Here is a 453170-nt window from a genome sequence, read left to right as displayed (position 1 = left end):
GATGGTCCCGTAACACGGGTCGTTGGTGACGTCGTCCACACTGGACGACGTGGTCATCGATCTGCACACCCATTCGTCCGAGTCCGACGGCACCGACAGCCCCGCCGACCTGGTGAGGGCCGCGTCCCTCGCGGGACTCGACGCGGTGGCGATCACGGACCACGACACGGCGGCGGGGTGGGCAGAGGCCGTCGCGGCGTTGCCTGCCGGGCTCAGGCTCGTGCGTGGAGCAGAGCTGTCGTGCTCCTCGCCGGACGGCTACGGCCACACGGTCACCGTTCATCTGCTGGCGTACCTGTACGACCCGACGCACGCCATGCTGATGAAGGAGCAGTCGCGCCTGCGCGAGGAACGGCGGACCCGGCTGCAGAAGATGGCCGAGATGATGCAGGCCGACGGCTTCCCGATCGACCCGGTCGACCTGATGTCCCGCCTGCCGTTCGACGCGCCGGCCGGACGCCCGCACCTCGCCCAGGCGCTGATCCGCGCCGGGGTCGTGACGTCCGTGGACGAGGCGTTCGCGACGTTCCTGACCGGCGGCCAGTACTACGTGGGCCGCACGGACACGCCCGTCGAGCGCGCGATCGAGATGATCACCGAGGCCGGCGGCGTCACCGTGCTCGCGCACCCCTTCGCCCGTTCCCGCGGCCCCGTCGTGTCGCCTGACGTCGTACGATCGCTGGCTTCGGCCGGACTGGCCGGCGTCGAGGTGGACCACCCGGACCACGATCCGGAGACGCGACGCTCGCTGCGGTCGCTCGCCGACTCGCTGGGCCTCATCATCACCGGGTCGAGTGACTACCACGGCACGAACAAGACGGTGCGGCTCGGCGCGGAGACGACGGCGCCGGAAATGCTGGATGCTCTGGCCGAGCGGGCGACAGGCGGCAAGATCCTCGTCGGATAGGGCGGTGTTGCGGTGTTCAACCTGCGGCTCTTCATCGAGGCCTCGATCACGCTGCTGGTGATCATGGACCCGCCAGGCACCGTGCCCGTGTTCCTGGGCCTGGTGGGTCGCAAGTCCCGCGAGGCGCGCAAGCAGGCGGCGCGGCAGGGCGTGCTGGTGTCGTTCCTGGTGATCACGCTGTTCGCCGTGGCGGGCAACTCGATCCTGGCCTACATGCACATCGGCATCCCCGCGCTGCAGGGCGCGGGCGGGCTGCTGCTGTTGCTGATCGCGCTGGACCTGCTCACGGGCAAGGGCGCGACCAACCACCCCGAGGTCGAGGACGTGAACATCGCCCTCGTGCCGCTGGGGACGCCGCTGCTGGCCGGCCCCGGTGCCATCGCCGCGACGATCGTGTTCGTGCGGCAGGCGGACGGGGCGTGGGGTTCCTACCTCGCTCTGGCCGCGGCGATCGTGGCCGTGCACCTCGTGCTGCTGGGGACGCTGCGGTCCGCCGGCCTGCTGATCAAGGTGTTCAAGGAGAGCGGGATCCTGCTGATGGCCAAGATCGCCGGTCTGCTGCTGGCCGCGATCGCCGTGCAACTCGTCGCGTCGTCGGTGGCGGGCTTCATCGCCTCGGGTGTCTAGCGCTCGATGTGGGCTTTCGTCCCGTCGATGATGATCGGGCGTTCGATCAGGCTCGGGTTGGCGACCATGTGCGCGATCCACCTGGCGCGGTCGTGCTCGAGGTCCTTGGGGTAGGCCGCTTCCTTGGCGCGGGCGATCTCCCAGGGTTGTTTGTTCAGCAGCGTCAGGACGTGGTCGAGCTCTTCGGCCGTCGGGACGTCGTCGAGGTAGCGGCGTTCGGTGTAGTCGACGCCGCTGTCGTCGAGGCGCTGCTTGGCGGCGCGGCTCTTCGAGCAGCGCGGGTTGTGCCAGATCTCCATGGGGCGAAATGTAGCGAGTTCGTGTCGGTCGTCCGGTCAACCGCCGGCACCGAATTCGGCGGAGCCCAATTCGGTGCCGGCGATTCGGCCGGACGACCGACTTCCCGACGAACTCGCCGCCATCTGCGGAGCAGGGGCGATCCAACACTGTCAGGGTGCCTGAGTAACTTGGTTGGGGTGGAACAACTCGGCTTCGACTTCGGCACCGCGGCACCACGTCGGCTCGTGCGCGTCACGCCCGCGAAGCTATCGACGTGGACGAGCTGCCCGCGCCGCTTCCGCATGACGTACCTGGACCGTCCCTCGCCACCCAGAGGCGGCGCGTGGGCGCACAACACCCTCGGCGCCGTCGTGCACAACGCGCTGAAGGCCCTCTTCGACCTGCCGCCGGACCGCCGCACCCCCGACCAGGCCGTGGCGCTGCTGAACCGGCAGTGGAAGTCCGAGGGCTTCCGCGACGTCGACCAGGCCGCCGAGTACCGCACCCGCGCCCAGGGCTGGGTGCACGACTACGTGAGCGCCCTCGACGTCGACTTCGAACCACTTGGCGTCGAGCGCTGGGTGTCGTCCCCGACCGACCGCATCGTGGCCGAGGGCCGGGTCGACCGCATCGACTACCGCGACGGCGAGCTGGTCATCGTCGACTACAAGACCGGCCGCCACGTCCTGACGTCAGACGACGCGCGCGGCTCGCAGGCACTGGCGCTCTACGCGCTGGCTGCCCGCCGGACGCTGCGCAAGCCGTGCCGCCGGGTCGAATTGCACCACCTGCCGTCGGGGTCGGTGGCGGAGTGGGAGCACACGGAGGAGTCGCTGGCCCGGCACGTTCGGCGCGCCGAGGAGGCCGCGGACGAGATCGACCTGGCCACCGAGACGCTGAAGGCCGGCGGGGACCAGGAGATCCTGTTTCCGCCGGTGACGGGGCGGCAGTGCCAGTGGTGCGATTTCCGGCGGAGTTGTGCGGAGGGGCAGGAGGCGGCGCCGCCGCTGGACCCCTGGGCGCTTCTGGCCCCGTAGAGGGCCGGTCAGGTCTCGGAGTCAGCTTTCGGGTCATGATCGCGAGTTGTCCACAGGCTTCGGCTTTCTGACCTGCGGTGATGTCCGGGCGGCTAACCTGTGGATAGTCGGGAACCGAAGAGGCGTTTCACTCGTTGCGTGACAAGGAAGCGCGCGGGGGCAGCGGCAGCGAGTTCGGAGCCGGACGACTGGTGGCTCGTAAGACGACCGGTGGCTCGTAGTAGGTCGGCTGGCTCGTTCGGACCGGCTGGCTGGTGTGGGACGGCTGGCTTGTGTGGGACGGCGGCTCGTGCGGACCAGCTGGCTGGTGTGGGACGGCGGCTCGTGCGGACCAGCTGGCTGGTGTGAGATGGCGGTGCGTGCGGACCGGCGGTGCGTGCGGACCGGCGGTGCGTGTGGGACGGCGGTGCGTGCCCCGTAAGGAGGCGCGGAGTGCGGCTTTTGCCGTAGACCTTCGCTGTGGCGGCTGGGCCATGCCTGCCCGCGCACCCCTTGCCCCGTAGGGTGGCTGGAGTGGAAGTGGAAGCAGCCAAGCGGCCGTCGCGGACCTACGGAATCCTGCGCGCTGTGAGCGGTGTGCTCGCGGTGGGCATGGTGCTGCTCGCCCTGGGGAACATCGGCGTCCAGTTCTACGCGAACTCCCGCGACCTGCCTGGGCCCGGCACGTTGTCCGTCGTCGCGCACGTGGTGGCGGCCCTGCTCGTGGTCGCCGGGCAGATCGTGGCCGACCGGTACGCGGACTGGAAGGCGCCGGTCGCCTCGCTGACCGTGCTCGTGGTGAGTGGCGCGACGCTGTGGACCTTCTGGTGGGCCTAGCCCGCTAGGACCGGCCGGCTGGGACTGGTCCAGCTCGCCAAACTGGCCCAGCCCGCCAGGACCGGCCCAGCCCGCCATGGCCGCGCCGGTTTTGTTGTATTGACCGAAATTCGCACTTCCGCCCGAGTCGTCCGGGCCCCTACAGTGTGCTTTCGATCCGCTTGGGGAGGCGGTTCGGAATCCTTGGGGGAAGTCGATGGCCGTGGGGGACGTCGTTGGCGCGCGCCGTGAATCGGTCGCGTTGCCGGTTCCGGTGTTGCTGGTGGTGGCGGGGTTCGCCGCTGCCGTTGTCGCGCAGGGCGGGTACTACCTGCCTGGTCGGGTGCTGTCGGGGCTTCTGGTCGGCGTGGCCGTTGTGCTCGCCCGGCCGCGGCCTGATCTCCTTGCGGCGCTTGGGGGAGCGTTTGCCGCGTGGGCGTTGGTGCGCGGGGGGCTCGAAGGCGACGTGGTGTCTGGGCTGCCGTCCGCGGGCGCTGCCGTGGTGTTCGTCGGCGCCACACTTGTTGCGGCACAGGCTGATCGTGAACAACGCGAGTTGCTCGCCGCGGTTGTTGTCGGGGTCGGTGCGCTGGTCGGGTTCACCGGGTGGGTGGCCGTGGTGTTCCGGGTGCCGTCGTGGACGACGGTCGCGGAAGGGTTGTTGCGCGCCGCGTCGACGCTGACCTATCCGAATGCTGCCGCGGCGGTGATGGCGGCGGCTGCCGTGTTGTCGCTGGTTTTGCGGCCCACGTTGCTCATGGCGGTGATGAGTTTCCTGCTGTGTGCGGGGATCGGCGCGACGATGAGCCGGGCCGGTGTTATCGCGTTGCTCGCAGGGTTGCTGGCGTTGTGTGCGTTCTGGGGTCTCAAGAAGACGGTGATGGCTGCTGTGCCGCCGTTGCTCGGGGCCGTGGTGGCTGTCGCCGCGGTGCTGCCGTCGATGCGGGTGGCCGATGAGCCGCGGCCGTTGCTCGCGATCGCGGGACTGGCCGGTGGCGCCTTGGTGGCGCTCGGTTTGCCCAGGCTGGGGCGGTTCGTGGTGCCGATCGCGCTGCTCCTGCCGGCCGGTGCCGGGGTGGCCGCGTTCGGGTTCGCCGACCGGCTGGCCACGCGGGTCTCGTTCAGCTCACCGGACCGCGCCGGGGCGACCGGGGCCGCGCTGGAACTCGTCGCGCGGACGCCGTTGTTCGGTGTCGGGCCAGGAAATGGATCTTTTTTCTTCAGCGGGGGCAACGAAAGCACCCGCGTCATGCGTTATGTGCACAACGAGTACCTCCAGGTGCTCGTCGAGCTGGGGGCTGTCGGGCTGGTGCTCGCGCTGGGGGTTGTGGCCGCCGTGCTGCTCGCGATGTGGCGAGGGCGCGGGACGCCGTTGCACGCGGGGGCGATGGCGGCGGTGGTCGTCGTGCAGGTGCACAGCGGCTTCGACTTCCTGTGGCACCTGCCCGTCGTCCTCGTCGTCGCCGGCCTCTGCGCCGGTCTGGGGTTTCCGTCCACAAAGGACGGAATGAGTGAGGGGGCAACAGCAGCATGAAGAAGTTTTCCGGGGGTAAGACGCTGGCCGTCGTCGCCGTCGCGGGTGGCGCGGTTCTCGCGTCCATCGCGCCGGTCATGGCCGAGGTGAGCGCGCAGTCGCCTTCCCTGGGGGCCGTCAGAGTCGAGTCGCCCGCGAAGGTGAAGGCGGTGGGCGCCGCGGTCGAGGTCGACGTGACCTACTCCTGCCCGGTCGGTCAGACGCAGTCGTACGTGTACCTGACCGTCACCCAGTCCAAGATCATCGGGGTGGCTTCCGGCAGCGGTTCGAAGGTCGTCACCTGCACCGGCGGGTTCGAGACGGTCAAGGTCACCGCGACCGCGCAGCCGGGCTGGCCGTTCAGCGCGGGCATCGCGTACGCCAAGGCCGACCTGAACTCGTACCCGCACTCCGCGAGTGACGAGAAGCAGATCCGGATCAACCCGTGGTGATGTGACCGCGCCGAGCGTGGCTGTGACATTCCTGGAAGCCGGCTGACTTCGTCGGCACGCGAGAAAAGCGCTCGCGTGCCGACGAAGTCAGGAACTTCACGAACTCAGCCAGGCTCGCCACGTCGGCAGCAGTGTGGAGATGAGGTCCAGCGGAGCCTCGGTGTTCGGCGAGTGCATCACGCCCGGCAGCACGGCGAAGTCCGCGTCCAGCCGTTCCGCCATGTCGCGCTGGGCGGCGGGCGTCCACGCGTCGTCCGCGTCGCCGCACACCACCAGGCAGGGTGTGCCGGACGAACGCAGCGCGCGGGCCAGCTTCGCGACCTGGTCCGGTTCGTAGCGCAGGCCGTTGGCCATGCCGAGCAACGCCGCGGCCCGCGACTTGAGGAATCTGGTGCGGTAGAAGTCCTTCAGCTCCTGCGGCAGCGCCATCCAGGCCGGGTTCTGCGACGACCGCAGCTCGTTCAGCCTCTGGGTGCCCTCGACGCCCTGCTCGGCCAGCACGTGCTCGCCGACCTCCAGCCCGGTGCGGCGTTGGCCCGCGGGCAGTTCGGACGGGCCCGACGACATCAGCGTCAGACCGGTGACAGGGGCGCCCGCGAACACGGCTGCCCGGCACACCAGACCGCCGTAGGAATGGCCGAGCAGCAGCACTTTCCGGCCATCCGCCGCGATCTTCCCGATCAGTTCGGCGAGCACGGAACCCAGCGGGCCAGGCCGGTAGAGCGCCTCGTCGTCCGGGCCGGTGGAGTCCTGCTGGCCGGGCAGATCGATCGCGACGACCTCGAAACCCGCGTCCGCGATCGGGTCGATCATCGGCGCGAAGTCCTCTTTGGAACCCGTGTAGCCCGGCACGAGCAGCACGGTCGTGCGCATCGCGTCGTCGCCCATCGCGGGCGCGCGCAGAGCCGCGATCGTGCCGTAGCGGCCCGGAAAGTCGACGCGTTGCGCCCGGTTCGGGCTGATCTGCGAGTACACGAGCTGAACTATCGCAGCGCGACCAGGGTTTCGCCACGCTGCTCGAGCACGACGGGACCGGCTGTGGCGAGTTGCACAGGTCCCGTGTGACCCTCGCGGTTCAGCTTGATCGTGCCCACGACGGCACCGGTGGCCTGCTCGTACACCCGCAGGCCCTCCTTCACCGGGATGAGCGCGCGACCCGCGAGCGTCGTACCGGCGCCCAGCGTGCCCTCGGCGGTCCACAGTGGAGTGAGCGTCTCCAGCGACAGCGCGACTGTGCGGGAACCGCTGAACCAGAAGGCGTTCGTCTTCGTCGTGAAGACGCGCGCCACGTGGTTCGGCGGGTCGGTGAAGTCGGCGTCGGGGATGTCGAGCGGCGCCTCGCCGACCTGGTTGCCGGTCTCCGTGTCGAAGATCTGCAGCCGGCTCGGGCCCGGCACCGCCACGGCGACGAGTTTTTCGGTGATGGCGACGATCTGCACGTTCTTGCCGCCGGTCATCGCGGTCGAGAACACCTTGGGCTCGTCGGACTTGTCCGGGTTGGGCTTGAGCACCGTGACCCGCTCCGACGCGTCGTCCGGGCAGCGTTCGATGATCGCGAACTTGCCGGACGTGACGGCCGTCGAGCCGTACGTGCAGCCGGTGCGCGGCTGCTTGCCCGGGTTCACGATCGCGCGCAGGGAGCCGTACTCGAGTGAGCGCACCAGGTCGTCCCGCCGGTAGACCTCGACGAACTTCGAGCCGGTCGTGATCAGGTGCGAGCCCTCGTTGAGCAGTGCCGTGCCCGGTTCCGCGTCGCCGTTGCGCTGCGCGCGGCGCTCGCCGGTGACGCCGTCGAGCGAGGTGAGCTCCGAGCAGTTCGTGCCCTTGGAGTACAGGGCCATCGCCCTGCCCCACGCCGGACTCACCACGCACAGCGGCAGGTCGCGCTCGTACGTCCACCGGACGTCCCCGGTCAGCGGGTCGCGCCCGTTGACCTCGCCGCCGTCGCCGGTCACGACCGTCGACGGCTTCTCCTCGCCCGTGTCCTTCGACGCGGTCAGCACGACCACGGGCGACTGCGTGGCGCCGCTCTTCGCGCGCCACACCTCGCCGAGTGACGGGGGCAGCGCGGTGACCTCGGGCAGCTGCTCCCACGACGAGGGCCCGGTGACCGACGTCGTGGCACGAGCATCGCTGAACGCCCAGGTCAGCACGGACGCGGTCACCGACACCACGGCGATCAGCGCGACCGCGACGAAGTCGGCGCGGGTGCGCCAGGAGCGGGCGGGCGGACGTTCCTCGACAGGCTTGGACTCGGGCACGCTCTCGTGCGCGGGCTCGTCGAGGACGTCCTCGACGTCGGTGACGTCGGAACCGGGGGACGACATGGTGATCAGTCTGCCGAAGGTGCGGCCTGTTCGGCAGAGCTTCGGCGACGCCGACGCCTGCGCGGCTTGTCCGAGGCGGCCTTCGCGGAGCTCTCGCCGCCCTCGGAGGCCGGCGTCTGCTCGCCCTCCGTCGTCACGCCCGCGCGGCTGCGCGTGCGCGAGCGGGACCGCTTCGGCCTGGTCTCCTCGGTGTTCGCCTCCGGAGCCTGCTCGGCGCCCGCGGGAGTGGAGCCGGGACGACGACTGCTGCGGCGCTTGCGCTTGCCGGTGTCGAGCTTCTCCTCCTCCTCGGCGTCGAGGCCCGCGCGGGTGCGGTGGCTCAGCGGCAACCGGCCCGTGGAACCGGACGGAATGCCCAGGTCGGCGTACAGGTGGTCGGACGTGGAGTACGTCTCCACAGGCAGCGGCTGGCCGAGGCCGAGCAGGTCGTTGACCGAGGCCCAGCGGTGCGTCTCGTCCCAGTCGACGAACGTGACCGCGACACCGTTGCGCCCGGCACGGCCCGTGCGGCCGATGCGGTGGACGTAGGTCTTCTCGTCCTCGGGGCACTGGTAGTTGATGACGTGCGTCACGTCGTCGATGTCGATGCCGCGCGCGGCGACGTCGGTGGCGACCAGCACGTCCACCTTGCCGGCGCGGAACGCCCGCAGCGCCTTCTCGCGCGCGCCCTGGCCCAGGTCGCCGTGCACGGCGGCCGCGGCGAACCCGCGTTCGGTCAGGTCGTCGGCGACCTTCTGCGCGGTCCGCTTGGTGCGCGCGAAGACCATCGTCAGGCCTCGGTCGCGGGCCTGCAGTGCGCGGGCCAGCATCTCCGGCTTGTCCATCGAGTGCGCCCGGTAGACGAACTGCGAGGTGTTCTCGTGCGTCTGGCCGGCGTCGTTCTCCTCGGCACGGATGTGCGTCGGCTGGTTCAGGAACGTGCGCGCCAGCGTGATGATCGGGCCCGGCATGGTCGCCGAGAACAGCATGGTCTGCCGCTCGTCGGGAACCATGTTCAGGATGCGCTCGATGTCGGGCAGGAAGCCCAGGTCGAGCATCTCGTCGGCCTCGTCCAGCACCAGCATGCGGACCTTGCCGAGCACCAGGTGGCGCTGTTCGGCCAGGTCGAGCAGGCGGCCGGGCGTGCCGATGATGACGTCGGCGCCCTTGCGGAGCTGCGCGATCTGCCGCTCGTAGGGGATGCCGCCGTAGATCGCGGCGACCCTCACGCCGAGGTGGCGCGACGCGTCGGTGAGGTCGTGCGAGACCTGGAGACACAGCTCACGGGTGGGCACGACCACAAGGGCCTGCGGAGTGCCGTCGCCGGGCAGGTCGACGCGGTGCAGCAGCGGCACGCCGAACCCGAGGGTCTTGCCCATGCCGGTGCGGGCCTGGCCGATGAGGTCGTCACCGGCGAGAGCGATGGGGAGCGTCAGTTCCTGGATGGCGAAGGTGCGTTCGATGCCGGCTTCGCCGAGCGCCTTGACGATCTCGTGACGCACGCCGAGCTCGGCGAACGTGGGGGATTCGGACTGCACCGGGGCGTCTGCCAGCAACGGGTGCGACGTGTCTTCTTCGGGAACTCCGGCCTCGCTGTGTTCGAGTGCCACCGGGTCCAGATGTGCTTCTACTTCAGCGGTCAGGGTGATCAGCCTCTCTCGTACCAAGCGCGTACGAGCCCTGGCCGGGCCTCTCGACCGCGCTAGATGAGCAGCTGCGGGAAAGGTGTACGCGCACCATTTCAACGCCGCGCAGCGTGGTCGTCACACTCGTCACGCCGGGCGTCCAAGGCCATTCTACCTGCCAAGACCTATTTGACCACTAGGCTTGCTTCTCATGGGTGTTGCGGAGGGTGTTGTCGATCTTCTGGGAGCGCTTGCATATGGCGAGCTCTCGGCTTTCGACCGGATGACGGAGGACTCGCGCACGGCGCCGACATTGGCGGGACGCGCGGCGCTCGCGCAGATGGCCGCAGCCGAGATCGGGCATTTCACGCTGCTGCAGAAGCACCTGGCCACCGAGGGCATCACCGTCGAGGACGCGATGACGCCGTTCGTGAAGGGTTTCGACGCGTTCCACGAGTCGACGAGCCCCAAGTCGTGGCTGGAGTCGCTGGTGAAGGCGTACGTCGGGGACGGGCTGGCGGCGGACTTCTACCGCGAGATCGCGGAGTGGCTGGACGCGCCGACGAAGGAGCTCGTGCTCCACGTGCTCGCCGACACGGGTCACTCGGCGTTCGCTGAACGCGAAGTCCTGGCCGCCGTCGAGACCGATCCGCGGGTCCGCGACCGGCTCGCGCTGTGGGGCCGGCGACTGCTCGGTGAAGCGTTGACGCAGGCCCAGTACGTGGTGGCGGAGCGGGACGGCCTCTCCGAGCTGATCATCCGGGGCTCTGGCGACCTCGCGGGGATCGGTCAGCTGTTCCGCAGGCTTCAGCAGTCGCACGCGCGGCGCATGACGCAGCTGGGTCTGGGCTAGGTAGGCTCGCGACTAGATTTTTCTCTTGAGCACGGAGGTCAGCGTGGAGGTCAGGATCGGCGTCGCGGACAGCGGGCGCGAACTCGTCGTGACCAGTGAACTCAACCCGTCCGAGGTCGAGGCTCTGGTGGCGGACGCGGTGTCCGGCAAGTCCAGCGTGCTGTCGCTGGTGGACGTCAAGGGTGCGCGGTTCGTCGTGCCCGCTGGCCGCGTCGCGTACGTGGAGATCGGCCCGCAGGACTCGCGCAAGGTCGGGTTCGGCGCCTGAGACGGCAGAACGTGAGAGAGGCCCCGGTCGTTCGCGACCGGGGCCTCTCCCGTTCAGGAACGGCGCAGTATCGATCACCGCTGCCGAACCCGCAGTCCGGCTGGGCGTCGAGGTCGCCTGAAGCGGTGACTTCGCTGGTAGGAGCATGTGCGCGCACCTAGCGTGACGGAGTCGTCACGCTGCTGAGGAGTGCTATGCGCGCCGCCCTGCTGGCCCTGTTGCTCGTGGTCTCGGCAACGACCTTCACCCTGCCCGCGCAGGCCTATCAGACGCACGCGGCCGGGTCGTGGTCCACGAGTTCCGCGTTGCCGGCGGTGAACGCGTCGGCGCGTTCGACGCTGACGTCCGGTGCGGTCGTCACGGCGTCGGTGTCGGGGGCGAATCTGCGGCTGACCACGCTGAACTCGCCTCCCGGCGACCGAGGGGCGGTGCCCGGCAACTTCCGGCCGCAGATCCCCGCCGACACCGCGTTGATCGGTCTCACCGCGGCCGCCGCGGGGTGTGCCGCGTTCGTGGACTGCTTCAACCGGGGCACGCTGACGTTCTCGTTCAACCGGCCAGTGCACGACCCGGTGCTGCACATCGCGGGCAGCGGCGCGACCATCGGCAACACCGGCAGCACGCACGTCGCACACACCCTGACCACGCCGGGAGTGACGCTGGACGGGCCGCTGGCCGGCGCGACGAACATGACGATCGGGCAGAACGGCACCCGAGTCGAGGCGCCGAACCGCAACCTCAACGTGCTGTGCAACTCCAGCGGCGCGAGGTCGGCTCCCGCGTCGTGCGGCAGTGTCCGCATGAATGGCACGGTCAGTTCCGTGAGCTTCCAGGTCGACATGCTCACCAACAGCAGCAACGCGACTGACGACTTCTACGTCGCGGGCGTCTCGGTGGACGAGGACTTCGGTGACGCGCCCGCGAGCTACGACATCGGTGCGGCGGCCAGCCACGTCGTCGGTGATCTGGCTCTGGGCTCGGGCGTGTCGGTCGACAACCCCACGACGATCAACCTCGGTTCGACCACGCCGAGCCCCAAGGCGGTGGCGGCGGGCGCGGACAACAACCTGCCGGCCGGTGACGACCTCGACGACGGCGTGGCGGCGTTCCCGCGGCTGGCCAGGTCGAACGCCGGTGACGACTACTCGGTGCCCGTGACGTTGTCCGGAGCCTCGCAGGCAGGCCGGGTGTGCGCGTGGATCGACTTCAACGGCAACGGCTCGTTCGACAACAACGAACGCGCGTGCGCTACCTTCGCGGCGGGTGCGCGATCCGCGACGATCACCTGGAAGATTCCGCAGAACGTCAAGTGCGGCAACACCTACGCGCGTTTCCGGGCGAGCTACAACACCGACCAGGCGGCGAACGCGACGGGCCTCGCGGACAGCGGTGAGGTCGAGGACTACCGGTTGCCGGTCGAGTGCCTGGACATCAAGAAGTCCACTCCCAAGACCACCGCGAACCCCGGCGACCAGGTGCCGTACACGGTCACCATCACCAACTCCGGCGCCACGGACGTCACCGGCCTGACCGTGTCCGACGACCTGACGCAGGTGTTGGACGACGCGACGTTCAACAACGACCAGGCCGCGACCTCGGGCTCGATCTCCTACGCCGCACCGAAACTCACGTGGACCGGTGACGTCGCCAAGGGCAAGACGGTCACGCTGACCTACTCCGTCACGGTCAAGAACCCGATCACCGGCGACCACCAGCTGCGCAACGCCGTGGTCAGCAGCGCGGGCAACTGTCCTGCGGGCTCGACCGATCCGGACTGCTCGACCACGGTGAACACGCCGGGCGTGAAGATCGAGAAGTCGGTCGACCGGCAGTCGGCCGACCCCGGTGACACGGTGAAGTACACGGTCAAGGTCACCAACACCGGCAAGACGCCGTTGAACGCGATGTTCGCCGACGACCTGACGAAGGTGCTCGACGACGCGACCTGGGGCAGTGCGACGGCTTCCTCCGGCACGGCCACGTTCGCCTCGCCCAACCTGACCTGGACGGGTGCGCTGGCCGTCGGCGCGTCGGCGACCGTCACCTACACGGTCGTCGTCACCGGCAACGGCGACAAGCAGCTGACGAACGTGGTCACCTCGGAGACGCCCGGCAACAACTGCGTGCCGAGCTGCACGACCGACACCCCGGTGTCCGGCGTCCGGTTCGAGAAGCAGGCCGACAAGCAGTCGGTGAACCCCGGTGAGACCGTGACGTACACCGTCACCGTCACGAACACGGGCAAGACTCCGTTGCAGGGAGCCACTTTCACCGATGATCTGGCGAAGGTGCTCGACGACGCGGAGTGGGTGTCCGCGACGGCGTCCTCGGGCGTGGCGGAGTTCGTCCCGCCCAAGCTGACCTGGACCGGCAACCTGCCCATCGGCGGATCCGCGACCGTCACGTACTCCCTGAAGGTCAGGAACCCCGTCAAGGGCGACTTCCAGCTGGACAACGCGATCACGTCCAGCACGCCGGGTGGCAACTGCCCGCCGGGGTCGGCCGATCCGAAGTGCGGCACGACCACTCCGGTCGCCGGGCTGAAGATCGAGAAGGCGGTGGACAGGCAGTCCGCGAACCCCGGCGACACCGTCACCTACACGGTCAAGGTCACCAACACCGGCAAGACCTCGCTGAACGCCACGTTCTCCGACGACCTGTCGAAGGTGCTGGACGACGCCGAGTGGGGCTCCGTCAACGCTTCTGCCGGCACGGCCACGTTCGCGGCACCGAAGCTGAACTGGAGCGGCACTCTCGCGGTCGGTGGTTCGGCGACGATCACGTACACGGTGAAGGTCACCGGCAAGGGCGATCACCTGCTGGACAACGTGATCACCTCGACCACACCCGGCAACAACTGCCCGCCGGACTCCACCGATCCGGACTGCCGCACGTCGACGCCGGTCTCCGGGGTGGAGATCAAGAAGGAGGTCGACCGGCAGTCGGCGAACCCCGGCGACACCGTGAAGTACACGGTCACCGTGCGGAACACCGGCAAGACCCAGCTCAACGCCTCGTTCGTCGACGACCTGACGCAGGTCCTCGACGACGCCGCGTGGGGCTCGGTCAGCGCTTCCTCGGGCACGCCGTCCTTCACGGCTCCGAAGCTGACCTGGAACGGTCCGCTGGCACCCGGTGAGTCGGCGACGGTCACATACACCGTGGTCGCGAACGGCAAGGGCGACAAGCAGCTCACGAACGTCGTCACCTCGGAGACGCCGGGCAACAACTGCGTGCCGAACTGCACGACCACGACGCCCATCTCGGGAGTCCAGTTCGAGAAGTCGGTGGACCGGCAGTCGGCCAAGCCCGGCGACACCGTCAAGTACGCGGTGACCGTGCGGAACACCGGCAAGACTCCGTTGCAGGGTGCCACTTTCACCGACGACCTGACCAAGGTGCTGGACGACGCCGAGTGGGTTTCCGCCGAGGCCTCCACGGGTTCGGCGTCCTTCGCGGCCCCGAAGCTGACCTGGACGGGCAACCTCGCGGTCGACGGCACGGCCACCGTCACGTACACGGTCAAGGTCGGGGATCCGGCGGACTTCAAGCTGGACAACGTGATCACGTCGACCACTCCGGGCGCCAACTGCCCCGGTGGCGAGAAGTGCTCGACCAGCACGCCGATCGCCGGTCTGCGGATCGAGAAGTCCGACGACCGCGACCAGGTCGTGCCCGGTGACACCGTGACCTACCAGATCAAGGTCACCAACACCGGTCAGACCGTCCACACAGGAGCGTCGTTCACCGACGACCTGACCAAGGTGCTGGACGACGCCGTCTACAACGACGACGCGCAGGCCACGACCGGCGCGGTCACGCTGGTGTGGCCGAGGCTGGAGTGGAAGGGCGACCTGCCGATCGGCGGCACCGCCACGATCACCTACACGGTGACGGTGAAGAACCCGAACCCCGGCGACAAGAAGCTCAACAACAAGGTCACCTCGGACACGCCCGGCAACAACTGCCCGCCGGGCTCCACGGATCCGTCGTGCAGCACCGAGACGCCCGGCCGTGAGCTGACGATCGAGAAGAAGGCCGACAAGCAGTCCGCGAACCCCGGCGACTCGGTGACCTACACCCTGACGATCACCAACACCGGTCAGGTGCCGTTGGCCGGCGAGAAGGTGACGGACGACCTGTCCGGCGTGCTCGACGACGCCACGTGGGTGTCCGTGCAGGCCTCCACGGGCAAGGCGGAGTTCGCCGCGCCGACGCTGACGTGGACCGGTGACCTCGCGGTTGGCGCTTCGGCGACGCTGACGTACGTGGTCAAGGTCAACGACCCGATCAAGGGTGACCACAGGCTGGCGAACGTGGTCAGCAGCGAGGTTCCCGGCAACTGCCCGCCAGGATCGACGGATCCGAAGTGCTCGACCACGACCCCGTTGCCCGGCATGGAGATCGTGAAGGAGGTCGACCGGAGGTCCGCGAACCCCGGCGACACCGTCACCTACACCGTGACCGTGCGGAACACCGGCCAGACCGAGCTGAACGCGTCGTTCCGCGACGATCTGACCAAGGTCCTCGACGACGCGACCTGGGGCGGCACGAACGCGGGGACGTTCACTTCGCCCGTGCTGACGTGGGCGGGTGTGCTGCCTGTGGGCGGTTCCGCGGTCGTGAAGTACACGGTCGTCGTGACCGGCAAGGGTGATCACCAGCTGACGAACGTCGTCACGTCGGACACCTCCGGCAACAACTGCGTGCCGAGCTGCACGACCGACACACCGGTGTCCGGCGTGGAGATCAAGAAGGTCGCCGAGCCCGCGTCGACCAAGCCTGGCGACACCGTCAAGTACATGGTGACCGTGCGGAACACCGGTAAGACCGTGCTCGACGCGTCGTTCGCCGACGACCTCACCGGTGTGCTGGACGACGCGACCTGGGAGTCCGTGAACGCCTCTACAGGCACGGCGACCTATGCGGCGCCGAAGCTCTCGTGGTCCGGGCAGCTCGGCGTCGGCGAGACGGCGACCGTCACGTACACGGTCAAGGTGACCGGGGCGGGCGACAAGCGGCTCAAGAACGTCGTCACGTCCGACACTTCCGGCAACAACTGCGTGCCGAGCTGTACGACGGACACGCCGGTCGCCGCGCTGAAGCTGGTGAAGAAGTCGGAGCCGGCCACGACGAAACCCGGTGACACCGTCAAGTACGCGGTGACGATCACCAACGCCGGCCAGACAGTCCACAGTGGAATCTCGGTCGCCGATGACCTGACCGGGGTGCTGGACGACGCGACGTGGAACGGTGATCAGGCGGCGTCGGCGGGTTCGGTGTCGTTCGCGGCACCGAAGCTGACGTGGACCGGTGATCTGGCCGTGGGTGCCTCGGTGACGGTCACGTACTCGGTGAAGGTCACGGGTGCGGGGGACAAGCGGCTCAAGAACGTGGTGTCGTCGGAGACTCCGGGCACCGACTGCTCGGAGGGCTGCACGACCGACACCCCGGTCGCGGGCCTGGAGATCGTGAAGAAGGCCGCGCCGGGCAAGCCGGTGCCGGGCGACGTCGTGACGTACACGGTGACGGTCCGCAACACCGGCCAGACGCCGCAGAACGCCTCGTTCGGCGACGACCTGACGGGCGTGCTGGACGACGCGACCTGGAACGGCGACGCGCAGGCGTCCGTGGGCGAGGTGACCTACGCAGCTCCGAAGCTGAGCTGGAGCGGTGCTCTGCCGATCGGGTCGCAGGCCGTCATCACGTACTCGGTGAAGGTGACCGCGGCCGGCGACCACCGGCTGAACAACGTCGTCACCTCGGACGACCCCGGTGGCAACTGCCCGCCGGGATCGACGGACCCGAAGTGCTCGACGTCGACTCCGTTGCCGGGCATGGAGGTCAGCAAGTCCGTCGACGTCCAGAGCGCCAAGCCGGGAGACGCGGTCACGTACACGGTGAAGGTCGTGAACACCGGCCAGACCGACATCGCCGGGGCGTCGTTCGTCGACGACCTGAGCAAGGTGCTGGACGACGCGACCTGGGTCGGCACGAGCGCGGGCACGTTCACGTCGCCGAAGTTGACCTGGACCGGTGAACTGCCGGTCGGCGCGACGGTGACGGTGACCTACTCGGTCAAGGTGAACAACCCGGTGAAGGGCGACTTCAGCCTCGACAACGTCGTGACGACCGAAACGCCAGGCGGAAAGTGCGTCGAGTGCACGACGGTCACGCCGGTCGCCGGGCTCAAGCTGGTGAAGACGTCCGAGCCCGAATCGGCGAAACCCGGTGACGAGGTCAAGTACACGGTGACGATCACCAACACCGGCCGGACAGTCCACAGTGGAATCACGGTCACCGACGATCTGAGCGGTGTGCTGGACGACGCGACCTGGGTCGGCACGAGCGCGGGCACGTTCACGTCGCCGAAGCTGACGTGGACCGGTGATCTGGCGGTAGGCAAGTCGATGACCATCACCTACTCGGTGAAGGTGACCGGCGACGGCGACAAGCGGCTGAAGAACGTGGTGTCGTCGGACGTCCCGGACACGGACTGTTCGGAAGGCTGCACCACGGACACCCCGATCGCCGGCTTCCAGATCGTGAAGAAGGCGGACCGGGCGGAGGCCAAGCCGGGCGAGAAGGTCACCTACACGGTCGTCGTCACGAACACCGGCGCCACGATGCTGCGCGACGCCGCGTTCGTCGACGACATGACCGAGGTGCTCGACGACGCCACGTACAACGGCGACGCCGCCTCGACCTCGGGCTTGGCGACCTATGCGGCGCCGAAGCTGACGTGGAAGGGCGATCTGGCGGTTGGTGCGTCCGAGACGGTGCGGTACTCGGTGACCGTCACGAGCAAGGGCGACCTGCGGCTCAAGAACGTCGTCACGTCCGACACCCCCGGCTCGAACTGCCGCGACGGCTGCGCGGTCGAGGTGCTGGTGCCGAGGCTGGAGATCCTCAAGAAGGCCGACCGGACCTCCGCCAAGCCCGGTGACCTCGTCGCCTACGCCGTGACGGTCACGAACACCGGCCAGACCACGTTGCCGAAGGCGAGCTTCGTCGACGACCTGAGCGGCGTGCTGGACGACGCGTCCTTTGTGGACACGAACGCCGGTGCGTTCGCCAAGCCGAAGCTGACGTGGACCGGTGAGCTGGCGATCGGGGCCACGAAGACGGTGACGTACCGGGTGCGCGTCAACGACCCGCCGACCGGGGACTTCAAGCTGCGCAACGTGGTCACGTCGGACACGCCGTCCAACTGCCCCGGCGAGGAGTGCGGCACCGAGACCCCGGTGTCGGGCCTGGAGATCGTGAAGAAGGCGGATCGGACGGACGCGAAACCGGGCGACCGCGTCACCTACACCGTGACAGTCCGGAACACCGGCCAGACGCCGGTCACCGGATCGTTCACCGACTCGCTGGCCGACGTGCTGAAGGCCGCGACGTGGGGCGGCATCGACGCGGGCACGTTCGCGTCGCCGGTGCTGACCTGGTCCGGTGAGCTGGCGGTCGGGTCCTCGGCCACGGTGACGTACTGGGTCACCGCGTCCGGTCCCGGTGAGCTGCGGAACGTGGTGACCTCGGACGTGCCGGGCTCGAACTGCAAGCCCGGCGGCTCCGACCCGAGGTGTGCCGCGACCGTGAAGGTGCGGCAGGACCCGCCGATCGCGTGGACCGGTTTCCCGGCCCTGCCACTGGCGGCGTTCGGCCTGGTCCTGGTGCTCGCGGGTGTGTTGATCAGGCGAAGGGCCTAGGCCGGCTCTTCGATCTTGTAAGGCGGAGTGGAGATGCCACCGACCCGATAACGGCCCCACGGGTCGGGGTCGGTGAGCGTCCCCTCCGCCTGCCCGGTGGGGGTGCGCAGCACCGCGGTGCGCGCGCCCCCTTCGACCCGGCTGGTGACGTCGTCGTGCTTCTTGATCCGCCCGTACCAGTGGTAGCGGCCGTCGATCGGCTGGAAGTACCCCCGCAGATCGACCTCGACCGCGACCTCGTCGGAACCGAAGACGAGGGTGGCGGCGCCGGTGTAGCCCTCTTCGTCGTGCTCGTGCTCGCTCATCAGTCCACCAATCGCAGCGGGGTGAGTGGCTTTGCCGGGTCTGCCTGGACGCCCGCCGAGCGCAGCAGCCCGTCGATGGCGTGCCAGATCAGCGTGGTGAGGTACTCGCTGAGGTTCGTGCGGGACATGGTCTGGCGGTCGAGCCACCAGTCGCCCGCGTTCTGCACCATGCCGACGAGCGCGTGCGCCCACGGCTCGGCGCCGCCGGAGTCCATCTCGAAGGAACGCAGGTAGTCGCCGAGGATCCTGGCCAGCGTGGACGCGATGAGGTTCTTGTCCTCGGCGACGACGTCCTTCTCGACCGGGCGGTCCACGAAGGACCCCTTCACGACGAACCGGTAGAGGTTCGGGTTCTCCTCGATCACCGACAGGTAGGCGTCGACGATCCCGAGGATGCGGCCGCGGATCGGGCCGTCGGCGATGAGGGCGGGACCCATCCGGTCCATCAGCAGCTCGGTGGCCTTCTGGCCCACTGCCAGGTACAGGTCGGACTTGTCGGTGAAGTGCCGGTACAGCACGGGCTTGCTGACGCCCGCCTCCGCGGCCACGTCCTCCATGCCGACGTCGGGACCTTTCCTGGCCACGGCGGCGATCGTGGCCTCCACGAACTCCGCCCTGCGCTGCTCGCGATGACCCTTCCACCGCTCACGTCGCGCGTCCGGCCCCTTGACAGTGCGTGCCATGTGACGCACGCTACCAGAAGTAACCGTTACCTCAAGTAACACCTACCGGGGAGGGCAACCGATGAGGGTCGCCGATCGGGAGAAGACAGCGGAACGGCTCCTCAAGTCGTCCGCCGAGAAGTTCTACGACCCCGAGGTGGACATCGACTGGTCCGCACCTCTGGTCGACGGTCTCTTCTACATCCCTGAAAAGCGCATTTCGCTCTACGGCACGCCTCTCTACGACTCGCTCTCGCAGGAGCAGCGCATCGAGCTGTCGAAGCACGAGCTGGCGTCGATCGCGTCTGTCGGCCTGTGGTTCGAGCTGCTGCTCATGCAGATGCTCGTGAAGATGGTCTACAACACCGACCCGACCACGCGGCACGCCCAGTACGCGCTGACCGAGGTCGCCGACGAGTGCCGTCACTCGACGATGTTCGCGCGCCTGGTCGAACGGATCGGCTGCCCGGCCTACGGGCCCACGCGCCACACGCACCGCATGGGCAAGCTGCTGCCGATCATCGGCTACGGCCCCGCGATGTACGGCTCGATCCTGGTCGCGGAGGAGATCCTCGACCGGTTGCAGCGCGAGGCGATGACCGACGACACCATCCAGCCGCTCGTGCGGATGGTGAACCGGATCCACGTGCTGGAAGAGGCGCGGCACGTGCGGTTCGCCCGCGAGGAGCTGCTGCGGGGCATGTCGGAGCTCAAGGGCTACGAGCTGCCGTACCAGAAGTGGCTGGTCGGGTACGTGTCGATGATGATCACGCGCGCGATCATCAACCCCGCCGCGTACGCCGCCGTCGGGCTGGACGTCCGCGAGGCGCACCGGGTCGCGCTGGGCAACGAGCGTTTCCAGGAGACCATCCGCTGGTCCGGCGAGCGGATCATGACGTTCCTCGACGAGGCCGGACTCGTGGGAAGGCCGGGGATGCGCTCATGGCGTCGCTCGTTCTTGATCGGCTGAACGTCGTCACGTCGGGGACTTCGCCCTCCGACGTGACCGCGGTCCTGCTGCACGGCTGGACGATGGATCTGACCACCTGGGACCGCGTCGCCGCCGCACTGCCTGGCCGGGTGGTGCGGTACGACGTGCGCGGTCACGGGAGGTCTGCCGGAACGGGCACCGGGACGATTTCGGAGCTCGCCGACGATCTGGCCGCCGTGCTGGAGAAGCACGTGCCCACCGGACGGATCGTGCTGGCCGGCCATTCACTGGGCGGCATGACGATCATGGCTCTGGCAGAGCAACGGCCTGAGCTGTTCGCACGCGTTTCGGGAGTGGCGTTGATCGCCACGTCGTGCGGGGATCTTCCCGGGCAGAGCAGTGTGGAGAGGCTCGCGGGGAAGTGGCTGGTCAAGCGACCCAAGGTCGGGTTCGGACGGTTGATCACGCCTGGGCTGCGGGTGACGTTCGGACGGCGTCCGTCCTGGGCCGATGTCCGGGCCGCGGCGGCGATGGCCGGCAACACCACCGGGGAAGCGTTCGTCGGGATCCGGGGCGAACTCACCCGGCATCAGCGGCGGGAAGCGCTTGCCGTGCTGGCGGACATCCCCGTTGTCGTGATGGCCGGGTCCTGGGACGTGTTGACGCCCATGCGGCACTCACGGGTGCTGGCCGAGGCTTTGCCGAGCGCGCAGTTCGTGATCTATCCGAAGACCGGGCACATGTTGCCGCTGGAACGGTCCGAGGACGTGGCGAGACGGATAGCCGCGCTGATGTGAGAAAGAGGGGCTCGCACTCGCGAGCCCCTCTTTCATCGTTGTCAGTGTTGGAGCGGGAAACCGCCGCCGATGCCGCGCCACGCCAGGTTCGAGATCAGCGCGACGGCGTCTTCCTTGGGCACGCGGCGGTTGTCCGCGAGCCAGGAGCGAGCGGTGACCTGGGACAGGCCCACCAGGCCGACGGCCAGCAGGCGGGCGCGTTCGGCGTCCAGGCCGGCGTCCGCGGTGATGGTGTCGGTGATGGCGTCCACGGAGTCCGTGGTGGCGCGCTCGACGGCCGACTGCACGGACGGTTCGGAACGCAGGTCCGACTCGAACACCATGCGGAACGCCTGGCCCTCGCCGTCCACGAAGTCGTAGAAGGCGGCGACGGCGGCACGCACGCGGAGCTTGTTGTCCGTGGTGGAGCCGATGGCGGTGCGGACACGGCCGACCAGCTCGTCCACATGGGACTCGAGGAGCGCCATGTAGAGCTCCAGCTTGCCGGGGAAGTGTTGGTACAGCACCGGCTTGGACACGCCCGCGCGCTCGGCGATCTCGTCCATCGCCGCGGCGTGGTAGCCGTTGGCGACGAACACGTCCTGCGCCGCTGCCAGCAGTTGCGCGCGGCGGGCGGTGCGCGGCAGTCGAACGCCCCTGCCTGCGGGTGCGCTCTGCGCCGTCTCCGTCATGGTGCCTCCAGCACGAGTGATGCGCCGTCGGAGAGGGGTTGCCAGACCGAGGCTGAGAGCAACCTTACTCGCTGGTAGCCCACATCCGGGAACCATCTGGGCGTTCTTTCCCGCATCCTGGTCTGGTGAGCACCATCATTCCCGCCCCGTTGTCCACGGTCGCGCTGCCGCCGCTGGACAAGACCCAGACGCCGTGGCCAGGTGAGTTTCACCAGGTCGACGCCCACGAGGTGCACGTGAGGGTCACCCCTGGCGACGGTCCGCCGGCCGTGTACGTGCATGGACTTGGCGGGTCCGCGACGAACTGGACAGATCTCGCGGCACAGCTGAAGGAACACGTCAGCGGCTACTCGATCGACCTGCCGGGGTTCGGCCGGTCGGAGCCGATTCCCGGCTACGACTTCAGTCTCGCCACGCACGCCCGCACGGTGATCAAGTACCTGGAAACGCTCTCACAGCCGGTGCACCTGCTCGGCAACTCCATGGGCGGCGCGATCTCCGTCATGGTCGCCGCGAGCAGGCCGGATCTCGTGAGGACGCTCACGCTCGTCTCGCCGGCCGTGCCCGATCTCAGGCCGCGTCTCGACCGCATGTCCGATCCGCGGATGGCGCTCGCCGTCCTGCCGATCATCGGGTCGAAGGTGCGCCGCGAGCTCGCGAAGCTGAGCGCGCACCAGCGCACCAGGCAGATGCTCGAACTGTGCTTCGCCGACCCGAGCGTCGTGCCCGACCACCGCATCGAGGAGTCGATCGCGGAGAACGAGGAGCGCGCCCGGCAGAAGTGGGCGGGACAGGCGCTCAACCGCAGCACGTTCGGCCTGATGCAGAGCTGGCTCACGCCCGGCCCGAGGTCGCTGTGGCGGCTGCTGCCGTTGGTCAAGGCGCCGACGCTGGTGCTCTGGGGCGAGAACGACCGGCTCGTCAGCGTGCGGAAGGGGCCACGAACGGCGCGGTCGCTGCCCAAGGGGCGACTGCTGGTGCTTCCCAGGACCGGCCATGTCGCCCAGATGGAGCGGCCCGCCACCGTGGCGAGGGCTGTGCTGGGCATGTGGGAGGCGGTCGATCGACACTCATGGTGATGAACGACGGCCATACGGGGGATGTGGGACCCTGGACCACGTGAATCGCGCCCCCGAGCGAGGACGTACTGCTCCGCCCGCTGACCGCTACCGCCGCGGCGAGCGCCGGACCAGCGCGGAACCGCTCGCGGCCGCCTGGGAACCGGAGGCCACGCAGGCTCTGCGAAGGCCCCGCAAGCGCCGCGGCGTGAAGAAGCTCGTCGCCAACTACGGGTGGCGGATCTACGCGATCCCGGTGCTTCTCGTGCTGACCGCGCTGGTGGTGCTCGACACGGTCCAGCCCAAGACCCCCGCGATCGGTGGCGCCGGCACGAACGCCGCCGAGACGCCCGCCAGCACGCCGGAGGTGCCCGCCACCGAGCTGCCGGCCAAGAAGCCCGACCTGAAGATCCCGACCGCCGAGTTGCCGGCCGGTCCGGACTTCTCGCAGGACGGCGTCGGCACGTTCAAGGTGATCGCCGGCAACGGCCCGCGCGTCGGTGAGGCGAACGCGCCCAAGTTCCGCAAGTACGCGATCGCCGTCGAGGACGGTGTGAAGCCCGCCGACTACAACGACGACCCGGCCGCGTTCGCGCGCACGATCGACGGAATCCTCTCCGACCCGCGCAGCTGGGTCGGCACCAAGCAGGTCGCGCTGCAGCGGGTCGAGGCGAACCAGAACCCGGACTTCTTCGTGGCGCTGACCACCACGAAGACGACCCACACGCTGTGCGGCAAGGAGATCCCGTTCGAGACCTCCTGCTGGAACCCCGGCACCAAGCGCGTGATCATCAACGTCGCCCGCTGGGTGCGCGGCGCCATGGTCTACGGCCCTGACCTGGCGGGATACCGCACCTACGTGATCAACCACGAGGTCGGTCACGCGCTGGGCAGCGGCCACGCGGCCTGCGGGGAGAACGGTGCTCCCGCCCCCGTGATGATGCAGCAGACGTTCGGCGTCTCGAACGACTTCGTGTCTCAGCTCAACGCGGGCCAGGACGTCGTTCCCGCCGACGGCAAGGTGTGCACGCCGAACGCGTTTCCCGCAGGCTGAGACAGCTTTCCAACGGGGAAGAGTCGAGGCAGGGTAGACGTTGTCTCGGACACGGAGACATTCGTCGAGGAGGACCAGCATGGCGCTTCCGCCGCTCGTTGAGCCAGCCGCGGAGCTGACCAAGGAAGAAGTCGCGCGCTACAGCCGCCACTTGATCATCCCGGACGTCGGGGTGGACGGGCAGAAGCGGCTGAAGAACGCGAAGGTGCTCGTCGTCGGCGCGGGCGGCCTTGGTAGCCCGGCACTGCTGTACCTGGCCGCGGCCGGGGTCGGCACGCTCGGCGTCGTCGACTTCGACGTCGTGGACGAGTCGAACCTGCAACGCCAGGTGATTCACGGCCAGTCCGACGTCGGCCGCCCGAAGGCGGAGTCCGCACGCGACTCGGTGGCCGAGATCAACCCGTTCGTCAAGGTGAACCTGCACCAGACGCATCTCAACTCCGAGAACGCGCTGGAGATCTTCCGCGACTACGACCTGATCCTCGACGGCACCGACAACTTCGCCACCAGGTACCTGGTGAACGACGCCGCGGTGCTGTCGGGCAAGCCGTACGTGTGGGGTTCGATCTTCCGGTTCGAGGGCCAGGTCAGCGTCTTCTGGGAGGACGCCCCGGACGGCCAGGGCCTCAACTACCGCGACCTCTACCCGGAGCCGCCGCCCCCCGGCATGGTCCCGTCGTGCGCCGAGGGCGGCGTGCTGGGCGTGCTGTGCGCGTCGATCGGCTCGATCATGGTGACCGAGGCGATCAAGCTGCTCACGGGCATCGGTGACACGCTGCTGGGCCGCCTGATGGTCTACGACGCGCTGGAGATGTCCTACCGGACCATCAAGATCCGCAAGGACCCGGAGTCGCCGAAGATCACCGAGCTGATCGACTACGAGGCGTTCTGCGGTGTCGTGTCCACGGACGCGCAGCAGGCGGCCGCGGGCAACACGATCACGCCGCTCGAGCTCAAGCACAAGCAGGAGTCCGGCGAGGACTTCCTGCTGGTGGACGTGCGCGAGCCGCACGAGTACGAGATCGTGAAGATCCCGGGCTCGGTGCTGATCCCGAAGGACAGGATCCTGTCCGGGGAGGCGTTCTCCGAGCTGCCGCAGGACAAGCCGCTGGTGCTGCACTGCAAGTCCGGTGCTCGTTCGGCGGAGGCGCTCGCGGCGCTGCACAAGGCGGGCTTCAAGGACGCCGTGCACGTCGGTGGCGGTGTGCTGGCGTGGGCCCGCGAGGTCGACCCCAGCCTGCCGACCTACTGATTGCGTGACGGCGACTGCGAGTACTGCCAACGGCCTAGCCGGTAGTACTTGCAGGCGCTCCAACTCTGGGCTGTTCGGGTGGTGGCATGAATCACGGCGTGTCAGGGTCCACCACCCGGACGGTCTAGCCAGGTAGCGTGCCCGACCGTGACCCGGTCCCCCGAACCGCCCCCAGCGCACGTGCGTGCGGCGTTCGGGGCACGTGACGCCGAGCCAGAGCTCATCGACGGCGGCCCCGCCTGGCGGTGCGGCGAAGCCACGATCAGGCCCGCGCCCAGGCCCGCCGAGGCCACCTGGATCGCCAAGACCCTCGACGGCCTGGACGTCCACCACCTGCGCATCGGCAGACCCCTGCGTTCCACGGACGGCAGATACGTCGTCGGCGGCTGGTCCGCCACCAAGTTCCTCGCCGGCCGGGCGGAGGCGCGCCACGACGAGGTCATCGCCGTCGCCCAGCGCCTGCACCAGGCCACGGCCGAGCTGCCCAAACCCCGTTTCCTGGACGCGCGCACCGACGTGTTCGCCGTCGCCGACCGCAAGGCGTGGGGCGAGGAGGACGTGCCGCTCGACGCCGACCTCGGCGGCCGGCTGTTCGACCTGCTCAAGGACGCGCAGAAGCCGCTCAACCTCAAGCCGCAGGTCGTGCACGGCGACCTGTTCGGCAACGTGCTGTTCGCGGGCAACGCGCCGCCTGCCGTCATCGACTTCACCGCCTACTGGCGTCCCGCCGAGTGGGCAGCCGCCGTGATCGCCGTGGACGCCGTCGCGTGGGGTGGCGCTGACTCCGGCCTGTTCCACCGGTGGAGCCATCAGGCCGAGTGGGAGCAGGCGCTCGTGCGCGCGATGCTGTTCCGGCTGGCCGTGCACGCGCTGCACCCGTTGTCAACGTCACAGTCCTTTGCGGGCTTGGAACGAGCTGCTCACCAGGTGACGACCCTGCTCTGAGCGGGCCATTTTCCACCGACGAAACATTGCGGAGCATCGGGTTAACGCGGGCTTCTTAGCGTCAGCGGCGTGACCCATTGCCCCTACTGCGCGCTGCAGTGCTCCATGAGCGTCATCGACGGCCAGGTGGCACCTGGCCCCGGTGGGCTGTGCCAGAAGGGCTGGACGGCGGGGGAACTGCTGCGCCATCCCGGCCGGCTCACCTCACCTCTTCTGCACGGTCAGCCGGTGTCCTGGGACGAGGCGCTGGACTTCGTCGCGGCGCGGATCGCCGGTTGCGAACCCGACGAGGTCGCCGTGTTCGGCGGCGGCGGGCTGACGAACGAGAAGGCCTACGCGCTCGGCAAGTTCGCGCGCGTCGCGTTGAAGACCTCGCAGATCGACTACAACGGCCGGTTCTGCATGTCCTCGGCCGCCGCCGCGGGCAACAAGGCGTTCGGGCTGGACCGCGGCCTGCCGTTCCCGCTGACCGACCTGCGCGGCGCCGACACGGTGCTGCTGGCGGGTTCGAACCCGGCCGAGACCATGCCGCCGTTCCTGCGGCACCTGGAGGGCGCGCGGCTGATCGTCATCGACCCGCGCCGCACGCCGACCGCGGAGCGCGCGACGTTGCACCTGCAGCCCGCGCCGGGCACGGATCTGGCGCTGGCACTGGGGTTGCTGCACACCGCGGTCATCGAGGGCGTGATCGACAAGGAGTACATCACCTCCAGGACCTCGGGTTTCGACGACGCCTGGAGGGTGGCGGCGGGGTGGTGGCCCGAGCGCGTCGAACGCGTGACGGGCGTGTCCGCCGCTGATCAACGCGCCGCCGTGCACATGCTGGCCGGGCGGTCGTACGTGCTGACCGGTCGCGGCACCGAGCAGCACGCGACCGGCACCGACAACGTCTCGGCGTGGATCAACCTGGCGCTGGCACTGGGACTTCCCGGCCGGGCCGGCTCCGGGTACGGCTGCCTGACCGGGCAGGGCAACGGCCAGGGCGGGCGCGAGCACGGGCAGAAGGCCGACCAGTTGCCCGGCTACCGCAAGATCGACGATCCCGTTGCACGGCAGCACATCATGGACGTCTGGGACGTGTCGTGGCTGCCCGGTCCTGGGCGCAGCGCGTACGAACTGCTGGTCGCGGACGACATCAAGGCGATGCTGGTGTTCGGCAGCAACCCGGTGGTGTCCGCGCCGCGCGCGTCCGGTGTCGTCGACCGCTTCAAGGCGCTGGACCTGTTGGTGGTGGCGGACTTCGTGATGTCGGAGACCGCGGCGATGGCCGACGTCGTGTTCCCGGTGACGCAGTGGGCCGAGGAAGACGGCACGATGACCAACCTCGAAGGCCGGATCATCAGGCGCCGCAAGGCACTCGATCCTCCTGCGGGCGTCCGCAGCGATCTGGAGTTGTTGCACGGACTGGCTTCGCGGCTCGGCGTGGGCTCGAAGTTCCCCGTCGAGCCGGTCGAGGTCTTCGAGGAACTGCGACGGGCGTCCGCCGGCGGTTTGTCGGACTACTCCGGCATCACCTACGAGCGGCTGGAGTCCGAGCAGCTGCACTGGCCGGTGCCGTCGGTGGATCATCCCGGCACGCCAAGGCTCTTCCTCGACGAGTTCGCGCATCCCGACGGCCTGGCGCGGTTCATCCCCGTCGACCACCGCGGCCCCGCCGAGCCGCCGGACGCGGAGTTCCCGTTGCAGGCCACCACCGGGCGGGTGTTGCAGCACTACCAGTCGGGTGCGCAGACGCGGTTGATCGGCGAGCTGCTCGCGGCCGTTCCCGAGATGTACGTGGAGGTGCACCCCGACACGGCATCACGGGCGGGGCTTGCCTCCGGCGAGTCCGCGCACGTCGTGTCCCGGCGGGGAACGGTGACGGCGGTCGTCCGGTGCGTGCCGAGCATGCGTGCCGACGCGGTGTTCCTGCCGTTCCACTTTCCCGGTGACGGCCGGGCGAACCTGCTCACCAACCCCGCGCTCGATCCCACGAGCCGGATGCCCGAGTTCAAGGTCTGCGCTGTGCGATTGGAGCCGGCATGAGGCGAGTAGTGATCGTCGGGTACGGCATGGCAGGGGCGCGGCTGGCGGACGAGTTGCGCCGGCGGGACCCCGAAATCTCCATCACCGTGATCGGCGCCGAGCCGCACGCCGCGTACAACCGAGTGCTGCTGTCGACCGTCGTGGCGGGCTCGATGACGCCGCAGTCGACGCGGCTGCACGACGACAGGTGGGCCGCCGAGCACGACATCGACCTGCGGCTGGGGACCCAGGTCCACGAGATCGATCGTGCCGGCCGGACGATCGACGGAATTCCCTACGACTCACTGGTCCTCGCCACCGGCAGCGTTCCCTGGGTGCCGCCCGCGGAAGGCCTGGTGGAGGACGGCAAGCTCGCTCCCGGCGTCGTCGCCTTCCGCACCCTCGACGACTGCGCCGAGATCGAGGCCAAGGCCCACAAGGGCGCTCCCGTCGCGGTGCTCGGCGGCGGCCTGCTCGGCATCGAGGCCGCCCGTGGCCTGGCCGGACGCGGTTGCCTCGTCACCGTCGTGCACCCCGTCGGCCACCTGATGGAACGTCAACTCGACCCCGGTGCCGGCAGCGTTCTCGCCCGCACGCTCGGCAAGCTCGGCATCGAGTTCAGGCTGAACGCCATGGCCGCCAAGTACCTCCCCGGCGACGGCCTGATCCTCGACGACGGCACCCACGTTCCCGCCGAACTCGTCGTGGTGTCCGCCGGTGTGCGCGCCGAGACGTCGTTGGCGGTGAAGGCGGGACTGACCGTCGATCGCGGCATCGTCGTGGACGACGCGTTGCGCACCAGCGATCCGCGCATCCACGCGATCGGGGACTGCGCCCAGCATCCCGGCACGGTGTCCGGGCTGGTGCAGCCCGCGTGGGACCAGGCGGCCGTGCTCGCGGACCGGTTGACCGGCGTGAACCCGGCCGCCCGCTACCGGGGAACGTCCGTCGTCACGCGGTTGAAGGCACGGGACGTCGACCTGGCGGCGCTGGGGGACGTGCACACCGATGTGGACTGCCCGGACTCGGAAGTCCTGTGCTTCCAGGAACCCTCGCGCGGCAGGTACGCGAAGCTCGTGCTGCGCGACGACCGGGTGGCGGGCGCGATCGTGCTCGGCGCGCCGGACGCGGCCGCCACGATCACCCAGCTCTACGACCGGGGCATTCCCGCGCCGACCGACCGCCTGGCGTTGTTGCTGGGCAGGGCACTGCCCGCCGAGGCCGCGTCGCCGGCCGACCTGCCGTCCAGTGCGGTGATCTGCCGGTGCAACACCGTCTCCAAAGGACAGATCGTGTCGGCCTGGCGGGCGGGCGCGGAGTCGTTGCCGCAGCTCGCGGAGGCCACTCGTGCGACGACCGGGTGCGGTGGCTGCAAGGACGCGGTGTGCGGGCTGATCGACTGGCTCGGGGCCTCACAGCCCGCCTCTGCGTGATGTGCGGTGGAGTTGCCGCCGCCGTCATCGGCCAGAGCGCCCTGGTAATGCGCGTTTCCTAGGTTTCCCGGCAACGCCGACCCCGCGGAGGACTTCAATGAGCTGGATCGACCACTGGGAGCCGGAGAAGCCCGAGTTCTGGGAGAGCAGGGGCAAGCGGATCGCCCGCAAGAACCTCGTGTTCTCCATTCTCGCGGAGAACCTCGGGTTCAGCGTCTGGGTGCTGATGAGCATCGTCGTCGTGAGCCTCGGCTCCGTCGGCTTCGCCTTCAGCGTCGGCCAGCAGTTCTGGCTGCTGATCGTGCCGAACCTGGTGGGTGCCGCGCTGCGGGTGCCGTACACGTTCGCGGTGCCGCGCTTCGGTGGCCGGGTGTGGACGACTATCAGCGCCGGGTTGCTGCTGATCCCGTGCACGATGCTGGCCTACGCCGTGGCGACGCCGGGCACGCCCTACTGGTTCTTCCTGCTCACCTCGGCCGCGATGGGCCTCGGTGGCGGCAACTTCTCGTCGTCGATGGCGAACATCTCGTTCTTCTACCCCGAGGGCAAGAAGGGCCTGGCGCTCGGCCTGAACGCGGCCGGCGGCAACCTCGGTGTCGCGATCACGCAGCTCGTCGTGCCGATCGTGATCACCATCGGGACCGGGATCCACCTCGCCTACGCGGCGCTGATCTGGATGCCGTTCATCGTGGTGGCCACGGCCTGCGCGTGGTTCTTCATGGACAGCCTCACCCAGGCCAAGCCGGACGGGCAGTCCTACAAGCTCGCTCTGTCCAACCCGCACACCTGGGTGATGTCGTTCCTCTACATCGGCACCTTCGGGTCGTTCATCGGGTTCTCGTTCGCGTTCCCGTCGCTGATCAAGATCAGTTTCGTGGACTACAAGGGCTGGGTGGCGCTCGCGTTCCTCGGCGCGTTGATCGGCTCGGTGGCCCGGCCGCTCGGTGGCTGGCTCGCGGACCGGATCGGCGGCGCGAAGGTGACGCTGGGCACGTTCGTCGGGCTCGGGGTGGGCACGGTCGGTGTGATCCTCAGCGTCGACACGCGGAACTTCGCGCTGTTCTTCGGTTCGTTCATCGCGCTGTTCGTGCTGGCCGGAGTGGGCAACGGCTCGACCTACCGGATGATCCCGGCGATCTTCCGCACCCAGTCCGACGACGACAAGTCCGCGAAGCGCCAGGCCGCCGCCGTCGTCGGCATCGCGGGTGCGATCGGCGCGGCCGGTGGCGTGCTGGTGAACCTCGTCTTCAAGTTCTCGCTCGAAGGGTCCTCGAAGAGCCTGACTCCCGCGCTGACCGCGTTCCTGGTCTTCTACGGGCTCTGCGTCGGCACCACGTGGTGGTTCTACCTGCGGCGCAACGTGTTCGCGGCGCGTCCCTCGCTCGCCTACGCCGGCGTGTGACGCACACCTCGCTGAACTGCGAAGAGAGTTTCCTTTAACAACCGCGAAATGCTGCGGACCTTGGGATGACACGCCGCCCGGTGAGCATACCGGGCGAAGGAGGGATGCCCGATGACCCAGACCCTGGTCGTGATCGGCAACGGCATGGTCGGCCACCGGCTCGTTGAGATCCTCCGTGACTCTTCGTGGCGGATCGTGGTCTTCGGTGAGGAGACCCGCCCCGCCTATGACCGCGTCGCGTTGTCGTCCTATGTGGACAGCTGGAACTTCGCCGATCTGGAGCTCACGCCGCTGAGCGGCTGTGAGATCCGGCTCGGCGAGAAGGTCGTGTCCGTCGACCGGGAACGTCGTGTCGTGGTCGGTGCGTCCGGTGTCGAGGTCACGTACGACGCGTTGGTGCTGGCCACCGGTTCGGTGCCGTTCGTGCCGCCCGTTCCGGGGCGCGACCTGCCCGGTTGCCACGTGTACAGGACGGTGGACGACCTGGACGACATCCGGGCGACGATCGAGGCCGCCGACCGGCCCGGACGGCACTCCGGCATGGTGCTCGGCGGTGGCCTGCTCGGGCTCGAAGCGGCCAACGCGTTGCGCGGCATGGGAGTCTCGCCGCACGTCGTGGAGATGGCGCCGCGGCTGATGCCGATCCAGGTCGACGAGGGCGGTGCCGGGCTGCTGAAGCGGCTGGTCGAGAAGCTCGACCTGACCGTGCACACCGGCACTTCGGCCTCCTCGATCGAACGCGACGGCACGCGGTTGATCGCCAAGCTGGCCAACGGTGTCGAGCTGGACCTCGACGTCGTGGTGTTCAGCGCGGGCATCCGGCCGCGCACCGATCTGGAGCTGGGACTGGAGCTGGGGCCGCGCGGCGGCTACCTCGTCGACGCCGCCTGCCGGACCGCCGATCCGCGGGTGTTCGCGATCGGCGAGTGCGCCGCGGTCGACGGTGTGGCGTACGGGCTCGTGGCTCCCGGCTACGCGATGGCGGAGGCCGTCGCGGACCAGCTCGGCGGCGGCTCCAGGGTGTTCCCCGGTGCGGACCTGTCGACGAAGCTGAAGCTGCTCGGGGTGGACGTGGCGTCGTTCGGTGACGCGCACGCCCAGACCGAGGGCGCGCTGGAGGTCGTGGTCAACAACGCGGTCGCCGGCACCTACAGCAAGCTCGTGGTGTCGGACGACGCCAAGACCCTGCTGGGTGGCGTGCTCGTCGGTGACGCGTCGTCCTACCTGTCGCTGCGGCCGTTGGTGGGCAAGGAAGTTCCGGCGGCACTGCTGCAGCCGGGCGGGGCTGTCGACGTCGAGATGCCCGCGGATGCGCAGGTTTGCTCGTGTCACGCGGTGACCAAACAGACGATCACCGACGCGATTCAGTCCGGTGTCGCCTGCGATGTCGCGGAGCTCAAGGCGTGCACCAAGGCGGGCACGGGTTGTGGCTCGTGCGTGCCGATGCTCAAGAAGCTGCTGACCGACTGCGGTGTCGAGCAGTCCAAAGCGCTGTGCGAGCACTTCACGCACTCGCGGGCGGAGCTGTTCGAGATCGTCCGTGCCACCCGGATCACCACCTTCAGCGACCTGGTCGCCAAGCACGGCAGCGGCCGTGGCTGCGACATCTGCAAGCCGGCGGTGGCGTCGATCCTGGCGTCGCTGAACAACGGACACATCCTGGGCGAGGCTCAGGTCTCGTTGCAGGACACCAATGACAAGTTCCTGGCGAACCTGCAGCGCAACGGCACGTACTCGGTCGTGCCGCGCATCCCCGGCGGCGAGATCACGCCGGAGAAGCTGATCGTCATCGGCGAGGTGGCGCGCGACTACGGGCTCTACACGAAGATCACCGGCGGCCAGCGCATCGACCTGTTCGGCGCGACCGTCGACCAGCTGCCGTTGATCTGGCGCCGGTTGGTGGACGCGGGCTTCGAGTCCGGGCACGCGTACGGCAAGGCGTTGCGCACGGTGAAGTCCTGCGTCGGCACGACCTGGTGCCGCTACGGCGTGCAGGATTCCGTCGGTCTCGCGATCGAACTGGAGTTGCGCTATCGCGGGTTGCGGTCGCCGCACAAGCTCAAGTCGGCCGTCTCCGGGTGCGCCCGCGAGTGCGCCGAAGCCCGCAGCAAGGACTTCGGTGTGATCGCCACCGAGAACGGCTGGAACCTCTACGTCGGCGGCAACGGTGGCTTCACACCCCGGCACGCGGACCTGCTGGTGTCCGATGTGGACACGGCGGAGCTGATTCGGATCATCGACCGGTTCCTGATGTTCTACATTCGCACGGCGGACCGGCTGCAGCGCACCTCGGTGTGGCTGGAGGGGCTCGACGGCGGGCTCGACCATCTGCGCGAGGTCGTCGTCGACGACAAGCTCGGCATCTGCGAGGAGCTGGAAGCGGCGATGGCGGAGCACGTCTCCGACTACGCCGACGAGTGGCGCGGGGTGCTCGAGGACCCGGAGAAGCTCGCCCGCTTCACGTCGTTCGTCAACGCGCCCGGCACTCCTGATCCCACGATCGAGTTCCGTTCCGAGCGTGGTCAGCGCGTCCCCGTCCAACTCGGCATCCCGGAGGTCGTCAGGTGATCGTCTGTGACTTTGGTGTGTTGCGTCCGGAGCAGGGTGTCGCGGCGTTGCTGCCGGACGGCTCTCAGGTGGCGGTGTTCCTGACCGCTGATGGCTCCGTGCACGCGTTGGACAACATCGACCCGTTCAGCGGGGCCGCAGTGTTGTCACGGGGCATCGTGGGCGACCGCGGTGGCGTTCCCGTCGTGGTGTCGCCGGTCTACAAGCAGGCGTTCGAGCTGGCGACCGGCAAGTGCCTGGACCAGCCTTCCGTTTCCGTTGCCGTGCATGAAGTGCGAGTGCGCGACGGCGTCGTGGAGCTGACATGACGGGGCCTTTGGCGGGCTTCACCATCGGCGTCACGGCGGCTCGTCGTGCCGATGAGCTCATCGCGATGCTGGAGCGCAAGGGTGCTTCGGTGTTGCACGGGCCTGCCTTGCGGATCGTGCCTCTGCCTGATGACGCGACCCTGCACGCGGCGACGTTGGAGCTCGTGGCGTCGCCTGTCGATGTTGTTGTCGCCACTACGGCTATCGGGTTCCGAGGATGGTTCGAGGCTGCTGAGGGGTGGGGGCTGGCTGGTCGGTTGCACCGTGCGCTGGAAGGCGCTGTGGTGTTGCCTCGCGGCCCCAAGGCCAAGGGTGCGGTTCGGGCGGCCGGACTGGTCGAGGCCTGGTCGCCGTCCTCCGAGTCGAACGCTGAGTTGTTGCAGTACCTGTTGCGGATGGGCGTGTCCGGCAAGCGCGTCGCCGTTCAGCTGCACGGTGAGCCGTTGCCGGATTTTGTGAACACCTTGGCGGCTGCCGGGGCCGAAGTCGTCGAGATTCCGGTTTATCGGTGGGAACCTCCGGCTGATCTCGGTCCGTTGCAGCGGTTGATCGAGGCTGTGATGGCGGGGCAGGTGGATGCTTTGACGTTCACCTCGGCGCCTGCGGCTTCCTCTGTTCTGCGGACGGCTCCCGACTACGGTGCTCTGGTCTCCTGCCTGCGCCGGGATGTTCTTGTGGTCGGCGTTGGCGCGATCACCGCTGGGCCGTTGGTGGCCGCCGGGATTCCTGTCGTGCAGCCTGCTCGGTCTCGGATCGGGTCGATGGTCCGGGAGCTGGCTCTGGAGTTGCCTTCGCGGGCGTTGCGGCTGCGGATCGCTTCCATGGACATGGAGATGCGGGCTCAGGCCGTGGTGATCGATGGCGAGCTTCGGCCCGTTGCTCCGGCGCCGATGGCTGTGTTGCGGACCTTGGTCGCCGCTCGCGGGCGGGTGGTGTCTCGGCAGGACTTGTTGGCTGCTCTGCCTTCTGGTGGTGAGGAGCATGCTGTGGAGACTGCTATTGGGCGGCTGCGGACCGCATTGGGGTCGCCGCAGATGGTGTGCACTGTGGTGAAGCGTGGTTACCGGCTTGCGATGGAGCCCGCGTGAAACTTGTGCTGGCGTTTCATGGGACGCGTGATCCGCGTGGGATTGCGGTGTGTTCGGAGATCGCTGCCTTGGTCCGTCCTTCGGTGGACGTTCCTGTGGAGGTTGCGTTCGCGGACGTGGTGCAGCCGGACGTTCGGTCCGTTGTGGACGGACCCTGTGTTGTGGTGCCGGTGTTCTTGGCTGCTGGGTATCACGTTCGGGTTGACATCCCCGCGCAGATCGGGCGGCGGCCTGGGGTGGTGCTGACGTCGCCGTTGGGGCTGGACGCGGTGCCGGCTGTGCGCGATCGGTTGCGGGAGGCAGGTGTCCGCCGCGGCGACGCAGTTGTGCTCGCCGCGGCGGGATCGTCTGATTCGCGGGCGTTGGCGACCGTGCGTGCCGCGGCTGCGTTGATCGGGGCGGCTGCCGTCGGGTATGTGGCGACCGCGACGCCCCGCGTGCCCGATGTCGTCGCCGGGCTGCGGGGGCGCCGCGTGGCCGTTGCCTCGTGGCTCTTGGCACCTGGGGCATTCCACGGGTCGCTCGCCGAGTGCGGTGCGGATGTGGTCTCCGAACCGGTCGGGGCGCATCCTCTTGTGGTCGATGCTTTGCTGCGCAAGTACTACGAGGCTCGGGCGGTTTTGCTGCGAACAGCATGAGGGGTGGTCGGGAACGGCCTCAATGGAACTGTTCCATTGGACGGTTTGACAGGGGTTGAGTTTCGCTTGCGGGCGTTGCCGTGCGGGTCTAGTTGCGTGCGGGCCGTTGCGTTCCAGCGGGGTTGGTCGCGTTCCGTGCGAGTGGGCACCTTGCGAGCGTGGTCCATCAGGTCGTGACGAAGTGCGGGGTTGCGATTGGGGCTTGACCTTGAGCCTCTAGCTGGGCGCGTAGTCGGCCTCAAAAGCCGGGGTGAAAAGCGCCCCGGCCGAGCCCCGACAGGGTGGCACCCAGCCCCTCAAGGTCAAGCCCCAATCGCCATGAGCGGGGTGCACCGCTACCCATGCAGGCATCAGGTTCAGACGGCTCGCTTCGCATCGCCACGCCAGGTCTCGTACGTGGTTGCTTTGTGGGGGCCGCGCCTGTTGGCACCGCGCGGGTCGTTTTGCGTTGGCGGGCTTGGCCGTGCGGGTCGGCTTGCGTTGGCTCGTCGCGTTTCAGCGGAGGGGGCGCCTGCCGTGCTTGCGTCACCTTGCGAGAGTGGTTCCGTAGGCCGTGCCTTGCAGGGCTCTACCAGAGGCCCGGTACCTCGGGCTCCTCCTTGCGGGCGTCCTCCCAGCGGTACTCCCGCAGGTTCACCTTGCCGTCGAGGTTCGGGACGCCCTCCTCGTGCAGCATTTGGAGTTGCGTGTCGCGGAGGTGCGGGGCGCAGGTGCCGTCTGCCTTGAGCACGCGTTGCCACGGCAGGTCGTGGCCGTCCTCGTTGAGGATGCGGCCCACCAGCCGTGGCGACGGCGCCTTTGCGAGATCTGAGATGTCGCCGTACGTGGCGACTCGTCCGCGTGGGATTGCCTTGATGAACTCGCGGACTCGCTCGTGGATCTCTTCGTCCATGCGGTGATTCTAGCTAGATGCCCTTGGACCAGTTGGCCACGGCGGCGTGGTAGTCCGGGGCGTTCGGGGCGTAGTTGATGGAGTGGCCGTAGCCGTTGAGGACGTAGGTGTCGAGGCGGGGGACTGCTGGGAAGAACGGGGCCTCATCTGCCTTCAGAGCGGCTGGGGAGGAGCAGTCGCTGCCCATCAGGGGGATGCCGGAGCTGCAGAAGTGGGTGTCGTTGCCGACGACGATGAGGACCGGGACGTTGATCCTGCGTGAGATCGGGATGATGACCGTGTTGAGCAGGATGGTGTCCACGGCCTCGGTTGCGGCGAAGACGTCCTTGGTGGCCTCGTCGAACAAGATCGAGCCCGGGATCAGTGGGCCCGGTTTGTGGAACGAGTTGTAGCGGGTGTCCGGCATCGTGGTGAGGTAGCCGAGGTCCAGGCCCGCCGGGAACATGTTGGCGAGCACCGGTACGACGGTTATGTAGTTCATCTTGTGCGTGAAGCCGGTGACCAGGACGCCGTCCACGTCGCGGTTCGTGCCTGCTTCGATCATCGCCATCGCGGAGCCGATGGAGTGGCCCGCGACGATCACCTTGGTGAAGCGGGGTTTCAGGGTGGAGATGACCTGGTGGACGGCGCTGGCCTGGGTCGAGGCCGTCACGAAGGCGCTGAGGGGCTTGGAGCTCTTGCCCGTGCCGATGCGGTCCAGGGCGAGGGTGGCGAAGCCCGCGTTGTTCTGGGACCGCGTGAACGAGTGGGTCGACGGTTCGAAGCCGACGTCCCAGTAGGTGCGGTCGTAGGTGCCGCCCGGGATCAGGACCTGCACGGTGGTGGCGCCGGCCGGGACGCAGAGCCTGCCCGCCACTGTCTCCTGCGAGGTCACCAGTGGGGTGAGGCCGATTCGCACGGGATAGGCGACGTCCTGGCAGGACGTGGCGGCGTTGGCCTGGAGCGGGACTAACAGGGTTGCGGTGGCGAGCAGAGCCGCGGCGGTGAGCCTGCGGAAACGCATGGGAGAACTACCTTCCGGCTAGTTGCGGGGGACGGCTTTCATGAGCAGGCCGTTCGGGTACGGCGCGGACGTGAACTTCACGCGCGCCGGACGGGTCGGGACCAGTCGCCAGCGTGCCGCGATGGTCGCGAGGGTGATGACGATCTCGGTCTGGGCGAAGGTGTTGCCGAGGCACTGGCGGTTGCCGCCGCCGAACGGGATGAACGCGCCGCGGGGGAGGGCGGCGGCGAACTCCGGAGTCCAGCGGTCGGGCCAGAAGCGTTCCGGGGAAGGGAAGTAGCGCTCGTCGTGGTGCAGCGCGTGCGGGCTGACGATCACCTCGGCGCCTGCGGGTAACGACACGTCGCCGAGTTGGACGCCGGTCAGCGTTCGGCGCATCACGAACCAGATCGGGTACTTGCGCAGCGTTTCCTGCACGATCTGGGCCGTGTAGTGCAGAGACTGGACGTCGGCGTAAGTCACCGGGCGGTCGCCCACTACCGCGTCGATCTCCTGGTGCAGGCGGCGTTCGATCTCCGGGTCGTTGCCGACCTCGTACAAGGCCCAGGCCAGGGCGATCGCGGTGGTCTCGATGCCCGCGGTCAGCAGGGTCAGGACCTCGTCGTAGGTCTGCTGGTCGGTCATGCGGGTGCCGTCCTCTTCGGCGAGCAGCAGCATGGAGAGGACGTCGCCGTTGTCGGTGCCGTCCGCGCGCCAGCTCTCGATCACCTGCAGCACAACGGCTTTCATGCGGGCGATGGCCGCGTCGAACTCCCTGTTGCCCGGCAGCGGGAGTTTCTCGACGAACGTGGGGGACAGCGCGCGGATCATGCCTTGCTGGATGACCGTGAAGATGGACCGGCGGACCTCCGCGACCGCGCGTTTGCCGATCTCCGTCGAGAAGAGCGTCTCGCCGACGATGGTGACCGCGAGCTCCTGCATGTCGTTCTCGATGGTGCGGATCTCGCCCGGCTGCCAGCGCGCAGCCAGCGAAGCAGCAGCACGAGCCATCGTCGAGGCATACGCTTCAATCCGTTCCCGATGGAAGGCCGGCTGCATCATCCGGCGCTGGCGCAGGTGGTACTCGCCGTTCGACAGCAGCAGGCCCGTTCCGAGATACGGCTGGAACTTGTCGAACATGGCGCCCTTGCGGAACTTCGATCCTTGCGACACCAGCACTTCGTGAGTCAGCGAAGGACTCGTGACGAAGTGCGCGTGCAGTGGGCCGAGGTCGAGACGCACCACGTCGCCGTGTTCGTGCAACGCGTCGGTGAACTTGGCGCGGTGGGCGAGCATGGACGGGGTGTGCCCGAGCAGCGGCCAGCGGCGAGGAGCCACCGGGACGGGCATTCGGACTCCTGAGGAGTTGGGCCGAATGGGGACGGACCACCCTAGGAGCCGTTTGGGGGAAGACGACAGTGCCTGAACGGGTGGTTCGTCATCACTCTGATGGTTCAGTGCGGACGCCGCTCGGGTGACTAAGCTCGTGCGTCATCCCCGATCCGCCACGAAAGACCGAAGAGGTGTTCCCCGTGGCAGAAACCCAGAACTGGGTACCGCTCGGCATCGACACGAACGTCCCGAGCATGGCCCGCGTCTACGACTACATCCTCGGTGGCGCCCACAACTTCGCCGCTGACCGGCAGGTCGGCGCGCAGATCGAGAAGCTGGTGCCAGGACTGCCCAGCGTCGCCAGACTCAACCGGCGGTTCCTCGGCCGCGCGGTGAACTTCCTGATGGACCAGGGGGTTCGCCAGTTCCTCGACATCGGCTCCGGCATCCCGACCGTCGCGAACGTGCACGAGGTCGCGCAGGAACGAGACCCGGCCGCGCGCGTCGTCTACGTCGACAAGGACCCGGTCGCCGTCGCACACAGTCAATTGATGTTGTCTGACAACGAGAACGCCGCCATCGTGCACGCCGACATGCGCGACCCGGAGGTGGTGCTGTCGAGCCCCAGGGTGAAGCAGTTGCTGCGCTTCGACGAACCTGTCGGCCTGTTGATGCTGCTCATGATGCACTGGGTGCCCGACGAGGACGGCCCGGAGAAGCTCGTCGCCCACTACCGCGACGCGCTGCCCGCCGGCAGCTTCCTGGTGATGACGCACGTGGCGAGGGACCAGATCGACGACAACGTCGACCAGGCCGCCGCGGTGGTGAACCGCAGCAAGAGCGCCGACCAGATGCACATGCGCACGCACGCGCAGGTCAGCGCGTTGTTCGACGGGTTTTCGCTGGTAGAGCCCGGTCTGGTCGGCTGCGGGGAGTGGCGCCCGGACGGACCTGGGGATTTCGCCGACGAGGCGTCGATGAACATGTTCTTGTACGCTGGGGTCGGTCGTAAGGACTGAAACCACGCTGTAGTGTCGGAGGATCACACGGTTGGCGCAATGGGCGCCGACTGCCGGTGGGTAAACTGCCGGACACTCTCCAACCCATACAGGGCAACGGGAATGACGAATCCAAGCCGAAGACCCGATGCCGCTCCGCCAACGGAGCCCGCCGCCGTCCGAGCGCGAGAAGCCTTGTCGCGCAAGTGGAGCTACCTGCTCAGCAGCGTCGTAGTAGTCGCGCTGAGCAGGGAGGAGCTGGACGCCGAACTGGGCGCCCAGCTCGACGCATTGTGCGCGGCGCTGCACAGCGAACCGTTCGACCCCGCTCCGTTCGAGGAGATGGGCGAGCGGCTCGTCGCTCTCGGTTACGTGAACGAGCCCGGCCTCAAGCGCACCGTCGACGTCCTCGGCAAAGGCTTGCTGGCGCTGGAGGAGTTCGCCGCGAGCGACCAGCACACCGTCCGCGTCGTTGGCGGCATCGGTGCGCTGACGTGCGGCTTCACCGCGGCGCGAGCACGCTTGATCCTGGACCAGCAGGAGAGCATGCAGCGTTCGCTGCTCAAGGCCGCCCATGACGCGCAACGGGACCAGCGCCAGAGCGAGGCGAAGTTCGAGGGCATCGCGTCCTCGTCCACCAACGGCGTCCTGATCGTCGGCCTCGACGGGCGCCTCGCGTGGGGCAACGACTCGATCGCGGTGATCATCGGACGTCCGCCGGAGCCGGGCACCCGTCTCGTCGAGCTCATCGCGCCGACGTCGATCATCGTGTTCCGCGAGATGATGGAACGTGTTCTGTCCGAACGCGACGAGTTCGAGCGGGAACCGATGCACCTCGTGCGCGGTGACGGCGAGTTCGCCAAGGTGACGCTCACGGCATCGCTGCTGCGGGACGACGAGGGCAAGCCCAGCCACGTCCTGGTGATGGCGGACGACGACACGGAACTGGCGCTGCTGCAGGGAGAACTGCGCCGCCAGTCGCTGCACGACGTGCTGACGGGCCTGCCGAACCGGCAGTTCTTCACCACCCACCTGGAAACCGTGCTGCGCAGGGCCGATCCCGAGTTCGGTGTGACGATCCTCCACCTCGACCTCGACGCGTTCGGCCTGGTCTGCAACAGCCTCGGCGCACGGGTCGGCGAACACCTGCTCCAGCACGTCTCACGCAGGCTGCGGGCCGTGCTGTCGCACGAGCAGACCATGATCGCGCGGTTCGACGGCGACGAGTTCGGCGTCGTCGTGGAGAACACCGCTCTGACACCGGACATCGCGACCACGATGGCGGCCATCAACGCCGACCTGGGCGAACCGACCTATGTGGACGGTCACGGCCTGGCGGTGTCGGTGAGCGCCGGCGTCGTGCACCGGCCGTTGCCCGACGTCGACCCGGTGGAACTGCTGCGCACGGCCGATCTGGCGTTGCGGCAGGCCAAGCGCGACCGCCGCGGGCAGTGGGAGTTGTTCCACACCAGCGAGGACGCGGACGGACGGCGCGACGCCGCACTGGCCGTGGTGATGCCAGGAGCTTGGGAACAGGGCGACATCGGCGTGGTCTACCGGCCCGTGCGCGAGCTGGCGACCGGCGACCTGGCCGGCGTCGAAGCCTTGCTGCACTGGGACCTGTCCGACCGCTGCGCCGCACTCGCCGACGACAGCGGGCTCATCCTGCCGATGGGCGAGTGGCTGATCAGGATCGCGGCCGGCCAGGCGCAGTGGTGGCGCCAGCGCGGCGAGCTCGACCAGCAGTTCGGCGTGCGGCTCACGCACCACCAGTCGACCGACGCGGACCTGGTGTCACGGGTGGCGAAGGTGCTGGAGGAGACCGGTATGCCGCGCGGCAGGATGACCCTGAGCATGCCGGTCGGCGTGCTGGGCGTGGCCGACGCCGCGGACAGCCTGAGCACGCTGGCGGACATGGGAGTGCGGATCGCGCTCGACGACTTCGGGCTCGGGCCGCGCGACCTCGCCTGGCTCTCGGAACTGCCCGTGGTGTCCGTGCTCGTGCCGCAAGATCTGGTGCGGCGGCAGGATCCTCGTTCCGCCGCACTGATCCCGGCCGTGCGCGAACTCGGCGTGAAGATCTGCGTCGACGGCATCGAGACCGCCGAGCAGGCCCAGTGGTGGACGGAAATGGGCGCCGATCTCGCGAACGGCGCCCACCTCGGTTCCCCGCTCGACGCGGGAGAGTTCCTGCGAAAGCTGAGCTAGATCGTGCGCTGCCACGCGACCACGGCGTTGTGGTAGCGCACGGCGGTGTTGGTGTCGAAGTTGAAGACGTGCCCGTACCCGTTGACGACGAAGCCGTCCACTCGCGGTGCCTTGGGGTAGAACGGCTTCTCGGACCTGACCAGGGCGTCCGACGACGAGCAGTCGGCACCGAGCGGCGGGGTGCCGCAGAAGTAGTCGGCCGAGGTCTGGACGGTCATCACCGGCACGTTGATCAGGGCGCTCACGGGTAGCACGAGGTTGGACATCAGGGCGGTGGTGACGAACTCGCCGGCCGAGACGACGTCCTTCGTGGCCTCGTCGAGGTCCACCACCGCGGGCACGTTCGGGCCAGGCGCGTGGAACATGGTGTAGCGGCTGCCCGGCACCGTGGTCAGGTAGCCGACGTCGAGGCCGCGCAGGCTCAGCTTCGAGTCGAGCGGGGCGGGGATCAGGTTGGTCAGCGCGGGCACGGCCCTGATGTAGTCCCACTGGTGCGTCATGCCGGTGACCAGGACGCCGTCGACGTCGCGGTACCTGCCCGCCTCGGCCATCGCGATGGCCGAGCCGATCGAGTGCCCGCCCACGAGCACCTTGCTGAACCGCGGACGCAGGTTCTGGATGACCTGGTGCACCGCTTCGGCCTGGTTCGGGACGTCGACCAGGATGCTGAGCGGCTTCGTGCTCCTACCGGAGCCGATCCGGTCCACGACCATGGTCGCGATGCCCGCGCCGTTCATCGCCCGCGTGACCGAACGGGTCTCGCCGTTCACCGGGATGTCCCAGTACCCGCCGGTGTACGTGCCTCCGGGCACGAGCACCTGGACTGTCCTGGCTCCCTGCGGAACGCAGAGCCTGCCGTACATCGTCTGCCGGATGAGCCCGAACTGAACGGGCGTGTACACGTCCTCGCAAGTTGTCTGCGCGGCGCTCGCCGGCGTGGGTACCGGTATGAACGCGGCGAGCAGCACGGCGGCACAGAGCCGGCGGAAACGCATGGGGGAACAACCTCCAGCTAGCGGGGGACGACCTTCATCATCAGGTCGTTGGGGTAGGCCGCATTGGTGAACGTGGTGCGCACGGGCCGGTCGGGGACCAACCGGTAGCGCGAGCAGACCGTCGCCACGACGATGGCGATCTCGGTCAGCGCGAAGTGGTTTCCGATGCACTGGTGGACGCCGCCGCCGAACGGGACGTACGCGCCCTTCGGCAACAACGCGGCGCGTTCGGGCGTCCAGCGGTCCGGGTCGAAGCGCTCGGGGTCCGGGAAGTGCTCCGGGTCGTGGTGCATCGTGTACGGGCTGAGGATCACCTCGGTGCCCGGCGCCAGGACAGCGCCGCCGAGCTCGACCTCCTCGGCCGTGCGGCGCATGACGAGCCAGAGCGGGTACTTGCGCAGAACCTCGTGCGCCACTTGGCCGATGTACGTCAGCTTCGGCACGTCGTCGATGGTGACTGGCCGCCCGGCCAGCACGTCGTCGATCTCCGCCTGCACCCGCTGTTCGACCTCGGGGTTGGCGGCGATCTCGTGGAAGATCCAGGCCAGTGCCAGCGCGGTGGTCTCGATGCCCGCGGTCAGCAGCGTGACGACCTCGTCGAAGACCTGCTCGTCGGTCATCGGTTCGCCGGTCTCGGGATCCCTGGCGGCCAGCAACATCGTGAGGAGGTCCTGGTGGTCGGTGCTGGAATCACTGCCGTCGCGCCGGCTCTCGATGACCTCGTGCACGATCGCGCGCATCCGGGCGATCGCCTCGTCGAACTCGCGGTTGGCCGGGATGGGCAGCTTCTCGACGAATCCCGGTGAGAGCGCGCGCAGGATCCCGTTCTTGATGATCACGAAGACCGACCGGCGGGCCTCGGCGATCGCTTTCTTGCCGATCTCGGTGGAGAACAGCGACTCGCCGACGATCGTGACGGCGAGGCCCTGCATGTCCGCTTCCAGTTGCCGCACCTCGCCTGGCCGCCAGCCGTCCAGCAGGCCGAGTGCCGCGCGGGACATGATCGTCGCGTAGCCCGCGATCCGGTCGCGGTGGAACGCCGGCTGCATCATCCGGCGCTGGCGCAGGTGGAAGGACCCGCTCGACACCGCCAGTCCGTTGCCGACGAACGCGCGGAACTTGTCGTACATCCGGCCTTTGTGGAACTTCGGCGCGTCCGTGACCAGCACCTGATGCGTCAACTTCGGGCTGGCGACGAAATAGGCCCGCATCGGACCTAAGTGGACTTCGACGAGATCACCTTGAACTCGCAGATTCCTGGTGAATGCGAATCTTTTCCTGAGCATAGGCAACGAGTGCCCGAGAAATGGCAGCCTGCCGGGTGCCACCGGGACGGACATCATCGCTCCTCGCGAGGTGGAAAGAGATCGGGCCACCCTATGAGTCGTTCGGGGCAGAGTGACAGTGCCCGATCGGGTGGCTTGCGTTCACACTTGTGGCGTAGTCGAGTGCGCTTTGTGCATGACTAAGCTAGTGCGTCCGCAACCTGAAGAGGTGGTCAGCGTGTCCAGCGAGCAGAACTGGGTTCCACAGAGCGTGGATGTTTCCGTGCCCAGTGCGGCGAGGGTCTACGACTACCTGCTCGGGGGCGCGCACAACTTCGCGGTCGACCGCGTCATGGGGGACAAGGCCGAGCAGATGATGCCGCACTCCCGCAGCGCGGCCAGGCTCAACCGGGCCTTCCTGCGCCGTGCCGTGCGCTTCATGACGGATCAGGGCGTGCGGCAGTTCCTGGACATCGGCTCGGGCATCCCGACCGTGGCCAACGTGCACGAGGTCGCGCAGGAGGAGGCGCCCGAGTGCCGCGTCCTGTACGTGGACCGTGATCCCGTCGCCGTCGCGCACGGCGACCTGATCGTCGCGGGCAACGACCAGGTCGGCGTGCTGCAGGCGGACATGCGCGACCCGGAGAGCATCCTGAACAGCGGTGAGCTGAACAGGCTGCTCGACCTCGATCAGCCGGTCGGTCTGCTGATGCTGTTCATGGTGCACTGGGTGCCGAACGAGGCGGACCCGCAGAGCCTGCTCAAGCGCTACCGGGAGGCCCTGCCCAGCGGGAGCTTCCTCGCGATCTCGCACATGGCGGGCGACCACGTCAACGACGAGGCCAGGGCCGTGACCGACAGGATGAGCAAGTCGGGCGGCGGCGCCGTCACCTATCGCGACCGCGACGAGATCGAGGGCTTCTTCGGTGATTTCGAACTGGTCGAGCCCGGACTGGTCAAGTACGCCGAATGGCGACCTGCCGGTCCCGGTGACATCTCGGACGATCCGGCGGTGAACAGGATCGCGTTCGCCGGTATCGGCCGGAAGCCATAACGATTATCGATGGTGTGAAGTTGATTCACACGGCCGGTTGAGGTGTGACCGACTGTGCGTGGGTAAACTGCCGGGACCTTCTGAGTCATTGCGAGGCTGTCCTCGAATGTCCAACCCGGGTCGAATATCTGGTGTAACGCCTTCGCCGCAGGACAATGCGCGGGCGCGGATGACGCTTGCCCGGAAATGGTCGTATCGCCTGCTCAGCGCGGTGGCGATTCCGCTGGGGCGCGAAGATCTCGACGAGGAACTGCGCATCCGCCTGGACGCGTTGTGCGCGATGCTGCACGAAGAACCGTTCGTCACTACCCCGATCGAGGCTGTCGGCGCTGATTTGGCGACACTCGGTCACCTCGGGAAGTTCGGGCTGCGCTGCACGAGCGAGGTGCTCGGCAAGGGTCTGCTGGCGCTGCCGGAGTTCCAGCCGGTGCAGCGCTACGCGGAACGGATCGCGCTCGCGATGGGCGCGCTCGGCGCCGGCTTCACCGCGGCCAACGCCGAGTCGGTGCTCGCGCAGCAGGAGAGCATGCAGCGCTCGTTGCTCAAGGCGGTCCGCGACGCGAACTGGAACCTCAAGGAGAGCGAGGCCCGGTTCAACGAGGTGGTCACGTCGTCCACCAACGGCGTGCTGATCGTCGACCTCGACGGGCGCCTGCTGAAGGTGAACGCGGCCATCGGCCAGATCCTCGGGCACACCTCGGACGAGCTCACCGGCGTGCCGCTGCTCGACCTGATCGAGCCCGCCTTCACCGAGATGCTGCGGGAGGCGATGACCGAGCTCGCCGCCGGCGCCGTCGACCGCGTCCGGCAGTCGCAACGGTTGCTGCGCAAGGACGGCGAGTCCGCGCGGGTCACGCTGACGGCGTCGCTGCTGCGCGGTGCCGACGACGAGCCGATGCACTTCGTCGTGGTGGTCGAGGACGGCACCGAACTGGCGTTGCTGCAGAACGAGCTCAAGCGGCAGTCGCTGCACGACGCGCTGACCGGGCTGCCGAATCGCCAGTTCTTCACCACGCGGCTGGAGATCGCGCTGCGCAAGAGCGATTCCGAGCACGGCATCACGGTCTTCCACATCGACCTCGACGCGTTCGGCATGCTGCGCGACACCTTCGGCGGCCGGGTCGTCGAACGGTTCCTGCAGCACGTGGCGCAACGGCTGCAGGCGTTGCTGGCGGGCGAGAAGGTCATGATCGCCAGGTTCGGCGGCGACGAGTTCGGCGTCCTCGTGGAGAACACCGCGACCACGCCGGGCATCGACACGATCATGAGGAGCATCAACGACGACCTGGCGCTCGAACCGACCTTCGTGGAAGGCCACGGGGTGTCGGCGTCGGTCAGCGCGGGTGTCGTGCACCGGCCGGGCAGCGACGTGGAACCGCTCGACGTGCTGCGCGCGGCGGAACGGTCGTTGCGCAGGGCCAAGAAGGGCAGGCGCGGGCAGTGGGAGCTGTTCCACGCCGGTCAGGACGCCGAGGAACGCCGCGACGACGCGCTGGCCGTGGAGATGCCGGCCGCGTGGGAGAACGGTGAGATCACCGTGCGGTACCAGCCGATCGTCCGGCTGACGGACGGTTCGGCCGTCGGCGTCGAAGCGGAGTTGAGCTGGGACAGGCCGGGATCCGGCGTGCTGGGCCACGACCGATGCGCTGAACTCGCCGAGCAGACCGGGCTGATCCTGCCGCTCGGCGGGTGGCTGCTGCAGGTCGCCGGCGGTCAGTCGACGTGGTGGCGGCAGCGCGGGCAGTTCGACAAGCCGCTGGCCGTGCGGCTCACCGCGCACCAGGCGTCCGACGCGGACCTGGTCTCACGGGTGGTCGACGCGCTCGACCAGATCGGGATGCCCGGCGAGAAGCTGATGATCAGCATGCCCGGCGCGGTGCTGGCCGGGGCCGACGCCGCGGACAACGTCGCGGTGCTGGCGCGCATGGGCGTCCTGACGGCGATCGACGACTTCGGCATGGGGCCGCTGGACTTCGGCCTGCTCGCCGCCGACATCCCGCTGCGCGCCGTCCGGGTGGCGCGTGGACTGGTGGAGAGCCGGTCCGAGTACGTTGCCGCGCTGCTGCCGTTGCTGCGGGAGCGGGGCGTGGCGGTCGCCGTGGAGGGGATCGACAGCGCCGAACTGGCCGCGTGGTGGCGTGACGCCGGTGCGGACTACGCGACCGGCGACCACTTCGGGGTGGCTCGTGAGCCTGGTGAGTTCCTGGAGAAGCTGGATCTCCGGTGACCGGACGGGGTCGGGGTCACGTCCGGCCACCGGAGGAGTTCGTGGTCTAACCAGTGAAACCGGCCAGGGCCTTGGTGAATTCGTAGGTCTGCTGGTTGATGCCGCTGCATGAGGAGCTCATTGCCCCGCAGTTACCGCGGTCCCGGTTCACGGCCCAGAAAGAGACGCGCGACAGGTGCTTGGAGTTCGCCCAGCCCACGATGTCGCGGAAGTTCTGTGGGGTAACGGTTTCGCCGGTGTCGGTCTTGCCGTTCATCGACGAGAGGCCGCTGCGCCGGTACGCAGCGTCGTCCGTGAGGCCGTACGTCGACTTGACGTGGTTCTTCAGGCCGTCGACGGCGCTCTTGGTGTACGCGAACATGTCGCCGCCGGTGCCCCAGTCGAACGGCATGACGGCCCACGTGTCGATCGGCGCGCCGAGCTCCTTGGCTCGCGTGATCAGGCGCTTGCCCCAGGAGTTCGGGCCGGTGCGGTCGGTCGGCATGGTGATGACCGTCTTCACGCCGGGGTTGTTCTGCTTGATGATCTTCAGTGCGCCGAGCACCCGGTCCTGCGTGGTGTTGTTCTCGAACTCGGCCGCCTCGATGTCGATGTCGATCGCCTTGAGCGCGTAGGCGTCGATCACCTTCTGGTAGGCGCCGGCCAGTGCGCTCGCGGAGCTGCAGAACTGGCCGAGCTTGTTGCCGGACCAGCCGCCGATCGACGGCACCGCGTCACCACCGGCCGCGCGGATCGAGTTGATCAGGGTCTTGTCCGACCCGGTCAGCGAACGGCTGCCGTCCCACTTCGGGTTGCAGGTGCCGTCACTCAGGATGAACGCGAGGGTGAACGACTTGATGCCCGTCTGCTGCATCACCGTGGCGGGGTTGGGCTGACCGCCCCACTGGTAGAGGTAGGGGGCCGCGAGCACGGGGTTGACGGCCGCCTGTGCGGTCGTGGGCAGCATGATCGCCGCGCACGTGGCAGCGACAGCGCCGACGAGGAACCGCTTCATCAGTCCTCCAAAGACTGCTCGGTCCAGGGCGGCGGAGCTGGCAGTGAGGGGGCTCACAACGTCTTCAAAAATGGACTAGACCACCACTATCTGTCAAGAAGGTAGACGAAATCGCCGCCGACCCGTCGGGCGGCCTTTGACGATCTTGTCGGTGCCGCGTGGTGCAATCGAGTCGTGGCACTTCCACCCCAGCTGGTCCGCCGGAAGCCGGAGACGCGCCCGCGTCCCCGGTGGGACGCCGCTGCCCAGCGGGTCTTCGAGCACGAGGGCTTCGTCCGGGTGCTCGGCGGCCCCGGCACCGGCAAGACGACGCTGCTCGCCGAACTGGCCGCGCACGTCGTGCTGGAGCACGGGGCCGATCCCGAGAACGTGCTCGTGCTGACGGCGAACAGGCGCGCGTCGGTGGCGTTGCGCGCGCAGATCACACAGCTGCTGACGGGGCACCTGTCGGCGATTCGCGAGCCGTTGGTGCGGACCGTGCACTCCTACGCGTTCGCGGTGCTGCGCAACCAGGCGGTGCTGCTCGACGAGCCGCCGCCGCGGTTGCTGTCCGGCCCGGATCAGGACGCGATGGTGCGCGAACTGCTCGCCGGTGACGTCGAGCTGGGCGCGTTGAAATGGCCGGAGCGGTTGCGGCCGGCCCTGGAGCTGCCGGGGTTCGCGCACGAGCTGCGGGATCTGCTGCTGCGGGCGGCGGAACGCGGTCTCGGGCCGGAGGACCTGATCGAGCTCGGCGAGCAGCACGGGCGGGACGTGTGGGTGGCCGCCGGGCGGTTCGGGGCGCAGTACGAGGCGGTGAACCTGCTGTCCGGCATGGACTCCGCGACGGCGTACGCCCCCGCCTACGACGCGGCGGAGCTGGTGTCGTCGGCCTACGCGGCGTTCATCAACGACGAGGACCTGCTGTTCGGTGAACGGCGGCGCGTGCGGTATCTGCTGGTCGACGACGCGCAGCACCTCGATCCGATGCAGTACTCGCTGATCCGCTCGCTCGGGTCGGAGGCCGCGCGGTTCGTGCTGGCCGGTGATCCGGACCAGGCGATCTTCACGTTCCGCGGCGCCGACCCGGAGATCCTGCGGGACGTCGACGGCGAGACCGTGGTGCTGCGGCAGTCGCACCGGATGATGCCCGAGGTCAGGGACGCGGTGGCCCGGCTGGCTGCCCGGCTGCCCGGTGCTTCTCCGTCACGCCTGGTGGAGCCGGTCGAGGGCGAGGGGTCCGTGCAGGTGCGGTTGCTCGCGTCGGCCGCGCAGGAGGCGACGTGGGTGGCGGACCAGTTGCGGCGCTCGCACCTGGCCGACGAGGTGCCGTGGTCGCAGATGGCCGTGGTGGTGAGGTCGGCGACGTTGTCGTTGCCGGTGCTGCAACGGGCTTTGCTCGCCGCCGGTGTGCCGGTGTCCGTGGCGTCGGACGAGTTGCCGTTGGCACAACAGCCTTCCGTGCGTCCGTTGCTCGCCTTGGTTCGTGCCGCGGCCGCGCCCGGAACGTTGGACGAGGACACGGCGGCGATGTTGCTGTCGTCGTCTTATGGCGGTGCGGATCCGTTGGCACTGCGGCGGTTGCGGCGTGGTCTGCGGCGGCTGGAGATGGCGGCGGGCGGGGACAGGCCGAGCGGCGACCTGCTGGTCGAGGTCGTGGAGACCGCGGACAGGCTGGCGGCGCTGGAGGACGCGGAGTCGTTGCCCGCACGGCGGATCGGGCACCTGCTCGCGTTGGCGCGCAAGGCGATCGAGGCGGGGAGGTCCGTCGAGGTCGTGCTGTGGGACCTGTGGACGGCGACCGGTCTGCAGGACCGGTGGGTGGCGCAGTCGGCCCGGCCCGGCATGCCGGGCATGCAGGCGGACCGCGACCTCGACGCGATCGTGGCGCTGTTCGAGGCGGCCGCGAAGTACGTCGACCGGCTGCCGGGTTCGGGCGTCGCCGGGTTCGCGGACTACCTGGAGTCGCAACGGATCGTGGGCGACACGCTGGCCGCCTCCGCCCCGACCGGGGAGGCGGTGTCCGTGCTGACGGCGCACTCGGCGGCGGGTCGTGAGTGGGAGGTCGTCGCGGTGCCCGGCGTGCAGGAGGGCAGCTGGCCGGACCTGCGGTTGCGCGGCACCGTGCTGGGCGTCGAACGCATGGTGGACGTGCTGGCCGGGCTGGAGCCCTCGGTGTCGGCGGTGGCACCGATCCTGGCGGAGGAACGCCGGCTGCTGCTGGTCGCGGCCTCGCGGGCCCGGTCGAAGCTGCTGATCAGCGCCGTTCGGGGCGAGGACGAGCAGCCGTCGCGGTTCCTGGACGAGATCGAGTCGTCCGCCGAGGACGAACGGAAGCTGCACCGGCCGCAGCGCGGTCTGGTGCTGGGCGAACTGGTCGGCGAGCTGCGCCGGGTGGTGTGTTCGGACACCGAGGACGTCGATCGCCGTTTCCGGGCCGCCGAGCAACTGGCCCGGCTGGCCGAGGCGGGCGTGCCCGGTGCGCACCCGGAGTCCTGGTACGGCCTGGCGGAGGTGTCCGTCGACTCTCCACTGTGGACGGAGGATCAGAAGGTCAGCGTGACGCCGTCGACCATCGAGGTGATCACGAAGTGCCCACTGCGGTGGGTCGTGGAACGGCACGGTGGCCAGGACCCGGCCGAGCTCGCCTCGGTCACGGGCACGCTGGTCCACGCGCTGGCGCAGGCCGCGGCCTCGGGAGCCGACTCCGCGCAGTTGCGGGTGAAGCTGGACGAGGCGTGGGCCGCGGTGGACGCGGGCGCCCCGTGGTTCTCCCGCCGCGAACGCCAGCGCGTGGAGAAGATGCTCGACACGTTCCTCGCGTGGCTGACGATGAGCCGCAGCCAGCTCACGCAGGTCGCCGTCGAGGAGGAGATGGTCGTCGAGGTGCCCAAGCGCGACGGCGGGCCTTGGTTGCAGGTTCGAGGCCGGGTCGACCGTCTCGAACACGACGAGGACGGCCGCCCCGTCGTGATCGACCTCAAGACCGGCAAGAGCCCGGTGTCGCGGGAGGCGTCGCAGGAACACCCGCAGCTGGCCGTCTACCAGCTGGCGTCGTCGCTGGGCGGCTTCACCCACATCGGACTCGGAACCGAGCCAGGCGGTGCCCGCCTGCTCTACGTGGCGAAGGAGGACAAGAAGACAGGAGCTGTCGAACGCACCCAGGCGCCGCTGGACGAACAGGGCGTGCGGGCGTGGCTGGAGGTCGTGCAGGGTGCCGCGGAGTCCGTGCTCGGGCCGCAGTACACGGCTCGGGAGAACGCGGACTGCGATCGCTGCCCGGCGCGCACGACGTGCCCGGTCCACCCCTCCGGGCGGCAGGTCAGTGAGTAAGTACTGTTGACCTGCGCGTTTCTCGTTCTCGAACTGTCGGCGAACACACCGTCCCGGGTGGTGCGGACACGTTCGGCCTGGGTAGGAAGATGTACCGGTGACCGTCAGCCCGTTTGAGATCGCGGAGGCGCTCGGGCTGAACAAGCCGACACCCGAGCAGGCCGAGGTGATCGCCGCACCCGCGCAGCCCGCGCTGGTGATCGCGGGCGCCGGAGCGGGCAAGACCGAGACCATGGCCGCGCGCGTGGTGTGGCTGGTCGCGAACGGGCTCGTGCTGCCCGATCGCGTGCTCGGCCTGACGTTCACGCGCAAGGCCGCGCGCCAGCTCGCGGACCGCGTGCGTGCCCGGCTGCGCAGGCTGGCGGGATCGTCCCTGCTGGACGAACTCGATCCCAGCGGCGAGCGCAAGATGGCCGTGCTGACCGGCGAGCCCGTCGTGCTGACGTACCACGCCTACGCGGGACGCCTGGTGACCGAGCACGGGCTCCGGTTGCCGGTGGAGCCCGGCGTGCGGCTGCTGACGCAGACGGCGTCGTGGCAGCTCGCGCACCGGGTCGTGTCGACGTGGGCCAAGGACCTGGACACGGACAAGGTGCCGGCGACGGTCACCGGGTACCTGTTGTCGCTGGCCGGTGAGCTGGGCGAGCACCTCGTGACGCCCGACGCGTTGGAGGCGCACGCCCTGGAGCTGTGCGCGTTGATCGAGAACGCGCCGCGCGCACCTCGCCAGCGGGAGGCACTGCCGGAGAAGCTGAAGGAAATCGTTGCGGCGCAACGGTTGCGGATCGCGATGCTGCCGTTGCTGGACGCGTACCAGCAGCGCAAGCGCAAAGAGGCCGCTTTGGACTTCGCGGACCAGATGTCGCTGGCCGCGCAGCTGGCTTCGTTCGACGAGGTTTCCACCGGAGAACGTGAGCGCTACGGCGCCGTTCTGCTGGACGAGTACCAGGACACCGGGCACGCGCAGCGCGTGCTGCTGCGGTCGTTGTTCGGTGAGGGCGAGCCGATGCCGGTCACGTCGGTGGGCGACCCGGCGCAGGCCATCTACGGCTGGCGCGGGGCGTCCGCGGCGAACCTGCCGCGCTTCGCCGACGACTTCCCGCCGACGCGGAAGTTCGGGCTGCTGACCAGTTTCCGCAACCCGCCCGAGGTCCTGGAACTGGCGAACGCCGTGTCGTTGCCGCTGCGCGAGGCCGGTCTGGACGTCGAGGAACTGCGCGCGCGGCCGGGTGCCGGTGCCGGTGACGTCCGGCTCGCCCTGCACACCGACATCCGCGCCGAGCTCGACTGGATGGCGGACAACGTCGCCGCGCAGTGGGAGGCGCACCTCGACGCCGAGGGCGCCCCGCCGACCGCGGCCGTGCTGGTGCGCCGCCGTTCGGACATGGCCGCCATCGCCGCGGCCCTGCGCGAACGCGGCCTGCCGGTCGAGGTCGTCGGCCTCGGCGGCCTGCTGGACGAGCCTGAGGTGCGCGACCTGGTGTCCGCTCTGCGAGTGCTCGTCGATCCCTTGGCGGGCACCGCCGCCGCTCGTCTGCTGACCGGTTCGCGCTGGCGGCTGGCGGCCGTCGACCTGGCGGCGTTGTGGTCGCGGGCCCGTGAACTGGCGGGGGTCGCACCGCGACAGTCCGTTGTGGACGATCCACTGCTGGTCCTGGCGGACGCGTTGCCCGGCGAACACGCCGAACAGGCGGGCCTCGCCGACGCCCTGGACGATCCCGGCGACCCCGACGCCTACTCCACCGACGGCTACCGGCGCATCCGGCGGCTCGGCGGCGAGCTGGCGACGTTGCGGCGCAGGCTCGACCAGCCGCTGTCCGAACTGGTGGCCGACGTCGAACGCACGCTGCTGCTGGACATCGAGTCGATGTCGCGCCCCGGCATGGTCGGCCGCGCGCACCTGGACGCGTTCTCCGACGTCGTGACGGACTTCGCTGCCGCCTCCCCGTCCGCGACGCTCCCGTCGTTGCTCGACTACCTCTACACGGCCGAACACGCGGAAGACGGCCTGGAACCCGGCGAGGTCGAGGTCTCCGAGGACCGGGTGCAGATCCTGACCGTCCACTCGGCGAAAGGCCTGGAGTGGCGGATCGTCGCGCTGCCGCACCTGGTCCGCGACGTGTTCCCGGGCCGCAAGAAGTCCTCGTGCTGGCTCAAGTCCGTGACCGAACTCCCGGCTCCACTGCGCGGCGACTCGGCCGACCTGCCCACGCTGAAGCTGTCCGCAGGCTACAACCGCAAGGAGGTCGACGAGGCGCTGACGATCCACGCGGAGGAGTTCGAGGAACGCCGCCTCGTCGAGGAACGCCGCCTCTTCTACGTGGGCGTGACGCGAGCCGAGCACAGCCTGCTGATGTCGGGCCACTGGTGGGCGGAGGCCGGTGACAAGCCGAAGGGCCCGTCGGTGTTCCTGCAGGAGATGCACGAGGTCCTGCAACGCGACACCGCGCCGGGCGACATCTCCGTCTGGACCCCGGAACCCGATGCGGACACCCCGAACCCGCTGGCCGAAGACGTCAAGACCTCGCAATGGCCTGCCGACCCCTTGGGCAAGCGCCGCGACGCCGTGGTCGAAGGCGCGACGATGGTCCTGTCAGCTCTGGACGCCCTGCGCAACGCCCCACCGGCCCCGCTGCCGCTGATCTTCGACGAGCCCGCCGCCGAGGTCCTGGACGAGGACTACCCGCCGCCCACCGACGAGCCCCCGGACGACGACTTCCCGCCAGAGCCGGAACCACTCCCCGACGACGTGGTCCCGGACGACCCGGAAATGCCGATCGACGAGGACCCGGAAGGCTGGGCCCGCGACGTGGACGTGCTGCTGGCCGAACGCGCCGCCTCGCAGAACCGCCGCGAACAGGTGGCCCTGCCGGACCACCTCTCGGTCTCCCAACTGGTGGAGCTCGCGAAGGACCCGGACCTGCTGGCCCGCCGCCTGCGCCGCCCACTCCCGTTCCCGCCGAACCCACTGGCGCGCCGAGGCACCGCCTTCCACACGTGGCTGGAGAACCGCTTCGGAGCCACCCGCCTGCTCGACATCGACGAACTCCCCGGAGCAGGCGACGCCGACGCGGCCCCGGACGCGGATCTGGAGAGGTTGAAGGAGTCGTTCCTGGCCAGCGCCTGGGCGGACCGCACCCCGCACGACGTCGAGGTGCCGTTCGAGGCGGAGTTCGACGGCATCTCGGTCCGCGGCCGCATGGACGCCGTCTACCGCGACCCGGACGGCTGGACCGTCGTCGACTGGAAGACCGGCGCCGTCCCGGACTCCGACGCCCTGCCCGCGCTGTCGGTGCAGCTCGCCGCGTACCGGCTGGCTTGGGCCGCTCTGGTCGGCGCGCCGCTGGAACAGGTGCGGGCCGCTTTCCACTACGTGCGGCACGACCACACGGTGCGGCCGGCGGATCTGCTGGAGGAGCAGGGTCTGAAGGACCTGATCAGGTCCGTGGAGTCGTGATCGGGCGCGTCAGGCCTGAGGGCTGCTGCCGGCCGGTGCGTGCGACGCCTTGAGCACCCGCTCGTACAGCACCTCGAGCAGCCACCGCCCGAACAGCGACGGCCCGAACTCCGGCGAGCGGTCCTCCGGCGGCACCATGAGGTCGGCGGTGCTGTCGTCGCCCACGACGACGCCGATGCCGTAGTAGTCGAGTTCGATGTACGACCAGGCCTGGGACTCTTCGGTGCGGGGGAGCATCACCGCGCACGGGGCCAGGGTCAGGAGGGTGCCGCACGACTGGAGGGCGCGGTCCGTGGTGGACTCGCTCACCAGGACGCCGACCAGTTCCACCGCCGCCACCGGGAGGCGGTCGTGTGCGTCCGGCTCGAACCACGAGCGGAACCACGACGGGTCGGCTCGCGGGGGCCAGCCGTTCGCGGTTCTCCACTCGTGCACTTCGGGCAGCAAACGCACCACCGCGGACACCTGCTGGCCCAGGACGGCGACGTCGGGTACGACGACTCCGTCCCAGCCGAGCGCGGTTGCGGCGCGTTCAAGCAGCGATTGCACAGGGCGCATCCTAAGGTTCCTCGCGCGGAAAATGACAGCGTTTGCGGGACACTTGGTTAAGGATTACCCAGGGTGGTCATGGTGAGCCTTTGGCGACTTTCCACGCCCATGCGACGAGTGGGATCTGCAGTGGCAGGCGGCCGTAGGCGATGGCACGGGCTTTGGGTGATTTGTCCCGGAAATCGAGAGCCATTTTCACGTTCGCCGGAAACACGGCGACGAAGAGCGCGACGGCCGCGAAGCCGCCCAGGCGGCGCGTTCGGGGAGTGGCCACGGCCGCTGCCACGGCGAGTTCGGCCACGCCGGACACGTACGTCCACTGCCGCGGGGTGCCGGGCAACGAGCGGGGGACGATCGCGTCGTAGTACTTCGGCCTGCTGAAGTGGGTAGCTCCGGCCAGGCCTAGCAGTGCGGCGAGCGCCAGCGCCGATCGCGCTCGGGAACGGGTTGGTTCCATGCCGTCACCCTGTCATGCCTACGCCACGTAGGCGAGATGGGGCTGGCCTATTCTCCACGGGCGTGGCAGGTGATTCTCGTCATTCCGAACGCGCCGCTGTCGCCGCGCTGACCGATTCCTTCGTCGCCGGGCTCTGCGACTGGATCACGATTCCGGGCATCGGGGTCGATCCCCGGCATCACGTTGACGTGCGGAGATCTGCCGAATGGCTCGCAGATCAGCTTCGCGGCGACGGGTGGCCGGAGGTCGCGATCTGGGGTGACGGACCGGCGCTTCCCGCCGTGTTCGCGTGCTGGCCCGCGGCGGATCCGGAGGCGCCGACCGTGCTCGTTTACGGGCACCACGACGTGCAGCCTGTCGATCCGGTCGAACGCTGGGAGCATCCGCCGTTCGAGCCCGTGATCAGCGGTGACGAGATCAGGGGACGGGGTGCGAGCGACGACAAGGGACAGGTCGCGATGCACCTGCTCGCGGTGAAAGCACATCTGGCCGCCACCGGACAGAATGCGCCGGGCGTCACGCTGAAACTCTTCGTCGAAGGCGAGGAGGAATCGGGTTCGCCGCATCTGCGAAAGCTGCTCGAAGATCACCACGACGAACTCGGCTGTGATCTTGTGGTGTTCACCGACACGGCATTGCACGAACGCGACGCACCGACGGTCAACACCGGGCAACGGGGTGTTCTCGGCGGCGAGATCACGTTCTTCGGCGGCACCGACGACGTCCATTCCGGGCGTGCGGGCGGCGCGATTCCGAACCCGGCGACGGCGCTCGCGAAACTCATCGCCGCGCTGCACGACGACGACAACCGGATCCAGCTCGAAGGCTTCTACGACGACGTCGCGGAACCGACCGCGAAAGAACGCGAGGACTACGCGGCGCTGCCGTTCGACGAGCGGAAGTGGCTGGCGCACAACGGAGGCGGCGCCCAGGCGACGCACGGTGAGACCGGCTACAGCACGTTCGAACGGATCTGGGTGCGGCCCACCGCCGAGATCAACGGCATCAACAGCGGCTACACCGGACCCGGCCTGAAGACGATCATCCCGGCGTCCGCCACGGCGAAGATCAGCTTCCGGCTCGTGCCCGACCAGCAGCCGGACAAGGTCGCGGAACAGCTCAAGCAGTTCGTCGCCCGGCACACGCCGAACGGCATCACGGCCGAGGTGAGCTTCCGGGGCGAGGGCGTCCCGCCGTACGCGATCAGCCCGGACGACCCGGCGAACGCCGCGGTCAAGGACGCCCTGGAACTGGCCTTTGACCAGCCCGTGAGGTTCGCGCGGGCCGGCGGATCGGGACCTGCCGCGGTGCTGCGGGAGCGCCTCGGGGTGCCCCTCGTCTACCTCGGCGCGACCTTGCCGGATGATCGCGTCCACGCGCCGAACGAGCGCGTAGTGGTGCCGTTGCTCCTCAAAGGCGCGGAGGCGGCCGCTCACCTGTGGCGGATGCTTGCGAAAGCAGAAATCGCGAAGAGGTTGTCCCGATGAGCCTGTCTGAGGAAGCGTCGCACTCGCTCGTCGGCGTGATCAGGATGCCGGACCAGGCGCAGAGCCCTGCCCGCGCGATCCTCAAGCGCGTCGTGGGAGCGATGGCGGCACTGCTGCTCGCGGTGCTGATCGTCTACTTGGACCGTGACGGCTACCGCGACGTCAACGAGGACGGCGTCTCGTTGCTCGACTCGTTCTACTACGCGACGGTGTCTCTCTCGACGACCGGCTACGGCGACATCACGCCCGCGTCGTCGTCGGCGCGGCTGGTCAACGTCCTGGTCATCACGCCGTTGCGGGTCCTGTTCTTGATCGTGCTGGTCGGCACGACACTCGAAGTTCTCACCGAGCGCTCCCGTCAGGCGTTGCGCATTCAAAAGTGGAGGCGGGTTGTGCGGGACCACGTGGTGGTCGTCGGTTACGGCACGAAGGGACGTTCGGCGGTCGCCGCACTGCTCGGCGACGGGACCGAGCCCGGCTCGATCGTCGTCGTCGACACGGTGCAGGAGTCGCTCGACGCGGCGTCCGCCATCGGGCTCGTGACCGTGCATGGGTCCGGTACCCGCAACGACGTGCTGAGGGTCGCCGGTGCGGCCCGTGCGCGCGCGATCGTCGTCGCCCCGAACAGGGACGACACGGCGGTGCTGGTGACGTTGACGGCCCGCGAACTCGCCCCCACGGCGCAGATCGTGGCGTCGGTGCGGGAACGGGAGAACGAGCACCTGCTCAAGCAGTCCGGCGCCGACTCGGTGGTCGTGTCGTCGGAGACGGCCGGGCGCCTGCTCGGCATGGCGACCGCGACGCCGTCCGTCGTGGCGATGGTCGAGGACCTGCTCACGCCGGACGCAGGGCTCGCGATCGCCGAGCGCGACGTCGAGAAGAGCGAGATCGGCGGGTCGCCGCGGCACCTGTCCGACATCGTGCTCGGTGTGGTGCGGGGCAAGACGCTCTACCGGGTGGACGCTCCGGAGGCGGACGCGATCGAGCCGGGTGACCGGCTGCTTTACGTCAAGAAGGTGACCCCGCCCGGAGAAGAGTGATGACGACGCACGCCGTGTAGTCCAATGAGGGGCTTCCCGCCGCCGGGGAGCCGTGCCGGCGAACGTTCCTCGGAGGACGCATGGGTCTGCCGCAGGTCCTGATGGTGATCGGGGCCCTCGTGTTGATCACGATCATCGTGGTGTCGATCATCAACGTCGGGCAGGAGAACGCACAGGCCCGCGCGCTCTCGGTCGGCGCGGGCACACTCCGGCGCCAGGCGGGCAGTTCCCGGTGGCGGCGGCTCGCCGACGACGAGGACGTGCCGGCGGGGCGGATGGGCGAGGTGGATCGGACGCGGCACGCGGCGGTGGCGGGAACACACGACGGGCGGGCCGTGCGGGTCGCCGTCTTCGCCTTGTCGAGGGTCGCCGGTACCTATCATGGCGTCCCCACAAGGTGGGCCTTCGTGCCGGGCCTCGTGGTGGCGGTGGACGCGCCGGAACTGCCGGGAGACCTGCGGCTGAGCCCGATCCAGGGCCCCCGGCGCTACGGGATCCTGGGGAGCCTGGCGCCTCTCATGTCGGGAGAGACCGAGCGGAAGGTCCTCGCCCAGCTGAGGTCGTACGAGCCGCCCGCCGTGGACATCGCCGACGGCGTCGCCTGCTTCACCTTCACCGACATGGACCTCGCCGAGCAGATCGACGACGTGGCCGCCATGGCGTGCGACGTGGTCGGCATCCTCGTGGACGTCAGGAAACCGGGTCAGCCCGTCGAGGAGTAGGCAGCACGGCCGGCGCGCGCAGAGGCGCGTAGCGGAACAGGAACGCGTAGAAGCCACCCGCCAGAGCTGCCATGCACAGCAGCAGCGCGGTGAGGCGGCGCCCGACCGGAAGTCCGACGGGCTGGGAGGCGGCGGAGGACACCATCTCGCCACCGGTGTTGATGATCTCGACTGTCTCGCCCTTGGTGTGGCCGCAGCCGTCGAGCTTGGCCTGCTTCTTCTGGCCGTCGGCATCCCACTCGACCGTGTCCATGCCCTGGCCGCACGAGCCGCTCTCGACGACGGTCGCGGTCACGGGTCTGGGGGGTTCCTCGGCGCCCAGCACCCTGGCCGGCGCCAAAAGGGCGATCGCGACCCCGATCCCGACCAGTCCGACGACCAGCAGGATGAACACCCATCTGTCCGGGCTTCGCGGAACCGCCACACTGCGATGTTCGCAGACGCGGCGGCCCGCGTGGAGCCCAGGTTTACTTCGGCAGCTGGCGCAGCTGGTCGACCTTGACGGTCTTGCCGTCGGACACGGTTCCTGTCACGGCGACGAGGTCACCGTTCTTCGGCTTCTCGCTCACCGACGACAGGTCGAGCGGCGTCTGCAGTCCGTCGACCTGCACCAACGTGGCGTTGTTGCCGTTGACGTCCTTGACGGTGCCGCGCACCTGCGCCTTGGCCAGCGCCACGTTCAGCGCCTTGCCGTCCTTCGCGCGCACGGTCACGCGCTGGTCGGCCTTGAGTCCGGCGAGATCGCCACCGCGCAGCTTCGTCGCGCTGTCAGTGGTCAACGACACCTCGCTGCCGTCGTCCTTGGTGATCGTGAGCTTGCCGGTCTCGACCGACTTGACCCGGCCGACGACCAGGGTGCTGTCCTTGAGCTTGGCCTTGTCCCCGCGGCCGGGCTTGCCGGGACCTCCCGGGTGGCGTTCCGCGAACGCCGCGGCAGGACCGTCGGGACCCTCGGCCGCCGTCGCGACAGCGATACCGCCGACGGTGAGTCCGACGGCCGCGACGATGGCGCCGGCCCACGCTGATTTCTTCGACATGCGCCCCAGGGTGCGCGTGCAATCTGAGCGCAAGCTGAAGGCGAGTCGCCCGAAGTCCCGATGATCAGCAGAATGGTGGGGTGTCCGCCAGGGTGTTGGTGATCGAGGACGCCGAGGCGATCGGCGCCGCGGTGTCTTCCGCGTTGCGTGAGTCCGGGTACGAGGTGCAGCACCGGCTGGACGGGCGTCAGCTGGAGACCGATCTCGGCCGCTTCCGCCCCGACCTGGTCGTGCTCGACGTGATGCTGCCCGGCCGCGACGGCTTCCAGCTGCTGGAGGTCATTCGCCGCTCGTCGGGAGCCGGCGTGGTCATGCTGACCGCGCGCGACGGCGTGCCGGACCGGCTGCGGGGGCTTTCCGGCGGTGCCGACGACTACGTGGGCAAGCCGTTCGTGCTGGCAGAGCTCGTGGCACGGGTCTCCGCGGTGCTGCGGCGGCTGGGCAGGACGCCGTCGACCGTGCAGGTCGGCGACCTGGTCGTGGACGCCGACGCGGGTGTCGTCATGCGCGCCGACCGGCCGATCGAACTGACCGCGACCGAACTGCGGCTGCTGGTGTACCTGGCGGCGCAACGCGGGCGCGTGGTGTCCAAGACGCAGATCCTCACGGCCGTGTGGGGCTACGAGGACTACGACCCGAACCTGGTCGAGGTCCACGTCAGCGCTGTGCGCCGCAAGATCGAGGAGCACGGCACCCGGCTCGTGCACACCGTGCGTGGCCTTGGGTACGTGCTGCGGGCCGAGGAATGAACCTCCGCACGGTCTCGCTGCGCAGGCGGGTCGCGGTGTCGGTGCTGCTGGTGCTGTTCCTCGTGCTGGTGGCGCTGGTGATCTCCGTCGACCGGACGTTCGCCGGGCAGTCCTCCAAGGACGTCGACGGCGTGCTGGGCACCACCGAGACGCGTGCGGTCGAGATGCTGAAGAACGGCAGGCGTCCGGCCGAGGTCGCCGGCGTGCTGACGAAGCGGAACATCCACGTCACCATCGAGCTGCCCAACGGCACGACCGTCGGCAGCGCGCCCGAGGACGGGCAGTTCGAGCGCAAGGTCCGCAACGTCGGCCGCAACAAGGTCACCCTCTACGCCGACACCGAGGCGATCTCGCAGGCGCAGCACCGGTTGCGAAAACTGCTGCTGATCCTGGGACTCGGGGCGATCGTCATCACCGGCCTGCTGATCGTGGTGGTGGTGCGGCGGGCGCTGGCCCCGCTCGACGCCATGACCTCGCTCGCCCAGGCCATCGCCGACGGCCATCGGGGCGGACGGCTGAACCCCTCGCGGACCGACACCGAGCTGGGACGGACGGCGGCCGCGTTCGACGGGATGCTCGACTCGCTGGAGGGCTCCGAGCAGCGGACCCGGCGGTTCGTCGCCGACGCCGCCCACGAACTGCGGACGCCGATCACCGGCGTGCAGGCCGTGGCCGAGGCGCTGGTGCAGGCGCCGGTGGACTCGCCTGACCGGGACCAGATGTCGTTCCTGCTGGTCAGAGAGGCGCGCAGGGCAGGGCGACTGGTCGACGACCTGCTCGCGCTGGCCCAGCTGGACGCCGGGTACGAGATGCAGCGCGAGTCGGTGGACCTGCTGGGACTGGCCGAGGCCGAGGTGGCCAGGACCCGGTTCGTGGCACCGGACTTCGACATCGCCGCCGAAGGAGTCCCGGTCGCGGTGGTCGGTGACGGGCAACGACTCGCGCAGGTGCTGGCGAACCTCGTGGACAACGCCCGGCAGGCCACCGGTCCACAGGGGACCGTCCGAATCAGGGTCGACCTGACCGGGTTCACCGTGTCCGACAACGGACCGGGTGTGCCCGAGGCCGAACGCGAGCGGATCTTCGACCGGCTCGTCCGGCTCGACGACGCCCGCGACCGGCGCTCGGGTGGTTCCGGGCTGGGACTGGCCATCGCCCGAGGGGTGATCCGGGCGCACGGCGGAGACCTGACGTGTGAGCCGTCCGAGCAGGGAGCGATGTTCCGCGTGGTGCTGCCCGCGGTTAATCCAGTCGCTCAGCCGAGCCACGTTTGATTCCATCGGTGTGGACGCGTCGGTTGCGTAGCTTTCCCTGGCTTGCGTTGGCGGGCCTGCGGTTGGGTGCTTCCTCTGGGGGCTCTGCCCCCAGACCCCCGGCAATCTGATCGGGGGGTGGCGCCGTGGGTGGGTTGATGGCACGCCTGTTGCGTTGGGCGGCTGCCTGTTTCGTAGTGGGGTTGCGTTGGCGGTGGGGTCCCGTCACGAGCCGCACCAGGAGCGGGCCACATGCAGGTAGGGGTGTCAAGCGGGCGAAAAGCGTGCCCGCTTGACACCCCTACCTGCATGCAGCAAGAGCTATGGCGCGACTCGTGACGGGACCCCACCGCCCTGACCGCGCGCTAAGGACGGCTCGCCTTCGGCTTCGCGGGCGATCAGGCGTGCTTGGCAGACCTGTCTGCGTTTAACCGACCTCGGCCGGAGCCGCCGCGAACGTGTTGCAGGCGTCGGTCGAGTTCGCCTTGAAGCCCGCGGCCGCCCACTGCGCCTGGTTCTGGGCGGAGCCGTGCGCGTTGTTCTCGGGCTTCTCCTCGACGGCGAACTTGAAGTCCTCCTGCGCCTGACGCGCGAGGCTCGCCGTCACGGAACCGCGTCCGGCCGCCGACGCCAGGAACATGCCCGCGAAGCAGTTCGCCTGCAGCTCGATCCGGCGGGACATCTCCAGGCCGGCCGGGGTCTTCTCGCCCGCGTCGGTGATCTTCAGGTCCGCCGCCCGCAGCAGGCCCGTCAGCGCCTGGACGTGGTGGCCGTACTCGTGGGCGAGCGTGGCCAGGTGAGTCGCCGGGGCGTCACCGCCACCGTTGTCGCGCAGGCGGGCCGTGGGCATGTAGATCGTGCGGTTGCGGCCGCAGTAGTAGGCCACCGCGTGGTCGGACTCCGGGGCCGCGCCGCACGGGCCGTCCTTCAGCTCGGGCGAGGCGTCCAGCGTCGGCTTGTCGAACGGCAGGTTCGCCGTCGTCAGCAACGGGCCCCAGGCACCGTCCAGGCACGCGACGCCCGCCGCGTAGTAGGCCGCGAGTTCCCCGTCCGCGACGCCGAAGGGCGGCATCGCGCAGGTGACCTGCGGCAACGAGACCGGCTTGACCAGCAACGGGTGGTCGTCCAGCCGGTAGACCGCCCGCGGGCGGATCGGGGTCGACGGCTCGGTCGACGGCGACGTGGCAGGACGCGAACCCGCCAGCGCGTGACCGGTGACCACTCTCGGGCGACTCAGTTGACCGATCCCGAGGACGAACGCGACCACCAGCACGAACACTCCCGCGAGCACGACCGGGTTGTTCTTGGCTGGTTGGGTCACGTTCTCCCCTTCCTAGGAGACAGAACCCGGGTCGGCTGCCCAGGTGTTGCACTCTGATGCCTTGTTCGACTTGTAGCCCCGGTCGACCCAGGACGCGTTGTTCTGCGGTGTGCCGTGGTCCTTCGTCGGGTAGACGTCGTAGTCACCCCGGTTGCCCGCGTCGGTCAGGGCCACCCGGATCACGTCTATCGGTATCGCGCCGTGCGACATCGGGGCCAGCGACATGCCGCCGAAGCAGGTGGCTTGCAGCTCCATCCGGCGGTTCAGGTCGAGGCCCTTCGGAGTATCCCATCCGCCCGCGTCGTACTGCGCGCGGTCCGAGGCTTTGAGCATTCCGGTGAGCCACTGGATGTGGTGGCCGTACTCGTGGGCGAGCTGGCCCAGGTACTTGCCGGGGTGGTTCGGGTTGTTCGGGTTGCGTTCGGCGGCGTAGGCGTTCGCCGTCCAGTAGATGCCGCCCTGGCAGTACCGCGCCGTCTGGTCCGGGCGGACGGTGCCGCACGGGTACTGCGCGCTCTCGGTGATGATGTGCAGCTCAACGGGCTGGTACGGGAGGTTCGCGGCGTTCAGCGCCGGCTTCCACATGCTCTCGATGCACGGCAGGGCGGCGCGCAGGAACCGGTCCTGGCCCGCGGGGGAGTAGTCCATCGCCGGGAGGTTGCAGCCCGAGATCGTGTTCGCGCCGAATCCCGGCTTGAGGAACGGGTGGTCCGCCAGCGCGTAGACCGCCTTCGGGCCCGCCGGGGTCGCCGGAGCCGAAGGCGTGCGGGACGCGGACGTGCGCGCTGGTGCGGATGTCTCCGTGGGCGTGTCCGACGTGGTCGGGATGCTGAACGTCGGGCTCTGCGTCGTGTACGCCGAGTAGCCCGTGTCCTTCACCTTGCTGTTCAGGGTCGCCGCGAGGACGCCCACCGCGCCGAGACCGAGGATCACGACGCCGCCCAGGATCAGGGCGATCATCGGGCCGCTGTTCTTGCGGCGCGGCGGCATGCCCGGATACGGCCCGTAGCCGGGAGGGGGCGGGCCCCACGACGGCTGCGGCGGCGGCATGACCGGGCCGGGCGGCGGCGGGCCGTAGTAACCGGGCGGCGGGCCCTGCGGCGGTGGCGGCCCGTAAGGAGGCGGCGGTGGGCCTTGCGGCGGACGCTGTCCGAGCGGTGCGGGCATCGGCGGCGGGCCGACCGGGCGCGGTGGCGGCCAAGTGCCCGGCGGTGGTTGCGTCATCGCCTGAGGTCCCCCCAATGGTCATCCTGGGTCGGGTACGAGCATAGGCGGACCGAGATCGCGCGTCCCCCGGCCGGGCTAACACGTCCCCTCCACGTACTTGAGACGCACGGGCCGGGGGATCGGTTCATGAGACGTCCCCGGAGTTCGCCGCCCAGGTGTTGCAGGCCTTGATGTCGTTCTGCTTGTGGCCGTGCATCACCCAACGCTCGTTGTTGGGCGCGCTGCCGTGATCAGGCCTGCGGTCGTAGTCGCCGCGTTTGCCCGAATCGCTCAGGCCGGTGTTCACGACCTCGATCGGCACGACGTTCTTGTGCGAGAACGGCGCGAGCGTCATCCCGCCCAGACAGGTCGCCTGCAGTTCCAGCCTGCGGTTGAGCTCCAGGCCCTTCGGCGTGTCGAACCCGCCCACGTCGTACTGGGCCTGGTCCGAGGCGCGCAGCATGCCGGTCAGCCACTGGATGTGGTGGCCGTACTCGTGACTGAGCTGCCCCAGGTAGACACCGGGGTGCCGGACCGTCGAGCCGCCCTCGTTCGCGTAGAAGTTGCCGGGCCAGTAGATGACGCCGCGGCAGAACATCGCCGTCGAGTTGGCCTGGCGCGAACCGCACGGCGTCTGCACGCTGCCCGTGAACACCTGCAGCTCGGCCGGCTGGTACGGCAGGTTGGCCGCCTTCAACGCCGGCTGCCAGGCCTTCTCGATGCACGGCAGCGCGGCCGAGAGGAACCGCTCCTCGCCCGCCGGGCTGTATTCCATCTGCGGCAACGGGCACGAGGCGATGTCGTTCGCGCCGATCCCGGTGCCGAAGATCGGGTGGTCGGCGAGCTTGTAGATCGCCTTCGGGCCCACCGGGGTCGGCTGCGTGCTGGAGGTCCGCGTCGATGAGGTGCGTGTGGACGCCGTCGTCGTGGTGGTCGTTGTCGTCGTAGTCGTTGTGTAGGAGTAGGTCGGGCTGTACGTCGTGTAGTTCGAGTAGCCCGTGTCCTTCACCTTGCTGTTCAGGGTCGCCGCGAGGAAACCGATCGCGCCGAGGCCGAGGACCACCACTCCGCCGAGCACGAGCGCGACGATCGGGCCGTTGTTCTTGCGCGGCGGCATTCCCGGATAAGGCCCGTACCCAGGAGGAGGCGGGCCCCAGCCCGGCCGCGGCCCCGGCATGACCGGGCGCGGCGGCGGCATCATCGGGCGGGGCGGCGGAAGCGGTGCGCGTCCGGGCGGAGGGCCGTACGGAGGGGGCGGGCCCATCGGCGGGCGCATGCCTGACGGAGGGCCCTGAACTGGACGAGGAGGCATCGGCGGCCCGTACGGCGGTGGGGCGGGCAACGGAGGTGGGCCCACCGGGCGTGGCGGTGGCCAGTTGCTGGGAACTCCTAGTGGTTGCGTCATCGCCGAAGATCCCCCAGATGGCGTCTGTACGAAAGTCCGCCGGAGCATATGAGGACTCCGCTATTGTCCGCAGCCGTGTTGAAGAACTGGGGAGCGGCGATCTTCGTCGCCGTCGCGCTGACGTCCACCACGGCTGCCGGCGCGCTCGCGCAGCCGCTTCCCGGCACCGTCAGCACCGAGGTGCGGATGAAGCTGGAGCGCGACGCCAGGCTGTCCGTCACCGAGACCGTCCAGGTGCCCGACGGCAAGACCGTCAAGCGGACCGTCCCCTTGCGACTAGCGGTGGGCAACGACCTGGAGCGCCAGTACCAGGTCACCGACGCCAAGATCGACGGCAAGGGCAGCACCTCCACCGACGACGACAGCTTCTCCGTCACGCTCGAGGGCGGCCAGTCCGTACTGACGTACACGGTCGCCGGCGCGGTCGCCCCGGTCGGTGACGCCCTGGAGGTCCGCTGGCAGGTCGCGGGCGGCTGGGACACCGAACTGGACAAGGTCGCCGTCTCCTTCTCCGCACCCGACTCCCCGACGTCGGTCAACTGCCTCGCGGGCCCCGTCGGCTCGTCCCAGCCGTGCACCAGCGCCGACCTCGCGGACGGCAAGGGCGTGCGCGCGCAGGAGATCAAGCTCGGCGCCGGCGAACGCGTCGACGTCGCGATCGGACTGTCCGCCGGGGTCGTGCCGCCCAACGCCGTCGTGGTCGAGCAGTCCGGCCTGGCCGCCGCGTTCGCTCTCACGCCGGCCAGCGGCGCCGCGCTCGGCGGGCTGCTGGTGTTGCTGCTCGGCGGTGTCGCCCTGCTCTGGTACCTGCGCGGCCGGGACGCGGCGGCACTCGCGAGCGAGGTCGGCGCGGTGACCGTGCTGGTCCGCGACCAGGGCGGACGGGTCGCGTTCGCCTCGCCCGACGGCGTGCTGCCCGGCCAGGTCGGCACGGTCGTCGACGAGCACGTGGACGTGGTCGACGTGACCGCCACGGTCATCGACCTCGCCGTCCGCAACTACCTGTGGATCACTGAGGTAGAAGGCCACGACTGGCAGATCATGCGCCGCAACCCGGTCGACGACTCGCTGTCCGGCTACGAGAAGGCCGTCTGCGAAGCCCTTCTGCCCCACGGCGTGGACGCGGTGAGCGTGTCCGAGCTGCGCGGCCGGCAGATCGACCTCGCGGTCGTCCGGGAACGGCTCTACGCGGACGTCGTGGAGAAGCGCTGGTTCGTGCGCCGCCCGGACGCCGAGCGGAACCTGTTCTGGTGGGCCGGCATCGTGATCGCCGTGCTGGGCGTGGTCGCGACGGTCGTGCTGGCGCTGACGATCGGCAACGCGCTGTTCGGGCTCGTCGTCGCCGTCGGTGGTGTCGCCCTGGCGTTCGGCGCGCGGTCGATGCCCGCCCGCACCAGGCGCGGCAGCGAGTTGCTGGAGCACGTCCGCGGCCTGCGCGGCTACCTCCACGGCGTGACGCCCGACGACGTGCCCGAGGCCGACCGCGAACTGGTGTTCTCCCGGTCCCTGCCGTACGCGGTGGTGCTCGGCGAGACCGAGCGCTGGCTCACCACGTTCGGTCAGCAGGACCTCTACTGGTACGGCAATGCCTCCGACTTCCGGCGCAGCTTCCCCGCGTTCCTGGGGGCGCTCGACGGAGTGCTCGCCCAGGCGGGCCACCTGCGATCGCTCCGGACGCCGAACCCGTAGTCTTGCGCCATGGCCTCACCCGAACTGCACAGGTTCACGTTGCCCAACGGCCTGCGGGTGGTGCTCGCCCCCGACGCCAGCGCACCGGTCGTTGGCGTCAGCGTGCACTACGACGTCGGCTTCCGTTCCGAGCCGGAGGGGCGCACCGGGTTCGCGCACCTCTTCGAGCATCTGATGTTCCAGGGCAGCGAGAGCCTGGAGAAGCTGGCCCACTTCCGGCACGTGCAGTCGTCGGGCGGCACGTTCAACGGGTCCACGCACCCCGACTACACCGACTACTACCAGGTGCTGCCGAGCGCGGCGCTGGAGCGGGCGCTGTTCCTCGAAGCGGACCGCATGCGCGCGCCGAAGCTCACCGACGAGAACCTCCGCAACCAGATCGACGTGGTGAAGGAGGAGATCCGGCTCAACGTGCTGAACCGCCCGTACGGCGGGTTCCCCTGGATCCTCCTTCCCGCGGTGCTGTTCAAGACGTTCGCCAACGCGCACAACGGCTACGGCGACTTCGTCGACCTGGAGAGCGCGACGGTCGACGACTGCGCGGAGTTCTTCGACACCTACTACAGCCCGGCGAACGCGGTGCTGACGGTGGCGGGCGACCTCGACGTCGAGACCACGAAGACGTTGGTGGAGAAGCACTTCGGCGACGTGCCCGCGCGGCCGCGCCCGGAGCGCCCCTCGTTCGCCGAGCCGGCCCCGCAGGGCGAGGTGCGGCACGAGCACGGCGACGCGCTGGCCCCGCTGCCCGCGATCGCCATCGGCTACCGCGTGCCGGACCCGGTCACCGACATCGACGGCTACCTCTCCTACCTCGTGCTCGCCGGCGTGCTGGCGGACGGCGACGGCTCGCGCCTGCAGCAGCGCCTGGTGCACCGCGAGGGCATCGTCATCGACCTGAACGCCGGCTGCGGCCTGTTCGGCCCGCTCGAGGCCCGCGACCCGGACACGTTCAGCATCACCGCGATCCACGCCGCCGAGGTCTCCGCCGACCAGGTCATCGCGGCCATCGACGAGGAACTGCAGAAGCTCGCGCAGGAGCCGCCGTCGGCCGAGGAGCTCGCGAAGGTCACCGCCCGCTGGGCGTCGACCATGCACAAGGAGCACGACCGGCTCACGAACCGCACGCTGGGCCTCGGCTCCGCGGAGCTGTTGTACGGCCGCGCTGAACTGATCTACGAACTGCCTGAGCGGATCGCCTCGGTGACCGTCGACGAGGTGTCCGCCGCAGCCAAGGCGCTGCGTCCCGACGCCCGCGCCCTTCTCTTCGTCAAGCCCACCGGAGGAGCCCAGTGACCTCGGCCAAGACCCACCGAACCGCCGAGGAGATCGGACGCACGTCGACCGGCCCGCGTCCGCTGCCGGAACTGGGCTCGCAGAAGGTGTCGGCCGAGCTGTCCACTGTGGACACCACGCTGCCGAACGGCCTGCGGGTCATCGCGGTCCAGCGCGCCACCGTGCCGATGGTCGAGGTGCGGCTGCGCGTCCCGTTCGCGGACCCGGCCGGCGCCAGCACCGGTTCCCAGCACTCCGCGGTGGCCGAGATCCTCGCGAACACCGTGCTGACGGGCACCGAGAAGCGTTCGCGCGTGCAGATCGACACCGAACTGGCCCTGGTCGGCGGCGAGCTCGACGCCGTGGTCGACCCGGAGCGCCTGAGCTTCACCGGCAACGCCCTGGCCACCGGCCTCGGCACCGTGCTGGAGGTGCTGGCGGACGTCCTGACGAACGCCTCGTACCCGGCGGACGAGGTCGAGCGCGAGCGCGCCCGTCTCGTCGAGCGCATCACGATCGCCCGGTCGCAGCCCAGCGTCATCGCGCGTGAGGCTCTGCAGAAGGTCCTGTACGGCGACCACCCGTACGCCAAGGAGATGCCGCAGGCCGACGAGGTCGCCGCCGTCTCCCGCGAAGACGTGGTGGCGTTGCACGGCAAGGGTCTGCTGCCGCGCGGTTCGGTGCTCGTCGTCGTCGGCGACGTCGAACCGGCTCAGGCCGTCGCTCAGATCGGCGAGGCACTGGGTGCGTGGCAGGGCGACGGCGAGGCCGTCCAGCTGCCGCCGCTGCCCGAGGTGTCCGGTGGCGACGTGGTGCTCGTGCACCGCGCCGGTGCCGTGCAGTCGCAGATCCGCCTTGCCGCGCAGGCGATCCCGCGCACCGACGCGCGTTACCCGGCGCTGCAGCTCGCGAACCTGGTCTACGGCGGGTTCTTCTCGTCGCGGCTGGTCGAGAACATCCGTGAGGACAAGGGCTACACCTACAGCGCCCGGTCGCACCCCGAGTTCACCGTGCACGGCGCGACGCTGCTGATCGACGCCGACACGGCGTCCGACGTCACGGCCGCGGCGCTGCTGGAGACCCGCTATGAACTGGCTCGGCTCGGCCTCGTGCCGCCGTCGGAGTCCGAAGTGGACACCGCGCGCAGCTACGCCGTCGGCACGCTGCTGACGTCGACGTCCTCGCAGTCGGGTCTGGCGTCGTTCCTGGTGAACCTCGTCGGCCTGGGCCTCGGCCTCGACTGGCTGGTCGCGCACCCGCAGCGCCTCGCGGCCGTCACGCCGGAGCAGGTGGCCGCGGCCGCGCTGGAGTTCTTCGCGCCGGCCAACTTCACCGGCGTGCTCGTCGGTGACGCCGAGCAGCTCAAGCCGAAGCTCTCCGTACTGGGCGGGGTCTCGTTCCAGTGAGTTTCGAACTAGTCGGTCTGCCCGCGCTGTCGCGGTTCGGGGTCGACCGGTGCGAGCCGTTGCGCGGCGACGAGGAGAAGCTCGCCGCGCTCTGGCCCAAGGCACGGATGCTCGTCGTGGACACGCGCGGCCGCACGCTGATCGCCGATCGCGGCACGCGGGTGGTCGACCGTCCCGCTCTCGAGTTCGGCGACCAGCCGCCCGTGAACGCCGTCCTGCTGGGTGAGCAGGACGGCGTGGCCTGGTTCGCCGTGCTGATGCCCGCCGTCGAGGAGGGCGAGGTCCCCTCCACTCGCGTCTGGGGCCCGCCGGAGCTCTCGGACGAACCGCAGTGGCTGGACCTCAGGCAGGCCGGCGCCACCCTGGACGACACGTCGGCCGGTCTCTTCACGACGGCCGCCGCGTTGTTCCAGTGGCATCGGCTCGCCAAGTACTGCGCCAAGTGCGGCGCCAGGACGGTGCTGGAGAAGTCCGGCTGGGCCTCGGTCTGTTCCGGCTGTGAGCGGGAGGAGTACCCGCGCACCGACTCCGCGGTGATCTGTCTCGTGCACGACGGCGCGGACCAGGTGCTCGTCGCCCGCGGTCCGGAGTGGCCGGAGGGCAGGTTCTCCGTGCTGGCCGGGTTCGTCGAGGCCGGCGAGTCGCTGGAGGCCTGCGTGGCGCGGGAGATCTCCGAGGAGGTCGGCGTCGCGGTCCGCGACATCCGGTACCTCGGGTCGCAGCCGTGGCCGTTCCCCCGGTCGTTGATGATCGGGTTCGAGGCCGTGGCCGATCCCGCCGAGCCGCTGCGACTGGCCGAGGGCGAGATCGCCGAGGCCAAGTGGGTCTCGCGGGCCGACGTGCGCAAGGCGATCGACGAACCGGGCAGCGTTCCCGGCCTCGGGCTCGCCGGTGGCGCGTCGATCGCGTTCCGGATGCTGCAGAGCTGGTCGCGCTCGGTGTAGTGGGGTTGCGCCGATCGGCCTGTTCCGGTTCGGTCTACGCATGACCAATCCGGAGCTCGAGGCGCGCAACGCCGCTCTGCGCGGCCAGGTCGACTCGATGCTGGCGAACCTCGAACAACAGACGGCCCAGCTCAAGCAGGCGCAGGCCGAGGCGATGTCCAAGGTCGGCCGCGCGAGTTCGCCCGACGGCCTGGTCGAGGTGACGGTCAACGCCGGTGGCATCGTCACCGGCGTCACCTTCGCCCCGGCCGCGTTCGACCGCAGCACACCGGAGAAGCTCGGCCAGAGCGTCGTCGCGACGATCCAGCAGGCCGCCCTCAACGCCCGAGCACAGGCCGACGCCGTGCTCACCCCGTTCACCGAGGGCCTTCCCGACCTGCCCGACTTCTTCCCGGGCATGCCGTCGATCAAGGACCTCATCCCGACCCCGCCGCCGGTCGTGCCGCCGGCACCGCAGGCACCGCGGAACGACGACGAGCCGCCGGAGTCCTTCATGGACCGCCGCGGGAGCCAGTGGTGACGGGCTTCGAGGTAGACCCGACGGCGCTGCGCTCGCAGTCGCCGAAGTTCTCGGTGGCGGGCGACAAGCTGCAGACCGCCTGGGAGACCCTGCGGTCCGTTCTCGACGCCAACAACGGCTGCTGGGGCGGCGACGACGCGGGCAAGGAGTTCGCCAACTCCTACCTGCCCATCGCCGACCAGGCTCGCCAGGCGTTCCCGGCGCTCACCGAGGGCATCCACTCGATCCGCGACGGCCTCGACGCCTCGGCTGACACCTGGGAAGCCGTCGAACAGGCCAACCGCAAGTCGGTCGGGGGTAAGTGAGCCGTGGGAATGGAGATGCCGGAGTCCCTCCAGTGGCTGATGCCGATCGTGGTCGGTGCCTCGTGGCCGGAGGGTGACGAGGAGAAGCTGCGCGCCATGCGGGACGCGTGGACGGCCGCCGCGAAGTCCGTGGAAGAAGTGCTCGGTGACGGCAACAACGCGTCGAAGGCGGCGCTGGGCTGCATGAGCGGCCAGACCGCGGAGAAGTTCGAGGAGTACTGGCAGAAGTACGTCGAGGGCGACGCCTACCTGGTCAACCTGCAGCAGATCTGCACGGATCTCGCCGCGGGCTGCGACAACGCGGCGCTGGGCGTCGAGTACACGAAACTCAGCATCATCTTCGCTCTGGGCATCCTCGCGATTCAGATCGCCGCGATGATCGCCTCGGCGGTGGCCACGTTCGGCACGTCGACCGCGGGCATCCCGATCGCGCAGGCGGCGACCCGGATCACGGTCCAGATGATCTTCCAGCAGCTGGTCAAGCAGATCCTCATCAACGTCGCGATCAACGTCGGTGTCGACGCGGCCATCCAGGGCATCCAGTTCGCCAAAGGCGACCGGAAGTCTTGGGACGTCGGCAAGACGGTGGACGCGGGCATCGCGGGCGTCGCCGCCGGCGTCGCGTCGGGAGCGGTCGGCATCGGCAGCAGCGCGCTCGGCACCACGACCAGCAACTTCGCCCAGGCCGCCGGACGTGGTGCGGTCGAAGGGGCCATCTCGGGTGCGGCCGGCAACATCCTGAACAACGTCGCGCACGGCAAGGTCAGCCCGGGCGACTTCGTGAGCGGGGCGGTGTCCGGCGGTGTTTCGGGCAGCGTCGGCGGTGCGGTCGGCGGGATGAAGGGCCGCCACGACGGCCTGGACAACACCTGGGCGACCGGGACGTCGCAGAACCGCGAGGTCAACGCCGGGTCGAACACCCAGGGCCACACCTTCACGACGCCGGACGGGTCGACCGTGCGCGCCGCGGATCCCCGGAACCCGTACACGCCGGGGTGGAGGTCCGATCGGGCCGGCTACTGGACCACGGTCCCCGGCGCGATCGGGCCGAACAACGTCAACGACCCGCACGACAGCGACTACCAGGTCAAGTCCTCGGCTAACCCGCCGCGGATGGTCGGGCACCTCGACCTGCCGGACCCGCCACCACCGCCGAAGAAGTAGCTACCGCCAGGGTTGCCAGCCGGGGATCGGGGCATGATCCGCACGGGACTCGCCCCAGTCCGGGCTGCCCGGCGGCAGCACGTTGTGCTCGGCCAGCCGCATCCGCCCGCGCACCCGCCACCAGTCTCCCAGCAGCCCCGCGGTCAGCAGCCCCGTGATCAGGCTGCCGACCCACACCGCGGAGCCGATGCTGAGGAACATCCACGCGAAGCTGCCCGTGATGGACGCGATGAACAGCCGCCACCCGATGCCGACGGTCAAGTAGTTGCCCTGATACGTCCCGGTCGTCCGCCGCACGGCCCACCGATGCAGTTCGCGCCATTCCTCGACCGATGTGCTGCTCGGCCGCACCTCCCGCGATCCCTGCCGTGACCTGATCAACTCGGCCAGCTCTCCGGCCTGCTCCAGCGGAAGCAGCCACTGCTGCGGACGGGCGACGAGCCGCACCATCGATCCTCCGCCGAGGCGGAGCGGCACCCCTCCGGGCACCCGCCACATCTCGTCCGGCGCTGTGCCTGGCTGCACCAAGGTGACGTCCGCCAGCCACATCGCCTGCGGGTAGACCCCGCCGTCGTGCGCCAGGTTCAGCTTGTGCACCAGGCGATCCCGCTGCACGTACAGCCGGGTGCCGTTGCGCAGCCGCACCTCCACCTCGACGCTGGGACCGAGGTTCGCTCCCAGCCGGAACATGCGTGCGCCGAGGTGACCCAGCAGCGGGCACAGCACCAGCAGCACGGGGATCCAGATGAAGCCGCCCCGGCCGATCAACCAGAACACGCTGATCGGCACCGCGAGGAACGCCACCCGCCCCCACACCCGAGGCACGTTCCGGTTCAGCACCCACACCACGCCCGCGACACCCGCGAACGCCATCGCCGGCCACGTGTCGCCGGGCGTCAGGAACAGCGCGACCACGGGCAGCACCACGGTTCCGGCCAGCGCGAGCGCCGCACCGGCCAGCCGGCGCACCGCGAGCGACGGTCCGGTGAGCGTCACGGGAGGTCCCTGCACCGGAGTGGTCCGCAGGCCGGGAGCGGGGGGAGCCTCGCCGACCTCGTTGGTCTCGGAGACGACGGTGGCGCTGGAGTGGACCTCGGCCAGGCCCGAAACCTTGGACCGCACCAGGGAGACGAACTTCCGCGGCTCCTCGACCGGCAGCACCTGTTCGCCCCTCGTGGTTCGCAACACCACGACCTCGCCGTGCGGCACGGGCAGGCCGCGGCCGTCGGACAGCGTGATCCACGGCCGCTCGCCGGGCACCGCGGCTCTGGTGCTGATGCCGAGGAGGTCGTTGAACGCGTAGGACACCTTCGTCGGTCCGGAGGAGTCCAGTCGTCCACCGCCGGACACCGCCGTGATCTCCAAGCCGCTGGTCGTGACCTCGACGGCGTCGGTGTACCAGCTGGGCCGCGGATCGACGCGGAACTCGAACAGCACCTTGCCCGGCGCACGCTTCGACACCAGGTGGGTGAGGTACGTCGCGACGAACGGGACGCCGACGATGATCGGCATGTTGATCAAGGGGTTCTTGCTGCCCATGACGATCACGACGGTGATCGCGGCGACGGCCGACACGCCCAGCGCGACGAATGGCCAGTGGTGCGGCTTCATGGCCGTCATCTTGGCAGCTGACGTGCCTTCACGTGGGTGAGCCAGGCCGCGCAGGAGTGCCAGCCGAACTCAGCGAACTCGGCCGGACCCGGAACAGTCCGGTGTGGATGGTGCGCGGCCAGGCGGCGTTCGATCTCCGCTTTGGTGTCGAAGTGCGGGATGCCGGTGCCGGTGATCCTCATCGGGGGCCGATCCAGGAGATGTGGCCGTCCGGGCGGACGGTGGTTTCCAGGCCGTCGAGCACGGTGGTGGCGCCCTTGCCGTCGGAGAGGTCGAGGCCGGGGACGAACGTGCCCGCCAGCGGGTGGTCGCAGCCGGTCTCGTAGCGGATGTCGGTGCCCTGGACCATCGCGGAGATCCGGGTCTTGACCTCGGGGAGGTCGAGCAGGTCGCTGACGAGCGAGTGGAGTTCACGCGACCGCGGGTCCGGGCGGGTCAGGGCGACCTGGGCCAGGGTGTTGCGCAGGACGGCGTCGGCGACCGGGTGGCGTTCGGCGGTGTAGGTGTCGATCAGGGCCGAGTCGCCGGTGGCGAGTTTCCAGCCCAGGTTGAAGGCGTCCTGCAGACCCAGGTTGAGGCCCTGGCCGCCGAACGGCGAGTGGACGTGCGCGGCGTCGCCGGCCAGCAGGACGTTGTCGCGGCGGTAGGTCGTGGCCTGGCGGGTGTTGTCGGTCCAGACGGTGGCGGTGTGGACGTGCCTGATTCGGACGTCGTGGCCGCTCACCCGGCGCAGCGCGGCCTCCAGGGTGTCGCGGGTGACCTCGCGGGTCGCCGGTGGGCCGTCGTACTCGATGAGCATGATCCGGCCCTGGAGCGGGCCGGACGCGTACACGCCGGTCGCGGTGCGGTGCCAGCCGTTCGGCAGGTCGCCGTCGAGGTCGACGACCGCCTGGTGGCCGGTCAGGGTCGGGCCGGTGCCGGGGAAGTCGAAGCCCGCGAGCCCGCGGACGGTGCTGCGGCCGCCGTCGCAACCGACGACGTACTCCGATCCGAGGTCCAGGTCGGTCACCTCGACGCCGCGGCGGATCCGCACGCCCAGGTCGAGGGCGCGGGCTTCGAGGATGCGCTCCAACGCCTGCTGGGTGAGCATCGTGAGCGGTAGACCGTCCAGTTTGAACAGTCCGGCGAAGTGGCCGGTGGACCGGCGGACGGGCCACGCGAGGCGGGTGGCCTCCTCGGCGCTCGCGGCGTCGACGGCGGGACCGAAGCCACGCATGGCGAGCATCTCGCGGGTGCGGCCGCTGATCATCTGGGCCTTGATGGTGCCGGACTGAGCGGTCAGGCGTTCCAGGACGGTGGTGCGGACGCCTTGCAGGGCCAGTTCGCACGCCAGCAGGAGGCCGACCGGACCGGCGCCGACGACGGTGACGCCTGAAGCTTTCATGCTCAACATTTGAGCGTGAAAACATCGCGCCGTCAAACTTGATTTAGACTGACGTGGTGACGGAGCCGATCTACTCGTGGCTGTACGTGCAGCAGGGCGTCGACGCCGTGAAGGCCGCGATCGGGCGGCGCATGGAGGCAGAGGCCGCGTGCTCGCTGCTGGAACACGTGGCGCTCTACCAGTTGCACCACAACGGCGGGCGGCTGCAGATGTCCGAGCTCGTCGAACTGCTGGACGTCAGCCCGTCCGGGGTCACGCGGCTGATCGAACGGCTGGTCAAGCGCGGCTGGGTGGTCCGGGAACAGCCCGCGGACAACCGGCGGCTGGTCATCGCCGTGCTCACGCCCGAGGGCGAGAAGGCCTGCGTGGGGACCACGGCACGGGTGTACCGGGAGTCGCTGGCCGAGGAGTTCACCGAACTGCTGAGCGAACGCGACCTCGCCGACCTGCGCCGGATCGGCCGCAAGCTGATGGAGGGGCACGGGCGCTGGGACGTGAAGCGGTTCGCGCCCTCAGAGGAGTGACGGCAGGACGTGCTCCTCGGTGACCATCAGACCCGTGGTGGCCATGGTCTCGGCGAGAGCCGGATCCCAGCTCGCTTCCTCAGGACGAGCGTTCAACGTCGGCAGCTCGACCCCGCGCGCGATCAGCGTGGCGACGGCCTCGCGGTAGTCGGCCGCTGACATCCGCCACGCGGTGCCGCCGGTCCAGGCGAGGACCTCGTTCATCACACGGATGCCGTCGGGCGTGAAGTCGTGGTGGCACCGGACGGTCCTGCCGTCGAGGTGGTGCCTGGCCTGTGCGGTCAGGCCGTCCGTGAGCACCATCAACGGTCCGGGCACACCGGATTCGAGTAGACGCGGGCTGCGGACGACCGTGATCTCCTGCGCTGCCAACGAGTCGTTGAGCGTCAGGTAGCCCTGCGAGGTGAGAACGGGATTGCGGTAGGCATCGGGCAGGACCCCGGAGCGTTCCCAGTCGGTACCGGCCAGTGCCAGCGCCTTCCGCACGATGCGGGCGAGCGGACGACCGTCGTCGAGATCGTTGCCCGCCAAGGCGAACCGGGTCGTCCACCGGCGCGGTTCGGGGCGCAGCCGAGCGAGGATCGACACGGCCTGGTTCGCGATCATCGGCAACGCGGGCTGCGGGATCTTGCCGTACCTGCGGACGTGCTCGATCCACTCGGCCGCCCAGGACTCCTGCAGCAGACCGTGCTCCCGCAACGCGAACTTCAGCACGGCGTCCGCGGTCGAGGACTCCTGGGACGTCGACAGGCCGATCGGCTTGCCGTGCACGGATTCCAGCACTTCGGGCAGGGAGCTGCCGTGCGCGCGGATGTGCTCGTCCAGGCGTGCCAACGAGATCTGGCGGCGGGCCGGATGGGCGACCGGCTTGCGCAACAGCTCGCCCAGCACGGTGGCGGTGCCGGCGTCCTCCACGCGGAAGCTGAACGCGGAGCGGCCGCCGCCCTCCATGGTCTCGCGGGCCAGGCGCCAGAACTCGGCGAGCTCGGGGCGGTCGTACTCGGTCACCTCGCCAACATAGCCGGTGGGCCTTGACAGCCAGGCGCGAGGAGCGGACTCTGCCTAACTATGAGCGTTCTGCCTAATCGTGATAGGCAAGCCGAACGGCGTGAGGCAACCAGACGGGAGATCGTCGACGCCGCGTGGGAGATCGCGCGGCGCGACGGGCTGGCCGCCGTCACGTTGCGGGAGGTGGCGGCCATGATCGGGATGCGGTCGCCGTCGCTGTACTCGCACTTCGACTCGAAGAACGCGATCTACGACGCGATGTTCGGGCAGGCCTGGACGCTCTACCTCGCCGAGATGAGGGAGCGCCCGCTGCCCGCCGAGCCGCGGGAGGCGGTGCTCGCGATCGCCGAGCACTTCTTCGCGTTCTCGCTCGCCGACCCCGCTCGCTACCAGCTGCTCAACCAGCACGCCATTCCCGGCTTCACGCCCTCGGAGTCCGCCTACGCGCCGTCGGTCGAGGTCATCGGCCTGCTGCAGGACACCCTGCGGGGGCTCGGGGTCCCCGACGGCGGCGACGTGGACCTGTTCCTGGCCCTGTGCGGCGGCCTGCTCGACCGGCAGCTCGCGAACGAGCCAGGTGGCGACCGCTGGCTGAAGCAGTTGCCCCGCGTGATCGACATGTTCGCCGACGAAGTCGGCCTGCCCGGACCGCCCCTGAGGAGCTCACGATGACCGCCGCACTCACCGCCAGACCCCGCGCCTCCGCGCTCGGCCGCGACACCGCGATGCGGCTCGCCGCCACCGAGTACGACCGGGTCGTCGCCCTGCTGGAAGGCCTCGCGCCGCAGGACTGGGCCAAGCCCACGGACTGCCCCGCGTGGGACGTCCGCGCGGTGGCGGCGCACCTGCTCGGGATGGCCGAGATGTCCGCGTCGATGCGCGAGAGCATGCGGCAGGTCAAGGCGGCTCAGGCACGCGGCGGGGTGTTCATCGACGACCTGACGGACCTCCAGGTGGCCGAACGGGCGGGCATGGCTCCCGCCGGCATCGTCGCCCGCTACGCCGAGGTGGCCCCGAAAGCGGTGAAGGCGCGGCGGCGCATGCCGTGGTTCGTGCGCAGGCAGAAGATGCCGGCCGCGCAGGTCGTCAACGCGCGTGAGGAGACGTGGACGCTCGGGTTCCTGTCCGACGTGATCATGACCAGGGACCCGTGGATGCACCGGACCGACCTCGCACGGGCCACGGGCGCGCCCCTGGTGCTGACGGCCGAGCACGACGGCGTGCTGGTCGACGACGTGGTCCGCGAATGGCACGAGAGGCTGGGCCGCCCGGTCGCGCTGCGCCTGACCGGGCCCGCGGGCGGCACCTGGGGCGAGGGCGGTCCGGAACTGGAGTTCGACGCGGTCGAGTTCTGCCGCGCGCTCTCCGGTCGCGGGACCGCCCCGCTGGACACCGAGGTGCCTTTCTAGGAGTGCCTTTCTAGGGGTCGATCCGGTCCAGCGCCGCGCCGTCCCACGTGGTCTGCGTGCACGCGACGCCCCGGCCGTTCTTGGGCCGCAGCACGTCGAAGATGTGCATGCGCGGGATCTTGTCCGACACGCCCCAGCCGCTCGGCCAGGTGATCACCCAGTCCATGTCGAGATCGACCAGCAGGCCCAGCATGCGCGCGATGGTCGGGTCGTCGAGGCGTTCGAAGGCCTCGTCCAGCAGGACCAGGCGCAGCGGGTCGAACTCGTCGCTGACGGCGTCGTAGAAGCTCGCCGCGGCCGCGAACAGCGTCACGTACGAGATCAGCCGGGTCTCGCCGGACGAGAGCTGGCGCAGCCGCCGTTCGCGCGGGTTGCCGTCCGGGCCCGTGTCCGCGACGGTCACCGTGAACTGGTGCCAGGTGCGGTAGTCGAGGGCACGCGACAGGATCTCGGCGTAGCCGCCGGAGTGCGTGTCCCGCTCGTTCTCGATCCGTTCGGTGAAGACGCGGCGCAGCGTGGCGTCCTGCTCGGGCGTGCGTTCGCCGAACGGCAGCCGCACGAGCGCAAGCGCTTGCCGGGTCGAGTCGTCGAGGGCGCTGGACGACTTCCAGGCGAGCTTGACGTGCACGCCCTGGCTGGAACGGGCCTGGCCGAGCACCTCGTTCATGCGCTTGGTGAGGCTCTCGGCGACGGAGATCTGGCCGCGCAGCCACTCGGCCAGGTCGCGGATCAGGTAGTCGGCGAAGACGCTCTGGTACTGCTCGTCCAGGAACCCGCGCTGCTCGGCCAGCTTCGTCGTGACCTGGCGGGCGGCGACGGCGACGGGCTTCGCGCCCTCCTCGCCGGTCACCGTCACGGTCAGCAGGCCCGCGTGCTGTTCGGCGGCGATGTCGTGGCTGCCCGCGAGCGCGGTCTGCAGCGCCTGCAGCTTGGCGATCACGGTCGCCTCGGTGCCGCCGCGGCGGTCGGGCGTCTCGGCGATGGCCTGGCGCACCTGGGCCTCCTCGGGAGCCTCCGGGAACGCCGCCGCCAGCAGACCGGGGGCGCGGACGGTTGCCTGAAAGTTCGCGGAGGCGCGTTCCAGGGCTTCCGAGGCGTCGGTGACCTGCGTGGAGTTGCTCTCCAGCAACGCTTCCAGCTTCGCGGCCTGCTCACGCGCGGTCGTGATGCTCTCGCGCACGCCCTTGAGGTCCTCACGCATCTTCTTGCGCGACTTCTCCAGCGACGTGAGCTGCTCGCTGATCTCCTTGGCCTCACCGCCGACCGCGTCGGTCAGCTCGGCCAGCGTCCCGGCCTGGGCCGCGTAGTCGACGCAGCGGCTGTCGGCGTCGGCCTCCGCGGTCTGCCGGTCGGCGACGGCCTCGTGGTAGCGGTGCGAGGCGTCGGTGAGGTCGGAGATCGTTCCCTGGCAACGCCTTCGCACCGCGTCGCCGAGCAGGTCGGCGGTCCGCTGGGCCTCACCGGCGGCCGCCTGGGCCTGCCGGAGCGCCTCGGTGTCGGATGACAGGTCGGCGTCGCCCGCCTGCCTGGTGAGTTCGCTGCGCGCCGCTTCAAGTCGGGAGTTGGCGTTCTCCAGGGCGTCCCGCAGTTCGAACGTGCGCTGCTGGGACCGTGCCGCGGACTCCTCGGCCGCCTGGACGCGGCTGTGCTTCGCGATCAGCTCACCGTCGGCGGGGAACGCCGCGAGGTGCGCCTCCCAGGTGGCGACGTGCTCGTGGGCACGGGCCAGTTCGTCCTCGGCGGTGCCGAGCCGGCCGCGCAGGTCGGCGAGTTCCTCTTCCAGGGCCACGATTCGGCGGCCTCGGGCGGCTTCCCGCGCGCCCGCGCCGATGAACTCGGCCTCGGGCTTGGTCCAGCGGCCGGTCAGCACGCCCGTGCGCCAGTCGCCGGTGGTGGTCATGTCGTCCAGCGACACCGCTTTGAGCAGGTCCGCGACGAACGTCTCCGGCACCGGCGAGCCTTCGACCGCAGGCACCAGGTAGTCGGTCAGGGAACGGCCGTCGGCGGCGGGCCTCGGCACGGCCAGGACGTCGTTCAGCTCGGCGTCGGCCGGCGTCACCCAGGCGTCCAGCAGGCCGCTCGCCTGCAGCGCGGCCTCCAGCCCCGCCCGTTCCTCGTCGGTCAGCGACGGCACGAAGTCGACCAGCCGGTAGAAGGGCGCGCCGACAGCGGAATCGCGGTCCGCCGACGTGTACTGGCCCGGCATCGGCACGCGCTCGTTGCCCGAACGCAGGCCGATGAGCTCCTCGTCCAGCGTGTCGAGGCGAGCACGCAGGTCGGTGCGCTGCTGGGTGAACGCGTGCGCGGCGTCGCGGGCCGTCTGCACGAGCGGTCCGGCCCATTCGCGGGCGGTCGTGCTCAGCGTCTTCGCGGCGGCCGGATCGGCGGTCCGCGGCAGCTTCAGCGCCTCGGCAGGGCGTTCGTCGCGCAGCGGGCCGCTCGACGTCCACACCTCGACCTGCTCCAGCCAGGCCTGCACGACCTCGGCCAGCTCCTGCATCTCCTGGTTGCGCAACGAGGTCGACTCGGTCGCGCCGAGCTGCGCGTCGCGGGCCTTCTGCCGCAACGACTCCACCTCGCGCTGCTGCGCGTCCAGGGCCAGCGCCTGCTCGTGCAACGCCAGCGCGAGCGCTCCCCGTTGGCGGGCAAGGGAAGCGATGCCCGAGGTCTGGTCGACGACCGACGTCAGCGACGCCAGCACGTCCTCGGTCGCGGCGGCCGGTGGAACCCGGCGTTCGATCGGCAGCGGACCGGCCTCGGGATCCGGCTTGGCACGCACAGAGGCCGTGGTCACGGTGGCTTCGGCGGCAGGCACCTGCGGCACGTCCGGCGCGAGGTCCGAGTCCATCCCGGCCAGGCGCAGGTTCTCCCGCAACGGGTCGCTCAGCGCGTCGGCGGCCTGGAGATCCTCCGCGAGGCGCTTCAGCAGCCGCAGCACGTTGTCGACCGACGCGTCCTCCTGGGCGCGCTGGCGGTGAGCCGTCTCGAGGGAGGCGACGGCGGAGGACCGCATCTGCGCCACCAGGTTCTCGCGCGTCTTGAGGTCCTGCAGGTCGCGGAACGCGGGCAGTTCCTTCAGCGCCGCGATGGTCTCCTCAGCCTGCTGCTCACCGGTCTCCATGTCGACCAGAGCCTGCTCGGACGCCGTGCGCTCCATCCGCGTGAGGTCGAGCTCCTGCGTGAGCTTCGCCTGCTCGCGCCGCAGCTTCCCGACCGACTTCTCGGCGCCCTCCAGCCGTTCGGACGCGCTGCGCAGCCCGCCGAACGCGTAGTCGCTGTAGGTCTTGAGGAACGTGCCGAGCGCACTGTCCGCGGAGGACAGTCGCACGATGTTCTCGCGGATCGACTCCAGGTCGTCGAACGACGTCGCGAGCTGCTCGACCATCGCCTGGTCCAGCGGCGGCAGCGCGTCGCTCAGGATCTGTTCGAGCTGGCCCTCCAGCACCTTCAGGCCGACGTCCGGGTTGCGCAGCGTCCGCTGGAGGTGCAGCAGGTCGGGGTAGCGCGCGGCGGGAACGCCGTAGACGGTCTCGGCGACCTTCGCGCGGAACGCCTGCTCCTCGAACATGCAGTCCGCGCCGATCAGATCCCGCAACTGCGCCGGACCGTGCGGAACGCGTTCCGGGCCCGCGAGCTGCAGTTCCGCGCCGACGCGCATCGGCGTGACGAACCGCCACGAGTCCGTGATCGCCTGCGAGGTCTTCGACGCCTTCACGCCGAGTCCGCACGTCAGGTACTCGTTGCCCGAGTGGTCGTCGGCCTCGCGGATCAGCTCGACCCACGCGTAGCCGATGCGGTTCGGGCCACCGTCGTAGTCGTCCAGCATCAGGCGCCGCAGGCTGACCGTGTCGAAGCCCTTGGAACCGAGCTGGCGCAGGTCACCGTCCAGACACAGCGGGAGCAGCAGCTCCAGCGTGCGGGACTTGCCGGAACCGTTGGTGCCCTGGAAGATCGCGCGGCCACCGGAGAAGTCGAACGTCTGCTCGGTGTACTGCCAGATGTTGACCACGCCGCCGCGGTGCAGCCGCCACCTGCTCATGAAACGTTCTCCTCGTCGAACAGGGACCAGCTCGGTACTTCGGACACCACGACGGGTTGTTCCGGTTGTTCTCGTTCCGGGTCGCCGTCCGGGGACGGCAGCCAGCGGTGCGCGGCCGCGCTGACGGCCCACGCGCCGTCTTCCTGTTGTGCCGCCAACCCCATGCGGCGCAACAGTTCCGTCACCTCGGCGACCAGCCGGTCGAGGTCGTCGGTGAACTGCTTCGACCACGCGGCGGGATAGTCCTCGACCAGCCCGGCGCAGACCTCGCGCAGCCGTTCCACGGTGACGACGTGGCGTGCGGGCGCGTCCTCGTCCTCGCTGTCCAGCAGGTCCGGCAGCGCGAGCAACGTGATGCGGGCGACCGTCGAGACGCCGGGGAACGACAGGTCGGTCAGGAAGTCCTCGGGGTCGGCGGCGAGCACGCCCTCGACCCTGCACTCGGTGTGCAGGCCGAAAGCCTGCTCCAGCAACGCCGTTTCCTTGCGCTGGTTGCGGCGCAACCACTCCGCCTGCTCGTCCGGCAGGTCCGCGTAGAGGACCAGCGGCGTCTCGACCAGCTTGCGCCGCACCGCGTGCTCGATGCCGCGCGGACCGGGACGTGCCGCGAGTTCGATGAGGTGGGCGGGGTTCTGGGCCTCACCGACCGGGCCCGTCACGAGCTGGCCCAGCAGGTCCGTGTCGATCGTGATCAACGCTTCCTGGGGCAGCACGTCCTGCGCGACCGAGCCCTCGGTCTCCTGCAGCACGCCCAGGGAGACCAGGTGGCGCAGCGCCGCGGTGAGGGCACGCCGTTCGGTGACGTCGTCCGGCGCGTCGATGCCGGCTTCCACCGCGGCGGAACGGATGTCGGCCACCAGGCGGGACAGCAGGGTCTGGCGGCCGATGCCGGTCAGGACCGCGAGGGTGAGCGCCAGGTACGCGTAGCCGCGCGGGGACATGCTGAGCACGCCGCGCGTGTCGTCGTTGCCGGGGCCCGACTTGTAGAGGCGCGCGAACCGGCGTTCCACGACCAGCCGGTAGCCGAGCAGGCCCGCGAACAGGTCCTGCAGCGTCGCCCGGTGCCGGTAGACGAGGCTGAGCAGTTCGCCGTCCGGGCCGTCACTGCGCAGCAAAGGCCTGCGCAGCAACGTTCGCGCGCACCGCACCACGTTGGCGGCGTCGATGTCGGAGAGGTTGTCCAAGTGGTTCATTGCTTCAGTGCCACCGTCGCGTCGTGCAGGGTGAGCGTCCCGGCGGCCGACCTGATCTGGGTCGTCGTGCCGTGGGCGATCTCGAGTTTGAGGCCGCGCACGGGGTCGCTGGCCGATCCGCTGTCGTGCGGGGAGTCGCGCTGGGCCATCGCGAGCGTCAGCAGCTCGCAGAAGACCTCCAACGCGCCGTGCGTGAGCGTGGAGTTCTCCAGGTTTCCGGCGGCCTTGGTCAGTTCCGCGACGTGCCGCGCGCGGATCTCGTCCGCCTCCCGGGCCTCCGCCAGCAGCGACTGCTCGGTCATCGGGTCGTCGAGGATCCTGGACGGCCTGCCGCGCCCGCCCCGGTCGCCTCGGGTTCGGACGCTCACGGTGACGTCGCAGACCGGGCCGTCGCGCCAGGCCGTGCGCTCGTTGTCCGAGTCGTGTTCGGGCGCGGGGGAGAGGTGCCGGGCGCTGTAGAGGCCGAAGGCGGACGCGTAGATCTCGTGCGCCTCTTCGCGGGTCGAGTTGTCGAACCAGCTCGCGAGTTTCAGCAGTTCGGCGCGGCGTCCTGGCAGGAGCCCGCCGCCGGACGTCGCGCGCTTCACGCTGGCCAGGAGGCTGCCGATCGCGCGGGCCGTGGCCTCTCGCAGAGCCGTGACCTGGCTCGGACGGCCTGGACGGTCGACGAACCAGTCCGTCAGCTCCTGCCAGTCCTCCGGCGTGCGGCCGCGGGCGCGTTCGACGTTGTGGCCGAGGTCGGTGCCGAGGAGCCGCAGGAGCTCGGTGCGGGCCTTCGTGAACCCGGCCAGGGCCTCCGCGATCGGGGGCGTGTACTTCAGGACGTCCTCGACGACCCTCTGGATGTACTCGACCAGCAGGTTCCGGAAGCCGGCGATCTCCTCGGGCGCGAGGTGGTTCCTGGTGACGACCTGGCCGAGGTAGGCGTAGAAGTCGCGGACCGTCGCCGCGAGCTCGGCGTGCTGCAGGAACAGCGTCGTGACGCGTTCGGCCAGCAGCTCCTTGGTCTTGTCGCCCTCGTTGAGCAGGGCCACGCTGAGCGATCCGCCCAGCTCGTTGAGGCCGCGTTCGATGGCGGGGAGCAGCTCGCGGGAGACCTCACGGGCGCCTTCCGGGACCCGCAGCAGCTCGTCGACGTCCCGCTGGACGCGGACGGCGAGCTTGGAGACCTGGTAGCGGACGCTGCCGTGCTGGAACTCGGCGATGCTGGCCGCGACGACCTCACGGCGGCCCTGGACCAGGTTGCCCCACTCGACCAGCTGCTTGAGGCGGTTGATGACGTTCTCGATGCGGCTCTCGCCCTGCTCGACCCTGCCCTCGCGCTCCTGGCCCGCGAGCGCGCCCGCGACCTCGCCCGCGCTGAGATCCGCGAGCAGCGTGGAGGTGAACAGCCGCATGATCGCCAGGTACGTGCGCTGGTGATCGCGCGCGTCCAGATAGGCGTACAGCTTCAGCCGCTTGTGCTCCACGACCGGCCACCCTAATGCGCGTGCGGGTGTGCTGCGGCGCTACGGTGCCTTCGACGAGCTGGGGAGGCTGCCGTGGGTGCGGGTCGCGCGTTGGGGTTGTTGCTGGGCGTGGCGGCGGACGCGGTGTTCGGTGATCCCCGCCGATTTCACCCGGTAGCGGCATTCGGATCGTCGGCCGCGGCCCTCGAAAAGCGTCTTTACGCCGACTCGCAGGCCGCCGGTGCGGCGTACACGGCCGTGCTGGTCGGCGGGACCGTGGCCGCCGGTGTCGCCGTGGAGCGTCTCGCGCGCCACCACTGGCTGACGCAGGCGTTGGCGACGGGCGTGGCGACCTGGGTGGTGCTGGGCGGCAACTCCCTGGCCACCGAGGGCACGTCGATGGGCCGCGAACTGGCCGACGGCGACCTCGAGGCCGCGCGGGGCCGCCTGCCCAACCTGTGCGGCCGCGACGCCGCCCGCCTGGACACCACGGGCATGGCGCGCGCGACCGTGGAGTCCGTGGCCGAGAACACCTCGGACGCCGTCGTCGCCCCGTTGTTCTGGGGCGCGGTCTACGGGGTCCCCGGCCTGCTGGGCTACCGCGCCGCCAACACGCTGGACGCGATGGTCGGCCACAAGTCGCCGCGGTATCTGCGGTTCGGCTGGGCCTCCGCCCGCCTGGACGACCTGCTGAACCTGCTGCCCTCACGCCTGGCCGCTCTGCTCACGGTCGGCGGTGCCCCGGTCGTGGGCGGCTCGGCCTCACAGGCCCTGGAGACCTGGCGCCGTGACGCGTCAGCGCACCCGTCGCCCAACGCGGGCCAGGTCGAAGCGGCGTTCGCCGGAGCCCTGGAGATCCGCCTGGGCGGCCGCACCGTCTACTCGCACGGCGTCGAAGAGCGCCCGGTGCTCGGCCACGGCCGCAACCCGGACTCAGGTCACGTGACGCGTGCCGTGGAGCTGTCCCGCGTCGTCGGTTTCGGCGCGGGCCTCGTCAGCGCCTTCGTCGCTCTCTTCCGCAAGTAGCTCGGCGATCGACTTCTTTTTCTTCTTGCCCTCGTAGAGCACGCCACCCGGCCGCGCCTCACGAATCGTGAAGTACAACCAGCCACCGACCGCCATGACCCCGAACGCGATCCACTGCAGCGCGTAGGAGAAGAACGGCCCGGACTCGAGCCGGGGCAACGGCAACGTGTCCAGCGCACCCGGCTGGTTCTCGATCAGCTGGTAGTAGCCGGGCTCGATGCCCGCGCCCACCGCGTTGTTGTTGATCGAGTAGATCTGCTTGCGGCCGTCCTGCTCGAACGCGGGCTGCTCGTTCGACTCGTTGGGCCGCGCGAGCCCGATGAGCGTGACCTCTTGTGCAGGCGGCTTCGCGAAGTCCGGCGGCTTGATGCCGTTGACCGGCCGCACGTACCCGCGGTCGATCAGGATCCGGTGGCCCGTGGTGGTCTCGAACGGCGTGATGACCTCGAACGCCGCCTCACCCTGGACCGTGCGGAGTCTCGCGAGTGCTTCCAGTTCCGGCAGGTAGCGACCCTTGATCTCGACCTTCTGCCACTCGTCGTGCCGCGCACCGAACTGGGCGGGATCGCTCTTCAACGACTTGGTGATGGCGGAGTTCTGCTGCTGCCGCTCGTCGTTGCGGCCGAACTGCCACGGCGACAGGAAGTAGACGCAGGCACCCGCGAACACCCAGACGGCCAGGGTCAGCGCCAGCCAGCCCGGCTTGAGGAGGAACTTGAACCGCACGTCCTCACGGTAGATGCGTGACCTGGACCTCGTGGAACTGGGTCACGAACCCCTCGCCCTCAGGACTCGCCGCCATGATCCCGACCCTGGCTTCCTCGCCGGGCGGGAAGTAGGCCTTGCGCAGCACGTTCGCCGGCTCCCGGCCGTCGGTGCCGTACCGGACCCACACCGCGTCACCCTTGCGTTCGGCGCTGATGGTGAAGCGCTCGAACGGCTCGGTGAGCGCCAGGTTCCAGTCCGAGAAACCACGCGTGACCACCGTGCTGGCCTGCCGCTTCCCGTCGAACACCTCGACCCCGGCCTTGATCCAGTTCTCGCCGTCGATCAGCAGCCCGACGCCGGCGTGGTCGTACTGCGCCACGTACTCGCCGGTGAACGTCGCCGTGATGGTGAAGTCGCCGGTCAGGCTCACGCCGTAGAGGTGGCCGTTGTCGCGGACGATGCCGTTGCCGGTGAGGCGCCAGAAGTCGCTGCCAGGGTCGGCGTGCACGGCGAGAGGGTCGGTCGACCACTTCCGCGGTTCGTTGAGCCACGTCCAGCCGATGAGGTCCATGACCTCATCCTCGCAAAACCGCTCGCATCGCGGCCACGGCTTCGGACCGGTAGCCGCCGCCGAACAACACGGCGTGCACGAGCAGCGGGAACAGTTGGTGCAACTTCACCCGTGCCTGCCAGCCATCGGCCAGCGGCGCCACCTCCTGGTACGCGCCCAGCACGTGGTCGAGGAACGGACAGCCGAAGAGCCGGAGCATCGCGAGATCGCTCTCCCGATGCCCGCCGTGGGCCGCGGGGTCGATCAGCCACACCTGGCCGTCGGCGCCCCACAGCACGTTGCCGCTCCACAGGTCGCCGTGCAGCCGTGCGGGAGGTTCCGGCGGACCGGCGATCTCGCTGATCCGCGCGCACACCTCACTCACGTCGATGCCCGCTTGCCGCGCGTACGGCTCGATGCGTTGTGACGCGAACCACGACGGCCACTCCGGCGCGGGCTCGTTGGCCATCGGCGCCATGCCGATCGTGGCCTCGCGCGGACCACCGGGCGGTGCAGAGCCGAACGCCTCGGCTCCGGCGCGGTGCAGCACGGCCAGGCGGCGCCCGAAGGTCACGGCCGCCTGAAGATTCGGCTCGCCGGCCGGGATCTCGTCGATCACCAGCGTGCCGCCCTCGGCGCTGTGCACGAACGGGATCGGCGGGCCGCCGTCGACGCGCAGCCACCGCAGACCGGCCGCCTCCGCAGCGGTCGCCTGGGGTGACTGGTGCTTCGTCCTCAGAGCCGCTCGCGAACCCACGCGATCAATCCCGGCATCGCCGCCTCCGTCATGACCAGCACCTCGTCGAACCCGGAATCGTCGCCGTAGTACGGATCCGGCACGTCCGCGCCGTCGGCGTCCGGATCGAACGAACGGAGCAGCCGCACGCGATCGGGATCGGCCATCCGGCGCAACGCGCGGGCGTGCCCGGCGTCGAGCGCCACCAGCAGATCCGCGTCCAGGTGGTCTGGACCGACCTGGGCGGCGACGTGGTCGGTGGGATAGCCGTTGTCCGCCAACGTCTTCAGTGCGCGAGGGTCGGCGGGGTCGCCGACGTGCCATCCACCCGTTCCGGCGCTGGACACCCGTACCTCGGAGGACAATCCTTCTCGGGACAGCCATTCTCGGAACACGAGGGCTGCCACGGGGGATCGGCAGATGTTGCCGGTGCAGACGAACGAGACGTGCATGTCGCGCAGCCTAAGGCTCGACGGAACGGCCGAACCGCCCGCATCGGTCCTGGAGCACACGATGAAGCTGCATCTGAACAGGCACAACTGGCCCGTGGCGATGGGTGCGGTGTTCGCGTTGTCCGTTGTCGGCGCGTGTGGGCCCACGTCGGTTCGCACGCCTGTCGAGACGCCGACGTCCAGCACCACGACGATCGCCACGACCACGGCGCCTCCCGTCGCCGCCGCGCCCAAGACCTGCACCGTTCCGAACGTGGTCGGCATGGTGCACCAGTACGCTCAGGACGCGATGCAGGCCGCTGGTCTCCACGTGTTGCAGGAGAAGGACGCGACGGGCCGCGGCCGCATGCTCGTGCTCGATCGGAACTGGGAGACGACGGCGCAGAGCGTGGCCGCCGGTCAGGTCGTCGAGTGCACCACGGTGATCACTTTGTCGGCCAAGAAGATCGGCGAATGAGCACCGCCGCACGGTAACGCTCAACCGCTGTCGCAAGATGTATGGACAAACGACATGGAGGCCGCCCATGCAGACAGGTACCGACGTGCCCCCGCAACGGGAGATCATCGGATGTACCGACGCCCTCGGGCGCCGTCGTGCGTTCGAGGTGTACCTCAACGAGAAGGGTCGCGTCTGCTTCCGCACCCCGCCCGGTGAGTCCGCGCAGCTCGACGCCTTCCAGCTGGACGAGCTGATCAGCCACCTCACCGAGCTCCGCCGCTACATGCAGTGACGCGGGCACCTGAGCCCGTCGCCTAGAATTTCCGGCGATGACCAGCTCAGATCTGCGCCACCACGGTGACGTCGACGCCGCGCCAGGCCTTGCCGACTTCGCCGTCAACGTGCGGGTGCCGCACCCGCCCGATTGGCTGCGCGAACGGCTGGCCGCGGCGCTCGACGGACTCGGGCGTTACCCCTCGAAACCGGCTGAAGAACGCGCTCGTGAGGCCGTCGCACGCCGCCACGGGCGCTCACCGGACGAGGTTCTGCTGCTCAACGGTGCCGCGGAGGGCTTCGCGCTGCTGCCGAAGCTCGCGCCGCGCCGTGCCGCGATCGTCCACCCCGGGTTCACCGAGCCCGAGGTGGCTTTTCGCGATGCCGGAATTCCGGTCGAACACGTGCTGCTCGACGGCGACTTCCAGCTGCGTGACGTGCGGTCGGACGCCGACCTGATCGTCATCGGCAACCCCACGAACCCGACGTCGGTGCTGCACGAGGCCGCCAGGCTCAAGGCGTTGCCCGGCAGGCTGGTCGTCGACGAGGCGTTCATGGACGCCGTTCCCGGCGAACCCGAGTCGCTCGCGCACGACCCCGACGTGCTGGTTCTGCGCAGTCTCACCAAGACCTGGGGCCTCGCCGGCCTGCGCGCCGGCTACTTCCTCGGCGACCCGGAGACCCTCGCGCGGCTCGCGCACGGCCGTCCGCACTGGCCCGTGGGCAGTCTCACGCTGGAGGCGATCACGGCGTGCTGCGAACCGGAAGCGCTCGAACAGTCCGCGGGGTTCGCTCAGGAGGCCGAACGCCATGCGGCCTACGCGTTGGAGCAGCTCCAAGACCTCGTCGTCGTTGCGCCGAAAGGGCCGTTCCTGCTGATCAGGGCGCCGAGGGGCACGCGGCAAGCGTTGCGGGACAAGGGGATCGCGGTACGACGCTGCGACACGTTCCCGGGACTTGATGACACGTACCTGCGCGTGGCGATCCGGCCGCCGGAGGAGTTCGCCGTGTTCGTGGACGCGTTGCGGGTAGTGATGGAGGAAATGGCGTGAAGCTCGCGGACGTGATCGCGGTCCTGGAGTCCGCGTATCCGCCGAAGACGGCCGAGAAGTGGGACGCGGTCGGCCTGGTCTGCGGTGATCCGCAGGAGGAGGTCACGAGGGTCCTCGTCTGCGTCGACCCGACGTCGTCCACTGTGGACGAGGCGGTCGAACGCGGCGCGCAGCTCGTGCTCGCCCACCACCCGTTGCTCCTCAAGGGCGTCAACGGGGTTCCGGCCGACGACCCCAAGGGTGCGTTGGTGCACAAGCTGATCCGGAACGGCGCCGCCTTGTATTGCGCGCACACCAACGCCGACAACGCGCTTCCCGGCGTTTCGGACGCGCTCGCGAAGGCCATCGGGCTCACCGTCACCGGCCCGCTCGACGCCACTCCGCACACTCCGAAGGACGTGCTGACCACGTACGTGCCGGCCGCGGACTCGGAACAGGTGCTCAAGGCGCTGACCGAGGCGGGCGCGAGCGCGGCCGGCGAGCTGACCGGGCACGAGGAGACGCGCATCGAGGTCGTCGTGCCACGCGCACGCCGCAACGCGGTCATCAACGCACTCCGCGACGCCTGCGAGGAACCAAGTTTCACGTTGCAGGAGACCGTTGGTCTGCCGGGCGACACCGGCTTGGGCCGCATCGGTGAGCTCGCGGAACCCGAGCCGCTCAGGGCGTTCGCCCAGCGGGTGGCCGACGCGCTGCCCGTCACCGTGCAGGGCGTGCGGGCGGCGGGAGACCCGGAACGCCTGATCAAACGGGTCGCGGTGTGCGGCGGGGCGGGTGACAGCTTCCTGAACACGGTGAAGCGCGCCGGCGTCGACGCCTACGTCACCGCAGACCTCAGGCACCACCCGGCTTCGGAGCACATCGAGTCCGGCGGCCCGGCGTTGGTCGACGTCGCGCACTGGGCCAGCGAGTGGCCGTGGTGCGAGCAGGCGGCGGAGATCCTGCGGGAGGCCTTCGGCGGTAGGGTCGACGTACTCGTCTCCACTCGCCGGACCGATCCGTGGACCGTCGGTGCGACGAGCACAGCAGCAGGAGGACATGCGTGAAAGCCGATCCCGCAGTGCAGCGCAGGCTGCTCGACCTGGCCGAGGTCGACGCCGAACTGGCGCGTGTCACCCACCGTCGCCGCACGCTGCCCGTAATCGCGGAGATCAACGAGGTCGAGCAGCAGGTGCGGACGAAGCAGGACGCACTGGTGGCCGTGGAGACGACGCTCACCGACCTCGACCGCGACGTGAAGCGCCAGGAGACCGAGATCGAGCAGGTCCGCGCCCGCGGCGAGCGCGACCGCAAGCTGATGCAGTCAGGTTCGGTCGGTGCCAAGCAGCTCACCGAACTGGAACACGAACTCGCCACCATCCAGCGCCGCCAGGGCGTCCTCGAAGACGACCTGCTGGAACTGATGGAGCGCCGCGAAGCCGTCGACGCCGACGCGTCCTTCGCGCGCGTGGAACTCGACAAGGCCCGCACCGCCCTGGAGGACGCGAGCCACCGCCGTGACGAGGCCCTCGCGGACCTGGAGTCGACCGAGACCCGCCGCACCGCCGACCGTTCGGTGATGGCGAAGGGTTTCCCCGACGACCTGCTCAAGGCCTACGACCGCCAGCGCGAGCAGCGCGGCATCGGCGCGGCCCTGATCCAGTCCCGCCGTTGCGGCGCGTGCCGGATCGAACTCGACCGCAGCGCGGTGTCGAAGCTCAAGGAAGCCGCGGCCGACGAGGTCCTGCGTTGTGAGGAGTGCGGCGCGATCCTGGTCCGCACCACGGAATCAGGTCTGTAGCCAGATCCGAAACCGACGAGGGGACTGCCCATCTGGGCGGTCCCCTTTTCTCGTCATGCGCCCCGCACGCGACGCAGACGCAGCGCCGAGACGAGGAAGAACACACCACCGATCGCCGCGTAGCCCGCGAGGTTGGTCAGCGTCGCGTTCTCACCGCTCGCCTGCAGGAAGAACGACGTGCCCGCGAGCGTGGAGATGGCGCCGCTGATGATCATCGGCCACTGACCGCCGAGGCTCCTGCGAACGAGACCGGCGGCCAGTTGCGCCACGCCGGACACGACGGCCCAGACACCCCACACCTGCAACACGGCCGGAATCCCGGACGTCACGGCGAACGCCAGACCCGCCGCCGCGAGCGTGCTGACGGCGATGTTGGCGTAGAGGGCGGCCGAGGCCCGCCCACCCCGTGCCGCGCGGCTGTCGACGACGATCGCTGCCACGTCGAACAGCGGGTAGAGCACCAGCAACGTGCCGCTGACCGGCCCGATCTCGGCCCCGGTGAGGAACAGCAGCACCGCCCACACGATCGCGAAACCGAAGCGGACGAGGTAGAGCGTGCGGAGGGCGGGGGCGAGAGTCGCGGATGGGGCTGCGTCGATGCTCACGAGGTGTCCTTGAGGTAGGGAGAACGTTCTTTCTACTTTGAGGCTGTCAGCACCTGCCGACGCTGTCAAGACCGAACGTTCTCTCTGCTACCGTCGACAGGGTGACCCGCACCGTGTCCGACGCCAGGAACCGCCTGCTGGGAACGGCCAGCCGGCTGTTCTACGGGGAGGGACTGCACTCCGTCGGAGTCGACCGCATCCTCGCTGAGGCGAAGGTGACCCGCGCGACCATGTACCGCCACTTCGCGGGCAAGGAAGACCTGGTCCTCGCATACCTGGCCGAGGCAGACAGGGCGACCCGCCAGAACGTCGACGCAGGCGTCGCCGCGGCCACGAACGACGCGGACGCCGTGCGCGCCGTCGCAAGGGGAATCGCCGGGCACATCCAGATCGAGGGCTTCCGCGGCTGCGCGTTCCTCAACGCCGTGGCGGAGTACGCCGACCCCGCGCACCCCGTGCACAGGGCAGTGCAGGCACACCGCCAATGGTTCCTCGACACCGTCACGGACCTGCTCGCACGCGTCGGCAACGCTCCGGCCGAACTCGACGGACGGCACTTCGTCATGCTGCGCGACGGCGCGATGGCGGCCGGCTGCCTAGCGGATCCGGGCCCGATCGGCGACACCTTCTGCGAGGCGGTCGAGGGCATCCTCCGAGCGCGCACGTCCTAAGCGCTCAGGCGTGCCTCTCCAGCCACGGAACGATCGCGGCGACGAAGCCGTCGGGGCTGGTCATGGGACGGCCGTTCATGGTGGCGACCAGGTGACCGACACCGAACAGCGCGTCCCAGGTGCGGGCGCGGCGGTAGGTGGTCGCGGAGACGGCACGACGGACGTTGTCCCAGCCGTGCCAGGCCATCTGGGCGGCGTCGATGGCGGGGTCGGCGGGCATCGCCATGTCCCAGTCGAGGACGCCGAGCAGCTTCCCGTCCGCCGACCAGTGCACGTTGGAACCGCTCAAATCGCCGTGCACCAAGGCGTCGGGCGCGGGCTCCAGCGCCAGAGCGGCGTCGAGGCGTCGCTGTCCCTCTGGCCGCCAGCGAGCGGGCAGCCGGGGAAGGATCTCCTCGACGATGATCGTCGACCACGACGGACCCTGCGCCCGGTCGTCCAGGGCCGCCATCAGCGAGTCGCCGAGCGGCACGGACCGAACGGCTTCCAGGACTTCGGCCACCTGCACCGGATCTCCGACGCCTTCGGGCAGGGCGGCACCGTCGATCCACGACACGGCGACAGCGGCCCGCTCGCCGAACGTGGTCACGGGAGTGAGCGGCTCCGGTACCTGGAACGGCAGTCCGGCGGAAGCCAGCTGCCGCAACACCTCCACTCGGCGGGGCATCGACGCGGCGCCCAGCGGCCGCTTGCTGACTCGCACGGCGGCGACGCCTGGGACCAGCAGCACGTCGTGGATGTTGCCGTCGGCCGCGACGAAGGCGTCGTCCAGGCGCACGCCGGGCAGCAGTGCGGAGGCGATCTCCAGCAGGTCCGGGGCGGCCTTGATCATGCCGGGAACCTACAACCGGCTCGCGAGAGCCGACTCGTTCGCACTGGACAGTCGCTGCGCCCTGTGCGCGAGGACGATCAGGACCGCGGGTGCGAGCACGTCGTAGACCAGGATGCCGCCGGTGTTGCCCGGTGCGTGGTTGCCGGCCGCGAACCACTGGTGGAGGTGACCGATCGCCGCGCCCCACAGGAACATCCCGGCACCCAGGCCGACGAGTACGCGTTCCCTGGTGGTGGCCGACGGGGACGCGACGCGGAAGGCCAGGACCGCGAGGGCGAGGTTGGCGAAGGCGATCTCGAACTCGAACGGGGTGCGGGCGAAGCCGATGGTGGCCGCCATCTCGTCCGGGACGACGAGGAACGCGATGACGAGCCACAGGCTGCCGCAGCCGAGCGCGACGCCCGCCCACCACCGCTGCCAGGTCTCGAGTTTCGCCGCGCGGGACGGGCTGTGGCGGGTGCGCACGGCCGCGCCGACGACCGCGATCAGCAGCCAGAGCAGGGGGGACGAGGTCTGGGCGAGGTAGGAGAACGTGTCCATGCTTCGAGTCTTGCATGGTTAATATTAACCGCGCAACATTCAGGTATGATCGACACCGTGGACGACGGACTTGCGGACCTGTTGCACCGGGTCGTGTACCTGCTCGGAGAATCGGCCCGGCAGCGGGAGGCCGACCAGGACGGGCTCACCTACAGCCAGCTGCGGTTGCTGGGCACCCTGGAGGAGATCCAGCCGGCGACACAGCACCAGCTCGCGCAGGCGCTGTCGGTGTCCGACCCGGCGATCAGCAGAGCGCTGCGGCCGCTGGAGGCGGCAGGGCACGTGGAGGTCCGCGTTGACCCCGAGCACGCGCGTCGTCGCCTGGTCAGCCTCACCGAGGCGGGCGGCAAAGCGTTCCACGACAACGGGAAGCCGATGTACGACGAACTGCGCACCGCCCTGCTCGACGCGGGCTTCCCCTACGAGCGGTATCTGAGCGACACCCTTCGCTTGGCCGAGATCCTGGAGGATCCTCCGAGGCGGATCTGAACGGCCTGGTGAACCGAACCTGGGGATCGTCCACAACGCAACAGGGCGGACGCTCGATGGGAGCATCCGCCCTGTTGGTAGGGATAAAATCAGTGTCCGAGGGGGGACTTGAACCCCCACGCCCTTTCGGGCACTAGCACCTCAAGCTAGCGCGTCTGCCATTCCGCCACCCAGACTGATGTGAACAGAATACAGGGCGTCCGGAGGGGCCTGAACGCGGGGCTACGATCGGCCCGTGAAGGTGATCGTCGAGGCTGACGGCGGCTCGCGGGGCAACCCCGGTCCTGCTGGATACGGCGCGGTTGTGCGGGACAAGCTCACTGGCGAGACGTTGGCCGAGCGCAAGGGGTTCATCGGTGTCGCCACCAACAACGTGGCCGAGTACCAGGGGCTCATCGCGGGGCTCAGGGCGGCCAGGGAGCTGAACGCCGAGACCGTGGACGTGCGGATGGACTCCAAGCTCGTCGTCGAGCAGATGTCCGGGCGCTGGAAGATCAAGCACCCCTCGATGCAGCCGCTCGCGCGGGAGGCGCAGGAGGTCGCGAGCGCCTTCGGGAAGATCACCTACGAGTGGATTCCGCGCGAGCGCAACAAGTATGCGGACCGGCTCGCGAACGAGGCCATGGACGCCCAGGGCAAGGCCGAGAGCGAACCCGAAGCGAAGGCCGAGGGTGCCAAGCAGCCGCACTGGAGTGGCGCGACGGGGGAGCCCACGCGCGTGATCCTGTTGCGGCACGGGCAGACGAGGCTGTCGGTCGACCGGCGTTACTCGGGGCGGGGCGATCACCCGCTGACGGAGCTCGGGCTGGAGCAGGCGGAGAAGGCTGCGGCGCGGCTGTCCAAAATGGACGGCATTGCGGCCGTCATCTCCTCGCCGTTGCAGAGGGCTCAGCAGACGGCGAAGAAGCTCGCGGACAGGATCGGGCTGGAGGTCGTCACCCATCAGGGGCTCATCGAGACCGACTTCGGCACGTGGGAAGGGCTGACGTTCGCCGAGGCGAGCGAGCAGGATCCCGAGGTGCATCGGCGGTGGCTGGGCGACACGAGCGTGAAGCCGCCGAACGGGGAGAGCTTCGACGAGGTGCACGCGCGGGTGCGCAAGGCGCGGGCGGACATCATCGCGCGGTACGGCGGCAAGACGTTGGTGCTGGTCAGCCATGTCACGCCGATCAAGACGATGCTCCGTCAGGCGCTGGACGTCGGGCCGCAGTTCCTGTTCCGGATGCACCTCGATCTCACGGGTGTCTCGATCGCCGAGTTCTACCCGGACGGGCCCGCGTCGGTGAAGCTCGTGAACGACACCTCGCACCTCGGCTGACCCGGAAAAGCCGTGTAGGGGACGTGTAGAACGCCTCGATACGTTCGCCCGGTCGTGAGGGGGAGCTTCACGGCCGGGGATCGGTGAGGGGTGGGCATGAGAAAGGCATTGGCGCTGGTCGCCGCCATGACGATGGCACTGGTGGCGGTGAACGCACCCGCGGCGTCGGCGGCCACGACGGTCGCGTTCGAGCCGCAGACCGTGCTGGGACCGGGCATCCCGAGGGACGGCACGTCGGACCAGAACGTCGTCGCGCTCGGCTCGGTCACGCTCGACATGTCCGCCACGCAGACCGCCCAGGTGGTCGCGGTGATGCGGGTCAACGACGCGACGATCCGCTCGCTGTTCGACAACGAGATCGTGTGCAAGTGGGCCGGGGGCAGCAAGAACACCGTGCTCGGCCAGAACGTCTACCAGAAGGCCGGGAAGTCGGAGTTCGAGGACATCACGCTGACGGCCAGCCAGCTCGTGCACCCCGGCGTCGCCACCCGCGTCACCTGCACCGCCTTCATCCGCACGGCCAGTCTGGGCTGGGACGACTCCACGCTCAGGCTCGTCAGCGGCTCGCTGAAGATCGCCAACGCCTCGGTCGTCAACGACGCCGCCGGCAAGCCGATCCAGAGCGTCGTCCCGCCCGGCCTCTACAAGGTCGACGCGACGAACCCGGTCGCCCGGCAGCCGGTGCTGTCCACGTTCGACGTGACGCCCGACGTCAAGAGCCTCGACCTGGTCGCGGACGTCGAGTACATGATCTGCCACACCACCGGCCAGTGCGACAAGACGAGGACGTCCAAGGCGTCGTTCACGCTCATCGTGAACCAGTGGAAGGCCGACGGCACGCTCTGTCAGAGCGACACCTCGACCAACGTCGTGCTGGACACGCCGTACTACGTGCACCACGTCGTCGTGCCGCTGAAGAAGACCGGTCTGAAGGTCCGTCCGGACTGCGCGCCGCGGTTCAACGCCTACGTGCTCGTGAAGTGGCTCGGCGGTGAGACCGGCGCGGTGCAGGGCGTCGCGACCGGCATGACCGACGGGCGCAGGACGGCGGCCCAGCACAACTCCGACATGAGCGCCGTCTACGTGCTGCCGAACAAGCTCAGCTGACCTTGCGCAGCCGGGGCGTCAGCGCCGCGGTGAACCGGTCGGCCGCCGCTTCCAGAGCGGCGGCCGCTCCGGGCGTGTTCACGTTCTGGTCCAGCACGAACTCGCCGCGCACCACCTGGTCCGCGCCCTTGGCCGCGAGCAACGGGTGCAGCGCGTAGTCCATCGCCACCAGGAAGCCCTGGCTGCCACCCGTCGCCAACGGCAGCACAGCACGTCCGCGCAACGCCTTCTTCGGCAGCAGGTCGAGCAACGCCTTCACCAGCCCGCTGTACGCCGCGCGGTACACCGGCGAGGCCACCACCAGGCCGTCCGCGGACAGCACACTGCTCACGGCATCGGAGATCTCCGGATCGCGCAGGTCCTCGGTGAGCAGCGACAACGTGGGCAGCGACCGCACGTCGAGCAACGACACCCGGTGCCCGGCGGCCCGCAACCGCTCCTCCACGAACGACACGACGACACCGGTCGGCGCGGAGTGGGACGGCGCACCGGAGATGATCAGCAGATCGGACATGACAAGGCACTCCCTGAGGTCGCGGGCACGAAGAACGCACTCAGCGGAGGCAACACAGGCTTGCTGCCACGCGGCCGTAGTCGACGTGGCGACGTCGTGTCATGACGGAAGTCAACCAACGTCCGCACCGGTGGACAACTGCTCCCAGCCGCTGGGATATCCTGGTCAGCGCGGATGAGTCGGCAGGGCGGCCGCGGCAGGCTGTGTCAGTGACGCAGGCTGTCGAGGAAAGTCCGGACTCCACAGGGCAGGGTGGTTGTTAACGGCAACCAGGGGTGACCCTCGGGACAGTGCCACAGAGAACAGACCGCCTCGGCGAAAGCCGCGGTAAGGGTGAAACGGTGGTGTAAGAGACCACCAGCGCCCCAGGTGACTGGGGCGGCTAGGTAAACCCCACCCGGAGCAAGGCCAAGAGGGCACCGGATCGCAAGTGAAGGTGCTGCGCGAGCGTTCGAGGGCTGCCCGCCCGATGCTCGCGGGTAGGCTGCTAGAGCCTGTCGGCAACGGCAGGCCCAGATGGATGGCCGCCGACTGGGACCTCGGTCCCATGAACAGGATCCGGCTTACATGCCGGCTCATCCGCCTGTATGCATGAAGTCATGCTCTCGCATCTGGAATGCGCCCGTTGCGGCCGCGAACACGACGCCAACGCCGTCCAGAACCTCTGCCACGAGTGCGCGTCGCCACTGCTGGCGCGCTACGACCTCACCGAAGTCGCCCGTCCGACGACCGAGAACTCGTTGTGGCGGTACCGCGACGTCCTCCCGGTCCGCGACCTCGATCCGGCGTTCAGCCTCGGCGAGGGCATGACCCCGCTCGTCGCGCTGCCCGCACTGAGCCGGGCGCTGGACGCGAAGATCCTCATGAAGGACGAGTCGCTCATCCCGACCGGCTCGTTCAAGGCCCGTGGCGCGGCCGTCGGCGTGGCGCGAGCCAAGGAGCTGGGCATCGAGGGCATCAAGATGCCGACCAACGGCAACGCGGGCGCCGCCTGGGCCCTGTACGCGGCGCGCGCGGGCATCCGCAGCGTCATCGCGATGCCCGAGGACGCCCCGCTGATCACCCGTGAAGAGGTCGAGGCGAGCGGCGCCGAGCTGCGGATCGTGCCCGGCACCATCGCCGACGCCGCCAAGGCCATCGCGGACGTCGACCTGTTCGACGCGTCGACTCTGCGCGAGCCCTACCGCATCGAAGGCAAGAAGACGATGGGCTACGAGATCGCCGAGCAGCTCGGCTGGCGCGTCCCCGACGTGATCATCTACCCGACCGGCGGCGGGGTCGGTCTGATCGGGATTCACAAGGCGCTGCACGAGATGCGCGAGCTCGGCTGGATCGACGGAAAGCTGCCGCGCCTGGTCGCCGTGCAGTCCACCGGATGCGCGCCGATCGTGAAGGCGTTCGACGAGGGCAAGGCCGAATCGACGTTCTGGGACGGCGCCTACACCGGCGCGTTCGGGATCAACGTGCCGAAACCGTTGGGGGACTTCATCATCCTTCAAGCCATCAGGGAAACCAATGGCACGGCGGTGGCGGTGACCGACGAGCAGATCGCGGCCGACCGCGCCGAAACCGCCCGCCTCGAAGGCGTGTTCCTGTGCCCGGAAGGTGCCGCGACTATCAGCGCGGTCCGGTCGCTGCGCGAGGACGGCTGGCTCACGGCGGACGACGAAGTGGTCGTGCTGAACACCGGTGCGGGCATCAAATATCCAAGTGTCCGCCTCTAAGTCCCTTGCTGCCCCAAGGGTGTTACAGAATTACGGCCGTTCGAGTGGCGCGCCCGTCGTAAAAGTCCACTCTCGGTATCACGGCGAATAACGCCAGATCCTCCTGTCAGACGGTCGGCCCCTGCAGCCGGCCGTCTCCAAGGGAGGGAACAGACATGCAACGCAAGCTGACGGTGGTGCTGGCCCTGTCCAGTCTCGTCACCGCGGGAGTGGTCGGTGTCGCGACCGCCGACGCCACGGAACTGCCCGTCTACGGGGTGAAGAGCTCCGGTCTCGACCAGGAACAGGCGCAGAAGCTGCAACGGGCGTTCGGCCTCAAAGACGTCCAGAGATCCGAGGCCGGCGCGGTGTCCTTCGCGGACGAGCAGCGCTACCAGTACCTGCCGACCGTCGACAAAGGACAGGGCAGGCCCGACGAGGACGGCAACGCCACCACGCAGACCGCGCTCGACACCGAGGCGATCAAGCGCATCAAGACCATCCCCGCCGAGGACGCGGCCAAGCGCGCACAGGAAGGCCTGCGGGCGGCAGGTGTGCTGCCGGCCAACGCGACGCCCAGCGCGCAGCACACGACGTTCGAACTGTCGGACACCAACGGCCGCAACGCACTCACGGCCAACCTCGACACGAGCGTCTCGTACACGTTCCAGCTCGACGGCCTCCCGCTGGAGGGCGAGGGCGCGAACATCCGCGTCGCGTTCGACGCGCAGGGCGTGACGGCGGTCAGCCACGCCGCCCGCACCTACGACAAGGCCGGCACCGTCAAGGTCAACGACCTCGAGTACGGCGCCAAGCTGTGCCAGAAGTACCTGGGCGCCTCGGTGAAGCCCGAGGTGAGCTACGTCTACGTGGCCCCGCCGCTGGAGGAGAAGGTCGACAAGGTCGAGCCCTCGTTCCGCTGCGCCGGTCGCAACGACGACGGTGGCGCACCCCAGGCCATCACCCTGCCCGCCGCGGTCGGCGCCGAAATGCCGCAGCCGGGACCGGGCCAGGAGCCGCGGCCCGAGCAGCAGTTCAAGAGCCAGGCCGTCGGCACCCAGGTCGGCAGCGAGGGCACCGGCAACTGCTCCGGCCTGCCCAACACCGTCGCCAACATCGGCACGTTCAACACCGAGGCGAGCAACCACGGCATCGCCCGCGACTTCAGCTGGCTCAACGCCAACGCGTGGGAGAGCGACTTCAAGGACCCCGCCTTCGCCGGCGGTGACGACACGAACTGGGCCGACGACGTCGACCTCACCTACTGGCAGGGCCACGGCTCCGGCACCGGCTTCTACTTCACCGGCTGCTCCAACCACACCGACAACAAGCTCGCGAACACCGACGCGCGCTGGGGCCAGAACGACGTCGAGTGGATGAGCCTGTTCACCTGCCAGATCCTCGAGGACAGCACCGGCGGCCAGACCTGGGCGCAGCGCTGGGGCCAGGCGTTCCGCGGCCTGCACCAGATCAACAGCTTCACGACCGTCAGCTACAACTCCGCCAACCACGGCGGCAAGTTCGGTCACTACATGTGGCGCTCGCCGTTCCTGTGGTGGAACAACCCGATGAAGGTCCGCGACGCGTGGGCGCAGGCCAGCATCGACACCCAGCCGGCGGCGGTCCGCTGGGCGACCATGGGCCCCGTCACCACGGCGGGTGGACTGGGCAACTTCAACGACTACTTCTGGGGCAAGGGCACGGGCGTCGGCCCTGACTACGCCTCGACCGGCCTGTTCTGGCGGATCTCCGGCGCCTCCTAGGAGCCCGGACGCACGACGAAGCCCGGCGACCCCTCGGTCGTCGGGCTTCACCGGTTGGCCGGCCGCCCGGAAGGCATCCTCAGGACGGGCCGGAACGGCTCCCCCGAGTTGTAGAGCTCCTCCAACTCGGTCACGTAGGCGAGCACCGCGGGATTCACGATGTCGGCGAGCGACCGCACCCCCGCCTGGGGCTCGTAGGAGGCGAGGTAGGTGGCCGCCGCACGCGCGCGTTCCAGCACCGACCTGTCGAAGTTGATCGTCCTTTGGACCCGGCGCCGGGATTGCGTGCTCTGCCCGGTAGGCTCATCCACGCCTGGAGCATTAGGGGAGGCTGTGATTCCGTCCACACTTCCGTCCGGCACGAGGTCAGGTTCGAGCATGGGCGAATCTCCTCGGAGTCGTCGCTCCGGCTTGCGCCCGCCGTGTCTGCCGACGGGGTCGCGAACCGGCCGATCAGGGCATTCACATGGATGTACACGTGCGTGTGTTTAGGGCCCACGCACTGTGGGTGACCAGGGCGTTCGCAGTCGGGTGAACCTTGCCAGCGACGGAGAGAATCTCGATCCGGGTGTTCCCCACTGACGTCTCCTCAGTGATGATGTGTCGGCCAGATTAGACGTAATTCCTCCCAGGGGGAACGGCCAGATGATCTACACCCCGCAGCAACAGCCCCACACGTCGTGACGAACTCGTGTTCTACTCGTAGCGCAAGCCCCCGCGCACTCTGGAGTACCGAATGACCGCCATGGACCTGGTGACACTCGCTCAGCAGCAGCCGACGGTGCCGGGCACAAGCAATGTCCGTGACTGGATCCTGAACAACATCGTCCCCCTGCTGCTGCTGACGGTCGCGCTGCTTCTGCTCTGGCTGGGAGGCGGCAAAGGCGACAACGCGGGTGTCATGCGCCGTTTGGGCGGCGTGATCGTCGCGCTGGCCATCATCGGCCTCGCCGTCACCACCGACGCCGGCGCGAACATCGGCAAGTGGCTCGCCGGCTTGTTCGTCGGAGGCTGATCCGTGCGGGTCCGCACTGACGACGAGGTCTACCGGGTCGACGCCGTCTGGCTCGGTCCGCCCAAAGCGACTTTTCCCTGGCGCGCGCGATACGTCGCGTGGGGCGTCGGGATCGTCGTTTTCCTCGTCGTACTCACGATCGAACGGCAGATGGGCGTCGGGTTCGGGTTCTTCTCGACCGCGTGGGCCCTCGTCGCGACGATCATCCTCACCCGCTTCATCACCCAGCGGATCAGCCATGAACGGCCCCTCACGGCCGTCATGTCGATGTGGGTCCGCGAGCTGACGGCACCTCGAGAGCGCACGGCAAGCACCGGCGGAGCGGCCAGTGCCGCCCGGATCCGGGTCAGTCCGCAGCGGCCTCGTCCCAAGTTGAGCAAGAAACAACAACGACGGGCGAGACAGCAGGCCCAGCCCCGCCGGACGTCAGACAGCCGTAAGAAGGAGGTTCGCGGTGTTCGGACGCCGGCGAGACCGTGACCGTCGCTCCGCCCAGCACATCGCCCAGCACGCCGCCGCGGACCCGCGCGAGCGCGACAGGGCAGCGTATTCCAAGCGCGGACGTCGCCTGCCCGGCGAGCAGTCCGTGCCGAGCTACACACCGTCGATCGCCGCGCGCAGCATCGACGGTCACCTGCTGCGCACCGGCCAGGAGGTCTACGCCTGGTACCGGCTCGCGCCGCAACGCTGGTCGTTCCGCAGCGACTCGCAGCGCCAGGACCTGATCGCGGCCATCGCGGGCCAGTACGCCGAGCTGCAGGGCCGCTGGATGCACCTGCGGGTCACCACGCGGCCGTACCCCATCCGCATGTGGGCAGAGGCGCACGTGCACAACGCCGTCAAGCGCCTGCCGGACACTCCCGGCACGCTGTCGTTCGACGACTACATGGTCGGCGAGCAGCAGCAGCTCATGGGCCGCTCGATGGCGGAGAAAGAGGTCTACCTGGGCGTTCAGGTGCAGACCCGCAACATGATGGACCGCGCGGTCGAACGCGCGGCCCCCGTGCTGCGCAAGGTCTTCCCGGACGCCGTCGACGCCGAACTGGTGGCGCTCGACTCCGAGGTCGAGCACCTCGACCAGGTCATCGGGTCCGCGGGTCTCGAAGGCCGTCCCGCGACGGCCGAGGAGATGTCCTGGCTGATGCACCGGTCGTGCTCGCTGGGCCTGCCCGCGCCGCGCAACCTGCCCGCCGTGCCCGGTGCCGCGTGGGAACCGGAGGACCTGGCGTCCTTCACCGACGCCGCGGACTTCCACCAGGAGCCGTACTCACCGACGGTGACCGTGCGCGGCCGCACCGGCTCGAACGCGGGCATCAAGCGGCACGTCTGCGTGCTGACGGTCGGGCTGATGCACGGCCTGCAGATCCCCGAGGTCGACGACCCGTGGGTGCAGCGTGCCGACCGGCTGCCCGCCTCCGTCGAGTGGTCCGCGCGCATCTACGTGCGCAAGCCCGAAGAGGTGTCGGGCGAGCTGTCGCGGCAGATGAGCAAGGTCCGCTCGCAGGTCCGGCACTACACCGACGAGCACGAGCTGGAACCGCCGCAGTCGCTGGCCCGCCAGGCCGGCCGCGTGCTGGAGATCGACGACGAGATGACGTCGGGCTTCACCGCGCTGGGCACCCGGGTGCGCAGCTGGTGGCGCCTGGCCGTGTCCGGCCCGACCGAGCGCGAGGCGCTGCGGCTCGCCCAGTCGTTGCTGGAGCTGTACAAGCCGAAGGTCTCGATCGACCACCCCGAGGCCCAGTACGCGATCGCCCGCGAGTTCATCCCCGGCGAGCCGCTGTCCAACGGCGCGTACCTGCGCCGCGGCAGCGTGTTGTGGGCCGCGTCCGCCGTCCCGACCGCGACGGCGGAGGTCGGTGACCGCCGCGGCATTCTGCTCGGCGAGACCGTCACGGCCACCCGTCGCCCGGTCGCGTGGGACCCGTGGATGGCGCAGGAGCTCCGCGACGCCTCAGGTCTGACGGCGATGGTCGCGGGCCTGGGCGCCGGCAAGTCGTTCCTCGGCGGCGGCATGGTCTACAAGACCCTGCGGGCCGGCGCGCACTGGACGTTGCTCGACCCGTCCGGTCCGCTGTCCGCGCTGTGCGAACTGCCGGAGCTGCGGCCCTACGCGCGGCCGATCAACCTGCTCAACGCCCAGCCCGGGATTCTGAACCCGTACCGGGTGGTCGCCGAGCCGCTGCTCGACCACTTCCTCGACGAGGAGGACCCGGAACGGGCCTGGCGCCGGGAGAAGGCCCTCGCGGCCGCGACCCGCCGTCGTCTCGTGCTGGACGTGCTCACCGGTCTGCTGCCCTACGAGGTCGCCCGGCTGCCGCAGACGCGCATCACGCTGCTGCGTGCGGTCCGCACGGTCGGTGGCCGCTTCGACGCGCACCCCGGTCTCGTCTTCGAGGCGTTGCGCCGGGACGCGTCCGAGCACCACGAGCACGCCGTCGTCGTCGCGGACTTCCTCGACGAGATGCGCGAGCGCATGTCGTTGCTGATCCCCGAGGAGAACCACGACCCGTACAACGAGGTGCGTGACGACCGCCTCACCGTCCTGACGATGGCGGGCCTGAACCTGCCGAAGGACGGCGTCGGCCGCGAGCACTGGACGGACGCGGAGTCGCTCGGCGTCGAGATGCTCAACCTCGCCGCCTGGCTCACCCAGCGCTCGATCTACGAGAAGCCGAAGGACCAGCGCAAGGGCGTCTGGATCGACGAGGCGTTCTTCCTCTCCGAGGTCCCGACCGGTCGTGTGCTGATGAACCGCTTCGCGCGTGACTCGCGAAAGTGGAACGTCCGCGTGCTGCTGTCGTCGCAGATCCCCGCCGACTTCCTGAAGATCCAGGGCTTCGTGACGCTGCTCGACTCGGTCTTCGTCGGCCGGCTCGACGACGACTCGGCGCAGGCGGACGCGCTGCGGCTGCTCAAGGTGCCGATCGGCGCCGGGTACGAGCAGGTCGTCGCCTCGCTCGGCCGCCGCCCCGGTGGCGAGCGCAACGCGACCGAACGCGACCGCGCGCCCCGCCAGTTCATCTTCGGCGACGGCGCCGGTGGCGTGGAGCGGATCCGCATCGACTTCAGCGGCCCGCACCTGGAGCACCTGCGCAACGCCCTCGACACGACCCCCGACGCCAAGCGCGACAACGGCAAGGGCGAGCTCGTGCCGGCGGACGACCCCAACGCGGCCCCGAAGCCGCCCGCCTACGTGCCCGACGAGATCGACGACGAACTGGCGGCGGACATGGAACTAGGACTGACGGAGGAAGAGGCCCAGCTGGTGGCCCACGGTGACGGCACCAACCGCCACCGGGACGGCGGCGCATGACGGCGCTGACGATCGTGCTCGCGATCGCCGCCTTGCTCTGGGCAAGGCGGCGGTTCGCGCTGCGCGCGTCAGCACGCACCAGGTCGGTCGGCCTCGTCGCGGCCATCCTGGCGTTGCAGGTCGTCATGGGTGCCCCGATGGCGCACGCCCAAACCTGTGGCGAGGCACCGAATCCGGAACGTCCCGGCGCCGGCATGGTCGGCGCGCTCGACCCGCCCGTCGGCAACGGCCTGCCCGGCTCGCCGTATCTCGAGTACGGCTACGCGGGCATGGTCTGGCACAACTACAACGCCAAGTGCAACGTCCTGCCCGACGCCAACGCCACGCTCGACACGTGGGCGGGCAACGAGCTGTTCAGCATCGGCAAGAACATCGTCGGCGCCACGAACGCGTTGCACTACACCGTCATGGGCCGCGGTCTGCTGGTCCCGCTGGACGACGCCGTGAAGAACGGCGTGCAGAAGGTCTACGACAACGTCTACCTGCGCTGGTTCGGCCTGGTGGCGTTGCTCCTCGCGATCCTGATGTTCCGGCAGATCTGGACCGGCGACTTCGCCGCGATCTCCAAACGCGGGCTCTGGGCGCTGGCGGCCATGTGGCTGGCAACGTCCACATTGGCCTTGCCGCAGTTCTACAACCTCCTCGACAACACGCTGGTCTCCAAGACGTCGGAGATCCAGGCGGGGTTCATCGAGGCGCCTGAGGAACAAGGCACGCTCCACGTCCTGCCGACGAAACTGCACGACGCCGTCGTCTACCAAAGCTGGCTGCGCGGCGCGTTCGGCACGCCGGAGGCACCGCAGGCCGCCGAGTTCGGCCCGCGCATCCTCAAGGCGCAGGCCTGGACCACCGCCGAGATCGCCGAGGGCAAGGACGGCGACCAGGCGGCCCTGGACGCGAAGAAGGCCGAGTGGAAGGCGCTGGAAGCGCAGCTCGGCACCTCCAAGGGCTACTTCGACGGCACCGACGGCAGCCGCACCGGCGCGGGTTTCCTGGCGCTGCTGCAGTCCGTCGCGTTCTCTCTGTTCCAGTTGTTCGCGAAGGCCGCGGTGCTGCTGGCCCAGCTGCTGCTGCGCATCCTGACGCTCGCCGGGCCGCTCATCGGCCTGGTCGCGTTGCTGCACCACGACCTGCTGCGCAAGGTCGCCCGCGCGGCCGCCGTGACGGTGTTCAACGTGCTGGTGCTCGCGGTCCTCGCCGGTGTCCACGCGCTGCTGCTGCAGGCGATCTTCAACGCGACCGGGCTGTCGTTGCTGACGCGCACGTTGCTCGGCCTGATGCTGACACTCGTGTGCTTCGTGATCGGCAAACCGTTGCGCCGCATGTGGCAGATGGTCGAGATGTCGGTCGGTTCGGCCAGCAACGTCCTGCCGATGAGCGGTGGCGTCTGGTCCAAGATGATGGGCCGCAAGAAGCAGACCGGCCCGACGCCTCAGGACGAGTTCTGGGAGTCCGTGCGGGACAGCGACGCCGAGGGCGACGCGGCACCGCAGCGCGGTCGCGGCCGGGTGCGCCCGGAGGCCTCGAACCCGGTCATGGCGACGGCCCAGCGGCTCGACCGCGACTCGCAGCCCGGCCAGATCGTCAGCGGCTCCCACGGGAACGGCGTCCGTGCGGGCGCGCTGCCCTCGGGATCGGGTCCGGCGGCGTTGCCCGTCGCCCGGTCGCGCGTGGTGGACAGCCCCACGGTCACCGACAGGCAGTGGGACCGGGTCGACGACGCGGTGCTCGTGCCGTCGCGTTCCGGCGGCGGCTACTCCGCGCCGGCGCAGGAACCTCGCCGGGCAGAGACAGAAGTCGTGGCGGGGCGTCCGGTGCACGTGATCTACCGGCCGTCGCGTGGCTTCGAAGTCCGAGACAACAGCTGAGGGGAGCGTAGATGCCGATCCGTACCAACCGCGGCCGTGCCGCGGTCTATCGCAGGCTGTGGGGCTGGCCGCTGCGTTCCCCGCGGCACCTGGGCGCCTCGATCATCATCTTCGTGGTGCTGGTCGTCACGCTCGGCGTGGTCATCCCCAAGGTGCTCGACCGCAAGGCCACGGACCCGTCCGCGGCCGGTCAGACCTCGACTTCCTCGTCGGGCACCCAGGTCGGTCAGCTGCCGGGCAGCAGCGGCGTCTCGCTGCCGACCAAGCAGCCGCCGCCCACGAACGCCGCGTCGGCCGCCCCTCCCGCGGCGGACGCGCAGCTGATCGCCGAGCTGTGGGCGGAGAACTGGATCAAGCCGCCGCCGGACAACGACGTCACCAAGTGGCTCGCGCAGCTCCGTCCGTACACGACGGAGGAGTTCCTCGCGCAGATGGCGACGATCGACCCGAAGAACGTGCCGGACAAGATCACTCAGAAGGTCGCGGCCAAGCGGTCGACCGTGTCGTCGGCGGACTTCGAGGTGGGAACGGACACCGGCAAGGTCGTCATCACGTTGATCAAGCTCTCGCCCAGCAACGAGTGGCGGGTCAACGGCTACACGAAGGCGAGTTGACCCATGCGCGTGATGTTGCTGATCGGGGCGCTCGCCGCGATCGTCGTGATCGCGGTGGCGACGTCGGGCGTGTCGCAGGTGGTCAGCAACTCCACGAACCCCGCGGCCGGCGGGAACGTCCTGAAGATGAGCTGCAACGCGGCCATCGGGCCGTGGGACGCGGGTGGCGGCGCCGCCAGGGGGCAGGCCGACGCGGCGCGCCTCAACGAGGAGCAGCGCAACATCGTCGCGCGGATCATCTCCATCGGCCAGGAGCGCAAGCTGCCGCCGCTCGCGTGGCAGATCGCGATCCAGGCGGGCATGACCGAGTCGGGCCTGCGCCCGTTGAACTACGGCGACCGCGACTCGCTCGGCATCTTCCAGATGCGTCCGTCGATGGGCTGGGGCACTCCCGCCCAGGTGACCGATCCGACGTACGCGATCAACAAGTTCTACGACGTGCTGCTGAAGGTGCCGGACTGGGAGAACAAGCGGCCCGGTGACTCGGCGCAGGCGGTGGAGCGCTCGGCGTTCCCCGACCGGTACCACAACTGGGAGTCGATGGGAGCGTTCCTGCTCAGCGAGCTGGGCGCGATCAGCGACCCGGCGGGCTGCGGCTCCGGCGCGGGGGAGTTCCTGCTGGCGTCGAACGCGGCAGGCATCGCGATCCAGTTCACCAAGGAGCAGCTGGGCGAGCCGTACCTGTGGGGCGGCAACGGCCCGGACGCGTGGGACTGCTCCGGCATCCTGGTGAAGGCCTTCGGCGCGGCCGGTGTGAGCATCCCGCGCGTCGCGAACGACCAGTACGAGAAGGGCGGCGCCCACCTTCCGGTGCGCGACGCCCAAGCCGGTGACTTGATCTTCTGGGCGTACAACACCGCGGACCCGCGCTCGGTGCACCACGTCGGCATGTACCTCGGCAACGACGAGTACATCCACGCCCCCCAGACGGGTGACGTCGTGAAGATCAGCAAGATCAACTGGAATTATCAAGAGTTGATGCCGCTGGCCGTCCGGCCGGGCGTGTAGATCGCGGGGAGGCGCTGCATGTTCAACCACGACCCCATCCCGAGGCCTTCCGGACCACCCGCGTCGAGCACACCAGTGCGTGACTACGTGGCGGCCGGTGCTCCGGGAGTCTCTGCCGACTACGTGGTGATCCCGCGTGCGCTGGCCGAGGCGATGCCGTTGCCGTGGCAGCAGCACCTGGTGCACCTGCTGGCGGACTTCCACCGGACGTACGGCCACCTGAAGTGGCCGGTCTACCGCGTGGTGCCGTCGCGCTACGAGAAGCTCGCCGATCTCGACGAGGAACAGCTGGCCGAGGTCGGCGCCATCATGGAGATCGACTCCGACGGATCTCTCGTCTACCGGGACCGTTCCGGACGTAAGATCGAGAACGCCGAGGACCGCACGGTGCTGGTCTCGTGTTTGGATCCGATCCCGTCGGAGTACGCCAACGCCAACCAGTCGACGCCGCCGCGGGGATTCCCGGCGCCTTTGGGAGGCGAACGCAGATGAGTGACAGCAGTGGTTGGTACTTCTGCCTGACCCACCAGACCGTGGAGCAGGGCAAGGGCTGCAAGGGCGGCGACCGCATGGGCCCGTACCCGGACGAGGCCACCGCGGCCCACGCTCTGGAGATCGCCCGTGAACGCACCAAGGCCGCGGACGAGTCCGACAAGAAGTGGCGCGGCGCCGACGAGGACTGATCTTCCGGTCCTAGTGGCGTGACCTGGCCCGTTGGCGAGCGCATTCACGCTCAGCAGAGCGCCTCGCGGCACCGCCCCCACGCCCCCATACGTCCAGTATGAGGACGTGGGGGCGGCACCACGATGCACCCGTCTGACCGCGAATGCGCCCGGCAACGTTCCAGGTCACGCCACTAGTCTGTGCGGGTGGCTTCCCTGGTGATCCGCACGGGCCGTGCGGACGTGTCCTTCGACGGCATCCGCACCGAGTTCAGCCTGCCGTCAGCTTTTGACGCGGCCGTGCTCGCCGAGGCAGAGGCGGCGATCTCCCGTTCCCCGGGAGATCGCCCCGACCTCACCTCGCTGCCGCTGGTGACGATCGACCCGCCCGGCGCCAAGGACCTGGACCAGGCGCTGTGCGTGCTGAAGTCCGGTGACGGCTTCGTCGTGCACTACGCGATCGCCGACCTGGGGTTGTTCGTGACGCCCGGCGGCCCGTTGGATCTCGAGGTCCGGCGGCGCGGTCAGACCATCTACCTGCCTGACGGCAATGTGCCGCTGCATCCCACCGTGCTCTCCGAGGGCGCGGCCTCTCTCTTGCCAGGCGTCGTGCGGCCCGCGGTGCTGTGGACGTTCACCTGCGGGGCTGACGGCGTGCCGACGGCTGTCGAGGTGCGACGGGCGTTGGTGCGGTCCACGGCCCAGTTCGACTACGAGTCGGTGCAGAAGTCGTTCGACGCGGGCGATCCGCACCCGTCCGTGGCGGCGCTGGCCGAGTTCGGGCCGCTGCGGCGCGAGTTGGCCCGTCAGCGCGGCGCGATCGAGCTGCAGCTGCCCGAACAGGAGATCGAGTCCAACGGGGACGGCTGGAAGCTGGTCACCAGGCCGCGCGCCGCGGTGGACTCTTGGAACGCCGAGATCTCGCTGATGACCGGCATGGCCGCCGCCTCGATCATGCTGGAGGCCCGCGTCGGCATCCTGCGCACACTGCCCGATCCGGACGCCGAGGCCGTGGCCTCGCTGCGCAAGGACGCGGCGGCCCTGAAGGTGGCGTGGCCCGCGGACCTGTCGCCGGGCGCGTTCCTGGCCGGTCTGGACGCCTCGACGCCGGAGGCGTTGGCGCTGTTCACGGACGCCACGCGGCTGCTGCGCGGCGCGGGCTACTCGGCGTTCAACGGATCCGTTCCCGAGGTCGTCACGCACGCGGGTGTCGCGGCTCCGTACACGCACGTCACCGCGCCGCTGCGCCGCCTGGTGGACCGCTTCGCCACCGAGGTGTGCCTGGCGGTCACGGCGGGGCAGGAGCTGCCGTCCTGGCTGGCCGAGGCGCTGCCGCAGCTGCCGTCGCTGATGGGGGCCTCGGACTCGCTGGCGTCGAAGGTGGAGCGGGCGTCGCTGGACCAGGCCGAGGCGTGGGTGCTGGCCGGACGGGTCGGGCAGGAGTTCGACGCCGTCGTGCTGCGGTCCGGCGACAACGACGCCGAGGTGTTCGTGTCCGCTCCGCCGATCCTCGCCAAGTGCACCGGGAAGCGCCTGCCGGAAGGTGAGCGGATTCGCGTCCGGCTGGACGAGGCCGACCCCGCTGAGCGGCGCGTTCGGTTCAAGGCGGTCTGAGAGCCCAAGGTCACGTTGGGCAGCCCGCTTCCGGCGGGTCGTGTGAAGATGCAGGGGTGACTGACATTCGTGACCTCACCGTCGGCGTCCTGGGCGGCACCGGAGCCCAGGGCAAGGGCCTCGCCATCCGCTGGGCCAAGGCGGGCCTCAAGGTGATCATCGGTTCCCGCAGCGCCGACCGGGCGGAGCTGGCGGCCAAGGAGATCGTCGAGATCGCCGGCGGCGACGTCCGGGGCGCGGACAACTCCGACTGCGCGGCCGACTCCGACATCGTGCTGGTCGCGGTGCCGTGGGACGGCCACGCGGACCTGCTCGCGTCCCTGCGCGACCAGCTGGCCGGCAAGATCGTCATCGACTGCGTGAACCCGCTCGGCTTCGACAAGCAGGGGCCGTTCGCGCTCCCGGTCACCGAGGGCAGCGCGGCCCAGCAGGCCGAGCTCCTGCTGCCGGAGTCCAAGGTCACCGCCGCGTTCCACCACGTGTCCGCCGTGCTGCTGGCCGACCTCTCGGTGTCCGAAGTGGACATGGACGTGCTCGTGCTGGGCGACGACCGCGAGGCCACCGACACAGTGCGCGAACTGGCCGAGCTGGTGCCGGGCTTCCGCGGCGTCTACGGCGGGCGGCTGCGCAACGCGCACCAGGTCGAGGCGTTCACCGCGAACCTCATCGCGATCAACCGCCGGTACAAGACCCACGCCGGTCTGAAGATCACGGGCGTCTGATGCTTCCCGCCGACGACCTCGGTGAGCCGGTCCCGCTCGACCGGCCACGACGTGTGGTCAGTCTGGTGCCGTCGATCACCGAGGCCGTCGCCGTCAGCGTGCCCGGAGCCCTCGTCGGGGCAACGGACTACTGCACCCATCCGTCCGATTTGGACGTCGCGCGGGTCGGTGGCTCGAAGTACCCGGACGTCGACAAGGTCCTGAACCTGCAACCGGACCTCGTGATCGCCAACTCCGAGGAGAACCGCGCCGAGGACGTGGACCGGTTGCGCGCCAACGGCGTCAACGTCTGGGTGACCGAGGCGCCGAAGACGGTCCCGATGGCCCTGGCCTCGCTCAGGAGGCTCTTCGGGCTCGGCTGGGACCTCGAACCGGAGTGGCTCACGAAGGCCGAAGACCTCTGGCGCGAGACGGCACCGGCGAAGCTCACGGCGTTGGTCCCGGTCTGGCGCCGCCCGTGGGTCGTCGTCGGCCGCGATACTTTCGCCACCGATGTGTTGCGGCGCTTGGGAATCGAGAACGTCTACGCCTCCGACGAGGAGCGCTACCCGCGTCCGAGCCTGGAGCAGCTCAACGACAGGCGCCCTGACCTGGTGATCCTTCCCGACGAGCCGTACGTGTTCACCCACGAGGACGGCCCGGAGAGCTTTCCCGGACTGCCGTACGTGCTCGTTAACGGCCGGCACCTGACCTGGTACGGGCCTTCGCTCGTAGAAGCAAAACCTGGTCTTCAGAGGGCACTCGACTACGGCCAGGGTTGACAACCACGGGTGGATTCGCGGAACTCCCGGCGCTGTCAGGATTCTCGGCCATGGGGAAACTAGCCGCGATCATCGCGACAGCCGCCGCCACCGTCACGCTCACCGCTCTCCCGGCCAGCGCCGAACCCGTCGTCGTCTACCAGCTCGCCGGGAGCACCCGCTGCCTCGCCGACACCGGCAGCAACGTCGTTCTGAAGCCGTGCAACGAACTCTCCGACGAGCAGCGCTGGATCGTCCCGATAAGCGGTGGCGTCGACTGGCCGCACAACATGGCCACCGACAAGTGCCTGGCCGCCACCTCGTCCGGTGACGTGCTCGGCCAGGCCTGCACGACGAGCGCCGGCCAGCGCTGGCGCCGCGTCGCGTCGGGTTCCTCGTTCCAGTTCCGCAACGTGGGCACCAACAAGTGCCTCACCGCGCAGGTGGCGGTCGACACCTGCACGACGTCCAGCGCGAAGTGGATCGGCCTGCGCTAGTCGCGGAACCGATCAGTCGCCTCCAGCAAAGCCGTGAGGATGCCGGGCTCGTCGTACGCGTGCCCGGCATCCGGCACCAGCACCAGTTCCGACTCCGGCCAGGCCTTGTGCAGGTCCCACGCCGACACCGCGGGCGTCGCGATGTCGTAGCGGCCCTGCACGATCACGCCGGGAATGTCCTTGAGCCGCACGGCGTCCCGGATCAGCTGCCCCTCCTCGAACCACCCGTGGTTCACGAAGTAGTGGTTCTCGATCCGCGCGAACGCCAGCGCGTACTCCGGCACGGCGAACTCCGCCACCAGCTCCGGCCGCGGCAGCAACGTCACCGTCGCCCCCTCCCACGTGCTCCACGCGACCGCCGCCGGTCCGTGCACCTCGGGATCGTCCGAGGCCAGCAGCTTCGCGTACAGCTCGACCGGATCACCCGAGAGACCGGCGAGCGGCTCGCTGAACTTCTCCCACAGATCGGGGAAGAGGTTCGCCGCTCCGCCGCGGTAGTACCAGTCCACTTCGGACGAACGCAGCGTGAAGATCCCGCGCAGCACCAGTTCCGACACGCGCGACGGATGCTTCTCGGCGTACGCCAGCGCCAGCGTCGAACCCCAGGACCCGCCGAAGACCTGCCACCGGTCGATCCCCAGCGACGTCCGCAGCAGTTCCATGTCGGCCACGAGGTGCCAGGTCGTGTTCAGCGACAGATCACCGGACATCGACGCGTGCGGCAGCGAACGCCCGCACCCGCGCTGGTCGAACAGGATGATCCGGTAGGCGGACGGGTCGAACAGGCGCCGGTGCGACGGCGAGCAACCGCCGCCGGGGCCACCGTGCAGGAACACGACGGGCTTGCCGTCCGGGTTGCCGCACTCCTCCCAGAACACGAGGTTGCCGTCACCGGTGTCCAGGTGGCCTGACGTGTGGGGCTCGATCTCCGGGTACATGGGCCTATCGTCGGACACATGGCGCAGTTCTCGCAGGAGACCTCCACCACGGGGGCGTTCGTCCGTCAGCCGAACCGCTTCACCGCGCGGCCGGAGCCCGAACCCGGCCGCTACCGGCTCGTCGTCAGCCTCGCCTGCCCGTGGGCGCATCGCGCGGTCATCGTCCGCAAGCTCCTCGGCCTCGAAGACGCGATCTCACTGGCCGTCGTCGACCCGATCCGCGACGAGAAGGGCTGGCGTTTCCAGGGCACCGACCAGGTCCTGGGCATCGACTACCTCCAAGAGGCCTACGACAAGGCCGACGGGAACTACGAGGGCCGAGTCACCGTCCCCGCGCTGGTCGACACCACCACCGGTGAGGTCGTCACCAACGACTACCCGCAGATCACCCTGGACCTCAGCCTCAAGTGGCGCCCGGAGAGCACCCTCTACCCGGAGCACCTGCGCCAGGAGATCGACGCCTGGATCGAGCCGATCTTCCACCACGTCAACAACGGCGTCTACAAGGCCGGTTTCGCCACGTCACAGGAGGAGTACGAGCAGGCTTACACAGCTCTGTTCACCGGACTGGACCGCATCGAGGAGCACCTGACCGACCACACCTACCTGGTCGGAGAACAGCTCACCGAGGCCGACATCAGGCTCTGGACCACGCTCGTCCGGTTCGACGCGGTCTACCACGGCCACTTCAAGTGCAACCGGAACAAGCTCGCCGAGATGCCGAACCTGTGGGCTTATGCGAAACGCCTCTACGCGCAATTCGGCGACACGGTCGACTGGGACCACATCAAGCGCCACTACTACGTGACGCACCACGGCATCAATCCGACCGGAATCGTGCCGGCGGGTCCAGACCCGGAAGTCTGGACCCGCTGAGCGACAAGACTCAGTGGAAGGTGTGCTCGGGGCCGGGGAACTGCTGCCCGCGCACCTCGTTGGCGAACTCGGTGGCCGCGCCGAGCATGATGTTGCCGATGTCCGCGTAGCGCTTGACGAACCTGGGCGCCTTGCCGCGGTTCAGGCCCATCATGTCCTGCCACACCAGCACCTGGGCGTCGGTGTCCGGACCGGCGCCGATGCCCACGGTCGGGATGACGAGGTCGTGCGTGATCTGCTTCGCGACCTCGGCGGTCACCATCTCCAGCACGACCGCGAACGCGCCCGCCTCCTGCACGGCCAGCGCGTCCTGCACCACGACGTCGTGGTTGTCGTGACGCCCCTGCACGCGGTAGCCGCCGAGCTGGTGCTCGGACTGCGGGGTGAAGCCGATGTGCGCCATGACCGGGATGCCCGCGGCGGTGATCGCCCGGATGTGCGGCGCGAAGTACGCGCCACCCTCCAGCTTGACCGCGTGCGCCTGGCCTTCCTTCATGAACCGGACGGCCGTCGCGACGGCCTGCTCGACCGACACCTGGTAGGAGCCGAACGGCAGGTCGGCGACGACGAGGGAACGCTTGACCGAACGCGTCACCGCGCGTACCAGCGGTACGAGTTCGTCCACCGTGACCGGCAGCGAGGTCTCGTTCCCGTAGACGGTGTTCGACGCCGAGTCGCCCACCAGCAGGACGGGGATGCCGGCTTCGTCGAAGATCGAGGCGGTGAACGTGTCGTACGAGGTGAGCATGGGCCACGCCTCGCCACGTTCCTTCATCTCACGCAGGTGGTGAACGCGAACCCGCTTGGCCGGGGGCTTCTGGCCCGCTCCGGAGCCGTAGGGTGCGGAAACATCGGCAGTGGTCATCGTCGACCGGTCCTTTCCTCGAGGCCCGCATCAGCGGGTCCCCGGGCGCTTGGTGCACGGTTGCCGAACTCCAGAGTGGCACCGTCAGCCGGAAACGGAATGCAGATGCGGTTACCGTCACACGCGTGGCCGCACGAATCACCGAACTGGTACTCGACTGCACCGATCCCGAACGCCTTGCCACCTTCTGGGGAGAAGTTCTGGGCTACGAGATCCTCGACCGCGACGACGTCTCGGTGGAGATCGGACCGAAGGACCGGCGCACGACGCTGCTGTTCCTGCGCAACCCCGACCGCAAGCTGCAGAAGCTCCGCCTGCACATCGACGTGCGGGCGACCGACCGCGAGCAGGACGAGGAACTGGAGCGTCTCCTCGCGCTCGGCGCCACGCGTGCCGACATCGGTCAGGGCGACAACGTGAGCTGGTACACCCTGCAGGACCCGGAGGGCAACGAGTTCTGCCTGCTCAGTGGCCGGGTAGACCCCTGAGCACCTCCCGGACGGCCATGACCACGGCGTCCGGGCGGTCCATCTGAATCATGTGCCGACTGCCGGGCACCGGCACGTTGCGTCCCCACGGCACGAGGGCGGCCAACGACCGGTGCTCCGGCCAGACCTTCCGTCCGGCCGTGAGCACCAGGAACGGCACACGAGGCAACGGCCGGCGCCCCCGCAGCCGTTCGAGCGTCGCCACCTGACCGGGGTACGACGCGAGCTCCCACAGCACCGCCCGCCCGACACCGGGCCGCCGGTAGACGAGTTCGACCAGGTCAGAGGGTGCCGGATCGGTCACGCCGAGCGTCGAGACGGCGGTCAGCAGGTTGCGGAACGAGTGCCCGTACCGCCGCGTGAACCGGGCGCCGAGCCAGCGGCTGCCGAACGCCCGCATGCCCTGGGCGACCACCGCCGACAGGTCGAACGGGGCCCCCGAGCCCGGCGCCTCGGCGTCCGGATCGAGCAGGATCACCCCGTCGATCCGATGCGGCCGCAGCCGCGCGTAGGCCTCGACGTGCATCGACGCCATCGAGTGCCCGACCAGGATCGCCCGCGGCACCCCGCGCAGCACCGCGTCGAGCACCGCCACCTCCCGCGCCAGCGACGGCCCGCGCCGGGCAGGACCGCTCAGCCCCAGGCCGGGCCGGTCGAACACGATCACCCGTGCGAGTGGTTCGAGCAGACGGACGGTCCGGTCCCAGTCGAACCACGCCCCGCCCAGGCCTGAGCTGAGCACCACGACGGGTGCCTCGACACGCCCGGAGGACGCGACATGCACTCGTCCGGCCGAAGACGGAATCATGGCGGTCATCGGCTGACCTCAGGAGATGCAGTGGCACCGGCGTGGAAGTGGAAGACCGCGGGCACGATCGCGACGATCGTGCAGCTCGCCGGGGCGTTGTCGCTGCTCAGAGTGATCCTGCCGGAGGACAGCTGGTTCACCGACGTCGCGGACGGCATCGGGTACTTCTTCGGTCTGCCGATCGACGGCAACCTGTTCATCGCCATGGTGTTCTTCGTCCTCGGCGCCGCCCTGCGCAGGCACAAGCGAGCGGCGCTGTGGACGCTGCTGCTGTTCCAGGTCATGGGCCTGGTGCTGGTCGGCTTCATCATGGTCATCCTGGCCCTGGCGCCTGAAGAAATCCTGGATGAGGGCGAGAAACCGCACTGGGTGTTTCTCGGTGCCGGCGTCGCGACCTCGCTGGTGTTCGTGGTGCTGCTGGTCGCGGTGCGGGAGGCGTTCCCTGCCCGCGTCGCCCGTGGTGCGTGGCGGCGGGCGCTGGCGTCGTTCGTGCTCGGCATGATCGCGCTGGTCCTCCTCGGCTGGGGACTCGCCGAGATCTTCCCCGGCAAGCTGGTCGAGCAGCTCGACAAGGTCGCGTGGGCGGCGAACCAGGCGACGGGTGAGGTCGTCCGGCTGGGCAGGCTCGACATCCCCGAGGGCCCGCAGTGGCTGAGCGTGCTCCTCGGTCTGGGCGGCACGCTCGTCGCGGCCCGAGGGATGTACATCTTCTTCCGAGGTGTCCGCTCGCAGAGCATGATCACCGGCGAACAGGAGCTGGACGTGCGCCGGCTGCTGGCGGCGGAGGGCGAGCCCGACTCGCTGGGCTACTTCGCGACCCGGCGCGACAAGAGCGTCGTGTTCGCGGCGTCCGGCCGGGCGGCGTTGACGTACCGGGTGATCGGCGGCGTGACGCTGGCGTCCGCCGACCCGATCGGCGACGACGAGCACTGGCCTGAGGCCGTGCTGGCGTGGCTGTCCGAAGCGCGCACCTACGGCTGGATGCCCGGAGTTCTGGGCGCCTCCGAACGAGGAGCGCAGGTCTACTCCGACGCCGGCCTGAAGGCTCTGGAGATCGGCGACGAGGCGATCCTGGACGTCCGCGAGTTCAACCTGGCCGGTCCGGAACGGCGCGGGCTGCGTCAGGCGGTGTCGCGCGTCGAACGGGCCGGGTACACCACGCGGGTCCGCCGCCACAGCGAGATCGCGCCGGACGAGATGGCGTCCATTCTGGACCTCGCGGAGGCCTGGCGCGGTGCCGAGACCGAGCGCGGGTTCTCGATGGCGTTGGGGCGCCTGGGAGATCCGAGCGACGGCCGGTGCGTGATGGTCGAGGCCTACGACGAGTCGGGTGCGTTGCGCGGCCTGCTGTCGTTCGTGCCATGGGGCCGCCGGGGCGTGTCCCTGGACCTGATGCGCCGCGACCGGGCGGCGGAGAACGGCCTCAACGAGTACATGGTCGCCCAGCTCGCGGCCGCCGCCGGACACCTTGGCGTGCAACGGATCTCGTTGAACTTCGCGATGTTCCGCGCGGTGTTCGAGGAGGGCGAGAAGATCGGCGCCGGCCCCGTGCTGCGGGCGTGGCGGCGGGTGCTGTCGCTCGCCTCGCGGTTCTTCCAGCTGGAGTCGCTGTACCGGTCGAACGCCAAGTACCTGCCGGAGTGGGAGCCGCGTTTCCTCTGCTACCAGCGCTCCCGTTCGCTGCCGCGGGTCAGCATCGCCGCCGGTGTCGCCGAGGGTTTCGTGCCGTCGCTGCGGTCGTTGCGCAAGCGGGCGTTGCAGAAGACCGACGTGAGCTCCGAGTTCGCGCTGAAGGTCGCCGAGATCGACGCGATCCGGATCGAACCGAAGGCCGTGCGCAGGCCGGAACAGGTCCGGGTGCGGATCGCGAAGGTCGAACGGCTCCTGTCCCAGGGCGTCGATCCGTATCCGGTCGGGTTCGCCCGCACGGATCTTCTTGCCGCGGCACGGGAACGCTTCGGCGAGGACGTGTCGGTGACCGGACGCGTGGTGGCGCTGCGGGAGATGGGCAGGCTCTGCTTCGCGCGGATCCGGGACTTCAGCGGCGAGATCCAGCTGATGCTGTCCGTCGACGCGCTGGGGGACGCGTTGGCGTCGTGGAAGTCGGACGTCGACCTCGGCGACCACGTCGGCGTGACCGGCAAGGTGATCAAGTCCGACCACGGCGAGATCTCCGTGCTGGCCTCGTCCTGGACGATGACCGCGAAGTGCCTGCACCCGTTGCCGGACAAGCGGAAGGGCTTCACCGACCCGGAGGCCCGCGTCCGTCAGCGCTACCTCGACCTGGTGGTGAACCAGGACTCGGCGCACCTGCTGAAACTGCGCAGCGACGTCATCCGCAGCGTGCGGGAGTTCCTGCACGCGCAGGAGTACCTCGAAGTCGAGACGCCGATGCTGCAGGCCGTGCACGGCGGCGCCAACGCGCGGCCGTTCGTCACGCACATCAACGCCTATGACATGCGGATGTACCTGCGGATCGCGCCGGAGCTGTACCTGAAACGGCTGTGCGTCGCGGGCGTGGACCGGGTGTTCGAGCTGAACCGCAACTTCCGCAACGAGGGCGCGGACGCCACCCACAACCCCGAGTTCACGATGCTCGAGGCCTACCAGTCCTATGCGGACTACCGGGTCATGCTCGACCTGGTCCGCACGCTGATCCAGCACGCGGCGCGCGAGGCGTTCGGTTCCGAGGTGGCGCACCGGCCCGACGGCACGTTCGACCTGTCGGGACAGTGGCCGGTGATTCCGGTCTACACAGCGGTCTCCTCGGCTCTGGACGCCTCGATCACCCCGGACACGTCGGTCTCGGAGCTGCGGTCACTGCTGTCCGCGCGGGACGTGGAGATCAACGACGACTGGGACCACGGCCAGCTGGTGCAGGAGGCGTACGACTCGTTCGTGGAGGCCTCCACCGTCGGCCCGACCTTCTACATCGACTTCCCGACGTCGGTGTCGCCGCTGACCCGGCAGCACCGCGTCGACTCGCGCCTGGCCGAGCGGTGGGACCTCGTCGCGTTCGGTGCGGAGATCGGCACCGCCTACTCGGAGCTCACCGACCCGCTGGAGCAGCGGCGCCGGCTGGAGGCGCAGTCGTTGAAGGCCGCGTCCGGTGACGTCGAGGCGATGGAGCTGGACGAGGACTTCCTGCGGGCGCTGGAGCACGGCATGCCGCCGACCGGTGGGTTCGGCATGGGCGTGGACCGGTTGCTGATGATGCTGACCGGCACGTCGATCCGGCAGACCGTGCTCTTCCCCTTCGTCCGCCCGACCTGACGCGGGGGTGCCATCATCGGACGCCATGATCGGACGACGGCACCACGTGGTTCTCGACTGTCCCGACCCCGCTGCTCTCGCCGCGTTCTACTCGGCGCTGCTCGGGCAGCCCATCACCTACCGCGGCGACGACTGGGTGGTGGTGGCGGACGACGACACGACCTCCGGCCTGGCGTTCCAGCGGGCCCCCGGTCACCGGCCGCCCACCTGGCCGGATCCGGCCGTGCCGCAGCAGTTCCACCTCGACGTCATGGTCGAGGACCCGGCGGACGCCGGGCCTCGCGTGGTGGCGCTGGGCGCGACCGGTCTCGGCGGTGACGTCTACGCCGACCCGGCAGGGCACCCGTTCTGCCTCGTGCGCCGTCCGGCCTGGGCGCCACCCCTGCCTCAGTGATCCAGGTACGCGAGGACGGCCTGGACGCGTCGGTCGCCTGCGCCGTCCTCGCTGTTGAGGCCGAGCTTCAGGAAGACGTTGCCGATGTGCTTGTGCACGGCTCCCGCGCTGAGAACGAGCTTCTCGCCGATGGCGGCGTTCGACAGTCCTTCCGCCATCAGGCCGAGGACCTCGCGCTCCCGCGGTGACAGCACGCTGAGCGCGTCGTCCGCCTTGCGCCGCACCAGAAGCTGCGACACGACCTCGGGGTCGAGCGCCGTGCCGCCGTTCGCGACGCGGTGCAGCGAGTCGAGGAAGTCCGCGACCTTGCCGACGCGTTCCTTGAGCAGGTAGCCGACGCCGCCGCCTCCCGCACCGGCGAGCAGTTCGTGCGCGTAACTCTGCTCGACCCACGCGGACAGGACCAGCACCGCCAGCTTCGGGTGCCGTCGCCGTGCTTCGACCGCGGCCCTCAGGCCCTCGTCGGTGAACGTCGGCGGCATCCGCACGTCGACCACGGCGATGTCCGGCTCGTGCTCGGCCACGGCCTTCAGGAAGTCGTCCGGGTTGTCCGCGGCCGCGGCCACGTCCAGCCCTTCGTTGCGCAACAACAACGTCAGCCCCTCGCGGAGCAACGCGTCGTCTTCGGCGATCACGATGCGCATGGTCACCTCCCCACCGGCAGCACGACGGTGAGCACAGTAGGCCCACCCTCGGGACTGCTCACGTCCGCGCTGCCGTCCAGCGCCGCCACCCTGCCACGAATGCCTTCCAAGCCCGTCCCCTGCTTCTCGTCCGCGCCACCCTTGCCGTCGTCGTGCACGAGAACGGTGAGCTGATCGTTCTCCACGCCAAGACTGACCCAGGCATGCCTGGCGCCACTGTGCTTGGCGACGTTCGTGAGCGCCTCGGCCACCGCGAAGTACGCCGCCGCCTCCACCGCCGCGGGCAACCGCCCGAGATGCTCGGCAGTGAGCACGCACGGCACCGGACATCGCGCCGCCAACGCCTGGATCGCGCCGTCCAGTCCCAGATCCTCCAGCACCGGCGGATGAATGCTCCGCACGACGTTCCGCAGTTCCTCCAACGCGTCGCCCGCCGCGTCCTGCGCCCGAAGCAACGCCTGCGCCGCGTTGTCCGGGTTCTGCTTGAGCGTCCGCTCCGCGATCCCGAGCATCATGACCACGCCGACCAGCTTGTTCTGCGTCCCGTCGTGCAGGTTCCGCTCGATCCGCCGCAACTCGGCCCCGTGCGCCTGCAACGCCGCCGCCCTGGTCGCGACGACCTCGGCCAGCCGCTTCTCGAGCGACGCCTTGGGCGGTGCCAGCAGCTTCCGCGCCCACTTCGCGTCCAGCGCGGCCAGCCGCGGCAACTGGGTCAGGACCAACGCCAGCCCGATCGCGATCGGCACGCTCAGTGCCGCCTTCGCCCACGAGTCGACGCGCAGGCCGAACGAGTTCTCCATCGGCACCGCCCACCACAGCAACGCCGCCACCGGCTGCTGCACCAACGCGCCGAAGACGCCGATGGCGATCGCACCGAAGAGCGTGCCGAGCAGTGCGTGCAGGAACACCCACAGCCCGTCCCGGCGGCTGTCCGGATCGGCGAGCACCCGTTGCGCGCGGTGCAGCCACGGCCCGTCGAGCGGTGGCGGCGGCGGAATCTCGACGCCGGTGAAGCGCGCGAGCCGCCGCCGGTCGAGGTCCACGATCCGCCGGATCCACGGTGCGGTGACCGGCAGCAACGGCAGCACGACCACGGACAGCAGCAGGACGCCGATGGCAAGCCACGACGCGATGGCCGTCAACAGGCCGCTCGCGAGGTAGACCAGCGCCGCCCAAATCCGTTTCATAGGGGCAAACGTAGCGGTCTGACCAGGACCGGCGCGGTAGAGCAGACTCCACTCCTACTGTGGCCGCATGACTCTCACCCGCAGAACCGAGATCTTCCTCGACGTGCACGGCCACCGCCAGTACTCGCTCGGCGAGGACATGCGGGAGACCGAGGCCGACCGGCGCGGGGAGTACCAACGACGCTGGGGAGGTCTCGTCCTGCCGCCCGCGCTGGAGTACGACGGTGGCCCGCGTCGCCTCGAGGCCGGCCTCTCGCAGGAAGGGCTCGGCGGCCAGTGGTTCGAAGCGGGAGCTGTCCGGACGGCGTTGCCTACACGTTCCTGATCGGGCCGAAGGGCGAGTTCGGCATCGAGGACGACGCGCTGGTGGTGTTGCACGAGTCAGTCGAAGGCTGGGTGGAGGCATTGGCGCTCGCGGACCACGCCGTCCCGATGGCGACCCGGATCACCAAGGTCGTCGGCGAGGAGACACCCTCGTCGCCATGCACACCGGCGAAGCCCGCCTCTTCGACGCACCACGCCTGCGGGTGACCCGGATCTTCGAAGGGATCAGCTGGGGGATCTAGCCCTCGCGCCATCCGTTGGTGATCGGCAGCCGGCGGTCCCGCCCGAAGGCCTTGTTCGAGATCTTCGTGCCCGGCGGGTACTGCCGGCGCTTGTACTCGGCCTTGTCGACCATCCGCAGCACCCGGTCGACGAGTTCCGGCGAGTGCCCGGCGGCCAGCAGGTCGTCGTACCCGCGGTCGCCGTGGACGTAGTCGTCCAGCAGCGCGTCGAGCACCTCGTAGTCGGGCAGCGAGTCGGTGTCGACCTGGCCGGGGCGCAGTTCGGCCGACGGCGGCTTGGAGATCGAGTTCTCCGGGATGGGCGGGGTCTCGCCGCGCTTCTCCGCTTCGGCGTTGCGCCACTTGGCGATGTCCCAGACGAGGGTCTTCAGCACGTCCTTGATCGGGGCGTAGCCGCCGACCGCGTCGCCGTAGATGGTCGAGTAGCCGACGGCGAGCTCGGACTTGTTTCCGGTCGCGAGGACCAGGTGGCCGTTCTGGTTCGACAACGCCATCAGCAGCATGCCGCGGCAGCGGGCCTGGATGTTCTCCTCGGCCAGGCCGGTCAGCTCGAGCTGCGAGACGTACGTCGACACCATCTCGCCGATCGGCTCGGTGGTGAAGTGCAGGCCCGTGCGCACGGCCATGTCGGAGGCATCCGAACGCGAGTGCTCGGACGAGTAGGAGGACGGCATCGAGACGCCGTAGACCGAGTCGGCACCGAGAGCGTCCACGGCCAGAGAGGCCACCACGGCGGAGTCGATGCCGCCGGACAGACCGAGGACGACGGACCGGAAGCCGTTCTTGTGCACGTAGTCACGCAGACCGGTGACCAGCGCGTGCCACACCTCTGCCTCGTCGGACAGCGGCTCGAACACGCGCGGTGCGGGCAGCGGCTCGTAGGCCGGGACCGCCTCCGACAGGAACACACGGCGCACGGAGAAGTCGCCGATCTGGCCGTGCTCGTACTCGCGGCCGCCCGGCAGGTCGAAGTCCGCGAACATCAGGTGCTCGACGAACTGCGGCGCGCGCCCGATCAGCTGACCGTCGGCCGCCACGACGAGCGAGTCGCCGTCGAACACCAGCTCGTCCTGGCCGCCGACCAGGTTGCAGTAGGCGAGCGGCGCACCGGCTTCGGCCGCACGGCGCGCGACCAGCGGCAGCCGCTGGTCGTCCTTGTTGCGCTCGTACGGCGAGGCGTTGGGCGAGACCACCAGGTCGACCCCGGCGTTGCCGAGGGCGGTGATCGGGCCGCCGTCCTGCCACAGGTCCTCGCAGATCACCATGCCGACCTCGACACCGTTGATCCGCACGACGTCCAGCGCCGAACCCGGCTTGAAGTACCGGCGCTCGTCGAACACGCCGTAGTTCGGCAGGTGGTGCTTGTTCTGCCGTGCGACGACACGGCCGCCGTGCAGCACGGCGACAGCGTTGCGCGGGCCGACGGAGTCGTGCTCCAGGTACCCGACGACAGCGGCGATGTCACCCAGGCCCGCGGCCTCCAGCGACCCCGCCAGCGCCTGCAGGGCCTCGCCGGAAGCGCGGGCGAACGAGGTGCGGATCGCCAGGTCCTCGACCGGGTAGCCGGTCAGCACCATCTCGGGGAACACGACGAGGTGCGCGCCGCCCTCACGGGACTTGCGCGTCCACTCCACGACCAACGACGAATTGCCGGCAAGGTCACCAACAGTGGCGTTGACCTGGGCGAGCGCGATCCGAAGCTGCGGCATGCCCTCATCATCTCCCATACGATCGGGCTGTGGCCCGTCTCTTGAGCGTGTTGCTCGTCATTCCGCTGCTCGCGTCCTGCACGTCGATCATCGAGGGGACGTCCAAGCCTGGCGTCGTCTTCGAGAAGACGGGTCCGGCCGGGACCGTGCCCGCCGGTCTGGAGGAGTTCTACGGCCAGAAGCTCGGCTGGGAGGACTGCGCTCCGTACGCCACCACCGGGTCGAGCAGGGAGGCCTACGGCACCAAGCGCGACGTCCAGTGCACGCGCTTGAGGGTTCCCCTCGACTACGGCAAGCCAACCGGCGACACGATCACCATCGGCGTGCTCCGGTACAAGGCCACCGGGCAGAAGATCGGCTCGCTCCTGACCAACCCCGGCGGCCCCGGCGCGTCCGGCATGGCGTCGGCCGCGGGCATGATCACCGCCTACCGCAAGACCGAGCTCGCGGCGAAGTTCGATCTTGTCGGATTCGACCCGAGGGGCATCGGCGCGAGCGAGCCGGCGGTCAAATGTCTGACCGGACCGGAGCGCGACGCGGAGCGTTTGGACCTCGATGTGGACACGAGTCCGGCCGGAATCGCCCAAACGGAGCAAGAGAACAGGGCATATGCCGAGAAGTGTGCCGCCGAGACAAAATTCGGTGCATCAATGCTCGCCAACTTGGGCACGCGGGACGTAGTTAAGGACATGGATGTCCTCCGCTCTGCGCTCGGCGACGCGAAGCTGAGCTACGTCGGGTACTCGTACGGCACCCGGATAGGCACTGAGTACGCCGAGACCTTCCCCCAGAACGTGCGCGCACTGATCCTCGACGGCGCAGTCGACCCCACCCAGGACCAGCTCGCGTCGCTGGTCGCCCAGGCAGCCGGCTTCCAGAAGGCCTTCGACGAGTTCGTGAAGTGGTGCCGGGGGAAGAACGACTGCCCTCTCGGCGACGACGCCAACGCGAGCTTCCGGCAGCTGACCACCCCGTTGATCCAGAAGCCGGTCGACGTCGGTGATCGCAAGCTGTCCTACAACGACGCCATCACCGCGGCGATCCAGGCGATGTACTCGGAACAGCTCTGGCCGATCCTGCTGGACGGCCTCCAGGAGCTGAAGAACGGCAAGGGCACCAGGCTGCTGGCCCTCGCCGACGCGTACTTCGACCGTGACGACCAGGGCGACTACTCGACCATCACCGACGCGTTCAACGCAGTGCACTGCGTGGACGACGCACGGCTGACGGACAAGAACGCCCTGCTGGAGACCGCGAAGCAGTACAAGGCGGCGGCGCCGTTCCTCGACGACGGCAACCCGCCGGGCGCGGCACTCGACGCGTGCTCGTTCTGGCCCGCGCCGGTGAGCGCCACCATCGCGCCGCCCAAGGCCGACGGCATCCCGCCGCTGCTCGTCATCTCCACGACCGGCGACCCCGCGACGCCGTACGAGGCCGGCGTGAACCTGGCCAAAGCGCTCAACTCGCGGCTGCTCACGTTCGAAGGCGTCCAGCACACGGTCTTCCTGCAGGGTGACCAGTGCGTGGACGCCGCAGGTGTGAAGTACCTGGTAGACCAGACTTTGCCCGCTGACGGAACCCGGTGCGCCTAATGACGAAGAGGCGATCCCGAGTCACCGCGGCCTTGTTCGCCTTGATCGTTCTGCTCGGTACGTCCACGTCCTTCGCGCGCATCGACGGCTCGCCCGTCGCCGGCCGCAAGGGCATCGAGCGCTTCTACTCGCAGGTGTTGTCGTGGGGTGCGTGCCAGCCCTACGCGACCGATGCGAAGAGCAAGGGCCTGTACGAGCGCGAGGGCATCCAGTGCGCTCGTCTGCAGGTCCCGCTCAACTACGAGAAGCCGGACGCGGGAACGATCACCGTTGGACTGCTGCGCCGGCCCGCCACCGAGAAGGACCGGAGGGTCGGTTCTCTCGTGCTGAACCCCGGTGGTCCGGGAGGTTCGGGCATGTCGCACGTCGCGAACATGCAGCCGAACAACCCGGTCGGCAAGCGGTTCGACGTGGTGGGTTTCGACCCGCGCGGCGTGGGGGCGAGCCTGCCCCGCGTCCAGTGCCTGACCGACGCGGAACGCGACGCGCAACGGCTGCGGCCCAAGGGCGAGAGCGCGAACCAGACCGAACAGGAGAACAAGTTCTTCGTCGACCGCTGTGCCGAACGCAGCGGTATCGACCTGCTGCGCAACGTCGGCACCCGTGACGTCGTGCGGGACGTCGACGTGCTCCGTGCCGCGCTGGGGGAGAAGAAGCTGAGCTACCTCGGCTACTCCTACGGCACGCGCATCGGCACCTTGTACGCCGAGATGTTCCCTCGCAACGTGCGCGCGATGGTGCTCGACGGCGCGGTGGAGGTCGACGGCGACAAGGTGGCCGCGTCGGCACGTCAGGCGCAGGGCTTCGAGGAGTCGTTCCAGCGGTTCGCCGGCTGGTGCGCGCAACGCGACTGTCCCATCGGGAAGGACGCGGCCACGGCGGAGTCCAAGTACCGGCAGATGATCGAGCCGCTCAAGAAGACCCCGATGCAGGTCGGCGACCGCAAGCTGTCCCACTCGGACGCGAACACCGCCATCATCCAGGCGATGTACACCGACCGGCTGTGGGAGACCGCGCTCAAGGGCCTGCAGGAACTGCGGCAGAACAAGGGCAACACCCTGCTGCAGCTCGCCGACCAGTACCTCGGCCGCGCCCCGGACGGCACCTACAGCCGCATCCAGGACGCGTTCGTGGCCATCCGCTGCGTCGACGAACCGCCGATCAAGGACCGGGCCACCCTGGAGTCCAACCGTCGGAGGCTGTTGGAACTGCTGGGCAACGACACGATCCCCACCGACGAGACCGCCCTCGGCCCGTGCGCGTTCTGGCCGGCCCCGCACACGTCGGAACCGCATCCGCCGAACGTGAACGGGCTGCCGCAGGTGCTGGTGGTGTCGACGACCGGTGACCCGGCGACGCCCTACCAGTCCGGCGTGGACCTCTCACGGGCATTGGGCGCGCGTTTGCTGACGTACAACGGAAACCAGCACACGGCGTTCCTCGCGGGCATCAACTGCGTGGACGGCGTGGGCACGAACTACCTGGTGGACCTGAGGCTGCCCGAAACAGACTCGGTCTGCTGACGGCCCGGCAGAAGGATCGAGCCCAGCGCTCCGAGCGCGCAAATCACCGCCGTGATCAGGAAGATCTCGTGGTACTCGGTGAGCAGCGCCTCGGTGAGCCCGCGCTGGTACTCGGCCATCTGCCGTTCGAACTCGGCTTTCTCGACGCCGAACGGCAGCGGCGTGTTCAGGCCTGCCGTGAGCTCGCGGAACCGGTGAAGTCCCCACGCGGACAACGCCGCCACACCGACGAGCATGCCCGTCATGCGCGCGACGACGACGAACGCCGACGCCACGCCGTGACGCACGGCGGGCACCACACGCAGCACAGCACCGGACAACGGCGCGATGACCAGTCCCAGCCCGAAACCGGCGATGGCCAGGTCACGCGTGAGCACGAGCCCGCTGACGTCAGCGGGCCACTGCGCGATGAACACGTACGACACCGACGCCATCGCGAGTCCGCCGAAGGACACCCAGCGGTCGCCGAGCCGTGACGCGAGGAATCCACCCAGGACAGCGCCGACCGGCAACGCGATCAGGAACCGCGTCAGCAACGTCGCCGCGGACGCCGAGTCGCGGCGCAACACCGTCTGCGCGAACAACTCCACGTCGACCAGCGTCACCATCAACGCGGCACCGGCGGCCAGCGACACCCCGAGCACGGCCCAGAACGGCCGCCACTGCACGCCATCAGGGTCGATGAGCCGCACGGCACTACGGCGTTCCCAGACGAAGAAGCCGCCCAGCACGACGAACGCCGCGATGAGCGTCGGCCAGCCCCACGACGGCAGCACGGACTCGGCGGGAGTCGGGTTGTAGAGCGCCACCACCAGCAACGACAAGGCAAGAGCGAGCAACACCCCACCTACGACGTCGATGCGCACCTCGCGCCGTGTGTTCGGCACGGACCGTTGCACGATCACCATCGCGATGACGGCCAACGGGATGTTCACCCAGAAAATCCACCGCCAGCTCTGCGGCTCCCACGCCTCGAACAACGGCATCGCGTTGAACAGCGACGCGACCGCGATGCCGTACAGCGTGCCGAGAACAGACCCCAGCTCCTGAGCGGCACCAACGGTCCCGAGAGCGGACGACCGCCGTTGCTCCTCCCACAGGTCCGCGACCAGCGCCATCGTCACCGGCAGCAACGCGCCACCGGCGAGGCCCTGCACGACCCGGCCCAGGACCAGCAGCGGCACGTCCGCGGCCAGCGCCGTGATCACCGAGCCCACCAGGAACCCGAGCAGCGAGATCTGCAGCACGAACCGCCGGCCGAGCCGGTCCGACAGCTGCCCGAGCAACGGCATGCCCGCCACGTACCCGAGCAGGTAACCGGTGACGATCGGCGTCGCCTGCTCCAGCTCGTTCACCGCGATGCCCAGGTCGCGCACCATGTCCGTGAGGACACCGACGACGACGTACGCGTCGAGCGCGCCCAGCAGCACAGCCGCGCCGGACGCGGCGAGAGCGATTTTGCGCATTAGGCAGGCGCTGTCACGGTGACGGGCTTGTCGAAGTCGGTCAGCCCGATGTCGACCTTCTGACCAGTGGGAAGCTCGAACAACGCGCTCTTGAGCTTGTTGTCCTTGTCGATCGAGAACGTCGCCTTCACGTCCGCGGAGATGCCCGGCACCAGCCCGGCCGCCACGTCCTTCGGCACCGTCGCCTCGACCACCGACACGTCACCGGACGACTTGGTCTTCGCGTCCTTGGAAGAGGAGAGCACCTTCGCGACGCCCTTGTCCGGGTTCAGGATCGCGGACGGGTCGTACACCTGGCCCGCGAACGCCGCCGGCAGCTTCGTGAACCCGCCGGTCGGGCCCTTGAAGTGCAGGTTTCCCCCGGTCAGGACGTACTCGATGGCCAGCAGCTGCCCGGCGAAGTTCACCTTCGCGGTGCCCTTCGAGTCCCCCGCCGAGGTGAGGTCGCCGTCGGCCTCCTTCACCGGCACGTCCGGCAGCTCACCGTCGACCTTGATGGTGAAGTGGACGCTCTTGACCGAGCGCATCGACTCGGCCGATTTCGAGAGCAAGGTCGCACCATCGGGGAGATCTCCCCCGGACGTGCAGCTCGTGAGCAGGGCGAGTGCGCAAACCAACAACCAACGGGCGGACATGCGTTGATCGTAGAGAGTCCCGAGCCCTTAAGCTGCGCCCTATGGACCGCCAGCAGGAGTTCGTGCTCCGCACGCTAGAGGAACGCGACATCCGGTTCGTCCGGCTCTGGTTCACGGACGTCCTGGGCTTCTTGAAGTCCGTGGCGGTCGCACCGGCCGAGCTCGAGGGCGCCTTCAGCGAGGGCATCGGGTTCGACGGCTCCGCGATCGAGGGCTTCGCCCGCGTCTACGAGTCGGACATGGTCGCGAAGCCGGACCCCTCGACGTTCCAGGTGCTGCCCTGGCAGACGCCGGAGGGCAGCAACTACTCGGCACGCATGTACTGCGACATCACCATGCCGGACGGTTCCCCGTCGTGGGCCGACCCGCGCCACGTGCTGCGCCGCACGCTGTCGAAGGCCAGCGAGGCCGGGTTCACCTGCTACGTGCACCCCGAGATCGAGTTCTTCCTGCTCAAGGACCTGCCCGGCGACGGAAGCGAGCCGATCCCGGCCGACAACGGCGGGTTCTTCGACCAGACCTCGCACGAGACCGCCACGCACTTCCGCCGCCACGCCATCGAGGCGCTGGAGGCCATGGGCATCTCCGTCGAGTTCAGCCACCACGAGGGCGCGCCCGGTCAGCAGGAGATCGACCTGCGCTACGCCGACGCGCTGACCATGGCGGACAACGTCATGACGTTCCGCTACGTGGTGAAGGAGGTCGCGATCACGCAACGCGTGCGCGCCTCGTTCATGCCCAAGCCGTTCTCGGAGCAGCCGGGCTCGGGCATGCACACGCACTTCTCGCTGTTCGAGGGCGACCGCAACGCGTTCTACGACGACGAGGACCCGTACCAGCTCTCCGACATCGGCAAGCAGTTCGTCGCGGGCATTCTCAAGCACGCGCGCGAGATCTCCGGCGTCACGAACCAGTGGGTCAACTCCTACAAGAGGCTGATCGTCGGCGGTGAAGCCCCCACGGCCGTGTGCTGGGGTCACGCGAACCGCTCGGCATTGGTCCGTGTGCCCATGTACTCGCCGGGCAAGTCGTCGTCGCGCCGCGTCGAGGTCCGTTCGCTGGACTCCGCGTGCAACCCGTACCTGGCCTACTCGGTGATCCTGGCCGCCGGCCTGCGGGGCATCGAGAAGGGCTACGAGCTGCCGCCGCCCGCCGAGGACGACGTGTGGTCGCTGACGGACCGCGAGCGCCGTGCGGCGGGGTACGCGAACCTGCCGCAGAACCTCGGCGAGGCGCTGACCGAGATGGAGAACTCGGAGCTGCTGCCCGAGGCGCTCGGCGAGCACGTCTACGACTTCTTCCTGCGCAACAAGAGGACGGAGTGGGACGCGTACCGTCGAAGCGTCACCCCGTACGAGTTGCGCACTCTTCTCCCCATGCTGTGAGGCAGATACGTGCTCTCCGTGACTGAGGTACCCGAGTTCCAGCCGACGATCTGCGCCTGCACCGTCGCCACGGCGGCGGAGTTGCCCGCGGTCAAGGTCCTGTCCAGCTCGTTCCTCGCGGAGCACCCCGAGGGCCGGTTCATCGCTCTGATCGTCGACGCGCAGTCGGAGCACACCGGTCCCGGGCTGGTCTCGCCGATGGAGATCGGTGTCACCGAGGACGAGCTGCACGTGCTCGCGACGTCGCTCGACGCCGCGGAGCTGAAGGCCGCGATGGTGCCGCGGCTGCTGGAGGCGTTGCTGTCGCAGGGCATGCCCGTGCTGTACCTCGACCCGTGGGTGCAGGTGTTCGGGTCGCTGACGAAGCTCGTGCTGGAGGCCTTGCGCACCGCACCGGTCGTGATGCTGCCTCGCACGTTGCGGCCGTTGCCGTCCGACGGTCTGCAGCCCGGCCCCGCCGACCTGCACGACCAGGGTGCCTTCGACCCCGGGTTCATCGCGGTCGGCAAGGGTTCCGAGCCCTACCTGACCTCTTTGGACATGCCGGCGATCGTGCCGCATTTCGTCGTGCGTGACGCACGGCTCGGCGTGTCCGTGTGGAACGTCGCGGACCGTCCGTTGCACCGCACGGAATCTGGCTCTCTGGCCGTGGTCGGCCAAGACCTGCTGACCGTGCACTTCCGCGGGTTCGACCCGCGTCGGCCCTGGCTCCTGTCGGCCGATTTCGCCGAACGTCCTCGCGTGCTGCTGTCGGAGCACTCCGAGGTCGCCGAGCTCTGCCAGGCCTACCGCGCCGAACTGGTGCGCGGCGGCTGGTCCGCGGCGCCCGTGCGGTACCGGTTCGACTCCCTGATCGACGGCACCCAGATCCCGTCCGAGCTGCGGGCCGACTACCGGGCCTCCGCGCTGACGCCGCCGCCGGCGTTCGGTGAGGACGGTGGCGGCGGGTTCCTCATGTGGGCGTGCGAGGCGACCGAGCACGGTGGCACGCGGTGGGCCGACGCGGTGTGGCGTGCGGACACCTCGCTGCAACAGCAGTTCCCGGCGCCGTTCGCCGCGGACGCCGAGGCCTGGCGCGAGTGGTGTGCCGGGGTCGGTGTCGCTTCCGGACGGTTGCCCGCGCCCGCCGTGCCGCAGCCCCGTTCGGAAGGTCCGGCACTGCTCGACCAGCTCGGCGTGTCCGTCGTGGGCTCGGGACCGCTGGCCGAGCTGATGCTCGCCGCCGCGCGTGCGTCCGGACTGCCTGTGTCGGCCGCCGCCGGTTATCCCGTCGTGGTGCGCGCTTCTTCTTGGGACGAGGTGCCGGCCGGACGGTTCGTCGTCGACGTCGCGTTGGACGCCACGGCTGCGGACGACCGCACGGGCGTGAACGAACTTTGGCTTTCGTCTGACGTGTCGCGTGCCGCCGCCGAACGCATCGGCGGGCCCATCGTGCGTGTGGTGCCTGTGCCCGTGCACGACGTTGGCGCACGTGAGCACGAGTCAGGCGAAGTGGTGGTGTTCGCGGCGCTCGCGGACCACGAGCTGGACCGGCCCGGCAACGTGCTGGGCGCCGTGTCGGCGTTCCTGACCGCGTTCCCCGACCGCACGGACGTCGAACTGCGGATCGCGGTGTCCGGCGCGGTCGAGCACCCGGAGGCCGCCGAGCGCTTGCGCCTCGCCACCGGCTCCGACCCGCGGATTTCGCTGATCGACGACCTCGACGTGGCGGCCGTCGCCGATGCCGTGGTGTCACTGCACCGCGGTGGCGCGGACGACCGGATCGCGTTGCGCCTGGCCGAACTGGCGGTGCGAGGGGTTCCCGTCGTGGCGTCGGACCACGGCGCCGTTGCCGAGCTGTTCGGCAAGACGGCGGTTCTCGTGCCGTGTCACCAGGGCGCCGAACCCGACGTGCAGGCCGCCGCGAAGTTGCTGCGTTCACTGGCCGATGACCTGCCCACGGCCGAGGCACTCGGTGCGGCCGGACGTGAGCACGTGTTGTCCGTGCGCTCCGTCGCACGCGTGGCCGAAGTTCTCCGTGAACGCGTCGAGCACGCGTACCGGGGGTGGCGAGCACGTCGGCCGAAGCCGAAGGCCGAGGTCGACCCGATGCTCGCGCTGCAGTCGGCCAAGCACGCGTTACTGCGGCAGCCGACCGTGGACGGCCCTCATCGGACACCGATGGCACCCGCGCTGCGCAAGGTCGTGCTGCGCGCGCTGGACCACTACGACAACCACATGCGCCAAGTGCTGCACACCCTGATCGACGGGGTCGAGCGCACGGTGTCCGAGCTGGTCAACCGGCAGGACGCGCTGAAGGCCGGCGTCGGCGCCGGTGAACTGGAACTGCTCCGCGCCGAGGTCGAACAGGTCGCGCAACGCCAGTCGCACTTCGCCGACCAGCTGATCGGCGTCGACGACGGGGTCGTGCGGGTGCGCGCCGACATGGCCGGTCAGGGCCGCCGGCAGCGCGACGTCGAGGACGCGGTCGTCGCCGAGGCGGCCAAGCGCGCGAAGTCGGACGAGGTGCTGGCCGAGCGGATCGACAAGCTCACCGTCGCCCTCGATCGGACCCTGGACCGGATCGACTCGCTGGAGTCGAAGGTCGTCGAGGTGTTCCGCGAGCGCGACACGCGCCTGGACGCCGCTCTTCGCACCGCCCATCAGGCACAACAGACCGCGGACGCGTTGCGGCGTGTGGTCGTTCGTCAGCACGAGAACGCTGGTGACGCGCCTGCCGTGCGTTCGTCGCTGGTGTTGTGCGACGCGGGCATGATGCGACTGCCCTCCGACGACGCGTTCATGCTTCCGCTGTTGTCGTCCAACGGCGTGTGGGAGCCGGAGCTCGCGGAACTGCTCGACTCCGTGCTGGAACCGGACGGGATCTTCCTCGACGTCGGCGCGTACGTCGGCTACCACTCGATTCGCATGTTGTCGCGCCTCGGGCTGATGGGCGCCGTTGTCGCTGTCGAACCGGACGCGTCCGCCGCCGCTCTGCTCAGGCACAACGTCTCGGCGAACCTTCCCGCCGCGGTCGCCGATCGGATGACCGTGGTCGAGGGCGCCGCGTGGGAGAGCGCGGGCGAGCTCGCCGTTTCACCGACGTTGACCGGTGGTGTGTCGGTGTCACCGCTGCCCGCCGATGCCGGGGAAGACGTGGCACGGGTGAAGTCGGTGCGCCTGGACAAGGCGCTCGAAGAGATCGCCCTGGTGCAGGGCATGAAGCTTTCCGTCGTCAAGGTCGACACGCCTGGACGTGGGCATCGCGCTCTCGCGGGACTCGTCCGGTTGTTGCGTCGCGACAGGCCGCACGTGTTCCTCGAGTTCTCCGCGACCTCGACGGCGGACTTCGGTGACGATCCGGTGACGGTGCTCAAGGAGTTCGGCGTCTGGGGCTACGACCTGGTGCCGGTGGCGACGCGTCAGCCGGCTTCGGCGGACCAGATCGTGCGGGCGATGGAGGGACTTCGTTCCATCACCCTGTGGCTCCGACCGCGCCCGGTCGGGCCCAAGCAGGCTGCTCCCGCACCGTCCGTTCCGATCAAGCAGCCCGCTGACCAGGCGATTTGACTTTGATCGTCCCCATCAGTAACTTTCTCCAAGTCGCAAGCGAGACCCCGGAACGAGCGGTTGACACCGCGGATCGGGCCGGGTAAAGTCTCACGGCGTCAAACCCCCAGAAGTAAATAAGCGGCCTAACGTGCTGTCCGGGATCTGAAAATGACCCCGATTTGACACCGGGAAAGCCACTCAGATAACTTCTGAACCAAGCAAAAAACTGAATGCGAAGCGAGTTTGCGCCGAGCTAAAGAAGCCGAAACGGCCGATTTGACAAAGCGAAAACGAACTGGCTAAGCTTTCAACACAAGCCCCGAGAGAAAGCCTCCGGAAACGGAGACTGGAACCGGTGAGCGCGTGTTCTTTGAGAACTCAACAGCGTGCCGAAACACAGCCAGTAATATATGAATTACCTCCTCGTCGAGGTAGTTCCTTTGAGGCAAGACCAGATTGATGCCAGACATATTCCGTCTGGAGCGATCAAACATAATCCTTATTGGAGAGTTTGATCCTGGCTCAGGACGAACGCTGGCGGCGTGCTTAACACATGCAAGTCGAGCGGTAAGGCCCTTCGGGGTACACGAGCGGCGAACGGGTGAGTAACACGTGGGTAACCTGCCCTGTACTCTGGGATAAGCCTTGGAAACGAGGTCTAATACCGGATACGACACTGAATCGCATGATTCGGTGTGGAAAGTTCAGGCGGTATGGGATGGACCCGCGGCCTATCAGCTTGTTGGTGGGGTAATGGCCTACCAAGGCGACGACGGGTAGCCGGCCTGAGAGGGTGACCGGCCACACTGGGACTGAGACACGGCCCAGACTCCTACGGGAGGCAGCAGTGGGGAATATTGCACAATGGGCGAAAGCCTGATGCAGCGACGCCGCGTGAGGGATGACGGCCTTCGGGTTGTAAACCTCTTTCAGCAGGGACGAAGCGCAAGTGACGGTACCTGCAGAAGAAGCACCGGCTAACTACGTGCCAGCAGCCGCGGTAATACGTAGGGTGCGAGCGTTGTCCGGAATTATTGGGCGTAAAGAGCTCGTAGGCGGTTTGTCGCGTCGGCCGTGAAAACTTGGGGCTTAACTCCAAGCTTGCGGTCGATACGGGCAGACTTGAGTTCGGCAGGGGAGACTGGAATTCCTGGTGTAGCGGTGAAATGCGCAGATATCAGGAGGAACACCGGTGGCGAAGGCGGGTCTCTGGGCCGACACTGACGCTGAGGAGCGAAAGCGTGGGGAGCGAACAGGATTAGATACCCTGGTAGTCCACGCCGTAAACGGTGGGTGCTAGGTGTGGGGGGCTTCCACGCCCTCTGTGCCGCAGCTAACGCATTAAGCACCCCGCCTGGGGAGTACGGCCGCAAGGCTAAAACTCAAAGGAATTGACGGGGGCCCGCACAAGCGGCGGAGCATGTGGATTAATTCGATGCAACGCGAAGAACCTTACCTGGGCTTGACATGGACTAGAAAGCTCTAGAGATAGAGCCTCCCTTGTGGCTGGTTCACAGGTGGTGCATGGCTGTCGTCAGCTCGTGTCGTGAGATGTTGGGTTAAGTCCCGCAACGAGCGCAACCCTCGTTCCATGTTGCCAGCGGGTAATGCCGGGGACTCATGGGAGACTGCCGGGGTCAACTCGGAGGAAGGTGGGGATGACGTCAAGTCATCATGCCCCTTATGTCCAGGGCTTCACACATGCTACAATGGCCGGTACAAAGGGCTGCTAAGCCGTGAGGTGGAGCGAATCCCATAAAGCCGGTCTCAGTTCGGATCGGGGTCTGCAACTCGACCCCGTGAAGTCGGAGTCGCTAGTAATCGCAGATCAGCAACGCTGCGGTGAATACGTTCCCGGGCCTTGTACACACCGCCCGTCACGTCACGAAAGTCGGTAACACCCGAAGCCCGTGGCTCAACCCGCAAGGGGGAGAGCGGTCGAAGGTGGGACTGGCGATTGGGACGAAGTCGTAACAAGGTAGCCGTACCGGAAGGTGCGGCTGGATCACCTCCTTTCTAAGGAGCATCTACCGATGATCTTGGGCAAACGTTCCGAGCATCGGTCAGAACCACACCAGCCTTGATGCTGGGTGGGCTCATTAGTGGATGCTGGCTGGCTTGACGTTCGGTTGCTTCGACAGTGAGTACTGCGCCTTCGGGTGCGTGGAAAGGTGTCGCGGGGGCTGAATGAACAGATCGGTACGCTGTTGGGTCCTGAGGGAACACGCTTTTTGTGTCTTTCAGCAGATCGGATCATCTCAGCGCTTGAACCGCCGGCCCCAGGGCCAGGAGGCGAGTTGCACAGAAGAGATGATGACCGTTCGTTCTTTGAGAACTGCACAGTGGATGCGAGCATCTTTGTAGCAAGTTAGTAAGGGCATACGGTGGATGTCTTGGCACCAGGAGCCGATGAAGGACGTAGGAGACTGCGAAAAGTCTAGGGGAGCTGTCAACCGAGCTGAGATCCTAGAATTTCCGAATGGGGAAACCCGGACCCAGTCATGTGGGTTCACCCATACCTGAACACATAGGGTATGTGGAGGGAACGCGGGGAAGTGAAACATCTCAGTACCCGCAGGAAGAGAAAACAACCGTGATTCCGTGAGTAGTGGCGAGCGAAAGCGGATGAGGCTAAACCGTATTCGTGTGATACCCGGCAGGGGTTGCGTGTACGGGGTCGTGGGACCTCTTGGTCAGTTCTGCCGAACTGGCAAACAGTCAGAAAACGTGTGGTTAGAGGAATACGTCTGGAAAGCGTGAGCGTAGAGGGTGAAACTCCCGTACTCGAAAACCTATCGTCTGTTTAGAGTGTTCCCAAGTAGCAGCGTACTCGTGAAATTCGCTGTGAATCTGGCGGGACCACCCGCTAAGCCTAAATACTCCCTGGTGACCGATAGCGGACTAGTACCGTGAGGGAAAGATGAAAAGTACCCCGGGAGGGGAGTGAAATAGTACCTGAAACCGTGTGCCTACAATCCGTCGGAGCCTTTAGGGGTGACGGCGTGCCTTTTGAAGAATGAGCCTGCGAGTTAGTGCTACGTGGCGAGGTTAACCCGTGTGGGGTAGCCGTAGCGAAAGCGAGTCTGAATAGGGCGCTTGAGTCGCGTGGTCTAGACCCGAAGCGGTGTGATCTAGCCATGGCCAGGGTGAAGCGCGGGTAAGACCGCGTGGAGGCCCGAACCCACCAGGGTTGAAAACCTGGGGGATGAGCTGTGGTTAGGGGTGAAAGGCCAATCAAACACCGTGATAGCTGGTTCTCCCCGAAATGCATTTAGGTGCAGCGTCGTGTGTTTCACCACGGGGGTAGAGCACTGGATGGTCTAGGGGGCCTACAAGCTTACCGAAATCAACCAAACTCCGAATACCGTGGTGTGAGAGCGCGGCAGTGAGACTGCGGGCGATAAGGTTCGTAGTCGAGAGGGAAACAGCCCAGAACGCCAGCTAAGGTCCCTAAGTGTGTGCTAAGTGGGAAAGGATGTGGGGTCGCACAGACAGCCAGGAGGTTGGCTTAGAAGCAGCCACCCTTTAAAGAGTGCGTAATAGCTCACTGGTCAAGTGGTCCTGCGCCGACAATGTAGCGGGGCTTAAGCACACCACCGAAGCTGTGTCATTTCGAGTTTACTCGGGATGGGTAGGGGAGCGTCGTGTAGCGGTTGAAGCGGCGGAGTAATCCAGCCGTGGACGCTATGCGAGTGAGAATGCAGGCATGAGTAGCGAAAGACGAGTGAGAAACTCGTCCGCCGGATGACCAAGGGTTCCTGGGCCAGGCTAATCCGCCCAGGGTAAGTCGGGACCTAAGGCGAGGCCGACAGGCGTAGTCGATGGACAACGGGTTGATATTCCCGTACCCGTGTGAACGCGCCCATGATGAACCTTGTGATACTAACCGCCCAAAGCACCTCCTGAAAGCCTTCGGGCCGATGGGGACTGTGGAGCGCGGGACCTGAACTTGTAGTAGTCAAGCGATGGGGTGACGCAGGAGGGTAGCTCCGCCAGTGAGTGGTAGTACTGGTGCAAGCGTGTAGGCCGAACTGTAGGCAAATCCGCAGTTCACATAGGCTGAGACGTGATGCGTAGCCGATTGAGGCGAAGTAGAGTGATCCCATGCTGCCGAGAAAAGCCTCTAGCGAGCTTTCACGCGGCCCGTACCCCAAACCGACACAGGTGGTCAGGTAGAGAATACCAAGGCGATCGGGCGAACTGTGGTTAAGGAACTCGGCAAAATGCCCCCGTAACTTCGGGAGAAGGGGGGCCGTAGCGCTTGAAGCCTCTTGCAGGCTAGGGCGAGACGGCCGCAGAGACCAGCGAGAAGCGACTGTTTACTAAAAACACAGGTCCATGCGAAGTCGCAAGACGATGTATATGGACTGACGCCTGCCCGGTGCTGGAACGTTAAGGGGACCGGTTAGTCCTTCGGGGCGAAGCTGAGAACTTAAGCGCCAGTAAACGGCGGTGGTAACTATAACCATCCTAAGGTAGCGAAATTCCTTGTCGGGTAAGTTCCGACCTGCACGAATGGCGTAACGACTTCTCGACTGTCTCAACCGCAGGCCCGGCGAAATTGCATTACGAGTAAAGATGCTCGTTACGCGCGGCAGGACGGAAAGACCCCGGGACCTTTACTATAGCTTGGTATTGGTGTTCGATTCGGCTTGTGTAGGATAGGTGGGAGACTGTGAAGCGCTGACGCCAGTCAGTGTGGAGTCAACGTTGAAATACCACTCTGGTCGTATTGGATGTCTAACCTCGGTCCGTGATCCGGATCAGGGACAGTGCCTGGTGGGTAGTTTAACTGGGGCGGTTGCCTCCCAAAGAGTAACGGAGGCGCTCAAAGGTTCCCTCAGCCTGGTTGGCAATCAGGTGTTGAGTGCAAGTGCACAAGGGAGCTTGACTGTGAGACTGACGGGTCGAGCAGGGACGAAAGTCGGAACTAGTGATCCGGCCATGGCTTGTGGAAGCGTGGTCGCTCAACGGATAAAAGGTACCCCGGGGATAACAGGCTGATCTTCCCCAAGAGTCCATATCGACGGGATGGTTTGGCACCTCGATGTCGGCTCGTCGCATCCTGGGGCTGGAGTAGGTCCCAAGGGTTGGGCTGTTCGCCCATTAAAGCGGTACGCGAGCTGGGTTTAGAACGTCGTGAGACAGTTCGGTCCCTATCCGCCGCGCGCGTAGGATACTTGAGGAAGGCTGTCCCTAGTACGAGAGGACCGGGACGGACGGACCGCTGGTGTGCCAGTTGTTCTGCCAAGAGCATTGCTGGTTGGCTACGTTCGGAAGGGATAACCGCTGAAGGCATCTAAGCGGGAAGCTCGTTCCAAGATGAGGTATCCCACCCTTCGTGGGTTAAGGCCCCCAGCTAGACCACTGGGTTGATAGGCCAGAGGTGGAAGACCGGTAACGGTTGGAGCTGACTGGTACTAATAGGCCGAGGACTTGTTACAAAGACGCTACGCATCCACTGTGCGGTTCTGGAAGAACAACCAGAACCGATCGAACCCGCTACGGGCATTCCGATCGCCGCAGGTATGAATTCCATAGAGTTTCGGTGATCATAGCGTTGGGGAAACACCCGGTCCCATTCCGAACCCGGTAGTTAAGCCCTTCTGCGCCGATGGTACTGCACTGGTTACGGTGTGGGAGAGTAGGTCGTCGCCGAACATTCTTTCCAGAAGACCCCTGAGGGTCGAGCACTTCGGTGCTCCCCTCAGGGGTTTTTTGCGTGCGAATTTTCGCTTGCGCGCTCTGATCTGATGGACCCATGGACGCGGTCGTGCACGCCACCCTGGAATCGTTCGACGCCGCCACCCACGATCGGCTGACAGCCGATCCGGTGCGAAACACGGTGGCACTCACCTCGCTCGACCGCATCCGCCGCTCGCCGGCCACCGACCTCCTGCTGACCCTGATCACCTTCCACGACAACGGCGAAGTGATCGGCTCCCTGATCCGCACCCCACCGTGGCCGTTCCAAACGGCCGACCTCCCACTCTCCGCGGTGGAACTGGCGGCGAACCTCGCCGCCAGAATCGATCCGGACGCCCCAGGAGTGACCGGCCCGCGGACCAGATCCGAGGCCTTCGCCACAGCGACGGGCAAGAACTACACCGAGTCCCTGACCACCAGGCAATACCGCCTGGGCACCCTCGCCAGGCCCACCGTCGAAGGCACCGGCCGCCTGGCCACAGAGGAAGACGTAGAACTCCTCGCCGCCTGGCGCGAAGCGTTCGTCCGCGAAGCCGTGCCAGAAGCACCGAACGAGCCGGCGACCGAAGCCATGCGCGCCTCCCTGCGACTCGGCAACGGCCACGCCCTCTGGGTGATCAACGGCACACCGGTCGCCTGGGCCGCAGCCAGCCTCCCCCAAACCGGCATGACGAGGATCGGCCCGGTCTACACCCCGCCCGAACACCGCAAGCACGGCTACGGCGCCGCGGTAAGCGCATTCGCGAGCCAGTGGGCGCTCGACCAGGGCGCCACCGACGTCCTCCTCTTCGCGGACCTGACCAACCCAGTGTCGAACTCGATCTACCAACGCATCGGCTACCAACCACTCGACGACTGGGCGGAGTTCTGGTGGAAGCACTGAGCCACAACGACCTCGACGACTTCCTGACCACGGCAGAGGACTTCCTCAACGCCGACCCGGTGAACCACAGCGTGCACCTGACCGCCATGGACGCGGCCAAGCGGGGCGAACGCCAACCGGCCACCCTGATCTCCTTGCACGACAACGGAACCGTCGTCGGCGCAGTGACCCAGATGGTCGGCCGCCCACTGCACGTCGCCGCCATGCCGCCGGCCGCGGCCCCGCTCGTCGTCGAGGCGTTGCGGGGCAGGGAGATCCACGAGATCAGCGGCACGCGCGACCGCGTCGAGGCCTTCCGCACCCTGTGGCGCGACGGCGGCAAGGAACTCTGGACCCTGCGGCTGTACCGACTGGAAGGCCTGGAGGTTCCGGACGTGCCGGGCGAGCCGAGGCCAGCGACACCGGCCGACGACGAGCTGATCACCGGCTGGTGGGTCGACTTCGTGGAGGAGCTGGACGGTCTTCCCCGCCACGAGGCCGAGAAGCGGGCGATGGACTCCCGGTGGATGTCAGCCGGCCACGTCATCTGGGAGGTAGACGGGGCTCCGGTCTCCTGGGCTGGGAGCACGACGCCGGTCGGCGGCGTGTCACGGGTCGGGCCGGTCTACACCCCGCCCGCCCACCGCAGGCGTGGCTACGCGGCTGCCGTCACCGCCGCGGTCAGCCAGTGGGCGTACGAGGCCGGCGCCGAGCACGTCGTCCTCACCGCGGACCTCGCCAACCCCACCTCCAACTCCGTCTACCAGGGGATCGGCTTCCGGCCGGTCTCGGACTGGTCGGAGTACCACTGGGACTGACGCCGCCGCAGTTCCCTGTCGCATCCCCCCGCGCTTCCGCATATGCGGGAGAAACAAAACGCTGTTTCAGGACAATCGTCACCCGTTCAGGTTGTGGACAACTCGCAGGCCCTTGTCGAGCCCACTGAACGAGACGAAGCCGGGCCGGGATCAGGACAACCACCACCCGATCTGACGACTCGGCAGCCCACAGGCACAGCGAGCCGATCGAGCTACCAGAGCGGGGCGCGCCGAACGGCGGTGCGAGCCGCCCGAGCGGGGCTGGGGCGACGGCAGGGCGAGCCGCCTGCCTGAGCGGGGGCTGGGCGAACGGCAGCGCGAACCGCCCCGGCCGCTCGAGCCGGAGCTGGCCGAACGGCGAGACGAGCCGAGCTAGCTGAACAGCTCAGGCGCCAGCGGGCGGTTGCGGACGTGGGAGGAGAACACGAGCGAGGTAGTGGTGTCGCCGTAGCGCTGCATCACCTCGACGAGCTCCTCCAGTTCGACCATCGACCGGCACACGACCCGCAGCAACCAGCAGTCGTCGCCGGTCACGTGGTCGGCGTCGAGGATCTGCGGCAGCACCAGCACCTGCGTGCGGAACCGCGGCGTGTCCAGCGACCGCACCCGCACGCGGACGATCGACTCGATCGGCAGGCCGAGCCGGGCGGGAGAGACGACCGCGGTGAAGCCCGTGATCACGCCGAGCGACTCCAGGCGCCGCACCCGTTCGGTCACCGCCGGCGCGGACAACGAGACGAGACGGCCCAGCGACGTGAACGACATCCGTCCGTCCTGCTGCAGCAACGACAGGATCTTCCAGTCCACCGCGTCGAGTTCCACCTGGAAATCATAGGGAGAACACCCAGAACGCCTGGACTTCCGCATGTCGGAGCGACGCCAACGCCAAGCAGGATCAAACACATGACGAACGCACTGCGCTTCCCCGCCGCCGATCCACAGACAGCCGCAACCCACTTCGCCGCCGAGCTCGCGTTCGAGGCCGACCCCGACGACGTGCACCGCGACCTCCAGGAAGGCAACACCCAGGGCTACGTCCTCGTGGAGACGCGCGCCCCGGAGGCGTTCGCGCAGGCCCGCATCCCCGGCGCGATCAACCTGCCCTACCGCGACCTGCCCGAGCGGCTCGACCTCGATCCGAGCCTCGTCTACATCTGCTACTGCGAGAGCTTCCAGTGCAACGCGGCCACCAAGGGCGCCCTCGCGCTCGCCCAGCGCGGCTTCCGGGTGAAGCGGCTGTCCGGCGGCATCAGCGCGTGGCGCGAGGCGGGCTATCCGGTCGAGTCGGATCAGCTCGTCGGAGCAGGTGTATCCAAGGTCGCGTGTCATTGCTGACCTGGGCCCACCTAGGCTCAGTTGCGTGAACGCACCGCGCTTGCTCGTCCTGCAGCCCTCGCAGTCAGACCCGTTGGCCAAGCTCGGGGACTGGCTGGAGGCCGAGGGCATCGAGCTGGACCTCGTGCCGCTGAAGGAGATGCCCGCGCCGCGGAACCTCGACGGCTACCAGGGCCTCGTCTGTCTCGGCGGCGAGATGGGCGCACTCGACGACCTCGACCACCCGTGGCTCGCGGATGCCCGTCGGCTTCTGTCCAGCGCCGTGTCGAAGCGGCTGCCCACCCTCGCGATCTGCCTCGGTGCGCAGCTGCTCGCGGCCGCCACGGGTGGCCAGGTGCGCAAGGGGCCGCAGGGGCCGGAGGTCGGGGTGCTGCTGGTGGCGAAGCGCGACGCGGCCGCCACCGACCCGTTGTTCGCCGACCTGCCGTTCACCCCCGACGTCCTGCAGTTCCACAACGACGAGGTGCACCTGCTGCCGCCCGGCGCGGAACACCTCGCGGCGTCCCCGAAATATCCGAATCAGGCGTTTCGGGTGGGAGAGAGCGCTTACGGCCTTCAGTTCCACATCGAGACGACCCCGGAAATCGTCTTGAACTGGGCCTCGAAGGATCCTGATTCGGCATCCTGTGCGCGAGCTCACCACTTCGACCAGGAGTTCCTCGAAGAGGCCCACCGCGACTTCGAAGAGGTGTGGCAGCCGTTCGTCGGCAGATTCGCGAAACTCGTTCGGGGAGAACTGTTGCCCGCACTGGGTTCGGGCACACAACTTCCGTTGGTGTGACGTTACTTTCGTAGGTTTTAAGACATCCTCCGTTGGCGGTACCGTAATCTCCTGGACAGCTTGTTCGATCCAGCCGGAGGATCAGTGTGGATCCCGCACTTGTAGTGATCATCGTCGTTGTCACTGCTCTCATCTTCGACTTCACCAACGGGTTCCACGACACGGCCAACGCCATGGCCACCTCCATCGCCACGGGTGCCCTGAAGCCCCGCACGGCGGTCGCGCTGTCGGCGGTTCTCAACCTCGTAGGCGCGTTCCTCTCCGTTGAGGTGGCCAAGACCATCTCCGGCGGCATCGTCGACGACGCCCAGATCACGCCCGCCATCATCTTCGGCGGGCTGGTCGGCGCGATCATGTGGAACCTCGTCACCTGGTACGTCGGCCTGCCGTCGAGTTCGTCGCACGCCTTGTTCGGCGGTCTGATCGGCGCGGCCTGGGTCGCGTCCGGTGTGGACGCCATCCACTTCGTCAAGGTCGTCGACAAGGTCCTGGTGCCCGCGATCGTCGCGCCGCTGGTCGCCGGCCTGGTCGCGGCCATCGCCACGATCGTCGTCTACCGGCTCAAGAAGGCGGCGGACCCGCGCGTCTCGCACACCGGCTTCAAGGTCGGTCAGGTCGCGTCCGCCTCGCTGGTCTCCCTCGCGCACGGCACGAACGACGCGCAGAAGACCATGGGCATCATCACGCTCGCGCTGATCACGTCCGGCTCGCTCGCCCCCGGTTCCGGCCCGCCCACCTGGGTGATCATCAGCGCCGGTCTCGCGATCGCGGCGGGCACGTACCTCGGCGGCTGGCGCATCACGCACACGCTGGGCCGCGGCCTGACGACCATCGAGCCCGCGCAGGGCTTCGCGGCGCAGACCTCGACCGCCACGGCCATCCTCGCGTCGTCGCACCTCGGCTTCGCACTGTCCACCACGCACGTCGCGTCCGGCGGCATCATGGGCTCCGGCCTGGGACGCGACCGCCGCGGCGTCAACTGGGGCACGATGGGCAAGATGGCCGCGGGCTGGCTGTTCACGCTGCCCGCTTCCGGCATCGTCGGTGCCCTCGCGGGCAAGTGGGCGTCGACCGGCACGGTCGGCATCATCGGCGTCGCCGCCATCGGTCTCGCGGTGGCGATCTTCATCTGGATCCTGGCGCGACGCGAGCCGATCAAGCCGGAGCACATCGTCGACGAGGTCGCCGCTCAGGCCGAGCTGCACAAGGTGGCGGCATGAAGGTCGACTGGACGGCGCTGCTCCAGGTCTTCGGCGCCACGCTGCTGGCCACGGTCCTCGTGGTGACGTTGTTCGTGGTCGGCATCCGCGCTCTCTCGGGTGACAAGAAGGTTCCCGCGTACGCGAGCTTCGCCGGTTGCGTCGCCGTGGTGCTCTACGGACTCTCACTGATCGTCTTCTGACCGTGTGAGGGCATTAGGGTTGGCTCACGATGAGCGAACCAGTCCGCCACGCGTCCCCAGCAAGATTCGGGCTCACCGAGCCGCGCAGCGAGGAAGTGCTGCGCGGCCTGGGCCTGTGGGCTGACCGCCGGCCCACCGACGGCTCCGAACCGGTCCTCGCGGCGCTCTCCCGTTGCCCGGACCCCGACCTCGCGCTGCGAGGCCTGGAGCGCCTGCACGCCGTCGCCGACTGGGACGCCCTGTCGGCCGCGTTGCACAAGGACGTCGTGGTGCGCGGGCGTCTGCTCGCCGTACTCGGCTCGTCCACCGCGTTGTCGGACTTCCTCGTCGTGAACCCCGACAGGTGGCGTTCGCTGACCGATGAGGTCGACGTGTCGCTGGAGCTCGCCGACGACGACGTGCTGCGCACCGAGTACCGGGCGAAGCTGCTGCTCGTCGCCGCGAACGACCTGGCGCACGTCGTCGAGCCCGATCTGCCGTTCGTCCCGTACGACACGGTGGCCGCGCAACTGTCCGATCTGGCCGTGTCGGCGTTGCAGGCGTCGTTGAAGCTTGCTTCGGCGAAGGTGAACGGCGCCGACCGCTGCCGGCTCGCGGTGATCGCGATGGGCAAGTGCGGCGCGAACGAGCTGAACTACGTGAGCGACGTCGACGTCGTGTTCGTCGCCGAGGGTGATCTGGGTGTGGCGACCCGGCTGGCCAGCACGGTGATGCAGATCGCGGGCCAGTCGTGCTTCGAGGTCGACGCGGCGCTGCGGCCGGAGGGCAAGGCGGGCGCGCTGGTCCGCACCCTGGACGGGCACGCGTCGTACTACAAGAAGTGGGCGCGGACCTGGGAGTTCCAGGCGCTGCTCAAGGCACGGCCGGTCGCCGGGGACGTCGAACTGGGGCAGGCGTACCTCGACGTCGTGCGGCCTTACGTGTGGACGGCGGCCGAGCGCGAGAACTTCGTCGAGGACGTGCAGGCGATGCGGCGCCGGGTCGAGGACCACGTGCCGTCGGGGCTGGCCGACCGCGAACTGAAGCTCGGCCGCGGTGGACTGCGCGACGTCGAGTTCGCGGTGCAGCTGCTGCAACTCGTGCACGGGCGTTCCGACGAGGACCTGCGCATCCAGGCGACGACGGCCGCGTTGGCCGCGTTGGGCCAGGGCGGGTACGTCGGGCGTGAGGACGCGGCGGAGTTCGGACGCTCGTACCGGTTCCTGCGCACGTTGGAGCACCGGCTCCAGCTGCAGCGTTTACTGCGCACGCACCTGTTCCCGGCCGACGACGACGTGACGGCGTTGCGCTGGCTGGCACGGTCGACGGGGCTGGCGGCGGACGGGCAGAAGTCCGAGGGGCAGGTGCTGCTCGCCGAGTTCCGCAAGCACGCCAACCAGGTCCGGCGACTGCACGAGAAGCTGTTCTACCGGCCGCTGCTGCAGTCCGTGGCGGGCGTGCCGACCGAGGCGTTGCGGCTGACCACGAAGGAGGCCGTGGCGCGGCTGGCGGCGTTGGGCTACACCTCGCCGGACGGCGCGTTGCGGCACATCCAGGCGTTGACGCACGGGATGTCCCGGCGCGCTCGCATCCAGGGCGCCCTGCTGCCGGTGCTGCTCGACCTCTTCGCCGGCACGCCCGATCCCGACGGCGGGCTGCTCGCGTACCGGAAGGTGTCCGAGGCGCTCGCGGAAACCCCCTGGTACCTGAGGCTTCTGCGCGACGAGGGCGCCGTCGTCGAACGGCTCGCGGTGCTGCTGGGCACCTCGCGCTTCGTGCCGGACCTGCTCGTGCGGGCGCCGGAGGTGTTGCGGCTGCTCGCCGACACCGACGCGTTGGTCGGCGGTGATCCGCACTCGATCGGGAAACCCCTGCGCAGCGCCGTTTCCCGGTACGGCGAGGCGGCGCGGGCGATCGCGGCCGCACGATCGTTGCGGCGCCACGAGTTGCTGCGGATCGCCGCCGCGGACCTGCTGGGGTTCATGCCGCTGGAAACGGTGTGCGTCTCGCTGTCCGAGGTGTGGGGGTCGGTGCTGCGCAGCGCGCTGGACGCGGCCGTGCGCTCGTCCGGTGAAGCGGTGGCCGCGATCTCCGTGATCGGCATGGGCCGGCTCGGCGGGCACGAGCTCGGGTACAGCTCGGACGCGGACGTGATGTTCGTGTGCCGGCCGTTCGAGGACGTGTCCGACGCCGAGGCGGTGAAGTGGGCGAGCGGGGTCGTGGAGAAGATCCGGCGACTGCTCGGCGCCCCGTCGCAGGACCCGCCACTGCAGGTCGACGCCGACCTGCGGCCGGAGGGGCGGCAGGGACCGCTGGTGCGGACGCTGGACTCCTACCGCGCGTACTACCGGCAGTGGGCCGAGCTGTGGGAGAAGCAGGCGCTGCTGCGGGCCAGGTTCATCGCGGGCGACGCCGACCTGGGCGCCGAGTTCGAGGCGTTGATCGAGCCGCTGCGGTATCCGCCGGACGGTCTGGACGCGGCGTCCGTGCGGGAGATCCGGCGGATCAAGGCGCGGGTCGACGCGGAACGGCTGCCGCGCGGCGCCGACCCGAGCACGCACACCAAGCTCGGCCGCGGCGGGCTCGCGGACGTCGAGTGGACCGTGCAGTTGTTGCAGCTGCAGCATTCCGGTGCCGTGCCCGGCCTGCGCACACCGTCCACAATGGCCGCGATGCAGGCCGCTGTGTCCGCCGGCCTGCTGGCCGCCGAGGACGCCACCGCGCTGACCACCGCGTGGAACCTCGCGACGCAGGCCCGCAACGCCCTGATGCTGGTGCGGGGCAAGGCATCTGATCAACTGCCGACGTCCGGGCGCGATCTCGTGGCGGTCGCGTCGGTGATGGGGTACGAGCCAGGAGGCGATCCGGGGGAGTTCCTGGAGGAATATCGCAGGACCACTCGTCGTGCACGTGCGGTGGCGGAGCGTGTCTTCTACGGTGAGGGACTGTGAAAGCCATCGCGTTTACCCGGTTCGGCGATGCCGACGTCATGTCGTTGCAGGAACTGCCCGACCCGCTGCTCGGGCCCGACCAGGTCCTGGTGGAGGTGCGCGCGGCCGGCGTGAACCCGGTGGACTACAAGATCAGAGCCGGGTACCTGCAGGGTCTGATGCCGCACCACCTGCCGTTGATCCCCGGTTGGGACGTGTCAGGCGTCGTGCGGGCCGTCGGCATCGGCGTGCAGGACTGGAAGCCGGGCGACGAGGTGCTCGCCTACGCCCGCAAGGACCACGTCCAGTTCGGCACCTACGCCGAGTTGATCTCGGTGCCGGACCGGATGGTCGCGCGCAAACCGTCCACCGTGGACTTCGTGACCGCGGCCGCGTTGCCGCTGGCAGGGCTGACGGCGTTGCAGGCGCTGAAGGCCGTCGGCACCGGTTCCGGCGACGTCGTCCTGGTGCACGCCGCCGCCGGTGGCGTCGGGCATCTCCAGGTGCAGATCGCGCGCGAGCTGGGCGCTTCGCGGGTGCTCGGCACCGCTTCGCCGCGCAACCACGAGTTCGTGCGATCACTGGGAGCCGAACCGGTCTCCTACGGTGACGCGCTGGTCGACGCTGTGGCGGAGATCGTCGGCGGCGACGGCCTGGTCGACGTGGTGGTCGACAACGCGGGAGGGCTCGCGTTCGACCAGTCGTTGCAGCTGGTGCGCGACCGGGCACGGATGACGTCCATTGTGGATGGACCGCGGGCGCTGGAGAACGGCGTGGTCAACACCTGGGCGCGGCCGAACGCGGAGCAGACGCAGTGGCTCGTGGATCTGGTCGCTGACGGAAAGCTGCGCGTCGAGGTGCAGCAGACTTTTCCGTTGGAGGAGGCCGTGAAGGCGCACAGGCTTCTCGAAGGTGGCCATGTACGAGGAAAAGTTGTACTGACCGTCTGAAATCTTCAGGTATTTCTTCAGGTTTGGGGGCACACCTGCCGGTGTGCCCCCTTTTCTGACTGCTCAGTCCTCGTCGGAATCGGGGTCCACCGCGGGAGCGCTGGTGTAAACCTCGACCACCCACTCCTCCTCCAACGCTTCCGCGTCGTCGGCGTCGGGAACGAGCCGGTTGTAGACGCGGACACCGAGGTCGAGCACGTCAGCGGCCTGAACCGCTTCGAGAGCGTCCGGTGCCGAGTCGAAGATGTGAGTGGTGAGCAGCTGCGGAGCCGTGAATTCGGCGACATCTTGAGACACGGGCGGACCCTAGCGCATTGACGTTTCACCCAATCGAGATGAGACTAGGCCCGCTCAGTGGGGGAGCTGTGGTTCGTCACGGGGGTCTAGCAGAGGAAGTCATGCAGCATCGCAGGGTCACGCGCCGAGGAAAAACCGTGATCGCCATCGCGGGCGTGGCGGCCGGCGTGCTGGCACTACTCGGTGTGATCGAATATGCACTGAACGGCAGCAACTCCGCCGCGCAGCCCAACGTCACCGCCACGACGACCACGTCGAACGTCGTCGAAACCCCTGATGGCGCACTGGAAACCACCGAGCCGTCCGCGGACGTGAAGGTGCAGACGGGTTCGTTCAAGCAGCAGCGCGGCATGCTGACCGTAGAGGTCAATCGTGTGGAAGCGGCGAACGGCCGCGTGAAGCTGTTCGTGACGGCCACCAACGCCTCCCAGGCCAGAATGACCCTCCCCGTGGTCGGCATCGCGGTCCTGGACGATCTGAACCGCACCTACGCGGCGTCGAGCAGCAAGTGGGACGGCCCCGTCACGCAGGGCACCACCGCCTCGGGCACCGTCGTCCTCGACGAGAAGCTCGGCACCGGTGTGAACTCGCTCACGCTGACGTTCTCGTCGATCTCCGGCCAGTTCGCGCCGACCGGCGCCGCCATCACGGTCACCGGAATCCCGCTGCCGAAGTGATTTTCTGGCGAGAGCCGGACGAAAACCCTGAGGACGCACGGGGTCGGCTCGCCTAGCCTGAGCCCGTGAAGTACCTGTTCTTCTGGGGCCACCAGCCCGAACGTGACGGCGGCATCGGCAAGGGCTGCCTCTCGCAGTGGTGGCCGTGCACCTTCACCGCCGACGGGCAGGAGTTCGCGTCCGCCGAGCACTACATGATGTGGCGCAAGGCGTTGCTCTTCGGCGACGCGTCCGTTGCTTCGCGGGTGCTGGCCGCCCGCACGCCGGCCGAGGCCAAGGCACTGGGCCGTGAGGTGTCGGGTTTTTCCGGCCCCATCTGGGATTCCGCGCGGCTGGAGATCGTCGTCGAGGGAAACCTGGCGAAGTTCGGCCAGGACCCCGCGCTGCGTTCCTACTTGCTGGGCACGGGTTCCCGCGTCCTGGTCGAGGCCAGCCCGCAGGACCGCGTGTGGGGCATCGGCCTCGTGGCGTCGGACCCGCGTGCCCAGGACCCGTCCTCGTGGCTGGGCCTCAACCTGCTCGGCGAGGCCCTGATGGAGGTCCGCTCGAGGCTGTCAGCGTGAGGTAGGTGGTGAGTGCCGCCAGCGTGATCCCGCAGGGAACGAGTCCTTTTCGGATCAACGCGGGAATCTCGTTGAGCGGCACCCACTCCACCCGCGCGGCCTCGGCGGGATCGTGCTCACCGGTCTTGACCGCGTCCGTGCCGGTGAAGACGTACGTGGTGTGAGAACTGAGGCCGTTCAACGGATTGATCGTCACCAACGGCTCAACGCTGACCAGGTAACCCGTCTCCTCCTCGGTCTCCCGCACGGCCGCGGTCTCGGCCGTCTCACCCGCTTCGAGCCGACCGGCCGGAACCTCCCAGCCCCACACGTCGGTCGTGAACCGATGGCGCCACATCAGCAACACGTGCTCGTCCCGCACCACGACCACCGCCGTCGAGGCGAACGGCAACCGCAACACGTGATGCTCGAACCGCTCGCCGTCAGGGACCTCGACGTCGTCGAGGTCGACGCTCATCCACTCCGACTCGTAGATCCTGCGGGTGCCGTGCACCGTCCACTGCGTCACGCGGCAACCACTATCACGCGGCCGTCGCTTCCTGCTCGATGAACCCCGTGGCCTTCCCGCCCGTGTGTCAGGGAGTCGGGGAGATCTGGCAGAGGAGAAGTGATGTTCAGCTACTCAGGGCCGGCCCGGCTCGTCTACGCGGACGGCAACGCGGTCGAGCTGGACCGGGTGGACCTGATCGAGACGGTGAACGACGGCGGGCTCTGGCAGCTGTCCGGCGCCGGGACCGCCATGACCGAACTGACCGGTGGCGAGGCCCGGATCAAGCTGCCGACCGGCGGCGAGGCCGAGGTCCTGGTCTCGAACGTCCGGGTCAGCGAGGGGATGAACGGGGTGTCGTCCACCGTGACGCTGCTCGGCACCTAGACAGGCCGAAGGCCCGGCGGGAATCCCGCCGGGCCTTCAATGCGAAGCTCAACCGACGGCGGCGCCTCGATCCCATAGAGCTGAATTCAGCAGTGCATCCTGATCGACGGTGTCGTGTTTCGGCTGATGCTTGACACTCTGGCTCCACCTGATGCTTGATGTCCGCTCAGGTCGGTGACCGAGCGTCCTGCAGGATGTGCACATGGCGAAAGAGGCTGACGGCACACGTGATACCCGCGTGACCCTCCTACTGGAGGACAACGTGAGGAGCGAACTCGAGGCGACGAACGGCATGCTGGGGCTGGGGCTGAGCGACGACACGATTGAGCGGCTGATGGAAGGCGTTACTTCGGGCGTGCTCTACGCCTTCAAAGTGGACTGGTCGCCCGACTGGGTGAAGCCTGGGCAGGTGCACGCATGGGAGGAAGACGGGGCGTTCTTCGCCCGGTGCAGTGAGTGCCTACTCGATTCTCCGCCAGCTGAAAGCCTTGCTTCAGCAGAAGCCTGGGCTCGTAAGCACGCGACCCTGCACTAACGGAACATCCACCCATGCCGCCGAGAACACGCGCTCCACGGTAGTCAATGATCATTGCCTGAACTGTCCAAGACGACTGCTCCGGCCTCGCGCGCGTTACGGCATTTCTTCGCAAGCATGCTGCTAGAGCAGGGAACCAGCATCCGGGCGCTGGCGGATTACTTGGGTCACGCAGATCCGGCGTTCACGCTTTGTGTCTACACTCATTTGATGCCGTCGAGTCATGAGTGTGCGAGATTCGCGATCGACAAGTTTATGAGGCGGCTGTAGGTGCTTTGATGTCAAGGTGCTGTTTGTGTCTAGTTCACCTTGTTCTTGTGTCAAGCAATTTTTACGATCGGCTTGCCGCGTTCAGCGTCCCAATGTGCGACTGCAATCGTGCGGTCTGCTCCAGAAATTCAACCTGGTCATCATGTCAAAGGCCTTGAGGGCCGAGCGTCAGTTGGATCAGGAGACACGACGACCGAGGGCCGGGCGACTGAGACAGTCACCCGGCCCTCGGCCTGTGGTCGATCAGGCGGCCTCTCCTGGAGACGGCCTGACTGGGGCTTCAACCGGTGAAACGGCTGGTCAAAGCCCCGCGCCGATCACACGTCGTAGTAGAGCGCGAACTCGTAGGGGTTCGGGCGCAGACGCAGCGGGTCGATCTCCTGCTCACGCTTGAACGAGATCCAGGTGTCGATCACGTCCGGGGTGAAGACGCCGCCCTCGAGCAGGAACTCGTGGTCGGCCTCCAGGTTGTCCAGCACCGCGTCGAGGGTGGCCGGGACCTGCTTGACGTCGCGGGCCTCCTCGGGCGGGAGCTCGTAGAGGTCCTTGTCGATCGGGGCCGGCGGCTCCATCTTGTTCTTCACGCCGTCGAGGCCCGCCATGACCATCGCCGAGAAGGCGAGGTACGGGTTGCCCGAGGAGTCGGGGCAGCGGAACTCGACGCGCTTGGCCTTCGGGTTGTTGCCCGTGATCGGGATGCGGATGCACGCCGAGCGGTTGCGCTGGGAGTAGACCAGCGAGACCGGGGCCTCGTAGCCCGGGACCAGGCGGTGGTACGAGTTCACCGTCGGGTTGGTGAAGGCCAGCAGCGACGGCGCGTGGTGCAGGATGCCGCCGATGTAGTGGCGGGCGGTGTCGGACAGGCCCGCGTAGCCGCTCTCGTCGTGGAACAGCGGCGTGCCGTCCTTCCACAGCGACTGGTGCGTGTGCATGCCCGAGCCGTTGTCGCCGAACAGCGGCTTCGGCATGAAGGTGACGGTCTTGCCGGCCTGCCAGGCGGTGTTCTTGATGATGTACTTGAACAGCATCAGGTCGTCCGCGGCGTGCAGCAGCGTGTTGAACTTGTAGTTGATCTCGGCCTGGCCGCCGGTGCCGACCTCGTGGTGGGCGCGCTCGACGGTGAAGCCCTGGGCCTCCATGTTGAGGACCATCTGGTCGCGCAGGTCGGCGTAGTGGTCGTTCGGGGTGACGGGGAAGTAGCCACCCTTGTACTTGACCTTGTAGCCGAGGTTGCCGCCCTCTTCCTCACGGCCGGTGTTCCACCAGCCGGAGACCGCGTCGACCTTGTGGAAGGAGCCGTTCGCGGTGGTGTCGAACTGGACCGAGTCGAAGATGTAGAACTCGGCCTCGGCGCCGAAGTACGCGGTGTCCGCGATGCCCGAGTCAGTGATGTACTGCTCGGCCTTGCGCGCGATGTTGCGCGGGTCGCGGCTGTACGCCTCACGCGTGAACGGGTCGTGCACGAAGAAGTTGACGATCAGCGTCTTCTCGATGCGGAACGGGTCCAGCCGCGCGGTGTACAGGTCGGGCAGCAGCAGCATGTCCGACTCGTGGATGGACTGGAAGCCGCGCACTGAGGAGCCGTCGAAGGCGAGTCCCTCTTCGATCGCGTCGGCGTCGAACGCCTTGGCCGGCAGCGTGAAGTGCTGCATCACGCCGGGCAGGTCGCTGAACCGCACGTCGACGAACTTGACGCCCTCGTCGGTGATGAACTTCAGCACCTCGTCGGAATTCTTGAACACCCTCGTCGACTCCTTGGCTATGGAATACGGCTGGCCATCGCGTGCGACCGTATGCGGGCGGTGTTGCCCGTCCGTCACTCCGATGTTTCGCCAGTGTTAACGGGGACGCTCAACCGGGCAAGGCGACCTGCCCGTGCTCACCCGTTGAGCACGGCTTTACTCTGGTGGGGTGAGCAGGTGGACCGGTTCGTGGCTGTCTGGACCTAATTCGGTGCTGTCGCCGGGTGACGACTCGAACGACGGCGCGCAACAGCGCTGGCGAGGCGAGCGGCACGGCTTCCCCGAGAAGGGGCCGGGCTCCATCGCCTCGATCGGGCGGCGCACGTTCGCCATCTTCGTCGACTTCCTGCTGGCGGCCGGCGTCGCGGCGGTGTTCACCCAGCCCGACCTGCCGAAGAACTGGAGCCTGCTGGCCTGGTTCGTGATCACCGTGGTCGCGGTGGCGTTCTTCGGGTTCACGCCGGGGCACGCGCTGTTCGGGCTGCGGGTGGCGCGGATCGACGGCAAGACGTTCGTGCACCTGCCGCGCGCACTGCTGCGCACCGTGCTCATCTTCCCGCTGATCCCGGCGCTGGTCTGGGACGCGGACGGCCGCTGCCTGCACGACAAGGCCGCGGGCACCGTCGTCATCAAGGTCCGCTAGCTCACCCAGAACGTGAAGAGGCCCGCCGCACGAGATGTGCGGCGGGCCTCTTCGTGCTGGTGGGAGCGGGTTCGGTCAGCCCCGGCGGCGCATGGCGCGCTGGACGTTGCGCATCTTGGCGCCGGCCGGCATCGGGCCCTTGGGCAGTGCGGGGCCACGGCTGGCCAGTGCGGCGAGGCGGGTCTCCAGCGTCTCGACCTGGGCGGCCGTGATGTTGCGCGGCAGCTTCATCAGCTTCGACTGGAGCTTCTTCAGCGGGACCTGGCCCTCTTCGGTGCCGATGATGAAGTCGTAGATCGGGGTCTCGCCGATGACGCGGGCGATGCGCTTCTTCTCCTGCGCGAGCAGCGGCTTGACCCGCTGCGGGGCGCCCTCGGCGACCAGGACGACGCCCGGCCGGCCCAGCACGCGGTGCACGGCGTCGAGCTGCGTGGTGCCCGCGACGGCGGGCGTGACGCGCCAACGGCCGCGCAGGTTCTCCAGGGCCCAGGCACCGGCGCCCGGCTGGCCGTCCGCCTTGCGGAAGACGTTGCTCTGCACACGGCGGCCGAAGATGATCACGGCCAGCAGCGCGCCGATCGCGACGCCCAGCGGCACGAACATCCAGACCGCGTCGAAGACGATGCCCAGGACCACGGCGATCGCGGTGACGCCCAGCAGGGCGCCCAGCATCATCGGGATCAGCGCCTTGTCCTCGCGGCGCTGCATCTTGAACGCCTCGAAGATCTGCTTGCGCCGTTCGCGTGAGGCCGCGCGGCGAACCTTCGCCGCTTCCTTTGCCGCCGCCTTGTCCTGCTTACCAGCCATGTGGACAGGATACGGCGCGGTGGTATCAGACTCGCATCGGCCGTCTGCGAGACTGCCGGGATGGACGCGTTGCTGGAGGGTCTTGATCCTGAACAGCGCGCCGCGGTCGAGGCCCCACGCGGCCCCGTGTGCGTGCTCGCGGGTGCCGGTACCGGCAAAACGCGCACCATCACCCACCGCATCGCCTACCTCTGCCAACGCGGTCACGTCGCTCCGTCGCAGGTCCTGGCCGTCACGTTCACCAAGCGCGCCGCGGGGGAGATGCGCACACGTTTGCGTTCTCTGGACGTGCAGGGCGCACAGGCCGTGACGTTCCACGCCGCCGCATCACGCCAGCTGCGCTACTTCTGGCCGCGCGTCATCGGCGGTCCGCGCTGGGAGCTGGTCGACCAGAAGCTCCGCGTCGTCGCCCGCGCCGCGTCCCGGCTGGGACTGCCGACGGAGCCGGACGCGCTGCGCGACCTCACCAGCGAGATCGAGTGGGCGAAGGCGTCGCTGCTGACGCCGGAGGACTACCCGGCCGCCGCCGCTCGCGCCGCGCGGGACATCCCGGCGCCCGCCGAGCAGATCATGAAGCTCTACACGACCTACGAGCAGCTCAAGAACGAGGCACAGCTGCTCGACTTCGACGACCTGCTGCTCTACACAGCCGGTGCGCTCGAGGACAACGCGGAGGTCGCGCAGGAGTTCCGCGACCGCTACCGCTGCTTCGTCGTGGACGAGTACCAGGACGTGACGCCGCTGCAGCAGCGCGTGCTCGACTCGTGGCTGGGCAATCGCGACGACGTGACCGTGGTCGGCGACGCGAACCAGACCATCTACTCGTTCGCGGGTGCCTCTCCGCAGCCGCTGCTCAACTTCGGGCGGAGGTTCCCCGAGGCGGTCGTCGTGCGGCTGGAGCGCGACTACCGGTCGACGCCGCAGGTCGTGGAACTGGCCAACGACGTGATCAAGTGGGCGCGCGGGCGTCCCGCCGGCTCGCGGCTGCAGTTGATCGGGCAGCGGCCGGAAGGGCCGAAGCCGCGGTTCCACGAGTTCGACGACGAGCCGAGCGAGGCCGACGCCGTCGCCGGCCGCATCAAGACGCTGCTCGACGAAGGCGTCGCGGCGTCCGAGATCGCGATCCTCTACCGCGTCAACGCACAGTCCGAGGCGTACGAGCAGGCGCTCGCCGGCCTCGGCATCCCGTACCTGGTGCGTGGCGGCGAGCGCTTCTTCGAGCGCGCCGAGGTGCGTCAGGCGATGATCACGCTGCGCTCGGCGGGCGACGTGTCGGGGAGCCTGCCCGAGGTCGTCCGCTCGGTGCTGCACCGCGTCGGGCTCACCGACGAGCCGCCGACCGGTGGCACCGCCCGTGAACGCTGGGAGTCGTTGCTCGCGCTGGTCGAGCTCGCCGAGGAGTTCGCCGTCACCGTGCCCGACGCCGACCTGCCGCGGTTCTGCGTGGAACTGGACGTGCGGGCCGAGGCGCAGCACCCGCCGACGGTCGAAGGCGTGACGCTGGCGTCGCTGCACGCGTCGAAGGGCCTCGAATGGGACGCCGTGTTCCTCGTCGGACTGGTCGAGGGCACGATGCCGATCCAGTACGCCGACGGCGACGACGCGAAGATCGAAGAAGAACGCCGCCTTCTCTACGTAGGTGTGACGCGTGCGCGTGAGCACATCTGGCTGTCGTGGGCGCTGGCGCGCGCGGCCGGCGGGCGCAAGTACCGCCGCCGTTCGCGGTTCCTCTACAACCTCGTTCCCGAGAACCATCCGGCCGCACGCGTATCCGCCGCCGCTCAGCGCCCTCCTCTCATGAAGAAGGAGAAGCCGACCTGCCGGGTGTGCGCGTCGACGCTGGTCGAGGCGCAGGCCGTCAAGCTCGGCCGATGCAGGTCCTGCCCGTCCGATGTGGACGAAGAGCTGCTCGAGTCGCTGCGCCGATGGCGTGCGGGACGGGCGCGGGAACTGAAGGTGCCCGCGTACGTCGTCTTCACCGACGCGACCCTGGTGGCGATCGCGGAGCAGCGACCCACGGATTCGGCCGGACTCGTCGCGATCTCGGGCATCGGCGCCTCCAAGCTTGATAAGTTCGGCGACGACGTGTTGGGCCTGGTCCGAGCCGGTGTCGGGTACTCCGCCACCTGATCGGGACAAGTTTCGTTAAATAGGTTGCGAGCCCCAGGGACGGGGTCATAACCTGCACATGCCGGGTCCGGAGGACCCGACTGGGGAAGAAGAACTACTACTAGCTCTCGATGCAGAGCTCTCTCGTTCGGAGGAGGTGGCCCGTTGTGAAGATCTTCAGCATCTCTCGCGCGCTCGGCCTCCCGTTGACCGAGGGCATCTGCACGTCCGCATCCGCTCAGGCCATGTGGCACACCTCTGCCCACAAGCCAGTGGCACTGCTGGGCCGCGAGCGGGGCACCGCTCTGCGCGGAACCGCTCTGCCTGCCGCCGAACTGGGCAGCGAGCAGCCGATCGCGCTGCCGGTCATCGATGACGTCGACAACTACACGAATGCGCTGTCCGCGCATCAAGTGAGAAGGCTCCTGCCGACCCCCTAGAGGGTCGAAGGACCACCAGGCTCACGAAAGCCGCGGACTCGCCAAGAGTCCGCGGCTTTCGTGTTTTTTGCTGTACCCCACACAAGGAGAAAACCCTGATGTTGACCGCGACTGTCCCGCTCACGGGCGAGACACTTCCGGACCTCGCGGAGGGGCTGGACATCCCCTGCCGCACCCACAACCCCGACCTCTGGTTCGCCGACGCACCTGCTGACCTCGAGAAGGCGAAGTCCTTCTGCGGGTCCTGCCCGGTTCTCGCGGAGTGCCTCGCCGGCGCGATCGCACGTCACGAGCCATGGGGCGTCTGGGGTGGAGAGATCTTCGAGCGCGGTGTCGTCATCGCGCGGAAGCGGCCCCGTGGCCGTCCGCGCAAGGACGCGACCGTTGTCACTGCCAGCAAGACGGAGGCGGCGGCGTGAACACCGACCAGCTCAACAACAACGGCACGATCCCCGCCTACCTGAACGAGGGCCTGACACCCATGTCTCTGAATGAAGAACTCGTGCGAATACGAATACAAGAAGCCCAGAGGTTCGCGGAAGAGCAACGCCTGGCGAACCGCCTCGCGTCAGCGCAACGTTGGCGCAGGTTGTCGCGATGGGCGGGACGCAGAGCGGCTCGCTTCGACCTCTGACAGTCTCGAGCTGAGGCCGTCATCCACGAGAAGGTGGATGGCGGCCTCGGCCGTTCCTCCGTACCGTTCCCTTTGTGCCGCACCACACTCACGACGGAATCGACTGGTCCGCCCGCCTCCACGCGATGAGGCGCTACGGCTCGCTGCAGGCGGAGGCGCTGACCTCGGTCGCGCGCAGGCTCGTCGCCCCACTACCGGACTCGCCGGTGGTGATGGACGTCGGCTGCGGCGCCGGCTCGATGAGCGTGCCGCTCGTCTCGGCCCTGCGCGAGCACGGCGGAGGCGTCCTCGTACTGGTCGACGCCACGCCCGAACTGCTGGACGCGGCCTGCGCCGCGGCCCGCATCGAAGGCGACGGCGTTGTCACGGTGAAACCCGTGCTGGCAGACCTGACCGCCGAAGACCCGCTGTCGTTCGCCGGCCCGGTCGAGCTCATCTGGGGCTCGCGGGTGATCCACCACCTCCCTGATCAGTTGCGCGGAGTGAAACGCCTGGTAGAAGCCTTGGCTCCCGGCGGATGGCTCGCCCTGGCGGAAGGCGGCCTCGAAACCCGCTTCCTCCCGTGGGACCTCGGCGTCGGCTCACCGGGCCTCCAGGACCGCATGGCCGCGGCCCGCGCGTCGTGGTTCACGGCGATGCGCGAGAACATGACCGGCTCAGTCCGCCTCCCGGTCGGCTGGAACGTGGCCCTGGCCGACGCGGGCCTCGGCGAGATCAGCGCCTTCAGCTTCGTAGTTGACCACCCGGCCCCGGCCAAACAACTCGTCCGCGACTGGGCGGTCGACCGCCTGACCTGGCTGTCCGAGGTCACCGGCCCGCACCTGCACCCGTCCGACCGCGACGCGCTGCGCCGCCTGCTCAACCCCTCCGACTCGGAGTACGCGGGTGCCCGCGAGGACGTGTTCCTGCTGGAGACCGACACCGTTCACGTGGGACGGCGCCGGTGACCGCCTGCCACAGATGCGGGCGGCTGCGTTCCTCCGTTTCCGACCTGGAGTTCCTGGCCTGGTCGTCCGAGCGGACCGGTGGCTCGATCCGGTGGTTGTGTCAGGTCTGCTCGAAGACCCACGTGCGGGACATCGAGGGCAAGTTGCCGGACGAGTACTGGCGCTGACTCACCTGTGCTCGCGGATCGCGCGATGGGTGAGGTGGCTGGCGACTCGTGGGTGTGGGCCGTGCCGGGTACAGGTCCGAGCCGGGAGTGGGTAGGCGCGAGTTCCGGTGGGGTTCGCGCGGGATGCCGTGGGCGAGTGTTGTTCGCCGGGCATGCCATCTGACCTGCGGTAGTTCAGACGTGGTGAGGGTCGGTGGTCCGATCGGGCGGTTTTGGTGAAGCGGGATCGTGCCGACGTGTGAGGTGACGTGGGCCTGTGGGCGGGACCGTGCCGGGCGCCGGTCCGACCCAGGATGGGCGGGCGCGAGTTCCGGTGAAGCTCGCGGGATGCCGTGGGTGTGGGCCGCGCTGGCACAAGTCTGTGCCGGGAGCGGGCAGACCCGAGTTCCAGCGCGGCACGCGAGATGCTGTGGGTGCGTTCGTTTGCCGGGTATGCCACCTGACCTGCGGTGGCTCAGCCCTGGCGAGGCTCGGTGGTCCGATCGCGCGGAGTCGGTGAGACGGATCGCACGGCGGGCTAGGTGACGTGAAGCCCTTCTGAGGGCATGCATCACGGGTGAGGGGCCGCCTCCGAAGCTGTTGTGCTCGCGCGACGCCGAACCAGACCCCACTGACCTGCGGCGGACACCTACCGCGAACGTCGAGTCGTCAGGTCGGGTAGAGGTGGCATAAGGCCTGCCTGACCAGCGCCGTTCCCCTCCGGCTGCTCACCCGCAACTCCTCCGCGAGATCGGCTGGCGAGCACAGCCGCGCCCCCACCACGGCGTCGAGGATCTCCATGACGGCGCGGGGGTTCAGCTCCCGCCGGGCCATGTCCAGGGCAGCCCGGGCGGGACCTGCCAGCCGAAGCCCGTGGCGCTCCACCACGTCCGGCGGGCGGCTGGTGCGTTCGAGCAGAATCCACGGATGTGCTCTTCGCGCATTCATTCCCGCGAGCACGTGAATGTGTCGTGGAAGGGGAAGTGCGGCGCCTTGGCGGACCAATGCGTCGGCTCCCGTGATCACCGAGGAAGGTCCTGCAAAGGAAAGAACAGCACGTAGCCGGTCGAGGCGGGTCGGTGGGGACGGCTTGGTCAGGACGACGCCGGGCAGCAGCTGCTGCCACGACCCGGCGGGGGTGCAGTGGCGCAGGATCTCACGCGGGGAGATGCCGGATTCGCGCAGCTCAGCGGTGGTTGCGATGTGTGGCATGCGTTCATCGTGGAGCACTGGGAGGACGCCGAACCGGGCTGGAAGCCAACCTGTGGACAACTTCGCCCGGATTCACTCGGACGAGTTAGTCGTCGAATCCCGGCTGCCAGCGCGCAACGATTTCGTGTGCGGTCACATGGGCGTCCAACTGGCAGAGAATGCCCGTCGCTCCCATTGTCACGCGGTGAATCAGCAGGTATTGCGGCGGCAGGTTCAGCGAGCGGCCCGTCTGCGAGTCCGGGCTGCGCAGATCGCCCACCCGTTCGGCCTGCGACTGCAGCCAGCGGCGGGTGAAGTGGAACGACTCGGCGCGCAGCGGCTCCACGAACGGCGCCAGGTAGCCGAGCACGTCCTCGCCGTGCAGTTCCATGCCCTCGCGGATGAAGTTCTCGGTGCGCAGCAGCTCGACCAGGTCGGCGGAGCGGCCGTCCAGCGCCAGCCTGGTCATCAGGCCCAGCGTCTTCGGCAGGCCGTCGGGCAGGCGGGCGACGGCGCCGAAGTCGAGCACGCGCAGGCGGCCGTCGTCGCCGAGCATGAAGTTGCCGGGGTGCGGGTCGGCGTGCAGCAGGCCCGAGCGGGACGGGGCCGAGAAGTGGAACTCGGCGAGGAGCTGGCCGGCCAGGTCGCGGTCCTCCGCGGTGCCGTCGCGGATGATGTGGGACAGGCCCACCCCCGACGTCCACTCGGTCACCATGACCTTGGGCGACGAGGCGATGACGCGGGGGACCAGCACGTGCGGGTCGTTCTCGAAGGCCTTGGCGAACGTGCGCTGGTTCGCGGCCTCGTCGCGGTAGTCGAGCTCCTCCAGGTACCGGTCGCGCAGCTCCTCCAGCAGGGGGCGCACGTCGGTGCCGGGCATGATCGCCTGCAACAACCGGCTGAACCGCAGCAGCTGCTTCAGGTCGGCGCGCAGGGCCTCGTCCGCGCCGGGGTACTGGACCTTCACCGCCACGTCGCGGCCGTCGTGCCACACGGCGCGGTGCACCTGGCCGATGGACGCCGACGCGGCCGGGGTGTCGTCGAACTCCTGGAAGCGCTTCGCCCAGGACGCGCCGAGCTGTTCGGCGAGCACGCGGTGCGTGGTGCGGGCGGGCATCGGCGGGGCCGCGGTCTGCAGCTTCGTCAGCGCCTCGCGGTACGGGGCGGCCAACTCGTCCGGCACCGCGGCCTCGAACACGCTCAGGGCCTGGCCGAACTTCATCGCGCCGCCCTTGAGCTGGCCCAGCACCGCGAAGACCTGTTCCGCCGTCTTGGCCGTCACCTCTGCGTTGACCTCGTCGGCCGCGCGTCCGGTCAGTCGCTTCCCCCAGCCGCCGACAACCCGGCCGGCCACCCCGAGCGGGAGGCTCGCCAGCTTGGCGGTGCGCTGCACGGCCTTGCGCGGAATCTCGGTCACTCGGCCATGTTATGTGCGGAGCACTGACAGTCAGGGTGCGGATACCAGCTTCGCCTCTCAGCGACGCCCGCCGCGAGGTCGAGTTCGAGAGTGGCGTTCAGCACGGGCGGGGGAGCCAGGTCGCGGCCGCGGACGTAGATCAACGACTCCAGGATCTGCGCCACCGCCAGCGCCGCCGTGCCCGACGCGAACAGCACGTCGGTGGAGGCCGGTCGGCTCGCGAGCTGGGCGGCGATGACGGGCCACGCCGGATCCTGGTCGGCGCGGTGCAGGTCCGCGCAGTTCAGGCAGGACGAACGACCAGGTAGGACCAGCGGTCCGACGATGCCCACGCCCTCACGGACGCGCACGGCCAGATGAGGCGTCCGGAACGCCATCAGCGTGCTCACGAGGTTCGGATCGGGGACCTGCGTCGCCGCCAGCACCGTCAGATCGGCGTTGTGCGCGAGCTGAACGCTGGATTCAGCCAGAAGCGAGGTGATGGAGAGAGCGAGGTGCCCGGACCCGTGGACCGCGGCCGTTCCGCCCCTCGAAGGCGGGCCGTCGTCGAGCAGGCCGGCTTCTTCGAGTGAGACGAGAACTTCACTCAACTGGGTGGGGTCCTCGCCGCGGGATTTCAGTCTTTCACCCAGTTCAGCGACGGTGTGGCGGCCGTCGAGGGTGATCAGTTCGTCGATCACCGCCTCGGGCAGCGAGTCGATCACGACGGCGTGTTTCGGGTCGGTGCCGACCTGGACGACGCCGGGGGCTCTGCGCACCACGGCCAGTCCTGCACGCACACGGGGTCTTGTGTCCACGAGGGTAGAGACTGGCAGGGGGCGGGGCCCCCTGCCAGCGCAAACGTCAGACCTTGGCCTTGCCGAGGATCCGCGTCATCTTCGTGCCACAGACAGGGCAGGTGCCCTTCGCCATGCGCCGACCATTGGTCTCCTCGACGTTGCCGTCGAAGTCCCGCTTCTCGCGGCACTTGACGCAATAGCCGTTGTAGGACTCGGCCACAGCCCCTCCCTTGCAGTTGTGAGTGCGGACACACTCGGGGACCTTGGCGCGACCGTACCTCCGCAAGCGTGCGAAATCGCGCATGTCGATCCCGCGCGTGTCCAGCCGCCGTTCGGTGGAACTTCACCCGCCGGGTGCGCGCCTGCCGCCGGTTGGGGGCCGAAAATTGTCGGTGGCGACGTTTACGGTGACTGCATGGCCGAACCGCGGGTGGAAGTGCGGCGGAGCCCCCGGCGCCGCCGCATGGTCAGCGCGTACCGGGAGGGCGACACCGTCGTCGTCCTTCTGCCGGCACGGATGACCAAGGGGGAAGAGAAGCACTGGGTGGCGGAGATGTTGAGCCGCCTCCAGCGCAGTGAGACGCGCAGGAAGTCCCCTGCGCGTGCATCGGACGAGGCGCTCATGGAGCGCTGCGTCGAACTGTCGGCGCGGTATCTCGACGCGCTGGCCGAACCGGTGAGCGTGCGCTGGGTGCCGCCCATGCGCACGCGCTGGGCGTCGTGCACGCCGACAGAGGGCACGATCCGCGTGTCCGAACGGCTGCGCGACGTGCCGCCGTGGGTGCTCGACTACGTGCTGGTGCACGAACTCGCGCACCTGCTGGTGCCAGGGCACGGCAAGGACTTCTGGGAGTGGGTCCACCGCTACCAGAAGACCGAGCGGGCCATGGGCTATCTGGAGGGACTCTCGGCCGCTGCAGGCTGGGGGATCTCAGAAGACTGACCGACCGCGGAACCGCTCGGCGAGGGTGTGCGCGCCGAGCCCAGAACGCAACGCGCCCGGTGAGGAAGTCCTCACCGGGCGCGTCGTTCAGAACTTCGATCAGGCCTCGTCGGGCTTGTCGCCCTTCTCGCCGTCCTCGCGCATGGTGCGCTCCAGCTCGGCGATCGGGTCCTCGAGAGCCTTGCGGGTGTTGGTCAGGCGCTCGGCGAACTCCAGCGGGTCGTCGAGGTCCTCAGCGGTCGGGACGAGCTCGGCGTGCTCCCACACGCTGTCGCGCACCTCGACGCCGTGCTGGTCGCCGATGAGCTTCCACAGCGCCGAGGCGGCCCGCAGCTTGCGCGGGCGCAGCTCCAGGCCCACGAGCGTCGCGAACGTCTGCTCGGCCGGGCCACCGGAGGCACGGCGGCGGCGCAGCGTCTCGCGCAGGGCGGGAGCACCGGGCAGGCGGTCGGAGACGGCGGCGTCGACCACGACGTCCACCCAGCCTTCGACGAGCGCGAGGAGCGTCTCGAGGCGGTTGAGCGCCGCCTTCTGCTCCGGGGTGGTCTGTGGCTCGAGCAGGCCCGAGCTCATGGCCTCCTCGATGGAGGCGGGGTTCGACGGGTCGATCTGGCCCGCGAGCTGCTCCAGAGCCGAGGTGTCGACCTTGATGCCCTTGGCGAACTCCTCGACGGTGTCGAGCAGGCGCTGCCGCAGCCACGGCACGTGCGTGAAGAGACGCTGGTGGGCTGCCTCGCGGGCGGCGAGGAACACCATCACCTCGGACGCGGGGCGCTCCAGGCCCTCGGTGAACTTCTCGATGTTCGCCGGCAGCAGAGCCGCGGTGCCCTCGGGCCCGAGCGGCAGGCCGACGTCGGTCGAGGTGAGCACCTCGGAGCCGAGCTGCGCGAGCGCGTTGCCCAGCTGCGAGCCGAACGCCATGCCGCCCATCTGCCCGAGCATCGCGAGCAGCGGACCGGCCGCCTGCTTCGCCTCGGCGGGCATCGCCTCGACCCAGGCGCCGGACATGCGCTGCGCGACCGGGTCGCACAGGCGCTGCCACGTCGGGATGGTGCGCTCGATCCAGTCGCGCGCCGTCCACGCCTGCGTCGTGCGGGTGCCCGCGGGCAGTGACGTGACCGGGTCCAGCCACATCTCGGCCAGGTGCACGGCGTCGGTGACCGCGCTCGACTGGTCGGAGGCGAACCCGATCGTGGTCGTCGTCGAGGACAGCTGCTGGAACGCGATCTGCTTCGCGAGGTCGTAGTTGACCGGCCCGCTCGACGACCCCGCGTTGCTCAGCATGGAGCCCAGCTGACTGAGCATGTCGCCCAGCTGGCTGAAGTCGAACGGGTTGTCTCCCGGCTTCCCGCTCTTGTCCTCGGGGTCGTGCGGGCTGAACCCGAACGGCACGTCACTCATGCCTCTACCGTACGCGGACAGACATGGTCGTACGCTGTTCAGCCGTGAGTGAAACCGTCACGACCGCACCCCCACCCGCGCTCCCGCCGAGGGAACGCGGACTGACCCGCCGGACGTGGACGCTGATCGTCAGCTTCCTAGTGGTGGCGGCGCTCGGACTGCTCGGCGGCTTCGCCAGAGTCCCGTACGTCGCGCTGGGCCCCGGCCCCACCTACGACGTGCTCGGCAAGGTCAAGGACGCCGACGTCGTCTCGGTCGACGGCCAGGACACGTTCCCCACCAAGGGCACCCTGCGCATGACGACGGTCTCGCTCACCGACGACGTCTCGCTGTTCGGCGCACTGGGCCTGTGGCTCTCCGGCCGCTACGCCCTGGCGCCGCGCGAGGAGTTCTTCAAGCCCGGTGAGTCGGAGGAGGAGGTGCAGAAGAACAACGAGCTCGCGTTCAGCGAGTCGCAGACCTCCGCCGAGGTCGCCGCGCTGCACTACCTCAAGTATCCGGGCATGGTGATCGCGAACCAGGTCACCAAGGGCAGCCCCGCGGACAACATCATCCCCCTCGGCGCCCGCATCATCTCGGTCAACGGCAAGCAGGTGCAGAGTGCCGCCGACGTGAGCAGCGCCCTGGAGAACACCAAGCCCGGCGACCGCATCGAGGTGGCGTTCGAGAAGGACGGCACCTCCCAGTCGACCCAGCTCACCCTCGGCACCCGCGACGACGGCCGCACCGCGGGCTTCATCGGCATCTCGCCGGTCGACCGCGCCGACGTGCCGTTCAAAATCAAGATCAGCCTCTCCGACGTCGGCGGCCCCTCGGCCGGCCTGATCTTCGCGCTGGCGATCGTCGACAAGCTGACGCCGGGCGAGCTCAACGGCGGCAAGGCCATCGCGGGCACCGGCGAGATCGCGGGCGACGGCACGGTGAAGCCCATCGGCGGCATCGCGTTCAAGATGGTCGCCGCGAAGGAAGCGGGCGCGACGGCGTTCCTCGTGCCCGCCGCCAACTGCACGGACGCGAAGCAGCAGGCGCCGAGCGACCTCAAGCTGATCAAGGTCGAGAACCTGTCGGACGCCGTGTCGTCGCTGGAGGCGCTCAACTCCGGCAAGGACACGCCGAGCTGCTGACGGTTCTCACTCGGGGGAGCTTTCGCGCCTGTTCTGGGTGCGGGGGCTCCCCCGAGTGCGTGTGGGGCTGCTGAACGCTGCACACGTCACGAGGCTGGAGCGCGCTTGCGCAGGGGTGGCGTTGTTCGCTTCTCGCGGCGCGCGAGCTGTCCGCTTGCCGCGAAACCGGGCAACGAGATCACAACCCCGGCGCGAACACGTGCCGGGGTTGTGCCAGCCTGGGGACGTGACGACTAGGGCCGCAGCGTGGCGAGCAGGGCGTCGGTGAGGTTGGGCGCCAGCTCGGGGTGCTCGACGACCTCCTCCGGCACCTCGACCGTGCCGCGCAGCCGCAGCAGGCAGGAGACCGAGCCGTCGCGCAGCACCACTGCCACCAGGCGGGCCTCGCGCCGCGCCGGGTGTGCGGCCGCGAACTGGCGGGCCGCCTCGTCGTCCAGGTCGCCGTGGCTCAGTTCCGTCTCCGCCTCCGGGGGCAGCACGACGATCTCCTGGGCCAGGGCGCAGCCGGTGACGGCCGGGGGCCATTCGATGCCCGCGAGCGCGTCGGCCAGGTCGCCTTCCAGGGCGTCCTGGGCGATCGGGGTCAGCGGGCTCGCCTCGGGGTCGAGCTGGCTGCGCAGCTCCGGCTGCTGGTCGATCAGGTCTGAGGTCGCCACGAGGGCGAAGAGTTGCGGAGGCTGCTCCCAGCCGCCTGCCGCTACGAACTCCTCAACCTCGCGGGCGACCGTCGGGAGGATGACCGCTGGCGTTTCACTCGCTGACACGCGTGTCATCGTAAGACTGCGGGCTTCACGGGAACCCAGGGCGTCGTCCGTAGAGTTGGACTAAACGTACGTAACGAAATACCGCGATCCAGGAGCGTGCCTCGTGGCCACACGGCCTCCGGTCGGACTGCCGAAACTGTCCCGGCGAAGCCGAATACTGCTCATCGTAGGTGTTGTGCTCCTGTTCGGTCTCATCACGGGATCGCGGCTGCTCGACACCTACGTGAACTGGCTGTGGTTCGGCGAGGTGAAATTCCGCGACGTCTACAGCACAGTGCTGCTCACCCGGCTGGCCTTGTTCGTGGCCGTCGGGGCCGTCGTCGGCGGAATCGTCGCGCTCAACCTCTACCTCGCCTATCGGGCCCGGCCGGTGTTCGTGCCGGTGTCCGGTCCTGACGACCCGGTGGCGCGCTACCGCACCGTCGTGATGGGCCGGGTCCGGTTCTTCGCGATCGGCATCCCCGTGTTCGTCGGGTTGATCGCGGGTGCGTCGGCGCAGGACGACTGGCAGCAGATCCAGCTGTTCCTGAACTCCGAGCCGTTCGGCGTGACGGATCCTCAGTTCAAGCTCGACATCGGCTTCTACGCGTTCCAGCTGCCGTTCTACGAGTGGCTGCTGTCGTGGCTGTTCATCACGGTCGCGGTGTCGTTCATCGGCGCGGTGATCGCGCACTACCTGTTCGGCGGCATCCGGCTGGCCGGTCGCGGCGGTCAGCTCTCCGGCCCCGCGCGGCTGCACCTGGCGCTCGTCGCCGGCACGTTCGTGCTGCTCAAGGCCGTCGCGTACTTCTTCGACCGGTACACGCTGCTGCTGCACGAGAACGAGAAGTTCGTCGGCGCGAGCTACACCGACCTCAACGCGGTGCTGCCGGCCAAGCTGATCCTGCTGTGCATCGCGGTGTTCTGCGCCGTCGCGTTCTTCGCGGGCGCGTTCATGCGCAACGTGCAGCTGCCCGCCATCGCGACCGTCCTGCTGGTGCTGTCGAGCGTGCTCGTCGGCGCGGCGTGGCCCGCGGTGCTGGAGCAGTTCTCGGTCAAGCCGAACGCCATCCAGAAGGAAGCCGAGTCGATCACCCGCAACATCGCGGCGACACGGCAGTCGTTCGGGCTGACCGACGACAAGGTCGAGACGAAGCCCTACGAGGGCAAGCAGAACGTCAGCAACGACCAGGTCAAGACCAACGACGCGGCCACGCTCGGCAACATCCGCCTGCTCGACCCGGCGGTGCTGTCGCGCACCTTCACGCAGTTCCAGCAGCTGCGGCCGTTCTACGGCTTCCCGAACAAGCTCGACGTCGACCGGTACACAGTGGACGGGAAGCTGCGCGACTACATCGTCGCGGTGCGCGAGCTGAAGCTCGACAGCCTGCCGCAGGGCCAGCGCGACTGGATCAACCAGCACCTCATCTACACGCACGGCAACGGCTTCGTCTACGCCGAGGCGAACAAGGTGAACGCGGTCGCCGACGAGTCCAACGGCGGCTACCCGGACTTCAAGACCGGTGAGGTCAAGTCCAACGGCGACGTCGGCAACGTGCAGAACGGCATCAAGGTCGACCAGCCGCGCACCTACTACGGCGAGCTGTTCGGCCAGAACGACTACTCGATCGTCGGCGGCCGCCCGGCCGGTTCGGCGGCGGAGTACGACACGGACGCCAAGTCCTACACCTACACCGGCACCGGTGGCGTCCCGATCGGCGGCCTGTTCGACAAGCTCGCCTTCGCGGCCTACTACGGCGAACGCAACATCCTCTTCAACCAGTCGATCGCGGACGACTCGAAGATCCTGTTCAAGCGCACCCCGCGCGACCGCGTGCAGGCCGTCGCCCCGTGGCTCACGGTGGACAGCGACCCGTACCCGGCCGTCGTCAACGGCCGCATCACGTGGATCGTCGACGGATACACCACGCTGGAGAACTACCCGTACGCGCAGCGCACCCAGCTCGGTGACGCGACGAACGACTCGCTCACCGCGGACGGCGTCGTCATCTCGCAGGTCAACAAGCCCGTCAACTACATCCGCAACTCGGTCAAGGCCACTGTGGACGCCTACGACGGCTCGGTGAACCTGTACCAGATCGACGACAAGGACCCGGTCCTCAAGGCGTGGATGGGCGTCTTCCCGAACACGGTGAAGCCGGGAAGCGAGATCTCGAACGAGCTGCGCCAGCACTTCCGCTACCCCGAGGACCTGTTCAAGGTGCAGCGGCAGATCCTGTCGAAGTACCACGTCTCGTCGCCGTCGGACTTCTACTCCGGTGTCGCCTACTGGGCACCGCCGCAGGACCCGACGATCGACAACGTGACGACGGCCGACGCCCAGCGCGACGCGGCTAGCAAGCGCAGGGACGCCCAGCCGCCGTTCTACGTCCTCGCCGGCGACCCGAGCGACCCGAGCAAGGTTCGCTTCCAGCTGACCAGCCCGCTCGTGCGTGAGAACCGCGAGTTCATGGCGGCTCACGTCTCGGTCGGATCCGACCCGGACAACTACGGCAAGATCAGCGTCCTGCAGCTCAGTCAGGACGCCAAGGGTCCGCAGCAGATCCAGACGCAGTTCCTCACGTCGGACAACGTCAGCCGCGAGCTCAACCTGCTGACCCAGCAGAAGACGACCGTCGTCTACGGCAACCTGCTCACACTTCCCGTGGGTGGAGCGCTGCTCTACGTCGAACCCGTCTACATCGAGCGCGCGTCCAACAACACGTCGTACCCGCAGCTGTCCAAGGTGCTCGTCTGGTACGGCGACCGGGTCGGCTACGCGTCCACGTTGAACGAGGCGCTGGACCAGGTCCTCAGCGGTGCCGGCGCGGTCGTGCCGCCGCCGAGCGACAACAGCAACGGCAACGGCCAGACCTCCACGCCGCCGTCGACCACGCCGCCGGCCAACGGGGCACTGAGCCCTGAGCTGCAGAAGGCGGTCAACGACATCGACGCGGCGCTGGCCGACATCAAGAGGGCCCAGTCGAGCGGGAACTTCACCGAGCTCGGCCAGGCCTACTCGAAGCTGGACGACGCCACGAAGAGGTTCAAGCAGTACAACACCGCTGCCGCGACCCCTCCGACGGGCCAGTCGTCGGTTGTGCCGAGCCCCACACCGTCCGGCTGACCATACGATTTGCTTTATCCGCTCCACCCCGCGTAAGGTTCTATTCATACCGACGCGGGGTGGAGCAGCTCGGTAGCTCGCTGGGCTCATAACCCAGAGGTCGCAGGTTCAAATCCTGTCCCCGCTACTGAAGCAAGAAGCCCGGAGCCATCAGGTTCCGGGCTTCTTGCTTTAACGCAACTACGTCGACAACTACATCCACGACCACGCCGGCCGCGGTTCCTCGCCGCAACTGGCGCCTACGGCACCCGCACTGCCCCTGAACTGCGAAAACCTCGTTTAGAGGGGGTGGTAAAAACGGGTTCTCAGAGGGTGTATAGTTCTACTTACAACAGCAAGACAAGCAAGAAGCGGCGCGGGGTGGAGCAGCTCGGTAGCTCGCTGGGCTCATAACCCAGAGGTCGCAGGTTCAAATCCTGTCCCCGCTACAAAGTAGGGAAAGTCCTGTTCGCGGATATCGCGAACAGGACTTTTTCGCATTTACATTGGGGGCGGAGCCCCCAAACCCCACCCTGGGGGCAAGCCCCCAGGCCCCGTAGGTGGCCAGTTGGGCGAGCCCCCGGACTGCGTGGGTGGGTGGCTGGGCGGGGTCGTTCAGGTCATGTTCTCCGCCCAGTACTGGGCACACAGCATGCTGGAGCAGATGCGGCCCTCGCCGTTGACGGTGCGGTGCTTGCGGATCTGTTTGCCGCACACCATGCACTCGTCCTTGCCGGCCTGCTCCGGGATGCCGCCCGTCACCCACGCCCTCGTGTGCGCGGCCACCTTCTTGTGGTCCAGCCACTTCAAGTTCAGGTTCTTCATGGGTCCCCGACCTCCGTCGTCTCGCACCGCTGCCTGGCAGTGATCATTTTCCCGCAACGGCGGGCGCGGGAAAGGGGTCTGCGCGGACATCACCAGGTCGTGCGACGAACGCCCCCGACCGTCCATTCGAGTGGCTCCGGCCGGTGAGACTCGTACCGCCGATCGAGTGAGAGCGGGGGACTTTCGTTTCTGCGAAAGGACTTTTCCATCCGGGATGGACACGGACGGTCAAGCGGCCAAACGCGTGAGGCTCGAAAACTGCCGCTTACTCAGCGAGACTTTTCGTTGCTCCGCATGGCCCATCAGACTAGCCCGGTGATCAGCCACTGTGGACAGAACGGCTGACCATTGTGGACAGCTTCCCCCAGACGTGGGAACGTTGTCGTTGTGTCAGACCTGAATGCGACCGCAGCCGCCCTGCTCGGGCTGCTGCACGACGGACCCAAGACCGGTGGCCAGTTGGTGGCGGAAGCAGGAGACCGCTTCGGCGCGTTCTTCAGCGTGACCCGCTCCCAGGTGTACCGCGAGCTGCCCGCGCTGGCTGACCAAGGCCTGCTGCGCCTCGGCAAGCAGGGACCGCGGTCCAGCCAGCAGTACGTGCTGACGGCCGCGGGCAAGAAGGCCTTCAAGAACTGGCTGCTGTCCGAGCCTGGCCCGGACCACCTGCGCAGCCCGCTCATCCTTCGTCTGGTGCACGCCGGTTCGCTGACCGCGAAGCAGCGTGAATCCCTGATCACGACCGCGCGCTCGACGTACGGTCAGGAACAGGAGAGCGCGAAGAGCGCGGCCAAGACGGCGGAGGACCCCTACGCCAAGGCGGTGGCCGAGTTCGGTCTCGCTCACGCCAAGGCAGTTCTCAAGCTGCTCGACGCCATTCCGACTGCTTAAGGAGAGCGCCAGCAAGCACCGGTCGCCAACCGTGACCGGTGCTGGCGTAATCTTTTTGCGTGAACCCGGACGTCGAAGCAGACATCAAGGACCTCTCCGCCACTCTTTCGAGCATCGAGGCGGTGCTGGACCTCGATGCGTTGCGCGCCGCTGTCGCGGACCTGGAGGCGCAGGCGACCCGCCCCGACCTCTGGGACGACCAGGAGAAGGCGCAGAAGGTCACCAGCGCGCTCTCCCACAAGCAGGGTGAGCTGCGTCGTGTCACCAACCTGCGTGAACGCCTCGACGACCTCCCCCTGCTCTACGAGCTCGCGGAAGAGGCCGAGGACGCGGACGCGGCGGCCGACGCCGACAACGACCGCGCCAAGCTGCGTGACGAGATCGCCAGCCTCGAAGTGCGCACGCTGCTGTCCGGCGAGTACGACGAGCGCAACGCGCTGATCACCATCCGCGCCGAGGCCGGTGGCGTCGACGCCGCGGACTTCGCCGAGATGCTGCTGCGCATGTACTCCCGCTGGGCTGAGCGTCACAACTACGGCGTCGACGTGTTCGACACGTCCTACGCCGAAGAGGCGGGCATCAAGTCCGCCACGTTCCGCATCAGCGCCCCGTACGCCTACGGCACGCTGAGCGTCGAGCAGGGCACGCACCGTCTCGTGCGCATCTCGCCGTTCGACAACCAGGGCCGCCGCCAGACGTCGTTCGCCGGCGTCGAGGTCGTGCCGGTCGTCGAGCAGACCGACCACGTCGAGATCGACGAGAAGGAACTGCGCGTCGACGTCTACCGCTCGTCCGGCCCCGGTGGCCAGGGCGTCAACACGACGGACTCGGCGGTGCGCCTCACGCACATCCCGACCGGCATCGTGGTGTCCTGCCAGAACGAGCGCTCGCAGCTGCAGAACAAGGCCACGGCCATGAACGTCCTGCAGGCCAAGCTCCTCGAACGCCGCAGGCAGGAGGAGCAGGCCAAGATGGACGCGCTGAAGGACTCCGGCTCCAGCTGGGGCAACCAGATGCGCTCCTACGTGCTGCACCCGTACCAGATGGTCAAGGACCTGCGGAACAACCACGAGGTCGGCAACCCGTCCGCGGTGCTCGACGGTGAGATCGACGACTTCCTCGAGGCCGGCATCCGGTGGCGCAAGCAGTCCCAGCAGGGGTAACCGAGTTCAAGACCCTGGCCTACGAAGCCGCCCACCGAACCGGTGGGCGGCTGACGGCGTTCACGCCCGCTCTGGACGTGACCCCGAACTTCCACCAGGCGCTCATCACCTACCGCGACCGCACGGTCGCGATGCTCTGTTCGCGTGACGACGGCTCGGTCGTGATGACCGAGTCCTTTGGCGTGCGCTCTGGCTGGTCACTGGCCTTCGTTGACGAACCGGAACTCGCTGCCGTGGTCAGGCGGTCCGAGGGCTTCACCGTGCTGTCCAAGGCCGACGCGGAGCGACCGTTCAACCACCCGGATCACCCTCATGTGTCGGGGCGCGATCTGGCCTGCTGGAAGCCTGAAAACACCGGTCAGGCCCTCTTCCACTGGTGGGACTGACCGGCCGTTCCGGTGCGGAAGTTAACCGGAACGGGGGCTTTACCCCGGCCATGAGTAGACTCGCGCCTCGTGATTCGTCTCGAACACGTTTCCAAGGTCTACAAGACCTCCACGCGTCCTGCGCTCGACGACGTGTCCGTCGAGATGGAGAAGGGCGAGTTCGTCTTCCTGATCGGTCCTTCGGGGTCCGGCAAGTCGACGTTCCTGCGTCTGCTGCTGCGCGAAGAGGTGCCGACCAGGGGACGCGTCTACGTCTCCAACTTCGACGTCGCCAAGATGTCGCGTCGCAGGGTCCCCCGCCTGCGTCAGTCCATCGGCTGCGTGTTCCAGGACTTCCGTCTTCTGCCCACGAAGACGGTCGCCGAGAACGTCGCGTTCGCGCTGGAGGTCATCGGCAAGCCCCGCAACACCATCGTCAAGGTGGTGCCGGAGGTGCTGCAGCTGGTGGGCCTCGACGGCAAGGAGGACAGGTTCCCGACCGAGCTGTCCGGTGGTGAGCAGCAGCGTGTCGCGATCGCCCGTGCGTTCGTGAACCGCCCGCTGGTGCTGATCGCCGACGAGCCGACCGGAAACCTGGACCCCGACACGAGCCAGGACATCATGTTGCTGCTGGAGCGGATCAACCGCACCGGCACGACCGTCATCATGGCCACGCACGACCACGGCATCGTCGACTCGATGCGCCGCCGAGTGGTGGAGCTGTCGTACGGCAAGGTCGTCCGTGATGACGCGCGCGGCGTTTACGGCGTTGGCCGTTAAGCGTCCCTAAGCCCCCGAACCCCAAGGAACCCCGCCCCCGATGCGTACCAGCTTCGTGTTCAGCGAGGTCATCACCGGACTTCGCCGGAACGTCACGATGACGATCGCGATGATCCTCACGACCGCCATCTCGCTCGGGCTGCTCGGCGGTGGCCTGCTCGTCGTCCGCATGGTCGACAAGATGCAGGCCAACTACGCGGGCAAGCTCGAGGTCTCCGTGCTGCTGACGAACGATGTCAGCGCCAACGACAAGGACTGCACCCAGCAGCCGTGCGCGGGCCTGCGTTCCGCCCTGGAGCAGACGTCCGGCGTCGAGACCGTGGTGTTCCAGAACCGCGACGAGGGCTTCGAGCGCTTCAAGAAGATCTTCGAGGCCCAGCCGGAACTGCTCAAGCTCGCGCGTCCGGAAGCCATCCCGGCGACGTTCCGCGTGAAGCTCGAGGACCCGGAGCGCACCGACGTCATCAAGCAGGCCTTCGAGGGCAAGCCCGGTGTGAAGGGCGTCGACGACCAGGGCAAGTTCCTGGAGCGGTTCTTCGAGGGCCTCAACGGCATGCGTGACGTCGCTCTGATCCTCGCGCTCATCCAGGCGTTCGCCGCGCTGTTGCTGATCTCGAACACCATCCAGGTGTCGGCGTTCACCCGCCGCGTCGAGGTCGGCATCATGCGACTGGTGGGCGCGACCCGGTGGTACACGCAGTTGCCGTTCCTCATCGAGGCGGTCGTCGCGGGCATCATCGGCTCGGTCACCGCGGTCGGCGGCCTGGTGCTGTTCAAGGCGTTCTTCCTCGACCGGATCACCAGGAACCTCACCGAGTCGGGCATCATCCCGCCGATCGGGTATCTGGACATCCTGATCGTGTCGCCCTGGCTGTTCCTCGTCGCGATAGTCATCTCGGCGACCACCGGCTACGTGACACTCCGTCTCTACGTGCGGCTTTAAGAGTTTTGCGAACCACTTAGACTGGTCGTCATGGTCAAGGAACGCGGGCAGAAGGTCATCGCGTCGAACCGCAAGGCTCGGCACGACTGGTCCATTCTGGACACCTACGAGGCGGGCATTCAGCTCGTCGGCACCGAGGTGAAGAGCCTGCGCATGGGACGGGCGTCCCTGGTGGACGCCTTCGCCCAGGTCGACGACGGCGAGATCTGGCTGCACGCGCTGCACATCCCGGAGTACGTCGCGGGCACCTGGACGAACCACGAGGTCCGGCGCAAGCGCAAGCTGCTGCTGCACAAGAGCGAGATCGAGCGGCTGATCGGCAAGACCAAGGAGTCCGGTCTGTCGCTCGTGCCGCTGCAGATGTACTTCAAGGACGGCTACGTCAAGATCGAACTCGCGCTGGCGAAGGGCAAGAAGTCCTACGACAAGCGCCAGGACCTGGCGAAGCGCGACGCGAACCGCGAGATCGCGAAGGCGCACGGACGGGCGTTGAAGGGTCGTTACTGATGGCACTGGTGGACGTCCACGTCCACTTCATGCCGCAGAACGTCCTGGACAAGGTCTGGTCCTACTTCGACCGCGTGCGCGAATCCGGTGTCGACTGGTTCATCCAGTACCGCACGGACGAGAACGCCCGGCTCACCGCACTGCGGGAGCTGGGCGTCGTCGCGTTCGCACCCCTGCTCTACCCGCACAAGCCGGGGATGGCGCAGTGGCTGAACGAGTGGGTGGCCGACTTCGCCGCGCGAGTGCCCGAGGCGGTGCCGACGGGCACGTTCTACGCGGAACCGGGCGCCGAGGCGTACGTGCGCAAGGCCCTGGAGGCCGGTGCGCGGTGCTTCAAGTCGCACGTCCAGGTCGGTGGCTACGACCCGCGTGACGCGCTGCTGGACGGGGTCTGGGGCCAGCTCGCGGAGGCCGGCGTGCCGGTCGTGGTGCACTGCGGCGACGGGCCGATGCCGGGCGAGTTCACCGGGCTCGGCGTCTTCGAGGAAGTGCTGAAGAAGCACCCGCGGCTGACGGCGGTCATCGCGCACGCCGGGATGCCGGACTACTCAGGAGCGTTGGACCTGGTCGAGCGCTATCCGAACGTGCACGTCGACACCACGATGGTGGGCGTTCCGTTCACCGAGCGGATGGTGCCGTTGCCGGCCGACTGGCGTTCCCGGATCGCGGGGATGGCAGACCGGGTGGTGCTGGGCACCGACTTCCCGAACATCCCGTACCCGTACGACGTGCAGATCGACGCCATCAGGTCGTGGGGCCTGGACGCCGCCGCCGAGCAGGCGATCCTGCACGACAACGGCGCCCGTCTGCTTCAGCTGTCGAGATAGGCGAGCACGGCGCGCACCCGGCGGTGCTCGGAGTTCGACGGCTCCAGGCCGAGCTTGGCGAAGATGTTGCCGACATGCTTCTCGACGGCGCCGTCGGACACCACGAGCGTGTTGGCGATGGCCGTGTTGGACAGGCCCTGCGCCATCAGCCCGAGCACCTCGCGTTCGCGGGGCGTCAACTTGTCGACGGGGCTCTTCTTGCTGCGCACCATGAGCTGTGTGATCACCTCGTGGTCGATGCTCGTGCCGCCGTCGGCGACCCTCCGCACCGCGTCGACGAACTCCTTCACGTCCGCCACCCGTTCCTTGAGCAGGTATCCGACACCGCTGGCGCCGCCCGCGAGAAGCTCCACGGCGTAGCGCTCCTCGACGTACTGCGACAGCACCAGCACCGGCAGCCCCGGAAAGCGGCGGCGGCACTCGATAGCGGCCCGCAGGCCCTCGTCGGTGAAAGTCGGCGGCATCCGCACGTCCACCACGCACAGGTCGGGCCTGTGCTCGGTCACGGCGTCCAGCAGGTCGTCGCCGTTCTCCACCGCCGCGACGGTCTCGATGCCCTCGTCGGCGAGCAACCTCTGCACGCCCACCCTCAGCAGCACCGAGTCCTCGGCGATCACCACGCGCACGGCAACTCCGCTCGAATAACGGTCGGCCCACCAACGGGGCTGACGACGACAACCACACCGTCGATCGTGGCAGCACGGTCCGCGAGCCCGGCGAGTCCGCCGCCCGGCTTCAGCTCCGCGCCACCCTGACCGTTGTCGGTGACCTCGACCAGCACCCCGGTGTCCACCCTGTTGACCCGCACGGTCGCCCTGGTGCCGTTGGAGTGCTTGGTGATGTTCGTGAGCGCCTCGCCGACGGTGAAGTACGCGGCGCTCTCCACCGATGTCGGCGGCCGCGGTTCCACGTCCACCTGCAACTCGACCTCGATCGGCACACGGGCGGCGAGCGCGGACAGCGCGGCGTCGAGCCCCCGGTCACCCAGGACCGACGGGTAGATGCCCCGCGCCAGGTCCCGCAGTTCCTTGATGGCGAGCTTCGCGTCCGCGTGCGCCTCCGCGATGAGCTCCGCCGCACCCTCCGGGTCGGTGTCCATTTTGGACTTCGCCCGGCCCAGCCCCATCGCCACGGCCACGAGCCGCTGCTGCGCGCCGTCGTGCAGATCGCGTTCGATGCGCCGGCGCTCCGCCTCGGCCGCCTCCACGCCGCGGGCCCGGCTCGACGACAGCCGCTCCGCCTCGATCGCCAGCGCGTCGGCCCGCGTCGGCCCGAGCATGCCCCGCGCGAACTTGCCGTGCACCGTGCCGAGCGCCCTGGTACCGAGGACGGCGAACGGGATCAGCGCCAGCCCGATCAACGAGACGGGCAGCGCCGACACGAACGAGTCGATCGTCCAGAACTCGCCGACGATCACCGCGAACGGCGCCTCGCCGATCCAGAACGGCACCGCCATGAACGCCGCCACCACCACCCACATCGTGAGGACGGACGCGAACTCCACGATGCCGATCGGCAGCAACAACAACAGGTACCCGTAGTCGCGCCAGGTCGCCGGATCGGTGAACTGCGCCTTCCAGCGCTGCCACAGCGTGACACCCGGCGGCGCGTCCCGGTACGGGCTGGGGATGTCCGTGCGCAGCGCCGCCCTGACCCACGACCGCTCCATCGTCGCGCCACCCCGCACGACGTTCATCGCGAGCCACAGCAGCGGGATGCCCACCCAGACGATCGCGGTCGCGAACCCGACCACGGTCAGCACGACCGCGAGGGTGAACCAGAAGATGCCGGTCACCAGGTTGGTCAGCAGGTAGAACCCGGCTGCGAGCGCGTTCGGTTTCCTCATGACGTCCATGGTGTCGTTCCCGCTGGTCAGAGACCATCTGGCTAGCTATCCGGTCGGAGGTGGGGACAGCCCTACCTGCCTCGGGAAGAACTCAGTGGCCGCAGTCGTTATGCTATGCGTACCACTACAAGGGGGTGAACGGTTTCGACTGTGGACGTTGATTCAGGGGAAGCGTGTCGGTGCAGGCGAGAGACCACCGTTAAGCGTCATCGCAAACCAATAAGCGCCACGTCTAACGACAAGCGCACCGCGTACGCTCTCGCTGCCTGACAGCGGAGCTAGCGGTTGTCGGCCTAGGAGTGCCTTCGGCCTAGTTCCCGGCATCAGCTAGAGGGCTTACCTGCAGTCTCGGTCGCGGAGACTGTTCGGGAAACTCACAGCGACTGGGCCCGTCACACCTGCTCGTTCGCGTGACAGGTGGGGTCAAGCAGAGACACAGCGGACTGCGCACGGAGAAGCCCTGATGAACCGGCACAGGACCCGGGTTCGATTCCCGGCACCTCCACTTCGGTGGGCGGCGAGTGCTCGCACCCTGCGGGCGCTCGCCGTTCCTCGTTTTCGGATGTCTTCTGGGGGCCGAGCCCCCAGACCCCCACGCCGGGGGCAAGCCCCCGGACCCCCGGCCGCCTTGTCGCTTCGCGACCTTGGCGGCCCATCCGGGCTACTGGTTGCCGTCTACGTAGTAGATGTTGGCCACCGTGAAATCTGGTTCGGCTGAGGTTGCGCCTGTTGCCAGGGCTGCTACGGCCAGCAGGGTCAGGCCTAGCCAGGTGAAGATCCGCATGTTGGTTCCCTCCGTGCTTTTGTGTGCTTGGCACGGTAGTGGGCTGGGCTTGCAGGGGTTCTGGAATCCGCAGGTCAGGGTAGGCGGTGAAGATGCTTGGTCTGAATGATGTCGGCGAGAGAGGCCAGGAAGTCCGGGGCGTCGAACATCGCGCCTGCTGACGCGACGCCGGTGAGGTTGTAGCGGTTGGTCAGGAGGCGTTCTGCTGCTTCTACTGCCAGAGGGGCGCTCACGGCGTAGATGTCCTTGCCGGAGGCGGTCAGACGGCGTTCTTCGCCGGCCCTGCGGACTCGGACGTCCACCTCGAAGGTCTCCGGGGTCTGTCGGGCTTCCGCGGTTTGGAGGCCGGTGGCCGCTTCCGTTGACATGTAGCTGGTCACCGACGGGATCTTCAGGTGGCTGGGGACCGTGACGATGTCGGCCATCGAGAACTCGGCGATCACCTGGCGCTCGCCGTCCGGGAAGTCCCACTTCAGGGTCGGGCGCGGGGTGTCGTGGTGGTACTGGAGTTCGCCGTCGCGGAACCGGACGCGCTGGTTGTCGCGTCGGTCGCGGGAGACCTGACCTGCGGTGATGGTGCCTGCGGTGGGTTGCCAGCCGCTGAGGCCGTAGGCGATGTGCACCTCGTCCGCCGTGGTCCAGCCGACCATCGCGGTGGTGATCAGGAGGTCGGCCAGACCGCCGAAGAAGGCCATCGCGGGTACGGCCGGGATCGAGGCGCCGCGGGCGAACGTGTCGGCGTTCGCCTCGATCTCGGCCGCCACGTCGACGTACGGGATGCCGGCGCGTTCGGCGGCGGCGATCAGCGGGAGAGCGGTCGTTGCGAACGGGCCGGCCGTGTTGATCACCGCGTCGGCGTTCGTCAGGGCCTGGTCCAGGGCCGTGGGGTTGTCGGCGGTGGCCTGGGCGCGGCCGAACGGGAGTGGGGTGTGGCCGCGCTTTTCCAGTTCTGCCAGGACGAAACGTCCCGTGTGGCCCGACGCGCCGTAGACCGCGATCTTGTGTCCCATGTGGACTATTCAAGTGCTGGGGCCGGGGTGGGGCTAGTGTCTGGAACGACACGATGCGTACAGTTTCGGACATGCTGGCGTTTGCTGTGACGGACGGGATGCTGCACTTCGAGCTGACCGCCACCTACGAGATCTTCACCGCTCCGCAGCTCGGTTATCGGGTCCAGGTCTGCGCGGACGGTCCGGTTCGTCTCGGCAAGTTCACGCTGGAGCCGGACCTGCCGCTCGATGAGTTGCGGAGGGCGGACACGGTGATCGTGCCCGCGATCGAGGACGTGGACGAGCCGCTCAGCCCCGCGCTCGTTCAGGCTGTGAAAGCGGCTCACGACAAAGGGGCGCGGATCGTGTCGTTGTGCACGGGGGCGTTCGTGCTGGCCGAGGCGGGGCTGCTCGACGGGCTTCGGGCGACGACGCACTGGGGGCACACCGACGAGCTGGCCAGGCGGTATCCGCGGGTCGAGGTCGACCCGGACGTGCTGTACGTCGACAACGGGCAGGTGCTGACGAGCGCGGGCAAGGCGGCGGCGATCGATCTGAGCCTGCATGTGATCCGCAACGACTACGGCGCCGCCACGGCCAACACGGCGGCGCGCAGGCTCGTCGTGCCGCCGCATCGGGACGGCGGGCAGGCTCAGTTCGTGCTCGCGCCGGTGCCGTCCGGGGAAGGGCATCCGCTCACCGAGCTGTTCGACTGGGTGTCGGCGCGGTTCGACCAGATGATCACCGTGGAGGACATGGCTCGGCAGGCCAGCATGAGTTCGCGGCACCTCGGGCGGTTGTTCAGGGCCGTGACGGGCACCACGCCGTTGCAGTGGCTGCACACCCAGCGGATCCGGCGCGCGCAGGAGTTGCTGGAGATGACGGACGACAGCGTGGACCAGATCGCGGAGGCGTCCGGGATGGGCACGGCCACGACCTTGCGCCGGCACTTCCACCGGACCGTCGGTGTGCCACCGGACACATATCGCCGCACGTTCCGCCCCGTTGGTGGCCGCTAGATGCATCGGTGAGCGTTAGGTTGTCCTGATGAGCAACGAACAGCGCATCGGGGCGCGGGTGTTGCGGCGCAAGCCGATCGACCAGCTGACTCATCCTGGCAGCGAGCTCAAACGCACGATGGGCGTCGGGCACCTCACGATGATCAGCATCGGGGCCACGCTCGGCACCGGCATCTTCGTCGTGCTGGGGGAGGCGGTGCCGCTCGCCGGGCCCGCCATCGTGCTGTCGTTCGTGCTGGCCGGCATCACCGCGTTGTTCTCCGCGCTGTCCTACGCCGAACTCGCGGGCCTGATCCCCGCGTCCGGTTCCTCGTACTCCTACACCTACGCCACGCTCGGCGAGATCGTCGCCTGGGTCTGCGGCTGGTGTCTTGTCCTCGAATACGGGGTCTCGGTCGCCGCGGTCGCGGTCGGGTGGGGGCAGTACGTCAACGAGTTGCTGCACCTCGTGACGGGACTGCGGATTCCGGACGTGCTGAGCCAGCCGCCGGGTGCGGGCGGGGTCGTCAACATTCCGGCCGTGGCGATCGTGGTCATCGCGATGCTGGTGTTGCTCGGTGGCTCCAAGGGCAGTGCGCGGACGAACACGATCCTGGTCTGGATCAAGATCGGTGCGCTGCTGATGTTCTGCGCCGTCGCGTTCACCGCGTTGAAGGCCGGCAACCTGCAGCCGCTGTTCCCGTTGGGGCTGGCAGGGATGAGCGCCGGCGCGGCCACGTTGTTCTTCTCCTACATCGGGTTCGACGCCGCGTCGACCGCGGGCGAGGAGGCCAAGAACCCGCAGCGCGACCTGCCGCGCGCGATCATCATCTCGCTGGTGGTGATCACCGCGCTGTACTGCGCGGTCGCGCTGGCCGCCGTGGGGGCCATGCCGTGGCAGACGTTCGAGGGCACGGAGGCGGCGCTGAGCCGGGTGCTGACCGACAACGTCGACGGCGCGATCTGGCCGATCCTGCTGTCGATCGGCGCGGTGGTCGCGACCACGTCGGTGGTGCTGACCGTCCTCTACGGACAGACGCGAATCCTGTACGCCATGTCGCGCGACGGGCTGGTGCCGTCGATCTTCGCGAGGCTGAGCCCGAAGACCGGGGTGCCATTCGTGAACACGGTCGTCGTCGGCCTGTTCATCGGTGTGCTGGCCGCGTTGGTGCCGCTGGGGTCGCTGGCCGACGCGACCAGCATCGGCACGCTGTTCGCGTTCGGGCTGGTCAACATCGCGGTGATCATCCTGCGCCGCACCGAACCGGACCGCAAGCGCACCTTCCGGGTGCCGTTCTCGCCCGTGACGCCGTTGGTGGGCCTGGCGTTCTGCGTCTACATGATGTTCAGCCTCGGGCTGGACACGTGGATCGCGTTCCTCGCCTGGATGGTCCTCGGGTTCGTCATCTACTTCGGGTACAGCGTCAGGAAGGCACGCCTTGCGGTTCCAGGTGATCAGTGACGTCGCCGGCATCGCCCGCGCCGCCAGGTACTACGCCGAGGTCTGGGACACCACCGAGGACGTCCTGTCCTCGGAGACCCTGCACTGCGTCCGGCATTCGGGTGGCGCGACGATCGGGGCGTTCGACGGCGACGAGTTGATCGGCGCCACGACCGGTCTCTTCTGCCCGGACGGCTCGGTGTACTCGATGATCGCGGCCGCGCGGACCGGTGTCGGGCATCCGTTGAAGCTCGCGCAGAAGGACTGGGCGGTCGGACTCGGCGCGAAGTCGATGCGGTGGACCTACGACCCGCTGGTGTCGCGCAACGCCCGGTTCAACCTGGTCAAGCTCGGCGCGGTCGTCACCGAGTACACAGTGGACTTCTACGGGCCGATGCGCGACGGCGTGAACGACGGCGACGAGACCGATCGGCTCACCGTGCGCTGGGACCTCACCGAGTCCCGCGAACCGCACGAGTCGGTGCCCGTGGGCGAGGTCACGAAGACCGCGCCGGACGGGGAACCCTTGGCGCGCACGGACGGCGAACGGATCTGGTGCCGGGTGCCGCGTGACGTCGTGCAGGTGCGCAAGGAATCGCGGGATCTTGCCAAGCAGTGGCGGGAGGCGGTGCGCGAGGTGTTCGTCGACGCCTTCGAACAGGGCTACGTCGCCACGTCGATGTCCCGCGAGGGCTGGTACGAGCTGGAGCGCCGATGAGGATCGAACGGATCGAGCTGCTGCACGTCGCGATTCCGCTGGTGTCGCCGTTCCGCACGTCGTTCGGGACGATGACGACCAAGGACACGTTCCTGCTTCGGGTCGTCACGGACGCGGCGGAGGGCTGGTCGGAGTTCGCGGCCGACCCGGCGCCGCTGTACTGCTCGGAGTTCGTCGGCGCCGCGGAACTGGTGCTGGAGCACCACCTCGTGCCGCGGGTGACGCCTGAGATCACGGCCGCGGAGGTCGCTCCCAGGACCGAGGCGGTCAAGGGCCACAAGCTCGCCAAGGCCGTGCTGGAGACCGCGATCCTGGACGCCGAGCTCCGGTCGTTCGGGATGCCGCTCGGCACGTTCCTCGGCGCCACGGCCGCGAAGGTGCCCGCCGGGGTGTCGGTCGGGATCAAGAACTCGATCCCCGAGCTGATCAGCGACGTCGAGGGCTACCTGGCCGACGGCTACGCGCGGATCAAGCTCAAGATCGAGCCGGGCTGGGACGTCGAACCGGTGCGGGCCGTGCGCGAACGCTTCGGCGACATCCTGTTGCAGGTCGACGCGAACACCGCGTACACGCTGGCCGACGCCGAACACCTGCGGAGGCTGGACGAGTTCGGCCTGCTGCTGATGGAACAGCCGCTCGACGAGGATGACATCCGCGGGCATTCGCTGCTCGCGCAACAGATCAGCACGCCGATCTGCCTGGACGAGTCGATCACCTCGGCCAGGGACGCGGCGACGGCCATCGCGCTGGACGCGTGCCGGGTGATCAACGTCAAGCCCGCGCGGGTCGGCGGTTACCTGGAGGCGCGCCGGATCCACGACGTCGCGGTGGCGCACGGGATCCCGGTGTGGTGCGGCGGAATGCTGGAGACCGGCATCGGGCGCGGGCCGAACCTCGCGCTGGCCGCGTTGCCCGGATTCGTGCTGCCCGGCGACGTCTCGGCGTCCCGCCGCTACTTCGCCGAGGACCTCACCGAACCGTTCGAGCTCCGAGACGGCCACATGCACGTGCCGACGGGGCCGGGCATCGGCGTCGAACCGATCCCGGAGACGGTGAAGCGCTTCACGACCGCGACGAAGGTCCTTTACGCCAAGGACTGAAGCTCACGGGCCAGGTTGGTTCGCGCGGCGGCGTCCCAGAGCTGCCGCGCGGGCTCGGTCACGAACAGCACCTCGCGGTCGAGCAGCGTCTTCACCACGCGGCTGCGGCCCGCGCGCCACGCCGGGTCGTCGTACTGCGAGTACTCCTGGCGCACGGCCTGGCTGTAGCGCTCGTAGTGCTCCGGTTCCGAGCCGAGGATGGCCAGGTCGGCGTCGAGCAGCACGTGCGCCAGCGGGTCGCTGGAGGAGTGCGTGATCGTCGCCAGCACCAGGGACTCCACGCGCGCGATGTGCTTGTCCTCCACCCCGGCCAGGCGTTCTCGCGCCCAGGCGGCCGACGCGCGTTCGTCCTCGCCGGGCTTGCCGTCGTAGATCACGTCGTGCGCGCAGGCCGCCAGCGCCAGGATCGAGCGCTCCTCCACGGTGAACGCGAACGCGTCGGCCAGCGCCGACGAGTCGCGGACGACGGACATCACGTGGAAGGTGTTGTGGTAGGTCCGATGCGGTTCGGCGTAGCGCTCCATCAGATCGCCCGCGTCCGGTGCGCCACCGAGCGTGCGGACCGCGTCGTCCCAGATCCGTCTCACCGCGCCAGTTCCTCCTCGACGACGTCCGCGGCAGCCGCGCTGCCGCCCGCCTGGTGAATCATGCGCCGCATGTCCTTCACCCGCGCGGAGATCGCGGAATCCGACGTCAGCTGACTCACCAACGAGCGCACCCCCTCCACGGTCACCGTGTCGAGCAGCACACCGAGCCCGAGTTCCTCGACGCGCTGGCCGTGCAGCCGCTGGTCGGTCATGTGCGGCACGACGATCATCGGAACACCGTGGTGCAGCGCCTCCATCACACCGCCCATGCCGCCGCGCGTGATGAACACGCCGGCGTGCTCCAGGACGGCCAGTTGCGGCACCTCGTCGTGCGTTTCGACATTCATCGCGGGACTCAGGACGTTGCCCTTCGTGACGAGGTGCCACGGCATTCCGCGTGCCGCGTCCGCGCAGATCTGCGTGCCGGTCGTCGCGAGCACCACCGGCCGGTCGGGCGGCGGTGTCCACGTGCCCTGGAACGTGCGTTCGGTCAGGCACGGGCCGGTGAAGGTGAAGCGCTCGTCGAACGTGTGACCCTCTGGCTGGAATTCCCTGGGGAACAGGGCGATCCGGCGGCGAGCACCCGAGACGAACTCCGGCAGCGAGCTGCCGAGGAAGCCGTGGACCCTGGTGAAGAACCTGATCGCGGCCCGGTCGAACCGGCGCGGCGGCACCACCGCGGTGCCGAGCGACCAGTGCTCGTTGCTGGTCAGGAGGACTTCCAGCAGCACGTTCCGCACGTCCAGGCGGTGCGCGATGACACCGCCCGACCAGGCCGCGATGTCCCACGCGATGACGTCCGGCCGGTCGTCGCGGAACGTGTCCTCCAGCTGCGGCAACGCCGACTCGGCCTCGGTGAGCGCGAGCTGCGCGGCGTCGTAGAGCGACGCGGGCAGCTCGTCGGGGAGCGTCGACTCGTAGTGGATCGCGGTCGCGCCGCACTCCGCGATGGCGGGGGCGAACCGCGCGGTGACCGGACAGCTCACCCGGTGGCCTCGGCGCACCAGCTCGGCGATCAGCCCGAGCGCGGGCAGGACGTGTCCGCGCTCAGGCATGAGGAAGATCGCGATATGAGCCATAGACCAGAATAACGTTGTTCGATTCCTAATGGTTCAAAGAGATTGTGGTGACTCGGTTCAGGTTTTGTTGTTATTACCTTTGTCGTAAGGGCGTTCCGGCCAGTGGTGCTTGGGATAACGGCCCTTGAGCTCACTGCGCACCCGCAGGTAGCCGTTGCGCCAGAACGACCGGAGATCGCTGGTCACGGCGGTGGGGCGGCCGGCGGGGGACAGCAGGTGCACCACCACCGGAACTCCGGCGATGAGCGGCGTGTCCGCCCACTTCATGGCGTCCTGGAGACGGACGTGCAGGGCCGGCTGGTCCTGCGTGTAGTCGACCTTGCCCTGGCCGATGCGTTCCGGCGCGAGTTTGTCGAACTCAGCCGCCTCCGGCCACGGCAGCAGACTCCGCAGCAGTGCCACCGTGTCGATCTTGGCCAGGTCGGAGCGCTTCTTCGCCTTGCCGAGATCGATCGCGCGGATCAGGCGTTCGTCGTCGACGCTCGGCCAGTCGCGGGTCCGGTGCAGGAACGCCATCCGCTCGCGCAGGCGTTCGGCGGCGTCGGTCCACTTGAGCAGGCCCAGGCCTTCGGCTTCCAGGCCGAGGCGGAGCGCCTGCTGCGACTTGGCGAGGTCGTTGAGCTTGCGTTCGCCGAGGGTGATGGCGCCGAGCTTGCGGACCTCGTTCGCGATGACGTCGCCGTTCCACCTGATGTCGTCGACCGTGTGCACGAGGGCTGCCGCGGCGGTGACGGCGAGTTCCTCGTCGGCAGGGGCGGCGAGGCGGACGCGGCCGTGCTTGCTGCCCGGTTCGCGGTCGGCGATCGCGACCGCCAGCCACTGGAACTGCGAGTCGGTGTGCTCGACGGCCGTGCCGTTGGCCATCAGGTAGACGTTGCTGTTCTTGGACCGGCGTTTCGCCAGCCGTTCCGGGTAGGCGAGGGCGACGACCAGCGCGGGGTCGCCGTTGCCTGCCGGGTTGGAGCCGAGCTTCTCCAGCTTCTTGACCTCCTGGCGCCACTTGCCAGGGGCCTTCAGCGCGGTCGCGAGGTCGGTCGTGCTGGTGTGCGTGCTGTCGTCGAGCAGCGCCACGACCTCGGCGGCGGTCCGGTTGCCCGCGAGCGCGCTGCCGTCGATGAGGGCGCGGCCGAGCCGGGGGTGCAGGCCGACGCTCGCGATGCGGTCGCGGCGATCGGGGGCGAGCGCGCCGATCGCGTCGAGGGTCTCCTGTGCCGCCTTGAGCGCACCCTCAGGTGGGGCGTCCCACCAGTTCAGGCCGCTGCCGTCCGGGGTGCCCCACACCGCCAGTTCGAGGGCGAGCCGGGTGAGGTCGGCGGTCTTGATCTCCGGTTCCGGGTAGCGGGGGAGCGTCGAGTGCTCGTGTTCCGGCCAGCAGCGGTAGACGCGGCCGGGGGCCTCACGTCCGGCGCGTCCGGCGCGTTGCTCGGCGACGGCCTGGGAGACGCGGATCGTGGCGAGGCCGGCGAGACCTCGGCGGTGGTCGACTCGCGGTACTCGGGCCAGGCCGGCGTCCACGACCGCTCGCACGCCGGGGACCGTGAGGCTGGACTCGGCGATGCTCGTGGCGAGGACGACCCGCTGGTTCGAGCCGCGTTTGAGGGCCGCGTCCTGGGTCTGGGCGTTGAGCTGGCCGTGCAGGATCACGGTTTCCACGTTGAGCAGGCTCGCGGTCCGGTTGATCTCCCGGACTCCCGGCAGGAACGCCAGCACGTCTCCGTCCACTTCGGACAGTGCTTTGTTGATGGCCCTGGCGACCGTGGTCTCGATGTGCTCTTTGCGCGCGGGCGGGACGTAGGTGATCTGCGTCGGGAACATGCGCGACTCGGTGTGCAGGACCGGGGCGTTGAGCAGATCGGAGAGTCGTTGCGCGGCAACGGTTGCTGACGTGGCCAGGAGTTTGAGGTCCGGGCGCAGGCCCGCTTTGGCGTCCAGCAGGAGCGCGAGCAGGAGGTCGGCGTCGAGGTGGCGCTCGTGGACCTCGTCCAGCAGAACCGTGCCGACGCCCTTCAACTCCTGGTCGTGTTGCAGCCTGCGGACGAGAAGACCGCTGGTCACGACCTCGATTCGGGTGTGCCTGCTGGTCTTGCGGTCGCCCCTGACCGAGTAGCCCACGGTGTGGCCGACGGGTTCGCCCAGCAGGCTCGCCATGCGGGCGGCGGCTGCTCTGGCGGCGATCCTGCGTGGTTCGGCGACCACGACCCTGCCTTCGAGCGCGAGCGGAACCAGCGTCGTCTTGCCGGTTCCCGGTGGCGCGACCAGCACGGCGGCCCCGTGCTCCTGGAGTTGCTCCAGGAGTTGGGGGAGAACGGATTTCACCGGGAGATCGGGCAGGTCCACGTCGATGAGTGTGTCAGGGTGGTCGCATGGGGATGATCGGCGTGGCTACCGCGGTCCTGTCGGTGTTGCGGTCCGGGCGGACCGTGCGGCAGTGGAGGCACGTGCCGGAGGTGTCGGCGTCGTCCGTGGACGCGTCCGTCCTGGCCGTCGTGCCGGCGCGCGACGAGGAAGCCACGTTGCCGCGGTTGTTGCCCGGTCTGGTCGGGCAGCCGGGTGTGCGTGTCGTGGTGGTGGACGACGCTTCCGGGGACGGCACGGCCGCCGTCGCGCGGTCGCTGGGCGCCGAGGTGGTCGAGTCGACCGGCCCGGCACCTGGCTGGGCGGGGAAGACGCGCGCGATGCATCTCGGTGTCGCGTCCGCCAGGGACGAAGAGTGGCTGTTGTTCGTGGACGCCGACGTGACCTGCACGCCTGACCTGGTCGGACGGCTGGTGGCGTCGGCGACGGAGCTCGGTGCGGACCTCGTGTCGTCGGCGGCGCGCGGCACCGGGCCTGCCTGGTGGTTCCTGCTGCCCGCGTTCAACACGCTGGTGTTCGAGGGCTCGCCGCCGGACGGCCGCGGGGCCACGGCGCTCGCGGTCGGCCATTGCATCCTGGTGCGGCGGGCCGCGTTCGAGGCCGCCGGTGGCTGGGAGGCGATCGCGGGGACCCACGCGGACGACGTCGGCCTGGGGACGTTGATCAGGGACTCCGGCGGGTTCGTGAAGTTCGTCGACGCCTCGGCGTTGCTGACGACCTCGGGGATCGACACGTTCGGCGACTGCTGGCGGTCGTTGCGCAAGAGCATCCAGCCGGCGTTCCGGGAGATGTTCGGGCCGTGGGGACGGGTGTTGCTGGTGGTCGCGGGGCTGTTGCACCTCGTGTACGGGCTGGTCCCGCTGCTGCGGTGGCGGTCGCCGTGGTCGTGGCTGGCGTGGTTCGCGCAGACCGTGCCGCACCGCGAGTTCCTGCGCCGGAACGGGCAGCAGGAGACCGCGGCTGTGCTGGCGCCGCTGTCGTGGGCGACGATTGGGGTGTTCCTGTTGGACTGCGCGTTGCGTCCAGGTGCCCAGTGGAAGGACCGCCGCGTTGGTTGACCCGTTGCGCGACCCGGACGACCCGGAGCTGCTCGACCCCTACCAGTCGAGGTCGCTCGCGATCCTGGTGGAAGGGGCGCGGCTCGCGTCCGGCGCCGTCCGGTACGGCAAGGTCGGCAAGGTTGGTTCCGCGGCCGTGGTGATCAACCGCGAGAACCCGCTGCCGTCCGGCAACTTCGGCTGCGCGCTGGACGGGACGTCGGTCGAGGTCGCGTCGACGTTGCTGCAGCTCGAGCACACGTTCGCCGCGGCGGGGAGGGCGGAGGCCGTCGTGTACGCCTCGCCGACCACTGTGGACGAGATCGAGGGCATCGCCGACGACTCCGGCTGGTACGCGGTCGAGGAGCTGCAGACCGTCGTTCATCGCGGGTCTGCTTCGGCTGCCCCGGACGTCCGGCGGGCGGTCGACGCGGACGTTCCCGGGATCGTCGAGCTCCTGTCCGACGAGTTGGTCGGCAACCGGGAGCGGTTGTCGCGGTGGCTCGGGCATCGGCTGGACGACCCGCGGTGCCTGGTGCTGGTGATTCAGGACGGCGACCGGATCGGCGGGTTCGTGTCGGGGTTCGCCGAACGCGGTGTGGGCCTGGTCGAGCAGTGCGTGGTGCGTCCGGCGCGACGACGTCGGGGCGTGGGGCGGTCGTTGGTGGTGTCCGCTGTCGCCGCGTTGCGTTCGTCCGGCGCGATGCTGCTCGCGTCCCAGGTGGACGAGGGCCCGGGGGAGCGGTTCGCCGAGGCGTGCGGGTTCGCGGCGGCCTATCCGGTGACGGCATATGTACGCAGAGTGGATGAGCTGCTCGACTGAATTGGTTAGTTGCTGCGTGACATATCCTTAGCAGGGCTAAGGGAGGCTTTGTGCGCGAGCGGTTGCCGGTCGAGGTGTGGGTTCTGGTCGCGGCGAGTTTCATCATCGCCGTGGGGTTCGGGATCGTGGCACCTGTTCTGCCGGTGTACGCGTCCTCGTTCGGTGTCGGTCACACCGCTGTCGCGGCTCTGATCAGCACCTTCGCGTTCGTGAGGCTGGCGTTCGCGCCGGTGAGCGGCAAACTGGTCAACCGGTTCGGCGAGCCTCGGGTGTACATCGTCGGGATCCTGATCGTCGCGTTCGGCACCGCGATGTCCGGGTTCTCGACGAGCTACGCCGAGATGCTGTCGTGGCGCGCGCTGGCCGGTGTCGGCTCGACGATGTTCACGGTCGCCGCTCTCGGGCTGCTGATCCGGATCACGCCGGCGCCGATGCGCGGGCGGGCGTCCGGGATGTGGGCGGCGGGGTTCCTGATCGGCAACATCGCCGGTCCGATCATCGGCGCCGGGCTCGTGCCGTTCGGGCTGTGGGTGCCGTTCGTGTCGTACGGCCTGTTGCTGTGCGTCGCGGCGTTCGTTGTCTGGATCTTCCTCCGGCGGTCGACACTGGTCGCGCTGGACCGGACCAACACCGAAGTGCCCATGACGGTGCGCGAGGCCGCACGGCACCCCGCATACCGTGCGGCGCTGGCGTCCGGGTTCGCGAACGGCTGGGCCGTGTTCGGCGTGCGGATCTCGCTGGTGCCGGTGTTCGTCATCGAGGCGCTGGAGCACAGCGCGGCCGTGGCGGGCATCTCGATGTCGGTGTTCGCGGCCGGCAACGCCGCGATGCTGTTCCTGTCCGGCCGGATCGCCGACACCCGCGGCCGCAAGCCCGTCGCCATCGTCGGTCTCGTCGTGAGTGGTCTCGCCACGGTCGGGATGGGCTTCACCGGCGACCTGTGGACGTTCATGGCGGCGTCGTTGATCGCGGGTATGGGCGCGGGCCTGCTGAACCCGCCGCAGAACGCGGTCGTGGCCGACGTCATCGGCGCGCGCGGCAAGGGCGGACCCGTGCTCGCGGGCTTCCAGATGGTGACGGACCTGGGCGCGATCATCGGCCCGATGGCCGCGGGCCTGCTGGCCGACTCGTTCGGCTTCGGAGCGTCGTTCGCCATCACCGGCGCCTCGCTGCTGCTGGCCGTGGGCTTCTGGTTCGTCGCTCCCGAGACCCTGCCCACACACGAGGAGGAACACACGGCTGCCGCGGTGGCGCCGGAGTGCGGCTGCCTCGACGAAAGCGCCGAGATTCCGACCGGCGAACGCGTCGGCGGCAAGCCACGTCACCCTGAAGCGTGATTGCGCGCTCAGCTTTCTTTTAGTTTGTGTCGCTACCCTCGTCGCCGTGGGTGGAGCAGAGCGCAGTGCGCGGAAGAAGAAGCAGGCCGCGCGTGCGGTGGTCCAGGCTCGTTCGTCGGGTTCTGACCGCACGAAGGTCATCGCGGGCATCGCCGTCGTGGCGGTGCTCGCCGTCGCGGTCATCGGTTACGTCATCTTCCAGCAGATGAAGCCGTCCACGTCGGGCACGGACGCCATTCCGCTGGCGCCGGCCGACCACACGATCTCGGCGCCCGCCGTCCGTGACGGCAGCACCGTGCTCGTCGGCAAGGACACGGCCACCGCGACCGTCGACGTGTACGAGGACTTCCTGTGCCCGATCTGCGGCACGTTCGAGAAGACCTACGGCACCGACATCAAGAAGGCCGTCGAGGACGGCAAGGTCAAGATCCGCTACAACATCCTGCCGATGCTCAACCGCGCGTCGAATCCGGAGGGCTACTCGACCGAGTCGGCCAACGCCGCCCTGTGCGTGGCCGACGACGGCAAGTTCAACGCGTTCCACGCGGCGCTGTTCAACTCGCAGCCCGAGGAAGGCGACGCCGGCTACACCAAGGACCAGCTCATCAAGCTGGGCAAGGAGGTCGGCGTGACCTCCGCTTCGTTCGAGTCGTGCGTGCAGAACCAGACCTACAAGTCGCAGCTGGACGAGCTGATGTCCAAGACCAGCAACGATCCCGTTCTGAAGGACGGCGAGACGGGCCGCTTCCGCGGCACGCCCAGCGTCGCCTCCGGCGGCAAGCTCGTCGACCTGGACAACAAGAACTGGCTGTCCGACCTGGCTAGGTAAGTCCGTCGATCGGCGCCTGGCCCTGAGTCCATCGGGCCAGGCGTTGTGCTTTGCCCACCTCGGTGCGCGGCAGCTTGCCCGGCGCGAGTACGTGCACTTGGCACGTGATGCCCAGGCGTTCCTTGAGCTTGTTCGTCAGTTGGCTCTTGACGTCCTCTGTGGACTCGACGGCCACGTGCAGCTGCGCCGTGGTGGTCCGGCGGTCCTCGACGATCAGGTAGTGCGGGCTCGCGAGGTCCAGCACGACGGCCTCGATCTCCGTGGGGAACACGTTCACGCCCCGGATGACGAGCATGTCGTCCTTGCGTCCCTTGAGCTTGCTCATTCTTTTCAGGGTGCGCCGTCCTGCCGGTTCGTGCAGGGTCGCCACGTCGCCCGTGCGGTAGCGGAGGAGTGGCATGCCGGTCTTGGTGAGCGTGGTGAAGATGAGCTCGCCGTCGTCCGTCTCCGGGTAGAAGTGGTCCTCGGCGATGTTGAGAAGCCCTTCGGAGTCAAGGGATTCGCACGCCACACCCGGTCCGATGATCTCGGACAACCCGTAGATGTCCAGCGCCCTGATGTTCAGCCGCTGCTGGATCTCCTGCCGCATCTCGTCCGTCCACGGCTCGGCGCCGAAGACGCCGACCTGGAGGGAGTTCTCGCCGAGGTCCTCCGCCAGTCGCAACGCGTACGACGGCGTGCAGCACAGCACGTCCGGCTTGAGGTCCTCGATGAGCCGGACCTGCCGCTCCGTCATACCGCCCGACATGGGGATGACGGTGGCGCCGAGCTTCAGGCCACCGTGATGCACCCCGAGCCCGCCCGTGAAAAGCCCGTAGCCGTAGGCGTTGTGGACGATCGAACTCGTGGTCGCGCCCGCGCCCTTCAACGCCCTGGCCATCACCGTGGCCCAGATCTCGACGTCGTTGGCCGTGTAGGGGATCAGCGTCGGCCTGCCGCCGGTGCCGGACGACCCGTGCACGCACACGATGTCCTCCTGCGGCGCGATCCGCAGCCCGAACGGATAGTGGTCCCACAGGTCCTGCTTGCTGATCGTGGGCAGCAAGTGGATCTCGTCGAGCCGCACGTCTGTGCCGCGCGTCACTCCCGAATCCCTGAGCCTGGAACCCTGGAGGTTGTCCGTGCTCAGCAGACGGTCGACGAGTGCTCGCAGACGCTGTTCCTGCAGCTCGTGACGGGCCTCGGGGTCCATGCACTCGATCTTCGGGTCAAGCGGTGCTCCGGCGGTCATCACCCGGTCCTACCAGCCTGAATGCGCTTTGGATACCCCCGATTTTTATCTTGTGGCGTCGATGTTGTACGGTATTGCCACACGAGAACGGCAGGGAAACCTACCGGGAACGTGGACCTTCAAGGGGCTGTGGCGCAGCTGGTAGCGCATCACACTGGCAGTGTGAGGGTCAGGGGTTCGAGTCCCCTCAGCTCCACGCATTGGATGGCGAGTGCTCGCAAGAGCACTCGCCATTTTTGCGTTTCGCTCATGTTTTCTGGGGGCCGAGCCCCCAGGCCCCACGCCGGGGGCAAGCCCCCGGACCCCCCCGTAGGTTGACCGGCGGTCGAGGTTCTTGCGATTGTCGCTGGTCAGCTATGTCTTGTGTTCGTGAAAGTGCTGCGCCACAACCATTTTCTGCTTTCGGGCTGGGATGCTGGGTACTCTCGGACCGCCTGACGGAAGGACACGGGTGGACGACTCGTCGAAGGTTGGTCGGCATGCTCGCGCGGTGCTGGGCGCCGCGGAGGAGTTTCGCGCCGAGGCGGCAGGGGTGCGTGCGGAACCGGAGCGGCTGCTTGCGCTCGCCCGCTCGAGGTACGAGGCGATCCGGGACTCGCTGGTGGCCGAACGGCTCCGCGCCATGCCGGTGGACAAGCTTCGGGACACCAAGGCGAACCTGCGGCTGAGCACGCTGAAGGCCGCCGGGTATCGGACTGTCGCCGATGTCGCCGAGGCGCGGTTGGAACAGCTTGACGGCGTGCCTGGGGTCGGGCGGCAGTCCGCCGAGCAGATCGTGCGGGTCGCCCGCGCCGTTGTCGACGGCGTCGCGCGGGACACGACTGTCCGGTTGAACCCCGATCGCGCTGATCGTGCCCAGACCGAGTTGCTGCAGCTGATGTCCAAGCTGCGCAGGGCGAATCAGCTCGTCGGGCCGCTGCGCGAGCCGCTCGGGGACGTGCTGGGCAGGGTCGACGCCGACGTGCGTGCCGCGTCCCGTGCCTGGAGCCGGGTGCGGATGTTCTTCTCGTTGCGGAAGAACCGGCAGGCCGCCATCGAGTCGCTCGACCGGCTCGAGGCCCTGCTGGCCAGTCGCGACGTGGCGGCGTTGCGGGCGGTGGGCACGCAGCTGCGCGTGCCGGACCTGGACCACCGCTCGCTGTGGCGCGACTACGAGCGCGACGCGGCCGCCTACAACACGCTGCTCGCCGACCTCGCCGGTGCGGAGGCGGCGCCGGATCGCAGTGCTGCCAAGGGTTTCGTCCCGGCCGACATCGAGCACGAGGTCGACGCGACCACACTGGACACCAGTCTGCTGAAGGTGGCGCTGCGCGGCTACCAGGTGTTCGGGGCCAAGTTCGCGCTGGCCCGCAAACGCGTCATCATCGGCGACGAGATGGGACTGGGCAAGACGATCGAGGCCATCGCGGTGATGGCCAGCCTCGCCGCCGGCGGGCGACGTGGGTTCCTGGTGGTCTGCCCGGCGAGCGTCGTCGTCAACTGGGTCAACGAGATCGCCAGGCACAGCGACCTCGTGCCGCACCGGATGCACGGCGCGGGCCGCGACGGCGCGGTCGGCGAGTGGCTGGCGCAGGGCGGAGTCGGCGTGACGACGTTCGGCACGTTGCCGAAACTGGTGCTGCCGAGGAGGTTCCGCCCGGCGCTGGTCGTGGTCGACGAGGCGCACTACGTGAAGAACCCGGACACGCAGCGCTCACAGGCGGTCAACACGATCGTGCAACGTGCGGAGCGGGCGATGCTTCTCACCGGCACGCCGATGGAGAACCGCGTCGAGGAGTTCCGCACCCTGGTCGCCTATCTCCAGCCGAGCGTCGCGGCCCACACCGGTGCCACCGACGCCGTCGTGGGGGCGAAGGCCTTCCGCCGTGTGGTCGCACCGGTGTACCTGCGGCGCAACCAGGAGGACGTGCTGGGGGAGTTGCCGGAGCTGCTCGAGGTGGAGGACTGGGTCGAGTTCGGCAAGCAGGACCGGGGCGCGTACCTCGAGGCGGTGCGCGAGGGGAACCTGATGGCGATGCGCCGCGCCGCCTACGCGCCGGGCACTCCCGACGGCTCGGCGAAGCTGGAACGGCTGCTGGAGATCATCGAGGAGTCGAGGGACAACGGCTGGAAGGTCGTGGTGTTCTCGTACTTCCACGACGTGCTGGACGCGGTCGCGAACCACCTCGAGGTCTTCGGTCCGCTGACCGGCGCGACGTCGGCGCAGGGCCGCCAGGAACTGGTGGACGCGTTCACGGCGTGTGAGGACCACGCGGTGCTGGTGGCCCAGATCGAGGCGGGCGGCGTAGGCCTCAACATCCAGGCCGCGTCCGTGGTGATCATCACCGAGCCGCAGTGGAAGCCGAGCACGGAGGACCAGGCGATCGCCCGTTGTCACCGGATGGGCCAGGTCCGCAAGGTCCACGTGCACCGGTTGCTGATCAAGGACAGCGTGGACGCGCGGGTGCAGGAGATCCGCGACCACAAGACCCTGCTGTTCGACCACTACGCGCGTGAAAGCGACACGAAGCACTCGCACGCGAGCGCGCTGGACTCGGCGGTGTCGGTGGAGCAGCGAGTGGTGCGGGCCGAGCAGCAGCGCCTCGGTCTCTAGGCGCTGGACGCCGCTTTCAGACACGACAAAACCCGGCCGGATGAGTCATCCGGCCGGGCTTCGGTGTCGTCCTGCTTGCCGCTGAGAGTTCAGTGGCGGGCGAGGGGACTAGGCGGGAACGATGTTCTCCGCCTGCGGGCCCTTCTGGCCCTGCGTGATGTCGAAGGAGACCTTCTGGCCCTCCTGGAGCTCACGGAAGCCCTGAGCGGCGATGTTCGAGTAGTGGGCGAAGACGTCGGCGCCGCCACCGTCCTGCTCGATGAAGCCGAAGCCCTTTTCAGCGTTAAACCACTTGACGGTTCCGGTGGCCATGGTGCACTCCAAGCATAAATGTGGCGCCCGCACTGCGCGGGGCCGGGTAATCCGTCATGGCCGAAGACTCCGAACAGCAAAATGCCCGTGACCTGCGATCACGGGCGAACGGTACTTCGTAGCCATGACTGATGAGATCACCGTACACGGTCAGGCCGCCGAGGTCTGCATCAGATGGCCTAAATTTTGGATTTCACTTGAAATGGTGGCGGTGGTCACTCAGGCGTTCGAGATTTCCGGGGGCTCGCGGCACGTGTCGATCGGCACCCCTGAGGGCCTGACCTGCGGCATCCGAAGTGGCCGGTCGGGACTTCGGGGCACGGTGGTGACGTCCCTAGCGTCGGGGGTGTGACGGACAACAAGATCTTCTTGCCGAGGTTCGGGGCCGTGTGCGGGGTTGTGCTCGCCCTGTCGATCGGGTTGCCGGGAGCCGTTGAGGCCTTCACCGGGGAGACGGCGGTCACCAGCGCGGTGATCGGGTTGGGGACGGCTTTCGGGGCGCCCGCGGTTCTGGCGTTGCACGGGCACCAGGCGCACGCGTCGGGGAGGTTCGGGGCGGTCGCGTTCGCCGCGAACCTGCTCGGGCTCGGGTTGTTCACCGGGGTGGCGTTCGCGCTGAACCTGGTGATCTTCTTCCTGGAACCAGGGCAGGTGGCGCCGCTGACGCAGGTGGTGGTGAAGGTGGCCTCGCTGGTGTTCGTGGCCGGCACCGTGTTGTTCGGGGTGTCGATGGTGCGGGCGAAGGTGTTCCCCGCGGTGCCGGCCTGGGGGTACGGGATCAGTTTCGTGTTGCTGGCCGTGTTCGCGGCGCTACCGGACACGCCGTTGTCAGCGCTGGTGCACGTCGTGTGTGCGGCGGTGCTGGTGTGGCTGTCTGTCGCGGTGTGGTCGGCGCGTCCGGCACTAGCCTGAGCGGCATGTACACCTCGCGGCCCGCGTTCTGGGTCTCGCCTGTGATGTGTGCCGCGGTGCTGGTCGCGGGGGTGTACGCGGCGGTGTCCGGGCTTGGCTACACGAGCGTGCCCTTGCTGGTCGGCGGGCTGGTGGTGCTGGTGGCCGCGGACCTCGTGGAGTTCCGGCGTTATCCGGTGCGCACGCCCAAGGTGGTGGCGGCAGGATTGTTGGTGCTGCGCGTGGTTCTGTACGTGGGACTGGCCTATGTGGACGGTTCCGGGCTGGCGCGGGTGATGTTGCTGCTCGTGCCGTTCACGGCCTACTTCGCGTTCGGGCAGGGCGTCGCGGTCGTGCTTGCGGTGGCGTGCTTCGCGGTGGCCGTGGTGAGCTCTCCGGACTGGTACGCCGATCTCGAACAGGCGTCGGACCTCGTGATGTTCGCCGTGGGGCTGGTGCTCACCACCACCATGGCGGCGGTAGCGGTGCGCGAGCGCGACGGGCGGATCCGGTTGCAGGAGTCGCATCGGACGGTCGCGGAACTGTCGGCGGCGGCGGAACGGGCGCGCGTGGCCAGGGATCTGCACGACGACCTCGGGCACCATCTGACGGCGATCGTGGTGTTGCTGGAGAAGGCCGCCGCGTTCCACGACCTCGAACCGGGCACGGCGAAGACCGCGGTGCTCGACGCCGAACGGTCGGCGCGGCGGGCGTTGGGCGAGGTGCGGGAGTCGGTCCGGTCGCTGCGCTCGTTCCACCTGCCGGCCGCCCTGGACGAACTGGTTGCGGGGCAAGGGGATGTGACGTTGACGGTCAGCGGCTCGCCCGAGGCTCACGACACAGGTGCGTTGCACGCCTTGTATCGGGCGGCGCAGGAGGGCATCACCAACGCGCGCAGGCACGCCGCTGCCGGCAGCATCGCCGTCGCGGTCGAACTCGACGCCGAGCGGGCGCGGCTGACCGTGGCCGATGATGGACGTGGCATGGGTGCCGCGGCGGAGGGGTTCGGGTTGCTCGGGATGCGGGAACGGGTCGCGCTGGCCGGTGGACGGGTCGACCTCGCCAGTTCGCCGGGTGGCACGACGCTGACGGTGACGATTCCGGTGAGGACGGCGTGACGCGCGTGCTGGTCGTCGACGACCAGCGGTTGATCCGGGAGGGCATCGCGTCGCTGCTGGGACTGCAACCCGGCATCGAGGTCGTCGGCACCGCCGCGGACGGGCACGAGGCCGTCGAACAGGCGGTGACGCTGGCCCCGGACGTGGTGCTGATGGACGTGCGGATGCCCGGCCTCGACGGAGTGGAGGCGCTGGCGTTGCTGCGGAGGCGCGCGCCCGCCTGCAAGGTCGTCATGCTGACCACGTTCGACGACGAGGACTACGTGGTGCGTTCGCTGCGTGCGGGTGCCACGGGCTATCTGCTCAAGGACCTGCCGTCCCAGGAACTCGCGGCGGCGGTCAAGCTCGCCGCGGCGGGCGTGGCCCAGTTCGACCCGGCCGCGGCGGCCCGGCTGGCGGCGGTGCTCGGCCGGTCCGACGGCCATCGCGAACCGCTCACCGTGCGCGAGGTCGAGGTGTTGCGGCTGGTCGCCGGTGGGGCGACGAACAAGGAGATCGCCGAGCGCCTGCACCTGTCGGAGGGCACGGTGAAGAACCACATCTCGCGCATTCTCGGCAGACTCGGACTGCGGGACCGGACGCAGGCCGCGCTTTATGCCCAGTCGCACGGACTTGTGTAACGACGCGTGGCGAAGGTCGCGATGTGGCGGCCATGACCGTTTTCCAGCAGCTGTCGAGGACAGCCGCGATCGCTGCCGGTTTCCTGCTCGTGGTGTCCGCGTGCGGCTCCCCGGAGCCTGCGGGGCTCGCGGCCGATCTCACCACCACGACCACGACGACCACCAGTTCGGCCGTCACGACGACCACGCCTCCGCCGGTGACCGTGGAGTCCATCGTGGACGGTCGTACGGCGATGTTGTCCAACGGCACCAAGGTTGTGCTGTCCGGACTCGCGCAGCCAGGGGAGTGCTGGGCCGCGTCGGCCGTAGAGTTCGCGACGAAGACCCTGGTGGGCAAGCCCGTCCAGGTCGCGGCGTCGCGACTGCTGCTGGCCGACGGCACGGACTACGCGGTCCTGGCTGTGGGACAGGGCACCGCACGTGCGATCGCTGGGGCGGACACGGCGATCCAGGTCGCGGAGACAGCTGCCAAGCGGGCGACGATGGGTTTCTGGGGTCCGTCGTGCGGCGGCCTCGACGTGAAGCCCGCGCCTGCCGTGGCACCGCCCGTCGCGCCACAACCACAACCACAACCACAACCACAGCCCGCGCCACCTGCGCCGGCGCAGGTGCGCTACGCGAACTGCACCGCGGTGAAGGCGGCCGGCGCGGCGCCGCTCTACCGGGGACAGCCCGGTTACAGCTCGGCCCTCGACCGCGATGGTGACGGCGTGGCCTGTGAGAAGTAGCTAGAAGCCGCCGCGCTCCAGCACGTTGCGCGCCTCCCGCAGCTCACGGTCGCCCTCGGCCTCGTCGAGGGCACCGGGCAGCGGCGGGTTCGTGTCCTTCTCCGCCACACACTCCTCCGGTTTCGGGCGGTCGGGCAGCGCGTCCCACTTGTTCTCGCTCATGAATCCAGTGTGCCCTGACAAACCGGTGGCCGCCGGTGTCAGCGGAATGTCAGCGGCTCTCGCAATCCTTCAGTCGAAACGAAGCTTCCCCGGCACGACTGGGGTGTGCTGGGGCCGGTAAAACGGGACAAAGGGTTGATCGTGCTGAAGAAATTCACTTTTGTGGCATTGATGGGCGCGCTGGTCAGCGCGTCCTTCGGGGCGGGTGTCGCGAACGCGGCGACGGACCGCAACGGTTCCTGCGAGTCGGGCGAGTTCTGCCTGTACTACAACAGCGACAACGCGGGCTCGGTGTCGGACTTCGCCGACTCGATCGCCGACTACGGCGACTCGCAGCCGAGCTGCTACGAGTTCAAGAGCGCCGGCAACGGCCAGGGCGTGTGCGTCAAGAACAACGCCGCGTCGGTCTGGAACAAGTCCAGCAAGGCCGTCACCGTCTTCTACAACAGCAACTACGGTGGCGCGAAGCAGACGTTCGCGGCCGGCGCCAAGGGCAACCTCAAGGCCGAGCTGAAGAACGAGAACGCCTCGCACCGCTTCGGTGACGCCGGTGGCGACCCGGACCCGTCGCCGGGCACCTACCCGGCGCCGCCGACCAACAACCAGCCGTCCGAGGCCGTCCGCGCGCCTCAGGCCAGCAAGCGCACCGCGTTCGTGCGGACGCAGATCTCCACGCTGACCAACGAGAAGCAGTGCTACGTGGGTGACTACCGTTCGGGTGAGTCCTCGACGAGCAACCACAACACCGGCAACGCGCTCGACTGCACCATCTCGAACGCGATCGGCTCGTACCCGAACGCCACGCAGAAGGCCCAGGGCTGGAAGCTGGCCTACTGGCTGCAGAAGCACGCCGTGAAGCTCGACGTCCGCTACGTGATCTGGCAGGGCAAGATCTGGAGCGTCGCCCGCGCGTCCGAGGGCTGGCGCAACTACACCGCCGGCAGCGGTGTGACCGGTGGCCACTACGACCACGTCCACGTCTCGATGCAGAACCCGTACGGCGACTGATCTGAGTTCGTTTCCGGAAAGGCGAGCGCTCGACGCGCTCGCCTTTCCGGCGTTTCAGGACCTCAGGTCGTGGACGATCAACGACGCCGAGAGCAGCCGGATGTCCGTGGGATCGGCAGGGTTGTAGCCGGTGAGCTCGGTGACGCGGCGCAGGCGGTAGTTGAGCGTGTTGCGGTGCAGGTGCAGCTCGTCGGCCGTGCGGTGGCGGTTGTGGTCGCTGTTGATGAACGTCCGGAGCGTGTGCAGCAGGTCGGGGTGCTCGGCGAGCCGGTCCATCACGCGGGCCAAACGTTTGCGGCCGGGGCCGGGGCGGCAGAGCTGGTACTCGAGCAGCACGTCGTCGAGGACGTAGGCGCCGGGCGGACGTCCGAGGCGCTGGGCCAGTTCGGCGATGTCGGCGGCCTGACGGGCGGCGGCGGGAACGTCCTCACGGCGCTCCGCCGCGGCGATCCCGCCGATCAGGACGGTGCCCGCGGCGGTGTGCAGGCTGCGGACCAGCTCGGCGGCGTCCTCCAGGTCCGACTCGACGGTCTCCGTGGTGGTGGGCAGCAGCACCGTCCCGCCGTCGTGGTCCAACGCCGAGAGGGCGTGCTTCGGCAGTTCGGCTCGTAGGCGCCGCACGAGACCATGGACGGCGAGCCGTGCGTCGGCGCCCTCGGCCAGTGACGGCGCGTCGACTCGCACGGCGACGACGACGTGGTGGCTGGACAGCTCCAGCCCGATCCGTTCGGCCAGCGGCTCGGCCTCCCTGCCGGTCAGCAGGGCCGCGACCAGCGCACGACCGGCCTCGCGGCGTTCGGCGTGCAGGGCCTGCTGCTCGGCGAGGTACGACCCGGCCACGGCGGGAACGGCGACGCTCAGGTACCGCAGCAGCGCCGGCACCGTCGCCAGCAGGTCAGGCACCTCGTCCGGCTCGGCGACGGCGGCCATCGCCTCCCAGCCGACGGTCGCGGCGACGTGGTAGGTGCTGAGCACGATGTCGAGAGGAACGCCCTGCTGAGCGCGGCGCACCGCCGTGGCGATCTGCATGTCGAGCTCCTCGGGCGCGGGCGGCCGCTGTTCCCGCAACGCGCGCAGGAAGACCTGCAGGTGCCGCGTCACCGCTTCGGTGATCTCGCGGTCGACCAGCTGGTGCGGCAGCTGCCGATACGTCGCGGATCTGGCGAAGAACGCCTCCAGCACCCTCTCGGCGATGCGCGGGATCTGCGTCGCGACGCGGTCGTACAGCGGCGAGTCGGGGTTCGGTGCCTGGATGTCGACCACCGCCAGAGGCTTGCGCATCCGCGAGCCGCAGGCGATAGCCCGTTCCGGTGTGGTTGCTTGCACGAAAGAGGGACACCCCCGTTGTGCACGTGCCCCAAACATTTGACCCTATCGAGTGATGGCCGATGAGGACGGCTGTGTCGCGCGGTCAGAATCAGGCGTTGTGAGCAGCGTCGAAGAATGCATGAAGTTGTTGCTGCGTCGCGGGTTCCGGCGGACTGTCGTGCACGATCGGTTCACGTGCGCCAACGCTGTGATGTTCAGACGGGTGTGGCGCGGCACCAACGAGACGGTGCTCGCGTTATCGGAGTCAGAGGCTCTGGCCTATCGCGTGGCCGAGAGCGACGCGGACCCCGCGGACCCGTTCGTCGTCGATCCCGATCTGGCGATGTGGCAGTGCGGTGGCGAGTTCCTGGACGTCGCGGGCCAGTTGCTGGGGCTGCCCGCCGCGCCGGGACAGTCCGCGTTCGAGGGGAAGTAGTAATCTCGTCCGGTGGGTGAGACCGACCGGATCGGAGTGTTCTACGACGGCACGTGGTTCGCCTACCTGAGCGATTTCTACGCCACCGCGCACCCCAGGGGCGCGCGCATCTCTCTTGACGGCCTGCACGACGCGTTGCGCTGGTACGTCCACACGGAGACGGGTCGTCCACTGGACGAGTGCGTGGTCGCCGAGGCGCATTACGTTCGCGGTCGTATCGACACTCCCGCTGAATCTTTCGACCGTGTGCTGGCCGCGGCCGGCATCACGCGGCACGACCTGCCGTTGCACAACGGCAAGGAGAAGGGTGTCGACGTCCTGCTCGCGCTGGAGGCGTGGGACCGGGCGACGACGGTGCCGTTGCAGTGGGTCGTGCTGCTGACCGGCGACTCGGACTTCGCTCCGCTCGCGGAGAGGCTGGCGGCGCGAGGTGTGCACGTGATCGTGCCGGTGGTGGACATCCGGACGGTGCAGGCACCACCCGCGTGGACGCCGCGCACCGCGGCGCCGTTGCGGGCCGCGACGCCGTTCACACCGGGGTTCGACGCGTTGTTCGCGCCCGGTGACCAGGCCGATTACCCGTTGCGGCGCGCTTTCGTGCGGTCGTCGCAGGTGGTGGCGTCGCCGGTCGGAGCGCCGCGTGGACGTCGCAAGGGCACGGTGGCCAGCTGGAAGACCGGGCAGGCGCACGGGTTCATCACCGACACGCGCGGCGGGTCGTGGTTCGTCTCGCGCGACGAGTTGCCGTCGGGACTGACCCTGCTGCTGGCGGGCACGACGGTGTCGTTCACCGGGTCGCCCTCGCCGTTGCCCGGCCGCAAGTACCCGAGGGCGCAGGCCGTCCGGCCGGAATGACAATTGTCATCCGGACCTGGTGACGCTGCCTCACTACTGGTGCGGGCCCCGGCCGACCAGGCTCAACGCCATGGAAACGGTGCTCGAAGTACGGGGCGCGAGGCACGACTACGGTGCCACGCGAGCGTTGGACGGCGTTGATCTCGACGTCGGCGCGGGGGAGTGTGTGGCGCTGCTCGGGCCGAACGGAGCGGGCAAGACGACGCTGGTCAACCAGGTGATCGGGCTGCTGCCCGCCAAGGCGGGGTCGGTGCGCGTGCGCGGCGGAGATCCGCGGGTCGCGGCGACCCGGCGGCACCTCGGGGTGGTGCAGCAGTCGCTCGGTTTCCCGAACACCCTGAAGGTGTCCGAGCTGGTCACGGGGGCCGCGGTGCGGGCGGGCAAGCCCCGGTCGGCGGCCGGGCCGGTGATGGCCGAACTCGACCTGACCGACCTGGCTGGACGGCGAGCGGCCAAGTTGTCGGGCGGTCAGAAGCAACGGCTGCAGCTCGCGATGGCGCTGGTCGGCGATCCGCTGTTGCTGGTGCTGGACGAGCCGACGGCGGGCCTGGACGTGCCCGCCCGCAAGCGGTTCTGGCAGATCCTGGCCGAACGGCGTGAGCGCGGGACCGGCGTGCTGCTCACCACGCACATCATCGAGGAGTCCTCGGCCGTCGCCGACCGCGTCGTCGTGCTCGACCACGGCCGCGTGCTCGCCGAGGGCACGCCGGACGAACTGGTCGCGCGGCTGCCCGACCGCACGGTCATCGCCCGGACGGGTCTCAGCTTGGAGCGGCTCCAAGCGCTGCCCGGTGTCGTGTCGCTGCGCAACGACGGCGAGCACGTCCACCTCGGCACGCGTGCGCCGGAAGCGTTGCTGCGAGTGCTGCTCGCAGAGGACCCCGGCCTGACCGACCTGCGGGTCGAGGGCGCCGGGCTGGAAGAGGCAGTGGCCGGTCTGATCGAGAGGGGTGCGGCGTGACGGTGCACATTTCCGGGCACAGTGCCGGGAAGGTCTTCGGTGTCGAGCTCGCGGACGAGCTAAGGGGTATCGTCCGCGAACCCGCCGCGTTGTTCTTCTCCATCGTCATGCCGGTGGCGTTCTTCGCGCTCTTCGTGTCGCTGTTCGGGAAGTTCAGCGACGGCGGGCTGTCCTCCGGCACCACGATGATCGCCACGTTCGGCGCGTTCGGCGTGATCTCGGTCGTGCTGATGAACCCCGGCATCGGCGTCGCGGCCGACCGGGAACGCGGCTGGCTGCGGGCGAAGCAGGTGTCCGCGGTGCCGATCGGCGTGACGCTGGCGGCGAAGGTGGTGGCGGCACTGCCTTACGCGGCGGGGGTGCTGGTCGCGATGACGGCGACGGCGGCCGTAACGGGTGCGTTGAACGCGCCGTTGCCCGCGCTGCTCAGGGTTCTGGGCGTGCTGGTGGTCGGGGCTCTGCCGTTCGCGTTGCTGAGCCTCGCGATCGGGTTCCAGGTCGGCTCGGGTGCCGCGGCCGCCGTGCTCAACGCGATCCTCATCCCGTCCGCCGTCGTGTCCGGACTGTGGATGCCGCTCGACATCATGCCCGCGTTCTTCCGTGACGTGGCGCAGTTCCTGCCGACCTACCACCTGTCACAACTCGCTCGCGCGCAGCTCACCGGCGGTCCCGTGCTGACGCATGTGCTGGTGTTGCTGGGCACGGCGATCGTGGCTGCGGTGCTCGCGGCCGTGTCGTATCGTCATGCGCGGTCATGAGAAAAGTCGCTGGGATCTCCCGCTGGTTGCACCTGATCTACCTGGGGAACCTGCTGTGGGCACCGATCTTCGACCCGGCCACGGACTGGGTGGACTGGGCGCTCGTCGCCGTCGTCGCCGTGGCCTTCGTCCCGATGTACGTGCTGGCGTGGCGGCGGCCGGACCGGGTGCGCTGGTGGTGCCTCGTGCCGACGGTGGTGCTCGGTGCGTTGACGACGCCGTTCAACGCCGGCGCCGCCGTGCTCTTCGTCTACGCGGGGGCGTTCGCTGGCCTCGCGGAGTCACGTCGGGTGGCGATGCGGTGGTTCGTCGGCCTGACCGCGTTGATCTGCGTGTTCGGCGTGGTGTCGGTCGTCGAGATGCCGTACCGGCTGTGGGCGCTGCTGCCGTCGCTGATCTTCCTGTGGGTGATCGGCATCGTGCAGGTCGAGTGGTCCGAACGGGACCGCGAGGGATCCGACCTGCGCATCCGCACCGCGCGGATCGAGCACCTCGCCACCATCGCCGAACGTGAGCGCATCGCCCGTGACCTGCACGACCTGCTCGGCCACACGCTGACCGCGATCGTCCTGCGCGCCCAGCTGGTCGCCGCGGATCCCGCGCGGGCGCAGGAGGAAGCGGCCGAGATCGAACGCACCGCCCGCGCGGCGCTGGGTGAGATCCGCGACGCCGTCACCGGCTGGCGCAGCGCGTCGCTCGAGACCGAACTGGAGGCGGCGCGCACCGCGTTGGCGAGCCTCGGCGTCGAGGTCGTCGTGCGCAGGGATCCCGGACTGGTGATCGTCGGCTCGACCGAGCACGAACTGGCGCTCGCGCTGCGGGAGGCCGTGACGAACGTGGCCCGGCACGCGCGGGCCAGGACGTGCCACATCGGTGTCGAGGCCCGCGAAGGCGAACTGCGGCTGGTGATCGCCGACGACGGCATCGGCGGGCACGCGCCGGAGGGCAACGGGTTGACGGGCATGCGCGAACGGATCGCCGCGCTCGGCGGCCTGGTCGCACGCACCGCCGCGGCCGGCACCACCGTCACCATCGCCGTTCCGCTGAAGGTGGCCACGTGATCAGGGTGGTGCTGGCGGAGGACCAGGCGATGGTGCGCGGCGCGTTCGCCCAGTTGCTCGACCTGCAGCCCGACGTCACGGTCGTCGCGACCGCGGGGGACGGCGACGAAGCCATTGCGGCCGTGGCGGAACACCGTCCCGACGTGCTGCTGACCGACATCGAGATGCCGGGCCGCACGGGGCTGGACGTCGCCCAGGAACTGAGCTCCCGAGGCGACCCGACGCGCGTCCTGATCATCACGACGTTCGCCCGCAGCGGGTACCTGCGGCGCGCGATGGACGCGGGCGTCGCGGGGTACGTGCTGAAGGACGCGCCGATCGCCGACCTGGTCTCGGCACTGCGTCGGGTGCACGCCGGCGAACGCGTCGTGGCCGCCGAGCTCGCGATGGCCGCGTGGGACAGCGCCGATCCGTTGACACCGCGCGAACGCGAGCTGCTGCACGAGGTCACGACCGGCGCGAGCAACGCCGACATCGCGGCCCGGCTGAACCTCGCCGAGGGCACGGTCCGCAACTACCTGTCGACCGCGATGGCGAAACTGGGCGCGCGCAACCGTTCCGAGGCGGCGAACACCGCCCGCGAACGCGGCTGGCTCTAGTTCTTGCGCTGCACCATTTCGTTGATCCAGATCGGAGCGAACGGCGACGTGCAGCCCGCCGGCGTCGGGTAGTCCCTGAGGACCTCCAGGCGTTCGCCGATCTCGATCGCACGGGCGCGCAGTGACGGGTGCTCGATCCCGATCTGAGCCAGGCAGTGGTTCATCGCCCACTGCAGCCGTTCCGGGGCGTCCTTCATGTCCTTCTCGATGACGTCGAGCAGACCGTCGAGGTCCAGGCCCTCCGGCTGCTTCGCCACGCGGTCGACGGTCAGCGCCCAGCCCGCGCTCGCGACCACCGGGTCCGGGTCGTCGAACCACAGCACGCGCAGTTCCTCGGTGTGCGGGCCCTTCTTCACGACGTAGTTCACGAGCCAGTCGTGCACCTTGGGGCGCTTGGCCTCGCGCAGCATGGTGTCGAGCCGGTCGCGCGAGAACGCCTTGGGGCGGCAGATCAGCAGGGCCAGCAGCCGGGCCGCGGTGTCGCCCGTCGCCCACAGTTCGAGCGAGAGGTCCTGCTGGGTCTTGAGGCGCTTCGCGATCGCGCGGAGCTTGCCGAGGTTCACGCCGTGGTCGTCGCCGTGCTTCTCGTTCACCGCGCGCGCTTTGGGGTCGTCGAGCGCGGCCAGTTCGGCCATCAGCCCGGTCACCGTCTCTGCCACCGCTCGACCTCCCGTTCGCCACCGATGCCCGACAGCCTACGAGCCGAAAGGCCGCTCAGTCGCTCAACGCCGCCACCACCGGGCACTGGTCCTGGACGCCGTTCTCCGCGACGTCCAGCAACGCCAGTCGCACCCGGTCGAGGTCGCGCAGCCGTTCCTCGATCTCGGCGACCTTGCCGGTGATCACGTCACCGACGTCGGGCGTAGTGGAGGCGGAGAGGAGCTGCTCGACCTCGGTGAGCGTGAAGCCGAGCCGTGCCGCGCGGCGGATGAACTTCAGCCGCTTCAACGCATCCCGGTCGTAGTGGCGGTAGCCGCCGTGGGTGCGGGCGGTGGGCACGACGAGGCCGCGGCGCTCGTAGAACCGCACGGTGCTGATGCCCACCCCGGCGGCGCGGGCCAGTTCGGATATGCGCACCACCGGACGCTACCTCCGCACCAGCGCGCGCAGCTGGGCCGCGCCCCAGAACAGCTCCAGCACCAGGAACCCGGCCAGCGCCGGGGTGTGCCCGTTCCACAACGCCCACGCGAACCAGAGGCTGAACAGAGCGCGCCCCGCGGTGTCGGCGGCGATCAGCAACGGTTCTGGGCGCAGCCAGCGGACGATCGACCACATCACCACGACCGTGCCGAACAGCGTGGAGAACAGGAGCGTTTCCTCGGTGTGGGGTGTGCCGAGGAGGTCGAGCACCAGCGCGCCGGTCCAGGGCGTGACGAACGCGATGCTCGCCACGAGGTCGTACAGTGCGCCGGCTTTGCCCCAGCGGGTCACGTGATCTTGGGTCATGCCGCTCACGATGCGCCCTGCACCGTGGTGCAAGGTCAAGTCCGTTCCCACTACCGTTGCGAGTGGTTGTCGAACCGAAGGAGTCGCGTGACCGGCCAGATCGTCCGCCACGCCGGCCAGATCGAGGCCGTGCGCGTGCGGTTCGCGGCCGTGCACCAGGCCAGCGCGGTCGTCGTCGGCGACGAGACCGTGTACGGGCGGTTGTGCCGGTGGATCATCCACCCCGTCCTGGAGAAGCACGCCCGGCAGGACGAGCTGGTCTCCTACGTCGAGGAGAACCTGCGTCTGATCGTGGCCGGGTTGTACGACCTCTACGGCGTGCGGCCGCCTTGTCCCGACCCCGTGCGGGAGGCCGCCGTGCCTTCACTGGTCGCGCCGGTCGAGGACTCGGCGCGGGCGGCGATGGAGCTGATCGGGCCGATGCGGGACGTGCTGGACGAGCTCACCGGGTTGCCGGACGTCGTCGCCGCACATGCGATGACCTGGTACAACATCGCGGCCGAGCAGCAGGACATGGCCGACGAGCTCGAGGACTTCCTCGACCAGGACGTTCCCGAGTGGAGCGGCGCCGAGGAGCATCTGCGGTTGATGGGCCACAACATCGACGCGATCCGCGGGCTCAGTTCGGTGTCGGCGGCGTTCGGGGAGATCACCGAGAGCGTTGGGGTGCTGGTCGCGCAGACCCGGCGGCTCGTGCGGGAGTTCGTGATCAGTCTGGCCGTGGCGCCGACGGACGCGACGCTGTGGCGGCTGGCGTGCCGGATCGCGGTGTACGGGGTGGCGCTCAACGCCACCCTCACGCACCTTCAGAACAGGCTCAGCGACTAGGCCGCCCGTTGGGCGCGGCGGCGGGCGATCTGCGGCAGGAACCACATGTAGACGCCCGTTCCCATCAGGACGAACAACGGCAGCAGCGGCACGTACGACACCCACACCACCGAGTTGTCCACGGTCAGTGCGACGGCCGTGAACACGACGGTGGCCATGAAGACCATGCTCACCACGCGGTGGAACTGACGGATTCCCTTGCTGCCGGCCATTTTCGCGGTCCTCCCGATTGCTGTTGAGGACCACGGTAGAAGCGTGGGCTCAGCCGCGCTTCTCGATTCCTGACCGGACGATCGCGCGGGCCTCCTCGGGGGTGAGGTTGCCGGTCAGGGTCAGGCTTGCGAGCCCCAGCGCCAGGGCGAGGAGCTTCTTCGCCGCGTCGCCGACCATCGCCGTCAGCACGGCGATCAGCTCGTCATAGCCCTGGCGGAGTCGCCCGGCCAGCTCCGGATTCGTGAGGGCGTGCGTCTCGAACGCCTGCGCGACGCGGAACAGCCGGCGGTCTTCGTCGGTCGCGGGGATGAGTTCGGTCAGCAGTGCCTCGGCCGGTGACGACTCGGAGAGCCGGGCCTGGACGCGGGCGGTGCCGCGGTCGTTGATCGCGGTGAACGCGGCCGTGAGCAGGTCGTCCTTGCTGGGGAAGTAGTGCTGGACGCGGCCCACGGACACGCCCGCCTGCTCGGCCACGCGGCGGATGCTGACCTGATGGGTGCCCTCGGTGTCGACGATCGCGAACACCGCCTCCAGGATCGCGCCGCGCCGTTCGTCGTGGGCGGCGCCCCTGCCTCGTGCAGGCTTCACTCGGCTCCCTCTTTTCGAGACGTTCGCATTGATTTGACCACATGTCGGATCGCGGCTACCGTCGAGCATCAAATCAATACGTTCGTATTCATCAGGGGGAGCTGTGGAGCTGATCGCACTGGTGTTGCTCGTGCAGGGTGGCGGCGGGTTGATCAACAACCTGACCGGTGGCTCGAAGAGCTGGTTCGCGTTGAACTACGTGGAGATGCCGGACGCGCTGCGCGTCACGGCGTACGCGGTGATGGCGCTGCTGGGCCTGGTTCTCGTGGTCCGCAGGTTCGGCTGGGACTGGTTGAAGAGCTAGTGCTGGTTGAAGAGCTAGCGCTGGTTGAGGAGCTAGTACTGTCGTGCGCCATGCAGTTCCAGTCCCCGGTGCTGGTGGGCCGGGTCGAGGAGACCTCAGCACTGCGGGCCGCGGTGACCAGGGCCGAGCACCGTCGCGGCGGCGCGATGTTCCTGGTGGGGGAGCCCGGAATCGGCAAGTCGCGGCTGGCGTCCGAGATCGCCGGGCACGCTTCGGGCCGCGGGTTTCGCGTGCTCCGGGGACGGGCGAGCAGGGCGGTGCCGCTGCGGGCGCTGTGCGAGGCGGTCCTGTCGGCTTTTCGCAAGGCCGACGCACCGGACGAGAAGCAGCTCGGCGCCTATCTGCCCGTGCTGCTGCGGATGACGCCGGACGCGCCCGCCGGCGTTCCCGATCCGGCCGTGGTGAGGGCCGAGGCCGTCCTGCGGTTGCTCACGGCCGAGAAAACCCTTCTGGTGCTGGAGGATCTGCACGACGCGGACGGCGAGACCCTGGCCGTCGTCGACTACCTGCTCGACAACCTCGCGGACGAACCCGTCCTGATCGTCGCGACGCTGCGGCCTCATCCCGATGGCGCGCACCGGCTGGCGGACGAGGCCACCGCGCGCCGGGTCGCCGGGACGGTGCGGCTCTCCGGGCTGACCGACGAAGAGGTGGCCGAACTCGCCCGACACTGTCTGGGCGAACCCGCGCGGGACGACGTTCTGGCGCAGCTGGTCAAGGTCTCCGACGGCGTGCCGTTCGTCGTCGAGGAGCTGATCAACGGCGACCCGCGGGCCGTGCCGCCGACGGTCGCGGCGGCCACGTTGCGGCGGGTCGACGCCCTTGGACCGGAGTGCGTCGCGTTGCTCGAAGCCGCCGCGATCTTCGGGCGGACGTTCCCTCTCGACGTCGTCACGGCCGTCGCGAACAGCACGGACGAGCTGTGGCAGGACGCCGAACGCGCGCAGCTCGTCCACGGCCACCAGTTCCGGCACTCGCTGACCGCCGACGCGATCACCGGCCGGATGACGCCGACCGCGCGGGCGACACTCGCCAGAAGAGCCGCGAGAGCCACGGAAGCGTTGCGTCCCAGCGAGTTGGAGCTCATCGCCGAGCTGTGGGAGGCGGGCGGCGAGACCGCGAAGGCCGTGGGATGCCTGGTGCGGGCCGGGAAGCACGCCGCCGCGCTCGGCCGGTTCGGCACCGCCGTCGAGTTGCTCGAACGCGGCCAGGCCCTGACCGGCGACCCTGACCTCACCGCGGACCTGCTCGACGCGCTCGCCCTGGTCCTGCCGCTGGCCGCGGTCGTCGTCCCCGCCGACGACGGAGCCAGGGCCTTCGCGCTGGGAGAGCGACTTCAGCAGGCCCTGACCGCGGCGCACGCCCAGCCCGAACGCCGTGCCGCCGTCCGTCTCGCGCAGGCCAGGGTCGCCGCCGTCGCCGGCCAGTGGGAACGCGGCCTCGACCTGCTCGCGACGGCCAAGGAGACCTGCGCGTCCGTCGACGTCGTCAAGGCGGCACTTCTGCTCGGGCTCAACCAGCTCGACCTCCTGCCCAAAGCCCGTGCCCTGGCCGAACGCGCCGCCGCCACGGGCACGCCGGAGATCGTCTGCGAAGCCCTCGAAGTGCTCACCCGCTGCACCAGGGGGCAGGACCTCGCCGAGGCCCGCCAGCACGTCCAGCGCTGGCTGCAGGTCGCCGAGCAGCACGGACTGGCGGCGTGGCGGCTGCGGGCGTTGCTGGAGCTGGGGATCACCGACAAGTACCTGACGGCCGGCGTCGACACGCTGCTGGCCGCCCGCCAGGCCGCGTCCGACACCGGTGCGATCGTGATCCTGATCGCCGCCGATCTGCACCTGGGCGCCACCTACCTGGTGCGCGGTGACTACGAGGAGTCCGCGAGGTACGGGGCGAGTGCTGGAGAGGCCGCCGAGAAGCTGGGCCTGCACGCGTTGAAGGCGCTGGCCGTCGCGATCGAGGCCGGCATCGCGGCCATGCACGGCGACCGCAAGGCGACCGACAGGGCACTGGCCCGGTTGCGTGACCACGGCGGGTCCGAGGAGATCTGGGCGTACAGCTCGGCGGTCTGCGCGTTGATGGAGGAGCGGTACGACCGCGCGTTGGCCGAGTTCGACGAGTTGGAGAAGGCCGTTACGGAACCGCGCATCCTCCGCGGCACCTTCTACCAGGGCCCGCGGTTGCTGGTGCGGGTCGCGCACGGCCTCGCGGGCTGGCGGGAGCACGAACGGCTGGCCGAGTCGCACCTGTCCCAGGTCCGGCTGCACCGCACGTACTTCGCGTGGAGCCGTGCGATCCTGCTGGGCCGCGAAGGAGAGATCGCCCAAGCCGACGCCGCCGCTGCCGAAGCGCTGGACCTGAGCACCGGCCTCGGCCTGCCGCGCTACCTGGGCCTGCGGCTGGCGGGCCCGAGCGCGCTGGCGGACGGCTGGGGCGAGCCGCTGGAATGGCTGCGCGAGGCCGAGGAGCACTTCCACCGGTCCGGTGTGCCCGCCGTCGCCGCCGCCTGCCGGGCCGTGCTGCGCGAGGCCGGAGCGCCTCGGCAACGCCGCCGCCGTGACCACGACACCGTGCCCGCCGACCTGCGCAAAGCCGGTGTCACCGTCCGCGAGTACGAGGTGCTGCGCCTGGTCGTGGACCGGTTCGGGAACGCCGAGATAGCCGAACGGCTGTTCCTGTCCCCCCGAACGGTCGAACGCCACGTCGCGAGCCTCAAGGCCCGAACCGGCCGGCAGAGCCGCGCCGACCTCATCGCCTACGCCCGGCCGCTAATTGGGGGCTCTGTACCCATGTGAGCCGGGCCGCCGCCGGGAAGACTCCCTCACCTGGCCGGCGGCGCTGGACTCGGTGGGGTGTTCAGCGCCGCCGGCACTCATGCCGGAAACTTCCTTGGCGCGAGATGTCGATACCGGGCATCTCCCGTTCGACGCACTGATGAGAGCAAGCGCGAACACCGAGGAGAACCAGATGCGCACCCTGATCGCCACCGCCTTCGTCTCCCTCGACGGCGTCGTCGAGGCACCGGGCGGCGAACCCGGTCACCGCAGCGCCGGCTGGACCTTCAAGGACATCGAGTTCGACGAGGCCGCCTACGAGATCAAGGGTCGTGAGCAGGAAGAAGCCGCGGCCATGATGATGGGCCGCGTCAGCTACGAGGCGTTCGCCCCGGTGTGGCCGACGCTCGACTACTTCCCGCAGTACAACGCGATGCCGAAGTACGTCGTGTCCAGCACGCTGAAGGAGGACCAGCTGGTCGACAACTGGGGCGACATCACGATCCTGCGGTCGCTGGACGACGTCGCCGCGCTCAAGGAGACCGAGGGCGGCCCGATCTCGCTGCACGGCAGCGCGACGCTGAACCGCGCCCTCTCCGACGCGGGCCTGATCGACCGCTACCACCTGCTGGTGTTCCCGGTGCTGCTCGGCGCGGGCAAGCGGCTGTTCAGCGAGTCCGACAAGGACAAGCAGATGCTCAAGGTCGTGGAGAGCGAGTCGTACTCGAACGGCATCCAGAAGCTGGTCTACGACGTCGTGCGCTGAATCAGGTGCACTCTCGCACCGCGGCCACGACTCCGGTGAACGAGTCGACCAGCCAGGTCGGGTTCGCGCTGAGCAGCTGGTCGACGCTGTGCACGCCGTAGGTCACGCCGACGGACGACATCCCGGCACCGTGCGCCATGTGGATGTCGTGCGTGGTGTCCCCGACCATGACCGCGTTCCCCGGTGCCACGCCGAGCTTGCGCAGCACGAGGAGGCCGGACTCCGGGTCGGGCTTGGGTTTCGCGACCTGGTCCGCGCCGACGACGACGGAGAACTCCTCGCGCAGACCGGCCGCGGTGAGCAGCGCCTCGGCGTTCACGATGAACTTGCTCGTCGCGACGGCGAGCCGGAAACCGTCCTCCCGCAACGCCTGCAGCCCGTCGTACACGCCGGGGAACACCAGCTGCGTCGCCATCGGCAGCACGATCTTGCGAAACGTCGACTGGTAGACCTCGACGCATCGGGCGACCACCGGTTCGTCCTCGGGCAGCCCGAGAACCTTCGCGAACGCCGAGGGCAGCGGCAGCCCGATCGTGCCGCGGATGGTCGCGGAGTCCACTGTGGGCAGATCGAGCTGGACGAACACCGCGGCGAACGTCGTGACGATCCCGCGCGGGGAGTCGACCAGCGTGCCGTCCAGATCGAAGATCGCGCAACGGTTCACGAGGAGAACTCCTTCGCGTGGGCGGCGGCGAGCTCCCCGGCGACCTCGGCGGTGTTGATCAGCACCGCCATGGTCGCCTTCGCGGAACGCCCCTCCGTCGCGCGGTCTACGGCACGCTCGAGGTACTTCGTTCCCGCGGCGAGCACGGAGGTGATCACCGACTCGATCTCGGCGCTGTCGATGGCGTCCGCGGGCTTGGTCGGTGTGGTGACGAGGAACGAGCCGGGGCCGCCGAGGGCCCAGTGGCTCTCGATCGCCCTGGCGAGCACGGCCGGGTCGTCGACGCGGTGCGGACCGCGCAGTCCGCTGGACACGCAGTAGAACGCGGGGAAGTCGTCCGACCGGTAGGCGACGACCGGAACGCCGTGCGTCTCCAGGAACTCCAGGGTGAGGCCGAGGTCGAGGGTGCTCCTGGCGCCCGCGCAGACCACCGCGACCCGGGACCGGGTGAACTGGACCAGATCCGGCGAGACGCGGCGCGCGTCGCGGTGCACACCACCGATCTCGGCCGCGGACAGGAACTTCAGCCCCGCCAGCTCGGCCGCGATCAACGAGGACGTGACGGTCGTCGCGCCCATCGTCCCGCGGGCCAGCACGACCGGAAGGTCACGGCTGCCGACCCGCGGAACACCTGGTGTGGAAGCGAATCGCTCGATGTCGGTCTCCGAGAGGCCGACGAGGATCCGACCCTTGTCGATGCCGATCGTGGCGGGCACCGACCCGCTCGCCCGCACCGCGTCCTCGATCAGGCGCGCGGTCTCGGCGCTGTCCGGGCCGGACCTGAGCACGCCCGACTCCAGTGCCACGACGGGCTGCCCCGCCGTGATCGCCTCGGCCACTTCCTCGCCGTACACCAGGGGAATGTTCATCGGCACCTCAGTAGCTCGGGGTCTTGCGCAGGAACTCCTTGCGTTCCAAGATCTCCGGCGCGTAGACCTGGTCCTGCCACGCCTGCGGGTCGACCGGTTCCACGGCGATCGACACGACGCCCTCGTCGCAGCCGAACGCTCGTGTCACCGCCTCGGTGATGGCCGAGACCAGCTCGGACGTCTGCTCCTCGTTGAGCGGGGCGGGGAAGTGCTTGATGTTCACGTGCGGCACCGCGACCTCCTCACGACTGGCCTCCCGCGATGGCGAGGGTGACCGCCTTGGTGACGGCCGCGATCAGTTCGGCCATCTGCTCGTCGGACAGCAGCACCGGCACCGCCGCCACTTCCTCGCGCACGGTGGCGTTCTGCTGCATCGACGCCAGCAGCTCGTCGATGTCGGGCTCGCGCAGCAGGCTGTAGTGGTCGGCCTCCAGCTCGACGATCACCGGATCGGTGACCGAGAAGCCCTCGCTGCCCTCGATGAACGAGTAGTCGTCGCCGCGCGCCTTGAAGATCGTGAGAGGCGCGGTGATCGTGCGCTCGGCCAGCTCGCTGAAGGTGTACTTGAAGGAGAACGTCTCGGTGACGATCCTGATGATCCGCCGCACGAGCTCGCTGTCGAGGTCGCGGAACTCGCCGCTGATGAAAGCCGCGAAGCTGTCGTCGTCCTTCGCGACCTCCAGGCACCGGTCCAGCCGCGCGTCGGTGATGCTGCCCGCGAAGACCGAGAACAGGATCGTCACGAACGCGCTGTTGTCGTAGGACGCCTCGTCGCTGTCCCGTTCCGAGCGCACCTTCGGCGACCCCGGCGCGATCAGGTACAGGTTCGCGATCTCCTCGCCCGCCTGCTCCAGCTGGTAGGCCGTCTCGAACGCGACCCGCGCGCCGAAGGAGTAGCCCCACAACGTGTACGGGCCCTCCGGCTGCACCTCCTTGATGGCCTCGATGTCGGCCGCGGCCATCTCGCGGATCGTGCTGTACGGCGTCTCGCCCTCGTTGATGCCGTGCGCCTGCACGCCGTAGAACGGGCGCTCCGAACGACTTGCGAGCGTGCGCAGGTTCATCGGGTAGCCGCCCAGGCCGGGCCAGCAGAACACCGGCACCGCGTCTCCGTTGGGCTGCAACGGGACCAGCCGCGAGATCGGTCCCTCGTGCAGGCCGTCGACGCGTCGCGAGAGCTGCTCGATGGTCGGCGACTCGAACAGCACCTGCAACGGCAGGGAGGTGCCGAAGTCCTTGTTGATGCGGTTGACCAGGCCCACCGCGATCAACGAGTTGCCGCCGGTCTCGAAGAAGTCGTCGTGCGTCGAGACGGTCTCGCGCTTCATCAGCTTCTTCCACATCTCGCTGATGCGGCGTTCGGTGATGGTGCGCGGCGCGACGAACGGCCGGTCCTGGTCGTCGACGTTGGTCTTGTCCGACTTCTCCAGGGCCTTGACGTCGATCTTGCCGTTCGCGGTGACCGGCAACGCGTCCAGCACCACGACCTTGTTCGGGATCATGTAGTCCGGCAGGAAGTTGACCAGGTCGTCCCGGATCAGCTCTGCCGGGCCCTTCATGTGGACGACGTCCTCCTTCATGCCGGGGCTGCGGCGCTGGTCGTAGGAGACCTTGCCGCCCAGGAAGAAGTACGACGGCCCGTCCTGCCGGCCGGCGGCCTTCAGGACGTCGCAGATGCGCTTGGCCGACGGGAGGTCGTTGTTCGTCTTCGAGCTGTAGCCCGACGACATGAAGCCGAGGTCGACATCGTTGGCGGACAAGCGGTGCATCGTCCGGCCGAGGTCGATGTAGCGCCGCCACAGCTCCGTGGAACGGCCGATGGCGCTGATGCCGAAGCTCGCGCGCTCGTACACCGCCTGGTTGATGGCGATGACGTGCTTGCGCAGCACCAGGTCGTCGGACACGCGCTCGAACTCGCCGTCGGCGAACCGGTACTGGCCACCGGGAAGGTTCGTGACCCGGCCGGGGTGCGTCTGGACGTAGACGTCGACCTCGTCCTCGCGGATGCCGGTGTAGGCGCTCAGCTCGAACGTGCCGAGGTAGTAGTCCTCGTCGGCGACGTCCAGCAGTTCCTTGGTCTCCGGGGTGTGCGCGGCGGCCGTGATGTCGAGTCCGTAGCCGGGCAGGACCTCCTCGAAGAGCCCGACCATGTGGCCGGTCTCGATCTCCAGGACCTCCTGGATGTTGTTGAGGTACACCGACTCGATCGCTGCCTTGCGTCCGATGAAGTGCAGTTTCGCCTGCGCTTCATAGCTTTCCGGCAGCGACGAGATCAGCACGAGCTGGTGGCGCAGCGGGTGGTAGTAGTACAACCCGCTCGGCAGTCCCGCGATGTGGTGCAGTTCCAGGTGGAGCTGGGTCGCGTAGAGCGAGCCCGGTGACGCGTAGCCGTACTTCGGCAGCAGCCGCTGGTCGCTGAAGTGCGCGCCGAAGTAGCGCAGGATCTCGCCCAGTTCGCCGAAGTGGATGGCCTTCGGGTCCTTGGAGCCGGCGCCGATCGGCTTGCGCTCCAGCAACCGCCGCAGGTCGGCGTCGGTGACCTGGCCGCCCTCGTAGAAGCGGTAGGACTTGCGGGAGAAGACGACCTTGCGCTGCAGGCAGCTCGCCTCCTCGCCGGGCAGTTCGAAGCTCTGCCGGTCGCTGAGGTCGTCGCGCACGCCGGGGTTCGACAGCTGCGCGCGGACCTGCAGGCGGCTGGACTTCGACTGGTGGTGCGAGCCGGAGTTGCCCTGGTCCATCAGGGCGGCTTCCTTGGGGTTCAGCTCCACGCACGCGATCAGGTTCTGGAACCCGGTGCGCTCGTCCTCCTTGACGATCACCGCGGCGTTGCGCACCCAGTCGTGCGTCTCGATCGCGAGCCGGATCTCGTCCAGCTCGACCCGGTAGCCGCGCAGCTTGACCTGGCTGTCCGCGCGTCCGGCGAACTGCACGGTGCCGTCGAGGTTCTGCGTCACGAGGTCACCGGTGCGGAACATGCCGTCCACGAACCGTTCCTCGGTCAGCTCCGGCTGGTGCAGGTAGCCGCGGGCGACCTGGACGCCGCCGATGTAGAGCTCGCCGATCTCGCCCGGCGTGACCATGTCGCGGTTGTCGTTCAGCACCAGGTACGTCGTGTTCGCGACAGGCAGGCCGATCGAGATGGACTTCGGCGCCTCGGCGAGTTCGGCGGGATCGACCACGTGCGACGACGAGTTGATCGTCGTCTCCGTCGGGCCGTAGACGTTGATGAGCGCGACGTTCGGCATGTCCGCGACGAACGCCTGGGCGAGCGTGCGGGACAACGCCTCGCCACCGCTGAAGACCTGCTTCAGCGACGTGACGGTGTGGAACTCCTCGGTGTCGATCAACGCCTGCAACAGCGTCGGCACGCACTGCAGCGTGGTGACGCCGTGCTCGCGCATGGTGCCGATCAGCATCTCGGGGTCGCGGTAGATGCCGGGACGGCCCATCACCACGGTGCTGCCGACCGCGGGGGCCAGGATCTCCCACTGCGCCGCGTCGAAGCTCATCGGCGTCTTCTGCACCACGCGCTTCGTGCCGTCGATGGCGTGGGTGTCGTGCAGCCACAGCATCTGGTTGACGATGCTGCGGTGCTCGATCATCACGCCCTTGGGCCTGCCGGTGCTGCCCGAGGTGTAGATGATGTACGCGAGGCTGTCGTGGGCGGGGGAGAAGCCGTCGTCGAACGCCTCGTCGCAGTCGTCGAGCGTGACGATTCTCGTTGTGCTGGGCGCGAGTTCGGCCAGGCGCTGCTTCAGCGCGGGCTGCGTCACGACGACCTTCGTGCGCGAGTCCTCGATCATGTACCGGAGCCGCTCCTCCGGGTACTCCGGGCTCAACGGCAGATAGGCGCCCCCGCCGCAGAGGATTCCCCAGGCGCCGACCACGAGGTCGAGCGAGGGTTCGACGAACATGCCGACGCAGTCGTCCTCGCTGATGCCGAGGCGGCGCAGATGCGTGGCGAGCGCGGAACTCTGCTCGAAGAGTTCGCCGTAGGTGATGCTTTGTTCGCCGAAGACGACGGCCGTGCGATCGGGGTGTTCCTCCACCTGCTTGCGCAGCAGGTCCGGGAGGCAGCCGCCGTCCACTTCAGCTTCGTGCGACATCTCAGAAATCCCCCAAGCGGTCGACAGGCAAGAGTGGTGCGAGCGCGTTCTTGGTTAGTTGAAGAACGTATGAGTAACGGCTCGAAACCCACTGGAGCGATCTGCCTGGTGACCAGCCGAGGAGGTCTACCAGAACCGCCTTGAACGGCAACGGATTCCCGCCCATTGAGACGCGTGGTTCGGTGGCGAATGGTTGCCCCACCGTCCACAGTGGTGTTGGGTAGATGCCAACTTCGAGGGCGGGGCCGCGAGGATGAATGTTCTGCAGTACGTGGCCGATCGTTGGGATCGGCTGTCTTTGCAAGCGTTTCTGCACGTCAGTGCCGTTGTGCAGTGCACAGTCCTGGCGACTGTGCTCGGTGTGGCGATCGGGGTCGCGGTCTATCGCAGCCCGGCCGGATCCGCGCTGGCCACGGCGTTGGCGAGCACGATTCTGACCATTCCGTCGTTCGCGCTGCTGGCGTTGCTGATTCCGGTGTTCGGACTGGGCGCGAACACCACGGTCGTCGCATTGGTGCTTTACGCCTTGTTGCCAATAGTTCGCAACACGGTGGTTGGACTGGCCGGAGTGGATCCGGCTGTGAGTGATGCCGCAAGAGGGATTGGGATGAGCAGATTCGGGGTACTCGCGCGCGTTGAGTTGCGTTTGGCGTGGCCCGCGATTCTCGCGGGAATGCGGGTCGCCACGCAGATGCTGATGGGGATCGCCGTGATCGCGGCCTATGCGAAAGGGCCGGGTCTGGGGTCTGAGGTGTTCTCCGGGCTCGCGAACGCGGGCAGTGCGAACTCGATGAACCAGGCCCTCACCGGAACGATCGGCGTGGTGATCCTCGCCCTGCTGCTCGACGGCGTGTACGTGCTGGTCAACCGTTTCACCGTGTCGAGGGGCGTCCGTGGCTGAAGGCATCGAGATCCGGCTCGACCACGTCACCAAGCGGTATCCGGGGCAGAAGGCGGCCGCGGTCGACGACTTCTCGATGGTCGTGCCCGCCGGGCAGATCGTGGTGTTCGTCGGGCCGTCCGGCTGCGGCAAGACCACGACCATGCGGATGATCAACCGGTTGATCGAGCCGACGTCCGGCACGATCACGATCGGCGGTGAGGACGCGCTGAAGATCGACCCGGACGACCTGCGCCGGCGCGTCGGCTACGCGATCCAGCAGGCAGGGCTGTTCCCGCACTTCACGGTGGCGCAGAACATCGGGATCGTGCCGGGGCTGCTCGGCTGGGACAAGAAGAAGACCGCGGACCGCGTCGACGAGATGATGGACCTCGTCGGGCTCGACCCCGGCGAGTTCTCCTCGCGCTTTCCCCGGCAGCTTTCCGGTGGCCAGCAGCAACGGGTCGGCGTCGCGCGCGCGTTGGCCGCCGATCCGCCGGTGCTGCTGATGGACGAACCGTTCGGCGCGGTCGACCCGATCACCCGCGGGCACCTGCAGGACGAGCTGCTGCGGCTGCAGAACGAGCTCCACAAGACGATCGTGTTCGTCACGCACGACTTCGACGAGGCCGTGAAGCTCGGCGACAAGATCGCCGTGCTGGGCGACCGGTCCACGATCCTGCAGTACGACACGCCCGACGCGATCCTGGCCAACCCGGCGGACGACACGGTGGCCGGGTTCGTCGGAGCAGGTGCGTCGCTGAAGGCGCTGACGCTCATGAGGGTGCGCGATGTCGAACTGGGTCAGGCGGTGACCGCCCGTTCCGACGCCGATCCGTCCACCGTGGAGCTGGGCGGCGAGAAGTTCCTGCTGGTGCTCGACCAGCGCGACCGGCCGTTGCGGTGGGTGCGCGCGAACGAACTGAAGCGTGCGACGTCACTCGCCCAGATCGGGCAGCCGGTGCAGGACTCGGTGTCGTTGCAGTCGACGCTGCGGGACGCGCTGGAGGCGATGCTCACCGAGGGCGGCCGCGCGGTCGTCACGGGTGGTCGTGGCGAGTACGTCGGCACGCTCGACCTCGCTACCGTCACCGAGGTCGTGCAACAGCTGCGGGCGAACGCATGACGGCCGACCGGATCCGGTTCTGGGCGCAACCCGCCTTCGTGCTGCTGGTCGTCGGCGGCGTGCTGCTGTGGGTGTTCTCCGGCGAGCTGACGGCGACCGAGAGGGGCACGCTCAACGCGTCGTCGTTGCTGACGGCTCTGCGCGACCACCTGGCGATGACGGTCGTGGTGACCGCGATCGTGGTGGTGGTCGCGGTGCCGGCGGGCATCGTCGCGACCAGGCCGTGGGCGCGCTGGCTCGCACCGGTGTTCCTGGCGGTCGCGAACGTCGGCCAGGCCGCGCCCGCGCTGGGCGTGCTGGTGCTGTGGTTCCTGGTCACCGGTGCTTCCGGTGGGCTGTGGGTGGCCGCGTTGCCGCTCGCGTTCTACTCGCTTCTTCCGGTGCTGCGCAACACGATCGTCGGCATCCAGCAGGTCGATCCGTCCCTTGTGGACGCCGGTCGGGGCATCGGCATGTCCGCGTCGGGCGTGCTGTGGCGCGTCGAGCTCCCGCTGGCCGTTCCGCTGATCCTGGCCGGTCTGCGCACCGCGCTGGTGCTCGCGGTCGGCACGGCCACGTTCGGCCTGTTCGTCAACGCGGGCGGGTTCGGGTTGCTGATCGACGCCGGCTACAAGCTGAACCTGATGAAGGTCCTGGTGACCGGCTCGGTGCTGGCGGCGGGACTCGCGCTGCTGGTCGACTGGGCCGGCGCGGTGATCGAGCAGTGGTTCGGCCCCAAGGGGGTTCGGTGAAAAGGCTTCTGCTCGTTCTGGTGCTGTGCTTGGCCGGCTGCGGTCTGGACGTCAACAGCGCGTTGCCCTACAAGGTGCTGCCGGGCTCGATCCAGCCCGAGCAGTCGCTTCAGGGCGTCGAGATCACCGTGGGGTCCAAGGACTTCACCGAGAACATCCTGCTCGCCTACCTGGCCGAGATGGCGTTGTCCGCGGCCGGCGCCGACGTGATCGACCTGACCGACCTGAAGGGCTCGCAGACCGCCCGGCAGGCGCTGCTCAACGGCGAGGTCGACGTCACCTGGGAGTACACCGGCACCGGCTGGATCAACTACCAGGGGAACGAACTCCCGGTGCCCGGCGGCGAACAAGCACAGTACGACGCCACCAAGAAGGCCGACCTGGAGAAGTACGGCGTCGAGTGGCTCGCCTACTCGCCGCTCAACGACCAGTACGCGTTCGCGGTCACCGAGGCCTACGGCGAGCAGCACGGCCTCAAGACCACCTCCGACCTGGCCGCGTTCCTCACCCAGAACCCGGACCAGGCGGTGTTCTGCCTGGAGACCGAGTTCACCAGCCGCCAGGACGGTTTCCCGGCCGCGCAACGCACCTACGGGTTCCCGACGACCGAGGTGAAGAACTTCGGCATCGGCACGATCTACTCGGCCGTCGCGGGCGGCACCTGCCCGGTCGGCGAGGTGTTCACGACCGACGGCCGCATCGCCGCGCAGAAGCTCCGAGTGCTGGAGGACGACAAGAAGGCCTTCCCGCAGTACAACGTCGCACCGACCGTGCGCGCCGAGTTCCTCGCGCGGTACCCGCAGATCCGCGGCCCGCTGGAGAAGGTGAGCGCCGCGCTGACCAACGACCAGATGATCGAGCTGTGCCGTCAGGTCGACGTGGAGGGCAGGGACGCGGGCGAGGTGGCGCGCGACTGGATGGTGTCGAAGGGGTTCATCAGGACGGACTGATCAGCGCATCGCCCGTCCGACCGGAGGCAGCACCGAGACCATCGCCGCGGCGAGCCACAGCATCAGCGCGATGCCCGGCACGATGATCAGCGTGCCACCGTGGTTGATGGTCAGCCGCACGACGGCGAAGACGTAGTAGGCGACCACGAGGAACCCGAGTCCGGCCAGGACCCAGCGCGCGAACCCGAGCCGGGCGATCACCAGCGCGGCGAACAGCAGCACCACACCGCCCGCGACGTAGGTGGCGACGATCGCCGGGTCGCCGTTGGCGATGAAGCCGCGCCCGAACGCCAGTCCCAGCAACGCGACGGCGGCCTCCGGGGTCTGCCGGATGCCCTTGCCGTCGGCGGAGTTCAGCCCTGCCAGCACGAAGCACAGCACCGCGACGAGCAGCCACAGCCCACCCGCGAGGAACGCGGGCGCGACGCTCGGCCGCAACGGCTGGCCCCAGCCGGGGGCCGGGCCGTAACCCTGGCCGTGTCCCTGCGGCTGCTGCGCCTGCCAACCCTGGTTCGGATGCACGGCAGCCACCATACGAGCCGTGAGGCCAGGCCGCAGGGAATTCGCAGAAGGCCCAGCGCGGCAGGCGTTTTGCCCGATTGACGTTGCCGGTCCAGCGCGGGAGGTTGTGGGGAAACCGAAGGGGGAGAAGCGAATGCGAGCAACCCTGTTAGGTGTCTTACTGGCCGTGAGCGGCATGGTGGTCGCGGTGGGACCGGCGAGTGCGGCTGGACCGTGTTCGGTCGACTCGACGCGGACCACTCCGGGCGGCTACGTCGCCAAGGTGTCCTGTTCCAGTCCGACCGCGTTCATCGACGGGTACGGCAGCACGACCGGCGACGCGAACCGGGAAGCGTTGCTGCTGAGGCAGTTCCAGAGCAACGGCGGGCCGTTCTGCAGCGGCGACCTGAGCCGGACGGCGGCAGGCGGGTTCGAGGTCAAGATGTCGTGCGCGAAACCGACCTCGTTCGTCAACGCCTTCGGCACCACGCTGACGGACGCGGCGCGGGAAGCCAGGCTGCTCAAGGAGATCGCGCCCGGCCGGTACTGCTCGCACAACGGCGTGCGCGCCGTCTCCGGCGGTTACGAGGTCCAGGGCGGCTGCACGAAGCCGACCGTCTGGTTCAGCGGTGTCGGCAGCACTGTCACGCAGGCCGCGGAGAACGCGCGACTGTCCTCAGGCGTCGGCTGAGTTCTTGCGGTCGGTGTGGCCCAGCGAGCGTTCCGGTGCCACCCGGTCGCGCACGAGCTGCTTGAGCACGGCGAGGTCCGGGAAGCCCTCCTGAACCTTCCGCGACCACAGGGTCTCGCCGTCGAGCCGCACGTCGAACACGCCTCCGGTACCGGGGATCAGCGCGACCTCGCCCAGTTCCGCGGTGAACGTGGTCAGCAGCTCCTGCGCGGTCCACCCGGCGCGCAACAGCCACCGGCACTGGGTGCAGTACTCGATCTCCAGACGCGGTGTCCTCATGTCCGATTCTTAACAGACTCCCCGGAGCGGGTCGCGTCCCTGCCCCAGCTGGCCAGCAGCTGCAGTGCCTCGGCGGACGGCGTGCTCGGCTCCGCGTGGTAGGTGGTCAGGAAGAGGTCGGGCTCGCTGGGCATCCGCAGCGTCTCGTACGACAGCGTCATCTCGCCGACGAGCGGGTGGCGAATCGCCTTGGTGCCGAAGGACTTCTCCTTGACGTCGTGCCTTGCCCAGAGCTGCCGGAACAGCTCGCTCTTCACCGACAGCTCGCCGATCAGGGCGGTCAGCTCGGGGTCGTTCGGGTAGCAGCCCGCGTCCATCCGCAGGAACGCCACGACGTCGGAGGCCTTGCTCTCCCAGTTGACGAAGAGCTCCTGGTAGGAGGGCCGGAGGAAGATGAACCGCGCCCAGTTCCGGTCACGCGGCTCCAGTTCGCCCCAGTCGCCGAACAACGCCGCCGCCATCGGGTTCCACGCGAGCACCTCGCAGCGCCGTCCGCCGATGTACGCGGGCACGTTGATGTTGTCGAGCAGGTACCTCAGCGCCGGGCGGACGTTGCTGCGCCCCACCTTCTTCTGCTTCTTGTTGTCGTACGGGCAGGCGGCGAGGTTGCGCAGGTGCGTGTGTTCGGCATCGTTGAGCCGCAACGCGCCTGCGATCGCGTCCAGCACCTCGTCCGAGACGTTGCGGCCGTTGCCCTGCTCAAGCCGTGTGTAGTACGCCACGGAGACGCCCGCGAGCTGCGCCAGTTCCTCACGGCGCAGGCCCGGGACACGGCGGGTGCGGCCGTATCGGGGCAGTCCGACGTCGTCGGGGGACAGCCGCGCCCGGCGGCTGCGCAGGAACTCGCTCAGCTCGGTGCGCGGGTCTACGTCCATGCCCTCGAGTATCCCCGGCCTGGGCGAACCGTGCCTGCTACTGCTGGTGGTAGGCACGGCAGACGTACGAAAACCAGGTGTCTGGGTAGCTCCTCGGAACCCCGGCAGTGTCGTCCTCGACACGACAACGAGGAGAAAACCTGATGAGCACCGTCGCTGCCTACGCCGCTCCAGCACCCAAGGCACCGCTGGAGCGCACCACCATCGAACGTCGCGCGGTCGGCGCGCACGACGTCCTGATCGACATCAAGTTCGCCGGCATCTGCCACTCCGACATCCACCAGGTCGACGAGGGCTGGGGCCAGGGCATCTTCCCGATGGTCCCCGGCCACGAGATCGCCGGCGTGGTCGTCGAGGTCGGTTCCGAGGTCACACGCCACGCCGTCGGCGACCGGGTCGGCGTCGGCTGCATGGTCGACTCGTGCCGTGAGTGCGAGTTCTGCCTGCGCGGGCTGGAGCAGTACTGCGCGAACGGCAACACCATGACCTACAACGGCATCGACCGCCGCGGCGACGTCACCTACGGCGGCTACTCGCAGCAGATCGTGGTCGACGAGAACTACGTCGTGCGCATCCCGGACGCGCTCCCGCTCGACGTGGCCGCGCCGCTGCTGTGCGCGGGCATCACGCTCTACTCGCCGCTCAAGCACTGGGGCGTCGCACCGGGCAAGAAGGTCGCCGTCGTCGGCCTGGGTGGGCTCGGCCACATGGGCGTCAAGATCGCGGCCGCGCTCGGCGCCGAGGTCACCGTGCTGTCGCAGTCGTTGCGCAAGAAGGACGACGGGCTCAAGCTCGGCGCCCAGGACTACCGCGCCACCAGCGACCCGGCCACGTTCACCGAGCTGGCCGGCAAGTTCGACGTGATCGTCTCGACGGTGTCCGCGCCGCTGGACTTCACCGCCTACCTCGGGTTGCTCAAGACCGATGGCGCCCTGGTGAACGTCGGCGCGCCGGAGGAGCCCGTCTCGATCAACCTGTTCGGGCTGCTCGGCGGTCGCAAGACGCTCGCGGGGTCGATGATCGGCGGCATCGCGGAGACCCAGGAGATGCTGGACTTCTGCGCCGAGCACGGCCTGGGCGCCGAGATCGAGCTGATCAACGCCGACGAGATCAACACCGCCTACGAGCGGGTGCAGTCGAGCGACGTGCGGTACCGGTTCGTGATCGACACCGCCACGATCTGAGGACCGCGCCGTGCCCGCTCAGCTGGGCGGGCACGGCACCCCGGTCGTGTAGGCCTTCGTGGCGCCCGCGATCACCGTGTCGAGCTGCAGGAGGGTCTCCTGCAGCTCTTCGATCTGCTTCACCACCGACGAGCGGTGCCCGCGCAGCTTCGCCAGGACCTCCGGTGCCGCCACCCCCGTCACCACGCACGGCAGCATCTCCAGGATCGACGCGCTGGAGATCCCGGCGGCGTAGAGCTGCTGGATCAGCTTGACCCGGCCGACGGCGTTCTCGGCGTATCTCCGCTGCCCGCTCCCGCTGCGTTCGGAGGAGAGAAGGCGCTGCTCCTCGTAGTAGCGCAACGCGCGCACGCTCACGCCTGTGCGTTCCGCCAGCTCACCGATGCGCATTGAGACCTCCGCCACAAAAGCTACCTCTGACGTCAACGTCAGGTTTCTAGCGTAGCTCTCATGCTGCTCACGAGCTACGAACTCGGAAACCTGACCCTGCCGAACCGCCTCGTCATGGCGCCGATGACCCGCGCACGGGCCGTTGATGGCAAACCGACCGAGGCCACGGCCACTTACTACGCCCAACGTGCCACCGCCGGGCTCATCGTCACCGAAGGCGTGCACCCGAACGCGGTCGGCCAGGCCGGTCCGTTCATGCCGGGCGTCCACACCGACGAGCAGGTCGCGGCCTGGCGCGTGGTCACCGACGCCGTGCACGCGAACGGCGGACGCATCTTCGCCCAGCTCATGCACGGCGGCCGCATCGGTCACGCCGAGGTCGCCGGGCACCAGCCCGTCGGTCCGTCGGCGATCGCGGCCGGCACCGACGTGTTCACCCCTACCGGCATGAAGCCCGCGCCGGTGCCACGCGCGTTGTCCGCGGCCGAGGTCGCCGACCAGGTCCAGGCGTTCGGGGACGCGGCCCGCAAGGCCGTCGACGCCGGGTTCGACGGGGTCGAGCTGCACGGCGCGAACGGCTACCTGATCCAGCAGTTCCTGTCCTCCAGCGCCAACGAGCGCACCGACGGCTACGGCGGCTCGATCAGCGGCCGCATCCGGTTCGCCGTGGAAGCGGTCGAAGCGGCCGTGGACGCCATCGGCCCTGACCGCGTCGGCATCCGGCTCTCACCGGGCGGCGAGATCCAGGGCATCGTCGAGGAGAACGTGCCCGTGCTCTACGGCGAGCTGCTGAAAGCGTTGCCGGACATGGCTTACATCCACGTGCTGGCGACCGTGGACGACGAGCGGCTGATGGAGTTGCGCAAGGCGTGGCCGAGCGCGTTCATCCTCAACCCCGGCGGCCAGATCGGCCCGAACGAGAGCACCCAGGAGCAGGGGGAGCGCTGGCTCGCCAACGGCGCCGACCTGATCAGCTACGGGCGCGCGTACATCGGCAACCCCGACCTGGTCGAACGGTTCCGCCAGGGCCTGCCGCTCACCAGTTCCGACCAGGAGACCTGGTTCCAGACACCCACCGGGTACGTCGACTACCCCAGCCATCAGCACTGAAGCGCGCGCAGCAGGTGGTCGACGAGCCGTTCGAGGTAGTCGGGCTCGACCTCGGCCCGCCGGACCGACAGTCGCCAGTAGACCGGGGCCGCGACCAGGTCCAAGGCGATCTCGAAGTCCAGATCCGCCGGTAGTTCGCCCCGGTCGATCGCCCGCCTCAGCGTCACGGCGCCGAGCGCGCGCCGGGGTTCGCCGATCGTCGCGGCGATCGCGTCGGACAACGCCGGAGTGCGGACGGCCTCGGCGGTGAGGTCGGGCAGGATCGTGGCGAACCGGGGGTGTGTCAGCCAGTCGTGCACGGCCGTGACCGTCGCCAGCAGGTCGCCGCGCAACGACCCGGTGTCCGGAACCTCGGCCAGTGGCACGGAGAACTCCGACAGGGCCGCGACCACCATGTCCTGTTTGGACGGCCATCGCCGGTACAGCGCGCTCTTGCCGACCTCCGCGCGCTTGGCCACGGCCTCCATCGACAGCCGGCCGTAGCCGTGCAGGGCGAGCTCGTCGAACACGGCGTCGGTGATCGCCTGCGTCACCTGGGGCTGCAGGACGGCTGCTCCGGTGGGGGTGCGCTTGGTCATGGCGCACATCATAGGACTGGACGAGACGGTCCCGTCCCGCCTAGTGTTGTGGACGGGACGGAACCGTCTCGTCCATTTCTATCTGAGGAGCTTTCGTGGACCTCATCCCGAGGGCACTGCAACTGCTGCTGGACAAGGACATGATCGGGTTCGCCGGCCTGTGGGCCGAGGACGGCGTGGCGGAGTTCCCGTTCGCCCCGCCCGGTTGGCCGGCCAGGCTGGAGGGCCGCGCGGCGGTCGAGGACTACGTGCGCGACTACCCGAAGAAGCTCGACATCCGGAGCTTCCCGAGGCAGGTCGTGCACCAGAGCACCGACCCGGACGTCGTCATCGCCGAGTTCGAGGCCGAGGGTGTCGTGGTCGCGACCGGAGAGCCGTACCGGGCCGCCTACATCGTCGTGGTCACGACCCGCGACGGCGAGATCGTGAGCTACCGCGATTACTGGAACCCGCTGATGGTGCAGGACCTGGCGTGGTCGCACTGATCATCGGCGGCACCGGCACGACCGGCAGCCGCCTCGCCTCGTTGCTGCCCGACGCCCGAGTCGGCACCAGGAAACCGGTGCGGCCCGGCCAGGTCCGGTTCGACTGGGACGTGCCGGCGACGTTTGAACGCGCGCTGGAGGGGATAGATCGTCTTTACCTGATCCCCCCGGTCGGCGTCGTCGATCCCGCGCCGGTGGTCGAGTCGCTGCTCACTCGAGCGCGGCTCGTGCGGCGAGTGGTACTGCTGAGCTCGTCCGCGGTGCCGGAGAGCGCCACGGGGATGGGCGCTCTCCCGGCGCTCGTGCGCGCCATGCCGGAGTGGGCGGTGCTACGGCCGTCGTGGTTCATGCAGAACTTCACCGGCGACCACCTCGTCGCCCAGGGCGTCCGGTCCGGTGAGATCGTCACCGCTACCGGGGACGGCAGGGTCGGGTTCATCGACGCCGCCGACATCGCCGCGGTGGCCGCGCGGGCGTTGACGGATCCGTTGCCGCACAACACCGAGCACCTGATCACCGGTCCAGAGGCGCTCAGCTACGCCGATGCCGCCGCGATCATCACCGAGGTCACCGGGAAGCCCGTGCGGCACCGTTCGGTGAGCACGGAGGAGATGACCGAACGGATCGCGTCGGTGCTGCCGAAGGAGTTCGCCGCCATCCTCGCCGCGCTCGACGAGGACATCCGCGGTGGGGCGGAGGACCGGGTCGCCACGACCGTCGAGGACGTGACGGGCAGGCCCGCCCGGTCGTTCCGCGACTTCGTCAGGCGAACGTCCAGCGCGTAGCGCCACCCGGACCCGCGGTGGCCACGGCGTGCGCGCCGTGCAACGTGATCCGGTAGACGTACCAGGGTCCCGCGCCTCCGCTCGGCGCCATGAAGGGCGCGGTGAACGCCGCGCCCTCGCGTTGTGCGGGCCAGCCCGACTCCCGGTACCTCGCGGCGACCCTGTCCAAAGTGGACTCGTCGCCGACCAGGCGCGCGTCGCCCTCCAGCACGAGGTCCATTCCGGTCAGCCGCACCGAGATCGTGCAGGCGGGATTCTCCGCCAGGTTGCGCGACTTGCGGGTGTCGAGCCCGCTCACGAAGTACAGCGCGTCCTCGAACCAGATCGCGCCTATGCCGACCGAGTGCGGCCTGCCGTCCGGTCGCACGGTGTTCAGGAAGAACGGCACGTCCTTCGCCGCGGACTCGGTGGCGAGAAGGTCCTGTGCCTGGCTCCACGGCAGAGCGGCGTTGCCGTACTGGTCGAGGTTGCGGGTGTCGATCGTCGAGTTCGTCATACAACTACGTCGAACGAGGAACCGCGTTTTCGACGAGTCAGCGCACCGATTCGCACGGAACCATGAAGAACCAGTCGTCAGGCGCGTGCTCCAGCCGTGCTTCCGTCGCTCCCGCAGCGCATTCCGCACGGGCGTTCGCGAGGCTCTCGTCCCACGCGACGCCCGTGAGCACCGTCTTCGGCTCCCGGATGTAGGCGAACACGCTGACCACCACGAGGAATCCGATCAGGTAACGGCTTCCGGCGACCACCGCGCGTTCCCACGTCTTCGCCGGCGTCGCGTCGAGGCCCACGAAGATCGCGGTGAACAGGAACAGACACGGCGCGATGCTGTAGCGCTGCGCGGCCATCACCACGTCCTCCGCCTGCACCTGCAGGACCTGCGTCCAGTTCAGCACCAGGCACGCCACGATGAGGATCACGCAGTAGGCACTGGCGACCAGCGCGAGCGTCCGCCCGGCCCGGTCACCGAACCGCAGGCCCGCCGCGATCGGCACGGCGGCGGCCAGCAGCGAGCCGAAGATCAGCAGGTTGCCCATCGCCGGGTAGAGCTCGCCGGCCCGCTCGGATCCCGTGAACGCCACCACGGGCACCCGCAGCAGGCTCGCCAGCAGCACCTGCACCGGGTCGACCTCGTCGTGCGAGTACGGCGTGCGCGACGCGAACAGCATCGTCAGCCCCTGCACGGCCAGCCCGGCGAGGAACGCGATCGGCACCTCCTTGCGCGGCTGGAAGAGCCGCAGGAGCGCGATCGGCGCCAGGATGAACACCAGCGGGCTCGTCAGGGCGGCGAGGACCACGAACAGCGCGATCGGCACGCGCGGGGCGTTGCGCCACAACAACGCCCAGAAGGCGCCGTAGAGCAGGAACCAGTGCAGGTTCGCCATGTTGTTCAACGTCTCGGAGTTGCCCGCCGGCAACACGATGACGAGCGCGGCCAGCGCGAACCGCATCGGTGTCGACTTCAGGTACGCCTTCGAGGCCGCGAACGTGATCAACGCGATGAGCGCCCGCAACACCGCGGCGCAGACCGCGAACCCCGCGGCCGTCCACTCCAGCGGCAGCAGCGCGACTAGTTGGGCGACCAGGCGCGGCAGCATGTGCAGGTAGCCGCCGTACGGGTCGGTCAGGTTCGACAGCACGGGCGAGCGGACGGCGTCGACCATGAACCGGGCGCCGTCCTCGGCCCACAGGTGGTCGAGCCGGGACCAGCCGGCCGGGATGAGCAGCAGGAACGCCATCGCGGCGACGAACCCGCCCAGGAGACCCAGCCACGCCAGTTCGTGCCGCGGTTCGTCCGGCTGCGGCAGCACGCTGTCCGCGAGCGCACTGGGCCGTTGCACCGTGAAAGCCATCAGTCGGTCCCCCGTGTCCGATTTCGAGCCAGGGGAGAACGTAGCCGGTCAGGGCCTGACGAGGTCCGGCAGGCGCTCGTACGCCGCCCACTGCTCGGCGGACACCGTGCTGATCTGGGACGAGTTCAGCGCCGCGAGCTCCGTCGAGCCGACCACCCACAGCTTGCCGTCGAGCAGCAGCCCGACCGCGCCGTCCGGGCTGCTCACCGCGGGCGCACCGGCCGGGACCTTGGCCGTGAGGTTGAACGACTCGACGCCCTGCGGACGGGTGCCGAGCACGCCGCGGGAGAACTTCTCGGCCACCGAGCGGCGTTCGAACCGCATCAGGTTGCCGCCCGCGATGACGTCGAGCGTGCGTTCCGGGGAGGGCACCGCGAAGCCGTTGAGAACCCTCGCCTCGGCCGCGGTGGCGCATCCCCTGGTGCCCTTCACGTCGATGCCGAAGTGGGAGATGTTCGTCGGTCCCGCAGGGCCGTCGACGGTGCCGCGCAGCACGTCGATCGCGACTCGGCCGCACGGGTCCTTGGCGTCGATCGGCGCGTGGCCTTCGGGCGTGCGCAGGAGGCCGGGGCCTTCCTTCCACGGACCGGGGATCAGCACGGGCTCGAACGGGTGGCGGGTGAAGTCCCTGTTCCAGAACGTGATGGTGGTGCCGTTGTCGGTCTCGTGGGCGATGGCGAACGACGACACCGCGTCGATCCACATCCAGTCCGCGCTGAACGCCTCGACCACCGACCGGGTGCGCGGCCCGTTGTTCGACGTCACCGGCTTGAAGCCCTGCTGGCCGAGCGCCTCGACGCCCTTGGCGAACGTCGGGTCCTTCGAGCGCAGCACGTACTGGCCCGCGCCGTTCTGGTGCGAGGCGAGGCCGGTGGTGTCGGTGAACATCAGGTACACCCAGCCGTCGAGGTAGATCGCCGACTGCTGGCCCGCGCCGTAGGTGTTCTCGCGGATGTTGTCACCGGCCGGGCCGAGGATCGCCTGGCCGCCGTTCTCGCGCGTCCAGGTGATGCCGTCCTTGCTGGACGCGACGCCCGCCGAGCTGCCGTTCGCGTGGTTGTCCCGCGAGGCGCCCGTGTAATACATGTAGTAGACGCCGCCGATCTTGATCAACGACGGGTCGCAGGTGTGCATCGCGTCGAAGCTGCCGCCGCTGCCGGAGAACACCGGTGCCGCCGTCGAGAACGGTCCACCGACGGACGGGCCCTCGCTGTAGAGGATGTCGTCGCCGCCGGGCGGTGCCGCGCTCAGCTGGCTGCACCACCACGCGCGCACCTTGCCGCTTTCGAGCATCACGGCGGGCGCGTAGTTGTACGGCGCGTCCCCGGCCCCGGCGATCACCGTGCCACCGCTCTGGCGGCCGTTCTCCGCGGTGAGCTTGAGGTTGTCCCTGGGAGGCGACGCCTTTGCCGGCTTCTTCGACGAAGTGGGCTTGGTCTGCTCAGACGGTGCTCCGACCGGGTCGCCGACCGCCGCGTTGGTGCACGCTGTAACCGCACTGACCAGCGCGAGCGCAGCGAGTAACGCGAGAGGTCGACGACTCAGGGGCACTCACCCATCATAGTGATCAGGTCCTCCGTACGGGTGAAGTGCGTTGGCGCAAACCGATTCATGCCCTCTCGATTAGTCCTTCTCGTCGCCGCGACAAGCGCGATTCCGCTGCCCAAGAGCACAATTTCGGCGGTTTGAGGCGCCAACGGAGACGCACCGGTGTTAGCCGGATTTGTGGCTGGAACGTGCGTGGTGGCACCAGGTCTCCGGGGTTCTGCACGACCGATGGCAGCCGAGCCGGGCCAGGCTGCTGCGGCGGTGCTGAGCAGGACGAACCTGGGGTCAGCGGGAGGTCGTCGAGCCTGTCGCCGGCCCCGTAGAACCCGGAACGCTTCGGCGCCGGTGACCGTGCGCTTCGTGTCTGTGACGATGAGCACACCCGTGTCGTTGGCGGAGAGCCTGCCTGCCTTCAGCTCAGCTGGCCGGTGGGTGCTCGCGGACCGCGCAGCGGCGGCGGAACCAGGCTAGGAACTTCGCCGGGTCACCGCCCTGCCGGAGCGCGGACACCGCGCCGGTCAGCGGGAACATCGCGGCGTGCGTGCGCGACCGTTCGTAGAGGCCGGGCCGGACCCGCTTGACCAGTGGCCAGCCGTAGCCGGCGAACGCGGCCGCGTCGAGGGCCGGATCGCCGGCACAGGCGAAGTCCCAGTCGATGATTCCGCTGATCTTTCCGTTGTGCCGGCGCAGGTTCACCGGTGCCAGGTCGCCGTGCACGAATCCCGTCACCTCCGGCAGGTCCGCGAACCGTTGCAGGACTTGCGAGGCCTGGGCGCGTTCGTCGGCGTCGAGCAGCGGGAACACCAGCTCGGTGATCTCCTCCGCTGCCCGCCGGCCGCCCGCGTGGTGCAGCGGTTCATCAAGCAGCGCACCGAGTTCGGCGTCCGGTTCCACTGCGGCGAGCGCGTCCAGCACCTCGCGGACGGCCTCGTCGCTCGCGGTCTCCGCGGGCTCGCCGGGCACGTAGGAGAGGACGACGTGAGCCTCGCCGAGCGGCAGGTCCAGCCGGTCCTCGATGACCTCCGGCACGGCGAACGGCAGGTCCAGGCGTGAGATCAGGCGGAGTGCCCGCGCGCGACGCCTCGCGTCCACGAGGTCTCTGCGGGGGAACCGGGCGACCCACTTCCCCTGCACCACAACGGCATCGTTGAACGTGCCGCGCGCCAGTTCCGCACCCGGCGTCCTGAGCAGGTCCTCGACTGTCATCAGCTGCCCAGGTATCGGACGACGGCCATCACGCGGCGGCTCACGCCGGACGAGCCGGAGAGGCCGAGCTTGTCGAAGATGGCGTTGATGTGCTTTTCCGCGGCGCTCTGCGAGATGTGCAGCTGCGTGGAGATGCGGGCGTTCGTGAGGCCTTGGGCCATCAGTTCGAGGACGGCCTTCTCCCTCGCCGTCAGCGTTTCGAGCGGGTCGACGTGGGTGGTCCTGGTCAGCAGCCTGCGCACGACCTCCGGGTCGAACGCCGCGCCGCCCGCCGCGACCCTGTCCAGCGCCTCCAGGAACTCGTCCACCTGCGCCACGCGGTCCTTGAGCAGGTAGCCGACCTTGCCGCCGGTGCTGGTGATCAGCTCGGTGGCGTAGCGGTTCTCGACGTACTGGGACAGCACGAGGACGCTGACCTCCGGCCACCGCTCGCGGATCTCCAGCGCGGCACGCATGCCGTCGTCCTTGTGGTCCGGCGGCATCCGGACGTCGGTGACCACGATGTCCGGCCGGTGCTCCTCGGTGGCCTTGATCAGCTCCGGCGCGGTGCCGACGGCGGCCACGACGTCGTGGTCCTCCTCGGCGAGCAACCGGATCAGGCCCTCGCGCAGCAGCGTCGAGTCCTCGGCCAGGATCACTCGCACGGCAACCTCGCGTAGATCGTGGTGGGACCGCCTTCAGGACTGGTCACCTCGAACGTGCCGTCCACCGCCTTGACTCTCCTGGCCAGCCCGGACAGCCCGGTGCCGGTGGGATCCGCGCCTCCGAAGCCGTCGTCCCACACCATCACCGTGATGTCGCCGGGCGTCGGCCAGACGGAGATCTCCACGACCGTCGGATCGGCGTGCTTGGCCGCGTTGTTGACCGCTTCGGACGCCACGAAGTAGATCACCGTCTCCAGTGCCGTGCCGGGCGACGCCTTGAGCTCGTTGCTGATCGCGACGCGCACGCTCGACCGCTCCGCCAGCACCTCGAGCGCCGTGTCCAGCCCCGAGTCGTCGAGCACGGCGGGGTAGACGCGGGTGGCGACCTCGCGCAGTTCGTCGATGGCCTCGCCCGCCGTGAGATGCGCCTGCTGCAGCAACTCCTGCAGCTGCTCCTCACCCTTGGCCCGGCGAGCCCTGCCGATCAGCATGCCGAGCGCGACGAGCCGCTGCTGAACGCCGTCGTGCAGGTCGCGTTCGATGCGCCGGCGCTCGTCGTCGATCGCCTCGATCACCTCGGCCCGCGTGCTCGTCAGCTCCGCGACCCGTTGCCGCAGCAGCGTTTGCTGACTCGTCCCGAGCATCGCGGTGGCGAGCCAGCGGTCCAGCACCGCCACCCCGACCACCCCGGCCGTGGTCACGAAGATGACCAGCGCACCCGGAATCGCCACCAGCGCGATCAGTTCGAGGGTGACACGATCCCCGTCCTCGATCAGGCTCCAGTCGCCGTCGAAGAGACACGCCGTCACCATCGAGATCGCGACGGCGTACCAGAACGCCAGCATCCAGATCACGCCCGCGCCGAGCGCGCCGACCAGCCACCGCACCGCGAGGTAACGACGGCATCCCTTTCGCGTCAGCGGGTTCGTGTGCACGGCCCGGTCGAACCGCGCGATCCGGCCCAACTCGTATTCGGTCTGCCCGACCACACCCACGTCGACGGCCGCGGCGGCGAGACCCAGCAGCCCCGTCACCGAACCGATCGTGAGCCCGGCGAGCATCCGGAACCAGCCGCGCACCGGAGAACCCGCACTGAGCTGCCCCTCCTGATGCACATTCGCCACCGTACTGGCCCATCCGATCCCGGGCATTGCGGTTTACCGCAGTATCGCCCTGCGGTTTCCCCCACGATTCCCGACGGACAACCTCATGGTCCGGCGTGTCACCCATTCCTAACGTGGACCCCGACCGAATCGCCTTTGTGTGAAGGGAAATCCAATGCTGGCTGAATGGGCCGTCTCGCTGATGGAGTCACTGGGAGGAGTGGGCGCGGCCGTGGTCGTGGGCCTGGACAACCTGTTCCCGCCCATCCCGAGCGAACTGGTGCTGCCCCTGGCCGGCTTCTCCGCGAGCAAAGGCGTGTTCAGCCTGCCGGCGGCCCTGTTCTGGACCACCCTCGGCTCCGTGGCGGGAGCCGTCATCGTCTACCTGGCGGGCATGCTCCTGGGCCGTACCAGAACCCGCGCACTGGTAGCCCGAATCCCGCTGGTCCGCGTATCGGACTTCGACAAGACCGAAGCCTGGTTCTCCCGCCACGGCACCAAGGCCGTGTTCTTAGGTCGAATGGTGCCGCTGTTCCGCAGCTTCATCTCGCTGCCCGCGGGCGTGGAACGCATGAACTTCCCGAAGTTCCTCTTGCTCACCACGCTGGGCAGCCTGATCTGGAACACCATCTTCGTAGGAGCCGGCTATGTGCTGGGCGAGAACTGGCACCGAGTCGAGTCCTACGCGGGAATCTTCCAGAAGCTCGTGATCGCCGCGGTAGTCGTCGCCATCACGCTCTTCGTCGTCACCCGCCTGCGCCGGCGCTCCTCGGGCGACCCGGAGGCGACGGCCGTCTTACCGCGCGTGAAGCGCTGATGCTGCCGCGCAACACAATCCGGCCGCCCCGCGTCAGAGCCGGCATTCTCGGCTTCGTGCGATCGCTGCGAGCCGCGTCGTCAGTTCGATCGTGGTGTCAGGCGTCAGCGATGACGTTGCCGCGCAACACGATCAGGCTGGGACGCGTCAGCACGGACGGATCCTCGACCGGGTCCGCGTCGTAGGCCACCACGTCGGCGAACCCGCCGTCCTCCAGCCCAGGCAGCCCCAGCCACTCCCGCGCGGTCCACGACCCGGCCCCGATGGCGGCCTCCACCGGCATCCCGGCCTTGATCAGCCACGAGATCTCACCCGCCACCTCGCCGCAGGGCTTGTCGTCGGTTCCCGCCAGCACGGTCACCCCGGCTTCGTGCGCCGCCCGCACGGTGGGAAACGCGTGCTCCCACCCGCCGAGCAGCCACTCCCGCAACCGCGGGTCCGGAACATCGTGCAAGCCTGACGCCGCCTTGGCGAAAGCCGAGAAGGTCGGCACCAGAGCAGTCCCCTGAGCCGCCATCCGAGGAAGAAGTGAATGATCGAGGTGCATCCCGTGCTCGAGACTGTCCGCTCCGGCCAGCACGGCGTTGCGGCACCCCTCGGCTGTCTGGCAGTGCACGGCGACGCGTCCGCCGGTGGCGTGCACTGCCGAGACCACAGCGGTCAGAAGGTCCAGCGGCACAGGGGGATCGTCCGGCATCCAGTCGCCGATCACCTTGCACCACCCCACCGCGGCCTCTTCGACCGCGGCGGCGACCAGCTCCTCCTCGGAGACCCGCCTGCCGTAGGACGGGAAGAACCGTCCGGGCGTGGCGAGCCAGGCGCCGCCGCGCACCAGGCGAGGCAGATCGGGATCGTCCGGCCGGTCCGGCAGCGGATCTGGCGAACCGGGCGACCGCACGGTCAGCACCCCGGCCGCGCGGTGCGCGAGCATGTGCCGGCGGAACATCGAGTGCGAGTAGTCGTCGCCGGGCTTCTCCATGCCGGCGTGCGAGTGCACGTCGGTCAGCCCCGGCAGCAGCCACAGGGAGTCCGCAGTGGACGAAGGTGTGGTGCGCAGCCGGTCTCCGTCCACGACGAACGAGACCTGAGCGCGCGAAGGCAGAGCAGTCCCCGAGATCGTGACCCCCATGAAGACGAAGGTACCCCAGGCCGGGGGAGTGGCCTGGGGTACCTGGGAGGGGCTGGATCAGACGTCGTAGCGGTCCGCGTTCATGACCTTGTTCCACGCGACGACGAAGTCCTGGGCGAACTTCGCGGAGGCGTCGTCACTCGCGTAGACCTCGGCGATGGCGCGCAGCTCGGAGTTCGAGCCGAACACCAGGTCGTTGCGGGTGCCGGTCCAGCGGACGGCGCCGGTGGAGCGGTCGCGGCCCTCGAAGTTCTCCTGGTCCTCGGTGACCGACTTCCACTCCGTCTCCATGTCGAGGAGGTTCACGAAGAAGTCGTTGGTCAGCGTCTCCGGCTTGGCCGTGAGCACGCCCGCGGTCGAACCGCCGTGGTTGGCGCCCAGCACGCGCAGGCCGCCTACCAGCACGGTCAGCTCCGGTGCGGAGAGGCCGAGCAGGTTCGCCTTGTCGACGAGGAGGTACTCCGACGGCAGCGGGTGGCCCTTGCCGCGGTAGTTGCGGAAGCCGTCGATCGTGGGCTCCAGGACGGCGAACGACTCGGCGTCGGTCTGTTCCTGGGTGGCGTCGGTGCGGCCCGCGAGGAACGGCACCTCGACGTCGTGGCCCGCGGCCTTGGCGGCCTGCTCGATCGCCGCGGCACCGCCGAGGACGATCAGGTCGGCCAGCGAGACCTTCTTGCCGCCCGACTGGGCGGCGTTGAACGCCTCCTGCACGCCTTCCAGCGTGCGCAGGACCTGCGCGAGCTGGTCGGGCTCGTTGACCTCCCAGCCGCGCTGCGGCTCGAGGCGGATGCGCGCACCGTTGGCGCCGCCGCGCTTGTCGCTCTGGCGGAACGACGAGGCCGAGGCCCACGCGGTCTTGACGAGCTGCGAGACCGAAAGGCCGGACTCGAGGATCTTCGCCTTCAGCGACGTCGCGTCGTCAGCGGAGATGACCTCGTGGTCGGCGACCGGCAGGCGGTCCTGCCAGATCAGCTCCTCCTGCGGCACCTGCGCGCCGAGGTAGCGCTGGATCGGGCCCATGTCGCGGTGGGTCAGCTTGAACCACGCACGGGAGAAGGCCTCGGCGAACGCCTCGTGGCTCTCCGCGAACTTGCGCGAGATCGGCTCGTAGATCGGGTCGAAGCGCAGCGCGAGGTCCGTGGTCAGCATCTGCGGAACGCGGTTGAGGGTGCCGTCCTCGGGGTCCGGCACCGTGTTGGCGCCCGCGCCGTCCTTCGGCTTCCACTGGTGCGCGCCGGCCGGGGACTTGGTGAGCTCCCACTCGAACGCGAAGAGGTTCTTGAAGAACAGGTTCGTCCACTTGGTGGGCTGCTGCGTCCAGGTCACCTCCAGGCCGGAGGTGATGGCGTCACGGCCCTTGCCGGTGCCGTGCGTGCTGATCCAGCCGAAGCCCTGCGAGTCCATCAGCGAGCCCTCGGGCTCCGCGCCGACGAGGTCCGGGTCGCCCGCGCCGTGCGCCTTGCCGAAGGTGTGGCCGCCGGCGATGAGCGCGACGGTCTCCTCGTCGTTCATGCCCATGCGGCCGAACGTCTCGCGGATGTCGCGGGCGGAGGCCAGCGGGTCCGGGTTGCCGTTCGGGCCCTCGGGGTTGACGTAGATCAGGCCCATCTGGACGGCCGCGAGCGGCGACTCGAGGTCGCGCTCACCGCTGTAGCGGGCGTCGCCGCCGAGCCACGTGGTCTCCGGGCCCCAGTAGACGTCCTCGTCCGGCTCCCACACGTCCGCGCGGCCGCCGGCGAAGCCGAAGGTCTCGAAGCCCATGGTCTCCAGCGCGCGGTTGCCCGTGAAGATCATGAGGTCGGCCCAGGAGACCTTCTTGCCCCACTTCTTCTTCACCGGCCACAGCAGACGGCGGGCCTTGTCCAGGTTGCCGTTGTCCGGCCAGCTGTTCAGCGGGGCGAAGCGCTGCATGCCCGCGCCGGCGCCACCGCGGCCGTCGTGGGTGCGGTAGGTGCCCGCGCTGTGCCACGCCATGCGGATCATGAACGGGCCGTAGTGCCCGAAGTCCGCGGGCCACCAGTCCTTCGACTCGGTCAGCACGGCGTCGACGTCGCGCGCCAGCTCGTCGAGGTCGACGGTCAGGAACTCCTGGCCGTAGTCGAGCTCACCGCCGAACGGGTCCGCCTGGACGGGGTGCTTGCGCAGGATTCGGAGGTTGAGCTGGTTGGGCCACCAGTCTCGGTTGCTGCCGCCCTCACTGGGGTGGCTGATGCGACCGTGCGCGACCGGGCAGCCGCCGGCCTCCTCCTCGTTCAGGTCTGCCAGCTTGGCGTCAGTGCTGTCGGACACGGGAATCCTTCCGGGTGTTCAGGAACTTTTCGCGGCGGTCGTGCACTCGGGGCAGGAGCCCCAGTAGATGACCTCGGCCTCGTCGATGACGAACCCGTGGTCGTCGGATGCGTCCAGGCACGGTGCGTGGCCGACTGCGCAGTCGACGTCGGCGATGGCACCGCAGGATCTGCACACGACGTGGTGGTGGTTGTCCCCGACGCGCGCCTCGTAGCGGGCGACCGATCCCTGGGGCTCGATCTTGCGCAACAGGCCGGCGCCGGTCAGTGCGCGGAGAACGTCGTACACGGCCTGATGGGAGACCGCGCCGAGGTTCTGACGCACGACGCCGATGATCGAATCCGTGTCGGCGTGCGGGTGGGAGTGCACCGCGGACAGCACGGCTATCCGCGGAGCCGTCACCCGGAGCGACGCTCCACGCAACAGACGCTCGAAATCGGAAGCCGTGGGCACGAACGCCACCCTGCCGTCTTTTCTGGAATGAGTCAAGTTAATGAACGATGCAGTTCACCCGAACGCGGTCACCGCCGCACGGCCACCACGGCGTCGGCCAGCCGCCGCACGCCCTCGGCGAGCACGTGCTCAGGTGCGCCGCCGTAGGTCAAACGAAGAAAACTGCCCGGCGGTTCAGCGGCGAACCACGGCCGTCCCGGGAACACCACGACATCGCGCGCCGCGGCGGCCGTCGTCAGCTCCAGGTCGTCCACGCCGTCCGGCAACGTCGCCCACAGGTGCAGGCCACCGGACGACTTCGCGAGCTCGAACTCCGGCAGGTGTTCGCCGACCGCGTGCGTCAGAGCGTCACGCCTGGACCTCAAGGACTGCTGGAGCGTGCGCAGGTGCCGCCGCCAGACCGGGGACGTCACGAAGTCGATCGCCGCCTCCTGCAACGGGCCTGCGACGTACAGGTCCTGCCGGGACCGCGTGTTCTTCAGCCGGGTGCCCGCCGGGCCGCGGGCGCCGATCGCGGCGACGCGCAGTCCGGGCGCGGCGACCTTGGTGAGCGAGCGGACGTAGACGACGTGACCGTCGGTGTCCTGCGAGACCAGCGTCGGCGGCGCGGTGCCGTCGATGGTGAAGCCGCGCGCCCAGTCGTCCTCGACGAGGAACGCGCCCATGCGGCGGACGATCCGCATGACCTCGGCACGGCGTTCGTCGGACAGCACGGCGCCGTGCGGATTCGCGTGCAACGGCTGGCAGTAGAAGACCTTCGCGCCCGTGCGTTCGAAGGCGGCTTGGAGCAGGTCCGGCCGCACGCCGTCCTGATCCGCTGGCACCGGCACGACCTTGAGCCCGGCATCGCGCGCCGCCGCGATCGCGCCGAGGTAGGTGGGCGACTCGACCAGGACGGCATCGCCGCGGTCACCGAGTCCGCGGAACACCGTCGCGAGCGCTTCCTGGGCGCCCGCGCACACCGTGATGTCGCCGGCCCTGAGTTCGCCGCCGGCCTCCTTCGCGAACCACGCGCGCAGTTCTTCCTTGCCCTCGACGGGAACGCGCCCCCACGAGGCAGGCCGCCGCGCCGCGCGAGTCAGCGCGGCACCGAGCGCGTCGGTGGGTTGCAGCTCGGGGTCGAGGTAGCCGCTGGTCAACGGAATCGCCTCGGGTTTCGGTACCGCGACGAGGTTCGCCACCAGGTCCTCACCCGGCCTGCCCTCGCCGAGCGCGACGGCCTGCCACGACAGATCACGGCTGGTCGCGGTCGTGCGCGCGGCGACGTAACTGCCGCGGCCGGGCCGCACCTCGACCAGTCCCTCGGCGGCGACGCGCTGGATCGCCTGCTGGACCGTCGCTGGCGAGGCCCGGTGCCGCGCCATGAGATCGCGCACCGAGGGCATGCGGTCGCCGACCCGGCCGGAGCGTGCCGCTGCTCTCAGCTCCTCGATAACGCGGACGGCTGCGTTATCCTCATTCATGAGAGCCAAGAGTAACGTTATCCTTCCGGCGGGGGTAACACTGGGCGCGCTCGGCGTCCTGGGGTTCAGCTACTCCCTGCCCGCGACCCGCCTGGCAGTGGCGGGACTGGACCCGTGGTTCGTCGCGTTCGGCCGCGCCCTCGTCGCAGGGGTCCTGGCGATCGCCTACCTGGCGTTATCGCGAGCGCCGCGCCCGACGGCAGCGCAGATCCGCCGCCTGGTCGTCGTCGCCGTGGGCATCGTGATCGGCTTCCCTCTCTTCACGTCCCTGGCCCTCACCACCCAGACCTCGGCGCACGGCGCCGTCGTGATCGCCGTGCTGCCCATGTCCACGGCGATCTGGGCCGTCCTGCGCGCCTCCGAACGCCCGCCCATCGCGTTCTGGCTCGCCAGCGGCGCGGGTCTGCTCGCGGTGCTGGCATTCGTGGCCACCGGCGGCGGCCTCTCCGGTTCGCTGAACCTGGCCGACGTCTACCTGCTCGTCGCCGTTGTGTTGTGCGGCCTGGGTTACGCCGAGGGAGGCGCGCTCTCCCGGGAACTGGGCGGCGCCAGGACGGTGTGCTGGGCGCTGGTCGTCTCGCTGCCCGTCACGATCCCGGTTTCCTTGTACACAGCGGACTTCTCGCGCGCTGACGGCGTCGTGTGGCTCAGTTTCGCTTACGTGTCAATGATCTCGATGTTCCTGGGCTTCTTCGCCTGGTACGCGGGCCTGGCCGCGGGCGGTGTGGCCAAGATCGGCCAGATCCAGCTGGCCCAACCGGTTCTGACGCTCATGTGGTCCGCGCTCGTCCTGAGTGAACCGGTCGGCTGGCAGGCCCTCGCCACCGCGGCCGTCGTGCTCGTCTGCGTCGTGCTGACCCAACGCAGCCGCGTGCCCGGCGGCCCAAAACTGTCAGACCCTCCTGCCATCCTCGACCCATGCCGATCGAAGTCGCGAGCAAGCGACGCAAGCTGAAGCGCCCGGACGCGGTGGTCATCGACGTGACCTCCCGCGGCCCTGACCCGTGGGTGCGCTTCAGCCCGTTCTACCCGCACGGCCAGATCCCGGTGCCGTTGTCTCCCGGAGTGACGAGCGAGTCCGTCGAAGGCCTCTGGCAGGCGCTGAAGGTCTTCGAGAGCACTGACGTCGATCCGTCGAAGCTCGCGGTGACGTCGATGAAGGGCCTGAAGCGCACGGTCCGCCGTTTCGGTCAGGTCCGGGGCCACCGCGAGGGCCTGGCCGGCGAGCGCCTGCTCGACTACCGCACCGCCCGGCAGGAGATCTACTTACCGGCCTACCGCTGGGTCCTGGAGCACCGGCTGCAGGCGGAAGTCGCGCGGCTGCACGAGTTGGCCGAGTCCGCGGACGTCGTGCTGCTCGACTACACGACCAACGGCGACGTCGAGGACCTCAGCACGCCGCTGTCCCATGCCGCCCTGATCGCCGACCACCTGAGGAGGCTCACCGCTCACGCGTCCTGAAAGCCGGATTTATACTTTCCGCTCTTCGGCTTTGGGGGTCGGCAGTGGCGACAACGAGCAAGCAGCTCTTCAAGATCCTGGACGGGCTCGCCGAGGCGCAGCGGTCGTCCGGGCAGCAGTACGACTCGTTCCGCGTGCGGGGCAAGTTGTTCGGCTACTACTGGCCGCGCACGCAGACGGTCGGGCTGAAGCAGACGCTGTCCGAGCAGCTGGCGCTGGTGGCGGAACGGCCAGAGGTGTTCGAGGTGCAGTTCACGACGGGCGGTTTCGGCTGGGTCGTGGTGTACCTCGAAGGCATCGAGGCGGACGAGATGAAGGAACTGGTCTTCGAGGCGTGGCGGTTGTCGGCGCCGGAGGAGCTCGTTGCCCAGGTGCCGGATCTCGCGCTGTGACCAGGGTCAAGTTCGAGCTGCCCGCTGACGATCTCGGGCGTGCGACGGCCTTCTACCGCGATGTGTTCGGGTGGTCGGCGCAGCAGTTGCCGTTCGACTACGTGCTCGTCGACACCGAAGGTGAGCCCGTCGACGTCGGCGATGCCGACGGCGGGATCTCCCCGCGGACCGAGTTCGTGCAGGGGCCTGTGCTGATCATCGACGTGCCCAGCGTCGACGAGGTGGCGCGGAAGGTCGAGGAAGCCGGCGGCGTGGTGCTCAACGCCAAGGAACGCGTGGGTGACTTCGGGTTCTCGCAGTACGTGAAGGACAGCGAGGGCAGCGTGCTGTGCCTGTGGGAGTCGATTCAGGACTGACGGCGCAGAGCCAGCGACGAGCCGTCCGCGAACGTCAGCCTGACGACCGGGCGCACGGGCAGACTTGCTCCCACGTAAGGGGTTTCCAACGACCGCACGGCACCGCTGGGGATCTCCGCGAACGTGGTGAACACGCTGGAAGGCTTGGCCTCGAACAGACGCGTCGGGTAGACCACGGCCACGCGCTGGTCGCTCACCGCCAGCCGGGCGTTGCCGCGGCTGAAGGCGAAGTGGTCCGCCAGAGACACGGCGAGGCACGAGGCAGCAGGCGCGTCGACCCAGTAGCCGAGCGTCGGATCGTCGGTCCAGTCCCGCGGTGACGGGGGAGCGGGCAACGGCCACCGCTGCCTGTCCAGTTCCAGTGCGGGCATCGGGCTCGAAGCGACGAGAGGCAGCCGCACCTCGCCGCCGACGACGCCGCCCACGTAACCGATGATCGGGGGCAGGCCGAGCACCAGGCGTTCGCCGGGGCGCAGCCAGAACTTCGTCAGCTCCGAGACGACCACCTCGTCGTCCGCGACGGCAGGGTTCTCCAGCAGGAACTCGAAGCCCGAGCCGTCCACGAACGTCACGCGGCCAGGCTCCACCGACGCGATCTGTGCGCGCGAGAACTCGCACACGATCCGGTAGTCCGGCACCTCGACCGGCTCGCCCTCCACGTGTTCGCCGTACTTCCTGCGGTTGTCGGCGAGGATCTTGCCGACCTCGCGGCCGAACCCGATCGCCTTGCCCAGGAAAGACTTCTCCTCGACAGCAGGCGAAGGCAAGGGACGCTCGGCGATCACCAGCCGAGTGGACGTCAACGCCCACAACCGATCCACGCGCTTGCCGGGCTCGAACCGCGCCATCGCCGAAGCGGCCAGCGAAGCAGAAGAAGGCCCGAACACCAGGTGATCGGCGGCCGGGGCCTTGTCGTCGCCCGAGTCGCCACCGCCGCCCAGCACCGTCAGCGCGAAGTCGCCCACGCCACGGCCCACCGCGGAAGCCCCGCGGGCGAACCGCGAACGGCCCGGTGCGCCGAGCTGGTCGAGGCCGTCGACGGCGTAGTAGAAGGTCCGCCGGTACATCGCCCACACCAGCGCCTCGCCCGCCCGGCAGACCTGCTGCCGGGCGACGTGGCCGGGGCCCAGGGGCTCCGCGAAGATCACTCGTACTCGAATCCCCGGTTCATGGCGTCAGCGCGGTCCTCGTCGGAGGACGGGTCCTGACCCTTGTTGTAGCCGTACTTGATGCCCTGCTCGACGGCGAGACCGGGAGCATTCTCCATGATCCCGTTGGTGATGGCGGTCGGTACGTGGGTTGTGCCGCTCAGGCCCGCCGTGCGCAGGCCCGCCTCGGTGAGGTTCGTCGTCAGCGAGTCCGCGCCGGCGCCGTCGACGCCGAACCGGCCGGCGAAGCGGTTGCCGGTCTTGGACGCCATCGTCGCGGGGTCGGCCTTCGTGACGATCTTGGCCAGCGGGTTGGCGTCGATCTTGCGCATGACCCACTTCTCGGCCATGTTGCCCTCGCGCAGGCCCTCTGCCTTCTCGACGAGCTTGCGGAGCGGTCCCTTGCGCAGCGCCTGCAGCAGGTCCTCGAGCTTGTCGATCAACGGCTTGAGCTTGCCGAGCAGCTGCTTCACCTTGAGGCCCAGGCGTGCCATCGTGCCGCCGACCTGGGCGGTGGTGGCGACGCCCGCGGCGGCCATCGAGGCACCGGCGGTGATCCACGAGGCGGCCAGTGCGGCCAGCCACTCGATGATCAGGCCCATGACCAGCTCTTGCAGGATGTCGATGCAGATCTCGACGAACGCGTCGAACAGGTCGGCGGCGAGCTCCAGCATCTGCTGCAGGCCGCGGATCTCGTTCGAGAACGCCTCCGCGCCCGCGCCGAACTCGTCCATCTGCTTGCGGAACTTGTCGCCCGCCTGCCCGGTCCACGGCTCCGAAGTCGCGGCGGCACGGGTCTTCTCGTGCTCACCGGTCTGCTTCACCCAGTCCGCGACCTTGCCCCAGCCGGTGCCGGTGCTGCGCATCTGCTCGGGGTCGCCGATCGCGGGTTCGAGCACGAGCTCGACGATCGGGCTGATCACGATGCCGATCAGGAACCCGAGGCCGTTGTCGATGAACGACTGGCCGGGGCTCATCACGAACCGCAGCTGCTCCATGCGCGCGTTGACCGCCGCGATGGCGACGTCCGGCGGGCTGCCGGCGCGGGAGATGTCCCCGCTCGTGCTCATCCACGAGCTGCCATAGCCCACGTTCTGCTCGAAGTCGCTCTTGCGGTTGCCGTTGCCCGCGCTGTTCAGGTCTGCCAACGAACCCGGGCCGCCACTGCCGAACTGCCGCAGCCCTTGTTGGATCGCGTCCTCGACGTCGCGGTACGTCTGCGCCGTCTGGTCGGTGCGCTCGGCCACGCCCTCCAGGAAACCCTTGGCCTTGTTGGCCATCTCCTGGCATTCCTGAAGGCCCTCGAAGTACTTGAACGCCATGAGCTCGCCGAGCGGACCGAAGCAGTCGTCGCTCACGCGTGCCTGGTCGAGCAGGGTCGCCAGCTGTCCGAAGTGGCCCGCGGCCTCCCGCGAACCCTGGCCGTGCGCCGTCAGCGCACCGCCCTGCACCTGGAATCCCGTCATGCCCCCATCACCTCAGGATCGAGTTGCCGCCGAAGTCGTCATCGTCTGAGACCGGCCTCGGCCTCGGACGGTTCCCGGCAGGCGGTGCGGGCGGCATCACGTTCTGCGTCATGTTCTGCGGCACGGTCGGCGCCGCATGAGGTGCGGGAGCCTCCGGCATCATCACGGCCGAGTGCGCGCTGAACGCGTCCTTGAACCGCTCGGCCTGATCACCCAGCACCGGCGTCGCGGTGTCCTGCAACGCCTGCGCGGCCTGCTGCGTCGCCGCCCTGATGGTGGCGAGGATCTCCTGCTGCAGCTGCGTGTGGCTGTACTTCATCGCATTAGGACTGAGCTGCAACCCCAGCACCGCCCCCGACGGCGCGACGGTCACGGTGACGGAGCCGTCGCCGCTGCGAGCCTGGCCGCGCAGTTCCGCGATCTTGTCCTTGAGCTGGCCCGCTCTGGCGGCCTGCTCCTGGAACGCGCGGATCTTCTGCTCGATCTGTGCCCTTCTGTCCGGCACGGCGACCCCTTCCCCAGTGTCTGAACAGGTCGCTCACCACGCTAGCAACGCGGTCTGACACCTCGCTGACGCTTCAGCGGAAGAGGATTCGGGTGATCTCCGTGTCCGTTGCGCGGCCCTCGTCGTAGGCGCCCTCGCCCTTGAGGTTGTTCATGATCGCGAGCGTGTACCGAGCGTCCTGCCCGACGAACCCGACCGAGTTCATCACCCAGCCGCCCTCTTCCTCCGACCAGCCGTTCTTCGCGCCGGAGTCCGGTCCCCAGACGCCCCACTGCTGCACGGTGCCGACCTGGCGCATCTGCCCGACGATGTACTCGCGGTCGTCGGCGGGGACGGTGTCGAGGATGTAGTTCATCAGGCGGTCGAGGTCGTTCGCGGTGCACTTCTCGAAGCCCCAGTACGGGAATGTGGCCGTATATCCCTTTTGTGGCACCAAATCGGTCATTCCGTACTTGCCGAACGCCGCGTTGAACGTCGTGCCGTTGTACTTCTTCCACAACGAGTCCGCCGCGTCGTCGTCGGACGTGTGCAGCATCGCGTTCATCAGCTTGCGGTCGTCGCTGCTCAGCTTGATCTTGCCGGCGCGGTGGCGCTCCAACAGGTTCACGACCATTGCGAGCTTGATCGTGGACGCGGTCCACGTCATGTCGCCCGCGTGGTCGTTGCGCCAGGTCGCCCCGTTCTTGCGGTCGCGCAGCACGAAACCCACGGTTCCCGGCCTGGTCTCGGCGTAGTCCTGGGCGGCCTTGAGGCGCTTCTGGAAGTCGCACTCGAACCCGCTGTCGGGCAGCGGGCAGACCTCGGGCGTCGCGACGAGAGGCGCTGCCGCGGGGGTGTGGGACGGCGGTTGTGTGCGTGCGGCGGCGGGAGGTTCCGCCGTCACTGCGTGGCCACATGCCGTGAGGGCAAGCGCGCACGCAACAAGGATCGGACGGAGCATGCGCCGCACGCTAATGGCTCCGATCGGAGGTAGTCGACCGCCATACGGACGCGTTGATCACGAAAAGGTTAAGTCAAAGATGTTTGACACGGTGTCCGTTTCGCTTTACCTTGGTGATGTCAGGTTTCTTTGACATCAGGAGCGGGACCATGGCGTTCGAGGAGAAGCGGGCGTGGGCCTTGGCGGTCATCGCCGTGGCTGGTTACGCCGTGTATGTCGTGCTTGTCCTGACTGGAGCGGCAGGCCGTTCGCTGGTCGAGGCCCCGTACATCAGTGCGATGTTGTGGACGATCTCACTCGGGATCGTCGCCGGCATCGTGTCGGGCATCTGGTTCGGCATCGCCTCGCGGGGCGACGGGTTGCAGGCCGACGAACGGGACCGCGAGATCGGCCGGATCGGCGACGGCATCGGTCAGTCGTTCGTCGTCATCGGCGGTATGTCCGCGATGGCGCTCGCGATGCTCGAGGCGCCGTACTTCTGGATCGCCAACGTGCTCTACCTGTGCTTCGTGCTGTCCGCGGTGCTGGGCTCGCTGGCGAAGATCATGTTCTACCAGCGGGGGATGGCGTGAAGCCGACGAAGGTCACGAACTCCATCCGCGCCCTGCGGTTCGCGCACGGCGAGATGAAGCAGGCCGATCTCGCCACGGCCATCGGCGTGACGCGGCAGACGCTGATCGCCATCGAGCAGGGCAAGTACTCGCCCTCGCTGGAAGTGGCCTTCAAGATCGCGCGTGTGTTCAAGGTGTCGCTAGAAGACGTGTTCCAGTACCCCGAGGAGGAAGAGCTGTGAAGGCTGTCGTGCAACGAAGATACGGATCGGCGGTGTTCGGTGACCTCGATGTGCCTGTGCCTGGGAAGGGCGAGGTTCTGCTGGAGGTGCGGGCGGCGGGCGTCGACATGGGTGTCTGGCACCTGCTCACCGGCAAGCCGTACCTGCTGCGGTTCCTCGGTTTCGGGTTCCGCGGGCCGAAGTCCCCGGTGCCGGGACGGGACGTCTCCGGTGTCGTGACGGAGATCGGGCCTGACGTGACCGGGTTCGAGGTCGGCGACGAGGTGTTCGGCACGTGCGAGGGGTCGTTCGCCGAACACGCAGTCGCGCCGGTCTCACGGCTCGCGCGCAAGCCGCAGGGAATCTCGTTCACCGAGGCGGCCGCGATGCCGATCTCGGGCGGGACCGCGCTGGAGGGACTGCGCGGAGTCCGGGCGGGGCAACGGGTTCTGGTGCTCGGCGCCGGTGGCGGCGTCGGATCGTACGGAGTCCAGATCGCGAAAGCCCATGGTGCACACGTGACAGCGGTGTGCAGCACGCGCAAGGTCGAGCTGGCCAGGTCGCTGGGCGCCGACGAGGTCTTCGACTACACGGTCGCGGACTTCACTGGCACGTTCGACCTGATCCTCGACTGCGGTGGCGCCAGGCCGTTGTCCAGGCTGCGCAAGGCGACGAACGAGGGCGGCCGGATCGTGCTGGTCGGCGCGGAGACCGGGGGATCGATCACGGGAGGATTCCACAAGTCGCTCGGCGCGTTGTTCCTGAACCCGTTCTCGTCCAGGAAGTTCGTCCCGTTGATGGCGAAGGAACTCGGCGTCGTCTTCGACGAGCTGCGTGTCATGGTCGAGGCAGGCACGCTGAAAGCCGCGGTGGGCGAGGTCTTCCCGCTGTCCGAAGCACTGAACGCGGTGGACCACGTCTACTCGCGACGGTCGGTCGGCAAGACGGTCGTCGCGATCTGACCACCCACCACCACGGTCGTCACGTGGTGCAACGCCGTGATGTCCCGCATGGGATCTCCTTGCACGGCAATGATGTCAGCATCCCAGCCAGGCTTCAGCACGCCCTTGCTGACGTTCAGCGCCTTCGCCGCCTGGCTGGTGGCACTCGCGAGCGCGACCGCGTTCGGGACGCCCGCCTCGATCATGTGACCGAGGGCGTGGGCCGTGATCCCGTGCGGCTTGCCCGCGCCGATCCCGCCATCGGTGCCGGACACCGCCCGGACGCCGTGGTCGTGCATGCGGCCCACGATGTCCAGCTTCGCCGGAATGCTCATCCCGGCCCGTTCGAACGCCTCCATGACGTGCGGCGGCGGATCCTGCGTGTTGCCGAGGGTGTGGCAGACGGCGATGTCCGCCTCGGCGAGCGCGTCCATCAGTTCCACCGGCATCCGCATGCCTCGATCGGTGAGGCACGAGCAGTGCTCGATGCCGTCCACGCCCGCGGCCACGGCCCGTTGGATCGCGGCGAGACTGTGCGCGTGGGCGGTCACCGGCAGGCCGTGGGAGTGGGCTTCCTCCACGACCACACGGAGTTCGTGTTCGGTGAACTGGCAGTCGTCGACGGCGGTACCGGGCGTCGCGAACCCGCCGCTGGCCATGATCTTGACGACGTCGGCCTGCCGTTCGGCCCGTTCACGCACGGCACCGCGGAGCGCGTCGTCGCCGCTGGTCTCACCGCCCATCGACCAGCAGTGGCCGCGCGGACAGGTGATGGGCGGGCCGGAGGCGAGGACGCGCTGACGGTGCCTGGAGCGTTGGTCGAGCACCGACCACCGCCGGTCGCCGAGGTCGCGGACGGTGGTCACCCCGGCCCGCAATTGACGGTCGAGGCTGTCCTTGATGACCGCGTCCAGGTGTTCGGCGGTGAACTCGGGCAGCCGGTCCAGCGCGCCGTTCTCGCTGTCCGCGCCCAGGTGGACGTGGGTGTCGATCAGTCCGGGCAGGACGGTGGCGGTGCCGAGATCGACGACCTCGGCACCGGCGACGTCCGGATGCCCCTGCTCGACGGCCTTGATCGTCCCGTTCTCGGTGATGACCGTGACGGGTCCGGCGATCGACCGCTCACCGTCGAACGCACGCCCTGCCCGCAGCGCCAGCATCGGCACATTCTGAGCGCCACATGCTGGGAAAGCAATGGTCAGCGTGCGTGCGGCAGGGGGGTGAACTCGTCGACCTGCGGCAGGTCGTGCCCGAGCCGGTCGCGCTTCGCGGTCAGGTAGGCGATGTTGTGGGCGTTGGGCGTCATCAACGACGGCACGCGCGCCGTCACCGAAATTCCGTGGGACTCCAGCGCCGCGATCTTGTCCGGGTTGTTGGACATCAGGCGCACGGACTGCACGCGCAGATGCTTGAGCACGCGAGCCGCGGGGGAGTAGTCGCGCACGTCCACGGGCAGACCGAGCGACGTGGCCGAGTCCAACGTGTCCAGTCCGGCGTCCTGCAGCACGTGCGTGCGAATCTTCGACACCAAACCGATTCCGCGTCCCTCGTGCCCACGCAGGTACACGAGGATGCCGCTGCCTTCACGCACGATGGTGTTCAACGCGGCGTCGAGTTGCTCGCCGCACTCACAGCGCATGGCGGCGAAGATGTCTCCGGTCATGCACTCGGAGTGGATGCGCACCAGGACGTTCTCGCGCAGCTTCGTCTTGCCGTAGACGAGAGCCATGTGCTCGTGACCGTCCGCTCGGAACGCGACTGCGCGGAAGGTGCCACGGCGGGTCACCAGGTCGGACTCCGCAACGTCTTCCTCGGTGAAGGCCTCTTCGAACATCTCCGGTCCCCTTGTCACCAGGCGCCTTCCGAACGTGCAGCTACGCTCGGATGGAGTCGCACCGTAACCCGACCGCACAGCGGAGGTCACCCTGTTCAGCATCACCGTCCGCGATCACGTGATGATCGCCCACAGTTTCCGCGGCGAGGTCTTCGGTCCGGCACAACGTCTGCATGGAGCAACGTTCCTGGTGGACGCAACGTTCAAACGTGCCGAGCTCGATTCGGACAACATCGTCGTCGACATCGGACTCGCGACCCAGGAGCTCAACAAGGTCCTGGCCGCCTTCAACTACCGCAATCTGGACGAAGAACCCCAGTTCGCGGGCATCAACACGTCCACGGAGTGGCTCGCGAAGCACATCGCGGACCAGCTCGCGGACAAGATTTCCGAGGGTGCTCTGGGTGAGGGCGCTCACGGGATAGATGCGATCGCCGTCACACTTCACGAGTCGCATGTGGCGTGGGCCGGCTACGAACGTGCACTTCGTCCTTCCGGCTGACGTCGGGGATCCGGGCAGTCCCAGCGGCGGCAACGTCTACGACCTGCGCGTGAGCGCGGGCCTGACCAGACTGACCGTCGCTGGTGACTGGCCGCGTCCGAGCGACACCACCGCGTTGTCGCAAACGCTTGCGGCGATCCCCGACGGTGATGTGGTGCTCCTCGACGGCCTGGTCAGCTGCGGAGTACCTGAAGTCGTCGTCCCTCACGCCCAACGGCTCAGGCTCGCTGTGCTCGTCCACCTGCCATTGGCCGACGAGACAGGTCTCGACCCCGAGACCGCCCGCGACCTCGACACCAGGGAAGGCCAGGTCCTGAGGGCCGCGAGGGCGGTCATCGCGACCAGTCCGACGGCCGCGCGGGACGTCGAGCGGCGGCACGGCCTCGACCACGTCCACGTCGTCGTCCCCGGCACCGATCCGGCGCCACGGGCACGTGGCACGGACGGCGTCCACCACCTGCTCTGCGTCGCGTCCGTCACACCCCGCAAAGGCCACGACCTGCTGGTCGGAGCGTTGCGGCGGATCGAACGCGACTGGCGGCTGACGTGCGTCGGCCCACACCGGCCGTTCCTGCGCGAACTCCCGCGCGACGACCGCGTCAGCTTCCCCGGACCACTCATCGGCGAGGCCCTGACCAGCGCATACGACAGTGCGGACCTCTTCGTGCTGGCCTCTCGGAACGAGACCTACGGCATGGTCGTCACCGAGGCGCTCGCCCACGGTCTGCCGGTCATCGCGAGCGCGGTCCCGGACGCACTCGGCGACGGCGGTCTGCTCATTCCCGCCGGGGACGAAAATGCATTGGAAGCTGCACTAACGCGCTGGTTCCAAGATCAAGATTTCCGGGCCGACTTGCGCTCGAGGTCGCTCGCCCGGCGGGCCATTCTGTCCACATGGGACGAATCCACAGAGGACCTCCGGAGGGTGCTGGCTACGCTCCGGCCATGACCTTCGCCCCGGAATGGCTGGCACTGCGCGAAATCGCCGACGCACAGGCACGCTCGACCGAGCTCGCCGACGTGGTCCGCGAAACTCTGGTGAACCGAAACCCCCTGACGATCCGTGACCTCGGTTGTGGAACGGGATCGATGGGACGATGGCTCGCCGGGAGGCTCGGCGGCGTACAGCACTGGGTGCTGCACGACCGCGACCCCCGGCTGCTCGGGCTGGCGGAGGCCGGCATGAGCGCCTTCGAGAACGTCACCGTCGAGACGCGTGAGGGCGACCTCACGTCCCTCGAAGCCGCCGACATCGCGGGCGCTGACCTGGTCACTTGCTCCGCTTTGCTCGACTTGCTCACTACTAACGAGATGAACGCTCTGGCGGTTGCATGCGTAGAAGCACATGTGCCCGCTCTGTTCACGCTCTCGGTGGCAGGCCGGATCGACATCGATCCGGCCGAGCCGCTCGACGCCGCCTTCCAGGACGCGTTCAACGCTCACCAGCGTCGCGTCGTGGACGGGCGCCGTCTGCTCGGACCTGATGCTCCCGCCGCTGCCGAAGAGGCGTTCGTGGCAGCCGGCGCTTCGGTTCGGACGGCCCAGAGCCCCTGGCGGATGCAGGGCGACGCCCTGCAGTCCGAGTGGCTCAAGGGCTGGGTCGACGCCGCGGTGGAGCAGGAACCCGCACTCGCCACCGAGGCCTCCGAGTACCTGCGCCGCAGGTCAACGGCCTCCGTGACGGTCCACCACGTCGATCTGCTGGCAATACCTGGAGCTGCATGATGAAGAAGTTCTGGCCGTGGCTTCGCCTGGTGCTGGCGTTGGGCATCCTGGTCGCGCTGGGCGTACGCCTGGGCACCGGGGCGTTCCTCGACGGACTGCGCGCGATCGACGCGTTCTCCGTCGCCGCCGCACTGGCGATCGGGCTCGTGACGACGGTGCTCAGCGCGGGTCGCTGGGTCCTCGTCGCGCGCCGCCTCGGCCTGCCGCTGACCCTGAAGTCCGCGGTCAGCGACTACTACCGCGCCCAGCTCGTCAACGCCGTGCTGCCCGCCGGCGTGCTCGGCGACGTGCACCGCGCGGTCAACCACGGCCGTGAGTCGGGCGACGTCGGACGGGGCGTGCGCGCCGTGTTCTTCGAGCGCTTCGCCGGTCAGATCGTGCTCATCGGGATCGGGCTCGCGGTGCTGCTCACGCACCCCGCGCCCGGCCTCGACCTCGCGCCGGACGGCACCACCGCCGGGCTCGTTCTCGCCGGTCTGGCCGTCGCCGCGATCGTCGGCTGGCAGATCGGGCCGGTGCGCCGCGTCCTGGTCCACACCCTCGCCGACGGCATCAGGCTGCTGTCCTTCCGGACCTGGCCCGCCGTCATCGGACTGTCGGCCGCCACGGTCGCGGGCTACGTCGCGATGTTCCTGGTGGCCGCCCGCGCCGCCGGGTCCGACGCCACGATCGCCCAGCTCGCGCCGGTCGTCGTGCTGGCGCTGCTGATCATGGCCATCCCGGTGAACATCGGGGGGTTCGGCCCGCGCGAGGCGTTCCTCGCGGTGGCGTTCGGCGCCGCCGGTCTGGGCGCCGCGCAGGGCTTCACCACCGGCATCGTCTACGGCGTGCTGGCGCTCATCGCCGCGCTGCCCGGTGCGGTCGTGCTCTTCCTGTCACGCCGGAAGACCGAAGAGGTCCAGGTAGTGACGGAACGACTCGGCCAGCCCCGCGAGCAGGAGCTCGCCCTTGCGCGCTGACGCGAGCGACGGCCGCCCGATGACGCCGGAGGACGTGTACGGCGCCAGACCCCGGGTAAGCATGTGTCGCCTGTCCTCCGCCAGGTGGTCAGAGGTCTCGTAGCCAGGACGGATCAGATCGGGGTGGGCGTGCAGCAGGATCGAGGTCTCCAGTTCGCCCGCGTGCATGTCGCTGTACGCCGAGGTCTCGATGCCGGCCTTCTCCCGCGCGAACGCCCAGTCGTCCCGTCCGGGGAACAACGCCAGACCCTCGCCCTCCTGCACGATGTTCGACAGCACGTAGTTGCCGCCGTGGCCGTTGACCAGCACCACGTTCGTGACACCGTTGCGCCGCAAGGACTCCGCGATGTCCGTGACCACTGAGATCAGCGTGCGTGCGGAGATGCTGACGGTCCCCGGCCAGTCGGCGTGCTCCTGCGAGCACGAGAACTGGACGGGCGGCAGCAGCCGGACCGGATACCTCGCCGCGATCTCCGACGCGATGGTCCACGCGATCACCGAGTCGGTGGCCAGCGGCAGGTGCGGGCCGTGCTGTTCGGTGCTGCCGATCGGGAGCACGGCCACACTCATGCCGCGGACGTCGACCGTGGTGTCACTCGGAAACATGCGCTTGACCGTAGTCAATCCGGTGGCACAGCGCCGGAATCTCGCCGTCGGCCAGCCTCGGCATCACGTCCGGGAGCTCCTCGAACGCGCTGTGCCCGGTGATCAGCGCGTCGAACCTGTCGTCGGCCAGCAGATCGAGCGCGACCGCCATGCGTTCGGCGTAGCTGCGGTCGGGACGGCCGACCGTGCCGACCTGGCTGCTGCGGATCGTGAGCCGGCGCGAGTGGAAGAACTCGCCCAGCGGCACGGAGATCTTCCTGTCGCCGTACCAGCTCAGCTCGATCACGCGGCCCTCCGGCGCGAGCAGGTTCAGAGCGGTGGTGAGGCCGGGCTCGGTCGCACTGGCGTGGAAGACCAGATCGCATCCGTCGAGAGCGTTGCCCGGCAAGGCGAACCCGACACCGAGCTTCCGGGCGATCTCCTCGCGCGCGGGGTCGGCGTCCACGAGCTCGACGCGGGCACCGGGGAACGTCGCCAGCACGGCCGCGATGCTCGACCCGACCATGCCTCCGCCGACCACCGCGATCCGGTCACCGATCAGCGGACGCGCGTCCCACACGGCGTTGACCGCCGTCTCGACGGTGCCCGCCAGCACCGCCCGTTCGGCCGGAACCGCGTCGGGCACGAGCGTGACCGAGGTTTCCGGGACCACGTAACGAGTCTGATGTGGATAGAGGCAGAACACCGTGCGCCCGCTCAGGTCGCCGGTTTCCACGACGCCGACGTTGAGGTACCCGTACTTCACCGGCCACGGGAAGTCGCCCTCCTGGAACGGCGCCCGCATGACCGCGTACTGGTTCTCCGGCACGCCGCCGCGGAACACGAGCGTCTCCGTGCCGCGGCTGACGCCGGAGAACAGCGTGCGCACCTCGACCTCACCGGGACCGGGCTCGGCCAGTGTGACCTGCCGAACTTCCCCTTTTCCCGAATCATTGAGCCAAAAAGCACTCGCCGTACGTGTCACTCACAACACCTCCGCCGCACGAAGTTCGTTAGGGGCACCTGATGATCACACTTCAGCACACCAGGACGGCACCCGTCCTCCGGGAGCCTGCCATCTGGGCGGGACTTCAGGTCCTCGCGCTGGGCGTGGTCGCTGCCACAACCGGTCTCGGGCCGCTCGGCTGGGCCGCCGGTCTGGCCTACGGGTTCGCCACGTGGGCGTTCCTCGGCTACGGCATGCAACGCCACCGCACCTCGGCGTTGGGACCGGCTGACCGGGTCACGCTGGCCCGCGGCCTGATGGTCGGCGCGGTCACCGCGCTGGTCGCCGATCGCGCAGGGCAGGACGTGCCGGTCGCGCTGGTCGTGACGCTCGCGGCCGTCGCGTTGTCACTCGACTGGGTGGACGGTCAGGTCGCTCGCCGCACGGGCACCTCGACCGCGCTGGGCGCCCGGTTCGACATGGAGGTCGACGCGTTCCTCATCCTCGTGCTCAGCGCGTACGTCGCCGTGCACATGGGTCCGTGGGTGCTCGCGATCGGGCTCATGCGGTACGTGTTCGTGGCTGCTTCCTGGCGTTTGCGCTGGATGAACGCACCGCTGCCGGCCAGCTACGCCCGCAAGGTCGTGGCCGCGGTCCAAGGGATCTTCCTCGTCGTGGCGGCCTCTGGCCTGCTGCCGTACGCGGGCGTCCTCGTCGGTCTCGCGCTGGCATCGTTGGTGTGGTCGTTCGGTCGCGATGTGCTCTGGCTGTGGACCAACGCCGCTGTCGCGGTGGGAGAATCCCGGCATGTCTGAGCAGACCTCGACCGCGGCGAAGATCGGCAACATCGTCGTCTGGATCCTGCAGATCGTGCTCGCCGTGCAGTTCGTGATGAACGGCTACGCGTTGTTCACCGACTCGTTCGTCGCCAAGTTCGACGACATCGGCCTCGGTCAGTGGTTCCGGTACTTCACCGGCGTGCTGGAGATCGGCACCGCGATCGGCCTGCTCATCCCGCCCATCTGCGGCCTCGCGGCGCTGGGCCTCGCGGGCATCATGGCCGGCGCGGCGCTCACCGAGTTGACCCTGGTCACCAACGGCGGCTTCGACGACGCGATGATGCCGCTGATCTTCATGGTGTGGGCGCTGGTGATCGCGGTCTACCGCCGCGAGCAGATCTTCGGTGCGCTCAAGCTCGTCAGGAAGTGACTTTCGGGAAGTAGCGGAGCACCGCGACGTCCCCGACTTTCGTGACGTCCTCCAGGTGGAATCGGCGTGCCGGTCCACCGGGGAATTCGGCGGGATTCACGAAACGCGGGGCCGTCGCCTGTCCGATCAGCATCGGTGCCACCGCCACCCGGATCTCGTCGGCCAGTCCGGCCTCGAGGAACGCCGTGTGAATGCTCGTACCGCCTTCGACCATGAGCCTTCTCACTCCGCGCGCGCCGAGATCGTCCAGGATTTCTGAAAAATCACTGAAGGTCTTCGTTTCGGCGAGGTGCCCGACCGTGGTCTCCTGGCTCCTCGAGTAGACCAGCCGTTCCCCGCCGCAGTGCCAGAACCGCAGGTCAGGGTCTAGTTGGCCACTTCGGGTGACGGTGACTCGCAACGGGAACTCGGGTTTGCCGTCCGCTATTCTCCGTGCGCGTCGTTCGTCGCTGTAGACGAGCAGTCGCGCGTTGTCGCGGCGCAACGTCTCGGCCCCGGCCAGAATCGCGTCCGACTCCGCGCGCATCCGGTCGACGTGATCGAAGTCCTCGTCGTTGGAAAGCGGAAACCTCTCGGTGCCGCGATCATCGATGTGGCCGTCGAGGCTGACGGCGACGCTCAGCAGAACGTGCGGACGGGTCACGGGATCCGATGATAGGCCAGTTGAACCGTTCGCGGGCTGTGCCGCGTTTACCTCATAGGGTCTGGAAAGGGGAACTCGGTGAGGATGTTGCTGCGGCGGACGGCCACGGTCCTGGCAGGGCTGTTCGTGTTGTTCGTGCTCATCGCGCCGAGCGACCTCGAGAAGTTCTCCTTCGAGGCGTTCCTGCGGGTGCCGCTCGAAGGCCTCATCGGTGTGCTGGTGCTGGTGCTGCTGCCGGACCGGTTCCGCAAGCCCGCCGCCATCGCCGGTGGCATCGCGCTGGGCCTGTTCACGGTCGTGAAGATCATGGACATCGGCTTCGACATGGTGCTGTACCGGCCGTTCGACCTCGTGCTGGACTGGCCGCTGCTGGTGCCCGCCATCGACTTCGTGGACGTGACGTTCGGCCGTTTCGCCTCCGTCCTGGCCGTGGGTCTCGCGGTCGCGCTGGTCGCGGGAATCGTGTTCTTGGCGGCGATCTCGGTGCAGCGCCTCAGTTCCGTGGCAGCCGGACGGCGCCCGATCGCGATCCGCGCGGTGGCTCTGCTCGCGGTCGCCTGTGTTTCGCTTGCCGTGCCCGGGGTTCCGGTCTACTCCGACGCCGCCGCCACGTCGCTGGTGGACCACGCGCGCCGCGTGCAGGCCGGTCTGAACGACAAGGAGGTGTTCGCGGCGGAGGCTTCGGTCGACGCGTTCCGCGGGCATCCCGGACTGCTGTCCTCGTTGCAGGGCAAGGACGTCGTCTTCACGTTCGTGGAGAGCTACGGCAAGTCCGCCCTCGACATGCCGGACATCGCGTCGAAGCTGGCTGATGGCAACTCACGGCTGAAGGCGGCCGGTTACTCGGCTCGTTCCGCGTACCTGACCTCGCCGACCGCCGGCGGTGGCAGCTGGATGGCGCAGGCGACGTTGCTGTCCGGGCTGTGGATCGACAACCAGCAGCGCTACCGCAACCTCGTGGCCTCCGACCGGCTGACGCTGCCGAGGGCGTTCCGCGAGTCGTCGTGGCGCTCGGTCGGTGTCGTCCCCGGCATCACGCAGGCGTGGCCGGAAGGCGACTTCTTCCACTACAACCAGATCTACGCGGCCCAGGACCTCGGCTACAAGGGACCGCGCTTCGGCTACGCGACGACCCCCGACCAGTTCACCTTGGAGTCGTTCCAACGCAACGAGCGCTCGAAGGCCCACGGCCCGGTGATGGCGGCGATCCCGATGGTGTCCTCGCACGCGCCGTGGTCACCGACGCCGGACTCCGTGGAATGGGACAAGCTGGGCGACGGCTCGATCTACTCGACCATGCCGGCCTCGAACGACCCGCCGGAGTCGATCTTCGGCCGCGACCCGGCGGCCGTGCGCGCCGACTACGCGCACTCCATCTCGTACTCGCTGGAGTCCGTGCTCTCCTACATCGAGAAGTACGGCGACGAGAACCTGGTGATGGTGTTCCTCGGCGACCACCAGCCCGCGCAGATGGTGACCGGCGAAGGAGCGTCGCGGGACGTGCCGATCACCATCGTCGCCAAGGACCCGGCCGTGATGGCCGAGGTCCAGGACTGGAAGTGGGACGACGGGATCAAGCCGGGAGGGTCGGCCCCGGTGTCGCGGATGAGCGACTTCCGGGACCAGTTCCTCTCGACCTTCAGCCCGCCCAAGGCTTAGCCCATCGTCTTCTGACCGTCGATCGTCTCGCGGATGATGTCCGCGTGGCCCGCGTGCTGCGAGGTCTCGGCGACGATGTGCACGAACACGCGCCGCGCCGACCACGTCTTGCCCTCGGGGAACCACGGGGCGGACGGCAGCGGGTGGGAGAGGTCCATGTCGACCGTCTCGACCAGCTTGTCGGTGTAGGCCGCGATCTCGTTGTAGCGGGCGATGATGCTCTCCAGCGTCTCGCCCGGCTCCATCCGGAAGTTCGCCTCGTGGTTCTCGTAGTCCGTCGACTCGGGGTCGGTCTCCATGGCCGAGGTGCCCTGCTCGATGAACTTGACCCAGCTCTCCTCGACCGACGCGACGTGCTTGATCAGGCCGCCGATGCTCAGCGCGCTGGCCGTCGGGCTCGACGCCGCCTGCTCGTCGCTCAGACCCTGCGCGGTGAACGTCAGGAACCAGCGGTGCTGCTTGAGGGTCTCGAGCAGGTCCGCGCGCTCGCCGGTGAGGGTCTCGGTGGTGGTCATCGCTTCTGTCCTTCGCTCGTTTGTCCCGACATGAAGGACTCTAGGACTACTTGAGGTCAGCTTGTGTCCTAGACGAACGGCCGCTCAAGTGAAACTTGAGCGCCGTTCAAGCGGTACGCGGCTGACCTGTGCTCACTGTCCGTGAGTCAGTCGAAAGTGACATGGTCCGGGTCGGAGATCGACCAGACTCGCGCCATGCGTCTGGCCCTGTCCCTGCTTCTCGTGCTGACCGCATGCTCGACCACACCCGCGGACCCGGTGGCCCTGCTCAAGGAGTGGCGGCAGGCCGCCCAGCGGCAGGGGTCGGTGCGGTTCGACGTCAGGATCGAGGTCGAGGGCAAGGATCCGCGCAGGCAGACCTACGCGGGCGTGCACCACGTCGGCAGCGCCGGCGCCACCACGCAGGAGGACGTGACCGCGCACACCGAGAACAGGTACCGCACCACCGACTACCGCTGGGTGACCGTGGGCGACGACGGCTACCTGCAGCACAGCGGGCTCACCCTGCCGCCGGGGAAGACGTTCTCCAGCATGGGACTCAACGACGCGCCGTGGGTCGGGCCGTACTCCAGCGACCTGTCGATGGCCACGAAGGACTACCACCCCGGCAACCTGTTCTCCGACATCGACCGCGACACGCTTCGCCTCACCGAACGGGACGGCGATCGGTACGTGTTCGGCGCGGGCGGAGTGCCGCACTCGGGTGGCTACGCGAACGGCGACGTCCGGCTCGTGGTCGAGGTGGACGACGAGAACCGGGTGGTCCGGGTCGAGCAGAGCATGCCGTCACCCGACAGGCAGCAGGCGCGTCTCACCGCCGTGTACAGCCAGTGGGGCACCGCACCGGACGTGTTGCGGCCTCCGCGGGAGAATGTGGCGAAACCAGAGGAAGTCGTTGCCCGGCAACGTTAGTGTCGAAAGCATGATTGCTGAGGACCTCCAGCGCTACCTGCAGGCTTCCCGCGACTCCATCGTGTCCTCTTTGGACGGACTGGGTGAGTACGACGTCCGCCGCCCGCTCGTGCCCAGCGGCACCAACCTGCTCGGCCTGGTGAAGCACCTGATCGGCATCGAGTTCGGTTACCTCGGCGCGAGCGCGGGCCGCCCGGCTCCGGTCACGCTGCCGTGGGTCGAGGACAAGTCGATCTGGGAGAACGGCGACCTGTGGGCCAAGCCCACCGAGAGCCGCGAGTACCTCGTGGACCTGTACCGCGCAGCCTGGAAGCACTCGGACGAGTCGATCGCGGAACTGCCGCTGGACGCGCCGGCGGAGGTGGAGTGGTGGCCGGAGCACAAGCGGCAGACCACGTTCGGGCACCTGCTCGTCCGCGTCACGGCGGAGACCGCGCAGCACGCCGGGCACTGCGACGTCGTGCGGGAGCTCATCGACGGGCGGTCCGGCGCGGACAACCCCGACGGCTACTACGACCTGGTCCTGAGCATGGCGAGCGCGCCGACCACCGGACCGGGCACGAGCAGCAGGAACGCGTAACGCCAGGTCACGACCTCGGCGAGCAGCGGAACGAGCTGGATGCTGACCACGGTCAGGCCGAACCCGACGGCGGTCAGCGCGGTGAGGGCCGTCCCGACGTAGCGCGGGTCGGCGACCTCGCTCAGCGACGCCGAGAACACCCCGGAGTCCGCGATCACCGATGCGCCCCACACCGCGCAGAACGCGATCAGCAGCGGCGTTCCCCAGGCCAGTGGCGAGAGCAGGCAGCAGAGTCCGCTCACCGTCAGCGCTCCGACGGCGGCGGGCGCGCGGCCGAACCGGTCCGCCGCCCAGCCGCCTGCGAGACAGCCGGCGAACCCTGCCACGCCCATCGTCAGGAACACGGTGAGGCCGACGGGTTCCCCGGAGCTCAGCAGGAACGTCGGCAGCCACGTCCACAGCGCGTACAGCTCCCACATGTGGCCGAAGTAGCCGAGGTTCACCAGCCGGGGCTTGCGCTCGCGGAACATCTGCACGGCGTAGCGCGGGTTGAGCTGCGCGGTCGTTCCACTCACGAACGGCCCCGGCCGAACGAACAGAAGCGCGACCACGGCACCGAGAAACGCGATCAGAGCGGCAGCGACGAGCACCTCGCGCCACGGCAGCCGCCCGAACACGTGAGGGAGCGCCGACCCCAGCGTCAGCGCCCCGATCAGCACGCCCAGGGCACGGCCGCGGGTGCGGCTCTCCGACCAGGACGCCATCAGCTTCATGCCCACCGGGTAGACGCCCGCGAGCGCCACCCCGGTCAGGAACCGCAACGGGATCGCGGCGGCCAGCCCGTCCACGAACAGCCCGAGCACCAGCGTGAACGCCGCACCCAAAGCTGCCGAACCGGCGATCAGCAGGTGCGGGCGGACGCGGTCGGCCAGGTTGAGCACCGTGGCCCCGACCGCGCCCACGACGAACCCGAGCTGCACGGACGCGGTCAGCCACACCGCCGCGCCCGCGCTGATGCCCCACTCGACCCGCAGGGAAGGAACGACGGCGGACATCGAGAACCACACGGCCAGACCGAGGACCTGGACGAGTGCGATGGCCGCCCGTCTCATCAGCAGACCGAGTCGCTCGGCTGCGGGTTCGCGAGCCCGAACAACGGCCGCAGCCTCAGCCCGATCCACGTGCCGCCCAGCGCGAACACGCCCCACAGCCACCCGTGCAGCGATCCGACGGAGATGCCGCCGAGGTACGCGCCGATGTTGCAGCCACCGGCGAGCCGAGCTCCGACGCCCATCAGCACACCTCCCAGCACGGCCGCGAGCGCCGTCCGCCACGGGATGCTGCTGTGAATCTTCCACGCTCCGGCCGCCGCCGCAGCGAGAGCGGCGCCGATCATGATGCCGATGTTGGTCAGCGACGTCTTGTCCGTCCAGATCGGAGCGGCGAGCGCCTTGGCGTTGGCCGGCGTCTGCCAGAACTCCCACGCCTCGGGGTGCAGCCCGAGCAGCTGCACGACCTTCGCACCCCACAGCGCGAACGCGAACGTGACGCCCCAGATGCCCCCGGACACCAGGAACACGGCTGCCGCCAGCACGCCCAGCACCACGGCGCCGACCAGCAGGGGCCACGAGCCGCGCACGATCCGCGCCAATCCGTGCGCGGTCGGCACCACGTCGGCGGGCGGCGGGTTGCGACGGGCCTGCACCTGCCGCGTCACGAAGAAGATGGCCGCGAGCGCCGCGATCGTGATCAGCCACGAACCCCACCAGCCGACGTGCTCGGACAGCACCACGGCCGGAAGTGCGGGCCAGCCGTCGAACAGCGGGAACGCCCAGGTGTAGAGCACGGACCCGGCGATGAACCCGAAGAGCGTCAGCACGATCGTCGACTGCCCGGACCCGACGGCGAACAACGTGCCGGAAGCGCAGGCCCCGCCGAGCTGCATGCCGATCGCGAACAGCACCGCGCCCACCAGCAACGCCAGCCCCAGGGGACTGCCCGCGGCCTTGGGCACCGACCCGAAGAGCCCGGAGCCGGTCGAGATGATCAACGCGATCAGCGTGGCCGCCGTGCCGAGCAGCACGGTGTGAGCGCGCAGCCCGGCGCCGTTGCCGACGGCGATCAGCTGTCGCCACGCCGAGGTGAAACCGAAGCGGGAGTGGAACAACGCGAGGCCCAGCGCCAGGCCGAGCGCGAGCAACACGCCCTGCTTCGCGCCGTAGGACGCCCACACGAACCAGGTCAGGCCGACCGCCAGGAGCCCGGCGACGACCAGCGGGACGGTGCGGACCGGTTCCTCCGGAGAGGGGAGCGGGGCCGCACACGATGTCGGGAAGTACTGCGTCGTCACCGGGAACTCCTGAACGGGACTAGTTGGGGATGATGAAGTTGGGCGCCTTGACCACGGACTCGATCAGGCCGAAGATCGGCACGCCGAGCGGCGCGGTCGTCCACTTGTTGGTGAGATCACTGGTGTCGGGCTTGTCCACGACCACCGGGTCGGCGAGCGCGGGCGAGGCGAAACCGGCGAGCACGGCGCCGCTGAGCACTGCCGCCGCAACGATCTTCTTCATGGAACTTCCTTTCCTGGAGGGAAAAATCAGCCGCCGACGAACTTGAGCAGTTCGAAGATCGGTGCCAGAGCGGCGGGAACGCCGATCGCCGGGTCGAGCACGGAGCCCAGGTCGAGTCCGGGCAGGACCCAGATCGGCACGGACTCGGTGAGGAACTGCGTCGCCATCTCTCTCCTTCACGACAGCACCGGACTGACCGGTACGACGGTGGCTTTCGGGACCCATTGCCCCGCCAGCTCTTCCTGCATGGGCATGCCGGGACCGTGCGCCTCGCCCGGTCCCATCGGCATCGCGGTCACCTGCGCGACCGCGTAGATCTGCACCTGGTCGCCGGTGGACTGACCGCCCAGCCACGACCGGAACCCCGCGGGCGTCGGGTTCGCGCCGCCGAACTCGTTACCGACCTCGATCGCGTAACCGATCGGCAGTTGTTCGCGCGGGTCGAACCGCAGAGGCACGGCCAACGTGGTCACCGAGGTCGCGATGGGGGTCGTCAGCAACCACGGTGCGACGTACAGGCCGTGCGGGTGGACCGGGCTTTCCGCCTGCTCGACGCCCGCCCGTGACAACGCCCTGTACCCGTCCGACCAGCCGGACAGCACCACCAGAGCGTCGCCAGAATCACTTACCGGCAACGAGGAACGCACCAGCGCGGCGGCCCGGACTCCGCGCGGTGTGCCGTCCTCGACGAGCTTGACGCTGGTGACTCCCTTGTTCTTCAGGAACGTCACCAGCTTCGTCAGCGAATCCGCGTCCTCAGTGGACAGTTCGTCGGCCGGGCACGACGTGAGCACGTCCCGCCGTCCGCTCACCAGAGAACCGAGAGCCGCGGACGCGCACTCCTCGTCGGCTGCCGGACCAGGCGCGGTTCCGGTGTCGAACGAGACCCCGGAGGAGTCCTCGCCGGTGATCACCGTGATCTCGCCACGTCCGGCCGGCAGGGCGACCAGCGCCCACGTGCCGTCCGCGCCCGCCGAGGGCACGGCCGCGATCTCCGGCCCGTCGCCGACCTTCACGTGGTGGTTCCCGGACGGGAAGTGCACCAGGTTCGCGCCTGGCCGGTGCGGGCTGATCAGCACCGGAACGCCACCCGCCGACGCCAGCACGGGAACACCGGGAATCGGGAGCTCCTGCGGCGAGGGGATCGCGGCCAGTCCGCTCCAGGCGAGCAGGGAGGCCGCGACCGCAAGAGTTCCGTACCGGCGAATCCCCAGTGCCGCCAACGGAAGCACCACCACGACCACCAGCCAGAGGCCGAGCACCGTCTCGTAGATCCGGCGGTCGAACGCGAGCCCGGACGACACCAGCCGCACCAGACCGGCCAGTGCCAGCACCACACCCAGCGACAGCGCGTGCTGCCGGAAACGAGCGCCCGGAGTCAGCGTCAGCGCCACCCACGCGACCGCACCGGCCACGTAGGCGGTGTTGGCCACCAGCAGCAGGCCGGAGTCCCCCACGGAGGTCTCGATCACCAGCAGCAACGTCAGCGCCGCCGCCACCCACCGGACGGCGGGCTTGCCCAGCAGCGCAGGCACAAGAGCCACCAGCACGCCATGCGCCACCGCGCCGAGCACGTGCGCGTCGAACGCCACGAGAGACACCGTGACGAGCCCGGCAGCGACCGCCGCGAGTGCGAAGTTCGCGGCCCTCACCCATTTCGGGACCGTGACCGCGAGACCGGAGCCCGCGATCAGGGCCGACACGAGCAGCAGCGCGAGCCGCACGACGACGACCCAGACCGAGACGCCCTCGGCGGCGTCGAAACCTCCGTGGGGATGATCCATTACTTCACGTCCGCATCCGCGATCACGAACAGCTCGGAGTGCGGCTTCGCGTTGCCGAACGGGCCGTGCGGCCAGTCCTTGCGGTTGAAGTTGATGCCGACCTGGCCGGAGAACTCGTCCTTGAACGACGTGTCGAGCGTGAGCTGGCCGTTCGGGCCGATCTTCACGATGTTGACCTTGTGGTCACCGTCGAGACCGGTGCGCGCGACGAAGTAGTTCGACACCGCGATGCGCTTCGGCGAGGTGATCTCGCGGTAGAAGCCGTCGGAGCCGAGCTCGAAGTTGTCGTACGCGCCCCAGTGCGGACCCGCGGCGGGCGTGCCGGGGTTGATCGGGACGGCACCCGCGAGCGACGGGCAGTCGGCCTCGGCGCCACCGTTCTGCGCCTCGGCCAGCGTGTCGATGCGGCACTTGAACGAAGTACCCGCCGCCAGCAGCTTCTCGATGTTCAGCACGTACACGCCACCGGTGGTGCCGGGGTCGTTCGGGCCGAGCGCGCCCTTGCCCCGTCCGGAGATGGCGCGGTAGAGGTACTTGTCGTCGGGCGAGGTCTGGATCCACCCGCCGTTCGAACCGCCGCCGTTCGAGTCGTTGCCCGCGTGGATCGCCTTGCCGGCCGATCCGTCGTCGAACACCTCGTACCAGTGCGGCTCGGCTGCCGTGATGTCCGGCGTGTAGTGCACCGCGCCGCCCTGCATGGTCTGGGCGAACGCGCCCTTGTGACCGGGCAGGTTCGTCACCGTCGTCTCCATGACCGCGCGGCTCTCCTGGTGCAGCCGGTCGGCGGGATCGGAGCGGGGACCGTTCTGCAGGTAGCTCACGGCCTTGAGCTTCGGGTTGTTCCGGTCGGAGATGTCCCACGTGCGCACCGTCGGGCGACGCAGGTAGGGCGAGGGCGCCTTGACCGGGTCGAGAATGATGTTGCGGGGCTCGGCGTAGTCCGAGGTCACCAGGATGTTCAGGTCTTCACGAGCCTGGATGCCGTGCGGGTTCGCACAGGACGGGGCGCCGAGGCGTGGCAGGTTCGCGCACAGCTTCGGGTCGTCGCCCTGAGGCGTCGCCGCCGACACCTGGGAGAGCACCTTGCCGGTCTGGTCGAATCGCACCAACGAGCCGGGCGAGCCGGCGAAACCGTTGCCCACCACGGTCTGCCCGTTGGCGTAGACGTACGGACCGGGCACCACGGGACCACCCATGTACGTGCCGTAGGCCGTGCCGTCCTTCAACGTCCAGTAGGCGTCCGGGACGGAGCCGCCGAGCGTGTTCGTCGGCAGGCTGATTCCCTTGAGCTTCAACTGGGGGAGCGCGCTCACGTCGAACGCGTAGGTGGCCGCCGCGAACAGCGCGCCCGCGTAGATCGTGTCGCCCTTGTGCCACACGTACTGCATGTGGTGCGGCTCGTTCTCGACCAACGGTCCGACGGTCGCGGTGTTCACGACCTTGCCGTAGTCCGGCGAGCCCTCCGTCGCGTCGATGACCGCGAGGAAGTCAGGCCCCGGCAGCGCGTTGGTGACCTTGCCGAGGCCGCCGGTCAGCGATCCCGGCAGATTCTTGAGGTCCTTGACGATCGTGTCCGCGATGTTCTCGTCTCCAGCCCAGACGAGAAGCCACTTCTTCCGTTCGCCACTGCCGCTGCGCGTTTGTGCCTGCGGGGTGAGGTGGTTCTTCACCCAGTACTGCTTGCCGTCCGACGCGGTCTTGCTGTCCACGAACGTCTGCACATCGGCATAGGCGGGGGAGTTGTCCCCGCTGGCCGTGACCACGCCGGCCGCGAGTACCGCAACAGCGGCTCCGGCCAGGGTTTTTCGCCATCGCATTGCGTTGTTCTCCTTGTTTCGGGCATGCCGAACTCGCCGTTTTCCGGAGGTGCGCGGAAAGCAGCGGTCAAGCGGGGAAGGGGGTGCTCAGAAGGAGCGACAGAGTGCGCTGGCCTGGTGACCCAGGTCCACGTGAAGGCGTCCTACCAGGACGACAGCGGTGCGCATGACGCTGAGGATCTCGATAGTCACCCTATGTTGTCAATTCGGTGACCAAAGTATGGGAGCGATTGAATATCGGTCCAGGGACTATGTCGGTCACCGAAGTTTCCTTTTGTATTGCTATTTGTGCTGACGCATTCCTTGTCGAAAGTTAGGGGTACTCGGTTCCGATCGGCAGAGGCGCACGGACCGGGACCTTCGTAGGTTCGGCTGGGTGACTTGGCTGACTGTGGGTACCGACGCGGTGCTCGGCGTGTTCGCGTTGATGTTTTTGTTGCTGTGGTTCAAGCACAAGCTGCGGGCGTTCCTCGCCGGCGCGGGTGTGGTGGTGGCGTACGCGATCAGCGAGGTGGTCAAGCTGATCGTGCAGGAGGACAGGCCCTGCCGGACGCGGCCGTCGATGGCGGAGTGCCCGGAGGTGGGTGACTGGTCGTTCCCCAGCAACCACTCGGTGATCGCCGGCTCGTCCGCGATGGCGATCTGGGCGCTGCACCGGACCTACGGCTGGATCGCGGCCGTGTGCGCGATCGCGGCGGCGTCGTCACGGGTCATCGTGGGTGTCCACTATGTACACGACGTCATGGCCGGGCTGGCGCTCGGAGCGTTGGTGTCGTGGGGGATCGCGGTGCTGCTGGAGAAGCGGCAGCGCAGGGTGGTGACCAACGCCGACGCGCCGACCGTGGTGATGCAGCGACTGCGATGATGGGTGCCGTGTGGGAGGTCCTGCTCTACCTGGTCCTGTTCGGCGCGGCCTTTTTCCTGGTGCGCAACAGGCCCGCGGTGGCTCTCGGGATCGCGCTGGGAGCCTGGCTCGTCTGCTATCTGGTCAGCGTGGAGTTCGACGTCCGGGTGATCGCGCTCGCTCCCGCACTGGCGCTGGTCAGCTTTCTCGCCGGCCGCAACGCCCCGGATCCGCGCCCGGCCGCCATCGCGCTGGCCGTCGCCGAGATCGCCGGTGTCGTCGTCGCACTGACCGAGCGCGGCGGCTCCGACACCGCGCTCGCCGTGACCTCCGGCGTCGGTGTGCTCGGCGTCATCCCCTGGGCCTTCGGCCGGTTCCGCCGCCGTTACTGGGAACTGCGGGAGGTCGGCTGGGAGCTCGCCTCCTTGCTGGAACGGGACGTCGACAACGCGCGCAACGCCGAACGGGCCCGGCTCGCGGGCGAGATGCACGACCTGGTGGGCCACGAACTCGCACGGGCCGCGCTGCTGACCGGTGCGCTGGAGCTGGAACCCACTCTGACCGCACAACAACGTGAGGCAGCCAAAACCGCGCGGGCCAGCGTCACGGCCGCCGCGGAACGGCTGGCCGACGTCATGCAGGTGCTGCGGGCCGACGAGGACGAACCCGTCGCGACGATCGAGGAGGTCGTTGCCAGGAGCGGAATCGACGTCGAGCTCACCAACGGCCGCACGACGCCGATCGACGGGATCATCGCGCGCACCGTGCACCGGGTGACCGCCGAAGCGCTGACGAACGTGATCAAGCACGCACCCGGCGCGAAGGTCACCATCCAGCTCACCGCGAACCTCGAACTGCGGATCACGAACGGCCCGGCGCAGAAGACCCACGCGGTCGGCAGCGGCAAGGGACTGGTGGGCCTGGCCGAACGCGTCGCGCTGGTCGGCGGCTGGTTCGAGGCGGCGCCTTCGGACGACGGCGGGTTCGAGGTCAGGGCGAAGCTGCCGGAACGCCCGCGTGCGCGGAACACGCCCACGCACGTGCGTCGCGAACGCACGGAGAAAGAACTCCGCAAGAGTGCTCGCAGGACCGTGCTGATCACATCGGTCGTGTGCGTTGGAATCGCGATCGGGGTGCCGGGCTACATGGTGTTCGACGCGGTGACGTCCGTTCTCACACCGGAGCAGTTCGAACGGGCACAACTCGGGCAGAACGAGGACGACATGGATCTGCCGCTGCGCACCCGCGTCGACAACCCGCTCGGCGTCACCGCGCCGCCCGGCACCGAGTGCCGCTACTACAGCACGCACCCCAACCCGTTCGACGGCGACCGCCACGACCTGCACCAGCTGTGCTTCCGGGATGATCGGCTCGTGTCCAAGCAGTGGCTCGCCAGGAGGAGCGGTTGATCAGGGTCGTGCTCGCGGACGACGAACCGGTGGTCAGGTTCGGCGTCAAGGCCGTGCTCGCGACCGCCAAGGACGTCGAGGTGGTCGCGGAGGCGTGCAACGGCAGCGAGGCGATCGACCTCGTCGCCCGGCACCGGCCCGACGTCGCCGTGCTCGACATCCGCATGCCCGTGTTCGACGGGCTGGACGCGGCCAAGGTGATCCGCGAGTGCCATCCGGGCACGAAGACGCTGGTGCTGACGACGTTCGCGGACGACGCGTACATCAGCCGGGCGCTGGGGGAGGGCGCGGCCGGGTTCGTGCTGAAGACCGGCGACCCGCAGGAGATCATCTCCGGTGTTCGGGCGGTCGCGAGCGGCGGCGCGTTCCTGTCACCCGTGGTGGCCAAGCGAGTGGTGGACCAGCTCTCCCGCGCGCACCCGCGACCGCTTGCGACGCAACGGATCGAGGTGCTCACGGCACGGGAACGCGAGGTGCTCGGCCTGGTCGGCGCCGGCCTGTCCAACGCGGAGATCGCGGCCCGCATCCACGTCGTCGAGGGCACCGTGAAGGTCTACGTCAGCACGATCTTCCGCCAGCTCGGCGTCAAGAACCGCGTGCAGGCGGCGATCATCGCCCACGAGTCCGGGATCATCCCCGCCGGATAAGTCCGAAGTGGGTTGAATGTTCTTGCGGCACAAGCGAAATCACTCGCATGTGCCGCAGGTCACCGTACACTCCGGACCGTCATCGGACTGGCGAACGGGGCTGTGGTGAGCGGGATCAAGGTGTTGGTGGCGGGGGCGAGCATCGCGGGACCCGCGCTGGCCCACTGGTTGCGGCGGCGGGGAGCCGAGGTGACCGTGGTGGAACGGGCTCCCAGGTTGCGCCCCGGCGGTCAGGCGGTGGACGCGCGCGGGGTGGCCAAGGAGGTCATCGCGCGGATGGGGCTGGACGCGCAGGTGCGCGCGGCCTGCACCGACACGGTCGGCGCGTACACCGTGGACGTCGACGGGACCGTGCTGGAGACCTACCGCGCCGACGACGACGGCGGCGACGGGTACATCGCGGACATCGAGATCCTGCGCGGAGACCTGTCCCAGGTGCTCTACGACGACACCCGCGATGGTGTCGAGTACGTCTTCGGCGACCGGATCGCCGAGCTCACCCAGGACGCGGACGGCGTCGACGTGACGTTCGCGAGCGGCGGGCGGCGGCGCTTCGACCTGGTGGTCGGTGCCGACGGGCTGCACTCGGCGTTGCGCTCGACGGTCTTCGGGCCGCGCGAGAAGTACGTGCGCCACCTCGGACTCGTGCTGGCCTTCTACACCGTGCCCAACGAGTTCGGCGTGGATGGCTGGATGATCGACTACCAGGACCAGGTGACCGGGCGCTCCGCCGGTCTGCGGCCGCTCAAGGACGCCACCAAGGCGATGGCGATGTTCTCGTTCCCCGCGGCCGACTTCGACGTCGACCACCGTGACATCGAGGGCCAGAAGCGTCTGCTGCGTGAGCAGGCGGACGGGCTGGGCTGGCTGGCGCCGCGCATCCTCGCCCACGTCGGCGACAGCCCGGACTTCTACCTCGACCAGGTCGCCCAGGTCGTGATGGACCGCTGGTCGGACGGACGGGTCGGGCTGATCGGCGACGCCGCGTTCAGTTCGTCGCCGATGTCCGGCGGGGGCACCGGGCTGGCCCTGGTCGGCGCCTACCTGCTGGCAGGGGAACTGGCCGCCGCCGACTGGGACCCCCGGGCCGGGTTCGCCGGCTACGAGGAAGCGGATGCGCCCGTTCGTCGAGGCCAACCAGGAGATCGGCCGGCTGCACGTGGCGAGCCGCGCCGTTCCGGATCCGGACGCCGAGCCGGCTCAGGAACCGGACATGGACGCGCTCATGGCGGTCGTCGACCGTGCGATCAACGGTGTCGAACTGCCGGACTACGCGGGCTGAATCAGGTGCGGGCGCCGATGCCGGAGATCGCCCGCACCTCCATCTCCGCTGCCTTGGCGGACATCTCCGGCTCGCGCTTCGAGAAGATCGTGGCGAAGAACCCGCACAGGAACGAGAACGGGATCGACACCAGGCCGGGGTTGCCGAGCGGGAACCACGCGAAGTCGATGTCCGGGAAGATCGACGTCTTCGCGCCGGACATCACCGGCGAGAAGATGATCAGCGTCAGGCACGAGCCCAGGCCGCCGTAGATGCTCCACAGCGTGCCGGTGGTGTTGAAGCGCCGCCAGAAGATCGTGTAGAGGATCGTCGACAGGTTCGCCGAGGCCGCCAGCGCGAGCGCCAGCGACACGAGGAACGCGACGTTCTGCCCGTTCGCCGCGATCCCGCCGATGATCGACAGGATGCCGACGACGACCGCCGTCAGCCGGGCGACCCTGATCTCCCTGCGCGGCTCGGCGTTGCCGCGCTTGATCACGTTCGCGTAGACGTCGTGGGCGAACGAGGCGGAGGCCGCCAGGGTCAGGCCGGCGACGACCGCGAGGATCGTGGCGAACGCGACGGCGGACACGATGCCGAGCAGCACCGCGCCCCCGATCTCGAACGCGAGCAGCGGCGCCGCCGAGTTCTCACCACCCGGTGCCGCGGCGATCTTGTCCGTGCCGACCAGTGCCATCGCGCCGAAGCCGATCACCAGCGTGCACAGGTAGAAGATCACCATCGTCCAGGTCGCCCACACGACCGAGCGACGGGCCTCGGAGGCGTTCGGCACGGTGTAGAAGCGCATCAGCACGTGCGGCAGGGAAGCGATGCCCAGCACCAGTGACAACGCCAGCGACACGAAGTCCAGTTTGGACATCGCGCTGAAGCCGTACTTGGCGCCAGGGTCCAGAACGGCCTCGCCGAGCTTGTTGTTCTCGGTGGCCTGCTGCATGATCGCCGACAGGCTGAAACCGAACTTGCCCAGCAGGAACACGCTCATCAGCGTCACGCAGAGCAGCAGCAGGACGGCCTTGATGATCTGCACCCAGGTCGTGCCCTTCATGCCGCCGAGCAGCACGTAGAGCACCATGACCATGCCGACCAGCGCGATCAGGATCGCCTGGCCCCACTTCGAGGTCACGTTGAGCAGCAACGCGATCAGGCCGCCGGCGCCCGCCATCTGCGCGATCATGTAGAAGAACGAGATCACCAGCGTCGCGTTCGCCGCGGCCGCGCGCACCGGGCGCTGCCTCATCCGGAACGCCAGCACGTCGCCGACGGTGAAGCGGCCGGTGTTGCGCAGGCCCTCCGCGATCAGCAGCAGGCCGACGAGCCACGCGACGACCCAGCCGACGGAGTAGAGGAACCCGTCGTAGCCGTGCGCCGCGATACCGCCGGAGATGCCGAGGAACGACGCGGCGGACAGGAAGTCACCGGACAGCGCCACGCCGTTCTGGGCGCCGGTGAACGAGCTGCCGGCGGCGTAGTAGTCCGACGCCGTCACGTTCCGGCTGCTGAACCGGTAGACGATGTAAAGGGTGATCAGAACGAACACCGCGAAGACGCTGAGGTTCAGCACCGGGTTGCCGGTGGTGGGCATGCCTTACTCCTCGACGCCTGTCATCTCTGCGAGCAATTGACGCTGCGGGTCAAGCCGTCGCTTTGCGTAACGGGCATAACCGAGCGTGATGATGATCGAAGTCACAAACTGTCCGAGGCCCAGCAGGATCCCGAGGTTGATCACCCCGATCACCTTGGTGCTGACGAAGTCTTTCGCGTACGCGGACAGCAGTACGAAGGTCAGGTAGGACGAGAGGAAAAGCGCCGTCATCGGGAAGATGAACGTCGTGAGTCGCCGGCGCAGGACGCGGAATTCGTCGGTCTGCCGAATCAGCTCGTACTTCGGGTTGCCGTCGGAATCGACGTACGACAAAGTCTCGGGGTCGTCGAACGACGCGAAACCCCGGCTTTCCCGGTACTCGTGCTGCGCTTCGCCAGGCGACCTCATCGCCTTGGTCATGTACCCCTGCCCCTCGTGTGCGGCGCCCACTGTAGCGCTCTCACGTGTGCAGTCAACGACGCGGATCTCCCGGAAACGGACGAAACCGGACCAATGCCGGGCGGTCATCGGACTGAAACCGGACTGTAAACCGGACGCCATTCGTCTCAAATGGTACGTCCCGGGCTTTGTCTCAAGTGAAGAGTCCGAGGTTGCGTCTTGTGCAACACCTGAAGCCTTGGTCAAGCCCGTTGTCGCACGTGTGCACCTGGCCTAGGATCGATCGGTCCGCGTATTGGTGACGGTTGGGGATAAAGTGGGGTTCTTAGCGCGCGAACGTCAGGTCGCGCCTCCCGGATGGAACCGCTGGCTCGTTCCGCCCGCAGCACTGGCGATTCATCTCTCCATTGGTCAGGCCTACGCCTGGAGCGTCTTCAAGACTCCGCTGGAGAAAACTCTCGGCATCACCGGAACGCAGTCCGCGCTGCCGTTCCAGCTCGGCATTGTGATGCTCGGGCTCTCCGCCGCGGTGCTCGGCACGACGGTCGAGCGCAGGGGCCCGCGCTGGGCCATGCTGATGTCTCTGATCGCCTTCTGCTCCGGTCTGCTGATCTCGGCGGTCGGCGTGTGGGCCGGTCAGTACTGGGTCGTCGTCCTGGGCTACGGCCTCGTCGGCGGCATCGGTCTCGGCATCGGCTACATCTCGCCGGTGTCCACGCTGATCAAGTGGTTCCCCGACCGGCCTGGCATGGCGACCGGCATCGCGATCATGGGCTTCGGCGGCGGTGCGTTGATCGCGTCGCCGTGGTCGACCTCGATGCTGACGGCGTTCGGCGCCACCTCGACGTCGGGCATCGGCAAGGCCTTCCTCGTGCACGGCATCGTCTACGCGGTCTTCATGAGCGTCGGCGTGCTGCTGATCCGCCTCCCCTCCAAGGAGTTCACGGCGGAGAAGGAAGCGCTGCTCAAGGACAAGCCGAAGGCCACCGTCGGCTTCAACGTCTCGGCGAACAACGCGATCAAGACGCCGCAGTTCTGGCTGCTCTGGGTCGTGCTGTGCTTCAACGTCACCGCGGGCATCGGCATCCTGGAGAAGGCCGCGCCGATGCTGGTCGACTTCTTCAAGGAGTCCTCGACGCCCGTGGCCGCGACCGCCGCCACCGGTTTCGTCGCGCTGCTCTCCGCCGCGAACATGGCGGGCCGGTTCGTCTGGTCGTCCACTTCGGACCTCGTGGGCCGCAAGAACATCTACCGCCTCTACCTCGGCGTCGGCGCGCTGCTCTACCTGGTGCTGCTGACCGTCGGCTCGACCAGCACCCCGCTGTTCGTGATCGCGGCGATGGTGATCCTGTCGTTCTACGGCGCGGGCTTCGCGACCGTCCCGGCGTACCTGCGCGACCTGTTCGGCACCTTCCAGGTCGGCGCGATCCACGGTCGCCTGCTGACCGCGTGGTCGGTGGCGGGCGTGCTCGGGCCGCTGATCGTCAACGCCATCGCGGACGCGGGCAAGAAGGCCGGGCACGTCGGTCCTGACTTGTACGCGACGTCGTTCTACATCATGATCGCGCTGCTGGTCGTCGGTTTCGTCGCGAACGAGTTGATCCGCCCGGTCGACCCGAAGTTCCACGAGCCGAAGGCCGTCGAGGAGACCGAGAAGCCCTCGTCCAAGGACGACGACGAGGCCACGGTCGCCAAGTGGAACGAAGCCGAGGCCGCCGACGCTGCCGAGACGGCTGTTGACAAGGAAGACGCGGAAGGCGTGGTGAAGAAGTGAGCTCACCCCAAGAAAACCGATCGAGCACGTTGCTGCTGGTCGGTGCCTGGCTGTGGGTGGGTCTGCCGCTCGCCTACGGCCTGTACCGGCTCTTCCTGAACGCGGCCAAGCTCTTCGTCTGATGTTCAACGCGCTCGTCAACTGGCGCAACTGGCGCCTGCCGGTGAAGCTCGCCGCGGTGTTGATCGTTCCGGTCACCATCGCGGTGGGCTCCGGCGTACTGCAGATCAATTCACAGATTGATCGTGCCGAGTCCTATGCGGCGCTCCAGCGACTGGTGAAGGTCCGCGCCGCCCTGATCCCCGTGATCGAGGGCGTGCAGGCGGAACGGCGGATCGTCGCCGAAGGCGTCGGTCCGGAGCTCCTCTCCGAGCAGAGCAAGCGCACCGACGACGCCCGCGCGGTGCTGCGCGACCAGATCGGCAAGACCTCGCTCAGCGAGGTCGTGACCGACCGCATCTACGACGTCCAGAACCGCATGGGCGACCTGACGGTGTTGCGCGACCGCAGCAGCAACGACATCCCCGCGGTGATCAAGATCTACACCGAGCTCACCGACTCGCTGCTCGACGTCGACGAGGTGATGGCCAGCGAGTTCGGCGACGCCGCCCTGCTGCGCACCGCGATGGGCCTGCACCACGTGGTGCACGTCCGCGACCAGGTGCTCTACCAGCAGGCCGTCGTGCTGTCCGGGCTCACCCGCGGCCAGCTCACCAACGCCGAGGTTCGCGCGCTGGTCGAGTCGAACGTCAAGCTCGGCTACATCGCGGACGAGTTCGCGGCCCTCGCGACGCCCGAGCAGCTGAAGTTCTACGGCAAGAACTTCAGCGGCCCGGAGACCGAGGCCCAGCGCACGATGCTGGCCGCCGCCGTGCTGCACCCGACCTCGGACGTGCCTCCCACCGGGCCCAACCGGCCCAAGCCGTTGCCGATCGCGACGCAGGACTGGACCAAGGCCACCGGTGCCGTCGTCACGGCGATGGACAGCGTGGTGACGGGTCTGCAGGACGACCTGCGGTCCACCTCCGACCGTCTGCGCGACGAGAGCAGTGACGCCGCCGGCACCGCGTCCGCGATCCTGTTCGCCAGCCTGATCCTGGCCGGCACCATCGGGTTCGTCGTCGGCCGCTACCTGCTGCGTTCGCTGAACGCGCTGCGCCGCTCCGCGCTCGACGTGGCCTGGGAGAAGCTTCCCGAGATGGTCGCGACCGGACGCGGCAGCACCGAGATCGAACGCGTGCCGGTGGACACCACCGAGGAGTTCGGCCAGGTGGCGCGCGCGTTCGACGAGGTGCACCAGCAGGCCGTCAAGTCGGTCATCGAACAGGCCGGCATGCGCGCGAACATGCGCAACATCTTCGTGAACCTGTCGCGGCGCAGCCAGAGTCTCGTCGAACGCCAGCTCAAGCTGATGGAGGAGCTGGAGAAGTACGAGGAGGACCCGGACCAGCTCGCGAACCTCTTCAAGCTCGACCACCTCGCCACCCGCATGCGCCGCAACAACGAGAACCTGATGGTGCTCTCCGGCGGCGACGTGGCACGGCGGTTCCACAAGCCGATCCCGCTCACCGACGTGCTGCGCGCGGCGGCCGCGGAGATCGAGCAGTACCAGCGGGTCATGGTGCACACGGCGCCGAACGCCGAGGTCGTCGGTTACGTGGCGAGCGACCTGGTCCGGTTGCTGGCCGAACTTCTTGACAACGCAACGGCTTTCTCGCCGCCGCACACCCAGGTCTCGATCAGCGCGTCCATCGAGGCCGGCGACATCGTCCAGATCGACGTGGTCGACCAGGGCATCGGCATCGACCCCGAGGCACTCGACGGCGTGAACCAGCGCCTGGAGGCCGCGGGGGAGGGCGTCGACGTCCAGGTGTTCCGCGAAATGGGACTTTTCGTCGTCGGCAGACTCGCGGCACGCCACCAGATCGTGGTACGTCTGGACGCCAAACAGGGCCAAGGGACTCGCGCGATCGTGTTGGTTCCGGCCGAACTGGCACCACGACGGGAAGAGTCCTGGGAGTCTTTCCGAGGGGAGACGATCGAACGACAGCAGGCTTCGTGGTTCCAGCAGACGAGTCCGGCCGCCGCACCGCCGCCTCCTCCCGCACCCGCACGTCAGACGCCGGACTCGGCTCGAGGCTTCCTCGACGCCTTCCAGCGCGGTGTGCAGCGCGGCCTTCCCGACCACCAGGAGAGTCGATGAGCACGCAGGTTGACCAGTTCGGCTGGCTGGTCACCAACTTCGCCGAACGCACACCAGGCATCGAGCACGCCGTGGTGATCTCGGCCGACGGCTTGGTGTTGATCTCGTCCTCGAAGCTGCCCGAGCACGTGGCACCGCAGTTCGCGGCGATCGTGGCGGGCGTGGTCTCGCTGGCCGACTCCGCGTCGAAGTGCTTCGCCGGGGAGTCGGTCGTGCGCACCGTCGTGCAGATGGACCGGGGCGTGATGCTGCTGTCGGCGATCAGCGACGGCTCGGTCCTCGCGGTGCTGGCGTCGTCCTCCGCGGACGTCGCGCAGATCGCGTACGAGATGACCGTGGTCGTGCGGCAGGTGGGCCAGCTGCTCACGCCGGAACTGCGGGCAGAGCTGGCATGAGCAGAGAGCCTGACGATCAGGTCAACTTCGGTGACCTGATCAGCGGTTTCAGCTTCGACAGCGAACGGATCCGCAAGCGCGGCAAGAAGGCGCAGCGTGCGCCGGAACCGCCGCCGGAGCAGCCGGACCCGTACGCCACGGCGCCGTTCGAACCGGTCCCACCGTTGCCGTCGATCGAGGACGACGCGTCGTCCTCGATCGTGCGCGCCTACGCGTGGACCGGCGGCCGCACCACGTCCGACGTGCACCTGGAGATCGAGACCCTGGTCTCGGTGAACGAGTTCTCGGCCACCGCCGTGCGCCCTGAGCACCAGGACGTGCTGGCCCTGTGCACGCAGCCGCGGTCGGTGGCGGAGATCGCCGCCCTGCGCGGGCTGCCGCTGGGCGTCACCAAGGTCCTGCTCGGCGACATGGCCGGGCACGGGCTGATCGACGTGCACCGGACGGCGTCGTCCTACGGCGGCGACCGGCCGGACGGGATGCTGCTCGAACGCGTGCTGGCGGGGCTGCGCCGCCTCTGAGTGGGTCCTCACCGACGCTGCTACGGTCGGGAGACCTATCTGGGGAGGTACGGGGTGGAGTTCCAGGACGTCGTCCGGCGCAGGCGGATGGTGCGCAAGTTCACCGGGGAGCCGGTCAGCGACGAGAGCTTGCAGCGGATCATGCGCAACGCCGTGCGCGGCCCGTCCGCCGGGTTCTCGCAGGGCCAGGGCTTTCTCGTGCTGCAGGGTGAGCAGCTGCAACGGCTCAGCGAGATGTTCGAGTGGTGGGGCGGAGAAGACGCGAAGACGGCACCGGTCGTCGTCATCCCGTTCTCGGCCAAGCAGGTCTACCTCGACCGGTACGCGCAGCCCGACAAGGCCGCGGCCGGCCTCACCGAGGAACGCTGGCCCGTGCCCTACTGGGACATCGACACCGGCATGGCCGCGCTGCTGATCCTGCAGACGGCCGTGGACGAGGGCCTGGGCGCGGTGTTCTTCGGCACGGACAAGGAGACGTGGCCGGAGCTGCGTGCGGCGTTCGGCGTGCCGGACATGTACGTGCCGATCGGCATCATCGCGATCGGGCACTCGGCGGAGGAGGGCATCTCCGAGGGTGCCTCGCCTCTCAGGCGCAAGCGCAAGGCGTTCGACGAGGTCGTGCACTGGGGTCAGTGGAAGTGAGATCGTTCGGCCTGCTCGGGCCGCTGGACGTGGTGCTCGACGGGCACCACGTCCACATCCCGCCCGGCAAACGGCGGATGGTGCTCGCCGCCTTGTTGCTGCGCCCCGGTCAGGTCGTCGGAGTGGACGAACTCGTCGAGCTGGCCGGCGGCTCGCGCAACGCTCTGCAGACCACCGTCGGCCGGCTGCGCGAGGTGTTGCCGGGGCTGGTGCTGACCAAGCCGGGCGGATACCTGCTGGACGTGCGGCCCGACGAGGTCGACGTCCACCGGTTCGACCGGCTGGAGCCGCGCGAGGCGCTGGCGCTCTGGCGCGGGCGCCCGTTCGCGGACATCGGCAGCGACGCGCTCGAACGCGACCACGTGCCCGCGTTGACGGAGAAGTACCTCGCGACGCTGGAAGCGCGGATCGAGCAGGACCTGCGTGGCGGCGGACATGAGCAACTCGTGCCCGAACTGCGCTCGCTCACTCTTCAACACCCGACCAGGGAACGGATGTGGGCCCAGCTGATCGTGGCGCTGCACCGCTGCGACCGGCAGACCGAGGCGTTGCAGGCCTACGACGACATCCGCGGCAGACTCGCCGCGGAGCTGGGTCTCGACCCCGGCAAGGACCTGCAGAAGGCCCACCAGCAGGTGCTCACGGCGGACAACCGCCCGCGCTCCCGCAACGACCTGCCCGGCGACATCGCCGACTTCGCGGGCCGCGCCTCCGACCTGGACGAGATCCTCGCCGCCGTGCCGTCCGGCTGCGTCGCGATCACCGCGATCGACGGCATGGCCGGCATCGGCAAGACCACGATCGCGGTCCGCGCCGCGCACCGGCTGTCCGCCCGTTTCCCGGACGCGCAGCTCTTCGTCGACCTGCACTCCTACACCGCGGGCGTCGAGCCGCGCACCCCGTCCGACGCGCTGCTGGCGTTGCTGACCGCACTCGGCGTGCCCGCGCAGGACATCCCGGACGGCCTGGACGCCCGCGCTGCCCGGTGGCGGGCGGAGATGGCGCACCGCAAGGCACTCGTGGTGCTCGACAACGCGGGCAGCGCCGCCCAGGTCCGCCCGCTGCTGCCCGGCACCGGCCTGGTGCTGGTCACCAGCAGGCGCCGGCTCGTCGACCTGGACGCCGCGCACACGATCTCGCTGGACGTGCTGTCCGAAGAGGACTCACTGAACCTGCTCGCGAGCATCATCGGCCGTGCGAAGCTCGACCAGGACCTGGACTCCGCACGCGAGATCGTCCGGCTCTGCGGCTACCTGCCGCTGGCCGTCCGGATCGTCGGCGCCCGCTGGCGCACCAGACCGGCGTGGTCCGCGCAGGACCTGACCCGCCGCCTCACCGGGCAAAGATTGAGTGAGCTGATCGCGGGCGAACACAGTGTCGCGGGCGCGTTCGCCCTGTCCTACCAGCAACTCACGTCCGAGCAACAACGCCTGTTCCGCCGGCTGGGCCTGCACACGGGCGAGGACTTCGACGCCTACCTGGCCGCGGCGGTCGTCGGCGCGACGCGCGCCGAGGCCGAACGGCTGCTGGAAGAGCTCCTGGACGCACATCTGGTGCAGCAGAAGGAGAACGGCCGCTACCGGTTCCACGACCTGCTGGCGGACCACGCGAAGGCCAGCGTCGAGGAGGACGAGAGGGACGAGGCCACCACCCGCCTGCTCGACCACTACCTGCGCAACGCGGCTGAGGCCGCGAACGTGCTGAACCCCGGCCGGCCGCGCATCGACACCGCCGTCCGGTACGAGCCGGCCGGCCCGCTGCGGTTCGCGACGCACGCCGATGCGGTGGCGTGGCTGGAGAAGGAGCGGCTCAACCTGAAGGCGGCCGTGTACCTCGCGGCCTACCAAGGGCACTACCGGCACGCGTGGCAGATACCGCACCTCATCGCGTACTTCCTGCTGATGCGAGGCTACGGCCGCGAACGGGTGGAGTTGCAAAGCCTCGCCCTGGCGGCTGCTCACCAGCTCGGTGACCTGAAGGCCCGCGCGGAAGCGCTGCGAGGACTGGGCTCGGCGTACGTGGAGGACAGCGACCCGCGTGCGGTGGAACACCTGCACCAGGCGCTCGACCTGATGCGGCAGATCAAGGACCTGCGCGGCGAGGCCTCGACGCTGGGTGTTCTCGGCATCATCGCGCGGGAGCGCCGCGAGTCGGACAAGGCGATGGAGTACTTCCAACGCGGTCTCACCCTGATGCGTCACATCGGCGCGAGAACGGGCGAGGCGAACGCGTTGCACAACATCGGCATCGTGCATGCAGACCGGGGTGAGAACGACCAGGCTCTGGCCTACCTGGAGAAATCGCTGGAGTTGCTGACGAAGCACGGCGACGTGCGGTCGTGCGCGATGATCCTGCACGACATCGGCTACGTCCACTACAACGAGTTCAGGGACGAGGAGGCCGTCACGTTCGTCGAACGGACCCTCGCGGCGTACCGGGAGTCGGGCGACTGGCGTGGCGGGGCGATGGCCATGGCCGACTTCGGCTACCTGCTGTACGCCATGGACAGACTCGACCAGGCCCGCGAGATGATGCGCGTGATGCTCCGGCAGACCCGCGAGTCGATGAGGCAGCCCGATGACGAGGCCGTCCTCTCGGCCATGGCGAAGGTCAGGGACCACCAGGGCGGGATCGCGATCCTGATCTCGCTGGCGCTGCACGCGGAGCTGAACGGACGGCTGGGCGCGGCGGTGCGCTACGCCCAGCGGTGCCTCGAGCTGATCCGCCACAACAAGCGAGGCTGGGGCGAGGCACGTCTGCTCATCCAGCTGTCCGGCCTGCACCACGTGCTCGGGGACACCGCCGCCGCTGTCCGCTGCGGCGAGGAGGCGGTGCAGGCCGCCGAACGCCTGTGCCAGCGGCGGACCACCGATCGCGCCAGGCAGGCACTCGCTACAGCGTCAGCCCCAGTGTCACCAGCGTGATCACGGCCGCCGCCAGCACGGCGAACGCCACCCACTGCTGCACCTTGTCCCTGGTCCTGCGCATCCCCGGCTCCCCTCGGTGGTGTTGCCACCGAGGGTCGTGAAGCCCGTCCCCACCTCGTCCCCACCGCGGTCACACGGGCCGTGAAGCCGCGGGAATTCTGTGTGAAACTGAATTGCCCTGACAGGTCTCCGGTGGAAGGGAGCGATGTGCAGACCGCGCTGTTCCCCCGCCCGCACCAGCTTCCCGCCGCCGTCGCCGACTTCGTTGGGCGGGAGGAGCTGCTGCAGTCCGTCGTCGACCGGATCATCCCGTTTCCGCAGGTGGTGCTGCTGACCGGTCCGGTCGGCACCGGCAAGACGACGCTCGCCGTGCAGGCCGCGCACCGGGTCGCGAACGGCCATTTCCCGGACGGTCAGCTGTTCGTGCGGCTGCGCGGCACGACCCCGCACGAGGTGCTCGGCCGGTTCCTCACCGCGTTCGGGCTGCCCGCTCCCGGAGATTTCGCCGCCCGGCTGAGCGCCTATCGAGACGCTGTCGTGCGCCAGTCTCTTCTCCTGGTGCTGGACGACGTCACGTGCGTCGACCAGGTGAAGCCGTTGCTGCCGCACGCACCTGGATGCGCGGTGCTCGTGACTTCCCGGCACATGTTGAAGTTGCCCCACGTCGTCGAGGTCGGTCCGCTGGAACCCGCGCAGGCGATGACGTTGCTGGGCAACCAGATCGGCCTCGACCGGCTGGCCGCCGAGAGCGCGCCGGCGGAGGCGCTGGTGGCCGCCTCGGACTGTTCGCCGCTGACGGTGCGGATCGCCGGGGCCGTGCTCGCGGCCCGCCCGCACTGGCCGCTGGCGTTGCTGGCCGACCGCCTTCGCGACCCGCGCGGCCGGCTGGAGACCCTGTCGCACGGCGGTTTGTCGGTCCGGGCGGGGCTGGAGGAGACGGCGGGGGACCTGAGCCCGCACGCCCGCCGGTTGCTGGGCCTGCTCGCGGGCGTGGGCGCGCGGCGGTTGCCGTCCTGGGCGCCGGTGGTGGCGTTCGGGGACGTGCGCGGACAGTCCGCTGTGGACGAACTGGTGTCGGCGCACCTCGTCTCGGCCTGCGCGGACGGCTACGCGGTGCCCGAACTGGTGCGGGAGTTCGCGGCGGGGCAGTCCGACGCCGGTGAGGCCCTGCGCCGCGTGCTCGGCGGCTGGCTGTACCTGCTGGACCAGGCCCACGCAGCGGTGTACGGCGGCGACTTCTCGGTCGTGCGCGGGTGTTCGGCACGCGAGGTGGTGCGGCCGGACCGGCTGCTGCGAACCGATCCGCAGGAGTGGCTGGAGTCCGAGCACGAGAGCCTGTGCGACGCGGTCGAACTGGCCGCGGGGGCCGGTCTGGACGAGCAGGCCTGGGAGCTGGCGCGCCGGATGGTGACGTTGTTCGAAACGCGCACCGGCTTCGAAGGCTGGCAGCACACGCACGACATCGCACTGGCGGCGTGCGAGAAGGCGGGCAACCGGCGTGGCGCGGCCGTGCTGCACTGCTCGCTCGCGTCGTTGCACATCAGCCAGAGCCGCTACGACCTGGCGCACGAGATGACTTTGCGGGCCAAGGACTTCTTCGAAGATCACGACGACCTCGCGGGCCTCGGACCGGTCTACCGCAACCTCGGCATCGTCGCCCGTTCGTCCGGCGAGTTCGCCGACGCCCGCCGGTGGTACCAGCGCGCGCTCGCGGTGTACGAGCGGTTCACCGACCCGGTCGGCCAGGCGTCGGTGCTCCAGCACCTCGCCCAGATCGACCTGTACGACGGCGACACCGCCGGTGCCAGGGAACGCCTGAGCGCCGCGCTGGCCGCGTGCGACGGAACCGGCCCCGCACGGGTGCTGGCGCAGATCAACTACCGCCTGGGCAAGCTGCTGGCCGTGGACGGACGGCACGACGAGGCGTTCGGCGTGCTGACCACCGCGCTCGACCTGGCCCGCACCGCACGGGACCGTCGTGGCGAGAGCTTCGTGCTGTACGCGTTGGGGCGCAACGAGTTCGTGCGCTGCCGGCTCGACCAGGCCCGCGCCTCGCTGCACGAGGCGGCGCTCCTCTGCGAGGCGAACTTCGACGTCGTGGGAGCGGCGCGGGCGCGCCTCGAACTGTCTCGCGTGCACCGGGCGCGCGGTGAGGTTCAAGTCGCCGCCGAGCTGGAAGCGGCGGCCCGCGCGGTTTACTCGGAATTCGGCCTGAAACCCGCGCTGGGTGATTTGATCTTTCGACCGTAAGGCTGGTGTGAGGTATTGCTCCAACCGAGTGCTTGGCTCCCCCGTAAGATTCCGTTAGGGTCGCATTCGCGGGCAATTGGCAGGGCGGGCGACGTTATCAAAAATCGCCCGAAAATTGATCAAAAATTAGTCACTTGTTCGTTTGCAACCATGATGCTGCTCCGTCCGGGTGGTGCCTTCCACGGCAGGACCAGTCGCTGCTCACCCTGCGGGACGGTGTTGACGGAGACGTGTGCGTGCAGTGGTGCGGGGTCGGCCAAAAGGGGCTTGCGAGTCGTGAGAAACGGACCAGTCTTGTCTAATGGCATCGCCGGGATCCGTCCGGCGGACAGTGGCCTCGACGCGGGGGTGGAACGCACCATGGGTGGTGTCCCGACGTTTCCCCACGGCAGACCGCTGACGTGGGCGGATCTGGAGGCGATGCCTGATGACGGGCACCGTTTCGAACTCGTCGACGGGGTGCTCGTCATGAGCCCCTCACCGCGCCCCGTGCACCAGCGGGTGGTCGCCCGGCTGCTGGTGGCGCTGACCGCTGTCTGCCCACCGGAGCTGGAGGTCCTTCCCGCTCCGGTCGACGTCGTGCTCGCCGACGACACGGTCTTCATTCCCGACCTGGTGGTGGGCCGGCGTGAGCAGTTCTCGAAACAGGCGCTCATCGGGCCGCCCGTGCTGGCGGTCGAGGTCCTTTCGCCGCGCACACGGCACGTGGATCTCGAACTCAAGCGGGCGAAGTTCCAGGAAGTCGGCTGCGAGAACTACTGGATGATCGACTACGACAGTCCGTGGCTGCGATGCCTGCACCTGGAGAACGGCGTCTACGTCGAACAGGCGCGGTCCGACGGCGAAGAGATCATCGAGCTGCAATTCCCGTTCGCGGTGAAACTCAGCGCCCAGTCACTGGTGCGCTGAGTGGTCGCCGGTCGGAACGGACTGGGCTGAACGGGCGACAGCGATCTACGAACGTGTGGATCAACGTTTCACCATCTGGCGTCCCCGCGCGTCGGGCTGGTTGCGTGCATCGCGACACGTCCACCGCGCGGAGGTTCACACCACATGCAGCCGTTCCAGCTGCCGGAGTTCTACACGCCCTATCCGGCCAGGCTGAATCCGAACCTCGAACGCGCCCGCGTCCACACACGGGCCTGGGCGCACGAGATGGACATGATCGACGTGCCGCAGCACGGGACGGTGATCTGGACCGACGACGACCTCGAGTCGCACGACTACGCGTTGCTCTGCGCGTACACCCACCCCGACTGCGACGGTGAGACGCTCGACCTCGTCACCGACTGGTACGTCTGGGTCTTCTACTTCGACGACCACTTCGTCGAGCTCTACAAGCGCGACCCGGACATCAAGGGCGCGCAGGCCTACCTCGACCGACTGCCGCTGTTCATGCCGGTCAACGGCGTGATCACGGCGACGCCGGAGAACCCGGTCGAGAAGGGCCTCGCGGACCTCTGGCGCCGCACGGTCGGCAAGCACTCGCTGGACTGGCGCGAGCGGTTCGCCGACAACACCAAGCACCTGCTCGACGAGTCGATGTGGGAGCTGCTCAACATCAGCGCGCAGCGGCTCAGCAACCCCATCGAGTACATCGAGATGCGCCGCAAGGTCGGCGGGGCGCCGTGGAGCGCGAACCTCGTCGAGCACGCGGTCGGCCTCGAAGTGCCGGCCTCGATCGCCCTGTCCAGGCCCATCGGGGTCCTGCGGGACACGTTCAGCGACGCCGTGCACCTGCGCAACGACCTGTTCTCCTACGAGCGCGAGGTGCTCGACGAGGGCGAACTGTCCAACGGCGTGCTGGTGTTCGAGAAGTTCCTCGACGTGCCCACCCAGGAGGCCGCGGAGGCCGTCAACGACCTGCTGACGTCCCGGCTGCACCAGTTCGAGCACACGGCCCTCACGGAGGTGCCGATCCTGCTGGACGAGCACGCCATCGACCCGATCGGCCGCGCGGCCGTCCTGGGCTACGTGAAGGGCCTGCAGGACTGGCAGGCGGGCGGCCACGAGTGGCACATGCGGTCGTCGCGGTACATGAACAAGGGGGCCAGGACGGGCCTCTCCGCCACGAACGTCCTCGGCTCGTACGCCAAGACCATGCCGCAGCGGCTCAAGCAGTTCAGCAGCACGCCGAAGGTCGTCGAGCCGTACACGCTGCCGGAGTTCAGGCCCCCCTTCACGCTGACCCTGTCGCCGCACCTCGACCAGGCGCGCGAGGAGGTCATCACGTGGGGCCGGGAGATGGGCATCCACGACGAGGGCATCTGGGACGAGGCCAAGCACCGGGGCTTCGACCTCGCGCTGTGCTCTTCTGGGCTCGATCCGGACGCGACGCCGGAGGAGCTGTTCCTCTCGGCGGCCTGGCTGACCTGGGGCACCTATGCCGACGACGTCTACCCGTGGGTGTTCGGGCGGCTGCGGGACCTGGCCGGGTTGAAGATCCAGACCGCGCGGCTCAAGCAGTGCATGCCGCTCGACATGGTGCTGACCGTGGCACCGGCCAACGCGATGGAACGCGCCCTGGCCGACCTGTGGCAGAAGACCGCCGGTCCCATGTCCGGCGAGTTCCGCACGACGTTCCGGCAGACCGTGGACGACATGATCGACGCGTGGGTGTGGGAAGTCGTCAACATCCAGCAGAACCGCGTGCCGGACCCGGTCGACTACCTGGAGATGCGGCGGTCGACGTTCGGTTCCGAGCTGACGACGTCGCTGTCGCGTTTTTCGCATTCGACGACGGTGCCGCCGGAGATCTGGGGAACCAGGGTCATCCAGACCATGGAGCGGTCGGCCATGGATTACTGCTGCATGCTCAACGACGTCTTCTCGTACTTGAAGGAGATTCAGTACGAGGGCGAAGTGCACAACATGGTGAAGGTGGTCGAGACCTTCCTCGGCGTTTCGCAGTCCCGCGCTTTCGAACTGACCTACGCGTTGATGGACGCCCGCCTGGGGCAGTTCATCGCGTCGGTCGACACGCACCTGCCGAAGATGTTCGAGGACCTCTCACTGGACTCGGCCACGCGGGCGTCGCTCACCCGGTACGCCGACGAGCTGAAGGACTGGATCGTCGCGATCATCAACTGGCACGAGGAGACCAGCCGGTACGGCGAGGACGAGATCCGGACCCCGGTGAACTCGGGAGCGTTCAGCCAGGGCCCGTCGGGCCTCGGCACGTCGGCCGCCCGGCTCCTCACCCGGTAGCCGCTGTCAGGCGCTGACCGCCGATGGTCAGTGGACGGTCAGCGCCTGCCGTCACCTTGTGAGCAACACCGACTCACAGGGGGAAACACCATGAAGAACGTCCTGATCTCCGGCGCCAGCATCGGCGGACCCGCGCTCGCCTACTGGCTGCGCCGCAACGGCTTCAGCGTCACCGTGGTGGAGCGGGCGCGCGGCATGCGGCCCGGCGGCCAGGCCATCGACGTGCGCGGCCCGGCCCTGGAGGTCATCGAGCGCATGGGCCTCGGCGACCAGCTCAGGTCGTTCAGCACCAACATGCGCGGCATGAACGTGGTCGACGCCGACGGCAACGAGCTCTACCGCTCCACCACGCACACCCTGAGCGGCGGTGACCTGTCGAGCCCTGACGTAGAACTGCTGCGCGACGACCTCGCCCGGATGCTCTTCGACGCGGCGGACGGCGTCGAGTACCTGTTCGACGACACGATCACCTCGATCGACGGCACCCGCGTCACGTTCGAGAAGGCGGCACCGCGCGACTTCGACGTCATCGCCGGCGCGGACGGCCTGCACTCCAACGTCCGCAGGCTCGCGTTCGGCCCCGAGCAGGACTTCATCACGCACCTCGGCACGAACCTCGCCGTCTTCACCGCGCCGAACTTCCTCGGCCTCGACCACTGGCAGACGTTCCAGCAGGGCGAGGTCGTCGGCGGCGGCATCATGAGCGCCCGCTCGAACGCGGAATGCCGTGTGTACATGGGTTTCAACGGCGTGACCGACTTCGACCACCGCGACGTCGACGCCCAGCGCGCCCTGATCGCCGAGAAGTTCGCCGACGCGGGCTGGGCGTGGCAGACCGCGCTCAAGCACATGTGGGAGGCGCCGGACTTCCACTTCGACTCGATGAGCCAGATCCGGATGGACTCGTGGTCCCGCGGGAACGTCGTGCTGCTCGGCGACGCCGGCTACTGCGGTTCGCCGTTGTCCGGGCAGGGCACCAGCATGGCGCTGGTCGGCGCGTACGTGCTCGCCGGTGAGCTCGCCAAGGACCCGTCGACCGCCTTCGAGCGTTACGAGGAGATCCTGCGGCCGTACGTGGTCGCCAACCAGGACATGGCGCTGAAGAATCAGGCGAACGGCGGCGCGCCCACGGAGGAGTTCGCCGACGTCGTCAACAGCCTCAGCCTTCCCAGCTACTGATCTTCTCCTGGATCGCCGCGCGGACGTCGTCCTCGGGGATCACGGCACCGGTGAACCTCACCACCGCCGTGATCCCCTTGGCGTCGAGGTGGCGGTAGTCGGCGAAGCTCAAGCCCTCCAACGCTTCCTGGATCTCGGAGTCGTCGAACGAGGTGTGGCCCATGACCTCCTGGGCGTCGACCACCTGGCCGGCGCGGGCGAACGACAGCCGGGTGAGCCGGTTGACGTTCCAGTAGTGGCTCGCGGCCCTCCCGTTGCGGGACAGGCGTTCCAGCACCTCGCCGCGAGAGCCCTGCCAGTTGTTGCCCTCCACGACGAGCACGCCACCGTCGATCTCCAGGGCGATCGAGTCCTCCTCGAACTCGCCCACGACGTCGTCCACTCCGGCGTTCGTGATGATCGTGACCGTCGCCGCCTCACCGAGCACTTCCTTGAGCCAGCGGTACGGCTTTTCAGGACGGGAGATCGGCGGTGGCACCGGTTCGCCGCGCTGCAGGTGCCCGACTCGGTCGGTCTTCTTGTGCAGCAACGGATCCGACATCGACTGCGGCCAGATCGTCAGCTCGTAGCGTTCGTCGTCCTCGTCACGGCCGCCGGCGCAGACGCGGACCCGGAACTCTCCCGGCCACGGAGCGGTGGCGCCGTGGCCGAACCTGGCGTCACCCTCCACCGCGACGTAGCTGATCTCGGCGACCTCGTCCCAGCTCTCCAGTTCCGGCGGTCCCGGCTCGTCCAGCAGGACCCTCACGGAGACGGGGACCTGACCCTGCGCGATGCCCGTGCGGACCGCGAACCCGGTGTCGATCGCGCCCGCCAGGCCCGTCGCCGTGAAGTCCGCTTTGGCCTTGCCCAGTTCCTCGACCAGCACGAACTCGTGGTCGAACACCGGTGCGCTCGTGCTCCAGGACATGCCCTGGTACTCCCGGCGCCGCTTCTCCAGCAACGCCCTCTCGTAGGCGGGAGGCAGGGGGACGTCCGGCAGGATCTCGGCGGTCGCACCGATCGCGATCCCGATGGCCGCCACCGGATCGGCCGCGGTCGGGGTGCCGAGCGCGTTGAGGATCGCCCTGGACACCGCCACGGCCACCGCCAGGTGCGCGGCCCCGCGCTTCGCGGCGATGGACGCCTCGTCGCCCGTGACCTCGCTCAGGTCCGGGAGCATCGCGCGCACCTGCTCGACGATCAGGTCGGTGGCGCCCTGGTGCACCGCGTTCACCATGCTCATCGGCGTGGCCAGCGCGCTCTGACCGCTCATCGACATCAGTCCGAAGCTGCTGCCGTCCGGCAACGGCCGCAGTCGCGCGACGAGGTCGGCGGGCGCGGTCAGGTCCAGCCGGGCGACGCCCAGTTCCAGCGCGCCGAGCAGCCGTTCCGCCGGCAGTGAGGGGAACGCGTGCAACGCCTGCTGCACCACGGAACCGACCGCGAAGTGGTCCTGCCTCCTGCGCTCGGTGTGGCGGCCCAGCAGTGCCGCCGGCTCGTTCGGGATGAGCGCCTCGATCGCCGGCACCACGTCGTCGATCAGCCTTCTGAAGTCCCCCATGCCCGTGATTCTGGCATGTCTCGAGCAAAGAATTGGCTCAGACCATTGACGACAAAAGGGATGTCTGAGCAGGCTGAAGGCAGGGTCGCCGCCCCCGACTCGTGAGGAGGAGTCGTGAGAACTCGCGTTCTCGCCGCGGTCATCGCTGTCACGGCAGCGTTGTCCGTCAGCGCGCAGTCGCAAGCCGCGGAACCACTGCAGAGCCTGGTGCCGGTCCCGGTGTCGGTGCAGGCCAGAAGCGGTGTCACGCACACCCTGACGGCCGCCACGAAGATCTACACGGCTCCGGCCGCACGCGACGTCGGCACCTTCCTCGCCGGAGTCCTGCGGCCCTCCACCGGTTACGCGTTGCCGGTGTCCGACGCGACAGGAACGCCGGCGGACGGAATCTCGCTGTTGCTCTCGGGCGCACCCGGTACGGTCGGGGAGCAGGGCTACCAGCTCGACGTCGCCGCGAACAGCATCGTGTTGCGCGCCAACACGTCCGAGGGCCTGTTCACGGGCGTGCAGACGCTGCGGCAGCTGCTGCCCGCCAAGGTGGAGAGCACGACCGCGCAGTCCGGTCCGTGGACCGTGCCGGGCACGCTGATCGTCGACTACCCGCGGTTCTCCTACCGCGGCGCGATGCTCGACGTGGCCCGCCACTTCCACCCGGTCTCCACGGTCAAGCGCTACATCGACCAGCTCGCGCTGTACAAGATCAATTACTTCCACCTGCACCTGAGCGACGACCAGGGCTGGCGGATCGTGATCGACAGCTGGCCGCGTCTGGCCACGTACGGCGGCAGCACGCAGGTCGGCGGCGGCCCCGGCGGTTACTACACCAAGGCGCAGTACAGCGAGATCGTGCAGTACGCGGCCTCGCGCAAGATCACGGTGATCCCCGAGATCGACCTGCCGGGCCACACCAACGCGGCACTGGCCTCGTACGCGGAGCTCAACTGCAACGGCCAGGCTCCGCCGCTGCGCACGGACATCGAGGTCGGCTACTCCTCGCTGTGCGTCGGCAAGGAGCTCACCTACCAGTTCGTCGACGACGTGATCCGCGAGATCGCGGCGCTCACGCCCGGCCCGTACTTCCACATCGGCGGCGACGAGGCGCACTCGACGCCGGACGCCGACTACCAGACGTTCATGAACCGCACCCTGCCGATCGTGAAGAAGTACGGCAAGACCGCGCTCGGCTGGCACGAGTTCGTGAAGACCACGACCGACACCACCGCCATCCCGCAGTACTGGGGCACCTCGACGTCCAACGCCGTGGTGCAGGCAGCGGTGGCACGCGGCCACAAGGTCATCATGTCGCCCGCGAACAAGGCGTACCTGGACATGAAGTACAACTCCAGCACGCCTTTGGGCCTGTCGTGGGCCGGTCTGATCGAGGTCCAGACGGCGTACGACTGGAACCCCGGAACGCACCTGAGCGGTGTGCCGGAGTCCGCGGTCCGCGGCGTCGAGGCTCCACTGTGGAGCGAGACGCTGGTGACCGGGCAGGACATCGAGTTCATGGCGTTCCCGAGGCTCGGCGCGATCGCCGAACTGGCCTGGTCGCCGTGGTCGACGCACAACTGGGACCAGTTCAAGGTGCGCCTGGGCAACCAGGGCCCGCGCTGGACGACCATGGGCATCAACTTCTACCGGTCTACCCAGGTGCCGTGGGACACCGGCGGCCCCGGACCCGGCCCCTGCGCGCAGCCGGCGTGGGAACGCGACAAGGTCTACACCGGCGGCAACGTGGTCTCGCACAACGGCCACAAGTGGAACGCCCAGTGGTGGACGCGAGGTGAGGAGCCAGGCACCACCGGCCAGTGGGGAGTCTGGCGCGACGCAGGCGTCTGCTGATCGCTGATTGCTCCGGTGCGGACGAGTAGTACTCGCCCGCACCGGGTATCAGGTTGTCGTGAATGCCCGAGTTGCCGTATTCGCCCCGTCCCCTCAACTGACCGTCACCGTCGAGGACCTCGACGGCGAACCGGATGTGCACCTGCACGCCGGTGGCCAGGGTTTCTGGCAGTCCAGAATGATCGCCGCCCTCGGCGTCGAAGCAGTCGTCTGCGCGACGTTCGGCGGCGAGACAGGCCGTGTGCTGCGCACCTTGCTGGAAGGCGAGCACGTCGAACTGCAAGCACGCGAAGTCGCCGCACGCAACGGCGCCTACGTGCACGATCGTCGCGACGGAAGCCGCGACGAGATGGTCGAGATGCTCCCGGACGCGTTGTCCCGGCACGAGCTCGACGACGTGTACGAGTCGGCACTGGTGGAAGGCATCCGTGCGGGCACAGCCGTGCTGAGCGGGCCGTCCGACGACCGAGTGCTGCCCCACGACACGTACTTCCGCCTCACCTCCGACCTGACCGGCAACGGCTGTCGCGTGATCGTCGACCTGGCGGGCGAGCGGCTCGCCGAAGCCGTGCGCGGCGGCCCGCACGTCGTCAAGGTGTCGCACGAGGAACTGGGCGAGGAAGAGCTGCCCAAGCTCATCAAGAAGGCCCGCGAGATCGCTTCTTCGTGCGTGCACGGCGTGGTGGTGTCACGCGCCGACGAACCAGCGTTGGCTCTGCTGGAAGACCAGCTCTACCTCGTGCGGATGCCTCGGCTGGAACCCGTCGACACGCGTGGCGCCGGTGACTCCATGACCGCGGGGATTTCAGCCGGCCTCGCACTGGGTATGTCGTTGACGGACGCGGTGAAGCTCGGAGCGGCCGCCGGCGCGGTGAACGTGACGCGGCACGGCCTCGGCAGCGGAGGGGGAGATGCCGTGCGCGAGCTGAGCAAACGCGTGGAACTGGAGCCGATCGAGGAATGAGCGGATGCGCGCGCTGATCACGAACGACGACGGAATCGACTCGCCCGGCCTCGCGGCACTGGCTCTGGCCGCGCTCGACCGCGGCCTCGAGGTGGTGGTGGCCGCACCGGCCACCCAGGCCAGCGGCACGAGCGCCTCGGTCGCGGCGGTCGGGGACGACGGGAAGGTGGTCAGCGAGCGTCGTTCGCTGCCGGGCCTCGACGTGGAGGCGTACGCGGTCGCGGCGCATCCGGGCCTGATCTCGCTGATCGCGTGCCGCGGCGGCTTCGGTGGCAAGCCCGACGTGGTGCTGTCCGGGATCAACCTCGGCGCGAACGTCGGCCGCGCGGTCCTGCACTCCGGCACCGTCGGCGCGGCGCTGACCGCGCACCTGAACGACGTCACGGCGATGGCGGTGTCGCTCGACGTGGGGTTGGACGAGCCTGAACCGTTGTGGGACAAGGCGGGCGAGGTGGTGCGCGTCGTGCTGCCGGTGCTGCTGGAGATGCCCGCGGCCTCGGTGCTGTCGTTGAACGTGCCGAACATCGCTGACGTGCGAGGACTTCGCTGGGCAGAGCTGGCGCGGTTCGGCACCGTGCAGAGCCGGGTGGACGAGCTGGACGACGGTCAGGTCGAGCTCGTCAACGTGTACTCGGAGGAGTCGCTCGTGCCGGGCACGGACGCTGCTCTGCTGGCAGAGGGTTTCGCAACGGTGACGGCGTTGCGCTCGGTGGACCGCGACGTCAGTTCTGAGCGTGCTTTGCCGGCCTGGCCAGCGTGATCACCAGCCCGATCAGGGCCGTCCGCACCTCGAGAAAACTTTCGGTCGTCAGGTCGTTGAGCGAGAAAGCCAGCATCCCGAACGACAACAGCAGGAGAATCCCGTACATCCGCGCGAGGTCGTGCCGCCACGCCATCGCGACGCCCAGCGCCCCGACCCCGATCTGGACCACGTGGTAGTTCGGGTCCAATCCGAACACGTCGAACCATCCGAACGCGAGCTGCAGCAAGCCCGCCGTGAGAGTGAGCGCCTGCGGCCTCGTGAACTCGAACTGATCGTTCAACAAGGCCATAGGTCTCTACCCTTCGGATCGCCGCCAGACCGCGTCGTACTGCGCTTGTCGTTCGCGGTCCCGCACGGCGTTTCGATCCCGGCGACCCTGAGTCGCCGAACCCCGTGGATACCCGTACTTCGTGAGCCGGTAATCCACGCTTTCGGGTGCGTAGGAGAGCGCGAAGTACAGTCCTACAACGAAACCGAGCGCTCCGCACGCGATTGCGAGTGGCCACGCCGAGCCGAGTCCGAAGACCAGCGCCAGCGTGATGGCCGTCGTCAGCGGCGTGACCTGCACAAGACTGCGCACCGTGAAGCGCACCAGCCACTTCGGACCGGTCACGTCGTCGAAGACGAACTCCCGGTACTTCTGCGGCAGCCTGCCGCCCGCGTAGTACCAGAGCTTCAGGCCCGGGTTCATCGGGTGGCCTTGGCGATCACCTTGTGCAGCACCTGGTTCAGCTGCGCGAGCTCTTCGAACGTCATGTCGAGCTGCTCCACGACCTTGAAGGGAATCTTCAGCGCTTCTTTTCTCAGTTCCTGCCCGGCCTCGGTCAGGGTGAGCGCGAGCGCGCGTTCGTCCGCCTTGTCCCGCTGCCGCTCGACGTAGCCGACCGCCTCCAGCCGCTTGAGCAGCGGGCTGAGGGTGCCGGGGTCGAGCTGCAGGACGTTGCTCAGGTCCTTGACGGTGCGCGGCGACCGTTCCCAGAGCGCCAGCATCACCAGGTACTGGGGATGCGTGAGGTTCAGCGGCTCCAGGATCGGGCGGTAGACCGCGATCACCGTCCGGCTGGCGACGGCCAGCGCGAAGCAGACCTGCCGCTCCAGTTCGAGCGGGTTCTCCGGGATACTTGGTGTACTAATCATTGGTGTACACACTAACTCGGAGGCGTGCTGAGATCCAAGAGGTGTGGCGCAATGCTCAGACGGTCACTTCAGGGCTTCTGCCAGGACCTCGGCGGTGACGGCGGCGCCCGCGCGGGTCATCACGGTGCCGCCGTGGTCGACCTCGTTGATCAGCACAGGCTCGTGCAGAACGGGCAGCGCGGCGCGGAACCCCTGCGCCTGCTCGACGGTGTAGGCGGGCGGGCTGTCCGGGCCGGTGCTCCACTCGGCGTGCAGGAACCAGGTCGGCATGGTCAGTTCCTGCCAGCGCGACGTGCCGAAGACGACGTCGGTGGCGTCGGCGACCAGGGTGTCGGCCGGGAGCCTCAGGTGGCCGTCGGGGGTCAGGTCGTGCGCGAAGTAGTCGCGGATCAACGGGTCGGTGGCGTCGATCAGCGGGTTCACCATGGCCTGGACGGCGAGGTACTCGTCGACGGTCCAGGTGCGTTCGCGCGCGGCCAGTTGCGGGGCGAACGCGGCTGAGAGCAGTTCCTCGGTCATCTGGGCATGGGCGGGCATGGGGAAGCCGCCGTCCACGAGCACGAGCGTGCGCACGCGGTCCGGGTGGCGCACGGCCAGCTCGACGGCCACGTACGCGCCCATCGACATGCCGCAGACCGTCACGGCCTGGAGGTCGAGGGCGTCGAGCACGCGGACCATGTCGTCGGCGTGCTGACCGATGCCCGCGCCGGAAACCTCAGAACTGTCGCCGCGGCCGCGCAGGTCCGGTGCGATGAGGGAGAAGTGGTGGGCGGCCACCCAGTTCCACAGCTCGCGGCTGCCGCTGACGCCGTGGATCGCCAGCACGGGCGGGGTGTCGCCGTCGTGGATCTCGACGGCCAGGTCGCCACCGTCTACCGGAACGAACATGCGGACTCCTTAGGCCTTGCCGGGATTGAAGAGGTTCAGCGGGTCGAACGTGTGCTTGATCGCCTGCTGCACGGCGTGCGCGCCGGGGCCGAGTTCGCGGATCATGCCGTCGCGCTTGAGCAGGCCGACGCCGTGCTCGCCGGTGACGGTGCCGCCCAGCGCCAGGGCCTGGTCGATGATGTCCTCGAACGCCGCCTGCGCCGCGATCCTGGCGTTGTCGTCGCCGGGCGGGGTGATCAGCAACGGGTGCAGGTTGCCGTCGCCGGCATGGGCGATGGTCGCGATCCGGACCTGGTGGCGCGCACCGATCTCCTCGATGTGCGCGAGCATCGCGGGGACCGCGGACCGGGGCACGCACACGTCCTCGGTGAGCAGCGGGCCCAGGCGTTCGAGCGCGGGGTAGGTGAGGCGGCGGGCGGCGAAGAGGGCCTCGGCCTCGGTCGAGTCGGTGGACCGCTCCGTCCAGACAGCGCCCGCGTCGGTGAAGGCCGCGACCAGCCCGTCGGCGTCGTCGGGCGTCTCGGCGCGGGCCAGCAGCATCGCCTCGGTGTCCGGCTCGATGCCGAGGTGCTTCCAGTCCTCGACGGCCTGCAGGCACGCACGGTCGATCAGTTCCAGCGCGGCGGGCTGCAGGCCTCGGCTGGTGCTCAGCGCAACGGCCTGACCTGCGGCGACGAGGCTGTCGAACGCTCCGACCACGGTGTCTGCGGGCCGTGGGGCCGGACGGAGGCGGACGGTGATCTCGGTGACGACGCCGAGCGTGCCCTCGGAACCGACGAGCAGGCTGGTCAGGTCGTAGCCGGCGACGCCCTTGGTCGTGCGCCTGCCCAGGCGCACCGCGGTGCCGTAGGGGACAGGGCCGCCCAGCACGGCTTCCAGGCCGAGCACGTAGTCGCGCGTCACGCCGTACTTGAGGCAGCACAGGCCGCCCGCGTTCGTGGCGACGTTGCCGCCGATCGTCGACCACGGCGAGCTGGCCGGATCCGGCGGGTACCAGAGTCCTTGCGCGGCAACGGCTTTCTTGAGGTCGTCGTTGACGACGCCCGGTTGCACGACGGCGAGCAGGTTGTCCCGGTCGATCTCGATGATCTGGTTCATCCGGCTCAGGTCGAGGACCAGGCAGCCGTCCGTCGCGTTGGCGCCGCCGGACAGGCCCGTGCCCGCACCTCGCGGCACGATCGGGATGTTGTGCTCGGCGCAGGCTTTCACGGCCTGCTGAACGTCCTCTGTGGACTGCGGCCGGAGCGCCGCGTACGGCGTGCCCGCCGGTGCCCACTCGGCCTCGTCGTGACTGAGGCCGGCCAGCGTGTTCGGGTCGGTGATGAGGTTCGGCAGCTTCATGACTGCTCCAACGCGCCGTGCGCGGCCTTGTGTGCGACCCGTTCCAGTGCCGCGCCCCATTCGGCGGGCGTGGTGCCGGCGTGGATCGGGACCGCGCCCATGCCCGCCACCGCGAACCGGGCGAAGAGCACCAGGTCGAAGGCCTGGTCGGGGGAGGCGAGCGGCGGGGTGAGGATCGTCGCGATCTGCGCGGCGCCCGTGTTGAGCTCCTGCGTGCCGGTCGCGATGAGGTCCGGTTCCTTGACGATCACCGCGCGGCGACCGAGTTCCAGCGCCCACTGCTCGGGGGTGATCGTGTCGATGGCCGTGCGCACGGCCGTCGTGAGCGCCGCGACGGGATCCGGGTCCGGGACGAGGGCGCGGACGACCCGGCTGAGGAACGCGTCGTACCAGAAGATCGAGGCCTTGGTGCCGAACGTGCGGAACAGCGTGCGTTCGGAGACGCCCGCACGATCGGCGATGGCCTTGGTCGACGTGGCGGCGAAGCCCTGGTCGAGGCACAGGGCGATGGCCGCCTCCTGGATCGCGAGGCGGGTGCGCAGGTCCTTCGCGGCGCGCGTGGTCAAGGTGTCCACGCTGCCACGGTAGCGCGAAGAGTCAGTTACTGCCAGAAGTTCTGGCAGTAACTGACGCTTTCTGGTGCTTTAGAGCGCGCGGACGGCCGCGCCGAGGCGAGTGATGCCCTCGTCGATCTGCTCCGGCGTCACGCCCGAGAACGCGAGGCGGAGGGCGTTGTCGCCGCCCTCCAGCAGGAAGTCGGAGCCCTTCACGAACTCGACGCCGTGCTCCTTCGCGACCGGCACCAGCTTGTCGATCGACACACCCGGCAGCTCGACCCACATGAAGTAGCCGCCCTGCGGCGCGGTGAAGACCGCCTCCGGCAGCTCACGCCGCAGAGCCGCCACGAGAGCGTCCCTGCGCGCACGCAGCGCCGTGCGGACGTTCACGACCGACTCGTCGAGACGGCCGGAGCGGCAGTACGAGTTCACGATCGACTGCGCCACCATGTTCGGCGAGATGTACGTGGTGGTGGCGATGTCCTGGACGCTCTTGATGACGGCCTTCGGGCCCACCAGGTAGCCGCAGCGGATGCCGGGCGCCATGGTCTTCGAGAACGACGACGCGTAGACGACCTTCTCGTTCTTGTCCTGCGAGAGCATCGTCGGCAGCGGCTCGCCCTCGAACCGCACCTTGACGTACGGGTCGTCCTCGAACAGCACGAAGTCGTACTTGGCCGCGAGGTCGAGCAGACGCGTGCGCTTCGCCTCGGACAGCGTGTAGCCGGCCGGGTTGTGGAAGTTCGGGATGATGTGCGCGAGCTTCGGGCGCACACCGCTCTCCAGCAGCTTCTCGAGCGCGTCGACGTTGATGCCGTCGGTCTCCAGCTCGATCGCGTGGATCTTGGCGCCGCGCTGGCGCAGGTTCAGCAGCGTGCGGTCGTAGGTCGGAGCCTCGACCACGACGTCGTCGCCCTGCTGGACGAGCAGTTCGAACAGGAACGCGTCGGCCTGCATCGAGCCGTTGGTGACGAGCACCTGCTCCGGCGCGACGCCGTGCTGCTCCGCGAGCCAGGTGCGCAGCGGGACGTAGCCGACGCTCGTGCCGTACGCGAAGGTGCCGCCGGGGTCGTCCGTGAAGGCTTTCTGCGCTGCTTCGCGCAGGCCTTCCTGGTCGATGATGTCGAGAGAGGGCGCTCCGCGCGTGAACAGGATCGAGGCCATGCGCGGAGCGTACAACTCCCACAATCTGGGCTACGGCCTATATGCGTATGAGTTGAGCAGGCTCACCGCCGCCTGGGCATTGCCCAGGTGATAAAGATCGACTGCCAGGAAGTTCGGCTTCTTCCGCGCCGCCGGCTGGCAGAACTGCTGAGCCCGGTTCGCGAGCTTGCCGTTGTCCGTCGTGGCCGTGCCGGTGAACGGAACGTCGCGGAAGTGGTTCATGACGAACAAAGGCTGGAAGCCGCCCGTCGCGGTGAGCGGTTTTTCATCCCATCGGCTGTAACAGGACCAGTCGGAACTGCCCAGACCCGAACCCATCGACCAGTAGTTCTCGACCGTCCAGTCCTTCTGGTAGAGCACACCGCTGTCCTCGCGCCCGTCCTTGCCGTGGTCGGTGAAGATGATCAGCCGCTTGTTGCTGCCCTGCAGCTGGCTGCGGGTGGGCCACCCGTTCTGCTGCACGCCTTCCGCCCGGTACAGGACGTCGTTCAGCCCCTGCACCTTGCGAAGCTCGGCGCGCAGCGTGTTCGCGTCGACGTAGTCCTCCAGGAAGACCGTGATGATCTCGCTGCGGTTGTTCTTGAGGAAGTCCACGATCCGCTGGACGTCCACGTTGAGCGCCACCGGCTTGCTGACGAGCGTGCAGCTGTTGTGGCACAGGATCGCGCCGTCCGGGGTCTGGTGAATGTCGAGCATGAAGCCCCGCACACCGTCGCCCAGTTGCTGCACGATGCCGCGCGTCTGGTTCTTGGCGAGGTCGATGAACGGCGGCGCGAACCCGCCGTCCACCCCGTTCGCATAGGCGTTGTGGGCGGTCAGGAACGTCATCTGGTCGAGCCGCGGATCCGCCGGCATCGCCTCGGTCGGACTGCTGACCGGCGTCAGGTACCAGCGCGACTCGCCATTCAGGCTGAAGAATTCCCATTGATCACCGAACTGACGGGGCTCGTGAACCGTATCCCCTTGTGAACACGAACCCATGGTGAGCTGACGGGTGATGCACTGACCCGGCGAGTCGGTGTTCTCGAACCTCCCGTCGCTCAGCCGCCACTGCTGGCGGTCCTCGTTGCCCTTGGGGCGGTGCAGCGCCAGTCCACTGCCGCTCTGGGCGACGTTGAGTCCGGTCCTGACACTGGTGACGTAGAACGTGCCCGCGGGAGCCGCGTCGGCGGTGGCGGGTACCAGGGGAAGTAGCAGCAGGGCTGCGATGGTAGGGAGGTATCGCATGGTGACCAGAGTCATGCACCGGCGTGAAACATGAAACGCTTTCAAGGGTATGAACCTTTAACACTGTGGGTATCCCCAGCATCGTGAATCGCTCTTGACGAGCAGGGGACCCACGCGAATCAGCACGTCGCAGAACAACTCCACGGCAGCCGTCGCCCGACCGAAGGGTTAGGGCCGGTACTCGGGCGCCGCCTTCACAAGCCGCGCAGGGTTCGACTCCCTCGGTTGCCACTTGCTCCGGGCACGTCCCGTGAGCGCACGTCGTCGACATCCCGCGGCGGCAAGTACAGGCGTCGTGGTCGACGGACCGCGGCGCCTGTGTCGTCTCAGAACGGCGGATCGCCGCTGAACGTCGTGCCGGCGTCACGGTCGCGCGGCGTGCTGCGGGATCTGCCCAGAGCTCGCAGCTGATCGCCGACGTATCTCAAGCCCTCACGCAACTGCTCCTGCCGCGCCGTCACCGCGCGGCCGGATCCGGCAGACGACCGTGGAGTCCAGAGTGGAGTGAGGGGACCGAACGCACGGCGGTACCAGGCCCTTTCGATCGTCGTGGCTCTCCAAACGAGCTGATGTCTCCACGATGACAGACGGGTCTGACGCTCTTGAGAATCACAGCTCAGGGCATCGTTGCCCTCAAAGGCAAGCCGCTCGACCGTCGCCGACAGCGACGAAATCGGTATGGGCACAAAAGAAGCCCGCCCGGCAAGAAACCGAGCGGGCCCCAAGAGCTGAATCAGATGGCGCGGACGTCCTGCGCCTGCGGCCCCTTCTGACCCTGGCCGATCTCGAACTCCACGCGCTGCTGCTCCTCCAGCGACTTGAAGCCCGAGCCGGAAATCTGCGAGTAGTGCACGAACACGTCCGGACCGCCGCCGTCCTGCGCGATGAATCCGAAGCCCTTCTCGCCGTTGAACCACTTCACGGTGCCCTGCGCCATACCGAATGCTCCCTAGATGTTGGTCCCTCGCCAAAGCGAGGTGCGCGGGCAGTCTGCCAGTCGACGGTCTCTCTCACATCGTGGTTAGCCCGGTGGTGTGACGAAGTAAGTTGAACGTGGTACCCCGAGAGGAGCAGGAATGACGAACTGGCTGGACGTCGCGCACGAGGTGGCGGCGACGCTCAGGTCCGACGCGGCGGACAGGGACCGGGCGAACCAGCCACCCGCCAAAGAGGTGGAACTGCTCAGGCAGAGCGGCTTGCTGAACGTCGGCGACTGGACTCAGCAGCAGCGGATCGGCCGGATCATCGGGGCCGCCGACGCCAACATCGGGCACCTCCTCGGGTACCACTACCTGCAGATCTGGCGCAGCGGGCTGTTCGACGCGCAGTTCAGCGTCCGGCCCGACCAGTTCTGGGCAGGCGTCAGCAACCCGCTCGACGCGGCGCTCGAACTCAGCCCCGCCGAAGATGGTTTCGTCCTCAACGGTCGCAAGACGTTCGCCACCGGAGCCGCCGTCGCCGACCGCCTCGTGGTCAGTGCGACGCGCACGGACAACGGCGAGAAACTCACGTTCCTGCTCGACGGAAAAGCCGGCGGAATCACCTACTTGGACGATTGGGACAACATCGGCCAGCGCCTCACGGCGTCCGGTGGCGTGAACTTCGAGAACGTCGCGGTCACCGAGATCCTCGGCGTCCAGCCCGCGAACGAGGACCCACGCATCAGCCTCGCCGCGATCGGCTTCCAGCTCGTGCTCGCCCAGCTCTACGTGGCCATCGCGGAAGGCGCCCTGCACGAAGCCGCCGACTACACCCGCACCAAGACCCGCCCGTGGTTCGTCAGCGGCGTCGAAACGGCCACCGAGGACCCGTACATCGTCGCGGCCTACGGCGAGATGGTGTCCCAGACCAGGGCCGCCGGGCTGCTCGCGGACGAAGCCGCGCGGCAGCTCTGGGAGGCGACCGAGCTCGGCAGGCACCTGACCCCCGCCAAGCGCGGCGAGGTCGCGGTCGTCATCTCCGAGGCCAAGGTCGTCAGCACCAAGCTCGTCAACGAGGTCACCAGCCGCATCTTCGAGCAGGTCGGCGCGCGCGGCACGGCGGCCAAGTACGGCGTGGACCGCTTCTGGCGCAACGCCCGCACGCTCACGCTGCACGACCCGGTCGTCTACAAGGCACGCGAGGTCGGCGAGCACTTCCTCACCGGCGCGCGCCCCGCGCACACCGGGTACAGCTGATGCAGCCGGTCCTCGCCGACTCGGTGAAGCTCACCGGGAACGGCGTCCTGATCCTCGACCGGCGGCAGTTCCCGTTCGAACGGAACTGGGTGCTCTGCCGCACGGCCGAGGAGGTCGCGCGGGCCATCGAGGACATGGTCACCCAGTCCTCCGGCCCGTACTTCGCGGTGCTGTTCGCCATGGTGCTCAAGGCACGCACCCTCGAAGGCCTGCCGTTCGAGACCGCCCGCGCACAGCTCGCGGAGACCGCCCGGATGCTCGAGAACACCAGGCGCACCAACAACGCCCTGCGCAAGGCGACCAAGATCGTCCTCGAACACGTGGACGTCGCGCAGGACATCACGCACGCGCTCCAAGGCGCCGAGGAAGGCGACCGCAGGTACCGCGCAAAGAGCCAGGCGCTGGGCGAGCACACGGCGAACCTGCTGCCCGGCGACGCCACGGTCATGACCCACTGCTGGGCCGACCTGTACCTCACCGAAACGGTCAAAGCCGCGCAGGCGCAAGGCAAACAGCTCAAGTTCTTCTGCACCGAGACCAGGCCGTATCTGCAGGGAGCCCGGCTCACCGCGGAGACGTTGATCGAGATGGGCGTCGACACCACGCTCATCACGGACGGCATGGGCGCCGCGGTCCTGCAGAGCGGACAGGTCGACGCGTTGGTCACGGCGGCGGATCGCGTCACCATGGACGGGCACGTCGTCAACAAGGTCGGCACACTGGGGCTGGCCGTGGCGGCGCACGCGTTCGGAGTACCGTTCCACGCCCAAGTGCAGGCACCCGATCTGCAGGCGCCGACGACGGACCACGTCGAAATCGAGTACCGCGACGGCTCGGAAGTGTTGCAGGTCCTCGGCAGGCCCAGTGCCACGCCGAGGGTGAAAGGGCACTACCCGGCGTTCGACGTGACACCGCCGCGCTTCGTCACGACCGTGGTGACGGACCGGGGTGTCTACGCCGCCGGCGCGCTTGACAAGTACTACGAGGGAGAACTGCGGTGAGCAAGTGGGTCGTGCTCGACATCGAGGGCACGCTGAGCGCGACGGACCAGGTGCTGGTCGTCCTCTACGACTACGCCCGTCCCCGGCTCGGGCCGTGGATCGAGCAGCACGGTGACGACCCGGTGGTCGCTGATGCCGTGAAGCAGATCAAGGAACTGAGCGGGCACGACGACGTTGTCAAAGCGCTGCACGACTGGATGGACGCCGACCAGAAGGTCACGCCGCTCAAGACGTTGCAGGGCCTCATCTGGCAGCAGGGCTACGCGCAGGGCGACCTGGTGGCGGAGTTCTTCCCGGACGTCGTCCCCGCGATCCGCAAGTGGCACGACGACGGCGTGAAGCTCGCGATCTTCAGCTCCGGCTCGGTCGCGGGCCAGGTCGCGTTCTTCCAGCACACCACCGACGGCGACCTGACCCCGTTGCTGGAGCACCACTTCGACACGGTCAACGCAGGCCCGAAGCGCGAAGCCGCGTCGTACCACAAGATCGCGGAGACGCTCCAGAGCGACGACATCACCTTCTACAGCGACGTTCCGGCCGAGCTGCACGCCGCGCAGGAGGCGGGCTGGAAGACGGTCGGCGTCGCGCGCGCCGGTGAGCCGTACGGCAACGCCGACTTCACGCCGCACCCCACGGTCTGGGAGCTGTCGTGACGGCGGAGCTCGCCCGCGAGTGCGTCCGCTACGCCCAGATGGGCTGGATGCGCGGCACGAGCGGCAACCTTTCCGTTGTCCTGCAACGTGATCCGCTCCGGCTCGCGGTCACGGTCAGCGGCGTCGACAAGGGTGAGATCACCGCCGACGACAGCGTGATCATCGACGTCGACGGCAACGCGGTCGACTCGCCGAAGGTCCCGTCCGCCGAAGCGGGCCTGCACGCCAGGATCGCTCACGTCTCCGGCGCGGGTGCCGTCGTGCACGTCCACGCGCTGGCGACCGTTGTCGCGGCGGAACACTGGCCCGACGGCGTGGTCCTCAAGGACCTGGAGATGCTCAAGGGTTTCGGCCGCCACGACCACGAAGAGGTCGTCATCCCGGTCGTGAAGAACTCCCAGGACATGCTCGAACTGGGCGACGCCTTCGAGAAGGGCTTCGACCCGAAGGTCCCGGCACTGCTCGTCGCACGGCACGGCGTGTACGTGTGGGGCGATGACCTGATGCAGGCACGGCACCGCCTGGAATGCCTGGAGTGGTTGCTGCGCTTCAAGATGGAGACGCGAGACATCTTTACGGGGAGGCACTCATGACGCTGTTGACCGTGTGGCCGGAATCCGGCCCCGAGGAGACCGTCCTGCGCACCACGGACGCCGAGGAGATCGCCACCGCTCTCAAGGAGCACGGCGTGCGCTTCAGCCGCTGGTCCGTTGTGGACGGTGTCACCGCCGAGAACGCCCTGGAGATCTTCAAAGACGACATCGCCCGCGTCAGCGAGACGGAGGGTTACGGCTACGTCGACGCGATGGAGATGACGCCGGCCGACACCGACGAGTACCGCGCGAAGGCCGTCGAGTTCCGGAACAAGTTCCTCGCCGAGCACACTCATGACGACGACGAGGACCGCTACTTCGCCCGTGGTGCAGGGGTTTTCTACCTGCACATCGGCGACAAGGTCTACGCGGTGTTCTGCACGGCGGGTGACCTGCTGAGCGTTCCGGCGAACACGACGCACTGGTTCGACATGGGCACGACGCCGGACTACGTGTCGGTCAGGTTCTTCCACGACGACGACGGCTGGATCGGGAACTTCACCGGAAGCGACATCGCGAAGAAGTTCCCGACCTTCGACGAGATCGGTTCAGAAATGTGAAAAGTTCGCCTATCTGAACATTGTTCCGGAATTTGAACGAACTATTGATTCCCTCCGCCTTCTGACCTCACAGTGGTACAGACCACTTATCGAAGGTCGGAGGGATTCAACGTGGAAACCCCTGCACTCCACACACGACGATCCGTGCTCGCCCTCGCGCTGACCGCACCCCTGCTCGTGGCCCCGGCGGCTCAGGCCCTCGCTCAGCCGCCGTCCGCGCAGTGGGTGTCCGCGCCGTACACCTACACCGTCCAGAAGCCGTACAACCTGGCGCTGAGCAGCCGTTACAAGCTCGAAGGCGGCGTCCACACGATGTGGGTGTACGACTACGACCAGCCGCACACCCAGGGCAGCCCGACGGATCCGCGCACCGAGATGCGCTTCAACCAGGAGTACTCCAGCGGGTCGCGCGCCTGGGAGGGCGAGATCTACATCCCGGCCGGCGTCAGCGGCCCGACCGTCGTGCAGATCCTGCGCGGCAGCCGACCGGACGGCACCCGCGCCACCGACGTGATGCTCAACGTCGCCAACATCAACGGCGGCACCCTGCGCAAGGACAGCAACCAGGTCATCGCGACCGGCATTTACAACAAATGGTTCAAGATCCGCGTCGAGCACACCGCCGTCGCGGGCGGCCGGGGCACCGTGAAGACCTACTACAACGGCGCTCTCAAACTCACCCACCAGGACGAGGGCCCGGCGACGCGCTATTTCAAGAACGGCGTCTACCACCACGGCAGCGGCCGCGCGGAGGCCCGTTTCCGCAACATCACCTACTGGCGCCAGTGACCCTAGAGTGAGGGCATGAGCTCACAGGTGGCGGTGGCATCGCTCGGCGGCACGATCACGATGACGGGCTCCGGCGCGGTGTCACCGACCCTGGGCGCCAAAGACCTGGTCCAGGGCCTCGAGGTGGGCGAGATCGCCACCCTCGCCACGATCCCCGGCGCCTCGCTCACGTTCGCCACGCTGCTGGAGACCTTCGACTGGGCCGACAAGCAGGTTTCCCAAGGCGCGCAAGGTGTCGTGGTCATCCAGGGCACCGACACCCTCGAAGAGACCGCGTACTTCTTCGACTGCCTGTGGCCGCACGAGGAACCGATCGTCGTCACCGGCGCGATGCGGCACCCCGGACTCCCCGGCGCGGACGGCCCCGCCAACCTCGCCGCGGCAGTTTCCGTTGCGGCTGCCCAGAACTCGCGCGGACGCGGCGCGCTGCTCGTCCTCAACGACGAGATCCACGCCGCCCGCTGGGTCCGCAAGACGCACAGCAGCCTGACGAACGCCTTCACGTCGTTCCCCGGCCCGCTCGGACTCGTAGTCGAAGGCGCGCCACAGTACTTCCACCCCGCGCACCGGCTTCCTGCGTTGCCACGACCTCTCGACGCACCAGCGGTTCCGCTCATCGAGGCCACTTTGGACGATGACGGTTCCGTCCTCGACTGGCTCAACGTCAAGGGCGCCGTCGTTGCCGCTGCGGGCGTCGGTCACGTGTCGGCCGGTATGGCCGAGGCGATCTCCCGGGCCCAGTTCCCGGTGGTGGTCGCGACACGGACGGGCGCTGGGACGACGTTCCGCGACACCTACGGCTTCACCGGATCCGAGTCGGACCTGATCCAGCGCGGGGTCGTGATGGCGGGGTGGCTATGTCCCCGTAAGGCGCGCGTGCTGCTGCGTCTCGCTATCGGCGCTATGCAACCTATCGGGGACGTTTTCGCAGCTCGCGGGGGCATTTTCTAGCTCATTTTCACCCGAATGAGTCAGTGGCATGGATCGAATCCAAGCCATACCGTCATTGGGCATGACTGCGACTCTTTCCACTCCGTACAGCCGTAATCTCGGCGACGAGCTGCGCCGGCTGAGGGAGACGTGCACCCGGTTCCACGGTCGCGCGATGGCGATCCAGCTCGGCTGGGATCCGAGCAAGGTGTCCGACATCGAGCTCGGCAAGGTGCGGGCGAGCGAGGTCGACCTCGTGCAGTACATGGCGACGTGCGGCAAGGACATCGAGTTCGCCAACGAGTTCCGCAGCCGCTACTACAACGCTTTCGACCTGTACTTCGCCCAGGTGCCGGACGAACTGCGCACACTCGCGATGACCGAGGCGATGGCCACGAAGATCGTCAGCCTCGACGTCATGACGGTGCCCGGCCTTGTGCAGGTGGAGGACTACGCGCGGGAGCTGTTCGTCGACTCCCACATCGAGGCGCCTGAGGACATCGAGAAGTTCGTCCGGGCGCGCATCGAGCGACAGGCGATCCTGAGGCGGCCGAGCCGTCCGGAGTGCTTGTTCTACGTGCACGAGCTGGCACTGCGGATGCGGCTGGGCAGCGCCTCGGTTCGTGAAGATCAGTACCTGCGTCTCCTCTTCAACACCCACATCCTTCGGATCGTGCCTGCACACATCACCGCATTTCGATCTCCGTGTGTGCTGTACGAGTTCGAGAAGGCACCTTCGGTCGTGTACTGCGAAACCGACATGGCCCAGGTGTTTGCGCAGGACAGGACCGCTGTCGCGCGGGCGAAGAGGCTCTTTCAGCGGCTGGATGCCGTTGCCCTGGATGAGGAACAATCGCGGAGCAAGCTGATGGAGTACATCAGCGGTCTGCGAGAGGACTCGGATGTTCCAGGATCGGACTTGGCGTAAGAGCAGCTACAGCGGTGGCAGCGGCTCAGGCAACTGCGTCGAGGTGTCGCTGGCCAAGGACACGCTGGTGCGGGACACGAAGAACGCGAGCGGTCCGGTACTCGCGTTCTCCACCCCTGCCTGGCGCGCCCTGATCAACTCGCTCTGACCACCGACGTGTTCGCGGTCTCGACCGTCACCCGGACGGTCTGAGGCGCGAGCGACTGCAGGTACTGCGCGTGGTCCGAGCCGATCGTGTCGCTGAACGCGATGAACGCCAGGCGCGGCAGTTCGAACGCGGTCATGGCGCAGAACTCCTCCAGGCGGTCGAAGCCGCGCCGGATGCCGGTGGCGTCGAGGCCGAACACGGCGTGCTGGTCGAGCTTGGCGGCACCTACGTCGAGCAGGTGCAACGCGTGCATGGCGTGCGTGAACGCCATCGCGCACACCTCGATGCGCGAGCACGACTTCAGCAGCGTCCGCACCATCGACGGGTGCAGTGACTTGCCGGACGTGCGCAGGACGACGTCGATTCCGGCGGCGCGGAACAGTTCGACGATCTCGAACAGGCCGGGGACTCCCAGCGGTTCCCCGCCTCCCAGCGTGACTGTCTCGGGGCGCATCGAGATGAGCGCCTGTGCGATGTGCAGCATTTGGTCGTGGCTGAGCCGCGCGTGTGCGACGTCCCAGGTGATGTCCATGCGATCGGGCCCCCTTCGGCGGATACGCCGATCCAAACGAGGGACCAGTCCCGTCGTCAGGTGACCGGTGTCCCTAGTGGGAGGGACTTCCCAGCCCGGCTTCCCGGGCCCGCACGATGGCCTGCGCGCGATCGGCCACCTGGAGCTTGGTGAAGATCGCGGAGACCCGGTTGCGCACGGTCTTGCCCGAGAGGCTCAGCTTGTAGGCGATCGACGGGTTGTCGAGCCCGGACGCCATCAGCTCCAGCACGTCCCGTTCGCGGTCGGTGAGCTGCGGGAACAGCACCGCCTTGGACGACGAGATCGCGGTGAAGTAGCCCATCATCCGCTGGGCGATGGTGGCGCTGAAGATCGCCTCTCCGGCTCCTATCGCCTGCACCGCGCGCACGATCTCGTCGTCGTCGGTCGTCTTGACCAGGTAGCCGCGGGCTCCGGCCTTCATCGCCGCGAACACGAGTTCGTCGTCCTCGTGCATGGTCAGCACGAGGACACCGATGTCCGGCAACACCTCACGGATCTGCTTCGCGGCCTCGACCCCGCCCAGCACGGGCATGTGCAGGTCCATCACGACGACGTCCGGTTCCAGGTCGAGGACGACCTTCACTGCCTCCTGCCCGTCGGCGGCGTCACCGACGACCTCGAGGCCGTCCTCCCCGTCCAGCAACGCCTTCAGCCCGCGCCGGAACACCGGGTGGTCGTCCGCGATCACCACGCGCGTCACTGCCTCACCCACTACTGGGCCTCCAACGGGATCCGCGCCACCACCCGAGTGCCGTGTGGTTCCGCGGGTCCTACTGTGCACGATCCACCCAGCTCCGCGCACCGTTCGCGCATCGAGTCGAGGCCCACGCCCGGCTTGGAATCAGCCGCGACCCCACGTCCGTCGTCCACGATCTCGACGATCAGGTCGCCGTCGGCCCGCACCGTGATCACGCACGTCGACGCGCCCGAGTGGCGTGCGGTGTTGGTCAGCGCCTCCGCGACGATCCGGTAGGCCGCGACCTCCACCGCCGCGGACAGCCCGTCTATCTCCTCGGCCTCCACCTGAACCCGCAGGTCGCCGTTGAAGCGCGCGGCCTCGTCGCGCACGGCCAGGGCCAGGCCCTGGTCGAGGATCGGCGGCCGCAGCCCGTCCACGAGGCTGCGCACCTCGCCGGCCGTCGAGTCGACGTCGCCCAGCACCGGGTCCAGCACGTCGCCCAGTGAGCGGCGCAACGCCTTGAGCTGCAAGCGGATCCCGACCAGCGCCGGTCCGACGCCGTCGTGCAGGTCGCGCCGCAACCGCAGCCGTTCCTCCTCGCGGGCGCGCACGAGCCGTTCGCGGGCGAGTTGGAGATCGGCGGTCAGCTTGATCGACTGTGCGGCCGGAGCGGTGGAGCGGGCGAGGTCGACGAGCAGGCTCAGTTCCTGGTCGCTCAGCCGTTCGTCCGGCGCTCGCGGCTCCACGACGAGATCGCCGACGACAGAACCCCGATATGTCATGGGAAAGCGCAGCTGCGGCCATCCGCGACTGCGTCCGTGCTCGGCCAGCACCGAGCCACCGCGAATCGCCACGTACGGCAGCTTCAACGACTCCGCGACGGTCTGCGCGACCGTCGGCAGCACGTCCTGCGAGCGTTCGAGCTTCTCGCTCAACGTGGACAGGGTCGCGTAAGGATCAGAACGCTGGCCGTACAGCCAGCGGTCGAGCTTGCGCTGCACCCAGCTGCGAATCGGGGCGAAGACGAGCCCGGCCGCGACCACACCGATCACCTCGGCGTCGTTCGTGAACAGCTGGCCCGCACCGACCATCACGCCCAGGTAGACGAGCAGCAGCACCACGGTCAACGTGCCGTAGAGCAAGGACCGGTGGATCAGCAGGCTGATGTCGTACAGGCCGTACCGCAGGATCGCGATGACCGCGGCAGCCGGAAACGCAAGCACACCAACGATCCACGCGATGTGCCCGTCCGTCGTCTCCACCACGGTCGCCACCCCGGCGAGCGTCAGCAGCGCGAACGCCCACACGAGCAGCCGACGTTCGTCCCCTTCCGCCCTCCGCCACCGCAGAGCCAAGGACACCACGGCCGCCAGCACGGAGACCCCGGCCGCGAGCACGGCGACGAGCGTGATCGTCTTCGCGAGCCCACCGCCACTGCTCTGCCAGAACGAGGCGGGATCGCCCCACGACGCCCAGGCGATCCCGATCGTGCCGGCGACAGCGCTGAAGAGCGACGCGCCGATGGCGATCCACCAGCGGTTGCTCAGCGGCTTGCCGTTCGGGAAGACCAGTGCCACAGCGGGCAGCAACGCGTACGTGGGCCACCAGACCCACGCCTCGACCCATCGGGCGGGATGGTCCGCGGGCTGACCCGCGACCGCGATGGCGATGGCGCCGAACACGCCCATGGCCAGCAGCAACCACCCGACGGACGACCTGCGGACGTGGCCGATCACCCGCACCCCGAGCAGGGTGCAGGCGAACGCGACCAGCCAGTTCCGCGGATGCGAGACCGCGCCGGTGACCGCTGTGTGCACGACGGCGAAGAGCACACAGGCGGCCACCAACGCGCCGACGACGCGGGCGAGGGTGACCTCGCGCCGCGTCAGTCGCTGAGCCAGTGCCACAGGTTGTGGAACGGAGAACCGGCGTCGAGGGTGGAGAGCCCACCCGGCCAGCCCTGGAACGTCATGATCCGCTGGCGGAGCTCTTCGACGGTCACCGGCTTGGCCGGCTGGTGACCGTGATCGAAGTCGACGTCCCCAGGCGGCGCGTTCATCGCGCGCGCCTGAAGCTCCGCGTACCAGGTGAGGAGCTCTTCGTCGGACATGTGCGAGAAGTACGGCGGTACTTCTACGTTCTGCCGGGGTTTCGACATGCCTGGAAGGAGTCATGGGCACTCGTCTGGATACACGAGTGCCCACGAACATCTGAGAACTTTCTCGGATCAGCTCACGGCAGGACCTGGATCTTGCGGCCCTTACCGGCCTTGAACTGGTCCAACGCCACCGCGTAGTCGGCCAGCGGCACCCGGTCACTGATGAAGATCTCGGGGTCCAGCACTCCGGTCGCGAAGAGGTCCGCCGCCCGTTCGAACGAGTGCAGCACCGCCATCGAGCCGGTGATGGTGATCTCCTGGTTGTAGATCTTGTACGGCTCGATGGTCACGCGCGCGGAGTAGTCCGAGACGCCGAACTGGAGGAACGTGCCGCCCTTGGCGACCCGCCCGATCCCGTCCTGGATGGCCTTCTCGTTGCCGGTGGCGTCGATGACGACGTCCCAGCCCTGCGGCCGGTCCAGCTCGTCCGCGTTCGCCGCGACCGCCGTGACGCCGAGCTGGCGGGCCGTTTCGAGGCGTTCCGCGTTCAGGTCCACGACCTCGATCGACGACGCGCCGGTCAGCTTGCCGAGCTGCAGCATCATCAGGCCCATCGTGCCCGAGCCGTAGATCAGCACCCGTGAAGCCATCTGCGACCGCAGCACGTCATAACCGCGCACCGCGCACGACAGCGGCTCGATCAGCGCCGCGTCCTCGGTCCGCACGTGGTCCGGCAGCTTCACGCAGTTGGCCACCGGGGCCTTCGCGAACTCCGCAGCGCCACCGGCCGTCGTGACGCCGATGGCGGCCCAGCGCTCGCACAGGTTGTTCTTGCCGGAACGGCACATCCGGCACTCGTGGCAGTAGAGCGACGGGTCGACGGCCACGCGGTCGCCGACCTTCAGCTCGTTGACCTGGGAACCGATCTCGACGATCGTGCCGGCGAACTCGTGGCCCGGCACGACCGGCAGGGTGGGAGCGAACTCGCCCTGCAGGATGTGCAGGTCCGTGCCGCACAACCCGCAGGCCGCCACGTCGACGACCACTTCGCGGGGACCGCAGGTGGGATCGTCCACAGTGGTCACTTCGACGGACCCGACGCCGGTGATCACTGCTGCTTTCACTTGACTGCTCCCAACGAGAGGCCCTGGACGAGCTTGTCCTGAGCGGCGAACCCGGCGATGAGCACCGGCAGAGAGACCACGACCGCCGCGGCGCAGACCTTGGCCAGGAAGAGGCCCTGCGACGTGACGAACCCGGTCAGGTACACGGGAGCGGTACCGGCGACGACACCGGTCAGCACCCGTGCGAAGAGCAGCTCGTTCCAGCTGAAGATGAAGCAGATCAACGCCGTCGCCGCGATGCCGGGCATCGCGATCGGTGCCACCACCCGGCGCAGGGTCGTGATCAGCCCGGCGCCGTCGATCGAGGCCGCCTCGAGGATCTCCTTGGGGACCTCGGCGAGGAACGACCGCATGAGCCACACCGCGATCGGCAGGTTCATCGAGCAGTACAGCAGCGTGAGGAACGAGATGTTGTCGAGCATCCCGGAGAACTGCGCGATCAGGTAGATCGGCAGCAGCGCCGCGACGACCGGCATCATCTTGGTGGACAGGAAGAAGAACAGGACGTCCGTCCACTTCTCCACCGGCTTGATCGACAACGCGTACGCGGCCGGGATCGCCAGCAGCAGCACGATGATCGTCGATCCGATCGAGGCGCTGAACGAGTTGATCAGCGGCGGCCACGCACCGGCGTCGAAGAACTCCGCGTACCCGTCCAGCGTCAGCGGCGCCGCGATGGACGGCGGGTTCGTCGCCGCGTCCGACTCGCTGTGCAGCGAGGTCAGGAACATCCAGGCCACCGGCGCGAAGAAGACGATGCCGGCGAACCAGGCGAGCACACCCCAAATCCGGCTCATCGCTTCTCCTCCTTGAACAACGAGGACACCGTGCGCAGCGCGAACGTCGCGATCAGGATCGACCCCGCCACCACGATGACGCCGGCCGCGGAGGCCTCGCCGTACTCGTGGGCCTGGTAGAAGGTCTGGTAGATCATGTACGGCAGGTTCGCCGTGCCCAGACCGCCGGACGTGATCGTGAAGACCGCGTCGAAGTTCTGCACGATGTAGATCGACCCGAGCAGCCCGCCGAGCTCCAGGTACTGGCGCAGGTGCGGGAACGTCAGGTACTTGAAGATCTGGAACGACGACGCGCCGTCGATCGTGGCCGCCTCGACGGGTTCGATCGGCTTCGACTGCAGGCCCGCCAGCAGGATCAGCATCATGAACGGCGTCCACTGCCACACCAGCGACAGCACGACGGCGCTCATCGGCATGGTGCTGATCCAGTCCGGCTGGGCGTCGAAGCCGAGCCAGTTCAGGATTCCGTTGAACAGGCCGTACTCCGGGTTGTAGAGCACGTGCTTCCAGATCAGCGCCGCCGCCACCGGGACCACGAGGAACGGCGCGATGAGCATGGTGCGCACGAACCCGCGGCCCTTGAACTTCTTGTCCAGCAGCAACGCCAGCCCGAGTCCGAGGATCAGGCTGATCAGCACCACCGACGCGGTGAGCACGATCGTGTTGACGACCGAGGACCGCAGGTCGGGGTCGGTGAAGACGTTGACGTAGTTGTCGAAGCCGGCGAACCCGCGGCTGCCGGGGTCGAGCGAGTTCCACTTCATGAACGAGATGACCAGCGTCGCCACGAACGGCAGCTGCGTCACGATGATCAGGAAGATGAGCGCGGGCAGCAACGGTGCCCGCCGCGCCCACTTCGGATAGCTCCTGCGGGGGGCGGGAGGCGGCCGGTCCACCACCGGCCGCTCCCGCTCTATGACCGCCATGTCACTGCCCCTTGTACTTCGCTGCGACCTTCTCGGCGAGTCCCTGACCGTTGTTCAGCGCGTCGTCCACCGTCACCGCGCCCGCGATCGCCGAGCTGATCTGCTGCGACACCTGGGTGCCGAGGTCGGTGAACTCGGGGATGCCGACGAACTGGATGCCGGGCGCGGGGCGTTCCTGCACACCGGGGTTCAGCGGCTTCGCACCCTTGATCGCGGTCTCGGCGGCCGCGGCGAACGAACCGGAGGACTGCTTGTACTCAGGACGCTGGTAGGTCGACGAACGCTTGCCGTCCGGCACCTTCGCCCAGCCGACGTTCTTGCCGACCAGTTCCTCGTAGCCCTTGCCGGACGCCCAGGAGATGAACTTCCAGGCCGCGTCCTGCTTCTTCGAGGCCTTCTGGATGCCGAACGCCCAGGTGTAGAGCCAGCCGGAGGTGTCGGTCTTCACCACGGGTGCCTGGGCGAAACCGAGCTTGCCCTTGATCGGCGAGTCGTCGGCCTCGAGCAGACCGGCGGCGACCGTGGCGTCGTACCACATCGCGACCTTGCCCTGCGTCATGTTGTTGAGGCACTCGGCGAACCCGGCCTGCGGAGCGCCCGCTTCACCGTAGTTGCGGACGAGGTCCACGTAGAACTTGGTGGCCTCCTTGAACTCCGGCGCGTTGACCTGCGCCTGCCAGTCCTTGGTGAACCACGTGCCGCCGTAGGTGTTCACGACCGTCGTGAGCGGTGCCATGACCTGGCCCCAGCCCGGCTGGCCGCGCAGGCAGATGCCGCGCACGTCCGGAGTGGAGACCTTCTGCGCCGCCTCGGCGACCTGCGCCCAGGTCGGCTTCTCCGGCATCGTGATGCCCTTGGCGTCGAAGAGGTCCTTGCGGTACATGAGGAACGACGACTCGCCGTAGAACGGCTGCGCGTACACCTTGCCGTCGGCCGCGGTGAGCGACTGCTTGATCGGCTCCAGGATGTCGGCCTGGTCGAACCCGCTGTCCTTGGACACGAAGTCGTCCATCGGCGCGAGCCAGCCGTTCTTGGCGTACATCGGCGTCTCGTAGTTGGAGATCGTCGCGACGTCGTACTGGCCTGCCTGGCTGGAGAAGTCCTGGCTGATCTTGTCGCGGACGTCGTTCTCCGGCAGCACGGTGAAGTTCACCTTGATGCCCGTGTCCTTGGTGAAGTTGTCCGCGGTGAGCTTCTGCAGGTCCTGCATCTGCGGGTTGTTCACCATCAGGACGTTCACCGAGTTCTCACCACCACCCCCGCCACCGGCACCCGAACAGGCGGACGCGAGCAGCAACACGGCGGTGGCGGCCCCGAATGTGCGAAGTGGTGTGCGAATCGACGGCATCGTCGGTTCCTTTCAAGGGTTTTTGGGCGCGTCAAAGTAGGGGGATGGCGCCCAAAGGTGAGGGGCGTTCAGTGCCCGAAATGATCAGGCGCGGATGACCTTGGGGCCTAGCAACGTGTAACGGTGGGCCTCGTGCGCGGACAGGCCGCTGTCGGTGACGACCGCCTCCAGATCGGAGACCTCGGCGAACCGGTGGAAGCTGGAGACGCCGAACTTCGTGTGCGTCCCGACGAAGATCTTGCGCCGGGAAGCGCTGAGAGCCTTGGCCTTCACCGCGCCGACCGCCGGGTCCGGGGTGGTCAGGCCGTGCTCGCGGGAGATGCCGTTCGCGCCGATGTAGGCGAGGTCGATGACCATCTCGCCGAGCATCCTGGTGGTCCAGTGGTCCACAGTGGCCAGTGTGTGGCCTCTGACGCGACCGCCCAGCAGCAGGACGGTGCACGACGGGTGCTCGGACATCGCCGCCGCGGTCGGCAGCGACGCGGTGATGATCGTGAGCGGGTTGGTCGTGGGCAACGCCTCCGCGACGAGTTGCGGCGTGTAGCCCTCGTCGATGAAGACCGTTTCGGCGTCGTCGAGCCGTTCGGCGGCGGCCTTCGCGATGCGCCGCTTCTCCGGGACGTGCGACCCGGCGCGGAACCGGAGTCCTGTCTCGAAGCCCGCGCTCTCGACGGGGACACCGCCACCGTGCGTGCGGCGCACGAGGCCGTGTTCGTCCAGCACGCGCAGGTCGCGCCGAACCGTCTCGGGCGCGACGCGCAGTTCCTGCGCCATCTCCACCACGTCGACGCGGCCGTCGGCGCGGGCCCTGGCCAGGATGCGCCGCTTGCGTTCCTCGGCTCGCATGTCACCTGCCCACTCGGCTCTCGGGTTGCCCGTTCGGGCCGTGCATAGATGAAACACCCTCGAAACATTGTGGTGGGTGCCACAACTGGGTGAGATCCTGCCCGATTTATGCCCGGTTCGCCGTGCGTGACGGTGTGTTCACGCAGGTCGACCAGACTGGGCACGCCCGAACTGCCGTCAGCGCGTGCCCGGATGGCCTCCAGATCGTTGCTGAATTCGGTGGAACCGGGCGGATCGGTACGAAGTCGAACAGGGGTCTACGAGGGGACGAGACGCATGAAGTGGGTCGCTGGACTGTTCGCCCTGGTGATCTTGGGTGCCGGCGTCCTGCTGGGACTGACGGGCTTCACGAAGTTCGCGCCCACCGCGGGGACCACGGCCGTCGCGGACCGGGGCGTCGCGCGCGTGACCGACTGCACGAGCGAGGGGCCGGTCAGCATTCGTGGCTTCGGCACCTGGTGGAGCTGCCAGGCCGACATCGTCTGGGAAAGCGGGCGGCAGGAGCGGATGACGGCCGAGCCGGGCCAGCTCACGCCGTCCGACAAGGGTTCCGAGGTGCCGGTGGTGCAGCGGGGCGAGGGCAAGGTCCGCAACGGTTCGGGCAACCCACCGGTGTACCGGACCGTGTACGAGCCGAGCGTCGTGCTGGGCATCGGTTCGATGCTCGGGGGCTTGGGGATCGGTGGGATCGGGGCACTGGCCGTTCTCGGCACCTTGGCGTCCCGACGCAAGAAGGCACAGAACAGGGAACAGGGGTATCTATGAATCCGGCAGCGGCCGATCCCGACGCGATGATGCGTCAGTGGGACGCGCAGATCCAGGCCAAGCTCAAGCAGGCCGACGAGATGAAGCAGGTCGCGAACGCGGTCAAGGTGACCCACCGTTCCTCTGACGGGTCGGTGTCCGTCACGGTCGACCAGAACGGTGTCGTCTCGGTGCTGGACCTGACCGACGCGGCGTTGCGCAAGCAGCCCGCGCAGCTGTCGGCTGAGATCCTCGGTGCGATGCGGACCGCTCAGGCGCAGATCGCGGCCAAGATGCAGGAGGCCATGGCGCCCATCATCGGTGACGACTCCGCGACGATGGACGCGCTGATGGGCGGCTACCACGAGCGCTTCCCGGAGCCCCCGCCCGAGGAACCCGCAGCGCCCCGGCGTCCTCCCGGCCCCTCGGACGACGACGACTTCGGCGGGCACAACTTCGCCCGCGACAACAAGGGCTGGTGAGGGGCATGACCGGATCGTTCAACGTCCAGACGGAGGCGATGCGTGAGCACGCCAAGCGGCTGGAAGGCATCGTGAAGCAGATCGAGACCGCGCAGCAGGCCATCGGACAGGCGCAGATCAACGGCGCCAACGCGTACGGGATCCTCTGCAGCCCGTTGATCGAGCCGATCATGGGCACGATCGAGGCTGCCGGCACCGGCGCCGTCAACACCGCGCACGGCGTCGTCAACGCCACTGTGGACGGTGTGAACGGCATGGCCGACACCTACGACGCCGTCGACCAGAAGCTCAGCGGCAACTTCAAGAAGATCGTCGAGAAGCTCGGGGAGTGGACGTCGTGACCGCACCGAACCCGTTGGTGGCCAAGGCACCCGACGGCCCCGGCGCACTCGCCGGCCTCAACCTGGTCGAGCCGGCGGCCGACGCGATCTCCGCGATCCAGCGCGGCGAGTGGGGTGAAGGCCTCGTCAACATCGGCGGTGCGGGGATCGACGCGCTCGGCTTTCTCAGCGACCCGTTCGGCACGCTGCTGTCCTCGGCGTTCGCCTGGTTCATCGAACACGTCGAACCGCTGAAGTCGATGCTCGACTCGCTGGCGGGAAATCCCGGCGTGATCAACCAGAACGCGGCCACGTGGGGCAACGTCGGTGATCACCTCAAGAAGGCGGCCGAGGAGATGTCGCGCGTCGTCGACGCCGACACCTCCGCGTGGCGGGGCGCCGCGGTGGACGCCTACACCGCCGTGGCGAAGGTGGAGGCGACCGGCGTCAAGGCCGCGGGCATCGCCGCCGAGGGGGTGGGTGCCGCGCTGACCGGTGCCGGCATCGCCGTCGCCACGGTGCGCACCATCGTGCGCGACCTCATCGCGATGGCCATGAGCGAGCTGACGCAGGCGCTCATCCGGTGGGCCGCGGCGGCGTTGATCACGATGGGGCTCGCCACGCCGGGCATCATCGCGGACGGCATCCGGCTGGTCGTCAAGTGGGCGGAGAAGGTCTCGGGCTGGATCAAGAAGGTGGTCGCCGCCGTCCGGGGCCTGTCCAAGATCATCGACAAGATCTTCGGGGTGCTGGACGACGCCAAGGCCGCACTGGCCGGTGTGATGCCGAAGGCGGCGGCGGACACCATCGTGGACAACGTGGCGATCGGTGTCGTGAAGAACCTGCCCACCGAGACCGCGAAGGTCGACAACTCGCCCTACGCGACGAGGTGAAGCTCGGGGGTGGCTCGTGGCCACCCCCGACCCCCCGTCTACTTCAGCCAGGCCGCCGCGTCGGGCGGCAGCTGGCCGTTGGTCAGCGGGACGCTTGACAACGTTGGCACGCCCGGTAGATCGATCGGCGCGTCCGACAGGTTGACGACGCACGTGTGGTCGCCGCGCTTGAACGCCAGCACGTTCTCGCCGAGGTCGAGCCACTCCAGGTCGCCGTCGATGCCGCGGCGCTGCGCGAACACCTGGCGGTACAGGGCGAGCATCGAGTCGGGGTCGTCCGTCTGGGCGGCGACCGAGAAGTCCTGCCAGTTCTCCGGCTGCGGCAACCAGCTCGGACCATCCTCAGTGGACCAGGGGAGTGGCACGCGGCAGCCGTCGCGACCCCGGTCGGTGAAGCCGGAACGGTGCCACACCGGGTCCTCGCGCAGCTCGTCCGGCAGGTCCTCGACCTCCCAGAGCCCGAGTTCCTCGCCCTGGTAGACGTACACGCCACCGGGCAGCGCGGCCGTCAGCATGATCGCCGCGCGGGCCCGGCGGGTGCCGAGCTCGAAGTCGGTCGGGGCGCCGTGCTGCCTGTCCGCGAAGGAGAATCCCGTCTTCTCGCGGCCGTAGCGGGTCACGTGCCTCGTGACGTCGTGGTTGGAGAGCACCCAGGTCGGTGGCGCGCCAACGGGTTCGTGCGCGGCGAGCGTGCTGTCCACGACCATGCGCAGTTCGTCGGCGTTCCAGGGACAGCAGAGGAAGTCGAAGTTGAACGCGCTGTGCATCTCGTCCTGGCGCAGGTACCTGGCGAACCTGACCGGGTCGGGCAGCCACATCTCGCCGACGAGGATGCGGTCGCCGTCGTACTCGTCGACGATCTGCCGCCACCTGCGGTAGATCTCGTGCACGCCGTCCTGGTCGGAGTAGGGGAGATCCACGTCGGGCTTGCTGAAGTCCTTGACCAGGCCGTCGGCCACGTCGATGCGGAAGCCGTCGACGCCGCGGTCGAGCCAGAACCGCAGGATGTCCTCGAACTCGTCGTGGACGATCTGGTTCTCCCAGTTGAAGTCCGGCTGTTCGGCGGCGTAGAGGTGCAGGTACCAGCGGCCGTCGTCGAGCTTGCTCCACGCCGGGCCGCCGAAGCGCGACTGCCAGTCGTTCGGGATCTCTTTGGTGTCACGGACGTGGAAGCGGTCCCACAGGCCGTCCTTGAACCACGGGTGCTGGTCGCTGCTGTGGTTCGGGACGAGGTCGATGATGATCCGGATGCCGAGTCCGTGCGCGTCCGCGATGAGCTTCTCGGCGTCGGCGAGCGATCCGAACACCGGCTCGATGTCGCGGTAGTCCGCCACGTCGTAGCCGCCGTCGGCCAGCGGGCTCGGGTACCACGGGTTGAGCCAGATCGCGTCGAAGCCGAGGCTCGCGATGTGCTGGAGCTTGGCGCGGAGGCCGGCCAGGTCGCCGATGCCGTCTCCGTTGCCGTCCGCGAAGCTGCGCAGGTAGACCTGGTAGATGGATGCGTTGCGCCACCAACTCATCTGGTGTCCTTTCAGCCTTTTACGCCGCCCGCGGTGAGCCCCGCGAGGATGTGCCGCTGGAACGCCAGGAACAGCGCCACCATCGGCAGGCTCGCCAGCACGAGGCCCGCGAGCAGGAGGTTGATCGGGGTGTCCGGAGCGAAGCGCTGAAGCGCGACACTGAGCGTCTGCTTCGCCGGATCGGGGAACACGAGCAGCGGCCAGATGAAGTCCTTCCACGCCGCCACGACCGCGAAGATCGAGACGACGGCGAGGATGGGGCGAGAGATCGGCAGCACGATGCGGACGAGGGTCGTCCACGTCCCCGCGCCGTCGATCCTGGCCGCTTCGAGGAGTTCTTCCGGGATCTGGTCGAAGAAGCGCTTGAGCAGGTACACGTTCAGCGCGTTCGCCGCGGCCGGCAACCAGATGCCCGCCGGGTTGTTCAGCAGATCGAGGTCGGTCAGCGTGAGGTACACGGGGACCAGCACTGCCGTCGACGGCAGCATCAGCGTCGCCAGCATCAGGCCCATGATCGCGTTGCCGAAGATCGGGCGGAGCTTGCTGAGCGCGTAGGCCGCGGGCACGATCACGGCCATCTGCACGGCCCACGCGCCGATCGCGACGACGAACGTGTTGAGGAAGAACCGGCCGAGGTCCATGTAGTTCCAGGCGTCGACGTACGCGCCGGGCTCCCAGGTCTCCGGCAGGATCGTCGGCGGTTGCTGCGCCAGTTCCGCCGGCGGCTTGAACGCGCCGATCAGCACCCAGACCAGCGGGAGCAGGAACGCCGCGGTGAACAGGACCAGCGTGCCGGCGAGGACGATCCAGTACGCCGGGCCCGTTCCCCTCGTGAGAGTCCTCATGCGTCGGCCTTCTTCGTGATCTTGAGGTAGAGGAAGGAGAAGACGCCCAGCACCGCGAAGAGGATGAGGCTCAGCGCGCTCGCGGTGCCGAAGTCGTTGTAGTAGAAGGCGTAGCGGTACAGCAGCAGGAGCACGGTGACCGTGGACTCCTCCGGGCCGCCGCCGGTCATGATGAACGGCTCGGTGAAGATCTGCATGGTCGCCACGACCTGGAGCAGCAACAGCATCAGGATCACGAACTTGGTCTGCGGGATCGTGACGTGCCAGACCTTCCTGACGATTCCGGCGCCGTCCAGGTCGGCGGCCTCGTACAGCTCACCGGGGATGGTCTGCAGCGCGGCCAGGTAGATCAGCGTGGCCGAGCCCATGTTCGCCCACGTGATCACCAGGACGAGGCTGATCATGCTGGTGTCGGCGGAGTCGAGCCACTGCGACGTCGGCAGCCCGAGTCCTCTGAGGACCGAGTTGAAGAGGCCCGGCCCCGGGTCGTAGAACCACTTCCACAGCAGGGCCGTGACGACCGGCGGCAACATCACCGGCAGGTAGACCAGCAACCGGAAGTAGCCCTTGGCGTGCCGCAGTTCGTTGAGCACCACGGCCGTCAGGAACGGGACGCCGAAACCGAGAACCAGTGCCAGAAGCGTGAAGTACAGCGTGTTGCGCCACGCCACCCCGAACAGCGGGTCCGCGAAGAGTCGCTCGAAGTTCTCCCAGCCCACCCAGTCGGGACTCGTGACGAAGTTGACCTGCTGGAAGCTCAGGACCACCCCGCGCACGATGGGGTACCAGGAGAACACCGCGAAGACGACCAGCGCGGCACTCAGGAAGCCGTACGCGGTGACGTGGCGCCGCACTTACTTCACCTGTGCCAGAACGGCGTTGACCTTGGTCTCGGCGTCCTTGAGCAGCGCCGCGTGGTCCGCGTCCTTGTTCGTCAGCACGGCCTGCACGACGGAGTCGAGAATCGCGTAGACCTGTTGTGCCTGCGGCGGTTCGAGCGAGCCCTTGGTGGACTCCGAACCGTCCACATAGGCCTGGAAGTTCTTCACCGGCATGGTGGCGTACTTGGCCTTCAGGTCTTCCTGCTGCTTGCGCGGCTCACCGGTCCAGATGTCCGCGATCGGCGGGATCGGCAGGCCCACGGGCTGACCGCGGTCCTTGTACTTCTGCAGGTTGCCCTCGAGTCGGTCCGGGTTCAGGTACTTCCACTGGATCCACTTCAGGCCCGCCTTGATCTTCTCCGGCGTCGCCTTCGGGTTGATCATGTAACCCTCGCCGCCGAGCAGGGTTCCCTTCTGCTCAGGGATCGCGGCCAGGCCGTAGTCGTCGTACTTGCCCTTGAACTGGTTGACGATCGCGGCGACGTTGTCCGGCGCGGCCAGGTACATGCCGAGCTGCCCGGCGCCCATCATGTTCTGCACGTCGCCGATCTCCAGGAGCTGCTTCTCGCCCATGGAGTTGTCGTCCCAGCGCATCTCCTTGAGCCTGCGCAGGACTTCCTTGCCCTTGTCGTTGTTGAAGTCGGCCTTGTAGGTGTCGCCGTCCTTGCGGGCGATGTCACCGCCGACGGACTTCATCCAGGTGGTGAAGTGCCAGCCACCCTGGTTGCTCTTGCTGTACTCGGCGAACCCGGTGACACCGGCGTCCTTGAGCTTCTTGGCGGCGGCGCGAACCTCGTCCCACGTCTTCGGTGGCTGATCGGGGTTCAGTCCGGCCTTGGTGAAGTTGGTGCGGCTGTAGAGCAGGCCCATCGTGTAGTTCGCGGTGGGCAGCCCGTAGACCTTGCCGTCGACCGTGAAGACGTCCTTCAGCTCCTGCTTGAGGTCGCCGTAGTGCGGGACGTCCTTGACGTAGTCGGTGAGATCGGCGGCCTGTTTGCGTGCGATGAGCGCAGCGGGATCGGTGAAGTAGACGTAGAAGACGTCTTCGAGCTGACCGCCGGCGAGCTTGGCGGAGAACGTCTTCGGGTCCATGAACCCCTCGTGCGGCACGAGGTCGATGTCCTGGTTCTGCTTCTCGAACTCCGCGACGTCCTCGTCGAAGACCTTGCGGTCGAACGCCTGAGTCTGCGGCGGCTGACCATTGATGTTGATCGTGACCTTGCCGCCGGGCTCAGTCGTGGAACCGCTCCCACAGGCGGCGGTGCTCAGAACGAGGACACCGCCTAGCAGCACGGCAGCGGACTTCTTCATGGTGGGGCCGCCCTTCTCGCGAGCGCGTCGATGTGACGGCGACCATAAGTCCCCGTTACATCTGAACGCAATATCCAGACGAAAACTCGCAAGAAGACGACTATGCTCGTTACCTCACCGGCGCACTGGACGCCCGCACCACCAACTCCGGCTCGAACAGCAACTCGTCCGGCGCCACCGCGTTGCCGGAGATCTGGTTGGCCAGCAGCTCGACGGCCGCCCGCCCCATCGCCTCAATGGGCTGCCGCACCGTCGTAAGAGGCGGATCAGTGCAGGTCATGAACGCCGAATCGTCGTACCCGATGATCGACACATCCTTGGGCACATCCAACCCAGCACGCCGCACGGCCCTTATGGCACCGAGTGCGAGCGGGTCGCTGGCGCAGATGATCGCCGTGACCCCGCGCTGCACGAGCTTCATCGCCGCGGCCTGCCCACCTTCAAGGCTGAACATGGCGTGCTCGACGTCCGCGCCACCGCACTTGTCGATGGCCTGCATCTTCCGCTGACTGGGCACGTGATCCGGCGGCCCGAGCACAGCCCCGATCCGCTTGTGCCCAAGCGACGTGAGATGCCCGTACGCCTGCTCAACGGCCACTGCGTCATCACACGACACCCGCGGAAACGCCAGATCGTCTATGGCGGCGTTGACCAGCACCGCAGGCAGCTTCCGCGACATCATCTGCTGGTAATGGCCATGACTCGCGTCCTTCTGCGCGTACAGCCCACCAGCGAACACGATCCCGCTGACGTGCTGCTCCAGCAGCAGCTCCAGGTACTCCGCCTCCGTCACCCCGCCGGCCGTCCGCGTGCACAACACGGGCGTGAACCCCCGTTGCGCCAGCGCGTTCCCGACCACGTCCGCGAACGCGGGAAAGATCGGGTTCTGCAGCTCGGGCAACACCAGCCCGACCAACCGCGCCCGCTCACCCCGCAGCTGCGTCGGCCGCTCGTAACCCAGCACGTCAAGTGCCGTGAGCACCGCACTCCGCGTGGCGTCCGAGACCCCCGGCTTGCCGTTCAGCACCCGGCTGACAGTGGCCTCGCTGACCCCGACCTTGGCCGCGACCTCGGCCAGCCTCCGTTGCGTCATGGCGCAAGTGTACGCAATTTCTTGCGCTCGCTTGCAGCACCACGCTCACCCTCCTGGCAGGCGCCCGCCGGGGCACGTCGTGGCTAGGCTCCAATGCCATCCGCAGGTGAGGGAGACCGAGATGGCCACCGACCCGCTCAAGCCCGTTCCCGTGCCCGTTCCGCAGGATCCCGAACGCTCCTGCTGGCCGCTGAAGCCGGTCCGCGGAGTCGACTGGTTCCTCCGCATGCCGACCGGTGGAGGCACGGTCTACGTGAGGCCCGCCGACTGAACGTCAGCCGCGGGCTTCCCGCCACAGCAGCGCCACCCCGTGCCCCGGCAGCATCCACGACCGCACGTCCAGGTCCCCGAGCTCGTCCGCGCGCAACCACTGCGCCGCCTCCGTGCCGGACCGGAACGTGAACGGCATGATCCGGAACTCGTGGCCGGGGGAGTGGTCGACCGCGAGCTCGGTAGCGTCGAAGCTGATCGTGTCCACATAGGACGGATACGGTGACTGCCAGTACGCGAAGCCGTCGTTGGTGCGCTGCAAGGAACGCGACGACACGGTCAGACCCAGGATCGCGCGCACGACGTGGTCGTCGGCGATGCCGCTGAGGTCGCACTCCAGGATGCGCAGGTCGCTCATGTGGTCCAGCGGGCTGAGCTTCGGGAGCGGGGCCATGGCCTCGCGGAAGAACGTCAGGTAGTTCGCCCACTGGTCGAACCTGACCTCGATCGGCGGGATCTGGCTCGGCTCGGCGGAGCGGCTCTGGCCGTCGTGGTCGAGGTAGTCGATGGTGATCTTGGTCGAGTCGCGGATGTCGTCCACCGAGTCGAGGAACAACGACGCGTCCGGCATGAAGTAGAGCTCGAACAGGGGATAGCGGCAGGCTGCGCTGATCGTGTCGCGCAGGGTGGCGTTGCTGGTGGCGAAGATGACGAACCTGTCGACGGGGACGCTGTGCCGGAAGTGGTGCCTCTGCGTCGTGGTCAGGTGGTAGGTCTTGGTGTCGACGCCCTGCAACGCGAGCCGGACCGTCGTGCGGGTGCTGATCGTCAGGTCGTCGCCCTTGGGGCGCATGCCGTTGCCGCCGAGCACGCCGGACACCACGTCGTCGTTGCGCTGGCCGGTGCCGTAGATCCTGGACAGGAACGCCTTGAGCACCTCGCTCGGCAGCAGGTGCTCGACTATGCCGGGACCGGAGATGCGGCCGATCTCGCTCACCAGCCGCTGGTGCAGGAACAGTTCGTAGGTGCCCAGCAGGAAGCCGGCCAGCGCCGGTAACGGCCACAGCACGACCAGCACGTCGTGCAGCACGCTGCGCGACGTGGGCTGCCACAGCAGGATGACGGTCAGGTCGACGGCCGCGACGACGACCAGAAGGATCGCGACGGTGAGCGCTTGCCTGTGCCTGCGCGCCATCGCCACCTGGTCGCCGCCCCCTCACTCCACCGGTTGTCCATACATGGTGGGAGTGATGACCGATCGGCGCCAGACCCTTTCGGTCCTTGTCGTATCAGGAACGCCTCAGCGCGGCTTGCCCCAGATCGGGTTGTCCGACACCCCGACGTAGGTGCTCAGCGACGCCCGCGGCTGGGTGTCGTCGGTGGCCACGTCGTTGTACAGCCCGAGCAGGTGGGTGGTCATCGCGCTCTTCGCGCCCACCTCGTCGTGCCGGCGGAGGAACCAGATCACCTGTTCGTGCTCGTTCGCGGCCCGGTTGTGCACCTCGCGCGACGGGTGTGCGTGCCGCTTGCAGTCCTGCAGACCGGGCACGAGCGTCTGGTACATCTGCTCCAGCAGCTCGTTGTGCGACGCGCGGATCAGCGCCGAGTGGAACTCCTCGTCCGACTCGATCACCTCCTGCATGTCGTCGACCGGCGCGCGCTGGTAGCGGCGGTTGAGCTTGGCCAGTTCGTCCAGTTCACCGTCGCCCGCGCGCACCGCGGCCAGCGACGCGGCGGTGGTCTCCAGCGCGATCCGCACTTCCAGCAGGTCGGTGTGGGAGAACTGCCTCGCGGCGAGCCTGCCCTCGAGGTGTTCCTCGACGGCGGCGAGATCGGTGCGGCGGACGTACCAGCCCAGGCCGCGGCGGACCTCGACGATGCCCTGCAGCTGCAGTCGCTGCAGCGCTGTACGCAACGAGGACCGGGCGACATCCAGTTTGCGGGCCAGTTCCGGTTCGGTGGGGAGACGGTCGCCGGCCTTGAGCGTGCCGCCGATGATCTGCTCCCGGAGCTTCTGCTCGATGAGTTCCGGGAGAGGCCGTCGCGAATCAGGCGAGAGCGACCAGCTCTCGCCGAAATGGACGTCGTCGGCGGGCATTGGTCCAGGGTAGGCCTGTTGCCTGCCGGTTGCAACTTGTCTGGCAACCTGGCGACCGTTGACAGACAACCTACAACGCGGGACCCTGAATACCAGGCGAGACGCCCGGGACCGCCCACACCTGGGAGCACGTGCTCGCTAGTCGGGAGGGAACGAGATGTCCACAGGGAGTGCACTCGGAATCGCCGGAGCCGTCGCAGTCGCCGTCACCGCCATCGGGTGGCGCACCATGCTCACGATGGTCGCGGTCTCGATCATCGCGCTGGCCGTCATCGGCTTCGTGAACGTCACCAGCATCATGTTCAGCTGATGAACCAACCAGGTGCCCCGGCCGCGTCCTCGCCAGACGCGGCCGGGGCACCGGCATTTTGTAGGGGGATCCAATGTGTTGCACAGGTCACTGCTTGCTCTAAAGTTTCGCGGATCCGGTGCGTCGGGGGACGTCAGTTCGGGGTCTTCTGTGATGGGTTCGCCCACAGTGAGCACGCATGCGTTGCATGCGGCGCTGATTCCTGCGCCCGCCCTGGTGGACGAGAGACGCACCCTGTACCGCCTCGCGGCCGAGATGTTCGCCCCTGGGACCGAGTTGTCCGACAACCTCGCGGATCACCCGATCGTCCGATACGAGATCGGCAGAGCGCTCGCCGGCCACGGCGATGTGGACCCCGCACAGCTGACCCAGGTCGCGTCGATGAGAGTGCGTGACGCCGGCGTGCCCGTCGCCTCGGACCCGGCGGCGGCCGAGGTGCTCGAGGCCCCGCTGCGCATCACCGCCCCGTCCGGCGCGCGCCCACAGCCGTTGACCGAGGCCGACGGAGAGCGGTTCGAGAACGCCCTCGCGATCGTGGAAGAGGGCGTCCGGCTGCTGCACAAGTTCGCCCCGGACATGGCGGAGGACCTCCTCGCGCACGTCTCGATGCTCGCGGTGCTCAAGCGGGAGACTTCCGGTGGGCTCGTGTCGGCGTCGTCCAGGTACGTCCCGGGCATCGTGTTGATCGACGAACCCGTTCTTCCGATGGACGTGGCGGAAGCGCTGGTTCACGAAGGTGCGCACGAAAAGTTCTTCGACCTCGCCATCGCGAAAGAATTTCTTGACGTGAGTGCCGAGGACGCGGATTATTTCGAGACTTCGTGGTCGCACGTACGATGGCCACTGGAACAGACCTTCGCGGCTTGGCACGCCTACAGCTGCCTCGCGCAGTTCAGCTTGTCGATTGGTGCCGAACAATGCGGCGCAGATTCATTGCTGGCGAGAGCAAGGAACCGGGCCGACGAGATCGGCGAGTGGTTGCTCGCGCATGAAGCGAGCCTGCGCGCGGATGCCCGCTGGCTGCTTCGTGCCCTGGTGAGCGGCCCGATCGAACCCACAGGTGAGGTCGCCTCGCCGTCGCAAGTGGACGGTGCGACACTGTCCCCGCAGTTTTCAGAAGACTGCCATTTTCGCCCGCTACCGGACGTGCGCCACAAGCGCTCGATCACGGGGCGAGTGGTGGCGGGCAGGGTGGTGTCGCCGCCTGAAGTCTTCTGGCTCGACGAGGACGCGAGCTGGGCTCTTTGCCAGTGGCGTCACGATAGAAACGCGAAAACGTTCGGGTCGATACTCGCCCGGGCGGCCGAGGAGTGGAAGGTCGGCTCCGCCGCGGCGGCGGTCCGGCTCGAAAATGCACTCGGTTCGCTTCTCGCTTCGTCCCTCGTCGAGATGCCCGACCAAGCACATTAGTCGCCTCCCGAGAAGGAACAATGACCTCCCCGAACCAGCCTTCACGCCTGCCGCAGTTCCCGCAGAACGCCGGCATGCCTGTCGCTCACCCCGTGCCAGGGGTGGGCCCGGTGATCGGTCAGCCGGTCACCCCCGTTCAGTGGTTCAGGCGTATGCCTACCGGGGGAACGGTCTACGTGAAGCCCGCCGAGGGCTCGCAGAGCTGATCTACGCGTTGATCTTCGAACGCCGAACGGGGCCGATTTCCGGCCCTGTTCGGCGTTCGGTCGTTTGGGGCGCCACTTCACGGAGCAGTAACAACTCGGCCACAGGGATCACTGTTGATCGTCATGTAACCCGTTTGGGGGACGTCGATCGTCTTAGATCGCGGCATCCGCCGAGCCCCACGGAGTGACCCGATGCGTTTGACGTTCCCTCGAAGATCCGGCCTGCTCGCTTCGGCCGCGCTGGCCGGTGTGGCCTCGCTGGTGCTGGCGACCAGTGCGTTCGCCGACGGGGTGAGCACTGACGACGCTCGTGCGCAGCCCTTTCTTCAGTTCGTCGACTTCAACCATCCCGAGGCCTGCACCGTGGGTGGGCTGACCGGGACGCCGATCCACCCCACCAAGTTCACCTATGCCGGTGGTGACAACCAGCAGAACCTGGACATCACCGCTCTGCCGTCGGACTTCAAGGTCACGGGCGTGCTGGTGAGGGCTGGGGACGTGTTCAACGTCTACCTGGCCGGCAAGCTCGGCGAGGCGTTGCCGTGGAAGGGGCTGCGGGCTCCGGTCGTCGGGGACGCGAACCTGCCGGAGATCGGCGAGTGGTTCGGGTGTGGTGTGGCCGTCGAGAAGCCTCCGGTCACGACGACGACCACCACCACCACCACGACTACTACGACGACAACCTCGACCGTGACTCATTCCCAGACGCCGACCACCACGACCACCTCGTCTTCGGAAGTGGTCGTGCCGACGACCACGACCACCGAGGTGCCGGTCGCCCAGGTCGCTCAGACGGGCGGGCTGGCGGCTACCGGGTTCGGGTCCGCGTGGCTGCTCGGGCTGGGTGCCGCGCTCGTGGCCGCTGGTGCCGCCGTGCTGCTCGTGATGCGCAGGCGTCGCGTCTAACTGTTCTCCATCAGCAAGCCCCAGAGCGTGCCGAAGAGAATTCGCACCTCCAGGTGAAACTCCACGTCCGAAGAAGCCGCCCCGCCGCCGTAGACGTCCACGGCGCGTTGGGCGGCTTCTTTGCCGCGTGCGCCGGCCAGACAGGCCAGATCCCAGCCGATCGGGCCGCGCCAGGTGTCCTCGAAGTCGTTCCAGACCGGCCCGGACGGGGTCATCAGCAGGTTGCCGTAGTGCGAGTCGCCGTGCAGCGGCTGGACGTCGTTGTAGTGCGCGTCCCACCTGGACAGGAGTTCGGCGCGGCGGGAGCGGAACTGCTCCAGGTCCGGCACGCCCAGGCCGTCGAGGTAGATCAGGGTGTTGTCGACGTCGTCCACGGGGCCGCGTGAGGGCAGCAAGCCGTCGTAGAGACGCAGTTCGGCGTGCAGGTCGGGCAGGAGCTTGAGCACCTCCGGCCGAGTCAGCTCGGCCGTGGGGTCGTGCGGGACGTACGTGCTGAACGTGAACACGAAGCCATCGCGCGTGTGCGGTCCGGGAGGAAGTTCCTCAGAAGGTGTCACGACCGGCACGCCGCGTGAGGCCAGGAAGGCCGACACGGACAGGTCGCGCGCGAAGTGGTCGGCGACGGCAGGACGAACCAGGGCCGTGCGCGCGGCGATCCGGGCCACGACCGGGGCCGGACGCAGGTGCACGATGACGTTGCTGCCGTCCTTCAGCACGACGGGGTCGGTAGAAACCACGCCGTGCGAGGCCGCCAACGACACTGCGGCGCGCACGCCTGCCAAAGCATCCACGGCTAGAAGGCTGGCATCAGCCCTGAGGGAGAAGCGACTCCATTTCCGCGATCTCCTTCTCCTGGTGGCTGACGACGTCCTGGGCGAGCTTGCGGGTCTCGGGGTCGGTGCCGGCCGAGAGGTGCTTCTGCGCCATGTCCACGGCGCCGCGGTGGTGCTGGATCATCAGCGACAGCCACTGGCGGTCGAAGTCGGTGCCGTCCAGTTCGGCCAGGTTGCCCAGCTCGACCATGCCGTGCGACTCCGTGTGGCCGTGCGCGGAGTGCGAGGACGCCTGCACCGGCGCGTTCCACGTCCGGAGCCAGCCGTTCATGCGGTCGATCTCGGGCTTCTGCGCACCCTCGATGCGCTTGGCCAGATCGATCACGTGCGGGTTCTCCGTGCGGGACGCGACGAGGCCGGACATCTCCAGCGCCTGTTCGTGGTGCGGGACCATTCCCCGCGCGAACTCGACGTCCGCGGAGTTGTGCGTGGCGGGAGAGCCGCAGGCGGCCAGCAACAGGACAGAAGCGACAGCGAGCAATCGGAGCACGGCGGCAGGATACGTGTGACGTGCGCTACGCCGCTGGCCACCGGCCATGGCCCACCCGAATGGAGCTGATCGGCTCCGTCTAATATCCCGGGGAGTTTCCCGAACGAACTGGTCCCACCAAGGCCTGGAGGCACCGTGACGGCCGTAGCCCCGCAGCCGATCGCAACGCGTCCTTATCCGACGCGCACTGCGGTCAAGGGGTCCTTCCTGCTGCGGATGTTCCGCACCACGGACCACAAGCAAATCGGCATCATGTACCTGGTCACCTCGTTCGCCTTCTTCATGGTCGGCGGCGCGATGGCCATGCTGATGCGGACCGAGCTGGCCCGGCCCGGAATGCAGTTCCTCTCGCAGGAACAGTTCAACCAGCTCTTCACGATGCACGGCACCGTGATGCTGCTGCTGTACGCGACGCCGATCGTCTTCGGCTTCGCGAACTTCGTGCTGCCGCTGCAGATCGGCTCGCCCGACGTGGCGTTCCCGCGGCTCAACGCCTTCTCGTACTGGCTCTACCTCTTCGGTGGCCTGATCGTGATGGCGGGCTTCATCACCCCCGGTGGTGCGGCTGACTTCGGCTGGTTCGCGTACACGCCGCTGAGCAACGCCATCCACTCGCCCGGCGTCGGCGCCGACCTGTGGATCTCCGGCCTGGTGGTCGGTGGTCTCGGCACCATCCTCGGCGCGGTGAACATGATCACCACCGTGGTCTGCCTGCGCGCGCCCGGCATGACGATGTTCCGGATGCCGATCTTCACCTGGAACATCCTGGTGACGTCGGTGCTGGTGCTGCTCGCGTTCCCGATCCTGACCGCGGCCCTGCTGGGCCTGCTGGCGGACCGGCATCTGGGTGCTCACGTGTTCGACCCCGCCAACGGCGGCGTGATCCTGTGGCAGCACCTCTTCTGGTTCTTCGGGCATCCGGAGGTCTACATCGTCGCCTTGCCGTTCTTCGGCATCGTGTCGGAGATCTTCCCGGTGTTCAGCCGCAAGCCGATCTTCGGTTACAACGGGCTGGTCTACGCGACGCTCGGCATCGCGGCCCTGTCCGTCGCCGTGTGGGCGCACCACATGTACGCGACCGGCGCCGTGCTGCTGCCGTTCTTCGCCTTCATGACGTTCCTCATCGCGGTCCCGACCGGTGTGAAGTTCTTCAACTGGATCGGCACGATGTGGAAGGGGCAGCTGACGTTCGAGACGCCCATGCTGTTCAGCATCGGCTTCATCGTCACGTTCCTCTTCGGTGGTCTGTCCGGCATCCTGCTGGCCGCGCCCGCGATCGACTTCCACGTGTCGGACACGTACTTCGTCGTCGCGCACTTCCACTACGTGCTCTACGGCACGATCGTGTTCGCGACCTTCGCGGGTATCTACTTCTGGTTCCCGAAGATCACCGGCCGCTTCATGGACGAGCCGCTCGGCAAGCTGCACTTCTGGACGACGTTCCTCGGCTTCCACGCGACGTTCCTCGTCCAGCACTGGCTGGGCAACGAGGGCATGCCGCGCCGGTACGCCGACTACCTCGCGTCCGACGGCTTCACGACGCTGAACATGATCTCGACGATCGGCGCCTACATCCTGGGCGCGTCGACGCTGCCGTTCATCTGGAACGTCTTCCGGAGCTACCGCTTCGGTGAGGTCGTGAAGGTGGACGACCCGTGGGGTTACGGCAACTCGCTCGAGTGGGCCACCTCGTCCCCGCCGCCGCGGCACAACTTCACCGAGCTGCCCCGGATCCGTTCGGAGCGCCCGGCGTTCGAGCTGCACTACCCGCACATGATCGAGCGGATCCGGAACGAGGGCCACGTGTCCTTCACCGGCAAGACGATCGCGCACAAGGACGCGAAGCCTGCTCCGTCCGAGCTCGCTGCAGCGGCCATCAAGTCTGGTACGGCCTCCGAGAAGGAAGATCCGAACCACGACAAGTAACCTGCCAGTAACAGGTTCAACGCTGAGCCCCGGGTCGCTGTCACGCGGTCCGGGGCTCTTCGCGTCCTACGAGGAGACGACGACGTGAAAACGCCCGTGCTCATCACCGTGACCGGCCCCGACAAGCCTGGTGTCTCCTCCGTGCTGTTCGCAGTGCTGACACGGCACGGCGTCGAGGTGCTCGACGTGGAGCAGGTCGTGATCCGGGGCCGGCTGGTGCTCGGCGCGCTGGTCTCGACCGATCACGATCCCGAGGGCCTGCAGGAGTCGGTCGAGCAGGCGATGGCCACCGTCTCGATGCACGTCGAGATCGAGATCGGCGCGGACTCGAAGCGCACCGCGCGACTGGAGTCGTCGCACGTGCTGATCGTGCTCGGCCGTCCGGTGACCGCGAAGGCGTTCACCGAGGTCGCGCGCCGGCTGGCGTCGCTCGGCGTGAACATCGACGCGATCCGCGGCGTCGCCGACTACCCCGTCACGGGCCTTGAGCTGCGCGTTTCGGTCGCGGACGACACGATGGAGAACGACACGGAGCTGCGGTCCGCGCTCGCCGAGGTGTCGGTGCGGGTGGGCCTCGACATCGCGGTCGAACGGGCCGGCCTGACCCGGCGGGCCAAGCGCCTGGTGGTGTTCGACGTCGACTCCACGCTGATCCAGGGCGAGGTGATCGAGATGCTGGCCGCGCACGTCGGGTGCGAGGAGCAGGTGCGCGAGATCACCGAGGCCGCGATGCGCGGCGAGCTCGACTTCGCCGAGTCGCTGCGGCGCCGGGTGGCGTTGCTGGAGGGCCTCGACGAGAAGGTGCTGGCGGAGGTCGGGGCTTCGTTGGAGCTCACGGCCGGTGCGCGCACGACGATCCGCACGTTGAAGCGCCTCGGTTTCTACTGCGGTGTGGTGTCCGGCGGCTTCACGTCGGTGATCACGGGCCTCGCGGACGAGCTGCAGCTGGACTTCTGCGCGGCGAACACGCTGGAGATCGTGGACGGCAAGCTGACCGGTCAGGTGATCGGCGAGATCGTCGACCGGCCGGGCAAGGCCGTGGCGCTGCGCCGGTTCGCCGAGGAGGTCGGCGTGTCGCTGGCGCAGTGCGTGGCGGTCGGTGACGGCGCGAACGACATCGACATGCTTAGTGCGGCCGGTCTGGGCATCGCGTTCAACGCCAAGCCCGCGTTGCGCGAGGTGGCGGACACGGCGTTGTCGCACCCGTTCCTGGACGCGGTGCTGTTCATCCTCGGCGTGACGAGGGCCGAGGTGGAGGCCGCGGACGCCGCGGACGGCTTGGAGCTGACCCGGCTGTGATGATTCTCGACCTCATCGCCTCCCGGAACTACGCGGAGGAGTCCGAAGTCCGCGCGATGCCGATGGTGTTGCGCATCGAACGTGTTGATCCGCCGTCGCGGACGGCGTTGCTGGAAGCCGCGGCCGCTTCGGCGGTCGCGGTGTGCCTCGACCCGCGGGCCGACGTCGGTGGCGAGTGGCACGAGGCCGTGCGGGCGTGGGTGGCCGGGCGGATCCGCAAGGTGTCGCGGCGGGCCCGTGGCGTGCAGTGGGACGCCGTGCAGGAGCTGCCCGGGGTGACGATCACCGTGGACGGTGCGTCGGTCCGGTCGTTGCTGCCGGTGCTGGTGACCGAGACGCCTCGGGAGGTCGCCAAGCTGCAGATCTCCGGGTCCGACCTGCCTCCGGACGAGCCCGGAGCGGTTCCTGAGGGTGCGCGGCTGCTGTACGTGAACCCGCGCGTCGAGATGTCCGCCGGAAAGCTCGCGGCCCAGGTAGGCCACGCGTCGATGCTGCTGGCGCCGCGCCTGTCCGAGGCCGACCTCAAGGCGTGGGCCCTGCTGGACTACCGGTGTGCCGTGCGGACGCCGTCGGTCGCGGAGTGGGACGCGCTGCTCGGTCGCGACGACGTCGTCGCGGTGCGGGACGCCGGTTTCACGGAGGTCGAGCCGGGAACGACGACGGTGCTCGCTGTTTAGAAGCGTGTGAAACGGGTAAATCCGCCTCGTGGGCTTACTCGACGTTCTCGACGCCCGGCTCGGTGACGGGCTGGAGAACATGCTGTGCTCGCACCACACGCGCAGACTGCGACGGCTGGGGTGGGGCGAGGTGCTCGACGGCGACGGCGCGGGGTCATTCACCCCGCGCCGACCGGTGCAGCACGGTAACAAGATCGAGGTTCTGATCGACGGCGCCTCCGCGTTTCCCGCTGTGGCGGAAGCGATCGAGAACGCGCAGAAGTACGTGCACATCGCGAACTGGCACGCGTCGCCGGACTTCCGGCTGACCCGCGAGCCGGGCGCGCCGCAGTTGCGTGAGCTGCTTTCGGCTGCCGCGGAACGGGTTCCGGTGCGCGTGCTGCTCTGGGCCGGTCCGCCCTTCCCCATGTTCGAGCCGACGCGCAAGCGCGCTTTGGCCGCCCAGAAGGCTTTCTGGGAGTGCGGTGCCGTCCGGTGCGAGCTGGACGCGCGCGAGCGGACCCTGCACTGCCACCACGAGAAGATCGTGATCGTCGACGACGTGGCGTTCGTCGGCGGCCTGGACATGACCGCGGTGGAGGGCGACCGGCACGACTCGCCGGAGCACCCGCCGCGTGACCTCGGCTGGCACGACCACGTGGCCAAGCTGGAAGGCCCTGTCGTGGCAGAGGTCGCGGCGCACTTCGCGGCACGCTGGCTGGAGATCGCGGGGGAGACGCTGCCCGCACCTGTCGTGCCGCCGGAGGCCGGGTCGTCGTCGGTGCAGCTGGTGCGGACGATCCCGGAGAAGACCTACTCGTTCGCCCCGCACGGCGACTTCAGCCTGCTCGACTCGTACCTGCGGGCGCTGCGGTCGGCGGAGTCGTTGATCTACGTGGAGAACCAGTTCCTGTGGTCGCCGGAGATCACCGAGGTGCTGCTGGAGAAGCTGAGCAACCCGCCGACGCCCGAGTTCCGGATGGTGTTGCTGCTGCCGCAGAAGCCCAGCAACGGCGCCGACACCACCCGCGGTCAGCTCGGCCGGTTGATCGACGCGGACACCGACAAGCGACTCGTCGCCGCAACCCTTGTCTCCCATGGCGATGCCCCGGTCTACATCCACGCCAAACTGGCCATTGTGGACGATCGGTGGCTCACGGTCGGATCGGCGAACCTGAACGAGCACTCGCTGTTCAACGACACCGAGGTCAACGTCGTGACCGACGACCCGGAGGTGGCCCGCTCGACCCGCCTGCGGCTGTGGACCGAGCACCTGGGCGCGGACGTCTCCGGGCCCGCCCACCAGGTGGTCGACGAGATCTGGCGGCCTGCCCTGGAGCGTCCGGCGCGGGTCACGCCATTGCCCGGTGTGTCCCGCCGTGCCGGAAGATTGCAAGGACCGTTACGTGGATTGCTGGTCGACGGCTGACCTGCGCCGCTAGCGTGGCGGCGTGGCCAACGAGGTGACGATCCCGCTGCTGCCGTGTGCCTCCATCGACGAGGTGGCCGAGTTCTACGTGATGCTCGGGTTCACGGTCACGTACCGGCAGTACCGGCCGAACGCGTACCTTTCGGTGCGCCGCTCGGAGATCAACCTGCACTTCTTCGGCATCCCGGGCTACGAGCCCGCCGAGTCGTACAGCTCGTGCCTGATCCAGGTCGAGGACCCGAGGGAGCTGTACGAGGCGTTCGCCCACGGCATGCGCGCGGTCTACGGGCAGGTGCTGGTCACCGGCATTCCGCGGATGACGCGGCCGCGGCGGGACGGGTTCCTGATGGTCGACCCCGGCGGCAACTGGATCCGGGTGGTGCCGGCCGTGCGCGAGCGGGAGGCCACGCGCAACGGGCTGACCAGGGCGTTGACCAACGCGGTGACGCTGGCCGGGTCGCACGGGGCCGAGCGTCAGGCGTTGAAGATCCTCGAAGGGGCGCTCGTGCGGGAGGTGCACGCTTCGGAGGAGGAGCGGGCGTCGGCTTTGGAGTTCCGCGAAGAGCTGCTTGAACGGCTTAATCTACATAGGTAGTATTGGCGGCGTGGAGCCACTGCAACGCATCGGCAAGGCCACCGTCGACGTGCTCGAGGTGCTGCTCGGCGCCGACGAGCCGCGCTGGGGTCTGGAGATCATCAAGCTCACCGGCAGGCCGTCCGGCAGCGTCTACCCGTTGCTGGACCGGCTGGAACGGGCCGGGTGGGTCACCTCGACCTGGGACGACGACGCGGAACGGCGTGGGCCGCGCCGGCGGATGTATCGGCTGACCGGCGAGGGCGCCGCGGAAGCCCGTCGAGTCGTGGCTCGGTCGGCTCCGGCGCCTCGGTTCGTGCCCAGGACGGCGCAATGAGAGTCGCGTTGTTGTTGGTGCGGTTCGCGGCGGCCGTTGTGGGCGATGAGCGCTATCGCGAGCAGTGGGAAGCAGATGTCGTTGGTGCGCGCGAACTGGGCATGTCGCCGCTCAAGGTCGCACTCGGCGCACTTGTCGCTGTAGCCGCCATTCCGTCGAAGGGAACCGTCATGGTGCCTGTTGGACCGCTCGCCATCGCGCTCAAGCACGCGAAGACGCCACGTGGGCGTGTGCTCGTCATCGCCGTCGTGTCCGCGTTGTTGTTGCTGGGCGGAGTTGCGATGCTATTCGCTTGAGCAAATAGCTCCGTGTCGTTTCGGCGCGTCCGGGCTTAGCTTCGGGCGGTGGCAAACGAACTGACGATTCCACTCCTTCCCTGTCGGGACATCGACGAAATCGCGTCCTTCTACGAGATGCTCGGCTTCTCGATCACCTATCGGCAGACGCGGCCGAACCCGTACGTCTGCTTGCGGCTTGAAGACATCAACCTGCACTTCTACGGGATGGACGGCCACGTTCCGGAGCAGTCGCACAGCACGTGCGTGGTCATCGTGGAGGACACCGGGCCGTTGTTCGAGGACTTCGCGGCTCGAATGCGCGCTGTGCACGGGAAGTTGCTCATCTCCGGCATTCCGCGCATGACCAGGCCTCGGCTGCGCAACGACCGGTACACCGGGTTCGCCGTCATCGATCCGGGTGGCAACTGGATCCGGATCAGCAAGGCCACCCAGGAACCCGAGGCGCGCACCAAGCTCGCGAAAGCCATGGAGGACGCGGCACGGCTGGGCGACGCGAAGGGGGACGAGCGGCAGGCGTTGAAGATCCTCGAAGGCGCGCTGAAGCGGACCGACGGTTCCGAACCGGAACTGCTGGACGCTCAGGCCTACCGAGACGAGCTCGTGGAGCGGATCAAGGGGTCTGAGCCTCGTCCAACCGCTTGAGGGCGCCCCGGACCACCTCGGGGTCGTAGGTCGTCCAGAACGGGGGGAGTGAGGCCCTGAGGAAGCCGCCGTAGCGGGCCGTGGCCAGTCTCGGGTCGAGGATGGCCACCACGCCCTTGTCCGACATCGACCGCAGCAACCGGCCCGCGCCCTGGGCCAGCAGCAGGGCGGCGTGCGTGGCGGCGACGGTCAGGAAGCCGTTGCCGCCGCGTGAGCTCACCGCCTTCTGGCGGGCGGAGGCCAGCGGGTCGTCCGGGCGGGGGAACGGGATCCGGTCCATGATCACGAGCTGCAGGCTCGGGCCTGGCACGTCGACGCCCTGCCAGAGCGACAGCGTGCCGAACAGGCACGTGCGCTCGTCCTCGGAGAACTTCTTGACCAGCAGGCCCGTCGCGTCGTCGCCCTGACACAGGATCGGGTACTCGAGCTTGTCCCGCAGCGCCTCCGTGGCCGCCTTCGCCGCACGCGTCGAGGAGAACAGGCCGAGCGCGCGACCGCCCGCCGCGTTCACCAGGCCCTCGATCTCGTCCAGGTACTCCGGCGGCAGGCCGTCCCGCCCTGGCTGAGGCAGATGCCTTGCCACGTAGAGGATGCCGCTCGTGCCGTGCGCGAACGGCGAACCGACGTCGAGGCCGGACCACTTCGGACCGTCGATGTCCTTGTCGGTCGCCGCGCCCTCGATCTTGCGGACCTTCTCCGACGGCGGCAGGCCCCACTGGCGCGCCATCGTGTCGAAAGCGCCGCCGAGCGTCAGCGTCGCGGACGTCAGAACGGTGGTGCGCTTGGCGAACAGCCGTTCCCTGAGCAGGCCACCCACGCCGAGCGGGGCGACCCTGATGGCCGGCGCCTTCTGGTTGAAGTCACCCGACACCCACACGACGTCGTGTTCCTCGTCGAACGCCTCCAGCACCCGCACCGCGCAGTCGTGGACCTCCTCCAGCAACGCCAGCGCGAGCTTGCGCGCCGTCGCCCCGTCCGGGTCCTCCTTGCGTTCCGAACCCATGGCCGACATGCAGGCGTGCGCCGCGTCGCGCGTGGCCGCCAGCGCGCCCGCGAGAGCCCTGGGCAGCGCGTCCAGCCGACCGGAAGGCATGTCCTCGAGGATCATCGCCAGCCCGTCACTGGCCTCGGCCAGCCGGTCCGCGATGTCCTGGTCGATGAGGCGCCCGCACCGCCGCGCCGCCATCGAGACGCTCGCGCCGCTCAGTTCCTCCGTGGCCACCGACGTGATGCGGTCGACCAGGTCGTGCGCCTCGTCGATCACCACCACGTCGTGGTCGGGCAGAACCTGGTAGCCCTCCAACGCGTCGATGGCGAGCATCGCGTGGTTCGTGACCACCACGTCCGCCTTGCCCGCCTCGGCCCGCGCCCGTTCCGCGAAGCAGTCGGCCCCGATCGGGCACTTCGACACCCCGAGGCACTCCCGGGCCGTGACGCTGACCTGCCGCCACGCCTGCTCGCTGACGCCGGGCACCAGTTCGTCGCGATCCCCGGTCTCGGTGTCCGACGACCACTGGTGCAGCCGCTTCACCTCGCGCCCGAGCTTCGACACCGCGAACGGGTCGAACAGCGCGTCCTCCTCCGGCTCGTCCGGAGCCCCGTTGTGCACGCGGTGCATGCACAGGTAGTTCCTGCGACCCTTGAGGATCGCGAACGTGGGCTCGCGCCCCAGGTCCTTCTTGAGCGCTTTGGACAGCCGAGGCAGATCCCGGTCGACCAGCTGCCGCTGCAACGCGATCGTGGCCGTCGAGACCACCACGGTCTCGGCCTCGGCCACCGCGTGCCGGATGGCCGGCACCAGGTACGCCAGCGACTTGCCGGTACCCGTGCCCGCCTGCACCGCGAGATGCTCGCCCGTGCGGATCGAGTGGTCGACGGCCTCGGCCATCTCCACCTGACCAGGACGCTCCGCGCCACCCACGGCGTGGACGGCGGTTTCGAGCAGGCTCAGGGTGGGGGGAACTTCAGGCACGGGACAGACCGTACCCGGCAGGTCCGACAGTCTCGGTCAGGCGTCGCTGACCGGTCCGCGCCACCGGAAGATCGAGAGGTGGTATCCGCTACCGGTCAGGCTGCTGACCAAGTCGTTCCCGTCCGGGCCGGCGAAGCGAACTTCGCGGATCTCGTCGTTGCAGAGGTACGCGCGCTCGAAGGGAAAGGCAGCGCCCTCACGGTCGATGCGGCCGGCGAGCTGGCCTCCCAGGTACTCGGCCAGGCTGTTCCGAACACCGATACCCGCGCCACCGAGAACTTTGCCCAGCCGCTCGGCGAGACCGGGGTGAGCGCGTTCCAGCTTGATCGCCAGCTGGTAGGCGGTCAAGTAGGGCCGGCCGTCCTGCCGCAGTGCCGCCGTCACCTTGGGCAGAAGGTCGTGCTCGTCCCACTTGCTCATGCCGCGCCTGTCGGGTTCGGCACTCAGGCCGTTACGACGTCAGTCGCCGCCGCCTCCACCGCATCCGCCACCACAGCCACCGCCTCCGCAACTACCGCCGCTGTCACCCGACGAACAGCCGCTGTCGGACGAGCAACCGCCCCCGCAACTGCTGCTGGTCGTCGTGTCGCGGCCGGGCAGCGTCGCGATCATGACCGCGCTGAGCCCGAACATCCCGGCGACCGCCACCCCGCCGATCCTCCCGCGCAGACCGCGCACGGCGACCGCGCCGACCGGGTCCTGCGGGCCCACCCGGCGCTTGGCGCGTTTGAGCAGGACGTAGCCGGCCCTGGTGCGCAGGCGGCCGGGGTCGCGGGCGCGCAGCACCGAGGCCCAGACGAGCGTCACCGCGGCGGCCGCGAAGAAGTACCAGAACGGGAACTCGGTGAGCGGCGCCGCGAAGTCCAGGAAGTCCACCAGGAGCCACGGCGCCACGGCGCTCATCACCCCGGCGATCATGAGCAGCGGCGTCAGCAGGAACAGCCACGGGAAGAGGCGGGGGCGCAGGGAGCGGCGGCGCCGGAGCAGCCCGCGGTTGATCAGGTGGCCGCGCAGGCCCTCCGCCTCCGACGAGCTGAACGCGCCGAAGACGACGTCGTTCAGGTGCCGGCCCGAGCGCAGGCCGTGCAGGATCTGCGCCTCCAGCGGGGTCGCCGGGCGGGCGCCGGGCACGTGGACGGCGCTCAGCACGCCCTCGCGCGAGACCCGGACCAGGCCGGCCTGGATCAGGCGGGCCAGGGCCACCTCTGCCGCGCGGGCAGGGCCGCCGGCCAGGCAACCCAGCTCTTCGGGGGTATGCGTGGTCACGCGGATTTCTCGGCCGCGGAGGTCAGGTCGTTACGTCGGCCAGGATCCGGTCGAACAACTCGAGGGCGGCCTGGGCGTGGCCGACCGTCAGCGGCACGTCCGAACCCCGCCGGGAGGACACCAGGTCGAGGATCGGCAGGTCGGGCCGACGGGCGGCGGCCTGTTCGCCGGCGCGGGACTTGCCGGCGATCTTGAACGGCGGCGAGAGGCAGGGCCCCACCCTCCCGGGGGCTGACCGCCACGCAGTCACAACCTCAAGCTAGCCGCGCCGACGAGCTGTCAAGGCACCGTTCGGCGATCTGTGGACAACTCGAACTTCGCAGCGAGTTGTCCACAGATTGGCAGGCAGCGCCTTGACAAGCCGATTTCGCGAATAGGCTGGAGGCGCTGGCCGGTCTGCCCCCTTGGGAGGGCGGGGCCCTGCCCACCGCGCGAGAGAACCTGAGCGACCACGTCCGCGGCGCAACCGCTTCGTCACCTGGACCGCAAGCGCGGCAGGGACATCCGCGCACTCCATTGTGGACGCGGTCAGCTCGCGTGGAGCTCGATCACGATGTCCAGGTCCGAGTCGGCGACGACGTCGTCCAGCACGGTCGACCCATGAAGATGCGCGCCTGCCACGAGACCCGGCAGGCGCGCATCCAAGAACGTCAGGTACTCCCCAGGTGTCACCACCCAGTCCGAACTACCGGCGGCGCACGAGGGCCCAGGCTCCCGGCAGCACGCCCGCGGCCAGCGCGATCTTCAGCGCGTCACCGATCAGGAACGGCAGCACGCCGACGGCCAGGGCCTTGCCGAACGACATTCCGGTCATCGCCATCAGCCACGGCACACCGACGGAGTAGATCGCCAGGTTGCCCAGCGCCATCGTCCCCAGGGTGCGCACCGGCGTGCGGTCGCCGCCGCGGCCGGCCAGGTAGCCCACGAGAGCACCGGCGAACACGAAGCCGACGACGTAACCGAGCGAGACCGGAACGCCGGACGAGCCGCCCTGGAACCACGGCACGCCCGCGACGCCCGCGATCAGGTACAGCAGCATCGAGGTCGCGCCACGTTGCCAGCCAAGGGAAGCGCCGACGAGCAGTGCGGCGAACGTCTGGCCCGTCAGCGGAACCGGGCTGCCGGGAATCGGCAGCGCCACCTGCGCGGCGAGACCGGTGAAGGCGGCGCCGGCGACGACCAGCATCAGGTCGCGGGCCAGTGCGCCCGGCACGAAGTCGGCGAGCACGGTGCGACGGGGCGCGAGTGCGAGAGCCACGTTCCCTCCCAGACGGAATCGAGTGAACCGAGGTTAACCACGGAAGCTCGAGAACGTCTTTGTTCGATCTCCACAAAGTGACCGGTCACACATCCAGGGCGACTTTGCCTGCCACGCGGTCCTCGTTGCGGCGCGTTTTGGTCCAACCGTTGTTGCCGCGCACCAAACGGATCAGCGCGCGCCACGACGTGATGTAGAACGTGTAGATGTACAGCGCGTAGCCGAACCCGTACGCAATGGACTTCCAGAACCCAACGGGCTCACAGCGTGCGCGGTACACCGGTCCCCACAGGACGAACGGCATGAGCCCGAACGCGCCGTAGACCGTGAACAGGATCCACGCGCCGTCGAAGAACCACGTGACGACTTCGGTAGGGGACACCGCGAACCGGTATGCCATGAGAGCCATCGGAATCGGGTAGATGAGCGTGCCGAGCAACTGCATCCAGGGTTGCGCGAGGTAGTACATCATCTCCGCCGCGCCCAGCGTGGTCAGGTGGTCGGAGTCCCAGATGCGCCGCAGATAACGCATGCACTGCATGGTTCCCTGACCCCACCGCGTGCGTTGCGCCAAAAAGCGTCGCAACGAGTACAGCGCCTCCTGATTCACGTGCGTGTCCAACGAGAAACCCGTGTGCCAGCCCGCGGTCAGCAGGTGCACGCCGAGTTCGAAGTCCTCCAGCAACGAGCCGCGCCACGGGCTTCCGGTCGGCCCGGCGATCGAGTCCAAAGCGGACAGTCGGGTGAACTGGCCGTTGCCGCCCATGGAGATCGTGCCGGTGGCACCGCGCGACATCTGGATCGCCGCGATGGCCGTGCGGAACTCCAGGTCCTGCATCCGCACGAGCCCGGCGCCGAACGCGCGCCGCCACCACGTCACGCCGGGTTGCCGCTGACCCGCGTTGATCATTCGCACGTCCACCTGCACGGCGCCGATCCGCGGGTTGCCGAAGAGGTGTTGTGCCGCACAGACTTCCAGGCAGTTCGGTGCGGGACGGCCGTCCGCGTCCACCACGACGATGATCGCGCGGTCGGCGTCCGCACGCCGGCCCATCCACATCTTCAACGTGCGGTACGCGTCGTTCAGCGCGTTTCCCTTGCCGGTGCGGGCATACGGGCGTTGGCGCTGCACGAGGTGGATCTGCGGATCCCGGATACCGCCGTTGCGCTTCAACGTCCGCACGACTCCGGCGGTGCGGTCGTCGGAGCCGTCGTCGATGACCCACACGTGCGCGATGGGGAACGTCGTGCGCAGGTACCGGATCGTGTCGCCGATGACGGCCTCCTCGTCGCGGCACGGCACGAAGAAGTGCCACTCCAGCGACGAGGGTTCGCCGACGGGCGCGGGTTTGCGCCGCAGGTACGGGATCACGATCACGAACACGTACGTCACGAAGGCGACGCTCATCGTCAGCGCGAGTGCCTGCGTGAACCCGAGAACGAGGTCGAGGCTCACTTCCGCGTGGCCAGCCAGACGAACGCGACCAACGCCGCCGCGCCACCGAACACGCTCACCATCGAGCCGAGCAGGGTGTGGCCCCAGTAGTAGCCGGTGTCGACGCCCAGCCACTGCACCAGGCCAACCAGCGTCAGCACGCGGAACTGGTTGACGATCACGACCGCCAGCGCGGCGATCCCGAGCGCGAACAGCACGCGGTTCCGGATGCGCGGGCGCAGGGCGATCATCACCGCGCCCACCACGATCAGCGGCAGCACCAGGAACGCGGACGTGCACTCCGGCGTCATCCGCAGGCCCAGCGGGGTGTCCGAGCCCAGTCCGAAGTAGACGGTCTGGCGGTCCGGGATCACGTGGACGCCGTAGGAGCTGATGACGCTCAGGATCGCGCCGGACAGGGAGATCTCGGCCGTGCGGTACAGGCGGTGTGCGAACACGAGTCCCGCGGCTACGGCGAGCAGGACGACCACGGTCACCCGGCTCGGGAATGTGGCGCGGCGCAGGGCAAGCGTCACCCGAGGATCCTTTCCACCGATGAGGGAGCGCCCAGACGGGCTACTTGACGTTCCATCGGTAGACGCAACGTCATCCCTCACCCCCGGATCGGGTGACGCCGTAACCGGAAATTGATCAAAAAGGCCACGATGGGTGGCGCCGGTTGGGCGAGTCGAGTGGTCGTGTCGCCCGATACGGGGAGTAACCCTCAGTTCCCTCGAAAGAACGCCGATGCCGGTAATTGCCCCGGAAAGCGTGAAACCACAGTGGTATCAACGCGCCCTGGGGCCGGAGGAACCAAGGGAAGGAGTTTCATGCGTGTCCGAATGACGGGACTGGCTGGAGTCATCGCGATTGCCGCACTCCTGGTCGGTGCCGCACCTGCTTCGGCCGCACCGGGGGACGCCTCGGCTTATGGTGCGAAGCTCAACGTGACGCTGCTCGGCAGCCCCGCGGTCAACGCGGAGCCTTTCGCCGCAGCCAATGCGAACGGCCCGACGAAGAACACGTTCGCAGGCGTCGACCTCACCGGAATCCTGAAGACCGGTGTCATCAACGCTTCCGCGTCGCGGGACGAGAAGTCCGGCGGCGTGTACTCGCGGGCGAGCACCGCGGACGTCCGGGTCGACCTGCTCTCCAAGGTCGCCGGAAAGGTCTCCGCCGAACTGGTGGAGGCGGAGTGCACGGCGACCCAGAAGGGTCTGGCCGGCAAGTCCAAGCTCGCGGGCGTGAACCTCGGCACGCTCGGCCAGGTCAACGCCGACCCGGCGGCCAACACCAAGATCGACGTGCAGCTCGCCGGCGTCAAGATCGCTGAGGTGATCTTCAACGAGCAGATCAAGAACGACGACGGCAGCCTCACCGTGAACGCGATTCACATCAAGCTGCTGCAGGGTGTGCTCGGCGGCATCGGCACGGGCGACGTGATCCTCTCGTCCGCCACGTGCGGCCCCGCGGGCCTGCCCATTCCGATGGCGTCGGGGGCGGGCCTGTGGATCGGCCTCGGCCTGCTCGGTGTCGTCGCCGCTCCGGTCGCGTTCACAGCGCTGCGCCGTCGCGCGTCGCTCAACGCGGCCTGACTGAGGAGAGCGGCGAATGTACAAGGTCCCCGGTACGGGCGTCGGTGTCGGCACGAGCGTGGGCGCCCTCGCGGTCACCGGTGCGGACGTGACGTGGTGGATCGCCGCGGGAATCGTGCTCTTGCTCGCTGGTGCGTTGCTCATGCACAGCACGCGCAAGAAGCGCCGAGCGGTTCCGGTCCAGGTCAGACCTGACCGAGCTGGCTGAAATGGTCCGCCTGGGGTGTACCCCCGGCCCCAGGCGGACCTCCCGGTCTCCCCGAGAAGAGGACAACGGTGAGGAAAGAAGTTCTGCTCGTGGCCGGCACCCGGCCGGAAGCACTGAAGATCGCCCCGGTCGCCATCGCGCTGAAGGGGCACCCCGGCCTCCGTCCCACGATCGTCCACAGCGGACAGCACTCCGGCATGGTCGAGCAGGCGCTGCGCGCGTTCGACCTGGAACCGGACGTGCTGCTGGACGTTCCCCGCGTCACCGGGACGCAGGCCGAGCTGGTCTCCCGGATGTTGCCCGAGTTCGACGCCCTGCTGGAGGAGCGCGACCCGGCGGTCACCCTCGTGCAGGGTGACACCACGACGACCCTGGCCGCGGCGCTGGCCTCGTTCTGGCGCGGAATCCCCGTGGCACACCTCGAAGCCGGTCTGCGCACCGGCGACCTGTACGGCCCGTTCCCCGAGGAGGGGAACCGGCAGATGATCTCCCGCATCACGTCGCTGCACCTCGCGCCGACCGACGACGCCGCGAACGCGCTGACCGCCGAGTCCCTTCCGGACAGCCACATCGTCGTCACCGGCAACACCGTCGTGGACGCCGTGCAGCGCGTCGCGTCCGCGGACCTCCCCGCGTCCAGCCCGGACGTCGTCGCCCTGGAACGCTCCCTGGACGCCACCGGCGGCCGACTCATGCTCGTCACCGTGCACCGCCGTGAGTCGTGGGGCCGCCCGCTCATGCGCGTGCTCAACGCCGTGCGCGCCATCGCCGACCGCCACCCCGACCTGCACGTGCTGATCCCCGCGCACCCGAACCCCGGTGTGCGCGAACAGGTCGTGTCGCTGCTGGGCGGTCACGAGCGAGTCGTCATCACCGACCCGCTCGACTACCCGGACCTGGTGCGCGTGCTGCGCCGCTCGGCCCTCGTGCTGACCGACTCCGGCGGCATCCAGGAGGAGGCGCCGTCGTTCGGCGTGCCGGTGCTGGTGCTGCGCGAGACCACCGAACGCATGCTCGCCGTCGACGCCGGGTGCGCCTGGCTCGTCGGCACCGACACCACCCGCATCCTCGCCGAGGCGGGCTGGGTGCTCGGCTCTCGGCTGCGGCTTCCCCTGGGGCGCAACCCGTTCGGCGACGGGCGTGCCGCCGTGAGGGTGTGCTCCGCGCTGGAGAGGCTGGCCGGTCTCCCCACCGCCCTGCCGCGCCGGGAGCCGTTCGCCACGCTCGTGGGCGTCCGCTGACGAAAACGCCTGTCACTCAATCAGGTAATTGCCTACACGAACGGGTGACATGAGGTGCTGGGTCGTCATCAGTGCCACCCATCACCACCATTATCGGGCCGTGGGAACAGAGGCAATGCGAAAGATGAGCAAAATTTCGATCGCGGGCGCTGTGCTCGCGTTGACGTTCGCCACCGCGGGTACCGCCCTCGCGGCGAATCCGCCCGGCACCGCGTCGTCGGGTTCCGCCGACTTCGCCAAGGCGAACCAGACGTTCAAGGTCGCCCCGCTCGCGGTGTGCGACGTGAATCCGGACGCGGCGGGCACCGTCACCGGCGCCAGCCCCGCCGTGAGCAGGACCGGGCTCAAGATCGGTGAGACCAGTTCGGCGTGCACGACCGAGGTCGTGAATCCGGACGAGTTCCTCACCAAGACGAAGTCCGTCGCGAAGGGCGCAGGGTTCGACCTGTCCGCCCTCGCCGGGCTGTCCGGTGGGAACAAGGGCCCGCGGCTCAAGATCGCCGAGTGGACGATCACCTGTGACGCCACCGAGAAGGGCACGTCGGCGGGCTGGGAGCTCAAGGGCATGTCCGGGTGGACCGGGCTGCCGCAGAACATCACGCCCGGCTACGTGCACGACGTCAAGGCCACCAACGGAACCGTGCTGGCCAAGGCCAAGTTCACCGACACGGTGTTCCCGGTGCCGAACGACGGCAGCATCTCGATGACGCTGTTGAAGATCACCTTCGAACCGTCGTCCGGCTACACCGGCAGCATCACCGTCGGCACGGTGGCCTGCTCGCCGACTCCGTAGAGGACCTCAGGCGACACCGACACCCGCGGCGAGCAGTTCCTCAACTGCGGCGTCGCGGGTGGTCGGCGCCACCGCCGCCGTCAGGTCGACGAGGACCGTCGTGCGGAAGCCGTTGCGCTGCGCGTCGAGGGCCGTGGCGCGGACGCAGTGGTCGGTCGCGATGCCGACGACGTCCACATCGGTCACGCCCCTGTCCGTCAGCCAGCCCGCGAGGTCGTTCTCCGCCTCGAAACCCGAGTAGGCGGCGGCGAAACGGCCCTTCGAGAAGACCTGCTCCACGCGTGCGACGTCGAGCTCCGGGTGGAACGACGCGCCGGGCGTGCCCGCCACGCAGTGCACCGGCCACGAGTCGATGAAGTCCGGGGTCAGGGAGAAGTGCGAGCCCGGATCCACGTGGTAGTCGCGCGTCGCCACGACGTGGTCGTACGACGAGGTGGCGATGTGCTGCGAGATGGCCGCTGCCACGGCCGCACCACCGTTGACGGCCAGCGAACCGCCCTCGCAGAAGTCGTTCTGGACGTCGACGACGATCAGTGCCTTGGTCATGTCAGCCTTCCAGGTAGATCGTCGGGATCGCGGGCTCGCCGCGCGAGAGCTTGAGGCCCTCCCACGGCACGCTCACCAGCGCCGCGCGCAGGCGTTCACGGTTCTGCTCCAGCGTGGGGACCTCGTCGGTGACCTGCCCGCCACGCATCAGCGGAATCTGCACGAGCCTGTCGTACGGGCCGAGCTCGGGTTCGGCCGAGGCCTGGAACACGACCTCCTCCAGCGCCGTTCCGGTGTCCTTGTGACGGCGCAGCGCCTTCTTCCAGCCGCCCCGCGACTGCTTCGACGTGCTGCGCTTCTCGACGTGCCTGCCGTCGACCTCGACGAGCTTGTAGACCATGCCCGCGGTCGGCGCGCCGGACCCGACCACGACCGACGTGCCGACGCCGTACGCGTCCACGGGCTCGGCGCGCAGGGCGGCGATCGCGTACTCGTCGAGGTCGCTGGACACGACGATCCGGGTGTTGCGGGCGCCCAGCGAGTCGAGCTGGTCGCGGGCCTGCCTGGCCATCACGCCCAGGTCGCCCGAGTCGATCCGGATCGCGCCGAGGTCGGGACCGGCCACCGCGACGGCCGTCTTGATGCCCTCGCTGATGTCGTAGGTGTCGACCAGCAGCGTCGTGCCGACACCCAGCGCCTCGACCTGGCTGCGGAAGGCCTCTTCCTCGGAGTCGTGCAGCAACGTGAACGCGTGCGCGCACGTGCCGGCCGTCGGGATGCCGTGGCGACGGCTCGCCTCGAGGTTGGAGGTCGCGTGGAAGCCCGCCAGGTACGCCGCGCGGGCGGACGCCACGGCGGCTTCCTCGTGCGTGCGGCGCGAGCCCATCTCGATCATGTGGCGGCCGTTGGCGGCGGTCACCATGCGAGCGGCGGCGGACGCGATCGCGCTGTCGTGGTTGAGGATCGAGAGCGCGAGCGTCTCCAGCACGACACCCTCGGCGAACGACGCGCGGACCGTCAGCACCGGCGAACCCGGGAAGTACAGCTCGCCCTCGGGGTAGCCGTCGACCTCGCCGGAGAACCGGTAGTTCGCGAGCCATTCCAACGTGGAATCGTCGACCACGGCGTTGCGGCGCAGCTGGTCGATCTCCTCCTCGCCGAAGCGGAAGTCCTTGATCGCGTCGAGCAGCCTGTTCGTCCCCGCGACGACGCCGTAGCGCCGCCCGTCCGGGAGCCTGCGGGCGAAGACCTCGAACACGCACGGACGGTCACCGGTGCCGTCACGCAGCGCGGCCGCGAGCATGGTGAGCTCGTAGTGGTCTGTCAGCAACGCCGTCGAGTTCATGGTCACCAACCCTAAGGTCGCATCCGGTTTACCCGCACGCGGTCTCCGTCACTGCGGCGAACATGACACCATTGGCGGTATGAGCACGCCCGTCGAACAGGAACGGACGCAGCCGGAGGCCGTCGGCGAGGAGATCGCCGCCGAGGACCGACCGTGGCAGACCGTGGTCTGGAACGACCCGGTAAATCTGATGTCCTACGTGACGTACGTGTTCCAGAAGCTGTTCGGGTTCAGCAGGGACCATGCGACCAAGCTGATGCTCGACGTGCACCACAAGGGCAAGGCGATCGTGACATCGGGCACCAAGGACAAGGTGGAGGCCGACGTGGCGAAACTCCACGCGGCAGGGCTCTGGGCGACCATGCAGCGGGCCTCGTGAAGAGGTGGATCCGTGACGGCGACGTCGTCGTCGGCAGGCTGGATCGGCAGGAGGCCGCGGTCGTGCGCGGTCTGGTCAGCCAGATCCAGGACATGCTGCTGGCCCGTGCCGAGGACGCACCCCAGGACGAGCTCGCGGAGCTGACCGGCATCAGGACAGGCCCGTCGGAGGCACCCGACGATCCGATCCTGGGCAGGCTGTTGCCCGACTTCCACCGTCTCGACGACGACGCGCCCGACCCGGACGAGGTCAACTCGGCGGCGGCGCTGCGCTCGTTGCACGAGCCGGAGCTTCTGGACCACAAGACGGCCGCGGCCGAGACCGTGCTGAAGACGTGCTCGCCCGACGGCGGTGAGCTCCGGCTGACCATCGCCGAGGCCGAGGCCTGGATGGCGTCGCTCAACGACGTGCGCCTGGCCCTGGGCACCGCGCTGGACGTCACCGAGGACATGCCGGACGAACTGCCGCCGGAGGACCCGCGCTCGCCGCACCTCGGCGTCTACCACTGGCTGACCTGGGTGCAGGACACGCTCGTCGAAGCGATGCTGCCGTGATTCCCGGCGTCCTCGTCGGCCATCACCACCGCGTCGAACCGGGCTGGGCGACGGGCACGACCGTCGTGCTGGTGCCGGCCGGCGCGGTCGGGGCCGTCGACGGACGCGGTGGGGCGCCCGGCACCCGCGAGACCGACCTGCTGGACCCGTCGAACCTGGTCCAGCAGGTGCACGCGATCTGCCTGTCCGGTGGCTCCGCCTACGGGCTCGCGGCCGCGGACGGCGTCATGCGCTGGCTCTCCGAACGCTCGATCGGCTTCCAGGTGGGCGCCCAGCCGCACCACGTCGTGCCGATCGTGCCGGGAGCGGTGATCTTCGACCTGCCGATGTCGGAGTGGGGCAACCGGCCGGACTCCTCGTTCGGCTACGCGGCCTGCGAGGCGGCCTCGGAGTCCTTTGAGCTCGGTTGCGTCGGCGCGGGTGCCGGTGCGCGGGTCGGATCGCTGAAGGGCGGCGTCGGTGTCGCCTCGGCCACCGTCGGCGCGCATCAGATCGGCGCTCTGGCCGTGGTGAACGCGGCCGGCGAGGTCGTCGACCGCGCGTCCGGCCTGCCGTGGCTGCCCTCGCTCGGCACAGCCGCGGTGGCGTTGCCCGAACGCAAGCCCGACGGCCTGAACACCACGATCGGCGTCGTCGCGGTGGACGCGGACCTGTCCAAAGCGGAGTGTCAGCGGCTCGCGATGGCCGCGCAGGACGGCCTCGCCCGCGCCGTGCGGCCCGCGCACTCGATGTTCGACGGTGACACGGTGTTCGCGCTGGCCACCGGTGCCGTGCCGCTGTCAGAGCCGAGGGTGTTCGCGCTGGACGCGCTGTGTGCCGCGGCCGCCGAGATGTTCGCGGATGCCGTGGTGTCCGGTACGCGTGAGGCCACGTCGTTGAACGGTGTGACGGCTTTCCGCGACCTCTGAGTGGGTACCCGCCGGGCATGGCCGATGTCATCGATCAGGCAGCAGGTGTCGTGTCCGAGCTGGCGCCGCCCGGTGCGGCGCGGGAGATCCCCGGCAGGGAACTGGCGGTGGTCGCGCCCGCCGGGTTGTTCGCCGCGGCGTTCCTGGTGCCACCGGGGCCGGGGAAGGTGCTGATGAAGCTGGGCGTCGCCGTCACGCCGTTCGCGGCGTGGGCGGAACTGACCGCGTGGCGCGGGCTCGACCAGGCGCAACGGCGGCGCGGAGTGGCGTTGCTCGCCCTCTACCTCGTGGTGGTGCTCAGCCGGCGTCGATGAACGCCTTGAAGTTGTCGAGGTTGCGCTCGGACTGCTCGCGCAGCGACTTCTCCAGCAGCTTCCGCCCCAGCTTGAGCAGGCCGGACAGCTCGATCTCGCTGTCGCACACCAGCCTGGTGGTGTGCGCGTCGATCGCCGAGTAGCGGTTGGTGATCGTGTGGACCATCCCGCGCGTCTCGTAGCGGGAGGTGCGTTCGTCGGCGGTCGCGGCCAGCACGGTCTCTTCGAGGGAGAACTTCCGGTAGGTCAGCGTCGCGGTCGAGCCCGCCGCGCCGGGGTTCTCACCGTGCTGGGTGATGCTGACGAGGTCCGGCTGCCAGTGGTGGACGTGCGCAGGGTCGGACGTGAGCACCCGCACTCGTTCGATCGGCTGGTCGAGCACGATCTCCTTGGTGAACCTCATCCGAGCACCTTGACCCATTCTCCGGCGAGCTGTTCCGCCAGTGCGTGGGCCGCGGCGAGGTCCTCCGGCGCGGAGGCGGCGATCCAGTCGAGGGCGCGTCCCTCCGGCAGTTCGCCCGCGAGGTACTTCTCCAGCGCCACCAGCCCCAGTTCCCAGCCGACGCCGGTGCCGGGGACGAACTCGCCGGGCATGGGGCAGTGCGTCAGCGTGAGGACCGTCGAGTCGCCGTCCGCGTCGAGCCGCACCAGCACGTCGGTGTTCATCTCACCGATCTCCCAGGTCAGGACGATCTCACTGGGCCGGTCGCAGCGGACGATCTCGCCGCCCGCGTTGCCCTCGAGCTGGTAGCGGCCGCCGGGCCGCAGCTCACCGCTGATCGGCAGGAACCACCTGACCAGGCGTTCCGGCGTGGTGATGGCGTCCCAGACGTCCTCACGATCGGCCTTGTAGTGCCGCCGGATGACGAGCTTCTCGTCCTCGTAGCCGCGGTCAGTCATCTTCCGCCTCCAGCCTTCGCCCACGTTTGCCTCGTGCCAGCTCGGTCGCGAGCGCGTCGAGGTGCGGTTCCCAGAACCGCCGGAAGTGGTCGAGCCACGCGTCGATCTCCCGCAACGGGTCGGGTGCCACGGCGTACAGCCGCCGCGTCCCGGACGGCCTGACCTCGACGAACCCGTTCGACCGCAACACCTTCAGGTGCTGTGAGACGGCGGACTGGGTGATGCCGAACTCGGCCTGGACCGCTCCGCCGACGTCCCCTGCCGCCCGCTCACCACCGGCGAGCAGTTCCAGGATTCGCCTGCGGACCGGGTCCCCGAGTACGTCGAACGCGTGCACGGCGGTCACTGTAGTAGCCAACGCTAATATAAGCCAGAGCTAAACAATGCAGCTTGACGTGGGTATCTCGCATACCGAGACAACTCCGGCCAGCCCGTAGGATTGAGCGCGTGCTGGTGATTCGCCGTGACCTGGTGGACGCGATGGTGGCCCACGCGCGCCGTGACCATCCCGACGAGGCGTGCGGGGTGATCGCCGGGCCGTACGGGTCCGACAGTCCTGAGCGCTTCATCGAGATGGAGAACGCCGAGCGGTCGCCCACGTTCTACCGGTTCGACGCGGCCGAGCAGCTCAAGGTGTGGCGCGGGATGGACGCGAACGACGAGGTGCCGGTGGTCATCTACCACTCGCACACCGCCACGGAGGCGTACCCGTCCCGCACCGACATCTCGTTCGCGGGCGAGCCGGAGGCGCACTACGTGCTGGTCTCCACGCGTGACCCGATCGAGCACGAGCTGCGGTCGTACCGCATCGTCGACGGTGTCGTGACCGAGGAACCGGTCAAGATCGTCGAATCCTGAGTTGCACCCGTTTCCCGGAGGTAGAACCACCATGGCAGTCACCGTGTCGATCCCGACCATCCTGCGCACCCACACCGGGGGCGAGAAGTCGGTGTCCGCTGCCGGTACGACGCTCGCCGAGATCATCGACGACCTGGAGAACAACCACGGCGGCCTCAAGGCCCGCCTGGTCAAGGAGGGGACGCTGCACCGCTTCGTCAACGTCTACGTCAACGACGAGGACGTGCGCTTCTCCGGTGGCCTCGCGGCCGAGGTGAAGGACGGCGACAACGTCACCATCCTCCCGGCCGTCGCGGGCGGCTGATCTTCCTCATGGCCCGCTACGACTCGCTCCTGGACGCGCTCGGCGGAACACCGCTGGTGGGCCTGCCGCGCCTGTCGCCGTCCGAGAACGTGCGCATCTGGGCGAAGCTCGAGGACCGCAACCCGACCGGCTCGATCAAGGACCGGCCGGCGCTGGCCATGATCGAGGCGGCGGAGCGGGACGGCGTGCTGCGTCCCGGCGCGACGATCCTGGAGCCGACGTCCGGCAACACCGGCATCTCGCTCGCCATGGCCGCGAAGCTCAAGGGCTACGGCCTGGTGTGCGTGATGCCGGAGAACACCTCGACCGAGCGCAAGCAGCTGCTGCAGGCGTACGGCGCGCGCATCGTGTTCTCGCCCGCGGCCGGAGGGTCGAACCAGGCCGTCGCCACGGCGAAGGAGATCGCGAAGCAGAACCCGGACTGGGTGATGCTCTACCAGTACGGCAACCCGGCGAACGCGGAGGCGCACTTCCGCGGCACGGGCCCGGAGATCCTCAAGGACCTGCCGGAGATCACGCACTTCGTCGCCGGGCTCGGCACGACGGGCACGCTCGTCGGCGTCGGGCGGTACCTGCGCGAGGCCAAGCCGGACGTGCAGATCATCGCCGCCGAACCCCGTTACGGCGAGCTGGTCTACGGGCTGCGCAACCTCGACGAGGGCTTCGTGCCGGAGCTGTACGACGAGTCGGTGCTGACCGGGCGGTACTCGGTCGGCTCCTACGACGCGTTGCGCCGCACCCGGCAGCTGCTGGAGACCGAGGGCATCTTCGCCGGCATCTCGACGGGCGCGATCCTGCACGCCGCGCTGGCCGTGGCGCAGAAGGCCGAGGTGGCGGGGAAGGCCGCGGAGATCGTGTTCGTGGTGGCCGACGCGGGGTGGAAGTACCTGTCCACCGGTGCCTACGCCGGAACGCTGGACGAGGCGGCCGCCAAGCTCGACGGCCACCTCTGGGCGTGACGAAACAAACCCCCTAGAGGGCGCCCTTCCAGGCCAGATCTTCACTCATGTGCATCCCCCCAGATGCTCGTGCGGGCCGGTGAACTGCTCTTTTGTAGTTCACCGGCATACGAGCGCACATCCGTACAAGCCGCAGTGTCACCTACGTACGGGCACTCATCACCTGACGTTGATCCGCTGGGCGATCATAACGCGCCGGTGCACGCCCAGAGCAGCGAATATCTGCTGCACCTGGGTCTCGACAGTCCGCTGCGACTTGTGCAGCCGGGCGGCGATCTCGCGGTTGGTGAGGCCCGCCGCGACGAGCTTCGCGACCTCCAGCTGTGCCGGTGTGAGCGGCCCGTCGTGCTCGTCGAACACGTCCGCGTAGACCTCGTCGAACGACTTCAGCGCCGCACCCGCCGCGTGCTCCCGGCCGTACTCCGGGCACCGCGCCCGTGCGACCGCCTGCGCGCGCATCTGCTTGAACGTCTCGTGCGCCGCGATGGAACGCCCGGTCAGTCGTTGGACCGCCTCGGACGCACCGAGTAGTCGTGCCGCACGGCGGGCGTTGCCGGTCGCGGCCGTCGCCCAGGCGAGCGCCTCCACCGCCCAGACCGGTCCCCACTGGTCGCCGCTCGCGCGCTGCCGTTCAAGGGCTTGCCGCAGCAGGTCGCAGGCCCGGCCGGGGGCGCCGGACCGCAGTTCGAGGACGCCCTGCGCCACCAGCACCCCGGCGGCCGCGATCTGGTTGGCCCCGGCGTCGTCCAGCAGGGACGCGAACTCGCTGACGGTCGCGCGGGCCTCGGCGACGTCGGCGAGCATCACCGACGCCATCGCGACGTGCACCGAGCAGACCTCGTAGCGCTCCGGTTCGAACCGGTCGCGTCCCTCGCGCAGGTCGGCGAGCGCGCCGTAGTCGCCCTGCAACAGCCACCGGCGCTCACCGCGCAGGTAGATCACCCCGGCGAACGTCGCGTCGACCTGTTCGGCCGCGGCGAGCAGCTCGGCGGACTCGTCGACGTGCCCCAGTGCCAGCGCGAGTGAACCGGCGTACGCGAGCGCCTCGACGTGGAGGTGGTCGCCCGTGCCGCCCTTGAGCGCCCGGCGCAGCCTGCGGTACTGGTCGGGCCAGCCGGTCGCGAAGAACGCGGCGTGCGTGCGGCCGAGCTGGAACTCGAGCTCCAGCGCGCGGCCGGGTTCGCTCAGGCTCGTCTCCAGGGCGACCTCGACGTTCCCCAGCTCGTCCCGCAGGACGCCGATCAGCGCGGGGTCGGCGATCCAGCCGATCGAGACTCGGCGGACGAGCTCGGCGAAGTGCTCCAGGTGCGGCTTCAGGACGGCGTCGCGGTCGGCCCCCAGGCGTTCGGCGCCATACTGCCGCAACGGTTCCAGCAGGTGGTAGCGGTCCCGCTCGAACGTCACGATCGACTTGGCGACGAGCCCCGCCAGGTCGTCGAGCACGTTCTCGTTGTCGCTGACGGCCTCCGCGGCGGCGAGGTCCCAGCCGCCCGCGAACACCGAGATCTGCGCCCAGAGCTGTTGCTCGGACGGCGTGCACAGGTCGTGGCTCCAGTCGATGACCGCCCGCAGGGTCCGGTGGTGGGGCAGCGCCACCCGGTCGTTGCGGGTGAGCAGCCGTATCTGGTCGTCCAGACGCTTCACGACCTCGGGCAGTGGCATCGCGCGCAGCCGCACGGCCGCGAGCTCGACGGCCAGCGGCAGCCCGGCGACCCTGTGCAGCAGCCGCACGACGTCCGGCCAGTTCGCCGCGGTGAGCTGCCAGTCCGGCGCGCGGTCGGCGAGCAGCGCGACCGACTCGCAGGCCGTGCTCATCGGACCGTCCGACGGCGGCACGTCGAGTGGTGGCACGACGAGGACGCGTTCGCCGGGCACCCCCAGCCTCTCCCTGCTGGTGGCGACGATCTTCAAGCTCGGCGCGCCGTCGAGCAGGCGCACGACCAGATCCGCTACGGCGTCCCTGAGGTGTTCGCAGTTGTCGAGCACCAGCACCGTTTCCCGCCCGGTGCGGTCGCGCAGCACCTCGGCGACCCGGAGCTCCAGCAGGTCCGGCTGGCCGATCGTGGCCAGCTCCACGAACACGGTCCCGGCGATCTCGGCCGCGAGCCGCGTCTTGCCCGCGCCTCCGGTGCCGGTCAGCGTCACGAGCCGGTGCTCGGTGATCAGCTCGTTCAGGTCGGTGAGCAGCTTCGTGCGGCCGATGAAACGGGAGAGCATCTACCCGTTGAACGCGACGCTCGGCACGCCCTGGCCGACACCGGGAAGGACGAGTACGGAGCCGTTGAGCTGGCGGTCCATCAGTGCCTGGTCGGAGAGGCCCGAGCGGGCGGACGTGACGTAGAGGTCGGTGAAGTCGGGGCCTCCGAAGCAGCACGCCGTCGGGTTGTCGACCGGCAGTTCGATCTCGCGGTCCAGCTCACCCCGAGGCGTGTAGCGGCGCACGGCGCGGCCACCCCACAGCGCGACCCACACGCACCCGTCGGCGTCCACGGTGAGCCCGTCCGGCCAGCCGTCGGTGTTGCCGACGTGGGTGAGCGGGCGGCGGTTCGCGACGGTGCCGGTGGCGTTGTCGAAGTCGAGGACGTCGATGCGGCGGGTCGGCGTGTCGATGTAGTACATGAGCTTCGCGTCCGGGCTCCAGCCGACGCCGTTGCTCGTGTTCACCTTGTCCACCATGACCTTCGCGCCGCCGTCGCCGGTGATCCTGGCGAGCCAGCCCTCGTCGGCGGCCTGGTCGTAGCGCATCGTGCCCGCCCACAGCCGGCCCGACGGGTCGATGCCCGCGTCGTTGCCGCGCACGCCCTCGCGCGCCCAGTAGACGAGCCAGCTCTTGGCGCCGTCGCGGTCGATCAGCGCGATGCCGTCCCGCAGGTTGCAGACGATCCCGCCCTGCGCGCGCGGCTTGGCGGCACCCACGTGCTGCGGCACCGGGAGCACCGCGTCGTCGTCCCGCGCGGGTGCGTACCGGTGCACCTCGGAGGCGAGGATGTCCACCCACAGCAACGTGGAACTGCTGTGGTCCCACGTCGGGCCCTCGCCGAGCTGGGCGGACGCGCGTACGGCTACTTCGATCGACACCCAACCACCCTAATCGGCACGTACCCTGGACGAGTGGACCGCACCGCGCTCGCGAAACGGGTAATACCGCCGCATCCAGTGCTGTCGTTGTTCGTCGTGGCGGGATTCGTCGGGTTCCTGTACCTGGTCGAGGCCTTCGACGTGGCGACCGGCGGCTCGCTGGAGGACGACGGCGTGCGGCCGCGCGACTTCAGCCAGTGGGACAACCTGCTGTGGATGCCGTTGATCCACGGCGACTGGAGTCACCTCACCGGCAACGCCGTTCCGTTGCTGCTGCTCGGGTTCCTCGCGACCTCGGGCGGCCTCAAGCAGTTCTTCCAGGTCACCGCGATCATCTGGCTGGCCTCGACGCTCGGCGTGTGGGTGTTCGGCAGCCCCGGCAGCCACATCGGCGCGTCCGGACTGGTGTTCGGGTTCCTGGCGTTCCTGCTCGTGCGCGGGATCTTCGCGCGCTCGTGGCTGCAGCTGGTGATCGCGGTCGGCGTGTTCGCGCTGTACGGCGCCGCGCTGTGGGGCGTGCTGCCGGGCCAGCCGGGAGTGTCCTGGGAAGGCCACCTGTTCGGCGCAATCGGCGGCGTTTTGGCTGCGTGGGGTGTTTCCCGCGACAACCGCCGCACCAGCGCACCGGCTACATTCACGGCGTGACGATCGGGATCATGGACTCGGGCGTCGGCGGCCTGACGGTCGCCCGCGCGATCATGGATCAGCTGCCGGGCGAGTCGATCCACTACATCGGCGACACGGCGCATGGTCCCTATGGGCCGCTACCGATCGCACAGGCGCGCAAGCACGCGTTGGAGATCTGCGACCGGCTCGTGGACGAAGGCGCGAAGATGCTGGTGATCGCGTGCAACACCGCGTCCGCCGCCTGCTTCCGCGACGCCCGTGAGCGCTACGACGTGCCGGTGGTCGAGGTGATCCTCCCCGCCGTGCGCCGCGCTGTCCGGACGACCCACAGCGGTCGTGTCGGCGTGATCGCGACGGTCGGCACGATCAACTCGCACGCCTATCAGGACGCGTTCCAGGCGGCGCGCGACGTCACCGTGACGGCGGCGGCGTGCCCGCGGTTCGTCGACTTCGTGGAGCGCGGCGTCACCTCGGGACGGCAGGTCCTCGGGCTGGCGCAGGCCTACCTGGAACCGTTGCAGCGCGCCGAGGTCGACACGGTCGTGCTCGGCTGCACGCACTACCCGTTGCTGACCGGCGTGATCCAGATCGTCATGGGCGAGCACGTGACGCTGGTGTCGAGTGCCGAGGAGACGGTGAAGGACGTCGTGCGGCTGCTGACCGAACGCGACGAGTTCGCCTCTGAGCCTGCTCTGCACCGGGTGACGTGCACCGGTCCGCCGGAGCGGTTCGCGAAGCTCGCCGCCCGGTTCCTGCCGACCTTCGAACAGTGGGGCTGATGTGCTGCTGACCGTGCTCGGCTGCTCCGGCAGCATCCCCGGACCCGGCGCGGCGGCATCGGGTTATCTGCTGGAGGCCGACGGGTTCACGCTGGCGCTGGAGTTCGGCAACGGCGTGCTGTCGCGGTTCCAGGAGGAGCGGCCGCTGTTCTCGATGGACGCGCTGGTGCTCTCGCACCTGCATCCCGACCACTGCGTCGACGTGTCTTCTCTTTACGTGGCACGGAAGTACCACCCAGAGCCGCCTGGTTCGGCTCTACCGGTCTACGCACCCGCCGAGGCGCACTCGCGGTTCATCGCGGCCTACGCGCCGAACGAGGCCGAGCGGTCGTCGCTGGACTTCAGCGACGTGTTCTCGTTCCACGGCCTGGGCTCTTCGATCCAAATCGGACCGTTCACCGTGGACTCCGCTGTCGTGGCGCATCCTTGCGAGGCCTACGGGTTCCGGATCTCCTGCGGCGGGGTCACGCTGGCCTACACCGGGGACAGCGGGCCGTGTCCCGCGCTGGACTCGCTGGCCTCCGGCGCCGACGTGCTGCTGAGCGAGGCGAGCTGGACGCACTCCCCGGACCGGCAGGCCGGCCTGCACCTGTCCGGGCGCGAGGCGGGGGAGCTGGCCGCGCGAGCGGGCGCCGGGCGGTTGCTGATCACGCACGTGCCGCCGTGGACGTCGCGTGAGGACGTGCTGCGGGAGGCGCGGTCCGCTTTCGGCGGGCCGAGTGAGCTGGTCGTGCAGGGCGGCCGGTACGAGGTGGGGGAGCGGACATGATCAACCTGGAGCGCGTCGGCGAGCACGAGTTCGTCGCTTCCAACGGGCGCGGCGCGTCGGTGCGGATCGGCCGCAAGGGCCAGGAGGGCTCGTTCAGCCCGGTGGAACTGCTGGTCGCGGCCGCCGCGGGCTGCGCGATGGTGACGTCGGAGACGTTGATCCTGCGGCGGACAGGCGGCGATCAGCTGACAGCGGAGGCGGACGCGGTCCAGTCCGAGAGCGGCAACGAGGTGATCTCCATCCCGGTGACGCTCTCGTACGACCTGTCCGCAGTGGACGACCCGGAGGCGCTCGAGACCGTCGTCCGGCGCGCCGTGGAGCAGTTCTGCACGGTCACGCGGACGTTGAAGCAGTCGGCGACGTCGCCGCTTCAGCTCCCGGTGCCCCTCCAGACCGCGCCCGACCCGCTGTGACCGGTGCGCACGGTCTGCACCGTCGTCCCGACCGCGAGCAGCACGACCAGCACGGACACCACGACTGAGATCACCCGCCACGTCTTCGTGGTAGGTGCCTCCGCCTGGCGTTCGCGGTCCGCGAGCCGGCCAGCGACCAGCAGCGCGATCACCGCGACACCGAACCCGAGCGCGATGGGCAACAGCATGGTGCCGAGGTCCGCGTGCGTCTGGATGGCGGGGTTCTGCACGCCGTTCTTCGCGAGCGCGGCCTGCAGGTCCTCGCCGGCCTGCTTGGCCACCGGAACCGCCGCCACACCGGCCAGCGTGACCCCGAGAACAGGCCACGCGTACCTGCGCCGCCAGGCCGGGACCAGCGCGATCGCGACCGCACTGAGCGCCGCGAGAGGCAACAGCACGACCACCGCGTGCACCAGCAACGGGTGAAGCGGAATACCGTCGATCGTCAGCATGTCTCTCCCTACGCCATGGCGCTCCGCAGGGTTCATTAGGGTAGGCGCCGTGGTGCGAAGCGACGGCCGAAACGACGACGTGTTGCGTGACATCCGGATCACGCGTGGATATCAGACCTGGCCCGCGGGCTCGGTCCTGATCGAGTTCGGGAACACCCGCGTGCTGTGCGCCGCGAGTGTCACCGAAGGCGTCCCCCGATGGCGCCAGGGCTCCGGCCTCGGCTGGGTGACCGCCGAGTACGCGATGCTCCCCTCGGCCACGCACAGCCGCAGCGACCGCGAGTCCGTGAAGGGCCGCATCGGCGGCCGCACGCACGAGATCTCGCGCCTGATCGGCCGTTCTCTGCGGGCCTGCATCGACCTCGCCGCCCTGGGCGAGAACACCATCGTCATCGACTGCGACGTCATCCAGGCCGACGGCGGCACCCGTACCGCCGCGATCACCGGCGCCTACGTGGCACTGGCCGACGCGGTCACGTACCTGGGCGCAGCCGGCCGCCTGGCCGACCCGTCACCTCTGTCGTGCGCGGTCTCCGCCATCTCGGTAGGCGTGGTCGACGGCCGCGTCCGCCTGGACCTGCCGTACGAGGAGGACTCACGCGCGGAGGTCGACATGAACGTCGTCGCCACCGACGCGGGCACGTTGATCGAGGTCCAGGGCACCGGCGAGGGCGCGACGTTCGCCCGCTCCACTTTGGACCGCATGCTCGACATCGCCCTCCAGGGCTGCGCCGAGCTCAACCGCCTGCAGGCCGCGGCCCTGGCTCAGCCTTACCCCGGCGTGCTGCCGGAGCCCAAGGCGAGCAAGCGATGAAGCTCCTGCTGGCTTCCCGCAACGCGAAGAAGCTCCGCGAGCTGCAGCGCATCGTGGTGTCGGAGGACCTGTCCGGCATCGAGGTGCTGTCGCTCGCTGACGTGCCCGAGTTCCCGGAGGCTCCGGAGACCGCGCCGGACTTCGAGGGCAACGCGCTGGCCAAGGCTCGCGACGCGGCTTTGGCCACTGGGCTGGTTTCTGTGGCGGACGACTCCGGGCTTGCTGTTGATGAGCTGAACGGCATGCCTGGCGTGTTGTCTGCCCGCTGGTCTGGGCGTCATGGGGATGACGACGCGAACCTGGACCTGCTTCTCGGGCAGCTCGGCGACGTGCCGGACGAGCGCCGTGGTGCGGCGTTCGTGTCGGTGGTGGCTCTGGTTGTGCCGGGTGGCGAAGAAGTTGTCGTTCGTGGGGAGTGGCGTGGCACGTTGCTGCGGGCTCGTCGTGGCACCAACGGGTTCGGCTACGACCCGATCTTCGTGCCCGAGGGCTACGAGATCACGTCGGCCGAGATGACGGCGGAGGAGAAGGACGCGGAGTCCCACCGGGGCCGCGCCCTCAAGCTCCTGGTCCCATACCTGCGCAAACTGGTCTAGCTGGTCCATTCGACCTTGACGTCGGGGCCGAGATCCTCGACCCCGACGTAGGTGCACCATCTGTACAACAGCAGCTTCAGGGATCGATCGCGGAGCGGCCGGACATCGATCGGTTCCTTGCCCGTGAGCGACAGACGATCTAAGGGTGGCAGCGCGGAGAGGATCTGAGGATCGCCCCAGCCACGGCAGTACAGGGCTTTTAGATCGGGCAGTTCATTGAGCACGCTTAGGTCGCAACCAGGAGCTAAATCACTGAGATGCAGGTATCGCACCGATCTACCACCCAGGAAGTCGAGACTTTGCCACGGCTCGTTCTGGTACAGGCATAGTGACGAGACATCCGGCATGCGTTCGATGTTCGTATAGCGACGAGCGCCCGTCAGAAAGATCGAGTCCGGGGTCTTCTGCGCAAAGGGGCTGAGATCAATGTCTCCTCGCAACCACGTGACGAAGACGTTCAGCGGGGGCAGGTCCTCGATAAGGCTCAGGCTCGGCAACGGCTCGTTCGGTGGTAGCCAGACGTCCACACACGTCAGGTGCCGAAGACGGGCCAAGTGGGGGAACAGTCTGATTGACTCGATCTTGGCGAGCCCGCTGTTCAAGGGTGCATCCGCCAGAACTTCGTCTGCGTACTGCTGAACGTCGAAGCTCAGCCATGCGGCGATCAGTGCTTCTTGGACGCTTGACCGCGAATGACCTGCGTATTCGGTGAGTTTGCTGATGGCTTCGGGAGACCCGACCAGCGCAGCGCTGCGCACCGTCGCGGCGGCTGCGGCATCGGAGAGTTCGTCGAGCGAGCTTGGCAAGTACCGGAGCACGCGGTGGCCGATTGCGGCCAGCGACGCGGTCTCCTTCATGCTGCGCGGCGGTACGAGCTTGTCCCTGATTATGGTGTCGATCCGGTCGCACACTTCGGCGTCGACATCCCTGACGGTTTCCAGGCAGGCGGCAGCGAGAATTCGTAGGCGGCGGGCTTTGCGCGAGTCGCGGTCAGCGCGGTCGAGCACCTCGGTCAGCAGTTCGTTCACCTGGGATCGCTGACCGTGTCCGCAGGCCAGCACGATTGTCTGAGTCCAGGAGTCCTGGTGTGCGTGTGCGACAAGGGTTTCGACCTGGCCGTCCTGCATTGCCTCCTCGCCTGCCAGATACTCCTGAAAAGTCCTGTGCACGAAGTCGACGCGGCCGGGGACGGGTTCGCGGATGACGCCGCTGCGTTCCAGCAGGTGCGCGAGGACGGCTTCCGGTTCTTCGTCGACATTGGGCATCGAGCGGATCTTGCGGGTCACGTGCTCGCGCACCTTCGCAGTCGCCAGCTGCGACAGTCCGCCCAACTGCAGGCGCCAAGCCAAATCCCTCAACAACACCGTCTTGTCCGACGTGGTCAGGATTCTGGCGATGCCGCGCTCCGCGTCACGGAGGTCCAGCAGCATCGTGAGGGCCGCGGAGTACAGCTCCATGCGGCTCTGTGGCAGTTCCGAGACCCTGCCGAGGTTCAGTGCGCACAACATCGCACACAGCAGAGGCGAGGAAGCCAAGCCCTGTAGGTGTTCCCGGCTTTCAAGTTGGGCGAGGAGTCGTCTTTGGGTTTCTTCGGATGCTCCAGCGGCCTCGTGCCAGCGTTTCAAGAACGCCTTCACGTCGCTGGGACTCATCTGCTCCAGCTCGACGGCGGAGAAGCCCAGTTCTGCCAACCACTTCTCGTCCGTGGCTGCCGGGCGCGCCGTCACCACGACCTGGGACCTGGGAAAGGCCTGCACGAGCTCGCGGAGCCACTCGCGGACCTTCTGGCGCTTCTGCGGTGGTACCTCGTCGACGCCGTCCACGAGCAGAAGTCCTTTGCCCGCACGTAGAACGCGGTGGACCCAGCCTGGAGGCATTACCCCGGTGAGCCAGCCGGTGACGAACTCCTCCGGCTTGGTCGGCAGTGGATCGTCGGCGTAGGCGCGCAGACGGATCGGAAAGGGCACCATCCCGTTCCACGACTCCAGGTTGCTGGTGAAGCCGCCGCGTACCGCCGTGATGGCGAGCCAGTCCAGCAGCGTCGTCTTGCCGGAGCCCGCTTCTCCGCGCACGTAGGTGCGTGCGGCCAGCGCCGACTCGACCCGGATGCCGGAGTGCGCGTGATGGTCTGTCTCGCTGAACCAGTTGCCGCGCTGTCGTTTCTCACCTGTCACGGTGAGGCTCAGGTAGGCAACGCTCAGCGTGAGCTGCGGGCGGTCCTTCAGAGTCAGGCCGAGGAGTTCCAGACGATCCAGGTGGTTCTCGATGAAGCGCATGTACTCGTCGCGGAACTCGTCGTCGTTGTCCGTGCCCCGTGGGGCGTAGAGCGAAGTACGGGGGAGTCGAGCCAGGACATCGTCGAGTTGTGCAGCTTGGGCGGTGGCGCGGGAGAGGACCTCGGCGAGGGCACGGGGCTGAAATGACGGAAGATTTCTGATGATCTGCACGAGGTAGCGGCATGACTGGTCCAGCGCGACCTCGTGGCAGCGGCCCAGGTCCTGGCGTGGCAGGGACCGGCGGATGCGTTGGGCCAGGACTTCTGGGTCGGTGTCGTCGGCCAGGAGGGCCGCGTCGGACAGGTCGATGGACGACATCGCCTCCTCCACTGCGGTGAGGGAGGAGGCGATGTCGTCGTCGGCGAAGCGTTCAAGAGCTGATTCCAGCTGTTCGGTCACCTGGTGGCCGATGTGCTGGATCAGGGTGTCCAGCTTGGCTCGTTGGGTGGGCCTGGAGAGTTCTGCGGCCGCTAGCTCGGTCAGCGATGATGTGCGCTCGTCGGTGTGGCTCGCCAGCCACTCGGTGGCTGCTCGGAGCGCTACTGACTGGCCGAGTTTGGAGACAGCTTGGATTTCTAAGCCCACCCAAACGAGATTAGACGGCCGCCTGGGCGTGGGAGGCCACCGACACGACGCAGACACCGGCGGCGATCAGGGCCATGCCGGCGAGCATGGCCAGGTTCAAAGGGTCGGCGAACAGGACTCGGCTGGTGATGGCCACCAGGGCTATGCCCGCGCCTGCCCAGATGGCGTAGGTGATGGCGACGGGCACGCCCATTCTGATCACTAGTGATTCGAGGTAGAGGGCCGTTAGGAAGCCGGTTGCGAGGCCGGCTGTCGGCCAGGGTTTGGTGAAGCCGTCCGAGTATTTGAGGCAGAGGGTCGCGAAGACTTCCGCGCCTACGGCGAGGGCTAGCAGGATCCACTTGAGCATTGAATTTTCCCAGCACGAAATGCACGCAGCGCTAGGCGTGCGTGTTGAAGGAACGGGTGACAGGCAGGCGAAAGGCCTGGTCAGCCGCCGCGCGTGGGGAAGTGGACTCGCAAGATGAAATCAGACGGGATGTCGGGGCCGCTAGGTGCCGTCAAACGACACACGGTGTATCACCCTCACCGGAACAGGGGCGGCATTGTTGCGCACCCTCTGGTCCAATGTACCTGAAAAAAGGGCCGCCGTCGCAACCAAAGCGACGGCGGCCTCATGTGCGGTGAAAGGTCAGGCGGGGAGTTCGCGCAGGAGTTTGGCCACGTGGCCGGTGGCGCGGACGTTGTACATGGCCTTGACGATCTTGCCGTCCGGGCCGACGAGGAACGTCGAGCGGATCACGCCCTGGACGGTGCGGCCGTAGTTCTGCTTTTCGCCGAAGGCGCCCCACTCGGTGAGGACCTTTTTGTCGGTGTCGCCGAGGAGCGGGAAGGTCAGGCCTTCGGCGTCGCGGAACTTCGCGAGCTTCTCCTGCTTGTCCGGCGAGATGCCGACGACCTCGTAGCCGGAGTCGGCGAGGACTCCCAGGTTGTCGCGGAAGTCGCAGGCCTGCTTGGTGCAGCCCGGCGTGCTCGCGGCCGGGTAGAAGTACACGACCACGGACTTGCCGAGGTAGTCGGACAGGGACACCGGCTTGCCCTCGCTGTCGGGCAGCGTGAACGCGGGCGCCGTGTCACCAGGTTCGAGACGACTGGTCATGCCCTGAGCCTATTCGGGGGACTACGCCTGGCCCTCGAAGACGGTGGGCGCGTCCTGGCCCTGTCCGCCCGGCTGGATCGTCAGTTCCATCCGCACGGCCGACTCCGGTACCGCGAACGCCAGTTGGAGCTGGGTGTCACGGCCTGGTGGGAGTTCGGCGACGGCGGCGGCTAGGCCGTTGAGGCCCTGCACGGAGTCGACCAGCTCTGCGGCCGGCTGGCCGTCCGCGAGTGCGCGTACGGCGAGCTGGGAGGAGCGGTAGGGCGACTTGGAGCCGTTGTAGACGGTGATCGTGAAGACCGCCGTGCGCTTGGCCGGGGGGATCGCCGTCGCGGACGGCGCGAGGGAGCGGGGAGCGGACACCACGACGGACAGGCCGGAGGCCCACACGCGTTGGGTGCCGAAAGCTGCGGCACCGGACGCGCTGGGCGTCTCGGCTCGCTGCTCGACTGTCAGGTTCTCGTTGGGAGTGACGGCGACACTGGGGCCCGCACATCCCGCCACGGCCAGCAACAGGCACAGGCCCGCGGCCGATTTGGCGAACTTCACGAACTCCCCTTTCCCACCCCGGCGGTGGGTGTGAGCGACTCACGTCAACTGTGACGGTGCTGAAGGGGCTGTGCGAACGAAAGAGGCCTGAAGAAGCGGACCTGGTGCCGGGCCGTGGCCGACTCGTAATGGGCGGCGTGGGCGGCGCCACACAGTGCGCCGGCCCCACGCCGTCCGTTGCGACCGAGGCCGCAGGTGATGCTAGGGAGCGCGTCGGGGGGCGTGCGCGCTCATACCGATCATCGCCCACTGTGTGCCGCGCGCTACAAGCGGAGCCGTTTATCACCCGTTCAGAGCAGTGTCAGTCGTACGAAACGTGAAGGTCACGCCTGACCGACTCACGTATGTGCGGCTGAACGGCCCATCGATGGCGTCCGTTCGGCCACCTCGCCGAGGAGTTCGAACGAACGAAGGCGGTCTTCGTGACCGTGCACGATCGTCGTCACCATGAGCTCGTCGGCCGCTGTCGACTCCATCAACTCGTCGAGCCCCGAACGGACCGTTGAGGGGGATCCGATGATCTGGCTGGACATGCGGTCCTCGATCACCAGCTCGTCGATCTCGGTGTACGGGTAGTCCGCCGCCTCCTGCGGAGTGGCCAGCGGCGCCGGGCTGCCCTGGCGCAGCCGCACGAACGAGAGCGCTCCCGGGCCCGCGATGTACCGGGCGTGCTCGTCGGTGTCGGCGACGATCACCGAGGCGCACACCATCGCGTAGGGCTCCTGCAGGACCTCGGACGGCCGGAAGTGCCGCCGGTACAGCTCCAGCGCCGGCAGCGTGTTCTGGGCGCTGAAGTGGTGGGCGAACGCGAACGGCAGGCCCAGCAGGCCCGCGGCCTGCGCGCTGTAACCCGACGAGCCGAGCAGCCAGATCGGCGGCTTGTTGCCCGCGGCGGGCACGGCGTTGAGGTCCGCGGTGCCCTCGAAGTACTTGATCAGCTCGGTCAGCTCCTGCGGGAAGTTCTCCGCGGAGAGACCGGCCTCGGTGCGCCGCAGCGCCCGCGCCGTCTTCTGGTCGGTGCCGGGCGCGCGGCCGATGCCGAGGTCGATGCGGCCGGGGTGCAGCGCTTCGAGCATGCCGAACTGCTCGGCCACCACGAGCGGCGCGTGGTTGGGCAGCATGACGCCGCCGGAGCCCACGCGGATCGTCGACGTGGCGTCCGCGATGTGCCCGATCAGCACGGCCGGCGCGGACGACGCGATGCCGGGCATGTTGTGGTGCTCGGCGAACCAGTAGCGGTGGTAGCCGAGACGTTCGGCCTGCTGAGCGAGTTCCCGTGAGTTCCGCAGCGCGGTCGTCGCGTCCGACCCCGACGTGATGGGCGCGAGGTCGAGTACGGACAGCGGGATCTCACTCAGACGGCTCATGCATCGATCAACACCGATGCTTCGTGACTTCTTCCGTGAGCTGGGTAACTCGTTTCGCCGCCTTCTCGTAGGTGGTGCCCTCGGGGTGCAGCGTCAGCACCACGACGATGCTGAACAGGCACGTTCCAGACGTGTGCAGGGCCGGCGACTTCGTGTCCAGTTCCCACTGGATGCGCGGGCGCGGCCTGTCGACGCACGGCTTCGTCGGGTCGCCGAACCCCGACCAGCCCTGTTTGAACGCGGGCCTCCAGGTGGCGGACGGCAGCCCGAACGACTGGTCGAACCCGTCCGACGCGCACTTCTCGGCCCGCTGCAGGTGCCCCATGATCGTGTGCCGCACCTTCGGCTTCGCGTCCTCCAGCAGGTACCGGTAGATCTTCACGACGTCATAGGCGCTCACGGCCGTGTAACCCCACATGCCGCGCTTCTCCGGCGGCCGCGTGTCCTTGAGCTTCAACCGCTCGGCCGTGCGCACGACCAGCTGGTCCCAGCCGTTCTCCACCCACAGCTCGCTCGCCGCGTTGTCGTCGCTGACGCGCAGCATGGGTTCGATGCGTGGGTCGTCGCCGCGGGTCTCCAGCTGTTCGATCGCGATCAGGATCTTCACCAGCGAGGCGGATCTGATCGGCTTGTGCACGTCCCGGCCGGTCAACGTGTGTGTGATCCGGTCGTAGACCGCGTAGGAGGCCGTCGTGGTGGGAACGGGTGCCGCGAGCAACGCCAGCGTCAGAAGTAGGTGCACGCTGCCGGAAGTTAGCGGCAGTCCGAACCTTTTGCCTGATGTTTTGTAGCTCACAGGTGAGAAGAACCGGCGGCCTCCTTCCGTTGACCGTGATGTGACGGATGTGGTGGTGATTGGCGCGGGACAGGCGGGCCTGTCCGCCTCGTACTTCTTGCAGCGGCGCGGCGTCGAGCACGTGGTGCTGGACGCGAACGACTCGCCCGGCGGCGCCTGGCTGCACCGGTGGCCGAGCCTGCGCATGCGGACCGTGCACGGCATCCACGAGCTGCCCGGCATGCCGTTCGAGCAGCCCGCACCCGACGAACGCGCGAACGAGGCCATCCCGTCCTACTTCGCCCGCTACGAACAGCTCTTCGCCCTGCCCGTCGTCCGCCCGGTGAACGTCACCCAGGTGGTGAACGACGGCGCGCTGCTCAAGGTCGAGACCTCCGACGGCGTCTGGACCACGCGCGGCCTGATCAACGCGACCGGCACGTGGCGCCGCCCGTTCTGGCCGCACTACCCAGGTCAGGAGACGTTCCAGGGCCGCCAGCTCCACACCGCCGACTACCAGGGCCCCGCCGAGTTCGCCGGTAAGCGCGTCGTGGTCGTGGGCGGCGGCGCGTCGGCCACGCAACTGCTCATGGAACTCGCTCCTTTCGCAGCGGAGACCCGCTGGGTCACGCGGCACGAACCGGTGTGGCGGGAGGGCCCGTTCACCGAGGACTACGGCCGCTGGGTGGTCGGCATGGTCGAGGAACGCGTCCGGGCCGGCCTGATCCCGCGCAGCGTCGTCAGCGTCACCGGGCTGGCGCTGACCGACCAGACCCGCGCCGCCATCGCGTCCGGGGTGCTCGACCGCAGGCCGATGTTCGAGCGGGTCACGCCTTCCGGCGTCGAGTGGGCGTCCGGGGAACGCTTCGACGCCGACGTCATCCTGTGGGCCACCGGGTTCCGGCACGACCTGGACCACCTCGCGCCGTTGCGGTTGAGGGCTTCCGGCGGCGGGATCCAGGTGGACGGCACCCGTGTGGTGTCCGATCGGCGGATCCACCTCGTGGGGTACGGGCCTTCGGCCAGCACGATCGGGGCGAACCGGGCCGGGCGCAGTGCTGTTCGGGAGCTGATGGGCCACCTGGACGGGCTGAAGGTCGCGACCTGAGCCGTCAGGGGATCACGGGCGGCTGGTGGGCTCCGGGTGCGGCTTGGAGCGGTGACGGGACTTGGGGCACACCGCGGATGTGTCAGTGTCCTGCGCCTTGGGGGTGGGGCACGGTGTTGCTTCGCAGTGTCGGCACCAGTGGGCCGCCTCTCGCGGAGTGTTCGGCTTGGACGTGAACTGGGCGAGGTGTCGCGGCAGGGCACGACCGCAAGGCTGGGCGGCTTGTGGGCTGTGGGGCGGCTGACGGGTCGGCGGTGCGGCGAGGAGTGCATGGCGCGGCCGCAAGGCTGGGTGGGCTGTGGATGCGGTGACGAGGCTGCTGACGGGCTGGCGGTGCGGCGATGAGGACAGGGCGCGGCCGCCAGGCGTCGTGAGCGTGCGCGTCGCACGCGTTGCAGGAGTCGTTCCACCCCAACGCCCGCGGTCACGAGCAGATCGGCCGGTGTCTCACCGAGTTCCTGGCTTCGGACAAGCGCGACGGGGTGTGCGTGCCGCGGTTGAACGGCACGCTCGGTCTCACGACGGAGAGCTAGACCCAGCGTTTGAGTTCTGTGGCCGGCCAGCCGGGATTGCCCGTACGGGCGAACCTCGCCCATGCCCGCGCGATGTCGCCGCGGAACATGTCCGGCACGTCGGCGCCGTGGTGTGCCGGTGTGCGGGCGTAGATCGAACGGAACGCGCCGCCGTGCTCGTCGGCCAGCCGCATCGTCGGGCGCTGGAACAGTTCGGCGTCCTCATCGGCCGTGTGGCAGACCAGCAGATCCACGTCGTGGCCCGCTCGGCTGGGCTTCGCGGGCTTGGCCTGCTCGGCGCTGCTGCTCCTAGACGCGGGAGTTGGCGCGTTTCTTCGACAGCCGGGTGACCACGAAGATCACCACGGCCACCACGGCCAGGCCCAGGACGACCTTCGAGCCGATGCCCACGTACTGCTCGACCAGGTGCCAGTTGTCGCCCAGCAGGTAGCCCGCGAGGATCAGCGCCGTGTTCCACAGCAGGCTGCCCGCGGCGGTGTAGGCGAGGAACGGCGCTAATCGCATGCGTTCCACGCCGGCCGGGATCGAGATCAGGCTGCGGAACACCGGGATCATGCGGCCGAAGAAGACCGCGCGGTAGCCGTTGCGCAGGAACCAGGCCTCTGTCCTGTCCACATCGGACACCCGGACGAGCGGCATGCGGGAGGCGATGCGCCGCACTCGCTCGCGGCCCAGCGCGGCGCCGATCCAGTACAGCAGCAGCGCGCCCGCCACGGACCCGAACGTGGTCCAGAGGATGGCGTCGAACAGCGACATCTTGCCCTGGGCCGCGGTGAAGCCGGCCAGGGGCAGGAAGACCTCGCTGGGCAGCGGCGGGAACAGGTTCTCCAGCGCGATCGCCAAAGCCGCTCCGGGTGCGCCGGCCACGTGCATCAGGTCGGTGACCCAGTCGACCAAGTTCATGCAGTCCAAGTTACGGACGCGCGAGGGCGGGGACATTGGGGTAAACCGCAAGGTTGGGGTGGGGAAAACCCCACCCCGACCTCAGGGGTGAGCCCCTAGGCGCAGCGAATCCTTGCGTCCGCCCAAGAAGCGTGGTCGTTCTGCGTGCCGTCACCACCGTCCAGAACCCGCAGGGTGAGAGTCCTCACGCCGGTCAAGTCCACGGCCAGGTCGCGGGCCGGGGAACGCACGCCGAGCACGTCCGTACCGGCGAGCGCCACGCCGTCGCCGAGCACCTGGAACGCGACGGTGCCGCCGGCGCGCTGGCGGGCCACGTCCAAACCGGCCTCGTCGTCGACACCGACCGAGGCGGCGAACGCGGTACAGCGTGCGTCCAGCGCGTAGGTGATCTCGGACGATGCGTGCGTGCCGAGGCCCTTGCCGTAGGTCACGCGGCGCAGAGCGATGCCACGTCCGTCGCCCGCGGCGGCGCCACCGTTCGTCAGGTCCTTCTCGACCGGGCCGTCACCGCCGACGGCCGACGTCCACAGCCGGTCCGACACGTACGACCAGCCCTCCGGAAGCGGCCGAACCAGGTGCACACGGGCGGTCTTCTCCGACTCCACGCCCGAGTTGAACGACGCCACGACAGGGATGTCGAAGTAGCCGTAGGACGAGGGCGAAGCAGGCGGCACGACGGTCCAGGTGCCGGACAAGGCCTGCCCGGGACGCACAACCCGTGCTGTGACAGGGGATCCGAGCATCGACCATCCCGCGGGCACGCGCGGCGCCAACGTCACCCCGCGCACGTCCGAGCGAGTCGTGAACAGCCCGGTCACCGTGAACCCGCGGGCAGAAGCCGACACCGAAGTCGAAGGCACCGCGGAAACCGGCCGCTCACACGTGGAAGACCCGGCCCGGCAAGCGATGGCCGCGAAACCTCCATTGGCGGCCACGTCCAACGTCAGCGTGGCCCCGGCGCGCACGGTCCGTGACTCGCGCACGAGCCCCGCAGGACCGTCTCGGGTGATCTCCACCAGCCAGCGCCCGGAAGGCAGGGAGAAAGGCACTGACACGGTCCGTGCAGCACCGGAGTACCCACCGCCGATGAACCACCGTTCGCCCGACCGCCGCGCGAACACCGAGTGGTCCGCGGGTCGCCCGGACAGCAGCCGCGTCTCGTCCCACGCGGTCGGCACCTGGTCGACGAACCGTTCGGCGACGGGCCGCGCGGCGTAGTCCTCCGGCCGCCCGGCGAGGTTCGCCAGACCCGACTCGTAGATCACGGTCAACGCCAGCTCGTGCGCGTCGGACGTCGTGCGGGATGGACGGTGCCAAGCCAGCGGCGTGTAGTCCATGCCACCGACGACACCGCGCGTGAACGGCAAGGCGGTCAGATGCTGACCTGTCAGGCCCGAGGACTTCTCACCGCCGTGCACAGCCTCCATCGTCATTACGTGCGGCCACGTGCGGTGAATGCCGTGCGGGATCGTCGAGCCGTGGAAGTTCACGAGTAGACGGTGAGCGGCGGTCTCGGCGAGGATCCGGTCGTACCAGCGGTAGCGGTCCTGGCCGTCGGAGTCCATGAAGTCGATCTTCACGCCCGCGATGCCCCACCGTTCGAACAACGCCAGCCGGGGCGCACTCTCCGCAGGCGTGTCCAGTTCGTCGTAGTGCACCCAGAGATGGATCTTCACGCCCCGTGCGGCGGCATAGGAGACCAGCGAGGGAATCCACGAGGTCTGTTCCCACGACGGGTCGTGGTCCCAGTTCGGGTCGAAGTACCAGCCCGCGTCGACCAGCGCGTACGGCCACCCGTGCGCCGCCGCGTAGTCCACGTACTGCTTCTGCACGGCGAGGCTCTGGCCGGCCTCGCGGCCACCCGCGAGCCAGCTCCAGAACACCTTGCCCGGCTTGATCCACGACGTGTCGCGCACCTTCGAACGGGGCGCCAGGTCGTCCACGAGGGTCGACGCCGACACGTCCGCCAGCGAACCGACGACAGCGGTGCGCCACGGCGACTGCCACGGTCCGTCCACCGCCACCTGCTCGTCCCAGTACTTGACCGAGTACACACCGGAACCGGCCGCATGCGCGAGGTGCGCCCCGGAGTGTCGTCCGTCCACAAAGGACTCGGTGAGCAGCGAGTACACACCGTTCGTCTCGAACAGCGCCGGGTGCAGGTAGTCGGCGGTCTCCGCGGCGGCCGCGTTCGTCTGCACGAACGGGTTTTCGTAGTCACGCCGGTACTTCGCGATCCAGGCGGTGGCGGCACCCGGAATGTGGAACGTCGACGTCTCGCGCAGCACGTCGCCCAGCCCGGCCGGCAGTTCGTACCGATAGGCCACACCGTCGGCGGCGGTCCGCACGACAAGATCCAAACGCGCCGCTCCGGTGAACGAGTACCGCTCTTCTTCGTGGACGACTGTGCGCTGTCGTTGCTTCCCGGACGACGCCGTGTAGTGCTCGACCACGCGTCGCTCGGTCCGGCCCGTCAGGCGCAGGCCGGTCGAAAGATCCGCTCTTTCCGTCACCACGCCCAGTGGGCCCGGTTCCAGCACCGTGGTGCCGCCACGGCTCACCGCCAGGGTCGGGACGCCGTTCGACAGCGTCACGACAGCCTTCGGCCATGGATCGTTTTGTGCTGCTGCTGTTGGAGTTGTGACGCTCGCTGTCAGCGCGATGACGAGTGCTCCCGCCGCGTGCCATCGCACGGTGGACAACCGCATGCCCAGTCCCCTCAGACGTCGGTCGCGGCGGCGACAGATCCGATGTATACGCCGTCGAGGGCCATTGGTCCACAACCGGTCGGTAAGGCCTTTCCGGCGGTTAATCGTTTGACTACGATGGACTTCGATGGCTGACCAGGTGGGGACGTGTGCGATCTGCGGCACCGCGACCGCCACCTCCCGGCGCAGACACGCGCGGTACTGCTCGAACGCCTGCCGGCAACGGGCCTACCGGCAGCGCGTCAACGAACCCGTGATGGCGCTGGACAGTTTCATCGGCCGCGACGCCGAACTGCTCCGTCTCACCGGGCTCACCGACACGCGCATGCTCACGCTCGTCGGAGCGGCCGGGGTCGGGAAGACCAGGCTGATCAAGGAGTTCGTCGGAAGCCGGGCGACGCTGGTCGAGCTCGCCTCGGCGACGGACGTGGCACGGGCGTGCGCGGCGGCGCTCGGCGAGCCGATCGGGGAGCCCGTCCTGAGCACGCTGGTGCGCGCGCTCGCCGGACGCAAGATGCTGCTGGTGCTGGACAACTGCGAACACGTCGCGGCGGAATGTGCGGCGCTGCTGGAGCCGTTGCTGCTCGGCTGCCCCGGCCTCACGGTCATCGCGACCAGCCGGGAACCGCTGCGGGTGCCGGGCGAGGTGCTGGTCGCGGTGCCGCCGTTGTCGATCACGAACGCGGTGGAGCTGTTCATCGACCGCGCCAGCGCGAACCAGGTGGGCCTGAGACTCGGTGACAGGGACGTGCTGGCCGCTCTGTGCGCGCGCCTGGACCGCCTTCCGCTGGCGATCGAACTCGCGGCACGCCTGGTGACCGTGCTGCCCGTCAAGGAGCTTCTGGCGCGGCTGGACGACCGCCTGGAGCTGCTCAACCGAGGCAACCGCACCGCCGCCGAACGTCACCAGAGCCTGCGCGCCGCGATCGGCTGGAGCTACGACCACCTGAGCGCCGACGAGCAGCACGTGTTCCGGTGCATCTCGCAGGGCCCTCGCGGCTTCGGGCTCGACGTCGCGGTCCAGGCCTGCGACCTGCCCTCGGACCGGGTGCTGGTGGTGCTGTCGGCGCTCGTGGCCAAGTCGCTGCTCACGTTCACCGCGGCCGGCCGGTTCGAGCAACTGGAGTCGGTCCGGCTCTACGGCAGGGAACGGCTCGCGGAGCAGTTCGCTGGTGATGTACCCGGTGCCTCAGCGGCTAGTTTGAAGGTGGTTCGCCGCGGGCCAGCCCCCGCGGCGAACCACTGAAACTGCTGATCAATGAGGTCGGGGGGACTCGAACCCCCACTGGCTGGGACCTAAACCCAGTGCCTCTGCCAATTGGGCTACGACCCCTCGTTCGAAAGCCTATCCGCCGTTCATGGACTCGCTCTCGCGGGTCGCGCGAAGCCGCACTCCTGACCGTCCACTACGGTTGCGGGCAGAACCGCTGCTAGGAGGACATGTGGCTCGCGATCCCGAGACCATTCAGCGCGAGATCGAGCAGGCTCGCACCGCGCTGGCCGCCACCCTGGACGAGCTCAGCGAGCGCGCCAACCCGCAGAAGCTCGTCGAGCAGGGCAAGTCGTCCGTGCTCGACGTGCTGAGCCAGCCCAAGGTCAAGTACACGTTGATCGCGGTCGGCGTCGTGGTCGGCTTCGCGCTGGTCCGCAAGCTCTTCCGCTAGGAAACCCGCACCAACGGCAGGAGCACCTGCTCGACGACCTTCTCCACGAACGGCTCGTCGAGCGGGTCCCCGGTCAGCATCAGCCGGTAGATCAGGGCGGCGCCCGCGATCTCGACCGCCATGCCGCGCGGGGCGTCGGCCTTGAGCTCGCCCCGTTCGGCGGCCCGGTCCAGGATGCCGCGCAGCACGTCGCGCTGGGAGATCAGGAACGTCTCCCGGAACGCCGCCGCCAGCTCCGGCTCGTGCGGAAGTTCGCCCACGAGCGCCTGAGCGGCCTTGCCGATCGGTCCTGAGAGGAACGCGGCGAACGACGAGAGGAACTCGCGCAGGTCTCCGGCCAAAGAGCCGGTGTCCGGTGCCGCGAGGTTCTGCGTGGCGAGCTGGGTGCACGTGTCGATCACGAGATCGAGCTTCGACTCCCACCGCCGGTAGATCGTTGCCTTGCCCGCTCTCGCACGGGCCGCCACGGCGTCCATGGTGAGAGCCCGGTACCCGACCTCGGCCATCACCTCGAGCGCTGCCTGACGTAAAGCGTCGTCCCTGCTGGCGTCGCGAGGACGCCCCCGCTGGGGGACCCTGCCCTCGTTGAACGCCGTTGTCGACACGGCCATGGCCACCTCCTCGTACAGGGCACGGCTCATGCGTGTCCTCCCCGCCCCTTTGGCGGCACATCCTAGGCGTCTTACCCATGTCGCAGGGTGAGCAGCACCCGGTTGTTGCATCGTGTTGCGGTTGGTTGGGTCTTGCGTGATGTGCCCCAGAACTCCTACCTTTCGAGTTGTCTGAACCACGCTGCCTCGCCGCGCAGCTGAACGTGAGCAGTCGTCATGCTCGGGCGAGGAGTGGGCAATGGGCTTGGGAAGAAGGGGTTTCCTCGGGGGAACCACGGCAGCGGTGTTGCTCGGTCAGGCGGGGATAGCGACCGGGAAAGAGACCGGGCCATCGGATGTTTCCGGCTGCGACGGCATGTCGAAACACGACTGGGAAACTTTCGTCGGAGCGCAGGATCTCGTGTGGAAAAAACCTCCGACCCGGTACGGGCAGGCTCCGTTCCTCGGTGACGGGCGCCTCGGCAGCGTCGTCTACGCCGAGGAGAACGTCGTCAGGTTCACCGTGCAGCACGCCGACGTGCAGGATCACCGCACGAGCGGCGGCAGCCAGTTCGGGGTCTGCCGGCTTCCTGTCGGAAACCTGAAGATGACGGCGGCCGGCACCGTCACGGCCGTCGACTGGCGCCTGGACCTGTGGAACGCGGAGCTGCGTGGAACCGTGACCACGTCGCTCGGCGTGCTCACGTTCGCCGCCTACGTCCACTCCGAACGCTCGGTGTTCTCGCTGGACGTCACCGCGACCGGCGCCGAAAAGCCGGTGCTGGAATTCGTTCCCGCCCAGGCGATTCCGCCTCGCGCGGACTTCGACCCGTTGCCGGAGGGATACGTCCGCAACCCCGGCCCGGTGATGGCGGCGGACGGCCACGAGACGCTGGTGACGCAGGCGCTGAACGCGGGCGGGCAGACGGCAACCGCTTTCCGGTTGATCACCCAAGGTCGCACGCAACGGCTGCTGCTGTCGGTCGCGCACACCTACCCCGAAGCCGCCGCCGACAAGATCGTGCTGAAGGCCGTGCGCGAGGCCGCGGTGCTCGGCGGGCGGCTGACGATGTCGCACCGCAAGTGGTGGAACGACTTCTACCGCAAGAGCTTCCTGTCGTTCGGCGAGCAGCGGCTGCAGTCGTTCTACTGGATCCAGCTCTACAAGGTCGCGTCCGGTTCACGCGCCGGGAGCCCGGTGATGGCGACGACCGGCCCGTGGCTCGAGAAGACGCCGTGGGCGGCGGCCTGGTGGAACCTCAACGTGCAGCTGGAGTACTGGCTGATCCACGGCTCGAACCACCTGGAACTGGACTCGATCGCCAGCACCCTGAAGGGCAACCAGGAGCAGCTCGTCCGCAACGTCAAGGAGCAGTACCGGCACGACTCGGCGGGCGTCGGCCGCAGCACCGACCGCACGACGTCGAACGCCGGCACGCTGTACGAGCCGGGCACCGGCGGCACCGGCGTGAAGGAGCTCGGCAACCTGACGTGGGCGCTGCACAACGTCTGGCTGTCGTACCGGCACAGCATGGACGCCCGGATCCTGTCCGACGTCGTGTTCCCGCTGCTGCGCCGGTCGATCAACTACTACCTGCACTTCCTGAAGAAGGGGAGCGACGGCAAGCTCCACCTCGACGCCACCACCTCGCCCGAGTACGGCGACGCACCGGACTGCAACTACGACCTGCAGCTGATCCGCTGGGGCTGCCAGACGTTGATCGACTCGGCGGCCAAGCTCAAGATCAACGACCCGCTGGAACCGAAGTGGCGTGAGGTCCTGCGCGACCTGGCCCCGTACCCGGTCGACGCCAACGGGTTCATGATCGGCGCCGGGGTGCCGTTCGCCGTGTCGCACCGGCACTTCTCGCACCTGCTCGCGACGTTCCCGCTGATGACGGTGAACTGGGATCAGCAGGAGAACCGCGAGCTGATCGAGAAGTCGTTGCACCATTGGATGTCGCTGGAGCCCGCGCACCGCGGCTACAGCTACTCCGGGTCCGGCTCGATCACCGCACGAATGTTCCGCGGCGACGAGGCCTACACGTACTTCGTGAAGATGTTCGACACCACCAAGCGCTACCCGGTGCTCGAGAACACCATGTACACCGAGGCCGGCCCGGTCGTGGAGACCCCGCTGTCCGGCGCGCAGACGATCCACGACTTCGTGTGTCAGAGCTGGGGCGGGATCGTCCGGGTGTTCCCCGCCGTGCCGTCCGCGTGGCCCGAGGTCATGATCGCCGACCACTCGGCAGAGGGCGGGTTCTCGGTGACGGCCCGGCGCTCCGGAGGCAGGACCGAGTTCGTGCTGGTCCGCAGCCGCGCGGGGGAGCCCTTGGTGCTGCGGCACGGCATCGACGGCCCGGTGTCCGTGGTGGCGCCGGTCCGCTATCGCGACCGCGGTGACGGGACGCTGGAGATCCCGTTGCGCCGCGGGCAGGAAGTCCTGGTGCACCCCAGGGGCCGCCGCCCCGACCTGGCCGTCCGGCCGGTCGCCATCACGACCCCCGGCAAGCCCTGGGGTCTTCCCGCGTGATGCTCGGAGAGGAAAGCCCCATGCGCACCATCGCCTTGGCCGTGCTGTCCACAATGGTCAGTGCGGTCCTCGTCGTCCCCGCCGCGCAGGCGTTGCCGGACGGCCTCGCCCCGACCCCGCCGATGGGCTTCAACAACTGGAACACCACCGCCTGCCGGACCGAGTTCAACGAGGCGATGGTCAAGGGCATCGCCGACATCTTCGTGAACAAAGGCCTGAAGGACGCGGGCTACGAGTACGTCAACATCGACGACTGCTGGGCCGAGAAGACCCGCGACTCGGCCGGCAAGCTCGTCCCGAACAGGACGCGGTTCCCCAACGGCATCAAGGCCGTCGCCGACTACGTGCACTCCAAGGGCCTGAAGTTCGGCATCTACACCAGCGCCGGCACCAAGACCTGCAACAAGGACAACGGCTTCCCCGGCGGCCTGGACCACGAGGAGTCCGACGCGCAGCAGTTCGCGAGCTGGGGCGTCGACTATCTCAAATACGACAACTGCAACAACCAGGGCGTCGACGCGAAGCAGCGCTACCGCAAGATGCGGGACGCGCTGAAGAAGACCGGCCGTCCGATCGTGTTCAGCCTCTGCGAGTGGGGCCAGAACAAGCCGTGGGAGTGGGCCTCCGACACCGGACACCTCTGGCGCACCACCGGCGACATCAACGACACCTGGCCGCGCACGATGGACATCTACGAGAAGAACGTCGTGCTGGACTCCTATGCCGGTCCTGGGCACTGGAACGACCCGGACATGCTCGAAGTCGGCAACGGCAAGATGAGCGCCGTGCAGTACCGCAGCCACTTCTCGCTGTGGGCGATCATGGCGGCGCCGCTGCTGATCGGCTCGGACCTGCGCAAGGTCTCCGCGGACACGTTCACGATCCTGGAGAACAAGGACGTCATCGCGGTCGACCAGGATCGGTTGGGCGTGCAGGGCAAACGGATCCGCACCACCGGCAAGTCCGGCGTCGACGTGATCGTGAAGCCGCTCGCGAACGGCGACAAGGCCGTGGCGCTGTTCAACAAGTCCGGCTCCACGCAGACGATCTCGACCTCGCTGGCGGAGATCGGCATGTCCGGCCCGGCGGTGCTGAAGGACCTCTGGACCAAGACGGCGCGCACCACGACCGGCACGATCTCGGCGTCGGTGCCCTCGCTCGCCACGGTGATCTACCGCGTCTCGAAGGACGGCCCGCGGCCGACCCCGCCGGCCGGCACCACCGACCTGTCGGCGTTCGAGGCGTCGTCCTCGGCCAACGGCTGGGGTCCCGTCGAGATCGACAGGTCCGTCGGCAACCAGGCCGCCGGTGACGGCAGGACGATCACGATCAACGGAGTCGTGCATCAGAAGGGCTTCGGCGCTCACGCGGCCGGGACGATCGACTTCTACCTGGGTCGCAAGTGTTCCACGCTGTCCGTGGACGTCGGGATCGACGACGAGGTGGCCGCGGGCAAGGGATCGGTGATCTTCCAGGTGTTCGCGGACGACGTGAAGGTCGCCGACTCCGGCAGGCTCACGGGCACCGACGCGGCGAAGAAACTCACCGCGTCGCTCACCGACGCCGAGAACCTGCGGCTGGTGCTGACCGACGCCGGTGACGGCATCAACTCCGACCACGGCGACTGGGCCACGCCGCGCATCACCTGCGCGTAGCCGTGGCCAGCTGGGTCATGTACCGCTTCACGACCCGGCCGCCGTGCCGCGTGTCGATCAGGGACGTGATGTCCGTGATCAGCTGATCGCGTGAAGGCAGCGCGATGTGGTTCGAATACGTGAGGAGCAGGTCCACGTACGCCTCGGTGTCGTAGGCCTGCTCCCACTCGTACCGGTGGAACTCGGGCTCGTCGAAGAGCGCGCTCTCGTCGAACTCGCAAGGGACGGCGGAGGCTGGGTAGAGCCGCAGGTTCGGTGGCGTCGACGGATCCCAGCGCTCGTAGCACTCCTGCACGTCCACGAAGAACTGCTCGGTCCCTCCCGCGATGTGGTGCGTGGAGATCACGGCCAGCACGCCGCCGGGACGCAAAACGGCGGCGCACCGGGCCATGCGGGTGTGCGGATCGAGCCAGTGGAACGCCGTCGCGCACACCACGAGGTCGAACGGCGTGGCGGGCAACGGCCAGTCGTCGAAGTCCGCCACGACCACGTGGGCGCCGGGCGCGTGGGAACGGGCGACGGCGGCCAGTTCAGCGCTCAGCTCGACCGCCGTCACGTCGCCCAGCGCGGTCAGCGCCAGCGTGGCCTGGCCCGTGCCGGGGGCGATCTCCAGGATTCGCGGGCCGTTCAGGCGTTCGAACAGCCGCGGGGGATAGGTGGGACGGGCCCGGTGGTAGCGGGCCGCGTCTTCTCCGAACGTGGTGCGCAAACGCTCGCGGTCGGTCACCCGCCGAATTCAAGCGAGCGGGACGGCAGCGCGTCCATCCCGTTTCGCGCGAATCCCGCCCAAGTGCTCCGGATGGTCTTCGCCAGTTCGGCGTCCGGCTCCTGCCCGGCCAGCATGCCCGCGCCGGTCCAGCCGTCCGGGTCGAACAGGAACGGCAGCTCCATGCAGTGGCACGAGCCCATGGGGGCGTCGGCGGGCGCCCACCGGAAGATGTAGGTCGCGGCCTGCCCGCCTGCCGCCGTCCAGTCCCGCGCCAGTTCACGGGCTCCGAGGGCGAAGACCAGTTCGGTCACGGCCGCCCAGTGCTCACGGCTCGGCACGTACGGGCTGCCGTCGTCGGCCGTGTGCCCGACGAGCAGTTCGACGCGGGACGCCGCCGCGGCGAGGTCGATCTCGCCCAGCGTCGGGGCGAACGGCATGCCGCCGGACGGGGCGAACCGCGGTCCCATCGCGACCACTGCGGCGGCCTGGGCTGCCAGCACGTCGTCCACAGGGGTCGTGGCGTCGACCGAGATCGACGCACGCAGCGCGGCCGTCATCTCCGGCCGTTCGGGGCTGCGGGTACCGAGCGGCGCGCTCTGCAGGATCGCGCGGTGGAACAGGTGCTCGGTGTCGGTGAGCATCAACGCGTACACCGAGTCGGCGCCCGCGGACTGCCCGAACGCCGTCACGTTCGTCGGATCGCCACCGAACGCGGCGATGTTGTCCCGCACCCAGCGCAACGCCGTGAGCTGGTCGAGCAGGCCCAGATTGTCCTGCAGATAACCGAAAACGCCGAGGCGGTAGCTGACGCTGACCACCACCACGCCTTCGGAGGCCAGCAGACCGGCGTCGTACTTCGTCGACTCGCCGCTGCCGGTCACGTAGGCGCCGCCGTGGAACCAGACCATCACGGGCAGACCGGACGCGTCGGCGGGCGCGGTGACGGACAGCACCTGGCAGTGCTCGTCGAACGTCAGGCCGTCGACGGAGCTGCCGACCAGCGCGGCCAGCGCCGACGGCGGCTGCGGGCAGGCAGGTCCGCGCTCGCCGGCGTCGATCACACCGTCCCACTTGTACGGCTCGGGCGCGGCGAACCGGGAAGCGGTCGCATATCGGACACCACGAACCCGCACGAGACCTTCGTTGATCGGCACGACACCGATCCTAAGCATGCGTAACCAATTGCACAGCGTCTCGATTCGGCGGGAACGACCACATAGGAGGACCCTGTAACGGTTGGGCAACGAGACAAGAGGAGGCTCCAACGTGCGGGCTACGACGATCTACGGCACTCGTGACATCCGCGTCGAGGAAGTGCCGGACGCGGCGATCAAGGAGGCCACCGACGTCGTCGTCAGGGTCGAGCTCGCGTGCATCTGCGGCAGCGACCTGTGGGCGTACCGCGGCGTGGCCAAGCGCGAGGACGGGCAGCGGATCGGGCACGAGTTCCTCGGCATCGTCGAGGAGGTCGGCGGGGACGTGAAGAGCGTCCAGGTCGGCGACCGCGTCATCGCGCCGTTCGTGTGGAGCGACGGCACGTGCGCGTACTGCCAGGCCGGGCTGCAGACGTCGTGCCGCGCCGGCGGGTTCTGGGGCAGCAAGGGCAGCGACGGCGGTCAGGGCGAGGCCGTGCGCGTGCCGCAGGCCGACGGCACGCTGGTCAGGGTCCCCGCGGACGCGCCGGCGTCGCTGCTGCCCGCGTTCCTGAGCCTGTCCGACGTCATGGGAACCGGTCACCACGCGGCCATCGGCGCTGGCGTCGCTCCCGGCAGCACGGTCGCGGTCGTCGGTGACGGCGCGGTGGGCCTGTGCGGCGTGCTCGCGGCCAAGCGCCTCGGTGCCGAGCGGATCATCGCGATGGGCCGCCACGAGGACCGGGCGAAGATCGCATCGCTATTCGGCGCCACGGACCAGGTCGCCGAACGCGGTGACGCCGCGATCGAGCGCATCAAGGAGATGACCGGCGGCCTCGGGGCGTCGGCCGTGCTGGAGTGCGTCGGAACCGAGCAGTCGTGGGAGACCGCGATGGGCATCGTGCGCGACGGCGGCCGGATCGGCTACGTCGGCGTGCCGCACGAGATGAAGGGCCTGCCGCTCGGCAAGTTGTTCGGGCGCAACATCGCCATCGGTGGCGGCGTCGCGCCTGTGCGGGCCTACCTGCCGGAGCTGCTGGCCGACGTGCTCGCCGGCCGCATCGACCCCGGTCCCGTGTTCGACCGGACGGTCTCGCTCGACGACGTCGCGCTGGGCTACCAGGCGATGGACGAGAGGACCGCCCTGAAGGTCATCGTGCAGCCGTCGTGAGCACGTAGTCCTCGGCGCGCACGCGCTTGGTCCGCATCCAGTACCGCCAGGTGAATCCCGGCCACACGGTGCGGTTCACGCCCTGCGCGTCGAGGTACCAGCTCTTGCAACCACCCTGGGTCCAGACGCCCTTGGTGAGTTTCTGCTGGATCTCCGTGTTGAACTCCTGCTGGGCCTCCAGCCGTACGTCCAGCTCCGCTGCGCGGTGTGTGTCGAGGAGCTGGAGGCACTGCGAGATGTACCGGATCTGCGACTCGATCATGAACACGACCGAGTTGTGGCCGAGCCCGGTGTTGGGGCCCAGCAGGAAGAACAGGTTGGGGAAACCCGAGACCGTGATGCCGTAGTAGGTCTCGATCCCTTGCTGACGCCACTGCTTCGCGAGGTCGACGCCGCCCTTGCCCTGGATGTCCAGGTAGTCGAACGAGTCGACCACGTGGAACCCGGTGCCGTAGATGATGACGTCGACCTCGTGCTCGACGCCCGCACTGTCCACGATGGACTTCTCGCGCACCTCGGAGACCTTGTCCGTCACCAGGTCGACGTTCGGGTTGCCCAGCGCCGGGTAGAAGTCGTTGGAGATCAGCACGCGCTTGCAGCCCATGGTGTAGTCGGGCTTCAGCTTCCCCCGCAGCTTCGGGTCCGGCACCTGCTTCTTCAGGTGCCGCAACGCGATTCCCTGCGCGAACTGCATGATCTTCGGGTTGACCGCGAAGCCCAGCGCTGAGGACTCGCGCGTCCAGTAGACGAAGTCGCGGTAGAGCCGTTGCGTGAAGGGCAAGGCGCGGAACAGCTTCTGCTCCCAGCCGTTGATCTCGCGGTCGGCCTTGGGCATGATCCACGGCGGCGTGCGCTGGAAGATCTTCATCGACGCGACCTGGCCCGCGATCTTCGGCACGAACTGGATCGCGGACGCGCCGGTGCCGATGACGGCGACGCGCTTCCCGGTCAGGTCGTAGTCGTGGTCCCACTGCGCGCTGTGGAACGTCTTGCCGCCGAAGTTCTCGATGCCCGGCAGCTCGGGGACGTTCGGGATGTGCAACGCGCCGACGCCCGCGACCAGGGCCTGGGCGGTGTAGGTGTCACCCTGCTCGGTCGTGACGTTCCAGTGCTTGGCCTCGTCGTCCCACTGCGCGCCGGAGACCTTGGTGTTGAAGCGGATGTGCGGCCGCAGCCGGTACTTGTCGGCGACCCGCTGCAGGTAGTCGAAGATCTCGCCCTGCCGCGCGAACATCCGCGACCACCTGGGGTTCATCTCGAACGAGAACGAGTACATGTGCGACGGCACGTCACACGCACAGCCGGGGTAGGAGTTGTCGCGCCAGGTGCCACCGAGGTCGGCGGCCTTCTCCAGCACCACGAAGTCGTGCTCGCCGCGGCGCTTCAGCTCGATGGCCATGCCCAGGCCGGAGAAGCCGGTGCCGATGACGAGCACTTTCGTCTCTCGGTGCATGGGGAAGTCCCTCCGCTCGCGGTAGCTACTTCGCAGTAGGTTACCCCGAGTAAGTTACGAGCGGTAGACTCCATTCTTGTGACAGCCCCTCGGCGCCGAATGCCCAAGGCCCAGCGCATGGCTCAGATGCTCACCATCGCTGAGGAGATCTTCGCCGAGCAGGGCTATCTCGCAACCTCGATGGACGAGATCGCCGAACGCGTGGGCGTCTCGAAGCCGATGCTCTACGAGTACTTCGGCTCGAAGGAAGGCCTGCTCATCGGCTGCATCCACCGGGCGCGCACGGAGCTGCGGGAGAAGACGGCGGCGGCGATCGCGGGCGCTGAAGGCCCGGAGGAGTTCCTCCGGCTCGGGCTGCTCGCGTTCTTCGAGTTCATCGACGAGCACCGCAGGTCGTGGGCTTTGCTGCGGCAGGAGGCTGCTGTGGCGGTGCCGTCGGCGCAGGAAGAGGTGGAAGGCATCCGTCAGCAGCAGACGGACATGATCGGGGCCGTGCTGGCGTCGTTCACGCCCGAGATCGACCTGCTGGAGGCGGAGGCGTTCGCCGAGATCGTCGTCGGCGCGACGGAACGCCTCGCGGTGTGGATGGAGCGCAGGCCCTCGGTGGGACCTGCGCTCGCAACCGACTACGTGATGGCCGTGATCTGGCCAGGCGTCTCAGACAAGCTTATGAAGCGGCCTTCACCCGTTCAGCCCGCATAGCGCTGACAGACGGGAGGTCCAGCGGCGCGACCTTCGTGCCCGTCGCCCACTCGATCAGCAGGTCGGCGAGCTGCGGGTTGCGCGGCAGCACCGGGCCGTGCAGGTAGGTGCACAGGATCCGGCCCTGAACGGCGCCCTCGACGCTGCCGTCGTTGCCGGTGCCGACCTTGACGTGCGCGAGCGGCCGGGCGGCCGGGCCGAGCACGGTGCGGCCCTGGTGGTTCTCGAACCCGGTCAGCACGCCCTCGAACAGGCCGTTCGCCGGCTCGGCGAGGACCTCGCCGATGGCGCGGCTGCCGCCGGCGTGCGAGGTCGAGTCGATCAGGCCCATGCCGGGGTGGGTGATGTTGTCGGCACGGGTGAAGCTCTCGCCGAAGATCTGGATGCCGGCGCAGACGCCCAGCACCACGGCGTTCTTCGTGACGGCGCGCTGCAGGCCGGGGTGCTCGCGCAGGTGCTTCACCGCCAGCGTCTGCGCGGTGTCCTCACCTCCGCCGACGACGTAGATGTCGCACGAGTCCGGCACCGGCTGGCCGTAGTTGATGGGCACGATCTCGGCTTTGATGCCGCGCCACGTCATGCGCTTCTCGAGGACCACGGCGTTGCCGAAGTCGCCGTACGTGCCGAGGAGATCCGGCAGCACGAGCGCGATCTGGATTGTCGACTCACTCATCAGCGGCAGCCCTGGCATTCAAGTCGCGGAACGCGGTGTAGTTGGCGATGACCTCGACCGCCCCCTGTGGCATCTGGTCGATGGCCTTCAGCGGGTCGGGCACGATCGTGTGCTGGAGCTCGGCGTAGGTCAGGCGGACGGCGAGATCGGTCGCGCGCTCGCCGGACGCGATGACCGTGCGGCCCTGCAGGCGCTCGAAGGGGACGTCCCACAACCAGGAGAGGTCGCGGCCGTCGGCCTCGTTGGCGTTGATCACCAGGACGGCCGGGTGGTTGGCCTCCTTGACGACCGTGAGGGTCTCGCTCCAGCCCGCCGGGTTCTTGCTGAGCAACAGGCGCGCGCTGCGGCCGTTGCGGTGGATCGTGCGGTAGCGGCCGCTCACGTTCGAGACGCCGCGCAACCGGCGCACCGCCTCGTCCGCGGGCACGCCCATCGCATGTGCGGCCGCGGCCGCCATGACGGCGTTGGCCTGGTTGAACTTGCCCGGCAGCGTGAGGCGCAGTTCGAGCTTCTGGTGCTCCGGCGTGATCATCGCCTCGTCGGCGGTGATCCAGTTCGGGTGCGGGCGGGCGAGGTCGCAGCCCGTGCAGTGCCAGTGCTCGCCCTGCCAGCGGATCGGGTTGCCGCAGCGCGGGCAGCTCGCCGAGTCGTGGTGCCAGCCGGTGCCGGTGGCGACCCAGATGACCTTGGAGGCGTTCCAGGCCGCGCTCGTCACCATCACGTCGTCGCAGTTCGCGACGATCGTGCAGTTCGCCAGCTTGGCGACGGTGTCGCGCAGCGAGCGTTCGATCGTGCGGACCTCGCCGACGCGGTCGAGTTGGTCGCGCGAGAGGTTCAGGATCACCGCGACGGACGGGTTGCTGGCGCCCGCGACGGCGGGGAAGTAGCCCTCGTCGCACTCCAGCACCGCGTACGGCGCGTCCGGCTGCTTCGAGAGCGCCGTGACGTGACCGTCGGGCATGTTCGCGCCGCTGTGGTTCGTGGCGACCTCGCCCAGCGCGCCCACGGCCCTCGCCAGCATCATCGTGCTGGTCGTCTTGCCGTTGGTGCCCGTCACGACGGCGACGTTGCGGCCCTGGGTGAGGCGGTTGAGGGCCTGCGGGTCGAGCTTCAGCGCAACCCGGCCGCCGATCATGCCGCCGGCGCCGAGGCCCATCTTCTGCGACAGCGTGGAGCTCAGGTTGCCCAGCTTCACGGCGGCTGCGGTGCGCAGAGGGAGGCGGGCGGGGGAATCGTTCACCTCAGCGATGTTACCGGCGTTGCCGTTTGCCCCTTTTCGGACGGTCGTTGCGTTGGTGTGAACGGGCTTCGGTACAACTAACGACTCAGTCCGCGCAGAATCCGGATGAGCTCCACCGTCGGAAGCTGACACAACTGCGCCATGTTCTCCAGGGCGGGCAGGTCGAGGTGCACCTCCGGTGAGGCACTCGGCGGCAACGCGTGCAGCCGTCCGGCCGCCCACCGCTTGAGCGGCAGGACGCGCGGGTTGTCGGTCGCGGCGATCGAGGTGAGGCTCAGCGTCAGGTGGCCGGCGGGGGTGTCGCCGAAGAAGCGTTCGTGCACGCGGGCGAGGACCTCGTGCGCCGGCACGTCGAGCGCGTGACAGATCTCCACGAGCCGTACGACGGAACACTGCCGCGTGCCGAGCTCGTAAGTCGCCAGCGTCTGCAGCGAGATCTCCGTCTGGAGCCGCTTGTTCAGTTCCTTGCGGGTCCATCCGCGCTGCTTGCGAAGGCTGCGGATCTCATCACCGAGCACGCGCTGGTACGCCACTGTGTCGATTTGGCCGTTCGCAGTCTGCACCCTGGTCCTCCACCCCGTGAGCGGGTCTCACGGTGATGGAAGGCGCCAGTGCTTCGCCGCTTACGCAACTTGCCGGGTTTATCCCCCGAACGGGCTAAGGTTCTCTACTCTGCGTATCAGTTCACGCAGCGCACGCCGTCTGCGGAGATGGGCGGAGGGGCCGCGGGGTCAGCCGGTTGCTGACGCGCACCGTCCAGGGCGAGTACTCCGGAACCGGTGAAACCCTGCGCGCCGGGACCCGAGTAGTCCGAGCCGAGGAAGACGCGGGCAGCCCCGGCGGGCACGTTCACGTCCTCTTCGATCTTCAGGCCGCCGAGGGCCTCCTGGACCGCGTTGGCGCCCGCCTCGCCGCCCTTGCCGTAGCGGACGACGGACTTCGCCATGGCCTCGGCGTTGCCGGTCTGGCCCTCCTTGAAGCCCTTCGCGACGAGCGACTGGAGCACCTGGCCCGCGAGGCCGGGCTGGCCGGAGGCGTTGCGGACGTCGACGGTCACGGTGGACTTGTCGAACTTCGGGTCGGCCGGGTTCGACGTCGCCGGGGCCTTGCCGAGGTTCTTGACGAACGTGCGCACCTCGGACTCGGTCACCTCGACCGCGGAGCCGTCCTCCGGCGTCTGCAGGTCGGGGTTGCCGGTCGGGATCGTCTGGAACGTCATGTTGCCGCCCGTCATGTCCTTCATCTGCAGGGCGAACTTGGTGATGTCCCAGCCTTCGTCGAGCACGATCGCGCTGCTGACGGCCTTGATCATCTCGCTGCGCTTGGTGCTGTCGGTGAGCACGCCCGCGGACAGCATCTTCTTCGCGAGACCGGCCATGAACACCTGCTGGCGCACGACGCGGTCGAGGTCGCCCATCGGCAGGCCGTGCCGCTGGCGGACGAACGCGAGCGCGTTCTTGCCCTCGATGGTCTGTGGGCCCGCGGCGAAGTTCGCACCGGAGAAGCTGTCGCGGACCTTGTTGGTGAGGCAGACGTCGATGCCGCCGACGGCCTTGGTGATGTCGTAGAAGCCGACGAGGTTGACCTCGGCGTAGTGGTCGATCGTGGAGCCGGTCAGGGTCTGGATGGTGTCGATGAGGTTCTTCGCGCCGGCCTTGCGCGACTCCATCTCGATCTCAGGTGCGCCCTTGCCGCTGCCCTGCAGCTTCTCGGCGGCTTGACCCTTGGCGTACCCGTAGGCAGAGTTGATCTTGTGTCGCCCGAACCCACCCGCGATCTTCACGTAGGAGTCGCGCGGGAACGACACGGCGTAGGCCTTGCCGCTGTCGTTCGGGATGTGCAGCAGGATCAGCGTGTCGGTGTTGAACCCGCCGTCGTCGCTGCCGCCCGCCTGCAGTTCGTTCAGGATGTTCTGCGGCAGCGGGTTGCCCTTGGAGTCTGTGCGGCTGTCCATGCCGACCAGCAGGATGTCGATCGCGCCGTCGGCGGGCTTCTCACCCGCGTCGGCCAGGTTCAGGTCCTGCTTGGTCAGTCCGTCGGTCAGCGCCGTCAGGTTCTGCCACGCGACGCCGGTGACCAGCAGGATCGTGGCGGACAGCATGCTGAGGAAGATCTTGGCGCCGGTGGACGCGCCGCGCTCGGCCTTGCTCGGCCTGCGGGCGGCGGGCCTGGGCCTCGGCCGGGCCGCGGGTGCGGCGGCCTTCGCCTTCGCCGGGGTGGTGCGGACCGTCGGGCGGTCGGCGACCGGACGTGGACGCGGGGCGGACGACGAGGCCCTGCCCGGTTCACGGGAGCGCTGGGGCTCGCGGCGCGGGGGTTCGGAACGGCTGGCCGACTCCCGGCGCGGAGGTTCGCGGCGGGGCGGTTCGCCGCGGGTCACCGGCTCGCGGCGCGGTGGCTCGGAGCGTTTCGGCGGCTCTGAGCGCTTCGGGGGATCGGCCCGGCCCGGCTGCCTGCGCGGGGGCTCTGAGCTGCGCGGCGGTACCTGGGGACGGCGGGGCTGGCCCGCCTGGGGACGCGGGGTGGCAGAGGGTCGCCTGGGATTCCCGTTCGGGTCTCCTGGCCGCGGCGGCCGGTTGTCCACACCCACTCCTCTCGGCGAAATCGGGTACACCAAGTAGACGTGCGGGGCCGCCACTCGGTTGTGCACAGGGTGACACAGTGGCGGAGACCACCCGATCAAGGCCCCCTGACCAGCGGTTTTGTCCGTTTCGTAGACTCGTCGCCGTGTTGACGATGCAGGACGCGCTGCTCGCGCTGACCAAGTACTGGACCGACCGAGGTTGCATCGTGGTGCAGCCGTTCAACACCGAGGTCGGGGCGGGAACGCTGAACCCGGCCACCGTGCTGCGCGTGCTCGGTCCCGAGCCGTGGCGCGTGGCGTACGTGGAGCCGTCCGTGCGGCCCGACGACGCCCGCTACGGCGAGAACCCGAACCGGCTGCAGACGCACACCCAGTTCCAGGTGATCCTCAAGCCCGACCCGGGCGACCCGCAGGAGCTCTACCTCGGTTCGCTGGAGGCGCTCGGCATCGACGTGCGCGGGCACGACGTCCGGTTCGTCGAGGACAACTGGGCCTCGCCCGCCCTCGGCGCCTGGGGCCTCGGCTGGGAGGTGTGGCTCGACGGCCTGGAGATCACCCAGTTCACCTACTTCCAGCAGGCCGGCGGCATGACGCTCGACCCGGTGTCGGTGGAGATCACCTACGGCATCGAGCGGATCATGATGGCGCTGCAGGGCGTCGACCACTTCAAGAAGATCGCCTACGCGCCCGGCATCTCCTACGGCGAGGCGTTCGGCCAGGCCGAGTACGAGATGTCGCGGTACTACCTCGACGACGCGGACGTGGAGGCGAACAAGCGCCTCTTCGAGGAGTTCGCGGCCGAGGCCCGGCGCATGCTCGACGCCCGCCTGCCCGTTCCCGCGCACAGCTTCGTGTTGAAGTGCTCGCACATCTTCAACGTGCTGGACGCGCGCGGGTCGATCTCCACGACCGAGCGCGCCCGTGCGTTCGGCCGGATGCGGGGGCTGGCGCGGGAAGTCGCTTCGCTGTGGGCCGAGCGTCGTGCCGAACTCGGGCATCCGCTCGGTGTGGCGGAACTTCCCGCCGCGGTCGAGAAGCCCTCGTCCTTCACGGACGTGGTGGCGCCGGCGACGCTGCTGTTCGAGATCGGCACCGAGGAACTGCCGCCGCACGAGGTGCTGCGGACCGTGGACGCGGTGCGCTCAGCGGTCTCGTCGAAGCTGGAGGCGACTCGGCTGACGCACGGCTCGGTGACCGTGCACGGCACGCCGCGCCGGATCGTCGTTCTGGTGCCTGCGGTTTCGCCGCGGGAGCCGGACGCCGAGCGCACGGTGCGTGGCCCGCGTGTGTCCGCCGCGTTCGATGGCGACGGCAACCCCACGAAGGCCGTGCAGGGCTTCGCGCGTGGCCAGGGCGTTGAGGTTTCCTCGCTGGGGCGCGTGGTCGAGAACGGCGTCGAGTTCGTGGCGCTGACCAAGTCCGACGCGGGTCGCGGCGCCGTCGAGGTGCTGAGCGGGCTGCTGGCCGAGGTCGTGTCGGACCTGCGTTCCGAGAAGAACATGAAGTGGAACGACCCGAAGCTGTCGTTCACCCGGCCGATCCGCTGGCTGCTCGCGTTGCTGGGGGAGACGCCGGTGCCGGTCGCGGTGTCGTCGCTGGCTTCCGGGACCACGACTCGGGTGCACCGGACCGCTGCCTCGCCGGTGGTGCCGGTGTCCCAGGCTGACGGTTACCTGGAGTTCCTGGAGTCGCACGGCATTCAGGTCGACTCCGCTGTCCGTTCTGCCGCGATCGTTGCCGCGGCGCAGGAGCTGGCGGCGTCGGTCGGCGGTGTCGTCGAGGTCGACGGCCTGCTGGACGAGGTCACGAACCTGGTCGAGTGGCCCACGCCGATCCTCGGCTCGTTCGAGGAGCGGTACCTCGAGCTGCCCGCCCAGATCCTCACCACCGTGATGCGCAAGCACCAGCGCTACCTGCCGGTGCGGTCAGCTGACGGTGCCTTGCTGCCGCACTTCGTGGCCGTGGCGAACGGGTCCGTGGACGCCGACCTGGTGCGCGCGGGCAACGAGGCCGTGCTGCGCGCGCGGTACGAGGACGCGGCGTTCTTCTGGCGTGCGGACCTCAAGACGCCGCTGGAGGAGATGAAGTCCGGTCTCGCGAAGCTCACGTTCGCGGACAAGCTCGGCTCGATGGCGGACCGGGCCGGGCGCATCGCTTCGCTCGCGGGGCGGTTCGCTTCGGTGGTCGACGTCGACCGCGAGACGCTGGAACGCGCTGGCGCGCTGGCCAAGTTCGATCTCGGCTCGCAGATGGTGATCGAGTTGTCCTCGCTGGCCGGTGTGATGGCTCGGGAGTACGCGGTGCGCGCGGGGGAGACGTCCGAGGTCGCGCTGGCGTTGTGGGAGATGGAACTCCCGCGTTCGGCCGGTGACGCGCTGCCGTCGTCGGTTCCGGGTGCGTTGCTGTCGTTGGCAGACCGGTTCGACCTGCTGGCCGGGTTGTTCGGAATCGGTGCGCAGCCGACCGGGTCGTCGGATCCGTTTGGGCTTCGCCGTGCGGCCCTTGGTGCGGTCACTGTGCTTCGGGCGTTCCCGGACCTGCGTGCGATCACGCTGCCGGTGGCGCTTTCCCTTGCTGCTGAGGGGCTTGAGGTGTCCGCCGAAGCGTTGGAGACGGCGCGCGAGTTCGCGGTTCGGCGGTACGAGCAGGCGCTGCTCGACGGTGGGCATGAGCACCGGTTTGTGCAGGCGGTGCTGCCGTTGGCCGACTCGCCGGTGCTGGCCGATGAGACGCTGGCGCAGTTGGAGTCCTTGGCGGGCAACGAGTCCTTTGACGCGTTGGCTGCGGCGTTGCAGCGGGTGCGCCGGATCGTGCCTGCTGCTGTCGAGGGGTCTTACGACGCCTCGGTGCTGTCGGAGCCTGCGGAAGTGGCGCTGCACAAGGCGTTCGACGGGGTTTCGCGGGATGTTGTCGGACTGGCTGCGTTCTTCGGTGCTGCCGAAGGGCTCACCGCGCCGATCAACACGTTCTTCGACGAGGTGCTCGTGATGGCCGAGGACGAGAAGGTGAAGGCCGCGCGGCTCGGGTTGCTGGCGTCGATCCGCGACTTCGCGGCACCGGTGCTGGACTGGACCCAGCTGTAGGACGAGAAGAAGGAGGGGCGTCCCTGTTGCCGGGGACGCCCCTTTCTTCGTTCGTGCGGTTACTTGATCTCGAAGCTCTGGCCGTAGACCTTCCACTTCAGTGGCGTGTTGAGGTCGAGGTTGCCGGCCTTGAGCCACACGCGTTGTGCCGTGTCCACGCGGGTGGTGTCCTCGTGTGCGGGCTCCTGCTTCATCGTCCACACGCGGGCGTCCATGAAGGCGTTGAGCCACGTGGTCTCGTTGCCGCCCTGTGACGGGGGCTTCGCCTTGCCCAGTGCGCGTTTGCGGATGCCGGAGAAGTCCAGGCTGCCCCAGCCGTCGCCGTGCATGACGATCGCGTCGTAGTAAGCGAACTGGCCGAGTGCGCGCACGCCGTCGGCCTTTGCCTGGCGTACGGCGGGGTTGAAGTAGACGCGGTCGCGTTCGGACTCCTGTGCTGCCTTGAAGACGGAGTCCTTGGCCGCGGTCTTCCAGTCCTTGGTGTAGTTGGGATCCAGGCCCGAGTGCGAGTCGGTGCCGTTCACCCTGCGCAGTGCGGGGAGGTACTTCTCCAGCACGTTGCCGGGTTTGCGCTGCTTGTAGAGTTCGACCAGGTCGAGCATGTCACCGGTGCCGCTGCAGAAGCCGATGATTCCGGCGGTGTAGCCGCGGCCGTCGTCGATGTCCTCGATGTAGCTGAACTGGGCCTTCCAGTTCGTCGAGGAGTTCTCCGCGCTGGACACGATCTGCATCGCGATGTCCTTCATGCGCGGGTCGTTGAGGTCGGCTGCTTGGGCGGTGCCCGTGGTCGCGGTGGCGAGCGCGACGCACATCAGAACTGCGGCCAGCGTGCGGCCTGGGATCTTCACGCATTCCTCCCGGGGGTGTCCCGGGCGGCGGTGCAGCAACGGTAAGGGGTTCGGACCTTCACCGGCAAGGATGTTCATTCTATTACGAAACTGTTGTCACACATGGGAATTAGGGACGCTCCCGGCTGGAAGCGCCCCTAATTCCCATGTGTGAAACGGTGGAGCTAGTTGATCGTGAAGCTGTCGCCGTAGACCTTCCACTTGAGCGGCGTCTTCAGGTCGAAGTTGCCGGCCTTCAGCCACACGCGCTGCGCGGTCTCGATGCGGGAGACGTCCTCGTGGGCCGCTTCCTGCTTCATGGCCCACACGCGGGCGTCCATGAAGGCGTTGAGCCACGTGGTCTCGTTGCCACCCTGCGACGGGGGCTTCGCCTTGCCGAGCGCGCGCTTGCGGATGTTGCTGAAGCTCGTCTTGTCGCCGCCGTCGCCGTGCACGACGATCGCGTCGTAGTAAGCGAACTGGCCCAGGGCGCGCACGCCGTCGGCCTTGCCCTGCTTCACCGCGGGGTTGAAGTAGACGCGGTCGCGTTCGGACTCCTGTGCCGCCTTGAAGACGGAGTCCTTGGCCGCGGTCTTCCAGTCCTTGGTGTAGTTGGGGTCGAGGCCAGAGTGCGACTCGGTGCCGTTCACCTTGCGCAGCGCGGGAAGGTACTTCTCCAGCACGTTGCCGGGCTTCTTCGTCTTGTACAGCTCGACCAGGTCGAGCATGTCACCGGTACCGCTGCAGAAACCGATGATGCCCGCGGTGTAGCCGCGGCCGTCGTCGATGTCCTCGATGTAGCTGAACTGCGACTTCCAGTCCGTGGAGGAGTTCTCCGCGCTGGACACGATTTGCATCGCGATGTCCTTGAGGCGCGGTTCGTCGAGGTTGGCCGCCGAAGCGGTACCGACGGTGGTGGTGAAAAGAGCGGCGCACGTCAGCAGTGCGGCCGCGATGCGACCAGTGATCTTCACGAAGTTCCCTCCGGGGCAGGGATGTTGGGGGCCCGGGCGGCGTGGGAGCAACGGTAAGGGGTTCATACCTTTATTGGCAAGAGTCTTTACTAATTCGCGAAACGGACAATTGCCGTCAGGTGGTGCATTCCGGCGGAAACACTTGCCTCGCAAACGTTTCCGCCGGAATGTCAGGGTCAGCGGATGTCGAACTGCTGCCCGTAGACGTGCCACTGCAGCGGGCGTTCGAGGTTGAGCTTGCCCTCGTCGAGGAACCGGCGCTGGGCCGTGTCGACGCGGCTGGTGTCCTCGTGCGCGGGCTCCTGCTTCATCGTCCACACGCGTGCGTCCAGGAACGCGTGCAGCCACTGCACCTCGTCGCCGCCCTGGGCCGGCGGGCGCGCACCGGTGTTGAGCGCACGCTGGCGGATGCTGGAGAAGTCCAGGTCACCCCAGCCGTCGCCGTGCATCACGATCGCGTCGTAGTACGCGAACTGGCCGAGCGCCTGCACGCCGTCCTGCTTCGCGCGATTGACCGCGGGGTCGAAGTAGACGCGGTCGCGTTCGTGCTCCTGCGCGCCCTGGAACGTGCCGTCCTGGGCCGCGGACTGCCAGTCGCCCTGGAAGTTCGGGTCCAGGCCGTCGTGCGACGGCGTGCCGTTCACCCGTTCCAACGCCGGCAGGTACTTCTCCAGGACGTTGCCCGGCTTCCAGTCGCGGTAGAGCCGGACGAGGTCGAGCATGTCGCCGGTGCCGCTGCAGAAGCCGATGATGCCGGCGGTGTAGCCGCGGCCGTCGTCGATGTCCTCGATGTAGCCGAACTGCGCGCGCCAGTCCAAAGAGGAGTTCTCCGCGCTGGACACCAGCTGCATCGCGATGTCCTTGAGTTGCGGGTCGTTCAGGTCCGCCGCCTGGGCGGCGCCGGGCGTGACGAGGGCCGCCGCGCACAGAACCGTTGCCGCGAGCCGTGTAAACGTCTTCATGCCGCTCCGTTCCACAGTGGAATCGGCGGCGACGTGGGCTCGACCGTAGCGTGAGAGCGCGCGCACGACAAGGGCCGGCTCACCCGAGTGGGCGAGCCGGCCTTCAGGAGTCAGCCAGTTTCAGCCGCGCACTTCACGTCGTTCGGACGCTGTCCGCCGAGCAGGTACTCGGTGACCTTGTCGTTGGCGCACTTGTTCTTGCCGAAGATGTAGGCGCCGTGCCCACCCTGGTCGATCGTGATCATCGCGGCCCTGTCGCCGAACGCGCGGCGCGTCCCCTGGGCTCCGACCAGCGGCGTCGCGGGGTCGCGCTCGTTTTGCACCAGCAGCACGTTGCGCGGGCCCCGGTCGGACGGCAGAACCTGCTTCTCCACCGGCTTCGGGAAGTAGGCGCACGGCTGGATGTTCGCGGCGGCCGCGCCGAACATCGGGTTGCGGACGCGGTCGATCGCCACGTTGCGCTCGTACGTGCCGACCGACGACGGCCAGGCGGAGTCACCGCAGATCACGTTCAGGCGGCCTGCCAGCAGGGCCTGGACGCGCGGGACCTCCGGGTACTCCTGCGGCGGCTGCGGCTGACCGGTGTCGAAGGCCTTCCAGGAGGCGGCGTGCTTCGAGAAGGCCTCGTCACCGGTGGCGTAGAGGGCCGTGAAATTGAGGAAGCGGAACAGCCTGCCGTCGATGCCCTCCACCGAGGGCTTCTTGTCCAGCCTCGCGGCCAGGTCGAAGAACTTGGCGCGCACCTGCTGCGGCGTCGTGCCCAGGTTGTACTCGGGGTGCGCCGCCGCCCACTTCGCGAAGTCCGGGAACGTGTCCTCGACGCCGCGGCCCATCAGCCGGCCGCCCTCGACGTCCCAGCCGCCCTTCGGCAGGTTGCTGTCGATCACGACGCGATCGGAGGTCTTCGGGAACAGCGTGGCGTACACCGAACCCAGGTACGAGCCGTACGAGTACCCGAGGAACGACGCCTTCTTCTCGCCCAGCGCCGCACGGACCGAGTCCATGTCACGCGCGATGTTCTGGGTCGTGTTGTAGGGCAGTGCGCCGGCCGAGGACGACTTGAGGCACTGCTCGGCGATCTTCTTGACCTCGTCGGCGCGCTGGCGCACCTCGGCGGAGTTGTTGGCGTACGGGGGCACGCTGCCGTCCGCCATCTGCTCGTCGGTCATGTCGCATGTGGACGGTGAGCTGTAGCCTAGACCGCGCGGGTCCATGCCGATGATGTCGTACGCGTCCTGCACGTCCTGCGGCAGTCCGACCGCCTTCAGCACGAACGGGAACGTCAGGCCCTCGCTCGGCCCGCCGGGGTTGGTCAGCAGGATCCCCTTGCGCTTCGCGGGGTTCTTGCTGGCCAGCCGAGTGATCATCACCTCGGTCTTGCGGCCTTCCGGCTTGCGGTAGTCGAGCGGCAGCTGGAGCTTTCCGCACTCCAGACCGGGCAGCGCCACGTCGGTGGGACAGGCGACCCACTGCACCTCGGGCTTCGGCGTGGCGGCGGTCGACACCCCCGGCACCGCCACCAGCCCTGCGGCGGCGGTCACGACCGCGGCCAGAGACAACGATTTTCGCATTAGCAAATACCTCCCCGACGACGCGCCCTCTCGGCGCGCCAAACCAATGGATGTCAGCCGGCCATGCGGACGAGAACGTCCAGCTGGGCCTTGTTGTAGAGCTCGACCATCACCTTGATGACCGTCCGCCTCGCGTGCTCCACGCCTCGCGGTGCGTCGCTGTACAGACCGTCCGCGTGCGGGAACGCGTCGCGTATCTCCTGCATGTACGGCATCGCGCGCATGCGTTCGGCCAGGCTCTGCCGGGTCTGCTCGTCCGCGTCCTCCGGCAGCGAGTCGAACTCCACGATCGCGGGATCCTTCGAGTAGTCCTTCAGCGTCCCGGCGTACTTGGTGAGCGTGTCCGGCGAGAGCAACTGCGCCAGCACCACGGCGAACGAGCGGTCCTGCGGTGACAGGTTCGCTTCCGCGATCATCGCCGCCACGTCGGACGGCAGATCGGTCGGCGCCTCCTGGTGCAGGATCAACGCCAGATCGGCGCGGATCCGTTGCAGTCGCTCGATCGTCGCGGCCAGTTCGGCGTCGAGTTCGCGCAACGCCTCACCGGGATGTTCGTCCCCGTCACCGAGGTTCGCGATCTGCGTGAGCGACAACCCGAGATCGGTGAGGCGCTTGATCCTCATCACCCGCACCAGATGGGGCACGCCGTAGCTCTTGTAGCCGTTGGCTCGGCGTTCGGGCTCGGCGAGCAGGCCCACCTCGTGGTAGTGCCGGATCGTGCGCAACGTCGTGCCGGCTAGATCGGCCAGTTGATTGGTGCTCCACGCCACGACGTTCTCCTCTCCGGTTGCTGACAGGACCCAGTTGAAACTATGCCGCTACGGCACGGTCAAGGCAGCGCGGATCTTTCAGACGAAGGTGGCGGGGGAGAGTCCACTTTCGTCGCATGCGAAAGGCCCCCGTCAAGAACCCGGGGGCCTTTCGTTGTCCTACAAGGACTTACAGGAACTGACCACCACGGGTGACAGCGCCGTAGGCATCCACGATGCCGTGACCGTAGAAGCCGTTGAACTTCGAGTCACCTTCACAGGTGGCGTCGAACTCCGGCGTGCGGCCCACGTTGACGTACGAGACAGTGCGCGGGTTCGGGCAGGCGCGCTGCGTCGCGGTCTTGTAGAGCACCTTCTCGACCTTGTCGGGGTCGAGGGTCAGACCGGCGTTCTTCTTGTCCTTCTTGCCGTACTGGCTGACGATCAGCGCGGCGACACCAGCGGCGTGCGGGGCGGCCATCGAGGTGCCCTGCAGGAACTGGTAGTAGCCGACCTTGTCGCCCTGCACGGCCTTCTTCACACCGGCGGCCAGACCGGCCTCGGTGATGTTGCCGGCCTCGTCGATCGCGCCTTCGGCGAGAGCGACGTTGCGCGGGTAGGTCGACAGGATCAGGTTCTCGTTGGTGCGGTACCACGGCGTGCCGAGGCCGTCGCGGAAGTAGCCACCGGGAGCCGAGATCGAGGTCTGCTCAAGGCCGTAGTTCGAGTAGTCGGCCTTGGCGGTCGACGGGCCGAGAGCCGACACCGAGATGACGTGGTTGCCCTCGGTGGGGAGGTTGAGGCACGTCGCGTTGTCGATCGCACGCGGACGAGCGTGGTTCGGCGGGTAGTTCGGGCTCACGGTGTCCTGGCGCGGCTTGCCCAGGTCCTCGTGGTTGTTGCCACCGGCACCGATCAGCGTGACGCCCTTGCGGTGCGCGTAGTTCAGCGCGCGCTGCACGGTCGCGGTGATCGTGCGCTGCTCCAGCTGCTCCTCGGCCGAGGCCGTGGGGTCGTTGGTGCAGTTCATGTACCAGGGGTCGACGTAGAACGACATGTTGATGACGTCCAGGCCGATGTCGGCGCCGTAGGTGAGCGCGTCGACGACGGGGTTCAGGAAGAACGAACCCGCGTCCTGGCCGCCGCGGATGTTGACGAGCGACACGCCGGGTGCCACACCGGAGATGCCGAAACCGTTGGCAGCGGCGCCGATGGTGCCGGCGACGTGCGTGCCGTGGCCGCCGTCGTCCCAGTTGGCCGGGTCGACGCAACCGCGGAACTCACACGGGCCGTCGAACACGCCACCGTCGGAGTCGTTCGGGATGTCGACGGTGAAGTTGCGCGAGAGCTCGTTGTTGAAGTTCGGCGCGATGTCCGGGTGGGAACCGTCCACACCGGTGTCGAGAATGCCGACGTACACGCGCTTGTCGCCGGCCTGCTTGGCCCGCGCGATGTTGGAGCGAACGAGGTTCAGGCCCCACAGGTCCCCGTCGAGCGGGTCCATGCCGGCGGTCGACCCCTGCTGGGCGGGAGCCTTGTTCGGCTTCTGCCCCTTGTTCTCCTTCTCGACGTTCTCCCGCTTGGCCTTCTCGGCCTTCGCCGCGGGCGCGTGCCCGATCGGCTTGGACCGAGCGGCGCCGACGATCGCGCTCGAAGCGGAAACCTTCTCCGCGAAGCCGTTCGCGGGCGCCTTGACCGTCAGCAGGCCGACGGCGTCGTTGCTGCGCACGACCTCGCCGCCCGCCGCTTCCACGGCGTCGATCGCGAAGTCGCGGTTTCCGGGTTCTTCCAGAAGGACGGTGTACTCCGTGATCGGCCCTGTGGAGGCCGGTGCGGCCCCCGCCGCCGAAGTGCCCGCTGCGATCAGCGACACCGTTGCCGCCACCGCCATCACGGTTCTGCGCGTTCTCACCTAGCTGTCTCCTCACACCCGGTCAGGGCTGGATCCAACAACACGGCGCGGCCCCCGATTGCCGCCCAAGTTGGACACACTGACACGAAAATTCGCCGCGCATCAGCGCCTTTCGTACGGAATCGAACTGTAGCCGATCGGAAGCGGAGCGTGATGTTATGAGAACAAATCTTGACTTAACAAGATTCAAGGACTGGACTCCGCGTTTATGCGAAGACGGGTAATGGCATCGTCGGCGTGCCTGCTCTTTCTCCTGTCTGCCTGTGGTGAAGCAGGTCAGGGGTCTCCGACGCTGCCTACGCGTGGTCCCAAACCAATCGTCGGGGTAATCCTTCCCGACCGAACGACATCCACGCGTTGGGAAGAGCAGGATCGTCCCCTGCTCACACAGGCGTTCAACTACGCGGACATCGAACCGTTCATGGAGAACGCCGAAGGCGACGAGGCGAAGTTCGCGCAGATCGCCGACGAGATGATCCGCCGCAAGGTGAAGGTCCTGATGATCACGCCGTTGTCGGCGGCGGGCGGCCTCGCGGTGCAGAAGAAGGCGAAAGCCGCGAACATCCCGGTCATCGACTACGACCGGGTCACGCTCGGAGGTCAAGCGGAGTACCACGTCGGTTTCGACAGCGTGAACGTCGGCCAGCTGCAGGCGGACGGCCTGCTGACCTGCCTCGGCGACAAGCCGGGCGCCAACATCATCGAGATCGAGGGCGCTCCGACGGACCACAACGCCACGCTCTTCACCCAGGGCCAGAAGTCGCGGCTGTCCTCGAAGTACGACAGCGGCGCGCTCAAGCTCGTGAAGTCGCAGCCGGTCGCCGACTGGAACAACGACCTCGGCGGGCAGCTGTTCGAGCAGATCCTGAACGAGAACCAGGGCAAGGTCGACGGCGTGGTCGCGGCCAACGACGGCCTGGCGGGCGCGGTCATCGCCGTGCTCAAGAAGAAGAACCTCGCGGGCAAGGTCCCGGTCACCGGCCAGGACGCCACTGTGGACGGCCTGCGGGCCGTGCTGCGCGGCGACCAGTGCATCACCGTCTACAAGCCGGTGCGCGACGAGGCCGAGGCCGCGTCCAGGCTGGCGATCGCCATCGCCCGCGGCGACCTGGAGGGTGCCGACGACCTCGCCACCGGCAACCTGCGGGACCCCGTCGCACGGCGTGACATGAAGTCGGTGCTGCTCGGCGCGACGCTGATCAAGAAGGAGAACGTCCGGACGCTGGTCACCGAGGGCATCATCAAACCGGCGGAGTTGTGCGCCGGCGACCTCGCCGCGGCCTGCGCCCAGCAGGACATCGTCGGAAGCTAGTGCTAGTGCTCGCTCGTCACGGCCTGTCCTGATCGGGCAGGTCGTGACGTCCCGAGATGAACTCCTGCACGGCGATCTTCGCGCGGATGATCGGCTGCCTGATCCGTGCCTCCCGGCGGTAGGCGCGGGTCAGCTTGCGCGAGCCTTCGTGGTAGCGCCAGCGCGCCCACGGTGAGCCGGGCCTGGCCAGCCGCACGGCACCCACGGCGGGCACGACCGGCACGAGCAGGCCGAGCAGCCCGGTCCAGATCTTGCCCTTGAGCAGGGCCACGATCGCGAAGCACAGGTTCACGGAGATGATGATCAGCCGGAGCGTGAACGTGGACGCCGGCGTCGTCTCCGGGTTGAGCTGCAGCACCTCGTCGTAGCCGAACGGGCGTGCGCCGAGCAGGAACGTCCCGGTGAGACCGACGGCGAGGAACACGGCGTCCACGGACAGCCGGCCGGCCTTCGTCCAGTACACGTCCCTCAGGTGCAGGATCAGCGCGAACTCGTCCAGCACCAGCGCCGCGCCCACGCCGAGAACGGCCGCGGCGGCCAGTCTGGCGCCGTGCATGTCGTCCGGGATGACGAGGCTCGTGACGCTCGACAACAGCAACAGCACGGTGCCGAACACGACGTGATGCACGTGCGTGTCGCCGTGTACGAAGTTGCCCGGCCACCAGCGCACCTTCGCCCTGATCAAGCGCACGCTGATTCGGATGAACACGAATGTGGTCACCAAGCCGATGAAGAAGAAGAGCAGTCTGTCGCTGCCGGTCAAGCCACGGCCCCCTGGGTCAACGACCCTCCAGGTTACCGGTCCCGGTAGTGGACGTTTCCTTCTACGTTTCCGATCTGGAACAGGGTGCCGTGCACGGTGCCGCTGTGCTTGTTGACGACGGGCCCGCGGCCCCCGTCGCGATCTTTCCGCTTGGCCTCTCGCACGGCGCTGGCCAGCAGCTTCTCTACCAACGCGGACAGCCCGCCGGCGACCTGTGGCGCGACCTCGACCTTGATCGACAGGGTCGTCTGCTCGGGCACGAGTACCTCCGCGGGGTCATTTGGGATCTCACGGTATCAGTGAGATCGATGGCTCGACTGAGAGTGGTGGTGCGTGGTTGACTGTCTATGGTCGTACGTTGCGTGTTCGTGGATTTCCCCGCTCGCGGAACGAGGTCGCGAGTGTGTGGTTTCTCCAGGTTCCGGAGAAGGCACCGTCGTGTCCTGACCCCGGTGGTCGCGAGCGCGATCCGGCACCTGTTAGAGGAGAAGTAGCAAGATGGCAGTACAGGGCACCGTCAAGTGGTTCAACTCGGAGAAGGGCTTCGGCTTCATCTCCCCTGACAACGGTGGCGCCGACGTGTTCGTCCACTACTCCGAGATCCAGATGAACGGCTACAAGGCTCTCGAAGAGAACCAGCGGGTCGAGTTCGAGATCGGTCAGGGCCAGAAGGGCCCGCAGGCCCAGGGTGTTCGCGCCGTCTGAGTCTGTGACTGGTCAGCACATCTGATCTGAATCTGACAAGCCGCCTGTCCACTATCGGACAAGCGGCTTTGTCGTATCTTGTGCCTGATTGATCGCGATCAGTAGCGTCGCGGCATGGGGAGACTGTTCGTAGCCGCTCTGTTGCTCTTCGTGGCCGGCTGTTCCGGCGGTGAAGGTGCTGTTCCTGGCGGGAGCAAGATCGACGCCCTGCTGGCCAAGGCACCCGTCTACACAGGTCAGGTGACTCCCGGCTCGGCCGTCGACCGCATCAGGAAGCGTGGCGAGCTGATCATCGGCGGCTCCCAGGACGCCCCGCTGCTCTCGCAGCTCGACCCGATCAGCGGCGAGCTCACCGGCTTCGACGCCTACCTGGGCAAGCTGCTCGCGCAGTACGTCGTCGGCAAGCCCTCCACGGAGCTGCTCTCCGCGACCTCAGAGACCCGCGAACCGTTGCTGGCCAACGGCACCGTTGACGTGATCATCCAGACCTACACGATCACCCCGCAACGGGCCGAGCGCGTGTCGTTCGCCGGCCCGTACTACCAGTCAGGGCAGTCCATCGCGGTCCGCAAGGGCACGTCCGGCATCGCCAAACCCGCCGATCTCGCCGGTAAGACGGTCATCGTCGGCGCGAACACCCCTGGCGTGAAGGCGGTGCAGGACGCGGCGCCCACCGCGAAGATCCTCGAGTTCGGGTCCGATCCCGAGTGCCTGACGGCGTTGAAGCAGGGCCGCGGCGAGGCCTACGTGCAGGACCAGGCGATCCTGGTGGCCGACGCTTCGAAGGACAGCGAACTGCAGCTCGTCGGTGAGCCGTTCACCGAGGACCCGTACGGCATCGGCATCAAGCACGGCGACGCCGAGTTCACCGAGTTCGTCGACGACTGGCTGCGCGAGATCGGCAAGTCGGGGCTGTGGCAGGAGGTCTGGAAGCAGACGATCGGCACAGTGGTCACCGGCGACGCGCCGGCGCCACCCGCGATCGCCTCATGAGCCTGGTCCTCGAAGGCTTTCTGAACACCGTCGCCCTGACCCTGCTGTCGTTCGCCGGCGCGTTGCTCGTCGGGTTGCTGGTGGCCGTGCTGAGGATCGTGCCCGTGCCGTTGCTGCGGGGTGCCGGGGCGGCCTACGTCGAGTTGTGGCGGAACATCCCGCTGCTCGCGTGGCTGGTGCTGTTCGTGTTCGGGCTGCCGGAGGTGGGCGTGAAGATGCCGCTGTTCTGGACGGCCTTCACGGCGATCGCGCTGTACGAGGCGGCTTTCGTGGCGGAGGCGCTGCGGTCGGGTGTGAACTCGGTGGCGTCCGGGCAGGGCGAGGCCGCGCGGGCGTTGGGCCTCTCGTTCCGGCAGTCGTTGCGGCACGTGATCCTGCCGCAGGCTTCGAGACGCGTCGTGCAGCCGTTGGCGAACATCGCGATCGCGTTGACGATGGCCACGGCGCTGGCCGGTGTCGTCGGCGTGGTGGACATGACCCGTGCGGCGCAACGGATCAACCTGGAGCTCGCGCAGCCGTTGCTGGTCTTCACCGGCGTCGGCCTCTGTTATCTGGTGATGGCCGCCGGCATCGGGTTCGGTGCGCGGGTGCTGGAACGGCGGCTGGCCTGATGTTCGACGCTCCCGGACCACGTGCGCGCCGCCGGATCTTCTGGATCTCGGTGGTGGCCGCTCTCGTGCTGGCCGGACTGGTGGCGCTGGGGTTGCGGCAGTTCGCGGCCGGTGGGCAGCTGGATCCTGTCCGGTGGAGGCCGTACCTGACCTGGCCCGTCTGGCGGTATCTGCTCAACGGCCTGTGGTCGACAGTGGTGGCGGCGTGCGCGACCGGCGTGCTGGCGATGGCGGGCGGGTTGCTGCTCGCGTTGCGGCCCAACCGGTTCACTCGCGCGTACGCCGAGGTCATGCGCACGGTTCCGGTGTTGCTGCTCGTGTACGTGATGCTGTTCGTGCTGCCGTCGTTCGGCGTGAACCTGCCGCTGTTCTGGAAGCTCGTGGTGCCGTTGGCGTTGTCGCACGCGGCCTCCTACGCGGTGATCTTCCGGGCGGGCGTCTCGGCGGTCGATCCCGGCCAGCGCGAGGCCGGGTTGTCCCTCGGCATGCCGGACGACGTGGTGACGCGGTTCGTGGTGCTGCCACAGGCCGTGCGGCACATGACGCCGTTGCTCGTGACCCAGGCTGTCAGTCTGTTGAAGGACACCTCGCTGGGATATGTCGTGTCCTACACGGAGTTGTTGTTCAACGGCCGGGTGCTCGCGAACTACAACGGTCTGCTGATCCAGACGTTCATCGTCGTCGCGTTCGTCTACCTCGTGGTCAACCTGGCGCTGTCCAGGCTGGCCCATCGGCTGGAGGCTTCTCGTGCCCGCACTGCTCGCTGAGGTCACCCGGTCCGGGTTCGTGGAGAGCCTGCACCACGGCAGCGTCGTCGGCCTGCTGCCGTCCGGTGACATGGGCGTGTCCGTTGGTGCGGTGCAGGATCCGGTGCTGCCGCGGTCGTGCATGAAGCCGTTCCAGGCGCTGGCGTGCCTGTCCGCCGGAGCGCCACTCGCGGGGCCCGCGCTGGCGATCGCGGCCGGGTCGCACACGGGGGAGGACCGGCACGTCGAACTGGTGACGCGGCTGCTCGGCGAATTGCCGGTGGGGTTGTTGCAATGCCCGCCGTCGTGGCCGGAGGACGAGGAGACCCGTCAGCGTGTGCCGGAACCCTCGCGAGTGCGGATGAACTGCTCCGGCAAGCACGCGGCGATGCTGGCGGCGTGCGTGGCGTCGGGGTGGTCGACGCAGACCTATCTGGAGCCTTCGCATCCGTTGCAGCAGCTGGTGATGCGGACAGTCGAGGAGCTTTCGGGCGAGTCCGTCGCGCACACGGCGATCGACGGCTGCGGTGCGCCGGTGTACGGACTGTCGTTGCACGGCTTGGCGCGCGCGATGCAGGGGTTGGTGCGCACACCCGTTGCCGATGCCATGCGCGGGTTTCCCGAGTACGTCGGCGGAACCGGGCACGTGAACACCGTGGTCATGCAACGGTTGCCGGGCGTGGTGGCCAAGGGTGGCGCGGAGGGTGTGCTGGTGCTGGCGACCACGGCCGGGCACGCGGTCGCGGTGAAGGTGCTCGACGGCAACCCCCGTGCCACGACGGCGATCGGGCTCACGGCGCTGGCGGCCCTGGGGTTCGACGTGTCGCCCGCCGAGGAATCCCTGTCCGTGCCGGTGCTCGGGGGCGGGCAAGTCGTCGGGGAGGTGCGCGTGGTCCTCTAGAACTTCTCGGGGACGTCGAGCATGCCGAGCTGGCTCATGACCGTCGCCGTGTCGCCGTAGACCCGTTCGCAGACAAGAACGTCCTTGTCGAAGAGGAAGAAACCGACCATCCTGACCTTGAACGACCGTCCGGTGATTTCTTCGCCGATGAGGCTGCCGAGGTGCGTGCCCTGCAACTCGAACTCGAGGATCACGGCGTCGTCCGCGTGATGGACGTCGATGACCTTGTTGCGCTGGTCGGGGAACGCCGCTCGGGTGCGCTGCCAGTAGTCGCGGACCGCGTCCACGCCTTCGAAGACCTGGCCGGACGCCATGATCTCGTAGCGGGGGTGCGGAAACGTGTTCAGGGAGGTGTCGAAGTCGTGTTCGTTCTGCGACTCCATGTGCTCCAAGACGATCGCTTCGCGCAGCGCTCTGAGCGCCTTGGACTCGGTCATGCCGGCCGACCCTCCTACGTACGCCGTACGTCGCAGGGAAGTTACTCCACGTCGTATGGTCTCCGCCAGTGTCCTCATCACGTGAACCGCTGACCCGTGCCCGCATCGTGGATGCGGCAGTGCGGTTGATCGAACGTGAGGGCGTGGAGGCCGTTTCGATGCGTCGTCTCGCCGCGGAGCTGGGCGCGGGCACGATGTCGTTGTACAACCACGTGCCGAACAAGGCGCTACTGGTGGATCTCGCGGCCGAGCGGATCATGGCCGAGGCGCAGCCGTACACCGTCGACAGCGACGACTGGCGTGATCACATCCGGGCGCACGCCCGTGCGGTGCGGGAGCTGGCGCGCCGGCACCCCCGCGCGTTCGTGATGCTGGCGACGCGGCGGCTGAGCACCGAGGCGGGGTTCCGGACGATCGAGGCGGCGCTGATCAACTTCGACCGCGCCGGGTTCCGGGGCAAGATCGCCGTCGGGATGATGCGGGCGATGGTGTCGTACCTGTTGGGCACGTTGATGCGGGAGGTCGCGACCTCGCCGGAGCTCGGCGGCATCGCGCTGTCTCCCTACGTCGACGTCGACATGGCGGCGTTTCCGCTGTCCGCCGGGGTTCTCGACGAGCTGGGGACCTACGACCACGATCATGAGTTCGAGTTCGGGCTCGAACTCATGATCGCGGCTTTGGAGCGCTACCAGTCCTAGGGGCGCATCTCGTACTGGCCGGACAGCGCCTCGACCTGCTGCCAGACGGCGTCGAAACGGGCCTGGTCGACGTGCGGCTTGCGGATCTGCGCGACGGCCCACTGCTGCTGGGCCTCGGTGCTGCTGGCCTTCCCGTGCAGGGCGGTCGCGTAGCCGGCGAAGTCGCGGACCAGGACGTCGAAGATCTGGTCTAGGACGCTCTGGTCGGTCTTCGTGATCCTCGCCTGCTCCAGGACCAGCTGGCCGTAGACGACCAGGGTGAACAGGTGGCCCAGGTTGAGCAGGAAGTCGAGGTCCTTCTGCTGGTCCGCGTCCGGCGCGGCCGTGGTGAGCAGCGTCTTGATGGCGTTCGCCTGCTCGTGGAACAGCGCCACGTTGGGCAGGTGCGCGTGCTCGGCGTAGATCGGCTCCCAGTCGTGGAACTGGATCTTGCCGAGGCCGCGCGCGGGGCCCTGGTGCCAGAAGAAGTCGTCGTCGGTCGCGTCGTGACGCGTCGGGACCTCGTCGTAGGCCTTGGGGTTGAAGAGGTAGTTCGGCATGAACTTCAGCACCAGGGCCAGGTTCACGTGCACGGTGCCCTCGAGCTTGGGCAGCGCGCGGATGTCGGCCGTGGCGCGGGTGAAGTAGGTGTCCTTCTCGAAACCCTTGGCGGCGATGACGTCCCAGAGCAGGTCGATGACGTTCTCGCCCTCGCTCGTCACCTTCATCTTGGTGATGGGGTTGAAGAGGAGGTAGCGGCGGTCGTTCTCGTTGGCGCTTCGGAAGTAGTCGACCGACCTGTCCGCGAACAGCTTCATGGCGGTGAGGCGCGCGTAGGCGTCGACGAAGTTCTGGCGCACGTGCGGGAAGTTCGTGACCGGGTTGCCGTAGAGGATCCGGTTGTGGGCGTGCGTGATCGCCTCGTAGAACGAGTGCTCGCAGATGCCGATGCTGGCCGTGCAGAGGTTGAACTTGCCGACGTTCACGGTGTTGAGCGCCGCGCTGAACGCGTCGGGGCCGCGGTGCAGGACGTCCGCGTCGGTGATCGGGTAGTCGTCGAGGCGGAACTCGCTCACGAACATCTGGCTGTCCACGACGTTCTTGACCAGCTCGAAGTTCTCGTGCTGGCTGTCGACGGCGAAGAAGACGTACTCGTCGGAGTCCGCGAGCTTGCCGAAGACGCTGACCATGCCGGCGACGTTGCCGTTGCCGATGTAGTACTTGCTGCCGGTCGCGGTGTAGCCGGTCTCCGTCTTGGTGACGATCATGTCGGTGCTGTAGACGTCGGCGCCGTGCTCCTTCTCGGAGAGGCCGAACGCGAAGACCGCGCCGCTGTCGAGGAGGGCCGCCGCCTTCTGCTTGGCCTCCTCGTTGCCGCTCATCCAGATGGGGCCGAGGCCGAGAACCGTGACCTGCCAGGCGTACCAGTACTGCAGGCCGTAGAAGCCGAGCACCTCGCTGAACGCGGCGTTGCGGGCGGCGTCCCAGCGCTTCGTGCCGTTGACGCTCGCGGGCGTGCAGAAGGTGGCGAAGAGCTTCTCGCGCTTCACGAAGTCGAGGAACTCGGTGTACCAGACCTTGTCCTGCGCGTCCGCGATGAGCTGCCGCTTGCCGCGGGCCTCGAACCAGTCGACGGTCGCCCTGAGCAGGCGCCGCGTCTCGTCGTCGAGGTGGGCGGGGTCGTAGTGGTTCGGGTCGAGCAGCACTGGCGCCTCCTTGCGTCTCTTCTTTCGGACGCTACCAGTGAGTAACTTGTGGGTCTACGTGGGGTTTCCCTCGCGCTCAGAAATTGTCAGACCCCCGGCGTAACGTGCTCCGCATCACATCTTCTGACTGGGAGGCTGCGTTGCGATGACGGTGGTCGTGGCGATCGGTACGCGCAAGGGACTGTGGCTCGCCCGTAGTGAGGATCGGGTCACGTGGCAGGTCGACGGGCCGCACCACGCGATGCAGGAGGTGTACGCGGTCGCGTTCGACTCGCGTGCGGGCCTGCGCCTGATGGCCGGCGTGTCCTCACCACACTTCGGCCCTGGCGTGTCCATCTCGGACGACCTGGGCGCCACCTGGGAGGAGTCCTCCACGCCACCGATCGCATTCCCGGTGGAGGACGCCGCGTTGGAACGCGTCTGGCAACTCCAACCGGCTCCAGCCTCGCAACCGGGCGTCGTCTACGCGGGCACCCAGCCGTCGGCGCTGTTCAAGTCGTCGGACGGCGGCCGCTCGTTCGAGTTCGTCGAGGGCCTCTGGAACCACCCGCACCGCCCGGAGTGGGAGGCGGGCTTCGGCGGCCAGGCGGTGCACACGATCGTGCCCGACCCGGTCGACCCCGACCGGATGCTGGTGGCGATGTCGACCGGCGGCGTCTACCGCACGGCCGACGGCGGCAAGTCCTGGGAGGCCCGCAACAAGGGCATCAAGGCGTACTTCTTCCCGGACCCGTGGCCGGAGTTCGGCCAATGCGTCCACAAGGTCGCACAACACCCTTCGTCGCCTTCGCGCTTCTACGCCCAGAACCACCACGGCGTCTACCGGAGCGACGACGGCGGCGACACCTGGCAGTCCATCGCCGAGGGCCTCCCAACCGACTTCGGCTTCGCGATGGTCGTCCACCCCCACGACCCGGACACGATCTTCACGTTCCCGATCGAGGCCGACGGCCGCCGCTTCCCACCGGAAGGCAAGTGCCGCGTCTACCGCTCCCGCGACGCCGGCGCCTCCTGGGAGGCTCTGGGCGAAGGTCTCCCCGACGCCTTCTGGACAGCCGTGATGCGCGACGCCATGTGCGCCGACGACGCCCCGGTCCCCGGCGTCTACTTCGGTTCCCGCTCAGGCGAGGTCTACGCCAGCCCGGACGAGGGCGAGACCTGGCACCAGGTAGCCGCCCACCTCCCGGACGTGATGTCGGTCCGAGCCGCGGTGATCCCGACGTGAAAGTCACGGTCCTGATCCCAGGCGTCCTGCGCAACACCACCGACGGCGCCGCCCACCTGGACGTCGAAGTCCCAGACCCAGCCACCCTGGGAGCAGCCCTCGACGTACTGGCAGACACCTACCCGGCCCTGGACCGCCGCCTGCGCGACGAACGATCCACCCTCCGCCGCTACGTGAACTTCTACGTCAACGGCGAGGAGTGCCGCCGCCTGTCCGGCCCGTCCACCCCACTCCCGGCAGGCGCCGAGATCCAGATCCTGCCGTCGGTGGCAGGAGGCTGACGCCTGGTCAGGGCCGGGTTGCGCCGTACCGGGGATGGCGGCGCACCCCGGCCAGGCCGGCAAGCAGCACGCGGGCCGTGTCCGGTCGGGTCGGGTCGGGTCGCGGGGAATTACGAGCCGTGGCCCAACTCCAGCCAGTTCCGGCCAGCGTTGGCCACCCGGACGGGTGAAGCTGGTCCCGATCCACGCCTGACGCCGTCTAGTAGATGTCCGGAAACCATGATCACCTTCCCCCGCAAAGCGGAAGGGGGCGGGCGGCGGCGGAAAGGGCGGCAGACGGAGGCGAGCGAGAAGGCCCGACTGGACAGGACGAACTCCCTGGTCTGGCCCTCCAGACCAACCGCCCCGATCGACTGCCCAGACCTGCCATCCTGATCGACCCCCGGCTGGCCGCCCCGCTGATCGCCCGATCGACCGCCCAGACCAGCATCCCGATCGATCTCCGGCTAGCCGCCCCGATCGCCGTGACCGATCGCCGTGACCGATCGCCGTGACCGATCGCCGTGACCGATCGCCGTGACCGGCCACCCCGACCAGTGCCCTTTGCTTGGCCGTCATCGACCGGTTGCCCCGAGCGGACCCGCCCTGCTGCACGGGAGTGATCAGATCAGCAGAAGCGACTTGCCGAGGGTGGCGCGTTCCTCCAGCGACCGATGCGCCTTCTCGGCCTCCGCCAACGGGTACGTCGCGCCGATCACCGGCCGAAGCCGGCCCTGCGCCGCGAGAGCGAGCGCGTCCGTGTGGAGTCCGTGCAAGGTCGCCGGGTCGGGCGCCCCGGCCGCCAGCACGTTGTCCACGTGCACTCGCCGCCGGCTCGCCTGTTCCGGGTCGATGTCGGCGAACCCGTCCGAGCTGCCGTAGGTGACGAAGCGGCCGCCGTCGGCCACGGCCTCGAACACGGCCCTGCCGAGCGCGCCTCCCGCGCCGTCGAAGGCGAGGCCGACCCCGCCCGTTGCCTCGCGGACCTGGTCCTGCCAGCCGTCGAGGGAGTAGTCGACGGCGAGTTCCGCGCCCAGTTCCCGGCTCAGCGCGAGCTTGCGCTCGCCGCGGGCCGCGGCGATGACCCGTGCGCCGGCGTCGCGCAGGAGTTGGACCAGCAGCGAACCCGCGCCGCCCGTCGCGGCCGCCACCAGGACCCAGTCGCCTTTGGTGATCTCCACTCGGCGGGCCAGCAGTAGTGCGGTGGCGCCGTCGTGCACCATGGCCGCCGCCTCCGCCGAGCCCAGGCCGTCCGGGACCTCGACGATCTCGTCGGCAGGGAAGAGGGTCTGCTCGGCGTAGCCGCCGGGGGCGCGGGAGAGGACGCGGCGGCCCAGCCAGGCCGGGTCCACGCCTTCGCCTACCGAGAGCACGCGGCCGACGCCGCCTCCGCCGGGTACGTACGGGAGGGTCAGTGGGAAGTACTCGCCGCCCCAGCCGCTGCGCAGCAGCGTGTCGAGGAGGATCACGTCGGCGACTTCCAAGGCCACCGCGACCTGTCCTGGACCTGCTGCCGGCTCGGGGATCTCTTCCACGCGGAGCACCTCGGGTCCGCCGAACTCGTGCACACGGACAGCACGCACCGCAACCACATCCCCAACTCGATCAACCTGGTCGCGTTCCACCGTAAAAGCTCAAGTTTGGTGGAGATCAAGGCTGGATGTCAGCTGGTGGCGAAGTCGTCCAGGAGTGCCGAGGCCACCTCCACGTCCGGGCTGAGCTGGCGGTCGGACATGTCCGGGTTGAGCTTCGACTCGGCTGTCTCGAAGGCGGACCGCAGCGACGGGGTTTGCGGGGTGATGCCGCGCAGCCGCAGGGCGCGGACGGCGGCGACCACCTCGCAGGCCAGGACCAGGCGGAACGCGGTCAGGGAGCGCAGGGCTTGAGACGCGGACTGGAAGGCGAAGCTCGAGTTCTCCTCCTGGCCGCGCGACACGACGGCGTTGCCGATGCTCGCGGGTTCGGCGAGGGTGCGGACCTCGGCCAGTGCCGAGTTGGCGCTGTATTCGAGGATCATCACGCCCGAGCTGCCTCGCACGCCCTCCGCCAGGAACGGGCGCAGGCCGGTGAAGTTCGGTTCCACCAGTGTTGCCAGGCGGGCGGTCGAGATGTGGCCGGTGTGCAGCATCGACAGCCGGAGGCGGTCCAGCGCCTGGCCCAGGTACGCGCTGTGGAAGGCGCCGTGGTGGTAGGCGGCGTCGTCCTCCGGGCCGAAGTGGTCAGAGACGATCAGCGGGTTCTCGGCGGCGGCGTTGAACTCCACGTCCAGGACGCGGGCCAGGTCGGTGGCGGCGTCGACGGCCGGGCCGTGGATCTGCGGGAAGCAGCGGTAGCCGAACGGGTCCTGGATGCGTGCGGCCGGGCGTGGGGGTTCGCCGATCAGGCGGCGCATTTCGGCGGCCACGGCGACTTGGCCTGGGTGCGGGCGGCCCAGGTGGACGCGTTCGTCGTAGGCCTCGGCGGCTCCGTCCACGGCCAGGAACGAGAGCGCGGCGACTACGTGCGTGGCCTTCAGCAGGAGGTGCGCGTCCTGCCAGGCCAGGCCCGCCATGCCGATGGTGAGTGCGTTGCTGCTGATCAACGCCAGCGCGTCGCCCGAGTCGAGCTCGATCGGGTCCGGGGTCTGCGTGGAGCCGAGCCAGTAGCGCTCGCCGAGCAGGGTCAGGCCCGTTTCGGCCAGGGCGGTGAGGTCGCCGGTGCCGATGGCGCCGTACTCGTGCACGCCGGGGTAGCAGCTGCTGTTCAGGGCGGCGAGCAGTGCGTCCGCCACGGCTCTGCGCACGCCGGCGCCGCCCGCGAGGAGTTGGTTGAGGCGCACGACCATCATGGCGCGCACCTGTTCCTCGGGGAGCATGCCGCCGAGTCCGCCCGCGTGGCTGCGCAGGAGACGAAGGCCGTGCTCGGCCCAGCCTTCCGTGCTGACGATCTGGTCGCGGTTCGCGCCCACACCGGTCGTGCGGCCGTAGACCTGTCGTCGCACCACGAGGCGCTGGCTCGCGCCCCACGACGCTTCGAGGCGTGCGACGCCATCAGCGTGCAGAGCCACCGGGGAGTGGTACCGCGCGACGCGCACCACGTCGTCGGCGCTGAGGGACTGACCGTCCAGCACGACAGGGGAGTCTTCGACCATGGCACCAATGTGAGCACATAGGGTTCGGAGGTGCTCGTACTGCATGGCCTGTGCACGACCGACGGCGTCCTCGCGCTGTGGGCCGAAGATTCCGGGCTGCCCGCACGCAGTGAGAGCACGCGACGGGACGCACCGCACCCGTTCGCGGCGACGGCCGAGTCGCTGGCCGCCGCGCTCGGGCAGGAACCGCTCAAAACGACCACGCGGGCGTTGCTGTTGCCGTCCTTCTCGTCGGGTCCGATGGCGTCGCCCGAGCTGGTCCGCGACCCGCTGACGGCTGGACGGGCGCCGCGCGGCAAGGTCCAGTTGCGACAGTGGGGCGTCCCCACGATCCGCCTCGACGGCGCCCCGGAACTCGGCGGCGAGATGCGGCTGAGCGACTCCGCGCGGTTCGTGTTCGACGTGGCCGGGTTCGCCGCCGACCTGGTCGACCGCGGCCGCGTGCTGCCCTCGGTCGCGCCGGAGCGGGCCGTCGCGCGGTGGGTGCCGGTGCTGTCGGGAACGGACTCGGCTCGGTTCGCGGCGCTGCAGGCCGCGATGCCTCCCGCCTGCCGGTGCGAGGAGATCGTCAGCGACCCTGCGGAACTGGTGCGTGCGGCCCTCACGACCGCGGTCGACGAGCAGGTGCGGAGCCGGTTGAGCGGCGCCGCGCTCGCTCCGGCACGACGTGGCCGCGTGACGACGGCGGAGTCGTGGCTCGCCGCGCTCACCGGCGAACCCGCGTTCGACGCCGACCCGGTCGAGCTCTACGAACTGCGCGAGCAACTGGACCGCTGGCGGGACAGCGCGGGCAACGAGAGCCCGGTGCGCACGTGCTTCCGGCTGCGCTCGCCCGAGCAGCGCGAGGACGACGAGTGGGCCGTCGAGTTCCTGCTGCAGGCCGTCGACGAGCCGAGCGTTCTCGTGCCCGCGCACCAGGTGTGGTTCGCCGACGACGGCGTGCTGCGGCGCTGGATCCCGGCACCGCAGGAGCACCTGCTGGCCGATCTCGGCCGCGCGAGCAAGCTGCACCCCGAGCTGGACGAGGCGTTGCGCGGCTCGCATCCGGCCGAGATGGAGGTCGACGCGGAAGGCGCGTACCGGTTCCTGACAGCGGCGCCCGTGCTGGCGCAGGCCGGGTTCGGCGTGCTGCTGCCGTCGTGGTGGCAGCAGACCACGAAGCTCGGCCTGAAGCTCACCACGAAGAGCCGCGGCACGGCCGGAACCGTTGCCAAGGAGAGCGAGATCGGCCTGAAGTCCATTGTGGACTACAAGTGGGAGCTCGCCCTCGGCGAGGACACGCTGACCGACGCCGAGCTCGCCGAACTGGCCAGGGCGAAGGTGCCGCTGGTCAAGGTGCGCGGCCAGTGGGTGCAGGTCGATCAGAAACGGCTCGCCGCGGGACTCGCGTTCCTCAAGCGCGGCGGCGGGCAGATGACCGCGGCCGAAGTGATGCTCCACAGTGGACTCACCGAGGAGGACGAGAGCCTGCCGCTGCCGCTGATGTCCGTCGAGGCCGACGGCTGGCTCGGCGACCTGTTGTCCGGCAAGGCCGACGAGCAGATCGAACCCGTTGAGCCGCCGGAGAACTTCCTCGCGCAGCTGCGCCCGTACCAGCAGCGCGGTCTGGCCTGGCTCGCGTTCCTCGACAAGATCGGCCTCGGCGCGTGCCTCGCCGACGACATGGGTCTGGGCAAGACGGTTCAGCTGCTGGCGCTGGAAGCGTTGAACCGCAGTCACGGCAAGAGGCCGCCCACGTTGCTGATCTGCCCGATGTCGGTCGTCGGCAACTGGCAACGCGAGGCGGCGCGGTTCACCCCGGAACTCTCGGTGCACGTGCACCACGGCGCGGACCGCCTGGGCGGTGACGCGCTGCGCGAAGCCGTGGAGAGCAACGACCTCATCCTCACCACCTACGCGCTGGCCGCCCGCGACGCCGACGCGCTGAGCGACCTCGCCTTCGACCGCGTGGTGCTCGACGAGGCGCAGAACATCAAGAACAGCGCGACCCGCCAGTCCCAGGCCGTGCGCCAGATCAAGGCGCGCCACCGCGTCGCGCTGACCGGCACGCCCGTCGAGAACCGCCTGGCCGAGCTCTGGTCGATCATGGACTTCGCCAACCCCGGCGTGCTGGGCACGGTCAACACGTTCCGCGCCCGCTTCGCCGTCCCGGTGGAGCGGCACAACGACCAGGGCGCCGCCGCCCGCCTGCGCAAGATCACGAACCCGTTCGTGCTGCGCCGCGTGAAGACGGACCCGCGCATCATCAGCGACCTGCCCGACAAGGTCGAGATGCGCCAGCTGTGCAACCTCACCACCGAGCAGGCCTCGCTCTACCAGGCCGTCGTCAACGACATGCTGGAGAAGATCGAGGAAGCGGAGGGCATCGGCCGCAAGGGACTGGTGCTCGCGACCATGTCGAAGCTCAAGCAGGTCTGCAACCATCCGGCCCACTTCCTCGGCGACGGCTCCCGCGTCGCCGGCCGCTCCGGCAAGCTCGCGCGCCTGGAGGAGGTGCTCGAGGAAGTGCTCGCCGAGGGCGACAAGGCGTTGTGCTTCACGCAGTTCACCGAGTTCGGCAGCATGCTCGTGCCCTACCTGGCCGCGCGCTTCGACACCGAGGTGATGTTCCTGCACGGCGGCACGAACAAGGCCTCCCGCGACCGCATGGTCGAGCGCTTCCAGGACAAGAACGGCCCGTCGCTGTTCCTGTTGTCGCTCAAGGCAGGCGGCACCGGCCTCAACCTCACCGCCGCCAACCACGTGATCCACCTGGACCGCTGGTGGAACCCGGCCGTCGAGGACCAGGCGACCGACCGCGCGTTCCGCATCGGCCAGCGCCGCAACGTGCAGGTGCGCAAGTTCGTCTGCATCGGCACGCTGGAAGAACGCATCGACGCCATGATCGAGGAGAAGCGCGCCCTGGCCCAGCTGGTGGTCGGCGCCGGCGAGAACTGGCTCACCGACCTGTCCACCGCACAGCTGCGGGACCTGCTGACGCTGTCCGGGGAGGCCATCGGTGAGTGAGCACTGGTCGGGCGAACGCCCTCGCTTCGGCAAGACCATCAAGGTGGACAACGGCATCAAGGCGACGAGCAAACGCGGTGACATCGGCGCCACCTGGTGGTCGAGGCGGTTCATCGAGGTGCTGGAGTCGTTCGGCATGGGCGGCAGGCTGACCCGGGGCCGCAACTACGCGCGGCAGGGCCAGGTTCTGTCGTTGTCGCTGTCCACGAGCATGGTCGTCGCGCTGGTGCAGGGCTCGCGTCCCACGCCGTACAAGACGCGGATCGCGATCAAGTCGTTCACCGGCCAGGAATGGCAGCGCATCGAGCACGCACTGGCCGGAAAAGCCCTGTACGCCGCCAAGTTGCTGGCCGGCGAGATGCCGAGCGACATCGAGACGTTGTTCGCCTCCCTGGGGTTGCGGCTCTTCCCCGCGACGCAGCGCGAGCTGACGATGGACTGCAGCTGCCCGGACTGGGAGGTGCCGTGCAAGCACCTCGCCGCCACCTGTTACCTGCTGGCCGAGTCGTTCGACAAGGACCCGTTCGAGATCCTCGCCTGGCGTGGCCGCGGCCGTGAGGAACTGCTCGACCGCCTCCGTGCGTTGCGTGGAACCGTGCGTTCGGCTGTGGTGCGTGAGGAGGCGCCTCCGCTGACGAGGTGCCTGGACACGTTCTGGCAGAAGCAGACCGCCACGAGCATCAACCTCGGCGACCCGACCGCGGCGGTGCGTACGGACGCGGTGCTCGACCAGCTCGACGGCGTGCCGATCACGGTGGGCCGGTCGTCGCTGGCCGACCTGTTGCGTCCGGCGTATCTCGCTCTGAAGCCGGGCGACTAGTGTCCTGAGTCGTTAATTCTCTGACAGTAGGCGGCTAGGGACTCGAGGATCTGGTCTGCTGTGCGGGTCCAGACGTAGGGCTTGGGGTTGGTGTTCCACTGCTCGATCCAGCCGCGGATGTCTTTCTCCAGTGCGGTGACCGAGCGGTGGACGCCCCGGCGAAGAAGCTTGACGGTGATCTCGGCGAAGAAGCGTTCGACCAGGTTGAGCCAGCTTGAGCTGGTCGGGGTGAAGTGCAAGTGGAAGCGTGGGTGCTTGAGCAGCCACGTCTTCACCGCGGGTGTCTTGTGGGTACTGAGGTTGTCGAGGATGACGTGGACATCCAGGCCGGTGGGCACGTTCTTGTCGATAGTGCGCAGAAACGCCAGGAACTCCTGGTGCCGGTGACGGCGTTTCACCGCGCTGATCACCTGTCCGGTGGCGATCTCCAGCGCTGCGAACAGGCTCGTGGTGCCGTGCCGGATGTAGTCGAAACTCTGTCGCTCGGGCACGCCGGGCAGCATCGGCAACACCGGCGCCGAGCGGTCCAGTGCCTGAATTCCGGTCTTCTCGTCCACGCACAACACCACGGCTTTCGCGGGCGGGTCGAGATAGAGGCCGACGACATCGCGGACCTTGTCCACGAACAACGGATCCTTGCTGATCTTGAAGGTGTCGACCTTGTGCGGCTTGAGGCCGAACGCCCGCCAGATCCGCGAGACCGCCGACTGCGACATCCCGACCTGCGTGGCCAGTGACCGGGTCGACCAGTGCGTCGCGCCGACCGGCTTGGTCTCCAGTGTCGTGACCACGATCTGCTCGACCTGATCGTCGGTGATCGTGCGCGGCCGGCCTGGGCGAGGCTCGTCCGACAACCCGTCCAGCCGGTCGCGCAGGAACCGTGCCCGCCAGGTCGCCACCGTCTGACGGCCCAGGCTCAACTGTTGCGCCACAACGGTGTTCGACTCACCAGTCTCAGCACATGCCAGCACGATCCGGGCTCGCAACGCCAACGCCTGCGCAGTTGTCCGCCGACGCGTCCAGCTCTCCAGGACTCGACGTTCGTCATCGGACAGGGTCAGCGGCACCAGTTTCGGGTTCGGCACCGACACAATCTAGTGCTGATGCCGAATTAACGACTCAGGACACTAGAACAGGTCGTCGATCGACTTACCGGTGGACGGCTTGGTGCGGTCCGCTTCGTCGTGCAGCCGGCCGGTGACAGGACCGCGAGGCTTTCGTGGTGAGGCCAGGCCCGGGACGACTGCCGCGAACTGACCCCTGCGTGATCAGACCCAGCCGAGGCGCAGGAACACCGACGCATGCAGCCGCTCGGCGCCTGCATGCGGCCAGGTGTCGATGTTGTGAGATCCGCTGGGGCGCTGGGGTTCGGGCGCGTTGGGGCGCGGGAGGCAGCGCGGTTCGGACCGCGGACAGCTGTGTGAGAGGTGCACGCCGGCAATGCGGAGCGGCCGGGAACGGCAGGCGTTCGCCGGGACCGGCCGGCCGTGGACCCGTTGGGCGCTGTGCGGTCCGGGCGCGGTGGCGTGTGGGCGCGCGGAGGGCGTGGCGGCTCGGGTCTTGGGCGGACGGGTGGGTGGGCGGCTGTGGGCCGCCCTTGCCCGGAGGGTCAGCGGTGGAGTTTCTGCCTGGAGCGGTTGGCCAGCAGGGTCACGCCGGCGCCGGCGAGGCCTACCTGCAGGGCCAGTTCGATCCAGTCGATTCCCGAGGTGTTCGCGACGCCGAGGACCGTGGCGGCCGCGGTGCCCAGCAGGGCGGCGACGATGCCTACGAGGATGGTCGCGAGCAGCGAGACGTGTTGCCTGCCTGGGATCACCAGGCGGCCGAGACCACCGATGATGGCTCCGAAGAGCAGCGCGGTGAACAAGCCGCCGATTTCCACTGTTACCCCCTGAGACTCTGGTGCTTCCTACTCCAGAATCCGCTGGGCGCGGGCTTCGCGAATCAGGTCTTTCCCTGAGTGGCCCCTGACTTTCCCCCTAGCAGCACGGCGGCTGTGGCGGAGAGTTCGCGGCCGGGCACGTCCGGATCGCAGCCCACCCTCGCCAGGCGGGCGCGGATGGCCGTGGGGGAGCGCTGCATGTCGTCGGCCAGGGACCTGATCAGCGCGGGGGACAGGAGGTCGGTCGGGGTGAGCCAGGTGGTGCGCAGTTCGGTGTCGAGGGATTCGGTCCAGGGCTGGTTGGCGTTCGCGTGGCGAGAGGCGCGGCTGCGCAGGCGCGTGTGGGCGCCCAGGACGCGGGCGAGGAGCTTGCCGATCGTGGTGCCGCCCTCGACCGGCAGCCGGAGGCGGCCGTCCGCGACCACCTCGCCCGAGTCGAGCGAGCCCAGCAGGTCGAGCACCATCGATTCGTCGGAGTCGGTCGTCGCGCTCAGCCGGTAGTTGACCTCGCCGAGCTTGATCTCGTTGTGGAAGGTGGATGTCATGGGGTCGACGTTAGGGAGGGGGTCTGACTCTTTTTCCGGGGTGAGCCTCCGGAGAGGCCGTTGGGCGGGGGAGTTCACTCGAAGGGGTGGGGGCCACGCCTAACCCGACGTCACGGCGCTTCGCCCGGTACCGATGTCGGCGCGGTCTGCGGCCGCACGCCCCGCACCCCAGCCCGCGGCTGACCGCACCGTCACGCGTGAGGTGCGCGTACGCGTGAACATCTGCTCGAACAACGTGTCCACGGCCTGCTTGCGGTCCGCGAGCACCGGCAGCAGCCGCTCGTCCGAGACGATCGGGTCGTCCGGCGAGACCGGCGCAGCCGTCATGGCCTCCAGCCGCTCCCCGATCCGCGACGCGTACGCCACCAGGAACGCCTTCCGGAACGGCCGTGAGCGCGCCTCGCTGCCCTTCCCGGCCGGTCCACCGATGGCCACCATCGCCCGTGTCGCCTGCACGAGCAGGGACGTCGACAGGAGTTCCACGCTCTCCAGGTCCACTTCGTCACCCACGAGAGCGATGAAGCCGAACCCGTCGTAGGCCACTGCCCGCGACCGGAACGCCTCCGCGACCACGTGCACGAGCTGCGCCTTCTCCTTGAAGTAGCTCTTGTCCAGCCACATCCGCCGCGACGTCGCCTCCGCCGGCAGGTCCGCGTCGAGCATCGCCCGCTCCAGCGCGTGCCGGTTCATCAGCTCCTGAGCCTTGGCCGACAGCGCCTCCGCCTCCTCGGGGAACGCCGTCGACTCGGCCTTCGCCAGCAGGCCTCGCACCCGGTTGAGCACCTTCGGGTCCAGCCCCGCGCGCACGGCGAACATCAACACGTCGCCCGGCAACGGCAGGATGTGCGGCAACGAAGGCAACCGCCCGAGGAACTTCAACAACTCGGCGGCCGTGCGGTTCGCATACGACATCGTCTCGATGTGACGCGTCGCCCACGCCTCGATCAGCGGCCCCTCCCACCACACCGAGGCGCCGATCTCGTCCAGCTGACGCTGCCACCGCGGATGCACGGTCGCCTCGGCATGCGGCGAACAGGACAAAGCGATCACGTCCACCACGAGGGACGAGGCCGACTCGTCGAGCGAACGCGACACGATCTCGCGAAGGTCGTACGGCAGCCAGCCGCGCTGCCAGAGCGCGTCGACCGCTTTCACCAGTTCCACGCCATTCAGTATGAGACGTCCGCCATGTGCAAAGGACGGGGACCACCTGGTAGACACGGGATGTGATCGAGCTCCAGTTCCGCGGCCGGACCGTCGTCCGCGACCACGCGCTGGTGATGGCGATCATCAACCGCACGCCGGACTCGTTCTACGACAAGGGCGCCACCTACGCCGAGGACGTGGCCATGGAGGCCGTGCACCGCGTCGTGGACGAGGGCGCGGACATCGTGGACATCGGCGGTGTGAAGGCAGGCCCCGGCGATCTGGTCGACTCCGGCGAGGAAGTCCGCCGCGTCGTGCCGTTCATCACCCGCGTGCGCGACGCCTACCCGGACCTCATCATCAGCAGCGACACCTGGCGCGCCGACGTCGGCCGGCTCGTCTGCGAGGCCGGCGCCGACCTGCTCAACGACACGTGGGCGGGCGCGGACCCGCAACTGGCCGAGGTCGCCGCGGAGTACGGCGCCGGCTACGTCTGCTCGCACACGGGCGGTGCGCGGCCCCGCACGCGTCCGCATAGGGTTAGTTATCCGAACCTCGTCGCGGACGTCATCGCGGAGACGACGACGCGCGCGGAACGGGTGGTCGCGCTCGGTGTGCCTCGCAAGAGCGTGCTGATCGACCCCACACACGACTTCGGCAAGAACACATGGCACAGCCTCGCGCTGGTGCGGCACACGGACGAGCTGGTGGCGACCGGGTGGCCGGTGCTGATGGCGTTGTCCAACAAGGACTTCGTCGGGGAGACCCTCGGCGTGGAACTGCACGAGCGCGTCGAGGGAACCCTCGTCGCGACCGTGATCGCGGCGTTGGCGGGCGCCGCGGTCTTTCGCGCGCACGAGGTGGCGCGCACCAGACGAGTACTCGAGTCCGTCGCTCGACTCTGAGCTGGAGGTAACAGGTGGACGACGTCTTCGCCCGGTTCTCGGACGACCGGTGGGACGACTTCCTCGACGAACTCGACAAGATCCGCGTGAGCGTGGTGGATCCCGCGGAACTGCAGCAGATGAAGGTGACCGCGCGCCGCGACGCACGGGAGGCGGGCACTCAGCCGTTGCTCGTGCGGATGGCCCTCGCGGATCACTACCTGAACCTGCTCGCCGTCGGCGTGTGGGCGGGCGACGAGAGCTGGCGTGCCGATCTGCGCGACCTGGTCGTCTCTCTCGTGCCCGAGGACGACGAGCCACGTGACGACGCCTTGTTGAGCTCTGTCATCGCCGTGGTGCTCGCACAGCTGCTGCAGGACGCACGGCTGCGCGGAGGTTCTGAGGCCGACGTCATCGCACGGTCGGCGTGGGAGAAGGCCCAGGAGTGGGCGGCCTACGCGGAGGACCGTCACGTCGAACGGCTCCTGCACGCCTCCACGGAGGCCGGTGCGCGCGTCGTGACGGAGTCGGAGGTGCGGGAGGTCATCGAACTGGCCACGGCCGCGGCGGACGACCAGCACGCCGAGACGATCGCCGCGCTGGAGACCGAGGGCTTCACCGCGGAGTTCATGAACGGCGTGTGGGTGGTGGAGGGCGAGTTCCGCAACGCCGTGCGGGCCGCTGCGCGCGCGATCACGCTCACGGGCCATGGCTGCGTCCTCGCGCGCAACATTCGGTCATCGGCCGTGATGTTGTGGCACGAGAACACTCTCGCCATGGCGGACTCGAAGGTGCCGCGCTGGCGCGTCTACCCGATCCTCGCGCCCGTTACGCCGCAATCGAAGTTTTCCGGAGGTGAAGGTCTCCCGTTCACCCGCGAGACACACCCGTTGGCACCCGCTCCGGAAGTCGTGCGCCGGTTGGCCGACGCCGTTGGTGTCAACCTGTCCCATCTGCTGGCTGCATTGCGGTGAAAGGGTGATCTTTGCCTTTCCGCTACCTCGACTCGTTATCTTGGTGTCATGCCCAGATTTGCCGAGTTCGATGTGGAAGGCCTGCGTAAATCCAGCGCCGTCGCCGACTTTCCCTGGTCAGAGACGTGGGTCACGTTGATCCGCGTTGATGCCAAGGGAGTTGTGCGGCAAGCCAAGTCGTTGACCGAGAAAGCTTCTTTGCTGACCGTCGCGTCAGACAAGGACCTGGTCATCGCGTCCTGCCCCGAGATTTACGCGGTCGACGACCTGGTGGCGGCTCGTGCCGCTGTCAGGGCTTCGGTCGCACGCGAAATGATCCCAAGCCTCGGATGAATGACTCCCGCCACTCGGGCTCAGCGGCGAGCACGAGTTCCGGGAATCGTCGAAGGAGCGTTCCGAACGCGATCTCGCCCTCGACACGTGCCAGCCGCGCCCCCACGCAGTAGTGGATCCCGTGACCGAACCCGACGTGTGGGTTTCGACCCAGCTGCAGCACGTCCGGATCGGGGTACCGGGACGGATCCCGGTTCGCCGCCCCAAGTGAGACGGTGACCTGCGAAGATCTCGGAATCGTGACCCCTCCGATCACCACGTCGGCAGTGGCGACACGACCCAGACCCAGCGCGAACGGACCGTCGTGGCGCAGGAACTCCTCGACGGCCTCCGGAATCAGGATCGGATCGTCGACCAGCGACCGCCTCAGGGCGGGATCGCGCAGCAGGGCGAGCAGGCCGCTGCCGATGAGCTGCGAGGTCGTCTCATGACCTGCTGTGATGAGCAACACAAGGGTGCTCACGAGGTTCGGTTCGTCGCGGAGCTCGGTGATGACGTCGTCACCGGGCTCTTTTCTGTGCACGAGGTCCTGCGCGTAGGCGGCGAACCTGCCGTAGGCCTCGGCCATGGTCGCCGGTGAGAGCAGCTCCGCGGTCAGCTTCTGGACCTCGTCTCTGTCCTCTTTGGGCACACCTAGGAGTTCACATATGACAGTGATCGGCAGCGGATAGGCGAACGTGTCGATGACGTCCACCTCCTCCGCGTCCTGCCACGCGTCGAGCAGCTCGTTGGCGATCTCCTCGATGCGTGGCCGTAGCGCTTCCATCCGCCGTGCGGAGAACGCGCGTGTGATGGGCTTGCGCAACCGGGTGTGCTCCGGCGGGTCGGTGTGGTTCAGCATGCCGCCGGGGATGATGGTGCTGCTGAGGCAAGGGTGGCCGAGCGCCTGCACGACGTCGTCGTAGCGGCTGATCATCCATGACTGCTGGCCGTCCGGGGTCTCGATCAACGCGGGCCCGCGCTCGCGCCACTCGTCGAAGTACGGGGTCGGATCGGTGTAGAAGCTCATGCCGTCATGGTGTTGTTCGCGCTGGTCAGAGGCATGAGTAGGCGATCACCCATCTTGGCGGCGCGGATCACCTAGCCTGACGGGGTGGGGTGGCCGTTCGTGGGGAGGGACGCCGAACTCGCCGCGGTCCGCCGTGCGGTGCGTGGTGCGGGGCTGATCGTGGCTGGTCCTGCCGGCGTGGGCAAGACGCGGTTGCTGGACGAGGTCGGGTGCGACGTCTGGTTGCGTGCGACAGCGGCGATGTCGGAGATTCCACTTGGTGTGATGGCGCCTTTCTTGCCGTTGGTTGATCCCTCGCCGTTGGCGATGTTGACCGCCGCACGGACCGCGTTGCGCGATCGCGTCGTGGTGGTCGACGACGTGCATCTGCTCGATGGCGCGTCGGCAGGCCTGTTGCACCAGCTCGTGCACCATCGGGAAGCCGTCGTGGTGGCGACGCTGCGGTCGGGTGAGCGCGCACCGGATCCGGTGGTGGCGCTGTGGAAGGACGAGCTGCTGCCGCGCATCGAGCTCGAACCGCTCGGACGCGCCGCGGTCGTCGAGGTGCTGGAGACCGTGCTCGGCGGCGTGCTGGACAGTGCGACGGCCGATCGACTGTGGACGGCGTCAGCAGGAAACATGTTGCTGCTGCGAGAGATGCACTTCGCCGCGCAGTGGGTGTCGCACGGCGGTGTGTGGTCGTTGGACGGTCCACTGCCGTTGTCGCCACGGCTCGTGGAGTTGATCGAGGCGCACCTCGCCGCGGTGCCCGCCGAGGAACGCCGGGTGCTGGAGCTGCTCGCGTTCGGCGAACCGCTGGACCTGGCCGCGTCGGAGGCGTTGGACGGGCTCGTGACCGTGACCGATGAGGGACTGAGGCTCGCGCATCCGTTGTACGGCGAGGTGTTGCGCGCGCAGTGCCCTCCTCTGCGCAAGCGCAACCATCAGCGGTACCTGGCTTCCGTGCTCGACGATCCGTTGCGAGTAGCCGTGTTGCGGCTGGACAGCGGTACGGCGGACGACCCCACACAGTTGCTGCGGGCCGCTTTCCTCGCTGCTTCAACAGGTGGAGTCGTTCTGGCAGAACGGCTCGCACGTGCCGCGTGGTCCGTCGGTGGTGGCGTGGAGGCCGCACGGCAGTTGGCCTACGTGCTGGTGTTCACGGATCGTGCGGAGGAGGCCGAGGAGCTCTTCGCACGGGTCGCGACCGACGACGACCCGATCGAGGTCCGCACCATGCGCGCGATGAACCTCGGATGGGCGCTCGGGCGCACCGAGGAAGCCGCGGAGATGATCGTGATGCCGGCGGGCCGGGCCGCGCTCCTGTTCTTCGCCGGCAAGTACGACGAGGCTCGTGCGCTGCTCTCGTACGCCGATCCAGCCGAAGCGGCGATCCTCGCGATGATCGACGTGGTGCAGGGCAGGTACACGGGACCGTTCCCGGTCGTCCCGCCGAACCCCGACATCGGGCTGGGCGCCGAGATGAACGCGTTCTCCGAGGTGTTCGTGCACGCCTTGCACGGTGAACTGGCTCGTGCGGAACGTCTTGCCGTGCAAGCGCATCGGGAGAAGGCCGAGTGGGATTCCATGCGGTCGAGCTGGGCCGTTTCGTGTGCCGGGTTGGCACGGGCGGGTGGCCGTTTGCTCGAAGCACGGCGCCTGCTGCGAGAGGCACGGCCCGTGCAGCCGTTCGTACGACTCTGCGAACTCGCCCACGTGGAGGCGTTGCTGGGCAACGACGCGCGTGCGCTGCTGGCGGAGGCGGAAGAGCTGGCGCCGCCGGGGATGCGCCCGTACGGCATCGGGCTGTGGCAGGCGCGAATCTGGGCCGGTGGGACGTCACCTTTCGAGGCGGTGCGGGACGCACGGGCGCACAGCGAGTTCGCCGCCGAGGCGGTGTTCCTGCACGAGGCCGTCCGGCTCGGGCGCGCCTCCGACGCGCTCGAACGGCTGCGGGAACTCGCCGCCACGACGACCGGGCTGCTGGTCCCGGTGTACGCCGCACATGCGGAGGCGTTGGTGCGCAACGACTCCACCGCGCTGGAAGAGGTGGCCGCGCGGTTCGAGGAGGCCGGGTACGTGCTGTTCGCGGCCGAAGCTGCTGCCGCGTCGGGCAATCGGGCGTTGTTCGGGCGGCTGGTGAGGCAATGCGAGGGCGCACAAACGCCCGCGTTGGCGAGGATGACGCTGACGCCACTCACCCGCCGTGAGCGCGAGGTGGCCGTGCTGGCCGCACGGGGCCTGACGAACAAGGAGATCGCCGAGTCGTTGGTGATCTCCGTGCGGACCGTCGACAACCACCTCTCCAACGCCTACGTGAAGCTCGGGATCGCGACCCGCGGTGAGCTCGCGTTGGTCCTTACGGATGACCTCGGCGTACGGGGATAACGCGCGGCACGGGTCCGAACGACAGGTCCGGCATGAGCAACGGGTACGCGGTCGTCGACGTCGAGACCACCGGACTTTCACCTGGTCAGCACCACCGGGTGATCGAGGTCGCCGTCGTGCACCTCGACGCGTCCGGCCGCCGGGTGGACGAGTGGTGCACGCTGGTCAACCCGCGCCGCGACCTCGGCGCCCAGCACGTGCACGGCATCAGCGCCGCGGACGCCCGGCGCGCGCCCGAGTTCGCCGGTGTCGCCGGTGAGCTCGCCGCGAGGCTGTCGGGACGGGTGCTTGTCGCGCACAACCTGTCGTTCGACCTGCGGTTCCTGCGGGCCGAATTCGCGAGGCTCGGTCACGAGCTCTTCGCGGAGGGGCTCTGCACGATGGACCTCGCCGGCCGGTATCTCGGTGCCTCGTCACGGTCGCTCGCCGCGTGCTGCGAGGTGGCCGGCGTGCCGATGGGCACCGCGCACTCCGCGCTGCACGACGCGCGGGCGTCCGCGGGGCTGCTGGCGCGTTGCCTGGACCGCGTCGGGGGCGTGGAGCCGGTACGTCTGACGGTGCCACGAACCCTGAACGCGTTCGCCGTGCAACGCAGCCATCCCCACGGAACCGAACAGCACTTCCTGGCGAAGCTCGTGCGGCTGCTGCCTCGGGTGGACACCGCGTCGGGCGACGAGTACCTCGACGTGCTCGACCGGGCGCTGGTTGACCGGCACCTGACGCTGGAGGAACAGGAAGAGCTGCTCGAAGTGGCTCGCGCGCTCGATCTCGGCCTGCCGCAGGTGATGGAGCTGCACCGCGGTTACCTCGCCGCGCTCGCCGACGCCGCCTGGGAGGACGGCAGGGTGACCGCGGACGAGGAGGCGGACCTGCGGCTGGTCGCGTCGTTGCTCGGCGTGGACGTCGGCGACGCGCTGCGTGGGCCGGTCCGGCTCTCGCTGGGGGATCTCGTCGTCTTCACCGGCCAGATGCGCGAAGGCCGTGACGTGTGGGAGAACCGGGCGCTGTCGGCCGGGCTCACCGTGAAGGCCGGCGTGACGAAGCGGACCGCGGTGGTGATCGCGGCGGACCCGGACTCCATGTCGGGCAAGGCGGACAAGGCGCGCACGTACGGGATTCCGGTGGTGTCCGAGAACCTGTTCGCCGGTCTGCTCGGTCAGCTGAGCGGGTCGGCATGAGCGCGATGGACCGGGTGGCCGCGCGCCGGTGGCACACGAAGCGAGAAGGCCCGCTGGACATGAAGGAGAAGGGGCCGGACCTCTACCTCGTACTGGCCTGAAGGTTGGCATGCAGTCCAGCGTGCGCACGGAACTGTGGGACGCCGCGGAGATCTATCCGCGGCGCAACCCGTCGTTCCCGCTCACTTCCGAACAACGCGAACTGCTTGCATTGCTCGGAAGTTAGTCATCGGCCGTGAGGCTGTGCCCGTCCCACGTGAAGCGCACGGTCGTCACGGCGTCGTCCCCATCGGTGCCGGTCGTGAGCTGGTGGATGGCGATGCCGGTCAGCTCCCGGTAGTCGCACCACTCGTGGTCCGACGTGAGCACCAGGTCGAGGTCGAAGTTGACCAGCAGTTCCAGCAGCTGGCCGCGGTTGGTCGCGTCGACGCCGACGAAGACCTCGTCCAGCAGGATCAGTCGGGGTGCGGTCGGCGTGGCGTGGTAGTGCGCGGCCGCCGCGGCGAACAGCGGGAGGTGCAGCACGATGGCCTTCTCGCCGCCGGACAACGCGCCGTGCACCCGTTTGGTGACCGGGACCCAGCCTTCGCCCCTGTCCACCTTCACGACGAACTGGTGCCACGTCGTGTAGTCGAGCACCTGGGCGAGTTGTTGTTCCCAGCCCGTTGCGGAGTCGTGTGCGCGTGCTTCTTCCACGCGCTCACGGAAGAACTGGTGCAGCAGCTCGCGTTCGTCGTCGTTCAGGTCCGATCGCAGCAGGAGATCGCGCGCCTCTCGGGTGCCCGGCGGTAGCTGGGGATCGACCTGCCAGTCGAGCTGTACGCGGATGCCGGACGCGGTTTGGACGCGCTCCAAGCGTTGGTTCATGGTGGCGACCAGCTCGGAGGCGCCCTGGATGCGTTGGGCGATGTGCCTTCGGGTGTCGCCGGTGAGGGTCTGGTCGAAGAGGTCGCGTTCGACGTCCGTGATGTGCGTGCGCACGCGGTCGCGTTCTGCCTGCAACGTCTGCAGCAGGGCCTGCGCACCCATGCGCGCGCCGTCCAGCGTCGCGGTCAGAACTGTCACGTCGTCGTCGGGGTCGAGCGACAGGTCGATGCGGCCCGCGAGTTGCTGCCGGGCCTGGTGCACGGCGAGACCGAGGCGGGACTCGAAGTCGCGGATCAGGCGCGGATCCACCACGTCCTCGGGCACCTCACCGGCGTCGGCGGGAAGGTGTCCGCTGGTCAGGTGCCGGTAGCGGGCCTCGGCCGCGTCACGCGCGACGGTGGCCTCGGCGGCACGGGAGGTGTCGATCTTGCGCTTTTCCTCCAACGTGCCGAGTGTGCGCGCCAGGCCGGTTTGCTTGTCCTGCAGCGTTTCGCGTTCCTCGGCCAATGCGAGTGCCTTGGTGCGCAACGTGATGAGCTGCTGGTCGAGGGCGTGGAACTCGGAGCCCGCGGACCGTTCGACGGTCTCCAGCGTGATGGCGAGGTCGGCGGCTTCCTGGTGACGGGCGGCCGACGTCTCCTCTGCCTCGTCGGCCAGCGTGCTGCTCAGCGAGGCACGGTTGCCGGCGTCGAGCGACAACGCTTCCGCGGCGAAGGCGTCGTGACGGTCGTCGAGCCAGCGGTGGCCCGTCGTGCCGAACGCGGACAGCGCCTCCACGTCGGGCACCTCGGTGCTCAGGCTGTGCCGGGCGACGGCGGCCTCCGCCTCGGCGACCCGCCCGGTCGCGGCCGCGACTGCGTCCTTCCTCGCCGCGCACCGCAACTGGGCCTTCGTGCGCTGGTCCTCGGCGATCTCGATCGGGTCGGCCGAGGGCTGCCTGGCCAGTTCGCCGGCCAGGGTCGCCCGGCGCACCGCGATCTGGTTCAGCGCGGCGTCCACACCGGACAGATCGGTGGCGAGCTGCTCGATCAGGCCGGTGAGCTCGGCGATGCGCCCGGCGCGGGCGCGTTTGCGCGAATCGGCGCCGATGTAGGTGGGCAGGGGCTTGGTCCAGCGGCCGTGCGCGTTGGCCAGTCGCCACGTCCCGTCCGCGCCGATCGCGATGGCGTGGCCGGTGGCCGTCTCGCCGAACGCAATGCCTTCCAGGAACCGGTGACAGCGCTCGTCGTCGGTGACGAGCACCTCCAGCAGCGTGTAACCGGGAGCGGGAGGCGCCAGCGTCGGTTCGACGAAACGGTCCTGGGTGGGGAGGCCGAACGAGTTGTCCGCCGCGAGCCACGCGTCGAGCAGGCCCGAGGCCTCCAGCGCTGCCTCGACCGCACCGCACACGGCCGTTGGCGTGCCAGGGCGGAAGTCGACCAGACGCCACAACGGAGCGCCCGCGGCGGAAACGCGGTAATCGTCGGCGCGCGTGTACGGCGCGGGCGGCGGCACATCGACCTGATTGGCGAGCTTCTCGCGGATGGAGTTGTACTGCGAGAGCTGGCCGTTCAACGCCGTGCGCGTCTCGTCCAGGCGCGCCTCGATGCGGCTGAACTCCTCGCGGGAGAGAGCGGCGGCCTCGACGATCTCGCTGTGCTCGGACACGCTCAGTTCAGAGCAGCCGTGTGCCCACGTCTCGAAGTCCGCTCCGAACTTCGCAAACGCTTGCTCGAACGCCTGCTGCGCCGCGATCTCCGCTTCCGTGGCTAGTTCGAGCTCGTCACGGGTTTCCTCAAGCCGTTGGCGTGCGGCGTCCCGTGCGTCGACAGCTCTCTTGTGCGCGGCGACGGCCCGCATGATCGAAGTGATCTCGGCGGAACGGGACTCGACGGCGGCGGTGAGCAGCTGCCGTCCCGCCCGTGCGTCGGCGCCCGACTCGATCTCCTCGAAGACCGACGGCATGCCCGCCCGTTCGGCGGCTTCCCGTGCCTGCACGGCGGAACGCCGCAGCTCATCGGCTCGTGCGGCCGCGTCGGACTTGGCCTGCGCGGCCTGTTCTTCCTCGGCAACGGCCCGTGCGCGCAGTTTCGCGGCGTGCCCGGCGGCCTCCGACGCGCGCAGGGTCGCGGCGGAAAGCTGCTGCCGCAACAGGTCGAGCTGCTTGCCCTCCTGGTACGCGGGCAGATCGGAGATGCCGGAGATCTCCGCGTCGACCGCGCTCGCCTCGCGTCCCAGCGCCGTGAGCTGGTCGAACGCCTCGTCGGTCAGCGTGATCTGGCGCTGGTAACGCCGTTCGCTCATCCGCGCGGCCCGCGTCAGGTCCTCGAGCTGCTCGGTCGTCGACTCCAACGTCCTTGCAGCCACTCCAAGAACGCGCTGGGCGTAGACGCGCTGGACGTCCGCGAGCCGTTCGGCGGTGGCGATCTCCTCGTCGAGGCGCCGCAGCCCTTCGCGCCGTCGGTCGAGCCGTTCGAACCCCTCGGCGATCTCGGTCAGATCGGACTGGTCCAGCGGCGGAAGTGCCTTGGACAGCAACGAGGACAGCACGCTCGGGTCGAGCCGTTCGGACAGCTTCGGCGTGCGCAGCTGCAGCAGCGCGGTGATCAGCGAGTCGTACCGTTGCTCGGTCACGCCGGGGAACAACGTCGTCCGCACCGCGTGGCGGTAATCGGCCGGTGAGGCGTGTACAACGCCGTGTTCACCAATCGCCGCAACGAGATCCGTCTTGGTCAACGGGCGCCCGGCCTCGTTCACCAGCGCCAGATCGCCGACCCGCAGCGACGTCGTGAAGTACGTGGCGTTGACGTTCGACGTGTTCGTAGTGGCCTGGAGCCGCGCACCGCACGTGAACCACTGCTCGCCGTGCTGGAACTCCAGCCACACGTAACCGACGCGCGTGCTGCCCTGGTTGCCCTCGCCCATGAGGTTCCAGTGCATCGTGCGGTCCGCGCTGCCGAACGTCGACAGCCGGTGCGGACGCAGGTTCGCGTCGAACAGGTACGGCAGCAGCAGCTCGAGCGCCTTCGACTTGCCCGTGCCGTTGGGGCCTCTGAGCAGCAGTCTGCCCTGGTAGAACGAGAAGATCTCGTCGTAGTAGCGCCAGACGTTGATGATGCCGGCGCGGCTGGGTTGCCACCGGTCAGTCATTGAGCTCCTCGACCGCGTACCTGGCTGCGGCGGGCAGCCTGTGAACGGTGCCGTTCTTCGTGCGTGCGAGTCCGAACATCTCGAGCAGTTCGAGCCCGTCCGCCGTGAGCCTGCCCGCGCCACCGTCCGACTGGTAGGCGTTGGCCCACGTGCGGAACTTCGTGAGCAGCTCGCGTGTCTCCTCGACCAGTTCCTCGGTGGTCGCCGGACCTTGTGCCAACCGGTCGAGCAACAACAACGCGGCGACCTTCGCGTTGTTGTCGTCGTCCGGGAACCTCGTGTCCGTGGCGATCGCGTCCGCATCCACCACGAGAAAACCCTCGGCGCGTTCCTCCAGCGTGCAACCGGCGAGCCCGACGCCCGTCTGGACGACCTTGCGCCCGGTCGGCGAGGCCAGGAACGCCAGCTGGCTCGCGTTCAGATCTTCCTTGTACACCACGGGGTCGTCGATCAGCCTGCGCATCACGGAGTGTCGTTGCCACAGGCTGCGGTGCGCGTTGTCATAGCGGGTCTCCCGGGTGAGGTCCCCGACCGTGTCCACTGTGGAGGGTGGCGCGGGTGCGGCCAGCAGGCGTGTGATGAGCGTCGGGTCCGCGCGGACCTGCTCGTCGGTCTCGACCGCGCCGTGTTCCTCGAGGAACGTCAGCACGTCGTTGAACGCGTTCCGGTCGCTGCGCCTGGCCGGGTCGAACTGGACGCCGTCAGTGGCCGCGTGCTTCGTGCGCGTCGTCAGCTCGTCGAGCGTCATCGTCGGCGTGGTCAGCAGTTCCGCGCACACGAGACACAGCAGGATGTACCGCCGCCGATCGAACGCCGGTCGCGTGCGGTCAGGCCGTTGCGTGGTCTTGAACAGACGCGCGTATCCGGCACGTGGCTCGACATGGACCCGCCAGCCGCAGTAGTAGTCGAACCACTTCACGATCGGTTCGCGGCGCCTTCTGATGAGGTCGAACCCGTCGTGGTCCAGCGTCGCCGTCAGCAACGGACGCACGAGCAGCAGACGAACACCACGCGCCACCTCTTCGCTCTCCAGCCGTGCGAGCTGGTTCCCCGTGCGGCTCATCGGCTCTGCACGTCGATCACGTAGTCGGGCCCGCTCAGCGTGCCCTTCTGGGTGGTCATGGTCGCCCAGCCACGCGCGTTGCGCAGGTTGATCTGCATCCGCCCGTCACTCGTGCCGGCCGTGCGCGTGCCGGTGCTGTCCGGATCGCTGCCGAGCGCCCGCCCGACCAGGTCGATCAGCCGGTGGAACGTGTCGTGGTCGAGGTTGGTGAGCGTCGAGATCCGGACTGCTCCGTCGGTCTGGATCTGCGACCAGGCGTATTCGAGCTCCTCGCGCTCCTTCTGCGCCCGTTCCCGGCGGTTGCGACGCACCTCGTCGACGTTGCGAACCTTGCCGGTGGCACCGATGTGCTCCTGCTTGCCGGTAGCGCGCAGCTGCGGCGACACGGGCACCGGCGGCGTGTTGTGCCACGCCTCGCCGCTCGGCATCAGTTCCCCGTCGGTGTGCGCGAGGTGAGCGTGCCGAGCCGGCCACAGTCCGAACGCGGCGTTGAACAGCTCGTGCGCCTCGTCCTCGGTCTCGGTCCGCGCGAACCACCGCGCCAACGCCCTGAAGTCGGCCGCGGTGTTCGTCGGCTTGCGCTGCTCGCTGATCCGGTCGAGCACCCGCAACAACTGCACGATCGCCTTGCGCGACACGTCCTGCAGCTCGTCGACGCGCGGCGGGTTGTCGTGAAACCAGCTCTTGAGGTTGCTCCAACGCTCTTTGCGCTGCTGAAGCCACAGCTCGTCGCTCTGGTGGAGCCCGGCGCCGTTGCGCGCGCGTTCGTGCAGTTCAGTCGCGTCGATGCCCGCGATGGTCTCGCGGATCTTCTGCTTGCGCGCGTCCAGATCCGCGATGAAGTCACGCAGGTAGGTGATCGTCGTGCGCTTGACGTCCTGGAACGTGGCGAGGTCGGTCTGCTCGTCCCTCAGGAGCCTTTGCAGGTCCGCGTTGAACCGCGTCGTGCCGGTCTCGAAGGCGTCGATGTGCCCTTCGAGCTGGGTGAGCGCCGTGAAGGCGCCGCGGTCGTCCAGCGGCTTGGCCAGGTCGTCGAGGTGGGCCGCGATCGCGTCGAGCACCGCGGTCTGCAGCGAACCGTTGCCGCTGAGGGTGTCGAGCGCGTGTTTGAGGCCGGCGCACGCGGCCTCGCCGAGTTTGGTGAGCCCGTAGCGGTGCTGCGTCGCGTCCAGCAGGCCCCAGCCACGGAGAGCGTTGAGGGACGTTTGGAGCTCGTCGTCCGTCACCTGCTCGGACCAGCCGACGTTCCTCAGCCGTTGCTGCACGTCATCGGCCGTGAGGACGGTCTGCAGGCGCTCGTTCGCCACCCCGAACACGCGCATCACCGCAGTGTGCAGCTCCGCGTGGGCGGTCGTGGTGAAGCGGAACAGGTCCGCGGGCACCGGTGGGAACGTCGTCACCTGTGCCACCGTAGCTGGCGTTGTAGGGCTTTCGGGTGACAGGGCGGGCGCCGGATTCCCGTGACGGAATCCAGGTACCGACCGGGGAGCTCGTGCCATCGGCAGGTGGAAACGGAAGGCCTCCTTCGCGAGGTGGCCGTGGAGCTGGAGCCCGCACACCCTGGAGTGGCTCGCGGCCGGTGCCGAGTCCCCGCCGGCTACCTGACGAACAAGGTGCGCCGCGCTCACCGGGAGCAGTGGTGACTGCCAGGGGATCGCGGGCAGGTGGTGATCACGATGGGGTGATCCCCGTGGTGGCGTTGATCGACGAACGGCTCGCGTTGGGCTGTTCGGCCTAATCTCCCGCCATGCGGACGAGGCTGACTCCCATGCAGCAGGCGGTGGTGGACGCCGGGCGTCCGTTGCCGCAGCTGACCGATCCGTTGGAGGTCGAGCTCCAGGTCAGTTCGTTCGCGGGGCCGTTCGCTGACAACGAGGAGTTGTGGGAGGTCGTCGTCCGGCATCTGGAGGAGGTGCCGAGCCGGCGTAGTGCGGCGCTGTTGACGGCGCTCGGGCATTTGCTTCCTGGGCGGTCCGGGGTGTGGGCGCAGGAGGCGGCTCGGCATCAGGACGAGCCTCAGTGGGATCTGGGAGCGCTCTCATTTGGGGAATGCTGGATTGGTGACCGGTCGATCGACGCGGGATATCTGGCACTGCTGTGCAGTTATTCGTACGGGGAGTCGCCGCACGCGATGGTTTTCATGATCGACGAAATCAGCGGCAGCCTCACGCGGCATGCGTTTCTGACTCGTCAGGTCGAGGAGGCGCTGGCTCGGCTGAGGGAGGAGATGCGGTTGGAGCTGATCACCCCGGTGGCGGCTCACTGGCTGCTCAGCCGCAGCTACGACCGGTTTGAGCGGCGGCCTGGGCTCGGTGTGAGCATGGACGTGCACCAGACTCGGCTGGTGGCGCGCAGGCGGATTGCGCTGGCGATGAATTAGCGGTGGCCTGTGCGAATCGCAACGTGGTGATTCATCCGACTGTGCAGAGTGTCTGTAGCTCGATCGTGGCTCGGCTATTACTGTCCGGGTTGTCGATCACAGGGCGGAGGGATGATCATGACCGCTCTTCTCGGGCGCGATGATCAGGCTCTCAGTCGTGTCCCTGACCAGGCGCGGCACCCTTGGTTGTCGGTCGCGACCCAGCGCTTCGGACAGACGACCGCGCTGAGTCAGTTGCTGCTGGGCGCGACCCTCGGCTTCGGCATGACGTTCTGGGACGCGTTCATCGCGCTCACGATCGGGGCAGTGCTTCTCAACGCCGTGGCGATCACTGTCGGTGTCATCGGGCAGCGGGAAGGTCTTTCCACGGCCATCCTCACGCGGTGGACCGGCTTCGGGCACGCCGGGTCGGCGGTGCTCGGGCTGATCATCGCCCTGTCGTGCACCGGGTGGTTCGGGGTGCAGACGGGGCTGGCCGGGGCAACGCTCGCCGGGGTGGCCGGGGTGTTGCCGGCGCCGGTGTGGTCGCTGCTCTTTGGCATCGTTGTCACGGTCATCGCTGCCTACGGCGTGCGGTGGATGGCGTGGACCTCGTACGTCGCGGTGCCCGCGTTCCTGGCCCTGTTGCTCTGGCTCGTGCTGACCAACGTCAACGATGTCAGCGCTGCTCTCGCCGGTCCGGCTCCGGGGCCGGCGATCGGGATGCTGACCGCGATCACGCTGGTCACCGGCAGTTTCATCGTGGGCGCGGCGATCGCGCCGGACATGACTCGCTTCAACCGCAACGAGTGGGACGTCGTCAAGCAGACCGTTCTGGGGATCACGCTCGGCGAGTGGGTCATCAGCCTCGCCGGGGTGGTGCTCGCTCGGGGGGTCGGCACGACCGACGTCATGGGCGTCATCAGTTCGTCCGGTGGCTGGATCGGCGCGTTGATCGTGGTCACGGCGGTCTTGAAGATCAACGACTGGAACCTCTACTCCGCCTCGCTCGGGATCGTGAACCTCGTCGACGCCGTGTTCGCCGTGAGGATCAGCCGGGCGCAGGTGACGATCATGGTCGGGTGCGCGGGCAGTTTCCTCGCGGCGGCGGGGATCGTGCACCAGTTCAGCCACTTCCTGGTGTTGCTGGGTGTGGTGTTCCCGCCCGTCGCCGGGATCATGGTCGCCGAGTACTACGTCGTGCGGCGGTGGCGCAACGAGATCATCTCCACGCGGCCGTACGTGCCGCGGTCGGCGCCTTCGTGGGTGCCCGTCACCGTGGTCGTCTGGCCTGCCGCGGCCATCGTGGGTGAGCTGTTGCCGTTCGGGCAGTCCAGTGTGAACTCTCTCGTGCTCGCGTTCGCGCTGTACGTGTCCGCTGGGCGGTTGGACCTCTTGAGGATGCGGACGCGACGAGCCACCAACCGTAAGGTGGTCGGGGAAGCGACGGCCGCCTGAGGGGTGCACATGCACATCGGTATCGACGTCGGCGGCACGAACACCGATGCCGTTCTCGTCGAGGGCCGTCGGGTTCTGGCCGAGTGCAAGGCGACGACCACGGCCGACGTGACCACGGGGATCATCAAAGCGGTCAGCGGGCTCGCGTTCGACCGGTCGGCCATCAAGGCGGTCATGATCGGCACGACGCACTTCGTCAACGCCGTCGTGGAGGGCCGCGGGCTCGCCCGGACGGCGGCGGTGCGGCTCGGACTTCCCGCCACCACGGCACTTCCGCCGTTCGTCGACTGGCCGGAGCAGCTGCGGCAGGCCATCGGCGGGCACTCGTACCTCTGTCACGGCGGCCACGAGTACGACGGCAGGGTCATCTCGCCGCTCGACGAGAACGAGCTGCGCGCGGTGGCCGCCGACATCGCGGCCAACGACGTGCGGTCGGTCGCCATCTCGTCGGTGTTCTCGTTGGTCAGCAGCGACTTCGAACGCCGGGCCGCGGAGATCCTCACGGCCGAGGTGCCGGGCCTGCTGGTGAGCTTCTCGCACGAGATCGGGCGGCTCGGCCTGCTGGAGCGGGAGAACGCGACGATCATCAACGCCGCGCTGCGCGTGCTCGCCGAGCAGATCGCCGACGGGCTCACGGAATCCCTGAGGGCACAAGGCATCGACGCCCCGCTGTTCCTCAGCCAGAACGACGGCACGCTGATGGACCTGGAGTACGCGCGCAGCCACCCGGTCGCCACGTTCGCCTCCGGGCCGACGAACTCCATGCGCGGCGGGGCGTTCCTGTCCGGGATGGACGACTGCGCGGTGATCGACATCGGCGGCACGACGACGGACATCGGCATGCTGCACAACGGTTTCCCGCGCGAGGCCTCGTCCGAGGTGCTCATCAGTGGCGTGCGCACCAACTTCCGGATGCCCGACGTGCTGTCGGTCGGCCTCGGTGGCGGCAGCGTCGTGCGGCAGGAGCAGGGCAACGTCCAGGTGGGGCCGGACAGTGTCGGATTCCGCCTGTCCCGGCAGGCCCTGGTGTTCGGCGGCGCCACGCTGACGGCGACGGACGTCGCGGTCGCGGCGGGCCTCGCCGACATCGGTGACCCAAGACTGGTGCGCCACCTCGACCGCACGCTCGTGCGGTCCGTGCTCGACCACGTCCGCGACAGGATCGCCACGCAGGTCGACCGCATGCGCACGAGCCCGGCGCCGTTGCCCGTCGTGCTGGTCGGCGGCGGCAGCGTCCTCGTACCGGACGGGATCGAGGGCGTCAGCGAGGTCGTCCGGCCCGATCACCACGCCTTCGCCAACGCGATCGGCGCCGCGATCGCGCAGGTCGGCGGCGAGGTCGACCGGGTGTTCACGATGGAACCGAGGCGGCGCGACGAGGTGCTCGACGCGGCCCGGCAGGAGGCCGTGGACAAGGCCGTCGCGGCGGGTGCCAAGGCCGACAGCGTGCGGATCGTCGAGGTCGAGGAGATCCCGCTGGCGTACCTGCCGGGAAACGCGAGCCGGGTGCGGGCGCGTGCGGTGGGTGATCTGCTGCTCGGCCACTAGGGTCACGCGCATGCACCTGCTCCGGTCCGACGAGGTGGACCAGCTCGCCCTGGGCGTGGTCGTGCTCGGCAGCGGGGGCGGGGGCGGCGAGCAGGAGACCCACGCGTTCGCCGCGATGCTGCGGCACGAGATGCGGCAGAGCGGGCCGGTCACGGTGCTGTCGCCGGAGGAGGCCGATCCGGACGGCTACGGCGCGCGGGTCGGGCTGATCGGCGCACCGACCGTGATGATCGAGAAGCTGCCCTCGGGCCGGGAGGCAGAGGAAGCCCTGAAAGCGTTGCAGGCGCAGGACTCCACGCCCGTGACGGCCGTCATCGGGTGGGAGATCGGCGGGTGCAACGGCCTGTTGCCGCTGATCCTGGCCGCACGGCTGGGGTTGCCGTACGTCGACGTGGACGGGATGGGGAGAGCGTTCCCACGGGTCGACCAGACGACCTACGACGCGGCCGGCCTGCCCACGACCCCGTTGGCCATCACCGAACCCAGCGGCAACCGCGCGGTGCTCGACTCGACCGGTATCGAGAAGCTCGCGCGCACCGTGATGGTCGACTTCGGCGGCTGGGCGATGATGGTCGCGAAGCCGTTGAAGCTCGCGGACGCGCTCAAAGCGGGCATAACGGGCTCGCTCGCCCGTGCTCTCGAACTGGGCGGGATCTGGTCGCAGCACACGGTCTCCGTCGCCGAGAGAGCCAAGGCTTCCGGCGGTTTCCTTGTCACGCGGGGAAAAGTCGTCGAAGTGTGGCGGGAGTCGGTCGGGGACTTTCCGCGCGGAACGGTGGCGCTGCGGCGGCTGGACGCCGACGATGCGTACGTGCGCCTGGAGATGCAGGGTGAGTACCTCGTCGCGCTCGCGGACGGCGAGCCCCTCGTGACGACGCCGGATCTGCTGTGCTGCCTGGACGCCGAGACCGGCCACCCGCTGTCCACCGAACGACTCAGGTTCGGCGCGGTCGTGGACGTGGTAGCGCTCCCATCGCCAGCGCAATGGGTGCGAAGAGAGATGCTCGGAAGGGTCGATCCGCGGGCGTTCGGCTACGACCTCGACTACGTCCCCTTCCGGGCCGCCGAGTGATCGACGACGCCGACTCCCTGACCGTGCGCGATCTGCTGGAGATCGGCGTGCTCGGCGACGCGACCCTGCTGGCGGGCCAGCGCGGCGTCGGCACCGAGGTCGTGGACGTGCGGCTGGCGGCGGACATGACGGCCGTCGAGGCGTGCTCGGCGGGCGACCTGGTGATCCTGACCGGGCACCAGCCGTACCTCGTCGAGGTGGCGTTGCGCCGGGCCTACAGCGCGGACGTGCGGGCCGTCGTGCTGGTGCGGCCGTCGACCGGCTCCTACCAGGCTCCGTCCACCGCGACGATCTCGTTCGCGAACCGGCTCGGCGTGCCGCTGCTGCAGATCGACGCGGACGACCCGTTGCTGGTCGCGGACGCGTTGCGCACCGCCGTGCGACGTCCCGAGGTCGCGGCGGCCCGCCTGCTCAACGCCGTCACCGCGCGGCTGGGACGCAGCAGGCCCGATCCGCGTTCGGTGATCACGATCCTGTCCGGCGAGCTGCACGTGACGTGCGCGGTGATCAGCGCGGACGGCACCGCGATCGAGGGCGTCTCCCCTCCGGGCCTGCCGCCGGACCTGCTGGCCGGCTCCGTCGCCGCCACCGTCGAGCTGGCCGAGGGCTTCGCCGTGGCCGTGCCGGTGGAGACCGACCGGACCGGGCACGTGCACCTGTGGCTCGTCTCGCACGCCGGCGGCAGCAACAAGCGCTGGGCCGAGACCGTCCTGCAGATCAGCCAGGTCGCCTCGTGGGCGCTCGGCAACTGGGTCGCCTCCGAACGCCTCGAAACCGAGCGCCGCGCCCGTTCCCGCGGCTCACTGCTGTCCGAACTGCTCGCCTCCGGCGACGACGTGCCGCCGCAGCTCGTGCAGCAGGCCGTGCTCGCCGGGTGGCGGCTCGACGGCTGGCACACCGGCGTCCACATGGTGCCGAACCCGCCCGCGCCGGACGCGCTCGACACCGCCAACACCGAACGGCTGCGCGTCGAGCTGTCCCGCCGCGGCCTGCACGGCCAGCTGGTCGAGGGCGCGGAGGGCTGGTCGTTCTGGCTCACCAACGACTCCGAGCCGCCGCAGTCACAGCACCGCGAGCTGGCCACGAAGATCGCCCAGGTGCTGGGCGGCTGCACGCTCGTCGCCGGCATCGGGCGCCCGCACCACGGCGTCTCCGGTGTGGGCAGGTCACTGGCGGAGGCGCGCGAGGCCGCGGCGATGACCGGGGCGGCGAAGGTCGTGCACATCGACGAACTGGGCGTCCGGCGGCTGTTGTCGATGGCGGCCGAGACGCCGGCACTGGTCGAGCAGGCCGCGCGCCTGCTGGACCCGCTGGCGGGAGTGGAGGACGGGCAACTGCTGCGCACCCTCGCCATCTACCTGGACGAGGAGTCGGTGACGTCGTCGGCGGCCGTGCGGTTGAAGGTGCACCGCAACACGGTGGCGCAGCGGATCAACCGGGCCGAACAGCTGCTCGGCGTCAGCCTGCTGAACCCGGACGAGCGGCTCGCGGTGCATCTGGCCTGCAGGGCGGTCCGCGCCTCCGACGAGTGAGGTCAGGTCGGCACGAACGCGGGTAAGACGGCGTCGACCTCGAAGCCGCCGTCGTCGGTCGGGCCCGCCGTGAGGGTGCCGCCGACCATCTCGACGCGGCCGCGCAGGCCGAGCAGACCGCTGCCGGAGCCGGGCAGCACCAGGGCGGGGACCGCGGACGGCCTGGTGTTGCGGATGACCGCGCGGACGCTGCTCGGTCCACAGTGGATGGTGATCTCGGTGTGGGCGCCGGGAGCGTGCTTGTGGACGTTGGTCAGCGACTCCTGGACCACCCGGTACATCGTGCGGCGCACGGCCGGCGAGATGGTGTCGGCGTCGCCGTGTTCGGTCAGGGTGATCTCGAGGCCGGTGGCGGCGGAGTCGGCGACGAGGCGGGAGAGCCGGTCGGGCAGCACGTCCGGGATGCGCGCGGCACGGCCGGCCCGCAGCACGCCGACGAGGTCGCGCAGTTCGGCCAGCGAGTGGCAGCCGGCGGCGCGCAGTTCCTCGGCGGCTTTGCGCACGTCATCGTCCTTGGCGGCCATGCGCAACGCACCGGCGTGCAGCACCATCAGGTTCAGCCGGTGCGTGACGACGTCGTGCATCTCGGCGGCGAGCCTGGTGCGTTCGTCGGCGCGTGCGTGCTCGGCCATCAGTTCACGTTCCCGCTCGGCGAGCGCCTCCACGAACCGGCGCCGCTCGCCGAGGTGGAGGCCGGTCAGCCCGGCGATCGCGATCAGGCAGGGGCCGACGAGTCCGTCCGGGAACGTCCACATCGCGGAGCCGGCCAGCCACGCGAGGGCGTGGACGGGCACGAGCCAGCGGTGCCTCGTGGTGTGGGCGGTGATCGAGTAGACGGACACGACCGAGGCGAAGGTCGGGGTGAGGAGCGTGAGGAAAGCGATTGCCGAACCGGACGCGACGGGATGGGTGCGCCGCCACCACAACGCCGCCGCCGCGAGCAGGTGGACCGTGACGTAGAACGTCGTCCCCGCGGCCACGAGATGGGACGGCGCGGGCAGCGCGAACTCGCGCCCGATCCCCAGCGCTGCCACGAGCAGCGCCAGCGCCAGCTCTCCGGCCCGTGTCACGCGAGTGACGATACTGCCGGTTTTGTGCCCTGGATCACCTACTGGAGCAGGGCGTTGACCCTACTTTCGCAGGTGGCGACCACCGACTTTTCCGCCTGCCGGACGCCCGCGTCCGTTGGCTGCACTTACTTGCGGAACAGCGCCGTCCACAGGAACGACTTGCCGAACGCGCGGGAGTCCGGAGGCTCCTCGGTCATGCGGCGGAGTTCGACCTCGGTGAGGTCCTGGAAGATCCAGCGGAGGTCGTCCGGGGAGTAGCCGACCCCGCCGGACAGCCCGGACTGCCGGTACAGCTCCACGTCCGGCGTGGCGGTGCCCTCGTCCGCGGTGAAGCAGGTGAGGGCGAAGTGGCCGCCGGGCCTGAGCACGCGGTCGAGCAGCGCGAGATAGCCGATGCGGCGGTGCGGTGGCAGGTGGTGGAAGCAGCCCGAGTCGTAGACCAGGTCGTACGAGCCCTCGGTCGCGAACGCGTCGCCGTGCCGGAACCGGACGTCGAGGCCTTCGGCTCGTTCGTCGGCCCACCTGATGGCGGTGGCCGAGATGTCCACGGCATCGACCTGGAACCCGTTGCGTGCCAGGAAGAGGGCGTTGCGGCCGGGCCCGCAGCCGACGTCGAGCGCCCTGCCCGGACTGATCAGGCCGCGTTCCAGATAACCGGCCAGATTCTCGTCCGGCTTGGCCACGAAGAACGGGACCTCGCGCGTGCGGTCCGCGTAGAAGCCGTCCCACCAGTCGCCCGCCTGAGCGGTCCAGCGGTCGGCTTCCGGCGCGAACAACCCGTCCAGCAACGCCATCACGTCGTCGATCGTGCGCACGTTCCGTTGCACTCAAACCCCCAGGTAGATGCCCTGACAGTCTACCTGGGGAAGGGGTCAGAGGCCGCCTTCGCTCAGTCGCTTGCGGTAGCCGCGGGCACCCTCGGAGCCGACGTTCTCGTGGAAGTCGAGGCCGCCGGGGTTGGTCTGCACGGTCGCGATCACGGGTTTGCCAGGCCACTTGGAGGCGCACCGCGACAGGGTCTCGGCGTACGTCAGCTCGTTCCAGTTCGGGTTGCCGTACCAGGTGTTCGGGTTCGTGGTCTTGTTCGGCGAGAGGGCGGTGCCGCAGATCTTGGCGCCGGGGAACGTCTCCCGGATGCGGTCGATCGTGACGCTCAGGTTGTAGCCGTACGCCCACGGGTCGGCGACGCGGATGTATGTGGTTGCGGCCTCGTACGGTGTATGGCAACATCGGTTAGGTGATCTACTGACCCCGCTTCCAGCGCATCCGTGTCCGAATTCCTTCGGCGGTGGGGGTCACCGTGTCAGCTCAGTTGACGATCAAGAAAATCACCAGGAACTACGCGTACAAGCGCGTGCTCGACGACATCTCCCTGACGGTCCGGCCGGGCGAGAAGCTCGGTGTGGTCGGCGAGAACGGCTCCGGCAAGTCGACGCTGCTGCGGTTGATCGCCGGGCAGGACGTGCCGGACGACGGTGAGATCACCGTGGTGGCGCAGGGCATCGGCTATCTCGGGCAGGTGCTCGACCTGCCGGAGGACGCGACCGCCGGCGACGCGATCGATGCCGCTCTCGTGGAGATTCGCCTGCTGGAGCAACAGATCGCGGCGGCTGCTGTGCGGGAAGAACTCGACGAGCTCGGCGATCTGCTCACGGCGTTCGAACTGCGCGACGGCTACTCGGCCGACGCACGGGTCGAGGCCGCCATGTCCGCACTGGGCCTTGGCGATGTCGGCCGCGAGCGCAGGCTCGGCACGTTGTCCGGCGGGGAGCGGGCCAGACTGGCGCTCGCGGGCGTGTTGTCGGCCGAACCGGAACTGCTGCTGCTCGACGAACCCACCAACCACCTCGACGACCAGGCACTCGCCTGGCTGGAGAGCAAACTCAAGCAGCACAAGGGAACGCTGGTCGTGGTCACGCACGACCGGCTGCTGCTGGAACGGGTGACCACCGCGATCGTCGAGGTCGAGAACAGGACGATCACCCGCTACGGCAACGGTTACGCGGGCTACGTCGCCGGGAAGAGGGCGGCGCGGCAGCGGTGGGAGCAGGCCTACGCGGAGTGGATCGGCGAGATCGGCCACTGGAGCGAGTGGCGCGGCACGACGGCACACCGCGTCGCGCCGGCACGACCGATCCGGGACCACAACAAGTGCAAGTACAACGGCGACGGCCGCCGTGTGCAGGCGTCGATCAGGACGCGGGTGCGCAGCGCGTCCGAACGGCTGGAGCGGCTGCGCGCCGAACCGGTGCCGAAACCGCCGGAACCGTTGCGTCTCAACGCTCCGCTCACTGCGGCGGTGCGCGAGGGCACCGTTCTCGAGTTCGGGGAGCTGACAGTCGAGGCCGGGCAGCGGTTGCTGGTGACCGGACCGAACGGCGCCGGCAAGTCGACGTTGCTCGACGTGCTGGCGGGTGCTCTCGAACCTGCTCACGGCACGGTCGTCCGCAACGGCGTCATCGGGTATCTGCCGCAGGAAACCGTTGTGCGTGAACCGAAGCATACGGTCCTGAAAGCGTTCGGCGGGAGCGCGGACGAGCTCGAAGCGCTGGGTCTGCTGCGCAGAGAGGACTTCGGCACGCCAGTCGGCGCGTTGTCGGTCGGGCAACGGCGGCGGCTCGCGCTCGCCCGGTTGCTCAACCGGCACTCCGACGTGTTGTTGCTGGACGAGCCGACCAACCACCTGTCGCTCGCGCTGGTGGAGGAGCTGGAAGCCGCGCTGGAGAACTATCCCGGCGCGGTCGTCGTGGCATCGCACGACCGGTTGCTGCGCCAGCGGTGGCAGGGGGAGGAGCTCAGAATGGCTCGTAGCAGTCGAATGTCTCGACAGCGCTGATCAGCCCGTCGCGCGTGTCCACGAACTGTGCGATGTGCGCGACGAGCCGTTTGCCGTCCCGCAGCACACCGGTCCAGGTCAGGCGCAGGATCGCGGTGTCTCCGGAGACCAACGCCGAGTGCACGTCGTACTTCTGGCTCGCCAGCAGACCGACGCCCTTCTCCGAGTTCGCGAGCATCTCGGCCAACGGCGTCCGCGCGCCGTTCGGCTTGATCAGGTTCGGACGTTCGACGGTCACCGCGTCGGCGGTGAAGTGGTGGCGCAGCGCGGAACCGGACTCCCCGGCTTCGAGTGCGCGGTGCAGTGAGGTGGCAGCGGCAACAGGGTTCATGTCCACAACCATAGTTGTACAACCGTGGTTGTCAATGTCACCATGTCCGGTGTGGACCTGATGGACATCGACCTCGCGACCCTCGCCTACCTGGCGGGCAGTTCCGCGAACGACGCGATTCTCAAGCGGCTGCACGAGATCGGGCACGAGGGCGTCCGGGTGTCGCACGGCTACGTGATCCAGCACCTGATCGAAGGCGCGCCGACGGTGTCCGAACTGGGTGAGCTGCTCGGCGTCACCCAGCAGGCCGCCTCGAAGCAACTGCTGGAGCTGGAACGCCTCGGCTACGTCACGCGTGTGCCGGACCGCACCGACAGCCGAATCAAGCGCGCGGGGCTCACTGGCCGAGGCCGGCGGCTGGTCGAGGACAGCCGCCGGCTCCGCAGTGAGCTGGACGTGCACGGCGGTGACGCGGTGAAACGAGCGTTGATCAGGTTGCTCGACGCGACCGGCGGCACCGAGACCGTGCTGAAGCGCCGGGTGGCTACGGCCTGAAGACCGGCTCGATCCCGTAGTTGCTGGCGTACCAGCTGTCCGTCGGGAATCCGCCGTCGTAGCTGTACACACCGGCGTTCACCGGGATCTTGAACGGCGTCTGGACGAGGTTGCCGACGAAGTAGTTCTCCGTCGCCTTGTAACCACCTGACGGCGTGACGTACGAGACGACGTACTCGGTGCCCGCCACCACGGGAACCGGTGTGCTGAAGGTGATCCGCTGGCCGTAGGCGGCGCCGGGGGCCTCCTGTTCGGCCAGCAGCGTGCCGTCGGACCAGATCCGCGCGGTCACCGGGCCGGTGTAGTCGCCGCGCTTGATGATCACGGCCGTGATCGAGCCCGGACGGTCGACCTGGGTGCGCAGGCCGAGTTCGACGGCCTGTTCGTCGGGATCGTTGACCGCCGGGTTGTGCGTGTCGTGCAGGATCAGCGAGGTCTCGTGGGGGAGCGCGGGGACCGTCGTGCCGCCGACGTGAATGGTGCGCGACACGGTGACCGGGCCGGTCGTCGACGCGGTGTGGGCGCGGGCCAGGATCGTCACCGGGCCGGGAACGGACGGGAAGAGCAGGACCGACCACCGCTCGCCGTGCGCGTCGACGGGAGTCCAGTTGGTGCCGTTGTCGGTGGAGAAGTCGACCTCGGTGATGCCGCCCGCCTCGCCGTTGACGGCGCCGCCGATCACGAGAAGTGGCTCGTTCAGCGGGACGGAGGCCCCCTCGGTGGGCGAGAAGATCATCGCCATCGGGCTGTCCGCCGCGAGGGCCGGAGTGGGAGAGACCAGGACAAGTGCCAGCAGCAGTACTGCTAATCGTCTCATGTACGGCAGATCGTCCCCGGTGAAGACGCAGTTACGGTAATCCTCCGGCCAGCCCCCACACGTTCGGCTGACAGGCGTACCCCGGTCCGGCAGACGTCGTTGACGAGTACATGACCTGTGACAACGAAGTCCCGGTCCCCGAAGCCCGGGTCCCCGTGCGCCGGCGGCAGTTCCTCACGTTCCTGGTCGCGGCGCCGGTGCTCACCGTCGCCGTTCCCGGCACGGCCGAGGCCGTCATCCCGACGCTGCCGCAACCGGCCGAGATCCTGGATCTCGGCGACGTTCTGATTCTGGCCGGTACTCCGACCGCGGGCGCGCTCGCCGTGCTCAGCGTCGGCGAGGACGGCGTCGTCACACTCGAACTGCCCCGCGCCGAGGTCGGCCAGGGCATCACCACGGCGTGCGCGATGCTCGTCGCGGAGGAACTCGATCTGCCGCTGGCCCAGGTCCGCGTCACGCTCGCCGACGCGCGGCCCGAGCTGCTGATGAACCAGCTCACCGGCGGCTCGAACACGATGCGGTCGGTGTACGGCCCGGTCCGTCAGGCGGCGGCCGCCGCGCGGGCCAGGCTGCTCGCGGCGGCGTCGAAGCAGCACGGTGTCGCGGTCGACCGACTGTCCACAAAAGATGGTGCGGTGATCCTTCCGGACGGGCACCCCATCGTCTACGGGCTGCTGACCTCGGCCGCGGCGCAGTTGACCGGAGTCTTTGCTGCACAACCGAAACCGGCCTCAGAGCACCGGATCATCGGCACGCCGCAGTCGCGCATCGACGCCCGCGCGATGGTCACCGGGCAGTTCAGGTACACGCTCGACCAGGACGTGCCGGGCGCCATGCCGACGGTCGTGCGCAGGCCGCCGACGATCAACGGCTCGGTGAAGTCGGTCGACTCCACGGTGGCCAAGGCGATGCCCGGTGTGCTCGCGATCGGGGTCGTGCCGACGGGGGTCGCGGTGGTCGCCGAGACGTTCGGCCAGGCGATGGCCGCCCGGGACGCGCTGAAGGTCACCTGGAACGCCGGCACGATCGACGCGTTGTCGGACAAGGAGATCCGGGCGAAGCTGCAGGCGGCCGCGCTGCCGTTCATCGTGCCACCGCTGCTGACCCAGCACGTCGACATGGAGTTCGACTTCGCGTTCGTCAGCCACGCGCCGATGGAGACGAACTCGGCGATCGCGGACGTTCGTGACGACCGTGCGGAGATCTGGGCGGGGCTGAAGTCGCCGATCGTGGCGCGCCAGACCATCGCGGCGGCCATCGGGCTGCCCGAGTCCGCGGTCACCGTCCACGTGATGCAGGGCGGCGGCTCGTTCGGGCGCAGGCTGTTCTTCGACGCCGCGATGGAGGCCGCGCAGATCTCGAAGGCGTTGCGGCGTCCGGTGAAGCTCATGTGGGACCGCAAGGACGACATGCGGCACGGCCGCGCTCGTGCCGCCAGCCACCACAAGCTGCGGGCGACGTTCGCGCTGGGCAACGTGCTGACGTTCGAGCACCGCGTCGCCTCGGTGGAGACCGACTTCCGGCACGGCCTCGGCGAGATCCTCACCGCCACCGCCGCGTCGCTGCCGGTCGCGGGCAACCTGTCGTTCGCGCAGACGGTGTTCCTCACGACCTGCAAGGTGCCGTACAACTTCGGCGTGGTGACCTCGCTGCTCAACGAGGTGCCGCTGCGCATGCACACCGGCTCGTGGCGGTCGGTCTACTCCGCGAACACCCGTGGCGCGGAAGAGATCCTGGTCGACCAGCTCGCGAAGAAGATGGGCAAGGACCCCGTCGCGTTCCGCCGCGAGTACCTCAAGACCGCGCGCCAGCGTGCCGTGCTCGACAAGGTCGTCGCGGAAGGCGACTGGGGCCGCGCGATGCCGAAGGGTTTCGCGCAGGGCGTCGGTTTCCACGACGAGTACAAGTCCTGCACCGCGTGCCTGGTCGAGATCGACGCCCGCGATCCGCAGAACCCGCGCGTGGTCAAGGCGGTGATCGCGGTCGACGTCGGCCGCCCGATCAACCCGCGCGGCCTGGAGGCGCAGATCCTCGGCGGCCTGACCGACGCCATCTCCACCACGTTGCGCGCCGGTCTGCACATCGACAAGGGCCTGCCGCTGGAGGGTTCGTACTCGCAGTTCCACTACGCACGGCAGAAGGACGCCCCGAAGGACGTGCGGATCTTCGTGATGCCGGCGACCGGGGAACCGGGCGGCGCGGGCGAACTGGGCGTGCCGGCCGCGGTCGGCGCGATCGCCAACGCCTACGCGCGGGCGACCGGCGTGGTGCCGCGCAGCTTCCCGATCATCTTCCCGGTCGACTTCGAGCCGTTCCCGCGCTGAAGGAGCGTCCCCTGTGCCTACTTACACCATGATCGTCAACGGGAAGCCGGTCACCGTCGACGCTCCCGCCGACATGGCT

General features: G+C 68.6%; 446 protein-coding genes, 5 tRNA genes, 3 rRNA genes, 2 other RNA genes and 2 pseudogenes (2 of these 458 only partly in view). 262 read left to right on the top strand and 196 right to left on the bottom strand.

What is annotated here, in order from left to right; translation table 11 throughout:
• The 3 genes in view from OG205_RS27405 to OG205_RS27395 are tightly spaced (at most 36 nt apart) and all read left to right on the top strand, a layout consistent with a single transcriptional unit that may run on beyond the window.
• Positions 1-13, top strand: the end of a protein-coding gene (locus OG205_RS27405; protein ID WP_319980173.1) for a PH domain-containing protein. 548 nt of this gene lie to the left of the window's left edge; 13 of the gene's 561 nt are visible here — the last part of the coding sequence; its start codon lies off the left edge, out of view; the stop codon is at positions 11-13.
• A gap of 36 nt (positions 14-49) precedes the next feature.
• Positions 50-907 carry a PHP domain-containing protein gene (locus OG205_RS27400; protein WP_442916592.1) on the top strand — a complete coding sequence of 286 codons (858 nt, stop codon included), beginning with the start codon at positions 50-52 and terminating at the stop codon, positions 905-907.
• Between the two features lie 12 nt (positions 908-919).
• Positions 920-1534 carry a MarC family protein gene (locus OG205_RS27395; protein ID WP_319980172.1) on the top strand — a complete coding sequence of 205 codons (615 nt, stop codon included), beginning with the start codon at positions 920-922 and terminating at the stop codon, positions 1532-1534.
• Here OG205_RS27395 and OG205_RS27390 read toward each other — a convergent pair.
• Positions 1531-1833: an ArsC/Spx/MgsR family protein gene (locus OG205_RS27390; RefSeq protein WP_330270908.1), complete on the bottom strand. Its 303-nt coding sequence runs from the start codon at positions 1831-1833 to the stop codon at positions 1531-1533. The two genes, OG205_RS27395 and OG205_RS27390, sit on opposite strands and share 4 nt — an antisense overlap.
• A 177-nt stretch (positions 1834-2010) precedes the next feature.
• Here OG205_RS27390 and OG205_RS27385 point away from each other — a divergent pair, with 177 nt between their 5' ends.
• From OG205_RS27385 to OG205_RS27370, 4 genes are all read left to right on the top strand, one after another.
• Positions 2011-2850 carry a RecB family exonuclease gene (locus OG205_RS27385; protein ID WP_319980170.1) on the top strand — a complete coding sequence of 280 codons (840 nt, stop codon included), beginning with the start codon at positions 2011-2013 and terminating at the stop codon, positions 2848-2850.
• 513 nt (positions 2851-3363) lie between these two features.
• On the top strand, positions 3364-3666 hold the full coding sequence (locus OG205_RS27380; RefSeq protein ID WP_330270907.1) for a hypothetical protein: 303 nt from the start codon (positions 3364-3366) through the stop codon (positions 3664-3666).
• A 202-nt stretch (positions 3667-3868) separates the two neighbouring features.
• Positions 3869-5179: an O-antigen ligase family protein gene (locus OG205_RS27375; RefSeq protein WP_330270906.1), complete on the top strand. Its 1311-nt coding sequence runs from the start codon at positions 3869-3871 to the stop codon at positions 5177-5179.
• On the top strand, positions 5176-5610 hold the full coding sequence (locus tag OG205_RS27370; protein WP_330270905.1) for a hypothetical protein: 435 nt from the start codon (positions 5176-5178) through the stop codon (positions 5608-5610). The genes OG205_RS27375 and OG205_RS27370 overlap by 4 nt, the downstream gene beginning before the upstream one ends.
• Before the next feature lie 96 nt (positions 5611-5706).
• Here OG205_RS27370 and OG205_RS27365 read toward each other — a convergent pair whose 3' ends face one another.
• Genes OG205_RS27365 through OG205_RS27355 form a run of 3 tightly spaced genes read right to left on the bottom strand, consistent with a single transcriptional unit; the run spans position 5707 to position 9526 of the window.
• Entirely contained in the window at positions 5707-6585 is an 879-nt protein-coding gene (locus tag OG205_RS27365; RefSeq protein WP_330270904.1) for an alpha/beta fold hydrolase, read from the bottom strand.
• 8 nt (positions 6586-6593) lie between these two features.
• Positions 6594-7937, bottom strand: a complete 1344-nt coding sequence (locus OG205_RS27360) for an Rv3212 family protein (RefSeq protein WP_330270903.1) — start codon at positions 7935-7937, stop codon at positions 6594-6596.
• Positions 7938-7942: 5 nt separating this feature from the next.
• On the bottom strand, positions 7943-9526 hold the full coding sequence (locus OG205_RS27355) for a DEAD/DEAH box helicase (protein WP_330270902.1): 1584 nt from the start codon (positions 9524-9526) through the stop codon (positions 7943-7945).
• Positions 9527-9752: 226 nt separating this feature from the next.
• On the opposite strand from OG205_RS27355, the gene OG205_RS27350 reads away from it, so the two are divergent.
• The 3 genes from OG205_RS27350 (at position 9753) to OG205_RS27340 (ending at position 18368) form a co-directional block, all read left to right on the top strand.
• Positions 9753-10394 carry a ferritin-like fold-containing protein gene (locus OG205_RS27350; protein WP_330270901.1) on the top strand — a complete coding sequence of 214 codons (642 nt, stop codon included), beginning with the start codon at positions 9753-9755 and terminating at the stop codon, positions 10392-10394.
• Between the two features lie 43 nt (positions 10395-10437).
• Positions 10438-10662, top strand: coding sequence for a DUF3107 domain-containing protein (locus OG205_RS27345; RefSeq protein WP_093602316.1), 225 nt, complete (start codon positions 10438-10440; stop codon positions 10660-10662).
• A gap of 194 nt (positions 10663-10856) precedes the next feature.
• The gene (locus OG205_RS27340; protein WP_330270900.1) at positions 10857-18368 is read left to right on the top strand and encodes a DUF7927 domain-containing protein; all 7512 of its coding nucleotides are present in this window, start codon (positions 10857-10859) and stop codon (positions 18366-18368) included.
• On the opposite strand, the gene OG205_RS27335 is transcribed toward OG205_RS27340, so the two are convergent.
• Together OG205_RS27335 and OG205_RS27330 are read right to left on the bottom strand one after the other, a co-directional pair.
• The gene (locus OG205_RS27335) at positions 18365-18673 is read right to left on the bottom strand and encodes a DUF4873 domain-containing protein (protein WP_330270899.1); all 309 of its coding nucleotides are present in this window, start codon (positions 18671-18673) and stop codon (positions 18365-18367) included. The two genes, OG205_RS27340 and OG205_RS27335, sit on opposite strands and share 4 nt — an antisense overlap.
• The gene (locus OG205_RS27330) at positions 18673-19356 is read right to left on the bottom strand and encodes a TetR/AcrR family transcriptional regulator (protein WP_319980160.1); all 684 of its coding nucleotides are present in this window, start codon (positions 19354-19356) and stop codon (positions 18673-18675) included. Before OG205_RS27330 ends, OG205_RS27335 begins: the two co-directional genes overlap by 1 nt.
• Before the next feature lie 61 nt (positions 19357-19417).
• Here OG205_RS27330 and OG205_RS27325 point away from each other — a divergent pair, with 61 nt between their 5' ends.
• Both OG205_RS27325 and OG205_RS27320 read left to right on the top strand, forming a co-directional pair.
• Positions 19418-20305 (top strand): AurF N-oxygenase family protein, encoded by an 888-nt coding sequence (locus OG205_RS27325; protein WP_330270898.1) that lies wholly within the window; start codon positions 19418-19420, stop codon positions 20303-20305.
• On the top strand, positions 20278-21063 hold the full coding sequence (locus tag OG205_RS27320) for an alpha/beta fold hydrolase (protein WP_330270897.1): 786 nt from the start codon (positions 20278-20280) through the stop codon (positions 21061-21063). Before OG205_RS27325 ends, OG205_RS27320 begins: the two co-directional genes overlap by 28 nt.
• A gap of 41 nt (positions 21064-21104) precedes the next feature.
• Here the strand turns inward: OG205_RS27320 and OG205_RS27315 are convergent, their stop codons facing one another.
• Positions 21105-21734: a TetR/AcrR family transcriptional regulator gene (locus OG205_RS27315; RefSeq protein ID WP_330270896.1), complete on the bottom strand. Its 630-nt coding sequence runs from the start codon at positions 21732-21734 to the stop codon at positions 21105-21107.
• Between the two features lie 125 nt (positions 21735-21859).
• On the opposite strand from OG205_RS27315, the gene OG205_RS27310 reads away from it, so the two are divergent.
• From OG205_RS27310 to OG205_RS27260, 11 genes are all read left to right on the top strand, one after another.
• Positions 21860-22813, top strand: coding sequence for an alpha/beta fold hydrolase (locus OG205_RS27310; RefSeq protein ID WP_330270895.1), 954 nt, complete (start codon positions 21860-21862; stop codon positions 22811-22813).
• A 40-nt stretch (positions 22814-22853) separates the two neighbouring features.
• Positions 22854-23846, top strand: a complete 993-nt coding sequence (locus tag OG205_RS27305; RefSeq protein WP_330270894.1) for a DUF3152 domain-containing protein — start codon at positions 22854-22856, stop codon at positions 23844-23846.
• Positions 23847-23925: 79 nt separating this feature from the next.
• Positions 23926-25098: an adenylyltransferase/sulfurtransferase MoeZ gene (gene moeZ, locus OG205_RS27300; protein ID WP_330270893.1), complete on the top strand. Its 1173-nt coding sequence runs from the start codon at positions 23926-23928 to the stop codon at positions 25096-25098.
• Between the two features lie 147 nt (positions 25099-25245).
• Positions 25246-26043 (top strand): TIGR02569 family protein, encoded by a 798-nt coding sequence (locus OG205_RS27295; RefSeq protein ID WP_330270892.1) that lies wholly within the window; start codon positions 25246-25248, stop codon positions 26041-26043.
• Positions 26044-26148: 105 nt separating this feature from the next.
• Complete coding sequence (locus OG205_RS27290; protein WP_330278236.1) at positions 26149-28068, top strand: molybdopterin oxidoreductase family protein; 1920 nt, start codon at positions 26149-26151, stop codon at positions 28066-28068.
• A complete protein-coding gene (locus OG205_RS27285) occupies positions 28065-29480 on the top strand; it encodes an FAD-dependent oxidoreductase (protein WP_330270891.1) in 1416 nt (471 codons plus the stop codon). Before OG205_RS27290 ends, OG205_RS27285 begins: the two co-directional genes overlap by 4 nt.
• 97 nt (positions 29481-29577) lie before the next feature.
• Positions 29578-30882 (top strand): nitrate/nitrite transporter, encoded by a 1305-nt coding sequence (locus OG205_RS27280; protein WP_330270890.1) that lies wholly within the window; start codon positions 29578-29580, stop codon positions 30880-30882.
• A gap of 111 nt (positions 30883-30993) precedes the next feature.
• The gene (gene nirB, locus OG205_RS27275) at positions 30994-33450 is read left to right on the top strand and encodes a nitrite reductase large subunit NirB (protein ID WP_330270889.1); all 2457 of its coding nucleotides are present in this window, start codon (positions 30994-30996) and stop codon (positions 33448-33450) included.
• Complete coding sequence (gene nirD / locus OG205_RS27270) at positions 33447-33758, top strand: nitrite reductase small subunit NirD (RefSeq protein ID WP_319980150.1); 312 nt, start codon at positions 33447-33449, stop codon at positions 33756-33758. Before nirB ends, nirD begins: the two co-directional genes overlap by 4 nt.
• Entirely contained in the window at positions 33755-34846 is a 1092-nt protein-coding gene (locus tag OG205_RS27265) for a uroporphyrinogen-III synthase (protein WP_330270888.1), read from the top strand. The genes nirD and OG205_RS27265 overlap by 4 nt, the downstream gene beginning before the upstream one ends.
• The gene (locus tag OG205_RS27260; RefSeq protein WP_330270887.1) at positions 34798-35484 is read left to right on the top strand and encodes a sirohydrochlorin chelatase; all 687 of its coding nucleotides are present in this window, start codon (positions 34798-34800) and stop codon (positions 35482-35484) included. The genes OG205_RS27265 and OG205_RS27260 overlap by 49 nt, the downstream gene beginning before the upstream one ends.
• Before the next feature lie 568 nt (positions 35485-36052).
• Here the strand turns inward: OG205_RS27260 and OG205_RS27255 are convergent.
• Genes OG205_RS27255 through OG205_RS27245 form a run of 3 tightly spaced genes read right to left on the bottom strand, consistent with a single transcriptional unit; the run spans position 36053 to position 38708 of the window.
• The gene (locus tag OG205_RS27255; protein WP_330270886.1) at positions 36053-36376 is read right to left on the bottom strand and encodes an MGMT family protein; all 324 of its coding nucleotides are present in this window, start codon (positions 36374-36376) and stop codon (positions 36053-36055) included.
• A 13-nt stretch (positions 36377-36389) separates the two neighbouring features.
• Entirely contained in the window at positions 36390-37379 is a 990-nt protein-coding gene (locus OG205_RS27250) for an alpha/beta hydrolase (RefSeq protein ID WP_330270885.1), read from the bottom strand.
• 18 nt (positions 37380-37397) lie between these two features.
• Positions 37398-38708, bottom strand: coding sequence for a cytochrome P450 (locus OG205_RS27245; RefSeq protein WP_330270884.1), 1311 nt, complete (start codon positions 38706-38708; stop codon positions 37398-37400).
• Positions 38709-38890: 182 nt separating this feature from the next.
• Here OG205_RS27245 and OG205_RS27240 point away from each other — a divergent pair, with 182 nt between their 5' ends.
• A complete protein-coding gene (locus tag OG205_RS27240; protein WP_330270883.1) occupies positions 38891-39709 on the top strand; it encodes an SAM-dependent methyltransferase in 819 nt (272 codons plus the stop codon).
• 174 nt (positions 39710-39883) lie between these two features.
• Positions 39884-41896, top strand: a complete 2013-nt coding sequence (locus OG205_RS27235) for a putative bifunctional diguanylate cyclase/phosphodiesterase (protein ID WP_330270882.1) — start codon at positions 39884-39886, stop codon at positions 41894-41896.
• Here OG205_RS27235 and OG205_RS27230 read toward each other — a convergent pair.
• Positions 41893-42891: an alpha/beta hydrolase gene (locus OG205_RS27230; protein WP_330270881.1), complete on the bottom strand. Its 999-nt coding sequence runs from the start codon at positions 42889-42891 to the stop codon at positions 41893-41895. The genes OG205_RS27235 and OG205_RS27230 overlap by 4 nt on opposite strands.
• 17 nt (positions 42892-42908) lie before the next feature.
• Positions 42909-44231: a cytochrome P450 gene (locus OG205_RS27225; RefSeq protein WP_330270880.1), complete on the bottom strand. Its 1323-nt coding sequence runs from the start codon at positions 44229-44231 to the stop codon at positions 42909-42911.
• Positions 44232-44394: 163 nt separating this feature from the next.
• Between OG205_RS27225 and OG205_RS27220 the strand changes: the two genes are divergently transcribed.
• Positions 44395-45210: an SAM-dependent methyltransferase gene (locus OG205_RS27220; RefSeq protein WP_330270879.1), complete on the top strand. Its 816-nt coding sequence runs from the start codon at positions 44395-44397 to the stop codon at positions 45208-45210.
• 211 nt (positions 45211-45421) lie between these two features.
• On the top strand, positions 45422-47437 hold the full coding sequence (locus tag OG205_RS27215; RefSeq protein WP_330270878.1) for a putative bifunctional diguanylate cyclase/phosphodiesterase: 2016 nt from the start codon (positions 45422-45424) through the stop codon (positions 47435-47437).
• Between the two features lie 46 nt (positions 47438-47483).
• Here the strand turns inward: OG205_RS27215 and OG205_RS27210 are convergent, their stop codons facing one another.
• A complete protein-coding gene (locus tag OG205_RS27210) occupies positions 47484-48431 on the bottom strand; it encodes a chitinase (protein WP_330270877.1) in 948 nt (315 codons plus the stop codon).
• 174 nt (positions 48432-48605) lie between these two features.
• On the opposite strand from OG205_RS27210, the gene OG205_RS27205 reads away from it, so the two are divergent.
• Together OG205_RS27205 and OG205_RS27200 are read left to right on the top strand one after the other, a co-directional pair.
• A complete protein-coding gene (locus tag OG205_RS27205; RefSeq protein ID WP_330270876.1) occupies positions 48606-51743 on the top strand; it encodes an ATP-dependent helicase in 3138 nt (1045 codons plus the stop codon).
• 97 nt (positions 51744-51840) lie between these two features.
• A complete protein-coding gene (locus OG205_RS27200; RefSeq protein ID WP_330270875.1) occupies positions 51841-55200 on the top strand; it encodes an ATP-dependent helicase in 3360 nt (1119 codons plus the stop codon).
• Positions 55201-55209: 9 nt separating this feature from the next.
• Here OG205_RS27200 and OG205_RS27195 read toward each other — a convergent pair whose 3' ends face one another.
• Together OG205_RS27195 and OG205_RS27190 are read right to left on the bottom strand one after the other, a co-directional pair.
• The gene (locus OG205_RS27195) at positions 55210-55749 is read right to left on the bottom strand and encodes a hypothetical protein (protein ID WP_330270874.1); all 540 of its coding nucleotides are present in this window, start codon (positions 55747-55749) and stop codon (positions 55210-55212) included.
• Positions 55750-55825: 76 nt separating this feature from the next.
• Positions 55826-56206 (bottom strand): DoxX family protein, encoded by a 381-nt coding sequence (locus tag OG205_RS27190; RefSeq protein WP_330270873.1) that lies wholly within the window; start codon positions 56204-56206, stop codon positions 55826-55828.
• Between the two features lie 62 nt (positions 56207-56268).
• Here OG205_RS27190 and OG205_RS27185 point away from each other — a divergent pair, with 62 nt between their 5' ends.
• The 3 genes from OG205_RS27185 to OG205_RS27175 all read left to right on the top strand — a co-directional run bounded on the left by OG205_RS27185 (position 56269) and on the right by OG205_RS27175 (position 59455).
• Complete coding sequence (locus OG205_RS27185; RefSeq protein ID WP_330270872.1) at positions 56269-57693, top strand: M20/M25/M40 family metallo-hydrolase; 1425 nt, start codon at positions 56269-56271, stop codon at positions 57691-57693.
• Complete coding sequence (locus OG205_RS27180; RefSeq protein WP_330270871.1) at positions 57690-58733, top strand: potassium channel family protein; 1044 nt, start codon at positions 57690-57692, stop codon at positions 58731-58733. The genes OG205_RS27185 and OG205_RS27180 overlap by 4 nt, the downstream gene beginning before the upstream one ends.
• Positions 58734-58813: 80 nt before the next feature.
• Entirely contained in the window at positions 58814-59455 is a 642-nt protein-coding gene (locus OG205_RS27175; protein WP_330270870.1) for a hypothetical protein, read from the top strand.
• On the opposite strand, the gene OG205_RS27170 is transcribed toward OG205_RS27175, so the two are convergent.
• Together OG205_RS27170 and OG205_RS27165 are read right to left on the bottom strand one after the other, a co-directional pair.
• Positions 59424-59879, bottom strand: a complete 456-nt coding sequence (locus tag OG205_RS27170) for a hypothetical protein (protein WP_330270869.1) — start codon at positions 59877-59879, stop codon at positions 59424-59426. The two genes, OG205_RS27175 and OG205_RS27170, sit on opposite strands and share 32 nt — an antisense overlap.
• A gap of 43 nt (positions 59880-59922) precedes the next feature.
• Positions 59923-60492, bottom strand: a complete 570-nt coding sequence (locus OG205_RS27165; RefSeq protein ID WP_330270868.1) for a hypothetical protein — start codon at positions 60490-60492, stop codon at positions 59923-59925.
• Positions 60493-60572: 80 nt separating this feature from the next.
• Here OG205_RS27165 and OG205_RS27160 point away from each other — a divergent pair, with 80 nt between their 5' ends.
• Together OG205_RS27160 and OG205_RS27155 are read left to right on the top strand one after the other, a co-directional pair.
• A complete protein-coding gene (locus tag OG205_RS27160) occupies positions 60573-61241 on the top strand; it encodes a response regulator transcription factor (RefSeq protein ID WP_330270867.1) in 669 nt (222 codons plus the stop codon).
• Positions 61238-62515 carry a sensor histidine kinase gene (locus OG205_RS27155; protein WP_330270866.1) on the top strand — a complete coding sequence of 426 codons (1278 nt, stop codon included), beginning with the start codon at positions 61238-61240 and terminating at the stop codon, positions 62513-62515. The genes OG205_RS27160 and OG205_RS27155 overlap by 4 nt, the downstream gene beginning before the upstream one ends.
• Before the next feature lie 406 nt (positions 62516-62921).
• On the opposite strand, the gene OG205_RS27150 is transcribed toward OG205_RS27155, so the two are convergent.
• The 3 genes from OG205_RS27150 to OG205_RS27140 form a co-directional block, all read right to left on the bottom strand.
• Positions 62922-63815, bottom strand: a complete 894-nt coding sequence (locus tag OG205_RS27150; RefSeq protein ID WP_330270865.1) for a neutral zinc metallopeptidase — start codon at positions 63813-63815, stop codon at positions 62922-62924.
• A 12-nt stretch (positions 63816-63827) separates the two neighbouring features.
• A complete protein-coding gene (locus OG205_RS27145) occupies positions 63828-65039 on the bottom strand; it encodes a neutral zinc metallopeptidase (RefSeq protein WP_330270864.1) in 1212 nt (403 codons plus the stop codon).
• Positions 65040-65166: 127 nt separating this feature from the next.
• Positions 65167-66138, bottom strand: coding sequence for a neutral zinc metallopeptidase (locus OG205_RS27140; RefSeq protein WP_330270863.1), 972 nt, complete (start codon positions 66136-66138; stop codon positions 65167-65169).
• 363 nt (positions 66139-66501) lie between these two features.
• Between OG205_RS27140 and OG205_RS27135 the strand changes: the two genes are divergently transcribed.
• From OG205_RS27135 to OG205_RS27105, 7 genes are read left to right on the top strand one after another with little or no spacing between them, the layout of a single operon-like run.
• On the top strand, positions 66502-68115 hold the full coding sequence (locus OG205_RS27135) for a DUF2207 domain-containing protein (protein ID WP_330270862.1): 1614 nt from the start codon (positions 66502-66504) through the stop codon (positions 68113-68115).
• 9 nt (positions 68116-68124) lie between these two features.
• Positions 68125-69408, top strand: a complete 1284-nt coding sequence (locus tag OG205_RS27130) for a M16 family metallopeptidase (RefSeq protein ID WP_330270861.1) — start codon at positions 68125-68127, stop codon at positions 69406-69408.
• Positions 69405-70793, top strand: coding sequence for a M16 family metallopeptidase (locus OG205_RS27125; RefSeq protein WP_330270860.1), 1389 nt, complete (start codon positions 69405-69407; stop codon positions 70791-70793). The genes OG205_RS27130 and OG205_RS27125 overlap by 4 nt, the downstream gene beginning before the upstream one ends.
• Complete coding sequence (gene nudC / locus OG205_RS27120) at positions 70790-71737, top strand: NAD(+) diphosphatase (protein WP_330270859.1); 948 nt, start codon at positions 70790-70792, stop codon at positions 71735-71737. Before OG205_RS27125 ends, nudC begins: the two co-directional genes overlap by 4 nt.
• Before the next feature lie 40 nt (positions 71738-71777).
• Positions 71778-72257 carry a YbaB/EbfC family nucleoid-associated protein gene (locus OG205_RS27115; protein WP_330270858.1) on the top strand — a complete coding sequence of 160 codons (480 nt, stop codon included), beginning with the start codon at positions 71778-71780 and terminating at the stop codon, positions 72255-72257.
• Positions 72254-72562 (top strand): WXG100 family type VII secretion target, encoded by a 309-nt coding sequence (locus tag OG205_RS27110; RefSeq protein ID WP_330270857.1) that lies wholly within the window; start codon positions 72254-72256, stop codon positions 72560-72562. The genes OG205_RS27115 and OG205_RS27110 overlap by 4 nt, the downstream gene beginning before the upstream one ends.
• Positions 72563-72577: 15 nt before the next feature.
• A complete protein-coding gene (locus tag OG205_RS27105; RefSeq protein ID WP_330270856.1) occupies positions 72578-73726 on the top strand; it encodes a WXG100-like domain-containing protein in 1149 nt (382 codons plus the stop codon).
• On the opposite strand, the gene OG205_RS27100 is transcribed toward OG205_RS27105, so the two are convergent.
• The 3 genes from OG205_RS27100 to OG205_RS27090 are packed head-to-tail and all read right to left on the bottom strand — an operon-like array spanning position 73727 to position 76721.
• Positions 73727-75337 (bottom strand): hypothetical protein, encoded by a 1611-nt coding sequence (locus OG205_RS27100; protein ID WP_330270855.1) that lies wholly within the window; start codon positions 75335-75337, stop codon positions 73727-73729.
• A gap of 5 nt (positions 75338-75342) precedes the next feature.
• Entirely contained in the window at positions 75343-75519 is a 177-nt protein-coding gene (locus OG205_RS27095) for a hypothetical protein (RefSeq protein ID WP_330270854.1), read from the bottom strand.
• Positions 75516-76721: an FAD-dependent monooxygenase gene (locus tag OG205_RS27090; RefSeq protein ID WP_330270853.1), complete on the bottom strand. Its 1206-nt coding sequence runs from the start codon at positions 76719-76721 to the stop codon at positions 75516-75518. Before OG205_RS27090 ends, OG205_RS27095 begins: the two co-directional genes overlap by 4 nt.
• 56 nt (positions 76722-76777) lie before the next feature.
• Between OG205_RS27090 and OG205_RS27085 the strand changes: the two genes are divergently transcribed.
• The gene (locus tag OG205_RS27085; protein ID WP_330270852.1) at positions 76778-77245 is read left to right on the top strand and encodes a MarR family winged helix-turn-helix transcriptional regulator; all 468 of its coding nucleotides are present in this window, start codon (positions 76778-76780) and stop codon (positions 77243-77245) included.
• Here the strand turns inward: OG205_RS27085 and OG205_RS27080 are convergent.
• Positions 77234-78253 carry a DUF2399 domain-containing protein gene (locus OG205_RS27080; protein WP_330270851.1) on the bottom strand — a complete coding sequence of 340 codons (1020 nt, stop codon included), beginning with the start codon at positions 78251-78253 and terminating at the stop codon, positions 77234-77236. The two genes, OG205_RS27085 and OG205_RS27080, sit on opposite strands and share 12 nt — an antisense overlap.
• A 60-nt stretch (positions 78254-78313) precedes the next feature.
• Here OG205_RS27080 and OG205_RS27075 point away from each other — a divergent pair, with 60 nt between their 5' ends.
• Entirely contained in the window at positions 78314-78925 is a 612-nt protein-coding gene (locus tag OG205_RS27075; protein WP_330270850.1) for a TetR/AcrR family transcriptional regulator, read from the top strand.
• Positions 78922-79662: a maleylpyruvate isomerase family mycothiol-dependent enzyme gene (locus OG205_RS27070; protein ID WP_330270849.1), complete on the top strand. Its 741-nt coding sequence runs from the start codon at positions 78922-78924 to the stop codon at positions 79660-79662. Before OG205_RS27075 ends, OG205_RS27070 begins: the two co-directional genes overlap by 4 nt.
• Before the next feature lie 10 nt (positions 79663-79672).
• Here the strand turns inward: OG205_RS27070 and OG205_RS27065 are convergent, their stop codons facing one another.
• Genes OG205_RS27065 through OG205_RS27055 form a run of 3 tightly spaced genes read right to left on the bottom strand, consistent with a single transcriptional unit; the run spans position 79673 to position 86363 of the window.
• A complete protein-coding gene (locus OG205_RS27065; protein ID WP_330270848.1) occupies positions 79673-83701 on the bottom strand; it encodes a TIGR02680 family protein in 4029 nt (1342 codons plus the stop codon).
• Complete coding sequence (locus tag OG205_RS27060) at positions 83698-84894, bottom strand: TIGR02678 family protein (protein WP_330270847.1); 1197 nt, start codon at positions 84892-84894, stop codon at positions 83698-83700. Before OG205_RS27060 ends, OG205_RS27065 begins: the two co-directional genes overlap by 4 nt.
• The gene (locus OG205_RS27055; protein ID WP_330270846.1) at positions 84891-86363 is read right to left on the bottom strand and encodes a DUF2397 domain-containing protein; all 1473 of its coding nucleotides are present in this window, start codon (positions 86361-86363) and stop codon (positions 84891-84893) included. Before OG205_RS27055 ends, OG205_RS27060 begins: the two co-directional genes overlap by 4 nt.
• A 72-nt stretch (positions 86364-86435) precedes the next feature.
• Between OG205_RS27055 and OG205_RS27050 the strand changes: the two genes are divergently transcribed.
• The gene (locus OG205_RS27050; protein WP_330270845.1) at positions 86436-87368 is read left to right on the top strand and encodes a cobalamin biosynthesis protein; all 933 of its coding nucleotides are present in this window, start codon (positions 86436-86438) and stop codon (positions 87366-87368) included.
• Here the strand turns inward: OG205_RS27050 and OG205_RS27045 are convergent.
• The 4 genes from OG205_RS27045 to OG205_RS27030 are packed head-to-tail and all read right to left on the bottom strand — an operon-like array spanning position 87276 to position 89814.
• Positions 87276-88094, bottom strand: coding sequence for an SURF1 family cytochrome oxidase biogenesis protein (locus OG205_RS27045; protein WP_330270844.1), 819 nt, complete (start codon positions 88092-88094; stop codon positions 87276-87278). The two genes, OG205_RS27050 and OG205_RS27045, sit on opposite strands and share 93 nt — an antisense overlap.
• A gap of 4 nt (positions 88095-88098) precedes the next feature.
• A complete protein-coding gene (locus OG205_RS27040) occupies positions 88099-88647 on the bottom strand; it encodes a DUF1349 domain-containing protein (RefSeq protein ID WP_330270843.1) in 549 nt (182 codons plus the stop codon).
• A gap of 4 nt (positions 88648-88651) precedes the next feature.
• On the bottom strand, positions 88652-89383 hold the full coding sequence (locus OG205_RS27035) for a fructosamine kinase family protein (protein ID WP_330270842.1): 732 nt from the start codon (positions 89381-89383) through the stop codon (positions 88652-88654).
• A complete protein-coding gene (locus OG205_RS27030; protein ID WP_330270841.1) occupies positions 89362-89814 on the bottom strand; it encodes a low molecular weight protein-tyrosine-phosphatase in 453 nt (150 codons plus the stop codon). Before OG205_RS27030 ends, OG205_RS27035 begins: the two co-directional genes overlap by 22 nt.
• On the opposite strand from OG205_RS27030, the gene OG205_RS27025 reads away from it, so the two are divergent.
• The 5 genes from OG205_RS27025 to OG205_RS27005 all read left to right on the top strand — a co-directional run bounded on the left by OG205_RS27025 (position 89813) and on the right by OG205_RS27005 (position 93358).
• Positions 89813-90271 (top strand): PASTA domain-containing protein, encoded by a 459-nt coding sequence (locus OG205_RS27025; RefSeq protein WP_330270840.1) that lies wholly within the window; start codon positions 89813-89815, stop codon positions 90269-90271. The two genes, OG205_RS27030 and OG205_RS27025, sit on opposite strands and share 2 nt — an antisense overlap.
• A gap of 67 nt (positions 90272-90338) precedes the next feature.
• Positions 90339-90545 carry a hypothetical protein gene (locus tag OG205_RS27020; protein WP_030472678.1) on the top strand — a complete coding sequence of 69 codons (207 nt, stop codon included), beginning with the start codon at positions 90339-90341 and terminating at the stop codon, positions 90543-90545.
• Between the two features lie 37 nt (positions 90546-90582).
• Complete coding sequence (gene cobC / locus OG205_RS27015; protein WP_330270839.1) at positions 90583-91578, top strand: Rv2231c family pyridoxal phosphate-dependent protein CobC; 996 nt, start codon at positions 90583-90585, stop codon at positions 91576-91578.
• Positions 91575-92624 carry a Nif3-like dinuclear metal center hexameric protein gene (locus OG205_RS27010; protein WP_330270838.1) on the top strand — a complete coding sequence of 350 codons (1050 nt, stop codon included), beginning with the start codon at positions 91575-91577 and terminating at the stop codon, positions 92622-92624. Before cobC ends, OG205_RS27010 begins: the two co-directional genes overlap by 4 nt.
• Positions 92621-93358: a zinc ribbon domain-containing protein gene (locus tag OG205_RS27005; RefSeq protein ID WP_330270837.1), complete on the top strand. Its 738-nt coding sequence runs from the start codon at positions 92621-92623 to the stop codon at positions 93356-93358. The genes OG205_RS27010 and OG205_RS27005 overlap by 4 nt, the downstream gene beginning before the upstream one ends.
• A 53-nt stretch (positions 93359-93411) precedes the next feature.
• On the opposite strand, the gene OG205_RS27000 is transcribed toward OG205_RS27005, so the two are convergent.
• On the bottom strand, positions 93412-93963 hold the full coding sequence (locus OG205_RS27000; RefSeq protein WP_330270836.1) for a hypothetical protein: 552 nt from the start codon (positions 93961-93963) through the stop codon (positions 93412-93414).
• A gap of 113 nt (positions 93964-94076) precedes the next feature.
• Here OG205_RS27000 and OG205_RS26995 point away from each other — a divergent pair, with 113 nt between their 5' ends.
• Positions 94077-94634, top strand: coding sequence for a TetR/AcrR family transcriptional regulator (locus tag OG205_RS26995; protein WP_330278235.1), 558 nt, complete (start codon positions 94077-94079; stop codon positions 94632-94634).
• Positions 94635-94638: 4 nt separating this feature from the next.
• Here OG205_RS26995 and OG205_RS26990 read toward each other — a convergent pair whose 3' ends face one another.
• Both OG205_RS26990 and OG205_RS26985 read right to left on the bottom strand, forming a co-directional pair.
• Positions 94639-95466, bottom strand: coding sequence for an aminoglycoside phosphotransferase family protein (locus tag OG205_RS26990; protein ID WP_330270835.1), 828 nt, complete (start codon positions 95464-95466; stop codon positions 94639-94641).
• A gap of 9 nt (positions 95467-95475) precedes the next feature.
• Entirely contained in the window at positions 95476-96006 is a 531-nt protein-coding gene (locus tag OG205_RS26985) for a DUF6790 family protein (protein WP_330270834.1), read from the bottom strand.
• A gap of 45 nt (positions 96007-96051) precedes the next feature.
• Between OG205_RS26985 and OG205_RS26980 the strand changes: the two genes are divergently transcribed.
• Positions 96052-96495 carry a MarR family winged helix-turn-helix transcriptional regulator gene (locus tag OG205_RS26980; protein WP_330270833.1) on the top strand — a complete coding sequence of 148 codons (444 nt, stop codon included), beginning with the start codon at positions 96052-96054 and terminating at the stop codon, positions 96493-96495.
• 93 nt (positions 96496-96588) lie between these two features.
• Here OG205_RS26980 and OG205_RS26975 read toward each other — a convergent pair.
• A tRNA-Leu gene (locus OG205_RS26975) sits at positions 96589-96671 on the bottom strand.
• Positions 96672-96736: 65 nt separating this feature from the next.
• Between OG205_RS26975 and OG205_RS26970 the strand changes: the two genes are divergently transcribed.
• A complete protein-coding gene (locus OG205_RS26970; protein ID WP_330278234.1) occupies positions 96737-97813 on the top strand; it encodes a bifunctional RNase H/acid phosphatase in 1077 nt (358 codons plus the stop codon).
• A 96-nt stretch (positions 97814-97909) separates the two neighbouring features.
• Positions 97910-98920: a hypothetical protein gene (locus tag OG205_RS26965; RefSeq protein WP_330270832.1), complete on the top strand. Its 1011-nt coding sequence runs from the start codon at positions 97910-97912 to the stop codon at positions 98918-98920.
• Here the strand turns inward: OG205_RS26965 and OG205_RS26960 are convergent.
• Complete coding sequence (locus OG205_RS26960) at positions 98913-99434, bottom strand: NAD(P)H-dependent oxidoreductase (RefSeq protein WP_330270831.1); 522 nt, start codon at positions 99432-99434, stop codon at positions 98913-98915. The two genes, OG205_RS26965 and OG205_RS26960, sit on opposite strands and share 8 nt — an antisense overlap.
• A 175-nt stretch (positions 99435-99609) precedes the next feature.
• Here OG205_RS26960 and rnpB point away from each other — a divergent pair.
• From rnpB to OG205_RS26945, 3 genes are all read left to right on the top strand, one after another.
• Positions 99610-100016: RNase P RNA component class A (gene rnpB, locus OG205_RS26955), an RNA gene on the top strand.
• 17 nt (positions 100017-100033) lie between these two features.
• The gene (locus OG205_RS26950) at positions 100034-101158 is read left to right on the top strand and encodes a threonine synthase (RefSeq protein WP_330270830.1); all 1125 of its coding nucleotides are present in this window, start codon (positions 100034-100036) and stop codon (positions 101156-101158) included.
• 155 nt (positions 101159-101313) lie between these two features.
• Entirely contained in the window at positions 101314-102900 is a 1587-nt protein-coding gene (locus OG205_RS26945) for a DUF6345 domain-containing protein (RefSeq protein WP_330270829.1), read from the top strand.
• A 47-nt stretch (positions 102901-102947) separates the two neighbouring features.
• Here OG205_RS26945 and OG205_RS26940 read toward each other — a convergent pair whose 3' ends face one another.
• A complete protein-coding gene (locus OG205_RS26940; RefSeq protein WP_245822284.1) occupies positions 102948-103211 on the bottom strand; it encodes a hypothetical protein in 264 nt (87 codons plus the stop codon).
• Between the two features lie 425 nt (positions 103212-103636).
• Between OG205_RS26940 and OG205_RS26935 the strand changes: the two genes are divergently transcribed.
• From OG205_RS26935 to OG205_RS26880, 12 genes are all read left to right on the top strand, one after another.
• Complete coding sequence (locus OG205_RS26935) at positions 103637-103915, top strand: hypothetical protein (RefSeq protein ID WP_170176263.1); 279 nt, start codon at positions 103637-103639, stop codon at positions 103913-103915.
• A 3-nt stretch (positions 103916-103918) separates the two neighbouring features.
• Positions 103919-104395 (top strand): hypothetical protein, encoded by a 477-nt coding sequence (locus OG205_RS26930; protein ID WP_319980082.1) that lies wholly within the window; start codon positions 103919-103921, stop codon positions 104393-104395.
• Complete coding sequence (locus tag OG205_RS26925) at positions 104370-107231, top strand: ATP-binding protein (RefSeq protein ID WP_442916591.1); 2862 nt, start codon at positions 104370-104372, stop codon at positions 107229-107231. The genes OG205_RS26930 and OG205_RS26925 overlap by 26 nt, the downstream gene beginning before the upstream one ends.
• Complete coding sequence (locus tag OG205_RS26920; RefSeq protein WP_330270828.1) at positions 107228-109099, top strand: hypothetical protein; 1872 nt, start codon at positions 107228-107230, stop codon at positions 109097-109099. The genes OG205_RS26925 and OG205_RS26920 overlap by 4 nt, the downstream gene beginning before the upstream one ends.
• A gap of 11 nt (positions 109100-109110) precedes the next feature.
• A complete protein-coding gene (locus OG205_RS26915; RefSeq protein WP_330270827.1) occupies positions 109111-109713 on the top strand; it encodes a hypothetical protein in 603 nt (200 codons plus the stop codon).
• Positions 109714-109716: 3 nt separating this feature from the next.
• The gene (locus tag OG205_RS26910; protein WP_330270826.1) at positions 109717-110721 is read left to right on the top strand and encodes a C40 family peptidase; all 1005 of its coding nucleotides are present in this window, start codon (positions 109717-109719) and stop codon (positions 110719-110721) included.
• Positions 110722-110739: 18 nt separating this feature from the next.
• Positions 110740-111213 (top strand): hypothetical protein, encoded by a 474-nt coding sequence (locus tag OG205_RS26905; RefSeq protein WP_093602180.1) that lies wholly within the window; start codon positions 110740-110742, stop codon positions 111211-111213.
• Positions 111210-111404 carry a hypothetical protein gene (locus OG205_RS26900; RefSeq protein WP_330270825.1) on the top strand — a complete coding sequence of 65 codons (195 nt, stop codon included), beginning with the start codon at positions 111210-111212 and terminating at the stop codon, positions 111402-111404. Before OG205_RS26905 ends, OG205_RS26900 begins: the two co-directional genes overlap by 4 nt.
• Before the next feature lie 186 nt (positions 111405-111590).
• Positions 111591-112997 (top strand): RNB domain-containing ribonuclease, encoded by a 1407-nt coding sequence (locus OG205_RS26895; RefSeq protein ID WP_330270824.1) that lies wholly within the window; start codon positions 111591-111593, stop codon positions 112995-112997.
• Positions 112998-113053: 56 nt separating this feature from the next.
• Complete coding sequence (npdG, locus tag OG205_RS26890; protein WP_330270823.1) at positions 113054-113719, top strand: NADPH-dependent F420 reductase; 666 nt, start codon at positions 113054-113056, stop codon at positions 113717-113719.
• Positions 113719-114480, top strand: coding sequence for a helical backbone metal receptor (locus OG205_RS26885; protein ID WP_330270822.1), 762 nt, complete (start codon positions 113719-113721; stop codon positions 114478-114480). Before npdG ends, OG205_RS26885 begins: the two co-directional genes overlap by 1 nt.
• A 50-nt stretch (positions 114481-114530) precedes the next feature.
• The gene (locus OG205_RS26880) at positions 114531-114956 is read left to right on the top strand and encodes an RICIN domain-containing protein (RefSeq protein WP_330270821.1); all 426 of its coding nucleotides are present in this window, start codon (positions 114531-114533) and stop codon (positions 114954-114956) included.
• On the opposite strand, the gene pip is transcribed toward OG205_RS26880, so the two are convergent.
• Complete coding sequence (gene pip, locus OG205_RS26875) at positions 114953-115894, bottom strand: prolyl aminopeptidase (RefSeq protein ID WP_330270820.1); 942 nt, start codon at positions 115892-115894, stop codon at positions 114953-114955. The genes OG205_RS26880 and pip overlap by 4 nt on opposite strands.
• An 18-nt stretch (positions 115895-115912) precedes the next feature.
• Between pip and OG205_RS26870 the strand changes: the two genes are divergently transcribed.
• Positions 115913-116770, top strand: a complete 858-nt coding sequence (locus OG205_RS26870) for a glutathione S-transferase family protein (protein WP_330270819.1) — start codon at positions 115913-115915, stop codon at positions 116768-116770.
• A gap of 10 nt (positions 116771-116780) precedes the next feature.
• On the opposite strand, the gene panB is transcribed toward OG205_RS26870, so the two are convergent.
• Positions 116781-117635, bottom strand: coding sequence for a 3-methyl-2-oxobutanoate hydroxymethyltransferase (gene panB, locus OG205_RS26865; RefSeq protein WP_319980072.1), 855 nt, complete (start codon positions 117633-117635; stop codon positions 116781-116783).
• Between the two features lie 125 nt (positions 117636-117760).
• On the opposite strand from panB, the gene OG205_RS26860 reads away from it, so the two are divergent.
• Positions 117761-118123 carry a VOC family protein gene (locus OG205_RS26860; RefSeq protein ID WP_330270818.1) on the top strand — a complete coding sequence of 121 codons (363 nt, stop codon included), beginning with the start codon at positions 117761-117763 and terminating at the stop codon, positions 118121-118123.
• Here the strand turns inward: OG205_RS26860 and OG205_RS26855 are convergent.
• Entirely contained in the window at positions 118101-118940 is an 840-nt protein-coding gene (locus tag OG205_RS26855) for an alpha/beta fold hydrolase (protein ID WP_330270817.1), read from the bottom strand. The genes OG205_RS26860 and OG205_RS26855 overlap by 23 nt on opposite strands.
• Here OG205_RS26855 and lysX point away from each other — a divergent pair.
• Positions 118902-122204, top strand: coding sequence for a bifunctional lysylphosphatidylglycerol synthetase/lysine--tRNA ligase LysX (gene lysX, locus OG205_RS26850; RefSeq protein WP_442916590.1), 3303 nt, complete (start codon positions 118902-118904; stop codon positions 122202-122204). The genes OG205_RS26855 and lysX overlap by 39 nt on opposite strands.
• A 25-nt stretch (positions 122205-122229) precedes the next feature.
• Positions 122230-122598 carry a VOC family protein gene (locus OG205_RS26845; RefSeq protein WP_330270815.1) on the top strand — a complete coding sequence of 123 codons (369 nt, stop codon included), beginning with the start codon at positions 122230-122232 and terminating at the stop codon, positions 122596-122598.
• Here the strand turns inward: OG205_RS26845 and OG205_RS26840 are convergent.
• The gene (locus OG205_RS26840; protein WP_330270814.1) at positions 122592-123242 is read right to left on the bottom strand and encodes a response regulator transcription factor; all 651 of its coding nucleotides are present in this window, start codon (positions 123240-123242) and stop codon (positions 122592-122594) included. The genes OG205_RS26845 and OG205_RS26840 overlap by 7 nt on opposite strands.
• A 2-nt stretch (positions 123243-123244) precedes the next feature.
• The gene (locus OG205_RS26835; RefSeq protein WP_330270813.1) at positions 123245-124429 is read right to left on the bottom strand and encodes a sensor histidine kinase; all 1185 of its coding nucleotides are present in this window, start codon (positions 124427-124429) and stop codon (positions 123245-123247) included.
• A 67-nt stretch (positions 124430-124496) separates the two neighbouring features.
• Here OG205_RS26835 and OG205_RS26830 point away from each other — a divergent pair, with 67 nt between their 5' ends.
• Both OG205_RS26830 and OG205_RS26825 read left to right on the top strand, forming a co-directional pair.
• Positions 124497-124754, top strand: coding sequence for a hypothetical protein (locus OG205_RS26830; protein ID WP_330270812.1), 258 nt, complete (start codon positions 124497-124499; stop codon positions 124752-124754).
• Positions 124706-124960 carry a hypothetical protein gene (locus tag OG205_RS26825; RefSeq protein WP_330270811.1) on the top strand — a complete coding sequence of 85 codons (255 nt, stop codon included), beginning with the start codon at positions 124706-124708 and terminating at the stop codon, positions 124958-124960. The genes OG205_RS26830 and OG205_RS26825 overlap by 49 nt, the downstream gene beginning before the upstream one ends.
• Before the next feature lie 31 nt (positions 124961-124991).
• Here the strand turns inward: OG205_RS26825 and OG205_RS26820 are convergent, their stop codons facing one another.
• Complete coding sequence (locus OG205_RS26820) at positions 124992-126704, bottom strand: NAD+ synthase (protein ID WP_330270810.1); 1713 nt, start codon at positions 126702-126704, stop codon at positions 124992-124994.
• A 29-nt stretch (positions 126705-126733) separates the two neighbouring features.
• Here OG205_RS26820 and OG205_RS26815 point away from each other — a divergent pair, with 29 nt between their 5' ends.
• Positions 126734-128296 carry an alpha/beta hydrolase gene (locus OG205_RS26815; protein ID WP_330270809.1) on the top strand — a complete coding sequence of 521 codons (1563 nt, stop codon included), beginning with the start codon at positions 126734-126736 and terminating at the stop codon, positions 128294-128296.
• Entirely contained in the window at positions 128296-129819 is a 1524-nt protein-coding gene (locus tag OG205_RS26810) for an alpha/beta hydrolase (protein ID WP_330270808.1), read from the top strand. The genes OG205_RS26815 and OG205_RS26810 overlap by 1 nt, the downstream gene beginning before the upstream one ends.
• Here the strand turns inward: OG205_RS26810 and OG205_RS26805 are convergent.
• Together OG205_RS26805 and OG205_RS26800 are read right to left on the bottom strand one after the other, a co-directional pair.
• Positions 129774-131285 (bottom strand): MFS transporter, encoded by a 1512-nt coding sequence (locus tag OG205_RS26805; protein WP_330270807.1) that lies wholly within the window; start codon positions 131283-131285, stop codon positions 129774-129776. The two genes, OG205_RS26810 and OG205_RS26805, sit on opposite strands and share 46 nt — an antisense overlap.
• Positions 131285-131920: an LppX_LprAFG lipoprotein gene (locus OG205_RS26800; RefSeq protein ID WP_330270806.1), complete on the bottom strand. Its 636-nt coding sequence runs from the start codon at positions 131918-131920 to the stop codon at positions 131285-131287. Before OG205_RS26800 ends, OG205_RS26805 begins: the two co-directional genes overlap by 1 nt.
• A gap of 41 nt (positions 131921-131961) precedes the next feature.
• Here OG205_RS26800 and OG205_RS26795 point away from each other — a divergent pair, with 41 nt between their 5' ends.
• From OG205_RS26795 to OG205_RS26765, 7 genes are all read left to right on the top strand, one after another.
• Entirely contained in the window at positions 131962-133305 is a 1344-nt protein-coding gene (locus OG205_RS26795) for a glutamine synthetase family protein (protein WP_330270805.1), read from the top strand.
• A gap of 18 nt (positions 133306-133323) precedes the next feature.
• Positions 133324-136854, top strand: a complete 3531-nt coding sequence (locus OG205_RS26790) for an FkbM family methyltransferase (RefSeq protein WP_330270804.1) — start codon at positions 133324-133326, stop codon at positions 136852-136854.
• A gap of 481 nt (positions 136855-137335) precedes the next feature.
• A 16S ribosomal RNA gene (locus tag OG205_RS26785) occupies positions 137336-138852 on the top strand.
• 345 nt (positions 138853-139197) lie between these two features.
• Positions 139198-142280 (top strand): 23S ribosomal RNA (locus tag OG205_RS26780).
• 100 nt (positions 142281-142380) lie between these two features.
• Positions 142381-142497, top strand: a 5S ribosomal RNA gene (rrf, locus tag OG205_RS26775).
• Together the 16S, 23S and 5S rRNA genes form the textbook arrangement of a ribosomal RNA operon.
• Before the next feature lie 100 nt (positions 142498-142597).
• On the top strand, positions 142598-143425 hold the full coding sequence (locus OG205_RS26770) for a GNAT family N-acetyltransferase (protein ID WP_330270803.1): 828 nt from the start codon (positions 142598-142600) through the stop codon (positions 143423-143425).
• Positions 143413-144222 carry a GNAT family N-acetyltransferase gene (locus tag OG205_RS26765; protein WP_330270802.1) on the top strand — a complete coding sequence of 270 codons (810 nt, stop codon included), beginning with the start codon at positions 143413-143415 and terminating at the stop codon, positions 144220-144222. Before OG205_RS26770 ends, OG205_RS26765 begins: the two co-directional genes overlap by 13 nt.
• A gap of 372 nt (positions 144223-144594) precedes the next feature.
• Here OG205_RS26765 and OG205_RS26760 read toward each other — a convergent pair whose 3' ends face one another.
• Positions 144595-145044 carry an Lrp/AsnC family transcriptional regulator gene (locus OG205_RS26760; RefSeq protein ID WP_330270801.1) on the bottom strand — a complete coding sequence of 150 codons (450 nt, stop codon included), beginning with the start codon at positions 145042-145044 and terminating at the stop codon, positions 144595-144597.
• An 81-nt stretch (positions 145045-145125) separates the two neighbouring features.
• Here OG205_RS26760 and OG205_RS26755 point away from each other — a divergent pair, with 81 nt between their 5' ends.
• The 6 genes from OG205_RS26755 (at position 145126) to OG205_RS26730 (ending at position 151599) form a co-directional block, all read left to right on the top strand.
• Positions 145126-145557: a rhodanese-like domain-containing protein gene (locus OG205_RS26755; RefSeq protein WP_330270800.1), complete on the top strand. Its 432-nt coding sequence runs from the start codon at positions 145126-145128 to the stop codon at positions 145555-145557.
• A gap of 25 nt (positions 145558-145582) precedes the next feature.
• Positions 145583-146338, top strand: a complete 756-nt coding sequence (locus tag OG205_RS26750) for a type 1 glutamine amidotransferase (RefSeq protein WP_330270799.1) — start codon at positions 145583-145585, stop codon at positions 146336-146338.
• An 86-nt stretch (positions 146339-146424) separates the two neighbouring features.
• On the top strand, positions 146425-147558 hold the full coding sequence (locus OG205_RS26745; RefSeq protein ID WP_330270798.1) for an inorganic phosphate transporter: 1134 nt from the start codon (positions 146425-146427) through the stop codon (positions 147556-147558).
• A complete protein-coding gene (locus OG205_RS26740; protein WP_258953450.1) occupies positions 147555-147740 on the top strand; it encodes a hypothetical protein in 186 nt (61 codons plus the stop codon). The genes OG205_RS26745 and OG205_RS26740 overlap by 4 nt, the downstream gene beginning before the upstream one ends.
• Positions 147741-147769: 29 nt before the next feature.
• Positions 147770-150670: a bifunctional [glutamine synthetase] adenylyltransferase/[glutamine synthetase]-adenylyl-L-tyrosine phosphorylase gene (locus OG205_RS26735; protein ID WP_330270797.1), complete on the top strand. Its 2901-nt coding sequence runs from the start codon at positions 147770-147772 to the stop codon at positions 150668-150670.
• Complete coding sequence (locus tag OG205_RS26730) at positions 150667-151599, top strand: NADP-dependent oxidoreductase (RefSeq protein ID WP_330270796.1); 933 nt, start codon at positions 150667-150669, stop codon at positions 151597-151599. The genes OG205_RS26735 and OG205_RS26730 overlap by 4 nt, the downstream gene beginning before the upstream one ends.
• A 63-nt stretch (positions 151600-151662) precedes the next feature.
• On the opposite strand, the gene OG205_RS26725 is transcribed toward OG205_RS26730, so the two are convergent.
• A complete protein-coding gene (locus OG205_RS26725; protein WP_030481542.1) occupies positions 151663-151896 on the bottom strand; it encodes a hypothetical protein in 234 nt (77 codons plus the stop codon).
• Positions 151897-152033: 137 nt separating this feature from the next.
• Between OG205_RS26725 and OG205_RS26720 the strand changes: the two genes are divergently transcribed.
• On the top strand, positions 152034-152573 hold the full coding sequence (locus tag OG205_RS26720; protein ID WP_330270795.1) for a hypothetical protein: 540 nt from the start codon (positions 152034-152036) through the stop codon (positions 152571-152573).
• A 65-nt stretch (positions 152574-152638) separates the two neighbouring features.
• Positions 152639-153136 (top strand): NADAR family protein, encoded by a 498-nt coding sequence (locus tag OG205_RS26715; protein WP_330270794.1) that lies wholly within the window; start codon positions 152639-152641, stop codon positions 153134-153136.
• Here OG205_RS26715 and OG205_RS26710 read toward each other — a convergent pair.
• Positions 153084-153644 carry an NUDIX hydrolase gene (locus OG205_RS26710; RefSeq protein WP_330270793.1) on the bottom strand — a complete coding sequence of 187 codons (561 nt, stop codon included), beginning with the start codon at positions 153642-153644 and terminating at the stop codon, positions 153084-153086. The genes OG205_RS26715 and OG205_RS26710 overlap by 53 nt on opposite strands.
• A 102-nt stretch (positions 153645-153746) precedes the next feature.
• On the opposite strand from OG205_RS26710, the gene OG205_RS26705 reads away from it, so the two are divergent.
• The 3 genes from OG205_RS26705 to OG205_RS26695 all read left to right on the top strand — a co-directional run bounded on the left by OG205_RS26705 (position 153747) and on the right by OG205_RS26695 (position 154815).
• The gene (locus tag OG205_RS26705) at positions 153747-154010 is read left to right on the top strand and encodes a hypothetical protein (protein WP_319977883.1); all 264 of its coding nucleotides are present in this window, start codon (positions 153747-153749) and stop codon (positions 154008-154010) included.
• A gap of 202 nt (positions 154011-154212) precedes the next feature.
• Positions 154213-154545: a hypothetical protein gene (locus OG205_RS26700; RefSeq protein WP_330270792.1), complete on the top strand. Its 333-nt coding sequence runs from the start codon at positions 154213-154215 to the stop codon at positions 154543-154545.
• A gap of 54 nt (positions 154546-154599) precedes the next feature.
• Positions 154600-154815 (top strand): tyrosine-type recombinase/integrase, encoded by a 216-nt coding sequence (locus tag OG205_RS26695; protein ID WP_330270791.1) that lies wholly within the window; start codon positions 154600-154602, stop codon positions 154813-154815.
• Between the two features lie 317 nt (positions 154816-155132).
• Here the strand turns inward: OG205_RS26695 and glnA are convergent, their stop codons facing one another.
• Positions 155133-156557 carry a type I glutamate--ammonia ligase gene (gene glnA / locus OG205_RS26690; protein WP_330270790.1) on the bottom strand — a complete coding sequence of 475 codons (1425 nt, stop codon included), beginning with the start codon at positions 156555-156557 and terminating at the stop codon, positions 155133-155135.
• Positions 156558-156726: 169 nt separating this feature from the next.
• Here glnA and OG205_RS26685 point away from each other — a divergent pair, with 169 nt between their 5' ends.
• The gene (locus tag OG205_RS26685) at positions 156727-157200 is read left to right on the top strand and encodes an RDD family protein (protein ID WP_330270789.1); all 474 of its coding nucleotides are present in this window, start codon (positions 156727-156729) and stop codon (positions 157198-157200) included.
• 75 nt (positions 157201-157275) lie between these two features.
• On the opposite strand, the gene OG205_RS26680 is transcribed toward OG205_RS26685, so the two are convergent.
• Positions 157276-158007, bottom strand: coding sequence for a DUF4191 domain-containing protein (locus OG205_RS26680; protein ID WP_330270788.1), 732 nt, complete (start codon positions 158005-158007; stop codon positions 157276-157278).
• Positions 158008-158067: 60 nt separating this feature from the next.
• Between OG205_RS26680 and OG205_RS26675 the strand changes: the two genes are divergently transcribed.
• The 6 genes from OG205_RS26675 to OG205_RS26650 all read left to right on the top strand — a co-directional run bounded on the left by OG205_RS26675 (position 158068) and on the right by OG205_RS26650 (position 162304).
• A complete protein-coding gene (locus OG205_RS26675) occupies positions 158068-160137 on the top strand; it encodes an ATP-dependent DNA helicase UvrD2 (RefSeq protein WP_330270787.1) in 2070 nt (689 codons plus the stop codon).
• 146 nt (positions 160138-160283) lie between these two features.
• Positions 160284-160556 (top strand): hypothetical protein, encoded by a 273-nt coding sequence (locus tag OG205_RS26670; RefSeq protein ID WP_330270786.1) that lies wholly within the window; start codon positions 160284-160286, stop codon positions 160554-160556.
• Positions 160557-160654: 98 nt separating this feature from the next.
• Positions 160655-160975 carry a WhiB family transcriptional regulator gene (locus OG205_RS26665; RefSeq protein WP_330270785.1) on the top strand — a complete coding sequence of 107 codons (321 nt, stop codon included), beginning with the start codon at positions 160655-160657 and terminating at the stop codon, positions 160973-160975.
• A complete protein-coding gene (locus OG205_RS26660; RefSeq protein ID WP_319977889.1) occupies positions 160972-161190 on the top strand; it encodes a hypothetical protein in 219 nt (72 codons plus the stop codon). Before OG205_RS26665 ends, OG205_RS26660 begins: the two co-directional genes overlap by 4 nt.
• A gap of 74 nt (positions 161191-161264) precedes the next feature.
• Positions 161265-162137, top strand: a complete 873-nt coding sequence (locus OG205_RS26655; protein ID WP_330270784.1) for a class I SAM-dependent methyltransferase — start codon at positions 161265-161267, stop codon at positions 162135-162137.
• Positions 162134-162304, top strand: a complete 171-nt coding sequence (locus tag OG205_RS26650; RefSeq protein WP_330270783.1) for a hypothetical protein — start codon at positions 162134-162136, stop codon at positions 162302-162304. Before OG205_RS26655 ends, OG205_RS26650 begins: the two co-directional genes overlap by 4 nt.
• 648 nt (positions 162305-162952) lie before the next feature.
• Here OG205_RS26650 and OG205_RS26645 read toward each other — a convergent pair.
• The 4 genes from OG205_RS26645 to OG205_RS26630 form a co-directional block, all read right to left on the bottom strand.
• Positions 162953-163495, bottom strand: coding sequence for a hypothetical protein (locus OG205_RS26645; RefSeq protein ID WP_330270782.1), 543 nt, complete (start codon positions 163493-163495; stop codon positions 162953-162955).
• Positions 163496-163580: 85 nt separating this feature from the next.
• Positions 163581-164891 (bottom strand): ABC1 kinase family protein, encoded by a 1311-nt coding sequence (locus tag OG205_RS26640; RefSeq protein ID WP_330270781.1) that lies wholly within the window; start codon positions 164889-164891, stop codon positions 163581-163583.
• Complete coding sequence (locus OG205_RS26635) at positions 164888-165652, bottom strand: TOMM precursor leader peptide-binding protein (protein WP_330270780.1); 765 nt, start codon at positions 165650-165652, stop codon at positions 164888-164890. Before OG205_RS26635 ends, OG205_RS26640 begins: the two co-directional genes overlap by 4 nt.
• 82 nt (positions 165653-165734) lie before the next feature.
• Complete coding sequence (locus OG205_RS26630; RefSeq protein WP_189160476.1) at positions 165735-165890, bottom strand: DUF5679 domain-containing protein; 156 nt, start codon at positions 165888-165890, stop codon at positions 165735-165737.
• A 195-nt stretch (positions 165891-166085) separates the two neighbouring features.
• Between OG205_RS26630 and OG205_RS26625 the strand changes: the two genes are divergently transcribed.
• On the top strand, positions 166086-166613 hold the full coding sequence (locus OG205_RS26625; protein ID WP_330270779.1) for a M48 metallopeptidase family protein: 528 nt from the start codon (positions 166086-166088) through the stop codon (positions 166611-166613).
• A gap of 99 nt (positions 166614-166712) precedes the next feature.
• Here the strand turns inward: OG205_RS26625 and OG205_RS26620 are convergent, their stop codons facing one another.
• Positions 166713-168014 (bottom strand): zinc-dependent metalloprotease, encoded by a 1302-nt coding sequence (locus OG205_RS26620; protein WP_330270778.1) that lies wholly within the window; start codon positions 168012-168014, stop codon positions 166713-166715.
• 44 nt (positions 168015-168058) lie between these two features.
• Between OG205_RS26620 and OG205_RS26615 the strand changes: the two genes are divergently transcribed.
• Positions 168059-169138, top strand: a complete 1080-nt coding sequence (locus tag OG205_RS26615; protein ID WP_330270777.1) for a YlbL family protein — start codon at positions 168059-168061, stop codon at positions 169136-169138.
• Between the two features lie 233 nt (positions 169139-169371).
• On the opposite strand, the gene OG205_RS26610 is transcribed toward OG205_RS26615, so the two are convergent.
• Positions 169372-169911 (bottom strand): PPA1309 family protein, encoded by a 540-nt coding sequence (locus OG205_RS26610; RefSeq protein ID WP_319977897.1) that lies wholly within the window; start codon positions 169909-169911, stop codon positions 169372-169374.
• Between the two features lie 94 nt (positions 169912-170005).
• On the opposite strand from OG205_RS26610, the gene OG205_RS26605 reads away from it, so the two are divergent.
• From OG205_RS26605 to OG205_RS26595, 3 genes are all read left to right on the top strand, one after another.
• The gene (locus OG205_RS26605) at positions 170006-173008 is read left to right on the top strand and encodes a UPF0182 family protein (protein ID WP_330270776.1); all 3003 of its coding nucleotides are present in this window, start codon (positions 170006-170008) and stop codon (positions 173006-173008) included.
• Between the two features lie 53 nt (positions 173009-173061).
• Positions 173062-173135: transfer RNA gene (locus OG205_RS26600), tRNA-Met, on the top strand.
• Positions 173136-173362: 227 nt separating this feature from the next.
• A tRNA-Met gene (locus tag OG205_RS26595) sits at positions 173363-173436 on the top strand.
• Positions 173437-173602: 166 nt separating this feature from the next.
• Here the strand turns inward: OG205_RS26595 and OG205_RS26590 are convergent.
• Entirely contained in the window at positions 173603-173812 is a 210-nt protein-coding gene (locus OG205_RS26590; protein ID WP_089922009.1) for a hypothetical protein, read from the bottom strand.
• A 387-nt stretch (positions 173813-174199) separates the two neighbouring features.
• On the opposite strand from OG205_RS26590, the gene OG205_RS26585 reads away from it, so the two are divergent.
• From OG205_RS26585 to OG205_RS26555, 7 genes are all read left to right on the top strand, one after another.
• Positions 174200-174700 carry a PadR family transcriptional regulator gene (locus OG205_RS26585; RefSeq protein WP_030470382.1) on the top strand — a complete coding sequence of 167 codons (501 nt, stop codon included), beginning with the start codon at positions 174200-174202 and terminating at the stop codon, positions 174698-174700.
• 59 nt (positions 174701-174759) lie between these two features.
• Positions 174760-175863, top strand: a complete 1104-nt coding sequence (prfB, locus tag OG205_RS26580) for a peptide chain release factor 2 (protein WP_330270775.1) — start codon at positions 174760-174762, stop codon at positions 175861-175863.
• Complete coding sequence (locus OG205_RS26575) at positions 175836-176249, top strand: hypothetical protein (RefSeq protein ID WP_330270774.1); 414 nt, start codon at positions 175836-175838, stop codon at positions 176247-176249. The genes prfB and OG205_RS26575 overlap by 28 nt, the downstream gene beginning before the upstream one ends.
• Positions 176250-176318: 69 nt before the next feature.
• The gene (ftsE, locus tag OG205_RS26570) at positions 176319-177008 is read left to right on the top strand and encodes a cell division ATP-binding protein FtsE (protein ID WP_030470385.1); all 690 of its coding nucleotides are present in this window, start codon (positions 176319-176321) and stop codon (positions 177006-177008) included.
• A 40-nt stretch (positions 177009-177048) separates the two neighbouring features.
• Complete coding sequence (gene ftsX / locus OG205_RS26565; RefSeq protein ID WP_319977901.1) at positions 177049-177951, top strand: permease-like cell division protein FtsX; 903 nt, start codon at positions 177049-177051, stop codon at positions 177949-177951.
• 30 nt (positions 177952-177981) lie between these two features.
• Entirely contained in the window at positions 177982-178458 is a 477-nt protein-coding gene (smpB, locus tag OG205_RS26560; protein WP_330270773.1) for an SsrA-binding protein SmpB, read from the top strand.
• Positions 178458-179285 (top strand): amidohydrolase family protein, encoded by an 828-nt coding sequence (locus tag OG205_RS26555; protein WP_330270772.1) that lies wholly within the window; start codon positions 178458-178460, stop codon positions 179283-179285. Before smpB ends, OG205_RS26555 begins: the two co-directional genes overlap by 1 nt.
• Here OG205_RS26555 and OG205_RS26550 read toward each other — a convergent pair.
• Together OG205_RS26550 and OG205_RS26545 are read right to left on the bottom strand one after the other, a co-directional pair.
• Complete coding sequence (locus OG205_RS26550; protein ID WP_319977903.1) at positions 179270-179911, bottom strand: response regulator transcription factor; 642 nt, start codon at positions 179909-179911, stop codon at positions 179270-179272. The genes OG205_RS26555 and OG205_RS26550 overlap by 16 nt on opposite strands.
• Positions 179899-181140 carry a sensor histidine kinase gene (locus tag OG205_RS26545; protein ID WP_442916589.1) on the bottom strand — a complete coding sequence of 414 codons (1242 nt, stop codon included), beginning with the start codon at positions 181138-181140 and terminating at the stop codon, positions 179899-179901. The genes OG205_RS26550 and OG205_RS26545 overlap by 13 nt, the downstream gene beginning before the upstream one ends.
• 121 nt (positions 181141-181261) lie before the next feature.
• Here OG205_RS26545 and ssrA point away from each other — a divergent pair.
• Positions 181262-181639: a transfer-messenger RNA gene (gene ssrA, locus OG205_RS26540) on the top strand.
• A gap of 153 nt (positions 181640-181792) precedes the next feature.
• On the opposite strand, the gene OG205_RS26535 is transcribed toward ssrA, so the two are convergent.
• Together OG205_RS26535 and OG205_RS26530 are read right to left on the bottom strand one after the other, a co-directional pair.
• The gene (locus OG205_RS26535; RefSeq protein ID WP_330270770.1) at positions 181793-181915 is read right to left on the bottom strand and encodes a hypothetical protein; all 123 of its coding nucleotides are present in this window, start codon (positions 181913-181915) and stop codon (positions 181793-181795) included.
• Positions 181916-181989: 74 nt separating this feature from the next.
• On the bottom strand, positions 181990-182925 hold the full coding sequence (locus OG205_RS26530; protein ID WP_330270769.1) for a saccharopine dehydrogenase NADP-binding domain-containing protein: 936 nt from the start codon (positions 182923-182925) through the stop codon (positions 181990-181992).
• A 53-nt stretch (positions 182926-182978) separates the two neighbouring features.
• On the opposite strand from OG205_RS26530, the gene OG205_RS26525 reads away from it, so the two are divergent.
• From OG205_RS26525 to menC, 4 genes are read left to right on the top strand one after another with little or no spacing between them, the layout of a single operon-like run.
• Positions 182979-183923 carry a GlxA family transcriptional regulator gene (locus tag OG205_RS26525; protein WP_330270768.1) on the top strand — a complete coding sequence of 315 codons (945 nt, stop codon included), beginning with the start codon at positions 182979-182981 and terminating at the stop codon, positions 183921-183923.
• Positions 183924-183951: 28 nt separating this feature from the next.
• A complete protein-coding gene (locus OG205_RS26520) occupies positions 183952-185364 on the top strand; it encodes an amino acid permease (RefSeq protein WP_330270767.1) in 1413 nt (470 codons plus the stop codon).
• Positions 185342-186061, top strand: coding sequence for a hypothetical protein (locus OG205_RS26515; RefSeq protein ID WP_330270766.1), 720 nt, complete (start codon positions 185342-185344; stop codon positions 186059-186061). Before OG205_RS26520 ends, OG205_RS26515 begins: the two co-directional genes overlap by 23 nt.
• On the top strand, positions 186058-187161 hold the full coding sequence (menC, locus tag OG205_RS26510) for an o-succinylbenzoate synthase (protein ID WP_330270765.1): 1104 nt from the start codon (positions 186058-186060) through the stop codon (positions 187159-187161). Before OG205_RS26515 ends, menC begins: the two co-directional genes overlap by 4 nt.
• Here menC and OG205_RS26505 read toward each other — a convergent pair.
• The 3 genes from OG205_RS26505 to hrpB form a co-directional block, all read right to left on the bottom strand.
• Positions 187146-187748, bottom strand: a complete 603-nt coding sequence (locus tag OG205_RS26505) for an HD domain-containing protein (protein ID WP_330270764.1) — start codon at positions 187746-187748, stop codon at positions 187146-187148. The genes menC and OG205_RS26505 overlap by 16 nt on opposite strands.
• Positions 187745-188803, bottom strand: coding sequence for a macrolide family glycosyltransferase (locus OG205_RS26500; protein WP_330270763.1), 1059 nt, complete (start codon positions 188801-188803; stop codon positions 187745-187747). Before OG205_RS26500 ends, OG205_RS26505 begins: the two co-directional genes overlap by 4 nt.
• 81 nt (positions 188804-188884) lie before the next feature.
• The gene (gene hrpB / locus OG205_RS26495; protein ID WP_330270762.1) at positions 188885-191164 is read right to left on the bottom strand and encodes an ATP-dependent helicase HrpB; all 2280 of its coding nucleotides are present in this window, start codon (positions 191162-191164) and stop codon (positions 188885-188887) included.
• A gap of 26 nt (positions 191165-191190) precedes the next feature.
• Here hrpB and OG205_RS26490 point away from each other — a divergent pair, with 26 nt between their 5' ends.
• From OG205_RS26490 to OG205_RS26475, 4 genes are read left to right on the top strand one after another with little or no spacing between them, the layout of a single operon-like run.
• A complete protein-coding gene (locus tag OG205_RS26490; protein WP_330270761.1) occupies positions 191191-192240 on the top strand; it encodes a glycosyltransferase in 1050 nt (349 codons plus the stop codon).
• Positions 192233-193042 carry a GNAT family N-acetyltransferase gene (locus OG205_RS26485; RefSeq protein WP_330270760.1) on the top strand — a complete coding sequence of 270 codons (810 nt, stop codon included), beginning with the start codon at positions 192233-192235 and terminating at the stop codon, positions 193040-193042. The genes OG205_RS26490 and OG205_RS26485 overlap by 8 nt, the downstream gene beginning before the upstream one ends.
• Before the next feature lie 50 nt (positions 193043-193092).
• Complete coding sequence (locus tag OG205_RS26480; RefSeq protein WP_330270759.1) at positions 193093-194379, top strand: MFS transporter; 1287 nt, start codon at positions 193093-193095, stop codon at positions 194377-194379.
• A gap of 46 nt (positions 194380-194425) precedes the next feature.
• A complete protein-coding gene (locus OG205_RS26475; protein ID WP_330270758.1) occupies positions 194426-195208 on the top strand; it encodes a DsbA family protein in 783 nt (260 codons plus the stop codon).
• On the opposite strand, the gene OG205_RS26470 is transcribed toward OG205_RS26475, so the two are convergent.
• Positions 195201-196439, bottom strand: a complete 1239-nt coding sequence (locus OG205_RS26470; protein ID WP_330270757.1) for a phenylacetate--CoA ligase family protein — start codon at positions 196437-196439, stop codon at positions 195201-195203. The genes OG205_RS26475 and OG205_RS26470 overlap by 8 nt on opposite strands.
• Positions 196440-196562: 123 nt before the next feature.
• On the opposite strand from OG205_RS26470, the gene OG205_RS26465 reads away from it, so the two are divergent.
• Together OG205_RS26465 and OG205_RS26460 are read left to right on the top strand one after the other, a co-directional pair.
• Positions 196563-196635 (top strand) — tRNA-Ala (locus tag OG205_RS26465).
• Between the two features lie 294 nt (positions 196636-196929).
• Entirely contained in the window at positions 196930-199032 is a 2103-nt protein-coding gene (locus tag OG205_RS26460; RefSeq protein WP_330270756.1) for a DEAD/DEAH box helicase, read from the top strand.
• Between the two features lie 108 nt (positions 199033-199140).
• Here the strand turns inward: OG205_RS26460 and OG205_RS26455 are convergent, their stop codons facing one another.
• Entirely contained in the window at positions 199141-199344 is a 204-nt protein-coding gene (locus tag OG205_RS26455; protein ID WP_030475722.1) for a cold-shock protein, read from the bottom strand.
• 348 nt (positions 199345-199692) lie between these two features.
• Between OG205_RS26455 and OG205_RS26450 the strand changes: the two genes are divergently transcribed.
• The 4 genes from OG205_RS26450 to OG205_RS26435 are packed head-to-tail and all read left to right on the top strand — an operon-like array spanning position 199693 to position 202701.
• Positions 199693-200256, top strand: coding sequence for a hypothetical protein (locus tag OG205_RS26450; protein ID WP_330270755.1), 564 nt, complete (start codon positions 199693-199695; stop codon positions 200254-200256).
• 5 nt (positions 200257-200261) lie between these two features.
• Positions 200262-201353 carry a sensor histidine kinase gene (locus tag OG205_RS26445; RefSeq protein ID WP_330270754.1) on the top strand — a complete coding sequence of 364 codons (1092 nt, stop codon included), beginning with the start codon at positions 200262-200264 and terminating at the stop codon, positions 201351-201353.
• Positions 201350-201973, top strand: a complete 624-nt coding sequence (locus tag OG205_RS26440) for a response regulator transcription factor (protein ID WP_330270753.1) — start codon at positions 201350-201352, stop codon at positions 201971-201973. Before OG205_RS26445 ends, OG205_RS26440 begins: the two co-directional genes overlap by 4 nt.
• A 32-nt stretch (positions 201974-202005) precedes the next feature.
• The gene (locus tag OG205_RS26435) at positions 202006-202701 is read left to right on the top strand and encodes an excalibur calcium-binding domain-containing protein (protein WP_330270752.1); all 696 of its coding nucleotides are present in this window, start codon (positions 202006-202008) and stop codon (positions 202699-202701) included.
• Here the strand turns inward: OG205_RS26435 and OG205_RS26430 are convergent, their stop codons facing one another.
• On the bottom strand, positions 202702-202863 hold the full coding sequence (locus tag OG205_RS26430; protein WP_330270751.1) for a hypothetical protein: 162 nt from the start codon (positions 202861-202863) through the stop codon (positions 202702-202704).
• 141 nt (positions 202864-203004) lie between these two features.
• Between OG205_RS26430 and OG205_RS26425 the strand changes: the two genes are divergently transcribed.
• Positions 203005-203871: a peptidase inhibitor family I36 protein gene (locus tag OG205_RS26425; RefSeq protein ID WP_330270750.1), complete on the top strand. Its 867-nt coding sequence runs from the start codon at positions 203005-203007 to the stop codon at positions 203869-203871.
• 54 nt (positions 203872-203925) lie between these two features.
• Here OG205_RS26425 and OG205_RS26420 read toward each other — a convergent pair whose 3' ends face one another.
• Positions 203926-205152 (bottom strand): PucR family transcriptional regulator, encoded by a 1227-nt coding sequence (locus tag OG205_RS26420; RefSeq protein ID WP_330270749.1) that lies wholly within the window; start codon positions 205150-205152, stop codon positions 203926-203928.
• A 166-nt stretch (positions 205153-205318) separates the two neighbouring features.
• On the opposite strand from OG205_RS26420, the gene OG205_RS26415 reads away from it, so the two are divergent.
• From OG205_RS26415 to OG205_RS26390, 6 genes are all read left to right on the top strand, one after another.
• Positions 205319-205615, top strand: coding sequence for a hypothetical protein (locus OG205_RS26415; protein WP_330270748.1), 297 nt, complete (start codon positions 205319-205321; stop codon positions 205613-205615).
• A gap of 12 nt (positions 205616-205627) precedes the next feature.
• The gene (locus OG205_RS26410; RefSeq protein WP_330270747.1) at positions 205628-206470 is read left to right on the top strand and encodes an NYN domain-containing protein; all 843 of its coding nucleotides are present in this window, start codon (positions 205628-205630) and stop codon (positions 206468-206470) included.
• Positions 206471-206540: 70 nt separating this feature from the next.
• Positions 206541-207431, top strand: a complete 891-nt coding sequence (locus tag OG205_RS26405) for an ABC transporter ATP-binding protein (protein WP_330270746.1) — start codon at positions 206541-206543, stop codon at positions 207429-207431.
• Positions 207428-208189, top strand: coding sequence for an ABC transporter permease (locus OG205_RS26400; protein ID WP_330270745.1), 762 nt, complete (start codon positions 207428-207430; stop codon positions 208187-208189). The genes OG205_RS26405 and OG205_RS26400 overlap by 4 nt, the downstream gene beginning before the upstream one ends.
• On the top strand, positions 208186-209250 hold the full coding sequence (locus OG205_RS26395; RefSeq protein ID WP_330270744.1) for a sensor histidine kinase: 1065 nt from the start codon (positions 208186-208188) through the stop codon (positions 209248-209250). The genes OG205_RS26400 and OG205_RS26395 overlap by 4 nt, the downstream gene beginning before the upstream one ends.
• The gene (locus OG205_RS26390; protein WP_330270743.1) at positions 209247-209849 is read left to right on the top strand and encodes a response regulator transcription factor; all 603 of its coding nucleotides are present in this window, start codon (positions 209247-209249) and stop codon (positions 209847-209849) included. Before OG205_RS26395 ends, OG205_RS26390 begins: the two co-directional genes overlap by 4 nt.
• On the opposite strand, the gene OG205_RS26385 is transcribed toward OG205_RS26390, so the two are convergent.
• The 3 genes from OG205_RS26385 to OG205_RS26375 all read right to left on the bottom strand — a co-directional run bounded on the left by OG205_RS26385 (position 209846) and on the right by OG205_RS26375 (position 211295).
• Entirely contained in the window at positions 209846-210484 is a 639-nt protein-coding gene (locus tag OG205_RS26385; protein WP_330278232.1) for a DNA alkylation repair protein, read from the bottom strand. The two genes, OG205_RS26390 and OG205_RS26385, sit on opposite strands and share 4 nt — an antisense overlap.
• A gap of 79 nt (positions 210485-210563) precedes the next feature.
• Entirely contained in the window at positions 210564-210929 is a 366-nt protein-coding gene (locus tag OG205_RS26380; protein WP_330270742.1) for a MerR family transcriptional regulator, read from the bottom strand.
• Positions 210930-210935: 6 nt separating this feature from the next.
• Complete coding sequence (locus OG205_RS26375) at positions 210936-211295, bottom strand: hypothetical protein (protein ID WP_330270741.1); 360 nt, start codon at positions 211293-211295, stop codon at positions 210936-210938.
• An 87-nt stretch (positions 211296-211382) separates the two neighbouring features.
• On the opposite strand from OG205_RS26375, the gene OG205_RS26370 reads away from it, so the two are divergent.
• Positions 211383-212123, top strand: coding sequence for a hypothetical protein (locus OG205_RS26370; protein WP_330270740.1), 741 nt, complete (start codon positions 211383-211385; stop codon positions 212121-212123).
• Here OG205_RS26370 and OG205_RS26365 read toward each other — a convergent pair.
• Both OG205_RS26365 and OG205_RS26360 read right to left on the bottom strand, forming a co-directional pair.
• A complete protein-coding gene (locus OG205_RS26365; RefSeq protein WP_330270739.1) occupies positions 212120-212335 on the bottom strand; it encodes a hypothetical protein in 216 nt (71 codons plus the stop codon). The two genes, OG205_RS26370 and OG205_RS26365, sit on opposite strands and share 4 nt — an antisense overlap.
• A gap of 49 nt (positions 212336-212384) precedes the next feature.
• Positions 212385-212924, bottom strand: a complete 540-nt coding sequence (locus tag OG205_RS26360; RefSeq protein ID WP_330270738.1) for a TetR/AcrR family transcriptional regulator — start codon at positions 212922-212924, stop codon at positions 212385-212387.
• A gap of 103 nt (positions 212925-213027) precedes the next feature.
• On the opposite strand from OG205_RS26360, the gene OG205_RS26355 reads away from it, so the two are divergent.
• From OG205_RS26355 to OG205_RS26345, 3 genes are all read left to right on the top strand, one after another.
• Complete coding sequence (locus OG205_RS26355; RefSeq protein ID WP_330270737.1) at positions 213028-213228, top strand: hypothetical protein; 201 nt, start codon at positions 213028-213030, stop codon at positions 213226-213228.
• A 50-nt stretch (positions 213229-213278) separates the two neighbouring features.
• Positions 213279-216020, top strand: coding sequence for an ATP-binding protein (locus OG205_RS26350; protein WP_330270736.1), 2742 nt, complete (start codon positions 213279-213281; stop codon positions 216018-216020).
• A 172-nt stretch (positions 216021-216192) separates the two neighbouring features.
• Positions 216193-216765 carry a dihydrofolate reductase family protein gene (locus OG205_RS26345; RefSeq protein WP_330270735.1) on the top strand — a complete coding sequence of 191 codons (573 nt, stop codon included), beginning with the start codon at positions 216193-216195 and terminating at the stop codon, positions 216763-216765.
• Position 216766: 1 nt separating this feature from the next.
• On the opposite strand, the gene OG205_RS26340 is transcribed toward OG205_RS26345, so the two are convergent.
• The 4 genes from OG205_RS26340 to OG205_RS26325 are packed head-to-tail and all read right to left on the bottom strand — an operon-like array spanning position 216767 to position 222404.
• Positions 216767-217429 carry an HAD family hydrolase gene (locus tag OG205_RS26340; RefSeq protein WP_330270734.1) on the bottom strand — a complete coding sequence of 221 codons (663 nt, stop codon included), beginning with the start codon at positions 217427-217429 and terminating at the stop codon, positions 216767-216769.
• Positions 217426-218298, bottom strand: coding sequence for a pseudouridine-5'-phosphate glycosidase (locus OG205_RS26335; RefSeq protein ID WP_330270733.1), 873 nt, complete (start codon positions 218296-218298; stop codon positions 217426-217428). The genes OG205_RS26340 and OG205_RS26335 overlap by 4 nt, the downstream gene beginning before the upstream one ends.
• Positions 218299-218305: 7 nt before the next feature.
• Positions 218306-218530, bottom strand: a complete 225-nt coding sequence (locus OG205_RS26330; RefSeq protein WP_330270732.1) for a tautomerase family protein — start codon at positions 218528-218530, stop codon at positions 218306-218308.
• A 10-nt stretch (positions 218531-218540) separates the two neighbouring features.
• Positions 218541-222404, bottom strand: coding sequence for an amino acid adenylation domain-containing protein (locus OG205_RS26325; RefSeq protein WP_330270731.1), 3864 nt, complete (start codon positions 222402-222404; stop codon positions 218541-218543).
• 253 nt (positions 222405-222657) lie between these two features.
• Between OG205_RS26325 and OG205_RS26320 the strand changes: the two genes are divergently transcribed.
• The 4 genes from OG205_RS26320 to OG205_RS26305 are packed head-to-tail and all read left to right on the top strand — an operon-like array spanning position 222658 to position 226091.
• Complete coding sequence (locus OG205_RS26320) at positions 222658-223305, top strand: ABC transporter permease (RefSeq protein WP_093599265.1); 648 nt, start codon at positions 222658-222660, stop codon at positions 223303-223305.
• Positions 223298-224410: an ABC transporter ATP-binding protein gene (locus tag OG205_RS26315; protein ID WP_330270730.1), complete on the top strand. Its 1113-nt coding sequence runs from the start codon at positions 223298-223300 to the stop codon at positions 224408-224410. Before OG205_RS26320 ends, OG205_RS26315 begins: the two co-directional genes overlap by 8 nt.
• Positions 224407-225141: an ABC transporter permease gene (locus OG205_RS26310; RefSeq protein WP_330270729.1), complete on the top strand. Its 735-nt coding sequence runs from the start codon at positions 224407-224409 to the stop codon at positions 225139-225141. Before OG205_RS26315 ends, OG205_RS26310 begins: the two co-directional genes overlap by 4 nt.
• The gene (locus tag OG205_RS26305) at positions 225138-226091 is read left to right on the top strand and encodes a glycine betaine ABC transporter substrate-binding protein (RefSeq protein ID WP_330270728.1); all 954 of its coding nucleotides are present in this window, start codon (positions 225138-225140) and stop codon (positions 226089-226091) included. Before OG205_RS26310 ends, OG205_RS26305 begins: the two co-directional genes overlap by 4 nt.
• On the opposite strand, the gene OG205_RS26300 is transcribed toward OG205_RS26305, so the two are convergent.
• Entirely contained in the window at positions 226092-226613 is a 522-nt protein-coding gene (locus tag OG205_RS26300; protein WP_330270727.1) for a hypothetical protein, read from the bottom strand.
• A 133-nt stretch (positions 226614-226746) separates the two neighbouring features.
• Here OG205_RS26300 and OG205_RS26295 point away from each other — a divergent pair, with 133 nt between their 5' ends.
• Positions 226747-227283 (top strand): hypothetical protein, encoded by a 537-nt coding sequence (locus OG205_RS26295; protein WP_330270726.1) that lies wholly within the window; start codon positions 226747-226749, stop codon positions 227281-227283.
• On the opposite strand, the gene OG205_RS26290 is transcribed toward OG205_RS26295, so the two are convergent.
• The gene (locus OG205_RS26290; protein ID WP_319977958.1) at positions 227269-227562 is read right to left on the bottom strand and encodes a SelT/SelW/SelH family protein; all 294 of its coding nucleotides are present in this window, start codon (positions 227560-227562) and stop codon (positions 227269-227271) included. The genes OG205_RS26295 and OG205_RS26290 overlap by 15 nt on opposite strands.
• Positions 227559-228437 carry a helix-turn-helix domain-containing protein gene (locus tag OG205_RS26285; RefSeq protein WP_330270725.1) on the bottom strand — a complete coding sequence of 293 codons (879 nt, stop codon included), beginning with the start codon at positions 228435-228437 and terminating at the stop codon, positions 227559-227561. Before OG205_RS26285 ends, OG205_RS26290 begins: the two co-directional genes overlap by 4 nt.
• Before the next feature lie 143 nt (positions 228438-228580).
• On the opposite strand from OG205_RS26285, the gene OG205_RS26280 reads away from it, so the two are divergent.
• The gene (locus tag OG205_RS26280) at positions 228581-229621 is read left to right on the top strand and encodes an NAD(P)-dependent alcohol dehydrogenase (protein ID WP_402909205.1); all 1041 of its coding nucleotides are present in this window, start codon (positions 228581-228583) and stop codon (positions 229619-229621) included.
• An 18-nt stretch (positions 229622-229639) separates the two neighbouring features.
• Here the strand turns inward: OG205_RS26280 and OG205_RS26275 are convergent, their stop codons facing one another.
• Positions 229640-230011, bottom strand: coding sequence for a MerR family transcriptional regulator (locus tag OG205_RS26275; protein ID WP_330270724.1), 372 nt, complete (start codon positions 230009-230011; stop codon positions 229640-229642).
• Positions 230012-230071: 60 nt separating this feature from the next.
• Here OG205_RS26275 and OG205_RS26270 point away from each other — a divergent pair, with 60 nt between their 5' ends.
• Entirely contained in the window at positions 230072-231121 is a 1050-nt protein-coding gene (locus tag OG205_RS26270) for an alkene reductase (protein ID WP_330270723.1), read from the top strand.
• Here the strand turns inward: OG205_RS26270 and OG205_RS26265 are convergent.
• Positions 231112-231699, bottom strand: coding sequence for a TetR/AcrR family transcriptional regulator (locus tag OG205_RS26265; protein WP_218164533.1), 588 nt, complete (start codon positions 231697-231699; stop codon positions 231112-231114). The genes OG205_RS26270 and OG205_RS26265 overlap by 10 nt on opposite strands.
• A 95-nt stretch (positions 231700-231794) precedes the next feature.
• On the opposite strand from OG205_RS26265, the gene OG205_RS26260 reads away from it, so the two are divergent.
• Both OG205_RS26260 and OG205_RS26255 read left to right on the top strand, forming a co-directional pair.
• Entirely contained in the window at positions 231795-232184 is a 390-nt protein-coding gene (locus OG205_RS26260) for a nuclear transport factor 2 family protein (protein WP_330270722.1), read from the top strand.
• Positions 232172-232969: an NmrA family NAD(P)-binding protein gene (locus tag OG205_RS26255; RefSeq protein ID WP_330270721.1), complete on the top strand. Its 798-nt coding sequence runs from the start codon at positions 232172-232174 to the stop codon at positions 232967-232969. The genes OG205_RS26260 and OG205_RS26255 overlap by 13 nt, the downstream gene beginning before the upstream one ends.
• Here OG205_RS26255 and OG205_RS26250 read toward each other — a convergent pair.
• The 6 genes from OG205_RS26250 to OG205_RS26225 all read right to left on the bottom strand — a co-directional run bounded on the left by OG205_RS26250 (position 232947) and on the right by OG205_RS26225 (position 239332).
• Positions 232947-233465: a pyridoxamine 5'-phosphate oxidase family protein gene (locus OG205_RS26250; RefSeq protein WP_330270720.1), complete on the bottom strand. Its 519-nt coding sequence runs from the start codon at positions 233463-233465 to the stop codon at positions 232947-232949. The genes OG205_RS26255 and OG205_RS26250 overlap by 23 nt on opposite strands.
• 37 nt (positions 233466-233502) lie before the next feature.
• Positions 233503-234819 carry a hypothetical protein gene (locus OG205_RS26245; RefSeq protein ID WP_330270719.1) on the bottom strand — a complete coding sequence of 439 codons (1317 nt, stop codon included), beginning with the start codon at positions 234817-234819 and terminating at the stop codon, positions 233503-233505.
• 48 nt (positions 234820-234867) lie between these two features.
• Positions 234868-236370: a beta-xylosidase gene (locus OG205_RS26240; RefSeq protein WP_330270718.1), complete on the bottom strand. Its 1503-nt coding sequence runs from the start codon at positions 236368-236370 to the stop codon at positions 234868-234870.
• A 414-nt stretch (positions 236371-236784) separates the two neighbouring features.
• Complete coding sequence (locus OG205_RS26235; RefSeq protein ID WP_330270717.1) at positions 236785-237573, bottom strand: phosphotransferase family protein; 789 nt, start codon at positions 237571-237573, stop codon at positions 236785-236787.
• A complete protein-coding gene (locus tag OG205_RS26230; RefSeq protein ID WP_330270716.1) occupies positions 237573-238217 on the bottom strand; it encodes a response regulator transcription factor in 645 nt (214 codons plus the stop codon). The genes OG205_RS26235 and OG205_RS26230 overlap by 1 nt, the downstream gene beginning before the upstream one ends.
• A complete protein-coding gene (locus OG205_RS26225) occupies positions 238208-239332 on the bottom strand; it encodes a sensor histidine kinase (protein WP_330270715.1) in 1125 nt (374 codons plus the stop codon). Before OG205_RS26225 ends, OG205_RS26230 begins: the two co-directional genes overlap by 10 nt.
• A 163-nt stretch (positions 239333-239495) precedes the next feature.
• Here OG205_RS26225 and OG205_RS26220 point away from each other — a divergent pair, with 163 nt between their 5' ends.
• A complete protein-coding gene (locus tag OG205_RS26220; protein ID WP_330270714.1) occupies positions 239496-240137 on the top strand; it encodes a DedA family protein in 642 nt (213 codons plus the stop codon).
• 97 nt (positions 240138-240234) lie between these two features.
• On the opposite strand, the gene OG205_RS26215 is transcribed toward OG205_RS26220, so the two are convergent.
• The 4 genes from OG205_RS26215 to OG205_RS26200 form a co-directional block, all read right to left on the bottom strand.
• Positions 240235-241266 (bottom strand): amidohydrolase family protein, encoded by a 1032-nt coding sequence (locus tag OG205_RS26215; RefSeq protein WP_330270713.1) that lies wholly within the window; start codon positions 241264-241266, stop codon positions 240235-240237.
• A gap of 57 nt (positions 241267-241323) precedes the next feature.
• Positions 241324-243555 carry a catalase/peroxidase HPI gene (gene katG / locus OG205_RS26210; protein ID WP_330270712.1) on the bottom strand — a complete coding sequence of 744 codons (2232 nt, stop codon included), beginning with the start codon at positions 243553-243555 and terminating at the stop codon, positions 241324-241326.
• 18 nt (positions 243556-243573) lie between these two features.
• Positions 243574-244008, bottom strand: a complete 435-nt coding sequence (locus OG205_RS26205) for a Fur family transcriptional regulator (protein WP_090068208.1) — start codon at positions 244006-244008, stop codon at positions 243574-243576.
• Between the two features lie 68 nt (positions 244009-244076).
• The gene (locus tag OG205_RS26200; protein WP_330270711.1) at positions 244077-245471 is read right to left on the bottom strand and encodes an aminotransferase-like domain-containing protein; all 1395 of its coding nucleotides are present in this window, start codon (positions 245469-245471) and stop codon (positions 244077-244079) included.
• Between OG205_RS26200 and OG205_RS26195 the strand changes: the two genes are divergently transcribed.
• Genes OG205_RS26195 through OG205_RS26180 form a run of 4 tightly spaced genes read left to right on the top strand, consistent with a single transcriptional unit; the run spans position 245470 to position 247680 of the window.
• On the top strand, positions 245470-246426 hold the full coding sequence (locus tag OG205_RS26195; RefSeq protein WP_330270710.1) for a DMT family transporter: 957 nt from the start codon (positions 245470-245472) through the stop codon (positions 246424-246426). The genes OG205_RS26200 and OG205_RS26195 overlap by 2 nt on opposite strands.
• Positions 246390-246932 (top strand): DUF6939 family protein, encoded by a 543-nt coding sequence (locus OG205_RS26190; protein WP_330270709.1) that lies wholly within the window; start codon positions 246390-246392, stop codon positions 246930-246932. Before OG205_RS26195 ends, OG205_RS26190 begins: the two co-directional genes overlap by 37 nt.
• Before the next feature lie 44 nt (positions 246933-246976).
• Entirely contained in the window at positions 246977-247324 is a 348-nt protein-coding gene (locus OG205_RS26185; RefSeq protein WP_330270708.1) for an MmcQ/YjbR family DNA-binding protein, read from the top strand.
• Positions 247321-247680, top strand: coding sequence for a VOC family protein (locus OG205_RS26180; protein WP_330270707.1), 360 nt, complete (start codon positions 247321-247323; stop codon positions 247678-247680). The genes OG205_RS26185 and OG205_RS26180 overlap by 4 nt, the downstream gene beginning before the upstream one ends.
• On the opposite strand, the gene OG205_RS26175 is transcribed toward OG205_RS26180, so the two are convergent.
• From OG205_RS26175 to OG205_RS26160, 4 genes are all read right to left on the bottom strand, one after another.
• Positions 247671-248828, bottom strand: coding sequence for a hypothetical protein (locus OG205_RS26175; RefSeq protein ID WP_330270706.1), 1158 nt, complete (start codon positions 248826-248828; stop codon positions 247671-247673). The genes OG205_RS26180 and OG205_RS26175 overlap by 10 nt on opposite strands.
• Positions 248825-250294 (bottom strand): WXG100 family type VII secretion target, encoded by a 1470-nt coding sequence (locus tag OG205_RS26170; protein ID WP_330270705.1) that lies wholly within the window; start codon positions 250292-250294, stop codon positions 248825-248827. Before OG205_RS26170 ends, OG205_RS26175 begins: the two co-directional genes overlap by 4 nt.
• Positions 250295-250301: 7 nt before the next feature.
• Positions 250302-250799 carry a YbaB/EbfC family nucleoid-associated protein gene (locus tag OG205_RS26165; RefSeq protein ID WP_330270704.1) on the bottom strand — a complete coding sequence of 166 codons (498 nt, stop codon included), beginning with the start codon at positions 250797-250799 and terminating at the stop codon, positions 250302-250304.
• 73 nt (positions 250800-250872) lie between these two features.
• Entirely contained in the window at positions 250873-251682 is an 810-nt protein-coding gene (locus OG205_RS26160) for a tat pathway signal sequence (RefSeq protein WP_330270703.1), read from the bottom strand.
• 206 nt (positions 251683-251888) lie between these two features.
• Between OG205_RS26160 and OG205_RS26155 the strand changes: the two genes are divergently transcribed.
• Genes OG205_RS26155 through OG205_RS26145 form a run of 3 tightly spaced genes read left to right on the top strand, consistent with a single transcriptional unit; the run spans position 251889 to position 253473 of the window.
• Complete coding sequence (locus OG205_RS26155; RefSeq protein WP_330270702.1) at positions 251889-252311, top strand: hypothetical protein; 423 nt, start codon at positions 251889-251891, stop codon at positions 252309-252311.
• 53 nt (positions 252312-252364) lie between these two features.
• On the top strand, positions 252365-252532 hold the full coding sequence (locus OG205_RS26150) for a helix-turn-helix transcriptional regulator (RefSeq protein WP_330278231.1): 168 nt from the start codon (positions 252365-252367) through the stop codon (positions 252530-252532).
• Positions 252529-253473, top strand: a complete 945-nt coding sequence (locus tag OG205_RS26145; protein WP_330270701.1) for an NAD(P)-dependent alcohol dehydrogenase — start codon at positions 252529-252531, stop codon at positions 253471-253473. Before OG205_RS26150 ends, OG205_RS26145 begins: the two co-directional genes overlap by 4 nt.
• On the opposite strand, the gene OG205_RS26140 is transcribed toward OG205_RS26145, so the two are convergent.
• Together OG205_RS26140 and ribA are read right to left on the bottom strand one after the other, a co-directional pair.
• On the bottom strand, positions 253431-254612 hold the full coding sequence (locus OG205_RS26140; protein ID WP_330270700.1) for an amidohydrolase family protein: 1182 nt from the start codon (positions 254610-254612) through the stop codon (positions 253431-253433). The two genes, OG205_RS26145 and OG205_RS26140, sit on opposite strands and share 43 nt — an antisense overlap.
• 38 nt (positions 254613-254650) lie before the next feature.
• Entirely contained in the window at positions 254651-255286 is a 636-nt protein-coding gene (ribA, locus tag OG205_RS26135; RefSeq protein ID WP_330270699.1) for a GTP cyclohydrolase II, read from the bottom strand.
• A 91-nt stretch (positions 255287-255377) separates the two neighbouring features.
• On the opposite strand from ribA, the gene OG205_RS26130 reads away from it, so the two are divergent.
• The 4 genes from OG205_RS26130 to OG205_RS26115 are packed head-to-tail and all read left to right on the top strand — an operon-like array spanning position 255378 to position 258472.
• Positions 255378-255788: a 6-pyruvoyl trahydropterin synthase family protein gene (locus OG205_RS26130; protein WP_090007950.1), complete on the top strand. Its 411-nt coding sequence runs from the start codon at positions 255378-255380 to the stop codon at positions 255786-255788.
• Positions 255766-256737: a glycosyltransferase family 4 protein gene (locus OG205_RS26125; protein ID WP_330270698.1), complete on the top strand. Its 972-nt coding sequence runs from the start codon at positions 255766-255768 to the stop codon at positions 256735-256737. The genes OG205_RS26130 and OG205_RS26125 overlap by 23 nt, the downstream gene beginning before the upstream one ends.
• Positions 256734-257513, top strand: coding sequence for a class I SAM-dependent methyltransferase (locus OG205_RS26120; RefSeq protein WP_330270697.1), 780 nt, complete (start codon positions 256734-256736; stop codon positions 257511-257513). The genes OG205_RS26125 and OG205_RS26120 overlap by 4 nt, the downstream gene beginning before the upstream one ends.
• On the top strand, positions 257510-258472 hold the full coding sequence (locus tag OG205_RS26115) for a lysylphosphatidylglycerol synthase transmembrane domain-containing protein (protein WP_330270696.1): 963 nt from the start codon (positions 257510-257512) through the stop codon (positions 258470-258472). The genes OG205_RS26120 and OG205_RS26115 overlap by 4 nt, the downstream gene beginning before the upstream one ends.
• Here OG205_RS26115 and OG205_RS26110 read toward each other — a convergent pair.
• Both OG205_RS26110 and OG205_RS26105 read right to left on the bottom strand, forming a co-directional pair.
• Positions 258389-259078 (bottom strand): creatininase family protein, encoded by a 690-nt coding sequence (locus OG205_RS26110; RefSeq protein WP_330270695.1) that lies wholly within the window; start codon positions 259076-259078, stop codon positions 258389-258391. The two genes, OG205_RS26115 and OG205_RS26110, sit on opposite strands and share 84 nt — an antisense overlap.
• Complete coding sequence (locus OG205_RS26105; RefSeq protein ID WP_330270694.1) at positions 259065-260042, bottom strand: zinc-dependent alcohol dehydrogenase; 978 nt, start codon at positions 260040-260042, stop codon at positions 259065-259067. The genes OG205_RS26110 and OG205_RS26105 overlap by 14 nt, the downstream gene beginning before the upstream one ends.
• Positions 260043-260083: 41 nt before the next feature.
• Here OG205_RS26105 and OG205_RS26100 point away from each other — a divergent pair, with 41 nt between their 5' ends.
• Entirely contained in the window at positions 260084-260818 is a 735-nt protein-coding gene (locus OG205_RS26100) for a CDP-alcohol phosphatidyltransferase family protein (protein ID WP_319977992.1), read from the top strand.
• Positions 260811-261212 (top strand): DoxX family protein, encoded by a 402-nt coding sequence (locus tag OG205_RS26095; RefSeq protein WP_330270693.1) that lies wholly within the window; start codon positions 260811-260813, stop codon positions 261210-261212. The genes OG205_RS26100 and OG205_RS26095 overlap by 8 nt, the downstream gene beginning before the upstream one ends.
• Here the strand turns inward: OG205_RS26095 and OG205_RS26090 are convergent.
• Positions 261202-261855 carry a RibD family protein gene (locus OG205_RS26090; protein WP_330270692.1) on the bottom strand — a complete coding sequence of 218 codons (654 nt, stop codon included), beginning with the start codon at positions 261853-261855 and terminating at the stop codon, positions 261202-261204. The genes OG205_RS26095 and OG205_RS26090 overlap by 11 nt on opposite strands.
• 84 nt (positions 261856-261939) lie before the next feature.
• Here OG205_RS26090 and OG205_RS26085 point away from each other — a divergent pair, with 84 nt between their 5' ends.
• A complete protein-coding gene (locus tag OG205_RS26085) occupies positions 261940-263514 on the top strand; it encodes a sulfatase (RefSeq protein WP_330278230.1) in 1575 nt (524 codons plus the stop codon).
• Here OG205_RS26085 and OG205_RS26080 read toward each other — a convergent pair.
• Complete coding sequence (locus OG205_RS26080) at positions 263511-264029, bottom strand: DinB family protein (protein WP_330270691.1); 519 nt, start codon at positions 264027-264029, stop codon at positions 263511-263513. The two genes, OG205_RS26085 and OG205_RS26080, sit on opposite strands and share 4 nt — an antisense overlap.
• A 195-nt stretch (positions 264030-264224) precedes the next feature.
• Here OG205_RS26080 and OG205_RS26075 point away from each other — a divergent pair, with 195 nt between their 5' ends.
• Positions 264225-264941 (top strand): hypothetical protein, encoded by a 717-nt coding sequence (locus OG205_RS26075; RefSeq protein WP_330270690.1) that lies wholly within the window; start codon positions 264225-264227, stop codon positions 264939-264941.
• A 10-nt stretch (positions 264942-264951) separates the two neighbouring features.
• Positions 264952-265521, top strand: coding sequence for a DinB family protein (locus tag OG205_RS26070; protein WP_330270689.1), 570 nt, complete (start codon positions 264952-264954; stop codon positions 265519-265521).
• On the opposite strand, the gene OG205_RS26065 is transcribed toward OG205_RS26070, so the two are convergent.
• The 6 genes from OG205_RS26065 to OG205_RS26040 are packed head-to-tail and all read right to left on the bottom strand — an operon-like array spanning position 265452 to position 271635.
• Entirely contained in the window at positions 265452-266573 is a 1122-nt protein-coding gene (locus OG205_RS26065; protein WP_330270688.1) for an MFS transporter, read from the bottom strand. The genes OG205_RS26070 and OG205_RS26065 overlap by 70 nt on opposite strands.
• Positions 266573-267811: a YeeE/YedE family protein gene (locus tag OG205_RS26060; RefSeq protein WP_330270687.1), complete on the bottom strand. Its 1239-nt coding sequence runs from the start codon at positions 267809-267811 to the stop codon at positions 266573-266575. Before OG205_RS26060 ends, OG205_RS26065 begins: the two co-directional genes overlap by 1 nt.
• A gap of 19 nt (positions 267812-267830) precedes the next feature.
• A complete protein-coding gene (locus tag OG205_RS26055; protein WP_330270686.1) occupies positions 267831-268034 on the bottom strand; it encodes a hypothetical protein in 204 nt (67 codons plus the stop codon).
• Between the two features lie 26 nt (positions 268035-268060).
• Entirely contained in the window at positions 268061-268201 is a 141-nt protein-coding gene (locus tag OG205_RS26050) for a hypothetical protein (RefSeq protein ID WP_319978001.1), read from the bottom strand.
• Between the two features lie 9 nt (positions 268202-268210).
• On the bottom strand, positions 268211-269818 hold the full coding sequence (locus OG205_RS26045) for a hypothetical protein (protein WP_330270685.1): 1608 nt from the start codon (positions 269816-269818) through the stop codon (positions 268211-268213).
• Positions 269818-271635 carry a hypothetical protein gene (locus tag OG205_RS26040; protein ID WP_330270684.1) on the bottom strand — a complete coding sequence of 606 codons (1818 nt, stop codon included), beginning with the start codon at positions 271633-271635 and terminating at the stop codon, positions 269818-269820. The genes OG205_RS26045 and OG205_RS26040 overlap by 1 nt, the downstream gene beginning before the upstream one ends.
• A gap of 376 nt (positions 271636-272011) precedes the next feature.
• Here OG205_RS26040 and OG205_RS26035 point away from each other — a divergent pair, with 376 nt between their 5' ends.
• The 4 genes and pseudogenes from OG205_RS26035 to OG205_RS26020 all read left to right on the top strand — a co-directional run bounded on the left by OG205_RS26035 (position 272012) and on the right by OG205_RS26020 (position 275817).
• A complete protein-coding gene (locus tag OG205_RS26035; RefSeq protein WP_330270683.1) occupies positions 272012-272500 on the top strand; it encodes a phosphatase PAP2 family protein in 489 nt (162 codons plus the stop codon).
• 8 nt (positions 272501-272508) lie between these two features.
• Positions 272509-273888, top strand: a complete 1380-nt coding sequence (locus tag OG205_RS26030; RefSeq protein ID WP_330270682.1) for a sensor histidine kinase — start codon at positions 272509-272511, stop codon at positions 273886-273888.
• Positions 273885-274535: a response regulator transcription factor gene (locus OG205_RS26025; RefSeq protein WP_330278229.1), complete on the top strand. Its 651-nt coding sequence runs from the start codon at positions 273885-273887 to the stop codon at positions 274533-274535. The genes OG205_RS26030 and OG205_RS26025 overlap by 4 nt, the downstream gene beginning before the upstream one ends.
• A gap of 105 nt (positions 274536-274640) precedes the next feature.
• Positions 274641-275817 (top strand): annotated as a pseudogene (locus OG205_RS26020) (FAD-dependent monooxygenase).
• A 1-nt stretch (position 275818) separates the two neighbouring features.
• Here OG205_RS26020 and OG205_RS26015 read toward each other — a convergent pair.
• A complete protein-coding gene (locus OG205_RS26015; protein ID WP_330270681.1) occupies positions 275819-277399 on the bottom strand; it encodes a solute symporter family protein in 1581 nt (526 codons plus the stop codon).
• A gap of 3 nt (positions 277400-277402) precedes the next feature.
• Positions 277403-277819: a DUF485 domain-containing protein gene (locus OG205_RS26010; RefSeq protein ID WP_330270680.1), complete on the bottom strand. Its 417-nt coding sequence runs from the start codon at positions 277817-277819 to the stop codon at positions 277403-277405.
• A gap of 295 nt (positions 277820-278114) precedes the next feature.
• Here OG205_RS26010 and OG205_RS26005 point away from each other — a divergent pair.
• The 11 genes and pseudogenes from OG205_RS26005 to OG205_RS25955 form a co-directional block, all read left to right on the top strand.
• Positions 278115-279431 (top strand): annotated as a pseudogene (locus tag OG205_RS26005) (OFA family MFS transporter); the annotation flags it as partial.
• A gap of 137 nt (positions 279432-279568) precedes the next feature.
• Complete coding sequence (locus tag OG205_RS26000; RefSeq protein WP_330270678.1) at positions 279569-279694, top strand: MFS transporter small subunit; 126 nt, start codon at positions 279569-279571, stop codon at positions 279692-279694.
• Positions 279694-281775, top strand: coding sequence for a sensor histidine kinase (locus OG205_RS25995; RefSeq protein ID WP_330270677.1), 2082 nt, complete (start codon positions 279694-279696; stop codon positions 281773-281775). The genes OG205_RS26000 and OG205_RS25995 overlap by 1 nt, the downstream gene beginning before the upstream one ends.
• Positions 281772-282170 (top strand): roadblock/LC7 domain-containing protein, encoded by a 399-nt coding sequence (locus tag OG205_RS25990; protein ID WP_093598531.1) that lies wholly within the window; start codon positions 281772-281774, stop codon positions 282168-282170. The genes OG205_RS25995 and OG205_RS25990 overlap by 4 nt, the downstream gene beginning before the upstream one ends.
• Positions 282167-282691, top strand: coding sequence for a DUF742 domain-containing protein (locus OG205_RS25985; RefSeq protein ID WP_330270676.1), 525 nt, complete (start codon positions 282167-282169; stop codon positions 282689-282691). The genes OG205_RS25990 and OG205_RS25985 overlap by 4 nt, the downstream gene beginning before the upstream one ends.
• Before the next feature lie 54 nt (positions 282692-282745).
• On the top strand, positions 282746-283333 hold the full coding sequence (locus tag OG205_RS25980; RefSeq protein ID WP_330270675.1) for a nitroreductase family protein: 588 nt from the start codon (positions 282746-282748) through the stop codon (positions 283331-283333).
• Complete coding sequence (locus tag OG205_RS25975) at positions 283324-286257, top strand: AfsR/SARP family transcriptional regulator (protein WP_330270674.1); 2934 nt, start codon at positions 283324-283326, stop codon at positions 286255-286257. The genes OG205_RS25980 and OG205_RS25975 overlap by 10 nt, the downstream gene beginning before the upstream one ends.
• A gap of 210 nt (positions 286258-286467) precedes the next feature.
• The gene (locus OG205_RS25970; protein WP_330270673.1) at positions 286468-288510 is read left to right on the top strand and encodes a tetratricopeptide repeat protein; all 2043 of its coding nucleotides are present in this window, start codon (positions 286468-286470) and stop codon (positions 288508-288510) included.
• A 294-nt stretch (positions 288511-288804) separates the two neighbouring features.
• On the top strand, positions 288805-289419 hold the full coding sequence (locus tag OG205_RS25965; protein WP_330270672.1) for a Uma2 family endonuclease: 615 nt from the start codon (positions 288805-288807) through the stop codon (positions 289417-289419).
• A 144-nt stretch (positions 289420-289563) separates the two neighbouring features.
• Positions 289564-291717 carry a terpene synthase family protein gene (locus OG205_RS25960; RefSeq protein WP_330270671.1) on the top strand — a complete coding sequence of 718 codons (2154 nt, stop codon included), beginning with the start codon at positions 289564-289566 and terminating at the stop codon, positions 291715-291717.
• A 90-nt stretch (positions 291718-291807) separates the two neighbouring features.
• Positions 291808-292896, top strand: coding sequence for an FAD-dependent monooxygenase (locus OG205_RS25955; protein WP_330270670.1), 1089 nt, complete (start codon positions 291808-291810; stop codon positions 292894-292896).
• Here the strand turns inward: OG205_RS25955 and OG205_RS25950 are convergent.
• A complete protein-coding gene (locus OG205_RS25950; protein WP_330270669.1) occupies positions 292877-294439 on the bottom strand; it encodes a DUF6461 domain-containing protein in 1563 nt (520 codons plus the stop codon). The genes OG205_RS25955 and OG205_RS25950 overlap by 20 nt on opposite strands.
• Positions 294440-294553: 114 nt before the next feature.
• Here OG205_RS25950 and OG205_RS25945 point away from each other — a divergent pair, with 114 nt between their 5' ends.
• The 3 genes from OG205_RS25945 to surE are packed head-to-tail and all read left to right on the top strand — an operon-like array spanning position 294554 to position 298005.
• Complete coding sequence (locus tag OG205_RS25945) at positions 294554-296281, top strand: family 20 glycosylhydrolase (RefSeq protein WP_442916588.1); 1728 nt, start codon at positions 294554-294556, stop codon at positions 296279-296281.
• A 58-nt stretch (positions 296282-296339) separates the two neighbouring features.
• A complete protein-coding gene (locus tag OG205_RS25940) occupies positions 296340-297245 on the top strand; it encodes a 1-phosphofructokinase family hexose kinase (RefSeq protein ID WP_330270668.1) in 906 nt (301 codons plus the stop codon).
• A gap of 4 nt (positions 297246-297249) precedes the next feature.
• On the top strand, positions 297250-298005 hold the full coding sequence (surE, locus tag OG205_RS25935; RefSeq protein ID WP_330270667.1) for a 5'/3'-nucleotidase SurE: 756 nt from the start codon (positions 297250-297252) through the stop codon (positions 298003-298005).
• On the opposite strand, the gene OG205_RS25930 is transcribed toward surE, so the two are convergent.
• The 9 genes from OG205_RS25930 to OG205_RS25890 form a co-directional block, all read right to left on the bottom strand.
• Positions 297968-298297 carry a hypothetical protein gene (locus tag OG205_RS25930; RefSeq protein ID WP_330270666.1) on the bottom strand — a complete coding sequence of 110 codons (330 nt, stop codon included), beginning with the start codon at positions 298295-298297 and terminating at the stop codon, positions 297968-297970. The genes surE and OG205_RS25930 overlap by 38 nt on opposite strands.
• Positions 298298-298303: 6 nt before the next feature.
• Positions 298304-298699 (bottom strand): DUF5313 family protein, encoded by a 396-nt coding sequence (locus OG205_RS25925; protein WP_330270665.1) that lies wholly within the window; start codon positions 298697-298699, stop codon positions 298304-298306.
• The gene (locus tag OG205_RS25920; RefSeq protein WP_330270664.1) at positions 298696-299145 is read right to left on the bottom strand and encodes a MarR family winged helix-turn-helix transcriptional regulator; all 450 of its coding nucleotides are present in this window, start codon (positions 299143-299145) and stop codon (positions 298696-298698) included. Before OG205_RS25920 ends, OG205_RS25925 begins: the two co-directional genes overlap by 4 nt.
• A gap of 63 nt (positions 299146-299208) precedes the next feature.
• The gene (locus tag OG205_RS25915; RefSeq protein ID WP_330270663.1) at positions 299209-300033 is read right to left on the bottom strand and encodes an alpha/beta fold hydrolase; all 825 of its coding nucleotides are present in this window, start codon (positions 300031-300033) and stop codon (positions 299209-299211) included.
• Positions 300034-300042: 9 nt separating this feature from the next.
• Complete coding sequence (locus OG205_RS25910) at positions 300043-301374, bottom strand: FAD-binding oxidoreductase (protein ID WP_330270662.1); 1332 nt, start codon at positions 301372-301374, stop codon at positions 300043-300045.
• Positions 301371-301949 carry a TetR/AcrR family transcriptional regulator gene (locus tag OG205_RS25905; RefSeq protein ID WP_330270661.1) on the bottom strand — a complete coding sequence of 193 codons (579 nt, stop codon included), beginning with the start codon at positions 301947-301949 and terminating at the stop codon, positions 301371-301373. The genes OG205_RS25910 and OG205_RS25905 overlap by 4 nt, the downstream gene beginning before the upstream one ends.
• A 69-nt stretch (positions 301950-302018) precedes the next feature.
• A complete protein-coding gene (locus OG205_RS25900) occupies positions 302019-303095 on the bottom strand; it encodes an aminotransferase-like domain-containing protein (protein ID WP_330270660.1) in 1077 nt (358 codons plus the stop codon).
• Between the two features lie 30 nt (positions 303096-303125).
• Positions 303126-304322 (bottom strand): PI-PLC domain-containing protein, encoded by a 1197-nt coding sequence (locus OG205_RS25895; protein WP_330270659.1) that lies wholly within the window; start codon positions 304320-304322, stop codon positions 303126-303128.
• Between the two features lie 733 nt (positions 304323-305055).
• Complete coding sequence (locus OG205_RS25890; RefSeq protein ID WP_030479286.1) at positions 305056-305259, bottom strand: cold-shock protein; 204 nt, start codon at positions 305257-305259, stop codon at positions 305056-305058.
• 139 nt (positions 305260-305398) lie between these two features.
• Between OG205_RS25890 and OG205_RS25885 the strand changes: the two genes are divergently transcribed.
• The 9 genes from OG205_RS25885 (at position 305399) to OG205_RS25845 (ending at position 312101) form a co-directional block, all read left to right on the top strand.
• A complete protein-coding gene (locus OG205_RS25885) occupies positions 305399-306499 on the top strand; it encodes an acyl-CoA dehydrogenase family protein (protein ID WP_330270658.1) in 1101 nt (366 codons plus the stop codon).
• Complete coding sequence (locus OG205_RS25880) at positions 306499-307500, top strand: s-methyl-5-thioribose-1-phosphate isomerase (RefSeq protein WP_330270657.1); 1002 nt, start codon at positions 306499-306501, stop codon at positions 307498-307500. The genes OG205_RS25885 and OG205_RS25880 overlap by 1 nt, the downstream gene beginning before the upstream one ends.
• Positions 307497-308153 carry an acireductone synthase gene (gene mtnC / locus OG205_RS25875; RefSeq protein ID WP_330270656.1) on the top strand — a complete coding sequence of 219 codons (657 nt, stop codon included), beginning with the start codon at positions 307497-307499 and terminating at the stop codon, positions 308151-308153. Before OG205_RS25880 ends, mtnC begins: the two co-directional genes overlap by 4 nt.
• Complete coding sequence (gene mtnB, locus OG205_RS25870; protein WP_330270655.1) at positions 308150-308746, top strand: methylthioribulose 1-phosphate dehydratase; 597 nt, start codon at positions 308150-308152, stop codon at positions 308744-308746. The genes mtnC and mtnB overlap by 4 nt, the downstream gene beginning before the upstream one ends.
• Complete coding sequence (locus OG205_RS25865; protein WP_330270654.1) at positions 308743-309306, top strand: 1,2-dihydroxy-3-keto-5-methylthiopentene dioxygenase; 564 nt, start codon at positions 308743-308745, stop codon at positions 309304-309306. The genes mtnB and OG205_RS25865 overlap by 4 nt, the downstream gene beginning before the upstream one ends.
• 111 nt (positions 309307-309417) lie before the next feature.
• The gene (locus OG205_RS25860; protein WP_319978036.1) at positions 309418-310095 is read left to right on the top strand and encodes a polysaccharide lyase family 7 protein; all 678 of its coding nucleotides are present in this window, start codon (positions 309418-309420) and stop codon (positions 310093-310095) included.
• A gap of 15 nt (positions 310096-310110) precedes the next feature.
• Positions 310111-311046 (top strand): asparaginase, encoded by a 936-nt coding sequence (locus OG205_RS25855; protein ID WP_330270653.1) that lies wholly within the window; start codon positions 310111-310113, stop codon positions 311044-311046.
• A 61-nt stretch (positions 311047-311107) separates the two neighbouring features.
• Complete coding sequence (locus OG205_RS25850; protein ID WP_330270652.1) at positions 311108-311953, top strand: helix-turn-helix domain-containing protein; 846 nt, start codon at positions 311108-311110, stop codon at positions 311951-311953.
• A complete protein-coding gene (locus OG205_RS25845) occupies positions 311928-312101 on the top strand; it encodes a DUF397 domain-containing protein (RefSeq protein WP_330270651.1) in 174 nt (57 codons plus the stop codon). The genes OG205_RS25850 and OG205_RS25845 overlap by 26 nt, the downstream gene beginning before the upstream one ends.
• On the opposite strand, the gene OG205_RS25840 is transcribed toward OG205_RS25845, so the two are convergent.
• The 9 genes from OG205_RS25840 to OG205_RS25800 form a co-directional block, all read right to left on the bottom strand.
• Complete coding sequence (locus tag OG205_RS25840) at positions 312088-312633, bottom strand: radical SAM protein (protein WP_330270650.1); 546 nt, start codon at positions 312631-312633, stop codon at positions 312088-312090. The two genes, OG205_RS25845 and OG205_RS25840, sit on opposite strands and share 14 nt — an antisense overlap.
• Positions 312634-312706: 73 nt before the next feature.
• Positions 312707-313354, bottom strand: a complete 648-nt coding sequence (locus OG205_RS25835) for a response regulator transcription factor (protein ID WP_330270649.1) — start codon at positions 313352-313354, stop codon at positions 312707-312709.
• 11 nt (positions 313355-313365) lie between these two features.
• On the bottom strand, positions 313366-315240 hold the full coding sequence (locus OG205_RS25830) for a sensor histidine kinase (protein WP_330270648.1): 1875 nt from the start codon (positions 315238-315240) through the stop codon (positions 313366-313368).
• A complete protein-coding gene (locus OG205_RS25825) occupies positions 315219-315491 on the bottom strand; it encodes a hypothetical protein (RefSeq protein ID WP_330270647.1) in 273 nt (90 codons plus the stop codon). Before OG205_RS25825 ends, OG205_RS25830 begins: the two co-directional genes overlap by 22 nt.
• 74 nt (positions 315492-315565) lie before the next feature.
• The gene (locus tag OG205_RS25820; protein WP_330270646.1) at positions 315566-316555 is read right to left on the bottom strand and encodes a zinc-dependent alcohol dehydrogenase family protein; all 990 of its coding nucleotides are present in this window, start codon (positions 316553-316555) and stop codon (positions 315566-315568) included.
• Complete coding sequence (locus OG205_RS25815; RefSeq protein ID WP_319978046.1) at positions 316552-317352, bottom strand: carbohydrate ABC transporter permease; 801 nt, start codon at positions 317350-317352, stop codon at positions 316552-316554. Before OG205_RS25815 ends, OG205_RS25820 begins: the two co-directional genes overlap by 4 nt.
• Positions 317349-318278, bottom strand: a complete 930-nt coding sequence (locus OG205_RS25810) for a carbohydrate ABC transporter permease (RefSeq protein ID WP_330270645.1) — start codon at positions 318276-318278, stop codon at positions 317349-317351. The genes OG205_RS25815 and OG205_RS25810 overlap by 4 nt, the downstream gene beginning before the upstream one ends.
• Before the next feature lies 1 nt (position 318279).
• A complete protein-coding gene (locus tag OG205_RS25805) occupies positions 318280-319626 on the bottom strand; it encodes an ABC transporter substrate-binding protein (RefSeq protein ID WP_330270644.1) in 1347 nt (448 codons plus the stop codon).
• Between the two features lie 84 nt (positions 319627-319710).
• Complete coding sequence (locus OG205_RS25800) at positions 319711-320472, bottom strand: DeoR/GlpR family DNA-binding transcription regulator (RefSeq protein ID WP_319986458.1); 762 nt, start codon at positions 320470-320472, stop codon at positions 319711-319713.
• Positions 320473-320748: 276 nt separating this feature from the next.
• Between OG205_RS25800 and OG205_RS25795 the strand changes: the two genes are divergently transcribed.
• The 4 genes from OG205_RS25795 to OG205_RS25780 are packed head-to-tail and all read left to right on the top strand — an operon-like array spanning position 320749 to position 322911.
• Positions 320749-321237 (top strand): DUF6346 domain-containing protein, encoded by a 489-nt coding sequence (locus tag OG205_RS25795; RefSeq protein ID WP_330270643.1) that lies wholly within the window; start codon positions 320749-320751, stop codon positions 321235-321237.
• Positions 321234-321698, top strand: coding sequence for a YbaB/EbfC family nucleoid-associated protein (locus tag OG205_RS25790; RefSeq protein ID WP_330270642.1), 465 nt, complete (start codon positions 321234-321236; stop codon positions 321696-321698). The genes OG205_RS25795 and OG205_RS25790 overlap by 4 nt, the downstream gene beginning before the upstream one ends.
• Positions 321699-321703: 5 nt before the next feature.
• On the top strand, positions 321704-322039 hold the full coding sequence (locus OG205_RS25785) for a type VII secretion target (protein WP_330270641.1): 336 nt from the start codon (positions 321704-321706) through the stop codon (positions 322037-322039).
• The gene (locus tag OG205_RS25780) at positions 322036-322911 is read left to right on the top strand and encodes a WXG100 family type VII secretion target (RefSeq protein WP_330270640.1); all 876 of its coding nucleotides are present in this window, start codon (positions 322036-322038) and stop codon (positions 322909-322911) included. The genes OG205_RS25785 and OG205_RS25780 overlap by 4 nt, the downstream gene beginning before the upstream one ends.
• Before the next feature lie 38 nt (positions 322912-322949).
• Here the strand turns inward: OG205_RS25780 and OG205_RS25775 are convergent, their stop codons facing one another.
• The 5 genes from OG205_RS25775 to OG205_RS25755 all read right to left on the bottom strand — a co-directional run bounded on the left by OG205_RS25775 (position 322950) and on the right by OG205_RS25755 (position 328561).
• On the bottom strand, positions 322950-324431 hold the full coding sequence (locus OG205_RS25775; protein WP_330270639.1) for a glycoside hydrolase family 13 protein: 1482 nt from the start codon (positions 324429-324431) through the stop codon (positions 322950-322952).
• An 11-nt stretch (positions 324432-324442) separates the two neighbouring features.
• Positions 324443-325276, bottom strand: coding sequence for a carbohydrate ABC transporter permease (locus OG205_RS25770; RefSeq protein ID WP_319978050.1), 834 nt, complete (start codon positions 325274-325276; stop codon positions 324443-324445).
• Positions 325273-326130 (bottom strand): carbohydrate ABC transporter permease, encoded by an 858-nt coding sequence (locus OG205_RS25765; RefSeq protein ID WP_319978051.1) that lies wholly within the window; start codon positions 326128-326130, stop codon positions 325273-325275. The genes OG205_RS25770 and OG205_RS25765 overlap by 4 nt, the downstream gene beginning before the upstream one ends.
• Positions 326131-327468 carry an ABC transporter substrate-binding protein gene (locus OG205_RS25760; protein ID WP_319978052.1) on the bottom strand — a complete coding sequence of 446 codons (1338 nt, stop codon included), beginning with the start codon at positions 327466-327468 and terminating at the stop codon, positions 326131-326133.
• Between the two features lie 109 nt (positions 327469-327577).
• Positions 327578-328561 (bottom strand): LacI family DNA-binding transcriptional regulator, encoded by a 984-nt coding sequence (locus tag OG205_RS25755; protein WP_319978053.1) that lies wholly within the window; start codon positions 328559-328561, stop codon positions 327578-327580.
• Positions 328562-328667: 106 nt separating this feature from the next.
• Here OG205_RS25755 and OG205_RS25750 point away from each other — a divergent pair, with 106 nt between their 5' ends.
• The gene (locus tag OG205_RS25750; protein WP_330270638.1) at positions 328668-328832 is read left to right on the top strand and encodes a hypothetical protein; all 165 of its coding nucleotides are present in this window, start codon (positions 328668-328670) and stop codon (positions 328830-328832) included.
• A gap of 3 nt (positions 328833-328835) precedes the next feature.
• Here OG205_RS25750 and OG205_RS25745 read toward each other — a convergent pair whose 3' ends face one another.
• Together OG205_RS25745 and OG205_RS25740 are read right to left on the bottom strand one after the other, a co-directional pair.
• Positions 328836-329966: a hypothetical protein gene (locus OG205_RS25745; protein WP_330270637.1), complete on the bottom strand. Its 1131-nt coding sequence runs from the start codon at positions 329964-329966 to the stop codon at positions 328836-328838.
• A gap of 105 nt (positions 329967-330071) precedes the next feature.
• Positions 330072-330869 (bottom strand): FadR/GntR family transcriptional regulator, encoded by a 798-nt coding sequence (locus OG205_RS25740; protein WP_330270636.1) that lies wholly within the window; start codon positions 330867-330869, stop codon positions 330072-330074.
• A 157-nt stretch (positions 330870-331026) separates the two neighbouring features.
• On the opposite strand from OG205_RS25740, the gene OG205_RS25735 reads away from it, so the two are divergent.
• The 3 genes from OG205_RS25735 (at position 331027) to OG205_RS25725 (ending at position 333701) form a co-directional block, all read left to right on the top strand.
• Positions 331027-331179: a hypothetical protein gene (locus OG205_RS25735; RefSeq protein ID WP_330270635.1), complete on the top strand. Its 153-nt coding sequence runs from the start codon at positions 331027-331029 to the stop codon at positions 331177-331179.
• A 168-nt stretch (positions 331180-331347) separates the two neighbouring features.
• On the top strand, positions 331348-332589 hold the full coding sequence (locus tag OG205_RS25730) for an aKG-HExxH-type peptide beta-hydroxylase (RefSeq protein WP_330270634.1): 1242 nt from the start codon (positions 331348-331350) through the stop codon (positions 332587-332589).
• Positions 332590-332987: 398 nt separating this feature from the next.
• Positions 332988-333701 carry an LPXTG cell wall anchor domain-containing protein gene (locus OG205_RS25725; protein WP_330270633.1) on the top strand — a complete coding sequence of 238 codons (714 nt, stop codon included), beginning with the start codon at positions 332988-332990 and terminating at the stop codon, positions 333699-333701.
• On the opposite strand, the gene OG205_RS25720 is transcribed toward OG205_RS25725, so the two are convergent.
• A complete protein-coding gene (locus OG205_RS25720; RefSeq protein WP_330270632.1) occupies positions 333698-334492 on the bottom strand; it encodes a phosphotransferase in 795 nt (264 codons plus the stop codon). The genes OG205_RS25725 and OG205_RS25720 overlap by 4 nt on opposite strands.
• Before the next feature lie 16 nt (positions 334493-334508).
• Complete coding sequence (locus OG205_RS25715) at positions 334509-335024, bottom strand: DUF305 domain-containing protein (protein ID WP_330270631.1); 516 nt, start codon at positions 335022-335024, stop codon at positions 334509-334511.
• Between the two features lie 135 nt (positions 335025-335159).
• Here OG205_RS25715 and ctaD point away from each other — a divergent pair, with 135 nt between their 5' ends.
• From ctaD to OG205_RS25675, 8 genes are all read left to right on the top strand, one after another.
• Positions 335160-336950, top strand: coding sequence for an aa3-type cytochrome oxidase subunit I (ctaD, locus tag OG205_RS25710; RefSeq protein ID WP_319978065.1), 1791 nt, complete (start codon positions 335160-335162; stop codon positions 336948-336950).
• Positions 336951-337034: 84 nt separating this feature from the next.
• Positions 337035-338249 carry a phosphoserine phosphatase SerB gene (serB, locus tag OG205_RS25705; RefSeq protein ID WP_330270630.1) on the top strand — a complete coding sequence of 405 codons (1215 nt, stop codon included), beginning with the start codon at positions 337035-337037 and terminating at the stop codon, positions 338247-338249.
• Positions 338249-338926: a peptidyl-tRNA hydrolase gene (locus tag OG205_RS25700; protein ID WP_330270629.1), complete on the top strand. Its 678-nt coding sequence runs from the start codon at positions 338249-338251 to the stop codon at positions 338924-338926. Before serB ends, OG205_RS25700 begins: the two co-directional genes overlap by 1 nt.
• A gap of 28 nt (positions 338927-338954) precedes the next feature.
• Positions 338955-340334: a phospholipase D-like domain-containing protein gene (locus OG205_RS25695; protein ID WP_330270628.1), complete on the top strand. Its 1380-nt coding sequence runs from the start codon at positions 338955-338957 to the stop codon at positions 340332-340334.
• Positions 340335-340356: 22 nt separating this feature from the next.
• Positions 340357-340929 carry a bleomycin resistance protein gene (locus tag OG205_RS25690; RefSeq protein ID WP_330270627.1) on the top strand — a complete coding sequence of 191 codons (573 nt, stop codon included), beginning with the start codon at positions 340357-340359 and terminating at the stop codon, positions 340927-340929.
• 10 nt (positions 340930-340939) lie between these two features.
• Complete coding sequence (locus OG205_RS25685) at positions 340940-341245, top strand: helix-turn-helix transcriptional regulator (protein ID WP_330270626.1); 306 nt, start codon at positions 340940-340942, stop codon at positions 341243-341245.
• Complete coding sequence (locus tag OG205_RS25680; RefSeq protein WP_330270625.1) at positions 341242-341541, top strand: hypothetical protein; 300 nt, start codon at positions 341242-341244, stop codon at positions 341539-341541. The genes OG205_RS25685 and OG205_RS25680 overlap by 4 nt, the downstream gene beginning before the upstream one ends.
• A 48-nt stretch (positions 341542-341589) precedes the next feature.
• Entirely contained in the window at positions 341590-342186 is a 597-nt protein-coding gene (locus OG205_RS25675; RefSeq protein WP_330270624.1) for a hypothetical protein, read from the top strand.
• On the opposite strand, the gene OG205_RS25670 is transcribed toward OG205_RS25675, so the two are convergent.
• The 8 genes from OG205_RS25670 to xrtP form a co-directional block, all read right to left on the bottom strand.
• Entirely contained in the window at positions 342155-344074 is a 1920-nt protein-coding gene (locus OG205_RS25670; RefSeq protein ID WP_330278227.1) for an ATP-dependent DNA helicase, read from the bottom strand. The two genes, OG205_RS25675 and OG205_RS25670, sit on opposite strands and share 32 nt — an antisense overlap.
• A 120-nt stretch (positions 344075-344194) precedes the next feature.
• Positions 344195-344578, bottom strand: a complete 384-nt coding sequence (locus OG205_RS25665; protein WP_330270623.1) for a hypothetical protein — start codon at positions 344576-344578, stop codon at positions 344195-344197.
• 39 nt (positions 344579-344617) lie between these two features.
• On the bottom strand, positions 344618-345424 hold the full coding sequence (locus OG205_RS25660) for a TIGR04222 domain-containing membrane protein (RefSeq protein ID WP_330270622.1): 807 nt from the start codon (positions 345422-345424) through the stop codon (positions 344618-344620).
• 22 nt (positions 345425-345446) lie between these two features.
• Positions 345447-345644 carry a hypothetical protein gene (locus OG205_RS25655; RefSeq protein ID WP_330270621.1) on the bottom strand — a complete coding sequence of 66 codons (198 nt, stop codon included), beginning with the start codon at positions 345642-345644 and terminating at the stop codon, positions 345447-345449.
• Between the two features lie 308 nt (positions 345645-345952).
• Positions 345953-346096 carry a nucleotidyltransferase domain-containing protein gene (locus OG205_RS25650; protein WP_330270620.1) on the bottom strand — a complete coding sequence of 48 codons (144 nt, stop codon included), beginning with the start codon at positions 346094-346096 and terminating at the stop codon, positions 345953-345955.
• Positions 346097-346109: 13 nt separating this feature from the next.
• Positions 346110-346610, bottom strand: coding sequence for a biotin transporter BioY (locus tag OG205_RS25645; RefSeq protein WP_330278226.1), 501 nt, complete (start codon positions 346608-346610; stop codon positions 346110-346112).
• A gap of 157 nt (positions 346611-346767) precedes the next feature.
• Positions 346768-348090 (bottom strand): glycosyltransferase, encoded by a 1323-nt coding sequence (locus OG205_RS25640; protein WP_330278225.1) that lies wholly within the window; start codon positions 348088-348090, stop codon positions 346768-346770.
• Positions 348091-348134: 44 nt separating this feature from the next.
• Positions 348135-348653: an exosortase P gene (xrtP, locus tag OG205_RS25635; RefSeq protein ID WP_442916587.1), complete on the bottom strand. Its 519-nt coding sequence runs from the start codon at positions 348651-348653 to the stop codon at positions 348135-348137.
• Between the two features lie 294 nt (positions 348654-348947).
• Between xrtP and OG205_RS25630 the strand changes: the two genes are divergently transcribed.
• The 4 genes from OG205_RS25630 (at position 348948) to OG205_RS25615 (ending at position 351954) form a co-directional block, all read left to right on the top strand.
• Positions 348948-349712 carry a choice-of-anchor P family protein gene (locus OG205_RS25630; protein WP_330270619.1) on the top strand — a complete coding sequence of 255 codons (765 nt, stop codon included), beginning with the start codon at positions 348948-348950 and terminating at the stop codon, positions 349710-349712.
• A 16-nt stretch (positions 349713-349728) separates the two neighbouring features.
• Positions 349729-349920: an LPXTG cell wall anchor domain-containing protein gene (locus OG205_RS25625; RefSeq protein ID WP_330270618.1), complete on the top strand. Its 192-nt coding sequence runs from the start codon at positions 349729-349731 to the stop codon at positions 349918-349920.
• A gap of 68 nt (positions 349921-349988) precedes the next feature.
• Positions 349989-351161 carry a non-hydrolyzing UDP-N-acetylglucosamine 2-epimerase gene (wecB, locus tag OG205_RS25620; protein WP_330270617.1) on the top strand — a complete coding sequence of 391 codons (1173 nt, stop codon included), beginning with the start codon at positions 349989-349991 and terminating at the stop codon, positions 351159-351161.
• 124 nt (positions 351162-351285) lie between these two features.
• The gene (locus OG205_RS25615) at positions 351286-351954 is read left to right on the top strand and encodes a hypothetical protein (RefSeq protein WP_330270616.1); all 669 of its coding nucleotides are present in this window, start codon (positions 351286-351288) and stop codon (positions 351952-351954) included.
• Between the two features lie 6 nt (positions 351955-351960).
• Here OG205_RS25615 and OG205_RS25610 read toward each other — a convergent pair whose 3' ends face one another.
• On the bottom strand, positions 351961-352500 hold the full coding sequence (locus OG205_RS25610; RefSeq protein ID WP_330270615.1) for an isochorismatase family protein: 540 nt from the start codon (positions 352498-352500) through the stop codon (positions 351961-351963).
• A gap of 1 nt (position 352501) precedes the next feature.
• Positions 352502-353785, bottom strand: a complete 1284-nt coding sequence (locus tag OG205_RS25605; protein WP_330278223.1) for a nicotinate phosphoribosyltransferase — start codon at positions 353783-353785, stop codon at positions 352502-352504.
• 79 nt (positions 353786-353864) lie between these two features.
• On the opposite strand from OG205_RS25605, the gene clpS reads away from it, so the two are divergent.
• From clpS to OG205_RS25585, 4 genes are read left to right on the top strand one after another with little or no spacing between them, the layout of a single operon-like run.
• The gene (clpS, locus tag OG205_RS25600) at positions 353865-354164 is read left to right on the top strand and encodes an ATP-dependent Clp protease adapter ClpS (protein WP_330270614.1); all 300 of its coding nucleotides are present in this window, start codon (positions 353865-353867) and stop codon (positions 354162-354164) included.
• Positions 354161-354718: a DUF2017 domain-containing protein gene (locus tag OG205_RS25595; RefSeq protein WP_330270613.1), complete on the top strand. Its 558-nt coding sequence runs from the start codon at positions 354161-354163 to the stop codon at positions 354716-354718. Before clpS ends, OG205_RS25595 begins: the two co-directional genes overlap by 4 nt.
• Entirely contained in the window at positions 354715-355626 is a 912-nt protein-coding gene (locus OG205_RS25590; protein ID WP_330270612.1) for a P1 family peptidase, read from the top strand. Before OG205_RS25595 ends, OG205_RS25590 begins: the two co-directional genes overlap by 4 nt.
• A 17-nt stretch (positions 355627-355643) precedes the next feature.
• A complete protein-coding gene (locus tag OG205_RS25585; RefSeq protein WP_330270611.1) occupies positions 355644-355940 on the top strand; it encodes a hypothetical protein in 297 nt (98 codons plus the stop codon).
• Here the strand turns inward: OG205_RS25585 and OG205_RS25580 are convergent.
• Genes OG205_RS25580 through OG205_RS25570 form a run of 3 tightly spaced genes read right to left on the bottom strand, consistent with a single transcriptional unit; the run spans position 355924 to position 357177 of the window.
• Positions 355924-356343, bottom strand: a complete 420-nt coding sequence (locus tag OG205_RS25580; protein WP_330270610.1) for an SRPBCC family protein — start codon at positions 356341-356343, stop codon at positions 355924-355926. The two genes, OG205_RS25585 and OG205_RS25580, sit on opposite strands and share 17 nt — an antisense overlap.
• Positions 356340-356840: an SRPBCC family protein gene (locus OG205_RS25575; RefSeq protein WP_330270609.1), complete on the bottom strand. Its 501-nt coding sequence runs from the start codon at positions 356838-356840 to the stop codon at positions 356340-356342. The genes OG205_RS25580 and OG205_RS25575 overlap by 4 nt, the downstream gene beginning before the upstream one ends.
• On the bottom strand, positions 356833-357177 hold the full coding sequence (locus tag OG205_RS25570; RefSeq protein WP_330270608.1) for an ArsR/SmtB family transcription factor: 345 nt from the start codon (positions 357175-357177) through the stop codon (positions 356833-356835). Before OG205_RS25570 ends, OG205_RS25575 begins: the two co-directional genes overlap by 8 nt.
• Before the next feature lie 110 nt (positions 357178-357287).
• On the opposite strand from OG205_RS25570, the gene OG205_RS25565 reads away from it, so the two are divergent.
• The 3 genes from OG205_RS25565 to OG205_RS25555 are packed head-to-tail and all read left to right on the top strand — an operon-like array spanning position 357288 to position 358961.
• Complete coding sequence (locus OG205_RS25565) at positions 357288-357698, top strand: Mov34/MPN/PAD-1 family protein (RefSeq protein WP_030479226.1); 411 nt, start codon at positions 357288-357290, stop codon at positions 357696-357698.
• Positions 357699-357729: 31 nt separating this feature from the next.
• On the top strand, positions 357730-358002 hold the full coding sequence (locus OG205_RS25560) for a MoaD/ThiS family protein (RefSeq protein ID WP_330270607.1): 273 nt from the start codon (positions 357730-357732) through the stop codon (positions 358000-358002).
• 8 nt (positions 358003-358010) lie between these two features.
• Positions 358011-358961 (top strand): PLP-dependent cysteine synthase family protein, encoded by a 951-nt coding sequence (locus OG205_RS25555; protein ID WP_093598711.1) that lies wholly within the window; start codon positions 358011-358013, stop codon positions 358959-358961.
• A 159-nt stretch (positions 358962-359120) separates the two neighbouring features.
• On the opposite strand, the gene OG205_RS25550 is transcribed toward OG205_RS25555, so the two are convergent.
• Both OG205_RS25550 and OG205_RS25545 read right to left on the bottom strand, forming a co-directional pair.
• The gene (locus OG205_RS25550) at positions 359121-361178 is read right to left on the bottom strand and encodes a helix-turn-helix transcriptional regulator (protein WP_330270606.1); all 2058 of its coding nucleotides are present in this window, start codon (positions 361176-361178) and stop codon (positions 359121-359123) included.
• Complete coding sequence (locus tag OG205_RS25545) at positions 361179-362039, bottom strand: SMP-30/gluconolactonase/LRE family protein (RefSeq protein WP_330270605.1); 861 nt, start codon at positions 362037-362039, stop codon at positions 361179-361181. It abuts the gene before it with no gap.
• A 33-nt stretch (positions 362040-362072) separates the two neighbouring features.
• On the opposite strand from OG205_RS25545, the gene OG205_RS25540 reads away from it, so the two are divergent.
• From OG205_RS25540 to OG205_RS25525, 4 genes are read left to right on the top strand one after another with little or no spacing between them, the layout of a single operon-like run.
• Positions 362073-362684, top strand: coding sequence for a rhomboid family intramembrane serine protease (locus OG205_RS25540; protein WP_330270604.1), 612 nt, complete (start codon positions 362073-362075; stop codon positions 362682-362684).
• An 11-nt stretch (positions 362685-362695) separates the two neighbouring features.
• The gene (gene murI / locus OG205_RS25535) at positions 362696-363445 is read left to right on the top strand and encodes a glutamate racemase (RefSeq protein WP_330278222.1); all 750 of its coding nucleotides are present in this window, start codon (positions 362696-362698) and stop codon (positions 363443-363445) included.
• Between the two features lies 1 nt (position 363446).
• Positions 363447-364214, top strand: a complete 768-nt coding sequence (locus OG205_RS25530) for an MBL fold metallo-hydrolase (RefSeq protein WP_330270603.1) — start codon at positions 363447-363449, stop codon at positions 364212-364214.
• Positions 364211-364627 (top strand): OsmC family protein, encoded by a 417-nt coding sequence (locus OG205_RS25525; RefSeq protein ID WP_330270602.1) that lies wholly within the window; start codon positions 364211-364213, stop codon positions 364625-364627. The genes OG205_RS25530 and OG205_RS25525 overlap by 4 nt, the downstream gene beginning before the upstream one ends.
• Here the strand turns inward: OG205_RS25525 and OG205_RS25520 are convergent.
• Positions 364585-365079 (bottom strand): DUF2231 domain-containing protein, encoded by a 495-nt coding sequence (locus OG205_RS25520; protein ID WP_330270601.1) that lies wholly within the window; start codon positions 365077-365079, stop codon positions 364585-364587. The two genes, OG205_RS25525 and OG205_RS25520, sit on opposite strands and share 43 nt — an antisense overlap.
• Before the next feature lie 49 nt (positions 365080-365128).
• Between OG205_RS25520 and rph the strand changes: the two genes are divergently transcribed.
• Together rph and rdgB are read left to right on the top strand one after the other, a co-directional pair.
• Positions 365129-365893 carry a ribonuclease PH gene (gene rph, locus OG205_RS25515; protein ID WP_330270600.1) on the top strand — a complete coding sequence of 255 codons (765 nt, stop codon included), beginning with the start codon at positions 365129-365131 and terminating at the stop codon, positions 365891-365893.
• A complete protein-coding gene (rdgB, locus tag OG205_RS25510) occupies positions 365890-366489 on the top strand; it encodes an RdgB/HAM1 family non-canonical purine NTP pyrophosphatase (protein ID WP_330270599.1) in 600 nt (199 codons plus the stop codon). The genes rph and rdgB overlap by 4 nt, the downstream gene beginning before the upstream one ends.
• On the opposite strand, the gene OG205_RS25505 is transcribed toward rdgB, so the two are convergent.
• The 6 genes from OG205_RS25505 to OG205_RS25480 all read right to left on the bottom strand — a co-directional run bounded on the left by OG205_RS25505 (position 366486) and on the right by OG205_RS25480 (position 373107).
• Entirely contained in the window at positions 366486-369350 is a 2865-nt protein-coding gene (locus tag OG205_RS25505) for an NACHT domain-containing protein (RefSeq protein ID WP_330270598.1), read from the bottom strand. The genes rdgB and OG205_RS25505 overlap by 4 nt on opposite strands.
• Positions 369351-369360: 10 nt before the next feature.
• Entirely contained in the window at positions 369361-369699 is a 339-nt protein-coding gene (locus tag OG205_RS25500; RefSeq protein ID WP_319978093.1) for a DMT family transporter, read from the bottom strand.
• A gap of 282 nt (positions 369700-369981) precedes the next feature.
• Positions 369982-370449: a thioredoxin-dependent thiol peroxidase gene (gene bcp, locus OG205_RS25495; protein ID WP_330270597.1), complete on the bottom strand. Its 468-nt coding sequence runs from the start codon at positions 370447-370449 to the stop codon at positions 369982-369984.
• A 21-nt stretch (positions 370450-370470) separates the two neighbouring features.
• Positions 370471-370998 (bottom strand): hypothetical protein, encoded by a 528-nt coding sequence (locus tag OG205_RS25490; protein WP_319978095.1) that lies wholly within the window; start codon positions 370996-370998, stop codon positions 370471-370473.
• Positions 370999-371336: 338 nt separating this feature from the next.
• Complete coding sequence (locus OG205_RS25485; RefSeq protein ID WP_330270596.1) at positions 371337-372365, bottom strand: LLM class flavin-dependent oxidoreductase; 1029 nt, start codon at positions 372363-372365, stop codon at positions 371337-371339.
• A 7-nt stretch (positions 372366-372372) separates the two neighbouring features.
• Positions 372373-373107 (bottom strand): hypothetical protein, encoded by a 735-nt coding sequence (locus OG205_RS25480; protein WP_330270595.1) that lies wholly within the window; start codon positions 373105-373107, stop codon positions 372373-372375.
• Positions 373108-373201: 94 nt separating this feature from the next.
• Between OG205_RS25480 and OG205_RS25475 the strand changes: the two genes are divergently transcribed.
• On the top strand, positions 373202-374248 hold the full coding sequence (locus OG205_RS25475; RefSeq protein ID WP_330270594.1) for an FAD-dependent oxidoreductase: 1047 nt from the start codon (positions 373202-373204) through the stop codon (positions 374246-374248).
• Positions 374249-374640: 392 nt separating this feature from the next.
• Positions 374641-374781 carry a hypothetical protein gene (locus OG205_RS25470; protein ID WP_330270593.1) on the top strand — a complete coding sequence of 47 codons (141 nt, stop codon included), beginning with the start codon at positions 374641-374643 and terminating at the stop codon, positions 374779-374781.
• Here the strand turns inward: OG205_RS25470 and OG205_RS25465 are convergent.
• The 3 genes from OG205_RS25465 to OG205_RS25455 form a co-directional block, all read right to left on the bottom strand.
• Complete coding sequence (locus OG205_RS25465; protein WP_330270592.1) at positions 374778-375014, bottom strand: hypothetical protein; 237 nt, start codon at positions 375012-375014, stop codon at positions 374778-374780. The two genes, OG205_RS25470 and OG205_RS25465, sit on opposite strands and share 4 nt — an antisense overlap.
• Before the next feature lie 55 nt (positions 375015-375069).
• Complete coding sequence (locus OG205_RS25460) at positions 375070-375684, bottom strand: DedA family protein (RefSeq protein WP_330270591.1); 615 nt, start codon at positions 375682-375684, stop codon at positions 375070-375072.
• A 95-nt stretch (positions 375685-375779) separates the two neighbouring features.
• The gene (locus OG205_RS25455; RefSeq protein WP_330270590.1) at positions 375780-378278 is read right to left on the bottom strand and encodes a glycoside hydrolase family 97 catalytic domain-containing protein; all 2499 of its coding nucleotides are present in this window, start codon (positions 378276-378278) and stop codon (positions 375780-375782) included.
• Between the two features lie 241 nt (positions 378279-378519).
• Between OG205_RS25455 and OG205_RS25450 the strand changes: the two genes are divergently transcribed.
• A complete protein-coding gene (locus OG205_RS25450) occupies positions 378520-379638 on the top strand; it encodes an ATP-binding protein (RefSeq protein WP_330270589.1) in 1119 nt (372 codons plus the stop codon).
• 13 nt (positions 379639-379651) lie between these two features.
• Here OG205_RS25450 and OG205_RS25445 read toward each other — a convergent pair.
• A tRNA-Leu gene (locus OG205_RS25445) sits at positions 379652-379725 on the bottom strand.
• Between the two features lie 109 nt (positions 379726-379834).
• On the opposite strand from OG205_RS25445, the gene OG205_RS25440 reads away from it, so the two are divergent.
• A complete protein-coding gene (locus OG205_RS25440) occupies positions 379835-380056 on the top strand; it encodes a DUF3618 domain-containing protein (protein WP_093598761.1) in 222 nt (73 codons plus the stop codon).
• Here the strand turns inward: OG205_RS25440 and OG205_RS25435 are convergent.
• Positions 380053-380697, bottom strand: coding sequence for a TetR/AcrR family transcriptional regulator (locus tag OG205_RS25435; RefSeq protein WP_245822135.1), 645 nt, complete (start codon positions 380695-380697; stop codon positions 380053-380055). The genes OG205_RS25440 and OG205_RS25435 overlap by 4 nt on opposite strands.
• Positions 380698-381067: 370 nt before the next feature.
• On the opposite strand from OG205_RS25435, the gene OG205_RS25430 reads away from it, so the two are divergent.
• Both OG205_RS25430 and OG205_RS25425 read left to right on the top strand, forming a co-directional pair.
• Positions 381068-383182, top strand: coding sequence for a glycosyl hydrolase family 95 catalytic domain-containing protein (locus OG205_RS25430; RefSeq protein ID WP_330270588.1), 2115 nt, complete (start codon positions 381068-381070; stop codon positions 383180-383182).
• 20 nt (positions 383183-383202) lie between these two features.
• Positions 383203-384837 (top strand): NPCBM/NEW2 domain-containing protein, encoded by a 1635-nt coding sequence (locus tag OG205_RS25425; protein ID WP_330270587.1) that lies wholly within the window; start codon positions 383203-383205, stop codon positions 384835-384837.
• On the opposite strand, the gene OG205_RS25420 is transcribed toward OG205_RS25425, so the two are convergent.
• Both OG205_RS25420 and OG205_RS25415 read right to left on the bottom strand, forming a co-directional pair.
• A complete protein-coding gene (locus OG205_RS25420) occupies positions 384824-385564 on the bottom strand; it encodes a class I SAM-dependent methyltransferase (RefSeq protein ID WP_330270586.1) in 741 nt (246 codons plus the stop codon). The two genes, OG205_RS25425 and OG205_RS25420, sit on opposite strands and share 14 nt — an antisense overlap.
• Positions 385561-386700: a carboxylesterase family protein gene (locus OG205_RS25415; RefSeq protein WP_330270585.1), complete on the bottom strand. Its 1140-nt coding sequence runs from the start codon at positions 386698-386700 to the stop codon at positions 385561-385563. The genes OG205_RS25420 and OG205_RS25415 overlap by 4 nt, the downstream gene beginning before the upstream one ends.
• Before the next feature lie 112 nt (positions 386701-386812).
• Between OG205_RS25415 and OG205_RS25410 the strand changes: the two genes are divergently transcribed.
• On the top strand, positions 386813-387850 hold the full coding sequence (locus OG205_RS25410) for a zinc-dependent alcohol dehydrogenase family protein (RefSeq protein WP_330270584.1): 1038 nt from the start codon (positions 386813-386815) through the stop codon (positions 387848-387850).
• Here OG205_RS25410 and OG205_RS25405 read toward each other — a convergent pair.
• Positions 387831-389303, bottom strand: coding sequence for a flavin-containing monooxygenase (locus tag OG205_RS25405; RefSeq protein WP_330270583.1), 1473 nt, complete (start codon positions 389301-389303; stop codon positions 387831-387833). The genes OG205_RS25410 and OG205_RS25405 overlap by 20 nt on opposite strands.
• Before the next feature lie 117 nt (positions 389304-389420).
• On the opposite strand from OG205_RS25405, the gene OG205_RS25400 reads away from it, so the two are divergent.
• The gene (locus OG205_RS25400) at positions 389421-390005 is read left to right on the top strand and encodes a TetR/AcrR family transcriptional regulator (RefSeq protein ID WP_330278221.1); all 585 of its coding nucleotides are present in this window, start codon (positions 389421-389423) and stop codon (positions 390003-390005) included.
• Here the strand turns inward: OG205_RS25400 and OG205_RS25395 are convergent.
• From OG205_RS25395 to OG205_RS25380, 4 genes are all read right to left on the bottom strand, one after another.
• Positions 389971-390678: a type 1 glutamine amidotransferase gene (locus OG205_RS25395; protein ID WP_330270582.1), complete on the bottom strand. Its 708-nt coding sequence runs from the start codon at positions 390676-390678 to the stop codon at positions 389971-389973. The genes OG205_RS25400 and OG205_RS25395 overlap by 35 nt on opposite strands.
• Positions 390671-391918, bottom strand: coding sequence for a MurT ligase domain-containing protein (locus tag OG205_RS25390; protein WP_330270581.1), 1248 nt, complete (start codon positions 391916-391918; stop codon positions 390671-390673). Before OG205_RS25390 ends, OG205_RS25395 begins: the two co-directional genes overlap by 8 nt.
• Positions 391919-391995: 77 nt before the next feature.
• Entirely contained in the window at positions 391996-392481 is a 486-nt protein-coding gene (locus OG205_RS25385; protein WP_319978109.1) for a helix-turn-helix domain-containing protein, read from the bottom strand.
• Positions 392482-392597: 116 nt separating this feature from the next.
• Positions 392598-394019: an LCP family protein gene (locus OG205_RS25380; protein ID WP_330270580.1), complete on the bottom strand. Its 1422-nt coding sequence runs from the start codon at positions 394017-394019 to the stop codon at positions 392598-392600.
• Here OG205_RS25380 and OG205_RS25375 point away from each other — a divergent pair.
• Together OG205_RS25375 and OG205_RS25370 are read left to right on the top strand one after the other, a co-directional pair.
• A complete protein-coding gene (locus OG205_RS25375; RefSeq protein WP_330270579.1) occupies positions 394018-394539 on the top strand; it encodes a hypothetical protein in 522 nt (173 codons plus the stop codon). The two genes, OG205_RS25380 and OG205_RS25375, sit on opposite strands and share 2 nt — an antisense overlap.
• A 115-nt stretch (positions 394540-394654) precedes the next feature.
• Positions 394655-397585 carry a glycine--tRNA ligase gene (locus OG205_RS25370; protein WP_330278220.1) on the top strand — a complete coding sequence of 977 codons (2931 nt, stop codon included), beginning with the start codon at positions 394655-394657 and terminating at the stop codon, positions 397583-397585.
• 59 nt (positions 397586-397644) lie between these two features.
• Here OG205_RS25370 and OG205_RS25365 read toward each other — a convergent pair whose 3' ends face one another.
• The 6 genes from OG205_RS25365 to OG205_RS25340 all read right to left on the bottom strand — a co-directional run bounded on the left by OG205_RS25365 (position 397645) and on the right by OG205_RS25340 (position 404559).
• Entirely contained in the window at positions 397645-398397 is a 753-nt protein-coding gene (locus OG205_RS25365; RefSeq protein ID WP_330278219.1) for a chitosanase, read from the bottom strand.
• Between the two features lie 200 nt (positions 398398-398597).
• Complete coding sequence (locus OG205_RS25360) at positions 398598-399386, bottom strand: chitosanase (protein WP_330270578.1); 789 nt, start codon at positions 399384-399386, stop codon at positions 398598-398600.
• Between the two features lie 176 nt (positions 399387-399562).
• On the bottom strand, positions 399563-400348 hold the full coding sequence (locus tag OG205_RS25355) for a chitosanase (RefSeq protein ID WP_330270577.1): 786 nt from the start codon (positions 400346-400348) through the stop codon (positions 399563-399565).
• 110 nt (positions 400349-400458) lie between these two features.
• Positions 400459-401919: an alpha/beta hydrolase gene (locus OG205_RS25350; protein ID WP_330270576.1), complete on the bottom strand. Its 1461-nt coding sequence runs from the start codon at positions 401917-401919 to the stop codon at positions 400459-400461.
• 53 nt (positions 401920-401972) lie between these two features.
• Complete coding sequence (locus OG205_RS25345) at positions 401973-402689, bottom strand: helix-turn-helix domain-containing protein (protein ID WP_330270575.1); 717 nt, start codon at positions 402687-402689, stop codon at positions 401973-401975.
• A gap of 169 nt (positions 402690-402858) precedes the next feature.
• Positions 402859-404559, bottom strand: coding sequence for a S8 family serine peptidase (locus tag OG205_RS25340; RefSeq protein ID WP_330278218.1), 1701 nt, complete (start codon positions 404557-404559; stop codon positions 402859-402861).
• Positions 404560-404788: 229 nt separating this feature from the next.
• On the opposite strand from OG205_RS25340, the gene OG205_RS25335 reads away from it, so the two are divergent.
• Complete coding sequence (locus OG205_RS25335) at positions 404789-405892, top strand: sugar ABC transporter substrate-binding protein (protein ID WP_330270574.1); 1104 nt, start codon at positions 404789-404791, stop codon at positions 405890-405892.
• Between the two features lie 16 nt (positions 405893-405908).
• Here the strand turns inward: OG205_RS25335 and OG205_RS25330 are convergent, their stop codons facing one another.
• Positions 405909-406613, bottom strand: coding sequence for a hypothetical protein (locus OG205_RS25330; protein WP_330270573.1), 705 nt, complete (start codon positions 406611-406613; stop codon positions 405909-405911).
• Between the two features lie 74 nt (positions 406614-406687).
• Positions 406688-406915, bottom strand: a complete 228-nt coding sequence (locus OG205_RS25325) for a hypothetical protein (RefSeq protein WP_330270572.1) — start codon at positions 406913-406915, stop codon at positions 406688-406690.
• A 238-nt stretch (positions 406916-407153) separates the two neighbouring features.
• On the opposite strand from OG205_RS25325, the gene OG205_RS25320 reads away from it, so the two are divergent.
• From OG205_RS25320 to OG205_RS25300, 5 genes are all read left to right on the top strand, one after another.
• Positions 407154-407360: a cold-shock protein gene (locus tag OG205_RS25320; protein WP_330270571.1), complete on the top strand. Its 207-nt coding sequence runs from the start codon at positions 407154-407156 to the stop codon at positions 407358-407360.
• Positions 407361-407474: 114 nt separating this feature from the next.
• Positions 407475-408353, top strand: coding sequence for a glutamate ABC transporter substrate-binding protein (locus OG205_RS25315; RefSeq protein ID WP_330270570.1), 879 nt, complete (start codon positions 407475-407477; stop codon positions 408351-408353).
• A complete protein-coding gene (locus OG205_RS25310; protein ID WP_330270569.1) occupies positions 408350-408964 on the top strand; it encodes an amino acid ABC transporter permease in 615 nt (204 codons plus the stop codon). Before OG205_RS25315 ends, OG205_RS25310 begins: the two co-directional genes overlap by 4 nt.
• Entirely contained in the window at positions 408964-409731 is a 768-nt protein-coding gene (locus OG205_RS25305) for an amino acid ABC transporter permease (protein WP_330270568.1), read from the top strand. The genes OG205_RS25310 and OG205_RS25305 overlap by 1 nt, the downstream gene beginning before the upstream one ends.
• Positions 409712-410611, top strand: coding sequence for an asparaginase (locus OG205_RS25300; protein WP_330270567.1), 900 nt, complete (start codon positions 409712-409714; stop codon positions 410609-410611). The genes OG205_RS25305 and OG205_RS25300 overlap by 20 nt, the downstream gene beginning before the upstream one ends.
• Here the strand turns inward: OG205_RS25300 and OG205_RS25295 are convergent.
• Positions 410608-411048 (bottom strand): ester cyclase, encoded by a 441-nt coding sequence (locus OG205_RS25295; RefSeq protein ID WP_330270566.1) that lies wholly within the window; start codon positions 411046-411048, stop codon positions 410608-410610. The two genes, OG205_RS25300 and OG205_RS25295, sit on opposite strands and share 4 nt — an antisense overlap.
• Before the next feature lie 68 nt (positions 411049-411116).
• Here OG205_RS25295 and OG205_RS25290 point away from each other — a divergent pair, with 68 nt between their 5' ends.
• Positions 411117-411746, top strand: a complete 630-nt coding sequence (locus OG205_RS25290; RefSeq protein ID WP_330270565.1) for a TetR/AcrR family transcriptional regulator C-terminal domain-containing protein — start codon at positions 411117-411119, stop codon at positions 411744-411746.
• Here OG205_RS25290 and OG205_RS25285 read toward each other — a convergent pair.
• Positions 411743-413431, bottom strand: a complete 1689-nt coding sequence (locus tag OG205_RS25285) for an acyl-CoA dehydrogenase family protein (RefSeq protein ID WP_330270564.1) — start codon at positions 413429-413431, stop codon at positions 411743-411745. The genes OG205_RS25290 and OG205_RS25285 overlap by 4 nt on opposite strands.
• Positions 413432-413576: 145 nt before the next feature.
• Between OG205_RS25285 and OG205_RS25280 the strand changes: the two genes are divergently transcribed.
• Positions 413577-414656: a WD40/YVTN/BNR-like repeat-containing protein gene (locus tag OG205_RS25280; protein WP_330270563.1), complete on the top strand. Its 1080-nt coding sequence runs from the start codon at positions 413577-413579 to the stop codon at positions 414654-414656.
• The gene (locus OG205_RS25275) at positions 414653-414937 is read left to right on the top strand and encodes a MoaD/ThiS family protein (protein ID WP_330270562.1); all 285 of its coding nucleotides are present in this window, start codon (positions 414653-414655) and stop codon (positions 414935-414937) included. Before OG205_RS25280 ends, OG205_RS25275 begins: the two co-directional genes overlap by 4 nt.
• A 602-nt stretch (positions 414938-415539) precedes the next feature.
• Here OG205_RS25275 and OG205_RS25270 read toward each other — a convergent pair.
• Positions 415540-416499, bottom strand: coding sequence for a zinc-binding dehydrogenase (locus OG205_RS25270; RefSeq protein WP_330270561.1), 960 nt, complete (start codon positions 416497-416499; stop codon positions 415540-415542).
• A gap of 80 nt (positions 416500-416579) precedes the next feature.
• The gene (locus tag OG205_RS25265; RefSeq protein ID WP_330270560.1) at positions 416580-418046 is read right to left on the bottom strand and encodes an aromatic amino acid ammonia-lyase; all 1467 of its coding nucleotides are present in this window, start codon (positions 418044-418046) and stop codon (positions 416580-416582) included.
• A gap of 30 nt (positions 418047-418076) precedes the next feature.
• On the opposite strand from OG205_RS25265, the gene OG205_RS25260 reads away from it, so the two are divergent.
• Positions 418077-421052: a DEAD/DEAH box helicase gene (locus OG205_RS25260; RefSeq protein WP_330270559.1), complete on the top strand. Its 2976-nt coding sequence runs from the start codon at positions 418077-418079 to the stop codon at positions 421050-421052.
• Entirely contained in the window at positions 421045-421872 is an 828-nt protein-coding gene (locus OG205_RS25255) for an SWIM zinc finger family protein (protein ID WP_330270558.1), read from the top strand. The genes OG205_RS25260 and OG205_RS25255 overlap by 8 nt, the downstream gene beginning before the upstream one ends.
• On the opposite strand, the gene OG205_RS25250 is transcribed toward OG205_RS25255, so the two are convergent.
• The 4 genes from OG205_RS25250 to OG205_RS25235 all read right to left on the bottom strand — a co-directional run bounded on the left by OG205_RS25250 (position 421869) and on the right by OG205_RS25235 (position 425463).
• Entirely contained in the window at positions 421869-422957 is a 1089-nt protein-coding gene (locus OG205_RS25250) for an IS630 family transposase (protein ID WP_442916586.1), read from the bottom strand. The two genes, OG205_RS25255 and OG205_RS25250, sit on opposite strands and share 4 nt — an antisense overlap.
• 524 nt (positions 422958-423481) lie before the next feature.
• A complete protein-coding gene (locus tag OG205_RS25245) occupies positions 423482-423754 on the bottom strand; it encodes a GlsB/YeaQ/YmgE family stress response membrane protein (protein WP_330270557.1) in 273 nt (90 codons plus the stop codon).
• Positions 423755-423816: 62 nt separating this feature from the next.
• Positions 423817-424299, bottom strand: a complete 483-nt coding sequence (locus tag OG205_RS25240; RefSeq protein ID WP_330270556.1) for a hypothetical protein — start codon at positions 424297-424299, stop codon at positions 423817-423819.
• A 99-nt stretch (positions 424300-424398) separates the two neighbouring features.
• Positions 424399-425463: a DUF2786 domain-containing protein gene (locus tag OG205_RS25235; protein WP_330270555.1), complete on the bottom strand. Its 1065-nt coding sequence runs from the start codon at positions 425461-425463 to the stop codon at positions 424399-424401.
• Positions 425464-425525: 62 nt separating this feature from the next.
• On the opposite strand from OG205_RS25235, the gene folP reads away from it, so the two are divergent.
• The 3 genes from folP to OG205_RS25220 are packed head-to-tail and all read left to right on the top strand — an operon-like array spanning position 425526 to position 427636.
• Complete coding sequence (gene folP, locus OG205_RS25230) at positions 425526-426350, top strand: dihydropteroate synthase (protein ID WP_330270554.1); 825 nt, start codon at positions 425526-425528, stop codon at positions 426348-426350.
• A 14-nt stretch (positions 426351-426364) separates the two neighbouring features.
• Positions 426365-427303 carry a hypothetical protein gene (locus OG205_RS25225; RefSeq protein ID WP_330270553.1) on the top strand — a complete coding sequence of 313 codons (939 nt, stop codon included), beginning with the start codon at positions 426365-426367 and terminating at the stop codon, positions 427301-427303.
• 48 nt (positions 427304-427351) lie between these two features.
• Positions 427352-427636 (top strand): hypothetical protein, encoded by a 285-nt coding sequence (locus OG205_RS25220; RefSeq protein WP_093598851.1) that lies wholly within the window; start codon positions 427352-427354, stop codon positions 427634-427636.
• Here the strand turns inward: OG205_RS25220 and OG205_RS25215 are convergent.
• On the bottom strand, positions 427593-428645 hold the full coding sequence (locus OG205_RS25215; protein ID WP_330270552.1) for a cytochrome P450 family protein: 1053 nt from the start codon (positions 428643-428645) through the stop codon (positions 427593-427595). The two genes, OG205_RS25220 and OG205_RS25215, sit on opposite strands and share 44 nt — an antisense overlap.
• A gap of 99 nt (positions 428646-428744) precedes the next feature.
• Between OG205_RS25215 and OG205_RS25210 the strand changes: the two genes are divergently transcribed.
• Both OG205_RS25210 and OG205_RS25205 read left to right on the top strand, forming a co-directional pair.
• The gene (locus tag OG205_RS25210; RefSeq protein ID WP_330270551.1) at positions 428745-431012 is read left to right on the top strand and encodes a helix-turn-helix transcriptional regulator; all 2268 of its coding nucleotides are present in this window, start codon (positions 428745-428747) and stop codon (positions 431010-431012) included.
• A 32-nt stretch (positions 431013-431044) separates the two neighbouring features.
• On the top strand, positions 431045-432190 hold the full coding sequence (locus tag OG205_RS25205) for an exonuclease domain-containing protein (protein ID WP_330270550.1): 1146 nt from the start codon (positions 431045-431047) through the stop codon (positions 432188-432190).
• Between the two features lie 222 nt (positions 432191-432412).
• Here the strand turns inward: OG205_RS25205 and OG205_RS25200 are convergent, their stop codons facing one another.
• The 3 genes from OG205_RS25200 to OG205_RS25190 are packed head-to-tail and all read right to left on the bottom strand — an operon-like array spanning position 432413 to position 438649.
• Positions 432413-436186, bottom strand: a complete 3774-nt coding sequence (locus OG205_RS25200; RefSeq protein ID WP_330270549.1) for an SbcC/MukB-like Walker B domain-containing protein — start codon at positions 436184-436186, stop codon at positions 432413-432415.
• A complete protein-coding gene (locus tag OG205_RS25195) occupies positions 436179-437249 on the bottom strand; it encodes a TIGR02678 family protein (protein WP_330270548.1) in 1071 nt (356 codons plus the stop codon). The genes OG205_RS25200 and OG205_RS25195 overlap by 8 nt, the downstream gene beginning before the upstream one ends.
• Entirely contained in the window at positions 437246-438649 is a 1404-nt protein-coding gene (locus OG205_RS25190) for a TIGR02677 family protein (RefSeq protein ID WP_330270547.1), read from the bottom strand. The genes OG205_RS25195 and OG205_RS25190 overlap by 4 nt, the downstream gene beginning before the upstream one ends.
• A 368-nt stretch (positions 438650-439017) precedes the next feature.
• Here OG205_RS25190 and OG205_RS25185 point away from each other — a divergent pair, with 368 nt between their 5' ends.
• The 5 genes from OG205_RS25185 (at position 439018) to OG205_RS25165 (ending at position 445218) form a co-directional block, all read left to right on the top strand.
• Positions 439018-439629 (top strand): hypothetical protein, encoded by a 612-nt coding sequence (locus tag OG205_RS25185; RefSeq protein WP_330270546.1) that lies wholly within the window; start codon positions 439018-439020, stop codon positions 439627-439629.
• Between the two features lie 117 nt (positions 439630-439746).
• The gene (locus tag OG205_RS25180) at positions 439747-441066 is read left to right on the top strand and encodes a purine-cytosine permease family protein (protein WP_330270545.1); all 1320 of its coding nucleotides are present in this window, start codon (positions 439747-439749) and stop codon (positions 441064-441066) included.
• Between the two features lie 9 nt (positions 441067-441075).
• Positions 441076-442614 (top strand): hydantoinase/oxoprolinase family protein, encoded by a 1539-nt coding sequence (locus OG205_RS25175; RefSeq protein WP_330270544.1) that lies wholly within the window; start codon positions 441076-441078, stop codon positions 442612-442614.
• Between the two features lie 10 nt (positions 442615-442624).
• Complete coding sequence (locus OG205_RS25170; protein WP_330270543.1) at positions 442625-443686, top strand: DUF917 domain-containing protein; 1062 nt, start codon at positions 442625-442627, stop codon at positions 443684-443686.
• Positions 443683-445218 (top strand): helix-turn-helix domain-containing protein, encoded by a 1536-nt coding sequence (locus OG205_RS25165; RefSeq protein ID WP_330270542.1) that lies wholly within the window; start codon positions 443683-443685, stop codon positions 445216-445218. Before OG205_RS25170 ends, OG205_RS25165 begins: the two co-directional genes overlap by 4 nt.
• Before the next feature lie 2 nt (positions 445219-445220).
• On the opposite strand, the gene OG205_RS25160 is transcribed toward OG205_RS25165, so the two are convergent.
• Both OG205_RS25160 and OG205_RS25155 read right to left on the bottom strand, forming a co-directional pair.
• Positions 445221-446288, bottom strand: a complete 1068-nt coding sequence (locus OG205_RS25160; protein WP_330270541.1) for a sensor histidine kinase — start codon at positions 446286-446288, stop codon at positions 445221-445223.
• Positions 446289-446413: 125 nt separating this feature from the next.
• On the bottom strand, positions 446414-447115 hold the full coding sequence (locus OG205_RS25155; RefSeq protein ID WP_330270540.1) for a class I SAM-dependent methyltransferase: 702 nt from the start codon (positions 447113-447115) through the stop codon (positions 446414-446416).
• A gap of 157 nt (positions 447116-447272) precedes the next feature.
• On the opposite strand from OG205_RS25155, the gene OG205_RS25150 reads away from it, so the two are divergent.
• Positions 447273-447452, top strand: coding sequence for a hypothetical protein (locus OG205_RS25150; RefSeq protein ID WP_330270539.1), 180 nt, complete (start codon positions 447273-447275; stop codon positions 447450-447452).
• A 136-nt stretch (positions 447453-447588) separates the two neighbouring features.
• Positions 447589-449124 carry an ABC-F family ATP-binding cassette domain-containing protein gene (locus OG205_RS25145; protein WP_442916585.1) on the top strand — a complete coding sequence of 512 codons (1536 nt, stop codon included), beginning with the start codon at positions 447589-447591 and terminating at the stop codon, positions 449122-449124.
• Here OG205_RS25145 and OG205_RS25140 read toward each other — a convergent pair.
• Entirely contained in the window at positions 449084-449455 is a 372-nt protein-coding gene (locus tag OG205_RS25140) for a nuclear transport factor 2 family protein (protein ID WP_330270537.1), read from the bottom strand. The genes OG205_RS25145 and OG205_RS25140 overlap by 41 nt on opposite strands.
• Before the next feature lie 42 nt (positions 449456-449497).
• Here OG205_RS25140 and OG205_RS25135 point away from each other — a divergent pair, with 42 nt between their 5' ends.
• Positions 449498-449950, top strand: a complete 453-nt coding sequence (locus OG205_RS25135) for a MarR family winged helix-turn-helix transcriptional regulator (RefSeq protein ID WP_330270536.1) — start codon at positions 449498-449500, stop codon at positions 449948-449950.
• On the opposite strand, the gene OG205_RS25130 is transcribed toward OG205_RS25135, so the two are convergent.
• Positions 449940-450767, bottom strand: coding sequence for a DUF4082 domain-containing protein (locus OG205_RS25130; protein ID WP_330270535.1), 828 nt, complete (start codon positions 450765-450767; stop codon positions 449940-449942). The genes OG205_RS25135 and OG205_RS25130 overlap by 11 nt on opposite strands.
• A 110-nt stretch (positions 450768-450877) precedes the next feature.
• Between OG205_RS25130 and OG205_RS25125 the strand changes: the two genes are divergently transcribed.
• Entirely contained in the window at positions 450878-453091 is a 2214-nt protein-coding gene (locus OG205_RS25125; RefSeq protein WP_330270534.1) for a xanthine dehydrogenase family protein molybdopterin-binding subunit, read from the top strand.
• A 13-nt stretch (positions 453092-453104) separates the two neighbouring features.
• A protein-coding gene (locus tag OG205_RS25120; RefSeq protein WP_319978166.1) for a (2Fe-2S)-binding protein crosses the window boundary here: on the top strand, positions 453105-453170 show its start. It continues 393 nt past the right edge of the window; the window shows 66 of its 459 coding nt (coding positions 1-66); its start codon is at positions 453105-453107; its stop codon lies beyond the right edge, outside the window.

Origin of the sequence: Lentzea sp. NBC_00516 (genome assembly GCF_036346835.1) — a bacterium.
In the GTDB taxonomy this organism is placed as follows: Bacteria; Actinomycetota; Actinomycetes; order Mycobacteriales; family Pseudonocardiaceae; genus Lentzea; species Lentzea sokolovensis.
Note: the sequence above shows the minus strand (reverse complement) of the source record. Positions and strands in the feature narration are given on the sequence as shown.

What these genes read in the sequence shown, in the direction of transcription:
- OG205_RS27100 (WP_330270855.1), bottom strand. Translation starts at nt 75,337, where the DNA reads ATGAAGCCGCACCACTGGCCATTCGTCGCGCTGGGCGTGTCGGCCGTC.
- OG205_RS25605 (WP_330278223.1), bottom strand. Translation starts at nt 353,785, where the DNA reads ATGAACTCGACGGCGTTGCTGACAGACCACTACGAGCTCACCATGCTC.
- OG205_RS26150 (WP_330278231.1), top strand. Translation starts at nt 252,365, where the DNA reads ATGAAGCAGGCCGATCTCGCCACGGCCATCGGCGTGACGCGGCAGACG.
- OG205_RS26050 (WP_319978001.1), bottom strand. Translation starts at nt 268,201, where the DNA reads ATGGCGACGCAGTTCCTCACCGAGTCCGTGCCGATCTGGGTCCTGCCC.
- OG205_RS27330 (WP_319980160.1), bottom strand. Translation starts at nt 19,356, where the DNA reads ATGGCACGCACTGTCAAGGGGCCGGACGCGCGACGTGAGCGGTGGAAG.
- OG205_RS27280 (WP_330270890.1), top strand. Translation starts at nt 29,578, where the DNA reads ATGAGCTGGATCGACCACTGGGAGCCGGAGAAGCCCGAGTTCTGGGAG.
- OG205_RS26285 (WP_330270725.1), bottom strand. Translation starts at nt 228,437, where the DNA reads ATGGACGTAGACCCGCGCACCGAGCTGAGCGAGTTCCTGCGCAGCCGC.
- OG205_RS25305 (WP_330270568.1), top strand. Translation starts at nt 408,964, where the DNA reads ATGTTCGACGCTCCCGGACCACGTGCGCGCCGCCGGATCTTCTGGATC.
- moeZ (WP_330270893.1), top strand. Translation starts at nt 23,926, where the DNA reads ATGGCGCTTCCGCCGCTCGTTGAGCCAGCCGCGGAGCTGACCAAGGAA.
- OG205_RS26610 (WP_319977897.1), bottom strand. Translation starts at nt 169,911, where the DNA reads ATGACACGCGTGTCAGCGAGTGAAACGCCAGCGGTCATCCTCCCGACG.
- OG205_RS25985 (WP_330270676.1), top strand. Translation starts at nt 282,167, where the DNA reads ATGAGCAGAGAGCCTGACGATCAGGTCAACTTCGGTGACCTGATCAGC.
- OG205_RS25350 (WP_330270576.1), bottom strand. Translation starts at nt 401,919, where the DNA reads ATGCGAAAATCGTTGTCTCTGGCCGCGGTCGTGACCGCCGCCGCAGGG.
- OG205_RS26270 (WP_330270723.1), top strand. Translation starts at nt 230,072, where the DNA reads ATGCTGCTCACGAGCTACGAACTCGGAAACCTGACCCTGCCGAACCGC.
- OG205_RS27290 (WP_330278236.1), top strand. Translation starts at nt 26,149, where the DNA reads ATGAGCGTCATCGACGGCCAGGTGGCACCTGGCCCCGGTGGGCTGTGC.
- OG205_RS25770 (WP_319978050.1), bottom strand. Translation starts at nt 325,276, where the DNA reads ATGAGGACTCTCACGAGGGGAACGGGCCCGGCGTACTGGATCGTCCTC.
- OG205_RS26735 (WP_330270797.1), top strand. Translation starts at nt 147,770, where the DNA reads ATGAGCGAACCAGTCCGCCACGCGTCCCCAGCAAGATTCGGGCTCACC.
- OG205_RS25810 (WP_330270645.1), bottom strand. Translation starts at nt 318,278, where the DNA reads ATGGCGGTCATAGAGCGGGAGCGGCCGGTGGTGGACCGGCCGCCTCCC.
- OG205_RS25825 (WP_330270647.1), bottom strand. Translation starts at nt 315,491, where the DNA reads ATGTCGAAACCCCGGCAGAACGTAGAAGTACCGCCGTACTTCTCGCAC.
- OG205_RS25885 (WP_330270658.1), top strand. Translation starts at nt 305,399, where the DNA reads ATGACGAACTGGCTGGACGTCGCGCACGAGGTGGCGGCGACGCTCAGG.
- OG205_RS25775 (WP_330270639.1), bottom strand. Translation starts at nt 324,431, where the DNA reads ATGAGTTGGTGGCGCAACGCATCCATCTACCAGGTCTACCTGCGCAGC.
- OG205_RS25865 (WP_330270654.1), top strand. Translation starts at nt 308,743, where the DNA reads ATGACGCTGTTGACCGTGTGGCCGGAATCCGGCCCCGAGGAGACCGTC.
- OG205_RS26935 (WP_170176263.1), top strand. Translation starts at nt 103,637, where the DNA reads ATGACCGCCATGGACCTGGTGACACTCGCTCAGCAGCAGCCGACGGTG.
- OG205_RS25400 (WP_330278221.1), top strand. Translation starts at nt 389,421, where the DNA reads ATGGCTCAGATGCTCACCATCGCTGAGGAGATCTTCGCCGAGCAGGGC.
- ribA (WP_330270699.1), bottom strand. Translation starts at nt 255,286, where the DNA reads ATGTTCGAAGAGGCCTTCACCGAGGAAGACGTTGCGGAGTCCGACCTG.
- OG205_RS25805 (WP_330270644.1), bottom strand. Translation starts at nt 319,626, where the DNA reads ATGCCGTCGATTCGCACACCACTTCGCACATTCGGGGCCGCCACCGCC.
- OG205_RS25525 (WP_330270602.1), top strand. Translation starts at nt 364,211, where the DNA reads ATGATCAACCTGGAGCGCGTCGGCGAGCACGAGTTCGTCGCTTCCAAC.
- OG205_RS25500 (WP_319978093.1), bottom strand. Translation starts at nt 369,699, where the DNA reads ATGCTCAAGTGGATCCTGCTAGCCCTCGCCGTAGGCGCGGAAGTCTTC.
- OG205_RS25240 (WP_330270556.1), bottom strand. Translation starts at nt 424,299, where the DNA reads ATGACATCCACCTTCCACAACGAGATCAAGCTCGGCGAGGTCAACTAC.
- OG205_RS26545 (WP_442916589.1), bottom strand. Translation starts at nt 181,140, where the DNA reads ATGGACGTCATGAGGAAACCGAACGCGCTCGCAGCCGGGTTCTACCTG.
- OG205_RS27320 (WP_330270897.1), top strand. Translation starts at nt 20,278, where the DNA reads ATGGCGTCGCTCGTTCTTGATCGGCTGAACGTCGTCACGTCGGGGACT.
- OG205_RS27115 (WP_330270858.1), top strand. Translation starts at nt 71,778, where the DNA reads ATGACCAATCCGGAGCTCGAGGCGCGCAACGCCGCTCTGCGCGGCCAG.
- OG205_RS26280 (WP_402909205.1), top strand. Translation starts at nt 228,581, where the DNA reads ATGAGCACCGTCGCTGCCTACGCCGCTCCAGCACCCAAGGCACCGCTG.
- nirB (WP_330270889.1), top strand. Translation starts at nt 30,994, where the DNA reads ATGACCCAGACCCTGGTCGTGATCGGCAACGGCATGGTCGGCCACCGG.
- OG205_RS27340 (WP_330270900.1), top strand. Translation starts at nt 10,857, where the DNA reads ATGCGCGCCGCCCTGCTGGCCCTGTTGCTCGTGGTCTCGGCAACGACC.
- OG205_RS25760 (WP_319978052.1), bottom strand. Translation starts at nt 327,468, where the DNA reads ATGAAGAAGTCCGCTGCCGTGCTGCTAGGCGGTGTCCTCGTTCTGAGC.
- OG205_RS26430 (WP_330270751.1), bottom strand. Translation starts at nt 202,863, where the DNA reads ATGAGCGAGAACAAGTGGGACGCGCTGCCCGACCGCCCGAAACCGGAG.
- OG205_RS26800 (WP_330270806.1), bottom strand. Translation starts at nt 131,920, where the DNA reads ATGTCCGCCCGTTGGTTGTTGGTTTGCGCACTCGCCCTGCTCACGAGC.
- OG205_RS26905 (WP_093602180.1), top strand. Translation starts at nt 110,740, where the DNA reads ATGTTCAACCACGACCCCATCCCGAGGCCTTCCGGACCACCCGCGTCG.
- OG205_RS25135 (WP_330270536.1), top strand. Translation starts at nt 449,498, where the DNA reads ATGTCCGGTGTGGACCTGATGGACATCGACCTCGCGACCCTCGCCTAC.
- OG205_RS25200 (WP_330270549.1), bottom strand. Translation starts at nt 436,186, where the DNA reads ATGACTGACCGGTGGCAACCCAGCCGCGCCGGCATCATCAACGTCTGG.
- OG205_RS26830 (WP_330270812.1), top strand. Translation starts at nt 124,497, where the DNA reads ATGACTCTCACCCGCAGAACCGAGATCTTCCTCGACGTGCACGGCCAC.
- OG205_RS26680 (WP_330270788.1), bottom strand. Translation starts at nt 158,007, where the DNA reads ATGGCTGGTAAGCAGGACAAGGCGGCGGCAAAGGAAGCGGCGAAGGTT.
- OG205_RS26795 (WP_330270805.1), top strand. Translation starts at nt 131,962, where the DNA reads ATGGACCGCCAGCAGGAGTTCGTGCTCCGCACGCTAGAGGAACGCGAC.
- OG205_RS26055 (WP_330270686.1), bottom strand. Translation starts at nt 268,034, where the DNA reads ATGAAGAAGATCGTTGCGGCGGCAGTGCTCAGCGGCGCCGTGCTCGCC.
- OG205_RS26945 (WP_330270829.1), top strand. Translation starts at nt 101,314, where the DNA reads ATGCAACGCAAGCTGACGGTGGTGCTGGCCCTGTCCAGTCTCGTCACC.
- OG205_RS25950 (WP_330270669.1), bottom strand. Translation starts at nt 294,439, where the DNA reads ATGGGGGACTTCAGAAGGCTGATCGACGACGTGGTGCCGGCGATCGAG.
- OG205_RS25555 (WP_093598711.1), top strand. Translation starts at nt 358,011, where the DNA reads ATGGCCCGCTACGACTCGCTCCTGGACGCGCTCGGCGGAACACCGCTG.
- OG205_RS25900 (WP_330270660.1), bottom strand. Translation starts at nt 303,095, where the DNA reads ATGGCCTCGATCCTGTTCACGCGCGGAGCGCCCTCTCTCGACATCATC.
- OG205_RS26290 (WP_319977958.1), bottom strand. Translation starts at nt 227,562, where the DNA reads ATGAGGACACCGCGTCTGGAGATCGAGTACTGCACCCAGTGCCGGTGG.
- OG205_RS27230 (WP_330270881.1), bottom strand. Translation starts at nt 42,891, where the DNA reads ATGCGTTTCCGCCGGCTCTGTGCCGCCGTGCTGCTCGCCGCGTTCATA.
- OG205_RS26065 (WP_330270688.1), bottom strand. Translation starts at nt 266,573, where the DNA reads ATGAGACGGGCGGCCATCGCACTCGTCCAGGTCCTCGGTCTGGCCGTG.
- OG205_RS25405 (WP_330270583.1), bottom strand. Translation starts at nt 389,303, where the DNA reads ATGCACCGAGAGACGAAAGTGCTCGTCATCGGCACCGGCTTCTCCGGC.
- OG205_RS25670 (WP_330278227.1), bottom strand. Translation starts at nt 344,074, where the DNA reads ATGGCCGAGGCCGTCGACCACTCGATCCGCACGGGCGAGCATCTCGCG.
- OG205_RS27325 (WP_330270898.1), top strand. Translation starts at nt 19,418, where the DNA reads ATGAGGGTCGCCGATCGGGAGAAGACAGCGGAACGGCTCCTCAAGTCG.
- OG205_RS26405 (WP_330270746.1), top strand. Translation starts at nt 206,541, where the DNA reads ATGGAAACGGTGCTCGAAGTACGGGGCGCGAGGCACGACTACGGTGCC.
- OG205_RS25680 (WP_330270625.1), top strand. Translation starts at nt 341,242, where the DNA reads ATGAGAGTCGCGTTGTTGTTGGTGCGGTTCGCGGCGGCCGTTGTGGGC.
- OG205_RS26900 (WP_330270825.1), top strand. Translation starts at nt 111,210, where the DNA reads ATGAGTGACAGCAGTGGTTGGTACTTCTGCCTGACCCACCAGACCGTG.
- OG205_RS26500 (WP_330270763.1), bottom strand. Translation starts at nt 188,803, where the DNA reads ATGCCTGAGCGCGGACACGTCCTGCCCGCGCTCGGGCTGATCGCCGAG.
- OG205_RS27040 (WP_330270843.1), bottom strand. Translation starts at nt 88,647, where the DNA reads ATGGACCTCATCGGCTGGACGTGGCTCAACGAACCGCGGAAGTGGTCG.
- OG205_RS25880 (WP_330270657.1), top strand. Translation starts at nt 306,499, where the DNA reads ATGCAGCCGGTCCTCGCCGACTCGGTGAAGCTCACCGGGAACGGCGTC.
- OG205_RS26310 (WP_330270729.1), top strand. Translation starts at nt 224,407, where the DNA reads ATGACGGCCGACCGGATCCGGTTCTGGGCGCAACCCGCCTTCGTGCTG.
- OG205_RS25755 (WP_319978053.1), bottom strand. Translation starts at nt 328,561, where the DNA reads ATGACGCAACGGAGGCTGGCCGAGGTCGCGGCCAAGGTCGGGGTCAGC.
- OG205_RS26755 (WP_330270800.1), top strand. Translation starts at nt 145,126, where the DNA reads ATGACGAACGCACTGCGCTTCCCCGCCGCCGATCCACAGACAGCCGCA.
- OG205_RS26535 (WP_330270770.1), bottom strand. Translation starts at nt 181,915, where the DNA reads ATGCGGATCTTCACCTGGCTAGGCCTGACCCTGCTGGCCGTAGCAGCC.
- OG205_RS27315 (WP_330270896.1), bottom strand. Translation starts at nt 21,734, where the DNA reads ATGACGGAGACGGCGCAGAGCGCACCCGCAGGCAGGGGCGTTCGACTG.
- OG205_RS26385 (WP_330278232.1), bottom strand. Translation starts at nt 210,484, where the DNA reads ATGGCCGAACTGGCCGCGCTCGACGACCCCAAAGCGCGCGCGGTGAAC.
- OG205_RS25560 (WP_330270607.1), top strand. Translation starts at nt 357,730, where the DNA reads ATGGCAGTCACCGTGTCGATCCCGACCATCCTGCGCACCCACACCGGG.
- OG205_RS26805 (WP_330270807.1), bottom strand. Translation starts at nt 131,285, where the DNA reads ATGCGCAAAATCGCTCTCGCCGCGTCCGGCGCGGCTGTGCTGCTGGGC.
- OG205_RS25450 (WP_330270589.1), top strand. Translation starts at nt 378,520, where the DNA reads ATGGCTGACCAGGTGGGGACGTGTGCGATCTGCGGCACCGCGACCGCC.
- OG205_RS27265 (WP_330270888.1), top strand. Translation starts at nt 33,755, where the DNA reads ATGACGGGGCCTTTGGCGGGCTTCACCATCGGCGTCACGGCGGCTCGT.
- lysX (WP_442916590.1), top strand. Translation starts at nt 118,902, where the DNA reads ATGCACTCGTCCGGCCGAAGACGGAATCATGGCGGTCATCGGCTGACC.
- OG205_RS26980 (WP_330270833.1), top strand. Translation starts at nt 96,052, where the DNA reads ATGATCGACACCGTGGACGACGGACTTGCGGACCTGTTGCACCGGGTC.
- OG205_RS26420 (WP_330270749.1), bottom strand. Translation starts at nt 205,152, where the DNA reads ATGCGCAAGCCTCTGGCGGTGGTCGACATCCAGGCACCGAACCCCGAC.
- OG205_RS26215 (WP_330270713.1), bottom strand. Translation starts at nt 241,266, where the DNA reads ATGGGGGTCACGATCTCGGGGACTGCTCTGCCTTCGCGCGCTCAGGTC.
- OG205_RS25955 (WP_330270670.1), top strand. Translation starts at nt 291,808, where the DNA reads ATGAAGAACGTCCTGATCTCCGGCGCCAGCATCGGCGGACCCGCGCTC.
- OG205_RS25615 (WP_330270616.1), top strand. Translation starts at nt 351,286, where the DNA reads ATGAGCAAAATTTCGATCGCGGGCGCTGTGCTCGCGTTGACGTTCGCC.
- OG205_RS27075 (WP_330270850.1), top strand. Translation starts at nt 78,314, where the DNA reads ATGAGCGTTCTGCCTAATCGTGATAGGCAAGCCGAACGGCGTGAGGCA.
- OG205_RS26100 (WP_319977992.1), top strand. Translation starts at nt 260,084, where the DNA reads ATGATCACACTTCAGCACACCAGGACGGCACCCGTCCTCCGGGAGCCT.
- OG205_RS25175 (WP_330270544.1), top strand. Translation starts at nt 441,076, where the DNA reads ATGCACATCGGTATCGACGTCGGCGGCACGAACACCGATGCCGTTCTC.
- pip (WP_330270820.1), bottom strand. Translation starts at nt 115,894, where the DNA reads ATGTACCCGGAGATCGAGCCCCACACGTCAGGCCACCTGGACACCGGT.
- OG205_RS26770 (WP_330270803.1), top strand. Translation starts at nt 142,598, where the DNA reads ATGGACGCGGTCGTGCACGCCACCCTGGAATCGTTCGACGCCGCCACC.
- OG205_RS25335 (WP_330270574.1), top strand. Translation starts at nt 404,789, where the DNA reads ATGCGAAGACGGGTAATGGCATCGTCGGCGTGCCTGCTCTTTCTCCTG.
- OG205_RS26525 (WP_330270768.1), top strand. Translation starts at nt 182,979, where the DNA reads ATGCGTACAGTTTCGGACATGCTGGCGTTTGCTGTGACGGACGGGATG.
- OG205_RS26700 (WP_330270792.1), top strand. Translation starts at nt 154,213, where the DNA reads ATGGCGAAAGAGGCTGACGGCACACGTGATACCCGCGTGACCCTCCTA.
- OG205_RS25185 (WP_330270546.1), top strand. Translation starts at nt 439,018, where the DNA reads ATGCAGCAGGCGGTGGTGGACGCCGGGCGTCCGTTGCCGCAGCTGACC.
- OG205_RS26675 (WP_330270787.1), top strand. Translation starts at nt 158,068, where the DNA reads ATGGACGCGTTGCTGGAGGGTCTTGATCCTGAACAGCGCGCCGCGGTC.
- OG205_RS26520 (WP_330270767.1), top strand. Translation starts at nt 183,952, where the DNA reads ATGAGCAACGAACAGCGCATCGGGGCGCGGGTGTTGCGGCGCAAGCCG.
- OG205_RS25520 (WP_330270601.1), bottom strand. Translation starts at nt 365,079, where the DNA reads ATGCTGACGATCGACGGTATTCCGCTTCACCCGTTGCTGGTGCACGCG.
- OG205_RS25370 (WP_330278220.1), top strand. Translation starts at nt 394,655, where the DNA reads ATGCAGGACGCGCTGCTCGCGCTGACCAAGTACTGGACCGACCGAGGT.
- OG205_RS26295 (WP_330270726.1), top strand. Translation starts at nt 226,747, where the DNA reads ATGCGAGCAACCCTGTTAGGTGTCTTACTGGCCGTGAGCGGCATGGTG.
- OG205_RS27165 (WP_330270868.1), bottom strand. Translation starts at nt 60,492, where the DNA reads ATGTCGAAGAAATCAGCGTGGGCCGGCGCCATCGTCGCGGCCGTCGGA.
- OG205_RS25740 (WP_330270636.1), bottom strand. Translation starts at nt 330,869, where the DNA reads ATGCCCGCCGACGACGTCCATTTCGGCGAGAGCTGGTCGCTCTCGCCT.
- OG205_RS26095 (WP_330270693.1), top strand. Translation starts at nt 260,811, where the DNA reads ATGTCTGAGCAGACCTCGACCGCGGCGAAGATCGGCAACATCGTCGTC.
- OG205_RS27060 (WP_330270847.1), bottom strand. Translation starts at nt 84,894, where the DNA reads ATGAACCACTTGGACAACCTCTCCGACATCGACGCCGCCAACGTGGTG.
- OG205_RS26840 (WP_330270814.1), bottom strand. Translation starts at nt 123,242, where the DNA reads ATGCGCATCGTGATCGCCGAAGACGACGCGTTGCTCCGCGAGGGGCTG.
- OG205_RS25320 (WP_330270571.1), top strand. Translation starts at nt 407,154, where the DNA reads ATGGCAGTACAGGGCACCGTCAAGTGGTTCAACTCGGAGAAGGGCTTC.
- OG205_RS27360 (WP_330270903.1), bottom strand. Translation starts at nt 7,937, where the DNA reads ATGTCGTCCCCCGGTTCCGACGTCACCGACGTCGAGGACGTCCTCGAC.
- OG205_RS26740 (WP_258953450.1), top strand. Translation starts at nt 147,555, where the DNA reads ATGAAGGTCGACTGGACGGCGCTGCTCCAGGTCTTCGGCGCCACGCTG.
- OG205_RS26045 (WP_330270685.1), bottom strand. Translation starts at nt 269,818, where the DNA reads ATGGATCATCCCCACGGAGGTTTCGACGCCGCCGAGGGCGTCTCGGTC.
- OG205_RS26220 (WP_330270714.1), top strand. Translation starts at nt 239,496, where the DNA reads ATGCTGGCTGAATGGGCCGTCTCGCTGATGGAGTCACTGGGAGGAGTG.
- OG205_RS26985 (WP_330270834.1), bottom strand. Translation starts at nt 96,006, where the DNA reads ATGGACACGTTCTCCTACCTCGCCCAGACCTCGTCCCCCCTGCTCTGG.
- OG205_RS25920 (WP_330270664.1), bottom strand. Translation starts at nt 299,145, where the DNA reads ATGATTAGTACACCAAGTATCCCGGAGAACCCGCTCGAACTGGAGCGG.
- OG205_RS25840 (WP_330270650.1), bottom strand. Translation starts at nt 312,633, where the DNA reads ATGGACATCACCTGGGACGTCGCACACGCGCGGCTCAGCCACGACCAA.
- OG205_RS26275 (WP_330270724.1), bottom strand. Translation starts at nt 230,011, where the DNA reads ATGCGCATCGGTGAGCTGGCGGAACGCACAGGCGTGAGCGTGCGCGCG.
- OG205_RS25340 (WP_330278218.1), bottom strand. Translation starts at nt 404,559, where the DNA reads ATGGCGGTGGCGGCAACGGTGTCGCTGATCGCAGCGGGCACTTCGGCG.
- OG205_RS25850 (WP_330270652.1), top strand. Translation starts at nt 311,108, where the DNA reads ATGACTGCGACTCTTTCCACTCCGTACAGCCGTAATCTCGGCGACGAG.
- OG205_RS27225 (WP_330270880.1), bottom strand. Translation starts at nt 44,231, where the DNA reads ATGTCCGTCCCGGTGGCACCCGGCAGGCTGCCATTTCTCGGGCACTCG.
- OG205_RS26845 (WP_330270815.1), top strand. Translation starts at nt 122,230, where the DNA reads ATGATCGGACGACGGCACCACGTGGTTCTCGACTGTCCCGACCCCGCT.
- OG205_RS25460 (WP_330270591.1), bottom strand. Translation starts at nt 375,684, where the DNA reads ATGAACTTGGTCGACTGGGTCACCGACCTGATGCACGTGGCCGGCGCA.
- OG205_RS25815 (WP_319978046.1), bottom strand. Translation starts at nt 317,352, where the DNA reads ATGAGCCGGATTTGGGGTGTGCTCGCCTGGTTCGCCGGCATCGTCTTC.
- OG205_RS26170 (WP_330270705.1), bottom strand. Translation starts at nt 250,294, where the DNA reads ATGACGGGATTCCAGGTGCAGGGCGGTGCGCTGACGGCGCACGGCCAG.
- OG205_RS27070 (WP_330270849.1), top strand. Translation starts at nt 78,922, where the DNA reads ATGACCGCCGCACTCACCGCCAGACCCCGCGCCTCCGCGCTCGGCCGC.
- menC (WP_330270765.1), top strand. Translation starts at nt 186,058, where the DNA reads ATGAGGATCGAACGGATCGAGCTGCTGCACGTCGCGATTCCGCTGGTG.
- OG205_RS26235 (WP_330270717.1), bottom strand. Translation starts at nt 237,573, where the DNA reads ATGACAGTCGAGGACCTGCTCAGGACGCCGGGTGCGGAACTGGCGCGC.
- OG205_RS25575 (WP_330270609.1), bottom strand. Translation starts at nt 356,840, where the DNA reads ATGACTGACCGCGGCTACGAGGACGAGAAGCTCGTCATCCGGCGGCAC.
- OG205_RS27350 (WP_330270901.1), top strand. Translation starts at nt 9,753, where the DNA reads ATGGGTGTTGCGGAGGGTGTTGTCGATCTTCTGGGAGCGCTTGCATAT.
- OG205_RS26395 (WP_330270744.1), top strand. Translation starts at nt 208,186, where the DNA reads ATGAGAAAAGTCGCTGGGATCTCCCGCTGGTTGCACCTGATCTACCTG.
- OG205_RS27190 (WP_330270873.1), bottom strand. Translation starts at nt 56,206, where the DNA reads ATGGAACCAACCCGTTCCCGAGCGCGATCGGCGCTGGCGCTCGCCGCA.
- OG205_RS27285 (WP_330270891.1), top strand. Translation starts at nt 28,065, where the DNA reads ATGAGGCGAGTAGTGATCGTCGGGTACGGCATGGCAGGGGCGCGGCTG.
- OG205_RS27250 (WP_330270885.1), bottom strand. Translation starts at nt 37,379, where the DNA reads ATGCGTTTCCGCAGGCTCACCGCCGCGGCTCTGCTCGCCACCGCAACC.
- OG205_RS26990 (WP_330270835.1), bottom strand. Translation starts at nt 95,466, where the DNA reads ATGATCAAGGCCGCCCCGGACCTGCTGGAGATCGCCTCCGCACTGCTG.
- OG205_RS25735 (WP_330270635.1), top strand. Translation starts at nt 331,027, where the DNA reads ATGTCCACAGGGAGTGCACTCGGAATCGCCGGAGCCGTCGCAGTCGCC.
- OG205_RS26415 (WP_330270748.1), top strand. Translation starts at nt 205,319, where the DNA reads ATGAAGTTGTTGCTGCGTCGCGGGTTCCGGCGGACTGTCGTGCACGAT.
- OG205_RS25640 (WP_330278225.1), bottom strand. Translation starts at nt 348,090, where the DNA reads ATGAGCGTCGCCTTCGTGACGTACGTGTTCGTGATCGTGATCCCGTAC.
- OG205_RS26810 (WP_330270808.1), top strand. Translation starts at nt 128,296, where the DNA reads ATGACGAAGAGGCGATCCCGAGTCACCGCGGCCTTGTTCGCCTTGATC.
- OG205_RS26645 (WP_330270782.1), bottom strand. Translation starts at nt 163,495, where the DNA reads ATGCCACACATCGCAACCACCGCTGAGCTGCGCGAATCCGGCATCTCC.
- OG205_RS27335 (WP_330270899.1), bottom strand. Translation starts at nt 18,673, where the DNA reads ATGAGCGAGCACGAGCACGACGAAGAGGGCTACACCGGCGCCGCCACC.
- OG205_RS25925 (WP_330270665.1), bottom strand. Translation starts at nt 298,699, where the DNA reads ATGAACCCGGGCCTGAAGCTCTGGTACTACGCGGGCGGCAGGCTGCCG.
- OG205_RS26855 (WP_330270817.1), bottom strand. Translation starts at nt 118,940, where the DNA reads ATGACCGCCATGATTCCGTCTTCGGCCGGACGAGTGCATGTCGCGTCC.
- OG205_RS27065 (WP_330270848.1), bottom strand. Translation starts at nt 83,701, where the DNA reads ATGAGCAGGTGGCGGCTGCACCGCGGCGGCGTGGTCAACATCTGGCAG.
- OG205_RS26075 (WP_330270690.1), top strand. Translation starts at nt 264,225, where the DNA reads ATGCGTCTGGCCCTGTCCCTGCTTCTCGTGCTGACCGCATGCTCGACC.
- rdgB (WP_330270599.1), top strand. Translation starts at nt 365,890, where the DNA reads ATGAAGCTCCTGCTGGCTTCCCGCAACGCGAAGAAGCTCCGCGAGCTG.
- OG205_RS25855 (WP_330270653.1), top strand. Translation starts at nt 310,111, where the DNA reads ATGAGCTCACAGGTGGCGGTGGCATCGCTCGGCGGCACGATCACGATG.
- murI (WP_330278222.1), top strand. Translation starts at nt 362,696, where the DNA reads ATGGACTCGGGCGTCGGCGGCCTGACGGTCGCCCGCGCGATCATGGAT.
- OG205_RS26455 (WP_030475722.1), bottom strand. Translation starts at nt 199,344, where the DNA reads ATGGCCACCGGAACCGTCAAGTGGTTTAACGCTGAAAAGGGCTTCGGC.
- OG205_RS26530 (WP_330270769.1), bottom strand. Translation starts at nt 182,925, where the DNA reads ATGGGACACAAGATCGCGGTCTACGGCGCGTCGGGCCACACGGGACGT.
- OG205_RS26625 (WP_330270779.1), top strand. Translation starts at nt 166,086, where the DNA reads ATGGCCGAACCGCGGGTGGAAGTGCGGCGGAGCCCCCGGCGCCGCCGC.
- OG205_RS25930 (WP_330270666.1), bottom strand. Translation starts at nt 298,297, where the DNA reads ATGGCCTTGTTGAACGATCAGTTCGAGTTCACGAGGCCGCAGGCGCTC.
- OG205_RS25895 (WP_330270659.1), bottom strand. Translation starts at nt 304,322, where the DNA reads ATGCGATACCTCCCTACCATCGCAGCCCTGCTGCTACTTCCCCTGGTA.
- OG205_RS26965 (WP_330270832.1), top strand. Translation starts at nt 97,910, where the DNA reads ATGAGAAAGGCATTGGCGCTGGTCGCCGCCATGACGATGGCACTGGTG.
- OG205_RS26190 (WP_330270709.1), top strand. Translation starts at nt 246,390, where the DNA reads ATGCCGATCGAAGTCGCGAGCAAGCGACGCAAGCTGAAGCGCCCGGAC.
- OG205_RS25990 (WP_093598531.1), top strand. Translation starts at nt 281,772, where the DNA reads ATGAGCACGCAGGTTGACCAGTTCGGCTGGCTGGTCACCAACTTCGCC.
- OG205_RS25910 (WP_330270662.1), bottom strand. Translation starts at nt 301,374, where the DNA reads ATGAAGCTGCCGAACCTCATCACCGACCCGAACACGCTGGCCGGCCTC.
- OG205_RS26365 (WP_330270739.1), bottom strand. Translation starts at nt 212,335, where the DNA reads ATGGCCGGCAGCAAGGGAATCCGTCAGTTCCACCGCGTGGTGAGCATG.
- OG205_RS26250 (WP_330270720.1), bottom strand. Translation starts at nt 233,465, where the DNA reads ATGACGAACTCGACGATCGACACCCGCAACCTCGACCAGTACGGCAAC.
- OG205_RS25625 (WP_330270618.1), top strand. Translation starts at nt 349,729, where the DNA reads ATGTACAAGGTCCCCGGTACGGGCGTCGGTGTCGGCACGAGCGTGGGC.
- OG205_RS26490 (WP_330270761.1), top strand. Translation starts at nt 191,191, where the DNA reads ATGGGGATGATCGGCGTGGCTACCGCGGTCCTGTCGGTGTTGCGGTCC.
- smpB (WP_330270773.1), top strand. Translation starts at nt 177,982, where the DNA reads ATGGTCAAGGAACGCGGGCAGAAGGTCATCGCGTCGAACCGCAAGGCT.
- OG205_RS26265 (WP_218164533.1), bottom strand. Translation starts at nt 231,699, where the DNA reads ATGACCAAGCGCACCCCCACCGGAGCAGCCGTCCTGCAGCCCCAGGTG.
- OG205_RS27140 (WP_330270863.1), bottom strand. Translation starts at nt 66,138, where the DNA reads ATGCCGCCGCGCAAGAACAACGGCCCGATCGTCGCGCTCGTGCTCGGC.
- OG205_RS25125 (WP_330270534.1), top strand. Translation starts at nt 450,878, where the DNA reads ATGACCTGTGACAACGAAGTCCCGGTCCCCGAAGCCCGGGTCCCCGTG.
- OG205_RS26345 (WP_330270735.1), top strand. Translation starts at nt 216,193, where the DNA reads ATGCGCACCCTGATCGCCACCGCCTTCGTCTCCCTCGACGGCGTCGTC.
- OG205_RS26885 (WP_330270822.1), top strand. Translation starts at nt 113,719, where the DNA reads ATGCTTCCCGCCGACGACCTCGGTGAGCCGGTCCCGCTCGACCGGCCA.
- OG205_RS25585 (WP_330270611.1), top strand. Translation starts at nt 355,644, where the DNA reads ATGGCCGATGTCATCGATCAGGCAGCAGGTGTCGTGTCCGAGCTGGCG.
- OG205_RS25790 (WP_330270642.1), top strand. Translation starts at nt 321,234, where the DNA reads ATGAATCCGGCAGCGGCCGATCCCGACGCGATGATGCGTCAGTGGGAC.
- OG205_RS25845 (WP_330270651.1), top strand. Translation starts at nt 311,928, where the DNA reads ATGTTCCAGGATCGGACTTGGCGTAAGAGCAGCTACAGCGGTGGCAGC.
- OG205_RS26085 (WP_330278230.1), top strand. Translation starts at nt 261,940, where the DNA reads ATGTTGCTGCGGCGGACGGCCACGGTCCTGGCAGGGCTGTTCGTGTTG.
- OG205_RS27095 (WP_330270854.1), bottom strand. Translation starts at nt 75,519, where the DNA reads ATGAGGATCACCGGCACCGGCATCCCGCACTTCGACACCAAAGCGGAG.
- OG205_RS27145 (WP_330270864.1), bottom strand. Translation starts at nt 65,039, where the DNA reads ATGACGCAACCACCGCCGGGCACTTGGCCGCCACCGCGCCCGGTCGGC.
- OG205_RS26115 (WP_330270696.1), top strand. Translation starts at nt 257,510, where the DNA reads ATGATGAAGAAGTTCTGGCCGTGGCTTCGCCTGGTGCTGGCGTTGGGC.
- OG205_RS27175 (WP_330270870.1), top strand. Translation starts at nt 58,814, where the DNA reads ATGGGTCTGCCGCAGGTCCTGATGGTGATCGGGGCCCTCGTGTTGATC.
- OG205_RS26070 (WP_330270689.1), top strand. Translation starts at nt 264,952, where the DNA reads ATGATTGCTGAGGACCTCCAGCGCTACCTGCAGGCTTCCCGCGACTCC.
- OG205_RS25610 (WP_330270615.1), bottom strand. Translation starts at nt 352,500, where the DNA reads ATGACCAAGGCACTGATCGTCGTCGACGTCCAGAACGACTTCTGCGAG.
- OG205_RS25960 (WP_330270671.1), top strand. Translation starts at nt 289,564, where the DNA reads ATGCAGCCGTTCCAGCTGCCGGAGTTCTACACGCCCTATCCGGCCAGG.
- OG205_RS27390 (WP_330270908.1), bottom strand. Translation starts at nt 1,833, where the DNA reads ATGGAGATCTGGCACAACCCGCGCTGCTCGAAGAGCCGCGCCGCCAAG.
- OG205_RS26470 (WP_330270757.1), bottom strand. Translation starts at nt 196,439, where the DNA reads ATGACCGCCGGAGCACCGCTTGACCCGAAGATCGAGTGCATGGACCCC.
- OG205_RS26665 (WP_330270785.1), top strand. Translation starts at nt 160,655, where the DNA reads ATGTTGACCGCGACTGTCCCGCTCACGGGCGAGACACTTCCGGACCTC.
- OG205_RS26080 (WP_330270691.1), bottom strand. Translation starts at nt 264,029, where the DNA reads ATGACCACCACCGAGACCCTCACCGGCGAGCGCGCGGACCTGCTCGAG.
- OG205_RS26910 (WP_330270826.1), top strand. Translation starts at nt 109,717, where the DNA reads ATGCGCGTGATGTTGCTGATCGGGGCGCTCGCCGCGATCGTCGTGATC.
- OG205_RS27210 (WP_330270877.1), bottom strand. Translation starts at nt 48,431, where the DNA reads ATGAAGCGGTTCCTCGTCGGCGCTGTCGCTGCCACGTGCGCGGCGATC.
- OG205_RS25800 (WP_319986458.1), bottom strand. Translation starts at nt 320,472, where the DNA reads ATGCGAGCCGAGGAACGCAAGCGGCGCATCCTGGCCAGGGCCCGCGCC.
- OG205_RS26705 (WP_319977883.1), top strand. Translation starts at nt 153,747, where the DNA reads ATGTTCAGCTACTCAGGGCCGGCCCGGCTCGTCTACGCGGACGGCAAC.
- OG205_RS26015 (WP_330270681.1), bottom strand. Translation starts at nt 277,399, where the DNA reads ATGCCCACCACCGGCAACCCGGTGCTGAACCTCAGCGTCTTCGCGGTG.
- OG205_RS26195 (WP_330270710.1), top strand. Translation starts at nt 245,470, where the DNA reads ATGAGAGCCAAGAGTAACGTTATCCTTCCGGCGGGGGTAACACTGGGC.
- OG205_RS25915 (WP_330270663.1), bottom strand. Translation starts at nt 300,033, where the DNA reads ATGTTCGTTCCGGTAGACGGTGGCGACCTGGCCGTCGAGATCCACGAC.
- OG205_RS25265 (WP_330270560.1), bottom strand. Translation starts at nt 418,046, where the DNA reads ATGGTCGAAGACTCCCCTGTCGTGCTGGACGGTCAGTCCCTCAGCGCC.
- OG205_RS25130 (WP_330270535.1), bottom strand. Translation starts at nt 450,767, where the DNA reads ATGAGACGATTAGCAGTACTGCTGCTGGCACTTGTCCTGGTCTCTCCC.
- OG205_RS25485 (WP_330270596.1), bottom strand. Translation starts at nt 372,365, where the DNA reads ATGAGCCGTCTGAGTGAGATCCCGCTGTCCGTACTCGACCTCGCGCCC.
- OG205_RS25205 (WP_330270550.1), top strand. Translation starts at nt 431,045, where the DNA reads ATGAGCAACGGGTACGCGGTCGTCGACGTCGAGACCACCGGACTTTCA.
- OG205_RS25630 (WP_330270619.1), top strand. Translation starts at nt 348,948, where the DNA reads ATGCGTGTCCGAATGACGGGACTGGCTGGAGTCATCGCGATTGCCGCA.
- OG205_RS25645 (WP_330278226.1), bottom strand. Translation starts at nt 346,610, where the DNA reads ATGCTGGTCGTCGCCGGCGCCGCCTTCACCGGTCTCGCCGCGCAGGTG.
- OG205_RS25220 (WP_093598851.1), top strand. Translation starts at nt 427,352, where the DNA reads ATGCCCAGATTTGCCGAGTTCGATGTGGAAGGCCTGCGTAAATCCAGC.
- OG205_RS26820 (WP_330270810.1), bottom strand. Translation starts at nt 126,704, where the DNA reads ATGCCGCAGCTTCGGATCGCGCTCGCCCAGGTCAACGCCACTGTTGGT.
- OG205_RS25580 (WP_330270610.1), bottom strand. Translation starts at nt 356,343, where the DNA reads ATGAGGTTCACCAAGGAGATCGTGCTCGACCAGCCGATCGAACGAGTG.
- ftsX (WP_319977901.1), top strand. Translation starts at nt 177,049, where the DNA reads ATGCGTACCAGCTTCGTGTTCAGCGAGGTCATCACCGGACTTCGCCGG.
- OG205_RS25215 (WP_330270552.1), bottom strand. Translation starts at nt 428,645, where the DNA reads ATGAGCTTCTACACCGATCCGACCCCGTACTTCGACGAGTGGCGCGAG.
- OG205_RS26555 (WP_330270772.1), top strand. Translation starts at nt 178,458, where the DNA reads ATGGCACTGGTGGACGTCCACGTCCACTTCATGCCGCAGAACGTCCTG.
- OG205_RS27255 (WP_330270886.1), bottom strand. Translation starts at nt 36,376, where the DNA reads ATGGACGAAGAGATCCACGAGCGAGTCCGCGAGTTCATCAAGGCAATC.
- OG205_RS26245 (WP_330270719.1), bottom strand. Translation starts at nt 234,819, where the DNA reads ATGGCTTTCACGGTGCAACGGCCCAGTGCGCTCGCGGACAGCGTGCTG.
- OG205_RS25310 (WP_330270569.1), top strand. Translation starts at nt 408,350, where the DNA reads ATGAGCCTGGTCCTCGAAGGCTTTCTGAACACCGTCGCCCTGACCCTG.
- OG205_RS26325 (WP_330270731.1), bottom strand. Translation starts at nt 222,404, where the DNA reads ATGTCGCACGAAGCTGAAGTGGACGGCGGCTGCCTCCCGGACCTGCTG.
- OG205_RS25700 (WP_330270629.1), top strand. Translation starts at nt 338,249, where the DNA reads ATGATTCTCGACCTCATCGCCTCCCGGAACTACGCGGAGGAGTCCGAA.
- OG205_RS25785 (WP_330270641.1), top strand. Translation starts at nt 321,704, where the DNA reads ATGACCGGATCGTTCAACGTCCAGACGGAGGCGATGCGTGAGCACGCC.
- OG205_RS26010 (WP_330270680.1), bottom strand. Translation starts at nt 277,819, where the DNA reads ATGACCAAGGCGATGAGGTCGCCTGGCGAAGCGCAGCACGAGTACCGG.
- OG205_RS26350 (WP_330270736.1), top strand. Translation starts at nt 213,279, where the DNA reads ATGCAGTTCCAGTCCCCGGTGCTGGTGGGCCGGGTCGAGGAGACCTCA.
- OG205_RS26435 (WP_330270752.1), top strand. Translation starts at nt 202,006, where the DNA reads ATGACCGTTTTCCAGCAGCTGTCGAGGACAGCCGCGATCGCTGCCGGT.
- OG205_RS27025 (WP_330270840.1), top strand. Translation starts at nt 89,813, where the DNA reads ATGTCGCGCAGCCTAAGGCTCGACGGAACGGCCGAACCGCCCGCATCG.
- OG205_RS25195 (WP_330270548.1), bottom strand. Translation starts at nt 437,249, where the DNA reads ATGAGCCGCACGGGGAACCAGCTCGCACGGCTGGAGAGCGAAGAGGTG.
- OG205_RS26445 (WP_330270754.1), top strand. Translation starts at nt 200,262, where the DNA reads ATGTACACCTCGCGGCCCGCGTTCTGGGTCTCGCCTGTGATGTGTGCC.
- OG205_RS25425 (WP_330270587.1), top strand. Translation starts at nt 383,203, where the DNA reads ATGCGCACCATCGCCTTGGCCGTGCTGTCCACAATGGTCAGTGCGGTC.
- clpS (WP_330270614.1), top strand. Translation starts at nt 353,865, where the DNA reads ATGAGCACGCCCGTCGAACAGGAACGGACGCAGCCGGAGGCCGTCGGC.
- OG205_RS27155 (WP_330270866.1), top strand. Translation starts at nt 61,238, where the DNA reads ATGAACCTCCGCACGGTCTCGCTGCGCAGGCGGGTCGCGGTGTCGGTG.
- OG205_RS26950 (WP_330270830.1), top strand. Translation starts at nt 100,034, where the DNA reads ATGCTCTCGCATCTGGAATGCGCCCGTTGCGGCCGCGAACACGACGCC.
- OG205_RS26120 (WP_330270697.1), top strand. Translation starts at nt 256,734, where the DNA reads ATGACCTTCGCCCCGGAATGGCTGGCACTGCGCGAAATCGCCGACGCA.
- OG205_RS26335 (WP_330270733.1), bottom strand. Translation starts at nt 218,298, where the DNA reads ATGAACATTCCCCTGGTGTACGGCGAGGAAGTGGCCGAGGCGATCACG.
- OG205_RS26200 (WP_330270711.1), bottom strand. Translation starts at nt 245,471, where the DNA reads ATGAATGAGGATAACGCAGCCGTCCGCGTTATCGAGGAGCTGAGAGCA.
- OG205_RS25280 (WP_330270563.1), top strand. Translation starts at nt 413,577, where the DNA reads ATGACGGTGGTCGTGGCGATCGGTACGCGCAAGGGACTGTGGCTCGCC.
- OG205_RS27130 (WP_330270861.1), top strand. Translation starts at nt 68,125, where the DNA reads ATGGCCTCACCCGAACTGCACAGGTTCACGTTGCCCAACGGCCTGCGG.
- OG205_RS25745 (WP_330270637.1), bottom strand. Translation starts at nt 329,966, where the DNA reads ATGGCGCGCAGGCACAGGCAAGCGCTCACCGTCGCGATCCTTCTGGTC.
- OG205_RS25395 (WP_330270582.1), bottom strand. Translation starts at nt 390,678, where the DNA reads ATGAGTGAGTCGACAATCCAGATCGCGCTCGTGCTGCCGGATCTCCTC.
- OG205_RS26155 (WP_330270702.1), top strand. Translation starts at nt 251,889, where the DNA reads ATGGCGTTCGAGGAGAAGCGGGCGTGGGCCTTGGCGGTCATCGCCGTG.
- OG205_RS25315 (WP_330270570.1), top strand. Translation starts at nt 407,475, where the DNA reads ATGGGGAGACTGTTCGTAGCCGCTCTGTTGCTCTTCGTGGCCGGCTGT.
- OG205_RS27105 (WP_330270856.1), top strand. Translation starts at nt 72,578, where the DNA reads ATGCCGGAGTCCCTCCAGTGGCTGATGCCGATCGTGGTCGGTGCCTCG.
- OG205_RS25180 (WP_330270545.1), top strand. Translation starts at nt 439,747, where the DNA reads ATGACCGCTCTTCTCGGGCGCGATGATCAGGCTCTCAGTCGTGTCCCT.
- OG205_RS26320 (WP_093599265.1), top strand. Translation starts at nt 222,658, where the DNA reads ATGAATGTTCTGCAGTACGTGGCCGATCGTTGGGATCGGCTGTCTTTG.
- OG205_RS25140 (WP_330270537.1), bottom strand. Translation starts at nt 449,455, where the DNA reads ATGAACCCTGTTGCCGCTGCCACCTCACTGCACCGCGCACTCGAAGCC.
- OG205_RS26110 (WP_330270695.1), bottom strand. Translation starts at nt 259,078, where the DNA reads ATGTTTCCGAGTGACACCACGGTCGACGTCCGCGGCATGAGTGTGGCC.
- OG205_RS27180 (WP_330270871.1), top strand. Translation starts at nt 57,690, where the DNA reads ATGAGCCTGTCTGAGGAAGCGTCGCACTCGCTCGTCGGCGTGATCAGG.
- OG205_RS25550 (WP_330270606.1), bottom strand. Translation starts at nt 361,178, where the DNA reads ATGCTCTCCCGTTTCATCGGCCGCACGAAGCTGCTCACCGACCTGAAC.
- cobC (WP_330270839.1), top strand. Translation starts at nt 90,583, where the DNA reads ATGACCAGCTCAGATCTGCGCCACCACGGTGACGTCGACGCCGCGCCA.
- OG205_RS25435 (WP_245822135.1), bottom strand. Translation starts at nt 380,697, where the DNA reads ATGAGCCGTGCCCTGTACGAGGAGGTGGCCATGGCCGTGTCGACAACG.
- OG205_RS25795 (WP_330270643.1), top strand. Translation starts at nt 320,749, where the DNA reads ATGAAGTGGGTCGCTGGACTGTTCGCCCTGGTGATCTTGGGTGCCGGC.
- panB (WP_319980072.1), bottom strand. Translation starts at nt 117,635, where the DNA reads ATGACCACTGCCGATGTTTCCGCACCCTACGGCTCCGGAGCGGGCCAG.
- OG205_RS26040 (WP_330270684.1), bottom strand. Translation starts at nt 271,635, where the DNA reads ATGCGATGGCGAAAAACCCTGGCCGGAGCCGCTGTTGCGGTACTCGCG.
- surE (WP_330270667.1), top strand. Translation starts at nt 297,250, where the DNA reads ATGCGCGCGCTGATCACGAACGACGACGGAATCGACTCGCCCGGCCTC.
- OG205_RS26880 (WP_330270821.1), top strand. Translation starts at nt 114,531, where the DNA reads ATGGGGAAACTAGCCGCGATCATCGCGACAGCCGCCGCCACCGTCACG.
- OG205_RS26960 (WP_330270831.1), bottom strand. Translation starts at nt 99,434, where the DNA reads ATGTCCGATCTGCTGATCATCTCCGGTGCGCCGTCCCACTCCGCGCCG.
- OG205_RS25890 (WP_030479286.1), bottom strand. Translation starts at nt 305,259, where the DNA reads ATGGCGCAGGGCACCGTGAAGTGGTTCAACGGCGAGAAGGGCTTCGGA.
- OG205_RS26590 (WP_089922009.1), bottom strand. Translation starts at nt 173,812, where the DNA reads ATGAAGAACCTGAACTTGAAGTGGCTGGACCACAAGAAGGTGGCCGCG.
- OG205_RS25995 (WP_330270677.1), top strand. Translation starts at nt 279,694, where the DNA reads ATGTTCAACGCGCTCGTCAACTGGCGCAACTGGCGCCTGCCGGTGAAG.
- OG205_RS27370 (WP_330270905.1), top strand. Translation starts at nt 5,176, where the DNA reads ATGAAGAAGTTTTCCGGGGGTAAGACGCTGGCCGTCGTCGCCGTCGCG.
- OG205_RS25365 (WP_330278219.1), bottom strand. Translation starts at nt 398,397, where the DNA reads ATGTGCGTCGCGCTCGCCACCGCGACCACGGGCACCGCCCAAGCAGCC.
- OG205_RS25725 (WP_330270633.1), top strand. Translation starts at nt 332,988, where the DNA reads ATGCGTTTGACGTTCCCTCGAAGATCCGGCCTGCTCGCTTCGGCCGCG.
- OG205_RS25355 (WP_330270577.1), bottom strand. Translation starts at nt 400,348, where the DNA reads ATGAAGACGTTTACACGGCTCGCGGCAACGGTTCTGTGCGCGGCGGCC.
- OG205_RS26620 (WP_330270778.1), bottom strand. Translation starts at nt 168,014, where the DNA reads ATGAGTGACGTGCCGTTCGGGTTCAGCCCGCACGACCCCGAGGACAAG.
- OG205_RS25665 (WP_330270623.1), bottom strand. Translation starts at nt 344,578, where the DNA reads ATGAGCAAGTGGGACGAGCACGACCTTCTGCCCAAGGTGACGGCGGCA.
- OG205_RS27020 (WP_030472678.1), top strand. Translation starts at nt 90,339, where the DNA reads ATGCAGACAGGTACCGACGTGCCCCCGCAACGGGAGATCATCGGATGT.
- OG205_RS26375 (WP_330270741.1), bottom strand. Translation starts at nt 211,295, where the DNA reads ATGACCCAAGATCACGTGACCCGCTGGGGCAAAGCCGGCGCACTGTAC.
- OG205_RS27245 (WP_330270884.1), bottom strand. Translation starts at nt 38,708, where the DNA reads ATGCCCGTCCCGGTGGCTCCTCGCCGCTGGCCGCTGCTCGGGCACACC.
- OG205_RS25170 (WP_330270543.1), top strand. Translation starts at nt 442,625, where the DNA reads ATGCACCTGCTCCGGTCCGACGAGGTGGACCAGCTCGCCCTGGGCGTG.
- OG205_RS25380 (WP_330270580.1), bottom strand. Translation starts at nt 394,019, where the DNA reads ATGCTGTCCGCCACGATCCTGCTGGTCACCGGCGTCGCGTGGCAGAAC.
- OG205_RS27090 (WP_330270853.1), bottom strand. Translation starts at nt 76,721, where the DNA reads ATGAAAGCTTCAGGCGTCACCGTCGTCGGCGCCGGTCCGGTCGGCCTC.
- OG205_RS26920 (WP_330270828.1), top strand. Translation starts at nt 107,228, where the DNA reads ATGACGGCGCTGACGATCGTGCTCGCGATCGCCGCCTTGCTCTGGGCA.
- OG205_RS25295 (WP_330270566.1), bottom strand. Translation starts at nt 411,048, where the DNA reads ATGACCGAGTCCAAGGCGCTCAGAGCGCTGCGCGAAGCGATCGTCTTG.
- OG205_RS27030 (WP_330270841.1), bottom strand. Translation starts at nt 89,814, where the DNA reads ATGCACGTCTCGTTCGTCTGCACCGGCAACATCTGCCGATCCCCCGTG.
- OG205_RS26835 (WP_330270813.1), bottom strand. Translation starts at nt 124,429, where the DNA reads ATGAAACGGATTTGGGCGGCGCTGGTCTACCTCGCGAGCGGCCTGTTG.
- OG205_RS26140 (WP_330270700.1), bottom strand. Translation starts at nt 254,612, where the DNA reads ATGCTGGCGCTGCGGGCAGGGCGTGCGTTCGACGGTGAGCGGTCGATC.
- bcp (WP_330270597.1), bottom strand. Translation starts at nt 370,449, where the DNA reads ATGACCAGTCGTCTCGAACCTGGTGACACGGCGCCCGCGTTCACGCTG.
- OG205_RS26915 (WP_330270827.1), top strand. Translation starts at nt 109,111, where the DNA reads ATGCCGATCCGTACCAACCGCGGCCGTGCCGCGGTCTATCGCAGGCTG.
- OG205_RS25375 (WP_330270579.1), top strand. Translation starts at nt 394,018, where the DNA reads ATGCTGAGGAAGATCTTGGCGCCGGTGGACGCGCCGCGCTCGGCCTTG.
- OG205_RS26870 (WP_330270819.1), top strand. Translation starts at nt 115,913, where the DNA reads ATGGCGCAGTTCTCGCAGGAGACCTCCACCACGGGGGCGTTCGTCCGT.